This is a genomic window from Tamlana sp. 2_MG-2023 (assembly GCF_030548465.1).
Taxonomy (GTDB): Bacteria; Bacteroidota; Bacteroidia; order Flavobacteriales; family Flavobacteriaceae; genus Pseudotamlana.
Genome location: NZ_JAUOSF010000003.1, coordinates 57,672 through 478,034, shown reverse-complemented (window position 1 = coordinate 478,034; position 420,363 = coordinate 57,672). Strand labels below are relative to the sequence as shown.

Sequence of the window (420,363 nt, the reverse complement as noted above, 5' to 3'; positions counted from 1 at the left end):
GGCTAGCCCCAAGAGAATTAAAAACAGTAATTTTAAACTAGTTTTAGAAAATTAAGCAGTTCTAAAATGGGGAAGCTTACATCTTTACCAGATTCGAAAGCTTGGTCGAAGTCGTTATTTCTATTATATTCTTTAGACATGAGTAAAATAGTTTTTAAAACAATTCTAAATTACGAAAAACTTTAATAATATTATAATCGCTATACGCAATGAGTCAAACCCTAATACTGCTGCAAACCATTACTTTTTAACGATTGCTTTCATAGAAAGCAACCTAACAATCTACAGATAATTTAAAGACCAACGCATCAATTAAATAATATGGAATAGTTTTAGTATTTATATGGAATCATCCATACAGTGCCAATGCTCGCTTTAATTAGTTTAACAAAAATAAAATATTTTCGGCTTTTTAAATACTATTCAAAAAAACAGACAAGTTTTGATCTTTACTTAGATTTAATTTTTGTTTTAAACGATATTTTTTCATCCTAATACTAGAGGGCTCAACATGTAGTAAATTTGCCATTTGTTTAGTACTAAGATTTAATTTTATATACAAACAATATTTTATATCAAGTTGTGTTAGCTTATGATTCGAAGTTTTTTGTAAAGCTTCTATAAATTCAGGATTAACTCCTTTTATATCTGCTTTTAGAGTTTTAAAATCTTTATCTAACCTCATTTGATTATTGATAATTCTACTCAGATTTTGGATCGTTTGTGGGTTTAGATTTTCAACAAAAAGCTTATCCTTCATTTGTAGTAAGATTTCATTTTTATACTCAACTTGTAAAGACTCGGCTAACAATTCTTTTTGAAGTTTATTCTTTTGTGCTAAAATTAACTCCTGTTCCACTTCTAGACGCGCCGCTTCTTCGGTTTTAAGTTTTGCTTTTTCTTCTAGTAATTGTGTTCGTAAACGGTCTTCTTCTGTTTTAACTTTTAGCAATTTTTGCTGCTCAATAGAATATTTTAATTTATAATTATAAGTCATGAAAATCAAAATGAGGCTAATAAACAAAGCCACAGCAATACCTAGTGATAAATGCTTTTGCTTAGTTTCCGCTTTACTTTTATCATCCAAGAATTTTATTTGCTTTCTTTTTTTATTTAATTCGTATTTTGCATCTAGAAGTTGACTATACCTCTGTCTGTCTTTTTCAATAAATAACCTATAATTTTCTACGTATAATTCGTAAAAAGAAACAACTTGATCGGGGTCATTCTTCTTTTTATACAATTTGGCCAATGCAAAATAAATTTTAGATAATAATTCTGGCTGCTTTACTTTATATGACTCCGCTTTTAATTTAGATTTAAGAAGTAATTTTTCAACTTTATCAAGATCATTTTCCTTATAAGCGAGTTCAGATAACAAACCATTGCAATTGATTATAACTTGTTTATCATTGGTAGCCAAGCCATTTTTTAAAGCCAAATTTGCATAAGTTTCAACAGAATCTTTATAAAAAGGCATATAAAATTGATAAAAATGAACAGCCACGTTTAGTTGTAAAATGCCTAACTGATTTTGAAGTATAATTTTATCTTTATTCTTATTAAAAATGGAAATACCCTTTTTTAATGCTATTAGAGTGGAATCTATTTTCGAAACTTCCCTCTTGTTTTGTTCAAAAAAATAGGTTCCTTTTGCTTGCCATGCTAAAGTAAGTTGCTCCGGATCTTTTGATTTTATCGCAGCAGCTAAACAGTAGTTAGCATATTTGTTTTCTAAAACTAAATTTTCGTTATCAGCATAATAACTAGAAATCCGGTAGTACAATTTACTTTTTAACAGGTCGTTGTTTGTTTTTTCGGCCAACTTCAACGCTTTAAAAAAATAACTCAAACTATTCGTATCATTTAGCGCACTTAAACCTCTGCCTTTATAATAATTTGCATAAGATAGATCTTCAGGTTTTTTTGAACGTAATGCGGCTACTAGCAACTCCTCTATAGCTAAATTCATTGCTGTGAATTCATTACTATATAGGTAAATAGATATTGCTATTTTTAATATTTCAATTCTATTTTTACTTGAAACAACAACATCTTCCTGCTTTATAGCGTCATTAATTAGAACTAAACTTCTATCTAAATCACTTAATTGTATAACTCTAGCCAGCTGAGCTGTGTACAAAAAATAGTCTTCGGAAAACTTATTGGTCTGTGATATTTTGTTTTCTAAATCGCGTTTAAGTTCGTCTTGTGCAAAACTGACATGGCAAAATAGAAAACATAATAAAATAAATATGAGTCTTATCATTTTTATCATGTGCCAAAAGTAAGTAAAAAGAAGTTTCCTACCTTTTTTAATAAACTACACTAGATTTAGTAAAAGTAAGAAGACAGAAATACAAAACACATAACCCATTGTCTCTGTGTAAAATAACTCATTTTTGTATACAAATTGTAATCTATAAAAACTAAGAGTGTATACGTTTTGTAGACATTTTTAACCTTAATAAATGTAGGATCACCAGTACATTTGGCACAAATTAATTTTAAAAATCTAAAAAATGAACAACAAAACACTTTCAATCGTTTCTTACATTACTATTATCGGATGGTTAATTTCTTATTTTTCTTATAAAAATAAAGCACCAAAAAGCTCCTTAGTAAGTTATAATTTAAAACAATCCTTAGGAGTTGCCATCTTAGGTATAGTTTTCGGTATTGCAACAAACATAATTGCTATGATTATTCCATCTATAGCCGGTATTTTATCATTAGGTAATTTAGTAATTTTAGCATTATGGATATTTGGCATCATAAACGCTATGAATGAAGCTGAAAAACCTGTTCCTGTAGTAGGGTCTTTTTTTGAAAATAAGTTTGATTTTATTAAATAAACGGACTAATAATTAGACCATCTAACTCTTTACATTAATTCAAGTTCGACTATGTACACCTACAAACTCCAGTCTGTTGTATAATTTTATCATACCGTTTTCTCACTACGAACGCATTATGTGAATGAATCAATACTTGATGAGATTTCTGGTCGTTCTTACTTTTCCTTAGAAGAGAAAGAAATAAACTTTCAAAAACTTATTTAAATTTGACTTAATCGTTTTTAGTCAAACTTAGGTTCTTAAAAAGTTAGTATTCAATTTGCCGTACATTACATAAATTAATTTATTCTAACCATAAGAATTAAAGTGATTTACGGCAATTTTCACCAACGGTTTAGGCCCCATGAAGCTCCTTGACCTTGATATATAGTCTGACACATCAGGTTTTACTTTTTTAACCCTAAATAGGCGGTTCTTAAAAAAAATGATGTAAGCTTATTATTGATATTTTGCTTTAATTTTATCTACTATAGTTTGAGCCAGTTTTTCTTTACTTTCAACCGTCCAACCCGCAACATGTGGTGTGAGTAAGACATTTTCGGCTTCAATTAAATATTTAAAAGCTTCAGGTAGTTCCTTAGAAAATAAGGTTTCAAAGGAGGCTTTTTCATATTCTAAAACATCTAGTCCGGCGCCTAATATTTTCCCTGATTTTAAGGAAGACACCAAATCTTGAGTCACCACACTTTTTCCGCGTGCGGTATTAATTAACCAAAATGGTTTTTTCACCTGATTAATAAAATTACCATCAATCATATTTAAAGTAAGCGGCGTTTGTGGCGTATGTAAACTAATCACATCGACCTGTTCTTTAAAGGTTTGTAAATCGACTTGTTTGGCATTGGCATCACCAACACCGTCTTTAATATCATAACATAGCACCTCAACGTCAAAACCTCGTAATTTTTTAGCGAAGGCTTTGCCCATGTTTCCGTAACCAATGAGGCCAACGGTTCGACCATCTAATTCAATACCACGATTGGCTTCGCGCAACCATTTTCCAGCCCTTACTTCGGCGTCTGCCTTATTCAATTTATTAAATAAAGACAATAACATCCCTAAAGCATGCTCACCAACGGCATTTCTATTCCCCTCGGGTGCCGATACTAAAAACACGCCTTTACTCTCGGCATAATCGCAGTCAATATTCTCTAACCCCGCACCTACACGGCCAATGAACTTCAAAATACGCGCAGCATCTAAAAAAGTTTTATCAATGGTGAAGCGGCTTCTTAATACAATACCGTCGTACTCATGAATTTTAGCTTCAATTTCGGCTTTTGAAGAGGTATAATCTTAATGGTTTTCAAAACCTAAAGCGTTTAATTGATTAATTAATAACTCGTGATTGGTATCTAAATGGAGAACTTTCATAAATATGGATTTCGGTTTCAAATTTACGAAGTTTTAGCATACTGAAGCTTAGCTAGATCTTGAAAAAGTATATACTACTAACAAGCCTGTAAACCGTCTAAAATTTAAACAGCACAAACACAACATAGTGATTCACTTCAGATTTCACTTTAATCCAAACAACATACAAGCCCCTAACAACGCAACATTCACAGCCTATATGCAACATAATTTACAATGGATGCTTCTTTAATTTTAGTGCTGAATTTTCTTAAATTTTATCTTTATCTTTAAATACAAATCCCACTAACCACTTAACTTATGACAAAAACCATACGTTTAACCCTACTTTTATTGTGGGTTTTTCAGTTCAATTCTTGGGGGCAGCACATCCAAAAGGAATATGATTTTGTAAGCATCAAAGAAGGGATTCCGAAAGTAGGAATTCCAGATATCGTACAAGACCACAAGGGCTTCATTTGGATTGCCACCAATACTACAGGACTCTACAAGTTTGATGGCATCAATTATACCTCTTACAAACACATATTAAACGATTCAACGTCTTTGAGCAGCAGCCGCGTAGACTGTACTTTTATAGATAGTAAACAAAGACTCTGGGTAGGCACCGAAAACAAACTGGTGCATGCCCAGTTTTACACCAAAAATAAAACCAGTTTTGAAACCGATATTTCCATCAGAACCTTGCTTTGACACATGGTATTCTTTCGCCGAAATATTAGTTGATATGCTAATAAACAAAAGCAATAATTTAATTTTATTCCTCATGTTTTTAAGCCATTTACTTTTTATTGAAACAGTAAGTTACTTTTAAACATCATTCCCTAACGATTAGCTTAAACCCTTCGATTATCTAATAAATATTTTTTTTCTAAATGTTTCCATTTCATTATAAACTGAAATGATATATAAACCACTTGGAATCGTTGGGCATGAGATTACAGATTTTGATGTATTAAATTGATTAGACAACAAAATTTTCCCATTTAAATCATGTAGCTGCACATCATAATTACCTCCCTTTAAGTTACTAATGTGTATTTCCTTATGACCATGCAGGTATTTTACTGAAAACGCGTCAGGTTTAGTTTCATCAGATATGCTTAATGGCGCATCTGGATTTGTTATAGCCAAGACTAAATTCCCGGCTTCAACATAAGCGTTTTCTCTAACAAAATCCACTTCGTTGCCATTAAAAGTCCATTGAGCCTTTGTCCAGCGCGAGTAATCAAAACTATCAAACTCATCGCGCCACTGCTTAGTAAAGGACTGGTTTGAAGGATCATAACTTGAGTACTCAATCCAATCCACATACTGATAGGCAGGCATCGCACTCTCATCAATAGCACCTACCCACGCTGGTGTAGAGGATATCCATGCGTTAAAACGATAACCTTGAGCTCTATCCATATGAGTTACAAAAGCTCCAGTTTTACGCCTTTGTTCTACACCATCAATAAACCAAGCGATATAGTCTGGAGTCCATTCTAAAGTAAACACATGAAAATCATCTGCTAATGAATAATTTAATGGGATCTGCTCTTCACTGTAAACTAAATTCCCATCATTGTCATTTGCAAAAATATTTGTTGACATTATTTGGGCATTATTCTTGCCCAGTACTTCAATATCAAGTTCTCCCCAATACGGATCGTTCCCTCCTGGATAATGTTTTATAGTATAAAAGGTAGATAACATGCCACTACCTTTTATCATTTTCATACGCATTTCGAATTTCCCGTATAAAACACTTTCCTTCGAATATACCTCAGCTCCATTATATGGTTTTTGCGCAAATGATGATGTACAAAATAATAGCAAGATTAATGTTATATTTTTCATAGTTAAATATTATTAATTGACTTTTCGGTTACTTGGCTATATAATTAAAGCCTAATTTTAAATTATAGTAATCGATATTATCTGAATATATATAAAGGAGGTGTTGGATCGGTTATCGCTAAAATCAAATGGCCATTTTCAATGTAAGCGTTCTCCTCTACAAAATCGACTTCGTTACCATCAAATGTCCAATTACCCTTTTTCCAACGCAATGCATTGAACCAATAAAAATTATCGCGCCATTGCTTAGTAAAATCTTGTGTGGCTTCATTGTAGCTAGAATACTCAATCCAATCTACGTATTGATACGCTGGCATGGCATCTTCATCAATCTCTCCTACCCAGGCTGGTGTAGAAGATATCCATGCATTAAGGCGATACTCTTGAGGCACCGTCATATGATCTACAAATTCTCCTGTTTGACGTCTTTGTTCAACACCATCAATAAACCATGCAATATAGTTAGGCGTCCATTCTAAGGTATAAACATGAAAATCATCTGCTAATGAATAATCAAGATGTATTTGTTTCTCATCGTGAATCCAATTTCCATCGGCGTCATTAATAAAAATATTTGTTGACATTATTTGAGCATTATCCTTAGCTAACACCTCAATATCTATTTCGCCCCAATAAGGATTACCTGTCTTAGGAAAGTGTTTAATCGTATAAAAGGTAGATAGCATTCCACTACCCTTTATCATTTTCATACGCATTTCAAATTTCCCATATAAAACGGATTCATGTGAATAAACCTCGCCACCTCTATATGGTTTTTGCGCAAATAATGACGAGATGCACATTAGAAATATAAGTGTGAATACGCTTTGCTTCATAACAAACCATTTTTATTTAATTCTTTATTCTATTAATTGCTTTATAAATTAAACCGAAAGTAATTTTTCGTAACATTCAATGACTTACTATATGCCTTGATTTAATTTCAGAAAAACGAATCACGTGATTAAAAACATGCTCAACTTTTTCCATGATTTTTTGACAAGAAATCTTTGATTTCCCCGCAACTATAATCTCTACATTTTCATATTTATCCTTGAAACTTCTAACATTTAGCCATCCATTTGGAAAATAGATTGTAAGTACTTCCGATTCGTTTTTTAAATACAAATCAAACTCACCACAAAGCCAATTCACTAACCGTTCATAATTGTTTTTAGTTCTAATAGCTTCTACCTTCTTAAGTTGATATAAACCTATTTGGCCATTACATTTGTCAATATCATGTTCTATTATATTTTTCAAGACATTTATTTTATTGGATTATAACTTTAATAATGCCACCTTACAAAGGCTTCCATTGCTGCGTAATGTGATAATCCTAGCTTATCATATAGTTCGGCAGTTTCACTGTTTCTGTCTTCTGCACGCTGCCAAAACTCTCTACTATCGCTTCCTTGAAAAACTACACCGTCTTTTTGGGATTGATGTTTAAAAATACCTTTGCGCTTTTCCAGAACTTGATCTGGTCCCATAGGAACTGCCATTTCTATCTCATCAATATTCCATTCTTGCCAAGCACCTCGGTATAGCCAAACCCAGCAATCTTTCATGAATTTTTCAGGTTTTAATTCTTTTACTGCTGCAAAAACAGCATCTAAACATACTTTATGCGTTCCGTGAGGGTCTGCGAGATCTCCAGCGGCATAAATTTGATGGGGCTTTATTTCTTCAATTAAATCTGCTGTAATTTTAATATCTACTGCGCCAATAGGATTCTTTTCTATCGTTCCTGTTTCATAGAATGGAAGTTCCATAAAGTGAATTTGACTATCGGGAATACCAATAAAGTGGCAAGTAGATCTTGCTTCTCCTTTTCTAATTAAGCCTTTAATAAACCTAACTTCTTCCGTATCAATTTCACTTGATTTTTTATTTTTCAAAAAAGACAAGGCCTTCTTATAAATCTCGTATGACTCTGTGCTATCTATTCCAAATTTTTCGTTATAATCACAAACAAAACTTGCAAAGCGAAGCGCTTCATCATCAGCTACTGCAATGTTTCCAGAAGTTTGATAACCTATATGAACTTCATGTCCTTGTTCATGTAACCTCTTAAAAGTTCCACCCATACTAATAATATCGTCATCTGGATGTGGACTAAAAATTAAAACACGTTTTTTAGCTGGTACTGCACGTTCTGGCCGTTTATTATCATCTGCATTAGGTTTTCCTCCTGGCCATCCCGTTATAGTGTTCTGAAGCTTGTTGAATATTTTTATGTTAATATCATACGCTGGACCTGAATCTGCCAACAAATCACTCATACCATTCTCAATATAATCAGCATCGGTAAGCATTAAAATTGGTTTCTTTAGATGAAGTGCTAAACTCAATACCGCTTTCCTAATTAATTTATCTGTCCAAACTATTTTTTCAACCAACCACGGCGTGTCTATCCTAGTTAATTTTGAAGCTGCAGCTTGATCTAAAATAAACGTAGCGTTATTATGTTCCTGTAAATAAGAAGCTGGAACACGACTTGTTACATCTCCCTCGGTAGAAGCTTTAATTATATTGGCTTTTCTTTCTCCCCATGCTAAAAGTATAACTCTTTTAGCCTCCATTATTTTTTTAACACCCAAGGTAATGGCCGTTCTAGGCGTATTTTCTAAACCAGAAAAGTCACCACTAGCGGCTACTCTTGTAATATGGTCTAAAGCCACCAATCGTGTTTTTGAATTTTGAAGAGACCCAGATTCATTAAAACCGATATGACCGTTACCTCCAATACCTAAAATTTGCAAATCGATACCACCTAATGCTTCAATTTTTGCTTCATAGGCATTACAATAATCTGCAATATTTTCTTTTGACAACAATCCGTCTGGAACATGATAATTTTCTGGTAATATATCAACATGATCAAATAATTGTTCTTTCATAAAACGCACATAGCTATTTACAGAATCTGGCTCCATAGGGTAATACTCATCTAGATTAAATGATATTACGTTTTTAAAACTTAGTTGCTCCTCTTTATGCAAACGAACAAGTTCAGCATACAGACCTTTTGGAGAGGACCCCGTCGCTAACCCTAAAATACACGATTGTTTTTGAGCCTGTTTTACCCTAATAAGATCTGCTATTTCTTTAGCTACCGCTTTCGACGCTACAGTCGAGTTATCGTAAACAACCGTACCAATTTTTTCAAATCGTTTTTCAAAACCTGTTGCTTTGTCTATATTACTTTTTAACATGAGTTCTATCGTATTAATTTTTGGTTTTTAGTTTTTCTATAAATATTTCGGTTATTACTCAATAATGGATCATTGAAGTTGTTTATAAGAATCTCTCATACCTAAACATATTTATGTCAATGAAATTATTTTAACTTTTTGTCCAGCTTTTAAATTTATGTCCCCAAACTGCAAAAAAGAGCACAATGGCGTAGCACGGTATAAGAATCCAATAGTTACTTGTAGCTGCAGTTGCCATGGCATCGACATTTTCTACTCCGTTTACCATTAATTCATGTTTGTTAGCATCAACAATTCTACCATACATAGGAGGAATAATGGCCCCTCCAGAAATAGCCATAATTAACAAAGCGGAGCCTGTTTTAGTAAACTTGCCTAAACCATCTAAAGTTAATGGCCAAATCGCAGGCCAAACCAAAGCATTGGCTATACCAAGTGCTGCCACGAACATTATTGAAGTAAATCCTGTTGTATTTAAAATACAAATACTACAAACTATTCCTAAAGTAGCACTAACCTTTAAAGCGGTAGTTTGCTTAATATATTTGGGAATTAAAAACACCCCTAAAGCATAAGTAGCAACCATGGCCATAAGTGTGTAAGTCGTAAAGAATTTTGCTTGCTCGCCAGTAAACCCTAAGGCTATACCATACGCTATAATGGTGTCTCCAGCTATAACTTCTGCCCCTACATAGACAAATAAAGCTAAAACCCCCAACCATAAATGAGGAAATTGAAAAATGCTAGTTTTTGTATTTTTTCCTTCATCTGTTACTTCTATCTCTTTAGCTTGAACGTTAGGAAGCGGTGCTCTTCTAATCAAAACACCTAAAATAATTAGTACAATTGACATTACTAAATATGGCATAAAAACGCTATCTGCCATCGTATCAAGTAACACACCTTTTTCTTCAACGGTGGCTGTGCCTAATTTCTCTTTGACTTCATCAATCCCCGACAATAACAACGCTCCGAAGATTAAAGAGCCCAATGCGCCTGCTATTTTATTTGCGATACCCATTATGGCAATTCGTTTAGCGCCACTTTCTATAGGGCCTAAAATAGTGATGTAAGGGTTGGCTGCGGTTTGTAACAATGTCATCCCTACACCCTGTATAAAGATTCCAGACAAAAACACCCAATATGTTCTGGCTTCTGCCGCCGGAATAAAGATCAAAGCCCCTACCGCCATTATAAATAACCCTAATGACATTCCTTTTCTATACCCTATTTTATTTAAAATATAAGAAGCTGGCAGTGCCATAACTACAAAGGAAATATAAGATGCAGAAGCTACCCAATAAGATTGTGCTTCGGTTAATTCATTTATTGTTTTCATAAATGGAATTAGTGCGCCATTTATCCAAGTAACAAATCCAAAAATAAAGAAGAGGCCTGCTATAATGGTTATAGGTACTAGTGTACTGTTTTTGCTTATTACTTTTCGTGATTTGGACATGGTTTTAACAATATTATTAATTCTAATTAAACTTTTAATTAACCCCTTCGTGCTAACTACTCTAATCTAAATGTATTCTCGAAGTTAAAATCTGAAGAACCCTTAATGGCAATTTCAAACTCTCCTGGCTCTACATCAAAATTCGAACTTGCATTGTAATACTTTAAATCTTCAATAGTTACATCAAACTTTACTGTTTTACTTTCACCTTTTTTTAGGAATATTTTTTGAAACCCTTTTAATTCCTTTACTGGTCTCGTTAAACTTCCTACCTTATCATGAATATATAATTGAACCACTTCATGCCCATCGTATTCTCCAGTGTTGGTAACGGTTACTGATGCGGTAAGCGTATCTGAAAACCCTATGGTATTTGCTGATAACTTTATATCAGAATACTTATAATCGGTATAACTTAACCCATGGCCAAAAGCATATAATGGACTATTTGGTGAATCCAAATAATTTGACGTATAACGTTCCTTTGGGTTATCTGGATTCATAGGGCGACCAGCTCGTTTCATATTATAGTAGAGCGGTATTTGACCAACATTTCTTGGAAATGTTACTGGTAGCTTCCCAGAAGGGTTATAAGCCCCAAATAAAACATCTGCGACTCCATATCCTCCACTTGTTCCTGGAAACCAAGTTTCTAAAATGGTATCTACCAAAATATCTTCTTCAGATAAATCTAAAGGACGACCATTCATCAAAACCAAAATGATTTTTTTATTCGGTACTTCTTTTCTAATAGCTTTTATTAGATCGGTTTGACGCCCAGGTAATTTTATATTAGTTCTACTAGCCGCTTCTCCACTCATTTCATAACTCTCACCTAAAACCATCACAATTTTATCTGCTTTTTTAGCCGCATCTATAGCAGCTCCAAAACCAATGTCATCTGCTCCTTCAATATCACAGCCTTTGGCATAAATTATTTTAGAATCACTTAAGTACTCTTGAATACCTTGATGAATGCTAATTGCTTTTCCATTTCTATCTCCTTCTGCTGCCCAGTTTCCAATAATGTTTTTTTTATCTTTGGCTAAAGGGCCAATAAGTGCAATGGTTTGCGTTTTATTTAATGGAAGTGAACTTACATTATTTTTCAATAAGACTGAAGACATGGCTGCAGATTGACGTGCTGCCTCCAAAAATTCAGGTTTATAAATCACTTCTTTTTCGCGTTGCTCATCACTGTATTTATAAGGATCTTCAAATAATCCTAGCTTGTATTTTGTTAGTAAGACTCTTCGACACGCATCGTCAATAAGTTTTACATCAACTTCACCTTCGTTTACTAATTCTTCAAGATATAAATGGTTTGCGTTACTCATCATGTCTTGGTCTACGCCAGCTTCAATAGCCAATTTAGCCGCTTCCTTTCTATCTTTAGCATAGCCATGTACTACCATTTCATTCGTGGCAAAATAATCAGTAACTACAAATCCTTTAAAATTCCACTCATCTTTTAAAATATCTCTAAAAATATATTTATTACCCGTTGCAGGAATTCCATTAAGTTCGTTGAAGGCTGTCATAAATGTTTCTACTCCAGCTTCGACAGTAGCTTTAAAAGGCGGTAAATAAACATTTCTAAGTTCATCTTCCCCCATATTCACTGTGTGATAATCACGACCAGCTTGGGCAGCACCATAACCTACAAAGTGTTTTGCACAAGCTAAAATTGTATTGTGTTTAGATAAGTCCTCACCCTGAAAACCTTCTACATAAGCTTTTCCTATTTGGCTAGCTAAATACACATCTTCTCCAGCACTTTCGGAAATTCTACCCCAACGTGGATCCCTACTGATATCTACCATTGGTGCAAATGTCCAGTGGATACCAACCGCCGATGCTTCTTCTGCTGCAATACGCGAGCCTTTTTTAATGTCTTCTAAATCCCAACTTGCGGCTAAACCTAAATTAATAGGGAAAATGGTTTTATATCCATGAATTACGTCATACCCAAACAATAATGGAATGCCTAAACGTGTTTCTTCAACCGCTATTTTTTGTAAATCTTTTGTTGCTTTTGCCGAAAACACATTAAGCATGGCACCTACAACGCCTTCTTTAACATACTTCTGGTTGTTATTACTTACTACAGGTCCAGTAACAGTTAAATCGCCACTATACATAACTGTTTGTCCAATTTTTTCTTTCAATGTCATTAAATCCATTAACGAATCTATTTTCGCATCAAAAGGAGTTGCCATAATTATGGCTTGCTCATTCTTATTTGTGGTATCTTTTGTTGTATTACAACCATAGCTGATAAGCAGTAATAAAGCAACTACAGTAGACTTAATTATTCTATTCATTTTTTAATTTTTTATATTCGAAAATAGCCACGATAATAATTCGGGTTCAGCAAAAGCAGAGTCCCAGCTATTGTGATTGTCTTTTGCGTATAATGTAAAATTTGGTTTGCCTCCATACTTTAAAATGCCACTAACCATATTCAAAGATTCTTGTGGATCTATGACATTATCATTAGCCCCATGAAAAACCCAAAGTGGTGTAGATTTAGCATATTCCTTAGTATTCTCAGGATTTCCAGCACCACATATGGCTATAGCTGCCGCAAATAATTCTGGTTTACGATACAATATCTCGAAAGTTCCCATACCTCCCATTGACAAACCACCAACGTAGATTTGATTTTTATTCACGTAAGATTTTAAAACCATATCATCCAGTAGTGCCATGACTAATGCCATTGGTTTTGTGGGGGTTGTATTAGAAGGAAAATTAATCACTAAGGGATTTGATGATCTATCTATTTGAACATTGGCCCAGTACGAGTCTTTTGGACATTGTGGAAAAATAACAATGGATTGAAAATGACGTCGAGACTCCTTAGTAGTAAACAGCTTACTCCCATGGGTTAATTGCGCAATATTATCACTTCCACGTTCACCTGCCCCATGAAGCATTAGTACAACGGGATACTGTTTAGAGGCATCAAAATTTTTAGGCATTAATATGCGATAATTAAGTGTATCTGAATGATGTATGAAAAATTTTGAATCAAAGCTTTTATCATCTTGACAGAAAGACAGACTTGTATAGAAAACAAGTAATATTACTGCTATATATCTTTTATAATTAATCATGCCACTATATTTAATGAAAATGGAAGTTTATAGGTAGAACTTCAATCTAATACGCTTAGCTTGAATGATTCTTTTATTCTTTCGTATTGCTTGTTTCTTGATTCGTTTTAGATCTCCATGGGACAAAAGTTGAAGCATAATAATCAATATCTAAAGCATCTAATCGATCTTTATGATTACCTAATCTCACTTTGTACTCATCCCAGTTTCTTTGTGATGCTGGTGTCCATCCCATTTCTGCAACACCCATTATCCTTGGGAAAACTAGATGTTCGATATCATCCATGGTCTGAACATATTCAGTCCAAAGTGGAGCTTCTATACCCAAAATATTTTCCTTTGCTATACCTTCTTGATAGGTTTCTAAATCCCAACTATAAGCATCCTCAACTTTTATGTATCCTGCCCAATTCTGACCTACTCTGGTAATGGAATCATATTTCATATCGAAATATAACTTTGGGGCTGGTGACATTAATATTTTTGCTCCCTTTTCAACACCTTCTACAGCATTTTCGCCTTTTCTGGACCAAAATTGCACTATTGTATTTGGCAATAATTTAGCATGTGCTACTTCATCCCATCCAATCACTTTTTTACCGTGCTTGTTTACAATTTCCTGAGCTTTATCAATAAAATAAACATAATCTTCAGGTGATGTGGCATGCGACTCGTCGCCACCAATATGAATATATTCCCCCGGAGTGATTGCAGCCAATTCACCAATTACATCATCAATAAATTTATAAGTAATTTCTTTATCAATACATAAAGAGCTAAATCCAACTTTGGTTCCGTGATACAATTTAGGAGCCACTCCATCACAGTTCAGTTCGGGGTAAGAAGCCAAAGCGGCATTAGTATGTCCTGGTAGATCAATTTCTGGTACGATAGTTATAAAACGCTTTTGGGCATACTTTACAATATCTTTATATTGCTCTTGTGTATAAAACCCGCCTTTTGTACTATCAATAGAAGTACTACCTCCAATTTCGGTAAGTTTTGGCCATGATTTAATTTCTATACGCCAGCCTTGATCATCAGTTAGGTGTAAATGCAAACGATTCATTTTATAAATTGAAAGTAGATCTATGTATCGCTTAACGTCTTCAACACCAAAAAAATGACGAGATACATCTAACATGGCACCACGGTAACCATATGTGGGGTTATCTTTAATAACTCCTGTAGCAACTAATAAGGTATCCGTGATTTTAGCACCTGTTTCAATACTTGCAGGTAACAATTGGCGTAAGGTTTGTACACCGTAAAATACCCCAACTGGTTTACTTGCTTTGATTTCGACACCACTTTCCTTTGTTTCTAATTTATAACCTTCATCAGTTGAAATACTATCTGTTAGTGTTAAGTATATATAATTAGACGAAGGTTTTGAATCCTTCATTTTAACAGGAAGTTCAAACCCCGTTACAGGGCGCAGCATCTTTGCAAGATAATCAGCTACAGGTTGTAATTTTTCAGATTGATATTGAATAGATGTGTTGTTGTTAATTTCATAAGAACTTCCGGTAGGAATAACTGAAACAAGCTTTGGTATAACCTGTTGTTTCGCTAAATCTTTTGGAATAGCAGGCCTTTTAGTTTGACAAGATGTTAAACATGTAAGTCCGAAACAGATAACAAAAAAGTAGGACAAAGAAAGATATGGTTTCATAAGAGGTAATAATTTTTTAAATATAATTTTTGAACAGCATAAATGAACTGGTAATACGCGCTTTTATTAATTGGCGAAATAAATATAAATTGAAACGACTACGGCTAAAATCAAAAACCCAACAGGTTTTAAATATTTCCAATTTTTAATATCTACTTGGTTTGTATATACTTGAACATAGTCAGTTTCTCTAGGTTTAAAATAGCTAATGGTATACATAATAATTATTGCTATTACGAATATAACTCCCATAATATGTAAGAAGTGAGGAAAGAACCTACCACTCTCTTCAAAGTGAGGTCTTACAACAAACAGTGCAATTAAATAAGTTATTACGCTAAACACGATAGCAACATTTGCTGCTTTAGCAGTAACTCGTTTAGAAAAAATTCCAACTACGATAATAGCTAAAATAGGTACACTATGTGTTCCATTTAATTCTTGTAAATAAGTAAAAATACCACCTTGCACACCATATAGTAAAGGAGCTATGGCCATTGAAAATATAGCCAGAACAATTCCAAAAACCTTTCCCGCTTTCACGACATCGTGTTCTGAAGCTTTACTATTTATGTATTCTTTGTAAAAATCTAGTCCAAATAAAGTCACCGAACTATTTAATGCACTGTTAAACGAACTTAAAATAGCTCCAAAAAGCACCGCAGCAAAAAAGCCAATAAATATTGTTGGCAGGACTTTTTTAACTAACATAGGGTACGCCTCATCCGTATTGGCCAAATCTCCATTAAAAATATAAAAAGCTATAATTCCTGGTAATACAACGATAATCGGAACCAAAATTTTAATAAAAGCAGCCAACAAAAGACCTTTTTGACCTTCTTTTAGATTTTTAGCTCCAAGTGCTCTTTGTATAATTGCTTGATTAGTTCCCCAATAATAAAAATTAACAATTACCATTCCTGTAAAAATCGTCCAAAAAGGCACATCAGAATCTGGTCCGCCAATAATATCAAACTTCTCAGGAAGTGCTGTTGTTAATGTAGTCAAACCCGTAAATACATTTCCGTCACCAATGTACATTAATCCAAAAACAGGAATTAATAATCCTCCAATAATTAAACCAATAGCATTAATAGAATCTGAAACGGCTACAGCTTTTAACCCTCCAAAAATGGCATAAATACTTCCTATAATTCCAATTGACCAAACAGTAATCCAAAGGGTTTCCTCTGGACCAACGCCTAAGGTCTCTGGGATATCAAACATCGTGTTTATTGCTAACGCACCGGAATATAATACTGTAGGTAACATCGAAATGGCATACCCTAAAAGAAAAAGAATGGATACAATAATTTTAGTTGATTTACCATATCTATTTTCTAAAAATTGTGGTATTGTAGAAATGCCACTTTTTAGATACTTTGGCAATAAAACAAAAGCTGTAAAAACCATTGCTACAGCGGCTAACACCTCATAGGCGATAATAGGTAAACCATCTCTAAACGACACCCCATTCATACCTACAATTTGCTCTGTAGATAAATTAGTTAATAATAGCGAACCAGCAATGACTGGTCCAGTTAAACTTCTTCCCCCTAAGAAATATCCATCAGATGAGTTTTCGTTAACCTTACGTGTTGCTAAATAAGCAATTATTGCTACTAATAATGTAAACCCGACAAATGATAATATTCCCATAGTTTAGTTGTTTTTTTTGAGTGTGTTAGTTAGTTAAAGTTTATGCTGAAATAAATGATAATACGTCTCGTTTGCATTAATTTTATCTTTAAAATCTCTTACAGAAGTTTTATCATCAATGACCAACAATTCGATACCTGCAATATCGGCTAAATCTTCCATAAACTCGGTAGTAACCGACTGACAATACACTGTATGATGTGCGCCTCCAGCTAAAATCCATGCTGTAGCTGCAATTTCTAAATTGGGTTTCGGATCCCATAGCACTCGAGCAACTGGTAAATTTGGTAAATCTTCCATAGGTTTTACAGCTTCTACTTCATTTACGATTAAGCGTAATCTATTCCCCATATCAACTAACGATACGTTTATAGCTTCGCCCGGAGTTGTATCGAACACTAATCTAATAGGAGCTTCTTTACCACCTATACCCAAAGGGTGTACTTCGCATGAAGGTTTGCCATCTGCTATTCCTGAGCAAATTTCCAACATGTGTGAACCTAAAACATACGACTTTTGTGATGTAAAATGGTATGTATAATCTTCCATAAAAGAAACACCGCCTTCTAAACCTACATTCATAACTTTTAGAGCCCTTACCATAGCTGCAGTTCTCCAGTCTCCTTCGGCTCCAAAGCCATATCCATCTGCCATTAATCGTTGCACTGCAATACCTGGTAATTGTTTTAGTTCCCCTAAATTTTCAAAAGTATCAGTAAAAGCTTTAAAACCTCCGGCATCTAAAAAAGCACGCAAACCCAATTCGATTTTCGCAGCTTCAACTAAAGAGGCTCTCTGCTCTCCTCCTTTTTTTAAGGATGATGTTAACTTGTAACTCTGCTCGTAAGTAATTAATAATTCATTTATATCTTTATCTGAAACATTGTTAATATGTTCTACAACATCAGATGAATCGAATCCATTAACAGAAAAACCAAATCGCATTTGAGCTTCTACCTTATCGCCTTCGGTTACTGCGACTTCACGCATATTATCACCAATTCTTGCTACTTTTAAATGTTGTAATTCATCCCAACCTAGAACAACTCTTGACCATATTCCTAATTTTTTCTGTACGTGTTCATTCTGCCAATGGCCTACAATAACTTTACGTTTTTTACGCATTCTACTCATCATAAAACCAAATTCCCTATCTCCATGTGCAGATTGGTTAAGGTTCATGAAATCCATGTCTATAGATTCCCAAGGAATCTCAGCATTGTATTGTGTATGCAAGTGACATAAAGGTTTATTTAAAATAGTTAAGCCTTTTATCCACATTTTAGCAGGTGAAAACGTATGCATCCAAGTGACAATACCAATACATTTTCTTTCAATATTAGCCTCTTGACAGATATTCGTGATTTCTTCGGGAGATTTTACCGTAGGTTTCCAAACAACTTTAATAGGCAGGAGTGATGAAGCATTAAGGCCTTTTACAATATTCTTTGAATTTTCTGCAACTTGGCTTAGGGTGTCTTCCCCATACAAGTGTTGGCTTCCTGTAACAAACCATATTTCTTTTTGTGATATATCTATCATAATATTTATTCTTCTATTTATTGTCCGTAGTAAGCGTTTTTACCATGCTTACGCTCATAATGTTTTTTAATTAAAGATGCTTTTAACCTTGGTGCGTCGGGATTTATTTGTAATGTAAGGGCTGCCATTTGAGCTACGGTTTCTAGCACCTTGCTGTTATAAACCGCTTTTGAAGCATCTTTACCCCAAGTAAAAGGGCCATGATTACCAATCAATATCATTTCTACTTCTGTATGCGAAAGCCCCTTTTCTTTAAAACAATCTAATATTTGTATTCCTGTATTGTGTTCATAATTACCTTGAATTAAATCGTCACTCATAGGTGGAGCACAAGGAATATCTGTAGTTAAATGATCGGCATGTGTTGTTCCAAAAACAGGAATATCCTTTTGTGACTGTGCCCAAGCCACTGAGTACATGGCATGCGTGTGTGCAATACCTCCAATATCACCCCAATTTTTATATAGATAGGCATGTGTTTTGGTGTCTGAAGACGGGCGTAAGTCTCCTTCAATAACAACATTATCAAAATCTAGAATAACCATATCCTCTGGCTTTAAGTTTTCGTATGGCACGCCACTAGGTTTAATAGCAAAAACACCTTTATCTCTATCTACGGCACTTACGTTTCCAAAAGTATATATAACCAACCCCAGATCGTTTAGCGCCATATTAGCTTCGTAACATTCTTGCTTTAATACTTTATAGTCGGTGCTCATTTATTTATTTTTTGTAATGCTTTCTATAAAAGAGCTAAGCTCGCTGTATGATTGCATCTGATTTTTATAGGTATCTACTAAGTTCTTTTCAGGATAATAAGTTGCTTCAAAATCACTACCCATTTTCTGACTAGCCTCTAAAACTGTTGGATAAATCCCTGCGGCAACTGCGGCATATATTGAAGCGCCTAAAGCAGGTGTTTGATCGGAAGCTGCAATTTTTATAGGTTTATTTAAAACATTAGCAAGTGTTTGCATAATGTATGGTGATTTTCTAGCAACACCACCGATACCTATGACACTTTTTATAACAACCCCTTCGGATTCAAATCTTTCTACAATTTTTTTAGACCCAAAGCAAATAGCATTCACCAATGCCTTAAAAATATGTGGTGCTTTTGTGCCTAATGATAAATTTGACATTGCAGCCTTTAACTCTTGATTAGCATCTGGGGTTCTTCTTCCATTAATCCAATCTAATGCTGTTGGAATACTTTCTGATAATGGAATATTTTGAGCCTGCTCACTTAACGTCTTTACAAAATTAGCTTCAATTTCTTCTTTTAATTTAGCTTTTTGACTATCATCTAGAATTGCTGATTTCATCACCAAATTATCTATTGGCCATGACAAAATTTCCTTAAACCAAGCTAATAAATCTCCAAACGCAGATTGCCCTGCTTCTAGCCCCACAAATCCTGGGATTACAGAACCATCAACTTGTCCGCAGATACCTCGAACGGTTTTACTACCAATAAGTTCGTTTGAAGAAACTATGATGTCACAGGTTGAAGTACCCATAACTCTAACTAAAGTTTGTTCTTCGATTTTAGCGCCTACGGCTCCAGCATGTGCATCAAATGTACCTACCGCTATTACAACATTTGTTGTAAGGCCTAGTTTACTGGCCCATTCTTCACTTAAAGAACCTGCTACTTCATTAGATGTATATGTTTCTGTAAATAAGTTCTCCTTTAATTTACCTAAATATGGATCTAATTGATTTAAAAATTCTACTGGAGGTAAACCATTCCAATCTTGATGCCACATGGCTTTATGCCCTGCGGCACATCTGCTTCTTTTAAAAGATTTTAAATCTTTATTTTCTATCAATAAAAAAGAAATTAAATCACAGTGTTCCATCCATGAAAAAGCTGCATTTTTTACATCTTCATCTTCACGAATTACATGTAAAATTTTTGCCCAAAACCATTCCGAAGAATATATACCTCCTTCATATTTTGTAAAATCAACACCGCCCCAATTTTTAGCTAAATCATTAATTTCATTCGCTTCTTTTATAGCTGTATGATCTTTCCAAAGCACCATCATGGCATTAGGATTATCCTCAAAACCATCGATTAAAGCTAGTGGGATCCCCTGGTTGTTAACCGGTATTGGAGAGGACCCCGTTGTATCAATGCAAATCCCTTTAACTAAGTTCGCATCAACACCACTTTTACACATTACCGATTTAACAGTCTTTTCTAACCCTTCTATATGGTCTAATGGATGTTGCCTAAATTGATTTATGCCAGCATTACAATAAGCATTATTCTTCCACCTCTGATACCAATGAACATCAGACGCAATCTCTAAACCATTTTCAGTATCGATTAATACCGCTCGAACAGAATCTGAGCCATAGTCTAAACCAATAACATAATTTTTCATTAATTAAACATTTTAAACAAATATAGTCTTTTATTTTTATAAGTGTCATTATCACACTTCAAATATCAAATTAAAATAATATTTGTATAAAATGCGCTTTTAAACTTTATAAAAATCAACTAAAATTGGAGTCTTAACTAAATAGGGTTTTTAATTTTTATCTAGAACAAAAACATTAATGGAGTGTGGGTTTACTTGTAATGTTCTATTTTCTTCTAAGAATTCCTTTGCATTCACAGTATTTGTTAAAACGGCATCTAGCGGGTTCTTTTTAGCATATACCTCGCCTGAAATTTCCATATGTTTAAAATTATCTTTTACGTTAAAAGATGCTGCATCTAAATGAATATTTCGAGTGCTTGAATAATCTCTATTGATAACATGAATAAAAAACTGTTGGTCACTTTCACTCACTACAACGTCTAAATAAGCTACTTTTGGTTCTGGGTTAAGAATTCCAATGCCGTGATATGGTTGCTCATAAAATTCTTGATTAGACAAAGAACTTTCAACAAATTCATTGCCATGATGTTTAGCATACAAACCTGTTGCTAATCCTGTTGGAAATATTCTGCCTTTACCTGTTTTTTTTTCTATTCTGATTGTATTTATCCCCCAACTATTACCTGCCATCATGGATTGATTCCCTATTTTCACATATTTCGAATGACGCATCATTGCATGCAACATAGATGTTGACCCTATGGCTTGAGCTAGTTTTGAATCTTTTAAACCAGCCTTCCTAAAAGGCCCTGTAACCCAACCATTCCAATTCCACTCTGTAACTGCAATATCAACCTCATTTTCTACAAGTGTTTTAAACCCTGAACTATGAAAATCGGATTGACCCGTAGTTGGATTAAAGTCTGGAACAGTAATCATTCCATAATACAAAGCTTCAGGAGTTATTTCTTTTATCGTATCCTTAGCTTCATCAATTGCAAAACCTAAACCCCAAGGTTTATAATGGTGATATGCCATCATATCAAATTTATCACCTAATTTCTCCTTCGCTGGCTTAACTAACCCTACAGAGTTACCTTCTATTATAATTTTAATAGAGCTATCAATCCCACGCATTTCATCAATATAAGATTCTACTAAGTTATAATACCTATCTAAAACCTTGTCTTCAATTGGCAAAACACCTAAATCTATTTTTTTATCAAAAAACCAAACTTCATTACCTATTTGAAAATAGGTCACATTATAAGGTTCTTTTCTGCCATTTTTTTCTCTTAATTTAGCCCATTTCAAATATTTTTCTGGTGCATCTGCCTCAACAGACAGGTTACAATATGCAACAAGTGCCGCAGCATATTCTGCAGATTCCTTCAAAGAACGTTTTTCAAAATAAGCATCTCCTAAATTAACCACTAATAAAGGTTCAAACTTGCGTCTTTCAGCTAGCTGTAAAAACTCATCAATACCTAATGAATTATCTGAAACTACAACGTCTGATCGCCCATCATAATGTGGGCGTTCTGGATCTTTTCTATCATAAGCATTATCAATTAATTCTGTCCATTGGTAATAGTCTATATCTGTCCCTCCAGGAAAACGCACAATTGGGACTTCTAGAGAATCTATAAACACCTCCACATCCTTTCTGATAGTTCCCGTTTCATCGTCCCAAATGACGTCTGCTCCTGTTTCTCCAGACCAATTACATTTTTCTAGAAAATGCCCGAAAACATTGTCATTTAAAGGGTGTTTCTTTTTATGATTTAATGATAATACCGCACCCTTCTTCAATTTTTTATCAGGATTTGTGTAAGATAGGAATAGGGATACTGCGAGTACTATAAGTAGTGCTTTTTTCATCTTGAATTTCGATTGTTAAAATGATTATTTTTCAGACTTTAAGTTTTAGAATGCGTAAACGTTTACAACTCCAATACGTGTTCACATAAGAAGTTGAGTACTTTAAGTTTTGAGTAGATAAGTTTTTGCTGAAACCTATTCTAGTTTCACAAATATAGTATTTATTTTAAAAAGTGTTTTTTTTACACTTAAATAATTTAAACTGATCCCTACAGCACTATTAGTGGCGCGGAAGCCTCAATGAATTTGAAGATATGATGAGGTATTAGCTTCCGGCTTTAGACCGGTTTAAATGATACGAAGAATTATTATTTAGACTAGATTTTAGCTTTCAAGAAGCATTTATAGGTAGTCCATCTATTTTAAAACAGAATAAGTGCAAAGAAATAACAAGTAATTACTCCAGTTAGATTTTAAAAACAAAGCCTTCTTTAAGTTTTTCATGATACTTATCACTATCAAAATTATATAAATACGAACCCTTTTTTGAAGACTCCATATCTTTCTCTTTCAATTTAATCAGTATATCTAAGGCATTAATTTTACTCGTAAAATTCCTTTTATCGAGTTTCTTATTTAAGATCGACTCATATAAATTTTGAAGTTGTAACATTGTAAATTTTTCTGGTAATAGCTCAAAACCAATAGGTTTGGTTTTAGTTCTATGTTTTAACCTTGATACGGCTCGTTCTACCATACGATCATGATCAAAAATTAGATTAGGAGCATTTTTTAAACTAAACCACTTTGCTGTATCTAAATGAATGGCTCCATTGTTGTGAGAATCTATATCAATTAAAGCATAATAAGCTACTGATATTGTACGTTCCTCTGGATCTCTATCCAATTTACTAAAGGCATAAAACTGCTCCATGTATACATTATCCAATCCCGTAAGATGACTTAATACACGTGTAGCTGCTTGATCTAGGTTTTCTTCATTTTTAAGAAAACCTCCAATCAATGACCATTTTCCTTTTTCAGGCTCAAAATCTCTTTTAATCAATAAGATCTTAAGATCTTCACCATCAAAACCAAAGATGATACAATCTACCGCTAATAATACCTTATCTTCTTTACTGTAATTGTTTAACATAAAAACTCTTTTAACCTGACTATAAATTCGTATTGAATGAGAAATAAAATTTTACAAATAAATGTAATTTTAACATATCTAACAATTAAAATTGATTATTATAATAAAAAAGTCGCCTAAAATAACATTAGCGACTTTTTTATTATTTTATTTCCTGATTATTAGTTCTTTATTAATCTTCTTGTAGCCTGAACATTACCAGAAGTAATACGAACAACGTAAACTCCTTTGTTTAAATGCCTTGTATTTACAGTTCCGGTATTACTTAAGGATGCCGCATTAATTGAATTAATTTTCCTTCCCGTAATTGTAAATAGCTCAATACTAACTGGAGCATTTGGCTTTGAGTTTAATTTATAAGTGAATGAATCTGTAAACGGGTTAGGGTAGATTGATAAACTCTCTATGCTTGATTTAAAATTATCATCTAGAGCTAATGTTGTATCACCGTTATCAAAAACAATGGAATCTATTTCTAAATCTTTATCTTTTGGACCTCCCCCATCGCGGCTAATATAAAGTCTAAAATTAGTTGCATCTGCAACTGTAGAATTATCCACATCTATCCATTGCGTATTTGCACCTAAATCGTACGTTACGGTTTCAAAATCGGCCATTGGATCGCTCCAACCACTCGTTTTAATAGGAAGAACTACTCTTGTAGACCTAGAAGTACCAGATGTTATCCAATCTAATTCAATTTGATTATTTTCATTTGGTAGTGATAAATTTTTATACGTAATATGCACAATAGTATGGATAGTAGGATCTAATTTAAATTGTTTTTGTTCAACATAACCAACGTCCCATGATCCTGAACCCGTATTAATTACCATGGCTCCATTTGCAACAGTAGCACTGGTATTTGGAGCTCCAATAGATCCAACTGCCCACCCTTCGGTATCATCATTTGTATCAAACAAATAGCTAGCTTTTACCGAAACAGCTTTAGCCGTAACTGTAAAAGGAATATCGTCAGCAAAAACTTTGTTATAATCAGGCGAAGGTCCTTCAAGGAATATTCGAGCAATGTAATTTGTAGCTGCAACTAAAGGTGCCTCAATACTTAAACTTTCTGTACCGGTTGTATTTGCAGGTACGGCCTTAAAAGATTGATCTGTACCATAACGTGTTATCGTCCCAGCATTATCTTCATAAAATCTTAAAATTAAATTATAGGCATTAGAATCTGTCGTGTAATCCACAGAAAAATCAAGCATATCACCAGTTTCAATAGTCGCTGGAAGTGTACTGGTCACAGATACGGTCTGCGCCTGCATGCCTAATGAAAATAGTACTGCGAAAAACAGTGTGTGTAATTTTGTTTTCATATTCGTTTTTGGTTTTGTTTAATTAGTAATAGTTCGGTTTACAAAATATTTTTTCAAGACATAACATTTTAAGACTTAAAAAAAAATCTACTTTGCAATAAATATAACGAAAACAAGTGTGTTAAATACATTTATAGTAAATTATAATTACTTTTTAATAAAAAAAATCGTCTAAATATAAATTTAGACGACCTTTCTTACCATAACACTTCAACTATAAATCTTACTTTTTCAATAACTTTCTAGTTTCTTTAACTTGACCTGAAGTTATACGAACTAAATACATGCCTTTATTTAAATGTGCCGTATTTACGATTCCGCTATTATCATTTGTTTCACTTATTTTTCTCCCATCAAGTGTATACAACTCAACACGCACTGGGTCACTCATTTCTGCATCAAACTTATAAGTGAATGAGTCGGAACATGGATTAGGAAAAAGCACAAGGTTTTTAATTTTACTATCAGCTTCATCGATACTTAAACCTTCGTCAACCAGATTCGGAATCGAATAACTATTAAAGGTAAATCTACCGTGACCACTCGGAATCATTTTACCATCGGTATCTCTATTTTCAGATTGCCCAACTACGGTCCATTCTAAACCATTAATTTGCCAATTTTCATTTATAGTTATTTGTACTCCTGGATATTCAGATTCTTTTACAATCAAATGATCAATAATATCTTTCATATCGATCTCTGATGTGATCAAATCGGTCGTATAGTTTGCCTGAGGATTATCCTGTACGATAGCATCTGGCACTAAATTATAAGATGCCAACTCGCCCAAATAACCCGGCACAGTTCTTAACACCTGGTAGGTTAACCCGTTATTTGCGGTGATTTCTCCAATGTTATTAAATTTATGAATGCCACTTGTGCTATTATCATCATATTTTTTTCTGAAATTTCCACCATTATCAAAAGCATGAACTATAATATCAATTCGATTTCCTGACATATCACCATCTTCGGTAATCCATGCTGTGAAATTAATTTGACCTTTTCCGCCACTACCAGGGCTCCACTGCCCTTCTAAAGTTGCTGGAAGGGGAAAATCAATATCTTTTAAAGCTGTTGGAAAACCACGATCTGTAAAATAATCTTTATGTTCATGCCAAGAGAACTTCTGTATTTTAATATCAAATTCTTTATGGCCATCAGATTCACTATTTTGGTTTTCATAATCAATCCATGAAGGCGACCCAAAATCACCGAACTTCATTTGTAGTGGACCTTCCCAACCATTTGCGATATAATAATTTGTATAATACCCATCACCTAAGTCTTGAGAAAAGAAACCATTCTGACTGCCATTACCTTCATATGGCTGCCCTCTGTATGTTATAGCACCATCTCCTTTGCCTACCAAAACATATGGGATTTCTGGTATCGATATAGGTTCCCAAGAACTACCTGGCGAAAATAAAAGCGCTTGAATTCTGTTTGTAGTTCCAGGAAAACCTGCATCAACAATTAAATCAAGTGTTACTGTATCATTACCAGCTGGCAGCTCAACCCAGACATCACCAATTTTTTTCCCATTAGATGCATTTGCTTTATCAAGAACCTCTACTAATATTTTACATCTTTCAACTAAATTATATTTAACATTTACTTGTCTTAAACTCCCATTATTAATAGGATCTTCTGATGTGTTCACTATTTCTAGCGTGTTTTCGCCAGTAGCAATATATTCATTTACGGTAATATTAGAAAAATTATAAGTATCTAACTCGCCCCAGTTGCTAGTATACAATTGGGCTTGTAAACTATAATTCGTACCGGCCACTGCTGGTGAAAGCACGCCAACGGTAACCACTCCTGAATCGTCTGTAACATTAACAAATTGTTGTTCTAAATCGCCTGTAGGCCCTTTAAAACGTATTAAAGCCCATGCAGCTGCTACTTCAGGTTTTTTTGTATAACTCAAATTATAATCAATAATCCTGTCGGCAAACACAGTAGTTTGTGGCTCAACAATAGTTATAGTGTTCTCTACAGCATTTCCTTCTTCTACAACTACGCCTGTTATATTATCAGTGTCCAAATGGCTCCAATTTCCATCGGTGGTAAAAAGTTGTGCTTGAAAAGCATAACCAGTCCCTAAAGCACTTGATGGTATTGGGAGACTTACTGAATTACTTCCTGGACTAACTGATACTTTTACGGAAACATTATTAAGATCATCACTAGCTCCCGCTACTTTAAATCTTATATATGCCCATGCGTCTGAAACCCCATCAAGTGAATAATCAAAGTCAATTTGAACGTTTGTTCCTGCCGTTACTGTTTGTGGCGGATTCACTATCGTAATAGTGCTTTGTGCTTTCATAACCACCGAAGATAGTATAGCAAGAAAGAATAAGTATAATTTTATTTTCATAGTTTTAATTTTGAATAATTAGTTTTTAAATCCTCTAAAATAGTTCTTGTTAGTCTTTATTTTTTTTGAGTTAATCCTTGTTTTTTAAATGATTTAATTAAAAATATAGCGTGATTTTCCCTCGTCCATATTAGTAATCAAATTTAAAGCTACATACATGATAAAAACAAGTCATGGTATGTCGCAAGTTTAATCTTACTTTATCATTAATTTTAGTATTAACTTCTTTAATAAGCAAAGAAACCAATACGCTACAAATATAAGTGTAATATTTACATTTATATTGCATTGCTAAAACATTTAACAAAAAAAATCGTCTAAATATGCATTTAGACGATTTTTACCTCAACTTTATTCTTGTTATTTTATGATTAATCTTTTAGTTTCTTGCAATCCGTTAGAAGTAAAACGAACCAAATACACACCTTTACTTAAATCTGAAGTATTCACACCATTACTTAAAGACGTATTATCATGCTCTATCACCTTAATTTTTCTTCCATTAATTGAAAACAGCTCAATACGCACAGAATCCGTCAATTGATTGTTAAATTTATATGAAAAAGAATCTGTAGCTGGATTTGGAAAAATTGACAAGTTGTTAAAACTATTTGCTATGTCAGCTGTCCCTAATGATGCAGTAGCTACTATCCCTCTGTATGTTTTCTCGTAAACTACGTCATTCAACAAATCATAAAGTTGTACATTATAACTGTAATTATCTGCCTCGGTTGTTGGTGTATCAAGGCTTATCACGATGTCTCCAGAATTTCCAGTTGGAAACCCGAATTCTGAAGTTACTTCATTACCATCACCGTCTAAAAATCTTACTCCTATAAAGTAATCTTCTGTCTGTTGTGTATAACTTACAGTGATATCCACAGAAGAGTTAATTAATACTGGACTTACTGGATTACTAATAGCAACCGTATTTGCCGGTGCTGCTACTACAGTAACATCTTCTGGTAAATCGTTCGAAATAATATTATTGTAACCATTATCAATATCAAAAAGTTGCACTTGATAACTATACCCTGAACCTAAAGCATCCCCCGGTATTGGTAATGGCAAGGTTAAACTTCCTGAACCAGCAGATACTATTTGATTAACATCTGTTAAATTACCACTAGCATCTTTAAATCGAACAAATATATGGGCATTAGCAAGATCGGTTACATAGTCCAAGTTAATATTAACATCTGAACCTGCCTCAACATTAGTTGGTGGCGTATTTAAAGTAATAGAATTTTTTGCAACCTCAACAGTAATATCAGTATAGTCATTACCATCTATATAGGCATACGAATCATTGTGATCAAATAACTGCACTTGGTAACCATAATCAGTACCTAATGCATTAGCAGGTATTGGTAACTGCACAGTTTCTGTTCCAGAACCTTGAGCGACTATTACACTAGCTGCTGTCAGGTTACCTGATGCATCTTTTAATCGTACAAAAGCATGTGCGCCACCTGGATAATCCGTTGCATAATCGAAACTAATATCAACAGATTCTCCCGCATTTACCGTAGTTGGGTAACCAGAACTTAACAATATGAAATTAGAGGCTGCCGTTAAATCAACACCATAATAATCTTCCGTAGCTAAATCTAACCAACCTGCATTATGATCAAAAAGCTGAGCTTGATAATTATAACCACCACCTGGAGGCAAGGCTTCACCATCCTTAGCGTTTGGTATTGGAAGACTTAATGTTTCTGTTCCAGAACCAGCACTTAATAATTTAGATACATATGTTAAATTGTGTTCAGTATCTGGGCCATTTTTAAATCTAATGTAGGCATATCCATCTACAGCAAGTGTGTAGTTAAAAGTGATATCTACATTGGTATTTCCTTGTACCGATTGTGGTGGAGTTAAAATATCAATTGAATTTTGTGCCTGCAATGACAGCGACATGAGTATTGCAGAAAATAATAGGAGTAATTTTGATTTCATAATTTTGATTTTAATGTTATTAACAATTAACTTTTTACTTAATTATTTAGTTTGATAAATATATAACTTTTTTTTATTTAAATGTAACTTACACACTTAAAAAAATAAGAATTAACATAAAAAAGCCACTTTAAATAAATAAAGTGGCCCTTTTCGCTATTAATCAAGTGTTATCTTTTTATTAATTTTTTTGTTATAGTTGCATCTAAAGAACTAATTTTAAGCAGGTATAACCCTTTATTTAAATGACTTGTATTAAATGTTATACTATTTGAGCTCCTGTTACTACTTTTAATTATTTCAACCCTTCTACCATCCATTGAAAATAACTCTAAGGTTACCGCTCCTTTCAATTCTGAATTATATTTGTAAGTTAGAGAATTAGAAAAGGGATTTGGATATACAGACTCCTCTAAATCGATAGACGCCTCTTTACTTAATTTTGATGCTTTTGAAATTGAACCGCCGTTTAAATCTGGAATGGTATAAGAAGTCAATGTTAATTTAGCTTTACTGTCTTGTATTACAGCTCCCCCAACGGTATCTCCAGATGATCCAATATAGGTCCACTCCAAACCATGAATATACCATTGGTTCGTTAAAACAGGAATATCACTATTGGCATCAACTACGATCAACTTCTCTAAAATATCCCGCATATCTAGTGACACAGAAAAGGGTGTTGTACTAAACGTGGTTTGCCAAATGCCATCTCTAGGGTTACTCGTTGGAACAATATTGTAAGTGGCTTCTTCTCCATAACCACCAGTATTTCTTTTTAACACATAATATGTTATACCGCCACTAGTAATTGTTGACAATGGCTCTAAATTATCGTTAGGGTTATCTACATATTTTTGATGTAAATCACCAGAATTATCCCAAGTATGCACAATGATATCGGACCTTTTAAAAGTATTATCAATAGACCCTGATTTGTCATAAAGCCAAGCGGTCATGTTTAAAAATGTACGACCTTCACTATTTGGACCCCATTGCCCTGTAGCCGTACAAGTTACATTATTATTTAATGAAGCTATTTTTGTTGGGTAACCTCGATCGATCTTATCTCTATCATTATGCCAAGAAAATTTCTGAATTTTAATATCAAATTCTGCGTGGGTATATGGCCCTCCTGAGGATCCATTATTATCCCATTCCACCCACGATGCTTGTTCGGCTGGTCCAAATTTAGCCTTAAGATCGCCTTGCCAGTTTTCGTTTACAAACCAATTACTATAATACCCGTTACCTAGAGCTTCTTCAAATTTTTCATTTTGCCACCGTCCGTTTTCATAGCCTATTTGTCCGCGATAGGTAATAACACCATTTCCTTTATTAAGCAGTTGAGATGGTATATTTTGTACCGAAATTAATCCACCTGAATTGTTATACATAAGTACTCGAAGTAGATTTACTGCTGCCGGGTTACCATTATTGATAACTAACTCAATTGGCACTGTACCATTACCCGCAGAACTAATCTCTTTACTAGCTTTTCCAATAATTATATCATTAGTGCCTACAATATTGTTGTTACGCACTTCAACCTCTATTCTGCAAGGTTGAATTGCATTATATTGCACGTTTACTGTTCTAATCGTTCCATTGTTAATAGAATTTGCAGGTGTGTTAACAATATCTAGGGTGTTATTACCCGAAGGCGGTGTACTTGACACTACTGATACCGCACCATTATCATCTGCTTTTCCTGCCCAATTTTCCAATAACTGGGCTCGAATTTCATAATTCGTTCCAGCAGAAGACGGCGCCTGAACCGTTAATGATACCGTGCCTGAATTAGCAGTAAGTGAAGATACAATATCAAAATCTAGTTGACTACTTGTGTTCGTATCATAAAATTTCACCAATACGCGCGCCGTTGGAAAATCTTTAGTATAACTCACATTTAAGGTTACTAATTCATTCGTATCCACTGTAGACGGGCGGTTTAAAATAGTGACACTATTCGCTTGTGATGGCCCACCTGACACTACAGATACTACTCCATTATCATCTGCTTTTCCTGCCCAATTTTCCAATAACTGGGCTCGAATTTCATAATTTGTTCCAACAGAAGACGGTGCCTGAACCGTTAATGACACCGTACCAGAGTTAGCGGTAATTGAAGATATGATGTCGAAATCTAATTGACTACTAGTGTTCGTATCATAAAATTTAACTAGTACTCGCGCAGTAGGAAAACTTTTAGTATAACTTACGTTTAATGTAATTAGTTCATTAGCATTAACTGTAGATGGGCGATTATCTATTGTGACGCTATTCTGTGCTTGTAGTGCTATTGAAAAAAGTATTCCAATGTATATTAAAAAGTATTTAGTTTTCATAAGTTTAGTTGACTGTTTAATTATTAAATTATTTTTAATTGTTATTCTTTACGCTTCATCTTTGCATAGGCCTATTTTATTTAAGGTTAATATTATATATTTCTACAACTTAAATGGAAGTCTCTATTTAAGCGTAGCAAATCATTTATTGAAAAAGACATTTAATGTGTTATAATCTCAACAATACATTAAATGTCTTTTTAACACTTATAATTTTTTGCAAAAGAATCCACCTAATTAATAACTAACTAATTAGTATTACTCTGCTATTTTAGTTAAACCACCTAAAAAGAAATTATTTATTTTAACCTATAAAGTTTAAATCTTTATTGGTTAATAAATTTTGTTATATACCACATACCGTGCTCTTATCCATTAGCATAAAAAACACTTTTTACAACTTAAATTTCTATATTAGAACGTCTTATCGTTCATAAATATAGTAAAATAATAATAAAGTGTGATTTTTACATTAAATATTTGATTTTGTAAATTTTATAAGCACGGAAAATTTCGAAATACCATTGTAGCCTACAGCAAAAAAAAATACCCATTTTTAAAGTATAGAAACAAAAAAAGCTGAACAATGCGCACACTGCTCAGCTTTAATTAGTAAAAAAACCTGTTTACTTTTTAAAAGGTTTTATATAAAAAGTAAATTCATAGGCTTGGGGCAACACTCGATATTTATTTAAAATAGAAATTGCTGTTCCTCCAACACCAGACATTTTATGATCTAAATTTAAAGTCACATAATCTACACTTTGCAATTGATTTTTGTAATAAGCTCGCGTCATATTATCGGTATCATACAATTGAGCACTTGTATTAAATGTTTGATCGCCTTTAATTAATAACCCAACGCCATTATCATCACTAATGGACGTCCAATACACATCGGTTTTATTGCCATAATCTTGTGGAATAATATAAGGGATATAATCTGACTTTACGGTGGTTTCATAACTTCCAAACTTAGCACCTGTTTTTCTGTCAGGATAGGTTTCATAAGGCCCTCTTCCATACCATTTAATATTCTGAAATGTCTCTGGTATTTGAAGTTGCAAACCAATTTTAGGAATCCAATGGGTAAACTCTCCTTCTGCAGATGATTTTGTTTGCACCCTTATTTCTCCATCTTTAGAAATCGTGTAATTAAATGTATTTAAAAAACCAGTGGCTGCATTATTAACATGGTTAGTCGTGGCAAGTGTTACTACTTTTAAGCCAACACGTTCTTTATTTTTAACAATCTGGATAGTCTCGACTTCATGTTCTAGATTATTTAAACCTAGAGCATACCACCCATTAGACATATCTTTAGCCATGCCATCCTTTTGGTGTCCAATAGAAGTTGTAAAAGTTCCCCAAGCATCCAATTCATTAGCCAGTGGTGCTCGCCAAATATTAAATTTAGGCCCTTGCTTTAAATATTCTTTTTCTTCATAAACCATAGAGGTCAGCAACCCCTTTTCTTTATTAAAAGTATAAGTGAAATTCGAGCCTTTAAATACAATATTTTCAGCATTATCTTCTATAGAAATCCCATCAACACTTACTGTTTCGGGCTTCTTTTCTATAAATGGAAATTCAAACTGCTCCCAAGCCACTTCGTGACCCTTTTTTGCCCAAACCACATCTTCTGAAATAGAAAAACTTAATTCAAGTACATAATGCGTTGCTTCTTTAAAGTCCTTTGTTTTATATGGGATATTTAAACCTTTTTTTGTTAATGGTTCTAGATCGATTTTTAAAGTTCCCGATTCTATTTTTTCTCCATTGGCAGATAACGACCAGTTGGCTTTTAATGCCTTTAAATTGGTGAATGAAAAACGATTAAAAACTTCAATCTGTCCTTTTTCCAAATTAACGACTTCAACAGCCACAGGTTGTGGCGATTTCTTCAATTGCCATAGTTCTGGCTGAACCGTTCTATCTGGCCAAACTAAACCATAAGTTCTTCCTGGTAAACCTAGACTGTAGTAATGAGATTCATCGTTAACAGACTCAAAATCTAACCAAAGTGCTGCGTTTTTTTTCAATGAATCACTATTTGCTGTCAAATCTTCAATGGCTATCACTTTATTAAAAATTCTAACATTATCAATAGTTGTATGTGTAAGGTAGCCTAAATGGTTATCTATAATTTCTGCAGATTTTCCAACATTCACAGCGTAAGGGCCATTAATTATATCTCCTGTGCAGGTTTTTGACGCCACCTGTTTTCCGTTAATATAAAGTCTTAAATTCTGACCATCGTAAGTACCTGACACCTGATGCCACTTGCCCACCCAATCCTCAGGAAGGCTAGCTTCTAAAGTAACTTTCATATCTGTGTGAATATAGAACTGAATTTTGGTATCACTTGATTGTACAATTCCATATTGATAATTTCCTTTGGTAATAAAATAGGCATCACCATTATATTTTTCTGGTTTTACCCAAAAACTAAGTGTAAGTTGATCATCAGAAATATCTAATGCGGTATCACGATAAACTTCTAACCAATCATCATGACCACTTAAATAAAGTGCATTACCAAATTTACCTTCTTTTAAAAGTGCTTTATTCATTAAAGACGTCATCACTTTATTTGGAGAAGCGTCTGGAGTTGTTCTCCATCGAGCATCAATGCCAGGGCTCACCCAATCCCAAACGGCACCACCCGTTAAGCGCGGGTATTTATAAATGGCTTCCCAATACTCATCCAACCCTCCAAGTGAATTTCCTGCAGCAGATAAATACTCGTCCATAAACGATGGTCGGGCGTCATCACCTAGAGCAAAACGTTTTGTAAGTGTAAATGGTGTTACATATCGAGGCCCAACAATATCTTCACATTTAATGGGATTTGTTTTTGGGTTCTCATCACTATTTCCGCCATACATCCATGCTGGACGACTTGGGTCTATTTTTTTTCCTTCAGCAATTATTGCACAAATATTATCTCCAGGACCGCTCTCATTACCAGCACTCCAAATTACAATTGAGGCATGGTTTCTATCTCTATATACCATTTTTTGCATCCTATCTAAATATTGAGCTCTCCATTCTGGTTGGCTAGATAAATGGATGTTACTATGTGCTTCATCGCCTACTTCATCAATAATATACATACCAAGCTCGTCAGCCAAGTCAAGATATTCCACGTTTGGTGGATAGTGGCTTGTACGAACGCAATTAATGTTAAATTGCTTCATTAAGATCAAGTCCTTTCTCATCGTTTCTACATCCATGGCATGTCCTGTTTTAGGATGCATCATGTGGCTATTTACGGCATTGAGCTTTACGGGCATTCCGTTTACATATATGGCTTTGTTTTTTACTTCAACTTTTCTAAAACCAACGTTGTGCCTAAAAACTTCAATTATTTTATTGTTTGCATCTCGTAATTCTAATATAAGTGTATATAAATTGGGATGTTCTGCAGACCATTTTTTAGGATTGTTTACAGGAAATGATCCCGATACTTTATCAAACTCACCTGTCAATTGATTTTCTTCAACTTTAGTTAAATTCTCACTGGCAATATGCCTTTTTTTATCGTCATACAAACTGGCATGAATCACATAATCATGTGACTTATCTTCATCAAATTGGGCTATATATGTTTCTATATTTAAAGTCGCATCCGCATAGTTTTTATCCAACTCTGTAGTCACATAAAAATCATGAATATGTGTTTTTGGTGTTGACATGATATAAACATCTCTAAAAATACCTGCAAGCCTCCAAGTGTCTTGATCTTCTAAATACGAACCATCGCTATAATGAAGTACTTTTACCGCTATGCTGTTTGTACCATTTTTCAAATATGGTGTAATATCATATTCAGCAGGTTCCATGGCGCCTTGATTATACCCTACTTTTACGCCATTTATCCAAACATATGAAGCGGATTGCACGCCTTCAAAATGCAGAAAATGCTGTTTCTCTTTCCAGTTTTTTGGTAAGGTAAAGGTTCTGTAATAAGAACCTATAGGATTAAACTCTTTAGGTACCAACGGTGGTTTTGAATTATATGGCTGACCAATGTTTCTAAACATGGCATATCCAAACCCTTCCATTTCCCAGTTTGAAGGCACCTTTATTTTATCCCATTTTTTACGATTAAAATTATCTTTATAAAAATCTGATGGTGCCTCATCCAAGTTTTCAGAAAAATTAAAATCCCAATCGCCATTAAGAGTCAAAAAATTTGGAGATGATTTTTTATCCTTACCAAAAGCTTCCTTAACCGTATTAAACGGCATTAAATTGGTATGAGGTAACACTTGATTTATTTGAAAAATACTTGGGTTTTCCCAATCATTCTTTGATTGTGAAAATCCGAAATTGCTAATAATATTAAAGCAGAAAAAGCAGATAAGAACTCTATTTAATTTAATCATTTTTTTATCCTAATTTTTATTTTCAGTTGATGAGTAATATAAAGTATTACTATTAAACCCAGTTGATTTATTATTAATTCTAAAAGAAGATGTTACCATTTTCATTATATTTACCAAATATAGTGTAATTTATACACTTTATAAATTTAAGATAAAAATAAATCCTTGTTAAGGACTATATCAACAAACCATCACCCCATTTTAAACCACGATAAATAAAACTAAAAACTCTATGAAAATAATGAAACCAATATTAACCGTATTATTATACTTTTTAATATTACCATCCTGTAATGCGCAGAAAAACAACAAGCAACAATTTCCTTATAAGGATAGCAGTCTATCTGTTGAAACTCGTGTTAATGATCTTTTAGAACGGATGACGCTTGAGGAAAAAATTTCTCAAATGAATATGCTTAGTCTTAAACATTTAAAGTTTGACAAAAAAGGTAAGGTTACCCAGAAATCTTTGGACTCCTTATTTAAAGGTGGTAGTATAGGAACGCTTGAGAGTCCTTTCATTGGCGTTGATGAAATCTCGAAATTCTCTGAAGCTGCCGACAACTACTTGCGTAACAATACAAGGCTAGGTATCCCTGCCATTCAAATTGCAGAATGTTTGCATGGCCAATTGGCTTTTGGAGCTACTATTTTTCCTCAAACTATTGGACAAGGAAGTACTTGGAACCCTGATTTAATAGAAAAAATGGGAGCAACTATAGCTCAAGAAGCGAGTCTATCTGGTGTTGATCAAGCATTATCTCCAATTTTTGATTTGGCCAGAGACCCTAGATTTGGTAGAGCCGAAGAGTCTTTTGGCGAAGACCCTTATCTGGTTTCTGAAATGGGTAAGGCTTTTGTGATAGGCATGCAAGGAGACCCTTCAATAACAAAAACACACATACCCGACGGCAAGCTCATGTGTACTGCTAAACATTATGTAGCATATAGCACACCCTTTGCTGGTATCAATCTAGGCCCAAACAATTTAGGACCTCGAGAATTAAGAAACTTGCACATGTATCCTTTTAAGAAAGTTATTCAAGAAGCTAATATCTATTCATTAATGCCTGCATATAATGAAGTGAATGGCATCCCGATGCACGCTAATAAATATTTAATGAAGGATGTTTTAAGAGATGAACTTGGGTTTAAAGGCTACGTTTTCTCAGACTATGAAGCCATTGCGATGCTTAACTATTTTCATAAAGTCACAAAAGATGCTGCTGCAACGGCAATTAGTGCTTTGGAAGCTGGTGTTGACCTTGAAGCTCCAAAAAGTTTTGCCTATTCAGAATTACCAAATTTAATACAAACTGGAAAAGTAGATATTGCACTTATAGATCAAGCTGTGAGTAACATATTAACGGCTAAATTTAAAGCGGGGCTGTTCGACAAACCTTTTAAAGCACCTAAAAAAGTTTCAACCCTAATTCACACAAAAGAAGCTATTAACTTAGCAAGTGAAATCGCCGAAGAATCAATCATTCTTCTTAAAAATGAGAATAGTTTATTACCAATTAATTCTAACACACTAAAATCAATTGCGGTAATTGGGCCTAATGCCGATCAAGTACAGTATGGTGATTATAGCTATACGAAAGATAATAAATCTGGAACGACTATTTTAGATGGTATAAAGCAATATGCTAATAATAAATTTGAAGTAAATTATGAAAAAGGCTGTAATATTACTGGTTTTGACAAAAGCAATATTCCTGCAGCGGTAAAAGCAGCAGAAAAAAGTGATGTTGTAGTATTAGTAATAGGAGGTACTAGTAGTGTACTATCAGGTATTGGCTGGGGAAAAGATATACCTGGAGACTATCCCACTAGTGGCGAAGGCTTTGATAGAGCATCGTTAACACCTCCAGGAGTTCAACCTGAATTAATAGAAGCCATACACAACACAGGAAAACCTATAGTACTTGTTATGGTTCATGGTAGAGCTTATTCAATTGCTTGGGAAAAAGAACATTTACCTGCTATTGTTGAGGCTTGGTACCCTGGAGAACAAGGAGGTAATGCGGTTGCCAAGGTTTTATTTGGAGACGTAAACCCTTCTGGAAAACTTACTGTAAGTGTTCCCAAAAGCGCTGGTCATGTTCCTGTTTTTTATAACTATAAACCATCGGGAAGAGGTTTTTATAGGCAACCTGGAAGTCCTGAAAAACCAGGTAGAGATTATGTTTTTTCTTCTCCAGATCCCTTATTTCCTTTCGGGCATGGCTTAAGTTATACGTCTTTTGAGTATTCAGATTTACAGGTAGAAAACACGAAACTGAATATGGATGGCGTGGTTAAAATATCGCTTAAGGTTAGAAATACAGGAAAGGTTGTGGGCAAAGAGGTTGTTCAAGTATATTTTAACGATATACTAAGTTCGGTTACAACACCTGTGAAAAATTTAAAAGCGTTCAAAAAAGTAGAAATTAACCCATCTGAAATAACCACTATTAATTTTACAATACCTATTAGTGAGTTTGGTCTATGGGACGAGGACATGAAATACATTGTTGAACCGGGAGAATTCAAAATTATGATTGGAAGTTCAGCTGAAGATATAAGGCTTAGTAAAACAATTACTATTGACTAGTACCCAGATAACTCCCTAATAGGCGCTTATAATAGCCTTCACAATAAAAACAGCCGTCTAAAACATATTTTTTAGCCGGCTGTTTTATTTATAATGTTTGTTACCTGAATAATTTGAGTGATCAATTTAAAAACAAAAGAAAGTCTCGCAAGTACACCCCGCTATAAGCAAAAGTAAGCACTGTAATTGACCTTAATCATAAGGGAGATGGGTTTTTATTCAAGTAAGTTTTAAAGTTAAGATTTCGCTCTAAAAGTCATAAAAAAAGCTATCCTTTTAAGATAGCTTTCATTCGCAAAAAATCTAAGTATTAAATGTTGTTATTTAACAATGATACTCTTGAAATATTCCCCCTTATCGGTGATAATCTGTAAAAAGTACATGCCACTTTGGATGGTATTCACATTAATATGGTTACGAGCTGTTTTTTTAACAAGTTCACCAATGGCATTGTATATTTTAACTTCCTTTAAAGATTCACCAGCGTCAACCTCAATATTAAGAACACCTACTACAGGCACCGGGTAAACTTTTGTATCATTACTATTTATAGCATTTGATTTAATTGAAAGTAGTATCCCTGTTTTATTAATTGTAAAATAATCGGACACCGATCCATTGTCATTAATAAACTTAACAGTTAAGTTTTGACCCAACCCACCATCATTTTCGATTTCTAAAACACATGAGCCCAATTCGTTTAAAGAACTAAACATAGCATTGTGATCTAAATTACCACCTGAAATTTTACCAGCGGATCCTGTGGTTATATAAACAGCTCCAGGGTTTTGAGTTTGTACTTTTTCGTATGCACCATCAGAAGTGTCCGCTTTACCTGATAAATGCCCATTAGTTCCGATAGTGTTTTGATTAGAATCAAAACTATTTGACATTCCATAGTGTTCGTTAATGAAATAGGATCTTTCATAAGAATGCGAATGACCAGATAACACTAAATCTACCCCATTTTCCTCTAAAATTGGGAGGAAATTATTTCGCATATTTATAAGTTGAGATTCTGAATCTGAATCATGAGAACCCTTAGAATACGGCGGGTGATGAAATATAGCAACAATCCAATCTTGATCTGTATTTTGCATATCTTGCGTACACCAAGCTATTTGCGTTGCATTATTATCCAAGGTATAAGATTCTAAAACGATAAAATGAATATTAGCATAATCAAACGAATAATAGGCTTCAGTTCCAGAGGCAACACCACCTGATTCTGCGGCTGTTGGAAACGTGAAGATGTCATAATATGGGCCAGATTGAGTATTAGAATCTGCTGAATAACCGTCATGGTTTCCTAGCGTTGACCACGCAACTGTTTTCTTCAACTGAGAACTATAAATATTAAATAGCGCTGATTGATATTCTGAATCTAATCCGCTGTCGTATGCATTATCCCCTAAAAACAACATCATATCTGTTTGGTCTGGGTTAGTACTTGCATTCGATACATAATCGTAGTACTGATCGCGAACATTTTTCTGGTTTTGATTGCCAGTACCAGCATCACCTAGAATCCAAGCTCTCACAAATTGGTCTGTACCAACCGGAGGAGCTGTTTTAAAGTACATATCACCAGATTCTGGCACATAAACTCCAGCATTATTAGCAATTTCATAAAAATATTTTGTGTTCGGTAACAATCCTGTTATCTCAATTTCATGATCCGTGCTTAATGACACATCAGAAACTGAACTATTCAAGGCGCCTAAAGAAGTGCCATAATTAATAACGGTTTCAGTATTGGTATTTGTTCTATATTTTATGGTAATAGCATTTGAATTTCCTTTTTGCAAATATGGCCCTCTCCTTAATTGTGCAATAACCTGAGGGCTAACTTTTAGCCTAAAGTTAAAACTCACATCAGAACTTGTTGCACTATTTTGGTGAATTTCTATTGCTATAACATTTTCACCTTCTATTAAAAAATTATTTATAACTTTATTAATCCATATATTTTCAGTTGCCGCAGTTAGTGCGAAAGTATCATAGTTAACAGACCCCATAGGCATATTATCTCTCCATACTTCTGTTCCATTAATATAGACAATCATACCATCATCTCTCAAAGCGGTAAGATCCAGATATGCAAAATCTTCTTGAATATCTGTCAAATTAAAAGATTTTCTAAAATATGTAGTTAATGCACCACTATTTGTCATAGTCGCCTCATCCCCTTCACCATATCCAAGTTCTGAATTTCCAAAAGCCCAGGAATCATCGTTAAATCCAGCTATCTTCCAATTTCCTGCTGGCTCATTTCCATCATCAAAATACTTCCAATTATCTCCTGGAGCTATAACAATATCGCCTGGAGATGGTTCAGGTTCTACAGTAATTCCAGGATAATTTTTAGTATCCAATTCTTCCCAACCCCCAGGATTTAGGTGATTAAAAAGTTGCGCTTGAAAACTATACCCCGCACCTTCAGGAGTTCCCAAAGGTATCTCAATACTTAAGGTTAAAGTTCCTGAACCTTGATTTACAAATGTATTATTGGCTGTTAAATTACTAGACCCAACTTTAAATCGGATATATGCATACGCTCCTCCGGGTTTATCTACCGTGTAGTTAAAGGTAATATCCACATTTGAAGCAGCATTCACCGTTTGTGGAGGGTTTACGATATCAATCGTGTTTTGTCCAAATGTTATTGTTGATATAAGAACCAATAACACATATAGATTGAATTTAATTTTCATTTGACAATTCCTTTTTAAGTTTGTTGATCTCGTTTTCTAAATTTTTAATTCCAGATGTGTTTTTAAACTTATCAGGTAGCAAAACTATCGCCGTCTGCGCTTGTTGAATTGCAATTTTACAATCAAGGATTTTCTTGTTTTCAAATAAGTATTTTGCTTTTTTATAATACCAAAATTCCTTTCTATAAGCACTTAAAATGAAGTAATTGTATTGCTCTATAACTTTATTTACTTGTGAGGAAGCCTCTAAATATTTTAATTTCTTTAATTGTAAAGTAAAAGTACCTTTCCCTATTTTTATTAATCCTGCATCTAAAATTTGAATTGCTTTTTCGTAATTACTACTATCAATTCCCAAAAAAATAGAACTGTAAACAATATAGTCTTCAGGGTTAGTATCAACAGTATTTTCAATAAAAAAACGATAATACTTCAGGGCCTCTTGGTAGGCTCCTAATTGAATTAATATTTCCCCTTGTAACTTATTTAGTTTAACATTCAAACCATCTTTTACCAAAGCTTTGTTCGAAGCTTTTAATGCTTTCGAAAAATGACCGCTATGATAATAGGTTTGTGCTTTTCTATAATAAAGAACCGCTTCTGAATTGCCCAATTTTTCTGATTTGGAATAATCCTTTATTGCTTTATTAAATTCTTCATGTTGTTCATACAAGTAACCACGTTCAAAATATAGCTTAGGATTTTTAGGTTGCTTTCTAATTTCTATAGATTTCTCTTTTATTCTTTTAGTTAAACTTCCATGGGCATAAATCAAAGAGACTGATAATAGGCATAATAATAAGAAAATTTTTCTATACATACTCCTAGCAATTAAATTGACTTAAACCCCTTTCTTGATGTAACCTATGGCGTTACCGTAATCGGAATACTTACCAGAGTTGTAGGTCGCAAATGTTTAATTTTAACTACTACAACATCAGCAGTTAATATAGTTCCATTCTCAGGAGTACTTCCAATCTTTAATGCATCAAAATCTTCAAAACCAATATTAACTTCGCTACTATCACTCATAGTATAACGAATAACAATTCCACTAAGATCTAACGGTTCTCCTACTGCATATTCCGTTTTTGTAGGTGGCGTTACAAGCACAGCACTTACAGGGAAAAATCTCGAGAGATTTAATTCTTGAACGACAGTTATTCCTGTTGTAACATGAGTAATAGTTAAATCTGTATCTGATGAAATCGCTTCTCCATTAACCGGTACAGTTTCAATGTCATTTTGAACTTCAGCGTAGCTAAGATCTTCGCTATCTCCATTCTCATAACTAAAAGTTAGTACCATATCAGTTAGGTCTAATTTCTCACCATAAAAGTAATCCGTTCTAGGTGCTTCCTTAATTTCCATCGCAACAACTTCATTAGTCACATTAATAGCTTGAATCAAACCTTTTCCTGAATCACTTACGCTTATAGTTACAGATTCATCAGTGAGGTCTAATATTTCTCCATTTTCAGGTTCAGTGATAATACCTTCACTTTGAAAAGATTCAAAAGGAACATCTATAAGATCACCCCCCTTATCAAGAGTTATTACCATTCCAGATAAATTAAGAGCATTCCCAAGTACATAATCCAATTGCGGAAGTGTTTTCATAGATACCCGATCGATATCTGAAGTAGACACATCATCATCTTTATCGCAAGAAGTAAAAAATACTCCAAATACAAGTGCTAATAATAATGTTGAAAATTTAAAGTCCAAATGATTTATTGTTTGTTTCATCAGTTTGATTATTTTAATGATCAAGAATTTAAGAGTTTACAGTTAAACCCATTTGTATCACAAATTCATTATTAGCTGATTTGGCACAAATTAAATTCAAATTCATTTCAGTTTTAATATCTTTTTCTATCTTAACTCTACTTCAAATTGCTCTAGTACTGCGGCTCTATCTCGAATGACAAGAGTATCTTTTACAGTATGTGTTTCCGAGAAATCTGGATCTAAATAGGTATAGTCTAAATAAATAACATCCCTTGATTTTCCACCCCATGCATCACCTTCTTCTACATATTCACCAGATCCAGTAACACCATATGGATCGCTACCAAAACTAGATATGGTACAGGTACCATCATCAGTAAACGTAAGCTCCATAGTCACAATCCCTTGAGGTATTTCGCCTGGGTTTGGCAAATCATCTCTACCTACTAAGTTTTGTACCTTAACTTTATTAAAGCCAGTGGTCTCAACCAATACAACTTCATCATCGACTACGTACTCACTACTGTATGTTCTGCCCACTGCAGTCATCGGATTTGTAATCATATCTTCTCCCCTTCTCAGGTAATGTCCATGAAACTTATTCATATATTTAATACCAAAAAGTGTATAGTCCTTTGGTAAAACATCCCAATCGGCTGGGTTAACCCTATCTGGATTATCAATTACATTCCTTCCTACGAGTATAGAATCTATATTATCAGCCTTAGTTATTCGTAATGGAATGACATAATTAGTTGTATTTTGAGCCCCGAAAGACAGTGGATCGTTAAAAAATGCCTCACGTAATTGAACTTTTATACGCGCCTTAGTATCTCCAGAAGGTATGGTAACAGGGCTAATATTTTCCATAGTATAATAAGCTGGTGGAAGTGCCTTCACATTTTTCACATTATCCAAAAGACTATTATCTACCTCAAAATAGATACTTCTATCTTTCCCATTACTTCGTACACCTGTCATCACAGCAGTAATTTCAAAATTATGATTATTATCGCCATCGTTAAAACCTTGATCATATTTGCCTAAAATAAGCGTCCTTGCAGGAGTTTGATAAGGAAAATAAGTTGCAATAACATCAAAATCCTCAAAATCTGTATCAGAGTTGCTGCACCCAATAGCTATGAGCGCACAAACTATTAAAACTATATTTTTTGTATTCATCGAGTGAAAAATTTACAGGTGTTCGTTTATACTAAATGTGATTTCTAATCACAATAAATGTTGTAATTTAATTGTGTAACAAACTGTATTTGTTACCAACCTATATTTTGTTCTAGTGCATTAAATTTTACTATTTCGCTTTGAGGTATTGGTGCGTAATTACCATAATCGGGATATAATCTTGGTTCTACCGTAAACTCATCATATTGAGTACCATTAAATTTAGATCCAATAATATCCGTTAAATCATCAAGCATATTCCATCTGCGTAGATCAAAGAAGCGATGTCCCTCAAAACAAAGTTCTAACCTACGTTCATTTCTAATGAGTGCTCGCATGTCTTCTTTAGAGCTCATATTAGCTAAGTACGTATCTGGTTGACTAATTCCAGCTCTACTCCTTATAGCTCCAATTACTTCCCTTGGAGATATACCTTGAACCGCATAATCTGGACCTCCTAGCTCATTAGCAGCCTCAGCAAACATTAAATATAGATCGGTATACCTTAAGTATACGTTCATTTTTTCAGAAGCCGATATATTACCATTATTGCTAAAAACAACAGTAGGATCCAATAGTTTTTTAAGATAATAACCTGACCTAGTAGATTGAAATTGAAATTTATCAATTTCATCAGCTCCACCACCAACTCCAGTATTAATTACTCTGCCGTCTAAATCATTACCATTATACAAAATATACTTTTTTAACCTCGGGTCTCTATAAGCAAATGGGTTTGATGGGTTATAATTTGGATGCGTTGTTGAGAAAGGCTCTCCATCCAACATAGGAAACGCATCTACTAAATTTTGCGATGGGTTAAGTTTTCCTTCTCCATTCAATGAAGGTGGGAAATGCTGTTTTTCAACCCAGGTATATGTAGATGCTACATTATCTCTCCAAATCACTTCTGGAAAAACACGTGTACCAGAAGGGAAATCATAAAAATTATAATGACCTGAAGGACTTAATCCAGCAACACCACCATTGTCGTTAAGCAGTTCGGCGAGTATGTTACTGGCTTCTTCGTAGTAATCTCCAGCACCATTAAAAAAGGCAGGACTGGCAGCCATTAGGTTTAATTTGGCTTGAAAAGCTTTAATAATTCTTCCATTAATTCTTCCATCCATGTTATAACCAAATACAAATTGGTAAACATCATTATCTGAACCGTTATAACGAGTCGGTTGTTTTGTGAGATCTCCATCCCAGTCCATAGGGATATAATCTAAGGCTTCATTAAAATCCGTATTTATCTTTTCTAACGTTTCTTCAAATTCTGGTCGTGGAATATTAAAATTAGCATCTTTATCAAGAAACTCTGTTAAATAAGGTACACCTAACAACTTTCCTGAAGCGCCAATACCAGCATGTTCCTGAAGAATCCAAAAATGTCTTAAAGCCCTCATAGCTAAAGCTTCTCCATACATACGTTGTTTTATAAGTGCATTGGTTTCTTCATCATATTTCCATTCAACCTGATCAATGACGTTAAGAAATTCATTGACGTATAAAACGTGTTGATATTGCCACCATCTGCTAGAAATGGCATTATTAGCATTCCACTCTCCAGTTGCCATTCTACGGTAACCGCTTAAATAATTTGTAACCGCATCGTCTGTAGCCGTATCATTAAATAACAATTGATTCGACATACTCTCATATGTGTTTAACAATAACCCTTCCGCCATTGCTGGATCTGTAGTTAACATATCATCTCCCGCTAGGTTTTCATCTAAGGGTTCAAAATTACTACACGCCACACAGAATAATAGAATCGATGCAATAAATGTATATTTTATAATAATCTTCATGTCTAGATTTTATTAATTTTGTTAAAACTTTACTCTAAGTCCCATTGTATAATATCGATAAGAAGGTTCGGACGACAAACTTAATTGCTTTATATCTCTGTTATTGGCAATCATTAACAAGTTTGCACCACTAGCATAGATACTAAATTCTTCCATATTAAGATCGGACACTAATGATTTAGGGAAATCAAAGGTCAATTGTACACGTTCAATTTTAAAATTACTATTATCATAAAGCCAGAAGTCTGATGCTTGTCCATGATTATTAGTATTTTCAATAGACGATAATCTCGGGAAAGTTGCAGTACTTGCAGTACCTTCTGTCCATCGTCCTCTTACTACTTCTGAGTATTTATCATTACCCTGTGGCTGATAGTAATTACCTGAAGCCATGGCCTCACTACCATATTGAGCTGTAAATAATGTAAATAATGTAAATGATTTATAGTTTAATTTGATGTCCGACCCAAAAGTCCATGGCGCATCCCAACGTCCAATAACAACTTGATCTTGATCGTTTACAACACCATCATTATTCACATCTTTATACTTTAAATCACCTGGTTGCACCGCTCCAAATTGAGAAGGAATTCCATCTTTTAAAGTACCGTCTGCCTTAAAATCATCAACACCGAAGAAGCCTAAAGATTCTAAACCCCAAAAGGCATCAATAGACGTTCCTTTTCTATATTGATATTCATCCTCATAAACTTCATCTACTTTAATTCTTTCTGAATTAGTATATAGCACGCGAGCGCCAACATCTACACCTAGGTTACCATATTTATCTGAATAGTTAATACCTAATTCAAATCCCGAACGTCTATCAACACCATAATTGGAGTATGGACGGAAAAGGTTATAATATTGAGGATAAATTGTAGCTGGCCTAATTACTTGTTCATCCAATACCGAACGGAACACATTAGCTTCTAACCATAATTTCTTAAAAAAGAGCCCTTCGAAACCTAAGTTGTAATCGGTTCTACGCTCCATACCTAAATCATTGTTTTGACCTCTTTCTATTTTAGTGAAACCATTTTGAAAACCGGTTCCGTATTGATCACCCCAATAATAATTACCCACATTTCGCTGGTATATAGCATCATACAAAAAATAACCCGGAATATCCAAATCAGAATAAACAACCCCCATCGAAGAACGAACTTTAAGGTAATTTAACCAGGAAACGTTCTTTAATGATTGCTCCTCAGACATGAGATAAGCAAAGCCAAAAGTAGGCGCCAACTTACCTCTGTTACCCTCTGGTAATTTAATAGAATTAACATAAGAAGTATTTACATCAAACAGAAACTTATCCTTATAGGTATAATTTAAACTTAGTGCAACATTCGAATTTTTTTCAACTTGTGTTACCGATTTCATCTGGGTGTTATTAGCAAAGCCAACTAAAGAAGCTTTTAAAAAGTGATCTTCGTTTATTTGCTTTTCGTAGTTCAACATCCCAAAAAAGCCATATCTTATTGTAAAAACATTTGTACTTACTTTTTCTTCTAACTCTTTGCGGTCTGGATCACCGACGTTTACTAAACTAGTGATTTTGTTATCAGCATTCCATGTAGGCTCATAAATAGCGAATTTATTATTCACTGTTAAATTATACCGATTATAAAAATCAAAGCTTAAATAAGTTTTTGCGGATAAACCTTCAGTAATTGAGCTTAAATCAAAATCTATCGCATTATTTACCTGACTTATACGGGATATACTAGTTTGTTGTCCACCGGCCACAACAGATGCAACTGGAACATTGTTATTAAAATACCGACTCCCACCTAAAATAAATCCATTATATTTATTAGCTACCTCTAAAACACCAACTAAATCTGGATTATTTTCAGTATCCATTAAGCTTAACGGAAGCAATGGCGCGTATAAATCTGATCTAAAATTTTGCCCAGCATCGTAGAGGTTGGTTAAAGAGCTTTTGTTTGACTCAATTATCGCAATAGCGTCTAAACTACTAGTAATCCAGCTATTGATTCTAAAATCAATATTTCCTCTCACATTAAAACGCGATGTTCCCTTGTCGTATTCACTAAGCTTCTGCAAACTCTGGTCTGATTTAAAGCCAAAATTTATATAATATTTAGTATCTTCTTTAGCTCCAGAAAAATCACCGATAATATTCGAGAATGTCGTCAATGAACTAAAATTTGCATCCGAATACATATCATAATTAGGATATCTGTAGGGGTTATTCCCACTACTAAAGTTTAAAATCTCGTCATCTGAAAAGCTTGCAGACAAGCCGTCATTATCGCGAGCTTCGTTATAAAACTGCATATACTCGGCCGAACCAAGATAATTAGGCATAGAAATAGGGGTCTTAATACCACTACTTGCAGTTATGTTAAATTCGGTTTTTTCAGTACCACGCTTTGTCGTTACAATGATAACCCCATTCTTTGCCATAGACCCATATAGAGCCGAGGCACTAGCATCTTTCAAGACGGTTATCTCTTGGATTTCCTCCATATTTAACAGGTCAATCGACCTTCCTGGAATACCATCTACAACGATCATAGCATCACCTAAACCGCGAATATTATCACTGTATTTAAGTCCAGTAATTCTTCCGTTCAAGGCATCTCTTACCCATTGGGTATTATCATATTTCAAAAATTGGTCTGGTTCTATTGAAGAAACGGCACCTACTATTCTTTTGTTTTCTTCTGTTTGAAAACCCATATTAAGAGTTTTATCTACCTTAGAAGACAAATAGAGACTATCCTGTGCAATAGAGTCGGTTTGTTGCGGAGTTTGTCCTAATAGTGAAAAGGAAAATAGCATATAGCTTCCTAGACAAAGTAGTGGTTTCTTATACTTTATAAGGTGTTTCATAATTGGTTGTTATTATCTAATATAGAAAAACATGTTAATTGTTACCATCCTGGGTTTTGAGGAAATCCTTCATACAATTCGGTATCGTTTTGAGGGATAGGCAACCAGTAATGTTTATCATTAAAAACCTTTGTTCTTAATACTTCTTCTACAAAATTAGTAGGTTTACCATTTGCATTTCTGTCAAATCGTATTCCTGTTTTTAGTTTATATTTCAAGTTGGTTCCTAGTTTCCATCGTCTGACATCCATCCATCTATGGTTTTCCCATGCCATCTCCATAGCACGTTCACGACGAATCTCTTCCATAAACACATTAGCACTACTCAGGTTTACAGGTTTAACATTCAAACTACCATCTGGAACAGCGCGTTCTCTAAGTTCATTAATGGCGTCTACAGCTGAAAGATTAAATCCTGCTGGTTTTCCATTTACGCCATATGCCATAACAGCGGCTTCTGCATACATTAAATACACATCGGTTAACCTCACATGGATTCGCCATGAAAATAAAGATTGATTATCATATTTATTGAACCCTTTAGGGTACCATTTTTTTGCAACATATCCCGTTCTAGTTCCGTTACTTTTTCCTGGGTGTCTATGTGCTCCTCCGTTGTAGAATTCTGCGTATCTATTTACTGCATCTTCGCCTGTTGCAGCACCTAAATTGTCAATTAACTGATCACCATCCACTACAATCCATTTATAAAAACGAGGATCTCTATTAGCCCATGGATCATTAGGGTTATATAGCGGACTTTCATCACATGACAATCCATCTTTCATACCAAAATAATTATGTATGTAATTATGTGTTGGAGAGTTAATTCCGTTAGCACCATTAAGAGCTCCCAATTGCCAAGAATCACCTAAATACGCACCAAACCAACCTACAGAGCCTGCTTGACCAAAAATATACTCGGTAGAATCAGGGTAAAGTCCATTAGGATCATAAAACACATCTTCATAAGTATCCCACTCTTGTAGTTGGTAACTTGGAATCTGTATAACTTTAGCAAATGCCTCTGCTGCTTGCTTACAAAGTTCTGCATCATACCCGTAGGTATCATCGCTATTTTGCATTAATGGGCTGGCTGCAAATAACAGATTCTTTCCCTTTAAGGCTAATGCTGCACCTTTGGTTATTCTAAAAAGATTTTTTCCACTAGTCTCTTTACCTGGCCCCCAACTATCATCATCCCAATGTTCTGGTAACAGTGCAATGGCTTGATCAAAGTCTTTGTCAATTTTCAATGCTGTTTCAGACCATTCTGTAGGTCTTTCTATTCTCCAGTCATCCACTAACACACGATCGATGTAAGGCATAGGCCCCCAAAACTTCATGATTTCATGGTGAAAAAATGCTCTAAAAAAATAAGCTTGACCTAAAATAGCGTCTTTTTCTTGCTGAGTAGCATCTAACATTAATTCCTCTGCGTTTTCAATAACAATGTTAGCCTTTCTTATACCTGCCCAACTGCTTGGCCATATCGAACTTCTATCAAAAGGGATTCCCGAATTGGTATTAAATCCTCCACTAAAATAATTGAAGGTTCCTCCTTGCCAATCCCAATAGCGCCCTTCATCAATAGAATAATCAAAAATCCAGGTTTCAACACCAACAGAGTCTTCGCCGTAGTAAGGATAATTAGCGTAAAAAGCCAATGAATAATCAACGATCATTGCATACATTTCTTCGACAAAACCCTGTGAATTCTCAAAGTTTTTAAAAACTTCGTTTACAGAAAGATCGGTATCTAATGGCTTGTCTAGATAGTCTTCACAAGAATTTATAACTCCTATAAGACATAGTAAACCTATTACTTTGTATAAATTTCTCATTTTTTCTTAAAAATTAATTGTTACTCCTAAATTCATTCTTTTAAATGTTGGATAATCACCTCTAGATGCCGCTTGATTTCCAGAATTGAACTCTCTATCATCAGGAAGATCCGACCAGAAGGCGAGGTTGTTACCGCTTAAAAACACTCTATATTGACTACCATTATCTGAACCAAAAGTATAGGCAAACTCAACATTTTGTAATCTAACAAACGAGGCATCATACCAGTTTCTGTAAGGGTCTGAACCTCCAGAAACCCCTCCGTAAGATGGAAGCACATGTGTTCCATCAGGATTACTAACACTCCAGTAATCTGATTTGTCTTCAAAAAAGAGCGGTGTATCCACTGAAAAGGTTCTATCCACAAATTCTTTCGTTGTATTGCTTACACCGTAAAACTGAATCATAAATGTGAATTTCTTGTACCCAGCTCCTAAGTTCAAATTGTACGTGTTCTGAGCCCTTGTAGGATATCCATATGGTACGGTATCATCATTATTTATCACACCGTCACCGTTATAGTCAATAATATCATACGCACCAGGTCTTGTTGCTCCTGGGTTATTCTCCATAGGAAAAGTGCCATAAACATCATCCCAGTTTTGCAACATATTTCCTCTTATTCCTGCTTGGTTTTGCCCAATAGGGTAGCCAGCTTCTTTTTGATAATCGAGTCTCAACTCTGGGTCTTCTTTGTATAGTATCTCATCTCGAGCTGTTGCATAGGCAAAATTAGCCGACACATCCCAATTATCAGATAAGCGCTGTCTGTAATTTAAAGTAGCCTCCATACCTTTTACTCTTGTTTCTCCTAGGTTCTTATCTGCTGGATCAAAACCAAAGAATGCAGGCACGCTTCTATCGTACGCTGGAATTATAATATCAAATCTATCTTCTTGAAAAACATCCAGGTTTACAGAAAACATGTTTTGAAAAACACCTATTTCTAGTCCAATATTAGCTTTTTTAGAAGTTTCCCATCGCAAATCTGGATTCCCAATAACAGCCTCTTTATAATAAGTATATGGCGAATTTTCTGCATAGAGCGCTGCATTATTCATATATGCACTCCCGCCATTCTCCCATTGAGAAACATAAGACCATCTACTCCCAGCCTCATCATTACCAACGAGTCCATAAGAACCACGTAGCTTTAACTTATTTAACCACGACACGTTTTCCATAAAAGATTCGTTAGTAATAGTCCAGCCGACAGCGGCAGAAGGGAAAAAGTCAAACTTATAGTCAGGTCCAAATTTTTCAGAACCATTATAAGCCCCATTCACATCTAGAAAATAACGATTATCATAATTATAAACTAGTCTAGCCACCCAATCTTCTCTATATCTTGGCGCCATATCACCAATAGCATATTCTTCTCTATTCATTAAACCTAAAAGTCCAACAGTGTGTTTTTCAGCAAATGTTTTATCATAATTTAATGAAAACAGATAAAATAGCCTTCTACTGGTTTCCCAGTCCTGTATATCAAGAGGTTCTCTAGTCCAAGGCTGCACCACGTAGTCAAATTGATTCGTCCCTGGAGGTGCTACTATTTGTTCGGTTCCATCACTTAGGTAAACTTTATAAATAACATTATCACCACCATCAGGACCGCCTTCATTTATACCAGCTTCTCCTCTAAAATTATTATCATAGGAAAAAGAAGCTTTCATAGAAAGTCCCTCGGTTATGAAATCTAATTTTTGATTAAGTATAAAATCTGTATTTAATTGAACTCTATGATTCTTAGTTGCACCTTTTGCAGATAATAAAACCGCAGGGTTAGCAAGCTCATAATTTTCTACAACGGTACGCCCATACGTTCCGTCAGGAAATATAGGATAATACAAACTAGGTGCTAAATTATAGATACTACTATATAGCAACTGACTATCTGCTTCATTACCATTTTGAACACCATAATACCCAGAGAGGTTTACAGATAATCGGGTTGTTTTGGAAACATCAAAATCTATATTACTTCTAAAGTTAAAACGATTATAATCAAAACTAGGCGCATAATCTCTTCCGTTATCAAAAGAAGCTCCATCAAATATATCACCCACATGCTGATAACCAAGACCTCCAAAGTATTTTACAGCATCGGTACCACCACGCACGGAAAGATTTACGTTATGATCCATAGCAAAATCCTTTTGAGTAACATCTACCCAATCTACATTAGGATACACGTAACGATCTGTTTCATTTCTAGGATTTCTATACCTATCAACAATATCAACTGGTGTATATTCTCTCCATGCCCCACCAAGCGAAGCAACCCGCTCTATGGCTTCATTTACGGTTAAAATACCATCATAAGAATCGTACTTTTCTGGTAATTTTGATGGCGTTTTTAATGCAGAACTTGCCGTAACAGAAAGTTTTGCTTCGCCACTTTTACCACGTTTTGTGGTAATTAGGATCACTCCATTACCCCCTTTTACACCGAATACAGCAGTAGCCGAGGCATCCTTTAACACTGAGATACTTTCGATATCATTCGAATTAATATCATTCATAGTTCGCTCTATACCATCAACAAGAATTAATGGTTGTCCTCCTCCATTCCAACTACTTTGTCCACGTATATAGATATTTGGACTTTCATCCCCAGGTTTTCCTGTAGATGAAACGGTAACCACACCTGGCAAACGTCCTGTTAACGCTTGACCTACTGTAGAAACCCCTCCTGATTTCAGTATTTCCTCACCATCGATTTGCTCAATGGAGGCTACGACACTTTCTTTCTTTTGCTTTCCGTACCCAACAATAACAACTTCATCAAGTGCTGAAAGTTCTGCTATCATCTCAATACTAATTTCCTTACGGCCCTTAACATCGATAGTTTGGGTGGTAAATCCCACATAACTGATTACTAATTTTGAGTCTTTTCTTACTTCAATAGTAAAATTACCATCAAAATCTGTCATCACTCCGTTACTAGTTCCCAACTCGATAATATTGGCTCCTACTACCGGACCTAGTTCGGCCTCGGTTACAATACCCTTAACTGTGATGGTTTCTTGAAAATTGGATTGTGCCAAAACGGTAAAATGGAAAATAAAAATCAATAATACGAAGAACCCTTTTTTAAGAACACTCTTAAAACTTGAATCAGGCTGCTTTGCGCAAGGTGTTTGTTTTTTCATCTCTAAATCTGGTTGATACTTGTTTAATTAGTCACTAAAAGGCTCATTTAGGATTCTATGTTAAAACTCTAAATCCTATCGTACTTCTCTAACTTGGTTAGGTTATTGATAAGTTATTCATTTTATTGATAACTATAATACGACTACTCACCTATCGAAAAATTTTAAAAATTCTTACATGAAATAAATAAGACTTGAAGCACTCTCTAAATCATGACATGACAATATTAATAAAATAAAATGTAAAAAATACATTTATTAAGACTTTTGTTTAAATAATATTCCATTTTACTTTCCGTAATTCAGTTATATTTGTGAAAAACTAAATTTAAAACACTTATTTTTAGATAATTAACAAATAAACTAACAATAAGAAATTCTACAAGCTAGATAAAACACCAAATCTCTTATTTTTTAAAACATCTTTCTAGCTTCAATTAAATTAACAGTTCGAAAACTCATTAACTAGCATCTATTATTAGTTATAAATGAAATTTTTTTTAACAGCACCCTAATAGCACAGTTATAATTTTTAACTATGGTATTAGGTTACGAATTTGAATTCATAACAACAGTGAATGTACATATGGAATTAACTAAAAAAGTAAGCCGTTTGTTAGCATAAAGCTCAACAATCGTTACCTAAGGGAATTTAAGCACTTTCTACACCTAAGCACTCAAGTTTTGAGCACATAAATTAGGCAATAATAAAACAAATTTAATTATTTGTGTGAAATATTCACTTTAAGAATAAACAAAATTAAGTTACTGAAAATCGAGAAACAGTAAACGACAAGAACTCCATACTACCACAAGAACCAATGGCTACTTTAGCATTTTCATCAAATATTTATGTGATTCATTGAGCAGTTCCAAAAGCAACATTCAAGTTGTTATTTTTTTGTTTATCGATTTTTCATTCAAAGTTTGAAAACGTTGTAAAAAAAACAACAAAGCACCATTTGTAGGCTCCCAAAGATGAATTTTGTTACCGCCTTCATCATTCCTCAAAAAGGTACAACCATAATCGTCGGTGTTAAATTCCTATTGTTTAATATGCCAATCTTTGGAGGCTTTAAGAGGCTGTCGATTTGAAAAATAATCCGCCAATTCCTGTTACACGTTTCTTCTTATTTAGCTATTTTTTCCACGACAGCGTGAAAAACTACTTCTTTTTAAGCGCTTTTTCATAAACTGTAACCCACTCGGCAACACTAAGTTTACGCGCTAATTCCCCTATGAGCTCATAAGGTATGGCGCTCACTTTTTTAAACCGAATGCAACTTTTACCCATATCGAGCTTTAATGTACTGTACTTTGGATATTCGGAAACAAACCAATCGTACAATTCTGGAATGGCATAAATACCGCTATGGTAAAGATTTATAGAATTCTTTTGAGATGCAAAACTCATAAATGGCAAAGGTTCTTCGGGCTTACAGTGATAACCGTCTGGATATAGCGTATGTGGCACATAATAGGCAATCATACCGTATTGAATACCTTCCTGAAACCCTTCGGGCAAATTATCTAAAATAGTTTCTCTAAGTTTTTCTATGGGTGCTACCCGATCTTCGGGCAACTGACTGATATAATCTTCTGGAGAGTCTGCTTTGTATAGCACGTTATTTTGTTTTCCTTAAAGTTAACAAAATTTCGCTTTAATCTTATCTACAATAGTTTGAGCTAATTTTTCTTTACTTTCAACCGTCCAACCCGCAACATGCGGTGTTAACAACACATTTTCAGCTTCAATTAAATATTTAAAAGCTTCAGGTAGTTCCGTAGAAAACAAGGTTTCAAAAGAGGCTTTTTCATATTCTAAAACATCTAGTCCGGCCCCTAATATTTTCCCTGATTTTAATGCAGACACCAAATCTTGAGTCACCACACTTTTTCCGCGTGCGGTATTGATTAACCAAAATGGTTTTTTCACCTGATTAATAAAATTAGCATCAATCATGTTTAAAGTGAGTGGCGTTTGTGGCGTATGTAAACTAATCACATCAACCTGTTCTTTAAAGGTTTGTAAATCTACTTGTTTAGCATTGACATCACCAACACCGTCTTTAATATCATAACAAAGCACCTCAACGTCAAAACCTCGTAATTTTTTAGCGAAGGCTTTCCCCATGTTTCCGTAACCGATGAGTCCAACGGTTCGACCATCTAACTCAATACCACGATTGGCTTCGCGCAACCACTTTCCAACCCTTACTTCGGCGTCAGCCTTATTCAATTTATTAAATAAAGAAAGTAACATCCCTAAAGCATGCTCACCAACGGCATTTCTATTCCCCTCGGGCGCCGATACTAAAAACACGCCTTTACTCTCGGCATAATCGCAGTCAATATTCTCCAATCCCGCACCTACACGACCAATGAACTTCAAATTACGCGCAGCATCTAAAAAAGTTTTATCAATGGTGAAGCGGCTTCTTAATACAATACCGTCGTACTCATGAATTTTAGCTTCAATTTCGGCTTTTGAAGAGGTATAATCTTCATGGTTTTCAAAACCTAAAGCGTTTAATTGATTAATTAATAACTCGTGATTGGTATCTAAATGGAGAACTTTCATAAATATGGATTTCGGTTTCAAATTTACGAAGTTTTAGCATACTGAAGCTTAGCTAGATCTTGAAAAAGTATATACTACTAACAAGCCTGTAAACCGTCTAAAATTTGAACAGCACAAACACAACATAGTGATTCACTTCAGATTTCACTTTAATCCAAACAACATACAAGCCCCTAACAGCGCAACATTCACAGCCTATATGCAACATAATTTACAATGGATGCTTCTTTAATTTTAGTGCTGAATTTTCTTAAATTTTATCTTTATCTTTAAATACAAATCCAACTAACCACTTGACTTATGAAAAAAACTATACGTTTAACCCTACTTTTATTGTGGGTTTTTCAGTTCAATTCTTGGGGGCAGCACATCCAAAAGGAATATGATTTTGTAAGCATCAAAGAAGGCATTCCTAAAGTTGGCATTCCAGATATCGTACAAGACCACAAGGGATTCATTTGGATTGCCACCAATGCCACAGGACTCTACAAGTTTGATGGCATCAATTACACCTCTTACAAACACATTTTAAACGATTCAACGTCTTTGAGCAGCAGCCGCGTAGACTGTACTTTTATAGATAGTAAACAAAGACTCTGGGTAGGCACCGAAAACGGATTAGATTTATACAATAGTGCTTTAGATCAATTTCAACGTTTTGTACTTGATGCTAGCAACCCTAACAGTGATAAAATCACAACCATAACCGAAGACGCCTCAAACAATTTATACATAGGCACCTACGGCAACGGTATTTTCAAGCTGAATATCAACAGTTTTAAAGTTGAAAAAGTAGCAAATTCAACGTTTCATGACCAATCGCACCGCATCAATATCAATAGTATTGAGCATGTTGGCAACAACAAATTATACGTGGGCACAAATTATGGTTTAAAAGAAATTGATGTTACCGAAAACAAACTGGTGCATGCCCATTTTTACACCAAAAATAAAACCAGTTTTGAAACCGATATTTCTACTCTCATGGTAGATCGAAATAACCAATTATGGGTAGGCACACAAGCCAACCAAGGCGTTTACAAATGTACCTTGAATAAAAATCAAAACTATAGCATCATTAGTGTTAAACAAATACCGCTAACCACAAAAAAGATCATAACCTTTGCCCAATTAGCTGATGACAGCATGATGATTGGCACCGAAAACGACGGGCTTTTTCATTTAGACCACAACGATGCGATTGTTAAAAACTACATCTATAGCAAGGAAGATGAAAACAGCTTGTTGCATAATTCCATTTGGAAAGTTTATGTAGACAACGATGGCCGTATTTGGATGGGCTATTTCAATAGTGGCGTGGCCATAAGTGATGCTTTATATGACAAGTTTAAGGACATTAAAAGTTCTCCAAACAAAGACAACTCACTAAAAATAACTTCTATTATGGCCCTCATTAAAGATGAAAATGAAAATCTTTGGATGGCTACCGATGGCGGAGGTATTGACGTACTAAATACCAAATCTGGTAAAATCACGCATATAAACTCCGAAGACCAGAGCGTCTATTCTGGTTTACAATCTAACCACATCATGTCCTTATATAAAGATTCTAAGGGAAACATTTGGGCCGGAAGTTGGGACCATGGTTTGTTCTTTCTAGAAAAAGGAAGCAAAAAATTTATCAGCTACTCGAGCGAAAATGCTGTAGGATTAAAATCAAATACCATTAGAAGTATTACTGAAGATGCCGAAGGTACTATTTGGATAGGCACTTCATTCCAAGGGCTCCATGCCTTCAATCCAGAAACCAAGGATTTTACACATTTTAATTCGGAAGCCTTTGTAAAACATCGCCTGAACACTACCGATGTTTCTAAAGTACTCGTTGACACCAACGATGATTTATGGCTAGGTTCTGTTGACGGACTTTTTAAAATTGAAAAAGATGGCATGCACATCAAGAGAATCCACGCTTTTTCAGATAAAATAAATAAAACGTTTAACAGCTCATCAAACACCAATTACATACTGAGCATCTACGAAGATTCTAAAACTAATATTTGGGTTGGAACTCGAGGTACTGGTCTCTATCAATACAACACCTCCAGTAAACAATTAGAATGGTATAACCGAGCAAATGGTTTAGAAGAAGACAACGTCGCGGCTATTATTGAGGATGCCGACAACAACATCTGGGTTAGTGGCAATTCAGGTTTAACTAAAATAGATTTAAACCCATTAGAATATACCAATTACACGTTTAACGACGGTTTATTATCTAACGACTTTAACGCTGGTGCTGTTTTAAAAGACTGCCAAGACATGCTTTACTTTGGCAACTTAAAGGGTCTCGATTATTTTCATCCGAATAACCTAAAAACCAATGCAAAGGTTCCTATTTTACGTTTAACCGATTTCAAATTATTTAATGAAACGGTCATTCCCAACCAAGCTGATGCCCCTCTAAACAAAACGATTTCTGAAACCAATAACATCACCCTAAACAGTGACCAATCGGTTTTCACCATAGAATATACGGGGATAAACTTTACCAGACCAGAAAAAAACAACTATGCCTATTACTTAGAAGGCTATGAAGATTCTTGGAATTATGTAGGCCAAAAACGCAGTGCAACCTATACTAACCTAGACCAAGGCAATTACACCTTTAAGCTGAAATCTTCAAACAATGATGGGGTATGGAATGAAACCCCTTTAGAACTAAGCATAGAAATTCTACCGCCTTGGTGGAAAACTACTTGGGCCATCATCCTCTATATTCTCCTGTTTCTACTCAGTTTTTACTACCTCAACCACCTTACTCAAAGCAGAATAAAAGAAAAAGAACTTATTAGAAATGAACGCATACAGCGGTTACAACAAGATGAATTGAATCAGAAAAAAATTCAGTTTTTTACTAATATTTCACATGAGTTTCGCACACCACTCACTTTAATCATGAACCCATTAAAAGACCTCATTCATGACTCTAAGTTAGACTTACCTCACCATGTGCAAAACAAACATGCCATTATTAATAAAAATGCCGATCGCTTATACCGACTCATTAATGAACTCATGGATTTCAGAAAACTGGAACTCAATAAACTTCAGGTTAAAGCCAGACAACTAAACCTTCTAGATTTTACTAAAAATATAGTCAGTTATTTTAAAGAAGAAGCCAACAACAAAAATATTCTGTTAAGTGTGGATTCTGACAACCCAAATATAACCGTTTGGGCCGATGTCAAAATGCTAGAAAAAATCATATTTAACTTACTATCTAACGCCATTAAAATCACGCCTGAAGGTGGCGCTATAAACATCGAGTTATTAGCCACTGAAGAACTTTACAATTTGCCTTTGGTTAATGAACAAGGCGGTGTGCAAGCGGTAGAAATCATTATTTCAGATACCGGTCCAGGTTTAAAAGCCGAAGAAGCCGATAAAATATTCGAACGCTTTTACCAAGTAGAAAACCAAAGTAAAACCTATTTTGGTGGAACAGGCATTGGGCTTGAAGTTGTACAAAGTTTTGTAAAATTACATAAGGGAAATATTGAAGTCACGAGTGAAGTTGGTGTAGGAACCACCTTTAAAATTCTGCTGCCATTAGGCCATAACCACTTTAAAGAAAACCAAATCGTTTTTGATGATGCTTCAGAATTCCTTAAAGACGATGATTTCTCTTATGTGCCAGCAGTTTCATTAGTAGAAGAAACTGAAGAACCTTTAGTAGCGGGAACTTCTCAAAAACAGCACACCATATTAGTTGTTGAAGATAATCAAGAACTAAGAGCTTATTTAAAACTTGAGTTAAGCAAGCAATACAAAGTACTTATTGCTAATAACGGAGTTGACGGACTAAAAATTGCCAAGGAAGCTTTTCCTGATGTCGTCCTTACCGATGTGGTGATGCCTGAAATGGACGGCATGGCATTCTGCAAGCACTTAAAAAAAGACCTAAGCACCAGTCACATCCCGGTTTTAATGCTTACCGCCAAGGCAAAGGTAGAAGACCGTATTGAAGGGATAGAAACAGGAGCTGATGCTTATTTAGTGAAGCCCTTTAATATTCGCTTACTTAAACTAAGACTGGCTCAACTCATTACCAGCAGACAACTTATTTTCAACAAATACTTTAGCGTGATTAGTGAAGTACCACAAGATGTCAACAGCACACCCTTAGATAAAGAATTCATTGAAAACGTCTTAAACCATATTAACAAAAATATTGGCGACCCGAATTTAAATGTAGAATCTTTAGCATCTCAACTTAATTTGAGTAGAAGTCAGTTTTACCGTAAAATTAAAGCACTTACTAACCAAACTGCTAGTGAGTTTTTAAGAAATATTAGACTGCAAAAAGCCAAGCAAATTTTAGAGATGGGTGAAACCAATATTAGCAAAGTTTGTTACGCTACCGGTTTTTCTTCACACTCCTATTTCACCAAATGTTTTAAAAATCATTTTGGTTTTTTACCTACCGAAGTGAAGTCTAAAACAGCCTCCTAATTAAAAGAAAAACAAATTAAAAGCGATATTATATGGTTAAAATAGTATTAAAACCCTGTTAGTAAAATTGTTGCACCACTTAATTCAAATGTCGCAAACCCTCTAAATGAAAGACTATTGCCACAAAATTTCTAATACATGCTCTAAAGGTTATATGTTTCATTTAATAATTTTTTAACATTTGGGATATGTTTAAAACAAATAGACTTAAAAAAATCGGAGAAGTTATTATAATCCTGTGCATTATAGCACTACTTCTTTTCATCATTGTGTATGTGTTTTAAAACAAAACAAGGATAGTAATAACTTAAAAACTAACTAAACTTTATGAAAAACAGATTACTTAAAAAAATGATGCTTCCCGCCTTTTTATTGATTGGCAGCATCATTTATGCGCAATCAGTTACAGGAACTGTTTCCGACAAAGCAGGTGTTCCTATTCCAGGAGTGAATGTTATAGCCAAAGGAACTACCTCTGGAACTGTAACAGACTTTGACGGAAATTATGAACTCAACACCAATACAGGAAATACGCTGGTATTTTCATTTGTTGGTTACCAATCACAAGAAATTAAATTTACAGGACAAACAACATTAAACGTCACTTTATCCGAAGATGCTTCGGTATTAGATGAAATTGTGGTTGTTGGCTACGGCACTAAGAAAAAGAGCTTGGTAACAGGTGCTATTTCAAGTATAGACAGTGAACGCATTGCATCCTCTTCTAACCAGAGAGTTGAGCAAGTGATTCAAGGTCGTACCTCAGGGGTTACCGTATCATCCTCTTCAGGGGCGCCTGGTTCTGGAGCAAAAATTAGAATTCGTGGAGCCGGTTCCAGTGGTAATTCTGAACCGCTTTATATTGTAGATGGTATGAAAACCTCATCTATTGAAGATATCGCGCCTTCAGATATTGAAAATATCGAAATTTTAAAAGATGCGGCATCCTCTTCAATTTACGGTACAGAAGGCGCCAACGGGGTTATTATCATAAACACAAAAAGTGGTCGTACAGGCGATTTAAGAGTGTCTTTCAACAGCCAAACAGGCGTACAGTTTGTAAACACCAGCATGGAACTCATGGATTCTTCACAGTTTGTAAACTATATGAATGAAGCGGGCATTGGAACGGTTTCTAACAATGGCTACAACACCAATTGGATTGACGAAACCTTTTCTACAGCCATGCTACAACGCTTCGACGTTAATATTTCTGGTGGTAGTGAAAAATTCATGTACTATGCTTCGGCCTCTCATTTAGATCAAGATGGGGTGGTTGGAAGATCAAACTCCAACTTTAAAAGAACCACCTTTCGTACAAACTTAAAGAGTAAATTAGGTAAGGTTGTTGAAATCGGACTTAACGCCACCTATTCCCTTTCCGATAGAAATGGTATCCAAGAAAACAGCGATACCAGAGGGGTAATTCAAAACATGCTGATTATTGACCCTTTAACTCCGGTAACTTACCCTAACGGACAAGTGCCACAATCGGTTATCGATAATGCCAACACGAATGGTGTGCCCTTATTAACTGATGGTGATGGAAACGTTTACGGCTATCCTTCATTTTCAACAGGTGAAGTTATAAATCCCGTAGCCTATGCCAATGAAATTGATAAAACCAATTATGACGGCGATCAATTATTAGCATCGATATACTTAAAATTAAACTTAGCGGAAGGACTTTCGGTAACTTCAAGATTTGGTATTGATCAAGAAAACACAGAAACCACAACACGTATAATCCCATATTATGTGTCGTCTGAAGCTGCAAACACAGCCTATACCGGTTCACATGAAAAAGTAGAAAGCACAAGATGGCTATGGGAAAACTTCCTAACCTATGAAAAATCTTTAGGATCACATAACCTGAAATTAATGGCAGGATACTCCGCCGAAGATCAGGATGTAGAAACCCCTATAAAAAATAGTGGTTCGGTGGCTGTAGCAGACTTTACTGGATGGGATTATGATTTGCCAGGATTCAACACCCAGCAAGATATCGTAGATCCTTATTATGACAATATGGTATCTATTTACAGTAGATTCTCTTACGATTATGCCGATAAATATCTATTTGAAGCTTCAGTAAGATCAGATAAATCAGATAAATTCCCTACAGACAACAAAACAGGCGTTTTCCCATCGTTCTCTGCGGGTTGGATCATTTCAAATGAAAATTTTTGGAATACCCAAGCCGGTTTCAATTACCTTAAATTTAGAGGTAGTTGGGGGCAAAACGGTAGTCGGGCTAACTTAAAAGGTAATTCAGACAAAACCTATATTACAAACATTGTTAACGAACTTCCTATTGTTTATTTAGGTAATGAAGGTGCAGAAATCACAGGGTATGCCAATCCGAATTTAGTATGGGAAACATCTGAACAATTTGATGTTGGTATCGATTTAAGAGCCTTTAGCAGCAAGCTATCTTTCACAGCCGATTATTACAAAAAGACTACTAGAGATGCGATTGTAGAAGATGGTTCATTAATCACACCAGGATCGGCAGGGTTTCTATCCAATGAATTTAATGCAGGTACCATTGAAAACTCTGGTTTTGAATTTGAATTAGGATTTAATAACACAACAAATAACGGATTTAGATACAGCATAAGCGCCAACTTATCCACCCTTAAAAATGAAGTTACCGAGATTTTATTTGTTCCAGATGGTGCCTCATTAGTTGGTGCTGGGGCGCCTCAAAACGCAGACGGCATCACACGATTTACAGAAGGTTTACCGTCATGGTATTTTTACGGATTTGAAACTGCTGGCATTGATTCAGCAACAGGAGAGGTGATTGTTGTAGACACCAATAACGATGGAAACATCACTGATTCAGATAAAACCATGATTGGTTCTCCGCATCCTGACTTGCTTTACGGTGGAAATATCAATTTAGCGTATAAAGCATTTGATTTCAATTTACAATTTCAAGGAACAGCAGGTAATGATATCGTTTCAGTTTACCACCAACCTTCTAGACCTATTACCAATAAGCCGGTGCATTTTTATGAAAACAGATGGCAACAACCAGGTGATAACGCCAGCTACCCTGGTGCCGCTAACGTTATTGATTCTTATGATACCGATTTAGTCGTTGAAGATGGTTCTTACATGCGTATCAAACAAATTCAATTCGGTTACACCCTGCCTGAGTCCTTTTTAAGTCAGCTGAAAATTAAACACCTAAGACTTTATGTTTCGTTAGACGATTATTTCACTTTTACCGATTATAGTGGTTTAGACCCAGAAATTGGAAATTTTAATTACGATTCTATAGGTGTAGATAGAGGTTTTTATCCAACAGCTGCTAAAGCACTTTTCGGATTATCGTTGAACTTTTAATACTAAAAATTAACATTTTATGAAAAAAATAATTACAACACTTATAGCAGTAATCTGTATTGGTATTATTTCATGTAGCGATGATTTCACCACCAATCCGAGATTAAATGTCGAAGACCTAGACACCTATTTTCTTGAAGAAGAAAATGTAGAAACAGCCGTTATAGGTATTTACGATTTAATGCAGCACAATTACAGTAAAGATTGGAGCAGTGCCTTTTTTGTAAAGTTACTTCCTGGAGATGATGCCAATGCCGCAGGAGGAAATTCTGGCGACCAACAGCAATTACAGGATATTGATGATTATACCGATGTATCGTCTTCTAACGCTTCTATTACCAGCATTTGGGATCTGTATTACCGAACCATAGCCCTGTCTAATCTTGTTGTTGAGAATATTAAAGACAGTAATTTAAGTAATAAAGATACCGCTTTGGCGGAAGCAAAATTTATGCGTGCCTGGTGCTATTTTGAATTGACCACCATGTTTGGTGAAGTCCCTTTACGATTAACCATTCCTGCGGCTGCCGATGAATTTGGAATTGCAAAATCAACACAACAGGATATTTACATACAAATTGAATCTGATTTAAACGATGCTATAGCGTCACTTCCAGACAAATCTGCTACTGAAGATTTTAGAGTATCAAAAGGAACCGCACAAGCTCTAATGGGAAAAGTTTTAGTTTTCCAAGGAAAGCACCCCGAATCCATTCCTTTTTTCAGCAGTGTGATATCAAACCCGTCTCACGACTTAGAACCTAACCCTGAAGATGTTTGGAGTATTAACAACGAATTTGGTATCGAGTCCTTATTTGAATTAAGTTTTATTTCAACCTCACAAAGAGATTGGGGGAATTTTAACTGGGGAGGAAGAAACGAAAGTAATATCCACATACAGTTGATGGGACCTCGTGGCGATGGTATTTTCGACCTAACTGGTACAGAACTTATTAACGGCTGGGGGTTTAATTTACCAACTGCAAAACTAGTCGATGCTTATGAAACCGCTGGAGACACAGACAGAAAAGCAGCAAATCTTATGACTGAAGCCGAACTTATTGCTACTGGTGGCGCTGTAAATGCAGGTGCCGCAACAGGAGGCACAATTTGGGATTATGAAGGTGCCATTAGAATCAAGTACGCCACTAAAGCAGAAGATACCAGTCCAGATGGTGTTAGAGAATTAAATTATAGCACCAATTATAGATTACTTCGCTATGCGGAAGTATTATTACTAGCTGCTGAAGCTTATCAAAAAACTGGGCAAGACGCTGCCGCCAGAACCGAATTAAACAAAGTAAGAAACAGAGCCGGTTTAGGAGATATCGCCGCTTCAGTTTCAGGTGAAGACTTATTTGATGCCATTGTTAATGAAAAATACTTAGAATTAGCTTTTGAAGGCCAACGTTTCTGGGATTTAGTACGTTGGGATTTAGCTGCCACAGAATTAGCAGGTACAGGTTATACTTCTAAAAATGATTTATTCCCTATCCCGATTACCGAAATAGATAAAAATTCAGAATTAGATGAAAGTGACCAAAACCCTGGTTACTAGTTTAAAAATATAATTAATTGGTTTAGTTTATTCATGGAATAAAGCAGCTGGAATATTTTTCTTGCTGCTTTATTTTTTCTTAAAATTAATATGAATTTTGCCTTACCGAGGAATCTAACAAATTATTAAAAGGTAATGGTAAAGATGATTTCCAAAATGTCCCTGTTTCAAACAGCGGCTTATATGTTCCCAGCGATGTCAAAGACCTGCAAGAAATAACCATTCCAGGAAAAATCAAGTACTTTCCTTAAAAAATGATGATGATTTACAACTTTTGGAGCGGGGTGATTAGCATTAAAAAACACTTATTTACCTAACAGACCCTTCAGGTTTTTGAAACCTGAAGGGTCTTATTAAGTCCGTGATAGCATAGTCGAAAAAATCTCTGTACTATATATTAATATCTAAAATATTTGCTACATGTTCTTCCAATTTTTTCTGTTTGAATTCAAACCGACTTTGTCTGAAATCTGAAGATTCTACTTTATTTTTAAAATACTGAAAAGGTTTTTTATTGGCTAAAACAACTTCTAATTCCTCCACGATTTGTTTTATGTAGTCTTGTTTTGAATTGCCCATTCTATAGTCGCTTTATGTCATCTTTCAAAGGTAACAAATACAACTAAATCAACACATATTAAAAAAATTAAGGCAGGTATCTCACCCGCCTTAATCTACCAACAAATTAAAAAACAACAACTAACCATTATTTTTATTCTACCAACCTTATTCTTTTAAATAGAAAGTCTCCTGAAGCCCCGAACCTGCATTTTCGCCTATCCAAACATTAAAATTTCCAGGTTCAGCCGCCTTAACCATCTCATGATTTACAAATTCCAAATCTTTGGACGACATAGAGAAACGGACTTCTTTAGAGGCTCCTGGTTTTAAGTACACATGCTGAAAGCCTTTCAATTCTTTTACGGGTCTTGTAATACTTCCTATAACATCTTGGATATATAATTGTACCAATTCGGTACTTGCTCTTTCACCAATATTGGTGAGCTTTGCTGTGATCGTAATTTCTTCGTTAAACCCTATCGTGTCTTTGGAAATCGACAAATCTTCATAACGAAACTTTGAATAACCTAGACCATAACCAAAAGGATATTGTGGCGCAAATCCAACATCTAAATAATGTGAATCATTTCCTAGAGAGCTTTGCCATGCGTGAATCGGAATAGAATCCATTTCAATAAATTCTTCAGCAGAAGCTGGTCGTCCTGTATTTTTATGATTGTAAAAGTATGGCAATTGCCCAGCGGTTTTAGGCCAAGAAACAGGCAAACGTCCTGCGGGTTCAGCAATTCCATAAATCATATCATAAAGCGCTTCGCCACCCATAGTTCCGGGGTGCCAAGCCATTAAAATCGCATCGGTTTTAGCCATAATCTCTGAAACCGAAATTGGTCTCCCCGCCATAATCACCAAAACGATAGGCTTATTCAGTTTCGCTAATTCGTTGATTAACGCCTCTTGCGCTCCTGGTAAGTTGATATAGGCTCGACTATGGGCTTCCCCTGAAAGAATCGCTTCTTCTCCACCAAAAAACAAAATTACATCAGAAGCTTTTGCTGCTTGAACCGCTTCTTGAAACCCTTTATTTGAACGGTCTCGACTATGCGTAAAACCAGCGGCAAACTTAAAATTAACCTTGGCGGCTTTAAAAGCATCTACAGGTGTGATGGTGTGTTCTTTTTCGCCATCGAAAGTCCATGTGCCCAACTGCTCGTGTGGCGCATCTGCTAGCGGTCCAATCAAAGCGACTTTTGTTTTTCTATTTAAAGGTAAAATGCTTTCGTTTTTTAATAAAACTGAACTTTTTACAACTGCTTTTTTTGCCTCTTGCATATGCGCTTCGGCATAATAATTCCCGGTATGCGTTTTATCACGATGCGGATTTTCAAACAATCCCAATCTGTATTTAATACGGAGAATATTTTTAACAAATTCGTTTAATTCACCTTCTAAAAACTTTCCTTCTTCAATAAGTTGTTTTAAATGATCTTCATAACAAGTACTGTTCATTTCCATGTCCATACCAGCGTTAGCAGAGCGTTCAGCAGCATGTTTTTTATCGCTAGCAAAACCATGCGCAATCATTTCTTCGGTAGAATCCCAATCGCTCACCACAAAACCATCAAACTTCAATTCGTCGCGAAGTACCGTTTTTAGTAAAAACGAATTCCCTGAAGCCGGTATGCCGTTAATCTCGTTAAAAGACGACATCACGGTGGCCGCTCCTGCATCTACCGCTGCTTCAAAAGGTGGTAAATACACATTGCGTAGTAAAGGTTCGCTGAGGTTTACCGTATTATAATCTCTTCCGCCAATAGCGGCGCCATAAGCAATATAGTGTTTGGCACAGGCTGCAATACTAGTAGGATTGCTTAAATCGTCGCCCTGAAAGCCTTCCACATAAGCTTTTCCTAAAAGACTCGCCAGATACGGGTCTTCCCCTGGTGATTCGGCAATACGCCCCCAACGGCTATCTCGAGCAATGTCAAGCATAGGCGCGAAGGTCCAACGTATGCCCATAGCCGAGGCTTCAAAAGCAGCAATTTCAGATGATTTTTTAGCCACTTCAGTATCCCAAGAAGCGGCAATCCCTAAAGGAATAGGGAAAATGGTTTTAAAACCGTGAATCACATCACGGCTAAAAATTAACGGAATTTTATTCGGACTCTCCTCTACGGCAATCCGTTGTAATTCATCAACATAATCTAAGTTAGATATGTTTAAAAAGGCGCCTATTTCGCCATTCCGAACGGCACTTTTTAGGTCTTCTGGAAGTTCTTTAGTGCTGCTCGAAGTGCCTCGTAAATTGGTTTGCCCAATTTTTTCTTCCAAGGTCATTTTAGCCAGTAAGTCACTTATAAATTGGTCTTCATCGTTGTTATTATCAGACGTTTTTTTGGTATCGGAAAATGAAAAAACACTTAGTATGGATAGTAGAAAAATAATTTTTTTCATAGGTTTTGAGATTAGTTATTAGTTGTTGTATTAAAGAAATTAGCCTGTACTCCCTTTACCCCTGGCACCACAGAAAACAAGGATCCAGCAAGCGGGTACTTTTGTTTTTCTTCATCAGTCATATCTACCGAAGCAGTGGTTATGTAAAGAACATCTAGGTTTTCTCCGCCAAAAGCGCAGGAGGTCACATTATGAGCAGGCACCTCTATTTTTTGAATGGCTTTCCCTGTTTTTGGGTTAAAACGAATCACGGCATTGCCATTCCACATCCCTACCCAAAGCATATCTTCTTCATCTATGGTCATGCCGTCGGGATATCCAAAATCTACAGGAATTTCAACAACGACTCTTTCATTAGAAATCGTTGCGGTTTCATCATCATAATCAAAGGCCTTAATTTGTGCCGTTGGCGTATCAATATAATACATGGTTTTCTTGTTTGAAGTCCAAACAATACCGTTAGAAATGGTTCTGTTAGTCAACTTTTTTTCAAGCCTTCCACTTCCATCTATACAGTACAAATTAGCCTTTCCGGCTTCTTGATTTAGGTGCATAGACCCCACCCAAAAACGCCCTGAAGGGTCACATTTCCCATCGTTTAATCGGCTGCCAACTAACTCGCTTTGCATGTTAGTAAATACGGCGCTGCTTCCTGAATCGAGATTCAAACCATACACTCCATCCTCTAAAGCTATTAACACATCACTTTCGGATACAGGTACTACAGTGCCTATTCGGGATTTGGTTTCAAAAACTTTATTGGTCTCCGTTTTTGGGTCATATACATTTAAGGTCTTGCCTTCAATATCCACCCAATACAATTCTTGGGTTTTGTAGTTCCATAGCGCACCTTCACCCAATTGCGCATTGATTTCATAGACTAATTCAGCTTTAAGGTTTGTATCTAAATCTTTTTCTGTTTTACAGCTGAAAACAGAAATACAAACCAAAAAAAACACAAAAGGTTTCAGCATTACTTAACGGTTATATTTAAAGTTTCAGAAATATTATTTGAAGCGTTCCCGATATAAATTTGGTAATCTCCGGTTTCAATTTCCCAATCAGATTTCTCTTCGTTATAAAAGGCCAGCGCTTCCACTGGAACTTCTATAGTCACCGATTTGGTTTCGCCTTTATCTAGTATCACTTTAGTAAAACCTTTTAACTCTTTTAAAGCGCGGTCTACCTTCGAATCTTTTTTACCAATATAGACTTGCACCACTTCGGCACCAGCCAAATCACCTGTATTAGAAACCGTACAGTTTATTTTAATACGAGCATCTTTAGAATAGTTTTCCTTATTGGAAGTCATATTTTTCAATTCAAAAGTGGTGTATGACAATCCGAATCCAAAGGCATAAAGCGGTTCGATCTTTTTGGTATCGTGCCATCTATAGCCCACTAAAATATCTTCTTTATAATGCTGGGTCATATCAACGCCTGGGTAAGAGGTTTCTCCAAAAGCATGTGCGCCGTTATCTTCCAATGCCTTCGGAAATGAAAAAGGTAATTTCCCGGAAGGATTGACATCTCCACTAATGACATCAGCAATGGCATGTCCAGCCATACTACCCAAATACCAAGACTCCATCAAGCCCTTCACTCGGTCTAACCAAGGCATAGCTACGGCGTTTCCTGTTAAAAGGATAAAACCGAGATTTTCGTTCACATTACTAATGTCATTGATAAGTACTTCTTGTCCGAATGGCAAACCGTATTGTTGTCGGTCATCACCTTCAGAATCTTGTAAGTGGCTTTTATTAAGTCCGCCCACAAACAACACCACATCGGCCGTTTTTGCCAGTTTGATGGCTTCCGCTTTAAGCGAATCTTGATTTAATTTTGGCGGATGCACCACATCGTATTCAGAAACACCTGTTTCGTAACCCATAGTATGCACTATTTTAGCATTTTTGAAACGTGCTTGTATGCCTTCCAAAGGGGAGATTTCAAATTGTGGCTTGAGTTCTGAAGACCCACCACCAGCAGTCATTGAGCGTGTGGCATTTTCACCAATTACCGCAATAGTAAGCCCTGCTTTATCTTCTATAGGAAAGAAATTATCTTCATTTTTAAGTAACACAATGCCTTCGGTAGCCACTTTTCTCGCTACCTCATGATGTTCTGGCGTATTTAAACTTCCTAAAGGACGGTTAGCTTTCATATTGGTTCTAAACCGCAATCTTAAAACGCGGCGCACTTTATCATTTAAAACGGCTTCTGAAATTTCACCAGTTATTAATTGTTCTAAAAACGGATTGGCTAAATAATAATGTTGGTAATGATTTTCTGTTGTAGTTCCCAAACCATCGGTTCCGGTTCCCATTTCAATATCTAAACCATTATTTGCGGCTTCAAGGGTGCTATGTGTCGAGCTCCAATCACTGATCACGACCCCATCAAAGCCCCATTCGCTTTTTAAAATCTTGTTGGTTAGCAATTCATGATGCGTAGTATATTGTCCTCTAAATTTATTGTACGCTCCCATGATAGCCCAAGAACCTCCCTCATGAACGGCTGCTTTAAAAGCAGGCAAATAGATTTCATGAAGCGCTCTATCGCTCACCTCAACATTCACGACATCACGCCAATGTTCCTGATTGTTTAAGGCGAAGTGCTTCACACAGGCAGCTACTCCATTTTTTTGAACCCCTTGAATATAAGGCACAACCAAAGTAGATGCTAAATAGGGGTCTTCGCCTAGGTATTCAAAATTTCTTCCGTTAAATGGTGTACGGTAAATGTTAACGCCTGGTCCTAATAAAACATCTTTTTTACGGTACCTGGCTTCCTCTCCTAAATTGAAACCATATTCCCCAGCTAATGTAGGGTTAAAAGTAGCCGCCAAACAGGTTAATGCTGGAAAGGCGGTGATGGAATCGTTTGTCCACCCCGCATAGTCCCACGAATCCCAACTAATTTCAGCGCGAACACCGTGCGGCCCATCAGACATCCAGATTTCTGGTATCCCTAAACGTTCTACACCTTTGGTACTAAATTTAGATTGCGCATGACATAAGCCAACTTTTTCCTCTAAGGTTAAGAGTGGTAAAATACTATCGATCTTAGCTTCAATATTTTGATTAGCGCTGGTTGTAGAAGTCATTTCTTTCTCTTTTTTCGTAGTGCACGAAACAAGTAATAAAACAACTCCAATCATCAAGTGGAATGGAAGTTTCTTTTTCATAAAATAATCATGCGTTTTAAAGCCAAAATACAGCTCGCAATTTTTGATATTGGTTTGAGAAAATAAAACTATCTAGAAAAGGAAAATATCTTTAAAACAAATACAGCACCTTGTAAAACATTTGTTGCAAATGTTGGTTTTACGCGATATTCAAAGGGCTTTCGCTAATTGGTTATAACAATTATGTGTAGAACATCTGTTGCATGCATAAAAATTCATATTGAATAATAGCTACTTTAAAGAACGTAACTAACATTTTTATACAAAGTAGAACGCGATTAAAATTTCTATCACGAGCATTTTTTTAATCATGGACACGGCATGTCGCCATTAAACCTCTAAACCCAACGTAAATTTGTAGTGTAATTATAACAAATTACATTTTTTCATATAGTTAGTTTAGTTTGGTTTTTAAAGATTAAGCTGCTGCAGGTGTGGTTACCTACAGCAGCTTAATTTTTTTTGCAAAATTAGAAACAAAAAAAACCGCACCCCTTTAATAAATAAAGATTTACGGTTTAAAATCGTACTCAAGGCGGGAATCGAACCCGCACTCCGAAGAATCGGATTTTGAATCCGACGTGTCTACCAATTCCACCACTTGAGCAAATGGACTGCAAAAATATATATTTTTTCCATATTAATCATAAAAATACCTGGCAATATGCTTTTTAGGTTAAAATAAATCCATAAATTTGCACCTCGTTAAAAACAACGTAGCGTTTATACGCTCTAAAACAATAAGTTAACTATGCCAATTGTAATCACAGAAGCGAAAATTTTTGCATGTACTCAAAGTAAAGTTTTAGGAGAAAAAATTGCCAAAGCTTTTGGAGCAGAATTAGGTAATGTTATTACGTCTACTTATAGCGATGGGGAGTTTCAACCATCTTACGAAGAGTCTATCCGTGGTACAAGAATTTTCATTATTGGATCTACAAATCCAGGAGCAGAAAACTTAATGGAAATGTTATTAATGATTGACGCTGCGAAACGCGCATCTGCAAGACATATAACAGCTGTATTACCTTATTTTGGATGGGCAAGACAAGACAGAAAAGATAAACCACGTGTGCCAATCGCAGCAAAATTAGTTGCTAAAATGTTGGAAGCAGCAGGAGCTACGCGTATTATCACTATGGATTTACACGCCGATCAAATTCAAGGTTTCTTTGAAAAACCTGTAGATCATTTATTCGCTTCAACTATATTTTTACCATACTTACAAAGCTTAAATTTAGATAACTTAACCATTGCATCTCCAGATATGGGAGGTTCAAAACGTGCTTATGCTTATTCTAAAGCCTTGAAAAGTGATGTTGTAATTTGTTATAAGCAACGTGCTAAAGCCAATATCATTTCTCACATGGAACTTATTGGTGATGTAACGGGGAAAAATGTTGTTTTAGTAGATGATATGGTTGATACTGCTGGAACACTTACAAAAGCAGCCGATTTAATGATGGAGCGTGGCGCTTTAAGTGTAAGAGCTATTTGTACGCACCCTATTTTATCGGGTAAAGCATACGAAAACATAAACAATTCAAAATTAGAAGAATTAATAGTAACCGATTCTATTCCTGTTAAGCCTTTAAGCGACAAGATTAGAGTTTTAGGATGTGCCGATTTATTTGCACAGGTTATGGAGAAAGTTCATAACAACCAATCTATTAGTTCAAATTTTGTAATGTAAACCGTTTTTCTTCCGCAAAGGATTAAGAACGCAAAAAAAAGAATTTTAATTTAATATATATAACAATGAAATCAATTACAATCGACGGATCTCAAAGAGAAAGCGTGGGCAAAAAAGCAACAAAAGCCTTACGTAATGCTGGTCAGGTTCCTTGCGTATTATACGGAGGAGATAAGCCAGTGCACTTTGCAGCACCAGAATTAGCCTTCTCTAAACTAGTATACACGCCTAATGCGCATACAGTTGTGATTAATTTAGAAAACGGTGAAACTTTTAATGCTGTATTACAAGACATTCAATTTCACCCTGTAACAGACAATATTTTACACATCGATTTCTATCAATTATTTGAAGATAAAGAAATCGCTTTAAATATTCCTGTACACTTAGTAGGTAACTCTAGAGGTGTTAAGAACGGTGGTGTTTTAAGAAGAAACAACCGTAAATTACGTATTAAAGCACTTCCTGCTAACTTACCAGATTTTATCGAAATCGATATTACACCACTTAAAATTGGTGATAAAGTATCTGTAGCAGATCTTTTAAACGAAAAATACTCTTTCTTACACACAGATAACACTGTTGTTTGTCAAGTTAGAACATCTAGAACAGCTATTGTTGATGATGAAGACGAAGAAGAAGAAGGAGCAGAAGGTGCTGAAGCAGCTGCTGAAGCAACTCAAGAATAAATTTTATTCTTCAACTTATATAAAAAGCATCCTGAAATTCAGGATGCTTTTTTATTTTTACAAAAAACCAGTGTTATGTATTCTTTTTTAACCTCACTTTTTAAAAAGAACACCATTGTAGAAGAACAAGATCCTATGAAAAAATATTTAATCGTTGGCTTAGGAAATATTGGCCCAAAATATGAAAACACACGCCACAATATTGGCTTTAAAGTGCTTGATTTCTTTGCCAATAAAGAAGACCTAACTTTTGAAACTCAAAAACTGGGAGATATAACGACCTATAAATTAAAAGGACGAACTTTTATCTTTCTTAAACCCAATACCTTTATGAATTTAAGCGGAAAAGCGATTCTATATTGGTTAACTAAAGAGAAAATTCCTTTGGAAAACTTATTAGTCATTACAGACGATTTAAACTTACCCTTCGGAAGCATTCGCGTTAAAACTAAAGGTAGCGACGGTGGCCATAATGGCTTAAAAGACACACAAGACAAACTAAACACAAACAAGTACAACCGTTTTAGATTTGGAATAAGTGATGCCTTTACCCAAGGACGACAAGTTGATTATGTTTTAGGCGAATGGACGCCTGAAGAAAGTGACAAACTTAAAGAACGCCTTGAAAAATCAATGGAACTTATTAAATCCTTCGGCTTAGCAGGCATTAACAATACCATGAACAGCTTCAACGGAAAATAAATCTTCCTTTATTTACCTAATTATAATTTTCTTAGTAAAGGTTTTTACGCCATTAGTTACGTATAAAATATACATACCCGACTGTGCTTGTCTTAAACTTAAAGTTTCCTCTAAGTTGGTAAGTCCCACTTTTGTATCTTCATAAATTAAGCGGTTATTCAAATCTAAAATACTAATATGAATATCATTATTAGAAGGATTGTACATTTTTAGGATAAAATCGCCTTCACTCGGGTTTGGAAATACTACCAAATTCTCGTCTTTATTCGGGTTGTCTGGATTATCTAAAGATGTTTCTGTAGTATCGCATATTTCAATAAACCAAGAATTTAAAGTCCCTTGATCTCCAGCATCAAAATCACCTAAACGAATGGTCCAATCTCCAGCAATATTCTCTCCATCAAATTGTGAGAGCAATTCATTTAAGGGTTGATACGCTAAACCTGAAGCAGAATCTGAACAATTATAAGTTTCAGCATCATCATCATAAAGACCGAGTATATTAACCTCATCACTACAATCTTCATGATATTTCAACTTAACTTCAGTCCCTTGGGGGCTTACAACCGCAAACTCTAAATCCCCGATATAATCGTGACTTATATTAACACCTATATTTATATCTGTAATGGTTGCCGAGGCTCCAACATTTATAGTGTGACTCTGAGTAAAAGCTTTACCATTATCCGTAATAACTAGTCCTAAATTAGAACTAGAAGTATATTGATTACAAGTCGTATCGACAGTATAATTTATAGAAAAATCGTATGTATTTATGCTGAAGAAGTAGTTATCTGTTGGCACGACCATGATTCTACAATACGGTGCTGGCGTTTCAGGAACAACCAAAGTATAAGAACCATCATTAGGAACATTTGAAGCTAAAACTTCGCTATAATTCATTCCTCCATCGGTAGATAACAAAATATCAACATGAGAGGCTCCAGATAAATTATTTGTACTATTTACACGCCAGGTAATGGTTTCAGTTGTTCCGCTAACCCATGAAATGCCTTCTTTATTTTGTGAAGTTACTTCAAATGGCCCGTAACTCGAATCGAAAGTAACATGTACATCGTCATGATTATTAGAACCACCACCTAACTTATTATCTCTAACCGTTAATCTAAAATCTGCCGTTCTACCAACATTAGGTACTTTTTCCCATTGCATGGAATTCAGGCCAAATCTTAAATCAGATAAGTTTGGAAAGTATCTGATGTTATTTTCGGTAGGTAAAAAAGAACGGAATAACACCGAGTTCGAATTTGAATCGTCAGGATTAGGATAAATTGTTGAAGCATCATTCTCATCAAACTGCTCCCAAGAATAAGTAATCACATCACCATCCGAATCGGTAGAAGTTCCTTCAAGCTTAAAAGCTGTTCCAATAGGCAAAATTAAATCATCTCCCGCATCAACAATTGGTGTAGTGTTACCAGTATCTGTTACCGTTGCGCAGGTCGTACTTTTCACAAAAGTAGTGACTTGTTCTATAGAAATAGCATGAAAATAAGGGTCACTATTTAATTGCAAATTATAAGAGCCGGTAATACCAGCATAACCCAAAATGGTTGACCCACTCCCAGGCTCCATTTGGCTATTAAAACCTTCGTTACCATCATGTGACCAGGTATGTGTTGCTCCAAATTGATGTCCCATTTCATGCGCCACATAATTGATATCGAAATTAACACCATGAGGTGTTGCACTTGTAGAAAACCCTGCTCCCTTATGTGTTTTTCCTGCATAAGACCCGCCATTATTACAAACACAACCTAAACACCCAGCATCACCTGTCCCGTTACCATTAGCGTCGTTTATGCCTCCAAAAAGGTGCCCAATATCATAATTCGCTTCTAAAACGACATTATCTAAAGTTGTTGCCAATTGCTGATTGTAGTTCGACAAAGTCGTATAAGGATCGGTACTTGCATTCAGGTAAATAACAGCATCATTGGTTGAAATTAATTCCAATGATACATTAAAGTCCTTTTCAAAAACCGCATTGATATTGGTTAAAGTAGCATTTATAGCGCCATTTACTGAGGCTAAAGTTCCACCGTTGGCTTGTGCATATTCACCAGTAACTGAAATGGCAACTCTATATTTACGGTGTTTCCCGTCGTCGGCATCTTTAATATCTACAGATTTTAAGGTTTTTCCTAAATCTGCATTTAAACTTGCACATTCAAGGAATACATTTTCAGTAACATTCGATTTTGAAGTCACTAATATTTCATCTGGCCTATCTTTTACAGGCTGATAAACTAAAGTTTTTTCACGACCTAGCACCATTGCCGAAAGCCCATTATATGGTGATAAACTAAAGCGCATGTGCACCGATGGATTGTCTAAACTCTTGGCTACAAAAGATTTAATTTCAGGATATTTTGCTTGTAAATCAGGATGTAACACCGAAGATTCGCTAACTTCAAAACGTTCTAACACACCATTTTTACTAGGAAAACTTAAAATTAAAGTTGCTGATTTTGAAGAACGCGATTGTTTTGAAACACTTGATAACGTTTCCGATAAGGCTTCGTAGTCAAATTGATAATAAACTCCTTTTCCATCTACTTTACCTTTAGTTCGCTTCTGTAAAGACTTACTATCATTAACTTTACTAAAAAAATTAGTTTGTGATAATGCTGAAAATGCAAACAAAAGCATTGCAGTTGTTAAAACATAATGTAGTTTTGTTTTCATAAACAATTTAGAGGCTATTAATAACTTCAAATATAGCAAATCTATAAGTATTAAGTTTTATTCATTAAATGCGAAAAGTTAAAAATATAGAGACGTACAAGTCTGTAGAGCCTGCGGTAGTAACAATTGGAACTTTTGATGGCGTGCATATTGGACATCAAAAAATAATAAAACGCCTAATTAACACAGGTAAAGAAGACGGCTTAAAATCTGTAATTCTTACTTTTTTTCCGCATCCTAGAATGGTTTTACAAAAAGATTCTAACATCAAATTGATAAATACTATCGAGGAACGTCATGATATTTTAGACGGTTTAGGTTTAGATTATTTGATGATTAAAAAATTCACTCAAGAATTCTCTAGAATTTCAGCTGAAGATTTTGTTAAAGACATTTTAGTTGATAAAATTAATGCCAAAAAGGTGATTATTGGCTACGATCATAGATTTGGACGAAACAGAAATGCTGATATTAACGACTTGAAAGTTTTTGGCGAAACTTATGGTTTTGAAGTTGAAGAAATATCTGCTCAAGATATAAATGATGTTTCGGTAAGTTCAACAAAAATTAGAAAAGCCTTAGAGGAAGGCGATATTTTAAAAGCCAATGCTTTTTTAGGTTATAACTTTATGATTTCGGGCGTTGTTACCAAAGGGAAAGGTTTAGGAAAACAGCTTAATTTCCCAACGGCGAACCTAAAAATTACTGAAGATTACAAAATTATACCTAAACAAGGTTCTTATATTGTACGCGCTAAAGTAAAAGAAAAAACTGTTTTTGGCATGATGAATATTGGCATGAATCCTACGGTAAACGGAAGTAATCAAACCATTGAAGTACACTTTTTTGATTTCAATGAAGACATTTACGATGAAACCATAAAGGTTGAATTTTTACATCGTTTACGTGATGAAGAAAAATTTGATTCCGTTGAAGCTCTAACCGAACAACTTCAAAAAGATAAAACGACCGCTTTAGATTACATTTCTAAACACCATGCTGAATAAATGGTTTTTTAAACATATCGACAATTCAGCTTTAGTTGTTTTCCGAATCATTTTTGGGGCCTTATGTTTTTTAGAAGCTGCTGGCGCAATTTTCACTGGTTGGATAAGACGCACGCTTGTTGAACCCGATTTTACTTTTAATTTTATTGGTTTTGAGTGGTTGCAACCGCTTCCCGGTGACGGCATGTACTATTATTACGCGGTTATGGGCTTTTTCGGGTTACTCATCATGGTAGGTTATAAATACCGACTGAGCATGATCGCCTTTACGCTCATGTGGTCTGGGACTTATTTAATGCAAAAGTCCTCTTATAACAATCACTACTATTTATTGATGCTGCTTAGTGCGCTTATGGTGATTCTTCCTGCAAACCGATACGCTTCTATTGATGCCAAAATAAACCCTGAAATTAAAAGCAATGCCATGCCTCAATGGTGTCGCATTGTGATTATTTTACAACTCTTTATTGTTTACACTTACGCTGCTAAAGCCAAATTGTATCCTGATTGGTTAAACACCAATGTCATGGAGACCTTAATGCGCGGTAAAAAGAATTATTTTCTTGTTGGTGAGCTGCTTCAGGAAAAATGGCTACAGTATGTTTTAGCTTATGGCGGTATTCTATTCGATGGTTTAATTGTTCCTTTACTACTTTATAAACCCACACGAAAATATGCTTTTGCGGCTTCCATTGTGTTTCATTTGTTCAATTCATTTATTTTTCAAATCGGAATCTTTCCGTATTTATCGCTAGCCTTTACCTTGTTCTTTTTTCCTTCTGAAGTCATTCAGAAACTATTCCTCAAAAAGAAAAAACATTATGATGCTGGTGAAATCATCATTCCGAAGACCAGAAAGCTTTTTGTCACTGTATTTTTCGTCTATTTCATCATACAGATTGCCTTACCGCTACGTCATCATTTTATTCCTGGCGACGTGCTGTGGACCGAAGAAGGCCATCGTTTATCATGGCGTATGATGCTGAGATCGAAAACTGCAAGAACAACCTATTGGATTGAAAACAAAGCCAATGGCAAGCGCTTTAAAGTGAAACTAAACCAGTATTTAACAAAGAAACAAATTCGATCGGCAAGTGCCAAGCCCGATGTTATTTGGCAATTTTCACAACGCCTTAAAGAACGTTATAAAGCCAACCATATGGACATCGCCGTTTACGTAAACTGCAAAGTCAGTGTTAACGGCAGACCATATCAAACCCTTATTAACCCTGATATTGACATCGCGAATGTGCCTTGGGATGTTTTTAAACATAGTACGTGGTTGCTTCCCACTAAGTAATATTTTAATAGCTTTTGTAAAAAAACGGCTACCCTAAAAAGAACAGCCGCTGCAAACACGTAAAAACGTATTTAATAATTGATTTCTTAAACCTTATTATTGCTTAATAACTTTATTTATTGCAGTACCTTCTTTAGCAACTACTTTAAAGATATACACACCTGAAGGGTATTTTGCAAGATCAATACTGTTAACAGCACTATTTAATGCTTCATTATTTAAAACTTTACCCGTAATATCCAATACTTGTAATTTTGCACCGGTTAGATTACCAATATTAATTGTAACATTGCTGGTTGCTGGATTTGGGTACATTTTTAATTTAGCTGCAACATCAAAATTAGAAGCACTTAATGTCACGCAAGTAACACCTGTTGTAATTGGTGAACCTGCAAAAAAGTTAGAGGTAGCTCCATTTAAAGCAAAACCACTACTAAAAGTACCGTGATTTGAACCTGCATTATCCGTTAGCGTAGCCACATTAGTATTACTTATTCCATGATAACCTTGATTAAATTTGTAATGAGCCGTCAAACCTGTTTCATCACCCTTCATTTCACAATCTAAATACGCTTTAATTTCAGCTTCAGTAAGCGATTTATTCCAAATACGAACTTCATCAATATCTCCGTTAAAAGTAGCAGATGAACCATAAGCACCTAACTGTATGCTACCCCCAACAGTTGCCGATACACTATTATTTTCATCAACTAAATTACCATTTAGAAATAATTTCATAGTTGTACTTGGCGCATCGTAAGTTACAGTCACTTGACTCCAAGTGTTAACTAACGATGAAGCATCAGTTTGTACGTTTTCAAAACTCCCCGTATTACCAGCTCTTAAACTACCATCCCAAATCCAAAACACTTCATTTCCATTTGACAAAATATTGTGTCCGCCATTTGAAGAAATATCATGTGGTCTAATCATTGCTTGCTTCGTATATGAAGTTCCTGCGGCAATTAAATTTGGTAAATTCACATAATCGTCTGTTCCATCAAAATTTAAATGCGTTGCTGGTGGCATTACGTATACCTCAATTTCGGTTCTTTCACTTTCGCAACCATCAGCATTTACAGTAGTTACATAATAAGAAGTAGCACCAATAGTCGTTGTGCTTGGTGTTGGCGCTGTTGTCGAGCTGGTACCACCAGTAGCAGTAGTATACCACAACACCCCTGAACCATTTGCACTTGGCGTTGCCGTTAGCGCTGTGGCAGCCACGTTTTGCCCGTAACTTATTGGTGAATCAGCACTTGGAGGCGATAAAAGTGAAGTTACCGGTGAGCCAGTTAACCAGTTTGAAGATGTTCCTGTTAAAGCGAAATTTGATAATGGGCTATCATGTCCATTACCTGTTATATCAGTTAAAGTCGCGACACTTGTATTATTACCTGCACCAATACCGTTGTTAAACTGATAATAAGCCAATAAACCAGTTAAATCACATGCCAATTCGTTGTCTTTTGCATTATTAATTTCTGCTTCAGTTCTAATTACATCCCAAACACGTAGTTCGTCAATAGAACCCGTAAAATATGGAGACCAATAACTTCCAATGGCTAAAGCTTCAATCGCAATTGAATGATCTCCAAGTGCACCAGAATTATCTAAAACACCATCAATATATAAGCTGCATAAGCCATTATTAGTCGCTGGAGCACTCATTGTTACGGCAACATGATGCCAATTGTTATCAGTAATAACTTGATTAGACGTAACAGCCAAACCTGGATAACCATGCCTGTGTGCACTATATTGCAACTTTCCATTACTTAATGCTAACGAACTATTATTATATCCAGAAGCATTATAAACGATAGTTCCATCGGTGTCTGTTTTTATCCAGGCTTCAATGGTGTAATTTGCTGAAGCATTGAAGCTATTAGTTAGTCTGATGATATCATCTACGCCATCAAAATCTAAATGGGTAGCCGTCGGAGGTGTTACATAAGTTTTAAACCACATATCCCATTCCGTGGTATTATACGTACTATTTCCTAAATACAAGTTTCCATTAGGATAAGAATCAGTTAATGACACTCCAATTGACATATATTCTTTAGGAAAATTTATCGGTAGAATATAAGCTGTGTAAGTATTTCCAGGTATCATTTCTATATTGGCTGAAATTGATATTTCAAACTCACCTAGAGGTGTTGAAGTTGTTGTACTGAAAAGCTCTGTTCCTAAAAGTGTACCTGTATCACCTGCACCACTATAAACGGCTAATTGATAGTTATAATTACCACTATTATCGGTAATATAAATACTAAATTTAGTCAACTTCCCTTCAATACCTGCAATAAATAATTGCCCCGGAGGGTTAGTGTTATTAATAGTTAAAGTAGGCTCAATTTCAGCTGTTGCTGACTGATCTAATATTTGAGAAAAAGACATTAAGCTCAAAAAAAGAGCTATTAATAATAGGTAGTTTTTTTTCATAAGATTTGGTGGTTTAATTATTTTTCAATGTTTTATTAGCGCGCAAATTTATTGCATGAGATATTTTTTGAATAGTCCATTCAGACAAACCGATAGCCCATTCGGACATATTTGATGCAATTTCGTTGAGTTGACAGCTTTTCTTTACACCTTACTAAGTTTCTTCATTTTGTGTACAAATAGTTTTGAAAAATAATAGGGGTGCGAAGCTTCCTGAAGTTAACTTTTTAATGAAAAGAATAGTTTAAGCTATAAATCACGCTTAATCCTCCAAAGTATCTGAGCGTAATTCAGAAGGTAATTTTCCGTGTTTTTTCTTAAAAATCGCAGTGAATTTACTCGGACTATCATAACCAACCTCCTTAGCAATTTGCTTGATTTGCATTGAGGTATTAAGCGTAAGATGCATGGCTAATTCCATTTTTTTATCAATGTTGTATTGTAGTATTGATGTTCCGTAAACCGATTTAAAATCTGTTTTTAGTTTAGATGACGATATATTTAATGTTTTAGCAAGCGCATCAATACCCATAAAAGGTTTCGATAACTTTTTAGAAATTAGAAGTTCGCATTTTGCAATCTTATTATAATCTACAGAGCTTTTCTCTTGATAATTATCAGTTCTCGAATCGTTAAAAACATTTTTAAAAAATGTAGTGAGTATGCTTAATGATTGCGCTTTTAATATAGTTGCACTAAAAGGATCTTTATTAAATGTTTTGAAAGTATCTAGTATCTCATGTGACAATGTTTCGGCATTGGGTACAATATCTTGATAGGAAATAAACCCTTTGCTTGAATCTAAAAACTTTTTAAACGGAATTTTCGAATCTAACTCGTCTAGCGGCACATGCTTTTCAATCCAACTCGGGCTAATATAATAGATATAAAATTGGCACTTCGACTCTTTGTAAAAACAAGCACCCACATCGGTACCTGGTTTTTTGAAGCTCCAAAATTTACTTTGAAAAGGCACTTTATCAATAAATACGTTTTGAAGTTTCACTTCGCTATCAAATACTGTAAAAGTAACAGAGTAATGATCACTAGGTATTCCTTTAGCGTAACTAGATTTGATTACGGTATCGTACTTAAACTTTAAATTAGTGATACTAAGCCACAGCCCCTCATCAATTTTCCGGTAATGCATTTCCCCATTTATAAATGGGTTATTCCTGTACACAACCTGTTCTTCAGGAACATGCTTACTCCCCGGACTTTTTATGGTAGATTCTATGAATAATTCGGGCGTGTTTGCTAAATACGGAAACTCAAAAAAACCATCTTTATAGAACCTAAAATTAGGTTTAATAAATTGATACCATTTTGATAAATTCATATTTTATACAAATTGTATTATTTTGTTTTTAATCTAAAAACACCAGTTTATTCATGGCTCATCACGAAATACAAAAAGAACACTAAGGCATAATTCTTACAAAAACCACGAATGCAATAGCTCTTTTTAAGAAAAATTTTAAACAAAATTATTACAGAATGTGCTTCAATAAATCTAGAGATTTGTCTTGGTTTAAACTTTTCTCTATAGAATATTTTTTGGTTCGTTGTTGTTTAGGTTATGTAGCAAATATAAATGTTTAATCCAATAAAAAACATTGACAAAAGGTTAAATAAACTTAACAAGGTTTAAACTAATTTTTGTCATGTACTAAAATTCATTTTACTAAATTTGCCCTTAAATTTTATCACGACATGTTACAAGTTGCATTTATTAGAGAGAACAAAGAATTGGTAGTTGAACGCTTAACCAAAAGAAACCTTAATGCTGTTCAATTAGTAGAAGATGTAGTTACTTTTGATGAAGACAGAAGGCGTCTTCAAGCAGAATTAGATAACACTTTGGCCGAATCCAATACCCTTTCTAAAGAAATAGGTAACTTATTTAAATCGGGACAAGTTGAAAAAGCGAACGAATTAAAGGCGAAAACGACATTATTAAAAGAAACTTCAAAAGATCTTTCTGAGTTGTTAAACGCTAAAGCAGAAGCTTTAAATGAATTGCTTTACAAAATCCCTAACGTACCTAATGAAATTGTACCTAGCGGAGTTTCTGAAGACGACAATGAAGAAATTTTTAAAGCAGGAGAGGTTCCAACGCTACACGAAGGTGCCTTACCTCACTGGGAATTAGCAAAAAAATACGACATCATAGATTTTGAGCTAGGAAACAAAATTGCTGGTGCTGGTTTCCCTGTTTACAAAGGAAAAGGCGCACGATTACAACGTGCCTTAATCGCATATTTTTTAGACAAGAATACGGCTGCTGGATACACAGAATATCAATTACCACATGTGGTTAACGAAGCTTCAGGTTTTGGAACAGGACAATTGCCAGATAAAGAAGGGCAAATGTACCACATCACTGAAGATAATTTATATTTAATTCCAACAGCTGAAGTTCCAGGAACCAACATTTTTAGAGATGTGGTTTTAAATGAAAGTGAACTACCTGTAACGATAACAGGTTACACACCATGTTTCCGTCGTGAAGCAGGAAGTTATGGCGCACACGTTAGAGGATTAAATAGATTACACCAATTTGATAAAGTTGAAATTATTAGAGTAGAACACCCTAGTAAATCTTACGAAGCTTTAGATGGTATGGTGAGTCATGTTAAAGGCATTTTAGAAGAACTTAAATTACCTTATAGAATTTTACGTTTGTGTGGTGGTGATTTAGGCTTTACTTCAGCATTAACTTACGATTTTGAGTTGTTTTCAACAGCGCAAGATCGCTGGTTGGAAATTTCTTCGGTATCAAACTTTGAAACATTTCAAGCAAACCGTTTAAAACTACGTTTTAAAAATAACGATGGTAAAAATGAATTGGCCCATACTTTAAATGGTAGTTCTTTAGCTTTACCAAGAGTACTTGCAGGAATTTTAGAAAATTATCAAACAGCAGAAGGTATTGTTGTTCCAGAAATCCTACAACCCTATACTGGTTTTAAAATTATCAACTAAAGCAACCACATAATTAGCAGGTAAAAAACTACACTTACACTAAGTGTTTTAATATAAAATCGACAAACCACATATTTTTCTCGTCATTCAACGATAAATATGTGGTTTTTTTGTGTTTTACAATTTTATTCTTCAAGTTAGCAAGTATAATCCCCCAAAACTATCTACCATGAAAAACCTAATACGTCTTGGGCTATTAATTGCTCTCATTTTTTTTGCTAGTCAAGTATTATCTCCAGATTTTGAATTTTTTGAAACTGATAACAGTACAAGTATCAGTACATCTGTAGATAAATAATAAAAATCATTGATAGTCGTTTAAAATACAAATCATATATTAATAAAAATTTTCTTGTAAAGACAGGAAACTAACGATAGTCCCCAATCGAGTGTTTAATTTAATAGTAGCAATACAAATTATTTTGATTGGTCTATGCCCGAATTTTATTCGGGCATTTTTTTGATATATTGGGAATTTATAGGGTGTAAAAATGCTAAAACATCATTTTGATTTAATAATCTGCTTTCAATATCTAGATATTTCCATATATTTGCCCCACACAACCACTATTACCCAATAACAATGAACAAACTAAAAGAAATTTTAGCAGACAAAGACAAACAATTTAACTACGTATTCTTTACAGGGGTTACCTTAGGAACCCTAATGATGATGTACATCGTTGTCATGCAATAGTTAAATTAATCGATCTATCACAGCTATAATATAAAGTTTTATTATAGCTTTAACACCATAGTGGTTTTAAAAGTTAAACGCTTTTAAAACCACTTTTTTTTTACAACCGTGTAAGCAAAACTTCAGAAAGTACCAAAGCCCATAAAATTCAAGTACTACATTTAGTATCTTTGCCCTCATGAAGCGTTTCCTGATACTTTTCTTAATAGTAGGCCACTCCTTATGGGCGCAAGAAGACATTCTAGCCAAGGAATACTATAAAAATGGAGACTACGAAAAAGCTTTAATTGCCTACCAAAAGCTTTATGATAGCTCGCCTTCCAACGTCAATTACATCAATCAAATTGTTAGCTCACAGCAGCAACTGGAACAATATACAGAAGCCAACGCCTTTCTAGAATCTATCATGAAACGCGTGCAATATCCTGCATTTTATGTAGAAATGGGGTATAACTATCAACTAAGCAAAGATCAAAAATCAGCAGAGGCCTATTATAAAAAAGCCCTTGATGCTCTAGATGAACGCCCAACTCATGTCTTTGCAATCGCACGAGGATTTCAAAACCACTCGCTTTTAAATGAAGCTGCGACAGCTTACGAAAAAGCCATGGTTATTAATCCGAATTTCAATTTCAGTGTGCAACTCGCTCAAATTTATGGAGAGCAAGGGCAGATTGAAAAAATGTTTACCAGCTATATTGAATATGCCGAATCTAACCCTTCCGTTTTAAGCGATGTTAAACGTGCAATTAACGACTTTATAAGTGAAGATAGTGAGAATGAAAACAATATTTTATTCAAAAAAATATTGCTTAAAAAAATGCAGCAAGATCCAAAATCACTTTGGAACTCACTTTTAAGTTGGTTATTTATTCAACAAAAAGAATACAAAAAAGCATTTATTCAAGAAAAGGCCATTTACAACAGACAACAACTAACCTTACACCCTATTTTTGAATTGGCTGAAATCGCGGGTAGCGAAAACGAAACCGCACTAGCTAAAGATATTTATAACTATCTTATTGAAACAACCAAAAGTGATAACACCAAACTTGAAGCACATTTCAATATTCTTGAAATAGACATTAAAACAAGCAATAAAAATGATTACCCTCGTATAAAAGAATCATTCCAGACGCTCATATCAGAATACCCAAATAAAGACAAATCGCTTGATTTACAAATTGCTTATGCCAATTTTCTAGCCTTTTATTTAAATGAAACAGATGAAGCCATCAGCTTCTTAGAAGACACCCTTGAGGCGCCTTTAAACAAACTTGAGCAGGCCCAGGTTAAACTTAAACTGGGTGATATTTTGGTGATTCAGGAAAAATTCAACAAAGCTTTAATTTACTATACCCAAATACAAAGGAACTTAAAAAACAGTACTATTTCTCAAGAAGCACGTTTTAAAGTTGCAAAAGCAAGCTATTATAAAGGGGATTTCAAATGGGCAGAATCACAGCTTAAAATTTTAAAATCATCAACCTCGCAATTGATTGCCAATGACGCCTTAGATTTAAAATTACTGATAACCGATAACAAATATGAAGACTCGCTTCAAACTGCTTTAAAAATTTATGCTAAAGCCGATTTGCTAGCCTTTCAAAACAGAAATGATGAAGCGATTATTTTATTAGATAAAATTTTAGAGGAACATAAAACGGAACCTATAATCGCTCAAACCTTATACAAGCAAGCTCAATTGTATGAAATAGGAACTCAATTTGACAAAGCCAGAAATAATTACGAAGCTATTATCGCCAATTATCGCGATGGAATTTTAATTGACGACGCCTATTTTAACCTCGCAAAAATTTACGAATACCACTTAAATGACCCCAAAAAAGCGAAAGATTTATATGAGAAAATCATTTTTAATCACGCCGACAGTATTTACTTCGTAGAATCTAGAAAGCACTTTAGGGCCTTGCGTGGCGATGCCATAAATTAAACATTAAGACTTCCCTTTAATCAGTAATAATTCAACAACAAAACATGTATATATATAACGAAACGATGAATGTCGATGATTCTGTTCATGACGAATGGCTTGTCTGGATCCATGCACACATTCCAAAAGTTTTAAGCACCGGAAAATTTGAAAAAGCAACCTTAACAAAAGTGATGGTGGAAGAAGAAATGGGCGGACAAACCTATTCGGTACAATACAGATCGTATTCCCGAGAAGCTTTAGATGCTTTTTACAAAGAAGATGCGGAGAAACTTCAACTTGAAGGCCTGAAAAATTTTGCAGATAAAATGCTAACTTTTAAAACAGAGTTGCAAATTGTAAATGAATTCACGGTGAACTTTAAATAGTGTAGCTTTGCAATCAGTCGTAAAGGCTTTTTATTAATTATAAACCCGAATTCGTGGCAAATAATCAAAACCATCATCAAGTAAAGGCAAAAAAGCATTTAGGTCAGCATTTCTTAAATGACGAATCTGTAGCCGAAAAAATTGCCGATACCCTAGCTTTAAAAAACTATAAAAATGTTTTAGAGATAGGACCAGGAATGGGCGTTCTTACTAAATATCTATTAAAAAAGGACGTGACCACCTATGTGGTTGAAATTGACACCGAATCGGTTGAATATTTACAAGCCAATTACCTCAATTTGGCCCCTCGAATTATTGAAAAAGACTTTTTAAAATATGATTTAAATGAAGTCTTTAAAGGGGAATCTTTCGGTATTATAGGTAATTTTCCGTATAATATTTCAACGCAAATTGTTTTTAAAACCTTGGAAATGCGTGATCAAATTCCTGAATTTTCGGGCATGTTTCAAAAAGAAGTAGCCCAACGTATTTGCTCTAAAGAAGGCAGCAAAGTTTACGGCATACTTTCGGTATTAACACAAGCTTTTTACGAGGCCGAATATTTATTTACAGTACCGCCAAATGTATTTAATCCGCCTCCAAAAGTGGATTCTGGAGTTTTAAGACTCACAAGAAAGGAAGACTACAGTTTACCATGTGATGAAAAACTATTTTTTAGAACCGTAAAAACCGCATTTCAGCAGCGCAGAAAAACACTTCGTAACAGTTTAAAAACATTCGATTTGTCCGATAATTTAAAAGCAAACCCTATATTTGGCAAACGCCCAGAACAATTAAATGTTCAAGCTTTTATCGAGCTTACGCAACTTATTGAACAGGACGTGTAAACCGTTAAAAAATCTTTCCCTTTGGCAGAAGAAAAAGAAAACATACAATTTCAGCTAACCGACGAACTTATTGAACAGGTAGAAACTCTTGTTGAACAACAGAACAACAAAGAGTTACAAACCGTTTTAAATGAGTTTCACTATGCTGATATTGCCGAAATTCTAGATGAATTAAATCTAGAAGACGCCATGTATGTGATTAAACTTCTGGATTCTGAGACGACATCGGATATCCTAATGGAGTTGGATGAAACCAATCGTGAGAAGGTTTTAAAAAATCTTTCAGCTAAAGAAATTGCCGAAGAAGTTGAAGAACTAGATACCGATGATGCTGCCGATATCATTGCAGAACTACCTTTAGATCGTCAGCAAGAGGTTATTTCCAATATTGAAGATATTGAACATCAAGCCGAAATCCGCGAACTTTTAGCATACGATGAAGATACCGCTGGTGGTTTAATGGCGAAAGAACTCGTTAAAGTTTATGATACCTGGACGGTTGCTGGATGTTTACGACGTATTCGCGGTCAAGCCGAAGAAGTTACCCGAGTACATTCGGTTTATGTAGTTGACAAACAAGATAAATTAGTAGGTAGATTATCACTAAAAGATCTGATTGTTGCTAAAAATGACCAGAAAATTGCAGACATTTATATTTCTAGTGTCGATTTTGTAAACGTACATGAAGACGCTGAAGATGTTGTAAAAATCATGCAAAAATATGATTTGGAAGCTATTCCTGTAGTTGATGATAATTTCACTTTACTTGGGCGTATTACTATTGATGACATTGTAGACGTCATGAAAGAAGAGGCCGAAGAAGATTATCTTTTAGCTGCTGGTATTACAAGTGATGTGGAACATGATGATAGCATCTGGGAGCTTACCAAAGCCCGTTTACCCTGGCTTTTAATTGGTATGTTTGGTGGTATTGGTGCTGCAAGTATTATAAGTGGTTTTAGTGATGCCATGCTCAAATTCCCGGTACTAGCTTTGTTTATTCCATTAATACAAGCCACAGCAGGAAATGTAGGTGTACAATCGTCTGCAATCGTCGTTCAAGGACTCGCAAACAACAGTATTGATGGTAAAATTTTTAGCCGACTGCTTAAAGAGTTTGCCTTAGGTTTAGTTAATGGATTGGCCATTGCTGCCATTGTGTTACTTATTAGTCATTTCATTTTTCACACCACCTATTTAGAATCTTTAACCATTTGTGTAGCCTTAATTACAGTAATTATTATGGCCGCTTTAATAGGAACATTCATTCCAATTTTCTTAGATAAACGAGGTATCGATGCCGCGGTGGCCACAGGGCCGTTTATTACCACAAGTAATGATATTTTTGGTATTTTTATCTACTTTTTAATTGCGAAGATGATTTTAGGGTTTTAACTTTTATAGCCCCACTTTTCAATAAAACTAGCGTATCCATGGCTATTTATTTTATAAATATTAAATAGCTTCTAAAAGTATTCGCTTTAGTCTCAATTAACTGTTTCCTAAACCTCAGCTTTTAGTTACCTTTGCGTAACTTAATACTTCAGCATATGATATATTCTATGACAGGTTACGGAAAATCTGTATTGCAATTGCCTACAAAAAAAGTAACCATCGAACTTAAATCTTTAAACAGTAAAAATTTAGATTTAAATGCAAGAATGCCCTCTATTTACCGTGAAAAAGAACTGACGATTAGAAAAGTCCTAGCTGATAAATTAACACGCGGAAAAGTAGATTTTTCCATTTACGTTGAAGCTACTGCTGAAGATACATCCACTCAAATTAACACACCAGTGGTTAAGCAATATATCGAGCAACTAAGAAATGTTGTAGATGGAGATGATGTTGAATTACTAAAAATGGCCGTGCGCTTTCCAGACGCTTTAAACACGGTTAGAGAAGAAATTGACAATGATGAATGGCAAAACATAGAAGAAGGTATTCACGCAGCCGTAAGCGATTTAAATAACTACCGCTTAAACGAAGGTGAAGTTTTAGAAAAAGACTTTAACGCCCGTATTAAAAGTATAGAAACCATTCTGGAACAAGTAATTGCTATGGATCCTGAACGCGTTGAAGGTGTTCGTGAACGCCTATTAAAGGGTGTTGAAGAGTTAAGAGAAAAATATGATGAAAACCGTTTCGAACAAGAATTGGTGTATTACATAGAAAAATTCGACATTACTGAAGAAAAAGTACGTTTAAAAAACCACTTAAACTATTTTACTGAAACGATAAACTCTGAAGATTCTAACGGAAAAAAACTAGGTTTTATCAGTCAAGAAATGGGTAGAGAGATAAACACCATTGGTTCTAAAAGTAATTATGCACCAATGCAACAATTAGTCGTTCAAATGAAAGACGAATTAGAAAAAATTAAAGAACAATTATTAAACGTCTTATAAAAAGACGCACAATAAAGCGATTTAAAACATTAAGATTTGGCAGAACAAAAACAAGCTACAAAAGGTAAACTTATCGTGTTTTCAGCACCTTCAGGATCTGGAAAAACGACTATAGTAAGACACTTACTTGGGCAAGAAGACTTAAATTTAGAGTTTTCCATTTCAGCAACATCAAGAGAAAGTCGTGGTACTGAAGTTGATGGTAAAGATTATTATTTTTTATCGGCCGACGATTTTAAAAACCACATTAAAAACGATGATTTCCTAGAATGGGAAGAAGTGTATCGTGATAATTTTTACGGCACTTTAAAATCTGAAGTGGAACGTATTTGGGCGAAAGGCAAAAACGTTATTTTTGATATTGATGTTTCTGGCGGATTAAGAATTAAGCGTAAATTCCCTAAAGAAACTTTAGCTATTTTTGTAAAACCACCAAGCGTTGATGAGTTAAAAATCCGTTTAAAAAAGCGTAAAACTGAAACTGAAGACAAAATAAACATGCGTGTCGCAAAAGCTTCTGCAGAACTAGCTACGGCGCCTTTATTTGACACCATCGTAATCAATGATACTTTGGAACACGCTTTAGAAGAAGCCCATCAAAAAATTAGTGATTTTATAAACTCATAGTCGTCTTTTAATGAAAATAGGCTTGTATTTTGGTTCCTTTAATCCCATTCATATTGGGCATATGGTTATTGCAAATCATATCGCTGAACACAGCAATTTAGATGAAGTTTGGTTTGTGGTTACGCCTCACAACCCGTTTAAAGAGAAGAAAACCCTTTTAGATAATCATCACCGTTTAGAAATGGTATACCTTGCTACCAAAGATTATCAAAAATTACAGCCTTGTAATATAGAATTCAATTTACCTCAACCCAATTACACCGTAGATACCTTAGTGTATTTACAAGAAAAATATCCGAACAAAGAATTTTCATTAATCATGGGTGAAGACAACTTAAAGAGTTTTCATAAATGGAAAAATTACGATGTCATACTAGAAAATCACTTTGTGTATGTCTACCCTAGAATTTCGGAAAACAAAATAGAAACACGATTTGATGGTCATAAAAAGATCATCCATATCGATGCACCTATCATGCAACTTTCTTCTTCATTCATAAGAAAATCTATTGCCGCCAATAAAAACATTCAACCCATGATTCCAGAACATGTTTGGAAATACATGGATGACATGAATTTTTATCGATAACATGATTTTAACATTATAAAAATGTAAAACTCTAAAAATTGGCTGTTTTTAAAAATAAAATTGACAAAATAAGATACTGTTATATCGATTTAACATAAGCGTAACTTTCGGATCAATATAAGCACATACCTTTATCTTTCTAAAGTTTCAGGCTGAATGACAATTCAAACTGAGCTTTTTAAAAAAGCGCTTAATGAATATTGAAAACACCGAAGACTTTTTAAATAAGTTTGATTATAAATTTGAAAGAAAGAACCAGACAATTACTGTCATCATGGACTATCGTCATCAAGTTTTTATTGACTTTAAAAACCCTGATAAAATTGTCATTTCAGACCAACTGGTTACAGGTAATTTTATTACAGGTATGTTAAAAATGAGTATTAAAAAAGCCATCCTGCTTAATGTTTTCTGTAATATATTATTAAGTTCAGTCATTGCGCTGTTCGATTTAAAATTTGGCATTGGCTTGTTCATAACCTTAGGCGTTTGGACCATCTATTGGTCAATTAAGCATATTTCAAAGTATGAAAAATTAAGATACATCCTTACCAATTGGGGGCAGCGTGCTGTGTACTCTATTGAGTCTTAAAAACTGTTCGATTATAAAATTAAATAACATTAATTAATCCTATATATTCAAACCCTTCAGGTTTTAAAAACCTGAAGGGTTTTTTTATAAATCCTCATTTAGTAAATTTCATTGAAACAGGCCACAATGAACTGATTACAAAAAAAAACCGCCTGAAGCTATGGACTTCAAACGGTTTCTAACTAAATAACCAACCAAAAAACTCTTATATAAGCCGTGAACTCTGTCGCGGATTTTCTTTTCTTTCTTTTTTAAACTTACGTTTTTTCTCTATTAATTCCTTTGTATCGTCTTTACCATTAGCAGCCTTGACATATTGAATATAGCCGCGGCCTGCAAATTCATACGTTGTACCAGACGATGGTTGAAACAACGCTATGGTTTCATCATCTATAACGCTCAATTCAAAAAACTCATTGCCATACGAATCATAATCTAATGTTAAAGTTTTTAAGTAAAAATTACTAGAAACGTCTCCAACACCATAATCACCCACATAATCCCAAGTAATGTAATTCGGATTTAAACCAACGTGATCTTGTGAACTCCTAAAGGTTTTATCGTTTCCACCGGCTATAAACTGTAAATAATTTTCATCATCAAACGGATTTACTTGTCCAGTAGCACTTGTATAAATTTTCTCCCAAGCCGTATAATCTTGTAAGAAATAATGAATATTATCATAAAACACCATATCGTAATCGAAATTTGAACGTTGATACCCGTCTAAAAAATAAGAGGTGTCATTTCTTGGGTTGTAAAGTTCTATTCTGTTGCTTGTAATTTGATATACATCGTAGGTAGAAAACCCGTCAACATCATGATCTACATCTAAAATCATCTCATAAGCATCATATACGCCAACATCGATACCAAAACCATTACCTGTTTCACCAATACCAGCAATATTATTGTTAGCATAAAGCACCCCGTTTCTAAACGATATTGTAAAGGCTTTTTGTAACCATGGCGTTTCTCCATAACCCATAGTCGCATTAATATCTACGTACCATAACTCATAAGAACCTAATACTTGGTTTAGAGAAATACTTGGCTCTTCTATATAAACCTCCTCACAAGAGGTGAAAAAAGTGGCACTAAACACCACCACCAAAAGTAATTTTATTGCTTTCATATATCTAGAAGTTAATGATTTCTAAAAGCATAATTTCAAAACACGTGCCAAAAAACATAGGCTTAACGATCAAACCCCCAATATTCATTAAATTTTTATGTATTTTTGATCTAGAAATTGATTTAGTTTTCATGGATAAACCATTAAAATACGCCGTTTTTGGAGCAGGAAGTTGGGCAACTGCCATTGTAAAAATGCTTTCTGAAAATTTAGATGAAATTGGTTGGTATATGCGTAGTGTTTATACGAAAGAACACTTACAGCGCGAGCAACACAACCCTAATTATTTAAGTTCTGTTGAGTTTCACTTAGAGCAACTCAAACTAAGCAACGACATTAATGAAATTGCAGAATATGCCGATGTGCTTATATTCGTAATCCCTTCTGCTTTTATACATGGCGAATTAGAAAAACTCAATATAGACATTTCAAACAAAACCATTGTTTCTGCCGTAAAAGGCATAATGCCTGAAACAGAATTATTGGTTGGTGAGCATTTTCATGATATTTATAAAGTACCGTACGACAATATTGCGGTCATTGCAGGACCTTGCCATGCCGAAGAAGTTGCTTTAGAGCGTCTATCTTATCTAACGATTTCTTGTACAGATCAAAACAAAGCAACAGCCATTGCAAATAGCTTAAGTAGCGATTACATTAAAACGACAATAAGCGATGATGTTATTGGTATAGAATACGCCGTGATGCTTAAAAACATTTATGCCATCGCCGCTGGTATAGCCCATGGTTTGGGATATGGCGATAACTTCCAAAGTGTATTAATGAGTAATGCGATTCGCGAAATGAAGCGCTTCATTAAGAAAGTACATAAAATGAAACGTAACATTAATAATTCGGCTTATTTGGGCGATTTATTGGTAACAGGATATTCTGTTTTTTCTCGTAACCGCATGTTCGGAAACATGATTGGCAAGGGCTACACCGTTAAATCGGCTCAAATGGAAATGAACATGGTTGCCGAAGGGTATTACGCGACAAAAAGTGCGCACGAATTAAACCTTAAAAACGCAAAAAAAACACAAATGCCTATTATAAACGCCGTTTACGAGGTATTGTACGAAAACAAAGATCCTAAAAAGGTCTTTACAAAACTTACGGATAAGTTAGATTAATACTTAATTAAATTCTTGGGCGTTCCCTAAAGGTCGGGCTTTTCGCTATATCTTTTTTTCGTACCTCAAAAAAGGATGCCGCTACAATCCCTAACGCGACATTAGTACACAAAAAAAGATTCTTCAGTCGTGCCTCCTTCTGAAGTACAAAAGTAGTTAATGAAAAGTGAAAAATTACCAAAGCCACCCTAATAGTCAATAAAAAATAATCAATAATCAACTCATAGGCTGCCGTCATCTGTCTTCTGTCATCCGTCAAAATCCGTTTTCAACATTAAAACTACTTCACCAACACCCCTTTTTCAGACATCAATGGTAATGGTTGTAAGGCTTTTAAATTAACCGTGTTTTTTCTGAACAAATAGGTTTTTTCAAACATCTGGTTGCCTTCAAAAAAGGTCACTTTAAAGGTATTGTTGATTTCAAAAAGCGGCTCTTGCATCAGCTCGATTTTCGCATAGCTTTTCTTAGGAAGCACATCAATTTTCTTTCTAAAAATAGAAGTCATTTTATCTTCAGAATAGCCACCAGTCACAATAAGAACCATTTCTAAATCAACGTCTTTATCATTAATGATATAAGCATTCCAATCCTGACTCTTATAAATGCTGTTATACTCGTTTACAATCGCGATATAAACGCCTTCAACTTTAGGTATGATGATATCTTCTTTCATGCTGCAAAAATAACAAATTCCATTAAAGCTTAGCCTTAAAAAATTAAAGCAAGCTATTCAAAAAAAAGAACAGCCTGCCTTAACAACCAATAATCACACAAAAACTTTTAGTGCAACACTTACACCATCTCTCTTTAAAAGAGAGATGGCACTATTAAATCAAAGATTTGTTATTTCCATCCACCACCAAGGGCTTTATAGAGATTAACAACTGCTATTAATCGATCCAATTTATTATCAATACTTGTTAATTCTGTAGTTAAAACGGCTTGTCTCGCTACTAATAAATCTAAATAAGTAGCATAACCACTATTCAATAATTCTTGAGAATTTGTTTCTGCACGACGCAGCGCTTCCACCTGATTTTCTAAATATTCTTGTTTTTCAGTTTCTGCATTGAAGGTATATAAGGCTTCAGAAACCTCGTTTCCAGCAACCAAGAGCGTCTGTTTGAAATTCAATAAAGCCTGCTCCTGTTGTGCTTTAGCCACCTCATGCTGTGTTCTTAATTTCCGTTGATTAAATATAGGCTGTGCTATACCGCCAACCACATTTGCAAACAAAGAATTATAATCAAACCAATTTTGAAGCTCTAAACTTTGAAAACCACCAGAAGCGCTTAAAGTTAAAGACGGATAAAAACTAGCTAAAGCCACATTGGTAAGTTCAAACGATTGTCTAAAATCACTTTCGGCCGCAATAACATCTGGTCGATTACGCAATAATAAATACGGCACACCAAGCTTAATATCGGTACTAATATCTTGCACATCTAGAGTACTTCTATCAAAATGTTGAGGTTGTTTGGCTAACAAAATACTCAAGGTGTTTTCAGTCCTAAAAATGGCTTTCTCCAAATCAACTTTAATAGCTTTTGCGTTATTATATTGTGCGATATCTTGATCGACTGCCACTTGAGTGACTTCCCCAGATTCTTTAAGTGCTTTAATCGTCTCTACACTTTTTTCCCGCGAAGCCACGGCTTCTTTGGTAACCTCTAATTGAGCATCTAGAGCCACAAGTGTATAATAGGTCGTGGCTATACTTTCAATTAATCTCGTTTTTACAGCTTGATGTGCGGCTACACTTTTGAGATACCCTGCATGAAAGGCGCGCTTGTTACTACGTATCTTACCCCAAATATCAGCTTCCCAAGACAGGTTTACCACAGCTTCATACTGCTCTATACCACCACTAAAAAAGCTACCAAACTGGCTGTTTTCAGATAATTCTTGATGAGTCGCGGTAGTTCCTGCGCTTAAAGTTGGCAAATAGCCCGCATTCCCTTGCTTCATATAAGATTCGCCTGCAATAATTTGTTGAATCGCAATACGAATATCGATGTTATTCTCAAGCCCTTCTTCAATGTATTGTGCTAAATATGGATCGGTGAAAATTTCCTTCCAAGACAAATCAGCCATTGATAAACTATCGCTTGGCAAATTATCTGTTCGGTATAAATTTTCAGTTTCTAGGTCTACATCTGGGCGTTCGTAATCTTTCGCTACCAAACAACTTTGCATGGTTAGCATTAAGACAACTAGAAATACCCCTTTCCTAAAATAATTATGTTTGATTATAGATTTCATAGTCTTATTCTTCAATTGTTTGGGTAACTGGTTTACTCGATACTTTTTCTTGTAACCATTGGAATAACATAAACAGAATCGGAATTACAAAAACGCCTAAAATAGTTCCTATAAGCATCCCACCTGCGGCTCCTGTTCCAATAGAATTGTTTCCTTCTGCACCAACACCTTTGGCCAATACCAACGGCATTAAACCTAAAATAAAGGCAAAAGAAGTCATTAAAATAGGGCGTAAACGTGACTTCGCTCCGTGGATGGCGGCATCGACAATGGATTCGCCAGAACGTCTTCTTTGCAGCGCAAACTCAACAATTAAAATGGCATTTTTTGCTAATAGCCCTACCAGCATGATTAAAGCAATTTGGAAATAAATGTTATTTTCTAATCCGAAGAACTTCGTACTAATGTAAGCTCCAAACACACCAAAGGGTAATGATAAAACCACCGCAAAAGGCAATAAGTAGCTTTCATACTGCGCACTTAATAGGAAATACACAAATAAAATACTTAATATAAAAATGAAGGTCGTTTGGTTTCCTGCATTAACTTCTTCTCGCGTTAAACCAGAATAAGCCACCGTATAATTACTGGGTAATTTTGCAGCTTCTTCTTCAATAACTCTAATGGCGTCTCCCGTACTAAAACCAGCATTGGTTGCTCCCGTAATGTTTGTTGAATTGAATAAATTAAATCGCGTTACGGCTTGTGGACCATAAACACGTTTGAGTTGCACAAACTGTGTAATCGGCGCCATCTCTCCGCTATCTGTTCGCACGTACATACTATTTAAAGCATCTTCATTTGCTCTATCCTCAGGTAACGCCTGAATGTAAACACGGTATTGTTTCCCAAAACGTGAGAAATCTGAAGCATAAATACCACCTATATACCCTTGAAGCGTTGAGAAAATACTGTTTATAGGCACGCCTTTTTCTTTAGCTAAGGGCACGTTGATTTCCATTTCATACTGCGGATACTTCGTATTGAAGGCTGATTGCGCATATTGTACCTCTGGATGACTCATGATGGCAGCAGCAAATTCTTGATTGACTTTATCCAATTCGGAAAACTCGCCACCAAATTTATCTAACAAGTTAACTTCAAATCCTGCTGAATTACCAAAACCTCTAATACTTGGTGGTGAGAAGAAAATAATTTTAGCTTCTGGAATAGAAGCGGCTATACCAAATAATTTCCCCGTAATAGCTTGCGCTGAAAGCGACGCATCCTCACGTTCACCCCAATCCTTAAGTTTTATAATTCCGAAACCATAGTTGCTTCCGGCTCCACTAATTAAACTTCGTCCTTTAATAAAGTTAACACCTTCTAAACCTTCTAGTTTGTGAATTTTCCCATACAACTCTTTGGCCACGGCATCGGTTCTATCTAATGAAGCCCCTGCTGGTAATTCTATGTTTGCGAAAATAATACCTCTATCTTCATTTGGTACAAACCCAGTAGGTGTTGTTTTTGATGCCCAAAATATACCAACTCCAGCAATTAATAGCAATACTGCCGACACCCATTTTCTTCTATATAAAAACTCAAGTGACTTGCCATAACGTTCGATCGTCGCGTTAAAACCGCGATTAAACAGTGTGTAAAAACGTTGTAGAGCGTTCTTTGATTTCAGTTCTTCGTCATCCTTATGCCCTTTTAATAATAAAGCACATAGCGCCGGACTTAAAGTTAAGGCATTCACCGCGGAAATAAGAATAGCAATAATTAAAGTCACACCAAACTGTTCGTAAAACACCCCTGTTGGGCCAGTAATGAACGTTACCGGAATAAATACCGCCGCCATAACTAAGGTTATTGAAATGATGGCTCCCGAAATTTCATTCATGGCTTTTAACGTGGCCGATTTTGCATTTTTCTCACCTTCATCTATCTTGGCGTGTACCGCTTCAACTACTACAATAGCATCATCAACCACAATACCGATGGCGAGCACCAAGGCAAATAAGGTTAACAAGTTAATGGAATACCCAAATAAGTTTAAAAAGAAAAAGGTTCCTATAATCGATACCGGTACCGCAATAGCTGGAATTAATGTGGAACGGAAATCCTGTAAAAAGATAAACACCACCAAAAACACCAATAAAAAGGCTTCTAACAGAGTAGTTACTACTTTTTGAATGGATGCGTTTAGGAATAAACTCGTATCATAAGGCACAAAAATCTTTAAACCTTTAGGTAAGTCCTTTTCAACGGCATCAAAAGTGGTTTTTATGTTTTCAATAATCTCCTGAGCATTGGAACCTTTGGTTTGAAAAATCCCCATAAACACAGCAGGATTTCCTAAACTCATCGCGTTAGACGCATAAGACTGCGCATCTAATTCAATAGTTGCCACATCATTTAATCGTAAAAAGGCACCATTCCCTAAGGCTTTGATAATAATATCACCGTATTGACCAGCCTCTTTAAAACGACCGCTATAGGTTAAAACATACGAGAATGCTTCGCCATTATTTTCACCTAATGCACCTGCGGCAGCTTCTAAGTTTTGCTCTTTTAAAACCGCTGAAATATCAGATGGTATTAAATTATATGCTGCTAATTTTTCTGGTTTTAACCAAATACGCATGGCATAATCTTGCTGCGAAAATACACTCACATCACCTACACCATTAATACGTTTCATGGCTGGGATGACGTTAATTTTTAAATAATTCTGAATATAGGTCGCATCGTAATCTTCGCTTTCAGAATACATGGCAGCAAACATTAAGGCACTCGTTTCTTGCTTTTGAGTCGTGACTCCTGTTTGAAGTACCTCTTGTGGTAATAATGGATTCGCTCTAGCCACACGGTTTTGCACGTTAACTGCGGCAATATCGGCATCCATTTCTTGATTAAAATATACTGTTATTTCAGCGGTACCATTATTAGAAGCGGTAGACGTTATATAGGTCATGCCTTCTGCCCCATTAATTTGTTCTTCAATAGGAATGATAACACTCTCCAAAACCGTTTCGGCATTAGCTCCAGGATAAGAAGCCGATACTTTAATGGTTGGTGGTGCAATATCTGGGTACTCTTCAATAGGTAAACTTGTAATACTAATGACACCAAGCATCACTATAATTACAGAGATCACTGTTGAAAGTACTGGTCTTTCAATAAATGTTTTTAACATAGTTATAGTGTTTCTAGTTTTTGAATAATGTTTCAATAGGTTTTAAAACCTCTTGATAAGGTACTTCTTGTGGTGTTATGGTCATCCCACTTCGTAATTTCCCTATACCAGAAACAGCAATTTTATCACCTTTTTCAAGGCCTGACTCTACAACATATAAATTATCAACATCATCTTTTACTTTTATCATATGAGCAGCAACCTTATTATCGGCTTCTATTTTAAAAAGCATGATATTACCTTGTTGCTCAAAGGTTGCTTGTTGCGGAATTACAATGTCATTTTCATATTGCGTAGGAATTTGAAGTTTTCCACTATTCCCATTGGTTAACAACTGGTTTGGATTATCAAATACAGCTCTGAAACTTACAGTACCTGTATTTTGATTGATTTGACCAGACGTGGTTTGAATTTTTCCTTTTTCAGAATACAACGATCCGTTTGCTAAAAGTAAATTCACTTCAGATAGATTGTTCAATTTCTCCTCAAGGTTTTTCCCTTCTGAATTTTGTAAAAAATCGAAGTATTCCGATTCGTTTAAACTGAAAAACGCATATACTTGAGCAATATCACTAACTGTTGTTAGCGGCCTAGCATCGTTAGGACTAATCAAAGCCCCTTCCCTAAAGTTAATCGTGCCTACAAAACCATTCACTTGACTTCTTATAGTCGCATAACCTATATTGGCTGAAACGCTACTATAGTTTGCTTTCGCTTGGGCTAAATTGGCTTTGGCGGTTTCTAGTTGTACTGGACTAATAATGTTTTTTTCTACAAGCGGAATCAGTTTATCAACTTCAACCTGGGCCACATCAACACGGGCTTTTGCAGCCCCTGCATCTTCAGACAATGCTTGAGTTTCTAGCTGGAATAATACTTGGCCTTTTTTCACTTTTTCACCTTCATCAACCAATACTTTTTGAATATAGCCTGATGTTTTTGCGCGCACATCACTATTGATAACACCTTCAATATTTGCGGGATATTCTTTATGACCTGTTAATGCTGTGGTTCCAACGTTAGTGACTGGAATAGCAACCGGAGGTGCTTGAGCGGCTTGTTGTGGTTCCTTTTTTCCACAGCTTATAGCCAATAGTGCCATACTTAAGAGCACTGTAAAATATAGTTTTTTGGTTTTCATACTTGTAATGTTTAGAGACTAAATTGATTGTTTTTTAATTTTTTACGTAGTTCTTCGATGGATTTGGTAGCCCCATCTAAAAATTTTATATAATCGTTGTGAAAGCTTAATTCAAATTTTTCACCATCATCGGCTTCTAAGTTTATCGTTTCCTTATAAGCCTTTATTTCAAGATGTAATTCTCGAACAACTTGCCATTGACTAACAAGTTCATCAATATGTTGCACTACAGAATCTTTATTGATGATAAAGTATTTTTTACGATCACCGGTTTTAGTGAAATACTCTATTTTTTGTAAATCTTGTAAATGATTAAGGTGTGTAGAAATAGTGCTTTTACTAGCACATAAAACATTAACCATTTCTTCAAAAGTGACACCTTTCTTACCGCCAAGTATGATATAAGCCATGATTCGTGCTGCAACTGGCGCCAAATTTTCTCTATTTTCTAAATGAACACCTAGCTTTTCAACCAAACGCATTTTTTCTTTGCAAACTTCTGCCATTTTATGTTTTTTTGATTCAGTCATTTAAATTAATGACTAGATTTCAGTAAACTTTTGCAAACATAATTTTTAGTTCGGAACAAACCGAACCAAACGAAGTTAAAGAAGTGTTAAATAAAAAAAGCCGATAGAATCTATCGGCTTAAATTTTAATATGTAGTATCTCGGTTCTTACTTACAAAGCGCTTTTAAACTGCTCTAAGAAACGCACATCGTTTTCACTTAATAATCGAATATCTCCAATTTGGTGTAATAACATCGCAATACGATCAATACCAACACCGAAAGCAAACCCCGAATATTCTTTAGTATCAATATTACAGTTTTCAAGCACGTTAGGATCTACCATACCACAGCCACCAATTTCTAACCAACCGGTTCCTTTGGTGATTTTATAATCGGTTTCGGTTTCTAAGCCCCAATACACATCAATTTCTGCACTTGGTTCTGTAAATGGAAAGTATGACGGACGTAAACGTATTTTACTTTTTCCGAACATTTCGGTTGTAAAATGTTGAAGGGTTTGCTTTAAATCGGCAAAACTCACATCCTTATCAATGTACAAGCCTTCTACTTGATGGAAAAAGCAATGTGAACGTGCAGAAATCGCTTCATTTCTATAAACACGACCTGGAGAAATGGTACGGATAGGTGGTTTATTATTTTCCATGTAACGCACCTGTACTGAACTGGTGTGTGTACGCAGTAAAATATCTGGATTGGTTTGAATGAAAAAGGTATCCTGCATATCACGTGCTGGGTGATATTCTGGCAAGTTCAACGCCGTAAAATTATGCCAATCATCTTCAATTTCTGGACCTTCACTCACGTTGAACCCAATACGTGAAAAGATTTCTATTATTTGATTTTTCACAATTGAAATTGGGTGACGTGCTCCAATATGAATTGGCTCTCCCGGACGTGACAAATCACCGTAAACCCCCTTAACTTCTTCCTTAGATTCTAAGGCGTCTTTTAAGTCGTTTACTTTCTCTTCGGCTGTTTTTTTAAGCTTATTTATGGTTTGACCAAATTCTTTCTTTTGATCATTAGCCACATTTTTAAACTCAGCAAAAAAATCATTTAACAAGCCTTTTTTACCTAGGTATTTTATACGAAAAGCTTCTACTTCTTCTTTGGATTTTGCTTCAAAAGCTTCGGCTTCAGCGATCAAGTCTTTTATCTTATCTATCATAACGTCATTTCAAAAATGAATGCAAATTTACTATTTTTTCGTGATTTGCGTTAGGGATTGCAGAGGAAATCCTTTTGGTGAGGCACGAACCAAAAGATTGGAACGAAAAGCCCGACCTTTAGGTAACGCCCAAAATATTTTAATTAATATATTCGGTTTCTAAAAAGTAGTTCACAATGGCTTCTTTCATTAAAACACTTTGCTCACCGGCCTTTAAATGTGGTAGGTTTTCTAAGGTTCTATAATGTGGCCAGCCCTCATCGTCTACAAAATCCAATTCATAATACCCGTAAGGCACTAGAAGCTTGCAAATAGCAATATGCATCAAGTCTAGCTTTTGGTCTTTTTTAAAGGCTCTATCGAGTTGCCCTAGTTCTTGTACCCCGATTAAATATATAATAGCATCAAGATCCATAGGGTCGCCATCGGCAAATTGATCGGACAATTTAGTAACCACCAAATTCCAACGTTCTTTTAATTCTTCGTCTCTAGACATCTATTTTTTTGTTTAAAACCTCAAAGTTGTACTATTTAAACGTTTTGAAGCTATTTTATTTTGGGCACCAAAGTTACGGAATGAAGGGGTCACTTAAAGTATCTTAGCTGAAAAAGGGCAAAATTTATTATATATTTACAGAAAGATTAACAATTATGGGGGTTATTGATATTGTTTTAGGGGCTTTAATATTATTTGGATTGGTTCGCGGGTTTATGAAAGGCCTTTTTGTTGAAGTCGCTTCTTTAGTAGCTTTAATTGCTGGAGTGTATGGCGCCATTCACTTTAGTAATTTCGCTGGCGAATTTTTACAAGAATACACCAATTGGGAAGAACAGACTGTTAACATCGCGGCCTTTGCCATCACTTTTGTGGTCATTGTTATAGCTATTGGACTTGCAGGAAAAGCACTAACCAAACTGGCTGACTTCGCCGCTTTAGGCATCTTAAACAAATTACTTGGGGCTATTTTTGGCGCCTTAAAAATAGCATTAATATTAAGTATCATTCTGAATATTTTTGATCGCATGAACAACACCATCACGTTTCTTGATGAAGAAACGGTTAAAGGCGCTATGTTATATGAGCCTGTAAAGTCTATTGTGCCACTTATTTACCCAAGTATAATAGAAAACGATACTGATAAGGAAAATGACATGGAGCCTGATGGTGAAACCGAAGAAAACACGTCGTTATTCTCTATTTAAAGAGACATATTATAATATAAAAAAAGCCTTCAAAATTTTTTGAAGGCTTTTTTTATGAGTTCATATGAGATGATTAATCAAAATCTAAAATATAGATTGAATCCAAATGCTCTGGACTATCCATATTTACTTTTAAATCTTTAATTAATCCGTCTTTTAGTCCGTAAACCCAACCGTGTAGTTCTAAATCTTGATTGGCTTTCCATGCTTTTTGTACTATGGATGTTTTAGCTAGATCGTAAACTTGGTCTTTTACGTTCAATTCAACAAGACGATCAAATCGACCTTCTTCTGTTGGTATTCTTTCTAATTCAACTTTGTTTTTTTTATAAACCTCTTTAATATTTCTTACCCATTTATCAATAAGACCTAAAGATTTGCTGTGCATTGCTGCTTCAACACCGCCACAACCATAGTGCCCGCAAACAATAATGTGTTTTACTTTTAATTGATTAACAGCGTAATCTAACACGCTTAACATGTTTATATCGGTATGCACAACCATATTGGCTATATTTCTATGAACAAACATTTCGCCAGATTTAGTTCCTGTAATTTCATTTGCAGGCACTCTACTGTCTGCACAACCTATCCATAAAACGGGTGGTTTTTGTAATGATGCAAGTCTTGTAAAGTAGTCTTTGTCTTCTGCTAACTTATGAGAAACCCACTCTTTATTATTGTTTAAAAGCTTATTATAATAACTATTTTCACTCATAAATTTAAGGTTTTCTAGTCTTCAATATCACACGAATATTACTTTAACCGCTATTGAATAAACCGAATTATTTACGCAAAACTAAAATAATATTCGTGTGTTACATCTTAAAATTTTATATGTTTTTAAAAACATATAACTTATGGAGCTTTTAATAAAAATCTACAGCACCAGTATTAACATCGTACATCGCACCTACGATTTTAATCTCTCCTGCTTTTTCCATTTCTGATAAGACAGGGCTTTCAGCATGAATTCTATCGATAGTTAACTCAACATTCTTTTTAGCTACATCGTTAACGAAATCTAAGTTCTTAGAGGTTCTTTCATTTTCATCTTTAGGCTCTACCACACCATTTACAGCGGGTTTGATTTTCTCTAGCATAGCAGTCAAATTCCCTAATTCTGCATTATCACAAGCGCCTTTTACAGCACCACAGCTTGTGTGCCCTAAAACCACAATAACTCTGGTTCCTGCTAATTTACAAGCAAATTCCATACTTCCTAAAATATCTTCGTTTACAAAGTTTCCTGCGATTCTAACACTAAATATATCACCTAATCCTTGATCAAAAACCAGCTCAGCAGATACACGTGAATCAATACAACTTAAAATAGTTGCAAAAGGAAATTGCCCCTCGCTTGTATCGTTAACTTGTTCTAATAAATTTCTATTCGCTTTTAAATTATTTTGAAATCTTACGTTACCTTCTTGTAGAAAATTTAATGCTTTCTCAGGAGTTAATGTCGCTTGTGTTTCTTTAGTATGTGCTTTCATAATATTTTCTATTTAATACTGATTTCTCTATGCTTAAGAAGCTTAAATGATCTACTTAAACTATGAAACCTATTTTTTTATTTTAACTTAAACTAATTTTTGATTTTGGTCTTGAGCGGAAAAACTCGAAATAGCTTTCTGGATTTTCTACTACACCACGTTTTGAAACAAGTTTAATATCAATATTTCTTTCTTTAGCCTTATGACCGAAATCATCTAGAATTTCGATAATATCATTATCTAAATATCTAGTTTTCATTAAATTTAATTCTAGATAAGTTTCATTTGGTAAGCGATCTAATTCTTTTAAAATTGCGCCTTTATTGAAAAAAGTAACTTCTTCAGCCAATGTCATGCTCACTCTATGTTTACCATTACTTTTATCTTCAATATGAAGGAAGTGTGAATTTTGGTAACTCTTTAATAGGATCACAACAATACCTACTAAAAGCCCTAAACTGATACCTACTAATAAATCGGTAAATACAATACCAACTACAGTTACAATAAACGGTACGAATTGCTTCCAACCTAATTTATACATTTTAGCAAATAAAGCTGGTTTCGCTAATTTATAACCTACAACAAATAAAATAGCTGCAAGAACAGATAAAGGAATTTTATTAAGTAACGTTGGTATTAATACCACTGAAATTAACAATAAAAAACCGTGAATGATTGTAGATAATTTTGTTTTACCTCCAGATTGAATGTTTGCCGAACTTCGAACAATTACTTGTGTAATTGGTAAACCACCAACCATACCTGAAACAATATTACCAGCACCTTGCGCTAATAACTCACGATTTGTAGGGGTAACATTCTTGTCTGGATCCAATTTGTCGGTAGCCTCAACACTTAATAAGGTTTCTAAACTAGCTACCAAAGCAATGGTAAAAGCTACAATCCAAACTTCAGTATTCGTAATGGCTCCAAAATTAGGAAAACTAAACTGACCAATAAATGAATTAAAATCATCAGGAATTGGAACACTTACTAAATGTGATGTTTCAATTCCAAGGGCGCCATCTGTTCCCACAATGGTAAAAAACACAATACCTAATACCACTGCAATTAATGGCCCTTGAATAACAGTAAAAAACTTAGCTTTTTTAGCTAATACATTATCCCAAAATAAGATTACCGCTAATCCTATTAAACCAATAACCAAAGATCCTATTATAAGATGATCAAATATATTAAAAATGGAAGAAAAGGTGTTTTCACCAGAAGCTTCTAAGAAACTATCAGCTCCTTCTGGTTCTGCATCGTATCCAAAAAAGTGAGGAATTTGCTTTAAAATAATGATAATACCGATGCCTGTTAGCATCCCTTTAATAACTGAAGACGGAAAATAATACCCGATAACTCCAGCTTTTAAAACACCAAATATTATTTGAATAATACCCGCTAAAACAACGGCTACTAAAAAATTTTCATAACTACCTAAACTAACAATAGCAGTTAGTACAATAGCTGCTAATCCAGCTGCGGGACCACTAACACCAAGTTTAGATCCACTAAGTGCCCCAACTACTACACCACCAATAATACCTGCTATAACTCCAGAAAACAAAGGTGCTCCACTAGCTAAAGCGATTCCTAAACATAATGGTAGCGCAACGAAAAATACGACTATACTCGATGGTAAGTCATTTTTAATATATTTAAACATACTATAATAAATTTTACTCAAGGCTCAAATGCCTTAAGTTGTTAAAAATAATGAGACCATATAAATGATCTGTTAACAAACAATTATACTATGTAAAAATCTGGGGGAGGAGACACTAAATTTAAGTGCGGTATGGTATAGTTTTTAGAAACATATCCCATATTATTTTCTTTAAAAATCACAAAAAAGCTTGATTCACTATTTAAATCTTCAAGAACAACAATTTCTTTATTTAAATTTTTTGTAGAACCATTCTCTTCTTCTTCAGCGAAAGAGTAAAAAAAAGAAATATCAATTGTATTATCTACCATCTTGATAACTGTTGGTGCTGCAATGAACGCCAAAAATATCATTGATAGAATTATAGAAACAAAATGTCTTGACATTTACTTTTAATTTAAGTTTCCAAATATAAGATATATCCGTACAATTTCACAGCATTTAAATTTCCTTTAACATTTTTATATCCTCTGAAATTACCCACCCAATTTTACCATCGGCTAATTTAATTTTTTGCCAATCGTTATAAGTTTCTACAACTTGCACTTTAGTTCCTTCATGAAGCCTAAAAGCTTCTTCACTTTTAGCATTTGGTGTTGTTTTAACCTTGCTTTCTTGCACAAATACAATGGCAGGATTATCCTTTTTATCCAAGTTGTATTTATGAAATGCTAAAGTAAGGGTGATACACATAAGCGTTAAAGCAGTTAAACTCCCAACAAAAGTTAAACGCTTTTGAGTGGTTGAATACGAAAAATGATAAACCAAAAATAAAATCACAAAGACAAAAACGAAACAGATCGCTGTAATTGCCCAACCATCAGAAGTCATTTTATCGGTGAGGTTATGAATCAATTTGGCTATTCCAGCTTCAGGAATCACATCAATAGCATCGACAGTCATATTTTCAGCGTAAGCTAAATTATTCTTGATATCACTATCATTAGGCTCTAAAAGCAAGGCTTTTTCGTAATAATATATACTCGGTGCTATATTATTTAATTTGTAATTCGCATTGGCCAAATTAAAATACAAATCTGCCGAATGCACACCACTTTCTAGAATGGCTTGATAATTATCTATGGCTTCAGCATACTTGCCATCGTTATAAAACGCATTGCCCTTTTCAAATAAAGCTTCATTTTGAGCAAAAACGCCAAAAGTGAGCAAAAACGATAATAGATATAATATAGTTTTCATTTTAACGTGCTTGTTTATCAATTAAAGAAATGGTTGTACCAGCCTTTTCAAAATCCTCTTGCATAGTTGCGATATCAATTGGCGTATAACGCGCCAATTCACAACGTTCAATCAAGCTTATAAAATCTGTAATTACCGCCTGATCCACCTGCTTCCCTTCAAGTAAATTGGTAATTTTCTCTTTACTCATATCACTAGTTTCGATATGCAATTTCGCTTTCAGGTAATTATGCAAGGCTTTCTCTAAAGCAATGTAAAACGCTTCTTTCTGTCCTAAAGACTTCTTAGCATGGCCTAAATACTTTTTAACCAATTTATTCGCTTTTCTAACCTTATTCCCAGAAACATCAGCATCACGATCTGCTTTTTTATTTCTAACAACTATAGCTAACGGAATGGCTAAAAACGGCAGCAACAATAAGCTCCAAAACAAATTAGTTTTAAAGAAATATGATTGCTTAATCGAAGTAAAGTCCGTTTGTGTTTTTATAAAAGCAAAATGATCGGTATTTGACACAACTTCTTGTTTATTTACTGCAGAAGCGTTAGTATTATCCGTGTTTGCTGAATGACTTGCTGGCCCGTTTAAAACATTTATTAGAATCTCTTCGGAAGACAAACGTTTATAGCTTTTCGATTTTATATCAAAATATGAAAATGAAATGCTAGGAATTGGATATTTCCCTTTGTACTGCGGTACAATCGTATAACTATCGGTAATACGCCCTTGCATACCAGATAAATTCGTTTTTACATTTTCATCATGCTCCGGCTCATAAACTTCTAACGAACTCGGCAAAGTCACTTTTGGCAGCTTAAACAGTTTTAAATTTCCGTTTCCTTTTACCGAAATGTTCAATTGTAACGATTCGGTAGCATCTAATTCTGTTTTCGAAGTCGTCACATCAAAATCAAAACTACCTACAGCTCCTGTGAAATCAACGGGTTTTCCAGCTTCCGGAAGGGCTTTTACATTAATCGTCTTTCTTCCTGCCGAAATCGTTCTATTAGCACGAGACATTAAAGTACTTCCAAATATATCCCGGCGGTTTGTAGGTACACGAAGTGCTAAGTCTAAACTTAAGGGTTCGATTTCCAATTCACCCGTTTTCTGAGGATATAACACAGCTTTTTTATAAACTAAAAAGCGGTAATCTTCGCCTTTGTATTTACCGTTTTGAACCTTTTCATTTTGAGTATTTATAATCTGACTCCAAAAATCATTATAACGAGGAGAATCAATTTCACTCATTTGATCCACTCCAATGGTAGGCGAGATGTAAAGCTTATAAACTACAGTAATCGCCTCGTTTAAGTACGGATTAGCCTTAGAAACCTCTGCCACTAAATGCACACCTTCCGAAGCCACATACGAAGGATCGTTAGGGTCTTTAGGGATTTCAACTGCCGCAGTCACCTCTATACTTTTAGGTGTCGTTTTATAGGTGTTCCCCTCTATCACAATGGATGCTTGTGAAATCGTAAACGTTCCACGTTTTTTAGGCGCTAAAAAATAACTATAGGTTTTTTTATACGTACGTTTTCCATTTATCCAAGAGTTACTAACCGATTGATTTGGACCACCAACAACCGTAAAGTTTGAGAAATCTGGAGGTGTGAAATTATCACCATCTTGATTCATTTCAAAATCAACACGCAAACGCTCATTTATTCCAAGCTTTTGTTTACTTGTTTTCATAACAAATTCCACGCTCTGTCCAGAAGCGATACTTGCTGAAAACACAATTAATAGAATATATATGTTTTTTATAAACTGCATATTTAACTTTAGTAATTAACAATTAATAATGCGACCCCGAGATTAATTAGGGCTGATCAAATCAACATACACCAGTCGTTAATTTTTTATTCAAATTTCGATTTAAGAACTTTCGCTTTCGCGGAATTGAAAATCGGCACTAAACTACCAATCTTTTTCGGATTTTATTTTAACACCCTTTTGTTTTTCGGCATTAATTTTTTCTTGCACTTCCTGTTCCTGATTATTCATGGCCTCTAACAAATTTTTAATTTGTTGTGGCGATAATTGTCCGGGTTGTGGTTGAGGCTGCCCTTTATCCTTTTTATCTTCTTGATCCTTTCCTGGGTCTTTTTTATCATCCTTAGGCTTGCCTTCATCATCTTTTTCGTCCTCGCCGTCCTTCTTATCTTCGTTTTCTTGATCCTTATCCTCGTTTTCGTCTTCGTTATCGCCTTCTTGATCTTTTTTGTCCTCGTTTTCTTTATTGTCTTTATCGTCTTGGTTTTCTTGATCTTTGTTATCTTGATTTTCGTCGTTTTGATCATCATTTTGATCGTTCTGATCCTTTTGTTCTTCAGCACATTTTTTGGCTAAAGCTAGATTGTATCGGGTCTCTTCATCTGACGGATCATTTCTTAAAGCACTTTTATAGGCTTCAACCGCTTCCTTACACTTTTCATTTTTCATTAAAACATTCCCAATATTATGAAATGCTTTATGCTTTTCATCTTTTGAAGTGGCTTCTTTGGCCGCTTGCTCCAAACGAAAAAGTGCTTCTTCTAAGTTGTCACTTTTAATATAAGCGTTGGCTAAATTATAAGCCGCTGCCACCGAAGTTTCTTGTTCTGAAATCGCTTTACGATAAGCCATTTCAGCACTAACAAAATCTTCAGACCCTACCAAATCATTACCTTCATACACAAAATCATTTGCCTTTTTTGCAGCCAACAATTGTTCTTCATCATCGGCTTGCGAAAAAGCAAAAAATGTGATAAACAGTACTAAGGTTGTTATTATTTGTTTCATTATTACACTTTTATTTTAATATTAAAATCTGTGTATCTGTTTTTATTCTAATCATTTAGAAATCGCTTTCGCGGAAACTAAAAATTCTCATTAAATAAATTTAACTTTTTCAGCCAGCCTGTTTTTCTTTCTAAAAGGAATACATCCAATAATAAAAAGAAAATTCCGAAGCCTAAAAACCACTGAAACTGATCTTTAAAATCGGCAAATTGCTTGGCTTCAAATTCCGTTTTATCCATAGTATTTAAGATCTCACGAATCTCATCAACCACAGCACCAGTATTGCTTCCGTTAATATAAACACCGTTAGCCGCTCCAGCGATATCCTTAAGCGTGTCTTCATTTAACTTGGTAATTACGGTTTCACCCTGATTGTCTTTTTTATAATTTAATACAACACCATTACGTTTCTCTGGAATTGGACCACCTTTTACATCGCCAACACCAATAGTGAAAATTCGAATACCTTCCTCGCTGGCTTCTTCTGCAACAGCTTCGGAAGCTTCACTATGATCTTCACCATCAGAAATAATAATTAAAACCCGATTGGTTTGTTCGGCATTATCAAAATAAGTTTTCGACAAGTTAATGGCTTCATTAATTGCCGTTCCTTGTGAAGACAACATATCGGTATTCATGCCTTGTAAAAACATTTTTGCCGAAGCATAATCTGTTGTTATTGGCAACTGCGGAAAAGCCTTTCCCGCGTAAGCAATAATACCAACGCGGTCGCTAGCTAAATTATTAATGATTTGCGTGACCAATTGTTTTGATTTCTCCAAACGGTTTGGCGCAATGTCTTCGGCCAACATACTTTTAGATACATCGACTGCGAATACAATATCAACCCCTTCTCTTTTTACTGTTTCTAACTTGGTTCCAACCTTAGGATTTACCAAAGCAATCGCTAAACACGCAAAGGCTAAACTTAAAACCACCACTTTTAAAACACCCTTAAATACAGAGCGATTCGGACTCAATCTTTTTAAGGCTTTTTTATTCGCAAACTTGTTTTGCGCTTTATATCGCCAAAATTGAAGCACCAAAAAGAGTAGGATTATCACCGGAATAATACCTAACGCCCAAAACCATATTTTTTCTTCTAATTGATACATTAAATTATTTATTTGTTTTTCGCGGATTTATTTTGCCACGAAATATCATAAATCATATACTATACAAAACTTCTAAACACCGTAAAACGAAGCAGCAATTCGATAAGTAGAAGCAGTCCCGCTAGCAACACTAACGGACGATACATCTCTTGATAGTTATAAAACTTAAACTCTTCAACATCTGTTTTTTCAAGCTTGTTGATTTCCTCATAAATGGCCTCAAGCTTTTCATTATCGGTCGCTCTAAAATACTTACCCCCGGTAACCTCAGCGATTTCCTTTAATAATACCTCATCAATTTCAACTTGCACTCTACCATATTGAAAATTACCATTTGGTAACACAGCCACTGGCGATAAGGCCATACCGTTAGTTCCTAAACCAATGGTGTAGGTTTTAATACCGTATTCTACAGCCAATTCACTTGCAATTTTAGGATCGATAAATCCTGAATTATTAACCCCATCAGTTAATAAAATAATCACTTTACTCTTAGCTTTACTGTCTTTTAATCGGTTTACAGAAGTTGCTAAGCCCATACCAATGGCCGTTCCGCCTTCTATAATGTTATTATATTTTATGCTTTCTAAAGAACGCAATACGATGGCTTTATCACTGGTTATTGGTGTCTTGGTATAACTTTCACCAGCGTATTCCACTAAACCAATTCTATCATTTGGTCTTCCTTTAATGAAATCGGCCGCCACATCTTTTAAAGCTTCCAATCGGTTTGGCTTTAAATCTTTTGCCAGCATACTTCCAGAAACATCAATAGCCATAACAATATCTATACCACGCGTGGTTTTTGTTCTGGACGACACATCTACCGATCGCGGTCTGGCCAAAGCAGTAATTAAAAATGCTAAAGCCAACAAACGCAAACCAAACATCAGGTGCCTTAATTTTGGAAGCCAAGAGTTTGTAACTTGAAACCCCTTTAAACTAGACATTTTTAATTCGGCCGTTTGCTTTTTGTTTTTAAAAACATACCACAAAATGGCCAATGGAAGCAATAATAGCAGCCAAAAAAACTCTTTATTTAAAAACTCTACACCTTCAAACATTATTTCTCTGCCTCTTTAAGTTCAACTGAATTTAAAATACGAGTCACCATTTGCTCGGCGTAAACATCGTGTTCTTTATGGAATATCATGATTTGTTGCACCACACTTTCTGAAGCGAACCCTAACATTACATAGTTACCTTTTTCAAATTTTTCGGTGCCTTTAATGGGCATATCCATAGACCCGAAAACTTTAACACCTTCAGCACCGTTCGGCGTCAAAAACTCTTCATTTTTTGTAATGATATTTTGAGCACCGGCAGTTTCAAACATTTTCAAACTGGCCTCTAAAGATTTATTAATATCGATTTGAGGTTTTGCCTGACCTTGCCCTTGCCCCTGACCCTGACCTTGATTAGGGTTGTTGAGTGTTGTTGTAGCAACCACCAATTGGAATCCATCAATTAAACTACCGTAGCTAAACTGCGTTAATTTCATTTGCTTAGCTGCAGCCTCAGGTAATTCTGGAGTTGTACGTTTTAAAACTTTAGGTGTCGTAATCGTTACAGGTGGAATACCATATTTACTAGTAACCCATTCGCCTTCCAAAAGCTCTTTACTACCATGCCCAATAATGGTATCTTTTACATAACTGAAACCATATTTTAAGGACAGTCCAGTTAATGTTGCTAAAAGTAAAAAGACACTAATCCCTACGGTAAGCCATATTTTTTTGCGCTTCTTTTTACGCTCTTGCTCTTCTCTGTACTGCTCGTCAAGAAGTTTTTCCTCTTCTGTAGGTTCTGGCAAGGCTTCTTTAACGTGATCGATTTCAACATCGATGGTTTTTCTATCTAATTTAGCTAATTCAACATCAGGCGCAGATTTCGCAAATTTTACTAAATCGGCACGTTTTAGGATGCTTTCTAAATTCTTAATATCTTCTTTACTTAAATCGACTTGATTGCCTTCTTTAAGTAAGTTTAAACGATCAATAAGTTCATCGGTCGTACTTTCTAAAGCACGATCGTAAACTTTTTCATCTAAATATTTTCTAATAATGAAGGTTAAATCGGAATAATAATCTTTCAGATTTTCATGTTCCAAATAATGGCTTTCATCTAAAGCTTTCAAGGCTAATTTGGCACGATCGTAAGGCGGTAATAACGCAATCTTTTCTTCTTCAGATAATGGTTTCTGTCTCCAAATAAACCAATACAATAAAAACCCAACAATACTTAAAACTAACAGTGTTATTAACAGATATTTCCACCAATTACCACCACTTTTTTCAACAGCTATTATGGGTTTATAATCAAAAAGTCCTTTTGTGGTGTCTATAACCACATTATTCACTTCTACCTGAATAGAATCTGTGAAAAAGGTTTTATCACCTATTAATACTTTCTGTCTTGGAATGGTATACTTCCCAGAATCGAATTGTGTTAACCCGTATTTCTTAACGAGATTGAATTTATCCTTATTCTTTAAGGTATCAACATCGTATGATTCTATCATTTCTAAAGGCGCAAAAGTTTGGCCTTCCGGAAAAACTACCAAATTTGTAGAATCAGTTTCCACTTGAATATGGTAGGTTATTTGCGCACCAATTTTAATTGATGTTGAATCTACCGTCGATTTTACTTGTGCATTTAACGACAAAGCAAAAAGTAAAAAAGCGCCAAAAAACAACAGTTGTTGCCTTTTGAACGACACTTTAATATTTTGAAAATTTATACGAATCCCTCTACACATGTTAATTATCCTCTTCTTTTGAAATAGCCTAATAGCTTTTTAACATAACTTTCATCCACACGACAATCTATAGTTCCCGCACCAGCCTTATTAAAACTTTCTTTGTAGTAATTTACTTTTTCCTGATAGAATTTGGCGTAATTACGTCGTACCGTTTTAGAAGACGTATTAACCAGCATCAATTCGCCAGTTTCTTCATCTTCCATTTGAACCATACCTAAGTTTGGAATATCTTCCTCGCGCTTATCGTAAATTCTTATGCCGGTCACATCATGTTTCCCAGAAACAATCTTCATGGTTTGATGATAATCATCTGCAATAAAATCACTCAATACAAACACAATCGCTTTTTTCTTCATCACATTTTGCAAGAATTTTAAAGCTTCGGCATAATTGGTTTTTTTACTTTCAGGCTCAAACTCAATAAGTTCACGAATAATGCGAAGTACGTGAGAGCGTCCTTTTTTAGGCGGTATATAAAGTTCAATCTTATCTGAAAATAAAATCAAACCTATTTTATCGTTATTCTGTGTGGCTGAAAATGCTAAAGTCGCAGCAATTTCAGTGACTACTTCATTTTTAAATTGATCGGAAGTTCCGAACAGTTCAGAACCCGAAACATCAACCATAAGCATCATGGTTAACTCGCGCTCTTCTTCAAAAACCTTTACATAAGGTTCACTGTATCTCGCGGTTACATTCCAATCGATATTTCGAACGTCATCACCAAATTGATACTGACGCACTTCACTAAAAGTCATACCACGACCTTTGAAGGTAGAGTGGTATTCCCCTCCAAAAATATGATCAGACAACCGGCGTGTCTTAATCTCTATTTTTCGTACTTTTTTTAGTAATTCTTTAGTATCCATTTATTCAGTAAACAGTTATCAGTCTCAGTATTCAGTTATCAATAAACTGGTAAAATTTGAATATCAGTATTCAGGTTTGAAGTCAGTAGTAACTGTAAACTGTCACTGAATACTGCAAACTCTTTTCTAAGGCACTTCTATTTCGTTTACAATTTTATTTATGATGTCTACAGACGTTACATTTTCAGCTTCAGCTTCATAAGTAATTCCGATTCTGTGTCTTAACACATCATAAACCACAGCACGTACATCTTCAGGAATCACATAACCACGACGCTTGATAAACGCGTAACATTTTGCAGCGGTTGCCAAGTTAATACTACCACGAGGTGAAGCCCCAAATGAAATTAAAGGTTTTAAATCTTCTAATTTATATTTCTCTGGATAACGGGTTGCGAAGATGATATCCAAGATGTATTTCTCAATTTTTTCGTCCATGTAAACTTCACGAACTACTTCTTGTGCTTTTAATATTTGTGCCACAGAAACTACTGGACTCACTTTTTCCCAAGACCCTTTTAAATTTGCTCTCATGATTAATTGCTCATCGGCAATTTTTGGGTAATCAATAACTGTTTTCAGCATAAAACGGTCAACCTGAGCTTCTGGCAACGGATACGTTCCTTCTTGCTCAACAGGGTTCATGGTTGCCATAACTAAAAATGGCTTATCCAATTTAAAAGTTTCATCGCCAATGGTGACTTGTTTTTCTTGCATCGCCTCTAACAGTGCCGATTGTACTTTTGCTGGCGCTCTGTTAATCTCATCTGCTAATACGAAGTTTGCGAAGATTGGTCCTTTTTTAATAGAAAAATCATTAAGCTTCATGTTATAGATTAGTGTTCCTGTAACATCGGCAGGTAATAAATCTGGCGTAAATTGAATTCTACTAAAACTCCCATCTACTGCTTGAGACAAGGTATTAATTGCAAGGGTTTTTGCTAAACCAGGAACACCTTCTAGTAAAATATGTCCTTGACCCAATAACCCGATAAGCAAACGTTCAACCATGTGTTTCTGACCAACAATAACCTTGTTTATCTCACGCATTAGCAAATCAACAAAAGCACTTTCTTTTTCAATTTTTTCGTTGATCGACTTAATGTCGATTGCACCTGTTTCTTCCATCATTTTTTATTTAATTAAAAGCCCGAATATACTTTCTTTATTTGAGGACGCAAAATGTTAAAAATTTTACTGTAAACATGTTAAAAATTGGTTAAAAACACTTATAGACATGCGTTAAAAGTAGGTTAACAAAAAAATAGGACACCAAAAAACTGGCATCCTATTTTAAAACATGTTTTAAAATTATACTTAACTAAACTACTTTTTAATAATTTTTCGTGTTACCGAATACCCATTGCTAAACTGAACTCTAAGCAAATAGAAGCCTGATCTTAGTTTTGCACTTTCAATATGCACCTCGTTTTCTTGATTAATTGATTTCTCTAATACACGAGCACCATTGATACTGAATACTTCAGCTTTTGTGATTTTAGAAAGATTACTTTTAATAGTAAACACATTACTAAAGACTGTGGGATAGACATCAATCTTATTATCAACTTTAGTTGTATTTACACTTAAAGACTTATTTGTTGAAAATGGCACAAAAGGCATGTGTAAAGGCTCATATTGATTTTGCCACGTCCCTCCTACTGGAAGAAAGTAAAGCACCCATCGGTATTCTTTAGCTGAGTCTAACGTATTACTTATAGGTACTGTTATCTGGAAACTACCATTGCCAGAAGAAGAGATACCGTTAATACGTTTAAAACCTTCGGTAGAATTATTGGTTGATGTACAATGTATAGTCGCAACAAAATCTACTACTTGAGGACTGGAGTAGTTTACTGTAAATGTTACTTCGTTAACACCCACGTCTACATTGCTTGGAGCTGTATGACTAATAATAACAGGCTCAGTATTGGTATTTCCATCTCCTGAGTCGTCTCCACTAGAGCATAATTCTATACTTTTCCATCGTCCTCTTGAAGTAGCTGTTGTATTTCCTTCTGAAACTTCACCATTGGTAGCGCTGTTAAATTCTACACGAATAATATCACCTGTTGAAATAGATACTTTAGTATCGTTAAGTTTATGACTTTGAATAGTATAATCACTTATAGCGGTACCAAATATTCTGTCATTGGTCACTTCTTTAATTAATACGCCGTCAATAAATACTTTATAGCTCGACTCACCATCTGTTTCTTGCATGGTATTTAGTGTGACATACACCTCTGCATTTGGTCCGGTATACGTTTCTTGAGCAGCACCCCAAGCTAGTCGGGTTGGCATTTGTAATACACCACGTGTTCCATCAACTGTTGCATTTGTAAAACCTGTACCCATATTTGTATATTTATCAAAATCTACAGAATTGATGGTTTCACAAACATCACCTGAAGACGGCGGCGTAGTTATCGTACAATCTGGATTTCCAGGACGAAATCTCGCATCGTTATTAGTTGCCAAATCTTTATCTTCAGCAATAGTTAAACTTGTTTTCGACAGTAAGAAATAATCAATACAAACGCGCTGAGATCGACCACTAATAGACATAGTATACTCCACTCCTGCTTTCAAATTGTATATAAGTTGATATTTGGCGTGATTTACATCTCCTTGAATAAAAGCACCCCATATATCTTTTCCTCTTCCGTAAAATTTAGTCCAGTTGGTTAAAATATTCATTGGCGTGGCATTTCCAGAAGTAAAATCGCCTTCCATTTTCACAAAAATATCATTCGCCTGATCCCATGCTGCTTTGGAACCATTGTGCGTTAATCTTTGTGCCATTCTTCCTGTTAAACGGTAATTACCACTAGTTTGCGGGGTGAATTTATAAACCAACACATCCTGACCAGCCGCAACACCTAATCCATCTATAACACCACCGGTATATTCGATATATGTGTTATTAATAGGCGCTAAACTTCCGGCAATAGCATCGTAACCAGCATCACCAGGCTTACGTACTTGCCATGCACCTAAACTTGAATTGGTTGCATCGGCTTCAATAGCAATAAAATCATCGCAAACGGTTGTTTCTCCGGCCCCAACAGAACCAACAGTAACATTAGCAGTTGCTATCTTACCGCCATCGGCAGTGGTTACGGTAATTTTAGCATTTCCATTTCCAACACCTTTAACTAATCCACTAGCACTAACAGTTGCTACACTAATATTATCCGAAGACCAAGTAACATTTTTATTTACTGCTGTTGTTGGATTAATCGTAGCGGTTAATTGTCTTGTTCCGTTTACATTGTTGATAGTAAAACTAGTAGGCTGTACGCTTACACCCCACACTTTTGTGTTATCGACAACCACATCAATAACATCTGTTCCAACCCATTGACGCAATTTTTCTGGATTTCCAAATTCATCACCACGTACACCGTTTAAATCGGCACAAAAGTAGTAAGCCATACCAGCATCGGAATAATCTGGTCCAGCAGGGTTACTAACTCCTCTGGTGTACACCCATTTAATATTAGGATCCTGATGGGTATTCATCCAGCCCCAGCTTGCCCAGTTAGGCGCACTAAACTTATCTTTAGAAGCATATGGGTTAGGTCCAGTTCCATTTTGGTCACTGATGTAGTTAAAATTCACTTTGCTCCCAAAAGAAGAGACCATTTCGTCCCAGGTCCATCCGCTATGTGGTGATTCCCAGCCATGCACACTTCCATCTTCTGGATTATCAGCATGTCTGTTATTCCAGTTGGAATGCGAAATAACCGTAACATGGTTTAAAGCATTAGGGTTTATAGCATTTGCGCGCTGTATTCCTGTACCTATCACATGCATTGGTCCGGCACCAATTATAAATAACGGATCATTGGCAGTAGATTTTAAAATCTCGTCACGCATCGCATTATACGCTGCTTCTGGATTAGTTACTGCTGCAATAAAATTAGTGTTTTGAAATCCGAAGCGTTGTCCGCCACCTTCGGCACTTTCCTTCATCAAGGCCAAATCATTCCCTTCACTTCCCCAAACGTGGTCTGCATAGGTATATAATACCGTATTGGGTTGCAAATGGGCTTTGGCCAAAATCATTAAGGTCATCATGGTTGCTTGCATGTCGTCATTATCATGCATGTTTCCGTCGGAACTGACGGCAATTCTTCCTTTGCCTTGCCAATAATCTGGTGGAGCTGCGAATGCAGCATTAAAAAAAGATAAACAAAGTAGTAGGGAAAATAAAAAACTGTTTAGTTTCATAATGAAATGGTTTAATTATGTTTAATTAATTCTCAATTACAAAGCCTACACTTTTGCAGGCTTGCTTTTTAAGATTAGCTAAATTATAATTTTACAGAAAATACACACATGACTAAATCAGCAAAACACAATGGCTTTTTAAGATATTTCATACACATAAAGGCTTAAGAGCTTTTTTTTTAAAACTTGATTTTTTCTAAAATTAATACATCACTCTTTAACCCTCCTACTTGGAAAACTTTTCTTTATAAGCAGAAGGTGTTAAAGAAAACTCCTTTTTAAAGTGCACACGGAAGTGCTGAAGATCTGTATATCCTACCGAATAGGTGACCTCAGATATCCGACTATTTTTCAATACTAATAACTGGGTCGCCTTTCTCAACCTTAAATATCTAATATATTGTACAGTTGTTTTCCCTGTAAGCGTTTTTATTTTATTGTTAATGGTGTCTTGTGACATAGGATACATTTTCACTAGATGTTTCACCGTAAAACTGGCATCGGAGATATTTTCTTCTATAAAATTCGTGATGCTATTTAAGAATTCTTCGTCACGATTAGTAACTTCAATTTCGGATGTTTTAAAGTAAGTGTTATCACTAATTCGCCTACTCACTTTATCTCGAGCAGCCAGAATAGAAATAATTTGAGCCAATAGCACATCCCAGTTAAACGGCTTATCCATATAAGCATCGGCCCCAATATGGAGCCCTTTTATTCTAGAATCGGTATTTGCTTTAGCGGTTAAAAGAAGAACTGGAATGTGGCTTATCGCTTCATGGTTCTTTATTGAGTTACATAATTCATAGCCGTTCATTTCTGGCATCATTATATCACTAATCACCATATCTGGTATGCGGTCAATACATTTTTCTAAACCTATTTTTCCGTTGGCAGCTGTAATTACTTTAAAATAGTCTTTAAGTTTTTCTCTAAGGAAAGTTCTTAAATCATTATTATCTTCTACCAGTAAAATTAGTTTTGTTTTATACTTTAAGGAAAAGCTTCCTTCTCCATTACGATCTTCAATAGTTACTTCATGGCTATTATCTACAATTGTTTCTGCATGATCCATCTCCATTACCACATCGGCATCAAAATGTTCATTTCCTTTTTTAAAGTAAAGGATGAAATTAGAACCTTTGCCAACGGTGCTTTCAAGTTCTAAGCTGCCTTTATGTAAACTAACCAAATCCTTTACTAAACTCAACCCAATACCAGTGCTTTGATTAGACATGGATTTTATGTTATTCCCTTTATAAAATCTTTCGAAAACGCTATATTTTTCTTCTTCTGAAATCCCGATGCCAGTATCTTTAATCTCAATTTTCACTTTAGCATCTAGCTCGGTAATACAAACCGTTACTGCTCCATTTTCCGGAGTGTACTTAATAGCGTTAGACAGCAGGTTATTGATAATTTTATACATCATATCACTATCAAACCAAAAGAATATCGCTTTCGCGGAAGGAATTACTTTTAAATTTATATTTTTTTGGCGTGCTAACACGGAAAAAGAAGCCATCACCATATGTGTAAATGCAATGACATCAGTTTTTTTAATCCTAAGCTTCATCTTACCTTCATCCAGCTTTCTAAAATCTAGAATTTGACCTACAAGCCCTAATAAACTATCAATATTCTTTCCTATTACAGAAAAATCCTGATTCACTTTTTCTTTTGACCAAGTAGTCCAATTAGGTTTTAAATCCTCAAAATAACTTTTAATAACCGCTAACGGCGTACGCAATTCATGTGATACATCTGTAAAAAAACGAAATTTTATTTCGGATAATTCTTTTTGTTTTTCTTTTTCAAAGCGTTCCATGGCGAGCTCATGCTTTATAGCACTCCGCTTAGTAATATAGCATTGGTAATAATATATCAACAACATAACGCCTAAATAAAAGCCTAAATAAGCATATACAGTTCTATACCAAGGTTTATCAATTTTCAAACTTAATGTTAAGGGTTCTTTAGCCCAAATACCATCGCTATTTGTCGCCAAAACTTCTAAGGTATAATCTCCGGGATCTAAATTGGTATATTTTACGAATCGCCCCTGCGTATCTATAGTTTGCCAATTCTTATCAAAACCAGTTAAACGGCACTTATAATCTATTTTTTGAGGTGCAAAATAATCTAGCGCTGTAAAATAAGCTATAAAACTATTTTCATCATAATTAAGCGTAATCACTTCATTTGCTTTTTTAAACGCGGCCAATTGGGTTCGATTCAAGGTAACCCCCAGTTTTCCAGAATATTTAGGCAACTGAAAATCTGTAAACATCATAGTTGGCATGGTGCTATCTACTTCTATTTTTTTAGGACAAAATGCATTAAAACCTTTATTCCCACCAAACAAAAGCTCTCCCGTCTTCCTTTTTACTAATGATAATTCTCTAAACTCATCATCTTGCAACCCATCTGAAACCCCAAAATTAAAAATTTGTCCTGTGGCAGGATTTAAACAAGAAAGGCCTTTGTTTGAAGAAAACCATAATTGCTTTTCTTGATCTTCAACTATACCTTTAATATTATTGTTAGGCAACCCGTTTTCGGTAGTTATTCTTGAAAAAGAATCGGTTTCCTCCGTATACTTGTTTACACCACCTCCTAAAGTTGCAATCCATATTTCTCTAGCGCTAGTCTCTACAATAGAGAGTACATAATTATAACTTAGACTATTTCTCTCGCCTGGTGTATTTTGATATAGCTTAAATTTTGGATGTATTTCGTGCTGTTCTTTTGCATTTAAAAGCAGTAATCCTTTTGCTGTACCTATCCACATTCTATTTTTAGAATCCAAGCAAATGCTTCGAATTAGGTTATTAATTAGGCTAGGTGTATTACTAACCAAAAATCTTCTTAACGTATCCTCATGATAATTATATCGTAGCAGACCTCCTTCATTAGTACCTAACCATAAATATTGTTCATCTGAAACCATACAGGTAATAGGGTGCGTAACACTTTGTAGCGTTCTACTTAAATTCGAGTTTTCAACTTTTTCCCCTTTCGTATTGTACACCTGAACATTTAAAGGGTAGTTTGTACTTGCAATAATAGTGGCTTGGTTTTCTATTTCTAGTTCATGAAAACAAATGATATCATTTATATGCTTATTAGAATCAAAAATATCTTTAGATGCTACATTGTAATTAAAATTATCCGATTTAAAATAACTTATCCCACCTTTATTGGTTCCAATCCAAAGGTTAGCTTTAGAATCTTCATAAAAACAATTTATATAATTGTTTTTTAAATTATCACTTTGCAGGTCGTCATGAAATAAGTGAAAGGTATATTTTTGGTTCAATACTTTAGTCACACCACCCCCTAAAGTCCCTAGCCAAACGATGCCCAGTTCATCTTTGTAAATCGATTTAATCGCTTCACTCCCAATTCTCCCATTGGTGCTTTTATATGTAAAAGTCTGCCTCTCGAAATCCAGAGAATTATCTTGACTAAATTTCAAATATTGAAGCCCATGTTTACTTCCCGCCCAAACCGCATGATCGTTTTCTACAAACAAAGCTTCATAACCACCAGAAGCTATTTCTTGCAATGCATCACTTGGATTTAAATAAAACAATTTACCCACACTACTTATAAGGTAACCCGACCTAAAAGGCGTAATATCTAAAACATTAAGTATTTTTTTTTCGGTAGTAATAACAACATTCAATTCATTTTCATAGAGCCTTAATCGTTTGATACCGTTGGTCGTACCCAAAATAAACTCTCGGTCTGAAATTCTCTGAAAACAATTGGTTGCAAAAGCACCAGTTTTAACAAAATATTCGTCTTGAATTTTAAGTGGTGTATAGCCCGTTTCAGAAATTCTAAGAAAAAATATTTTCTCTTTAGTGAAAATAAGCACTAAATCGTCGTAAATATCAATGCCATTAATATTTTCTTTTTCTAATAAATTAGTAGACAAACTAGGTAGCCCCACATTTATGACAGCTTCATCTTTTGCCTTTATTATATTTACGCCTCTATCTAGAGTACCAATCCATATATTTCCATATTTATCTTCCGAAAGACACTGAATCATATTACTATTAAGACCCTCTCCTTTTTCTGGATTAAAATGATATGACTTAAAATCGTATCCATCGTAACGATTTAAACCATCCTTAGTTCCAAACCACATTAATCCTTGCTTATCTTGAAGAATACAGTTAACGTCATTTTGAGACAGTCCTTCTTTATTAGATATGTTTTCGAAAACAAACCCTTGAGCCAAAGAGTTAAATACACTTAATAAAAGTATAGTAATTAATAGGGGCTGTTTCATACAAGTAGGTTAATACGCTCAATATTACAAAAGTAATTAAAATCCTTCAAGACCACTTTTTTGATTAAATAATAATGACATATTTATCTGAAATCTATCTTATTTAGGTATTTTTAAAGAGAATTGAGAATTACAAAATCATGACTAAAATCGCCCTTATAACAGGAGCCACTAGCGGCATTGGAGAAGCCACTGCGTATGAATTCGCAAAACAAGGCATTCATTTAATTCTTTGTGGCAGACGTGTCGAGCGCCTAAACACCATTAAAGCAGCTTTAGAAAAACTAACGGTAGTTCATACTCTAAATTTTGACATTCGTAAAAAAAACAAAACTTTCAAAGCCATTGAATCGCTACCTGAAGCTTTCAAAAACATCGATATTTTAATTAATAATGCTGGCAATGCCCATGGCTTAGACCCAATTCAAGATGGTGATATTGACGATTGGGACACCATGATAGACATTAATGTAAAGGGTTTACTTTATGTGAGCAAGGCTATTATTCCGCAAATGACCGAAAGACATTCGGGACATATTATAAACATCGGCTCATCGGCAGGAAAGGAAGTTTACCCAAAAGGCAACGTGTATTGCGCGAGTAAACATGCCGTTTTAGCCATCACGGAAGGTATGCGGTTAGACTTAAACCCTTACGGAATAAAAGTTACCGCTATAAACCCAGGCATGGTAGAAACGGAATTCTCAAAAGTACGGTTTAAAGGCGATCCTGTTGCAGACTCTGTTTACAAAGGTTTCAAAGCCTTAGAAGCCAAGGATATTGCTGAGATAATTTATTTTGCTGTGTCCCGACCAGCGCATGTAAACATTGCCGATTTACTAGTGTTTCCAACCGCCCAAGCCAACAGTACCACCGTTCAAAAAGAATTATAAATCTATAATGATGAGATTTTCGCTTTCGCGGAAATATAAGCTATGATTAACAAACGCTTACTTATAAAACACCTTTTAGCGCATAATGACGAAAATAGTTTTTACGACAAAAAACGTAAAATTAATATTGGGCAGAAAGAAGGAAAGGCAAAGTTTTTAAAGCATGTTTGTGCGCTTTCCAATAGTAATCCGAAAAACAATTCATTTATAGTTATTGGTGTTGAAGATGATGACAACACGATTATTGGTGTCGATTTTTTTGATGATAGCAAAATTCAAAACCTCATCAATGCCTATTTAACGAACCCACCAATTGTTCAATACGAGAATATTCCTTTTCCGCATTTACCAAACAACAGAGTCGTTGGTTTAGTAACCATTAGACCTAATGATAAAATTACTTCGTTAAGAAAAAACATTTGGAAATATTACGGGGGCTCTGTCTTTTTTAGAGATGGTAGCATGAGCATGCCTAAGGTATTCGACATCGAAATTAAAGATGTGAATTCTAAAATTGTTTCTGCCATTGAAAACAACGCTCAAAATAATATAGAACACACTTTAGACGGTGTTTTCGACTTTATGAATAGTCGCATAGATTACAACGCCCAATACAAAGTTTTTAAGGAGTATTTTGTGGTTTGTTGGGCTGGACAAAAAAAATTAGTGAAAGATGAAATCTATTATTCTCGTGTTGATATTGAGCTTATCAATGAAAGGGTACGTTTGTTTTTTTCTGCTTTGGATGAAGTCTCTATCAAAATAAACGACAATCAATTTAAAATTATAGAATATGTGAATTTAGGCCTCCATGGCACCAATAGATATTACCCATTAGAAGAAACACTTATTAAGTTTGAAGACAATGCCCAATATAGCATAGAAACCGCTTTACTCTTTGAGCCTCCAATATTCGATAAAAAAATTCTTCACCATATTTATAACACGAATAATTCGATTATAAATAAACTTAAAAAAGGCTTATCACTAACACCTGCTGAAGAAATTGATTTAAAAAATCTACCAGAAACCTATCTCATTTGTTACCTCAACAACTTTGAGAATGCCATCAACAAGCTTACAGAAGCTAAGTTTTACATAAAAAACTACGACCAAGACACTTACAGACTCTATAAAGAAACCTTACGAATACTAAGGAAGGTAAGATATAATTAACATTTGTTAATAACTTTAAATAAGATTATAGGTGTATGTGAGAAAAAACATTAATTTAGCGCCGCTATTAATCTTTTTAAGATATGACCTTGCTTCTTCCATTTGCTATTTGGACTTGAAGCGAGGTCTTTTTAATTCTAGATATTTTGAATTTCCTAAAATTCACAGAAGACTACACGGAGTTACGCTGAGAAAAATTTTAACCACAGATTTTACCAATATTCACTTATAAAATTATTTCCAAAACTCATCAGCGAGATTATCAACAAAATCATGATCTTGATGAATCGCCTCAATTTCAGCAAACTGTGCTTCGGTCGCTACTTTTTGAATTTCCGGAAATAATACACGCTCTTCAAATCGAATATGGTCATTCACCGTGGTTTCTATTTCATGCAAAGTATGAGTCACATCGTCTTGTTTAGAGAATAATTCGATAATGTTTTTATGATCTTCTAAGGCTTTTTCTTTTAACTCATGACCATCTTCAAGTAGCGAGAAAACATACTTTTCTTCTATTTCAAAATGAGGAATCAAATGGTTTTTAAAAAACCAATCAGCATAGGTTTTTATACGGTCTGGAGCAATACCCTTACTAAAACCGGTTCTAATTTTCCAACATAAAAGCAATCCGTGATGATGCTCTCTGCTTAAAGGTTGTAATGCTTGATGACGTTTTTGTGGTTTATTTTCCATTGGAATTTACTTTTAAAAAGATTTGATTTCAACATAAAATTATGCCTCATAAATTTACAAATAATTTTATGAGGCATAACTAAATATACTGAATTAAAGAAAATCGAAATTAAATACTCTTGGAAATGAAAAAATTATTTACGTCGCTTCTTCTTAGACTTAAACTTCGCTTTATTCTTGCGCTGATTAAAAGGAATAGCATCATCAAAAGTATGCTTGGCATCGCCTTTTGGCTTGTTTTTACGCCATTTATCATTCTCTGGAAGTAAAACTTTTAACAAATCCTGACGCCCTAATTTATTTAAGGTGTTTTTTATCCAAGCTTTATTTTCATCCTTATACCAGAAGAAAAAACGATGTTGCTCTTCTTTTTCTTTAGCAGAAATAGGTGTTTTTACTTTTTTAAGCGTATACGGATGATAACCACTATAATAAATTACGGTAGCCACTGTCATAGGCGTTGGTGTAAACCCTTGAACCTGTTCCAACTGAAAGCCCATATCTTTGGTTTCAGCAGCTAAGTTTGCCATGTCTTCAGCTTCACAAGCTGGATGATTAGATATGAAATAGGGAATAAGCTGAAGCTTCAACTTATTCTTAATATTAATCTTATCAAAACGTTCTTTAAACATGTGAAAATATCTAAAAGAAGGTTTACGCATCAATTTTAGAACAGGATCACTAGTATGTTCTGGTGCCACTTTTAAGCGTCCAGAAATATGCTTAGTCATCACTTCTTCCGTGTAAGCATCTAATTCTTTCGGATCGGCATTTTTATTAAACTCAGGCACCAACATATCATGTCGGATACCACTTCCTATAAAAGATTTTTTAATTTTCGGGTGACTATCAACCGCTTGATACAATTCCGTTAACGGCTTATGCGATGTATCTAAATTGCTACAAATTACCGGCGAAATACAAGAAGGTGCTACACATTTATCACAAATGGATTGTACCTTACCTTGCATTTTATACATGTTGGCACTTGGCCCGCCTATATCAGATAAATAGCCTTTAAAATCAGGCATATTAGCCACTTTATCCACTTCACGAAGTACAGATTCCTGACTTCTAGAAGCAATAAATTTACCTTGGTGTGCCGAAATCGTGCAGAAACTACAGCCTCCAAAACAACCACGGTGGATGTTTATAGAAAACTTAATCATTTCAAAGGCCGGAATCGGTCCGCGTTTATTGTATTTAGGATGTGGTAATCGCGTATAAGGCAATTCAAAAGATGCGTCAATTTCATCTTCTGTCATGGTTGGGTACGGCGGATTAATCATCAAGGTCTTATCACCTATCTTCTGAAAAATACGGCGTGCTGCCAACTTATTACTCTCTTGCTCTATCGTTTTAAAGTTGGAAGCATAAGCTTTTTTATCCTTTAAACAGGTTTCGTGTGATTGTATTTCAACATCTTCCCAGTTACTATTCTTCGGAATTTTTTCATCTGAATCTACCAAAACAGCCGTTTGCTTAATAGTATTGATACTACTAAAAGGCACCCCTTTTTGCATTAAACGCACCACTTCACGTAAAGGTTGTTCACCCATACCGTAAACCAACATATCAGCTTTTGATGTTTCTAAAATAGAAGGCATCAATTTATTACTCCAATAATCGTAATGGGTTACACGTCGAAGTGATGCTTCTATCCCTCCAATTAACACAGGAACATCTGGCCATTTTTCCTTTAAAATTTTCGAATATACGGTCGTCGCGTAATCAGGTCTAAAACCAATATCACCATTAGGTGTATAAGCATCTTTATCACGACGTTTTTTATTAGCGTTGTAGTTGCTAATCATAGGGTCCATACAACCACCTGTAACGGCGAAAAATAATTTTGGCGCACCCATTTTCACAAAATCCTGAAGATTATCGTTCACATTAGGTTGTGGCACCACCGCTACTCGGAGTCCGTAACTTTCTAAAATACGGCCAATAACCGCAGGACCAAACGATGGATGATCCACATAGGCATCTCCGCTAAATAGTATCACGTCTAGCGCATCCCAGCCGCGTATTTTCACCTCTTTGTTTGTGGTAGGTAACCAATCTGAAAGTTGTAATTCTTGCATAGCGCTGCAAATTTAGTCAAAAAACAACAGCTTACAATAATTATAAAAAATTGATTAACAGTTGCTTACTTAATAATTTCGTGTTTTAATCTATAAAAAGACCATTAAGAAGCATAAAACTTAAAAATAAGAGGATCACAAATCGCCCGGCAAATACTTGTTTTTTAAGTCGTAATAAGCCAAATACTTCCATTTTTTTAAAACCCCAACGTAGTAATTATAAGGTTTATGTTGAAAAAACTTCGTTTCCTTTTTATACCATCTTCTGTTTTCGTCTTGAACTAAATCCTCTAGCTCTTCTTCGGTGAACCCCGTGACATCAACTTCAATTTTAGGGTACTCGAATTTTGGCAATTCCTTGCGCTCACCCGTGGGAAAGTAATTAATATCAGCTACAAACTCTGGCATAGCAATACTTCCGAATTTAAAATCTAGAATCTTATTAATTAAAGCATTACTATTATTAATGTATTTTGTTAAACCGCCTTCAAACAAGCGAATAAAGGCATCTTGCCCAAGCTTTTTAGGACTAAATTCTCTAGTTCCTAAGAGCCAAGACACCACCTTTTCTTTAGTCACTAATTGGGCCTCTTCATAATTAAAAGGCATATAAGGCACCGGATCTTTAGGGTTTACTATGGAGTAACTGGTTCCTGATTCGCTATACCTAACATCGTACTCTTGGGCGAATTCCTTGTTTCCAGACATGGGTTGTGCAAAGGCGTAGGTTTTATAGCGATTGTTTTCAGACAAAACACCTGATGGGAGATTCTCGAGAAAAGCCCGTGTTAAGGTTGCCAAAGCGCCACCCTGGCTATGTCCTGTGATTATAATGTGATGAATACCATTATCGTTAAGGGCGTTAATCTGTTCTTTTAATTCTTCAGAAATTATAACTACTGTTAAAGCATAACCTGCATGAACGGCTGCCATCTCATCTTCCGCAAATTTATAGTCATAAGATTGCTCATTCAGCATGATACTTCCGCTTGCGGGAATCATGGCCGAATAACAGTTTTCTACCCAACTAATCAATTTTGCTGTTGAACCACGAAAATTTATAACACCAATAGAATCATTCTGATAAACTTCAAATTTATTGTCCATACTCAAGATATCTGAAGTATGACGTAGCTGAAAACCCTTAGGAATTATGGCTTCATTGCTCTGAAACTGCTGCTTAAAATTAAAACTATTACAAAAAGCAATAGCTGTGACGGCTTCCTCTACATTAAATCCTGAGGTCATCTGCGATGAGACACTGAGGCTATTCAGTAGAAAAACAAAAGCGATGAAAATTCTCATAATGCTATAACATGGTATTGAATTTATTATTGTAATGCTATATTGTTACACGGAGATTCGCAGAGATTTCACAGAGTTACGCTGAGTAGTTTCGCTGAGACTCACAGAGAAATATCAACTACTAATACGCCAAGCTCTTGGATATTTATTTCAGACACAGATTTCACTGATTTGCCCAAATTCGATACGCAAAAATTCGTGATAATTCGTGAAATTCGTGTCAAAAAATACAACTTTGTGAAGCTCTGCGAAACCTCTGTATATCTCCGCGTAATATTATCCGTAACGCTGTACAACTACAAATCTATAGCCTTCAAACTCTCAATTCTATTTCTAACTAAGAAATCATCAATCGTTTCGAAATGTTCAATAACGCGTTGGTCTTTAAATTCGAACACCTTATTAGATAGTCCCTGAAGGAAATCTCTATCGTGCGATACTAAAACCAAAGTACCATCAAATTCTAATAAAGCTTCCTTTAAAACATCTTTCGATTTTAAATCTAGGTGATTGGTAGGCTCATCGAGAATAAGCAAGTTTACAGGCTCTAGTAATAATTTTACCATGGCCAACCTGGTTTTTTCTCCACCTGAAAGCACTCCTACTTTTTTATCAATCGCATCACCTTTAAACATAAAGCGTCCAAGAATATTTTTTATCTGCTTTCTTACATCACCTTGCGCGACTTCATCAACCGTTTGAAAAATCGTTAATTCTTCATCTAATAAAGCAGCTTGGTTTTGTGCAAAATACCCAACTTGCACATTATGCCCTAAAGCACATTCACCATCAACATCAATCTGACCTAGAATGGCTTTAATCATGGTTGATTTCCCTTCACCATTTCTTCCAACAAAACATACCTTTTCACCACGCGCTATAGACATACTAGCGTTTTTAAACACGACGTGTTCATCATAAGATTTAGAAACCTCTTTTACGATAACCGGATAATCACCCGAACGTTGTGTTTTAGGAAAACGGAGTTTTAATGCAGACGTATCAACATCATCCACTTCAATAATCTCTAACTTTTCAAGCATACGCTCGCGCGAATTCACTTGATTGGTTTTCGAGTAAGTGCCTTTAAAACGCTCAATGAACGCCATATTATCGGCAATGAATTTTTGCTGTTCTTCGTAAGCCTTTATTTGGTGCGCTCTACGGTCTTCACGTAGTTGTAAATAATGTGAGTAGTTCGCTTTGTAATCATAAATACGCCCCATAGTAACTTCAATCGTCCTATTAGTAATATTATCGATAAAGGCTTTATCGTGTGAAATCACGACTACCGCATTGGCTTTATTCAGTAAAAAATCTTCTAACCAAATCACGGACTCTATATCTATATGATTGGTAGGCTCATCTAAAAGAATTAAATCAGGCTTTTGTAATAAAATTTTAGCCAGCTCGATACGCATTCGCCATCCGCCACTAAACTCACTCGTTAATCTGGTAAAATCTTCTTGCTTAAAACCTAAACCTTTTAAAGCCTTTTCAACTTCAGCATCATAATTAACATCTTCTAAAGCATAAAAGGTTTCGCCTAAATCTGAAACACGCTCAATAAGTTTCATGTAAGCATCAGACTCGTAATCGGTACGTGTTTCTAATTGCTTATTCAGGTCGTCCATTTCATGGCGCATCTCATAAACATGACTAAAGGCTTTAGACGCTTCATCGAAAACAGTCGCATTATCTTCAGTTAATAAATGTTGAGGCAAATAAGCAATAACAGCGTCCTTTGGAAATCGCACATGTCCTTTAGTACCACTTTGCACACCAGCTATAATTTTCATCATAGTGGATTTACCGGCACCATTCTTCCCCATTAATGCAATTTTATCGTTAGCGTTGATGGTAAATGAGACGTCGCTAAACAAAGTATGTCCACTAAATTCTACTGCTAAATTATCTACTGAAATCATATTCTAAAAATTAAAGCCGCAAAACTAATAAAAGCATCGTATTGATAGACAAATATTTATTGAATTTCTAGACGAATTTATGAAACGCAAAAGAACTTAAAATTTCAGTTAATAACTAGGACTAAAAATAAGTGAGCTCACTATTTGGTAATCAAATATATAATCGTAAATTTGCAAACTCTTTTTAAGAGAGGAATGTTTAATATTTAAAAAATAATTAGTGTGGACACATTAAGCTACAAAACGATTTCAGCCAACAAAGCTACTGTAAACAAACAGTGGGTTGTTGTTGACGCTGAAGGTCAGGCGCTTGGACGTTTAGCTTCTAAAGTTGCAAAACTTTTAAGAGGTAAACACAAGCCTAACTTCACACCTCACGTTGATTGCGGAGATAATGTAATCATTATCAATGCTGAAAAAATCACGTTATCTGGTAACAAATGGAACGATAAAAGTTACATTCGTCACACTGGATACCCAGGTGGACAAAGAAGTTTAACTGCTACTGAATTGTTTGGAAAAGATCCTGCAAGAGTAGTAGAAAAATCAGTAAAAGGAATGTTACCTAAAAACAAATTAGGTGCCGATTTATTCCGTAATCTAACAGTTGTTGTTGGTGAAAAGCATGCTCATGCAGCTCAAAAGCCAAAAACAATTAACTTAAACGAATTCAAATAATGGAAGTAATTCACAAAATTGGCCGTAGAAAGACGGCTGTTGCTCGTGCTTATGTTTCTGCGGGAAGCGGTAACATTACGATTAATAAAAAAGACTTAACTAATTACTTTACTACAGCTACTTTACAGTACAAAGTAAAGCAACCATTAGTTTTGACTAACAATGACAGCAACTTTGATATTACTGTAAATGTATATGGAGGTGGCATCACTGGTCAAGCAGAGGCTGTTCGTTTAGCAATTTCTCGCGCTATGTGTGAGGTTGATGCTGAGAACAGATTAACTTTAAAACCAGAAGGTTTATTAACTAGAGATCCAAGAATGGTAGAGCGTAAGAAATTCGGTCAGAAGAAAGCGCGTAAGAAATTCCAATTCTCGAAACGTTAATATTATCACCCTCAACTCGATTGGGAATGGCCTCATAGCAATCTCAATCTGGTTGAATTTTAAAAAAATTAAAAACAAGTTATTGTTGTCCTGATTGAAAAACAGGATTTAGTTTAGCATCTAAATGCAGCCAAAGGCGCAAGTCAACTGGAACATTGCTAATTCAACAGAACGTAAACTATCACAAAAATGGCAGTAGAAGTAAAAGAATTACTTGAAGCAGGTGTACACTTCGGTCACCTGACGCGTAAGTGGGATCCAAACATGGCTCCTTACGTATATATGGAACGTAATGGTATCCATATTATTAACCTATACAAAACAGCGGCTAAAATTGAAGAAGCTGGAGCAGCACTTGCTAAAATTGCAGCTTCTGGACGTAAAATTTTATTCGTTGCAACAAAAAAGCAAGCAAAAGATATCGTTGCTGAAAAAGCTGGAAATATCAACATGCCTTACATCACAGAAAGATGGCCAGGTGGTATGTTAACTAACTTTGTTACTATTAGAAAAGCTGTTAAGAAAATGGCTTCTATTGATAGAATGAAGAAAGATGGTACTTTCATGACCTTATCTAAAAAAGAACGTTTACAAGTTGATCGTTTAAGAGCTAAGTTAGAGAAAAACTTAGGTTCTATTACTGATATGACACGTTTACCAGGTGCTTTATTTGTTGTAGATATTAAGCGTGAGCATATCGCGATTAAAGAAGCTCAAAAATTAAACATTCCAATTTTTGCAATGGTTGATACCAACTCTGATCCACGTCAAGTTGATTATGTAATTCCTGCAAATGATGACGCTTCTAAATCGATTGATAAAATTTTAACTCACGTAACATCTGCAATCGCAGAAGGTTTAGCAGAACGTAAAGCAGAAAAAGATGCTTCAGCTTCAGCTAAGGACGACGCTCCTAAAGCTAAAGCAGCACCTAAAGCAAAAGCAACTGCTGAAGAAGAAGAATAAATAACATTTACACAACACAAATAAGTCGTTTAGTTCTTTTCTTTACAGAAAATGTATTGAACGACTTTTTTAAATTATAATAACTATGAGTACTACAGTAAAAGTAACAGCGGCTGAAGTTAACAAATTAAGACAAGCAACTGGAGCAGGAATGATGGACTGCAAGAAAGCTTTAGTAGAAGCTGAAGGTGACTTTGATAAAGCAATCGAAGTTTTACGTAAAAAAGGACAAAAAGTAGCAGAAAAAAGAGCTGACAGAGATTCTTCTGAAGGTGCTGCTGTTTCTAAAATCAATGCAGACCAAACTGCTGGTGTTGCTATTGTATTAGGTTGTGAAACTGATTTCGTTGGTAAAAACGAAAACTTTTTAGCTTTAGCTAATCAATTAGCAGATATCGCTTTAACAACTTCTACAAAAGAAGAGTTTTTAGCTGCTGATTTTGGAGGCATGACTGTTGCTGAAAAATTAGTTGAGCAAACAGGTGTTGTTGGTGAGAAGTTAGAAATCAACTCTTTTGAAAAATTAGAAGCTGCTTTCGTTGGAACTTACGTACACATTAACAAAATTGCTGCTTTAGTAGGATTAACTGCAAAAGTTGATAACGCTGAAACTTTAACTAAAGACGTTGCTATGCAAGTAGCATCTATGGGAGCTACTTCATTATCTTATAAAGATTTTGATCCTGCTTACGTAGCCTCTGAAACTGAAGCTAGAATCGCTGTTATTGAAAAAGATAATATCGAATTAGGTCGTTTAGGTAAAACACTTAAAAATGTACCTTCTTACATTTCTATGCAACAATTAACTCCTGAAGTTATCGCTGAAGCTGAAGAAGCTGCAAAAGCTGAATTAAAAGCTGAAGGTAAACCAGAACAAATCTGGGATAGAATTTTACCAGGAAAAATGGAGCGTTTCATTTCTGATAACACCACTTTAGATCAAGAACAATGTTTATTAGATCAAAAGTTCATCAAAGATGAAAAGCAAACTGTTGCTGATTACGTAGCTACTTTCGGTGATGTTGAAATCTCTGGATTCAAACGTGCATCTGTAGGATAGTATTATTCCTGTGAATCCCGATAACTATCGGGAAGGAATCTCAAATAAATATTGAACCACCATTCTAAAATTTAGAATGGTGGTTTTTTTATTCCTAAATTCTGAATTCATATAAATTCAAAAAAATAAAAATTTTATGTAGTTTTGCTAAACTTTAATTCTCGGGCAAACGGGAACATTTAAATAGATTAATCCATTCCATGAAATACAAAAGAATACTACTAAAACTCTCTGGTGAAGCCTTAATGGGAAATCGCCAATATGGCATTGACCCAGAACGTTTAGCAGAATATGCTCAAGACGTTAAAACTATTACTGATAAAGGTGTACAAGTGGCCATAGTTATTGGTGGCGGTAACATTTTTAGAGGTGTTTCTGGAGCAAGTAAAGGTATGGATCGTGTACAAGGCGACCATATGGGCATGCTGGCTACCGTTATAAATGGATTAGCGTTACAAGGCGCTTTAGAAGATGCCGATATTCCTACGCGTTTACAATCTGCTATCAAAATTAACGAGGTAGCCGAACCTTTTATTCGTAGAAAAGCCATTCGACATCTTGAAAAAGGACGTGTTGTAATATTTGGAGGCGGTACTGGAAATCCGTATTTTACTACCGATTCTGCAGCTGTTTTACGCGCTATAGAAATTGAAGCTGATGTCATTTTAAAAGGTACTCGTGTAGATGGTATTTACAACGCCGATCCTGAAAAAGATAAAACAGCCGTTAAATTTAATAGCATCACCTTTGATGATGTATTGAGAAAAGGCTTGAAAGTAATGGATACAACCGCTTTCACTTTAAGTCAAGAAAACGAATTACCAATTATTGTTTTTGATATGAACACCATTGGAAACCTACTTAAAGTAGTTTCTGGAGAAAATATCGGAACCGTAGTTAACATATAAGATTGACCTATTTTTGCTTTAATTACAAGAATTTAAAATCATGAACGAAGACATTAAATTTATATTAGATACGACCAAGGAAGCTATGGATAATGCTATTATCCACCTTGAAAAACAATTTATAAACATTAGAGCTGGTAAAGCTAGCCCTGCCATGCTTGGTAGCGTTATGGTAGATTACTATGGTTCTCAAACACCATTAAGTCAAGTAGCCAATGTAAATACACCTGACGGTAGAACAATTACCGTTCAACCATGGGAGAAAAACATGCTTCAAGAAATAGAACGCGGCATCGCTTATTCTAACCTTGGTTTTAACCCAATGAATAATGGTGATGTCATCATTATTAATGTTCCGCCATTAACTGAAGAACGTCGTAAAGATTTAGCAAAACAAGCAAAAGCTGAAGCTGAAGATGCTAAAGTAAGTATTAGAACGGCTCGTAAAGATGCCAACAATGATATTAAAAAGAACGATGATATTTCAGAAGATTTAAAGAAAAATGCTGAAATTGACGTGCAACAATTAACAGATAAATACGTTAAGAAGGTTGATGAAGTCTTTGACAATAAGGAAAAAGAAATCATGACAGTATAAATTAAAAAAGCGACACTATTGTCGCTTTTTTTAAACCATTATTTTTTTAGGTTGCACTAATGCTAAAACGCTCCATTTTTTTAATGTTACTACTATGCGCTAGCTATGGAAATTCGCAATCAGCAGTAGAGCAACAATTTGTTGCAGCTAAAGACACCCTAAAAAAACACCTTTTCTTAAAAAGTATTGGCACGGGATACTTCCCTACTAAATACTTTAATTTCGATTTAAGGTATCTCATCAAGTATAATCAATACGAAGGTGTTAGAACAGGTATTGGAGGTGTTACAAACAAAGATTTTTCTGAAAAATTTCGTTTAAACAGTTACATCGTCTACGGTTTTAGAGATGATCGTTTTAAATACAGCATCGGTGGTGGTTTACGTTTATCACCTGACACCAATACTTGGTTAAATTTATCATATACCGACGACCTACTCGAGACTGGAAATACGAAATACATAACGGACGATCGTGTATTTCAATTTTTCGAACCACGTTTACTTAACATCGACCTATTCCATAAACATCAAACAACAGCGTTAACGCTAGAACATCAAATAAGCGATCATCTACTAAGTAAACTTGATTTTTCCGTCAGTGATATAGACCCTACTTACGATTACGCTTATGTCTTAAATGGTAAAACCTATGAGGATTTTCGGTTAACCACAAACATTTTAGGCTTTCAATGGAGTCCTTTTAGTAAATTCAAAGAAACCGTACTAGGTACACAAGAAGTAAGTTCAGGTTTTCCAAAATTTTCATTTCAGTACACAAAAAGTCTCCATGATGTTATAAACGGCGATTTTAATTTCACAAAATTGGACTTCAGAACTATTTTTGAACTTGGTAATAAGAAAAGTCATTTTGCCCAAATGATTTTAGTTTCTGGAATGGCTATTGGAGACACGCCTCTAACCCATCTATACCATGCTTATCCGAATAACATTAGAAAAGAGCAAGTGTTACAGCGCTTTTCGGTAGCTGGTTTAAATAGTTTTGAAACCATGTATTTTAATGAATTCTTTTCAGATAAATTTTTCACCTTCCAATTAAAATATTTCATTAAACCATTTCATGTCACCGATCGATTCAAACCCCAACTGGTTTTAATTACGCGCTACGCATTGGGTGATATGGATAATCAAGAGCGTCATCAAGGCATCACCTTTGATACGTTAAATTATGGTTATACAGAATCAGGATTTGAATTAAACAAACTGCTTTATGGTTTTGGATTAAGTTTCACTTACCGCTATGGCGCGTATTACCTCCCCAATTTTAGTGACAACATCGCATTTAAATTCACATTTAACGTCTCACTTTAGGTATTATGCTCCTTTTTCCTAACTTTGCCTCACTTTAAATTAAAGCATGCTTAAACTATTTACTGAAGATTTTTGGGACGCGGTCGCTAGACTCATTTTACGAAATAAAATAACCATACTGGTTTGTATTGTCGTAGCCACCATTCTTTTAAGTTTGAATTGGAAAAACATGCGCTTCACAAATACCGAAGCCAATTTATTACCAGACGATCACGAGGTCAACCTAAATTATAATAAATTCTTAGAAACCTTTGGTGAAGAGGGCAATCTTATCATCCTTGGTGTTAAAGATCCTAGTCTTTTTACTGTTGAAAAATTAAACGCTTGGAACAACCTTGCAAATTCGTTTAAATCAAGTCCAGCTGTAGAATCTGTTCTGTCTATAAAAGACCTTCAAAAGCTTGTAAAAGATACCGAACATGAAAAGTTTATACTAGAACCTTTCATTAAAGACTCAATAACTTCAGTTGCACAATTAGATAAGCTTCAAAATGACCTGTTTGAAAAATACCCGTTTTATGATGGTTTCTTATTCAACAAGGAAACCAAAACCATAAGAACGGCTGTTTATTTAAAAAAGGAAATTGTAAATACAGCGGCCAGAAAAAATTATGTCCTTGATGACTTTATACCGAAAGTAAAAGCCTTTGAGAAAACTTATGATTTGGATGTTCGTGCTTCTGGAATGCCATATATAAGAACCTTAAATGCTCAAAATATTATTGACGAGATTGGCATGTTTCTTTTAGCGGCTCTCGTTGTAACGTCCCTAATCTTCTTTTTCTTTTTCCGATCATTTAGAGCCACTTTTATTTCTATAATTGTGGTTTGCATTGGGGTGATGTGGACTTTTGGAATTATTGGCCTCCTTCATTATGAAATTACCGTTTTAACAGCCCTCATACCCCCCTTAATTATTGTTATAGGCATACCAAACTGTATTTTTCTAATTAACAAATATCAACATGAAGTTAAATTACATGGTAACAAAGTAAAATCGTTACAGCGTGTTATTACAAAAGTCGGTAATGCTACTTTAATGACCAACGTCACTACAGCTTCTGGTTTTGCGACGTTTATTCTAACGGAAAGCAAACTCTTAAAGGAATTTGGTATTGTAGCCTCATTAAGTATTCTGGCTATTTTTATGCTGTGCTTGCTTATTATTCCAATCATTTACACCTTTTTACCTTATCCTAAAGACCGCCACTTAGAACATCTCAACAGAAGGTGGATTGGTGGTTTTGTGAACTGGATGGAAAACATGGTAAAACACCGACGAATTACCATTTATGTTACTTCATTAATACTTCTTATCGCAAGTATTATTGGTGTTTACCAAATAAAAATTTCTGGAAGCCTCATTGAAGACATGCCTCAAAAATCGGAGTTTGTAAAAGACATTCGTTTTTTTGAAGAAGAATTTAACGGTATCATGCCAGTTGAAATCATGGTAGATACCAAACGTAAAAAAGGAGTCATGAAACGTTCTACGCTTAAACGTATGGACGAACTTGAAGAATTAATTATTGAGATACCGGAATTATCAAAACCCATTTCGGTGGTTGGTTTGGTGAAATATTCTAAGCAAGCTTATTATAACGGAAATTCTAAATACTACCAATTACCTACAGCCCAAGAAAATAGTTTCATTTTATCATATGCCAAAAATTCAACATCTGATTCTGATATCGATTTGCTTAAAAATTTTGTAGATAGCACCGGGCAATATGGTCGTATTACCACTTTTATGAAAGATATTGGTACCGACAAAATGGAACGTATTGAAGAAAATTTACGCACCAAAATAAATAAAGTTTTTCCAAAAGAAAAGTATGATGTGACTTTAACAGGAAAAGCATTGGTTTTTCAAAAAGGAACAAAGTATTTGGTTAAAAACTTAATCGTATCGCTTTCATTAGCCATCGTTTTAATAGCCTTATTTATGGCCTATATGTTTAAATCTGGTAAAATGATTATTATCTCATTAATTCCGAATTTACTACCTCTGGCTATTACCGCTGGACTAATGGGCTATTTAGGCGTACCACTAAAACCCTCAACCATTCTAGTATTTAGTATCGCATTTGGTATTTCTGTGGATGATACTATCCACTTTTTAGCCAAATATCGTCAAGAATTACAGGCCAATAAATGGAAAATTAAAGTTTCTGTATATAATGCTTTACGCGAAACCGGTGTGAGTATGTTTTATACCTCTATCGTCCTTTTCTTCGGGTTCTCCGTCTTCACTATTTCTAGTTTTGGAGGTACTGTAGCTTTAGGCGCTTTAGTTTCAGCAACTTTATTATTTGCGATGTTAGCAAACTTACTATTGTTACCTTCCTTATTGTTGTCTTTAGAACGTAATATTGCTAACAAGAAAGAGTTTAAAAAACCGGCTATTAATGTCATTCCTACCGAGGATAAAAACAAAAACTTAAAAAGCTAGAAATTACAGTTTAACATCATTTATTGCATTTAAACCGAAATTCAATATCAATTTTTAGGTTTATTATTTCAATTTTAACGATATAATCTATTATATTTACAGTTCAAAACTTACACCTATGCAACCAAAAACTATTTCGGATCTATTAACACAAAATATTGTTATACCAGAAGTTGAAATAAAAGGTTGGGTTAGAACATTTAGAGCGAACCGTTTTATAGCTTTAAACGATGGATCTACATTGAATAATATTCAATGTGTTGTGGATTTTGAAAACTTTGACGAAGCCTTGCTTAAACGTGTAACCACGGGAGCAGCTATTCATGTTAAAGGTGAATTAGTGGAAAGTCAAGGTAAAGGTCAAAAAGTTGAAATTCAAGTCTCTAAATTAGAAATTTTAGGCGATTCAGATCCTGAAACCTACCCCATTCAACCGAAAAAACACTCTTTTGAATTTTTAAGAGAAAACGCCCATTTACGTACAAGAACAAATACATTTAGTGCGGTAATGCGTTTGCGTTCATCGCTTTCTTTTGCCATTCATAAATATTTTAATGAAAGTGGTTTTTACTACATGCATTCACCAATTATTACAGGAAGTGATGCTGAAGGTGCCGGTGAAATGTTTAAGGTATCGAACTTAGATTCTAAAAATCCACCTTTAAATGAAGATGGTACGGTAGATTATTCTAAAGATTTCTTTGGAAAAGAAACTAATCTAACGGTTTCAGGACAGTTAGAAGCTGAAACTTACGCCATGTCTCTTGGTAAAGTTTACACATTCGGACCGACTTTTAGAGCTGAAAATTCGAATACATCGCGCCATTTAGCTGAATTCTGGATGATTGAGCCAGAAGTGGCCTTTATGGATTTGGCTGGAAATATGGATTTGGCTGAAGACTTTATGAAATCGGTTATTAAATACATTCTTGAGCACAACCGTGAAGATTTAGAGTTTTTAGACAAACGTTTACAAGACGAGGAGAAAACAAAACCTCAGGCAGAACGTAGCGACATGTCTTTAATTGAAAAATTAAATTTTGTCACAGATAATCATTTCAAACGAGTAAGCTACACCGAAGCCATTGATATATTACGCAACTGCAAACCAAATAAGAAAAAGAAATTTAATTATCTTATTGATGAATGGGGAACAGATTTACAAAGTGAACACGAACGTTTTCTTGTTGAAAAACACTTTAAATGTCCTGTAATTTTATTTGATTACCCTGCCAATATTAAAGCCTTTTACATGCGCCTTAACGACGACGGTAAAACGGTTCGTGCCATGGATATTCTTTTCCCTGGTATTGGTGAAATTGTTGGTGGTGCGCAGCGTGAAGAACGTTTAGAGATTTTAAAAGAAAAGATGGCTGCCATTGATATTCCAGAAGAAGAATTATGGTGGTATTTGGATTTACGCAAATTTGGAACCGCTGTACACTCCGGATTTGGTTTAGGTTTTGAACGTTTAGTGATGTTCGCTACTGGAATGAGTAATATTAGAGATGTCATTCCATTCCCTAGAACGCCTCAAAACGCAGAATTTTAATTCAATTCTCATAAACCGGCATAGAAGTTTACTTAATTTTAAGACACCTTAAGGCAATTAAACCTATTAGGCAGGAGTTTACACCTATTATACAAGAAAGCCTTATATCACATCAACTAATTAATGTAAATTAATTATTTTTGATATATGTAAACCTAAATCATGCTTAAACAACATTTACAATTTAAATTATCGCAAAAACTGTCCCCGCAGCAGATTCAATTAATGAAATTGATTCAGTTGCCTACACAGGCTTTTGAGCAGCGTTTAAAGCAAGAATTGGAAGAAAACCCAGCCTTAGAAGGTGGTAAGGAAGAAAGCTTAAATGATTTAGATTCAGATTTCGATAATTCATCAGACGACTATGACGACAATGAAACAATCAATACCGATGATATCAATGTTGATGAGTATTTAAGCGATGATGAAATTCCGGAATACAGAACACAGGCAAACAATTACAGTAGCGACGATGAAGAAAAAACAATGCCTTATGCCGCTGGAACGTCTTTCACACAGCATTTAATTAGTCAGTTAAACACTTATAGGTTAACTGATGAAGAACGTGATATCGCCGAATTTCTAGTAGGAAGCGTCGATGAAAGTGGTTACATCAGACGTGAAATTAGTGACATCATGGATGATTTGGCTTTCACTCAAAATGTATATACTACCGAGGAAGCCATTACAAAAGTTTTGAAAATTGTACATCAATTAGATCCTGCAGGCGTTGGAGCAAGAAGTTTACAGGAATGTTTAAGCATTCAACTACACCGAAAGGATAAAACAGCAGATACCGAGTTAGCCACAGCTATCATTGATAAAGCTTTTGATCAGTTTACAAAAAAGCATTACAAAAAATTAATTCAGAAATTTAACATTACTGAAGAACAGCTTAAAGGCGCGATTTCAGAAATTGAACATTTAAATCCGAAACCAGGAGGTTCATACGCTGGAAACAACCGTATTGTAGAGCATGTCGTTCCAGATTTTGCTATTAAAATTGTTGATGGTGAGCTGGAATTAACCCTTAACGGAAGAAACGCTCCAGAGCTTCATGTATCTAGCGCTTATAATAACATGCTTAAAGGGTATAAAGACTCTAAGGAGAAGTCAAAATCACAGAAAGATGCTGTGATGTTCATCAAGCAAAAACTAGATGCCGCAAAATGGTTTATAGAAGCTATAAAACAACGTCAGCAAACGCTTTTTGTAACCATGAGCGCCATCATGCATTATCAAGAAGAATACTTTCTTACCGGTGATGAGCGCAATTTAAAACCGATGATTCTTAAAGATATTGCCGATGAAATTTCTATGGATGTTTCAACAGTATCGCGAGTAGCTAATAGTAAGTACGTTGATACGCCTTACGGCACAAAACTTATAAAGGAATTCTTTTCAGAATCGATGAAAAATGATCAAGGGGAAGACGTTTCAACACGAGAAATTAAAAAAATTCTTGAAACTGTTATTGAAGAAGAAAACAAGAAAAAACCGTTAACCGACGAAACTTTGGCTTCCATTTTAAAAGAAAAAGGCTATCCTATAGCACGAAGAACCGTTGCAAAGTATAGAGAGCAATTAGATATACCAGTAGCTCGATTACGTAAAAAAATATAATGGATAAACTGTTAAAGAGTATTTCGTATATTTTTCATCCTTTAATAATGCCTATTGCCGGTGTTGCCTTTTATTTTGCAAAATCTCCGAGATTTATTCCAGTTGAAATTATCACTGCTAAATTAATCTCGATTTCTATTTTAACGGTTATACTACCCATATTACTATTTTTTCTTTTGAAAATTTTAGGAAAAGTAGAAAGTATTCATCTTAGCACTGCGAAACAACGTATACTTCCTCTAATGCTCAATTGTGTTATTCTGTTGTTAGTTATTAAAAAAATTGTAACCCCAAACCAATCTATTGAGTTGTACTTCTTCTTTGTAGGTATTCTAATCTCTAATATGGCTTGTATGTGTCTAGCCGTATTCGGTTTCAAGGCCAGCATACATATGATTGGCGTTAATGGATTAATCATGTTTTTTATAGCCCTTAGCATTCATTATAGCATAAATATTAATGGAACATTAGCCTTAATGGCTATTATAACAGGAGCGGTTGCTACGTCGAGATTACACCTAAAGGCTCACAACAGCGTAGAGCTCATTACTGGTGCTTTTATAGGCTTTATTCCACAATTAATACTTGTGCCTTATTGGTTGTGAAATATCGGATATACATAGCGCTTGTGCGTATTTTAAATACATCGAATTCAACAATAACAACCAAACATAGAAAGCAAGACTAGCATAAAATTATACAGATTATTGGCCCTACTTGTTCTTAATAATGCTTGTTTGATTATTCATATTTTTCGAGTTCAAATAGCCCATAATGTAGTCTAATTCCAAAAACACCTGTTTTAGTAAAAAAGGCTTCGTCATCAATTTTAACTTGACTATTTGGTGTGGTCTGACACATAAAAAAATGTCCAGCATCTATACATTCTATTTCTCCTTTTGAATGCATTGTAGTCCAACCAAATTGCTCATATTCGTTTCTGTAACTCTCTATATCAAAAAGAAATCGCCTCGCGATTAATTCATCTTCATAATTGTCGTTTTTTGAAGCTATTTTCCACCGACTTAAATCGGATTCAAATCGACTCGCTAAATCATCTTTATTGGCATCCTTAGCTTTTCTTATTCTTATAGAGTCGATAGCTTCAGCTTTTGAAGATTTTAAAACATAATTACCTGACCAAATAGCCTTATTCTGAGAAACTACGGCGTTAGAACCGCCTAATAAAACGATAATTAGAAATAAAATATGATGTGAATATATTTTCAGCATGTTATGCATGGTAAAAAAGTTATCAAATTTCCATATTGTCTTGTTTCGACTTATAAAGGTTGACACCAAAGGAAGCATATAAAATCAATTCTAAGATTTCATTTTCAGTAAGGTTTTCCTCTAATATTTTAATTTCATAATTATATTTAAAGTTCTTCCAGTTAAATTCAGGTTTCAATATTAATATTAGGCTTTCACTATTATTAAATACTTCAAAACGATAATCCCAAAAGCCTTTTGTTTTGATAATCCATTCATTATCCTTTCCAATTTTGTCCTCTAAAGTAATAACAATGTCACCTTTCCAAGTAAAAACAATATCTCCTTTGACTATTCCACCTTTTAGTACGTCAAATTTACTCTGCCATATATTTTTTGGTTTTATTATTAGTTCTGTTTCATTCAAATCTGTTTTCGCTTGACTTGAAAACCATTTTTCATAAATGACTGTTAGCAAATCTTTAGTTTTGTCTTTAATAACAAAGCTACCTTTAGAGTCTATTGAGTTTATTTTCATACTTTATTATTTTATTTACGAGAATTTCCTCTTTATTTTAAGTGAAATTTTTAATAAAGGTTTCGGCTATGAGTAGTTGCGTAAGGTAGCATTTAACTATGCAAATATACACCAAGCTGAAAATCCGTGAGGATTTTCAGAAGTAGTGAAGAACAAGCAATTACTCATTGCCATTGTCATCATTTCGTTGTTTTATTAAGTTTTTGATATTAAATCAATTCCCAATCCTATAATTACTACTATAAAATAGAAAGATATCATTCCAAGTATATAAGCTAATAATCCTTTTAAATAGCTCACTTTTTTCTTTTTGTTAAAGAATTGCCCTATTGCCCAAGATGTATAAATAAATGCTAAAATAGCTCCTATTTGTAATACTTTGATTTTAGTAATGCTCTCCAAAATCCCAAATGTCGTATAGATTAACATTCCTACACCCATAACAAAACACAAGAGAAGAATAATTTCGAAAAAATTGTATTTGTATTTTCTAAAGAAAAGTTTAATCCATCCAGCAATGAAAATAGCCATTAAAATATTAGCATATCCATAGTTCTTCTGTATCCACCCAAAAATATTATTTACAACTGAATCCCCAAATCCACCAGCACTCACATAACCATCTTCGAATTTTAGAAATTGTTGAGCTACTGTATAAATTAAAGAACAAACTATTACAAATATTATTGGTTTTACAAGTCTATTTCTATCATTATGAATGAAAGTTTGAACATTATTTCCAGGTCTAACAATTAACTCTTTAATAGTATAAAATATTCCCTTATCAAAATTTAAAACGCTTACTATTTCTGACAAAATATAGCTTCCATCAATTCTTCTTAGCGTTTTTGGACTACCACATTTAGGGCAAAACTCATCTGTTAATTCCACTTCGCAATTTCTGCATTTATCCAAATCACTTTCTTGAACCATTTTTTTCTAAATTCTGTTTTTAATCTGAAATTATTAGCAATAATATTTCATTAATTATAGCATATATAATGAATAAAGCTACAATATCAAGAAGGAAGTTTCGTTTACTTTTTTCGATTGTTCTTTAATTTCGTTTTTCTTTATGAGCTCGTTACTCAATGATTGCAAACGGATAGTATAAGAAATCGTGGATCATGTGATAAGCACTATCGTTTCGGTTTATTATTTAGCGGACTTTGTTAATTATACTCTCCTGTTGCGTGTGAAAAAGCTATAGTAAAATCATCTTTTATCATAAACTGAAAATCAATAATCTCTTGTGTTAGCCAACTATCGTACTCATCTTCCTCAAGACGATTATCTTCAATAATAATATGTAATGCCTTTTCTTTATGATTAAAATGAATTGAAATATTATCTACAACATCACTGTTAATACTTTCAGTATCTTCACCCAATACATTTTCATCAATATCTGTTGCTATTGAAAAAGTAAGTTTATTTGATTTTGAAACACTCTTAGCATCTATAGATTTAATGAATTTTCTTAGTATGGGATAGTACTTCTCATAATCACTAGGAAAATCTATATTATCCTGATGATTATTTTTTAAACTTCGTATTGCTCCAGTTGCCATATCAATACGTTGTTGTTCATACATTTTTATGAGTCTCACGTTTTCTTCTTCAATATCATTTAAGACAATCTCAACACCCTCTTCTGGTTGATACCATCCCATGTCTAAAAAAAGATCTGTTAACTCCTGATTACCAAAAACAAAACCTTTTCTGGCAAAAATCTCATTACGTAAAAGTGAGAGACACCACCTATTTAGAGGTTTTAGGTATTCTTCAGGAATCAAACTAGTATCTAATCTATTATGAATAAGAAGTCTTTCTTTATTAGGGTTATATCCATTATCAGAAATCCACAAGTGTTTATTGGTTATAGACTCTATAAAAGAAACTTGTAAGGCACTATAATCTATCAATTTACTATTATTAGTAAAATCTAACTGCTTCCCTATAAACATTAGATTCTCTAGTCCATTTAATGATTTTAATTCTGATAGATTATGAAGGTCTAGCTCTTCGTTTACTTTCTCTAAGCTACTAAACCCTGTTAAATCTTCTATTGCATAGTTTCGCCTTAAGTATATTTTATTTGCACTTTTTAAATTATTAAAGCCACTAAGATTAGATAATTTACGATTTTCATCTATCCATAAATAATCTATAAAGTCTATATCTTCAAATCCCTTAATACTGTCAAGAACTGGGTTATCTTCAATATTGAACCTACCATTTATTGTTTCTAAACGATTAAACCCTTCAACTATCTTTAATAGTTTATTATCTTTAATTTCTAACTTTTCTGTTAAGGTCTTAAGGCCATTAAACCCAGACAATGACACTAACTTTTCATTATCTGTAATGATTACTTTTCCGACCTCAATGATTGAATTAGGTCCGCTAAAATGCTCCAACGTTTCCTCACTTCGTAGATAAAATCCTTTTTCTACGTGCGTAAGTTTTTTAAATGAGTTTGTCAAATCAATAACATTTAAATCTGTCCCAATACCAAAATCTTCTACAGTAGTTAGACTTCCAAATCCATTTAAGACTTTTATGTGGTTAAGTGTGAGACTTAAGCTTTCTCCAATGGTCTTTAAACCATTAAAGCCTGTTACTTTTTCCAAGTGATTTTTAGAAAGTGATACATTTTCTTTAACTACGCTTATATTATTTAAACCTGTAATCTCTTTTAAAGATTCGTTTTTATAAATAGCGATTGTTTTTATGGAATCCTTTAATGTATTTACTCCATTAATATCATTTAGTAATGGGTTTTCTATTATGAGTAAATCTCCTTTTACTGTAATTAGTTTTTTTAATCCATTTAAACTGGTTAATTTATTATTCTTATTGACATCAAAGTCATTTCCTACACTTTTTAAGGACTCTAACCCTTCTAAGCTCTTAAGGTTATTGTTTTGCTTAATATATAGAAATTCCCCAATTGCTGTTAGTTTCTCAAGACCTTCTAAACTTTCTATTAAGGGGTTACTGTTTATTTGGACTTCTTCATCTACAGTACTAATTTGTCTTAATCCTTTTAAATCTTTAAGGTTCGTATTATCTCTTATTCCTAAATAACCATCTTTAACAGCTTTTATATTGTGTAACCCTTCTAAACTTCTAATTGATAAGTTTGAATTTACCACAAGATGATGTCCTACTAATGTGATGCCAGATAGTTGAGAAATATCTTGCAACCCTTTATTTTTATATATCTGTAACCCTCCTAACAATTCACCAGAAAGATTACTAAGACCTTCAATATTTTTGAGCATAGGGTTATATGAGATATTGAGCTCATGTACTTTTTTTAAGTTTTTTAAGGCGTCAATATTATCTAATGATTCATTATCTCTAATTACTAGTTCACCAGAAATCTCTGTTAAATTCTCAAGGCCCTCTAAAGATGTTAATGACTCGTTTCCTTCTTCTAGATCTCGTTTATAGTCATAAATACCTATATACACACTTCCCCTAACCACTTTTAAAGATTTAAGTTGTGCTAAATTTGTCAGGCTTGTTCTATAAATCTCAAGATTACCTTCAATTGTAGTGTATTCACCTTGTAAAAAAGTATCTAGATCTTTAGGATATACAACACCTTGCCAAACTTTGGAACTTTGCGCATTTACATTTACGATAAACACTAGTAACATCAATGTTTTTATAATTCTATCTATCATTTTTTATACTTTTAACAAGAAAAACAAAAATCTGAAATATTATGAGAGTAACAATCTTTGTTTTGTAAATTCGTAAAAGAGGGGTTATATCCATTTCGTTCTATATCTACTCTTTCTATAATGCCTTTACTTATCTCCTCACCTTTAATCCCTTCCTCCAATAACTGTTTTTTAAGTGAGCAAAATCTATACAACTCTGGATTTTTTTTAATCACAATTTTCCCTCCTACTTCTAATAAATTTTCTAAACCTTTTAAAGATTCTAATTTCTGATTCTTACAAATAGTGATATTCCCAGAACATTTTTGAAGCCCTTCCAATACGGTTAAATCTACTCCTTCAAAATCTTCAATTGTAATAGTTCCTTGAACTTCTGTATAATTGCCAGAAGCAAAATCTTCCAAGTTTTTGGTTAATAAATTGCCTACCCAAGCTTTTTGAGCTTGAGTTTTAACGGTATTCATCAAAACTGTTATTAGTAATAACCATAATAGTATATTTATTTTCATTTTGGCTGGATATAAATGTTTATTAATTCAAATTTAAAGGGTGTTTACTTATTAGAAACTCATAATGAGCGAATAATGTTCTTTGTTGAATAAACAATATTGTATAGTTAGTCATTCAGTTTCTTGATTTGTGTCTCGTCCTGAAATATGGCTACAGGTTAAAATAGAAATTAAGCTGTTTATTTATATACCATTTCAGGTGTTTTAGAGTCTAAATATAAGTTTAATCTGACTTAGTTGTATAAATTACCTTCTTTTTTTGTGGCTTTTTTAGCATGACCCATGTCGCTAAAGGTTTGATCTAAATAAAATTCGTCTTTGAGTATGTAGTTAACACGTTCAACCATAGCGTTTTCATAACAATGATTTTCTTCAGTCATACTAATGCCAATATTTTTTCTTTTGAAAATTTTAGGAAAAGTAGAAAGTATTCATCTTAGCACAGCGAAACAACGCATACTTCCTTTAATGCTCAATTGTGTGATTCTGTTGTTAGTCATTAAAAAGATTGTAACCCCAAACCAATCTATTGAGTTGTACTTCTTCTTTGTAGGTATTCTAATCTCTAATATGGCTTGTATGTGTCTAGCCGTATTCGGTTTCAAGACCAGCATACATATGATTGGCGTTAATGGATTAATCATGTTTTTTATAGCCCTTAGCATTCATTATAGCATAAATATTAATGGAACATTAGCCTTAATGGCTATTATAACAGGAGCGGTTGCTACGTCGAGACTACACCTACAAGCTCACAATAGCGTAGAACTCATTACAGGTGCTTTTATAGGCTTTATTCCACAATTAATACTTGTGCCTTATTGGTTGTAAAAAAGCCCTAGAGTATGTAGAATATGAGTCCGATTTTTATAATACTCATATTAATATCTCCACCATCCAATTGTGCCTTATCCGAGAAAATTGGGTTAAGCAAGTAGTTCACATGGAAATTCCAGGTATTATAGCCCACGCTAAGCTTTAAGCCATATTGAAAGTTATTAAAATCTTTATTATTGGTATAACGATATTCACCCAAATCGCCTTTATAACTAGAAGTATCACTAAACACATAGCCAAACTTGAAACCAGCGTATATACGCCAAAAAGCATAATCAGTAGGTGTAGAAGTTCGCCATCTGTATTCTATTGGAACTTCAATTAAGTGAAAGGAAAATTTATTCTTCGAGTAAGAACTTCCATCATCTAAAATATCATACTCAAAATTACCATTAGCATTTTTAGTTACCAATAAATTATGGTTATAAGCATCGGTAGCATAGCCTAACCCAACACCTATAGCCTTATTTCTGGCTTTATTAATAGGCATATCTTTTATGTAGCCAAGATTCAAACCCCAAGAAAAACCATTCTGCTCTAAACCTTCAGGGCGATTACTAACAAAATTATAAGTAACACCTACATAAAAATGATCCTCCTTGTACAGGGAGTCCACTTCAGTAACCGCAACATCTTGTCCAAAACAAAAGGTAAAATTAACTAGTAAAAATAAAATAATAAAGATATGCTTCATTAAAAGAAACGCTTAGTTTTAATTTAAACATTAAAGGTATTAAAAAATAAAAGGCGTTTTGAAAAAATCAAAACGCCTTTATTATAAAATTAAGAATGTAAATTAATCTCTTCCAAACACACTACCTTTTTTAGTCGTGTAGTTTATTTTAAGCGCATTAACTTTACGTAGTTCTTGTTTAATATCTCCAATTAGCCCCATATTCGCACCTTTATCAACTTTTAAAGCTGTAGTTAAAAATGGGATTAATTCTTCTCTTTTCGAAGCTCTCTCTGCAGCGATAAAAGCAGCAATTTCTCCTACGTCGGCAAATTTATCATTTAACTGAATTTTTGCTTCTGTACCATATTGCTTGTAATTTTCACTTGGTTTTCCTGCATAAATATACATAACCAAATCCTTTTTATCTAGCTTCTCTACTTGATCTGCAAAAGGTAAATTATTCTCAATCATTAAAGTGTTTTGCCTCATTACTGTGGCAACCATAAAGAAGAATAATAACATAAATACAATATCGGGTAAAGCTGCTGTATTAACCGCAGGGATTCCTCCGTCTTTTTTCTTTTTAAATTTAGACATATAGTTTAAATGTTATTTTTATTCTATTGAACTTCTGAAAGTTTCTGAGGATAGTCAAGCTTAATTTGCTCAATTTTTTCCTTTAACTTTTCTTTATTCCCAGGCCAATTCACATCATTATAATTAGCTTCCATTTCTTTAAATGGTTTACCGTATAATGATTGCGCCCTCTTATCTCTTAATTCGTTATAAGCCGCTACCAATTCATTTTGTACAGCAATATAAGTCTTATAAGTTGTCTCACGTTCGTTCTTTAACGAAATAATCGCTTTGTCTGGATTATCTGATGAAGAAGGATCTTTAGCTCCTGCACAGTAATCACAACTTCTATCACCTCCGTTGTCTAAAAACTCTTTAGCAGCTTGTCTTAAATCTTTAAGCTCCATAAGTTCATCTTCAACTAGTAATTGATCCTTTCCGTTTAAAAGAACAGTGAAAATATTTTTTTCCTTAATAATAACATCTTCGTCACTATCTTCCATTGGAGGAAGCTTTCGGTTAATACCCGAATCAGTTTCAATGGTTGTAGTTACTAAGAAAAATATTAATAGTAAGAACGCGATATCGGCCATAGAGCCTGCATTTACTTCTGGTGATGCTCTTTTTGCCATAATTTATTTATTAAATAATTTTTTCGCTCCACCAACAAGCATCGATCCAATTGCTATAACTGCTAATATGTAAAATGCATATAAGCCAGCTCCAACATTTTTAGATGTCGCTTCATTAACGTCTAATCCTTTATCTGTAAAAGGTGTTAAATCTAAATCTGCACCAGAAGATATCGTATAAGAAATAACAAGTACGAGTGCGAAAGCACCAACTGTCATTATCGTCTTTTTAATATTTCCTGCAAACAGACCTTTAATTACAAATAATAATACAAGTAACAATACTATTCCTAATACCGTGTAGGCAATATATAGCATGTTTCCACTCATACTTAAAGCAGTCTCATCGTCTCCTGTCATAATCATTAGTGCGAAAATGGCACCAATAATAGCTAGAGCGAAAGCCACTATTTTTAATACTTTATGTAAACCCATAATTTTAGTCTTTTAAATTTGTTACTCTTACTTTTTGTGTCTGATTAATAGATCCATTAACGTTATAGAAGCATCTTCCATGTTGTTAACGATACTATCAATCTTAGCAATAATGTAATTGTAAAAAATTTGAAGTATAATAGCTACTACTAAACCAAATACAGTTGTTAAAAGTGCTACTTTAATACCACCTGCTACAAGCGAAGGTTGCATATCACCAGCAGCTTCAATTTTATCAAAGGCTTGAATCATACCAATTACCGTACCCATGAAACCAAGCATTGGTGCAAGAGCGATAAATAAAGAAATCCAAGATACATTCTTTTCTAATTGTCCCATTTGAACTCCACCGTAAGCTACAACAGCTTTTTCAGCAGCATCAAGACCTTCATCTGTTCTATCTAAACCTTGATAGTAGATAGATGCAACAGGACCTTTTGTGTTTCTACAAACTTCTTTAGCAGCTTCAACACCACCTGATGCTAATGCGTCCTCAACTTCTTGAGTTAATTTTTTAGTATTTGTAGTCGAAAGGTTTAAAAAGATAATTCTCTCAATAGCAATGGCTAAACCTAGAATTAAACATAATAATACGATCCCCATAAAACCAGGACCTCCTTCAATAAATCTCTTTTTTAATTCTTGGTGAAACCCTAAAGTCTCAGCAGGGGCAGCATCATCTTGTGTAATTGTTGTTGCTACTGTCGTCGTAGTAGTTGTACTTGCAATTGTCGTTGCATTAGCAGTTCCAAATACCATCATTCCTGTTATGGCAAGGATAGAAAATAATCTTTTCATGTTCTAGATCTTAATTTTATTAGTTAAAGGGTTAAAGATAAAAAAAAAAAGCAATTAAATAACAAAAAATCACAGCAGAGAGAAAGGGATTCGAACCCTCGATACCCTTTTGAGGTATACACACTTTCCAGGCGTGCGCCTTCGACCACTCGGCCACCTCTCTATTTATGTTACTCTAATTACGGGGATGAAATAACAAAAAAATCTTTGAACGCTAAAATTTTAGAAGTTAATTTTAAGACAATTCTCCTCTTAATGGCGTTTCATACATGGTTTTGAACAGGTTACCTGATATCTTTTCCCCTAGCAAAAACATCAATTTTGCAAGAGCCGCCTCTGTAGTAATGTCTTTTCCTGAAATGACACCTATCTTTTTTAAGGCACTACTGGTTTCATAATGCCCCATCATCACACTTCCTCCTACACATTGTGTAATATTAATTATATGAATTCCGTTTGAAATATTTTTTATTAAAATATTCAAAAACCAGGATTCGGTCGTACAATTTCCTGCACCATAAGTCTCGATAATGACTGCTTTTAGGTTTGGGGTACTAAAAACACTTTGAATTACAGCCTCAGTAATACCAGGATAAACCTTAATTAATGCAATATTATTGTCCAAATTCTTATGCACTTTAAGCTTTTCCTTGTGGTTTGGCTTGTATAAATACTCAAAATTCACCTTAAGATGAACCCCAGATTCGGCCAAATCATGATAATTAAAGGACGAAAAGGCCTGAAAATCTTCAGCATTAAGCTTCGTTGTTCTGTTGGCACGGTATAATTTGTATTCAAAATACAAACACACTTCCTTTATAAGTGGGTAACCATTACTTTGTAAAGAAGCTACCTGAATGGAGGTTATTAAATTTTCTTTAGCATCGGTTCTTAAATCTCCAATAGGTAGTTGCGAACCCGTAAACACGACTGGTTTACCCAAGTTTTCAAGCATAAAACTTAAGGCAGAAGCCGTATAACTCATTGTATCACTGCCATGAAGCACCACAAAACCATCAAAAGCATCATAATTATCTTCTATAAGTTGTGCTATTTGCACCCAGCCATCAATATCCATATTACTAGAATCAATAGGTTCCTTAAATGAAACCGTATCGATATCACAGTCCAAAAGTTGTAATTCGGGTATCTGATCTAATAGTGTTTTAAAATCGAAAGACTTTAAGGCTCCGGTTTTAAAATCTTTTACCATACCAATAGTCCCTCCTGTATAGATCAATAAAATATTTGCTTTTGGCCTATTCATAAACTATACTTTAAAAATATCTTTTGAATTCTTTGTGGTAATTTCGGCAATTTTTTCTTTAGACACACCATATATAATGGACAGCTTCTCCAATACCTTTAATATATAGAGACTTTCATTACGCTTTCCGCGGAAAGGAACAGGTGCCAAATACGGTGAATCAGTTTCTAAAACAATATGTTTCAAATCAATTTTATGTAAAAATTTATCGATTTTTCCATTTTTAAAAGTCACCACACCACCAATTCCCAGCTTCATATTATAAGATATGGCTTGATGTGCCTGCTCTAAATTTCCGGTGAAACAATGAAATATACCGAATAAATCATCGGACTTCTCTTGCTCTAAAACTTCAAATATTTCATCGAAGGCTTCCCTACAGTGGATCACTATAGGCAATTTATGTTTTTTTGCTAATCGGATTTGATATATAAATGCTTCCCTCTGAATCTCTAAAGTTGATTTATCCCAATACAAATCGATACCAATCTCCCCTACCGCATAAAAATGTCGTTTGCTCAACATATCCTCAACATGCTGAAGTTCTTCCTTAAAATTTTCTTGAACATGCGTGGGATGTAAGCCCATCATTAAAAACATGTTTTCGGGAAAACGCGATTCTAGCCGAAGCATAGACTCGGTATAGTTCGAGTCTATTGCAGGAATAAAAAACCTTGAAACCCCTTGATCTATGGCTCGGTTAATCATCGCCTCTCGATCTTCATCAAAAGATTCGCTATATAAATGGGTGTGTGTATCTGTTATAATCATTTTGTAAAATTAATGAAGAATTTAATTTCTAACACAGATATTCACGGAAACCTAACTGAACCTGCATGATCTTGGAGGCCTAGCAGATTAATATGAACAATATATTTTTCTAATCTAACTTATCAATCAATTTCTGCGCTTGTTTGAAGTCATCAGCATCTTCTGGAATGGACTTTAAAATTACCAAAGCAGCATTATAATCCTTCTGCTTCAATTTGCTTAAACCCAAATACCAAATTGCTTTGTTTTTAAAAGCAGAATTTCCGGTTCTTAATTCTTCTAATAATCCATCGGCTATTTCAAAATGATCTAATTCAAGATTTGAAATAGCGCGGTAAAGTTTTAACTCAGCATTATTTTTATCTTCATTTATTAATTTTGAAAAAGCTTCTTCCGCTTTAGCGAAATCCTTGGCATTAAAAGCATTTTCAGCTATTTTCAACAATTTATCCTGCCCACTTCTTACCGTTAAACTAATCGTTTCATAATTATTGTAATCGCTAAACGAAGGGGTTGAAAACTGATTATAGGTGAAAATCCCAAAAAGCACCACAATTGATGCTGCAACCAGATATTTTAATATTGGATGAATTTTGGTTGTACCTTTAGTTTCTGTGATAGATTTTACCTTGTTAAAATGGGCTTCAGAAATTTTATTTAAATGCTCTTGAAATACCTTTGAAGCTTCTTCATTTTCAAATTTATGTTCTAAAAAACCTGATAATTCTTTATATGTTTGAAATGCTTGATTTAATTCGGGTTCTACTTTTAATCGTGATTCAAAAGCAAGAATTTCATCTGTAGATAACATTTCAGATAAATAAGATTCAAACAGTATGTAATTTTCGTCTTGCATAACAATTAATTTTTAAGTTGGTTAAATTTGGGCGACTTTTGAACCAATTCTGTTAGTTTTCCAATGCATAAGGATTTCTTTTTTCTAGCATAAGCATAAGTAACACCCAAACTTTTGGCCACTTCTTCCATAGATTTTATTTTAAAAGTAGCGGCTAACAAATCTTTACATGCGTTTCCTAGTTTGTTAAACATTTCTGTAAACAGCGCTTGTTTTTCATCAAAAACAGAGGTTTCAAAAGCCAATTTTTGAGCCTCGTCACCTTTAGATAACTCGGCCTCATTAATTGTTACCTCTTTATTCGAAGATTTTTTCAATTCATTTAACCACTTTCTTTTACACAGCAGAAAAAAGTAGGCATCAAAAGGGCACGTAAGTTGCAACTTTTTTTGGCTGGCTTGATTGTATATTGTTAATAAAGTATCTTGAATAACATCTTGCGCCTTATCTGCACTTCCGCTGTTCTGCTTAATATAATTCACCACTTTAGGCACAAAAGTATCATAGATAGCTTGTATGATAAACGCATTGTTCTGCAACAATCCGTCTATATATTTCTGATCTTCGTGTATTTTTTTTTCGCCCATTAACCCTTGTATTTTGAACGAAAATAAAGAATTTCTTGAAACAAGATGTCATAATACGATCCTCATCTCAAGCTTTGAGTAGGCATTTTGATGCTTTAAAAGCATAAACAACAAAATTATTTATTGAGATTCCATCTTCATAGGAATAAAAATTTCAGTGAAAACCCTAGGCTACTCCGATGAAAACAAGTGTCGAGTAAAAAAACTTTAAAAAAAAGGGTAACAATTTTTAAATGCTTTTGATATAAGGGTGTAACAGTCTTAATAAAGGCTAAACAAATTTAATTAATCCTTAAACTTAGAAATCATGAAAATTACAAACAAATTTCACGCACACTTAAACACTATTAATAACGTGAGTAAAAAATCAATTTTAATTATCGCGACCGTAGCTTTCTCAATGTTAAATGTAAATGCTAGCAATGAAAAAAGCACCAACAGCACTACAACTGAAATAGTAGAAATTACTAAAAAGGCGATCGTCCAAGTTTTTGATTGGGAAGTTAAAACCAATAGTGGTCATTATTCTGGAACGGCTTTAAGTTTAGAATCTGCAAATAGAATGATTCACTTATCAAGTCACGGAGAAGTTTTAAAAGACAAAAAAATCACAAGTTATTTAGTTTTAAAATCTGAAGCAAATGACACCTCTAAAAGAAATTATTTCTGGGAGGTTGAAACGGCCACAGGAAACGCTAAAGGATTTTCTTCAACCGAAGCCTATGCTCATAAAATGATTGATTTAGTAACTACAAACGATGCGGTTGTTTCAAAAATAATCGTAAGTCAACCACAACACTAAAAAATATTTACCAAAACTGGGTAACAAAATAATTACCCAGTTGATATAACCTCGATTAACAATTTTTAAACTTAATTATTATGAAAATTTCAAAAAACATTTTAGCAACTTTATTATTAGCAGCTGTATTTTTTTCAAGCTGTTCTAAAAACAATGATGATGACGGTGACACGCTTATCATTCGTCCAACTGCAGAGGATTTCAGTGGTTTACATGAAACCGCTTTAGAGGAAATTACACAAACTTTTCAATTTAACGCAGAAGATGGCAACGCGTCATTTACATCGGAAAAAGGCGTGCAAATCAATATTCAGGGTTCATGTTTAACCTTAAACGGAAATGCCGTAACCGGGCAAGTAGATCTTGAATTTGTTGAAATATTCGACAAAGGCAACATGCTTACTACCAACAAACCTACAATGGGAATCATGCCAAACGGCGATAGAGCTCTGTTATTAACTGGCGGCGAATTTTTTATAGAAGCAACTCAAAATGGCGCTGCACTAGAAACCTCATGTAACATTCAATTAGGTATTCCTGCATCTTTAACTGGCGGTATTGATAATGACATGATTTTATGGAATGGTATTATTGATGAAAACGGTGATTTGGCTTGGGAAGAAGACAAACGAGATGGTGCTAATGGTGAAGGTGGTGTTTTTACAGAAGGCAACCAGTACTATGCTTTTTTAGGTGATTTTGGTTGGTCTAATGTCGATCGTTTTTACAACGACCCAAGACCAAAAACAACAATTTTAGTTGATGTACCAGAGGGGTATGATAACACGAACTGCTCTGTATTTTTATCTTATGATGGTGAAGATACCGGATTGGCAAACTTAGATACTTATGATGCGGGTTCTGGTTTATTCAGCGAGCATTACGGACAAATTCCAATCGGATTAGAATGTCATGTCATTTTTGTAACTGAAGAAGCAGATGATTGGAAATACGCTATACAATCGGTAACTATTGTTGAAAACGATGTGATAACCATTACCGATTCAGAAACAGCAGTCGTTACTGAAGCACAACTTACAGCCATAATTAATGACTTACCATAAATATCCATACATATATTAACCTACTTAAAATAAACTTCAATACTTAATCTACTTCATTAGAAGCTGTCTCCCCCAGACAGCTTCTATTTTTATATTTTGGGGTAACAAAACACCCAGCCTATTTATATAATAGTATGAAACGGTTTATTTTAAAAATAGTACTTATCATAGAAATCCTGTTTACATTAACGTAAACATTATTGTAATACTCTTCTATTTTAACGATTAAAACATTCTCTTTTGTATATTTAAAACTTAGTAAACCCCTTAATTATGAACAAACCATTACTTTTTATTTGTTGTGCACTTATTTGTATTTATAGTTATGGCCAAAACCTAGTTACCAACGATTCGCTTACAAGAGCAGCAACTATAAAAAATACCACCACTGGGAATGCGGTTATTTTTACACCAGAAACCCCTGCGCTAAATCAAATTGCGGGTGCACCAAAAGCCTTTTACACGTATTTCTGGGAATTTGGAGATGGCCATTATAGCAAAGAAGAAAACCCAAAACATATTTATAAAAACAAAGGTGAATATGAAGTAAAACTTTGGGCAACTAATAATTACGATACAGGAAAACCACCAACTTCAAGACCTAAAAAAGTAGCCATTAATAATCTTACTACCGCCTATGAAGACATGGCTTCCATGGAAGAAAATTTCACTTTAAAGCGTAACCGAGAACCAATTCCTAGTGAAGATATTGTTGCCATAATGAGTTATAAAAACACAAAAACCTACCCCACAAACGGAAAACTCTATTTGTTTTACAACGAACACAAATTCAAGGCTAATAATTTTGAATTAATAGAAACCAGAACACATCATAACGAAAAAAGGATTCCAACCGAAACTTTCGCTTATACACAAACAACTGACGATAACAGCAACTATTTGGCTTCAGTAAATGATGAATTATTTAAAACCAATGAAATTTTACAAGATTCTACTGTAAAAACCAATTTACCTTTAACCATTTCAGAATCTAAAAGTTACTACAAAGATTGGAGCATTTTAGAATTTGACAACATGGAACCCGAAGAAGAACGCCACATTTTTTTCAGCTTAAAAACCACCCCAGAAATGGTTAAGGATACGAGCGCTATTATTTCGATAAGAGGTATTTATGTGCCAGATGATAATTATGACAACCATAATATAAAGGATATGGAAATGGAAATTGTTACCTCACACGATCCTAATAACATGTCATCAAACGCCACCATTATGAACTACAGATTGGTGCGTTTTAAAACCTTGAAATACAAAATTAAATTTCAAAACAATGGAGAGGGCCCAGCAAACACCATACGATTAGAAACCGATGTTCCTGACATGTTGGATAAATCAACCATAGAAGTGGTAGACATGTACCCCAAGTGTGATATTTGCCCCAAACGCGAGGTTTTATACAGTTGCTTGGACACTACTTTTACAGATAGTCAGGCCATTTTCACATTTAAAAATATTTATTTACCCGGAAGCGAACAAAAGAATGTCAAGGAATACGATTCTACAAAAGGCTTTGTAAAATATAAAATTAAGTTTGCAAAAGATTTTCATAAGCAGAAAACGAAAAGCAGAACCGCTATTATTTTTGATAAAAACGATCCTATAATAACTAATTACTCAACAACCCGTTTTTTACCGGGCCTTTCTATTGGAGCCAAAGTGGGTTACAATTGGTATTCAGATTTACAAAATTCTGAAAGCTACTTTTTTGGCGCCACACTTTCTCCGTATAAATCTTACCGTTGGTATTGGCAGGTTGAACTCATGAATAATTTTCATAATTACGATGCGAATATTACCGTAAGTGAGGCGGTAATAGATGGTGCGCAGGGCTTTCGGTTTTTACAGCGTACCACCACTAATACGAGTTATGAAAATATAGATTGGGATGTACCTGTTTTAATACGTTACAATGTTAATAATTATATTGGTTTAGGTACTGGATTGAACACTACCATTTCGGTTAGTGAAAAACAGAATCAATCGGTTTTAATAGAACAGTTTGAAGGCCAAAATCCTGATGCTCCAATTTTTAATACCATTGAAGAAAGCAACACCCAAACAGAATCGTTTACCAATTTAAGAGCCGGCGTATTATTTGAAGCCACAGCAGGTTTCGCCAGAATAGGTCCTAGTTTAGGCGCTCGTTATGTCTTAAATTTTAAAAACGATTTTAATTACTGGCAATTCTACGCCATCTGGAAATTTTAAAGCTAAGATTCATTTGGCAAGGTATTCTTATGAAAAAATTGGTTTTTATTCTATTTCTAGTTCAAGGTTTTGGGTTCTCTCAAAACCTTGAAGAAAACATCTATGTGGCTGCTGAAACTTTTAGTAAGCAACAAAATGAAGCCACTTTTCAACTTTTAAATGAACAAGCATCAAAATTCGAAAAACTAATAAAAAGCAAAGATGAACACTTAGCTTTCGTGTTTTTACAATGCCAAAAAGGCTATTATTTAAATGAAAAATCTAAACTAAAAGATGCGATTACAACTTATGAAAATGCCCTAAGCCGGTATAACAATCAGAAACTTTCAACATTTTCTGATTTTGATATTATTGAATATTGCCTGAAGCCTCTTGGCAATTTATACACAAAAACAAATGATTTTACCAATGCTGAAAGCACCATAAATCAATATATTTTTTTAGCTGAAAAAGAAAAAAACATCCGTCAACAAATGAGTGGCGCTATTAATTTAGCTAAACTTTTTCAAACACTGGGGAACCATGAAGCCGTTATAAAAGTTGTAGACAACGCGCTTAAACAGGCCAACATTCCTGCTTCTAAAAAAGCCCATTTAGAAAGTATAAAAACCACAAGTTTTATTGCTATAAATGATTATAAAATAGCATCATCTCAAAACATAAGTTCAAACGCCTCAAGTTTTGATATAGAGAAAACTAAAAGTCAAATAGAACTTAAAAACGGAAACTATAACGCTGCTTTAACGCATTTCAATAAAGCAAAAACACTGTTAAACCGTGAAGAATTAGGGACAAGAGATTTAGCAAAGTTTTATTTTCAAGAAGCACAACTTTATTTTTTGTTGCAAAAAAACAATGAGGCTTTAAAAAAATTGAATGAAGCTTTAAAAATCTTACTACCAAATTATTCTGCCGATGGTTTGCCAAATAAAAATCAATTATACGCCGAAAATACTTTTATTGATATTTTTGATTTGTATGCCGAACTACAAACCCTTCCAAATAACATTTTACAACTCTATGATTTGAGTTTTCATGTTTCAAATCTATTGAGAGACCATTGGACATCGCAAGAAACCAAAATCATCAATGAAACTCAAAACAGAAAGCGAAGCGAAAAATGTATCAATATTCTTTTTGATTATTACAATCAAACGAACAAGGGCTCCTTATTATTTAAAGCCCTTCAATATGCTGAAAACAATAAAGTATCTACTTTAAAATCTATTTTCCAGAAAAAATTACGCTTGCAACGTTTTCCAAATGATAGTCTTTTAAATACAGAATTTAATCTTTTAAAAAATCAAGAACGAATTAAAACTCAGTTAATCAAAGCGCAATTAACGAGTTACAATGCCTCATATATTAACAATTTAAACCAACAACTTAGCACAATTAGCGTGCAATTAAAAACAGTAAAAAACGCTATTAACAAAAAATTTTCGGAAGAAGAAAATACATTTTCATTAGAAACTTTACAACACAAATTGACTCAAAATAACACCGCCTTAACCGAGTACTTTTTTGGTGAGCAAAATTTATATCAATTTGTGATAACTGCTGATGCTATAGCTTTAAACAAAATAGATTTAGATGAAAAAAAGAAAAACGCCATTAGAAGCTACATCCACCTTTTCGAATCGTCATCAGCTATAAATAATGATATAGGTTATTATACGAATCAAGCATTTCACGTTTATAACCTACTTAATTTCAATGCGCTTTCAGCTTATCAAAATGTAATCATAATTCCTGATGGTTTATTAAATTTCATACCTTTTGAAGCGCTCTTGTCTGATAAAACAAAGACAACTTCATTTTCAAAAATGCCTTTTGTTGTAAAAAATCATCAAGTCGCCTATAACACGAGTATTTCATTTTACTTAAATACTTTAGAAAAAAACACAAACAACACCTTAATAGGTTTTTTCCCTGTATTTGAAAACACAAATCAAACACTAAATTATTCTATTGATGAAGCACATGCCATTGAAAAAGAAATGCCCTCTAAGCTATACATGAATGCTGATGCTACTAAAAGTAATTTCATGAAAAACGCTTCTAAACATGGTATTATTCATCTCTCCACACATGCCAGTGCTGGTAATTTTATCCAACCAGCAAATATGAAATTTTATGATGATTCGCTATTATTAAATGAATTGTATAGCATGACAATTCCAGCCAATTTAGTGGTTATGAGTGCTTGCGAAACAGGTGTTGGCAGACAATTTAAGGGCGAAGGTGCTATGAGTATAGCTAGAGGGTTTCAATATGCAGGCGCCAAAAACCTATTATTTTCTCTATGGCAAATAAACGATTTATCGACCTCGGAAATCATGAAATCTTTCTACAAAAGCTATAACAAACATGAATCTGCATGGCTTGCCAATCATGAATCGAAAATAAACTATCTAGAAAAAGAAACCATAAACAACATCAAAAAATCGCCTTATTATTGGAGTGCATTTGTTTATTATGGCTCGCTAGAAACGGCAAAACCACAAAACACTATTTTTTATATTATTTTTGGGATTGTAATTATTTTGATTGCTTTACTTTTAATGCTGAAATTTAAAAACCATGAATGAAACGCTTCAACAATTTCTCACCAAACAAGGCTATTCAAAAGTAAAATTACACCTTACCAAAACGAATCATTTTGAAATAAAGGCCTCCATTAATGGAAAAAAGGGGCTTTTTATATTAGACACGGGTGCCTCTAGTTCTTGCGTAGGTTTTGAAGCGATTGATACTTTTAAGCTTAAAGCAGAAGATTCTTTAATTAAAGCCGCAGGAGCTGGTGCTATCGATATGGAAACCAAGTTATCAAAAAAGAACAAAGTTAAAATTGGGAAATGGTCGAATAATAAAATTGTCTTGGTTCTATTTAACCTCACTCATGTTAATTCCGCTTTAATTAATCATGATTCCAAACCTGTAGATGGCATTATTGGAGCAGATATTCTAAAAAAAGGCAAAGCTGTAATTGACTACCAAAAGAAATACCTATATTTAAAGTTGAGTTAATAGCACCCAAAAAATGAAAACTTCAATTACAATTGCCGATGACCATCCGCTCATCTTACGTGGGTTGTTAGATTTTTTAAACCAACAAGGTTATAAAATACTAGCGAGTTCAGACGACGGGCAAACCGCGTATAATCATATATTAAAATTTAAGCCAGAAATTGCTATTTTAGATATTAGCATGCCTGTTATGACCGGCTTAGATGTAGCAGAACTGTGTCATAAAAATAAATTATCCACCAAAATTATTCTTCTAACTTTAAATATTGATGAATATTTTTACAACAAAGCATTAGAGTACGAAGTACAAGGCTATATCCTGAAAGAATTTGCTCTTGAACAAATTGAAGCCTGTATTGAAGAACTGTCACAAGGAAAAACATATTTTAGTAAAGAAATTGACGCATATCTCGACCCAGATCATATAGATAACCAACCTACAGAAGAAATGCATAATTTGACAAAATCGGAATTAAAAATTGTCAAACTAATTTCTAAACATAAAACAAGTCAGCAAATTGCCGAACATTTATCTATTTCCGTCAGAACAGTTGACAAACACCGAAGCAATATTGTCAACAAACTAAACTTAAGTAACAGCCCTACTTCACTTGTAATTTGGGCCTTGGTTAACAAAAGGCTCCTTTTTAAAATAAAAGATTGAGTTTATTTTTCACAAATCATTATAGATAACCGTAGTATTTCAGGCATCTTATCAGTTAAACCCTATAACTTAACTAAAATACGTAGAAGTGCGTATTTTTTTTTAAAGTAGTCTATTGTATCTTCGTATTGCTATTAATTCTTTTGAGAGAGAATTTTTTTATTATACTCTGCATCGCTCAAACCGGTGCAGAGTTTTAAAAAAATTTAATCTCAAATTCTAAAGAACAACTCTCATGGAGAACAGAACATTTGACAGGTATTGCACAATAGCTTTAACTGCTATTGTCGTTTTCATTTTAACAGTGAATATTTACGTATTTTTTTTCTAAGCTATTATCAATAAAAATATAAGCTGTTATCAACTAAAAAATTTTGAGTACAAAAAAAGGGTGTTGTTTAAAAACAACACCCTTTTTTATTTGACTATTTATGCCCCTTATTAAAGCTCTAACGCTTTTTTAACATCGTTATTCATAAGGATTTCAGTAGGATTTTCTAGAGCTTCTTTAACAGCAACTAAGAACCCAACACTTTCTTTTCCATCAATTATTCTATGGTCGTAAGATAAGGCTACATACATAATTGGTCTAATTTCAACCTTACCGTCAATGGCAACAGGTCTTTCAACAATATTATGCATTCCTAAAATACCACTTTGAGGCGGGTTGATAATTGGTGTAGATAACATACTTCCAAATACACCACCGTTAGTGATTGTAAATGTACCACCTGTCATTTCATCTACAGTAATTTGCCCGTCTCTAGCACGAAGTGCTAAACGTTTAACTTCTGCTTCAACACCTCTAAAACTTAAGTTTTCAGCATTTCTAATAACAGGAACCATTAATCCTTTAGGACCAGAAACAGCGATACTAATATCACAGAAATCATAAGAAAGCATTTCCTTACCATCCATCATAGAGTTCACTGCAGGATACATTTCTAAAGCTCTAACCACTGCTAGAGTAAAGAAACTCATAAATCCTAATCCAACACCATGTTTTGCTTTGAAAGCCTCTTTATGCTCTGAACGTAATGCAAAAATAGGGGACATATCAACTTCGTTAAAAGTTGTTAGCATCGCTGTTGTGTTTTTAACCTCAACTAAACGCTCTGCTACTTTTCTTCTTAGCATAGACATTTTACTACGGCTAGTTCCTCTAGACCCACCAGTTGGTGTTCCCATAGAAGGCACTGCATTTATAGCATCGTCTTTAGTAACACGACCAGCTTTTCCGGTTCCAGAAACAGCATCTGCTTCAATGCCTTTTTCAGCTAATATTTTCTTGGCCGCAGGACTAGCACTTCCTGTTGCGTATGTTTTTGTTTCCTCAGTAGCCTTAGGTGCTTCAGCAGCTGGAGCCGCTTCTTTTTTCTCCTCTTTTGCTGGAGCATCACCTTCAGGTTTTTCAGCACTTGTATCAATTAAGCATACAACAGCACCAACCTCTACAGCATCACCTTCATCAGCTTTTAAAGTAATTATACCGCTAACTTCAGCTGGTAATTCAAGTGTTGCTTTATCACTATCTACTTCAGCAATAGCTTGATCTTTTTCAACGTAATCGCCATCTTCAACAAGCCATGTTGCAATTTCAACTTCTGTAATAGACTCCCCTGGTGAAGGGACTTTCATTTCTAAAATCATTTTTTATAATTTTAATGGTATCTTATTTTCTTTTAATCTAACTTTTTATATCAAATACAGCGTTAATTACTTGTTGCTGTCTTCTTTTATCTCTTGTACTTGATCCTGGTGCAGGTACCGAGCTATATGCTCTTGCACAAACATCTAATTTTACAATTTCTAAACGTTGAGCGATGTGCATCCAAGCTCCCATATTTTTAGGTTCCTCTTGTGCCCAAACATGCTTTTCTACGTTTGGATAACGTTTTAATACGGCTTCTATTTTATCGATATGTAAGGGGAATAACTGCTCGATTCTTACTAGAGCAACTTCTTCTGTTCCTAATTCTTCTCTTTGCGCTAATAAATCATAGTAGAATTTACCTGTACAAAATACTAATTTTTTAACCTTATCTGGGTTAATGGTATCATCGATCACCTCTTGGAATCCTCCTGAAGCTAATTCGCTAATTGAAGATACCGCTTTTGGGTGACGCAGTAAACTTTTAGGTGTAAATACTACTAAAGGTTTTCTGAAATCACGTTTCATTTGACGACGCAATAAGTGGAAAAAGTTTGCAGGTGTTGTACAATCGGCAACAATCATATTATCATTACCACATAATTGCAGGTAACGTTCAATTCTTGCAGATGAATGCTCAGAACCTTGTCCTTCATAACCGTGCGGTAACAAAACAACAATACCGTTTTGTGACTTCCATTTATCTTCTGCAGCCGATAAATATTGATCGAATATAATTTGCGCACCGTTACTAAAATCTCCAAACTGAGCTTCCCAAATGGTTAATGTATTTGGGTTTGCCATGGCATAACCATAATCGAAACCTAAAACACCATATTCAGATAAGAAAGAATTGTAAATATACATTTCTCCTTTGTTCGCTGGGTTTGTATTTAATAAGTTGATACGTTCTTCTGAAATCTCATCGCGTAAAATCGCGTGTCTATGACTAAAAGTTCCACGCTCTACATCTTGACCAGATATACGCACATTGAAACCTTCTTCTAATAAACTTCCGTAGGCTAAAGTTTCAGCCATACCCCAATCTAAGTTATCAGTTTCAAAAACCATTTTTGCACGACCATCAAGAATACGCTCTGCTTTACGTAAAAACTTCACGCCTTCTGGAACTGTAGATACTACTTTAGAAATATCTTTTAATTTATCTTGAGCATACGCTGTGTCTGCAGGTTCTAACATGGCATCAACACCACGACGCACAAAACCTGTCCAACGCTCCATCATAAATTCACGCACTTTAGAAGTATCATCTTCCTTAGATTGTGTATATGCTGTTTCAAGCGTTTCTTTAAATTCGGCAACAATTTGTGCAGAATAATCTTTATCGATTGTGTTTTCAGCAACTAACTTATCCGCATATATTTTAAACGGATTCGCGTGCTTAGCAATATGTTTGTATAATTTAGGTTGTGTAAATCTTGGCTCATCACCTTCGTTATGACCATATTTTCTATAGCCTAACAAATCGATATATACATCCTTTTTGTAACGCATTCTATATTCTAAGGCCAATTCAACAGCGTGAACTACTGCTTCAGCATCATCAGAGTTAACGTGTAAAACTGGTGATAAGGTCACTTTAGCCACATCTGTACAATAGGTACTTGAACGTGCATCTAAATAATTGGTTGTAAAACCAACTTGGTTATTTACCACAATATGAATGGTTCCACCCGTTTTATAACCGTTAAGCTGACTCATTTGTGCCACCTCGTATACCACACCTTGACCCGCAACTGCAGCATCACCATGTACTATAATTGGTATAATTTTAGAATCATCACCACCGTAATCATTATCAATTTTTGCTCTAGTAATCCCTTCCGCCACTGGCGCAACAGTTTCTAGGTGCGATGGGTTAGGCACTAAGTTCATCTTGATCGTTTTACCGTTTTGGTAGGTTTTATCAAGTGTTAACCCTAAGTGATACTTCACATCACCATCGATATATTCATCTTCAAAATCTTTACCATCAAACTCACTAAAAAGTTCGTTCATTGGTTTTCTAAAGATGTTTACAAGTGTGCTTAAACGACCACGGTGAGCCATTCCTAAAACACATTCCTTAACATCATATTTTTTAGAAGCATAGAAAAGCACGTTACTAATTGCAGGAATTAGAGACTCGCCACCTTCTAATGAAAAACGTTTCTGACCAACATACTTGGTTTGTAAAAAGTTTTCAAAAGTTACCGCTTGGTTTAACTTCGAAAGAATGTATTTTTTAGTATCAGCTGAAAATGTTGGGTGATTATCATTTTTATTTAATTGATCTTGCCACCACTTAATAACCTCTGGATTTCTTAAGTACATGTATTCCACACCAATAGAATCACAATAAATACTATTAAGATGTTTAACAATCTCTCTTAAAGTTTTTGGACCAACGCCTAAAACTTCACCTGCATTAAAAAGGGTATCTAAATCACTATCTGAAAGATCAAAATTACTTAACTCTAATGTTGGTGTATAGCTTCGTCTATCACGAACGGGGTTTGTTTTAGTAAACAAATGCCCACGCATTCTATAACCATCAATAAGTCTTAACACATTAAATTCCTTCTGTACGTGTTCAGGTATTTGAGTTGAAACGCCTTCAACAATCTCACCCTCTAAGCCATAGTTTTCGGCACCAAAATCGTAACCTTGAAAAAAGGCTCTCCAACTAGGCTCTACACTATCTGGGTTCTCTAAATACTGATTATATAAGTCGGAAAAATACGCTGTGTGTGCAGCGTTTAAAAAAGAATATTTATCCATTGTAAGTATTAATCTCCTGTAGTTTTTCAAAAAAATATTTCTCAAAAATACAACATTTAGTAAAATTAGATGATTCTTTGCCTATATTTATGGCAGCTCAACTTCATTTAACGAATATGACTATTTTTTTGTTAATTTTTTAAATAAATATGATTTTAAACAAGGCTTTGTTCCGCATCTCTAAAAAAACAACTTTCTTATGTGTTGTTTTTTCCTGCTGCTTTATAAATATTCAAGCACAACAATCTAAAAGCGACTTTTGGAATCACGTACGTTTTGGAGGGAATTTAGGACTTAGTTTTGGCAACGAATTTTTTAGTGGAACCGTGGCGCCAAGTGCCATCTATCAGTTTGATGAACATTTTGCCCTTGGTTTAGGTTTGAATGCCACATTTAATAGTCAAAAAGATTTTTACAAATCGACCATATTAGGTGGAAGCCTTATAGGTTTGTACAATATTATTCCTCAAATTCAAGTTTCTGCAGAATTTGAACAACTCAATGTGGATAGAAATTATGAATCCAGATATAATTTCCCCGACGACAACTATTGGCTTTCAGCCTTATATTTAGGCGCGGGTTACCGCACCGGCAACATCACCTTTGGCATTCGATATGATGTTTTATACGATGATTACGATAGTATTTATGGTAATCCTTGGTCGCCATTTTTTAGGGTTTACTTTTAAATACTTTTCATTAACTTAATTACCCCTTTCTACAAAAAACAACAGAAAACTACCCCTATTTCAATCCTGTTTTTTTGATGAAAACGCTAAGCCTCTAAAGAAGAACCCTTTCCGTGTAAATTTCACCACATTTATGGCTAAAGACTTAAAGTCAAGTTCATTCTAAAAACAAGAGTAATCATGATTTATATCATAAATATTTACAAAAAATCAAGTTAATTTTGCTTATGAAAATCATATTTATGAAGACGACTTTAAAAATTTCAACTCTTGCATTAATCGCCGTACTTATGAGTTGTGGTGGAGGTGAAGAAAAAAAGAAAACTGGTTTTTCTTATGAAACCAATTCTACAACCGAAACAAACACTTCCGCAGAAGCAAAAGATATCCCAGCTTCAAAAACAATCGATTTAACCAATAAAGGCATCGGCCCTATTACTTCATTAAACTTAGATACTAATATAGACGCAAACCTTGCTAAGCAAGGCGAAGAGCTATTTACAAAAACATGTACTGCTTGCCATAGACCTGACAAGAAATTTATAGGTCCTGCTCCAAAAGACATCCTAAACCGAAGAACTCCTGAATGGGTTATGAACCTTATTTTGAACCCTAATAATATGGTAAAGGACGACCCTTTAGCTAAAGCTTTATTAGAGGAACATAACGGCTCCCCAATGCCTGTTCAAATAACTTCTGAAGACGAAGCCAGAGCGCTACTAGAATATTTTAGAACGCTGTAATTTATTTATAAACCTACAATTTCAATTTAACTCGTTAAGACTAGCTTATAATCAATTTTGAAATCATGAATATTACAACCTTATAATTTTTACAACTTCTACCTTTTTGCCCACAAAAAAACGCGAAGCATCTGCTTCGCGTTTTTAATATTATATAATGAACTGAAATTTAATCAGCTAGAATAATAACTTTATTATCTTTCATTTCAAGTGTTCCAGATTTAATATCTATCAATAACACCTTATTATCTACCATATGAGGTTTTACATCTGGGTGTAATTTATCATAATCTAGATGTGGCTGAGTATGTACTCTAACTTTCACGGTTCCTTCAGTAAGCAAAGACACAATAGGTGCGTGATTTTGCAACATTTGAAACTCACCTTCAACTCCTGGCACGGTTACAGAATCAACTTCTGAACTGAAAAAAGTAGCTTCTGGGGATACAATTTCTAAATACATAATTTATATAGTTGTTTGTTATTGGTTACTCGCTGCTGGTAAATTTAATAACCAACTACTGTAAACCATTAACTAATTTATGCTTCTGCAAGCATTTTATCTCCAGCTTCAATAGCTTCTTCAATGGTTCCTTTAAGGTTAAATGCTGCTTCTGGTAAACGATCTAATTCACCATCCATAATCATGTTAAACCCTTTAATAGTTTCTTTAATATCTACTAATACACCTGGAATTCCTGTAAACTGTTCAGCTACGTGGAAAGGCTGAGATAAGAAACGTTGTACACGTCTTGCTCTACCTACGGCTAATTTATCTTCTTCAGATAATTCTTCCATACCAAGAATCGCGATAATATCTTGTAATTCTTTATAACGTTGTAACAACTCTTTTACACGTTGTGCACAAGCGTAATGTTCTTGACCTAAAATATCTGCTGTTAAAATTCTTGAAGTAGAATCTAATGGATCTACCGCTGGGTAAATACCTAGCTCAGCAATTTTACGAGATAATACCGTTGTAGCATCTAAGTGAGCAAAGGTTGTAGCAGGAGCAGGATCGGTTAAATCATCCGCAGGTACATATACTGCTTGTACCGAAGTAATAGAACCTCTTTTAGTTGAAGTAATACGTTCTTGCATCGCACCCATCTCAGTTGCTAATGTTGGTTGGTAACCTACCGCAGAAGGCATACGTCCTAATAATGCAGATACCTCTGAACCAGCTTGTGTAAAACGGAAAATGTTATCTACGAAGAAAAGTACGTCTTTCCCTTGACCTTCACCAGCACCATCACGGAAATACTCAGCGATAGTTAAACCAGATAAGGCTACACGCGCACGCGCTCCAGGAGGCTCATTCATTTGTCCGAATACGAAAGTTGCTTTCGATTCTTTCATTTTAGACTTATCTACTTTAGATAAATCCCATCCACCATCTTCCATAGAATGCATAAAATCATCACCATAACGGATAATTCCTGATTCTAACATCTCTCTTAAAAGGTCATTTCCTTCACGAGTTCTTTCTCCAACTCCAGCAAATACTGAAAGTCCACCGTGACCTTTTGCAATATTGTTAATCAACTCTTGAATTAATACTGTTTTACCTACACCGGCACCACCAAATAAACCAATCTTACCACCTTTTGCATAAGGTTCGATAAGGTCGATTACTTTAATACCAGTAAATAAAACTTCTGTAGAAGTTGATAAATCTTCAAATTTAGGCGCTTGACGGTGAATTGGCAACCCAGCTTCTCCAGCTTTAGGTAAATCTCCAAGACCATCAATAGCATCTCCAATTACATTAAATAAACGTCCGTAAACATCATCACCAATCGGCATTTGAATAGGAGACCCTGTTGCAACAACTTCAGCTCCTCTACTTAAACCATCAGACGAGTCCATTGCGATAGTACGTACTGTATCTTCACCAATGTGAGACTGTACTTCTAATACTAATAAAGAACCATCAGCTCTTTTAATTTCTAATGAATCGTAAATTTTTGGAAGCTCTGATTCCGAAGCGAATTGAACATCGATAACCGGACCTACTATTTGTGCAACTTTACCTGTAACTTTAGACATTACTTATTTGTTTAATATTATGCGACTTAATTGGTTGAAAACTCTTTTGGTTTTCGCGCTGCAAAGATATATTTTTTAATTTAAAAAGAAAGTTGTTTTTCTTGCTTTTTTGGAATGAAAACTACACCATTATTTTGAATACCTTATTATAGAACCATTGAAAACAAATATTTGCTAAATTAAGGCTGGTTTTTAGAGAAAAAACAAGAAACCCTGCAAATATTAATTTGCAGGGTTTTTAAAATATATAGACAACATGAATCTTAGATTAAAGATTCATTATTTAGCTAATATTATAGATTTGCATAGTTAGACCATCCTTCAAAAGCAGTTGCATCAGCACCAGTAGCAGACGTATTAGTTGTAATGAAAGAACTAATTACAACAGAACCATCAATGTTATTGATAACCTCAGTAGTTGAGTAATCGAAGTTAGCATCAGTAAATACTAAAGAACCATCATTTACTTGATCTAATTGATCGTTTAAGAAAATTACAGTCTCTACGTTAGTCACAACGATGTTATCGAAGTGTCCAGCAGTACCTTGTTTAAGATCGAAAGCAGCTTTACCTGTTCTGTTGCTACCTCTAACAGTAACATCAGATACAGCAGCGCTAGCTCTTGGAAGCGCATTAAACTCACCACTTCTAGAAGCTAATTCAAAAGCATAATCTCCAACATTATCATATTGGTGAATTACAATGTTTGTAAGTGATCCAGCGTATCCTTCATCCCAGTCGATAGAATCATCTTCCATACCTACCATAGATAAGTTTGTAGCGTTTACAGTTCCTCCGTAAAATTCGAAACCATCATCAGCACCTTCAAAAGCCTCACAGTTTTCTACGATAGTACCACTACCACATGCGAAGAAAGAAAAAGCGTTGAATTCGAACTCACCATCAGAAGAAGCTTGTCCAGCGTACTCAACACGAACATATTTTAAAGATCCTGAGCTATCAGAAGCATCATTTCCACCGTAAGGTTTTTGTCCAGCTTCAGATAAAGAATCTGCAGGTCCGTTAAATGGCGCTTTACCGTGGAAAGTAATTCCACCCCAGTCACCAGCACCACCTTCTTGGTTTTTGTTTTCAGAAGTAAATACGATTGGCTCATCAGCAGTACCTTCAGCGATTAATTTACCACCTTGTAATACCATTAATAAGTTAACACCAGCAGCTTGATCTTCAGCTGTAACTGTAATTGTTGATCCTTTTTCAATAGTTAAAGTTGCTCCGTCTTCTACGTAAACAGCACCTTTAAGGGTATAGTTACCAGTTGGAATCACTACATCTCCAGTAATTGTACCTTCGATAACTCCAGTTTGAGCACCAGTACCATCGATTTCAGAATATCTAGACCATCCAGAAAATGCAGAAGCATCAGCTCCAGTTGCAACAGGGTTTTGAGAAATTAATGTTCCTGACACATCAGTATCATCAATATTGTTTACCATTAAGTTTGTACTGTAATCAAAGTTAGCGTTAGTGAACACTAAAGAACCATCATTTACTTGATCTAATTGATCGTTTAAGAAAATGATTGTTTCAGCGTTAGAAACCACGATGTTATCGAAGTGTCCAGCAGTACCTTGCTTAAGATCGAAAGCTGCTTTACCTGCTCTGTTACTAGCTCTTACAGTAACATCTTTTACTGTAGCGTTAGCTCTTGGAGTTGCGTTAAACTCACCACTTCTAGAAGCTAATTCAAAAGCATAATCTCCAACATTATCATATTGATAGATTACTGCATTTGTAATAGACCCTTGGTAACCTTCATCCCAGTCGATAGAATCATCTTCCATACCTACCATAGATAAGTTTGTAGCGTGTACAGTTCCTCCGTAAAATTCGAAACCATCATCAGCACCTTCAAAAGCCTCACAATTTTCTACGATAGTACCACTACCACATGCGAAGAAAGAAAAAGCGTTGAATTCGAACTCACCATCAGAAGAAGCTTGTCCAGCATACTCAACACGTACATATTTTAAAGATCCTGAGCTATCTGCAGCATCTGTTCCACCGTAAGGTTTTTGTCCAGCTTCAGATAAAGAATCTGCAGGACCATTAAATGGCGCTTTACCGTGTAAAGTAATTCCACCCCAGTCACCAGCACCACCTTCTTGGTTTTTGTTTTCAGAAGTAAATACAATTGGTTCAGAAGCAGTACCTTCAGCGATTAATTTACCACCTTGTAATACCATTAATAAGTTAACTCCAGCAAGTTGATCTTCAGCTGTAACTGTAATTGTTGATCCTTTTTCAATAGTTAAAGTTGCTCCGTCATCTACGTAAACAGAACCTCTAAGTATATAGTTACCAGTTTCTAAAAAAGTATCTTCAGAAATTGTTCCTTCGATAACGCCTTCTACATTACCTCCGTCATCATCACCACCTCCAGTGGCATCGTCATCATTGCTACATGACATTGCACCTAAGAATAAACTAGCTACAAGTGTAATTTTTAAAAAATTTGTTTTCATCATTTTTGTTATTTAATTGTTTCGGTTTTTATTAATTTGAATTATAATTTGTAAGTAAGGTTAAAACTGAAGCTCACACCTTGGTCAAAACTTTCAATCACATTACTATACTCGTCTGGGAACTGCACATCTTGAGTGGCATCTTGAGTAAATAATGTTTTCTCATTTAGGATGTTTCTAACCGTTAAGCGTAAACCTATTTTTTCATTGAATTGGGTATTCCAAGAAAAATCTAATTGATTGATTGGCTTCTCATAAATTTCATCGGCACCTTCAACTCCTACCGCGTAAATACGTTTTCCGTAAGTATTAAAAATTAAGTTAAGTGAAGAATTAAAGGCATCACGATCAATAAGCTTGTAACTTAAATCGGTGTTAATCCCCCAGTCTGACGCCCCTTGTAGTTTTCTATTGGTATTGGTTACCGAAGCAAACTCATCACTATCAGGATCTGCTGAAGCTTCTGAATTCATAAGGATACCATTGAATCCAAATGAAAACCCTTCTAAAGCTTCTGTTTTTGTAACATTACCAATGTTTAATTTGGCTTCAAGCTCGATACCATATATATAAGCTTCATCGAAGTTATCGAAGTAAGTTCTATACCCTACTGATGTTGCTCTAGATAAACGCTCGATTGGATTATCTATGAATTTCCCGAAAGCTGTAAAAGCTAAAAGCTCTGAATTTGAAGGGAAGATTTCATATTTTAAATCTAAGTTGTAGTTTGTAGAGTTTTCAATTTCAGGGTTACCAATCACCTGGTTACCATCACCATCTTGGAAAGTTGTTGGTAAAATCTCTCTTAAACGTGGTCTCGTTACCGTTTTAGATCCTGCCAAACGTACATTTGAGATATCGTTAAGTGTATATTTTATGTTGAAAGTCGGACTAATATCAAACGGATTGTATTCTAGTACTGAATACGGTGAATTGATAGATGTTAATTGTTTACGGTAAGTAATTTCTCTGTAAGCCAATTCACCTCTCACACCTACTTGTACCAATAAGCGCTCCCATTCTTTAGAGAAATCTAAATACCCCGCGTGGATAGATTGGTCAATAAAACTTTTGGCTTGAGGATCGGCAGTATTTCTGTAGAATAAGTAACCGTCTTCAAAACCTTGGTCGAAAAATGCTTGTGGATCTTCCGTATTAATATAAGGTAAAATACCGTTATAGTTTTGATCAACAGAAATGGTTCTATTGAAGAAGTCATAAGAAATCGCATCAAAGTTATAACCGGCTTTTAAAATAGCTGTGTATTTATCTAATTCTTCGTCTTTTTGAAAACCAACTTGATACTCTAACTTAGCGTTTACGTTGCTGTTTTCTAATTCTTGGTAGAATTTAAACGGGTCAATACCGTTTGTTGTAATATACTCAGCTTCTTCACCTTCACCAGCTGTTCTTAATACACGTCTATCTGGAACATTGTTGTTACCCATGCCGTAAGAACCTCCAAATGATAATACGTGTTTATCATCTTGCCAAGATTTTTCACCTAACAACTGAAAAGACACTAAATCATTTTCTGTATACTTAGTATCTCTAATGTAGAATACTTTATCATTTAACTGTGTAAATCCATTGTTATCACCAGCAGCTTCTCTAATAAAGTTTGAAGAGTTTTGTAGGTAAATGGTGTTGAATAATAAGTTGAAGTTGTTATTTCTTTTATAACTCAACCCTAGTAAAGAAGACTTTTGTGTTGAGAAATTATAGTTTGTTGTTTGAAAATCTTGTTGTGCTGTTCCTTCAGAGTTTAAAGCACGTTCAACACCTTGCTGTGTCAGGTAAGAGTTTCTGTAATCTAAACTAAAATAGAATCCTACTTTATCGGTACCATTGTTATAGATACTTTGTCCGTGAGAAATTCCAAATCTTGTACTCAAAGGTGCTTTGGTTGTTTTTGGCGTCCAAGACGTATCAAACAGCTCTGCTGATTCTGATGGTGTTGCAGTATAACCTAAAGTTGCATCTTTATTATAAGGTCCTGGAAGGTGACGACCACCACCAGTATAACCTAAAAACTCTAAGTCACCACTGTTGTCAATGTTGAAATCTTGCATCGTCGTATTGGTGTTCATGCCTGCACCAAAGTTCACTACAGTTACGGGTTGACTAGGAATTTGCTTCGTATTAATTTGAAAGGTTGCTCCAGCAAAATCTTGATAAATACTACTGTTGAACGTTTTTAATACATCTACAGACCCTACAATACTTGTAGCGATATAGCTTAACGGAATAATTTTGTTATCAGGATCTGATGAAGCTAATGGTAAACCATTTACTAATAAAAAGTTATAACGGTCATCTAAACCACGTACAAAAATACCACGATCTTGCACTGTAGTAATTCCTGACACTTTAGATAATCCTTGCTCAACGTTTGAAACCGCTTTTCTAGTAAGCTCCTCAGCTCCAATACTTTGCTTAATTTCAACCGCTTTCTTTTGCTCTAATAATAAAGCTGTTTCACTTTCTCTTTTTGTTGACGTTGTAATCACAACCTCATCTAAAGAAGCCGCACTGGCACTCAATACTACGTTCACCTCTGTAGTTTTACCGCCTACTACAGTAACTTCTACTTCTTGAGTTTGGTACCCAACGAAACTATATAGTAACGTATAGGTTCCTGGCTCCATGTTATCGAAGTAGTAAAGTCCGTCAAAATCTGAAGTGGTTCCTGTTGTAGTGCCTTTAACTAATACATTGGCGAACGCGAGTGGTTCGTTATTGTATTCTTTATCGGTTAATTTGCCCTTAACCGAACCGGTAGTTTGCGCAAATGCAAATGCCGACGTCATGATTGTAAATAATACTAATAATTTTTTCATTGTTTTTGTCATAATTTCACGCTGCAAAGAAACCATAGGACTTTAATTCTAGTGTTACCTCATGATTAAAGAACCGTAACAAAAGTGTTATGTTAAGGTTATCCTAAAATGAATAGACCAGAAAGACTGTTTACATTTTATTAACATTGAGGTAGCTAGAAAAAACAAGATATTACCGCATAAAAAAGCTGCTTTCGTATAAACGAAAGCAGCTTTTTACTTTGTGATCTAAACACGCTATAAGCGCGCCAGACTATAATCGATTCCCCTCAATTACTTACTCATTACTCACTTTAGACGTATTGTTTTCGGCACTAGCAAAAACTAAAGCCAAATCATCTAAAGATACCGTACTAGCTTCTAAATACATTTTTACAGCTTCCGTTTTTAATGCTTCTACCTGAACTTGAGATTCTTTGGTTTCATAACCTGTAAAACTGCAAACCAAAGTATAAGTCCCTTCGGCTAAATTATCAAATTTAAAAAAGCCATTTTCATCTGATAAGACCTCAGCGCCAGTTTCTTTAACCATAACTTTAGCATATAAAAGCGGTGCATTTTCAGCTTCCACATCTAGCAAATTACCACTTATAGAACCAGCCTCTTGGGCAAATCCTAAGGCTGAAATAAAAAAGACTAAACTATAGATAAATTGTTTCATGACTTAAATTTGTAATATTTTGCAAAGTAACTGCATAACAGCATCTTACATGTTACCAAATCATTAATCGTTTATCATGATAATGTTACCTTAATGTTAACAATGTTTCCTCATTATTTTGAAGCCCTTAATAACAACTGCATTTTTTAATGAAAATAAGTATCTTGCCCTCACTTTTAATAGATATCGATGAACTGGGAACAACTATTATCCTTAAAGCGCTTTGGCGACACTAATAAACGCATTAGAAAAGAACAAGATGAGAACCGCGTAGGTTTTGAAGTGGATTACGATCGTATTATTTTTTCTTCGGAATTTAGAAGCCTTCAAGACAAAACCCAAGTCATTCCTTTATCGAACACCGATTTTGTACACACCCGTCTAACACACAGCCTGGAAGTGAGTGTGGTAGGACGTTCTTTAGGTCGTAGCGTGGGGCATAAACTTTTAGAAAAACACCCACATTTAAAAAATATTCATGGGTATCATCCTAATGATTTTGGTGCTATTGTAGCTGCGGCTGCTTTGGCTCACGATATTGGAAATCCGCCATTCGGACATTCAGGTGAAAAAGCCATTGGTGAATTCTTTATAAACGGTGAAGGTAAAACATATAAAGAGCAGTTAACTCCAGCACAATATCAGGACCTATGTGATTTTGAAGGTAACGCCAACGGATTTAAAATTCTCACCGAAAGTCACCCCGGACGCCCAGGCGGTATTCGTTTAAGTTATGCCACGCTCGGGGCTTTTACAAAATATCCTAAAGAATCGCTACCAAAAAAACCGACTAATCATATTGCCGATAAGAAATATGGTGTTTTTCAATCGGAAAAAGAAAATTTTGAAGATGTCGCCCAAGAACTTGGCTTAATTAAGCGTAGTGATAACGGCCTAAGCTACTCAAGGCATCCGCTTACCTTTTTAGTTGAAGCTGCCGATGATATTTGTTATACCATCATCGATTTTGAAGACGGTATCAACTTAGGTTTGATTCAAGAAGAATACGCACTGGAATATTTATCTAAAATTATTAGAAAAAACATCATTCCAGAACATTATTACGCCCTTGAAACTCAAAAAGACCGCATTGGTTATTTACGTGCCCTAGCTATTGGTACTTTAATAAACGAAGCTGTGGACATTTTTATGGCGAACGAAGAAGCCATACTAAGCGGTGAATTCGATTGTGCCCTTTTAGACAAAAGTGCCTACGACGCTCAAATTAAAGATGTCATTAAAATTAGCATTGATAAAGTTTACCAATCTACCGAAGTGATAGACAAAGAGATTGTAGGCTACGGCGTTATCAATACCTTATTAAACACTTACACTACCGCGGTTAACAACAGTTACAATCATACGGCTTCTAATTACGATAAGCTCATTTTAAAAGGACTACCTGACACCTTAAAAACCAAAGACGACGACTTATACACGCGTCTGCTTAGTGTTTGCCATTATGTATCATTACTATCTGATAGCAAGGCCATGTTAGATTATAAGAAAATTAAGGGGTTGGGGTTTTGATTTGAAAGAGAAACTTTGACGGAAGACGGAAGACCATTGACTCTTGACTGTTGACTGTTGACTGTTGACTGTTGACTGTTGATTCTAATGTAATTTTTTAACTTTTCATTTTTCATTATTAATGACTAGAATGTTTATGCGTTTATTTGTTTAGTCGTTTAACCAATAACTGAAATTGAAAGTTGGTTTTTGATTGTTAGAGTTGAAGTTATTTTTCATTTTTAACTTTTCCCTTTTTAATTGCTGGAATGTTTATTTGTTGAATGAGAAACTTTGACGGAAGACAGATGACCATTGACTCTTGACTCTTGACTCTTGACTCTTGACGATAAGGCAAATTTTTAACTTTTAACTTAAACCTGCGACTTGAATTAATAAAGACACTTTCTTTCGGCAGGAACGATAACTCAACTTGAAGCTTGAAACTTCTTACATCTAATATTTTACTTCAAACAGCTGTCACCTGTCTTCTGTCATCCGTCCTAAAACTCAAAAGCTAAGTAATAAACTCATGCGCTTTTTCGTAAACCAGATGAGACTCCCAACCACGATATAAAAAATAATCAATAAATTTCTTACGTTTTTTGTAAGTATTAACTTCTTTTATTAAATTCGCTCGTTTTTCAGATAAATCGGAAAGTACCGTGAGGTATTCATCATCATTAATTTCAGCTAGTGCCTGAGTGATATTGTATTTTGAAATGTCCTTCTGCTTTAATTCAGAAGTTAAACGCCGCCTACCCCAATGCTTAATTCGGAATTTACCTCGAACAAAGGCTTTGGCAAAACGTTCTTCATTAAGGAAATTGTGATCTAAAAGATGGACTATAATAACATCGATAGCTTCGGGTATCATGTACATAGACACCAACTTTTTTCGAACTTCTTGATGACAACGCTCTTGATACGCACAATAATGCTCTAATTTTTTAGTAGCCTCTTGTACGGTATATGTTTTTTTTGACTGCATAGAAGACCAAAAATAACAAGGATAAATTAACAATTGAATAAAAATATTTAAAAACACGTTTTAGTTTCTCTCTCAAAAGACTCGAAAATTAAACCATTGAAGAAAACTACTTTACTAAGCCTATGCCTCATTATTTTTAATTTAGGCTTTTCTCAGACCACTTTAACCGAAGGCGACATTGCAATCACAGGCGTCATTTCAGTAAATCCAGATCAGTTTTCATTCGTTTTATTAACCGATGTTTTAAGCGGAACAGAAATTCATTTTACCGATAAAAACTGGCTCCCCACCGGCGGCAAATTTTCTACCATTGGCGAAGGTACCGTAACATGGACAGCCACCACCGACTTACCTTGCGGAACTGCGATAACCATCACAGATACTGGACATATCACAGAAAACACGTATTCCGCAACTATTGGAAATGTTATAGAGTCGGAACTCGGGTTTACCTTAAACGAAGCTTCTGGCGATGAAATATCTGCTTTTCAAGGCAGCGAACAAACCCCAACTTTTTTATACGCCATACATTTTGGAAACACTTTAGGCTGGGCAGATACCGATGCCAACGTAACAGCAAATCGCAGTGGCGTGCCTGCAGGATTAACCAATAGTGTAAATGCTATGAACATGGGTAATTTTGAAAACGGCACTTTCAACTGCACCACAACAAGTAACAAAACCTTAATTTTAGCCGATGTCGTACAACCCTCAAACTGGACACGAACCAATGGAGCAATAACTTTAACAGCATGTTCTTATACCTGTAGCACACCAACACCTTGCTTAACAACCGTTGTTTACGATCATTCAGGATGGAGCGGTACGCCCGATTTAACCACAGAAGTTCAAATTTTAGCAGATTACAGCACAAGCCTAGGGAGTTTTAAAACCTGTAAATTAACTATTGGATCTGGAACCTCATTTATTGTTGAAAACAACACCTACGTAGAAATTGAAAACGACGTGATTGTAAACGGCAACTTAATTGTTGAAACCCAAGCAAATTTTGTTCAGAATAATAAAAATGGAACGTTTACAGTTAACAACCCAGGAATTTCTCAAGTGAATAAAATAACCCCCATAAAAAATGAATGGTACCACTACACCTACTGGAGTTCTCCCGTAAATGCTGAAAATATAGATCATGCCTTCCCCGATGTAGATAATGACAGAACTTATTTATTTAATGCTGAAAATTTTATTGATAATAACGGAGATGATATCGATGATGATGGAAATGATTGGCAAGTGATTCCTGGAGGTCACATCATGACTCCCGGAGTAGGCTACGCCTGCATGTCTAGTCGGACATTAACCTACCCCAGCACCCAAAGCGTAAGCTTCAAAGGCGCTTTTAATACAGGTGATATTACTACAAACATTACAAAAAACATAAGTAACACCGGCACGCCTTGGAACCTTATTGGTAATCCTTATCCTTCAGCGATTGATTTTGTAGCTTTTCAGCAAGCCAATGCCACTGTAATTGATGGCGCTGCTTATTTTTGGTCGCATGCTACCGAACATCACGCTTCTCACCCAGGAAATGAGCAGTCCAATTTTCATCAAAATGATTATGCCACGTTTACTATAGGTTCTGGAGGAGCCGCAGGATCAAGTGGTATCATTCCTAACAAATACATTACAACTGGTCAAGGCTTTTTTGTTCCTGGTTTAACCAATGGAACTGTGACATTTAGAAACGCCATGCGTGTGGCAGATGAAATGAGTAATACGCAATTTTTAAAACATTCGGATGTAAAAAAAGAATCGAACCCTTTGGAGAATAAACTGTGGATTAACCTCACAACTAACCAAGGTGTTTTTAGCCAGATTCTAATTGCCTATGTTGATGGAGCCACCGAGACAGATGACGGGCTTTTTTATGACGCCACAAGAATCGTTAACCAAGGTTTTAGCGCCATCTTATATTCTTCAATCGATATTAACAATAAAAAATACGTGATTCAAGGCAAGGGTTTAAACAATATAAATGAAAGTGAAAACATTAAACTTGGGTTTAGCACAAAAATTAATACGTCTACCATTTACAAATTAGAACTCGATCAATTTCAAGGGGAGTTTCTTTCAAAAAACAACATCTATTTAAAGGATAATTTAACAAACACGATTCACAATTTATCGGATACGGCTTATACTTTTACTTCAGAAATTGGCGAATTTAATAACCGTTTTGAGATTGTTTTCGATAATAACAGCCTTTCGGCGGAAACTTTCAGCGCCACAAATCAAATACAAATAATAGCATTAGAAAACCACAACTTTCAATTTAATTCCGCTGAAAAAGCCATCAACAACATTCAAATTTTTAATATCCTGGGACAAAATCTTTATAACTTAAAAGGAGGAGGCACATCCAAAACCTATTTGCTTCCTGATTTGAGTCCGATTTTTATAGCAAAAATAGAATTGGCAAGTGGGGAAGTTGTTAGTGTGAAAGGCATTCATTAAAGGTGGTTTATCCCTTTAGTTATTTGATGGGATGTTGAAATATTTATTTGTATTATCGTTAAAAGAGATTCCTCCTAACGTTAGATTACATCAACTTACGCTCGTCTCTAAATACTACTTTAAAAAAATTGAATATTTTTTAATGGTTATTTGTTCTGCGACAAATAATTAAATGTCTCCTTTCACGTTAAACTGTCAGATTATTGGTTAACCAGCTATAAATCAACTTCCTTTTCTTAGCCTTTTTGTGTAAATTTACGACATAAGCCTGCAATACCTTGTTGTTATCCCTCAACTCTAATTAATATCAAGGCCTTTAAATTAATTAATCATGAAAAATTTTACCCTCTCCCTGTTTTTTTGTTTTGCCGTAAGCTTTTGCTTTGGGCAATTGCAACAGATTTATATTTTGGACTTTGAAACGCACCCTACTAGTGTTACTCCTAATACCTACACCACTTCGCCAGCTGAAGGTGATACAGATATTCAAGGAAAAGACAATGATTATTTCAAAAGAACAGACGAATATGGTATAGAAGAATCCAATATGACCTATGAATATAGTACCCTTCCTGCTGGGGATTACTTTTTTACTGCACAGGATATTGATAGTTATAACTCTAGCCATGGCCTACCCTTTACATTAACCATTTCAAACATCCCCATAGCCGGTTATAAAAACTTAGAATTTAGAGTTTATTTATCCGAGGATCATGACAACAACACATCATCTTGGGAAAATCAATCAGGAGACAATGATTACGTACATTTTGATTATAGCATTGATGGCCATTCAGTTTTTGAACCTCTATTATGGGTAGAAGGTAATTACCTTAGAGACGATGATACTTTAGCTTCAATCGACAACGATTTAGATGGTACTGGAGATGGAACGACTCTTAATGAAGATTTCGTACAATTCACAGAACAAATACCTCATCCTAATACACCTTCTGGCAGTACTATGCCTGCAACTGGTAACATTATGGATATTATAGTTGAATTCAGCTTGAATGCTGGCGAAGAAGACATCGCCATAGACAACATAGAAATTTGGGGAGAACCCGACATTTGTCCTGGTGGTGTTGCTACTTGGGATAGCTCAGGTTGGACTGGCACTCCAGCAATAGATACTGAAGTTATTATTTCAGACCACTACGACACTCATAATAATGGAAGTTTTCTCGCTTGTAATCTAACCGTTACTAGCGGAAATATGCTTACAATTAATAACAACGGCACCGTAGTGGTAGAAAATGATGTGATCGTAGAAAATAATGCTTCCCTTATCATAGAATCGGGCAGTGCCTTGGTACAACATAACGACCTCGGAAAAGTAGAAAATAATGGTGAAATGAAGATGTATCGAGAAACAGCCCCAATGGATGCTTGGTACGAATACACCTATTGGAGCTCTCCTGTTGCAGGTGCTATACTCTCTACCTCCATACCGTTTTACAACCCAAATCGGTTATTTAACTTTGATGCAGAAAATTTCAAAGACGCTTTAGAAGAGGATCAAAACGACAATAGCTTAGTTGCAGGACATGATGATGTAGATGACGACGGTAATGATTGGATTCTTGTAAGCAACCCTACCATACAGATGCAACCTGGCATAGGCTATGTCACCACAACGACCCCAGGTTATTTTAATACTCATGGAACTGGAAACGATACAACATTAGAAGCCACTTTCACGGGAACTTTCAATAATGGTATTATAGAAGTCGATATTTATAGAAATGATGACGAAAAAGGAGACAAAAACTGGAATTTAGTTGGAAACCCATACCCCTCAGCTCTAGATTCCGATCAATTTTTTAACGGAAACCCGTTATTGGAGCGTGCCATTTATTTTTGGTCACAAAACTCAGCACCACTATCCACATTAAATGGTAATGAGCAACAAAATTTCAACCAAGATGACTATGCTATAATAAACGACACAGGCAACACAGATACAGGAGGGGATAGCAATTCTGCGGTAAGACTAGACCCTACAGTAAATCGATTTGCCTTACCTTCTGGACAAAGCTTTTTTGTTATTATGAAAGACGGGGCATCTACAGGAATAAACTCAGCAAAGGTTCAATTTAACAACAGTATGCGAACAAGTTACGTTGCTGCTAATAGAGTATTTTTTAAACAAAACAACGATTCTAAAACAGAAGCTATCCAGCCCAATAAATTATGGCTTAATTTAACTTCAACGGACAACACATTTAAGCAATTGTTAGTAGGCTATGTTGATGGTGCCACCAATGCAGACGATGGCGTATCCTATGATGCGGACACAAGCCCTACAAACGGCGCATCACTATATTCTATAGTTCCTGGAGTTGATAAAAAATTCACCATACAAGGTAAAGCTCCTAGCAGCTTAACTGCAAATGAAGTCATTCCTTTAGGATTTAAAACTACTTTAACTTCAAACATTTTATACACCATTTCATTAAATCGTACCGAAGGTGATTTTTTTACTAATCACAAAGTCATTTTACTAGATAAAGAAAACACACCTGCAACGCGATGGGACATATTCAATACCGATTACAGCTTTACCTCTCCAATAGGTGAATTTAACGAACGTTTTGAAATTATTTTCGAAGACAGCACCCTTTCAACGGAAGACCTTGACACCATCTTAAAAATTCAAATGATTACCCATGATAAGAACCAAGTGCAATTTAAAACTAACGGCATTACTAACATCAAAAACATTAGTATTTTCAACCTACTGGGGCAAGAATTGTATCAATTAAAGGATGTTGGCACCGATAAAATCTATAGCCTTCCTAATTTAAGTCCGATTTTTATCGCAGAAATTGAATTTGATAATGGAACCGTGGTGGTTAAGAAGGGAATAAGTTAAAATGTGTTTATACCTGGGTTTGTTTAATTGAAAAATTTGACAGAAGACGGAAGACATTTGACTTTTGACCATTGACAGTTGACCATTGACCATTGACTGTTGACAGTTGATTCTTGAATCTTGAATCTTAAGAACATCGTAAAATTAAACTTTTCATTCTTCCTTTCCCACTTTTAACGATTCAGCTAAAAACTTGATTAAAAACCTGTAAAGATTTAGGAGGCTTAAAACGCCCTAAGTGTAATTCAAAATAAAGCAGTAACATACTTAAAAATGACTGCCTTTGTTTCGCGTTAATTTTAATACTTGGTAAGGCTTCAAAGGTTGTTTCTAATAGCTGTTTTAGCAGTATTAAGTTTCCTCCTGAAATGTTGTGCCTGTAAACTGGTTTTAATTCAAACTTCCCCTCACTCAAATTAAAATTAGGAAAATCGATATTCATTGTATCCGGATAAAACCCTAAATACTTTGTTAGCTTCAGAAGAAATAGCAAATGAAAATTTGCATATTCAGATTGATTATCTAACCATAACAAAGTGTTTTCTAAATAACTAAAAAGAATTTCATCTTGTTCTTCTTCATGCAATGTATTTGTTAATACTTCAGATAAAAACAAAACAATCGAGCTCTTTAAAACATGTGAATGTAAACTGGAATAGATTACACTTAACTTCGTTTCTTTGATGGTTTGCAAAGAGCGGTTTGGTTTATAATCTACAACAATTTGTATTTGAGATAACGGCTGAAAATAAGCAGCTTTATTTTGGGATTTTTTACTTTTTAAAACACCTCTTAACAAAAAACTAACCACACCTTTTTGCTGAGTAAAACACTTTACAATAAGGTCGTTGTCTTTATATTTTAATTTAGACAAGACAATGGCATTTGTTGTGATAAGCATTAGCGAACAACCATTAATTTAATCACTTTTGTTTCAAAAGTATCTAAATCTGATAACATGACTAAATACACCCCCGAAGCCACAGTGTTATTAGCCAAATTTTTTCCGTTCCAATAGGCGGTTCCACCATCAATTTCTAAATTATAACCACTGTAGCGTTGGTTAGTTTTAGACTGTGCTTCAGCCACTAAATTACCTTCAATATCAGTGATTTTAATATTTACATTTTCAGATATATCTTTAATTTTCACCTTTTTATCAAACATATCAAATCCTGGTCGAACTGGATTGGGGTAAACAAAAGCAGAGTCTAAACTTTCAATAGGACTTGAACCTCCAGAAAAGAAGGACACTAAACCTTTATCGGTAGCAATATGAACAATACCCCTATCTCCATCTATAGATAGATCTAAAACCGTATTAGATGGTAATGGAGAATTCGTTTTAGTAAAATGGAATATGGTATTTTGTCCGTCAGCCGAAAAATAAAACAAACCTGCATCAGTGGTTGATACCCATTTATTATTAGAACCATCAACCTCAATCGCCGTAATATGCTGCTGAAACAACAGTTCCTTAGCTATACCATCTTCTTCTATAATTATTTCATCAACCTGTATATTATCTGTAAAAAAATTAGATGTATTATATAAAACACGTAGCCCATTTGATGTCCCTATCCACAATTGATTTCTTTGATCTAATGCTAGTGATGTGACTGAATAAGAAGGCATATTTTGTTCTTCGGTATAAATACCTTTTAACAACTGACTATTTCCATTTTCCTGAAAACCAATTAACCCATATCTTGAACTCGCTATCCATTTTGTTCCATCTGAAGCAATAAGTAATTCGGGATACCCTGAATTACCACCTGCAGAGACACTTCCTATTACACTGGTAAAATCATAAGACTGCCATTGATTATTAGATTGATCAAAAGACTTAAGCGCTCTATCAACAAAACCTGTTGTAGTCCACAAAAGACCTTCGTCGTCAAATGCAGCACCTCCAACTCTTATATCTATAAGACTTGGATTGTTAGGTACAATAAGGGACTCTAAACCACTATTGGTTTCGTTATACAAGACTGTTGCTACCTCATCGTTGACTTCTAATAAACCACTAAAAAAAGAGCTCAGATAGACTTGGCCTGTATTAGATGGGTTAATGGCAATAACATTTAAACATACAGCGTCGAACACTTCGCTATCTGGGGTATTTATCCATTCATCATACTTTAGATGACTAAAACCACGTATATTTAACGGATAAGGATTGTAATATTCTGTGTACTCTCCAAATGTAACCCATAAACCATCTACACTTGCTTGAATTTTGAAAGGTTTATTCATTAAAGGTCCTTCTGGATGAACTTCTTCAAAAACCGTAGGACTAGATATTGGCGTTTTTAATATTCCATAATTTTCACTTCCAATATATATATAATTTTGATCAATTATCGCCGACGTATAGCGCGTACTAAACTCTGACACTAAACCAACTTGAGCGACACTGTTAAAACTTGAATCGTAAACAAAAACTTCAGTTTGTGTTGTTACAATTAAACGATCCTCCACAGATTGTAAATCTAGCGGTGTATTTGTATATGCAGCAACCTGAGATATTGATGCATGATTTACCACTTCATACATTTTTTTATTAGCATTTATGGCATATAATTTATCTACTTGGCTTTCTACACCTAGCCAACTACCCGTTGCAATAGTCGTCCAATTTTGATAATCAATTAAGTTAGGACTTGTAACGTCTCCTCTTTTAAGTCCATAATTATTGGAACATGAGGCATAAATATAATTATCGAATACCGTTGTTTGCGTTACTGGTATTTGCGCTCCATTTGCACCTATAAAATAGGTGTCTCCAAACTCCAAACGTTCTAAATCGAATACAGAAATACCATAATTAGTAGCGATATACAAATTATTATTATAACTACTGAAATGATTTATTCTTTTCTCGGTAGGTTGAATAGTTGTTTTTTCAAAAATATCTACAATGGTTAAGACTTCGGAATCATTATCAAAAACAACTTCAAGAAGACCGTTCTCATACCCTATAATTAACAGCTCATAAATAGGGCTGTAATAAATGGTTGAAATAGCTTCCCCCGAAAGACCATTTATGGTTGTTATTTCCTCCAATTCATTAGTCTGGTTGTTACTAAAAAAAACAGCATTTTCAGACGCAGCAAAAACCTTATTATTCCCTTGAGTAACAGCCTTTATATTGTGATATGAAAAATGCCCTTCCCAGGACTCTGAAAAATCTTGAGAAAACTGTAAAAGTGGTAGTAAACAAAAGATAAGAAGAATTACTTTTTTCAATTTGTTGTTTTTTTGAAGTTCAAATATATTTATATCTAACGAATTTAACTTCAAAATAATATGCTTAAATATAAAGAGGCAGTCTGAAAGGTAAAATTTTCGTCAACCTGAACTCGATTCAGATTCTCATAATGATTGATTATCAGCATGATGTGATTCTGAAATAAATTCAGAATGACGTACTTTAATACTTTTTGGACAGCCTCTTTTACTAATAATAAAACAGATTTCTATACTACACCTTGAGCTAACATAGCATCGGCCACTTTAACAAAACCTGCAATATTTGCGCCTCTAACATAATCAACATAACCATCATCATCCTTCCCATATTCAATACATGATTTATGGATATCTCCCATGATAGCTTTCAACTTGTTATCTACTTCGTCTCTTGTCCAGTTGAATCGAAGTGAATTCTGAGTCATCTCCAACCCTGATGTCGCCACACCTCCGGCATTAGACGCCTTTCCTGGAGAAAATAATATTTTAGCTTTATGAAACGCAGAAATAGCCTCTTTAGTTGAAGGCATATTAGCACCTTCGGCCACACAGATACATCCATTTTTTAGCAGCGCTTCTGCATCATTTTTGTGAAGTTCGTTTTGTGTAGCACATGGCATAGCGATATCACATGCTATTTCCCAAGGTGTTTTGTTTTTAACAAACTTAGCATCTGGATAAGCGTTTAAATACTCATGGATACGTGCTCTTTTTACATTTTTAAGTTCCATAACATATGCTAATTTCTCTGCATCGATACCGTCGGCATCGTAAATGTACCCAGAAGAATCAGATAATGTTAATACTTTACCTCCTAGTTGAATCATTTTTTCAGCAGCATATTGCGCAACATTTCCAGAACCAGAAATTACAACGGTTCTCCCTTCAATATCTAGACCTTTTGTTTCTAACATTTTTTGGGCAAAATACACAGCCCCGTACCCAGTTGCTTCTGGTCTAATTAACGAACCACCCCATGACATGCCTTTGCCTGTTAACACACCAGTAAAACCATTACTGATTTTTTTATACATACCGAAAAGGAAACCAATTTCTCTAGCCCCTACACCAATATCTCCCGCTGGAACATCTGTATTATGACCAATATGCCTAAACAACTCGCCCATGAAAGCATGGCAAAATCTCATGATTTCATTATCACTTTTGCCTTTAGGATCGAAATCACTTCCGCCTTTACCGCCACCCATTGGTAGGGTTGTTAAACTATTTTTAAACACTTGCTCGAAAGCTAAGAATTTTAAAATACTTAAGTTCACTGTAGGATGGAATCTCAACCCACCTTTATATGGACCGATGGCTGAATTCATTTGGATTCTAAATGCTCTATTTATCTGAATATTACCAGCATCATCCACCCAGCACACCCTAAACATGATAACGCGTTCTGGCTCTACCATTCTAAGCAAAACATTCTTTCCGTGATAAATGTCATTTTCAACAATATATGGAATTACAGTCTCAGCAACCTCCTCTACAGCTTGCAAAAATTCTGGTTCATGCCCGTTTCTTTCTTTTACTAAATCTAAAAAAGCTTTTATCTTATCTTTCATAGCACAATAAATATTTCAAATTATTAAATAATTAGTATTCTCAAACAAAGATACATTATCTTCAAAAAAATATCGATTTTATATTAGATTCTTCAATAACTTTATTTTATAAAATTATAGCTTTTTTATATTATTTGTTTTAAAAGGTGGTTTTTATATCTTTGCTCCAAATAACCAGATCAATCCAAGCCATTTATGCATAAACCAAAGAATATTGCTCTTGCTTTTTTTTTGTTTGCAATAATTCAAACTGCTAAAGCACAATTAGGTTTTTCTCATGAATTAGGCCTTGTTGCAGGATATATAGAAATGCGTTCTGATTTTGGAGTACGTGAAGATTTCTCAAATAACTTTAAGAATTCGGGTTTTGCTCTTGGTTTAGTTCATTACATGAATTTCTCCTATAAGGCAGATTGTAACTGTTATACATCCGATAATTATTTTAATGACCATTTTAAACTACGTAACGAAGTTTCTTGGAACAAAACAAATTTACGTCATCATGGCCAATGGGTTGACCCGTCAAGAACAACTCCAGATGCCGATAAACTTCGAGCACACACAGGAGTTGCTAGCAACTTTAATATTGGTACCCAACTTGAATATTTCCCCTTGAGTATTAGAGATTTTCAAGGTTATGGGTATAGATTCGCCCCTTTTGTAAGCCTAGGTGTTCAGTACACCTACCACATGCCTGAAGTTAAAACAACTTATAATAATCCAGACCCAAATGCTGTTGGCGATGTTACCGACCCTAGCAATTTTTATTCAGGATGGGAACCGGGTTCTGTAGATGCCTCACATGGAAGCAGTTGGTCTATGGTAAGTAACGTTGGGGTAAGATACAAACTTTCTCGCGTCTCAGATTTATTACTTGATTTTAGATGGCAATTTTACATGGACGATAAGGTTGACGGCTTAGACCATAACTTACCTTCTAATAAACATAACGATAGCTTAATTTGGCTAAGTTTGGGTTACATCTATTACTTAAACTAATTGGCTGTATTCGCTAAAAGTTAAATTTCTTTCTCTATACATACACCTTTCGTGTTTTTTTCTTAGAAAACGATAGAATAATGCGGTACAATCATTTTCTATATTTACATTTATGCTAAATCAAAAATGCCAAATATGCGCTATTTAAAGAACCTCCTTTTTTTGTTGTTACTACTAAGTATCTCTTGTGAGAAGGCTTTACAGATTTCTTTTTCTGAAATTCATATGTCATCAAAAAATAACGATATAGTAGAAATTAATATCCCTCAGGCTAAAGGCAAGGCTTCTATTATTAATTCTATTAACTCCAGTATTGAGAACAATGTGATTTCCGCTATGCAAACTGGAGACCCTAACGAAGTATCACCTCAAACCATTATTGAAAGTATCAATTCCTTTGTAAATGAATACGAAGCTTTTAAGCAAGATTTCCCCGATAGCGAACAAATCTGGGAAACCCAAATTGACGGAGAAGTATTATATCAATCTGAAGACATTATAAGTATTGCCCTAACTGCTTATACCAATACTGGTGGAGCCCATGGCAATTCAAAAATCACGTTTTTAAATTTTAATAGCAAAAACGGAAAACTAATAGCTAATACGGCGCTATTCAGTGATATTGCAGGTTTAAAATCAATTGCAAAACCTTACTATCAAAGTTCGATTGAAGATAAGAACATCCTTTTAAACCAAGATGAATTCAAGCTACCTTCTAATATTGCTTACACTGAAGAAGGTCTCGTTTTTCTATATAACACCTTCGAAATAGCAGCCTATTCCGAAGGCATCATAGAATTTAAAATTCCTTTTGAAGAAGCAAAACCCTACTTAATTTTTAATAACTTTTAACAACGCCAATACATATCCATAATGAATACTATCGTGGACAATCGAAAATTCTAGCGCATCATTAATATTGCGTAATGTGTTTCCTGTTGTAGAAACCGTATATTCATTAAAATTATTAAAAATATCCTGCCCATAATCTAATTTAGTTTTTTCTATAGTTGATAACAAAAGCGCTTGTATATCATCAACTTCTTCCTGACTCAAATTTCTTTCTGGTTTTGTATCTTTTCTGTAACTCTCTATCATTTCAGAAGCTAGAAACCCATCCAAACCAGAGAGTTTATAAGTTAATAAGTGTTGCGTAACCACGCAATGTGCAATATTCCAAATTACATTATTATTAAAACCAATTGGAATTTTATTCAAATCTTCCAAAGTGTTGTTTTTAATGATGTTATAAAAAATACTTCTTATATTTTTTTGTGCCTCAAATGTAAAATCCATTATAATTTAATTTTTCAATAAATATACTTTTAATTTGTTTTTCAAAACATATAGAATTATGAAAAAAGTATATTATCTTAAAACTTGCACGACCTGCACACGCATATTAAAAGATTTAAATCTATCTTCTGAATTTATTCTTCAAGACATTAAATCGGAACCCATAACCTCTGAGCAATTAGATCAAATGAAAGCCCTTTCAGGAAGTTATGAAGCCTTGTTTAGTAAACGCGCCAAACTTTATAAGGAAATGGATTTAAAAAATCAAAATTTAACTGAGCGTGATTTTAAGTATTACATTCTAGAACATTACACCTTTTTAAGCAGACCTGTAATTATTATAAACGATTCTATTTTTATTGGCAACTCTAAAAAAAACATAGAAACCGCAAAATTAGCCCTTCAATAAACAGCTTATTTAGCAGTTTGTCTATTTAATTAAAAACAAAGACTAAAAAGCACATAAAAGCCTGTTTATAAGATAGTTCCGTTCATCGATGTTTTTTGCTATTTATTGCGTTTTAAAGGATAAAAATCATGATTCATCGAAAATATTGCAAAAACAACAAATTGATTCAAATTACTGATTACTTTTAATAACGCTATTATTAATCAATTAAACATTTACAAAATGAAAATCAAAACAAAAACAGTTTTCGGCTTTTTAAGGGTGTTTGCAATTATGCTTGTATTTACAATATCAACTAATTTGAACGCAACAACTCACAAAGTAAACTCAGCGCTTTCATCAGAGCTTCAGTTCACTTCGTTAAACCTTGTTTTTTCCCCCTTAACCCTGGCAGTGGCAACCGTTGGTGACAATGATCGTTGGAAGCGTGGATTCCCGAACAAAATTAAAGACAACACTGGCTACAAAAAACCTAGACAAAACAAACCTAAACAAAAAAAGGGTTGTTGTAACGGTCCATGTAATCACACACCTCCTGATGAAACACCTACTCCTGGTGACGACATTCCTTTAGATGGCGGTTTAAGCTTTTTAGTTTTAGGGGCGGCTGCATTTGGAATTAGAAAATTACGTAAAGAGAAGAATGACAAAATTTAGTGCTTTTAAGAGCAAAATTCCATTACCAATAAGGCTTTTCTTAGGAAAAGCCTTATTATTTTATATAATTTGGGAAGTTCTTTATGGACTTTTTATTTATGATTCTGTTTTCCCGCAACAATTTTTAACCACCCATGTTGGCGACTTTTCTGTTTTAGTTTTAAATCATTTGGGAGATATGACAGGGTTCTCTAGCAAGAACACTATTCTTACATCTAGTTATTCAGGAGAAATTATAAATGAATTTTATTCTGAAATTTATCATCACGACAAAAAAATATTAAATATTGCTAATGCATGCAACGGATTAGCATTAATGGTTTTATATATTGGTTTCATTGTCTGTATGCCTTCTAAATTTTGGCGTAAAGTAAAGTACATCTTATTAGGTCTTATAATAATAGATGCCATTAATATCATAAGGTGTATCGGATTAATCTATCTACGCGAATACTACCATGCTTACTTCGATCTCGCGCATCATTATATATTCAAAGCCGTTATTTACGCTACAACGTTTTTATTATGGTACATTTTTGCACGGAAAATCACCCTAAATCATGAAACTCTACAAGACAGATAACATCAGGTTCGTCTCAGGACTTTTAATGATTATCACACTCTATTCATTATACTATATTTATTTTGCAGATAATGCAAACGCTAATACTATCCCTCGAAAATTAAGGCACGCTATTAGCTTAGCTACTACTGTAGCGATCTATTTTATTGGCACGTTTCATTTAGGTAAACTAAAAGACTCCTGGATGTCTTCAATTTGGCATCTTGTGCATATCTCAGGCTTATGTATTTTAACCTCTTTAGGGTTATTCGATTGGTTAATCAGTAGCATTAGCATTAAACTAAAACTATTCTGTCTTACTATTCAAGAAATCCTAATATCTCCAGTATTATATGTAGCTATGGGTTTGCTAAACAAAAGTTTAAATAAAAAACTTGCATAACTACCAATGATCCCAAACATCACGTGAATAAAGACCTGAGTTAAGCCCATAAAAAAAGCCTCTACATTTCTGTAAAGGCTTTCTAATACTAAGCTCCTTCTCTTGGGCTCGAACCAAGGACCCTCTGATTAACAGTCAGATGCTCTAACCAACTGAGCTAAGAAGGAGTGTTGCTGTTTTGCTTAGCGAGTGCAAATATAAAAGCTTTTTTAGTTTCTGCAAACTTTTTTAAAAAAAATTATTGAAAAATTGCTTTATAGATATCATTACCGTTTGCAAAGAGCACTAATGCTATTAAAAGGAAGAATCCAACCATTTGAGCATACTCCATAAATTTATCTCCAGGTTTTCTTCCAGATATCATTTCATATAATAAAAACATCACATGTCCACCATCTAGCGCAGGAATAGGCAATAGGTTTAAAACCCCCAACATAATCGATAGAAAGGCTGTAATGCTCCAAAATACTTGCCAGCTCCAAGAACTTGGAAAGATATCATAAATTGCTTTAAAGCCACCTACACCTTTATAGGCACCAGTACTTGGTGAAAATATAGCGCCTAATTGATCCCAATATGAAACAAGTTTATCTTTAGCCTTATTTAAACCAACAGGAAAAGAATCCAAGAATCCATACTCCTTAACATCAAATTTATAATAACCTAAAGCTTCTAATGTTTTTGAAGTAGCTCCTGCTAATTCAACCCCTATTTTGCCGTTTTCATTAACTAAAAGCGGTAACTCAATTTCATTATCATCACGTTTTACGGTTGCTGTAACTTGTTGTCCTTTGGACTCCTCTAAAGCCGTTATTACTTGGTCTAGATATTTAGTAGGACGGTTATTCATACCAACTATAATATCTCCATTTTTTAAACCACTTCCTACATTGTAGGACGTATCAGGAACTTTCGATACTATAAATGGCTGACGTAAACTAATGAATCCTTTTTCTTTAGCATCCATTAATTGCGACAAGAAATCTTGTGGCATATGTACAGTAGAACGCGTGCCATCTCTTTCTATTTCAATTTCTTTTCCAAATAGTACTTTTTCAGGAATGTCTGAGAATTTTTCAATCTTATCGCCATCAACAGCAATAATTTTATCACCAGTATGCAATCCAACTTTGTTTGCAACGGTACTTTCAACTAAAAGGCCATCATTAATATTATCATTAGGCAAAAAAGTATCGCCATAAAAATAGCTCATCCCAATGTAAATGAAAATTGCTAATAGGAAATTCACCGTCACACCACCAAGCATAATAATTAAACGCTGCCAAGCCGGTTTAGAACGAAATTCCCAAGGCTCAGGATCTTTAGCCATTTGCTCGGTATCCATACTTTCATCGATCATCCCCGATATTTTCACATAACCACCCAGAGGTAACCATCCAATACCATAAACGGTTTCTCCAATTTTCTTTTTGAATAGTGAAAACTTCACATCAAAAAACAAATAGAATTTTTCAACACGTGTTTTAAACAATTTTGCTGGGATAAAATGCCCCATTTCATGCAAAACAATTAGTAACGAAAGGCTTAGTAAAAACTGAGATATCTTTATAACAAACTCCATATATTAGTCTAACATTTTTTATAATCGTGCAAAAGTAAGGTTTTAAACCAACTTTGGGAAAACAATTAAATAAAGCCCATGGATTTAACAGTAATTTAAGCTTGAACTTCAATATACTAAGGCATTTCTTTAGTCTTAAAATTTTATAACACAACAGATTCATCGTATTTTTGCCACCATTTAAATTCACAAACTTCCATATGTCATCGTTTTTTAAGGATTATAAAATTTTCGCTATTGTTTTCGGTATTATTTCAATAATAATCGTGACAATTATATACAACACACTTAATGTTTATCAGCCCTTACCTATTTATCAACCTAGTATGGTAAGCACCGAACTTGTAGACAGCACGCTTCAATACAAAAAGAAATACCATAAGATTGCCGATTTCAGTTTAACAAATCAAAACGGAAAAACAATTACGCAAAACGATTATAAAGATAAAATTTATGTTGCCGATTTCTTTTTTACAACCTGCCCTACTATTTGTCCGATTATGACCAAAAACATGGCTGAAATCCAAAAGGAAATTTTAAACGATGATGAAGTCATGTTACTATCACATTCTGTAACACCAAAAATTGACACCGTAGCACAACTGAAACGCTATGCTATAAAAAAAGGGGTTAACGATAAAAAGTGGAATTTAGTCACGGGAGACAAAAAACAGATATACGCCCTGGCTAGAAAAAGTTATTTAGCCGTTAAAGATGACGGTGACGGCGGGCCATTCGATATGGTGCACACCGAAAACTTTATGCTTATAGATAAAAAACGTCAAATTAGAGGATTTTACGATGGTACCAATCCAGAGGAAATCGAAAAACTTCTTAACGATATCGCCATACTAAAGGAAGAATACTTACAATAGTTTTTAGGCACAATTTTTTTAGCCTATTTATTTATCCTATTTTTGCTTCTTTAAAATCAATCTAAATAATCTTGCAAGATACTTTAGCACAATTAGAACGTGGGGAAAGCGCCATTATTACCGATGTTTCCTCGATACATATTCCTCTAAAACTCTTAGAAATGGGATGCCTGCCTGGCAATAGCGTAAAACTAGTTCAGTTAGCACCATTTCATGATCCGATGTACTTAAATATAAACGGATCGCATCTTGCTATTAGAAAAGAAACTGCTGCACATATATTAATTGAAAAAGTAACGCATGAGTAAACAAATTAATGTTGCTTTAATTGGTAATCCGAATACAGGAAAAACCTCTGTTTTTAATGCTTTAACAGGCTTAAACCAAAAAGTTGGAAACTACCCAGGTATTACTGTCGAAAAAAAAGAAGGTGTTTGCAAGTTACCGCGTGGTGTTAAAGCGCATATTATTGATTTACCAGGAACGTACAGTTTAAACGCATCATCGCTTGATGAAAGTGTGGTTATTGAATTGCTTTTAAACCAGAACGACAAGGATTTTCCAGACATTGCCGTAGTGGTGACCGATGTTGAAAATTTGAAACGTAATTTACTGATATTTACACAAATTAAAGACTTAAAAATCCCAACACTATTAGTCATTAACATGGCAGATAGAATGACTTACAAAGGGATTTCTTTAGATATTGAATATTTAGAAGAACAGCTTCAAACAAAAATCGCTTTAACCAGCACAAGGAAAAAAATTGGAATTGACAAGCTGAAAGAACTTATTGCTAACTACAAAGATGTTTCTTCTCAACCTTGCATCGATATTTCTAAAATTGATGATGCTTATTTTGGAAATTTACGTAAAGCCTTTCCTAATCAGCTTCTATACAAGCTTTGGTTAGTAATTACTCAAGATGTTAACTTCGGAAAAACCGACCGAAAAGATTTCGATGCGGTTGAAGATTTTAAAACAAAAAGTGAAGCGGATTTAAAACGACTTCAGCAAAAAGAAACCATAAAACGTTACCAATTCATCAATAATGTGCTTAAAAAAGGACAAACTATTGATGCCACCCAGGCTAAAGATTTACGTTCTAAATTAGATCGTGTTTTAACACATAAAGTTTGGGGTTATGTTATTTTCTTTTTCATATTAATTGCATTATTTCAAGCCATTTACGACTGGGCAACCGTCCCAATGGACATGATTGACAGTGCATTCGCATTTTTAAGTGAGTGGACCAAAGACAATCTGCCATCTGGTGCTTTTACAGATTTACTTTCTGAAGGGATTATTCCTGGACTTGGCGGCATCGTTATTTTTATTCCGCAAATTGCTTTTCTATTTCTATTTATCGCCATTTTAGAAGAAAGTGGGTACATGAGTCGTGTGGTCTTTTTAATGGATCGTGTGATGCGTCGTTTTGGTTTAAGCGGAAAAAGTGTTGTGCCCCTAATCTCAGGAACTGCCTGTGCCATTCCAGCCATTATGGCCACTAGAAATATTGAAAGTTGGAAAGAACGCTTAATTACCATTTTGGTCACACCTTTTACAACCTGTTCAGCAAGGCTTCCAGTATATTTAATAATTATAGCTTTAGTGATACCTGAAGGACGCTTTCTAGGATTAAGTTACCAAGCATTAACCTTAATGCTATTGTATTTACTCGGTTTTGGAACCGCCGTACTTTCAGCTTATATTCTGAATAGAATTCTAAAAATAAGAAGTAAATCGTTTTTTGTGGTTGAAATGCCAAACTATAAACTGCCCTTATTTAAAAACGTATTTTATACGGTTGTTGAAAAAACGAAAGCCTTCATTTTTGGTGCTGGTAAAATTATTTTAGCCATCTCTATTGTACTTTGGTTTTTAGCATCTTATGGGCCTGGAGAAAATTTTAATAGCGCTGAGGAAATTATTACTAAAGAATATGCTTCAGAAAACCTTGAAGTAGACGATTTAGATCAAAAAATAGCACAATACAAACTTGAACATTCATATATAGGTATCGCAGGTCGCGCCATAGAGCCCGCCATAAGACCTTTAGGTTACGATTGGAAAATAGGGATTGCCATTTTAAGTTCTTTTGCAGCTCGTGAAGTTTTTGTTGGCACTTTAGCAACCATCTACAGTGTAGGTAACGACGATGAAGAAACCATTAAAAATAGAATGGCTGGCGAAGTGAACCCCATTCTTGGCGGACCCTTATTCACCTTTGCATCAGGAATTTCATTGTTATTATTTTATGCATTTGCCATGCAATGTATGAGTACCTTAGCCATTGTTAAACGTGAAACAAACAGCTGGAAATGGCCTCTTTTACAATTGGTTATCATGTCTGTTTTTGCTTATATTGTTGCTCTGCTGGCATTTCAATTTTTGAAATAAAAAGATAGAACTCAAAAGGAAACACTTATAATCCAGCCTCATTATTAACATAAAAATGAGTATATTAATGTAGTACGATTGTCAGTTCGAGCGCAGTCGAGAACGTATCAAAAACTCGGTTTCGACTACGCTCAACCTGACTTACCGATTTAAATTAATTAACTAAAAAAAATGAATACCATCATTCAAAACATACTCGTTTTTACTGCGGTTGTATTAGCTATTGCTTTTTTAGCTAGAAAATTCATCTGGAAAAAAAAGAAATCTAAAAAATCATGTGGTGGCGATGATGGCTGTGGCTGTCATTAGTTAAAAAACCTCATTTTCCGAAATCAAAAACACCTTACGACATGGCATGTCGCCATAAAACCTCTAAACCCGACGTAAATTTGTAGTGTAATTATAACAGATTACATTTTTTCATAAAGTTAGTTTAGTTTGGTTTTTAAAGATTAATAAAGCTGCTGTAGGTGTGGTTACCTACAGCGGTTAATCTTTTACTCAAACATCTTGTGAAAACTTAAACATGCCCAAGTAGATCATTATATATAGTAAAACCCTGTGAATATTTATTTTTCACAGGGTTTTCGGTTTTTACACGAGAACGATTCCATGTGCCGTCTGAAAAAGTGAAGCTTGCAGCGTCTTGATACCGACGCTCATAATGATTGACTATACATACGTATGTAGTAATTTAATATCTTTTGGACAATCTCGCCATTATTTAATGTGGTTCACTAAGTTGTATTGATAACTAAGACACCACGTTTCGATTTTTCCCAGATAGAAATATTTTATAAACGCTTCAGATTTTTTAAAACCTGAAAGATCTTTTATTAAAACACACAAAATCAATGCATTTAATTTAGTATAAACACTTTTAGGTTCGTCTAAATTATTATTTATATTTGCGTAAATTAATTTTAATGAAATATCTAATAATATTTTTAAGCTTAACTTCAATTACCTTAAACGCCCAAGACATTACAGGGCGCGTTTTATTTGACGGCATGCCCTTAGCCTATGCCAATGTTTACATAAAAGGAACCTCTACGGGTACCACAACTAACGAAGACGGCAGCTATACCCTAAAAAATATCGCCACAGGAAATTATACCATCATAGCATCCTACACTGGTTTTGAACCACAAACAAAAAACATCAAGATGTCTAATAACGATGTGGTTCTAAATTTCAATTTGCAAGATTCTGCTATGCTAGATGAAGTGGTTGTTACCGGTACTTTAAAAGCCGTTTCTAGGCTTGAAAGCCCGGTGCCTGTTGAAGTTTACACGCCCACTTTCTTAAAGAAAAACCCAACCCCAAGTATATTTGAAGCCTTACAAAATGTAAACGGCGTACGCCCTCAAATAAACTGCAGTGTTTGTAACACAGGTGATATTCACATCAACGGCCTTGAAGGACCATATACTTTGGTTTTGATTGACGGCATGCCTATTGTAAGCGGGTTATCTACCGTTTATGGACTATCAGGAATCCCAAATTCATTAATCGAACAAGTAGAAATTATCAAAGGCCCTGCTTCTTCCCTTTACGGAAGTGAAGCCGTTGGCGGCCTCATTAACATCATTACCAAACTACCTGAAAACGCTCCCCTAGCATTTGCCGATACTTTTGTTTCGGGTTGGGGTGAGTGGAATTTAGATGCAGGTTTTAAGGCCAGAATAGGCCATACAGCTGATGTGCTTACAGGCATCAACTATTTTAATTACAGTAACCCTATTGATAATAACAACGATAATTTTACAGATTTAACCCTTCAAGATCGCGTTTCCATATTTCAAAAGTGGAATTTCAAACGTAAAGAAAACCGCGTTTTCTCTGTAGCGGGACGTTTTTTCTATGAAGACCGTTGGGGCGGAGAAATGCAATGGAATCCCTCCTACCGTGGTGGCGATGAAGTTTACGGCGAAAGCATTTACACCTCACGCTACGAATTACTCGGAAATTACCAATTACCCGTAGATGAAAGCATGATGCTTCAGTTTTCGTATACCGATCATAACCAAAATTCCGTTTACGGAAACACCCCTTATTTAGCCACACAACGTATCGGATTCACACAGCTTACTTGGGATAAACAGCTAAAAAACCATGATTTACTATTCGGTATGGCTGCTCGATATAATTATTATGATGATAGCACGCCTGCCACTTCAACGGCTGATGAAATCGTTATCCCATCATTATTCGTTCAAGATGAAATTAAACTGAATGCTAAAAACAATGTATTATTAGGAGCGCGTTACGATTACGACAAACGTCACGGTAATATTTTCACACCACGAATCGCTTACAGGTTCAAACCTTCTGAACATAATATTTTAAGGCTCAATGCAGGAACAGGCTTTCGTGTAGTAAACCTTTTTACTGAAGAACACGCCGCACTTACAGGCTCTAGAGATGTTATTATTACTGAAGAATTAAAACCAGAGCAATCCATTAATGTTAACCTCAATTATTTAACCAAACTGTACACTAAAAACGGACACATGTTTACGCTAGACGCTTCGGCGTGGTACACCTATTTTAGTAATTTAATTGCTCCCGATTATGACACAAATCCGAATCAAATCATATATGATAATTTAAACGGAAAAGCAGTAAGTAAGGGAATGAGTTTGAACATTGACACCATGCTCTCGAACGGCATTAAAATCATGGCAGGAGGCACCATTCAAGATGTTTCTCAAACAGAAGACGGCGTAAAACAGCAACAAATGCTCACCGAAAGTTTTACAGCCACTTGGGGCGTGACTTATAAAAACTACAAGTATAACACTTCGATAGATTACACTGGAAACTTATATGGCCCCATGCGTTTACCTCTCATTAGCGACACAGACCCGAGACTTCCAGAATCGCCTGTATGGAGTATTCAAAATATTCAATTCACTTTTGATGGTTTAAACAACTTTGAAATTTACGGAGGCATAAAAAACCTATTAAACTGGACACCAAACAATGGTAATCCTTTCATTATTGCTCGTGCAGACGACCCTTTTGATAAGGATGTTGTTTTTGATAATGACGGGAATGCGGTAGTCACACCAGATAACCCTTATGGTTTAACCTTCGATCCGGGTTATGTTTATGGCCCAAACCAAGGCAGACGTTTATTTTTAGGATTGAGATATACCATGAAGTAATTACGCTTCATCTAAAAGATAAGTCTCCAAAATTGAGCCACTAAAAAGCACACTATAAATCCTAAAATAACCGGCATAATAGAAGCCACCGCAGTCCATTTAGCACTATTAGTTTCTTTGTAAATGGTATAAATTGTAGTACTACATGGGTTGTGTAGTAAACTAAAAAGCATCAAGTTAATTGCCGTTAGGAGTGTCCACCCTCCAGCTTTCAAAATATCACCCGTAGCATTAATAGAATCTAACTCAAACATCACACCAGCTCCTGCACCTCCACCAATACCTGTTACCATAACCGTTAACATTAAAATGGTCGGAATAACAATCTCATTAGCTGGAATCGCTACAATATAAGCAAGTAAAATCACGCCGTTTAACCCTATAAGAAATCCGAAGCCATCCATACTATTTATTAACCAAGCGGCAATGGTTTCATCACCTATATGAAGATTAGAAATTAGCCAAATGACAGCACCAGCAGGGGCTGCAAAAACAATAGCACGCCATAAAACAATTAAGGTTCTATCAATTAAAGAGGTGTATATGGTTTTCCAAAAACGTGGCGGTCTGTACGGCGGTAATTCTAAATTAAAGGTAGATACTTCACCTTTTAAAACAGTTTTAGATAAGGCCCACGATACGCCAAACATAAAGGCCATGCCTAAAACAGCTATTCCAATCACTGCTAATAAAGAGGCAAAACTAGACATCGATTCTGGAACTACAGCACCAATAAAAATGGTGGCTATTAAAATCTGTGTCGGCCAACGCCCATTACACAAAGAAAAATTATTAGTAATAATCGCAATTAATCGTTCTCTAGGGCTATCAATAATACGCGTAGCCACAACACCTGCTGCATTGCAACCAAAACCCATGCTCATGGTTAAAGCCTGCTTACCATGCGCTCCAGATTTATTAAACAAGGCATCTAAATTAAAAGCCACTCGTGGTAGATAACCAAAATCTTCTAGAAGCGTAAACATGGGGAAAAATATAGCCATAGGCGGCAACATCACCGCGATTACCCAAGCCACAGCTAAATAAACGCCATCAATTAGAAACCCAGCAAGCCACCAAGGCATGTTAATGCTTTCGGCACCACTTTGTAATAAAGGGTGAATGGTATCTAAAAATAAAGTAGCTAACAAGGATGAGGGATAATTTGCTCCAATAATAGTAAGCCAAAGCACCGTTCCAAGTATTAAAAACATAATAGGAAAACCGAAATATTTACTCGTTACAATTTTATCGATTTTAGCATCTAATCGAAATCGTTTTTCAGAATCGCTTGTTTTAACGGTATCCTTAACAATATCGGCAGCATCGGCATAAATACCTTCGGTAAGATTATCGTGAAATTCGTCGCCAATTTGCCAACGTAATTCATTTGATAACTCTATTATATTTTCAATGTTATTCTCTTTCATAAGCTTTCAGCATTAAACAAATTCTCCTGATTTTAAAGCTTTAATAATTTCTTTATCCCCTTCTAACAAACGAAAAGCAATCCAACGGCTGTTTGGAATGTTTGGAAACTCTTTTTCAATTTCGGCAGTTAAGGTTTTAACGGCTTTTTCAATGTTTTCCGGCACATTTTTAATACGATGCGGCTTACAAACTATTTGTCCGCTTGCAATTTCACTCACCGTTTGAATCAATTCTGGAATCCCTTGGTTGAATCGCGCACTTGCAGGCACTACTGGAATTCCTAAATCTTTGGAAAGCGTACGCACATCAATTTCAACTTTATTTCGTTTGGCTTCGTCCATTAAGTTTAAACACAGAACGGCTTTATCGGTAATTTCTAAAATTTGAAGCACGAGGTTTAAGTTACGCTCCAATCTATTAGCATCAACCACTATAATGGTCACATCAGGTTTTCCGAAGAGAATAAAATCACGTGCTGTAGCTTCATCTTCTGAAGTTGATAGCAGTGAATACGTCCCCGGAAGATCCACCAACTTATATTTATCGGTGTTGTATTCAAATCCACCTTCAGCACGCATTACCGTTTTCCCTGGCCAGTTTCCAGTATGTTGTCTTAAGCCTGTTAAAGCATTGAAAACAGTACTTTTTCCTGTATTCGGATTTCCCGCTAAAGCCACAACAAAATCAAAATTGTCGGTTTGAATCCCTAATTTCTTTAAACCCTCTTTATTAAAATGAGAACAGGTTTCGCAAGCTGTATTTACTTTCGTTTCCATAGTTTAATCTTTTTTAATTAGGATTTTTGCCGCTTGATCATTCCGTAAAGCAATAGAAGTTCCTTTAATTAAGTAAGCGTTTGGCTGCCCCAGCGGGTTCACCAAATCGATACTAACGGTAGACCCTTTCACAAAACCAAGATCTAATAACCTTCTTCTGCTTTCGCCTCTACTTTCTCTTGAAATTCCAATAATTTTTGCGGTTTCATGTTCTGTTAGGCTTGAAAGTCTAGCAATATTATCTTCAATAACGATTTCCTTCTCAATGACTGCAACCGTAAGATTGGCGGCTACAATAGGCGCCAATTTAAATTCTTCACCTTCAGAACGAAAAACAATACGTGTCGAATTATTTTCAATGACTTTAAGCAAGGATCCTATATGAATGTTTTCAGCTAAAATTTGCTTATAAATAATATCTGGCTCATCTTCAATATGTGTAATTCTACCCACGGCTCCAACAGCTAAACGCGGTAATTCCACACCGTTAACTTGCGCCATTTTCCCTGTTCTGGTTGGAATTGGGTCACCATGCGGGTCAAATTTAGGATTACCCAATTGTGCGGAAAGCTCCTCGGCATCATCATGAGACAACTTATGTTCCATAGATTCCGCGCGGTCGTGCCATTCATTTTTATGAAACCCTGTTTTATCAGCCAAATAACGTTCCCATAGGCGGTGTACACGAACGATGCGTAGCGCGTAATCTCTACCTTTTTCGGTAAGTTTTAAAATATCAGATTCAAAGTAAATTAAATCGTTGATGGTCATTTTTTTAATGGCTTCAACAATACGGCCGTTATTAAAATCGAGTACTTGAACCAATGTTTTCATATCCACTTTATTTTCTGAATACTCAAAATGATAAAGCTGCTTTAAAACATCCTCGATAATTACCTTTTCATTACTTCTAAAATTCTTTTTCAGCAGCCAAAACCAACCTTTAACTGGTCTAAAAAAAACATAAAGCAAACCCACAATAATAAAGAAAATGACTAGTGCCGATATGGGATTGTAGTTATTCATATTATAAGCTTATGTATAAGTTTTTAGCAACCTCACTCGAAATAATCATTTTTTGCGATGCGGTTTCTATGGTTAGGGAATTATCGAAAGGTTCAAAATCGATTACCTTAATCGTATCTCCCAGGGCTAAATTATTCTTGTTTAAGTATCTTAAAAACACATCCGATGAATCTTTAACTTGAGCTAAAACACCTTCATTCCCTGGTTTTACTTCTAAAATATTCACGCTTTTAATTGGTGCATAATTCCCATCTTTATCCGGAATGGGATCACCATGCGGATCGTGTGTAGGAAATCCTAAAAGCGCATCCAGTTCATTCACTAATTTTAGAGATTTTATGTGCTCCAACTGTTCTGCCACATCGTGAACCTCATCCCAAGAGAAGTTTAATTTTTCAACTAAAAAGACTTCCCAAAGACGGTGTTTTCTAATCACCAAAGCCGCAGCCAATCGCCCTGATTCCGTTAAGGTAACCCCTTGATATTTTATATAATTCGCTAGATTCTTCTCAGCCAATTTCTTAATCATATCGGTAACCGACGATGCCTTGGAGTCGATTTTTTCAGCAATTGCGTTGGTGCTTACAGCCACACGACCTTGTTTCCCTAAATGGTAAATTGCCTTTAAATAATTTTCTTCTGAAAGTGTAACCATAACATTAAAATTCAGGCAAATATACAAAATTTCAATAGGCGTTAAAAATATTTTTAGATAAGACTAAAAACTAAACCAGTAGCTCATAAAGCCTATCTAGAACAAATAATTCACTTAAGAACATGTTTAGAATAAATTTCCTACATTTATAACATGGCAGAACACAACAAACTTGGAGAGAAAGGCGAACAGCTTGCTGTCGATTACCTCTTAAAAAACAACTATGAGATTATTGAACGCAATTATAGATTTGGTAAATCTGAAATTGATATTATCGCTAAAATAAAAGATACGCTGGCTGTTGTTGAAGTTAAAACACGTTCTACAGTCGAATTTGGAAATCCTCAAGATTTTGTAAAGCCCAAGCAAATTCAGCGCATGGTTTACGCCATTAATCATTATGTGACCAAAAACGATTTAGATGTTGACGTACGCTTTGACATCATTGCCATTGTGAGAACAGGTAAAACCTTTCAAATTGAGCATTTAGAGGATGCTTTTTATCATTTTTGAAAGATTTTGAGTTTCAGGTTTCATGCTTCAAGTTGTCGTTCCAAGGAAACGAGGAATCTCTTTCAATTTAGGCAATTGTCAATAGTCAACAGCCAAAGGTCAAGAGTATCTGTTTTCAGTAGTTCAGCCCTCGATTACACAGATAAACGGTTAAATGCATCAACAATACTGCAATTAATAATGAAAAATTAAAAACGGTCAACTTAGGGAAGTTCAAATCCACACGAAAGGTTAATCGTGAAACGTCACACGTGAACCGATTAATCAATAGTCAATAAAAAATTCACCTCCACGTTATTCCGCAACAATCACTTTTTTAGAAACTTCAGTGTTACCTGTTTGAACAGAGAATACATATAAGCCATTAGCTAATTGCACCGGAATTTCTATACGATTCTGTGTGCTGTTTAACTGTTGTCTATACACTATCTGACCTAAGGTGTTTACTGCAGATAAACTACCTATGTTGGTGTTTCTAGGGTTGTTGATGATGATGTTGTTGTTTTGTGAATGATAAAACAACTGCACCCCTAGTTTATTGCTTTCGTCTTCTATGTCTAAAGTTTGATCTGAAAAAGCAAGAGCGAAACGCCCAATAGTCTCTCCTTTACCAACCGTAGCATCATAAGGAGCCTGTTTTAAATCGTGGTAGGTATCATAATCTTTTAGATACACTTCGTAATTTTGTGAATCATTTTCTAACGAATCAATGCTAAAGGTTACAATACCACCATGGTCACTGGCTTTGTTTCTGGTTTTAACAATAAGCGGTAAAATGGTCGCAGCGTCAATTTTGTCTATACCCTGAATGATGTATTTATCGTTTTCTATTTCCCAAGACATGTCTTCTGGAACCTCTTCAATCAGTCTAGCATCGTAGCCCCAGTCAATATTTTTAGTTGCGCTGGTATCTACGGTAGCTAGTAACTGCCTTTGGTAACCTAGTGGTGAATTGTATTTTAATCTGATTTTAGGTCGGGTATCACCAGTTTTCGTATTTGTGGTTTTTGAAGTTTTTGTACTGCTTTCTTTTATAAAAATAGAGTTTCCTCCATTTTCCTTTTCAAATACACGTTGTGAGTTTTGAAAGGTAATTTCACCGCCTTGGTCTGCTTCAACGAAAAAACCTTGTGCCACAGGAATGAATTGGCCTGGTGTTGCAGAAGAATTGAAAGCACCAATACTTGGTGGTAAACTTGGAGCCGTTTGACTAACACTGCCTGTAGCTCCGGACAGACTATAGGTGGCATAGCCCCCTTCATAATCTGCTAAAAAGTGAGAATTACCCCCCGTATGTTCCCAGTAATATAAACTACCTGTGATAACATCTGGATTGTCATTAATAAATGCATGTGCATCGATAGCAGAAGAATACGGGTTTCCTATTAAATATTCGTTTCCTGCCGTTATATCTAACTTGATAGTACCGTTGTTAGGCATGCCTTCAAAAACATAGTTTTGTTCATCGGTAACCGCGCCAGTCCCAGGACCTTTCATAGTATAGCCCTCACCTGATTTTATAATACCTGTACTAAAAATACGCTGCCATTGCCAATAGTTATTATTAATTTTGTTAGAATAAATATTTATCCAGTAATCGGCAATTTGTAATGGAGTAGCTGTATCATTTCCATCATAACCACCTACAAAATCTATAGCATTTGTTGGATCTGTAGGATCTTTTAAAACACTAGCCACGGTATAAGTTGGGTTGGTGGGATTACTAGTATGATCAGAGTTTACCGGAGATGACCAATAGTTATAACTATACTTGTTATCTGTGCCCTGTTGGTCCCTCTCTAAAGAACCGGCACTAGCAACATCCAATTCACTGTCGGTTGTTTGTATAAGTTGGGATTCACCTTGCAAATCAATTTTTCCGTCTAGTTTTATATACCAGGAATTATAAAGACCTTTATCTCCATCCACTCTTATTTTTGTTCCGAGATCCATTAAAATACCAACCGTCCCTTGGGTATCGTAAGTTCCATTTATCACCAAATTATGTTTCACATGTATAATAGACGCGTCATCTGGGTTGTTTTGCTTTGTCGTAATATCCCAAACATCTCCATGTTCCCAAACATTTTCCGTAGTCCAAGTCCCTGTCTTTAGTGTCACATAAGGCATAGGAGCCGTTTGATGCAGAATGTCTTTTACATTGTAAATGGTGGCGTCGTCATTTCCAGTTAAATCTATTAATTGATCGTCCAGGTAGTTATCCATTCTATAATAACGCACTAAACGAGATGCTAAATTTGGCTCAATTTCTCTAGGAATAATTTTACCTTGACTAAAGTTAGTGTCATCCAATTCTTGATGAATCATACGCTTTATAGTTTCTTGGGAAAGGGCTTTGTCAAATACACGAACTTCATCGATTTCACCAAGGAAATATTCGAGATCTGGTTTTCTTGGATGTCTACCAATGGCGAAATTTAATCCAGTGGTATTTATTTGGACAGTTGATCTACCAACTTCTTCTCCATTTACATAAAACACCGTTTCTCCACTTCTATTATAGGATAATGCCACATGCACCCAAACTTTTGGTGCAATTGAAGTAATCTTAGTTTGTTCGGTTTGATTTATATATAAAGCATAATTATTGCCACCGTAATAAACCATATAAATATTATCCTGCCCCATAATAAAATTTGCCTTACCACCAGCTTCTGGCTTAGCCCAACACATTAAGGTAGCTTCGGCAGCTGCATCTAAAAATGGTGGAGCATCCACATAATCATTACGCCCATCAAAATACAAACTATAACTCCCATCTATGTCTCTTGGGGAACCGTAAACGGTATCGTCGCCATCTCTGGAATCCATGACACCATCGCCATCAGCATCATTACCATCATTGAGTACGCCATTAGCGTCAAAAAGATTAGGGTCTAAAATATCTAGTTGGGTGTAATCTAGAGTTGAACCGTCAGACATAGGGTCTTGATAGTTTGGCATCGTAGTAGCCAGTTCCTGTCCTGTATTTCCATAGGCTGTATAATCGGCTCCGGTATTAAAATCAAAAATATCTAAAATACCATCGCCAAAACCTACAGCATCAGCAACACCATCACCATCAACATCACGTTCTCTAAAGGTTTCCGATTCGGGACCATCCCCAACACCATTACCTGTAATATCGCCATCGCCATTTTGGAAATTAGCGTTATTAATATTTCCGCCTCCAAATTCATCGACATCGTAAATACCATCGTTATCGCTATCTAAATCTAGGTAATCGGGAACTAAATCGCCGTCGGTATCTACCAAAGTAGCACCTTGTGCAAGCACGTTAGGTTTTAGCCCGTTTGCATCTACGGCACCCACCAAAACCCCAGTTCCAGCGGTTGTACTGGCTTCTAATCCCACTTCAACCGCATCTGGAATACCATCGTTATCGCTATCTAAATCGAACATATCGGCAACTCCATCGCCATCTCTATCGCAAAGGGACTGTACTACTTCAATATCGTCAAGGGCTAAATCGTTTCCAGCTCCACCAGGACCTTCGTTTGTAAATCTTACTATAAATGCATTCTCTGTTGTAGTAAAGGTTTGTGTGAAATTTTTCCAAACAGATTCATCACATTGGTTGTATCCCGCATCCCCTGGGGTTAAATTGTCATTACATCGTGTAATTTCCCCAGTATGCAATGTTTTTATTAGGGTAGTTCCATCTAGTGCAAGTATTTCAACTTTTATTTCAGGCCTAAGTCTATGTCCGTCTGCTGGTATGGCTAGCCCAAGACTTGTATAAACATCATCCTTTCTATCAAGGTTAATAACCCAAAAACTATATTCCACTTCCACTCCAGGAATAATACCTGTTACTTCTGTTTGATAAAATACTCCAGGACTAACATCCGCATTAAATATTGCCATTTTACCATTTGTATCTCCAGTATGGTCATTAATTTGACCCCATGCTTTCCAGGCATAACTTGCGATATCTCCTCTGGTATGCCATGCCGTACCCGTACCCGGATCAGTTGCATCCACACTTAAACGCCAATTCACGGTGTATTCACCATCGGAAAAATCGAAATTACCACCAGCAGGAGGATTTGTACCATTCTCCTGTCTATAAGTGGTAGTGGCATCATACAAATTACTAAGCGTAGGCGATCGATCTGGCCCGGCGCCAAAAGTTTCGTTTAACAACTTATAACTTGTTAAAGTTGCCCCTATAGAGGTCGCGCAACCCGCTTGCTCATCAACATCACGAATACCATCATTATCGTCGTCTAAATCGACATCGTCATAAACGCCATCATTATCACTATCAAAAAAGATATGTTTTCCTTGCCCTTGAATGTTAATAACATAAGCTGCCGTATTTGGATCATTAGAGTTTATGGTCAATACATCTGTTTTAACACCTACGCTATTGGTATTAAAAGCAATCACAACATCTACAGAAGCTCCTCCAGCAGGAATTGTCACATTTTCCTGATTGGTTTGAATAGTAAAATCGGTTCCTGTTTGTAGAGAAATACTCCCTAAAACCAAGTCTTCACCACCTACATTAGAAATCGTAAAAGTTCTAGTCGTTGTTTGCGAAGTAACTTGCACACTTTTAAAGTCGGTATTATCAGCGGTAGATGGCGTATTATTTGGAGGTATGACAACACCTAAACCAGTTACCTCTATTTCTTGTGGTGGTATCGTAATACGCACTAAACCATTAGCGCCGTTACCACCATCTTGATTTGTTCCAGCAGCTCCTGCACCACCACCACCGTATACTGTTCCGTAGTTACCTAAGCTACCTGCTCCACTATCCCCCTTAGGATCTACTCCAAAACCTCCTGCTCCACTTGATGTCCCGGCAACATTATTATTTGGAACGCCACCAGGATTATTTCCATCCCTGGCATCACCTCCTGAAAAACCATCACCATCTGGTCCGGCTGCGCCACCACCAGCAGCAGAACGATAATCCAAGGAAGCAGTGGCGTTACCTCCTTTACCTCCATTTCCTCCTTGTGACTTATAATCTCCGATGGAACCACCTATAGTTCCACCTGCACCAAATGAATTGAAATTTCCTTGAATAGCTCCTTTTCCACCTTCTGCTTTTACCTCTACAGTACTACCTGAACCAAAAACTGGCTCTAAACCAAAGGTTGAATCGCCACCATCTCTCGCCGTTCCACTTAAACCCATGTTTCCTTCCCCTCCTGCTCCTACAATAATATCATAGACTTCTCCAGGAGTAACAGATAAAGTACTATGGACATAAGCACCGCCTCCGCCGCCTGCTCCGCATTCTGAAGCATTTAAAGTATTTGCTCCGGCACCACCGCCACCCCAAGCCTCCACAGTAATAGAAGTTACTCCTCCAGGCACGGTAAATGAATTGACACTTGTATAGTCGATTACAGTCTGTGCAAACAACTGTAGAGAAAATAAAAAAATGAAAACCGAACAACAATAGGTTAAGGGGTATGAAATTAATTTCATGATATAGCAATTTTTAAGGCTGTAGTTAGTTGTAGATACTGGCTGTAATTATTACTTACAAATATCTGAAAAAGCAAAATACAAAAAAAATTTACACCCTAGAATTAAACTAGACTATTGGTTAAAAAAGTCTATCAAATCTTCAATATGATCTGGTTTATCAACAATCACTTTATTTTTATCTAAAACAAAATAAGTTGGGGTACTAACAACACCATAAGCATTTCCAATGGTGTTCTCCCATTTACCTTTGCCGTAAATATGAATAAACTCTGGGTAATCTTTAATCACCTTTTTCCAATTTTCTAGATCGGCTCCGTCCTCTAAACCAATGGCAATCACTTTTAGCTTGCCTTTTTCTAGTTCATTTGTAAAAGATTTTAACTGCGGAATTTCATCTAAGCAATGCGAACATGAACTGCTCCAGAATACAATAACATAATTTTCAGCTCCAGTTAATTCACTTAATTTTGTACTGATTTTCTTATCCTTTTCACCAACAGTTATCGTGAAATTTGGCGCTTTATTTCCGTTGGAAATGTTTCTATATAATTTTAAAGCTTTTATTAATTCTTCATCTTTCAACACCGTAGCGATGGCTATTAAATAAGTTTCAGAAATATAATTAGCTACAGCCTCTTGTTTTAAATCGACCATTTCCTGCCACAAATCAAATAAAAGCATACGTTTAATTTCATTTGGGGCATCTTGCATCGCTTTACATAAAGCATCAATATTTGCTTTGTAATTTTCAACTTCATCTAAATCATTAGAAGTCATACCAAAAACATAACTCAGCATTTTTTCCTCAAGAAAACTAGAACTCTGTAGCGTTGGATTTTTAAAATCGACGTAATCAAAATAATGAGTTTTTAGTTTAGCAATGTAGTTTTTCGCTGTTAACGCCTTAGTTGGCACAAAAGGTTTATTAGCCTTGATAAACTGAAGAGCAATGGTGTTTTTAGCCGCTTTTTCAAAACTCAACTGCGTCTCTCTTTGTGTTTTAAAAATAGCGTTTAATGCGGTGGTATCTTTAGATTTACTCGTGTAATAATTTGTAACGCTATGAATCACCATAGCCATACTATTATGATATGATGCTAACAATTTATTTTCGTTCGATTTTAGGAATTTCACACCTGTTTCCGAATTAAATTTAAGCTCAATATCTTCTTTGTTATTATAAATGATATCAAAATTATAATCTTCTTGAGGTACTGCATACACCAAACGATACATACCTTTAGTGGCTGTAGAATCTAACTGAAACTTGAAACTGCCATCTTTTTGAATTTCTTCGCTGGTCACATATTCAGAAATCGTGGGTGTTACTTTGTACAGCAGGGCAATATTATAATCGGCTGCTGGTGTAAAAACACCTTTTATGGTATGCTGACCTAAAAGTACTGAGGGAAAAATGAGGGATAAAAAAAGTAATGATTTCAAAGTGATAATCGTATTTATTGGGTTTTCTCCTTTTTAAGGACGTTTAATTCAAATTTATCTTGTTTAGGCCTTAAAGGGGAAGATTGTTTTAAAAACAACTATCATTCCACAATAGGCTTTAGCGCCTCTAAGGCTTGTTTTACCGTTTTAATTTTGTCGAACGTTATCATTAAACGCAAACCATTTCGGGTTTGTTTTTCCTTCATCTTACAAGCATTAGGATGTGTTTGCACAAACATGAGTACTTTAGTAAAACTCGGACTCTGATAAAATCGACTTTGTTGATCGTTGATAAAATAACCGATAAGCTTCCCTTGTTTCATAATGACTTTTTCAAAGCCAATTTTAGTCGCCAACCATTTTATTTTAACACTGTTTAATAGATCGACAACCTGCGTTGGTAACTCACCAAATCGATCAATTAAATCCTTCTCAAAGATATGCAATTCATCCTCTGATTTTAAATTATTTAGCTGTGTATATAAATTTAATCGTTCAGCAATATTATTCACATAATCATCCGGAAAAAGCAGTGAAAAATCGGTGTCGATAGTAACATCTTTTACATAGATTTTATCTTCTTCAGGTTCATCGTATAAATCCTTAAATTCATTTTCTTTAAGTTCTTCAATAGCTTCGTTTAAGATTTTCTGATAGGTGTCGAAACCAATATCGTTCATAAACCCACTTTGTTCGCCGCCTAACAAATCACCAGCACCACGAATTTCAAGATCCTTCATAGCAATATTGAACCCACTTCCCAATTCTGTAAACTGTTCTAAAGCTGTGATACGTTTACGAGCATCATCGGTCATTGCCGAATATTCAGGAGTTATAAAATAACAAAAGGCCTTTTTATTACTACGCCCCACACGACCACGCATTTGGTGTAAATCACTTAGTCCAAAATTATTGGCATTGTTTATAAAAATGGTATTCGCATTTGGCACATCTAAACCACTTTCAATAATGGTAGTACTTACCAAAACATCAAAAGCACCATCCATAAAGGCTAACATGAGCGATTCCAATTTTTTACCTTCCATTTGACCATGACCCACAGCAATTTTAGCATCGGGCACCAAACGCTGAATCATACCAGCGACTTCTTTAATATTTTCAATACGATTATGAATGAAGAATATTTGTCCGCCACGCTCAATTTCATAACTCACGGCATCTCTAATGGTTTCTTCTGCAAAACGAATCACGTGACTTTCTATGGGATATCGATTTGGTGGCGGCGTTGTTATAACCGACAAATCTCGGGCAGCCATAAGACTAAATTGAAGCGTTCTAGGAATAGGTGTCGCGGTTAAAGTTAACACATCCACGTTATCTTTTAGGGTTTTTAACTTCTCTTTTACAGCAACTCCAAACTTCTGTTCTTCATCAACAATAAGCAATCCTAAATCTTTAAACTTTACATTTTTGTTTACCAATTGATGGGTTCCGATAATGATATCGACTTTCCCTTGCTCAAGATTTTCAAGGGTTTCACGCTTTTCTTTAGCGGTTCTAAATCGGTTCACATAATCGACAGTAACTGGAAAATCTCGTAGACGTTGTTTAAAAGTTCGTGAATGTTGGTATGCCAAAATGGTTGTTGGCACCAATACTGCCACTTGTTTACCGTTATCTACCGCTTTGAAGGCGGCACGTATAGCCACCTCGGTTTTACCAAACCCCACATCACCACAAACTAAGCGATCCATTGGGCGTTCGCTTTCCATGTCTAATTTAATATCGGCCGTTGCCGTACTTTGGTCAGGCGTATCTTCGTAGATAAAAGAAGCTTCCAACTCATGCTGCATGGAACTATCGGGTCTATATTGATAGCCTTTTTCGGTTTTGCGTTTCGCGTAAAGTTTTATTAAGTTGAAAGCGACATGTTTTACACGCGCTTTGGTTTTCTGCTTTAAGGTTTTCCAAGCGGTACTTCCTAATTTATAAATCTTAGGCGCTTTACCATCTTTTCCGTTAAATTTAGTGATTTTATGAAGCGAGTGAATGCTTAAATAAAGCACATCACGCTCGCCATACACCAACTTAATCGCTTCCTGTTTTTTACCTTCAACATCTATTTTTTGAAGTCCGCCAAAACGTCCAATCCCATGATCGATATGCGTTACATAATCGCCAATATCAAGATTTGTAAGCTCTTTTAAAGTAATCGCCTGCTTTTTAGCATAGCCATTTTTAAGCTGAAATTTATGATAGCGTTCAAAAATTTGATGATCGGTATAACACACTATTTTAGTATCATGATCAACAAACCCTTGATGCAAGGACAACACAATGGTTTGATAGGCGACTTCTTCTTCAGCATCATCAAAAATATCATGAAAACGTCTGGCTTGTTGTTCGCTCACACAGGCAATATAATTGGCGTATCCCTTATTATGCTTAATGTTTAAGTCTTCAATTAATAAATTGAATTGTTTATTAAAAGAAGGCTGTGGCGTCGTTTCAAAATCGATAGTCGTATACGGTTTCGAATTGGTTGACATGACAAAGGAATTACCAAATTCAATAATAGAAAAATCTAAAAGTTGACGTTTTAGTAATTTAGAATCGCAAAATAAAGCCTCTGGCTTGGCGTGTTTTATATCTTCAGAAAGCGTCTTGAAGGCTTCTTCAGCTTTTCCATAAAAATCATCTATCCTGGAAAATAGTAAATCAGCATTTTTTATACCTACTACGGTTTTCTGTGCCACATATTTTAAGAAGCTTTGCCTGCTTTCTTGCATTAATTTATTCGCAACATTCGGAATAATATTAATTTTTTTAATCTGCTCTATGGAAAGTTGGGTTTCCACATCGAAAGTTCTGATACTATCTACCTCATCTCCAAAAAATTCTATGCGATAAGGTTCATCATGTGAAAATGAAAAGACATCTACGATACCACCTCGCACGGAAAATTCTCCAGGTTCGGTAACAAAATCAACACGTTTAAACTTATACTCGAATAACACTTCGTTAACAAAATCGATTGATAAATTATCGTTAACGCCAACTTTCAAGGTGTTTCGTTCCAGTTCCTTTCGCGTGACTACCTGCTCAAAAAGCGCATCGGGATAGGTGACAATAATGGCTGGTTTTTTCTGTGAGTTTATCCGGTTTAAAACCTCGGCACGTAAAAGCACGTTAGCATTATCGGTCTCTTCAATATCGTAAGGCCTTCGGTAGCTTCCAGGATAAAACAACACATCCTTGTCTCCACAAAGTTGCTCGAAATCATTTAAATAATGTGCGGCTTCTTCCTTATCATCAAATATTAATAAAAAAGGCTTTTTAGCTTCTTTAAAAACACTTGAAACAACAAAGGATAATGCAGAACCAACTAAGCCTTTTAAATGTGTTTTGCTTTCAGTTTGGGCAATAGCATTTTGCAGATTTTGCGTTTGCAAAGCCTGTGCATAAGTTTTAGAGAGGGTAGATTTACTCACTTAAAATATTTTCATTTTGAATTGCAAATATAAGTAGCATATTGTTATTCTGAAATTTAGGAAACCTAAGTTATCAATTATTTAATATAAATCTTGCACCATTTATCGAGATGATGTTTAACCTTAATAGCTCTTTTTATCAATTTGGTCGATAAAATCAAAAAAAATGCATAGCCTTCCCAACATTATGTTAATAGTTTAAAAAAAAGGTATTATCCTTGTATAATAATTAACCCCTCCAATGAAATCTGTAACATCAACATTATTAATCGACGACGATAAGTTCACAAGTTTTTACAATGAAAAGATTGTGAAAAAGCATAATAAATTTGGCGAAATCATCTCGTTAAATAGTGGAAAAGCAGCCTTGGAGTATTTAGAAGAAGCCATTGCAGGGAAAGCATTAAAGCCAGATGTTATTTTTCTAGACATTAACATGCCAGCCATGAATGGTTGGGAATTTATTGAAGCTTATAAAGAACTGGATGCAAAATTTACTGATGACATTAAAATTATCATGTTAACAACATCTTCTAATCCAAAGGATAAAGAACGATCTCAAACCCTTAATGAAATAACAGATTATATTAACAAACCACTTTCCCTCTCAATATTAGATAATATTATTGAAGATTTAATACCTTGTAAAACCTCATAAAAAAATTCAATACCCGTAATATTACCACTTGAAGATTTTTATGTAGTTATACAGAAATAACCAAACTACCGCATGCGCATAAAAATTTGTCTATACCTACTAACCTTAATAAGTTTTCTATCAGGACAAGTTTTAAGTGCTCAAGACCGAGCCACTTTATCTGGAAATGTATCTGATGAATTCGGCAAACTCCCTGGAGCACTTATAACTATTGAAGGTACAGCCTTGCAAACCACCACTAATATCCATGGTGATTATACCTTAAATTTAGAAGAAGGCCATTATGTAGTTACCGCATCGTTTATCATGTATCAATCTAAAAGCGTTGCCATCGAGGTTCATGTAGGCGATGAACTTGTTACCAATTTCATATTAGAAACTGGATTTTCTGCCGACGAACCTGTTTCTTTAGGCACACGTTCCAGACCTCAATCGTCTTTAGAAACTACCGTTCCCATAGAAGTCATTTCACCTGAAGAAATTAGTGGCTCTTCACATTTCGAATTAACGGAAATATTACACTATTTATCACCTTCATTCCATTCTACAAACCAAACCATTTCAGATGGTACAGATCACATCGATCCTGCCACATTACGTGGTTTAGGTCCAGATCAAGTTTTAGTTTTAATTAACGGAAAACGTCGCCATACCAGTTCCATGCTAAATGTTAATGGCACCATTGGTCGCGGTACTGTAGGTACAGATTTTAATGCCATTCCGGTGTCATCCATCGATCACATAGAAATATTAAGAGATGGTGCTACCTCTCAATATGGTTCTGATGCCATTGCTGGAGTTATCAATATTGTACTTAAAGAACAAACTGATATCATTAATATCGATTCCAGAGTAAAATCTAATATTGAAGGAGACGGCGTAACCAGTTATTTTGGAGCTAATTTCGGATTCAAAATCGGCAATACAGGCTTCATCAATATCACAGGAGAATTTAGAGATAGAAAAGCCACGAACAGAGCTGGTAATTATACAGGAAACGTTTACGATTCTGATGATGCCATAGACGAACAATTAATTGAACAAAATAATTTCTTCGGAAAAACGGGCTATAACGACCGGCAAGTTATGGAAATAGGGAGTGCAGCCGTTCGAAATTCGGCTGTGTCTTTAAACGGCGAACTTTCCATATTCAAAAAAGCAAACTTCTATTTTTTTGGAGGGCGAAATACAAGAGAAGGTACTTCAGGCGGGTTTTATCGTTTTCCTAACGAACCCGATCGCGTGGTAGAAGAATTATTCCCTAACGGCTTTTCTCCAAAAATCATTACAAATATTGAAGACAATGCCCTTACCATGGGACTTAAAGGAGAAAAGAATGAATGGCATTTAGATTTTAGTCATTCCATGGGAAGCAACAGTATTGATTTTACAGTAAGTAACTCAAATAATGCTTCATTAGGACTTCGTTCCCCAAAAACCTTCAAGTCTGGAGGATATCTCTACAGCTTAAATACAACTAATATTGATATCGATAAAGAATTCGATTATATGGAAGGCTTTAGTATAGCCTTTGGAGGAGAAATGCGTGTTGAAAGTTATGAAATTATTAGCGGTGAAGAAGACTCCTATATCAATGGTGGTGATACCTATTTTGATGAAAACGGAGACGAGCAACCAAGACTTATTGGCGCTCAAGTTTTCCCTGGAATTCAACCTTCCGACGAGCTAGTTCGCATACGCTCAAATGCTTCTGGGTATATTGATTTAGAATTAAAACCCTTGGAACCACTTTTATTCAAAGCAGCATATAGATTTGAATCGAATAACGATTTTGGAGAGAATTCAGTTTGGAAACTTTCAGGACGTTATTTACTAAACAAAAACATCTCTTTTCGTTCGAGTTATTCAACGGGTTTTCGAGCACCATCCCTACACCAGGTTTATTTTCAAAAGATAAGTACACAATATTTTGATGGCGACATTAGTCAGGTTGGAACTTTTAACCATGAAAGCTCTTTAATTACCGATGTTTTCAAGGTAAGCAAATTAACTCCAGAATTGTCGAAACATTTTAGTTTGGGTTGGAGCACTAAGTTTAATAACAAATTCACCTTTGCTTTAGATTATTACAACATAAGCATAAAAGATCGTATTATTTTATCTGGTGGTTTTGGGGCTGGATACTTATCACAACTTGCGCCATACGATGTTAGCACTGCTCAGTTTTTTGTGAATGCCATAGATTCCAAAACCAACGGATTTGAAACCTCTTTTACTTACCAAAATAAATTAGGAAGTGGATTATTTAACGGAAATATCTCTGCCAACCTAATGAAAACAAAGGTAACCCATGTGAACGAAGACAGCGTTGAAAACGGCGATTTAGTATCCTTATTTAACAGAGAGGAACGCTCTAGAATAGAATCGGCACAGCCAAACTTTAAAATAAACTCGTATTTTCAATATGAAATAAATAATTTTAAATTTAATTTAGTGGGCACCTATTTTGGAAGTTTAGATTACCTTCACCCCGATGACGGCGACCCAAATAACTGGCAACTTAATACATATACAGGAAAAGTAGAAACAAGAGACCAAACTTTCAGTCCGAAATTTGTAACCGATTTATATATCGCCTACCGTGTGGCTAACTTTTTAGAAGCAACCGTAGGATGTAATAACATATTTAACGTGTATCCAGACGAACATACACATTCTAGTAATACCAACAACGGAAGTTTCACTTACAGCCGCCGTGTGCAACAATTTGGAGTAAATGGCGCTAACTGTTTTTTAAAACTACTATTACGTTTATAAAACCATGAGGATTTATACATTAAGATATGTTTTAATTTTATTCATCCTCACGTGGGCGCATCAAGCGTCTTCCCAAGACGCTTTAAACGAACAAATAAAACGTGTAAAGCGCGCCCTTTTTATTTTCAATATATCGGAACAAATTCAATATAACGATACCAACACAAATCCTACATTCACCATTGGTGTCCTTGGTAAAGACCGAACAAGTATCGATTTAAAAGGATTGGCTCAAAAACGCCAAATTAAAAATAAACCGGTTCGTATTAAAAGTTTTAGTAGCATCAAAGACATCACCGATGTTGATGTAGTTTATGTGAACCATAACAAGAATTTTGATGTCGATTATATTCTTAACAAAATTGCAGCCAACAATACCTTACTCATCACAGAAGATTTTCCTTTTAATTCCTCTATGGTTAACATTGTAAATATTGGTGAAGATTTTCAGTATGAAATTAATGAAGATTTACTCGCTAGTAACAACCTTAGTCCTTCACTTACCTTAAAGCAAAACGCTATTTCTTCAATTGAAAAGTGGAAGCAAATCTTTCAAGATACCGAAGAAAAGCTTGAAGAAACACAGGAAGCTTTAGAAATTGCCAAAGATAACATTAAACATAAGGATGAAAATATTTCAAATCAGGAGAAAACTATAAATAGCATAAGCTCTGAAATAGACAAACAAAAAGACGTACTAAACACTCAAAAATCGGAGATTAATGAATTAACATCTTTATCAGAATTTCAAAAAAAGAAATACTCGGAGAAATTAGCCATCGAAAAAGCGTTAGAAGCACGTATTTTAAAGCAAATCGATTCTTTAATAGCAAAGCAAGCTTTTATAGATCTTACAAATAACACCATTACTTCCCAAAAGGAAATCTTAAAAAATCAAAAACAAGAAATCGATTCTAAAGCAAAAAAAATAAGCAGCATAAACACCAATTTAAACACTCAAAAAACAGTTAACTACTTACTTCTTGCACTCCTTATCTTATTCCTAATAGCAGCTGTTTTGCTATATAGAAACTATGCTTCCATAAAATTTTTAAACAAAGATTTACAGGAAAAGAACAACGATATTTTTAATAAATCTTTAGAAATCGCTTCAAAAAACAAGGAACTAGAGGAATTTGCATACATCACAAGTCATGATCTTAAAGAACCGTTAACTACCATAACCGGTTTAATTGACTTACTTCAAGACGATTATAAGGATAAACTTGATGACGATGCTATCATGAGTATGAATTTTATAAGCAAGTCGAGTAATCGCATGAGAAACCTTATTGATGCGCTATTAAATTATTCTAGATTAGGGAAAGCCAGCGAGAAATCAAATATAAACTGCAACACTTTGGTTAAAGATATTATTAGTGATTTAGATAATACGATCCATCGAAACAACGCCACTATTCATTACCAAGACTTACCAACAGTCAGAGCCAGTCAAATAGAACTGGTTGTGCTTTTTCAAAATTTAATAAACAACGCTATAAAGTTTAAAAAACCAAACGTTTCTCCAATTATAAGTATTTCATGTACCACCACAGTTCCTGAACATCAAACTCAGGAATTTTGGCAGTTTGAAATCACCGATAATGGTATTGGCATTAAAAGCAAGCACAAGGATAAGATATTTGCTATTTTTCAGCGATTACATTCTAGAGAAACCTATGAGGGTACTGGAATTGGCTTAGCTTTTTGTAAAAAAATTGTAGAGACACTTGGTGGTCAAATATGGTTCGAATCTACTATCAACCAAGGAACCACTTTTTTCTTCACTATTCCGAAATAAGAAATTTTATGGAGTCACAAATTTGCTTTCTATTTACAAAAAAGCCCCAAACTTTAATTATCTTTGTGTTTGAACTAAACTGAAAAAAAATGTCAATTTCAAAATTATTTGATAGTGGTTTTAAACAGCGTAATGAGAACCATTTTGCAGCGATTGTGCGTCTAGCTATGGACGATGGGATTATTACAGCAGAGGAACAAGCTTTTTTAGACCGATTAGCCCACAATTTAAACATCCACAAGGAAAAATATATTTCTATTTTAAAAGACTATAAATCACATCCTATAAACCCACCGTCGTCTTATGATCGTAGGTTAGAGCGTTTATACGATTTGGTACGTATGGTACATGTGGATCAAATTAAAGGAGACCCAGAACACCATCTTTTAAACAAAATTGCCGTAGGCTTAGGGTTTCATTCTGTGAATGTAAAGTACATTACAGACAAAGCTTTAACGCTCGTGCAAAACGGTGTTGATTTAGAAACTTTTATGGAGCAGATTAAAAACATGAATAAATAAAATCATTTTGATTTTGTCATTCAGAAAGTGGTACGACTAAAGAATTTTTCCGTGATACGTGAGATTCCTCGATTACTCAGAATGAGATGTAATAGACAAAATGGTTGGTAAAAACTTTCTTAGAGCTTATGTTTATTAGCTTTGATTCAAATCAAAGGCTTTGAATAAAAAAAATGTAAATTTTGTGAAAACTTAACCACTCACAAATATGGTGTTAGATTAGGAAAACAGCGTTACAAATGTTTGAATTGTAACAAGGTTTTTACTGGTGGAAAACAAATTTCTGTAGATTTTCTTTGGGATGAATATACCAGAGGCAAACAAACTTATATACAACTAGCGAACAAATATGGATGCTCAAAGAGAACTATCCAACGCAAGCTAGATCTTTATCAAATAAAGAAACTAGAGGTAGTTCCTAGGAAAGTTGTTGTTTTAATGGATACAACTTATTGGGCAGAAGTTTTGGATTGATGTTGTTTAAGGATGCTTACAGTAAAGAAAACCTACTTTGGTATTACGTCAAATCAGAAACCAATGCTTTGTACATAAAAGGAATTAATGAGCTTAAATCTAGAGGCTTTGAAGTTGTTGCTATCGTCTGTGATGGAAGAAAAGGGTTAGTTAGAGCTTTTAAAGGTATCCCAGTTCAACTCTGTCAATTTCATCAAGTTGCTGCAATAAGAAGGTACATAACTAAAAACCCAAAAATGCATGCTTCCATTGACCTAAAGACACATGTCGCTATACTTAAAAATACTGACAAAGAATCATTTGAGGGTGGGTTAAGAATGTGGTTTGATAAGTGGGAAAACTTTTTAAGTGAGCGAACAATTAATATGGAAACAGGTAGAAGTCACTTTACACATAAACGACTCAGAAGTGCATACAGAAGCCTTAATACAAATATGACATGGTTATTTACATGGTATGATAATTATGAGTTAAATATTCCTAATACAACTAACATGATTGATGGTCATTTTTCAGATTTAAAAAATAAGCTTAGAAATCATAATGGATTGACTAAAGAAAGAAAAATCAAATTTATAAATGAGTTTTTAAAACAAAAACAAAACGATAAAATTATCTAAAAAAAGGCCAACCATTTTGTCCATTACGCCCAGAATGATTAATAAAACACTAGAAATGTTTACGCATATGTAAATATCATTTCTAGCTTAAACTTAAAAAAATGGCTGTCTGAAATTTAATTTCGACAGCCATTTTTTATTTATGCAATTTTAATTGAATACGCTTTCGCGGAACATCAACCTCAAGGACTTTTACTATAATTTGCTGATGTAAACTCACGTGTTCATTCACATCTTTAACGAAACTATCTGCTAAATTAGACACGTGAATCAATCCGCTTTCTTTTATTCCAACATCTACAAAACATCCAAAATTGGTAATATTATTTACTATACCTGGCAATAATTGCCCTTCTCGCAAATCGTTAATCGTTTTTATATTCTGATTGAAGGTAAACACTTTAGCCTGTTCACGAATGTCCAAACCTGGTTTTTCAAGCTCCTTAATAATATCTTCCAGAGTAAGTAAACCAATGGTTTCAGTACAATACTGTTTTAAACTTATTTTTTTAAGTGCTTCAGAATTTCCTATTAAATCTTCAACCGATTGCCCCAAATCCTTCGCCATTTTAGTTACAATGGTATAACTCTCGGGGTGTACTGCCGAATCATCCAATGGGTTTTTAGCATCTTTAATTCTTAGGAAAGCTGCACCTTGCTCAAAAGCTTTTCCGCCTAGGCGTGGTACTTTTTTAATTTCATTTCTTGAGGTGAACACCCCATTTTCTTGTCGGTAATTAAAAATATTTTCAGCTAATTTCGGACCAATACCTGATACGTAACTTAGTAGTGATTTACTGGCCGTATTGATATTTACACCAACCGCATTCACACAGTTTTCAACCACTACGTCCAATTCTTTTTGAAGTTTAGTTTGATCCACGTCATGTTGATATTGCCCAACACCAATAGATTTCGCATCAATCTTTACCAATTCGGCCAGAGGATCTTGCAAGCGTCTTCCAATAGACACCGAACCACGCACCGTAACGTCATAATTAGGGAATTCTTCTCTAGCAATTTTTGATGCTGAATATATGCTGGCTCCTGCTTCGCTCACTACAAAAACCTGTACATCATTTTTAAAATGCACCTTTCTAATTAAGGCTTCGGTTTCTCGTGATGCTGTACCGTTTCCAATAGCAATAGCTTCAATTTTATAAGCATCGGCTAATGAACTTATCTTTTTCATGGCACCGATACTATCATTTTTTGGTGGATGCGGGTAAATGGTTTCGTTGTATTTTAACTGGCCTTGAGCATCTAAACAAACCACTTTACAACCCGATCGGAATCCAGGATCGATACCCATAACACGTTTTTCTCCCAAAGGCGACCCCAGCAACAGTTGCTTTAAATTTTTAGCAAATACAGAAATAGCAGATTCATCGGCCCTATCTTTAGCGATTTGCAAGGCTTCATTAACTAAGGACGGTAATAATAAACGTTTGTAAGCATCTTTTATCGCCAAGGTTATTTGTTCCGCGCAAGCGTTATGAGATCTAATCATACGCTGCTCGATTTTATCTAAGGCACGATCATCATCAATAGCAACTTTCACGCGAATAAAGCCTTCTTTTTCAGCTCTAGTAATGGCTAAAAAACGATGTGATGGCATCCGATTTAAGTTTTCTTCCCAATCGAAATAATCTCTAAATTTTTGAGCATTTTCATCTTCTGCTTTTGTTTTTATCACTTTCGTGGAAAGCATAGCGAAACGCCCCAGCTGATGACGTATGTTATTTCGAATATCACTACGCTCGTTTACCCATTCGGAAATGATATGACGCGCACCTTCTAAAGCCACTTCGACAGAATCAACTTCACCTTTCACATATTTATAGGCAATGGATTCAATATCGATAGCATTCTGACTCATGATGATTTTAGCCAGTGGTTCTAATCCGTTTTGCCTGGCCTTTTCGGCTTTGGTTTTTCGGCTCTTTTTATAAGGCAGATATAAATCTTCAAGTGCCGTTAAATCGTTGGTCGCTGCAATTTTTTGCTCTAACTCTTGGGTTAAAACATCTTGCTCCTCTAAAGCCTTTAAAATGGCTTTTTTTCGTTTTTCTAAGGCTTCAAATTGTTCCTTAAATTTTACGATATCACCAATTTGAACCTCATCTAAATTACCTGTTGCTTCCTTACGGTAACGCGATATGAACGGAATCGTACAGTCTTGGTTTAAAAGGTCTACGGTATTTTTAACCGATGATTCTTGAATTTGAGTGTGTTGAACTATATATTTTATCATGAATACTAACAAACTAATTGAAGGCTAAACTAAAGAATTTTAATCTTAAAACGCAATGAAATATCTCCAACTGAGGATTAAAACATTTACCCCATTTATTTATAAACCAATTAACGTTCGATAGTGCGAAATGTGAGGTTTATTCGTGGTGTTTTCACTTTTTTTGTTGGAGGCAAACGATGTAGCCAATGGGTTTGAGTTGTACCTGTCATTTCTAGTAAGCTCCCTCTTTCTAGAACCACAGAAACCGTTTTTTTCGTTGTTTTGTGCTTAAAGGAAAATTTGCGTTCAGCACCAAAACTGAGTGAGGCAATTGAACCGTTCTTTTTTAAGTCTTTTTCGGCATCACTGTGCCAAGCCATGCCTTCATCGCCGTTATGATAGAGATTGAGCAAACAAGAATTATAAGTTTCTCCCGTTTTTTGTTCAACCAGATTTTTAAGTTCTAAAAGGGCTTTATTCCATGGCAAAGCACGTTTGGTGGTTTTAGAGTAGGTATAATCGAAAGCTTCGTCACCATACCAGGCGACTTTTCTTTTGGTAACGATTAATTTGCCAAAAATAATAGCTTCGTCGTGGTTCCACGAAATTTCTTCTAGTAATTGGTTATAATAATGAGCAATCTTTTTTTCTGGAATGACTTTGCCATAATAATTCACCTCACCATCGTAGGGTAAAATATTAGATACGACATCATTATTAAACAAGTCCATTTATTGAATTTTGAAGCTGAAAACTAGGTTTGTAAAGATATAAAGTCTGTCATTAATTATAATATGAGTTCTTGAAACATGTCGTGCTAACCATGTCTGAATCACAAACTTGAATTCGCTCAAAAAACTTTGATAAAGCAGGCCACTATACTCGGACATGGCATGTCGCATTAAAACCTCTAAACCTAACGTAAATTTGTAGAGTAATTATAACAGATTACATTTTTTCATATAGTTAATTTAGTTTGGTTTTTAAAGATTAATAAAGCTGTTATAGGTGTGGTTACCTGTAACAGCTTAATCTTTTTATAGGCGTGTGCAAAAACCAAATTATGAATTTTATATACACTAAATATCAAACAATTATATTTTAAACCTATACAGACCCTTCAGGTTTTAAAAACCTGAAGGGTCTTCCTTTTGTCCCATAAAACATAAAAAGACCTGTTAGTTTATATAAACCAACAGGTCTTTTCAATATTTGAAAGCGGTATATTTTTTTAAGCTGATACTTAAAACACGTTAAGCACCTCAAAAAAGTTACGCTACTTTCTTTATTAAATCGAAACAAGGACATTTTTTACAACGCTTGTTTTCTCCTTTTTTAAATTTTTTACAACAGCTACTTTTTACCTTTTCAGGAAGTTCAATTCCTAATTTTCGTAATTTTTTCTCTGCTTTTTTCTGCTTTTTCTTACCCACAATACTATAACACGGTTCGTTATCGCGGACAAATATATGTTATTTTAATTAAATCTAAATAAGGTTAAATGTTAAAATTTAAATCTGTGGTCCAGAAGAGGCTGCTGTAGTTACAGTTAGGTTTTCAATATCTCTATCGAATAAGTATAAACCACCTTTGTCGTCACCAATCATGTTTATTTTATCAAGAATGGTACGTGCAACGGCCTCTTCTTCTATTTGTTCAGCCACATACCACTGTAAGAAGTTATGCGAGGCGTAATCTTTTTCTTGTAAACTGATATGCACTAATTCGTTAATGCTTTCCGACACAAACACTTCATGTTCAAATAATTTTTCAAACATTTCCTTAAAGGATGTAAAAGTAACGTTAGGCGCCTTTAACTCTGATATTTTAGCATGGCCACCACGTTCGTTTATAAACTTCACTAATTTAAGCATGTGCTCACGTTCTTCATCAGACTGTGCGTACATGAAATTAGCAACACCTTCCAGGCCTTTTACTTCAGCCCAACAAGCCATTGCTAAATATATTTGAGAAGATTCTGCTTCTATTTTTATTTGCGCATTTAATGCGCTTTCGATCTTTTTTGATAACATAATGATTCGTTTTTATGTAAAGTTAAAGATTTCTTCATTTAATATTCAATGAGAAATTACTTAATTCTTAAATTATAATAAGTCTTAATTAAAGTTATAATAATAAGAAATCCACTAAAATCTATTTTTTAGTGGATTTCTTAACAGTTATTTTTAAGTATGTTTTTTTAATTCCCAGCCTCTTGTTTTGCATCATTAATCATATCATCATTTGGTACAATAACGATATTTACACGTCTATTTTTAGCACGACCTTCTGCAGTGTTGTTATCTGCAACCGGTTGTTCTTCACCAAACCAGTGAGTTTCTAATCTACTAGAACTTACTCCCTTTTGCTTTAGAAATCCTGTTACAGCATTTGCTCTATTTTTAGAAAGCGTCATGTTATAATTAGCATCACCTTGACTATCTGTATGACCAACTACCATTAAATTGGTGTCTGGATTATCTTGAAATATACCAACCAACTTGGTTAATGTTTCTTGAGACTCCGAATTGATATTATATTTATTAGTTGCAAAATATACACCACTTCCATCTTCGAAAGTCACAACAATACCTTGATCAACACGCTCTACTTGAGCTCCAGGAACTTCTTCTTCAATTTCCTGTGCTTGTTTATCCATTTTATTACCTATAACTACTCCGGCACCACCGCCAATAGCAGCTCCAATAGCAGCTCCTAATTCGCTATTACCACTACCAACATTGTTTCCTATAATAGCTCCTAGAAGAGCGCCTCCTGCAACGCCAATGGCGGCACCTTTTTGTTTGTTATTTGCATTCTCGACAGATTTACAGTTCACAAAAGAAACTAAGGTGATTACTGCTAATAATACTATGGATGTTTTTTGAATATATTTTTTCATGCTTCTTATATTAAAATTATAATTAATTTTTAGGGAAATTTAATATCTTAATATTTACCAAACTGCCATGTGATAACAAATGGTTCGTCGTCAACCGTTAGATGTTGTTCCCAAACCATTGATGTTTCAGAGATAGAAGTTAACTTTAATCTAAATCCTTGATTCGTCATGGACTTACCTTTTTCATCAGTAGGTTTTAATAAGAAATCGTAAAGTCCTGATTGCTCATCAATTTTTTGAATGGTAAAAATAAAATGGCGCATGCCAGAATTACAATCAGCACCTTCAATTGAATAACTTCCAGTGTTATTATTAGGGATAAAATTCCAGGTACTGCCCTCAAAGCACTCCTTGGTGTCTTCATTTAGAAGGGTTACATCAAATTCTCCTGCTTCACTGTACGATATGGTACTAAGGGTCCAATCACCTTTAATTACTTTTTTTGGTTCTGGTGTAGCTGTTTTGGTCGACCCACAAGCCACAAGGCTTAAAGTCAATAATACTAGTACTATTTTTTTCATGGATTATATTATGTTTTTATAAGTCTTCAGAATATCACTTTTCGGCGCATCCTATATTAAACTTATCTGGTTACTACATATAAATATACTACAATATATGATAATTCAAATGTAGTGGCACGTCTAAAAAGCAATAGCGTTAAAATTAAAACTTAACGAGTTTATATTGACCTACTTTCATGTTCAAATAGCCAAAAAGCAAATTGTTATTGTGACAAAACACATCTTCATTATTTCAGCATTTAAACGAAAACCGGCTCTAACTAATTTGCAAACCATTCGCTACATTAGCCTCATCTGGGTTTACAAACACCAATTTACCCTCGGCGTTTTCGGTCATTAAAATCATGCCTTCACTTTCAACACCACGTAAAGCTCTTGGTGCTAAGTTTACTAAAACCGTGACTTGTTTTCCAACAACTTCTTCAGGCTTGAAACTTTCAGCAATACCAGAAACGATGGTACGTACATCAATACCTGTATCGACTTTTAAAACCAATAATTTTTTGGTTTTTGGCATTTTTTCAGCTTCAATAATCGTCCCAACACGCAAATCTAATTTTGTAAAATCATCGAATGTAATCGTATCTTTTTGAGGCTCTACCACTTTATTGGCAGCTTCGTTGGCTTTTTTGCTGGCTTCTAATTTATCTAACTGCTTTTGAATGGTTTCATCTTCAATTTTAGAGAATAGCAACTCCGCTTTGCCAATTTTATGACTTGCAGGAAGTAAGACATCTTCAGTAGTGACTTCATTCCATTGTATGACTCTCTCAAGGTTTAATATACCTTTTAATTTTTCTGAAGTAAACGGTAAAAACGGTTCACTTAAAGTCGCTAATGCCGAAGCAATTTGAAGTGCCACATACATAATCGTTTTAGTACGTTCTTCATCAACTTTTATCACCTTCCACGGTTCAGCGTCAGCTAAATATTTATTCCCTAAACGGGCTAAATTCATAAGTTCTTGTCCCGCTTCTCTAAAACGGTAACGCTCAATTGAACTAGAAATCACGGCTGGATAAGCTTTTACCGCTGCTAAGGTTTCTTCATCTACGGCTTCAAAATTCGCTGGTGCTGGCACTTCACCTTCGTAGTATTTATTGGTTAAAACCACCACTCTGTTAATGAAATTACCAAAAATGGCTACCAATTCGTTGTTGTTTCTCGCTTGAAAATCCTTCCAAGTGAAATCGTTATCCTTAGTTTCAGGAGCATTTGCTGTTAACACGTAACGCAGGACATCTTGCTGTCCAGGGAATTCTTCTAAATATTCTGGTAACCAAACGGCCCAGTTTTTAGAGGTTGATAATTTATTGCCTTCTAAGTTTAAAAACTCATTTGCGGGCACATTATCTGGCATGATATAACTCCCTTCGGCTTTTAGCATCGCAGGGAAAATGATACAGTGAAATACAATATTATCTTTTCCTATAAAATGCACTAATTTGGTATCTTTGTCTTTCCAATACGGCTCCCAATCTTTGCCTTCGCGAGCAGCCCACTCTTTGGTTGATGAAATATAACCAATAGGCGCATCAAACCACACGTAAAGCACTTTACCTTCACCACCTTCAACAGGCACAGGAATTCCCCAATCTAAATCTCTAGTTACCGCTCTAGGACGTAAACCGTCATCAATCCATGATTTTACTTGTCCGTAAACATTAGGTTTCCAATCCTTTTTATGACCTTCTAAAATCCATTCTTTTAAAAAAGCTTCGTGTTTATCTAAAGGTAAAAACCAGTGTTTTGTTTCCTTTAAGGTTGGCACATTACCGGTTAATGCCGATTTCGGATTAATCAAATCGGTAGCATTATGGCTGGTACCACAATTTTCACATTGATCACCATAGCTTTCTTCGTTTCCACATTTCGGACAAGTTCCAACCACAAAGCGATCGGCTAAAAACTGATTGGCTTGCTCGTCGTATAACTGCTCGGTAGATTCTTCAATAAATTCACCTTTATCATATAGCGTTTTAAAGAATTCTGAAGCCGTTTCATGATGAATAGGCGCCGAAGTACGCGAGTAATTGTCATAGGTAATTCCGAAATCCTCGAAAGACTTTTTAATAATCGCGTGATATTTATCGACGATATCTTGAGGAGAAACCCCTTCATTTTTCGCCTTAATTGTAATAGGCACACCATGCTCATCACTTCCACCAATAAAAGCAACATCGTTACCCGTTAAGCGTAAATAACGCACATAAATATCGGCAGGAACATAAACACCTGCTAAATGCCCGATATGAATTGGGCCGTTTGTATATGGTAAAGCTGTAGTAACAGTGTATCGTTTTGGTGTATTCATCTAAAGTAAAAATATGGTTTCAGGCCATTAATTATACAATGACCTAGTCTTAATAAAGCCACAAAAGTAATCATTTAAGCAGCGATTTAGAAAAAAAATGTACTTTTACATTATGGCAAAAAACCTATTAACAATTAGTCTATTTTGTACTGTTTTTTTCTTCGGAATTCAAACGATCACAGCACAAACCTCAACTCATAAAACACCACAAAGCAGCTTGATACAACCACCATACTTAAAAGCAGGAGACACAGTTGCTATTGTAGCACCTTCAGGAATTTTAAAAAACCGTACTGCTGAAGTTAGAAAAGCCCAAGCACTTTTAGAAAGTTGGGGGTTACACTCTGTGGTTGGAAAATCGGTTTTTAATCAGAATAATCACTTTGCCGGAACGGATGATGAGCGTTGTGAAGACTTTCAAAAAGCCATCGATAACCCAAACATTAAAGCGGTTTGGTGTGCTCGTGGTGGTTATGGTGCCGTGCGTATTTTAGACAAATTGGATTGGACTAAGTTTAAGGAAAGTCCGAAATGGGTTATCGGCTATTCTGATATTACTGCGCTACACAGCGATGTTCATAATTTAGGCTACCAGTCTTTACACGCTATGATGTGTACCAGCTTACAAGACACTCCCGAAACCATAAAACAAACCATTTCAACTTTTAAAGATGCTCTTTTTGGGAATCCACTTGCTTACACTTTAAAAGGATCAACATACAATAAACCAGGAACGGTTTCTGGGGAATTAGTTGGTGGAAATTTAAGCATTCTCCAAACTATGCTAGGTTCTAAATCGAGCCTAGATACCAAAGGAAAAATTCTATTTATTGAAGAAATTGGCGAATACAAATACCATATTGACCGTTTACTTCAAAGTTTGAAACGCGCTGGTTATTTTGATGATTGTGCGGGGGTGATTATAGGTGATATGACCAAAATCAAGAAAAACACCACACCTTGGGGCAGTTCGATTCAGCAACTTATTTTAGACGTCCTAGCTGAATATGATTTCCCAGTCGCATTTAATATGCATGCAGGGCACGCGAAAGATAATCGTGCTTTGATTTTTGGAGACCAAATTACTCTGAAAGTGACCAAAGATTCCTCGTCTATTGTATTTGAATAATTCGGAAAAAAGCCCTTAAAACCCACGTTCCTTTTGTATTTGCTCATAAGCAGCTTGCACTTGTCTGAACTTTTCTTCTGCACCCTTTTGATGTGCCGGCCCTAAGTGTATGACTTTATCTGGATGGTATTTTTTGGCCATTTTTCGGTAGGCCTTTTTAATTTCATCTACTGAAGCACTTTTTTCAATCTCTAAAACTTTGTATGCCGCATCAGCATCATTATAAAACATCGCTTTAATACTTTCGTAATCTCGAGATGAAATCCCTAAGTAGCCCGCGATTTTATGAATTTGATCAACCTCCCTTTCAGTTACAAACCCATCGGCTTTAGCGATTCCGAATAAAAAATGTAGGAGCTGTAAACGTGAAGCATGCTCCATCATCTGCCGAATTTGCAAACACACTGGACGCACAGAAACTTGTTGCTTATTGATATTTTTAAACAACTTAAAAGCGTGATTCGCACGGTCTTTTCCGTACATGCCAACAAATTGCTGACGCACAAAATCCAATTCACGCTGATCCAATTTACCATCGGCTTTAATCACTGAAGAGGCTAGAATAAGCAAACTCACTTCAAAATCGCCAGATTGGGTTCTTGTGTGCTGTCGCGGGTCTCTTTGATTATATGTCTCTCTTTCAGTAGAAAACGGACTACCACCACTTTTAGCCATCGAATCTATTAAAGTCCCTATAGCTAATCCAATGATAGCTCCAATAGGACCTCCCAACGACCAACCAATCGCGCCACCAATCCATTTTGAATAACTCATGTAAGTATTTATTTTATTAAACGTCAAACTACCCTAAATACTTACTTCATCATTTTGAAGCTGCGTATTTTACAAGGTTTGCGCTCATGTTTTTATTAAAAAATAATTTAAGAGCGTAAATATAATATTTGTTAGTGGATTGCTTTACGGAATTGTGACACAATTGGTATCTTTGCAGTCAGAATTGTTAATTATTAAAATTTAAAAATATGTATCCAGCAGAATTAGTAAAACCAATGCGTGAAGATTTAACGAAAGTTGGTTTTGAAGAATTACATACTGCCCAAGAGGTTGATGCAGCTTTAGCAAAAGAAGGCACAACTTTAGTGGTTGTAAATTCAGTTTGTGGTTGTGCAGCAGCTAATGCACGTCCAGGAGCAAGAATGAGTTTAGACAATGCAAAAAAACCAAGCAACATCGTTACTGTTTTTGCAGGTGTTGATAAAGAAGCTGTGGATGCAGCTCGTGGTCACATGGTACCGTTTCCTCCAAGCTCACCAAGTATGGCATTATTTAAAGATGGTGAATTGGTTCACATGTTAGAGCGTCACCACATTGAAGGACGACCTGCTGAATTAATTGCAGACAACCTTAAGGATGCTTATAACGAGCATTGCTAGAAAATTATTTTTCGTTGATTGATACAATCGTTATAAACAGATTGCATTTCAATTAGAATAAAAATACAATCAGAACCACGATACTCAAACGATCGTGGTTTTTTTATGCCCGTTTATCATTAGAAGTAGGTACAACCTCTTTTGTTTTCATTCACAAAAACGAAAATAATTTAAGCTTCATTTAAACAGAACCAAGATTTACTTATTTTTGACCCATGCAAAAAATTCTATCATATCCGATAAGCGTCATTTATGTTATAGTATTCTTTCTTACACTATGCGTATTTCACGTATTACAGTGGTTAAGCTTTAATATTTTTGGATACAACGTGCATAAAAAAGTTGTTGATGGCCTGCAGTTTTCATTAATCTGTTGCGCAAGACTTTTAGGTACGCGTTTTACCTTTACCAATCCGTATGATATTGACACCAACCAACCACTTATCATTGTATCAAACCATCAAAGTTTACACGACATTTACCCCATTACTTGGTACATGCGTAAACACCATCCTAAATTTATAAGTAAAATAGAATTAGGCCATGGGATACCAAGCGTATCTTATAATTTACGTCATGGTGGTGGTGCATTAATTGATCGTAAAAACCCCAGACAATCCCTTCCTGCCTTAATGAAATTTGGCGAATATATAGAAAACACAAAACGCGCCGCGGTCATATTCCCTGAAGGTACTCGCAGTAAAAACGGCGTACCAAAACCATTTCAAACGAGAGGTTTAGAAATTTTATTTAAAAAAATTCCATCGGCCGTTGTTGTCCCAATTACCATAAATAATTCATGGAAAATGTTAAAATACGGCAATTTCCCAATGGGTTTAGGCACTCATATCACATTTACTGTGCATAAGCCTTTAAAAGTTAGTACCTTTGTAAACAAACAAGACCTATTAGATAGTATAGAAACCACTATCACAAACAGTATCGAACCATAACATTACAACACATGTCATTGAAAAATAAAAGATTAGAAGTCATGAAGTTTTTGGAAAAAGACGTTGACGCCCTAATGGAAAAATACTTAATTCCTATAGATTCTATTTGGCAACCGACAGATTTTTTACCTAATTCTGAAACGACAGATGAAAAGTTTTTCGAAGAAGTAAAAGAAATTAGAGAGCTTGCTAAAGAATTGCCATATGACTTCTGGGTAGTTTTAGTGGGTGATATGATTACCGAAGAAGCTTTACCTACCTACGAATCGTGGTTAATGGATGTTGAGGGTGTAGACCAAATGGATGGTAAAGAAAACGGCTGGGGTAAATGGGTACGCCAATGGACTTCTGAAGAAAATAGACATGGTGATGTACTTAACAAATACCTTTACCTTTCGGGAAGGGTAAACATGAAAGAAATTGAAAAAACCACACAGCATTTAATTGCCGATGGTTTTGATATTGGAACCGATAGAGATCCTTATAAAAACTTTGTTTACACAAGTTTCCAAGAATTAGCAACCTACATTTCTCATAATCGTGTAGCTAAAATAGCTAAAGACATGGGGAACAAGCGTTTGTCTAAAATGTGTAAAATTATTTCTGGTGATGAAATGCGCCACCATCATGCGTATTCAGATTTTGTAGATCGTATTTTTAAAGTAGATCCAAGCCAGATGATGATGGCTTTTCATTATATGATGAAACAAAAAATTACCATGCCTGCACACTTTTTAAGAGAATCGGGTGGTAAAATAAGTTCTGCTTTTGAAGAATTCTCAAATACGGCACAACGTATTGGGGTTTATACATCTACCGATTATGTGGATATCCTTCAGAAATTAATTGACCGTTGGGAAATTGATAAAATCACAGGATTAAACGATGAAGCTGAAAAAGCTAGAGATTATTTAATGAAACTACCTTCGAGAATGTACCGTTTATCAGACCGTATGAAAGTGCCTGAAAACTCATTCCAATTTAAATGGGTAGAACCTGCTATTATTAAGTAAAAACAGTTTTGTCATTCCGAGGAATCGAGGAATCTCAACAATTATTAAAAGATTCTTCAGTCGTACCTCCTTCTGAATGACAAAATCAATCTAAAATATCAATCAATTCCTTCCAGTTTATTCTGAAAGGAATTTTTTATTTCAGCTTATGTATACTTCCGAAGACATTATTAATAAAACCATCACTTTTGTAAAAGACACTTTAGCTGACGCTGAAGGCGGACACGATTGGTTTCATATAGAGCGTGTTTATAAAAATGCTTTGTTAATTTCAAAAACCGAACAAGCCGATACCTTTATTATCGCTTTAGGTGCTTTACTGCATGATATTGCCGATAGTAAGTTCCATAATGGTGATGAAACCGTAGGCCCTAAAAAAGCTGCAGCTTTCTTAACCCAACTTCATATTGAAACTTCGGTTATCGAACATGTGTGTAACATTATTAAACACATATCTTTTAAAGGTGGTAACGAAACACAGAAATTTAAATCGCTTGAATTAGATATTGTACAAGACGCCGATCGTTTAGATGCTATTGGCGCTATAGGCATTGCGAGGTGTTTTAATTATGGTGGTTTTAAAAACAGAGCGCTTTACAATCCTGAGATTAAACCCAATCTTAATATGACAAAAGAAGCGTATAAAAGCTCAAACGCGCCTACCATCAATCACTTTTATGAAAAGCTTCTCCTATTAAAAGACCGCATGAACACGGAAACAGGCAAAAAAATTGCCCTAGAACGTCACAATTATATGTTGAGCTTTCTAGAGCAGTTTTATAATGAATGGGAAGGCAGTAAATAAGCCTAACTAATCATCTTTTTAATTTCTTTACGGTAACTCGATGCACTTTTACCAGTAATATCGTTAAAGGTTTTATTAAAATGCGAGAAGTTATTAAATCCGCATTCAAAACACACATCGGCGATGCTCATTTCTAATTCCTCCGATAATAATTTAGTAGCATGAACCACGCGGTATTCATTTACTATTTGAGTAAATGTTTTACCAGTTGCTTTCTTAAAGTATCTACAAAAGGCAGGAACCGTCATACTCACCTTATCTGCAATTTCATCCAACGCAATGTGGTGTGTAAAGTTTTTATTCACATACTTAAAGATCACACCAATTTTAGCACTGTCTTGCGCTTCGGCTTCAAAGGCCAGACCATCAGCGTTTAATAAATTGTAATCATCTGTTTTAGATAAATAATGTAAAATTTCTAAAAACTTGATAACGCGCTTTAGTCCTTTATATTCATATAACTTTTCAATTTTAGGCCCTAACTTCTTTTTAGTTTCAACTTTAAAACGAATGCCTTTTTTAGCTCTTTCAAATAATGCTGAAATATTTGCTATCTCAGGCACGTTAAGAAAATCGTCTCCTAAAAAATTAGCCTTGAATTGTATTGTTGTTTCTGTTCCGTTAGCAGTTAAACGATCTGTAAAACCATTATGTGGTAGATTAGAACCTATTAATATTAATTGACTGTTGTTAAAATAGGATAAATGACTTCCTATATGTGTCTTTCCTTGTCCTTTATTTATATATATAAGTTCCAACTCTGGGTGAAAATGCCAGAAGGCTCCATTCCTATCTACCTGTTCTACATGCTGTTTAACCAAGATAGAGCTCCCAAAACTTGGGCTTAGCTTCTTTAATGTGGGTTTCTTAGCAATCATATTAGAGGGGTTTTATTAGCAAAATTAATACTTATTATGCATACATTGTATATTTATTTAACTCAAATATATGTTAAATTAACTTCATGTTTAGTTAACAAATAGTTAACAGATAAAATAGCATATAAATAAGCCAAAATTGATGTTTTGCACCTTCTAGATCTCACATATCTTTGTACCGTTGAACGTTATAAACGACTCATTATGAAAAACGTACTTACATTAACTAAAAAAGGAATCCTGATGGTAGCTATGCTAGCAACGGTTTTAGGTTTCGCAAATGCAGATGATAAGGTAATCGTAAAGAGAGACGCTAAAAAAACGTCTATAACACTAGAAGATGTAAAACAAGGCGATTTAGTCTCTATTAAAGATAACCAAGGGATCATCATTTTTAAAGAATCGGTTGAAGCAACTGGAACTTATACAAAAGGATTTGATTTAACAGGTTTAGAAAACGGAGATTATGTTTTTGAAATTAATAAAGATTTAGAAGTTAACACCATTCCTTTTACAGTAAACACTACTGAAATTGAATTTGATGAAGCTGAAGAATCAACATATTTTAAACCTCATACTAAACACGAAGCAGACTTACTATATGTAACGAAACTTTGTTCTGATGATGAAACTGCAATTATCAATATATTTTCTGAAGTTGCAGAAGGCGAATACGAAATGATTCACTCTGAATTAATACAGGATGCATTAGTAATCGAAAAGGTTTACAAATTGAATACAGGAAATTACAAAATAACAATACACTCTAATAACAAGGAGTACACGAAATTCATTAATAATTAGTTTAATGTCTTATTTAGTTTAGTTTAGTTGGTAAAGTGGGCTGTGGTGGCCCACTTTTTTTTGCTTTCTATTTTCCTCAACTAGCACACACACCTAGAGTACATTGTTTTATAGCTACAAACAACCCTTATAACCTCTGCTAATTTGCCTTTTTTTATAAATTTAAAAAGGGACCTTCATATAAGAAAACCGTTTAAATTCAATGTAAATTATATGTTATATTAATTTAAACAATAGTCTCCTATAATCATCCGGTGGTAATTTAGCATATAATCTTACCAATTTAGATGTTTTAGCAAGCTCACTTCTCAGCTAAATTTACAACATAAATCCTTCATTTTGAAAAACATAGCTAGTCTCTCACAAACAATATTCTTAGCAGCCGTTTTACTTAGCAGTATATCTGGGTTCGCAAAGAAAGCCGCTTATTACAATATAACTAATGCCATAAAAAAATCAACCGTGGCACTAAATGATATTCCTGATGGAAGTTTCATTTCCATAAAAGATTCCAAAGGAAATATTTTATATGAAAAAGCCCGATTTAACTCTAAAGGTGTTGACCTATCATTTTTAGAAAACGGTAATTATTTTTTACAAATAGAAAACTCGCAAACCATACAGCTCCCCTTTAAGGTAGCTTCAGAAATGGTATTTTTCAAAAAAATAAAATCAACATTTGCACAAAACAAAGCTGAAAGCCTTTGCAACGTAAAAAATATTTATCAGGGTAAAAAGCATATGGTCTTGTTTCGAGAAGAACAAAAATTTAATCGCCACCCTTTACAAAAATTCTAATCTCTCTCATATTTATTAAATAAAAACGGGACACTTAAATATAAGTGTTCCGTTTTTGAATTATACGTACCTGATGTTTACTAAAAATTGATTTTTCATTACAACATCAAAATCAATTTAAAATAGCTTAAACAACATAAAACATACTCTATTAACTGTCTATTATGCTAAATTAACTCAAGATAAACTTAGTGTCAATATGATTGATAATCTAACATATAAATACATCAATTCCAATGTTTTGCAGGACTTACAACTAACATATCTTTGTAGTATCAAAAAGAGAAAATTTATATATTATGAATAACATATTTACAAACACAAGAAAAGGATTCTTAATGGTAACTTTATTTGCTACCATGTTAAGTTTCGCAAACGAAAACGACTTTTACAACATTAATGTAGAAGCCAGCAAAACGACTTTAACTTTAAATTATGCTAAAGAAGGAAGTGCTTTATCCATAAAAGATTTAAATGGATCGGTACTTTATTCTGAAACCATTAAAGCTACTGGAAGATACAAAAGAGAATTTGATTTATCATTTTTGCCAAATGGAGACTATAAGTTTGAAGTTGACAAAGACCTTCAAATTAAAGAGATTCCTTTTACATTAAATTCTGGTGTAGTTACCTTTAATAAAAATGAAGAAAAACTAATTTACAAACCATTCATTAGAGTGTCTGGTGATCTAGTTTACATTAGCAAATTAGCTCTGGATGGAGAGGATCTTAAAGTTGATATCTATTTTACAAAAAACAATAATAGATCTCATTCGGAACTTGTAATCTCTGAAAACATAAAAGGTGATGCCACTATAGAAAAAGTATACAGATTAGAAGATCTTAATCAAGGTAAATACCAAGTAATACTACATGCTGCAGATAGAAGATTTGAAAAAAATATCTAAATCTTAATTTAGAAAAGAACAATTAAAAAAGGTGATCTTAAATAGATCGCCTTTTTTTTTGAATATGTAGTATCTATACTAATTTTCCAGTACCAAAATAACTAGAAGTAAATAAGTTCTTCTAACCCTTAAAAGCCGAACTGGATGAAAATCAAACAGAATTACCTTGATTATATGCTAAATTAACTTAACGAAAAAACAACATTTACATAACAGATAATCTAGCATATAAATCTGCCAATCTCCATGTTTTGCACCTCCTATAAGCAGCCTATCTTTGTAGTATCAAAACAGAAAATATTTATATTATGAACAACATATTTACAAACACAAGAAAAGGATTCTTAATGGTAACTTTATTTGCTACTATGTTAAGTTTCGCAAACGAAAATTCATTTTACAGCATTAAAGTTGAAGCAAACAAAACAACTTTAACTTTAGATTATGCTAAAGAAGGTAGCTTACTTTCTCTTAAAAATGCAGCTGGCACAGTTATTTGTTCTGAAACAATTAAAACAACAGGAAAATACACAAGAGAATTCAATTTAGCTTTCTTATCTAACGGAAATTATATGTTTGAAGTAGATAAAGATCTAGAAATTAAAGAAATCCCTTTCACTATAAATTCTGGTATTGCTAGTTTTAATAAATATAAAGAAAGAACAGTTTACAAACCTTTTATTAGAGTTTCTAATGACATGCTTTACATCAGTAAATTAGCTTTAGATGGAGAGCCATTAGATATAGAAATTGTTTACACTAGAAAAAACAGTTTCAACTCTCAAGTTGTTGTTTCAGAAAAATTATCTGATAAAGAAAAAATTGAAAAAGCATACAAATTAAGTGGACTTAAAGAAGGAAATTACCAAGTAGTAGTTTATACAGCTCACAGAAAATATGAAAAAAATATCTAAGATCTTAGTTTAGTTTAGTTAGAAAAAAGGTGTTCTTAAAAAAGGAACATCTTTTTTTTTGCTTAAAACTTTCATCAAGAATTCATCATATCTTTCTTCAAAAAAATAAAATAGAACAGCTCTTTAATTGTCATTAACCTGGAATAAAACCAAAATTACCCTTGTTTTATGTTATATTATCTTAACCTTAAAACAACTGTTTAATAACAGATAAAATAACACACAAACTAATCAATACCAATGTTTTACAACAATAAAAACTATCATAAATTTGTAGTATCAAATGATAAAATAAAACATTATGAAACACATATTTACACACTCAAGAAAAGGATTCTTATTAGTAACTTTATTTGTTACTATGGTAAGTTTCGCGAGCGACAATTCATTTTACAGTATTGATGTTGCTGCAAAAAAAACAACATTAACAATAAGTAGTGTTCGAGAAGGTAGCTCTTTATCACTTAAAGACAATCAAGGTGCTATACTTTATTCGGAAACAATTAAAGTTACAGGAAATTACTCAAGAGAGTTTGACCTCACGTTTTTACCAAACGGAAAATACATGTTTGAGTTAGATAAAGATCTTGAAATAAGAGAAATCCCTTTTTCAATAAGCTCTGGAAATGCTTTTTTCAACAAAGAAAATGAAAAAGTAGTTTACAAACCATTTATTCGAGTAGTTGGCGACCACCTATACATTAGCAAATTAGCTATTGACGGTGAGCCTTTAGAAATTGACATCTACTTTACCAACAAAGAAAATAGATACAAAGAATTAATCCTTTCTGAAATAGTTAGCGATGAGACTAAAATCGAAAGAGCTTACAAATTAGATCGCTTAAATTTAGGAAACTATGAAGTAGTACTTCATTCTGCAGATAGAGCATACGAAAAAACAATCTAGAATAATATTGAACTAATGTCTTATTTAGTTTTTGCCAAAAAGGTGAGCTTTTAAAAAAGTTCACCTTTTTTTATATCTAACACATAACAATTTCTTAAAAACACCCGCTATTAATCATTATAAGCTAACCAATTAGCAACGCAAAAATAACAGATAAAATACCACATAAAACAGTCAATATCAGTGTTTTATGATATTTATTTAAATCCTATATTTGATATGTTGAACGTTAAAAACACTTTATTATGAAAAACGTACTTAAACATTCAAAAAAAGGAATCTTAATGGTAATCATGATGACTACCTTATTAAGTTTCGCAAATGAAGTTTCATCTTTCAAGGCTGAAAATGAAACAAACAGAACCTCTCTTACTTTCAACTACGTAAAGGCAGGGAATCTACTATCAATTAAAGATAGTAATGGTGTCATTCTACATAAAGAAGTTATTCAGACAACAGGTATTTTCTCTACTGGTTTCGACCTTACCATGTTGCCTAATGGCGCTTATATGTTTGAAGTAGACAAGGGACTTGAAATTAGCGTTATTCCATTTTCAGTAAAATCTGGATTAGTGCTATTTGATAAGGAAAAAGAAGAGATCATTTATAAGCCGCACACGCGTGTTGAAGGCAGTATCGTTTACATTAACAAGTTGGCATTAGATGGTGAACCACTAAAAATTCATATCTATTCAACCGCACCAGGTAGCGAAGGACTTTTATTTTCTGAAACTATTGAAAACACAACCAACATTCAAAGAGTTTACAGATTGAAAGGACTAGAAAGCGGAAGTCATAAAATTGTTTTCCACTCAGAAGGACGTGAATACGTAAAACACATTTAAAGCATGCAAGAACCACATTTTACAAATTAAAGGCTATCTAAATGGATAGCCTTTTTTAATTTATGTACTGAATTAAATTTTTTATTTTCCAGGAAAATGAGGTTTACGTTTTTCAAGAAAGGCGGTTGTACCCTCCTTAAAATCTTCGGTGCCAAAACTAGCTCCAAAAGCTTCAACTTCAACTTCAAAACCATTAACACCAGTTTTATAATTAGCATTTACTGCTTCTATCGCCCTACTTATCGCAACGCTAGAATTATTTGAAATTTTTGAAGCTATGCCAGTGCAGAAATTCAATAACTCTTCCTGGCCCACCACGTGATTTACCAAACCATAAGTTAGTGCTTGAGCTGCGTCAATCATTCCAGCCGTCATAATCATCTCTAAAGCACGCCCTTTTCCTACCAATTGCGGCAAACGTTGTGTACCACCATAACCTGGAATAACACCGAGAGAAACCTCTGGAAGCCCTAATTTGGCATTAGTACTTGCTACCCTAAAGTGACAAGCCATAGCGAGCTCTAAACCACCTCCTAATGCAAAACCATTTACAGCTGCAATAACGGGTGTAGATAAGTTTTCAACGAAATCAAATAATTGTTCATGACCTTTAGCCGCTAATGCCTTTCCTTCGGAAGCATTAAAATCTGAAAACTCACTAATATCGGCACCTGCAACAAAGGCTTTTTCACCACTTCCGGTAACAATAATAACTTTGGTTTCCTTATCAGAGTCAGCTTCCTTGAAAGCCTCATGCAGCTCTGTAATCGTCTCTTTATTAAGCGCGTTTAATTTTTTGGGACGATTAATCGTAATCGTGCTTAACGCCCCTGTTCTACTCAAAATAATCGTATTATAACTCATAGTTAAATTGAATTGTTCATTTTAAGCGTATTTTTAAATCAGCTTTTGAAAACGCTTTATGGTTTTATTTTAACCACTTAAATTTACTAATTTTTATCAGGATAACGGCTAACGGCTTCAGAAATCAAAAAACTGAAGCATTCACTAAGGAAGACTAAAAATGAGCTTTTGGGAATGTTACTGTAAACGTTGTCCCCTTGCCCTTTTCTGAAATAAATGAAATGGTGCCGTTATAAGTTTCAACTATATTTTTTACCATGGCCAAACCTAATCCCATACCACTTGTTTTAGTTGTAAATTTTGGTTCAAACACCTTTTCTTTACTTGATTCGGAGATACCCGAACCATTATCTGAAACCAAAATAACCACGTTATTGTTGACCTCCGAAACATTGACTATAATTTTAGGCTCATGATTTTCAGACATGGCTTGAATAGCATTTTTCACCAAGTTTGTTACCACTCTAATGAGTTGCGTTCTATCTAGTTTTGCAATGATATTTTCACTTTCTGAAGTAAATTTGATGTAGTTTTCATTAAAAATATCTAATGCTAATTTTACAATTTCCACAACATTTAAATTTTCATTTTGTTGCGCCGGCATTTTAGCAAAATTTGAAAATGCCGATGCTATAGAACTCATAGTATCTATTTGCTGTATTAAGGTTTTGGTATATTCGTCAACTTTAGAGTAGATATTAGCATCTTCTGGATCAAACTTACGCTGAAAATCTTGAACTGTTAATCGCATAGGGGTTAACGGATTTTTAATCTCATGTGCGACTTGTTTTGCCATTTCTCGCCAAGCCTGTTCGCGTTCGCTTTTTGCTAACTGTATAGCACTTTCTTCAAGCTCATCAATCATACTGTTGTAAGAGTTCACCAAAGTAGTAATCTCTTCGCTTGTATCATCAATTTCAATCTTTTCATTAAGCCTTTCAAGCCGTGTGGAGTTAATTTTGTCACTAATAGTTTTTAAGGATTTCGTAATGAATTTAGATAATAAAAATGCAAGGCCGATCGCCATAAAAAGCACAAAGGTAAAGGCGTACGCCATTCGGGTTAAAAACGCTTCTAGCTCATTCGTTAGAAAATCATCATTCTCTAAATATGGTAAATTTAATATAACCAATTCTCTAGATTTCTGATCGGTAAGATAAGTGTATGATGACAAGAAGGTCTCGCCATTTTCCATGTGTTTATCCACATAACGATGTACGGCTGTATTAGAAATAGCATTTAAAACCTCAGTTTCAATGCATTTATCGGCAACATTATTTCTAAAGCCAGCCTTAGATGAAATTAACAAGGTGCCATCTAAATCATATAAATTGATTTGAAGTTTATGAATATCGGCAATGTTATAAATTTCCTCTTTAAATATTACAGCGATATTTTCGGTTTTAACTTCCCAGGTATTGTTTCTACCGTTAAGTACACGCCTAAGATGTGTACTTATACTTTGTTCTTTAGCCTGTAAACGATCGCTGTGATAATCTTCACTTTGTTGTTTATATTGATTGATTGCAACAACTGTAATTAGCACCGACCCTAATAAAACCAAAAGGATCATGGCTAAAAAAATACGAGTACGTAATGATGGTTTTCTTAATCTAAAAGGCACTTGATCTTATATTGAATGGTTTAAATATAGCAATAATCAAACCAAAGCCTGATATGGTGGTTTAAAAAGCACGTTCTTTTAAATTCGATCCTAATTTTTAAGCGTCAGGATTTTTAGCTCTAATATTCTTGTAAATTTTGAAACCTACCATAATTAAGACACCTAAAACCACAATACCTACGACGCCCCAAATCCAATTAATAGCATTCTTTAAAACCACTAAAAACACAACGGCAAATAAGATAAAAGTCGCGCCTTCGTTCCACATACGCATGTAACTAGAAGATTTTTTAACCACGTCAATTTGTAATTGCTTATAATAAACATGAGTTTTATAATGGTATATAAAAAGTAGTAAAACAAAGACTAATTTAACGTGCATCCAAGATTGTTCTAACCAATAAGGCTGTAAAATAAGCAACCAAACCGCAAAAATAGTAGCTAAAATAGCTGATGGCCAAGTGATAATATACCACAGGCGTTTGGCCATTAACTTTAACTGTTTTCCCAAGATTTCCTTATCTGGCGATGGCTTATGAAAAGCTTCAATTTGATACACAAATAACCGCGGAATATAAAACAATCCCGCAAACCAAGTGATTACGAAGATAAGATGAAACGATTTTATATAATTGTAATATTCCATAATTAAAGCATTGAATTGACTTCAGAGTTTTTAGAGGTTAAGGTTTTTGAAATTTCTCTATTTAAGAAATAAGCAGTTACTATTGTTGCTAAGGTATCTGCGATAGGAAATGAGATCCAAACACCTAATTCCCCATAAAATTCCGGAAGTATGAAAATTAGCGGAATAAAGAAAAACCCTTGGCGCGTTAAAGTTAATAATAACGCTGGTTTTGCCTTTCCAATCGCCTGAAAATAAGCGGCTCCAATAAGCTGCAACGCAATAATAGGAGTAGCGGCAAACACCCAACGCATCGCACTTGGTGTTTCTTTTATCACTTCAGGATCGGTGGTGAACATTTTAGTAATGAGATCTGGAAAGCTCATCAGCACAATAAATACCAATGTTGCTAGCAGCGAGGCGTATTTAATAGCTATGTAAATACTTTGTTTGACACGATCGTACTGTTTCGCACCGTAATTAAAACCAGCAATGGGTAAAAATCCTTGAGTAACACCTAAAACAGGAAACATTGCAAACATAAGCATGCGTCCAACAATAGCGTATGAAGTTACCGAAGTGACACCTCCTAAATCATACAAAATATTATTCATAAACAAATACGTGACACTCACAACAGCTTGTCTAGCCAATGTTACAAAACCTAACGCGCTAATTTCTTTTACTACCCCAAAGTTTAAACCAAGATGTGAGAAGTTTATTTTTAATTCGGAATGTTTAGAGAGAAAAAACCAAAGAATAAACATAAAACAAAACCCATAAGAAAGCGTTGTAGCCCATGCAGCTCCAGCCATTCCAAAGTCCAAAACATTAATAAAAAGGTAATCTAAAATTAAATTACTTACCGAGGGAATCATCATGGCGTACATACCAAATTTAGGCTTGCCTTCAGCACGAATTACCGTATTCCCCATCATACTTAAGGCCAAAATAGGCACCCCATAAAGTACAATGCGATAATAAATTTTTGCAGGTTCAAAAATAGCACCTTTACCTCCAAACGAATTTATAATAGCATCTTGAAACAACAAGCCCACGGTTACAAACGTGGTACAGAGTAATAAGGTTAAGGTAATTTGATTCCCAAAGGTTTTTAATGCCTTTTTATGGTTTGATGCGCCAAGTGCACGCGATATAATGGAAGACCCACCAATACCAATGGCCATTCCTAAGGCCGCTATAAAAAAAGACACAGGCAAGACCACATTTATCGCAGCGATAGCCGTTACCCCAATCCAATGGCCTACAAAAATAGTATCGACTAAAATATTTAATGACATCACCAAAATCCCTATGGCCGCAGGTACAGCTTGCCTAATTAAAAGCTTTCCTATAGGTTGAGATCCTAATTCCTGTGATGATATTTTTGCCATATTTTAAATTATGTACTTGGCGTGACCCATGTGTTAATCCAATTAGACAATAAATCTACAAAAGGTTTATCGTCATTCAAACAAGGAATGGTAGTAAATTCATTACCACCCATTTCATGGAAAATCTCTTGACCTTCCATGGCGATTTCTTCAAGTGTTTCTAAACAGTCACTCACAAATGCGGGTGTTACAATAGCCATATTTTTAACACCATTTTTCCCTAAACGCTCAATAGTTCGGTCTGTATAAGGCAACAACCAAGGATCAAACCCTAAACGTGATTGAAAGGATGTTGAATACGAACCCTCTTTAAGTTTAAGTTTTTCGGCAACTAATTTAGTAACCTCTAAACATTGATGCCTGTAACAAAACTCATGTGCAATACTTGGTGTCGCACAACAGCTACCATCAATTTTACAGTGTGATTTAGTAACATCACTTTTTCTTATATGACGCTCTGGTACGCCATGGTAAGAAAATAGCAAATGATCAACTGGCTTACCTTCTAAATGACGTTTTACAGAATTTGAAAGCACCTCAATATAATCTGGTTTATTATAAAAAGCAGGTACTGATTCTATTTTTAAATTCGGAAAAAACGCTTGACGAAGTTCTTCTGCTAAAACCGTAATAGTTTCCGTAGTTGCCATTGCGAACTGCGGGTATAAAGGGAATAACAAAACCTCATCAACACCTTTATCTACTAATTCTTGAAGTCCTTTTTTAATGGTCATACTACCATAACGCATAGCCAAAGCTACAGGTGCTTCAACTTGTTTTTGAATACTTTGTTGAAGTCTTTCAGAAATCACAATTAATGGTGAACCTTCGTCCCACCATATTTTTTTATATGCAGCTGCTGATGCTTTAGGACGTGTTTTTAAAATAATCCCTTTTACAAGAGCTGCTCTAGCAACAAGCGGAATATCAATAACACGCTCATCCATTAAAAACTCTCCTAAATATTTCTTTACATCTTTGGGCTCTGGGCTTTCAGGAGAACCCAAATTTACAAGTAGTATGCCTTTTTTCATCGCTTTTTTATGTTGACACAAAAATACAATACATAAATTTAATACAGCTTAAAAATTAGTTAAGTGAACAATTACAAAACAAAAAAAAGCTCCATTTATAAAAAATGGAGCCTTTTTGGTTAGTTAGTTTTGGTTTGCAATATAAAATCTTTTACATGTTACTTACTTGAGATTTATTATAAACCCATTTTGGTAATGATGCACTATCAAAATTAGGCTTTCCTTGTGTATTAACACTTTCAACACATACTGAATTTACCAGGTTTTTAACGTTTAAAACCTCAAAAACTTTTTCATGCTGTGCCTTACTAAAAGCTCCTAATACTTCATCAATATCAACCGCTTTATACACACCATCCTCTAATAAATAGGCAAACATGTTTTTTACACTCGGCTCATAAAACTCGGTGTTTTTATCATAATCCTCTTCTTTTAGAATATAGTTTTTTCCTGCTACAAGAAGGTATTGCTTATCTGATTTAAGATTTTTAACGCTTACTGTACCTCTAAACAATAAATGGTAATCATCATGATAAATACCTGGCTTACCTTTTACGCTCTTTTTATTTACTTCATAAAATGAATCAAATGGGGCACGTCCTTCCTTATTTATTTTATCTGTAGGAATGTATTTTAAATATTCATCTTTGGTTGCGAAATGAGAAGGCAAGTTTTCTGCACAATACCCATCATACCATACAGGTTTAAAATCTTTATTAAGTAAATTATGATTTCCTTTTTCAAAAATTACCGGGTGTTCATAAACCCTAGGGTTATAAAACTTAAAATGGCCTATTTGAAATAAATCACAATCACTTGCTACTTTAGTTTCAGATCCGTTTGTTTTGCATGAAACAACCACGCAAAAAATTAATAATGTTTTTAGTAAAGTTCTCATCATAGTTAAGTTATTCTGTAAACTTAAAGGTGTTGACAGCCCTCCAAATTCACTTGGTTAGTATAATTATTTAGGTTTATTAAAATATTTCCTTTTGCCTAGCGGATGAGGGAGAGAATGATTCCATAAATAAAAACATTCTTTGCTAAGTTCTTTAACAATTTGTACACCACCAATATATATAAAAACTTATATAAGTAATGTTTATATACGTAAAAAATCGATGAAGTGTAATTTATTGTAGGTTTTTACCTATATTAATATAAAATGAAGACTTTATAGTTTGAATACGAACGAATTAAAATAATTATTTCTTACCATGTTTACGATTCAAATAACTTTGATAGACCTCTTGATCTTTATTATCATAGTCACATTCTTGAAAAATACCACAAGACGTGTTAGCGCGAACTAGAGATTTTTTACTCATATTCTCGTAAAAAGCTGCAATTTCTGGAGTTAAATATTTCATATTCAATAAATTTAGATTCAACTTAAAGACATAATGTACTTTTTAGGCGTGGTGCCATATTTCTTTTTAAAGGCTGAAATAAAATGACTTGAAGTACTGTAACCAACCTTCAAACCCACTTCATTTACATTATTTTCACCAGATTCTAACAGTTTTCTGGCCACTTCCATTTTATAATCAAACAAAAAACTAAAAACAGAATCGCCATAAATTTGCTTAAAGCCTTCTTTTAACTTTTTAAGACTTAAACCTATTTCATCTGCAAGCTCTTGTAAACTTGGCGGTTCGGCCATACGCGCTACAATAATATCTTTAGCTTTACGTATTTTAATAACATTAGTTTCATCTACTAAAAACGGACATTGTTCCACATCGGCATCTTCACTTCTATTAAAATATAAACTTAATAACTCGTAAGCTTTACCTTTAAAGTAAAGTTCTTTAATAGAAGCATTTAAATTGTAATTAATCATTTGATTTAAAACAATCGCCATAGATGGTGAAATAACACCATCTTTATAATATTTCTTATCCTTATTATCTTCACTTAAAAAAGTAATGTAATCGGCTTCATGAGAGAAAAAACCATGAAATTTTTTAATTGAAATTAAAACGGAAACCATCCAAGAATGTGGATTAACCTCTAAATGAATAGGTAAATCGCGCTGCGGATTATATAACAACAGCGAATTCTCTTCTAGAATACTTAATTTATAACGCCCTTCGTTAAAAAGAAATTGACTGGACCCTTTTACACAAAAATGAAACTGGATATAATCACTATCTATATCTTTTACAGCCGATTGCACTTCACTCGCATCATTTTTAAAAGTGAGCACCATAACCCCGTCTTCAACCGTTGTTTCGTTAAAAGTACTTTGAGCGATACTTTTATGGATATTGAAATCTTCCTTCATTCTTTTTTTATTTAGATTCGTTCTAAATTAATGATACTAAACAGCCCTGTTTTCATACGAAAATAGCATATTTCGATGATAATCACGAAAAACATCGCTAAAAAACCACAAGCGACACTTATAGTTCTTCAAGCGTTATTTTTTCTGAAAGCAGCACTATACATTTGTCTTCTTATATTGAGCCACCAGCATGCAAAACCAAATTAATTCACGAAGTTCTTACTTTTACGCCATAGGCTTAAGTTATAAAAAAGCCGATGCCGAGATAAGAGGCCACTTTAGCTTAGACGAAGACGCGAAGCACGCATTACTAAGTCAGGCAAAAGAAAATGGTATAGAAAGTCTTGTGGTAACTTCAACTTGCAATAGAACCGAAATTTATGGTTTCGCAGCACATCCATTTCAACTTATTCAACTACTCTGCGATAACACCAGAGGTACACTTGAAGAATTTCAAAAAGTAGCCTACGTCTATAAAAACAACGAAGCCGTGTCACACATGTTTCGTGTAGGTTCTGGCTTAGACAGTCAGATTCTTGGTGATTTCGAGATTATTAGTCAGTTAAAAATAAGCACTAAACTTTCAAGAAAACATGGGTTACTTAATAACTATACAGAACGTTTAGTAAATGCGGTTATTCAAGCGAGTAAACGTATAAAAACAGAGACCGATATTTCTTCGGGTGCAACCTCTGTATCTTTTGCTTCTGTACAATACATATTAAACACCATAGAAAACGTTTCAGATAAAAACATTCTTTTATTCGGAACCGGTAAAATAGGAAGAAACACTTGTGAAAATTTAGTAAAACACACTAAAAACGAACATATTACACTTATTAACCGTACCAAAACGCGCGCCGAACAAATAGCTGGTAAGTTTAATTTGGTCGTAAAAGATTATGCTAATTTACAAGAAGAAATAAACCAAACTGATATTCTTATCGTGGCTACTGGCGCTCAACGCCCAACCATCGACAAGCACATTATTCAGTCAAAAAAACCGCTTTTAATTCTAGATTTATCGATTCCAAAGAACGTAAATTCCGACGTTGAAGAATTGGATCATGTTTCCTTGGTACATTTGGATCATTTATCACAAATTACCGATCAAAATTTAGAAGCTCGAAAAGCGCATATTCCTTCCGCGGAAGCGATTATAGAAGACATTCAAGCAGAATTTAATGGCTGGTTAGAAACTAGAAAGTTTGCGCCTACCATTAAGGCCTTAAAACACAAATTATCCGATTTCGCTGCTGCGGAATTAGATACACAACGCAAGAAAAATGCCGATTTTAATGAAGCACAAGCCGAATTAATTAGCAACAACATCATACAAAAAATAACAAACCACTTTGCGCATCACCTAAAAGATGATAATATTTCTACAAACGATAGTTTGGAGCTTATTAAAAAAGTGTTTCAGTTAGAACCCACAGCAAAAAATGTCTAAAACCATAAGAATTGGCACGCGTGATAGTGAATTAGCACTATACCAAGCCAACATTGTAAAAACGCAACTTGAAGCTTTAGGGCATAAAACCACACTCGTTCCTGTAAAATCTACAGGCGATTTAGTTTTAGATAAACCCCTATACGAGCTAGGTATTACAGGAATTTTTACAAGAACCCTAGATATTGCCATGTTAAATGACGATATCGATATTGCCGTACATTCTTTAAAAGATGTGCCTACCCTTTTGCCTAAAGGCATTGTACAAGCGGCCGTTTTAAAACGTGGTAATGTAAACGACACCCTGGTATTTAAAAATAACGAAGAGTTTTTAGGTTCTAAAAATGCCGTAATTGCAACCGGTAGTTTAAGACGTCGTGCCCAATGGCTAAACCGTTTCCCAACTCATACTATTGTAGATCTACGTGGTAATGTGAATTCTCGTCTTCAAAAATTAGAAGACAACGATTGGAACGGGGCCATTTTTGCAGCCGCAGGTATTGGAAGAATTGGTATTCGCCCAGAAGAATCGTTTAATTTAGATTGGATGATTCCAGCTCCTGCACAAGGCGCAATAATGGTTACTGCTTTAGAAGATGATGAATTTACAAGAACTGCTTGCGCGGAATTAAATCACGAAGAAACCGAAATTTGTACGACCATAGAACGTGAATTCCTTAATAAACTGGAAGGCGGATGCACCGCTCCAATTGGTGCGTTAGCTTATATCAAAGATGAAGAAATTAACTTTAAAGGGGTTTTATTAAGTGAAGATGGCTCCAAGCGGATTGATGTAACTCGTGTTAAAAAATTAGGCGAACATAGCGATATGGCTCAGTTTTGTGCCGATTTTGTTATCGAACGTGGTGGAAAACGCTTAATGGACAAAATAAAGTCTACCAAACCAACCAACGTGTTTTCAACAAAATCATTTACCGAAGATCAGCGTTTGTTATTTCATGAAAAAGCGGTTCCAGAGAGCTCAGATTTTATAAAAATTAGCTTAAATCGTATTCACCCACGTTTCTTAAAAAACGAGATTCAAAACGTAATCATAACAAGTAAAAACGCCGTAGAATCGTTAACTACAAACTATTCGGCTATAGAATTACAATTCAAAAACATTTACTGTGTTGGTCGTCGTACCAAGCGTTTGGTTGAAAAGAAAATTGGCAAAGTAACCCACACTGAAAACAACGCTAAAAAACTAGCCGAGTATTTAGTAGAATATATAGACGGAACGGAAGTCACCTATTTTTGTAGTGATTTAAGATTAGACGATTTACCAAATATTCTTGAAGAAAATAACATTAAGGTAACCGAAGTTGAAGCTTATCAAACTAAATTTGATGGTTTCAAAGTTGCCGATTCTATTGAAAGTGCTATGTTTTATAGCCCATCAACGGTTGAAAGTTTTGTTCAAAAAAATAAAGCAGAAGTTATAGCCTTCTGTATTGGAGACACGACAGCAAAGGAAGCAAGTAAACATTTTAGCGATGTTCGCATTGCAAAAGTACCAACTGTAGAGAGTGTCATTGAATTAGTCAATGCACATTACGCCCAATAATTTTGAAAATTATAAACCATAGAAACGGAAAAAGCTTTGAAATATTAAATCAGATTGTATAAATTCAACATTTTTAATTCAAAGGTTAAAATTATGATAAATATCATTTTGGAGCAGCCATTTATCACTTAGTTTTATACACTTTTAAGTTTCAGATAAAAAGATTCCCGCTTTCGCGGAAAAAAATATGAGTATTAAAAACGATTTATTTTTAAGAGCATTAAAAGGAGAAACTGTTGAACGTCCGCCAGTATGGATGATGCGTCAAGCTGGACGTTATTTACCAGAATTCATGGCCATTCGTGAGAAATATGATTTTTTTACACGTTGCCAGACTCCAGAATTAGCCAGTGAAATTACCGTACAACCCATTAGACGTTACGGAATGGATGCTGCTATTTTATTTAGTGACATTTTGGTAATTCCTCAAGCTATGAATATTGAGGTGCAAATGAAACCTAATTTCGGACCTTATTTACCAAATCCTATTCGTACTCAAAAAGATGTAGATAACGTGATCGTTCCAGATGTTAAGGACGCACTAAATTATGTTTACGAGGGTATTAAAGCCACAAAAGAATTATTAAACAATGATATTCCGTTAATTGGTTTTGCCGGATCACCTTGGACCATCTTATGTTACTGTGTACAAGGCCAAGGCAGCAAAAATTTTGATAAAGCCAAAGAGTTTTGCTTTACAAACCCAATAGCTGCACATCAATTATTACAAAAAATAACCGACACTACAATTGCTTACTTAAAAGAGAAAGTAAAAGCTGGTGTTAATGCTGTTCAAGTTTTCGATTCTTGGGGAGGCATGTTATCGCCAACCGATTATCAAGAATTTTCTTGGCAATACATCAATCAAATTATAGAAGCCTTAAAAGACGATGCGCCTGTAATTGCCTTCGGAAAAGGCTGCTGGTTTGCACTTGGCGAAATGGCAAAAAGTAATGCTTCGGCATTAGGAGTAGATTGGACCTGCTCGCCACAAAATGCACGTTACTTAACTGGTGGAAATATCACGCTACAAGGAAATTTTGACCCTGTACGTTTGTTATCGCCTCCAGCTGAAATTAAGAAAATGGTACACCAAATGATTAATGAGTTTGGTAAAGATAAATATATTGTTAATCTGGGTCACGGTATTCTACCACATATTCCGTTAGACCATGCAAAAGCGTTTATAGACGCGGTAAAAGAATATAACGCTTAAGTTTGTGAAAGATTGAAATTCTGTTTAGTTTTCAGAATTAAATTAATTGCTTTCCCAATTTTAGTTTTAAGTAAAACTATGTTAAAAAGCATAACATCAGGAATTAAAGCGTATATAGGAGCTTTTAGTTTATTATCTAAGCTAAAGCTCTGGAAATTCTTTGTTATCCCGATGTTTATTAGCGTTATTACTGCAAGCCTTATAAGCTTAACCGCTTATACATTATCCGATAACCTAGGTGAATATATCGCCAAGGTTTGGATTTGGGACTGGGGAAAAGCTGCTTTTACGGCGCTAGGAACCATTCTAGGGCTACTTATCATTATAGCCATTGGCCTGATATTATTTAAACATATTATCATGGCATTATCAGCACCGTTTATGAGTCCTGTTTCAGAAAAAATTGAAACACATTTAACAGGAAACCTAAACAAAGACAGACTAAACAGCTCATTTACAGAACTATTATGGCGAGGTATTCGAATTAATATTCGAAATTTAATTCGTGAGTTATTATTTACAATCCCTATATTGGTATTAAAATTTGTACCGATTGTAAATATATTTTCTACGATAGCCCTATTTTTTCTACAATCCTATTACGCAGGATTTGGAAATATGGACTATACTTTAGAACGTCATTATAATTATAAAAATAGCATCAATTTTGTTCGTGAAAATCGCGGACTCGCCATTGGAAACGGTATTATATTTATGCTATTTTTATTCATTCCAATCGTTGGAGTGCTATTGGTTTTACCACTTTCGGTAACAGCCGCAACAACCGAAACCATTAAGGTTTTAAAGAAGAAAAATTAACAAAATTTAGTTATATGGAACCTAAAAGTAATATTTTATCACCAATACAAAAATTCATCAAGATTGAGAGTTTTAGTGGTATCTTGCTGCTTTTCGCAGCTATTTTAGCCTTGGCTTGGGCAAACTCACCTTATTCGGCAGGTTATACAGCGCTCTGGGAATACCACTTGGGGTATAAATCGGAAAACTTCGAATTGTACAAGCCTCTTATCCTATGGATAAACGATGGGTTTATGGCTGTTTTCTTTTTCCTTATTGGTTTAGAGATTAAGCGTGAATTTTTAATTGGCGAACTTAACACAGCGAAAAAACTAGCCTTCCCACTTGTTGGAGCTGTTGGCGGAATGGTTGTTCCTGTATTGTTTTTCGTTCTTATTAACAACACGTTAAGCACACATCCTGGCGACACTCTACATGGTTGGGGGATTCCAATGGCCACAGATATTGCCTTCTCTTTAGCTATTTTAAAAGTATTAGGTGATAAAGTCCCAATTAGTTTAAAAATATTTTTAACCGCGTTTGCTATTGTAGATGATTTAGGAGCCGTAGTTGTTATTGCCCTATTCTATACAGGAACTATTAAAATGCTACTCTTAGGTGCTGCACTTGCTCTAATTGCAATCCTATACTTATTATCTTATAGAGGGTATTTTTCAAAATTTATAATGATTATTTTTGGTATCGCCATTTGGGTTTTATTCTTAAAATCTGGAGTGCACCCTACTTTGGCAGGTATATTATTAGCTTTCTCGGTACCGATTAGACAAAAAGTGGAAACGTCTCAGTTTTTATCACGGTTAGAAGAAATTACAACTAAAATTAAAGCGTCTTCAGAGTTAAAAGAGCCTATTCTTTCAGCGGAACAAATTCATGAAATTGATGAATTACAACATTGGACCAATAAATACCAATCACCATTACAACATTTAGAACATCATTTACATGATTGGGTGGCTTACTTTATCATTCCCATATTTGCACTTGCTAATTCAGGAGTGATTTTAAGTAGTAGTGAAGGCTTAGATTTCGTATTAGTATTTAATATTGCGGCTTGCTTACTATTAGGAAAAAGTATTGGTGTTTCCTTGTTTGTATTGCTTGCAGGTAAATTAAAAATAATCAACATTCCAGCCGATATCACGAAAACACAAGTTATTGGGGTTTCATTCTTAGCAGGTATAGGTTTTACAATGGCTATATTTATTGCCGGTCTTGCTTTTACAGAGCACCACATTTATGTCGATTCTGCTAAAATTGGAATTTTAATAGGCTCAACTATTTCTGGAATTATAGGATATATGATTCTTAATAAGCAAGGCAAAAAAATGCTAGCCAAAGCAGAACCAAAGCCAGAGAAAGCTCATATTACGAATTAGTTTGGAATCAAGTAGTAACTTATAAAATAATCAGAGTCCTTTAGATGAAAGATAAATTTTATCAATACATTCAAAATTTACAAGATCAAATAACTTCTAAATTAGAATCTATTGATGGTCATGCCAAATTTCAAGAAGACCTTTGGAAACGTCCTGAAGGCGGCGGCGGAAGAACCCGTGTTATCGAAAACGGTAATGTTTTTGAAAAAGGTGGTGTAAATATCTCTGGTGTACATGGTAAATTACCAAAGTCTATGCAAACCTACTTTAAGGTAGGCGATGTTGATTTTTTTGCCTGCGGATTGAGCCTTGTACTGCATCCTAAGAACCCAATGGTGCCAACAGTACATGCCAATTGGCGTTATTTTGAAATGTATGATGATGCAGGCGAAATCATTGATAGCTGGTTTGGTGGCGGTCAAGATTTAACACCCTATTATTTATTTGATGAAGATGCGATACATTTTCATCAAACATGTAAAACAGCCTGTGATAAACACGATCCTGAATTTTACCCAAACTACAAAAAACGATGCGACGAATATTTTTATAATGCGCATCGTAATGAAGGTCGAGGTATTGGTGGTTTATTTTTTGATTATTGCAAAGCAACCCAATCTAAGTCTATGGAAAACTGGTATAACTTTGTAACCGAAGTTGGAGACAGTTTTTTAGAAGCCTACGTGCCTATTGTAGAACGTAGAAAAGATTTACCATACACAACAGCACAACGTAACTGGCAGGAAATTCGCCGCGGACGCTATGTGGAGTTTAATTTAGTACATGATAAAGGCACTCTTTTCGGATTAAAAACCAACGGTCGAATAGAAAGTATCTTAATGAGTTTACCACCGCATGTACAGTGGGTTTACGACCATCATCCAGAACAAGGAAGCGATGAAGAAAAATTAATCCAAACATTACAAGAACCAAAAAAATGGATTTAAAAGTTAAATCGTTTAGCATATTAATAAACCTATTATGCTTGCCTTTTTTTGCTCAAAACAACATTCCTAACGAATCCACTCAAGACACCATTCAGAATATTGTTTATTCAGAACAAAACAACGATTACATCTATATTTATAAAAATAGAATTACAGCACGAGCATTTTTCGTTAAAACCTCTAATTCTTTAAGAATACGCGATCGTAACGATTCAAATAACGAATTTCACCTTTACCCGAATAACCAAGATAAAATTGGCGCTTCAGTAGCCTTTAGATCAATATCTGCTTCTTACTCATTTTCAACAAAATCATTAGCTGAAAATCCAGAAGATAAAGATTCTAAACTTCTTAATTTTAACCTAAGAACTTATTTTGGTAAACATTTCATGCAAACCCTAGATATATACAGTCAAGTAGGGTTTCAATTAGAAGGAACAAACTACCAACCAGCCTACTTACCTAAAACGAAATCGTTTAAAATAGGTGGATCCACTTCTTACATTTTCAACGAAAACTTTTCATATCGCGCCATTGCAACTCAAGATGAAAAACAACTAAAAAGCGCTGGAACTTTTATGCCTCGATTGGTGTACTATTTCACCAAGTATGATTTAAATTTCCCGGATATTAACTTAAGTAATGATTATAATTCTTTTGATATTGCCTTTGCGCCAGCTTATATATACAATTTCGTACCAACAAAAAATCTCTTTATTTCTGCTGGGGCTTCTGCCGGAATTGGCTTAAATTACAGTAACAATCCACATGGTGACGATGATCTCACCTCTCTGCTTACCGAGTTAGATTTTAGCGGAACCATAACCTACGACGTGAACTACCTTTACTTAGGTGCGCATTATAACTACCTTATTTTAAACCATAATACCGATAGATCATCTTACATAAAAGATGATATTCCGTACTTACAATTTTTTATTGGTTACCGCTTCAATGCGCCCAAAAAAATAGTAAACAAGGCAGATGAAATTAATAAAAAAATCGGTTTTTAATAAGATATGTCTTGCTACTGTGGCCAAATAAACACATACGAAAACTGTTGCGAACGTATTCATAAAAACATAGCAATAGCAAAAACTGCAGAAAAACTCATGCGCTCCAGATATAGCGCTTTTGTTCTCGCAAAAGGTGATTATTTAATGGAAAGTCACCACAGTAAAACACGAAAACCTAAAGAAAAAAAAGCCATTGTAGATTGGGCCAAATCGGTGCAATGGATTAAATTAGAAGTATTAGAAACCACTAAAGGACTTGAAGAAGATTCTGAAGGCACAGTGACTTTTAATGCCTATTTTTTTGAAAACGGAAACGTTGAAGTTATTCATGAAAAATCAGCATTTGTAAAAGAAAATAACCTTTGGAAATACCTTGGTCTCAGCAAATAAACAAACAACACTATGTTCCCATTACGAAGAAATAGACGATTAAGAACCAACGAAGCCATACGCTCATTAGTTCGCGAAACCATATTAACACCAAATGATTTTTTAGTACCTCTTTTTGTTGTTGAAGGCAAAGGTATTAAGGATGAAATTGCGTCAATGCCTAATTACTTTCGTTACAGCTTAGACCTTCTTGAAAATGAAGTTAAAGAACTTTGGAAACTGGGTTTAAAATCTGTTTTACTTTTCGTTAAAGTACCAGATCACCTAAAAGACAACAAAGGCACTGAAGCCTTAAACCCTAACGGATTGATGCAACGCGCCATTAAAACCGTTAAAAATGTTTGTCCGAATATGTTAGTCATGACCGATGTGGCATTAGATCCTTATTCTGCATACGGGCATGATGGGATCATCGAAAACGGACAAATTATAAACGATGCCACTGCTGAAGTTTTAGCTGAAATGAGTGTTTCTCACGCTAAAGCAGGCGCTAATTTTGTGGCACCAAGCGATATGATGGATGGTCGTATTTTAACTATGCGCGAAGCCTTAGAAGATGAAGGTTTTATAAACACAGGCATTATGAGTTACTCAGCGAAATATGCCTCTGCTTTTTATGGCCCTTTCCGTGATGCCTTAGATTCTGCTCCCGTAGATGTTAAAGACATTCCGAAAGACAAAAAAACATACCAAATGGATTATGGTAATCGCATTGAAGCCATTCGAGAAACGGAAATGGATATCGACGAAGGTGCTGATATCGTTATGGTAAAGCCAGGACTTTCTTATCTTGATATTTTAAGAGATATCAAAAACGAAGTCGATGTTCCCGTAGCAGTATATCAAGTATCTGGTGAATACGCCATGATTAAAGCCGCGGCTGAAAAAGGTTGGTTAGACCACGACCAAGTTATGATGGAAACCACAACCGCTTTTAAACGTGCCGGCGCCGATATCATTGCTAGTTACTTTGCTAAAGATGTGGTGAGAATACTTCAGGGTTAATATTAATCTTCATCACAATAATAAACATGTTATAAATTGGATTTTGTAATTTAGTATTTTACAAAATCCATTTTATGACGATACTACTTCTCTGGGCTACCATTTCTATCTTTTTTTCGTTTCTATGTTCTATTTTAGAAGCTGTTTTACTAAGCGTAACTCCTACTTTTATAAATCTTAAAAAAAGAGAGAATAAGGACTATGCGTTCACACTAGAAGCTCTTAAAAAAGATGTCGATAAACCACTTATCGCTATACTTACCCTCAATACGATTGCACATACTTTAGGAGCCATGATGGTTGGTATCGAAGCTGAAAAATTACCCTTTAAAATAGAATTCTTTGGAATAAATACCGTGGGTGTTGTTTCGGCGATCATGACATTACTCATTTTAGTAGCGTCAGAAATTATCCCGAAAACCATTGGCGCAACCTACTGGAAACAACTCGCTAATTTCACTTCAAAAGCATTAACCGTTTTAATTTTTCCTCTAAAATGGACTGGTATCTTATGGTTACTACAGCTTACAACCAAACTTATTGGGGGTAAAGGTCATGGTAGTGTACTCACTCGTGAAAGCTTTATAGATATGACAGATTTAGCCCATGAAGAAGGTGTGTTTCAAGAAAATGAAAGTAAGGTCATTAAAAACCTTTTAACTTTTAAGGAGGTTTTTGCTAAAGATGTCATGACCCCGCGAACAGTGATGAAAACTGTTGATGAAACTACCACAGTTGAAGAATTTTTTAATAAAAACTTAAACCTGCGTTTCTCTAGAATTCCCGTTTATGTTAATGATCCTGACAACATTAAAGGCTTGGTGCTTAAAGACGAAATTTTTAAAGAAATGGCTCTTGATAACGGGGATAAAAAGCTATCGGAACTTAAGCGAAACATCATCATTATCAACAGAGATTTACCCATCCCAGATTTATTTGAAAAACTAATAGATAGCCGAAACCACATGGCTTTAGTCGTGGATGAATACGGTACTGCTAGCGGTATCGTAACTATGGAAGATGTTATTGAAACACTTCTAGGTTTGGAAATTATGGATGAGAGCGATAACGTTTCAGACCTTCAGCTATTAGCCAGAAGAAGTTGGGAAGTAAGAGCCAAAAAGCTAGGAATTTTTGACGATGATGATACGAATTCTCCAAAATAAATGAAAACCTGTATCATCTCCTCACCTCTAGGATACACTCAAATTTGTGGTGATGAAAAAGGTATCGCGAAAGTGACTATACTTAATTCCGAAGAAAAAATAACCGATTCCGTTCCATTAGAGTTACAAGACTGCGTGATGCAACTCAGAGCTTATTTTAAAGGTGAACTCAAAAATTTTGATTTAAACCTTAACCCTGCAGGCACCGATTTTCAAAAAAAAGTTTGGAAGCAATTAGAACAAATCCCCTATGGAAAGAGCATATCTTACCTTGAATTGTCAAAACAATTAGGCGATGTAAAAGCCATACGTGCCGTAGCTAGTGCGAATGGAAAAAACCCGATTTGGCTTGTTGTACCTTGCCATCGTGTTATTGGTAGTGACGGTAGTTTAACAGGTTATGCAGGTGGGTTACATCGAAAACAGTGGCTATTAAATCATGAGAGTCCGAATAAGCAACAAACGCTATTCTAACTATCAACTCTTAAACACTACAGACAGAAAACATAAAATTATTCCCTATATTTATTTCAAATAAATATTTTCACATGAAATTTATTAAAATCATCCTTAAAGGATTTATTCTTATTATAATAGCTGCTATTGTACTGTTATACATTTTTGATTACAGTTATATTTTAAGAGGTGCTAAAATTGTATATTTTACGGGACACAAAACAGCCTTTATTGATGATTACCCTTATTTTGATAACGATACCATAAAAAAAGGCAACAATACCAGCCCTTGGCCAATTCATAAAAATTATAACCACACCACACCAACAGAAAAACTATCTGAAGTAAACAAAGATTGGGGAACGGTCGCATTCCTTATCATAAAAAACGATAGCATTTGGTATGAAAACTACCATGAGGATTTTAACAAAAACTCTAAAACCAACTCTTTTTCTATGGCCAAAAGTATTACTACGGCGCTCTTAGGAAAAGCGATTATGGAAGGTGATATTAAAAGTTTAGATCAACCGGTTAGCGATTACTATCCGCAATACGCTAATACCAATGTAACCGTTGGAGACTTAGCATCTATGGCCTCTGGCTTAGACTGGGTAGAGTCTTATACCAGTCCGTTTTCAGTCACCGCAAGGGCGAATTATGATGATGATTTAGCCGAAACCATATTAAACCAAAAAGTTGTTGAAGCACCAGGAAAAGCCTTTAAGTATTTAAGTGGAAACACCGAACTCTTGGGTATGGTTATAGAAAAAGCTACTGGTCAAACCCTCTCAAACTACCTATCCGAATCTTTCTGGCAACGTATGGGAGCTACCGATGATGCCTTATGGCAGGTGGACGATAGTGAACACCGTCTAGCTAAGGCGTTCTGTTGTATTTCGAGTAATGCTCGTGATTTTGCACGTTTTGGAAAACTCTATAAAGATTATGGAAAATGGGAAGGCAAGCAACTTTTAGATTCGGCTTATGTCGTGAAATCTATCACACCAAGATTTAAAGAAGGTCCTGAATACGGCTATGGTTGGTGGTTAAAAGAACAAAACAACAAAGACTTTTTTATGATGCGTGGACACCTTGGGCAGTATGTCATCGTGCAACCAGAAGATAACGTCATTATTGTGCGTTTAGGACATAGAAAATCACCTGATGATGGTAAAACTGAGGCCGTTTTCACAAATGATATTGTAACTTACATTGATGAAGCCTACAAAATGTTAGTGCATGATTAAAAAACTAAATTTAGAAAACATCCTTTTTCTGGATATTGAAACCGTTCCTGAAGTTCAGCATTTCTCAGATTTAGACGAAACAAAACAAGCCCTTTGGGAAGGCAAATCAAAATACCAAAGAAAAGAAGAGTTCTCCGCTGAAGAATTTTACGACCGTGCTGGAATTTGGGCTGAATTTGGTAAGATTGTTTGTATATCCGTAGGCTATTTCAAAATTCATAACGACTTAAGGAAGTTTAGAACAACTTCCTTTTTTGGTGATGAAATCAAAATATTGAAAGACTTTAAAAACCTACTCAATACACACTTTAACGAACCTAAACATTTACTTTGCGGACATAATGGTAAAGAATTTGACTTTCCTTATATTGCCCGACGTATGATTATTCATAATATTGAATTACCTCATAAACTAAATCTCTTTGGAAAAAAACCCTGGGAGATTCCGCATTTAGACACCTTAGAACTATGGAAATTTGGTGATTTTAAAAGCTTCACCTCTTTAAAGTTGCTCACTAATGTTTTAGGGATACCTTCGCCAAAGGATGATATTGATGGCAGTGAAGTTTACAGAGTATATTACGAAGAAAATGAAATTGATCGCATAGTTACCTATTGCGAAAAAGATACGATAGCCGTAGCTCAAATATTTTTACGTTTAAGAGGCGATGACATTTTAACCGATGATGAAATCATTCATATATAATGAGGGATAACCAAATTTTAGAAGTTAGAGATTTAAGCGTTTCATTTGGTGAAAATGAGGTGGTTCACAACATAACTTACCAACTTCACACCAATGAAGTTTTAGGTATTGTAGGCGAATCTGGATCTGGAAAATCGGTTTCTTCTCTAGCTATTTTAGGGCTGCTTCCGAAGAAAATTTCAACAATAAATACAGGTTCAATTTTATTTGAAGACTTGGATTTAGTAGAACTGTCTTCAAAATCGTTTCAAAATATTCGAGGTAATAAAATCGCTATGATTTTTCAAGAACCTATGAGTTCTTTAAATCCGTCTATGACCTGCGGAAAACAACTCTTAGAGATTCTGCTACAACATACACATGTTTCTAATAATACCGCTAAACAAGAAACTTTAGAGCTTTTTGAAAAGGTTAAACTACCAGACCCGGAACGCGTTTTTAAGGCGTATCCTCACGAAATTTCTGGTGGTCAAAAGCAACGTGTTATGATAGCTATGGCGATTGCTTGTAAACCTGATATTTTAATTGCAGATGAACCCACAACCGCACTGGATGTTACCGTACAAAACGACATCATCCACCTGTTAAAAGAATTACAAGCTCAAACGAAAATGAGCATCATTTTTATCACGCATGACTTGGCATTAATCTCTGAAATTGCCGATCGCGTTTTAGTCATGTACAAAGGTGAAATTGTAGAACAAGGCATAGTGGCTCGAATTTTTAAACATCCGGAACACAATTACACAAAAGCTTTAATTAATTCGCGTCCTTCTTTAGATTCGCGATTAAAAGTATTACCTACTATTAAAGATTTTTTAAATGACACGATTTCAAACGCAACAATTTCTGCAGAAGAACGTCAAAAAAATCATAAAAAAATATACAGTAAGCCCCCTCTACTAGAAGTTATAAACGTAGAAAAAGAATACTTTTCTAAAGCTAACCTCTTTTCTAAACCAGAAGGATTTAAAGCGGTTAACGATGTAAGCTTTAAACTTTATGAAGGCGAAACGTTAGGTTTGGTAGGTGAATCAGGCTGTGGAAAATCAACTTTAGGAAACGCCATACTACAACTCGATAAAGCCACAGCTGGAAAAATAATTTATAAGGGCGTTGATATTACCAAACTATCAAAATCTGAAACTAGAAAGCTTAGAAAGGACATTCAAATTATATTTCAAGATCCTTATTCATCTTTAAATCCAAGAATTCCAGTTGGAGAAGCCATTTTAGAACCTATGAAAGTACATAAGCTTTATAGTTCTGACGAACAACGTAAAGAAAAGGTTATTGATATTTTAAATAAAGTAGGATTGTCTGAAGATTATTTTAACCGTTATCCTCATGAATTTTCGGGAGGCCAAAGACAACGTATTGGAATTGCTAGAACGATTGCCCTTCAACCGAAACTAATTGTTTGTGACGAATCAGTTTCGGCCTTAGACATTTCTGTTCAAGCGCAAGTATTAAACTTGCTAAATTCACTTAAAAAGGACTTCGATTTTACCTATATTTTCATCTCACATGACTTAGCAGTTGTGAAATACATGTCAGATCAATTACTGGTTATGAACCAGGGTAAAATTGAAGAATTAGATGATGCGGACATCATCTATAAAACCCCTAAAAAAGAGTATACTAAAAAATTAATTCATGCGATACCAAAAGGCTTATAGCATAAATATCTTTTTTGTTAAATAACATAAGCTTTTAACAAATTCAAAAGTATCATTTACAGATGCTCTAAACTTGCTTTGGTTAGTAGGTAATTCATGTAGATTTGAGTCCATATTCATAAGTTTTTAAAATTATGATAGATTTGGGGTTTAGGTTAAATCTAAAATTGATATTCTTTTTTTGGTTGAAGCTAATATCGATAATAGATTCTATTTATCCGATAAAAAACATATAAAATCGATGAAATACATAATTTTTTAACAATTAAAAACATCCAAAAAAAAATTTATAATATTTTAGCTACAGCTCAAGTAAGCATTTCAGGTACTTCCCCTTCAATTATCAGACATCCTTCAGTAGCCTCCTTAATCGTTTCAACAGAAACACCAGGAGCACGCTCAAGTAGTTTAAACCCCTGAGTAATTACTTCTATAACAGCAAGATTAGTTACAATTTTTTTGACACAACCTACCCCCGTAAGTGGCAACGAGCATTTTTTAAGTAATTTAGAATCGCCATGTTTATTAGCGTGCATCATGGCCACAATAATATGCTCTGCACTCGATACTAAATCCATGGCGCCACCCATACCTTTAACCATGCGACCTGGAATTTTCCAATTGGCAATATCGCCGTTTTCAGCAACCTCCATAGCACCTAAAATAGTGAGATCAACATGTTGCCCACGAATCATAGAGAAACTCAATGCTGAATCGAAAAAACTAGCTCCAGGAAGGGTTGTAATGGTTTGTTTTCCTGCATTGATAATATCGGCATCTTCTTCCCCTTCAAAAGGAAAAGCCCCCATGCCTAAAACACCATTCTCACTTTGAAATTCAACTTCAATATCATCGCGAACATAATTGGCAACTAAAGTTGGAATCCCGATGCCTAAATTCACATAATACCCGTCTTTAACTTCTTTAGCGATACGCTTTGCTATTCCTATTTTATCTAACATACTAGTCGTTTATTTTTTAATTTCCGCGAAGGCGGAAATCTTCCACATTGAAACCAAAATCTAAAAGCACCCTCAGGTAGTTAACTTTAAATATTTCAACTAAAATCACCTCTACACTCTGAAGGTCTTAACTCCTTTTATCTACTTAACTTCTATACTTCTACAATCTTTCTCTCACCGTTCGTTGTTCGATACGTTTTTCATACCCTATCCCTTGAAAAACACGCTGAACAAATATTCCTGGAATATGAATTTGATTGGGATCTAAAGTACCAAGCGGCACCATTTCTTCCACCTCAGCCACTGTTATTTTAGCGGATCCACACATTACTGGGTTAAAGTTTCTAGCCGTTCCTTTAAAGATTAAGTTTCCTGCGGCATCACCTTTCCAAGCTTTCACAAAGGCAAAATCGGCTTTAAAAGCATGTTCTAAAACATACATTTTGCCATCAAATTCTCTAGTTTCTTTACCTTCGGCAACTTCGGTACCATAGCCTGCGGGTGTGTATATAGCCGGAAAACCAGCTTGCGCTGCACGACAACGCTCTGCCAATGTACCTTGAGGAATTAACTCCACATCAAGCTCTCCTGATAGCATTTGCCGCTCAAATTCGTCATTTTCACCAACATAAGAGGATATCATTTTCTTGATTTGCTTTTTTTGAAGTAGTAAGCCTAAACCAAAATCGTCTACTCCTGCATTATTAGATATACAGGTTAATCCATTGACACCAAGGCTCACCAATTCTGCAATAGCATTTTCTGGAATGCCGCAAAGTCCGAAACCACCAAGCATCAAGGTCATGTTATCTTCAATACCAACTAGTGCTTCCTGAACATTAGCTACTTTTTTATTAATCATCTTATTCTCGTTTAGTCTACCTAAATTTACGAATAATTTAATAGAGGCAGTAGCTAGTTACATACTTTTAAGTGGAGATTTAGCCGAATGTCAGGTCGAGCGCAGTCGAGATCCGATTTTTAAAACCGAAAAGTTCTCGACTGCGCTCGAACCGACAATAGTACTACATACAACATTCTCATTTTCAATTTTATCTTGAGTTTAAATTATAAGTATTTATCTACAGACCTCTATAATTTAATTATGATGTGGAACTGTTAATTTGTTTAATCGTGGTTACTCGATTGTATTTCTAAGAAAACAGGACTCCTAACATTAGCAAGTAGACAACTACAGTATTTTATCAAAGCGCTCCCACTATAAAAATTTTGTAAAATGGTGATATAGACATGATATAAATTTTTGCTTTGAAGACCCTGCAGATTTCCAAAACCTGAAGGGTCTTATCACGTCAATGATAGGAGCTACGACTGAAGCATCGTTACTTTATTATAAATTATTATATATGTGTAATCATTAAACTGAAAACTGTGACTGTGACTGTGACTGGAACTGTAATACTAGAAGAGATTCCTCGGAATGACATATTACAGACAATCATAATAATATAAAGGAAACCTAGCTCCTAGGCTTATCTAAATTTCTATCGTACATGACGATACTACCTGCAACAGAAACATTCAAACTTAACTCCGATTTAAATTTTACTAAAAAATGAGATTTTTCAATGGCATCTTTGCTTAAACCGTGGTCTTCGGCCCCTAATAAATAAACGCAGCGTCTTGGATGATGAAAGGTTTCTAAATTTTCGGCGGTATCATCCAACTCAACCCCAACTATTCGTGTTCCTTTGGGTAGATTATTAAAAAAAGCTTCAAAATTTTCATAATGAAAATACGGCATGGATTTCACAGCATTGTGTGTATCGCAAGCTTGTTTCGCATAGCGATTACCAATGGTGAAGATGAAACTAGCTCCTAAATTTTGTGCCGAACGCCACAAAACCCCTAAGTTTTCAGGTGTTTTACCGTTTTGAATGCCTATGCCAAAAAATTCATTTACAAAATTATCGTTCATTTCAAAAAGCCGTTAAAAGCTAAACAAAACGTTTTTAAAACTCTAACTCATCTATACGATCTGTATTTTGACCATCAGAGCCTTCAGATTCTGAAGTTGTAGAGCAATCGACATTAATAGACAAATCATCTGGAGCTATAAAATCTGCTTTAGAAACATCTAACTCCTTATCAGCGTAACAACTTTTCATATAAACACCCCAAATTGGTAACGCCATAGCAGCGCCTTGTCCGTAAGTAATGGTTTTAAAGTGTGCTGCACGATCTTCAGCACCCACCCAAACACCAGTTACTAAATTAGGTACCATGCCCATAAACCAACCATCACTTTGGTTTTGTGTAGTACCTGTTTTTCCCGCAATTGGGTTTGTAAATTCATAAGGATATCCAGTAATGATTTCCCTGAAATCGGCGCGGTAAGAATCACGTCCTTTCCCTCTTAATCGCGCACCAGAACCAGATTGGGTTACCCCTTCCATAAGTTTTACGGTAACATACGCCGTTTCAGCATTTAAAACATCGCGTGTTTCTGGCTTAAATTGATATAAAACAGTACCATTTTTATCCTCAATGTTTAATACCATAACTGGTTTCGTATACACACCTTGATTGGCGAAGGTTGAATAAGCCCCTACCATATCATAAACACTAATATCTGTAGTTCCTAAGGCAATGGAAGGCACCGCTGGAATTTCAGACTGAACCCCTAACTTCTTTACCAAATCAACCACGGTTTGTGGTCCAACTTTATCAATTAATTGAGCCGTAATCGTATTCACAGAATTGGCCAGAGCATCCTTTAATGTTCTTTTACCACCATATGAATCACCCGAATTTCTAGGACACCACGCCTCTGGGTTCCCGAATTTTCCAGCTTCAATACAAAACGGTGTATCTGGCAATTCATCACAAGGTGAAAAATGTAACTGATCAATAGCTGTAGCATAAACAAATGGCTTAAAAGTAGAACCTACTTGACGCCTACCTTGTTTAACCATATCATACTGGAAGTGTCTATAATTCATACCTCCAACCCATGCTTTCACATGACCCGTTTGAGGATCCATAGACATCATACCTGTTCTTAAAAACGATTTATAATAACGCATCGAATCCATAGGTTTCATTAACGTATCAACCTCGGAAGGCTTACCGTCTACCCATTTAAACACAGTCATTTTAATAGGCTTATCAAACGATTTCTCGATCTCTTCATTCGGTTTTTTCAAATCGTATTTCATATGCCTCCATCGCTCCGATTGTCTCATTGCACGACGCATTAAAGCCTTTTCCTCTTCAGGTTCTAAATCTAAGAATGGTGCTGTTGGATTTCTATCTGGTGTGTTTTGATGAAAAAATTCAGCTTGCAACCTTGGCATGTGCTGTTGTACAGCATCTTCAGCATAAGTTTGCATACGTGAATCGATAGTGGTATAAATCTTTAAACCATCATTATATAAATTCCATTTGGTACCATCAGGTTTCGGGTTATTTTTAATCCAATCCTTCATAAAACCATCTAAATAACCTCTAAAATAAGTAGCAATACCTTCGCGATGTGATTCAGGTGAGTAATTTAGATCTAATTCCGTTTTTTGAAGGGAATCTTTAACTTTTTCAGTAATGAAATCATATTTATACATTTGGGATAATACCACATTTCGACGGTTTTTTACACCAACAGGGTTACGTTCTGGTCTAGGATTATATAATGAGGAATTTTTAAACATCCCTACGAGCATTGCCGATTCCTTAACATCTAACTCCTTTGGCTCTTTATTAAAGTAGATTCTTGATGCACTACGAATACCATCGGCATTATTACCGAAATCATAAATATTAAAATACTGTGCGATAATTTCTTCTTTGGTATATTGGCGCTCTAAACGAATAGCTATAATCCATTCTTTAATTTTTTGAAGAACCCTTTCAATGACATTCTTAGAACCTTCACCATGAAATAATTGTTTTGCCAGCTGTTGTGAAACCGTACTGGCTCCTCCACTCCCTGGTTTTATAATGGCTCTAATGGTTCCGCGGGCATCTACCCCAGAATGTTCATGAAAACGGGCATCTTCGGTAGCTATTAAAGCATCTACTAATTGTTCTGGCAACTCATCGTAACTCACAGGAGTTCGGTTATCGTTAAAGTAGAATTTCCCCAAGGTTTTTCCATCTGAAGAAATAATTTCGGTAGCCAAGTTTGTTTTAGGATTTTCTAAAACCGTGTGATCGGGCATTTCCCCAAAAGCACCCCAAGATGCTAATAAAAAAAGGAGTACTACAGAAAGTAATCCTCCTAAAAACAAGATCCAAAACCAACGGATATAAGCTGAAAAATCTTGACCTTTCTTTGTTTCTTTTTTTGCTGTTGCCATGTACTATTTATTAATACATCTATAAACTACTTTGCTTTCACAAACATAGATGATGCTAACTATTTTTTAAGTTTTTTTTCCTCAATACTAAATCCAACATCTGTAATCCCTTCCAATTCCTCAACACCATTTACCATGCCGTTTTCCCGCATGGCTTGTTGAATATTAACTTCGTACTCTCCTGATTCGTTGAAAATAACCTGCTCCTTATACCACAGTTTATTTTCCTTTATATCTGAATACCCGGTACCTAGAAATTTTCCGCTAGGATCTGCCATTTTATATTCTAAAGTATCTTTTACCGTTTTACCATGCGGAAATACCATTTCTACAATTAGAAATAAATTATTATACTTATAGGCACTTGTATTCCTTAGGTTTACAAATAAATTATAAGGATTTATAGAATCGGGTGGAACTATTTTAAAGCTAACAATAGAATCTTTATGCCACTTTTTCGGCACTGATTTATACTCATCAAAATAATATTTTGAGTCACAAGACATTAAACTAAAAAAAAGTAATACTAATAGTAATAAGACTCTATTTTTCAGCATTTTTACTGTTTTGAGGTTTATTCTGATTATTGTTATTAGGTTTTCTTCTATTGTTCCTATTTCTACTCTTGTTTTGGTTAGGGTTCGGCTTATTAGCTTCTCCTCCTTCTGCCTTAGGTTTATTAGGTCTGTTAGGACGCTGTCTTGGTTTCGGCTTTGGTTTATTAGGGTCGGTATTTTTATCTACCTGAGTTTTCTTTTGATTGTTACCTCCCTGACCTTGAGCTGCATCCTTTTTCACCGGAGCTCCTCCTTTTTTACGTCTGTTATTTTTACGTTTTTTACTAGGTTTCGGACTATCAAAACGTGTTAAACTATCTTGCCCTACAACGTTCTCAAACTCTGTTTTAGTATCTTCTATAAGATCTAAAGCATATTCTTCAAGGCTTGTGATTTTTTCGCGTTTCTTATTAATTTCAATAATTTCATTGGCGTGCTCGGTAGTAATTTTGTGCCAATTCATCCATTCCCCTTCGTAGGCATACCACATATGACCTTTAAAAATATCTGTTTTTTGACAAACAGCAGTCCCTTTTTCGGTATATAATTTTATATCCGATTTTGGAAAACTTTTTAAAGCATCTAGATAAGTATCAAGCTCATAGTTTAAACAACATTTAAGCTTTCCGCATTGTCCTGCAAGTTTCTGCGGGTTTAAAGATAACTGTTGGTAACGTGCTGCCGAGGTACTTACCGAACGAAAATCGGTTAACCAAGTAGAGCAACATAATTCGCGTCCACAAGAACCAATCCCTCCAAGCCTAGCCGCTTCTTGACGGAAACCAACCTGTTTCATTTCGATACGCGTTCTAAATTCACGCGCAAAAACCTTGATTAATTCACGAAAATCGACACGATCTTCAGCGGTATAATAAAACGTCGCTTTACTAGCATCACCTTGAAATTCAATATCTGAAATTTTCATTTGTAATTTCAAATCGATAGCAAACTGGCGGGCTTTAACCTTCATGGCTTCTTCACGCTCGCGAGCGGTTTGCCAAATATCAATATCTTTCTGGCTGGCTTTTCGGTAGATTTTAAGAGTATCTTCAGGTTTGGATGATATATTTTTACGTTTCATTTGAACACGCACCAATTCCCCTGTAAGGGTAACCATACCAATATCATGACCAGCTTTCGCCTGAGTAGCCACAATATCACCTATACTTAAAGTTAAGTTTTCGCTATTCTTGTAATATTCTTTTCTACCGTTTTTATAACGTACCTCAACCCAATTAAAAGGCGCTTCGCCGCTGGGAAGCGACATATTTGAAAGCCAATCGAATACAGTTAGTTTGTTACAACTATCTGTACCACAAGTACCATTATTTTTGCAGCCTTTAGGTGAGCCGTCTTTTGTTGAGCAACTTGCGCAAGCCATATATTATATATTGAATTCGCTAATAATAAACTTATTACGAATGAAGATTTATAAATTATTTGTTTTCCGCTTTCGCGTGAAGAACACATTTTTGTTAGGATTTTGAAACTAATTTTCAAAAAACATTTGCGATGTAAAGATATGATTATTCTAAAGACTTATAAAAGAAGATTAAAATATAGTTCGCAGCGTAATAAATACGCTGCTTTTAGAAGTCTAAATTTGCTTTACAGATATGATTTTTACAGGACAGGCCTTAGCCGCATTATCGCAGTCATCGAAAATCAGTTCGTCGTTTGATTTTAGCGTAAAAAATCCTTTTTTATCCTGACTATGAAGCAAAACCGTTTTTCCGTCTTTTTTAGACATTTGGAACTGGCTTGGCGCCAACTCCACGCAGTAATTGCAGCCAATACATTTTTTACGCTGTAAGGTGATCACAACCATTAGGCTTCAACTTTGTTTTCAACAATCTTATAAAGTTTATCCGATTGACGAATTCTAAACGGTAACTTAATCGTTACCATATCGCCTTTTTTACCTTCACTTAATTTTTGATCGTTCACAAAAAATTCTTCAACCACCATTTCTTGAGCCCCTGTTGACGGTCCTGTGACTAAAATCGTATCGCCAACATTAATATTATAGGCTTCAATTTTAAACTCACCGACTTCAGCTTTTGGAAAATAATGTGTGCCTTTACCAATATACACTTTCTTTTGGGTGGCATGAGAACCAGATCCTTTACTCCATTCGCCCAGTTTCTGCCCTAAGTAATAACCACTCCAAAAGCCACGATTATAAACGGTTTCTAAAGTTTTCATCCACTCAATCACTTCTTCCTTGTTATAAGTACCGTTTTCAATACTGTCAATGGCCTCACGATAACAACGAATCACTTTGGCCACATATTCTGGTGCTCGACCACGGCCTTCAATTTTTAATACTTTAATACCGGCATCGGCCACTTCATTTAAAAAATCGATGGTACATAAATCTTTTGGAGACATAATGTACTCGTTATCGAGTTCCATTTCAAAACCAGTTTCTTGATCGACAACTGTGTATTTTTTTCTGCAATTTTGCTTGCAAGCACCACGATTGGCTGAAGAATTATCGGAATGTAAACTCAAATAACACTTCCCTGAAACGGCCATACACAAAGCACCATGACCAAAAATTTCTATTTCAACAAGTCTACCTGAAGGTCCTTTAATTTGTTCTTTTTCTATTTGCTCGGTAATCATTGTAACCTGACGCAAGCTTAACTCACGACTCAGTACCATGGTATCGGCAAACATGGCATAAAATTTAACCGTTTCAATATTGGTGATATTAATTTGAGTAGAAATATGCACTTCCATCCCCACTTCACGTGCCATAGAAATTACGGCTTGATCCATAGCGATTACCGCAGTAATATTAGCTTCCTTCGCTTTCTTGACTAAAGTTTTTACAATAGATAAATCATGATCGTAAATGATGGTATTGAGCGTTAAATAGCTTCTTACATTATTAGCTTCACAACGTTTTACGATTTCATCTAAATCATCTAAAGTAAAATTTACAGTTGCTCTGGCGCGCATATTTAATTGTTCAACACCAAAATAAACGGAATCTGCGCCATTATCTAAGGCGGCCTGTAGGGATTCGAAATTTCCTGCTGGCGCCATTAGTTCTATCTTTTGCATATCCCTACTTTTTAATTTTGTCTACTTTAAGTGTCTCAAAAATATTACGCAAATCCTTTTTATAAGGCAAGTGATCGGCGCGTCCTTTTTTGAAGATATCATTGCTATTGGCTTGTCCTTTTCGAAGGGCTTTTTGCTCTTCAAAAGGTAGGGCATGAATTTCTTTGCAATTTTCAGAACAACAATTGTTCATTTCTTCCTTACAAGTATCACATTGAATAAAAAGTAAATGACAAGCATCGTTAGCACAATTGGTATGAATATCTGCCGGGCTACCACATTGGTGACAGCAAGCGATGACATCATCACTAATTTTTTCAGCACGACGTTCATCAAAAACAAAATTCTTTCCTATGAATTTATTTTCTAGTCCATCTTCATTAATCTGTCTGGTGTATTCGATAATACCACCTTCAAGCTGAAATACATTTTTAAATCCCTTGTGTTTGAAATACGCACTGGCTTTTTCACAACGAATACCGCCTGTGCAGTACATCACCAAATTCTTATCTTCTTTATGGTCTTTTAAATCGTCTTCAATAATATCTAACGATTCTCTAAAAGTATCAACGTCGGGTGTAATGGCATTTTTAAAATGACCAATTTCACTTTCGTAATGGTTTCGCATATCAACCAAAACGGTGTTTTCGTCTTCAATTAAAGCATTAAAATCGTTGGCTGCAACGTGAACCCCTTTGTTTGTTACATCGAAGGTGTCATCATTCAACCCATCGGCAACAATTTTATTACGTACTTTTACTTTCAGCTTTAAAAAAGACATGTTGTCCTGCTCTACAGCAATATTCAAACGGATATCTTTTAAAAAATCGATGGTGTCAAGTTGTGCTTTAAATTCATTAAAACGATCGGCAGGTAACGACAACTGCCCATTTATACCTTCGGTAGCCACATAAATACGTCCTAAAACGTCTAGTTTATCCCAAACTATAAATAATTGATCACGAAACTCTTGAGGATTGCCAATTTTGGCATATTGATAAAAAGAAAGTGTTAATCGATCCTTTCCGGCTTTTTCGATTAATTCGGCTCTTTCTTTGGCACTTAATTTATTGTACAGTTGCATGCTATACTAATTTTATAAGGTTAAAGACTATTTTTTGAAGCTGCAAAGGTACGATTTTCTATGAGACTCTTCCTTTTTCGAATAAAAAAAGCACTTAAACCGAAGCTTAAGTGCCTAAAATTGAGTTAGTCACTCTAATTGCACTATTTCATAGCAATAAAATAATTTCTTATTTATAATGAAGATGCATGAAACTTAAAAAGGTTGCGTATTCCTCTGTTATTTTTGCATTCAAATAAAATTTACGAATCTAATTTCTATGAATTTATGTTGAAAACTATTATTGTGTTATGCCAAAACTTATAGTATTTTAGCCTTCCAATTTTTAGTAAAAAAACAAAGCCATGAGCAGCGAAAAAGAAGCGAAATTAAAAGCACTAAAGCTTACATTAGACAAATTAGATAAGGCCTACGGAAAGGGAACAGTAATGAAAATGAGCGATTCTGCCATTGTAGATGTCGAAGCCATTCCTTCTGGTTCATTAGGTTTAGATATTGCTTTAGGCGTTGGCGGATATCCTCGCGGAAGAGTTATTGAAATTTACGGTCCGGAATCATCGGGTAAAACCACTTTAACTTTACACGCTATTGCGGAAGCTCAAAAAGCTGGAGGTATTGCTGCATTTATTGATGCCGAGCATGCTTTTGATCGTTTTTATGCTGAAAAATTAGGCGTTGATATTGACAATTTAATTATTTCACAACCAGATAACGGCGAGCAAGCTTTAGAAATTGCCGATAATTTAATCCGTTCTGGTGCTATTGATATCGTAGTAATTGATTCTGTTGCTGCCTTAACACCAAAAAGTGAGATTGAAGGTGAAATGGGAGACTCTAAAATGGGGCTTCACGCGCGCTTAATGTCACAAGCCTTAAGAAAATTAACAGGTTCTATTAGTAAAACCAAGTGTACGGTAATATTCATTAACCAATTACGTGAAAAAATTGGTGTAATGTTTGGAAACCCAGAAACAACTACTGGTGGTAACGCCTTAAAATTCTATGCTTCGGTAAGATTAGATATTAGACGTTCTACACAAATTAAAGAAACTAACGGTGATGTTGCTGGTAACAAAACCAGAGTAAAAGTGGTTAAAAATAAAGTAGCACCTCCTTTTAAAACTGCTGAATTCGACATTATGTACGGTGAAGGCGTTTCTAAAGTTGGAGAGATTTTAGATTTAGCTGTAGAACACGAAATCGTTAAAAAGAGTGGTTCTTGGTTTAGCTACGAAGAAACGAAACTCGGTCAAGGTCGAGATGCTGTTAAAGCATTAATAAAAGATAATCCGGAACTTATGGAAGAACTTGAAGCTAAGGTTCGAAAAATAGTTTCTGAAATGTAAAACCAATTAAATTGGTATAATACTTTAAAATCCCGTTAATTCGGGATTTTTTTTGCTAGTTACGCAACCTTTTCAATTTATAGGCATCTACATAGAAATATGTATAACCCATAAATTAAAAATAGTCATGAAAAGATTAATAGCACTTTTTATAACACTAGCCTTATTTGTATCATGTAGCACCGATGATGAAGGTGTTGCCTTCGGATCGGCTATTCTACCTGTTGATAGCGTAGATATTCCAGCAGAATTTGAACGCGGTGAAACCTATCAAATCGAAGTCTTCTATTACCAGCCAACAACATGCTATGAGTACTACAACTTCTATTATAGAAAAGATGATAACATACGTACCGTAGCCCCAAATAACCTCGTGTTTGATTATAATAATTGCGAACCAACAGAAGATATCCTTGTGAGTAATATTTTGAATTTTACAGCCACTACTGAAGATTCATATATATTCAAATTCTGGCAAGGTGAAGATGAAGATGGAGAAAATGTATACCTTGAAATTGAAGTTCCTGTTGTAGATACACCATAACTATTATTTAGTAACTTTAAGTATTCATTTTAAACCTGTTGTATTTGAGTCTAGAATTGCTCATAGAAAATTGTAAAGCTAACAATACGAAAGCCCAAGGCGAATTATACAAGCTGTTTTCCAGTAAGTTATTCGCCATAAGCCTGAAGTATTCGCGCAATCGTGCAGAAGCAGAAGACAATCTGCAGGATGCCTTTTTAACAATTTTTAAAAAAATAGGGCAGTATAAAAACAAAGGTTCCTTTGAAGGCTGGCTTAAACGGATCACAGTTAATACAGCTCTACAACGCTACCGAACCGAGAAAGTATTTGACTTGGTGAATGAAAACGCCATTGAGGACGTAGAAATTGAAATTGAAGACGACGAGGTGTCCATCGATTATCTATTAAAAATCATACAAGAATTGCCAGACCGCTACCGCTTGGTTTTTAATCTTTACGTTCTCGATGGCTATTCTCATAAAGAAATAGCCAAGTTATTGGATATTAATGTAGGCACCTCAAAGTCAAATTTAGCACGGGCACGAATGATTTTAAAATCAACAATTGAAGATTACAAAAATACAGAACACTTACAATCACTATAATGGCTGAAAAGAAACACATAGACCGGTTATTTCAGGAAAGCTTTAAAGACTTTGAAGCCACGCCTAGCGATGCCGTGTGGGGAAAAATAGAAGCTGAACTTAACTCTACAGATAAGAAGCGCCGTGTTATCCCAATTTGGTGGCGCTATGCGGGTGCTGCAGCCTTACTTTTACTTTTTCTTACTGTTGGAAGTTTCCTTTTTAATGAAGGAGAAGGTTCGGCTAACCAAGTGGTAGATACAAATAACGCTATTATTATAGAAAATGCTTCGGAGGTCCTTAAGAAAACGATTAGCGATCAATCTGAAGAAGCTTCAGCAATAACAGATTCTAAAGTAAATGTAGATAGTACAAACAATACAAAAGCAGTTTCAGAAAAAACGAAATCGGTTAACGATAAAACGGTTCCTTCAAAAACTGCGGTAGTTGCTAAAAATTCAGAAGAAAAAAATATAAATACAATACCTTCAACAAAGAAGAATCATTCTATTCCTAATAAGAGCACTACAGTCGCTAAAACAGCCAAAGAAGACACTGTTGAAAACCGTTTTTCTGAAAACAAAAATTCCAATTCCGCTTTAGCTTCGTCAACTCAAGAGAAAAATAAGGTTCAAAACAATGATCCTTTTCTAATTGATAAAGAGGAAGCAAAATCGCATATATCGGCAGTTTCAAAAGACAATAACGCAATTGCGGAAGTGAATACTAATTCTAATAAAAACACGCTTACTATCGAAGAAGCGATGGCCGAGAACAAAACGAATATTAAGGCAGAACAGAATCAAAATAAATGGAGCGTATCTCCAAATGTAGCGCCTGTATATTTTAATAGCTTAGGTGAAGGCTCGTCGATAGATCAGCAATTTTCCAGTAACAATAAAACCGGTAATGTTAATATGAGTTACGGTATTTCTACCAGTTACGCAGTAAACAACCGCATAAAGATACGCTCTGGAATTAATAAGGTTAACTTAGGTTACAACACCAATAATGTTGTGGTTTACGAATCTAGAGGCGCAGGTATTAGTGCTTTAAAAAATGTAAATAGTTCAGCTAGCAATATTTCGGTAACTAGTTCAGACATGTCTAACAATTTTCCACAATCTATATCGGCGACCAATGTTTCAATACACCAAAATTTTGATTACATAGAAGTGCCTTTAGAAATTCAATATGCACTTTCTCAAAAACGCTTTGGGGTTAATATTATAGGTGGTTTTAGTTCCTTCTTTTTAAGTGATAACGAACTAATATCAAACGCTGAAGATGGCACAAGTACCTATTTAGGTGAAGCCAATAATATTAATGACACGAGTTATAGCGCTAACGTCGGACTTGGTTTAAACTATAAATTTTCTAAAAAAGTGGATTTGAATTTAGAACCTATGTTTAAATATCAATTCAACACTTTCGATAATACTTCTGGAAATTTTACACCCTTTTTCATTGGTGTCTATACCGGATTCTCTATTAAATTCTAGGTTTTTGGTTAGGACCTAGTTCCCATGGTTTTTTACATGAAAAACCAATTTTTACTAAGACCTCTCTTTTTAAAAAAGGGGAGGTTTTTTTACAAGAAAACTAACCTTAATATTTAGTGGGGAATAACGCTACAAAACTTTAGAATCGGGATTAAAAAGCTGTAACTGCTTTAAGATAACATCCCGTGACTGTGCGTTTAAGACTTTCGTGTCTTCAATGGTTAAACCAGCCGTTGGAATAAACTTATGAATTTTTACACGCATACGCCCAGGGCCACCACTAAAAAACGTATAGGATAAGCGTTTTTTGTTGTCACCAAACGTAATGGGTACTACAGGTATTTGATGGTTTATAGCCAATCTAAACGCGCCATCTTTAAAATCATCTAATTCAATATGCTCTTCTGGCACCCCACCTTCAGGGAAAATACAGATACTCACTCCAGTACTAAGTCGCTTTTGGGCTCTTAAAAAAACAGCATGCCTACTTTTTGCTGAACTTCTATCAACCAAAATACAGGTTCGTTTATAAAAGAAACCAAAAAGCGGAATTTTAGCTAATTCAGCCTTTCCAACAAAAACAAAAGGACTTTTTACTGAAACCAACATGAGCATTATATCTGCCATAGAAGTATGGTTAGCTATAAACATATAGCTTTTCCCTTTTTCTGGTTTTTGATCGCGTTTTATTTGGTAAGCGAAACCCATACCTATTAAAATGAATTTTGACCAAATTCGTGCTAATCTAAAAAAGAACGGATACCACGATTCCTTTAAAATGGAAACCACTAAAATTGGAAACATAATTAGAATTGGCAAACACACCAAAATGTAGAAATAAATTCGGTAGAGTGTCCAGAAAATGTATTTCAGAATTTTCATAAGTTTCAAAAATACTATTATAATTTGATAATCTTTAAAAACATTTTAACCTTAAAACTCAATTCTATTAGCCTTTAATGTAACTCTTCAATATTAGGATATATCAATGCGTTCGATTGGCACTTATATCTTGCAATTAACAACCAATGCCTTCAAATAAGTCAGCAATTTTTATTAAAATGAGTGTAATTTTAAAAAGTGCCTTCCGTCTCCTTTTTTTATTGACTAACTTATCTTTAAATTTGCGCCTTACAATAAAATTATGGCAAGAATACTTACAGGCATTCAAAGTACAGGAGTTCCACATTTAGGAAACATTTTAGGCGCGCTTATGCCAGCAATTAAAATGGCAAACGACCCTAAAAATGAATCGTTTTTATTTATAGCAAACCTGCACACTTTAACTCAAATTAAGGACGCAGACACTTTAAGAGAAAACACTTATGCCGTTGCTGCAACTTGGTTGGCTTTTGGATTAGATATTGAAAAAACAGTGTTTTACAGACAAAGCGATGTCCCACAAACTACAGAGCTTTCTTGGTATTTAAGCTGTTTCTTCCCTTACCAACGTTTAACACTGGCGCATAGTTTTAAAGATAAAGCCGATCGTTTAGAAGATGTGAACTCAGGGCTATTCACCTACCCTATGCTTATGGCTGCAGATATTTTATTATATGATGCCAATATTATTCCTGTTGGAAAAGACCAATTGCAACACATTGAAATGACACGTGATGTAGCCTCTCGTTTTCATGCGAAAATGGGTGAGGTTTTTGTGTTGCCTGAAGGAAAGGTTGAAGAAAATATCATGCTTATTCCTGGTATTGACGGAGAAAAGATGAGTAAAAGTAGAAACAACACGATAAACATCTTTTTAACCGACAAAAAATTACGCAAGCAAATTATGGGCATTCAAACGGATAGCACAGCCCTTGAAGATCCTAAAGATTGGAAAACGTGTAACTGTTTTGCTATATACAAATTATTAGCTGATGATGCTCAAATAGATACCATGAAAGCCAATTATGAAAATGGTAATTATGGTTACGGTCACGCTAAACAAGCTTTATTTGAATTGATTGTTGAAAAATTTGCGACACAACGTGAACGTTACGCTTATTATATGGACAATTTAGAAGAAATTGATAAAGCTTTAGCTATTGGAGCTGAAAAAGCACAAACTGTAGCGAATGAAGTTCTAGCTAGAGTACGCGCTAAAGTAGGATTTTAACAAATTCCTGCGAAAGCAGGAATCTCATGATTAAAACAAAGACACTTTCAACTTTGTAAAAATTAAAAGTGTTATAGGTAATTTTGCATAACTTCTATTTGGATATCTGTAGACTATCACCTTGAATATATTTAACGAAGTTAACTAAACTCAGGGTCTCACTACAAATACTAGTCTATAGTAGTAATGAGATGCTGAATCAAGTTCAGCATGACGAAATTATTACAACTTCTATTGATGAGATTCCTGCTTTCGCAGAAATTAAATGACCTCGAACAACTTACCTGGTAAAGGCCTAACAACACCTTTCAATTCCATAGACAACAACAAACTGGCCACCTTGAAAATAGGTAGCTCGCAATTCATGGCAATACTATCCAATTGCTGTTTTTCTATATCTTTCAAATAATTAAATATTAATTTTTCGGAAGCATCCAATTCAACAAAAAGTTGTTTTTGAACAACAGGTTTAGTTGCGCCTTCCAGTTCCCAGTTTAAAATATATGGTACATCCAAGGGAGTGGTTAACATGTGTGCTTTTTGGTGCTTTATTAAGTTATTACAACCTAAACTTTGACTATCGCTAATTCTTCCAGGAACTGCAAAAACCTCACGATTATAGGAATTAGCAATATCTGCAGTAACAAGACTTCCGCCTTTTTCAGCAGATTCGATAACTATAGTAGCAGAACTTAATCCAGCGATAACACGGTTACGTTTCAAAAAGTTATTCCTATCGAAATTATCATTACTCCAAAAATCGGAAAGGAATCCGCCATTTTTTTCCATATCCACCATATACTTCTTATGGACTTTAGGATAAATTTGATTTAAACCATGCGCCAGACAAGCGACTGTTTGTAAATCATGCTTCATGGCTGCTTTATGAGCGGTAATATCGGTGCCATAAGCAAAACCAGAAACAATAATAGGGTTATAAACCGCCAACTGCTCTATTAATTCTTCACAAAAAGCAATACCGTTTGTGGTTATTTTTCGCGTACCAACAATACTAATTATTGGCTGTTTGGTTAAGTTGATATGACCAGATTGGAATAACAAAATAGGACCATCAATACAGTGTTTTAGTTTTTCAGGATAATCGTTAGCTTCAAAGTAGGACACTTTTATGTTGTTCGATTTAATGAATTCAATTTCCTTTTCAGCTTCCTTTAAATGGTGTGTTTTAAATAATTCCGCTAGGATAACTTGACCGACACCATCAATTTTAAGCAGATTTTGCTTTTTTTCTTTTAAAACAGCTTCCGCCGAACCACAGTGTGCAATGAGTTTCTTAGCGGTAATATCACCAATATTGGGTATATGCTGAAGGGCGAGCGTGTAAAGCAAATCGTTTTCTGTCATTCTATCTAATTGATTTTTAATCTAAAGTAAAATATTTTTCATTCTGTTAATAAATAGTTAAGCCTAAATTTCATCTAAACCTATAATTTTATAACTTTGAATTATGCAACTAGAAACATACATAAGCGATTTACTCTATAGATATGAGTGCGTTACCATTCCTGAATTTGGTGCTTTTTTAACGAAATCTGTATCGGCAACTATTAATGCTGACACAAATACCTTTCATGCACCTAAAAAAGTATTGTCTTTTAACGAGCAAATTCAGCAAAATGATGGTTTATTAGCACATTATATTGCCGATGTAGAAAAAATCCCTTTTGAAGTTGCAAACAAAAAAATAGCGAAACGCGTTCGACTCATTAAATCCTACTTAACAGAAGGTGAAACCTTAACTTTTAAAAACATTGGCGACATTGTACTTAATAATGAAGGTAAAATTTTATTCGAACCTACGTACCACTTAAATTATTTAACTGATGCTTTCGGTTTATCTCAGTTTTCTTCAAAAGAAGTAACTCGCGAAGTTTACAAGAAAGAAGTTGAAAAAATTGAGAAAGTAGTTCCTATTGCGATTACTCCAGAAAAGCGCGAATCTAAATCCTATTTAAAATATGCGGCAGTTGCTTTAATTGCCTTGACTTTAGGTGGATTTGGAGCTTCTAAATTTTACGTAAATCAAGTTGAAACTCACAATCAACTTGCGCAAGAGGAAGCTACAAAACAGCTTGATACTAAAATTCAACAAGCGACCTTTAATCTTAATCCACTTCCAGCCGTTACACTAAACGTAACGAAACAAACTGGAAACTATCATATTATTGCAGGCGCTTTTCGCGTTGAAGAAAACTGCGATAAAATCATAAAAGGACTTAGAGCTGATGGTTTTAAAGCAAGAAAAATTGGCGTGAACAAATATGGTTTACACCAAGTCGTTTACGCAAGTTATGAAGACCGTTTAGAAGCTCTAAAAGCACTGCGTAACATTAAAAAAACGCATAATTCTGATGCTTGGTTGTTAGTTAAGCAATTGGATTAAATAGTTAATAGTTAATAGTTAATAGTTAATAGTTAATAGTTAATAGTTAATAGTTAATAGTTAATAGTTAATTTAAAAAATCCTTCTGTCCTTCCAAAGGAACGAGTAATCTTTTTTCAATCTTCCGTCAATTCGGTCATCGGTCATCGGTCTTCTGTCAATAGTCAATAGTCAACACTTCATTTCCAGTTTTCAGTTTAACGACTACACAGTTACACGATTAAACAAACTTCACAATCTTATAAAAAACCTACAATTTATTTAAATTAAAAATATTTATTCTATTGTTTGTCAGTAATTTATTATATAACTTAGAGCGTTAGTTGATCTAATCGTTATTAGATCAGTGAACTATTTAAAAATTTGAACTAAAGTTTTTCTATCTATATTTTACTTAAGTAATGAATTTAAACAATGTAAATCCCTAGCAAAAAACAAAGATTCACAAACACTTTAACTATATAATCATGAGAAATCAATTTTTTTAAACAATTCACAAAACAATTAAATACTGGTATATACCTTTAATTATAGGACTTATCTTTATAGGGGTGGGTATTTATACCTTTATGTCACCTGTTACCTCTTACCTAACATTAGCTTTGCTTTTTAGTTTGTCTTTTCTATGCTCTGGTATTATTGAAATTATTTTTGCCATATCTAATAGGAATGAAATTGATAATTGGGGCTGGTCGTTAATTTTTGGAATTATAACATCTATTTTCGGAGTCTTGCTTCTAATAAATCCAGAAATTTCAATAATGACGTTGCCTTTTTACGTTGGCTTTTTAATCTTATTTCGCTCGGTGGGCTCTATAAGCTATGCCTTAGATTTGAAAAATTACGGTGACTTAAGTTGGGGGAATCTTATGGTATTTGGAGTTCTCGGAATTATTTTTTCCTTTATTTTACTTTGGAATCCACTTTTTGCAGGTTTAAATGTAGTTATTTGGACTGGTGTTTCTTTCTTGAGTTTAGGCATATATAGTGTTATCTTCTCTTTTAAACTAAAAAAATTAAAAGACTCTCCTAATAAAATATCTGATGAGCTAAAACAACAATATGAATCGGTAAAAAATTCTATTCAAACAGAAATGAATAAATAAAAACTGATTATCCGTAATGTGACATAATTGTTATCGTCAACCTGAACTTGTTTCAGGTTCTCATCACAATATATTAATTATTAGCTTTATGAGATTCCGAAATAAATTCGGAATGACGTAAATACAATATTTAGGTTACAAAACGGATATACAATAATAAAAATATTCAGTGTTAAACCTAAAAATAATAATCGAACAATAGTTTAATTATTATTTTTAGGTTTTTATGATGAACTGAAATTTATCTTCTTTTGTTTCTTTAAAAGCATAAGAGTATCTCATCAACAAGTAACAAAAACAACCGATGTCAAGCTGATCTATTCCCTTCTATAATTGATTAAAAAAAACAGCTATTACTTACTATATCTCAAAAAAATAACAACTTCACATAGCATTGTCCTAAATAAGTTGATCCTCCAGTTTAATAATTAGCAAAACTGCATAGCTCATGGCTTCCATATTGAAAAATCCCATAAATCGCAGTACCTTTGCGTTTTAAAATTTTGGAAATGAACGCTAAAGCACCTAAAGAATCTAGAACTATAATGACCGACTTGGTTTTACCAAGCGAAACCAACCCATTAAACAATTTATTTGGAGGTGAATTATTGGCTAGAATGGATCGTGCTGCTGCTATTTCTGCGAGACGTCATAGTCGTCGTATTGTAGTAACTGCTTCTGTAAACCATGTCGCTTTTAATAGCGCCGTGCCTTTAGGTAGTGTAGTTACAGTTGAAGCTAAAGTATCTCGTGCATTTAGAACCTCTATGGAAGTCTTTATTGATGTTTGGATTGAAGACCGTGAATCTGGAGCGCGTACTAAAGCTAACGAAGCCATCTACACCTTTGTAGCTGTAGATGAAACGGGACGCCCTGTAGCCGTTCCTGAAGTCCTTCCTGAAACCAATCTAGAAAAAGAACGCTTTGCTGCAGCTTTACGCCGAAAACAATTGAGTTTACTGCTTGCTGGAAAAATGAAACCCCAAGACGCTACCGAACTAAAAGCTTTGTTTGAATAAGCGCCATTTCTGCTCACAACCAAGAAAAGTACTTAGCATAAAATTAAAATCGTTTAACTGGTTTTACCAATCTCATCGATTGATTCCATGAGATTCGGCTTATTTTTCTCCCATGTCTTTTCTAAAAATTTGTAGAATAAATAGCAACTTAAAATCCCGAAAGGCAGGAATAATATACCTAATAATGTATCATTAATACCATCTATAGCTCCTGGAGAAAAAAGTTCAAATAGTATCCCAACAATAAAACCAAATAATAAAATTCCGCTATAATAAGATAGTATTCCTAAAATTACAAAACCCCACTTACTCTTATTGTATACTTCAGCTAGTTTGTAAAAATACTTTCCAATCCAATAGAGTAAAACTAATCCTAACATCCCTTGATTTTTAATTATTTACTCAATAATACGCTTTACATCTTATAAATCCAACTTGCAGGGTTTTCGGTGTCACGTCCTTTAGACAAGATAAAACTTAAAATAGTCTCACCGTTACTTGGGTTAGTCGCTATCTCACCAATTTCTTGTTTTGTGGTGACTTTATCACCCTTTTTCACATAAACATTGGATAAATTTTTATAGATGGTCAAATAATTTCCATGACGAATCATCACAATAGGGTTCACGTGTTTCATTCTTAAAATCTCGCTCACCTCACCGTTAAATACCGCACGTGCTTTGGCGCCCTTTGCAGTAGCAATACGCACACCATTACTTTTTATGGTTAATGAGTTATCGATAGGGTGACGCTGCGTACCATAACCCAGACGAACAACACCACGCTCTACCGGCCATGGTAATTTTCCTCTATTGGCTATAAAATTAGAGGCTAAAACCTTTTCTTCCGCCGTTAAGGCAAAACTTTTAGAACTTGATTTCTTTCCTGCTTTAGCATTCGATTTTGCAATGGCTTCCTTAATTAAACGGTCAATCTCTTGATCAATCTTATCTGCTTCACGTTGTTTCTGCTTAATTTGAGCAGCGTACATAGAAAGATTCTTCTTTATAGATTGCATTAAAACCTCATGATCTCTACGTTCCTTTTCTAAAGATTTTTGAGTAATTCTATTTTCGGCAATCAGATTCTTTTTCTCCTCTTGTTGCTTTAATAGTTTTACATTCGTTTTTTGTAACTCTTCAGTTTTAGACTTAATAAGCTCGCCTTGCTTCTTCTGGTAATTCGAGTACTGCTTAATGTATTGAATACGCTTGTAGGCCTGTTTAAAGTCTTCAGAAGACAATAAAAACATAATACGACTCTGCTGATTCTTACTTTTATAAGATTTCACAATCATATCGGCATAAGCTTCCTTAAGCTGCTTTAATTCATCCCTTAACTCGGAAATATGCTTCTGATTGGCACTAATTTCGCGAGATAATAAGTTTGCTTGTTGATTGGTAACCTTAATTAAATTAGAAAGGACATTGATCTTATAGTTAAAATCTTCAATTAAAGAAAGTTCCGATTTTTGTTTTGTTCTGTGCTCAGAACGCAATTCATTTATTTTCTGAATTTCCCTGCGCAGCTCTTGTCGGCGTGACTCCAGCTGTTTTTGCTTATTATTTTGAGCAAAACCAATCGTACTACAAATTAATGCAACGAATAAAAAAAAGGTTTTATATGAATTTACTATGCGCATTTACAGTTTTATTTTTTTAAATCCAGAAGGAATTTTAAACGGAAACCTAAAATCTTCATTTAAAGTGATGTTCCTAAATTCTAAACCAATAATCGTTTCCTCATTAGCTTCAACTGCCATCACCTTAATACGCTCTGGCAATCTTTGCTTTTCAACCAATTGATACGATTCATAATCAACTTGTAAATGCCTAAATTCTGAAGGTTGTGAAATTTGCTGAGAAGTTACCTTGAAGTTTTTAGGACTTAACAAAAAGAAAATCTCAAATAAGGCACGTTGCTGTTTTGGGTTTACCACATAAGAACCATCAGCAACTGAAGAAGCATATTCACTAGTATTCAAACTGAAAACAGTCTCTCCAAATAGTATGTTTTGAACTTTCTGAAAATCAAGTTCAGTACCCAATAATTCACTTAAATATTCATAATCACCATCAAAATAAGTGTTGTCTAACTTATTATAAAAACCCACTTTTTCGGGTGTCACCATAGCTCTAACTACCGAAAATGGCGCGTTAATCCATATCGCTTCATCCTTTTTTGCTCTTAAACTTACCGAGTAGGTTTGCGATTTTCCATCTTGGGTAAAGGTAATTTTAAGTTTAGATTGTAGGGTTTTAAAATCTGCTGCTTGTTCCTTATTCGCCTTAATTAATTGCTTTGTAGATAATTTGTAATTCGCCTCGCCTGGAACAATTTTTTTCGCCGATTTACAATTAAACAGAAATAAAAAGACTAAACTTAAGCTAAAATATAAGTGTTTACGCATTAATTTGAGGATTGTATTTGTTTCGCTTTATCACTAAACGTTTTCGCTTTAGCGGTATTGTTTAGCAAGGTGTATGCTTTACTCATTTGCACATAAAAATCGGCTTCCATTTTAGAATCTTCTATGATAAAATCTAAGCCCATCTCTAAAGATTCTAAAGCTTCTTTCGGCCTTTTTAATTCATTTAATGACACCCCGTTTACCAAATAAAACAGAGGTTGCGACGGATATTTCTCTAAGGACTCAGCACTTTTCACTTGGGCTAAATCATATTTCCCTAAATCGATATATAACAACATCACGTTTCGAAGCATATTGAAATTATTAGGCTCCAATCGTAATGCCGTTTCAAAGTGTGTTAATGCTTCCTCCTTGTCACCTTTAGCCAAATAATACTGCCCCAATTCCATAACGGTTTTACTGTTGTTAGAATCACTAACCAAAGCTGTGGCTTCTATTAAATCGGCTTCATATTCAGGGTGCTCTTTCACAAAGGCCATGAAATCTGTAAGCACTTTCATTTTAGCATCAGGTTTTATTTCATTGCTTTTAACCACTATTTTCATAGATTCAACTGCCTTAGCCGTTTCATTATCATCTAAATAAAATTTGTACAAAGCCAAATGTACCAACTGCGAATTCGGATTAATTTTAAGCAATTCCTTAGCAGTCTCAAAAGCCTTATCCTTTTCGTTGTTTTCGCTGTAGTGGAAAATTAAAGCCAAATAATTGGATTCCTTTTCAGGGTTATTTTCAACACGAGATTCTAAATTTTCAATCTGATCTTTTTTACGCCCTGTGGCTTCATAAATTTTATTACGCATGATATCACGACTCATCGTTGTGCCAAATTCAGCATCTAATTCATCTAAAATCTCCAAAGCATCATCGTATTCTTCGGTTCGCGCATACAAACCAGCTAAATCTTCCTTGTAATCGGGATGATATTTAACCAATTGCTTCACCATTTTTATGGCTTTATCATGTTCGTTATGTGCGGCGTAGTAACCATATAACTCATCCAAAAACCACTCGTTATCTGGATCTTTATCTACCGCTTTTTTTAAAGCATCTTCGGCGGCGCCAAAATTTTTAAGGTGGTTATAGCATTTACCCAGTTCAAAATAAAGCACTGGAACCGATTTATCAATTTTGATACATTTTTCAAAAGCCTCGGCAGCACGATCGTAATTCTCGATGCCCTTCTGCTTTAAAGCTTCGTAAAATAGTTCTTGAAATTCATCTTCATGATTTCCTAAATCATCGTCAGGCTTTTTATTAAAATCTACTTGCGCATAACTTAGCATCGGAGAAAAAACGATCCCGAGAAATAAAAAAAGTATGTAGATTTTTTGTTTCATTTTTAATGTAACACTTCGGTTATTATATGGGCGTTACCACAAGGGTCGGGCTTTTCGCTGTATCTTTTTGCTTCTAATGGCAAAAAGGATGCCGCTGCAATCCCTAACGCAGCCGTTTCGTGTAATTCATGAATATTACTTCTTGCATGAGTACAACTAACATTCATGAGATTCCCGCCTTCGCGGGAATTTATTCTAATACCGAATAATCCCCAATACTAATGCTTGTAAATTCACCGTTATACTTCACATGATTTCCAATCATAGCCTGCTCTAAATTGGCGTTTTTGATTGTGGTATGCGTTTGAATTAAACTATTTTTAATCGTTGAATTTTCAATAAGACTATCATTTCCAATAGAAACAAAAGGGCCTACTGTAGCATTTTTAATCACCACATTTTCACCAATAAAACAAGGTTCAATAATGTTCGCGTTTTCTAATGTCGCAGAATCGGCTATTAATTGTTCATCACCATCAGCCTTTAAAAAGCCTAACATACGTTCGTTAGTTTCAATGGTAATGGTTTTGTTTCCACAGTCCATCCACTCGTCAACAGTGCCTGTTTTAAAAACTTTACCTTCTGCCATCATGCGTTTAATACCATCATTAATTTGGTATTCGCCACCGTTCATAACGTTTTCATCCAGTATTTCTTGTAATTTTCCTTTTAAAACGGCAACATCTTTAAAGTAATAAATACCAATTACCGCTTGATCACTCACAAAAGTTTCTGGCTTTTCAACAAGTTCTACAATTTCTTCGTTGGCATTTAATTTTACTACACCATATGCTTCAGGATTCGCAACTTGTTTGGTCCAAATTACGCTATCGGCCTCAGGATCTAAATCAAATTGCGCACGTATCAACGTATCCGCGTAAGCGATTACAGCAGGTCCAGACAAAGAAGGTTCGGCACACATAATGGCATGACCCGTTCCTAGAGGCTTATCCTGACGGTAAATAGAAGCTTTGGCTCCTAAATTTTTTGCTAAATCTTCTAAACTAGACACCACATCATCTCCAAACCAAGCGGGATCACCCAAAACAAAAGCGATTTCATCAATTGGTTGTTTTAAAACTTTAGCAATATCTTTTACCAAGCGATGAACAATAGGTTGTCCAGCCACTGGAATTAATGGTTTTGGTACGGTTAAACTGTGCGGACGTAAACGTGAACCTCGTCCGGCCATTGGTACTATAATTTTCATAAGCCCCTCTTAATCTCCCCCAAAGGGGAGAAACTATTATATTATTAAATTAATTTTTCATTTACTATATGCATAACGTGCGAATTCCCCCTTCTGGGGGTTAGGGGGCCTACTTCACCCCAGTACTCCCAAAACCACCTTCACCTCTATCGGTTTCGGTAAGCTCTTCAACTTGTTGCCATTCGGCACGTTCGTGTTTAGCGATAACTATTTGCGCTATGCGCTCTCCATTTTGAATGGTAAAATTCTCATGAGAAAGGTTTACCAAAATCACCCCAATTTCACCTCTATAATCAGCATCAATGGTTCCTGGTGCATTAAGTACGGTAATTCCTTTTTTCGCCGCTAATCCACTTCTAGGGCGTACTTGTGCTTCAATACCAACTGGTAACTCGATAAATAACCCTGTACCTACCACAGTCCTTTCTAAAGGCTTTAAAACTCTAGATTCTGATAAATTTGCTCTTAAATCCATCCCTGCCGACGCCAACGTTTCGTAGTTTGGTAAGTCGTGCGTAGATTTGTTTATGATTTTAATTTGCATGCTTTCGTGTTAATAGTTGCTTTATAAAATTTTGTTCAGAGTAATATACAATACCCAAAAATACAATTAACATAGAAACTCCAATAACATAATTGCCTCTAAATTCATAGAAAGACAGTAATGAAAGTCCTATGGATAATCCCATATACAATCCTATTTTCTTTAAGTTATATGGAATGGGGTAATATTTTCTTCCGTAGTAATACGACAAACACATCATCGTAGCATAAGCGGCTAAAGTAGCAATGGCCGAACCTTTGTACCCTATAATAGGAATTAACCAAAAGTTTAACCCTAGGGTTATCAAGGCGCCAAAAATGGAAATATAGGCGCCAAACTTAGTACGGTCAGTGATTTTATACCAAACCGATAGATTGTGATAAATACCCAAACAAAAATTAGCGATAAGAATAAACGGCACGATCCACATGGCTTCCCAATAGTCTTCTCCTCTAACAATAATAACTTTTAAGATATCAACAAAAACTGTTACCCCTAGTAGAATAATGGAGCCACAAACCACGAAAAACTCTAAAATGAGTGCATAATTTTTCTGCGGGTCTTTAGCTTTAGCATGACTAAAGAAAAAAGGCTCGATGCCCAACCTATAAGCGGTTGCAAACAAAGTCATGAACAGCGCTATTTTATAGCAGGCCGAATACATCCCTATTTGAGTTTTAGCAACATCTGCCGGTAAAAGATGGTTTAATAAAATACGATCGAAGGTTTCATTAATTGAAAAGGCCACCCCAGCAACTAGCACGGGAAAAGCATATTTCATCATGACTTTCCACAAAGAAGCATCAAATTTATAGCTAAGCCTGGTATAAAAGGGCAGCATCAATAAAAGGGTGATTCCACTGGCTATCACATTGGCAATTAAGATATAGCTCACCCCGAAATTTGGCACGTAAATGGTATCAAAGATATTCCCTGTACTCGCTAAATTTTTCAGTGCTAAAAGTAAAAACAGATTCAAGCCAATGTTAACGACCACATTAAAAATTTTAATCATGGCGTACTTCATGGGTTGTTCATTAGCACGCAACCAAGCGAATGGGATAATCACCAAGGCATCCAAAAGTAAAATCCAGAATACAAATTTGATGTACTTCACTTTAATCTCGACGAGCTCTGCGATATAATCTTTAAAGAGGAAGGCGATAAGAAAAAAACCGAACGAACTGACAATAAGTGAAATCGACACCGTACTTGTGACTTTATTTTTATTTTCTTCCTTATTAAAAAACCTAAAGAACGCGGTTTCCATACCGTAAGCTAAAATCACATTAAACAGTACGAAATAAGAGAAAATAACTGAGACTTCACCATATTCTGCAACTGAGCCAAGAACCCCTTTCGTAGTGTATAGAGGCACTAATAGAAAGCTTAACATTCGAGGTAAAACCGTGGCTAAACCGTAAATAAATGTCTGTTTGAATAAATTTTTTAGTGTGCCCAAGAAAGTCTTGTTAGTTGTGTTAAAAATACGTTTTTACAAAACGTAAAACAAAGAATAGTTTCTGTTGTGAATATTATCTATTAAAATAGAAAAGCCCCACTAAACGTGAGGCTTTTTATTCTTATGTTACGAAATCACTTTCAGTAACAATTTCTTAATTATTTAAAGCTTCAGCACCACCAACAATCTCTAAGATTTCATTAGTAATAGCTGCTTGACGTGCTTTGTTGTACGTTAATTTAAGTTGATCTCTTAATTCCGTAGCATTATCGGTTGCTTTATGCATAGCGGTCATACGTGCACCGTGCTCACTAGCAAAAGAATCCCTAATACCACCGTATAATTGTGTTTTTAAAGACTTAGGAATTAATTGCTCAATGATTTCAAGCTGAGATGGCTCAAAAATGTAAAAAGTATCACTGTCTTCTTCAACTTCCACAGGAACAATAGGCAAAAATTGTTCAGCAGTTACAATTTGAGTGGCTGCATTTTTGAATTTGTTATATACAATTTCAATTTTATCAAACTCCCCTTCAATAAATTTCTCCATTAAAGACTCTGCAATTACAGCAACGTTATCAAAAGTTAAATCGTCGTAAAGATCACTTTCATTTGCAATGACTCTATCGGTTTTTTTGAAAGCATCATAAGCCTTCTTACCAACAGTTAAATACGACACCTCTTGGTTAGCGTATTTTTGCGAAGTTAGTCTATTAACTTCTTTAATAATATTTGCATTGAAAGCACCTGCTAAACCTCTATTAGAAGTTATTGCAACAATAAGTACTTTTTTTAACTCACGTTCTTCAGAATATTTACTTTGAGAAGCGCCTTCTAAAGTCGCACTTAAACCTTGTAAAAGTTCAGTAAGCTTATCTGAATACGGACGCATGCCTGTAATAGCATCTTGAGCTTTCTTTAACTTCGCAGCAGATACCATTTTCATGGCACTGGTAATCTGCATCGTTGAAGATACCGATGATATTCTGTTACGTATTTCTTTTAAATTTGCCATAAAACAAGTTATGAGTTATGAGTGTTGAGTTATACCTTTTTAATAATTACTACAAAAAATCAGAGTAACTCTTCACACTTAAGATTCATGATCGTACACATGTAAGTTAAAACATAGGAAGCTCAAACTTCTAACTTTTAACTTCTAACTTTGATCTACCCTTTATACTGTGCTGATAAATCTTTTGCTACAGCTGTTAATGTATCTGTAACTTCATCAGTTAATTTTCCTGCTTTTAAGGTCGCTAAAACATCACTGTGTTTAGACCCTAATAACTCTAGGTAGTTTCTTTCGAATTCCTTTACCTTTTCAACAGGCACATCTCTTAATAAGTTTTTAGATCCTGCATAGATAATGGCCACTTGATCTTCCACTCTAAACGGATCGTTTTGTGCTTGTTTTAAGATTTCAACGTTACGTTTACCTTTGTTGATTACATTTAAAGTAACAGCATCTAAATCTGAACCAAACTTCGCGAAAGCTTCTAACTCACGGAACTGTGCTTGATCTAATTTTAAAGTACCAGATACTTTTTTCATGGATTTAATCTGGGCGTTACCACCAACACGTGATACTGAAATACCTACGTTAATTGCTGGACGAACACCAGAGTTAAATAAATCTCCATCTAAGAAAATTTGTCCATCGGTAATCGAAATTACGTTTGTTGGAATATATGCCGAAACGTCTCCTGCTTGTGTTTCAATAATTGGTAAAGCCGTTAAAGAACCACCACCTTTTACTATAGATTTTAACGAATCTGGAAGATCGTTCATGTCTTTAGCGATTTCATCATTGTTAATCACTTTTGCAGCACGCTCTAATAATCGTGAGTGTAAGTAGAAAACATCCCCTGGATACGCCTCACGTCCTGGTGGACGACGTAATAATAAAGATACCTCACGGTAGGCAACGGCTTGTTTTGATAAATCATCAAATACAATTAAAGCTGGACGACCAGTATCTCTAAAATACTCACCAATGGCAGCACCTGCAAAAGGAGCATATACTTGCATTGGCGCAGGATCTGATGCGTTTGCTGCAACAATAGTGGTATAAGCTAAAGCGCCTTTTTCTTCTAATGTTTTAGCAATTAAAGCTACTGTTGATGCTTTTTGACCAACGGCAACATATATACAATATACAGGTTCACCTGCATCGTAAAATTCTTTTTGATTTAAGATGGTATCAATACAAACTGCTGTTTTTCCAGTTTGACGGTCACCAATAACCAACTCACGTTGACCACGACCTACAGGAATCATCGCATCGATAGATTTAATACCAGTTTGTAATGGCTCGGTTACAGGCTCACGGAAAATAACCCCTGGTGCTTTACGCTCAAGTGGCATTTCGTAAGTTTCACCAGTAATAGGACCTTTACCATCAATTGGCGTTCCTAAAGTATCAACAACACGACCTACAATACCTTCACCTACATTAATAGAAGCAATACGGTTAGTACGTTTTACTGTAGAACCTTCTTTTACACCTACTGATTCACCTAATAGTACGATACCAACGTTATCCTCTTCAAGGTTAAGTACAATACCTTCTAACCCACCTTCGAATTCTACTAACTCACCATACTGTGCGTTAGATAATCCGTAAGCACGTACAATACCATCACCTACAGTTAATACAGTTCCTACTTCATCTAATGAAGCGCCTGCCTCAAAACCTGAAAGTTGTTTTTCTAAGATTGCTGATATTTCAGCTGGTTTTACTTCTGCCATCTTTATTTAGTATTAGACTTTAGATATACAACGCTGAACGCATCGTTATCTAAAAACTTTTAATTTAATGTAAATTCTCTTTTTAAATTGTTCAACTGATGTGCTACACTCGCGTTGTATTGCAAATCACCTACACGTAAAATGAAACCACCAATAATGCTTTCATCAATAATATTTTCAAGGTCAACATTCTGCCCAGAAAGTTCTACAGCTTTTGCTAAAACTTTTTGTTCTAATTCTGCTGTTAGTGGAATAGCCGTAGTTACGGTTGCATGTTTTATACCTTGAGACTCATCATACAACTCAATAAATTTAGAAGCTACATTTCCAAAAATGTTAATTCTATTATTTTGAATTAATAAGTCTACTAAATTAACAGTAATAGCATTTGAACTACTAAATACTTCTAATAGCACAGATTTTTTTACTGAAGAAGGTACTACAGGACTTTGAAGCATTTCGCCTAAGTCTTTACTTTCTGCAATCGTATTAGTAATTAGCTTCATATCATTATTCACAACCACGGCTGCGTTTTGATTTAATGCTACATTTAATACTGCTTTCGCATAACGTATTGCTGCTCTTGCTCCTGCCATTATAATATTAGTTTAATGATTTTTCAGCTAACATTGACTCAACCAATTGTAATTGCTTGTCTTTGCTAGATAATTCAGTACGCACTACTTTTTCTGCGATTTCTAAAGATAAATCGGCTACTTGCTTTTTAAGCTCAACCATAGCAGATTTCTTTTCGCTTTCAATAGCTACTTGTGCTTGCTCAATCATTTTATTAGCTTGAGTTTGCGCTTCGTCTTTAGCGTCTTCAATCATTTTACTTTTAATATCACGTGCGTCTTTCAACAAAGTCTCACGTTCTATTCTTGCTTCTTGTAACAACTTTTCGTTATCCGCCTGAAGATTTTGCAACTCTAATTTTGCATTTTGTGCAGCATCTAAAGCGTCTTTAATACCATCTTCTCTAGTCTGTAAAGACTCTAAAATAGGTTTCCAAGCAAATTTTCTCATTAGTACAATTAAGACTAATAGAATAATGGCTTGCATAAAAAACAATCCTGGCGAAAAATCATTTAACAACTGATCCATGTGTAACTATATAAAAAGTTTTACTTCTGTTTTTTTGTTTAATTTTAAAAACAGCCTCTGCAACCAACCGTTGCAGAAGACTATTTTAACTTTGTTTCTTTACCGGAATTATTTCCCTAAGATTAATGCACCAAATGCTAAACCTTCTAATAAAGCTCCGATGATAATCATCGCAGTTTGGATTTTTCCAGCTGCTTCAGGTTGACGAGCAATAGCTTCCATAGCGCTACCACCAATTTTTCCAAGACCTAAACCTCCACCGATTACGATTAATCCAGCTCCAATTAAATTGTACATACTAATTGATTTTAAATATTAATTAAACAAATTCTTATTAATGATGGTCATGTTCTTCAACAGCCATACCTATAAATAACGATGATAACATCGTGAAAATAAATGCTTGTAAAAACGCAACTAAAAGCTCTATTAACATAATAAATAGAGACAACACTAATGACATCCCTGTTGATGTTACAGGTCCAAATGCGCTTTTCATAGTAATCATTAAAGCTATTAAACTCATTACCACGAAGTGACCTGCTGTAATATTAGCGAACAAACGTATCAATAATGAGAAAGGTTTAATAACAACAAAACCAACGAGCTCAATAACTGCAAGTATTGGACGTAATACAACTGGTACTCCTGGCATCCATAAAGTGTGTACCCAAAAATCTTTAGTACCACTAAACATATATATAACCACAGTAAAAATAGCTAAACACGCTGTAACTGCAATTTGCCCTGTTACGTTAAACCCTAAAGGGGTTAAACCTAATAAGTTTAATATCCAAATAAAGAAAAACACCGTTAATAAAAAGGACATGAATTTTTTATACTTTTTCTCTCCAATGTTCGGACGTGCAATTTCATCACGTACATAGATTACTAATGGCTCTAACACTCTAGAAAAACCAGTAGGAATAGCGCCTTTTTTGTACCCTCTTGCTAGAGCAACAAAACCTAGAAGCATCAACACACCAGTTAACAACATACCAAACACACTTTTAGTTATTGAAAAATCTAACACTTTGTGTGCATTTTCTGCATGATGATCGTCATCAAAAACAACAGCATCAGCCCCTGCTTCTAATTCGTATATTTTACTATGAATTTTGGTTAATGCAACACCATCTTTATTAACAATAACTTGACCGTTATCATCGTGGTGAAATTCTGAAGACATAAATGTTTTTAATCCTTCACTTGTCCAAACAATTACAGGTAACGGAAAACCAACATGAACACCTGTTTCATTATTTGTATATAAATGGAAATCGTGAGAATCTTTTAAGTGATGCGCAATATATGCATTAATTTCATCTGGAGTATCTACCTTATTACCAACTGCTTCTTCGTGCTGATTATCATGCGCTCCACTATTTGCAAAGGTCGAAACTGAAGTCATCAATAAAACTAAAATTGCAATAAACTTGGTAGTTTGTTTTACTAGCATCATATTTTTATAAACTAATGAAATTACGCTCTCTAAAATTTTGTGCAAATGTACACAATAATTTAAAAAGGCAAACCCTTTTTTTTATTTAGTGTTTATACATATAAAAAAATGATGATTTTTCTACTTAAGGCACCTGTTTTTGATTATTTAACAATCGGGCTACTCCGATAACTTCGGCAATTAAAAACAGAAATAATGGCAGCACTAAAGCTAACCTTTCCACCTTTGTTAGAGCATCATTTTCAAAAACTGGGTTTTTAAAAACAAAAACAAATATGCCAATTTTTAAAAGCATAAGTGCCAGATAAGCATATCCGGCCTGATCTGGAACAATACTCGACACAGCTTCTATACTTATATAAACCACAAGGGCTGCAATAGCATGAAATAAATACACCTGCCATAATTCAAAAGCCATCGCTTCGTTTATAAAATAACTATGAGCAGTATATGAAATAGCAAAAAGCAAAAGAATGCTTAATGTAAAAACGAGTATTCTTTTAATCATTCTTATCGTTATTGGTAATGTTAAGGACTTGTCTTATAACAGAAAACATTGCCAGAAAAACTGCTAGCAATGTTATTATTTTATAATACAACTGATTTGTGTTTCCTGTTTTAGAATCTACCCACGCACCTAAAAGACTCCCTAAATAGACTGTTAAACCCATTTGAAGCGCAATAGTTGTAAACCTAACATACTTGTTAAGCTGATTTTTCGGTTTTCCCTTTTTGTTGTCCATGGTTAGATCCTACTCCCGTTCCATTCATGGAACACGTTACGTTAAAAGTTGCTCCAGGCTCTACAGCTAATTTTCCAGAAACGACCTCACCTTCAATTTGAGCTGAAGATTTTAAAGTTAATGTTCCTGATAAGGTTAATTTCCCTGAAAAAGCGCCCTCAAAGTAAGCATCTGTTCCTTCTAAGGTGCCTTTTATTAAACCTGTTTTACCAACAACTACCTTCCCTGTCGTTTTAATATTGCCTTCAATCGTGCCATCAATTCTAAAATCGCCTTCACTACTTAAGTCTCCAACTATTTTTGTGCCTTGCGCTATTAAATTCTGACTTGATCCACTTTCTGCCATGTTTTTTTCTTTTTTATTATCTGAGAACATAATCGGTTAATTTTTAATTATTGTAGAGGTTCAAATACGCTTCCAAATTTTTATGAATTTGAATGATTTGATAATTTGTAGACGATACTACAAAATAAGGGGCTTTTATTTTTTTCTTGTCTTTACTGAGTAAAATCTGGTCGAATGTTTCAGCCACTTGCTTCGATGTTAAACCATGTACCACTACAAGTGAGGTGCTAGGATTATAGACATCTACTGAAGATTTCAAAACATAATAATGACGAATGTTTTTAATAACTTCATCTAAAGTCTTTTTAAACTTTGAAATCGTTTCCCTTTCAGCATCCTTAAACTTAAAAATAACTTTATAATTTTCTGAAACGCCGTCTTCAGCCTCAACAAAATCTTTCGTGGCTAATTTAGGTAAAACATTTGTTACAATGTGCTTAGCTTGCTTTCCTTCTTCGGTATTTGCGTAAGTTACGGCCACACGTTTCACACCTTCACTATAAGCCTCAAAGCCATAAAGTCTACCTGATGCTGTTGCTTTCAGCAATTCAAATTTTGCAACAATGGCATCGCCATCAAACTGGTTAATGTATTCATCACATTTTGAAATAACGGCTTCGTATTCTTGATTTTCATGCTGAATATAAAGTGCTTCATATAAATTTTGCGGACTATTTTCATCTTCGGAAACCAGCTCTGGATGTTCTAAAATATGCGCATATCGCGAATCAGGGTAATTTAAAATAATATCGTTTTTTGCTATTTCCGCTTCATCATTCTGACCCAACAATTCATAAATCTTATACAAATTGTACTTTGAAGGTAACACCAAACGCTCTTCTGGCTTACTTTCTAATAAATTTTGAAACTTATCTTTAGACAATTCATACTCTCTAAATTTCTCCTTGTAAATCAAACCTAATTGGTAGTAGGCATAATTTCGTTCTTTGGAAATACTATCAATTACTTTTTCGTCGGAAGGAATTTGCGAAATATAAAATTCAGGATCAAATCTTTGTTCATTTGAAGCAGTAGTTGAAACATCAATAGGTTCAATAATTGCCGCCGTACTTGTCGCACCTCGACTAGACCAACGCCAATCGTCTTCCAAGGTTCTATCTCCCCAAGTTTTTACGAATTCATTCTTACCGTAAGCCACCGTTGTAGGGTTATAAAAATAAAACAAAGCTGCTTGTCCAGGCGTTCCTGTTCTCACTTGTCCGCTCAACTGATTATTAACCGTTGCTAAACCCGTATTTCGCCTAACAGCTTCTTCTTCCGCCTTAGCCTCTTCATCTTTACGTTTTAATTCTGCAACGTATTCATTAAAGTACACCTTACGATTGCCTTCCGGCATATTCACTAAATTTATAATACTATCATCCACTTTAGCAATGTCTTCATACAAAATGACATCTTCTAAATTATCGCGTTTTCTTTTCATAACACGAAATGGCTTAGAATTAGAAACCATATTAGTCATGGTACTATCATAATACAAACCAGCCTTGGCATAGACGGAATTATCAAAAAATATATCACCTAATATCTCATAATTTCGCGAGTTTAAATAGGTGTCTTTAGATTGTGTTCGTAACGATTTATTATAATAACGAATGGCTAACGATTCATTTCCATTCCTTTGATGATAAAGACCGATTTGATGATAAATTTTATCTAAATACGGGCGATTTTCTCTGTTTTCTTCAATTTTGGTAAGCATCTCGGTTGTTTCAAGCTTGTTACCATTTTCATGATCAAAATTATTTATTTTTCCAAGTTGTGCAGCTATCCGATAGATTCTAGGTGTTTTCCGATTTAGTGAAATAACCTTATCGAAAGCAACATTTGCACTATCTCTATACCCTAACTGGTTATACAATTGCCCTTGAATAATACGGTAACGACCACGTTCGTCATGATTATTTGTGGCCTGCGCTGCAATTTCTAACTGCGTTATGGCAGTATCAATAGATTTTGTATTTATGTAAGCCTGAGCCAGAGTAGAAGTTGCATCGGCAAGATCCTGACCTTCAATATCGGCCTGTCTTAATAACCTTTTTAAGTTTAAAATAGCCAATTCATTATTATCTAAACGCATATTAGTTTTTTCACGCCAGATTTTTGCTTGGTTAATTTTATCGCTTGCCGCGTATTTATACAGAATATAATTGAATGCTTCTAAAGCTGGAATAAAACGCTGATCGAAATACCTAGCCTTTCCTAATAGAAGATAAGCCTCATCGATTTGCGGATTCTTTTCTTTGCCATCAACATGCATTCCGTGCTTTTGTATGGCTTTAGCAGCCTTTTCTTCAGCTATGTTAAAATTTTCATTTCTAGTCTGCCCCGGAAGTAGAATATCTTCCGAAATTTGCATACGCTCTACAGGGAGTACCTCCCAATAGTTATCAAAATAAGAGTCATTGAGTGTGGTTTTACCAGCTTCCAAAGCATTGTAACCGTTAAAAAGCGTATTGTATTCGGCTGTAACGGCGTGGTAATTTCTACTAATGAATTTGTCTTTTTTTCTTGAACAACTTAACGCGAATAACGCACAAAAGGCACAAGTTACTAAGACTTTAAAATATGTGTTCAACGTTGGTTATTTTAGTCTAAAATAATAACTATAAAGACTTGCTATTATTATATATAGTGGTAAAAATAAGCAACTTTTTGAATTAACCTAAATAATGAAGTGACAAAATGGTTATAACACAGTGGTACGATGTAACGCAGAACTGTGTGGAGAATACTCAGAATTACTTCACTATGCAATAAAATTGGCTTCAACTAAAAAGTATTGCTAGATTTTTAGACACAGATTTTGTAAACAGTAGAATCTATGCAAACGCCATGTTACTCAGCGAAACCCCAAATAACTAAACCAAAACTATTTCAGAAAAATGCGCCTCGAGCTCTTTTAGTGTGGCTGCATTGGTTTCTAAATCTTTAACAATTACACCTTTTTCTAAAACAACAATACGCTCACAAACATCGGTAACATGTAATAAATCATGACTAGAAATTAACACCGTAACACCTTTGGTTTCGGCTAAATTTTTAATGATTCCTTTTAACCTAATTTGTGTTGTGGGATCTAAATTTGCAAACGGTTCATCTAAAATAATGACTTCAGGATGACCTATTAATGCGGCAACAATACCTACTTTCTTCTGATTTCCTTTACTTAAATCACGTAAATATTTCCTTTTCCCTAATATTTCATCATGAAAAAAATCTTTAAACTGAAGCAGTAAGGCGTTTACATCGGCTCTATTTTGCCCACGTAATTCACCAATAAAATAAAAATATTCTTCGGGGGTTAAATAACCTATCAGGAAGCTTTCATCAATAAATGATGACGTAAACGGTTTCCAGGCTTCACTCGCATTAACTTGAACTTCGTTATTTATAATAAAACCTGTTGTAGGCTGGATTAAATCGAGCAACAAACTGAAATAAGTGGTTTTTCCGGCGCCATTGTTGCCCACCAAACCGAAACTCTGACCTTTAGGAATCTCTAAAGATTCTATATTTAACACCTGATTTCCAGAATATTTCTTTGATAAATTAGAAGTTTTAATCATAATTTTAATTAGTTGTCTTGCTCGAAAGCATGAATCATTGTGTATTTAGCATTTAAATATTTAGTTGTGATGGCTTCCATGATTTTTTTATGAAAAACAATACCTATCACCCCTAATGCAGCAAGAACTGCACAAGCCATTTCAAAACTTGTAAAATAGCTTATTAGCGCAAATAAAACCATAGGCACAACAAGTAAAGGAATACCAATAAGCCATTGCATAGCTCCTGTTCCTTGATAATTAAAAGCTGCTTTTTTATCCAAATCAATTTTTTTTCTATTGAACGAACCCCCATAAATCATGACGTGTGTGTTTACACCAATATTATAAATTGCTGCAACGAAATGAACCAAAAGAATTTTCCAACCAAAATAAACGTAGGGAATTCCAAGAACAAAAAGAATAACAACACTAGCGGCCATTAGAGTGAATTTTGATTTTAAATACTGCTCGTACTTTATATTCTGACTCATTAATAGTTTATAATAACTGGCATCCCAGGCTGGAATAAACTGACCAAAATTCATTAAAAAACTTCCCGTTGAAAACACGCCAATGAAAATATAAAATGAAGGCATATCCAAATACGTGTCATTCGTGTAAAAGAATAAACCGTAAAGCAAACCTAAAAGCAGCATCCAAACAGAAGATTTTGTTCTTTTGTTACGCCAAATAAGCTTCAAATCTAATTGTAAAAATGGTGCGATATCTCCAAAATTATTCGTCCAATCTAAATTAGACACCACAACCTCTTCAATCTTGTTTTTCAGACCATTATCTAAAAATAATTTTTGGCGCAGCATCTTAAAATTAACCAGGTATAAACCTACTAAAACCAAAATAGGGACCACTATAAAAACAGGATTCTCGAAAATAGCTGTAAAGCCGTATCCAAAACCATTTGAAAGTGAAACAATATTGAAATAATCTAAAGCAAATAAACCGCCTGAAATAGCAATTATAGGAAGTGCAGATAGCTCGTTTTCCGAGGTTATACTTTCGATAATGAAGTTTAAAAAATTTACAATCAGTGTTACCAAAAACAAAGCAAACATCCAGGAAATAACCGAAACGGCAGCAAATCCTCCTTTCACGATTAAAATAATTCCAAAAGGTATTATGGTAAAAAGGGGTAAAAAATTAAAGAATGAAAATACCGACTTACCTAAAACAAAATTTACAATTTTACGCCTTTTAATTGGTAAAGTTAACAGTGGTTTTACGGACATTACTGGTAATTTTTGAAAGAAAAACCGAACTACCAAATCACCTAAAATCCAATAAAACAAATAATTATTTGCAATCAACAATGGGTTTTTATCTGGAAACTCTTCAGTTAAAACAAAATAGCCCGACACCCCAAGACCTAAAAAGATTACAATAAAATATAAGGCAATAAAAGCCATAAATATTTTTAAGCCTAAACTCTTACCAAAACTAGCAGACCTAAAAAAGGACTTCCACTCTAAATTTAAAAAAGTATTTATCATTACCATTGGTACTTTTGAGCCAAACGTTGCACCTTTTCAGCAAAACCTTTGCCTAACTCTACACCTTTTTTAGTCAAATCTAATTGCTTAGACGTGAATTTTTTTCCAATTGGTGAATTATAAAACGCTAACAATTCCTTTATTTCTTCTTGCGTAAATTCTTCCATATATAAATCGGAAAGCTCATCATACAACTTATCTAATTCAGCTTTTGCATCTTTAGTATAAGCTGCTTTATTTTTTCCTGAAATCATGGCACCTAATTGCTCTATTCCAGCATCAAAAGCTGAACCAGCTCCTGTTAATTTAATGAGTTCAATTGTGTCTTTTTTATAGGCGTCTTTGTTCTGAGCTTGTGTAAAACTCATGGCTAATAATAAACATACAAATAATATTTTTTTCATTTTTAACAGGATTTTAATTCATGCTTGTTCTTTGCAAATATTCAAAATTTTAAAAAAGCAGAAATGCAATTACACTAAAGAAGTTTTTGCTACATCATATGATTAGATCACACGAATCAAATATACATAATATTCGTACATATTATTTTCCTAAAAAAACATTCTAAATTTTAAAGGCTTCACTATTTTTGCTAAAAATTAATTCGCATGGCATCATTTCATAAACTTTCAGTAAAAAATATAACTAGAGAAACTTCAAAAGCGATAAGTATCTCTTTTAATATTCCTGAAAACCTTAAAGACACTTTCGCTTTTAAAGCTGGACAATACATCACTTTAAAAACTGAAATTGACGGCAATGAAGTGCGTCGTGATTATTCACTTTGCGTTTCTCCAAAAAGTGGCGAATTAAAAGTAGCGATTAAGGAAGTTGAAGACGGAACGTTTTCAGCCTACGCCAATAGCACTTTAAAAGTTGGAGACTCCTTAGAAGTTGCGCCACCAAAAGGACGTTTTGTCTTTGAACCTAACGATTCTAAAACTAAAAACATTGCGGCTTTTGCTGCCGGGAGTGGCATCACACCTGTTTTAAGTATTATAAAATGTGCTTTGGAAGAAGAAGTAAACAGCAAAGTCATTTTAGTTTACGGAAACAAAACGACTGATGACACGATGTTTTTAAACGAACTTTTAGAGCTACAGCATGCCTATAAAGAACGTTTTACGATTCAGTTTGTTTTTAGTCAGCAAGACGAAGAAGATGCTATTTTCGGACGTATTGAAAAAAGCACGGTAAATTATGTGATTAAGAATGAGCATAAAGATGTTGTAATTGATGCGTATTACCTTTGCGGACCAGAAGCGATGATACATGCCGTTAAAGATGTTTTAACTGATCATAACACTGAAACTGAACGCATTCACTACGAACTTTTTAAAGCGGCAAAACCTGCGGAAGTTAAAGCTGAAGTGGTTGAAACAGGAACTTCTAAAATTACAGTTACCGTTGATGATGAAACGACCACTTTTGATATGTCGCAAAAACAAACCATTCTTGAAGCCGCTCTAGATGAAGATTTAGACGCGCCATATTCTTGTCAAGGTGGTATTTGTAGCAGCTGTTTAGCACGTATTACTGAAGGTGAAGCCACTATGAGACAAAACAATATTCTGACTGAAAGCGAAGTGGCTGAAGGTTTAATTCTTACTTGTCAGGCGCATCCAACGACGCCAACTATTGCTGTTGATTTTGATGATGTGTAAGAAGTGGAGGAGTTAAAGTAGTAGAGGAGTTAGAAGTAGTCAAGGAGTTAGAGAGTCGTTAAGTAGTAGAGGAGTTAGAGAAAAGTCTAGGAGTTAAGTAGTTTTAAATTCACATGACTTTAAACGGTGTTCGAGCGGAGTCGAGAACCTAACCTGTCTTCTATGACCATATCAGCTCTTATCTGAAGCCAACACCTTATTTATTTTAGCCAATACAACTTCGGGAGCGATACTACCTGCGGCTTTTTCATAACCTTCTGGGTATTTATTTCCGTAAACGGAAGTTGGCACCTTTGGAAACTGAGCTCTATCGGCGCAAAGCGCATGATCTTTTGGCTGATTAAAAGGTGCGAAGCCTGCAAACGGATGTGTAACCCCCCAAATGGTAATGACTTTTACACCTAACATCGCTGCTAGATGCGCATTTCCTGAATCCATAGAAAGCATGATATCGAGATTTGAGATGATATCCAATTCTTCATCAAAAGATAATTTACCAGCAAGATTTACCGTGTTTTCAAATGCGCTTAGCGCTTCACGATCTTCCTTTCCTCCAAATAAAATAACATTATAATCGGCCGTTAGTTTTTCTACAACTTGCTTCATCAAATCTAAAGGATAAACCTTGCCTTGATGTGCTGCAAAAGGCGCAATACCAATCCACTTTTTAGAATCTCTTCCTAATAATTCTAGTAAGCCTTCATTTAAAACAACACGCTCTGGGAACGTTGGATTTGATAAATCTATAGGAAAACCTAATTTCTCAAAGACATCAACATAACGCTGATGTGTCGTTTTTAAAGGCTCAAATTTTTCTCCTGAAATTAAAGCACGTTTGCCTTCACGACCCTTATCTAAAGCAATAAAACGTTTAGAGCTTAAAAACAGTTTTAAGATTTTACTTCTTAAAACATGGTGTAAATCGGCAACGGCATAAAAATTATTTTTATTCAACGCTTGAGCCAATTTATAGAGTCCGAATACCCCTTTATGATCGCCTTTCACTTCAGCAGAAAAAACAGTAACACGCGGAATACCTCTGAAAAACGGTTTGAAAAAACCGCGTGTTAAAATAGTAATCTTAACTTCCGGATATTGCTCAATAAGTGCCCGTACCACAGGTACAGACATAGCAACGTCCCCCATTGCTGAGAGACGTATCACTAATATATGTTTTGAATTTGGCATGATATTTCAGTTGAAAGGGTCTTCGACAAGCTCAAACCGACAGCCAAAGAAAATAAGTTTTCAATGCATTATTTTTGTGAACGAAGTACTGGATTTAACTCGTCGTCATTATACATTTTCATTTGTTTATACACTTTCATGTATTTATCTCCTTTTTCAATATCGTTTAAAAGCGTATCGATAGCTGTTGATAAATCTACACGTTGTTCCAATAAAACGTCTAATTTTGTCTGACAAGCTGCTTTGTGTTCCGCTGAAGCGTCATCACGAGTCGCTTCTTCATTCATGTGGTATACCTTCAAAGCTAAAATTGACAATCTATCCACACCCCAAGCAGGACTTTCGGTATTAATAGTTGCGTTTTCCTTGACATTGGCATCTTTATATTTTTCTAAAAAATAGCTGTCAATATACTCTACCATATCTGTTCTATCTTGGTTTGAAGCATCAATTTGACGCTTTAAAGTCAAGGCAGCCACAGGATCTATTTGTGGATCGCGAATAATATCTTCATAATGCCATTGCACGGTATCAATCCAACATTTTCTATATAATAAATGCTCCAACAAATCGCTTTCTGGGTAGGCGTTTTCAAAAGGTTGATCTACTGTATTTATAACGTGGTACTTCTCGATAACTTCTTGAAAAATAGCATTTGCTTTATCTGTAAACATAGTCTCAAATTTTAAAATGCAAAGATACTTATAATTCACTAACTTTACTATTGAATACCTAATTTGAAGCCATGAAAATTCATAATCTATCAAAGGAAAATTCCATATTAAATAGCTTTCTTTCAGAACTAAGATCTGTAGATATTCAAAAGGATTCTATGCGTTTTAGACGAAATATTGAACGTATTGGTGAAATACTCGCTTATGAGATGAGCAAACGTTTAATTTATGAATCTGAAGCCATTCAAACGCCTTTAGGTGTACACACTTCAAAACTCCCAAAAAATGATATTGTTTTGTGTTCCATTTTACGAGCTGGAATTCCTTTACATAATGGTTTGTTAAACTATTTTGACAAAGCTGAAAACGCCTTCATTTCGGCATACCGACAACATAAAGAAAATCCAGAAAGCTTCGAAATTGTAGTGGAGTATTTGGCTTGCCCGAGCCTGGAAAATAAAACCCTAATTTTAGCCGACCCGATGCTCGCTACAGGGCAATCGATGGTGGCCACTTTTGAAGCCCTAAAAGCTTTTGGAACCCCTAAAGAAATTCATATAGTAAGTGTAATTGGCGCGAAACCTGGTATTACATTTATACAAAAACACTTTGATAAACAAGTAAACTTATGGATTGGAACTATTGACGATCAGCTTAACGAGAAAGGTTACATTGTTCCTGGTTTAGGTGATGCTGGCGATTTAGCTTTCGGTAATAAATTACAACAATAAGAGAATAAAAGGCACTAAAATAAGCACCGCTAAAAAGATCTCTTTAAACCATTTTTCCTGAATGATTTCGATATAACTTGCTAAAATGATAGCCAAAGGCATGAATACGAATAAAAATTCACTACCGTTTTTTTCAGGAGCTAGAATGACTATTAAAAACCCAATAATTGCTGCGAGTACAATGGTTTTAAAAGAAACTCGAAATACTTTTTTCTTCTTTTTAATATTCTTTAAATAGTAAAATGAAGACCAAACTCCAAATGAAACGAGTAGTGTAATAGCAATTAAATAGGTAAGTGAATTATACGGACTAAAGTCGTAACTTAATTTTATAGACGACAGATTAAAAATCTCAAAATAACTGTCATATACCACAACCGAAGTTGCAGAACCAATTAAAACTACAGCAAAAACACCTAAAAACGGAATCACCCAATGCCTTAAATTATTATCGGTATATAAGGCTAATGATAAGATGATTAAGGCAAAAAACAAGATAGACCAAAAATAAAACAAAGCTGCAATGGCAATCCAAAAAGCAGCATCAAAAAGCTTCTTTTTAACTTCCTTTTGAGATCGTAAACTTATAATACGCCGCAAACCAAGAAGTACAAAAAAATTAGAAAAAATCACTTTTCCATAGTTTGTTGTTTGCGGTAAAAACAGCAGAAATAAGCTGAAAAGTAAAATTTCAAAATGATTGGTCTCGGTTAAACTATTCTTATTTGCAATGAAGTTTATGAGTAAAATAGACGCGTAAATAGTTAAAAGCATAGCTACTTGCTTCACAATATCTATAACTTCTAAAGTATCGAATTGTACATTTAACCGCGGGATGGCAAAAGCCAAAAGCGTAATGAAAAATACAATAATGAAATTTATTGGTCTAGATTTATTAAAAAAGCTTGTTAACATTAACTGTTTTTGTATTTTTGCTTCGTAAATATACTAACTATACAGGGTTTAACCCCAATAAATAAAATCAACATGAAAGATTTCTTCTACGCGATACAAGATTTATTTGTGAACGTTCTTTTAAAACCTTTAGACGCTATTAGAGCTTTAGAGCTTGAAAATTGGTTTTTAGCAAACCTAATGTCTTGGATTTTTATCATCATTGGTTTTGTTGCCATGGTATATTGGATGATCCAATTAAAAGGATTCAATGATAACAACGAAGAAGACAAAAGCGTTTCTTCTCACTCATACTTATAAAAAATATAAGTTTCGATTAATTTAAATCGAAACCTATATCTTTTCTATAATTCATCTTATCAAAATGTAGTTTTTCTATATTTAGATAAGATTTTTTTATGGCCTCTTGGTAGGTATCACCGTATGATGTAATCGCCATTACTCGTCCGCCAGAAGTCACTATTTTTCCATCTTTAAGTACAGCGCCTGCGTGAAACGGGATAGAACCTTCAATAGTATTTACACCTGTAATTTCCTTGCCTTTTTCATAAGCCTCTGGATAACCTCCAGACACTAACATGATGGTAGTTGCTGCACGCTCGTCAATTTCAATATTAATTTTATCTAGAGTTCCGTTAGCCATAGCTTGAAGAATTTCAACAAAATCATTCTTTAATCTTGGTAAAACAACCTCAGTTTCTGGGTCGCCCATACGCACATTATATTCAATAACTTTAGGATCGTCTCCTACTTTTATTAATCCGATAAAAACAAAACCGACGTAAGGCAGGTTATCTTTTTTGAAACCGCTAATGGTAGGTTTCACGATACGCTCTTCAATTTTATTTAAAAATTCATCAGTCGCAAAAGGTACTGGAGAAACCGCTCCCATACCACCTGTATTTAGGCCTGTATCACCTTCACCAATACGTTTGTAATCCTTAGCCGTAGGTAAAATTTTGTAGTTTTCACCATCTGTTAAAACAAAACAACTTAATTCGATACCATCTAAAAACTCTTCAATAACCACTTTCGTGCTCGCTTCACCAAATTTAGCATCCACCAACATGCTTTTAAGCTCTGCTTTGGCTTCATCTAAATCATTAAGAATAACCACACCTTTTCCAGCAGCTAGTCCGTCTGCTTTCAGTACGTATGGTGCATTAAGTGTCTCTAAAAAAGCATAGCCTTTTTCAACGGTTTCTGCTGTAAAACTTTCATAAGCCGCTGTTGGGATGTTATGGCGGTATAAAAACTCTTTCGCAAATTCTTTACTTCCTTCTAACTCTGCAGCCACTTTTTGTGGTCCGATAACCGATACATGTTTTATAGCCTCATCGTTTAAGAAAAAATCGTGAACGCCTTGTACTAAAGGATCTTCAGGCCCCACCACAACCATATCAATGTTGTGCTCTAAAACCAAAGTTTTAATCGCCGGAAAATCGGTAACACCAATATTTACATTAGTGGCTATTTCTGCAGTTCCTGAATTTCCAGGGGCTACAAATAGATTTTCACATTTCGGACTTTGAGCAATTTTCCAAGCAAAAGTATGTTCTCTTCCGCCAGAACCAAGAATTAAGATATTCATTGTGTTGTTTTTTAGATTCTCAAATGTATGAGAATAGCTTTAATTATATGATTGCAAAAATAAGGGCTTTTTAGAATTAGCAACGTAAAGCCCTCCCTTTTTTTCTTATTTTTTACTTTAAAAACTTAAAAAATCGGATTTATCTTTAGCTTTGTTTTTTGGTTTCACGCATATGAATTTATTTAAGTTTTCTTTACAAATCAATGGATTTCCTTTAAAAAAGGCCTCTCGTATGCTTGAAACCATTCAAGAAGCGATTGCCGTTGATTATGACGCGTATATTCATGCCAAAAAGCAGGACATTGTAAACTACCATTTAAAAAACAATGCCTTTTATAAATCTTTTGTAAATGCTGAAAATTATACCGACTGGAATGCACTTCCTATCATGACTAAGGGCGATTTACAGCAGCCTTTAAAGGATAGACTTTCCGAAGGATTCTGGAAAAAGAACATCTACATCAATAAAACGTCTGGTTCGTCTGGAACTCCTTTTCTTTTTGCTAAAGACAAATTTTGCCATGCTTTAATTTGGGCCAATTTTATTAATCGATACAATTGGTTTAATCTTGATCTACACACTTCCAAACAGGCACGTTTTTATGGTATTCCATTGGATAAAAAGGGATATTACAAAGAGCGTTTGAAGGATCGCCTTAGTAATCGGTTTCGGTTTTCTGTTTTTGATTTGAGTGATAAACAGTTAGAAAAAAACTTAGAGATATTTAAAAGTACTCCATTTGACTACATAAACGGTTATACTAGTGCCATTGTTCTGTTTGCTAAATTTCTTAAAAAGAAAAACATAGTTTTAAAAACAATTTGTCCTTCACTTAAGGCCTGTATAGTCACTTCGGAAATGCTTTTTGAATCGGATAAAGCATTGTTAGAAGCACAATTTGGAATTTCAATTATCAATGAATACGGTGCCGCAGAACTAGGACTTATTGCTTTTCAGAATAAAAAAGATGAATGGCAAATCAACAATGAAGATCTATTTGTTGAAATTTTAGATGATAATAACAATGTTTTACCTTATGGAGAAATTGGACGCATTGTAATTACCTCGCTTTATAACAAAGCGCATCCATTCATCCGATACGATTTAGGGGATCTGGGCGCTCTATCTGAATCGAGCACGCCTGAAAAACCTATTTTAAAGAGCCTTCACGGAAGAACAAGTGATTTAGTACAACTCCCTAGCGGAAAAACTGCCGCTGGATTAACGTTTTACTATGTAACTAAAACAATTATTGAAGATAAAAGTGCCGTAAAAGAGTTTGTCATTGAACAACTCAAATTAGATGCTTTTAAAATTAGTTACGTGAGTGAAAAAACGCTTTCCGAAGGAAAAATAGAAGCAATTGAAAAAGCTATTGAAACCTATTTGGAAGCTAATCTTAAAATTATTTTTGAACAAAAAACGTGTTTAAACCGTTCTAATCGTGGAAAACTGAAGCAATTTACCTCTTTTTTGTAGAGCGAATCTGTTTAGATTTTACTAAAAAGTGTTCTTTTAAAAATACAAGCATCCAGTAGTACGATTTTAATTTTGAAAAGCCCAATCCTTTTTGATACACCCAATAATTATGTTTAATTAATTCCAATTTATTAGAAGACATGGAATCATCACGTACACGGTAATACGCTAAAGATTCTGATATCCCTAAGGCCGGTTTTCCTGATTTTTTGATAGCGGTTAACCAGAGCAACCAATCTTGTCGTTTTCTTAAATTGGGTGATGCTATTTTACCGAGCCGTTTTGCATGGTATACGCCGGTTAAATTTCCAATGTAATTACTTTTCAAAAGCTTGTTGTAACTTAATTCCTTTAAGGCATGAGACGTTTTATCTAATGAATTACCAAGCACATCTATAAAATCGTAACTTGAAAAACATACGTCACAATCGTGGGTTTTCATAAACTCAATTTGAACCTCTAGTTTGTTAGGTTTCCATAAATCATCGGCATCTAAAAATGCGATATAATCGCCTTTAGCAGCTTCGATTCCTCTATTTCTTGAAATTGCTGCACCTAAATTCTTCGAATTCTTAAAAAGTTTAATGTTGGAGTAGGGCTCAATTAAAGGCTGAATGATTTTTAGTGTTTTGTCTTGAGAATAATCATCAATAAGGATAAGCTCCCAATTTTTATAACTTTGATTAAGGACGCTGTTTATAGATTCTGAAATATAAGCTTCAGAATCATGCATAGGCGTAATTACAGTAACCAAAGCTTCCATTGTAACTATAAATTATTAATAGGCTTTTTCTTCACCTTTTACCGCATTTAAAAACGTTTGGATAGAAATTTTAATATCCAGCAATAAAGACCAGTTTTCAATATAGAAAATATCATATTTTACGCGGTTAATGATATCTTTATCCGTTTCTATTTCTCCTCTAAAGCCGCTTGTTTGTGCTAATCCAGTAATTCCAGGCTTAACAAAATGACGTACCATGAATTTATCAATACGCTCGGCATACATATTGGTGTGACTCACCATGTGCGGACGTGGTCCTACAACCGACATTTCTCCAAACAACACGTTAAAAAATTGAGGCAACTCATCAATACTCGTTTTTCTAATAAAAGCGCCAACTTTAGTTATTCTCATGTCATTTTTGGTGGCTTGGTGCAAATGTGCGTTTTCATTTGGCATCATCGAGCGAAACTTATAACAATCGAACTCTTTATAATTGAACCCATTTCTAGATTGTTTAAAAAAGATGGGACCTTTCGATTCTAGTCTGATTAAGATAGCCAAAATCGGAGTTAACCATGAAAGAACACCTATTATAATAAATGATGAGAATAAAATATCAAACAATCGTTTTAAAAATTTATTGACGGGTTCTTGCAATGGAATATCCCTTATGGATAATATCGGAATATAGTCGTAATATTCATATTTAAGACGTTTAGAGTAAATATCCTTATTATCAGGAATGAACTTTAATTCTCTAAGGTTATTATCGGCAAAATCTCTTAAACTGTTAATTTGCTTATTTGATAACTCAGAAACTGAAAAATAAATTTCATCAATATTGTTTTCAATAATATAGTGGTAACATTTTTCTAAAGAAAAAGATTTATCGTCTACACTAAATTTCATTTTAAAATTATAGCCATAATCAGAACGACTTTTAAAGGTTTTTATAAGTTGCCTAGTTTTATCATTATTACCAATAACAATAACGTTTCTAGTATTCCCACCTAAAACCGCTCTATATTTTTTCAGTAAAAAAGTAGAAAATATTTTAAATAATGAAACTACCAAAAACACAGCAATCAAATACATACCTAGCTCTAAACGACTGATATTAGGCTGCTTGAAAAACCCTATAAAAGCATAAAGTACAATTGCAAAAAAGATAATTTGCTTAAAAAGTAAAGGTAGTATTTGAATGAGTCGTGTTTGACGCTGTATTTCATAAAAATTATTCTTTAAAGCGATAACAACCCATAGTAATGATATATAGACACAGAAAACATACACATTGCTTAAGTTTATTTGAAAATAAAACACCGCAATATTTATGATGACTAAATCTATAAAACCAAAAAGTGGCTTTATTAAACTAGAATATCTCCCTTTTTTGTAATCCACTTATTTTTTTATATGTTTTTTAAAATCTTTGTGTTCGCTTTTATGTAACTCGTTTTGTGACAAATCTTTAAAATATTCAAACGTTTCTTTCATACCTTCTTCACGACCTACTTTAGGCTCCCAACCTAATATTTCTTTAGCTAAAGTAATGTCAGGTTGTCTTTGCATGGGGTCATCAACTGGTAAATCTTTGTAAATCACCTTTTGAGTCGTTCCTGTTAGTTTTATAATTTCCTCAGCAAAATCACTAATGGTAATTTCGTGCGGATTTCCAATGTTTACAGGTTTGGCGTAATCACTTAAAAGCAATCTATAGATACCTTCTACTTGATCCTCTACATAGCAGAATGATCTGGTTTGAGAACCGTCACCAAACACGGTTAAATCTTCCCCTCTCAGGGCTTGTCCCATAAAAGCCGGAATTACACGTCCGTCGTTGAGTCGCATTCTTGGTCCGTAGGTGTTAAATATACGCACAATACGGGTTTCTAAACCATGAAAACGATGATAAGCCATGGTAATAGACTCTTGGAAACGTTTGGCTTCATCATAAACTCCCCGAGGCCCTATGGTATTCACGTTACCGTAATAGCCTTCGGTTTGTGGGTGTACTAGAGGGTCACCATAAACTTCAGAAGTTGAAGCAATCAACATTCTAGCATTTTTTGCTTTCGCTAAGCCTAATAAATTATGTGTTCCTAAAGCGCCTACTTTTAGGGTTTGAATAGGAATTTTTAAATAATCAATTGGACTTGCAGGCGAAGCAAAATGAAGAATATAATCTAATTCACCTTCGATATTTACAAACTCAGTGATATCATGTTCAATAAATTCGAAATTAGAATGGCTTTCTAAGTGTGCGAGGTTTTTTTTCTCACCGGTAATAAAATTATCCATCCCAATAACATGGTAACCTTCTTTAATAAAGCGGTCGCATAAATGTGAACCTAAAAATCCGGCGGCTCCTGTTATTAAAACTTTTTTCATAATCTATTATTATCGTCCAATTGAACTATATATTATACCTTCATTTTTAATTTCTTCTAGATCGTAAAGATTTCTACCATCAAAAATTACTGGATCTTTCATTAGATTTTTTACTTTTGAAAAATCGGGTGTTCTAAACATTCCCCACTCCGTACAAATAATTAAGGCCTCGGCATCTACAATTGCCTCATACATGTTATTTGAGAACTCTATTTTCGACTCTAATTTTCTTTCAACATTAGGCATTGCTTCAGGATCAAATGTTATGATATCAGCTCCCAATTTTAACAACTCATCAATAATATATAACGCGGGAGCTTCCCTTATATCGTCTGTTTCAGGCTTAAATGCAAGACCCCAAATGGCTATTTTTTTGCCTTCTAAATTATTCTTGAAGTATGATTTTATTCTTGGCACTAAAATTGTTTTTTGTTCTTTATTTACTTCTATAACTGAGTCTAAAATCTTAAATTCATAATCATTCTCCTGCCCAGACTTATATAACGCTTTAACATCTTTTGGAAAACAAGACCCGCCGTATCCAATTCCTGGAAACAAAAATCGCTTACCTATTCTTGAGTCGGTCCCCATTCCAATACGAACTTTATCAACGTCTGCCCCAACTTTCTCACAAAAATTTGCTATTTCATTCATAAATGTAATCTTAGTAGCAAGAAATGAATTAGCAGCATACTTTGTCAATTCGGCAGACTTTTCATCCATAATTATGATTGGGTTTCCAGATCGAACGTATGGCTTATAAAGCTTTTTCATTAAATCAATAGCTTTTGGAGATTCTGACCCTATAATAATTCTTTCTGGTTTCAGAAAATCATCTACAGCAAAACCCTCTCTTAAAAATTCTGGATTAGATACAACATCGAATTCAACATTAGTATTTTTTGAAATTGCATTATAGACTTTTTCTGAAGTACCAACTGGCACCGTACTTTTATCTACAATAACTTTATAGTCTTTAATTAATTTACCTATATCTTCTGAAACACCAAGTATGTATTTTAAATCGGCAGAGCCATCCTCGCCCTCAGGAGTAGGTAATGCTAGAAAAATAATATCACCAAAGTCTAACCCTTCACTTAAAGATGTTGAAAATTTTAATCTATTTGCCTTAATATTTCTTTGAAAAAGCACATCTAAGTGTGGCTCATAAATAGGCACAACACCAGATTTCATTTTTGCAACCTTTTCTTGATCTACGTCTATGCATAATACATTATTCCCTGTTTCCGCCAGGCATGTTCCTGTAACCAAACCTACATAACCTGTACCTATAACTGATATATTCATTTATTCTTTTTGATTTATATTATTTAAATATATGTTTTCTAATTTGGATATGTTTTTTGTAATATCAAAATTATCATTAAACAACTGTAATGAATTACTAGAATACGTTTTATTAATTTTATCAGAATTTATAATTTCTACAACTGCTTGTGCTAAATCAGAAATGTTTTCATTAAAAATTAAACGTCCATTATAACCATCTTCAACTAGATCTCGGTTTCCATCTGCATCAGTAGCAACTATAGCTTTACCTAAAGACAAACTTTCAATAATCGAATAAGGTAAACCTTCATATCTTGCTGTAGTTAAATAAAGTTTACTCCCTTTAATAATATTAAATATATCTTCTCTAGATGTCCATTCTAAAAGTGTTATATTTTTTTCTAAACCGAGTGCTTTTATTTTCCTCTTAACTTCTTCTAAATTTGGAGAATGATAGCCAACACCCATCAACACAAGATGTATGTCATTGATAGATTTTTTTATTTCAAATATAACATCTAACATTAGTTCGATATTCTTTTGAAACGAAGGTCTCCCAACTGAACAAATATAATTGTCAGGCCAAATTTTGGGTATAGATAAAACCTCTGTTTTATCTATAGGGTTTATTGAATTGTTAAACAATAAAACTTTCTCCTTTGGATAACCAACTTCATTAATTGCTCTATTTTGCTCAGATGTAGATGAAGCTAATATTTTATTATTAAGTCCAACGAAAAGCCTTTCAGTGCTCAAAAAAAGTTTCTTTTTTAAATTACTTTGAGCACTTAAATAAGAATAAGCTTGGGGTGTATGCAAAACAGGAACTTTTATAATAGATGCAATGATTTTTGCAATAATTCCTCCTTTAGCACTATGTGCATGAATTAGCAAGGGTTGTTCTTTTTTAAGAATCTTCAAAGTATGCTTTATAGCACTCAAGTCATTATATAAACTAATATCTCGCTGAATTGGAACCTTATAATCTACAACTGGATTACCTAAATTGTCAACATACGGTGTTTTAGTATCTGCTGTTCCATGAATAACTATACTTTCAAATTTTTTGCTATCTATATTTTCTAATATCAATCTTAAAGACACATCGACTCCTCCAACCGAATTGAGAATGTGAATAATTTTGATTCTACTCATACTTCTATGTATAAAAAAGTTATTAAAACAATTGCAAATATAGGCTAAACCCTCATTATTATTATAATCATGTTTTAAGTTAAAAAAGAGTAAGCTCTTCTGCTTTATTATTCCATCGTTTTTTGTAGAGTTCTACAATTATATTGTTATGACTTTCTTTTCAGCTTCTTTATAAACATGGACTAATCTCAATTGGTGAGTGGTAATTCCTGTTTCTATCGTTCTCGGTAGTGCGAGCTGTATAATTTAATACTGCACTTAGATAACAATAAGCATGTGGAGTATGTAACACCTTGATCTTATAAAAAAATGCTTGCCAACCTTGCAAATATACCCCCTTTTGCAAACAATCTTAAACTTTTCAAAATTGATACTTTCAATCAAAAACTTAAATATACATCAACACCCCAATTTCATGCAACACATGTAAAACATATATCTTCATTATAGCGTTAATTATATTTTTCAATTATCCGTACCACCTCTTGAGCACTATTAACCCACGTAAATTTGTTTAATTTAGGATAAACGATAGATTTACTGGTCAATTCTAGCCCTTTAATAATCCCATTCCTGATGGAACCAATCTCATTAGGGTTAACATATATTACTGAATCGTCACCAATTTCTCTAAAAACTGGAATGTCAGAAAGTACACAAGGAATATTTTGACTCATGGCCTCAATTACAGGAATACCAAATCCTTCGTACAAACTAGGAAACACAAAAAGTGAAGCATTTTTATAATAAGCTACCAATTGCTTGTCAGTAATATGCTTTAAAAATTTTACGTTATCATTCGGTTGAACCTTCTCGTCTGTAGTAAAGTGTCCAACTACATTTCCAATGATATATAAGTCTACATCCTGATTTTCTAAGCCGTTAAATGCCTCAATTAATCTAGCATAATTTTTTCTAGGGTGATGCGAAGAAACGGTTAAAACATATGGCCTATCATTTTTTTTAGGAAGCTCTACAGGTACATTTTTTGTAAACGTTTCAGAGATTCCATTGTATGTGACCGTTACTTTATCAGTAGCTATTTCTAATTCTTTACACACTTCTTTTTTAGCTGATTCACTTACAGTAAATACATGCAGGCATCTTTTTGCTATTCTAGGCACTAAAAAGTTATAAGTAAAAGCAAATGATTTGGAAAAGGTTTCTTTGTAATAGATAAAAGCTACATCATGTATGGATACAATTTGGTTTTTATAGAAAAGAGGCCCCGTATAACCAAATGAAACTAAGAGTGGTTTATTGTTTTTTAATAAAAAACGATACAAGTCGATTTGCTCCCATAAATGACTTTTTTTGGTACCAATAACCCTTGCGTCGAGCTCATCAAATAATGCGTTGTCTAAAACACCCGGGCAGGTAACAAAACTAACCTCATCGCCTAACTGCTTTTTTACCTGTTTAGATATTTCAATAGCAAAACGCTGAACACCAGTTAGGGGTTGAGTTAGGAATCTGGCATTAATAATTATCATGCAATTTTATATCTCTATTATTAAACAAAAATAGGCTGCTAAAAAATGTAAAAAACATTACCCCGTCTGACCTTGATAAAATATTCTCTGTTAAAGAAATAAGAGCAACCACGATAATAAAATATAAATACAATCCATTTTTATATTTTAGAGCTTCTTTATGCTGCAAATATAAAAATAACAAATAGAATAATAGACTAAATACACCTGAAGCTACGGCAAAGAATAAATACTGGTTATGGGTATTGTAATCTTGCCAAGTATAAATTTTTGCTTTAATTTTTTCGTTATAACAGGCATTTAAAACATCTTGAGAGTCTCCGATACCAACCCCCAACCAGAGGTTATCTTTTACTATATGCGAAGCACAAGCATAAATTCCATGCCTCACATTTATTGAATCGTAATTATATTCCGTTCTAGTTTCAGTAGGAAAATCAAATTTTGCATCAAAAATTTCATTAACTCTAACTCTTAGCGGTGTAAAGACCAAGTAGGCTAATACTAGAAACAACGCACTAGCTCCTAATAAGATAATTTGATACTTCAACTTTATTTTGCGTGAAATAAATAACACATAAAAAGCAGCAACAAACATAGCCAAAATTGGCATTCTACTAGAAATCATAAATAGCCAAGAGGTTAATAATACAGATACCACCAATAGAAGATAACCTTTAAGGTTCTTACGTTTTATAAACATATAAGCTTTCTTTATCAAAATAAACACGGTGAATATAATCCAGAGTCCCTGATAGGTAAAATGCGTATCTGTTAGGTCTAATAAAGCACTTCTATACCGTCTTGTTTTTATACCCGATACCACGTCTTGATTTAAAACATCCTGGTTAGACAATCTATTCCTTACAATTTCAGTTTCTGTTAAATCCGCTAGAAAGTAATCTAAATGATAAACTGTATAGCCCATTTGGTAAAAAACCAATATCATAACAGAAATTGAGAAGCACCACAATATATTATCCCTAAATGCCTTCGTTATAACATCTCGATTCAAATAAAAAATAATGGGGAAAATCAATAAAGGAAGCATTTTTGTTAATCTTTTCAGGCCATAATCGATATTCTGTGTATACAACAATGAAACAACCAAGCACAAAAACGGCAGCATTGCGATTATAAAGTGGAGAAATTTTTTAGAGTCCTTTTTAATAGATAATTTGGGAGTTACACAATAATTTACAATCCCTAATACCGCCCATAAAATAGTAGCAATACTTCTTAAACCAAAGGTGAGAATAGGAAACGCAGCAATCACTAAAGTGGCCCACAAAAAAGCGAGCAATAATGTTTGTTTATTCATCTGCATATTCTTCATTTTGTATTAAGCCAGTTCTCCTAATAAACAACATGGGAAATAACACCAAAAATGCCATACCTTGTGTTAAGGTTATAAATATTCCAGCGCATAAAAAACCAACTAAAGCATATTTCAATTTCATATTTTCTATAGCTTTTTCATAAAAAAACAATAATAATAGAATGACACCCAACAACCCTGTAGATATTAACATAAGCAACCAATAGTTATCCAATGTTGCGACAAAACCTGCACCTCTAACAGCACCCCCCGCTTCTCCAATACCCATTCCAAGAAGCACATTAAAATCAACGTTAATATCATGCACCCAGTGGTCTATTCGCATTGCCAGAGAGGTTAAATCTAAAATGCCTTTTGAATATAAAAAATAACCTACTATTAGAAAAATAGGAACTAAATAAGGCAAGGCTTCTTTTATTATTTTTAAATTTTTTTTAGTGAGAAAAAATTTTAGCACCCAATATACAGCCAAAACAAGGTATACACTTCTAACAAAACCTACAATGGCTAATAAAATAGGCCAAACAGCTTTCTTCTTATACTTTTCATTTTGATCGAATAACAAATAAGTAAGCAAACCAAAATAACCAACATTCCCAGGGCTTCCTATTAAGCCAGGAGACCTCCAGAACATCAAAAAGCTACTTATTTTAAACTTATAGTCTGGATCGTGAGGCCACCGGTATCTGCCTGTAACCAGTTCCATATATGCCCTTGGACCAAGAACGTATGTTAAACCTATAAAAACAAGGTTCAATATGACCAATATATGAAGTAAACGTAGAATTTTATTCCAATACTTCTCTGATAATGATATTTGCTGATAAGCAAAAACCAATAAACCTAACAAAAGCACCTCCCGGAAGGCAATAACTATAGATTCAAATTCTTGTATATTATACAACAAAACAAAAAAACAGAATATGGAGTAAACCAAAAACATGATATCGGTTAGCGATAGCTTTATTGTACCTTTGTTTAGCCTATAGAAAGCCACCGTAGCTAGCGTAAAAATCACTGTGGTTAAGTGTAAGTATGACTTCAACTCCCAGTTTCCAAAAAACTTGAATATATTAAATACGATTATCCCTTGAACAGAAATAATTTGTGCTACAAGCAGTATAAAAAATATTTTATTGAAGTTTAATTTCACTGAGTTAGCATTACCTTTTAATGGTTAGTTTATTATCACCATGTGTGTCAACATTAAAAGTATCAAAAACAGTTTCATCTTTTATATCAACAATTACAAAGTTATGGCCTCTTTTATTTTTTGAGTACTCTTTACCATTAATTTTTATACTCGACCTACTCCCTGCCTTATTACCACCAACACTAAGCATTGAAATATCAAGCTTACCTATTCGAAATGTAGTATCAATGGCTACGCTGTCAACAACCTCTTTTACATAACCTGATTTATTATTCTTAACCCCTAAATAACTCCAGCGGAATTTTTTATTCAAATCAGAATTTAACCCAAATTCAGTAAGAGGTTTATGATAATTTCGGTACTGGCCACTGCCATCATCAAAAACAGAAACTAAAACAAGAAAATCTAAGGCTTTAGCATAGCTAAAATATTCTGGGAGTGTTTTAGATTTTTTTATTTTTGAAAGAGCCAATTTTGCATTCTCACTTTTTTTATACTTTTGGAAACTACCATTCCATATTTCAACTACGGAATTTTTCGTTTTTTTCTCTTGAAAAAATTGCTTTTCTAGACGATCTCCTAACGCTTTAGATACTAATTCCGTTCCTTCTGCATTTAAGTGTCCTCCTTGATCAGACATGTGTTTTTTAAAATCAAAACCTATCTTCTGATAGAAACTATTAAAATCTATGACATGAATATCACCTTTTTTTGCAATTTCTTTAATAGCCATCATAGTATCTACATGGTCTTGACTATAAAGAAACTGAGACATGGGTGTTTTTAGCAACACCAATTGGATATTATGTTCTCGACATAATGCCTGGATTTTATTAAGATAATCGACACTTTTAGGGTGCAGAGGTTTTGGTTTAATTTCTGTTTTAACACCATGTTTTTCAATTCTAGTATCTACAAACGTTCGATTTACTTTAGAAAACCCTTTATAAATTGACAACTCATTATTGAATTGAAAATCAGTTTTCACCAAATTTTTCCATCGATCGTGGTACTTATTAATGGTGAAAAAATAATCCCAAAACTCTTCGTTTGGTACGCTTGCTTTAATCGCCTGAATTTTATTTAATGAAAAATTCAACTGATCTAGACTTCTTCTATTCGTAGCCTCTAAAGCATAATTATCATACTTTTTATAATTCTTTAAATCATGTAAGTAATAAGCCTCTAAAACCACAACTTTGGGGGTCTGATACTTTAGTGCTTCTTTTAAAAAAAAATAAGAAATCCAAATCGGTTGCGACCCCGCACCCAAATTATAACTTGTAATTTTATTATGCTCCCAAAGAACATTTGGATTAATGCCATTGGCCATATATGAGCTTCCTAAAAGAATAACATCTAATGAATTTTCTGGTTCCTCATAAAAGGCAGTTATTCTGGGACTCTTAGGGTTAAAAAGATTACTCACCAAAATAAGTAAACAAGTTACTACAATTAAAAAAACAGTTATTTTAAAAAACTTAAATTTTTTCATCTATCAAAATTGAAAATAAATAAATTGGGTAGCATCATAACCAGAACCATAGTAACCAAAAATGATCATAAAAAATATAACAAAGCTATAGGTACTCCACCTCACAAAAATATGTTGTTTCTTTATCCAATCGGATAATCTATATTTTCTTTGAACCAAATCAATAAATAACAGGAATAAAATAGAAAGTATAGCCAATTTAAAATCGTATTCATCGAGGCCTATATTATACAAAGATCCATCAAAAAACACCCATGGATTAAACTTAAACAAGTGTGTTAAAATGTACTTTGTGTCAGTAAAATTATTCGCTCTAAAAAATATCCAAGCGAAATCTACAAGAATAAAGGTAATGATGACATGATACAACTTGTAACTAAAGCTATCTCTTCTAATTTTTAAAAACTTTCCAATGCCTTTATTAAATTTAGAGAACTCAAAGCTTAGTACTTGAAATATACCATGGAGCACACCCCAGATTACAAAATTCCAACTTGCGCCGTGCCATAAACCACTTAATAAGAAAACAATCATGATGTTTCTATACCAGATTATTTTTTTCACTCGATTTCCTCCTAAAGGAAAATACAAATAGTCACGAAACCATCCTCCTAACGAAATATGCCAGCGTCGCCAAAATTCGGCTACAGATTTAGAAAAGTAAGGTCTTCTAAAGTTTTCCATAAGATCAAAGCCCATTACTTTAGCCGATCCTATGGCAATATCACTATAAGATGAAAAGTCGCAATAAATTTGAAAAGCAAAAAATACGGTTGCAATGGCTAATGTAAAGCCTTCAAATTGATCTGGATTATTATATACCGTATTGACAAAAGCAGCAAGTCTATCGGCTATAACAATCTTTTTAAACAGGCCCCAGCCAATAAGAATCAAACCTTCTTTCATCCTTTCATAGTTAAATTTATAATGTTTGGATAACTGAGGTAATAGATGTGTTGATTTTTCTATGGGACCAGCAACGAGCTGAGGAAAGAACGATACAAATAGTGCATATTTTGAAAAATTATGTTCTGCTTTAATATCTTCTCGGTACACATCCATAGTGTAGCTTAAAGCCTGAAAAGTGTAGAACGATATCCCTACTGGAAGTAAAACATCAAAATTAGGCACCCACCAATTCACACCAAAATGATTAAAAACACTGGTAAACGATTCATTGATAAAGTTGAAATACTTAAAGAAGAAGAGTATAGCTAGGTTTATTGTAAAACTAAGTGCTACCCACAATTTTTTCTCAAATTCCTTCTTTTTGAGGTTTTCCTTTAAATTAGAACGTTGAATTAAAACCCCACTTAAATAAGTAACCAATGTAGAAAAAAGCATTAAAATGGCATATTTCGGACTCCAGCTCATATAAAAATAATAACTAGAAATAAGCAACCAAATATATCTGTACTTAGCCGGTGTCATAAAATACACAGCTACAACAATAGGGAAATAAATTAAATAGGCAATAGAATTGAATAACATGCTTTTTAAATTTCTGAAAATAAATTATAGTATTCTAAAGCCGTGTTTTCAAGATTAAACTTCTCCATGAATTCTTTATTATTACTAAATGACAGTTCGTGTTTGTTGATGATGATACGATCTATGAGACGCGTCAATTCATCGTTATGGGTATTAAATGTTAACTCTGGGTTTTGACTCATGATTTCCTTTATGCCTCCATTTTTACTAGAAATAACCATTTTATTACTAATAATGCCTTCTAGAACAACTCTTCCAAATGGTTCATGCCATAGAGAAGGCACTATTAAAACATCCATTTTCTTATAAAATTCAGAACTGCTGGTATATCCTAAATATTCAATTTTAACAGATTTATTTATAGTTTTTAAGACCTGTAAATAATCTGGATCCACTTTTCCAGCAATCACAAGCCTCCAGTTGTCATGTTTTACTTTTGAAAAGCTTTCTAACATGAACTCAACACCCTTTTCCTTGTTAATCTGACCAATGTATCCGAAAACTACTTCATTAGAATCCATTAACTTAAAATCTTCAGCTTGGTAATTAAAATTAAATCCGTTGTAAATAACCTTTTTTTTAACTTGAGGAAAATAACCCTTTTCTAAATGATCTTGTAGCACGTATTGACTGATACCAACAACATAATCAATACCTGCAGAAGCTTTTTTCTTTTTAGAAGCATACAGCTTACACGATGTACAAAGCTGTACACAATTATGGTCTCCATTAAATTTGGTAGTTTTTGGGCACTGTAGATAATAATCTCTAATGGTATGAACCACCTTAACATTATTGAACTTGGCTAAATCCCAGAGTCTCACAGAGAAACCACCTAAGTTATTGGTAAACATGACATGAGGCTTAAAACTATTTAAAACAGTCGTAACTTTAGCATCGTATCTTTTATTGTAGACATCGTTAAAATGCCATTTTACCTTATTCAAGGTGCTTTGCTTAGCATCTGAAAATGGCCAAAAAACGTTTTCAATTTTCAACCTCCAAACCGTTATACCATTAACCTCCTCCTTGCCTTCAAATTCTCCTAAAGTTAAGATGGCAACTGTGGCACCTCGTTTCTTTAAGTTCTCTGCTAAAGCCTGCACTGATATTTCAGCACCGCCCACTTTATAAGGATGATATAAGGTGTTAACAATTAGAAGTTTCATTAAATTCCTTTCTGAATTAATTGTTTTATCGTCGATTTATACCCCATAATGACTACTATTAGCAGCACAAGGTAAATTACTATCTTAATAATTAAATTCGCGTCATCGTAAAAACTTAACAGCGAAACACTAAAAAATAGTAAGGGTACAAATATTAAAAACAATTCTGGATATTTTAGGTTTAAATACTTTTTATAAAAAAACTTTAGAGAAATACAAAGTATAAATTTCGCAAGAAGTGTTGAAACCGCGGCGCCAATAATACCAAACTGGGGAATTAAAAGGATGTTTAAAGCAATATTAATTGTTGCTGCCGAGATAGTAGAAATGGGAATAATCTTAGTCCCTCTACCTTGGATATCGTAAAATAGTGATCCTGCAAAAAAATAATAGACCCCATGATATACGAAGGCAAAGGCAATAAAAGGAATAACCACCCAAGCTTGATGATAAGATTCTGGGGTTACAAAAGCAATCACTTCTTTACCAAAGAAAGACAAGCCCAGAGCTATAAAACAATAAAAAAGCACCAGGAGCTTAGCAATTGTAGGAATATTTTTAACATTATTTGCTTTGACTTGCTCATTAAACCAAGGAACAAAGGCTTGGTTAATCCCTGAGGCTATTAAAAACACAATGGAACCAAAGGTACTACCTAGACTATATATTCCAGTTAAAGATGTAGATAATAGCTTATTTACAAACAACCTATCAATAACATTGGTAACCACACCAGATAAAGAATGTGGCACTAAAGGTAAGGCGTAATTTAGCGATTGTTTCAGTAGCGGGCGATCGATTCCAATCTTAATATCCTTACCGAATTTGGTTAATGTATAAATGAAAAATATAAAATTGGTTAAGGCTAAAGCGCCAATAACACCCAAAGCACCTAGCTCCAAAACAATCACAGCAATTAATAAAAAAGTGATGTTTGTAATAAAAAACAATAGGTTGTTTTTTCCAAACTGCGTGCCATTCTGTTTGGCCTGTAACGTATTCTGGTAAATAGTAAAAACAGGACTGAACAATGCCGTAATCATACCTACGAGCATGTATGGGTAGAAACTAATTTCATCAAGAAAAGGATCTAACACATATTGATGCGTGAGAAGTAAAACAAGAGTAAGGATAATACTAAACCCGAAAACAAAGGTGACAATAGTACCAAACAGTCTATTAACTTTATCTTCATCGTCTTTATACTCGTAATAAAACCGATTCAAACTGCCATTTAAAGACAGAAGATAAAAAACATTTAAAAAAGCATTAATTGAAGCCACTACCGATATGATACCATAATCGAAGGTGGTTAAATATACCGTAAGCACAGGAACCAAAAGAAAATTAATTCCCTTTTGCAATAAGTTAAGAATACTATATATTCCTGAATTCCTTAAAATTTTACTCTTCAATATATTAAGCCTTTAATGTTTTCAATATAATTTCAGAACATTTTAATGCCGATTTACCATAAAAATCCTTACCAATGGATGCGTTATAATATGTTGCTTTATGCTGTATGTTGGGTTTTAAAAGACTAAGCTCTTGAAGTTTTAAACTTAAGGCCTCCATAGTTTTAAAATCTTCAACCAAACCTTGAGAAATATAACCATAGGAATCATACTTGTAACCTTCTCCAAAAGTATAATAACAAGGGTAGACATTTACCAATACAGCTTCTAAATGTATAGAAGAATCACTAGCAACCAAGCCATCTATTCTATTTAAAAATTCAAAGGCACTTTCTTCTTTCGGATTAGAAATTTCAACCCCAGAAATAATGGGCAATACCCTTTGGTCGGCTGGATGAGCTCTTGCTACAACTGTTAAATTTGGGTTTTCTGCCATTAATTGGACTAAGAATTTAGAAATAAATTCAAGATCATCAATAAGGTTATATGCTACGCCTAAAATTTCTAGCTTATCGTTAGTATTAACGCAATTGGCGTAAGAATCAAATTTAGGCATACCCACCAAATACACTTCAGATTTAACTTCGCCACAGGCCTTATATTTATTCAGTGCATCATCACCTTCTAGTAAAGCGTAAATAAACTCTAAAGGCGGAAAATTATTGGTTACAGAGGCGTGTTGTATGTAGTAAGTATGAATTCCAAGATGATTTGCGGCCAATAACAATGACCTTGAAGTTACCATATGATCATTTGTAAAAACAATGGCCTGAGGTTTTTTCTTTTTTAATAACCTCACGCTAGCTTCATAAGTACCATTCACAGTAAATAACATATCATAAAACCTCCGAGCGGTTACTTTATCATTTAAATAAAATTTAAACCAAGTTAGGGGATATATTAAATCATATAAAAATTTAATGCCCAAAGAAAAAGTATGGAGATTTGCGTTTAAGCTTGAACGAAACCTAAAATACGTCACATAAATAGAATGCGGCGTTTGTTCTTTTGTCGCCTTTAAAGCTTGAATATTATTTTCTGAAAGTATTAAAAACCAGATTTTAGACTGTGGAATTCTAGAAGCTTTAAACATGCGAAGAAAATCAGCTACTAAAGTTTTCCCTACCAGCTTTATTTTTTTTATAGGCACTCTAGGAGACAAATCTTCAATATAAGATTCAGGCAAAGTATCAATAACACGTTTCCACATGTATATAATATTATGCCATCTATTTATAAATCCTTTTTTGTCTTTCGTCATCCTCACTTAATTATTTGACGATTTATTTTCTTTCATAAATATCTCACACATTTTAAAATCATCAATAGTATCTATATCAATTGATGATTGTCTGGGCATGATATAAGAAAAGGAATTTTCGGTGTAATACTTATTATTAAAAAGTAATTCCTTTTTAAATATATAAATGGCACCATTTGGGTAATATGTTGATCTTATCTCTTGACGGTTTTTAAGGTAGTCTTCTTGAAATATGTCTTCAAATTTACCATCTTCTGTAATAAACTTGTGCCAAAAAATAGGATGTTCTTCTTTGCAGTAACTAATAACAGAATCAGCTTGATTCAAATTAAACAAATGTGCGGCATCATCTATATGCTGTGCCGTTCTTAAAGGACTAGTGGGCTGAAGTACTACTATTTCATTAATTACCGATTGCTGTTCCTTTTCCATCCTTTGGATCGTATATTGATAAACATCAATGGATTTAGCATCATCTCCAGCCAGATAAGAAGGTCGCATAAAAGGAACTTCGGCACCATAGTTCTTTGCTACTTTAGCAATCTCTTCTGAATCTGTACTCACAATAACTTTTGAAATTGCTTTAGAATTAACAGCAGCTTCAATGGTATGAGCTATTAATGGTTTACCATCAAGCATCTTTATATTTTTACCTGGTAGGCCTTTAGAACCTCCTCTTGCAGGGATAATAGCTAGCATATTATAGTTTTATATGTTTAATATCCTCCTGAGCCTTAGCAAAATCTTCGTGTTTCCCAATGTCCAACCAATATCCGTTTATAGGATAGGTAATTAACTTATTATCCATGGCTAGTACTTTTTCCATAAGGTCAGTAATATCATAAAATTCACCTTTAGGAATCATGTCGAGCAATGACTTTTTTAGAATATAAATTCCAGCATTAGAATAATATCTGTACTTCGGTTTTTCTTTTAATGTTTTAACAAACTGCTGATTATCGGTTTCCAATACGGCATAAGGAACATTTACTTGATAAGTGGTTGCTGCAACAGCCATATCGGCACCAGACTCTTTAAAAGTTTTATAAAAATCGGCAAAATCTATATTGGTTAGCAAATCACTATTCATAACAATTATTTCGTCATGCTTAAATTCATTTACCAACAACACCGACCCAATGGTACCCATAGGTTTATCTTCTTTTACATATCCAATGTTGATATTTTTTGAAGTTCCATCGCCAAAATATGCCTCTAGCTGATCACCCAAATAATTTATGCTTAAATGGATATTTTCCACACCCACTTGAGCCAAACGGTCAATATTGTATTCAATAATAGGCTTATCTCCTACTTTTAATAAGGGTTTTGGGGTGTTTTCAGTGAGTGGTCTTAAACGCATGCCTTTTCCTCCTGCCATGAGCACGGCATCTAATGGAAGTAGCGTAGAACGGTACTTAAAATTTAAAACATCTACAATTTGATGATCGGTATTTAATATAGGAATAATTTTAAAGTGATTATTTTTGAAGTTTTCCAGTTTTTCTTGGTTAAACTCATCCTCAAGAATAAACTTAGGTGATTCTTGAACAAAATCCAGAATAGCATTTTCAAAACCCAAACCTTTAATAAACCCTCTACGTAAATCACCATCGGTTAAGGAGCCTAGTAACTTATTTTCTTTATTGGTAATAAACAAAATAGCATCAGAAGCTAATGTATCTAATTGTACAAGTGCTTCTCTTACTGTACTATCTTTATAAATAAAATGCTTTTTATATTCTTTCATTATGCTCTTAATTCAAATCAAAAAAAGGTTTCGTTTGAAAGCTTTCTAAATTTATTTTTTTTAATACATCCATAATTTTATGACAACTCCCTCCATTATCATACGGGTTTATAATACGTGCCAAATCTTTTTTAAATGTATCTTGTTTTATTTGGCTGAAGGCCTCTAAAATATCTTGTTCATCAAGGTTTGAATTTACAACAGAACGCGCTTGAATTCTTCCTTTTTGACGATTGCCTATATTTATAGTAGCAGAATTTAACGAAGGTGCCTCCAAGATTCCACTAGAACTATTCCCTATAATCGCATCACAATATTGTACAAGCGATAAAAAACGTAAGTTACCTAATGAGGTGAAAGCGGTGGCTTTATCAATATTCTGACTCACATATTCATCAATCATTTTATTAATAATCCTGCCACCAGTATCTGCATTAGCTTTAGTAAAGACAAAGAAACTATCTTCTTGTTTACTTATCGCATTTAGCAAAATTTGGAATTGATTTTCTGGAGATTCTTTATCTAAGGTTGAAGGATGAAAAGTCACTTGATAATTATATTTTTTAAATTTAATATCAAGGTTTTCTTCTAGTTCTTCTTTAGTTAGAAGTTTTAAGTTTTTAATGCTATCTAGACCAATAGCACCCACGTTAAAAACATTTTTTGGGTTTTCACCTAGCTGAATGATTCTATTTTTATAAGCTTCGGTTGAAGCAAAATGAAGATGACTCATTTTTGTAATAGAATGACGGATGGCGTCATCATAAGCGCCTTCAGTTATTTCACCGCCATGAATATGTGCTATAGGAATATTAAATATTAATGCCGAGGAAGCCACTGAAAGCATTTCATACCTGTCGCCTAAAATAAATAACAAATCAGGATTTAATTCTGCAAAAGCATCAGCATAACCAACCATACCCATGCCCATTGATTTTACAATAGAAGAAGAGGTGTCAGCAGATAAAAGCATTTCTACTTTTTTATCTATCTTAAATCCATCGGTTTCAATAATTTTATAAGTCAGTCCGAATTCCGGCGACAAATGTGCCCCGGTAACCAATAGCTGAAGCTGCCAGGTGGCCTCGCTTTGAATGGCCTGCATTAAGGGTTTTAACAAACCATATTCTGCTCTAGTTCCTGTTGCAATACAAATCTTCATTATAATTCTATTAATTCATCTTCAGAAAAATCTCTTATGGCTTTGCTTCCAATAACCTGATCCCATTGCATAGGAGAAATACCGTTTCCAGGCCTTTTAACAGTGATATTTTCTTCACTTAATACATCGCCTAGTTTCACCGCTGTTTTTGCAACAATACTTTTTCTTGCGATTTCTATATTTTTTTTTTCTGAAGCCGAAGGTTTTTTCACCCCGTCGCCAGAAATGGCTTGTTCTATATTTCTTACACCAGAAACCATTGCTTTTAATTCATTAGGCTCTAATGATGCTTTATGATCAGGCCCATCCATGGTTTTATCTAAGGTGAAGTGTTTTTCTATAACGGTTGCTCCTAGAGCTACAGCCGCTATAGGCACTTCAATACCTAAGGTGTGATCTGAATACCCAACGGCGGTTCCCATTTCTTCCTGAATATTGAGCATCGCCTTTAAATTTACATCTTCCATAGGTGTTGGATATTCGGTATTACAATGTAATATTGTAATCGCGTCTTTTGACACCCCTTCTTCAAGAAAAACATTTACGGCTGCACGTATTTCATTCATTGTGGCCATGCCTGTTGATAAAACTACCTTTTTAAAAAGTTGAGCGGCCTTCCTTAAATAAGGTAAATTAGTGATTTCTCCAGATGGAATTTTCACTAATGGTAAGCCAATATCTTTTAAATATTGTAAAGATTCTAAATCAAATGCGGTTGAAAAAAATTGAATATTTTTCTTTTTACAATAGGTGATTAATTGCTCGTGCTGATCATGAGACAATTCTAACTTTTTAAGCATTTGATATTGAGACTCCTCTGCATTCCTAGTATTATCTATTTGGTAAGCTGCCTTTTTTGCAGATTTAGAGACTAGGTTTTCAGATTTAAACGTTTGAAACTTCACAAAATCAACACCTGCATCAACCGCTGCATCTACTAGTTTAAAAGCATTCTCTATATCACCATTATGGTTTACACCTGCTTCAGCTATAACAACTACTTTTTGCATATCACTTATTTTAACTTTTTTAAAGGTGTTCCAGCATAAACACCTTCGTTTGTACAATCACTAATAACAATACTCCCTGCGCCTAATACGATATTATCACCAATTTTCACGTTATTAGAAATACAAGACATACTTCCTATAAACGTGTTATTTCCTATTTTAGAATCACCATTGACGGCTACATTTGTAGATATATGGCAATGATTTCCAACCGATACATCATGCTCTATGATAGCTTTGGTATTGATAATACTATTTTCTCCAATTTTTGCACCAGTATTAATAACGCTATGATGCATAATCACACTACCTTTTCCTATTTTAGCATACTTTGACACCGTTGCTGTTGATGAAATGATGGTTTCAATGTCGGCATGAATCGCTACTAAATTTTCAAAAATAGTTCTTCTTAATTTGGATGATTTTATCTGTCCCGCGGTCACCAAAAAAGAACAGCCCTCATTTTTATATTTTAAGTAATCGTCATCGTTGCCTATGACTTCATAATTTAAAATCTTATCTCCTAATTTAGAAGGTAAGTCTAGAATGCCTATAATATGATACTTATCTAAAGATTCGATCACGTCAATGCAAGATTTGCAATGACCGCCACCTCCTATTAAGACCATATTTTTTTTACTCTTTATCATTTAAGGTCTATAACTACTCGGTATATTAACTACTCTTTTTTCAAGCCATTTACTGTTTTTTAAACCATCATGTTGACAGCTTTCAAACATGGGTAGTGTAGACATCAAATCCCAAATAGGGCGTGTCATCACACCTTGATCATTAGTGAAATTCAGAAAAGCATCTCTTGTTTTTTCATCTTTTAAAACTAAGGCATTTAACCAATAGTTAGCTTTCGTATCTTTGGGTTCTTGAGCAAAATCTAAGCCTATTTCTTTAAAAAAGGCTGTATATTTTTCGGCTAAATCTCTTTTATTTTCTACAATCGCATCCAATTGTTCTAACTGCGCACAGGCAATTGCAGCATTTACATTTGGCATTCTATAATTATAACCTATGGCGTCGTGTCTAAATTTCCAACGGTGAGGCTCTTTAGCCTGCGTGGTTAAATGTTTGGCTTGTTTTGCTAAGGCTTCGTCATTTGTTACCAAAGCACCACCGCCGCCGCAAGTAATGGTTTTATTTCCGTTAAAGCTAAATACCGCCATATCTCCAAAACCTCCTGTATGTTTGCCTTTAAAATAACTTCCTAAAGATTCTGCGGCATCCTCAATCAAAACGATATTCCATGTTTTACAAATAGCAACTATTTCATCTATTCTTGCCGGAAAACCAAAGGTGTGCATAGGCACACAGGCTGTAATTTTTTTTCCGGTGGTTTTATTATATGTAAAACCATCGGGCTTTTTAACAGCATGCTGCTCTAAAAAATTCTTAAGCGCATCTGGCGAAAGCCCCATAGTGTCTTTGTCTACATCAACAAAAACAGGCGCGGCACCAATGTAACTTATTGCATTTGCCGTGGCAATAAAGGTTAAAGCCTGAGTGACGACCTCATCTTCTGGCTTTACATTGGCTACCAACAAGGCCATGTGCAGCGCATTGGTTCCGTTTACGCAAGCTATGGCGTATTTTGTACCCGTATATGCTGCAATCTTTTCTTCAAATAAGTTAACGTACTCACCTACTGAAGACACAAAAGTTGAATCTATACAATCGTTTAAATATTTCTTTTCATTTCCTCCAAAATGAGGCGCATGTAAAGGAATAAATGCTTCGGTTTTGAAGGTATCTTGAATAAAATTAACGGTATCCTGAAACTGCTCCATAATTACATTTTGGCATCTAAATACTTCCCAGTTTCTTTATGATTAAAGTTGGGAATCATTTCATTAAATAAATTTACTATATCTGTTTTTTGCCATGCTCCATTTTTTCGCATTCCAGAAATGGTGTCTTCAAACATTTTCAACTTATCATCTTCTACATGAAGCTCGTTTTTTATAATTCCTAGATTATTAAAACGCTGCATGTCTAAGGTTTCATTATTTGTAAAAAACTCTTCAAAATCTTTTTCTCCAGTAGTATCACTTGTAGTAAATAAACAAGGCCATTTTTTCTGCTGAGACAACTCGTGAACTTTAGCTCTAGCTTCATCTTCAGTTGCAACAATAACCGGTTCATAACCTAAATTTTCAAGGTACTTTTCAGCAATTTGTGCGAAGGTAATTAAGTGTAAATTTTCACTCAGTTTCGGAAAAAACACATCTCTATTTTCTCCAAATATGGTAGACATCAAACATAACTCTCCTGATTCTTTAGGTACAACAAAATACCTTTTTATATCTAATGGTGCTACTATGGGTTGTTTCTTTTGGATTCGTTGATTAAAACCATGTAATAAAGACCCATCGGAAAAGGCCACATTTGCAAACCTAGCTGTAGATAAATTAATATCTTGACTTCTTCGCATTAAAAACATTTCCATAATACGTTTAGAAGCCCCCATCATGTTTACAGGGTTAGCCGCTTTATCAGTAGAAACACAAAAATACTTTTTTGTGTTATTTTCAATGGCTTGTAGTAGGGTTTTATCGGTGTTAAAGACATTCACATCAATCATACGCATTAATGTAAAAGGGTCTTTTTCACTTCTTACATGCTTCAAAGCTGAAAGATTCAATACATAATCATATTTCCCATCGCTTTTTATAAAAGCATCAAAAACAGTAGAACCAATATCTAAAGCAAAGGTTTTAAACTCTCCGGATATATATCCAAAGGAGCTTCTAATATCGCGTACAAGCTCTACCAGATTATTTTCGCTGATATCAACAACATGTAGTTTTCTAGGGTTTCTTTTAAAAATTTCTTTAGTTACAGCTTGACCTATAGAGCCCGCTCCTCCTATTACTAAAAAACTAGATGAAGATACGATTTCGCTTAATTCGTATTCATTGCCTATAATATCGGCTGTAAATAACTCCTTTTCTCTTCCTATTAAATTGAGCATATCCATTTTCTAAATACTTTATGAGTACGTGCTGCAAAAATAAGATATTAGTTTTCCTTTACAGCCTATCCAGCTATTAATTAATAGGATTTAAACCTGGAATATAAAGAATATGCTTAAGATTTAACGCTTTTCAATGCAACTTTAAGACTTTCCCTCCAATCTAATGGGTTAGTATCTAAACAATCCACGATTTTGTCTTTACTTAAAACACTATATGACGGACGCTCAGCTGGCGTAGGGTAACCTTCTGTAGTTATTGAGGTTAACTTTACCTTGCTGTCTGCGAACTCAAATACAGCTTTTGCAAAATCATACCAACTGGCTACCCCCTCGTTGCTATAATGATACAATCCAAAGTTTTGATTGTTAGAATTAATCACTTTTAAAATAACCTCAGCCAAATCTTTGGCATACGTAGGTGTACCTATTTGATCACTTACCACACTTAATTCATTACGAGTTTCAGCCAATCGCAACATGGTTTTCATGAAGTTATTCCCATGTTCGGAGTATAACCAAGATGTTCTGAAAATAAAATACTGATTTAGAGTAGCTTTTATAACTTCTTCGCCCTTCAGCTTAGAAGCTCCATAAACACTTAAAGGATTTGGGGTATCTTCCTCTTTGTAAGGGACATCATGATTTCCATCAAACACAAAATCTGTTGAAATATGAATTAAAATCACCTCGTTATCCTTGCATGCTTTTGCTAGATTTTCCGGACCTTCAGCATTTACTTGAAAGGCTTTTTCAACTTCGGTTTCAGCTTTATCAACAGCGGTGTAAGCTGCACAGTTTATACAATACTGAATCGATTTGTTCGTTTCAAAAAAAGCTTGCACTTTACTTAAGTCACAGATATCCAACTCTAAAGTATCAGTATAAATGAAGTTGATATTTTGATATTGAGTCTCTAAATCTTTAATACAATTGGCTAGTTGTCCATTTGCTCCGGTAACTAAAACTTGTATCATAAATCTAGATTTTCTAAGGTTGGGAGTATTAAATCTTTCTCTGAAATAATCAATTCATCAGCGTTTAATTGCCAATCGATATTAAGGGTTTTATCGTTATAAATAACACCGCCTTCTGAAGCCTTATTATAAAAATTATCACATTTATAAGCAAACAAAGCGGTTTCACTGAGCACTACAAAACCATGTGCAAATCCTCGTGGTACGAATAGTTGTTTTTTATTTTCTTCAGACAATTCCACAGAATAGTGTTCGCCATAAGTCGCTGAGTCTTTTCTCAAATCTAAAGCGACATCTAATACTTTTCCTTTTATGACACGAACCAACTTGGCTTGTGCAAATTCTCCTTTTTGAAAATGGAGTCCGCGTAATACCCCTTTTGAAGAATATGATTCATTGTCTTGAACAAAATTCACGTTACAACCAATTAAATCATTGAAGTTTTTTTGATTATAAGACTCTAAAAAATAACCTCTTTTATCTTCAAATACAGTAGGTTCGATAAGGAAGCATCCTTTTAGTTTTGTTTCTGTAAGTTGCATTTATTTATTTTTCAATAGCGCTAATAGATTCTTACCATAACCACTTTTAAGCAAGGGTTCAGCGAGAGCTTTAAAGGCAGCCTCAGTAATATAGCCCATTTCATAAGCCGCGGCTTCAATAGCTCCAATTTTTAAGCCTTGTCGTTCCTCAATAACTTCTACAAATTGCGAGGCTTGCATTAAAGACTGAAAGGTTCCTGTGTCTAACCAAGCCGTACCACGATCTAAAATACTCACCTTTAAACGCCCCTGTTCAAGATAAACCCGATTAACATCTGTAATTTCCAACTCTCCTCTTGGGCTTGGCTCTATATTTTTAGCAATATCAATAACACTATTATCATAAAAGTAGATTCCTGGTACCGCAAAACTTGATTTTGGTTTTTCAGGTTTCTCTTCTATGGAAATCGCCTGACCTTGGTCGTCAAATTCTACAACGCCATAACGTTCAGGGTCATGCACACGATAAGCATAAATAATACCACCATCGGGATTATTATTGGCTTGAAGCAAGTCTGAAAGCCCTGTTCCATAAAATATATTATCTCCTAAAATTAGAGCAACCTTATCGTTTCCAACAAAATCCTCCCCAATAATAAAAGCTTCAGCTAAGCCATTTGGCTCTTCTTGTACGGCATACTCAAAACTGCAACCGTATTTTTTACCATCTCCCAAGAGGTCTCTGAATAAAGGTAAATCTTTAGGTGTGGATATAATTAAAATTTCATTAATCCCGGCATACATTAATGTCGATAGCGGGTAGTAAATCATGGGCTTATCGTAAATAGGCATGAGCTGCTTACTTACCGATAAGGTTAACGGGTGTAATCGCGTCCCGGATCCTCCTGCTAGAATTATTCCTTTCATAATAATATCAAATTAACTGTATTGCTTTTCATAGTATTCTTGATATGTCCCACTAGTTACACTATTAAGCCAGTCTTCATTATTCAAATACCAATCAATCGTTTTTTCAAGGCCTTGTTCAAAAGTTACAGAAGGCTCCCAACCCAATTCATCTTTAATTTTTGAAGCGTCAATGGCATATCTTAAATCATGTCCTGGTCGATCTTTCACATAAGTGATTAATTGCTCCGAAGTTCCAGATTCTCTCCCTAGCTTTTTATCCATTTGCTCACATAACAATCTCACCAGGTCAATATTTTTCCACTCGTTAAATCCTCCAATGTTATAAGTTTCACCATTAATTCCCTTATGAAAAACTAAATCTATGGCTACAGCATGATCTATTACATACAACCAATCTCTAGTATAATTACCATCACCATACACAGGAAGAGGTTTATTCTGGATAATGTTATTTATAAATAAAGGGATTAACTTTTCGGGAAATTGATTTTGTCCATAATTATTAGAACAATTCGTTATCACGTAAGGTAAATTATAAGTTTCGCCATAAGCACGAACAAAATGATCTGAACTTGCTTTTGATGCAGAATATGGTGAATTTGGATCATACGAAGTCGTTTCTGTAAACAAACCTGTTTGACCTAGTGTTCCATAAACCTCATCGGTACTCACATGATAAAAGCGTTTGTTCGTAAAATCAGACCTCCAGGCCTCTTTACAGGCGTTTAATAAATTCATGGTACCAATAACATTGGTTTTGACAAAGGCTAAAGGATCTTCAATGGAACGATCAACATGTGACTCGGCTGCTAAATGAATTACAGCATCAAATTGGTAATCTTTAAAAATTGAGTTTATAAACTTTTCATCTATAATATCCCCTTTAAGAAAGCTATAATTAGATTCCTTTTCTACATCCTTTAAATTCTCCAGATTCCCCGCATAAGTAAGAGCATCTAAATTAAATATGTGATAATTAGGATACTTTTTAACAAAAAGTCTAACAACGTGTGAGCCGATAAACCCGGCTCCACCAGTAATTAAAATATTCTTACCTAACTTCATTTATTTTAATAATTCTTTTGATTTTCTATTTAAATAAACAATAAACGTAAATAGGAAAAATAAACTAACAAACACTATAGGGAGTACTTTGGTCATGTTAACAAATAGACTTTCACTATCCCCTTGAACGCCTCCAAAACTTATTATACTTATAACATCTTGTTCTTCTAGAAGATCAATTGCTGCAGCTTCGTTTTCTTTTAAAAGTGAAATTCTTAAACGCATCGCGTCGCCTATATTAAGGGCACTGCCTTCTGCATTAAAAATAGTAGTCGTACTATTTTTATCTGTTTCTTTTAAAAGAGATTTAGAGTAATTACTTATTAGCTCATTGATTTGAGATAATTGATTTTCATTTTTTTGAATACGTAATTCTAAGTTTTTATTACTAACATTCTTAAGTTCCTGAAAATAGCTATTACTATTTATTATTTGCAGTATTTTTTTTGATAGTTCAATCCCAAGATCTGAATTATCAAAATAGAAAGTGATTTTATGATTAAGAGATCTTTTCTTTATCAACTCTGCTCTAACTCCCTCTAAAGCAAATTTTTCTGTTGGAAATGCTTTTAATAGTTCTAGATATTGTTCCCTTTCATCTTCTTCAATAACTTCATTTTCGATTTCCTCTATCTTAAAGTTAAAACCTTTTAAATCTTCTTCATCAATTTGAAGTTTTGTTAAAAACAGTGAATCTCTATTACTAATATTGTTTTTAATTTCATCAACCTTATTATACAAATACTCTTTACTTCCAAAGTTAGACCTTACAATAACTTCATTTTTAAATTTTTTGGTTACAATTTTGGACAACCCAATACCTATTACCAGACCTAAAATAATTAATACAACTAATCTTATTAAGTTCTTTTTAAAGAATAGAAAAACTCTAAGAAAAGCCTTAAATAAATTTCTAAAAAAATTCCCAATAAGCTTAAAAAGATCTCCTAAATCAATCTCATCTGATTGTTTTGGCTCTATTGCGTTTTTACTCATAATAATATTAATTAAGTATTTGTTCTAATATGGTTTTTGTTATTAAATATGTAGGTTTTACTCCAGATGCCCCTAACCCTCCTGATGCTAATGTTGCACCAGTCTCTAGTGGATTATCACTTGCATAATAAGCGTATCTTACTTTTACCTTTTCACTGATGCTTCCTCTTACCTTTGAAGCTGCTTGAATGGCTTTTTGGTAATGCGCACCTTCCATTTCTAATCCTATAACTCGCCAAGTTGAGTTATAAAAGAATTTTAAAATGTCTTTATTTTGTAATGATGTTCCTAAAACGGTTATCATAGAACCTTCATAAACCGATACCCCTTGACCTTCTAGATCTTCTTTTTTAAGCTCATTATAAAAAGGATAATTGTCCGCTGTACCTTCAAAAATATGTGCTGAAGGAATCATTATATCACCTTTACCACCTTCTAAAATTCCTGCTTTCCCCATGATAGAAACTGAACCTACGTTCAAATGAATTTCGTCATCCTCAACTTTATAGGGTTTCAACAGCTCATCTATAGTTTCATAGGCCTGCTCTCCAAAAGCATAATCCATGACCAAAATAACAGGCTTTTCATCATTTATAATAGTTTCAGAAACTTCAATGCCAAGTTTGGAAGCATCAAATTTAGCTGAATCAAAAAGCTGAACATCAATATTAGCACCAGACGTGTCTTTAATATAAATCATACCATTTTGCATGGCTTCTTTAGATACTTTATGACGTGAGGCTTCGTTTTCTGACTGGCTTAAGGACTCGTAGACTTCAAAAACGTCCTTTTTAGCATTTTTTAATTTTAAGGCATTCTTTGCGAAAAAGGTATTCATAACACTGTGCATATTAGCACTAATAATATGAATAGGCCGCCCTAATAAATCTTCTTTAAAAAGTGTTTCCTTTATGGTGTTTGCCCACACTTCGCCATGAATATGATGACCGATACGCTCTCTCAATACCGGACTAAACGTAATGGTTCTTTTATCGTTATTAATAAGTTCTTCTATCGCTAATTTACCCAACCAATACACGATGTGTAAAAAGCGTTCTGGCTGTGATGCTATTGCAAAAGAAGTGTATATCGTTTTTATTTCATTAAAAGTACGTCCTAAGATATTCGCAGCATGGGTAATAGCGACTTCACGTTCTTCTCTAGTCAGTTTCTTTTTAGATAACACCGCTTTTTCAAGCTTCACCCAATCTCTTGTAGTGGCGCCATCTTCATCAATTAAAACGCGCTGACCAATTTTATGAGATTCAATAAAAATAAAAGTGAGATGGGTTAAAATATCATAAATTTCCGATCGTCCTCGTGTGATTTCAATGTTCATCTGTTCGTCATCAATGCGATAACAATTACGACGACGCTTTTTAGGAACTATGGTTTCAAAATGGGAGTTTGAATAGCCTTCATCACTCGTTAAATTGATAAATGTACACTCTTCAATACCTTGAGGTAAGCGATCGATGACATAAAGTAGTCCTTCTAGCTCGGCTTTTTCTTCACCGACAGAACCATAAATTTCTGGTCTTAAAAGTAAAAGCGACTCCCTTAAAGTTTCCCCAGAAATCCCCATAGGCTTATAAAACCCACGATTAAACAAATGACGCATAGTAATATACAGCCGCTCAATCGCGTTAGAACTCTCTTGAGCTCTGGTTCTTGTATGTCGTTTATTGTGCGTCATGAATACTATTAAATGCTCGCCAAAGATAACATTATTGAGCGAATCTTATTGCGGAATGCCTTCAACAATTTTTCGGTCGTTAGACAATCTCGGAATTTTATTTTGTCCGCCCAACTTCCCTTGCGATTTCATATACGCTTGAAATCCGCCTTTTTTCACTTTAGTTATTTTTAAAGGCTGCAAAACTTTACCTTCAATTAAATCGAAATAATAGCTGTTTTGTTTTTGAAGCGAGGCGTCTAATTTTTGCGCTAATGCGGAAAGATCTTCTGGTTCATTTTCAAATTCGATAAACCATTCATGATAAGGCAAACCTGATTCTGGCGTAATTTGTGGCGCCACCGTAAATTCTGAAACCCGAATATCGGAACCTTCAGTAGCCTCTTGCATCGCCTGTTCCACTTCTTTACCAATAACATGTTCACCAAAAGCTGAAATAAAATGCTTGATACGCCCAGAAACAATAACACGATAAGGTTTTGTTGAAGTAAATTGAACGGTATCTCCTAAGTTATACCCCCAAAGCCCAGCATTTGTAGAAATAATCATGACATAATTAACATCAACTTCAACATGTTTAATGGTAAGTCGTTTTGGCTTTTCACTAAAAAATTCATCTGCTTTAATAAACTCGTAAAAAATACCTGAATTTAACAAGAGTAACATGCCCTTTTCATGCTGCTTATCTTGGTAAGCAAAGAAACCTTCACTTGCAGGATATAATTCAATACTATCTACTTTTCTGCCAATAAGATTTTCAAATTTAGCACGGTAAGGTTCATAATTAACACCTCCAAAAATGAACAAATTAAAATTCTTGAATACATCACCAACAGGTTTTCCTGTTTTCTGCTGAATTTTTTCAAAATACATTTGAACCCAAGAAGGAATCCCTGAAATAACAGTCATGTCTTCTGGAAGTGTTTCCTCAACGATGGCATCTACTTTAGTCTCCCAATCATCTATACAATTTGTTTCCCAAGAAGGTAAACGGTTTTTCTGCAAATATTTCGGAACATAATGCGCTACAATCCCAGATAATCGGCCTAATTGTATGCCGTTTTGCTCTTTCAATTCTGGACTACCTTGCAAAAAAATCATTTTACCATCAACAAACTTGGCACTGCCCGTTTCATTAATATATAATAAGATAGCATTTCTTGCTGCTTCTACATGATTAGGCATGCTTTCCTTAGTTAAAGGAATATATTTCGCCCCAGAAGTCGTTCCCGATGTTTTTGCAAAATATAAGGGCTTGCCTTTCCATAATATATCAGACTCTCCTGCAACCACACGTTCCACATAAGGTTTAAGCGCCTCATAGTCACGAACAGGCACACGTTTTACAAAATCAAGATGGTTATTGATGCTTACAAAATCATGATCTTGACCAAAAGCCGTACTTGTAGCCTGAGATATAAGTTCCTGAAACACCTTTTGTTGTGTTTCCACAGGATTATTAGCCCATTTCTGAACTTTTTTATTTATAATTTTTGCAAACGGTATTGCTAAAGCAGATTTTATTGATATCATTATTTAAAATCGATAAAGTTTGTGGGATTAATTGGGTACCCGTCGTTCCAAAGCTCAAAATGTAAATGTGGCCCTGTTGATAATTCTCCTGTATTTCCAGCGGTAGCTATCACCTCCCCCGATTTCACTAAATCGCCCTGAACTTTTGTTAAAGCAGAACAATGTTTATAAATAGATATTAAACCGTGGCTATGCTCTAAAATAATGACATACCCCGTACTAGCTGTCCATTCAGCAAAAATCACAACCCCATCGGCTGCGGCCTTTATGGGCGTGTCTTTAGCAACAGCAACATCTACGGCATAATGTTTTTCTTTTGGCTTGTATGTTTCACTAATTTCGCCATTAACCGGTGGAAACAAAACAAAGTTTGTGGCCGATGTGGCCGATTCAAATAAATTGTATTTATCTTCCTTATCTACTTTCTCACGTAATAATGAATCTTCAGCAATCGGTGTAAAATCCACTTCTCCTGCTTCAATTTTTACAGCATTAATAATGGAATCTCGATTAAAATCAACCGTACTCACATCACCTGTTAACACCTTTTTTATAGAACTATAATAACGATTATTTAAAATAATAACTTGCTGTAAGGAATCTGTTTTATAGCTTAATTCAGTAGCCTTTTTTTTCAATGCCGTAGAAGAATATCCAGGAATATATTCTCTTAAAGGTGTTAAAGCTATAATTAAATACGTAATAGAAATAAAAAACACCGCCATTAACGACCCCATTACGAATACGTTTAATCGCGTGAGCTTGAATGAAAGGCGTTCTTCAAAAGTATTTTCATTAAGAATCACTAACCGGTATTTATCCAGTAGTTTTTTTATTCTTTTTTTAGGTTTCTTTTCTTTATCTGCCATGCGCTGCAAAAATAGATAGAATTTATGAAATAGTGGAGTTCTTCAAGCAAAGACTGGCATAATTCCGAAAGAGAAAACTCGTTAGAATGCATACCAAAATGCTAAAGTTATGCTTAAAACGCTATTATTAAACTTTAATTATTAACTTTGTTTTTTAAATTAAATATTATGAACTTATATATGTTACCATTAGCCATCGGACCTTGGCAAATCGCCTTAATTGTCGTGGTTGTTTTACTTTTATTTGGAGGTAAAAAAATTCCAGAATTAATGCGTGGTTTAGGTAGTGGCATTAAAGAATTTAAGGATGCTAGCAAAGAAGATGAAGAAACTAGTATTGATAAAAAAGACTAGTGTAATTCATTTCAATTGATACAAAAAAGACCAGCAAATAGGATTTGCTGGTCTTTTTTGTGTCTTTACATTTAGATTGATAAATCGATTTTAACGGATTTTATAATAGATTCCAATTCTAACATATAATTTCTTTTTTCAACCGAAGGTGCGAATGAAAACCCTTCTATAACCACCCAACGGTTATTAGCTTTGTCTTCAATCGCATAATTTATAAATGGACCGGCCATAAAGGCATTTTTAACATCCCAAATACCTCTAGTTTCGATGGCTGGTTTATTATCTATAATTGTTTCTGTTATATACGGCGCATAAGCATCTTCAGTAACCATATAAGAACCTTCTACTGGGCCTTCAATATAAGTTTTCCCCACGGAATCTCTTATCTTAATAATTTGGCTCACTAAACTATCATTTCTCTTTATAGCGTTTAAAGGCAATTCATAAAGCATTAAATTATTAGTCCCTGTAGTGATGTCTTTTCTAAACCAGAAAAAATCTTCAGTCTCAGTGGCTTTTCTATAAATGGATGCAAATTGCATTGTTAACCCTAACTTTTCCTGAATAGATTTAAAAGTATGTGGCGATTTCATCATTTGACGTTGACGCTCCGCTAACTCTTCACCTCTAAAGATCTCTATAATTTTCGATTCGTTTTCTGAAAGCACTTCAATAATCTCTTCTTTAGTTTTTCCAGAAACCGTAATCACTTTTTGTGGCTTCGCGTAAACATTTGTGGCAATATTAAAACCTTTAGCATTTTTAGGATTTATGATTAAAACTGTTCTGTTCTTTGTTACAAACCCAGAAAAAACTGATGATGGAATCTGACTAATACTAAACATAGGTTCGTCTTGAGGCAAGCCGTAAATAGGTTTTGTTAACACCGTACGGATGGCATCACCTACACGACCCTCCCAAAGATCATTTTCGGTAACTACCGATACATTATTAATGGCTCCAGAAGCATCTGGAAGAAAATCTTCATTAGATTTTTTTTTCGTTTCCCCGCAAGAAATAAGCAGCAATAAAACGATGGCAGAGCAAATCATGTTTCTCATAATACAAGTCTTGTGTTTAAATTATACCCATTTAATTGTATAATGTCGTATTTTTAATTTGAATTATTTTTTGTTCAGATAAAATAGAAAATTCAATCATAGCAGTAGCTACGGTTTTATTTTATATTGAAATATGGACGAAAAAGAAACAAATTATATGCGATATTATAGGGTTAAAATGGTGTTATCCTTTGGAAATTTTTAATTTCATTCCTGGTTTTAATTTATTCCCACTAATACCGTTCCAATCTATAATATTTTGAACAGAAACTCCAGAAAATTTTTGAGAGATACTCCAAAGTGAATCACCATCTTTTACCGTATACACCAATGCCTCCCCCGAAATTTCTTTTATACTCGTGTTACTTGAGCTTGCAGAAGTTGCCCCTTGCGGGTGTTTGGGGTAAATAGTAATACGCTGACCAATATCAATATTATTACTTCTTAAACTATTCCAACGTTTTATATCACTTATTCGAACACTATATTTTCTAGCAATCTTACCGAGGTAATCGCCAGATTTTACACGATAAGTAACTTTATTGCTTGTCTTAGAATACTGCGGCAAAGGTTTTTCACGCTTATTTAATTCCGTTTTTGCGTAATGATAAACCTCAACTTCGTTATTCACAAATTTACCTACAGCCTCAATTGGTAATCGCAACACATAATCCTCGTTTTTCACATACGGGATAATATCCAATTTATAAGACGGATTTAAAAACTGTAATTCCTCAATGGGCGTTCCTGTAACTTTTGAAACATGATCGAGCGTAATCATGTGCTTCACTTTAACCGTATCGGTTTGGAAATAAGCAATTTCAGGATTTGGTTTTGTAAAACCATGTTCCTCAGCATATTCAAAAATATACATGTTAGCTAAAAAGGCTGGTAAATATCCTGCGGTTTCACGCGGTAAATTATGACGGATATTCCAGTAGTTTTTATAACCTCCAGAACGCCTAATCGCTTTATTTACATTTCCTGGCCCTGAATTATACGCTGCCAAGGCTAGGTCCCAATCATCAAAAATATCATATAATCTTGATAAGTATTTTGCTGCTGCTTCGGTAGACATAATGGGGTCACTACGCTCATCAACATAACTAGTTACATGTAAACCATAACTTTTACCTGTAGTATACATAAACTGCCATAGGCCTGTTGCGCCTACTCTTGATTTAGCCCTTGGTTTTAAGGCTGATTCAACCACCGCTAAGTATTTTATTTCTAGCGGAATGTTATGCTTATCGAGTTCCGTTTCAAACATAGGAAAGTAAAACGCACTCAAATTAATAAGCCTTTGCAAGGTTTTTGGCCTATTCTTTAAATAGGATTTTATAACGCTTTCTAGTGCCGGATTGTATTCTACATTAAAAGGTGTTCTTGCATTAAGTTCCTTTAAACGCGCTTTTAGTGTATCGGTAGGTAGTTCTGCATATATAACAGGTTCGTAATCAAGTTCAGCGACACTTTTAGAAATGGTATCATAAAGGTCATGACTCCTATACAATTCATCATGCCACTTTTTATCAAACTTCTCTACTAATACGTGGTCTTTTAAGTTGTTTATTGAAAAACTATCAACAGCAATAGTTTTTGCAGCCGTTTGGCTGACATCTAATAAAGTATCTTTAATTGGTGTGTTCTCAACTCTTAATGAGTCTTTACTAGAATTCTTTTTAAGAGAAGTTGAATCTTGCACTTGAGAGAAGCCAGTGCTTATATTGAGTACTACGAAAAGTATAAAAAAACGAATTGCCATAAAATCTATATCAATAGTTATTGAACGATATTATGGCAAAATTCGTGTATTTTACGCTAAACTAAAAACTTAAGCGCGATTATTCCAATATGGCAGCTATACCTGGTAAGGTTTTACCCTCTAAACTTTCAAGCATGGCACCACCACCAGTACTTACATAACTTACTTTATTTTCAAATCCGAATTGCTTCACAGCCGCAACCGAATCTCCACCTCCTACAAGAGAGAAAGCGCCGTTTTTAGTAGCTTCAGCAATAGAATTCCCTAATTCAATTGTTCCGTTTGCAAACGATTCCATTTCGAATACACCTAATGGTCCATTCCAAAGAATTGTTTTACATGCATTAACCACTTTATCAAAAGCAGCGATAGATTTTGGTCCGGCATCCACACCTTCCCAACCATCAGGAATCGCAGTAATATCTACAGTTTGCTTATTGGCATCGTTACTAAAAGCATCGGCAGCAATCGTATCAACAGGGATATGAATCTGTACATTTTTAGCTTTTGCCTGCTTTAAAATCTCTAATGCCAAAGGCATTTTATCATCTTCACAAATAGAGTCACCTATTTTTCCGCCTTGCGCTTTCACAAATGTAAAGGCCATACCACCACCAATAATAAGGTGATCTACTTTATCAAGAATATTTTCTATAATGGTTATTTTAGAAGATACTTTTGCACCACCAAGAATGGCTAAAACTGGTTTTTCACCCGTTTCCATTACTTTTTGAATGCTTTCAATTTCTTGAGCTAATAAGTTTCCGAAACATTTTTTACCTTCAAAAAACTGAGCTACAATAGTTGTTGAAGCATGCGCTCTATGTGCTGTACCAAAAGCATCATTCACATAGATATCACCTAGTTTCGATAATTTTTCCGCGAAAGCGACATCACCAGCTGTTTCTTCTGAATAAAAACGTAAATTTTCTAGTAATAAAACTTTTCCTGGCTCTAAACTTGCAGCAGCAGCTTCAGCCTTTTCACCAATACAATCGGCAACAAATTCTACTTCCACACCTAAAACTTCTGAAACTTTATCTGCGATATGCTTTAAAGAAAACTCATCTTGAAATCCTTTTGGACGCCCTAAGTGAGACATTAAAATACAGCTTCCGCCATCTTCTAAAATCTTGATTATAGTAGGTTTTGCAGACACAATTCGAGTCGCATCGGTCACTTCAAACTTTTCATTTAAAGGCACATTAAAATCTACTCTTATTAAGGCTTTTTTATCTTTGAAATCAAAATCATTTAAGGTTTTCATAGCTCTATTTTTTATCTTTTAAATATTTTACATACAAATGTAACTAATTAAAGAGTGCTAAAAAATCTGTTTTTTCACGAAAACGTTTGAAATTTTAAAGAAATTAACATATTCGATAAAAAGTAATAAAGTAGGAAGTTAGTTTCGTATTCTAAAATTGAATTTTAATCAGCATGTCAAATCGAGCGCAGTCGAGATTGGTACCCTTTAACATCGAAACATTCTCGACTGCGCTCGAACTGACAACAGTATTTAATTAACAAACTCATTTTCAAAACAAAAATAATTTTATGCTTTTCGGATATAACTATTGACCTCGGCAACTCAAAATGAAAAATGTGTAAATCAGGCTAAATTTCACTCCGTAAACTGATAACCGGCAAATTTATCTAAAACCTCATCGAAAGCTGCAAAAACATCTTCGGCATGGTCTGAAGTTACCATTTTCATACGGTATTCTTTAAAATGCGGGATCCCTTTAAAGTAATTGGTATAGTGGCGTCGGGTTTCAAAAACACCAAGTATCTCGCCTTTCCAATCAATAGACATTTGTAAATGACGGCGAGCGGCTTCTACACGTTCTTCTAATGAAATTGGCGCTAAATGTTCTCCGGTTTCAAAAAAGTGCTTCACCTGTTTGAAAAACCAAGGATTTCCAATACTGGCACGACCAATCATACAGCCATCTAAACCAAATTCGTCACGCATAAGCATGGCTTTTTCAGGAGTATCCACATCGCCATTACCAAAAACAGGAATGTGCATACGCGGATTGTTTTTCACATCCATAATCGGTTTCCAATCGGCTTCACCTTTATACATTTGCGCACGTGTGCGTCCGTGAATAGCAATCGCTTTACAACCTACATCTTGCAAGCGTTCGGCAACCTCAAGAATACGAATAGACTCATGGTCCCATCCCAAACGGGTTTTTACGGTAATAGGAATATTGGTACGTTTTACCATTTCGGCAGTAAGTTGTTCCATCAAGCACACATCTTTTAAAATACCTGCTCCAGCACCTTTACTTACAACTTTCTTTACGGGACAACCAAAATTAATATCGATAATATCCGGTTTAGATTCCGCTACAATATCAATGGTTTGTAACATACTATCCAAATTAGCGCCGAATATTTGAATGCCTACAGGGCGTTCCTTTTCGTAAATATCTAGTTTCATAACACTTTTTGCGGCATTACGAATTAAACCTTCACTCGATACAAATTCTGTGTACACCACATCGGCACCTTGTTCTTTACACAAAGCACGAAATGGCGGGTCGCTGACATCTTCCATGGGCGCTAAAAGCAATGGAAAATCTGGAAGTTCTATATTGTCTATTTTTACCAAAATATAATAATTGTCGGCAAAATTACAGCTTTTTAGTTAAACACGAAGTTTTTAGGCGTATTGAAATTATTTAGTGAATATTATAAAATCCCCCTACCTTCAGCCCTCCTTATAAAACCCCAACAAAATCACCGCGTTACTAAGCTGTTAAAAACAATAGATATAAACGGATAAAACGCCTATATTTGCAAATTAAATCTAGGTAATAGATTCCTTTTATGAAGAACATTAGAAACTTTTGCATTATTGCACATATAGATCACGGTAAAAGCACATTAGCAGACCGTTTATTAGATCACACAGGCTCGGTAACCGCTAGAGAAAAGCAAGACCAATTGCTAGATAGCATGGATTTAGAGCGCGAACGTGGTATTACCATTAAGTCGCACGCCATCCAAATGGATTATGAATATGAAGGTGAAAAATACGTTTTAAACCTTATTGATACGCCTGGTCACGTTGATTTTTCTTATGAAGTTTCTCGTTCTATCGCTGCTTGTGAAGGTGCCTTATTAATTGTTGATGCGGCACAAAGTATACAAGCACAAACCATTTCTAATCTATATTTAGCTTTAGAGAATGATTTAGAAATCATCCCTGTTTTAAACAAAGTAGATCTACCTAGTGCCAATCCAGAAGAAGTTACCGACGATATCGTCGATTTATTAGGTTGCGACCCAGAGGAAGTGATTCACGCCAGTGGAAAAACAGGTTTTGGAGTTGATAACATCTTAGAAGCCATTATAAAACGTATTCCTGCGCCTAAAGGAGATCCTGAAGCGCCTTTACAAGCTTTAATTTTCGATTCTGTTTACAATACATTTAGAGGTATTGAAACGTATTTTAGAGTTTTTAATGGTGAAATTAAAAAAGGACAAAAAATTAAATTCGTTGCAACCGATAAAGAATATTATGCTGATGAAGTTGGTACATTAAAACTGACTCAAGTGGCTAAAAAAAGTGTCAAAGCAGGCGATGTAGGTTACCTTATTACAGGCATAAAAACCGCCAAGGAAGTTAAAGTTGGTGATACCATTACCGATTTCGCGAATCCAACAACTAATATTGTTGAAGGTTTTGAAGATGTAAAACCAATGGTTTTCGCTGGTATTTACCCTGTTGATACTGAAGATTACGAAGAGCTTCGTAATTCTATGGAAAAACTACAGTTAAATGATGCTTCGTTAGTTTTTGCTCCAGAAAGTTCAGCCGCTTTAGGTTTTGGTTTCCGTTGCGGATTCTTAGGGATGCTTCATATGGAAATTATTCAAGAACGTTTAGAACGTGAGTTTGATATGACGGTAATCACAACGGTTCCCAATGTATCTTACCACGCCTTTACAAACAAAAATCCTGATGAAGCGTTTATCGTAAACAACCCATCCGATTTACCAGATCCTTCTACCGTAAACCGTGTTGAAGAACCATATATTAAAGCCACTATAATCACAAAAGCCGATTTTGTTGGTAACGTGATGTCGCTTTGTATTGAAAAACGTGGTATCGTTATCAATCAAACCTATTTAACACCAGAACGTGTTGAGCTTATTTTTGAAATGCCGCTTGCCGAAATTGTATTCGATTTTTACGATAGACTAAAAACAGTTTCTAAAGGTTATGCCTCTTTTGATTATTCGCCAATTGGGATGAAAACATCTAAATTAGTGCGTTTAGACATTTTATTAAATGCACAACCTGTTGATGCGCTTTCTGCTTTAATTCATGCTGATAACGCTCAAAACATCGGACGTAAAATGTGTGAGAAATTAAGAGAGTTAATTCCGCGTCAGCAATTTGATATTCCAATTCAAGCTGCTATTGGTGCTAAAATTGTTTCTCGTGAAACGATAAAGGCCTTACGTAAAGACGTTACGGCAAAATGTTACGGTGGTGATATTTCTCGTAAGCGTAAACTTCTTGAAAAGCAGAAAAAAGGTAAAAAACGTATGCGCCAAGTAGGTAATGTAGAAATTCCACAACAAGCGTTTATGGCGGTTTTGAAGCTTAATGATTAAATTTCGTAAAACTCATAAAATCAAAACAAGTAAAAGGCCATTCTGAAAAGGATGGTCTTTTTTGTATATTTCAATTTTAAAAAAAAGCCCTACTATGAAATCTATTAAAATTTTAAGCACACTTCTTTTTGGTCTAGCGATCACCTTTACATCTTGCAAAGAAGAAACCAAAGCGCCTAAACAAAATACTGTTAAACCAGTTACAACAACAAGAACAGCAACTGCTGAGCCTGCTCAAAATACCAGCGGTACATGGCACTACATTTGTATGAAAGGTTGCCCAGGAGGCTCTGGAACAGCTGAAAACTGTAAAACTTGTGGTATGACTTTAATTCACAACCAAGCCTATCACGCCAACGCTAATAACGTACAATCTTCTTCGCCTTTCGCTGCCCCACCTACAGCTGAGCCTAGTCAAAATGCTGCTGGCGTTTGGCACTACACGTGTACAAAAGGATGCATGGGAGGCTCTGGCACCGCAGGGACTTGTAAATCTTGTGGAAACGCTTTAGCCCATAACGCTGCCTATCACGGATAACACCAAGGTTCACGAAAACCTTAGAAAAGCAATAAAACTCAAAACCATCTATCATTTCTATACCATTTCTTGTTTAAAATTACTGTAAAATAAAATGATGAATTTTTGTTTTATAGGAAACAGAAAAATAAAGCATAGCCGTAGCTACGGTTTCTTTTTATGTTGAAATAGAAAGTAAAAAGGCGCATTTTATTACGGTTATTTTAAATGAGAGATGGTATTAGTATAAAACTAATTTGATAGATGGTTTTTTTTGAAATAATACTCTGTGAAAAGCAACAAGCCTAATTGCAGCGCGTTACTTTTTCTAAAGAATCTACATAAGCATCATAATCAATAAGTAAATCCACTCCCCAACAACAGAGCTGCTATTTTTTCCCTTGCAAACATCTACAGCTGGAAAAGTTCTGCCTTGAAACTCATAGGATTCACAGGAAGTGCAATCTTCCCGTTGTGTTTCGCCTTCATCAGACGAGCAAGCTAATACAGAAACTGATGAAATTACTGTACCAACCAACATAAATTTTCTCATAATTATACGTTTTTTGATTAATGTATTCGAATATATTACGAGAATATTGAAAGAAAATTCACATTAATACGTAAGTTGATAATTTTAACAAATAGGAATAATTTTACGTTAAACTTTTGTGAGACTATATAAAAACACTTAAAAGGGATCATATTAAGATCTTAAAAACAAATAAATAAAATACAACAAAAAGAATCTGTTATTTACTACATTTTAACATTAGAATAATGTAATAGTTCTAATAATGTAATTTTTAACACTAAACCTAAATTAGCGCGAATAAATACATGATATTTTCGTAGTTTTATAAACGAACCTAAGTATTAATGATAATTATTCATAAATGAACATTATTCATATTAGTGCAGAATGTTATCCTATAGCCAAAGTTGGAGGCCTCGCAGATGTAGTAGGCGCCTTGCCTAAGTACCAAAATAGCCATAACATTACGTCTCAGGTTATCATGCCGTTTTACGACAATGCCTTTACAAAAGCAAACTCATTTGTTCCTGTACAGCATTCAAGTGTTATTTTAGGAGACAAAACGTACCCTTTCCGGATTTTAGTTTTAGATGAAAAACCATTAGATTTTGATGTGTTTTTTATAGACATTCCAGATTTACTATTTAAGGACTATGTCTATTCATCATCCGATACTGAGCGCTTTTTAGCCTTCCAAATGGCCACTTTAGATTGGCTCCTTACTTGGGAAACTTATCCAGATATTATTCATTGCCACGATCATCATACGGGGCTCATTCCTTTTATGCTTCAAGAAAGCTTTAAATATGAGCCTTTTAGAAAAATACCAAACATTTTCACTATACATAACGCCCAATACCAAGGCTGGTTTTCGCACGACAAAGTGGGTTTAATTCCGCCCTTTAATTTTGATCATGTTGGTCTATTAGATTGGGGAGGTCATATAAACCCCCTAGCTGCAGCTATAAAATGTGCTTGGAGCGTAACCACCGTTTCACCAAGTTACATGGAAGAGCTTAAACAAGCTGCTAATGGTTTAGAGCATTTATTAAGTACAGAACATGAAAAATGCACGGGAATTTTAAACGGTATCGACAATGCCGTATGGAATCCAGAAACTGACCATTACCTAGTTAAAAATTACAACATTAAAAATGTAAGTTCTGGAGCCAAAGCCAATAAAAAACATTTATGTGAAACCTTTAATCTAGATCCTAAAAAACCACTTTTCGCCTTTATAGGTCGTTTAGTGTACGAGAAAGGATCAGATATATTCCCTGAAGTTTTTAAACAAGCCCTGGAAGAAAACGACATTTCCATACTTTTATTAGGTTCAGGGAACCCAGATACCGAAGCACAATTAGAAGCTTTAAAACCACTTTTTGAAGGAAAATTTAATGCGCATATTGGTTACGACGAGCAACTTTCGCATATTGTTTATGCCGGCGCCGATTTTTTACTCATGCCTTCTAGAGTCGAACCATGTGGTTTAAATCAAATGTACGCCTTACGCTATGGTACGATTCCAGTTGTAAGGAGCATTGGCGGTTTAAAAGATACCGTTATTGATATAGAAAAAGAAAATGGCTTTGGTATTTGCCACCAAAACGTAAATGTTACAGAAATTACCGAAGCTATTAACCGAGGTGTTGCCCTTTACAAAAGTCAACCCAAATACAAAGCCATTCAAAAACAAATTATGGAAATAGACCACTCTTGGGATGTTTCAGCTAACGACTATATAAACTTATATAATTCCATTAAAAACTAATTAAATATGATTAACAACAAGGTTTTATCCATAATCTTAGGAGGCGGACAAGGTTCTAGGTTACACCCATTAACTGAAGAAAGATCGAAACCCGCGGTGCCAATTGCTGGAAAGTATAGATTGGTAGATATTCCAATTTCTAACTGTATCAATGCAGATATAAAACGCATGTTTGTATTAACACAGTTTAATTCGGCATCCTTAAACCGTCATATTAAAGACACTTACCACTTTAGTTTTTTTAGTAGTGCTTTTGTAGATGTATTGGCTGCAGAACAAACCCCAGGGCATAAAGGATGGTTCCAAGGTACTGCCGATGCCGTAAGACAAAGCATGCATCATTTTTTAAGACATGATTTTGAATATGCCCTAATTCTTTCGGGAGATCAATTATATCAAATGGATTATGTAAAAATGATTGAAGCGCATGAAGCCAGTGGTGCTGAAATTTCAATTGCTACGATTCCTGTTGACGCAAAAGACGCTCCTGGATTTGGTATTTTAAAATCAAACGACGAAAGTATTATAACGTCTTTTATAGAAAAACCAGACGCTAGTTTATTACCAGACTGGACATCAGATGTTAGTGATGAAATGAAAGCTCAAGGAAGAAATTATTTAGCCTCAATGGGGATTTATATTTTCAACAGAGATTTGTTGGTTAAATTGATGGACGATGATTCTACAATCGATTTTGGTAAAGAAATCATTCCACAATCCATTGAAAAACATAAAACGTTAAGCTTCCAATACGAGGGCTATTGGACGGATATTGGAAACATCGATTCTTTCTTTGAAGCTAATATTGGTTTAACCGACGATATCCCTGCATTCGATTTATACGATAAAGCTAAACGTATTTACACCCACGCCAGAATGCTTCCTACCACCAAAGTAGCAGGCACCACCTTGGATAAGGCTGTGATTGCAGAAGGTTGTATTATTGGCGCTGCAAAAATAGAGCGCTCGGTAATTGGTATTCGTTCTCGAATTGGCGCCGAATCCACGATTATAAAAACCTATATGATGGGTAGCGATTACTATGAAACTCTTCAAGAAATTGATGAAAAGAAAATAAGCATTTTAATGGGTATAGGCGATCGTTGTTTTATCAAAAATGCGATTATAGATAAAAATTGCCGCATTGGAGATGATGTTAGAATTAATGGCGGACCACATTTAGAAAATATCGAAACCGATAGCTATGTTATTAAAGATGGTATCGTAGTAATTAAAAACGGAGCAACTATCCCTCACGGATTTGTAATATAATATATGGCACAGGTAAAAGTTTACAGTTTATTTACAGAATTTGATATTAACCTTTTCAAAGCAGGAAAACACTTTAGGCTTTACGAAAAATTTGGTTCACACATTGTTACCGTCGATGGTATTGAAGGAGTTTACTTTGCCGTTTGGGCTCCATCAGCAAAACAAGTTTCCGTTATTGGAGACTTCAATTTCTGGAAAGAAGGTGAACACCAACTTAACGTGCGCTGGGATTCAAGTGGTATCTGGGAAGGTTTTATTCCGCTTATAGGAAAAGGAACCACTTACAAATACAAAATTGAGAGTAACAACAACGGTATAAAGACTGAAAAAGCCGATCCTTATGCGAGACGCTGTGAGCACCCGCCAAAAACCGCTTCCATTGTTTGGGAAGATTCCTATAAATGGAAAGACAAAAGCTGGTTAAAAAAGCGTAAAAAACACAATGCCTTGGATGCGCCATATTCGGTTTATGAAGTGCATTTAGGCTCTTGGAAAAAGAACCTAGAAGAAAACCGCTTTTTATCCTATTATGAATTAGCAGACGATTTGGTGACTTATGTCAAAGACATGAATTTTACTCATGTCGAGCTCATGCCTATTATGGAATTTCCATACGATCCGTCGTGGGGCTATCAAATTACAGGGTATTTCGCTCCAACATCACGCTTTGGGTATCCTGAAGAATTCAAATATCTCGTAGATAAATTACACCAAAATGATATTGGTATTATTTTAGACTGGGTGCCTTCACATTTCCCTGAAGACGTTCATGGCTTAGGCTTTTTTGATGGATCAAATTTATATGAACATCCAGATCCTAAAAAAGGCTACCATCAAGATTGGAAAAGCTTAATATTCAATTATGAACGTAATGAAGTCCGTTCCTTCTTAATAAGTAACGCACTTTTTTGGTTAGACCAATACCATGCCGACGGACTGCGTGTTGATGCCGTGGCCTCTATGTTATTCTTAGATTATTCTAGAGAAGATGGCGAATGGGAACCTAACATGTATGGCGGTAGAGAAAATCTAGCCGTTATAAGTTTCTTAAAAGAATTAAATGAAGAAGTTTACGCCTCATTCCCTGATGTTCAAACCATTGCCGAAGAGTCCACAGCATTCCCAATGGTTTCTAAACCAACCTCTGTAGGTGGCTTAGGGTTTGGTATGAAATGGATGATGGGATGGATGCACGATACACTGGAGTATTTTGGTAAAGATCCTATTTATAGAAAATACCATCAAAATGATATCACCTTCAGTTTAGCTTATGCTTTTACTGAAAATTTCATGCTTCCACTTTCTCATGATGAAGTAGTTTACGGTAAAAACTCCATTTTAGGGCGCATGCCTGGCGATGAGTGGCAACGTTTTGCAAACCTACGCCTACTATACGGTTACATGTTCACACATCCAGGAACAAAACTTTTATTTATGGGAGGTGAATTCGGACAATATAACGAGTGGAATTTTCAAGAAAGTATCGAATGGGACTTACTAGAATTTAAACCTCATCAAGACACGCTAAACTATTACAAAGCGCTTAATAAACTGTATAAAACGACACCAGCACTCTACGAGCAAGGTTTTAGTCATGAAGGTTTTGAATGGATTAGCTATGGCGACCATGAAAACGCTGTGATTTCATACATTAGAAAAGGCTATAAGGAAAAAGAAAACGTCGTGGTGGTTTGTAATATGACACCAGCTGTTTTAGAAAACTATAAAATTGGGGTCAACACTAAAGGTAAGCTTGAAGAAATTTTTAATAGTGATGCCGAAACTTTTGGTGGTAGTGGTATAGGAAACAAAAAAGCCATAACCATTAAAAAAGACGCTTGGGATGGTAAACCATTTTCTGCAGATGTTACTTTAGCCCCTTTGGCTGTAACCGTTTTTAAGTTTAAATAGGTGTTTTTATTAGTTGATAGTATTTAAAAATCATTGAAACAAGACAGAATGATTAGAAAATACATTAATAAGGATAGGCATCAAGTTATTGAATTATTAAGGCAAAATACACCAAAGTATTTTGCCTCTTCTGAGGAAACAGACTTTGAAAATTATCTAAAAAATGAAGTAGAAGATTACTTTGTTTACGAACAACATTCTCAAATTATTGGAGCTGGAGGCATCAACTACTTTCCAACTAAAAAAACAGCACGAATTTCATGGGATATGATTCATCCAAATTACCATGGAAAAGGCATCGGGAAAGCATTAACGCTATACCGAATCAATCATCTACTTGAAAATCAAAATATTGAATTCATCGTGGTTCGAACCACACAGTTAGCCTTTCAGTTTTATGAAAAACTAGGGTTTAAACTTATTAGAATCGAAAAGGATTTTTGGGCTGAAAATTTTGATCTTTATGAGATGAAAATGCCAAATAAAGTAGATATTTCAGAATAATTACAAACCGATTTTCTTATTGAATGCAAATCATTATTGAAACAAAAAGACTTTGGATTAGAGAAATAGAACCTGAAGATATAGATTGTTTACTTGAAATTTATAACAATCCACAGAACATGGTTTTTATTCCGAATTCTAATTTCAAATGGACTGAAACGAAACTAAAAGAAAAATACCAAAAATTAAATCAAAACTACTTCAATGGGTTTGGTGTTTTCATTATTCAAATTAAAGATAAAGACACGATTATAGGAGAAGCTGGTCTATTCAATTCGTTTCAAAACTTTAAACATTTAGAGTTGGGCTATATTGTTGACCATAAATTCTGGAGAAACGGCTATGGTTCTGAAATTTGTAACGCCCTGATCAATTACGGGTTTCAAAAATTAAAATTGGAAAAATTAACCGCTCGAATGTTTAAAGAAAACTTAGCGTCGATTAAATTATCTGAGCATTGCGGCATGAAGTTAGTAAAAAGCAAATCACCTGAAAATGATATCGATTTTTATGAATATGAGGTTACAAATAAAACAGAGTAAGAAAAGCTATCAGCACTAAAAAAGAAACTTGAAATAGCAAACGTTTTTCTACTGAAACAATACTTACCTAAACACATGAAAGTAAAATTTATAACTTTAATATTAATCACACTTTTTCTTAATACGAACGCTAACTGCCAAGAATCTAATGAATTCAGAACGTATTTTGGAATCATGGATCGCGAATTTTTAACAAGTGGGAACTTAGATGGAGCTGGAAGCTACGACTTAGAAAACCCATATGAATTTGGAATACGATACTTAAGAAAATTAACGCCTAAGCTATCACTTGAAACCGGTATTAACTATTTGAGTTCAAAGGTTCAAATAAACTCTAATAACTATGGAACACATAGTGAAAGACATACTCATTTAAAAATAGTGTCCATCCCGATGTTTGTTAATTATACGATTGGAAATTATTTTTTCTTAAACGGCGGACCACGTTTAGATTTTCAAAATTCAGGGGAATCCTTTGATTCACAATCCGGATTTGGTTTCGGAATCGGCTTTGGCGGAAAATACAATTTTGATAAGTTTTTAATTTATTTAAATCCGAATTTCAAAATGCACGCCGTCATTCCCTTTGAAAAAGAAAACGATCAACAAAGGCTAACCGAATTTGGTGTACAACTTGGTATTGGGTATCAATTTTAACAAATAATTGCAGTACAATAGTTGCCCTTTATGCTTCCATATCTTACTGTTGTTCTGTATTATTCAACCCTAGCTAGAACGAGCACAATCTAAACAAAGCGCGAAACATTGTCCTCCGTTGTCTCCTACAATTCTATACAAAATACCATCTTCATAAAACCAATTTAAAACCCTATAAATGGTAGCCCTCTTAATATCAACATCTTTTTTCTTTTCAATAGAACCTTGACTCATAGCCTTACTTGTGGCTTGTAAAACTGAAAGCACAGCCTTTTTGGTAGCTGTATGACTTCTTCTCATGACAACATTATTATAGCAACAAAGTAGCGGTAATACAAAACATTCATATATTTGCAAAAACCACTATTGCAACAGTGTTGCGTTTGTAATTTTAAACACATGAATAGAAGGGAATTAATAAAAAAAGGAAGCTTATCTATTTTAGCATGTACCCTTCCAGTACCACTAACAAGTTTTAAAAAATATAATAACATGAATACATTAAAGAATTTTGAAGTAATTATTATAGGCGGAAGTTATTCAGGACTTTCAGCTGCCATGGCACTCGGGCGTTCTTTACGTAACGTTTTAATTATAGATAGTGGTTTACCTTGTAACCGTAACACACCACACTCACATAACTTTATAACTCAAGACGGTGCGACACCAAAAGAAATATCAGAAAAAGCAAAAGCACAGGTATTAAAATACAATACCATTAGTTTTCTTGAAGACAAAGCACTTAAAGGAAAAAAAATAGATAATAGTTTTGAAATTACCACAGCTTCTGGTAAAGCATTTACGGCTAAAAAGTTAATTTTTGCAACTGGAGTTAAAGATATCATGCCACCAATTAAAGGGTTTTCTGATTGTTGGGGTATAACCGTTGTCCATTGTCCGTATTGCCATGGTTACGAAATAAAAAATAAGAAAACGGGTATTATTGCTAATGGTGAAACTGCATTTCACTTGGCGACTTTAGTAAAAAACCTAACGCCAAATCTGAGCATCTTAACTCAAGGAAAAGCTGAATTCAATCTAGAACAACTAGCCAAATTAAAGAAAAACAATATTGATATTATTGAAAAAGAAATATCAGAAATAGAACATAAAAATGGGCAAATTAAAAACGTGATTTTTAAAGACCATAGTAAAGCATCCATTGAAGCTACTTATGCTTCTCTTCCTTTTGAACAACACTCTAATATTCCTGAATTGTTAGGTTGCGAACTGAACGAACAAGGCTATATAGAGGTAGATATGATGCAGAAAACATCTATTGAAGGAGTATTTGCCTGTGGAGACAATGTCTCAAGAATGCGTTCTGTAGCACTTGCTGTCGCCTCTGGAAATGTTGCAGGGGCAGTAATCAATATGGAATTATCAAACGAACAATTTTAGATATACATATTTAACTCTAAATCAATCTTTTACCAAGATACAATAAAGTCAACTGAGTTTAAAAATAAACTTTTACCTTTGACTGAATTAAAAAAAACAAAATGTCCATAACACAGGAATCTGAATTAATAGGCATGCAAAAAATTAGTGAAGTTGTTGGAACCACACTAAAATTAATGCGAGAATATGCTGAAGTTGGTATGTCAACGAAAGAGCTTGATGAGTTCGGAGGTTTTATTTTAAAGCGTTATGGAGCTAAGTCTGCACCGTATGAAACTTATGGGTTCCCTGGTTATTCTTGTATCAGTGTAAATGAAGAAGCTGCTCACGGCATACCTTCCGACAAAAAAATACTTAAAGAAGGTGATTTAATTAATATTGACGTTTCCGCAGAACTAAATGGTTTTTGGTCTGATAATGGGGGGTCTTTTATACTTGGAAGAGACATACATAATCACCAACCTCTTGTCAATGCTTCTAAAAACATTTTACGCAAGGCCATAAGTAATATAAAAGGCGGAGTAAAAATTTCTGAAATTGGCTATTTAATTGAAACCGAAGCTAAAAAATCAGGTTATAAAGTCATTACAAACTTAGCTGGACACGGCGTTGGTAGAAGTTTACATGAAGCGCCTGATAATATTTTAAATTACAGAGTTAAAAGTAACCGAACACGATTTAAGAAAAATACAACAGTAGCCATAGAAACTTTTATTTCAACCCACTCAACAGTTGCTGTGGAATTAAATGATGGTTGGACCTTAGTAGGAAACAAAGGTGGATATGTCACGCAACACGAACACACCATACTCGTAACTGATAACCGTCCAGTCATATTAACAGCGTCAAATGATATTTGGAATTAAATAAATCGTTATGAACAACCCTTTCCTCCAATTTTAACAAATAATTATAGCAAATCCTTCCCATTTTTAAGTTCTTTATTGCACAAAAATCGACTTATGAAAATTAAAATCTTATCTACATTATTTCTGGGAGCTACCTTGATAGCTTGCGGCGGAAAAAACGACAAAAAGCAAAACACGGTAACCGAAGTGGAAACTGAAAAAGAAGAAAAAAACATGGAAGAACCAACGTTGAAATCCCAATTAGACGAAAAAAAAGCCAATTTCGAGCTTAAAGCCGACGACTATAAAAAGAAAATTTACGCAGAAGGCATCGAATCTGTTGAAAACAGCGGAATCACGAGCAGCGCAAAACAAGTTGGAGACCAGGCGCCTGACTTCACTTTAAAAAATGCTCTAGGCGAACCTGTTTCATTGAGCGACTATTTAAAAGAAGGCAAGGTTGTTTTAACCTGGTATCGCGGTGGTTGGTGTCCATACTGTAACCTAACACTTCATGAATTACAAGGAGAATTGGCTAACTTCAAAGCCAATGGCGCGACATTAATTGCTTTAACACCAGAGCTTCCAGACGAATCGATGAGTACTTCAGAAAAAAACGATTTAGAATTTGAAGTTTTAAGTGACCTTGGAAATAAAGTCGCTAAAGAATACGGCATCGTTTTTAAACTCACTGATGAAGTTGCAGAAGCTTACAATGCAGCCTTTGATATGAACAACCATAATGGTGATGCTTCAAACGAATTGCCTTTAGCAGCGACGTACATCATCAATCAAAATGGCGAAATTGAATATGCCTTTTTAGATGCCGATTATCGCAATAGAGCGGAACCTTCAGCATTAACTACATTTTTAGAAGAAAATAAGTAATCTTGTTGATAAGCTACTGATTTTAGGGTTTACATATCCCGATCAGCTAATCTCACATCTTGAAAAGTCGGCGCACCCTCTGTGATGCTTCCAACACCTTTTTTGTTTATTTTAAACGTCACATCTTTAGTGGTAGTAAATAACAAAACGGTTAAAAAAGACTTTTTAAGATGTGGTTTTATAACATTTAAAGCCTGCTCTAAAGTAAGCTCTTCTTCCACATCCTCGGTTTCTTTTAATCGATACCTAAATTTTAGTAGGACTTTAAAATCACCTTCAGAAGTAAGCGGTCTCAAAAATATATTCTTCAAATCAGGCTTACCAATGGTCTTTGCCATCGTTAATTTAGCAAATCGCCCTTCTTGAACACTTTCTTTTACTTGTTCCCAGAAAAGAACAAAATCTTCTTGATAAGACATAACTGAAGTTTTATTTATGAATGAATTGTAGAGGCTTCAAAAATAACACTAATTTCAAGAAAAATGTGGCAATCACAACTTTCATAACAAGATTATTAAATAGTCTTTAAAAACTATCGTGATTATCACTGAATTGATGTTAGCAAAATGAAGTTTCAAAAATCTTATCTTTGCAGAATAAAACAAACAACTACTTCATAACAAAACGCATACTTTTAGTTCTACCAAATAAAAAGTATACCCCAAAAAATAACATTTAAGTTTATGAAGATTAAATCATTTTTAAGACATACGGCTATCGTATTGTTATCTATTGTTTTTATTTCAGCCTGCAGTTCTAACGATGTCACAGAAACGCCTGAAGTAGAAAAAGAGCCAGAAGAAGAAGTAACTCCACCTGTAGAAGAGGAAATTGAAGAAGAAGTGACTCCACCTATTGAAGAGGAAGAAGAAATCACAAACATCACATGGGAAAATTGGTACCTCTCTGTGCCTTTAAACCGAGGAAACGGTAGTGCAACTTCTATTGGTTATGAAACTATTGTTAATAACAATTTAACAGCAGATCAAGCTAAATACTTTTACAAAAATGACGATGGAAGCTACACGTTATATACAAAATTTACAGGGTTCACAACCTCTGGTGAATCTGCTTTAGGCGATAAATACTGCCGTACAGAACTTAGAGAATACTGGAGAGGCAATCAAGACACCAGCGACAATTGGTCAATGGCTACAGGAACTCATATTTTAGAATCTACCATACATGTTGATTATGTTGAAGGTAACGGCCGTACCATTGTTGCTCAAATTCACGGTAAAGAATCTGAAGGCATTAGCGGAAATCCAGCAACAGTAAAAATTAGATGGAACAGCGGTATGATTCAAATTGATTACTACACCAAACCAGCAGAAGGAGAAGCATGGACAAGCAGCTATGATGAAAAATTAGATTTCGGACGTGTAGATAATGAAAAATTCACCTTCAAAATTAAAATTGAAGACGGTAAAATGTATTGTGCCCTAGTTTGTGAAGCAAAAGGTTTAAATATAGACTATACCGAAATTTATGACTATGTAGGGAATGGTTATGTTCATGAAAACTATTTCAAAACTGGTAATTATTTTGGTTGGCATGATGATTATGAAAAAGCTGCTCAGGTGGTATTGCACGAAGTGGTAACAGATCACACCGATTAAATAGAATAAAACAACTTCAACAGAAAACATGTCGTCAAGCTGAACTTGATTCAGGTTTTCATCACGAAACAACACAAATCCAACTTTAGGCTTTCTAAGAAAGTTTAAAATTGGATTTTTTTTGTGATTTTAACTCATGTCAACAACTACTCCAGAACACGACGCGCGCGTAGCTAAGCTTAAGCATTTAAGTAGAAAGCAGGAAACTATCTTCAGATGAAATTGTATTTCTGTAGATAACCTTTATTTTTGCAGAAAACTATTCTCAATGAAAAAGTACCTGTTATTAATTACTGTTAGTATACTATGTTTATGTCCGAAAAACGGAAATGCACAAATTGATGAAAGTGCCATGGGCGCTTGGTACATGTACTTTTTCGATACGACTTTTAACGCCAGTTCTTGGGGTGTTCAAGGCGATGTTCAATACCGTAATTGGAATATGGGTGGCGATCTAGAACAACTGTTATTAAGAGCTGGAGTTACCTATAAACCAAAGCAAGCAGATATCAAATTTACGCTTGGTTACGGGCATATTACCACGGGAACCTATGGCGATATTGACGATACCACCCAAGAAAGTAGAATTTATCAAGAAGCTTTATTTCCAGTTAAATTCGGGAAACGATTTTACACCAACCACCGTTTTCGTTTTGAACAACGTTTTGTGGAAAACCAAGATTTTAGAACGCGCTACCGCTACAACCTCTTTTTGAATATTCCGCTAAACAAAGCTGTTTTGGAAAAGAACAGTATCTATTTGGCCTTCTACAATGAACTATTCATTAACGGGCAACGTGATATAGGAAACGGTATTGACGTTGAAATTTTTGATAGAAACCGATTTTATTCAGCCGTAGGCTACATGATAAAAGATAATCTTAAAGTGCAATTGGGTGTGATGAACCAAACCACCAATAATTGGAATAAAAACCAAATTCAGTTAAGTTTACATCATAAGATTTAAACGTGATTGTCAATCATTTATACATTTTCCAACCGTCTAAAGACATTTTTTCTTCTTTCGATTTTAACCAAATTTTACTTTTATTTAAATCTTTAATATCGACAAGAATTTCAAATGAAATAGCTTCATTATGTTCTTCAGCAAAAGTATTATAGGCGTGAAATAATAGCTTTTTATCAAATCCAATTTCTATCCATGGCCTTTTATCTTTATCATAACCCTTCAATTTAAGTTTCATATAACTCGGTAAAGGCTTTGTGTGTCGTTCACTTAAAAAATCTGGACTTCTTTTGTATTGGTTTAAGTAAAAATCGATAATTTCTATTTCTTTTAGTTCTTTAACTTCATTGGGGTATTGTATATATTCAACATTAATATCGTAATTGTATACACTTCTAAAACTTAAAATCTCCTCAGGGCTTAAATTATGTGTTATGTCTTGTTCAATCTTAGCATAATCTCTTTTTCGATTGGCCTTATGATCATCTGGCGCCCCAATAGGTGTGAAAAGTCCAAATATCTCATCTAAACTTTGGCCATCTACAGCCGTGAATGCAACCTTACCATAAGCTGCCACGTGTATATATTCCATGTATTCCCTTTTTAATAAATCTACATGGCCTTTTGGTAAAATGTTAATAAGCATATCGCTAATAACCATTTGTCCTTCGCTTTCCTGACGAGTTTTCAGTTTTTCTTGATCTAAACGAAAAACATCTTTATAAAATCGCTGCTCTAAAATTGAGTACCAAGACAATTCAAAAGAATCAAAACTTATAGGAAGGTATCTAGAAATTCCTTCTTTATAGTACCTATGGCTTCTAAAGGGGTTATTTTCAACATCTAAGCCTTCAAAATCAGATAATATCAGATCATTTTCCATATATCGATAATGTGTTGGCGTTGATTTTTTTGTTTTAGAATCAAAAAATCGCAGTTGGTCTATTTGAACAGGAAAATCTACAGGATGAGCAATGACAATATCCGTTTTATAATATTTTAGCTTTGTGTTACTTTCACTAATAACTTCACTTGCAAATAAATAAGCGGGATACCCCACCAAAATTAAGGTACAAACTAACCATTTTATTTTATAGCCCTCTACGCCGTGTTCCATTTGACTAAAACAAAACGCCCCGTAACCAATAAAAGCATACAAAGCAGCAAATTTTAAATACGGCAGAAGCGACTCTACTCTAAAAGATGTTGGCGCACTACTATTTCCAAAAGACTTTCCCAAACCAATTGCATACATTAATAGATAACAACTTATAGCAGTTAAAATTATGACGGTTATAATAACGCCTGTTTTTCCTCCAAAAAATGCAGCAGGAGTTAAAAATAACAAGCCTACGCTTATCATTACTAATAAGACAGTAAGGTAATCTGACATATAAAGAGATGTAAAAGTGTTAAGAAGTGTTAGTTGAAGTTCTGAATACTAAACAAATTTAATCAACATCAAACAATAAAACAGTTTATAGGAAAGATAATTCTCATAAAAAAGCATCAATCAATTACCCTATCTTTGCAGCTCGAATTAACAACATGGCTGCTACCCTACTTTCATCACCTTTACAAGGTTTTACCGATTTCAGATTTCGTAATGCATTTAACCATTATTTTGGTGGTGTTGATACGTTTTACGCGCCTTACATTAGGCTAAATGGTAAGCTGAAAATTAAGCAGTCGTACCAAAATGATTTGTTACCCGAAAACAATAACACGTTGGAAGTTATTCCGCAGGTCATCACTAACGATCCTGACGAGTTTGTTTATGTTGCAAAGTACGTGCAAAGTTTAGGCTACAAAGAACTCAACTGGAATTTGGGTTGTCCCTACCCTATGGTCACCAAATCGGGTATGGGTTCTGGACTTATTTGTCAGCCCAATAGAATTAACGAAGTCCTTCAAAAAGCACATAACGAAACTGATATTTTGGTTTCTATGAAAATGCGCATGGGCTATGAAAATGCTCAAGAAATTCTAGAAACCTTCCCTATTTTAGATGCTTATCCACTTAAAAACGTGGCCATTCACGCTAGAATTGGTAAACAACTTTACAAAGGCGCTGTAGATTTAGATGCTTTTGAAAAATGCATCAGTAGCACCAAGCACAAACTGTATTACAATGGTGATATCACTAGTGTTTCAGCCTTTAAAGCTATTGAAGATCGCTTTCCGAAGATCGATCACTTTATGATTGGCCGCGGCTTAATCGCAGATCCCTTTCTGCCTAGTATGATAAAAAACAATACGACCGTTTATCCTGAAAACCGATGGGCTATTTTTTCAGAATTTCACGATACTATTTATGAGCAATACGACGCGTATTTATCTGGGCCAACGCCTATAAAAATGAAGATGCTTGGTTTCTGGGAGTATTTTTCACAGTCAACTTCAAATCCGCAGAAAACCTATAAAGCCATAAAAAAAGCGTCAAACCCCGTAAAATATAAACAGGCGGTTAAACAAATTATAAATGCTGAAATGAAAATGAAAGCGTCTTTATAAAGATTCACGCGTTTCATAAATTGGTTCTTCACATTTTAAAACAAAATGAGTAATAAATTTCTTTCATTTTATCCTCATTTAGGAATTAGTTAATTAAGCGCCTCATTATTTGTTCATTACATAACATATCTATTTGTTTTTTAATGATTAGCGATATGAATGCAGACTTAATTTTATTAAATTCGTTAATGAATTCTAATAACTACCACATATGATTTTAAATACCGAATTAGAATATAAGGGCAATTTGTTTCCTACTCGAATAGTGAAATACGAGAAAAACCTTAATGTCCTTTCCTTTACTACTGAAAACGGTGTGATTTTGGAAGTCACAGTTAGAAGAGATAGTATCCTCCGTTTCAGGTTTACAACTACAGGCATTTTTGATAACGATTTCTCTTATGCCATTACAAAATATGCTAGTAGAGGGTACAACCACCTTGAAGTTACTGAAGACGACCACCACTATACCATAACTACTTCAAAACTTATCTGTAAAATTTCAAAATTAGACTTACGCACTGCTATTTATGATGCCAAGGATAATTCTTTAATTTGTGAAGATGAACTTGGTTTCCACTGGGAAGAAAGTTATGAGTTTGGAGGCGATGTTGTAAAGATGTCTAAAACCGCGCAACCAGGAGAAAGTTATTATGGTTTAGGCGATAAACCTGTTGATAACAACTTAAAAGGGAAGCGTTTTGAGAACTGGGTAACCGATTCGTATGCTTACGGTCGTGATACCGATCCCATATATAAAACCATTCCGTTTTACACGGCTTTGCACAATAAAAAATCTTACGGTATATTTTTCGATAATACCTTTAGATCGTATTTCGATTTTTGTAACGAACGTAGAAATATCACCAGTTTTTGGGCTCATGGTGGTGAAATGAATTATTATTTCATTTATGGGCCAGATATGGGTGATGTTGTAGTGAACTACACCGATTTAACAGGGAAACCACATGCCATGCCTGCACTTTGGGCATTAGGTTACCACCAATGTAAGTGGAGTTATTATCCAGAATCGAACGTCAAAGAAATCACCGCTAAGTTTAGAGAATTACAAATTCCTTGTGATGCCATTTATTTAGATATTGATTACATGGAAGGCTTTAGATGCTTTACATGGAATGAACAGTTTTTCCCAGACCCTAAACGTATGGTGAAGGAACTGGCTGATGATGGCTTTAAAACCATTGTTATTATAGATCCAGGAATTAAAATAGACATGGATTATTCGGTGTTTAGAGAAGGGCTTGAAAAAGACTACTTCTGTAAACGTGCCGATGGCCCATATATGAAAGGTAAAGTTTGGCCTGGCGAGTGTTACTTCCCAGACTTCACAAATCCTGAAGTAAGAGAATGGTGGGCCAATTTGTTTAAAGAACTTGTTGAAGATATCGGGGTTCGCGGGGTTTGGAACGACATGAACGAACCTGCTGTTATGGATGTTCCTGGAAAAACATTCCCTAACGATGTGCGCCATGATTACGACGGAAACCAATGTAGTCATAGAAAAGCACATAATGTTTACGGCATGCAAATGGCGCGAGCAACCTACCAAGGTTTAAAGAAATTCTCTTACCCGAATAGACCTTTTGTAATTACAAGAGCAGCTTATTCTGGAACGCAACGTTACACCTCTAGTTGGACGGGTGATAACGTAGCCACTTGGGACCACCTCAACATTGCTAATTTGCAAGCACAACGCATGTGTATGTCTGGATTCTCCTTTATAGGATCGGATATTGGTGGTTTTGCTGAACAACCTAACGGCGAATTATACGCCCGTTGGATTCAATTGGGCATTTTTCACCCGTTCTGTAGAACACATTCTTCTGGAGATCACGGCGATCAAGAACCATGGGCTTTTGGAACAACCATTACCGATGTGGTTAGAAAATTTATTGAACTACGTTACCAATTACTTCCATACTTATATACAGCATTTTGGAAATATGCCGAAGAAGGCATTCCAATCTTAAAGTCATTAGTACTTTACGATCAAAAAGATCCGCAAACACACTATAGAAATGATGAGTTTGTTTTTGGTGAACAAATATTAGCCTGCCCAATTACAGGTCCTAATTTAAAAGGAAGACGCATGTACATCCCGATTGGGAAGTGGTTTAACTTTTGGACGGATGAAGTGGTTAATGGCGGACAAGAAATTTGGGTAGATGCCGATTTAGATAGTATGCCAATTTTTGTAAAAGAAGGTGCTATCATTCCAAAATACCCAATTCAACAGTATGTTGGTGAAAAAACCGTTGAAGAATTAACCCTTGATGTTTATTACAAAGAAGGTAATGAAATCTCTGAAGTTTATGAAGATGCTACTGATGGTTACGATTACATTAAAGGCCGTTATAGCTTAAGAAACTTTAAGTTTCAAGGAAAGAAAAAAGAAGTGATTATCCAGCAACATAAATCTGGAAAATTCATTACCACTTATAAAACATTTAGAATTCATTTCCACGGATTACCATTTACCATAAAGGAAATAGAAATTGATAATGTGATTATTCCTTTCGAAGAACTAAGATTTAAAGGCGGTACAAGTTTAAAACTGACCAAAGAATTTACAGAGCTTCATATTATTGGAGAATAAAATTCAACTTTTACAACATACCAAAAAGCCTTCATTTAGTTTAAAATGAAGGCTTTTTTATATAAGACCCTTCAGGTTTTTGAAACCTGAAGGGTCTGCAAGAATTAAATCTAAATTACCGCAATACTACCGTTTCTAAACCTGTTTCCAGTTATGATAAGAACCTGAAACAAGTTCAGGTTGACGAAAGGTTTTATTTTGATTCAGCCTCTTTTTTTATTAAAAGTATATCACTTATAAAAAAGCTGCTAATCTAAGTCGTTTGCACCTTCTCAACATCAAAAGGTTTTCCTAAATAAACCAATAGGTACCCTTTTTCGATGGTTTCAACTTCTAAGTTAAATGAAGAAATAATATGTAATTCCCCTTCAGTATCTTTTATAAACAAAGGAATCATGTCTTTATCCTTATTCGTTACTTTAATTAAATCTTGATAGTGGTCCTTATCTTCTAATTCAATTTCATTAATAGAAGGATGTCTGCGCGCCAAAGCATATAATGTACTATAATCATCTTTATGGGAGAACAAGCCCTCTTTAGGGTTCTCGCTATCGTCTAGCATTTCTAACGGTGTTACGAGTCTAAATGCACCATTCTCACCAAAATCATTACCAAACTTGCTAATAGCGAATTTATTAATATCTGAATTTCCAGTTAAAGCCATTAAATAGCCCACATCGTTCAATTCAATATTGTCCATTAAGGTATCAGAATAAATATTAGTAGTTATAGCCTCTAGCCCGAGTTCTTTAGCTTTCTCGATATTTTTCTCATTACTATCAATAAGCACCACATGCCTACCGTTTTCAAATAAATAATGTCCTAAAAGTCTAGATACTTTTGAAGCACCAACAATTAAAATACCATCAGATTTCTTAAGGAATACCCCAACCAATTTTGCGAATAAACGGGCGGTTGTTGCATTTAATAATACCGTACCTAATACGATCATAAACACCAAAGGTGTAATATACTCAGCACCTTCCACCCCTTCTTTCAATAATTTACTACCAAAAAGCGAAGCAATACCTGCAGCAACAATACCGCGAGGTCCTACCCAACTAATAAAAAGTCTTTCGTTAAATTTTAACGAGGAATTGATGGTACTTAAAAACACCGCCAATGGCCTAACAATAAACACCACCGATAAAAATAAGGCTAATGTTTTCCAGTTGTAAAGTAACAAGAGGTCTTCAAAATCAATATTAGCAGCAAGTAGAATAAATAGAATAGAAATTAACAATACACTTAAAGACTCTTTAAAATAAAGGAGTTCTTTAAGGTTTTTTAATTTTCCGTTTCCTAAAACCATACCCATAACCACTACGGCTAGCAGTCCCGATTCGTGAGCAAAGAGTTCCGATTCTACAAAAACCAACAATACAGTAGATAAAGACACCACATTTAAAAGGTAATGCGGAATCATTTTTTTATTAATCATAAAAGCCAAAGCATGAGCGAAGGTGAACCCGAAAGTAGTACCGAATAATATAATTTTTCCAAATTCAATCAAGGCCATTTTTGTAAAACCTACATGACCTTCAACACTAATAAATTCAAAAACCAATACAGCTACTAAGGCACCAATAGGATCAATTAAAATACCTTCCCATTTTAATACGGCAGATACATCTTTTTTAAGCGGAATATTACGTAAAATAGGTGTGATCACGGTTGGTCCTGTTACAATAATAAGACCAGCAAAAAGGAAGGAAATCTCCCAACTTAATCCGAAAATCTCATGTGCTAATACCCCAGAACCTAAAAAAGTAATGGTTGCACCCACAGTAATTAATTTGGTAATAACGGGCCCTACATTTTTTATCTCCGCTCTTTTAAGCGTTAAACCGCCTTCAAAAAGGATAATACTAATGGCTAATGATACAAAGTAATAAAGTCCGTCACCAGGAAAAAAACCTTTTTTGCCATTCCAAACCGGTTCAATCCATTTCGATCCGTCTTGAGTAATAAACTCAGCAGCAATTGGCCCTACTAAAAGCCCTATTAAAATTAAAGGTAAAATGGCGGGAATCTTAAATTTCCAAGCGACCCATTGTGCCAATATCCCTAAAATAATAATCCCTGCAAGTTCTAACATATAATCAAAATCTGAATGAAGGCACTAATTTAAAGAAAACCGACCATTTAAGGATTTTAAATAGGTGATCTTTCGGCCTCAAAGCCATAAAATAAGTACTTTTTTGCTTAAAGCCCGAATTATAAACCTTATTAAAGAGAAAACAACCCACAAAATTTTACTGTTTGTGGGTTATTTGCTCCATGAAATCAGGCGAATTTCTGCTTCTTTTTCCGTTTGTTTTTAAAAAATTCGTAGAGTGCAATTAAGGCTACACTAATTCCGAAAAGCGGAAAAATAATGGCCAGCAAAATAACAACTGCCACTACCCCGTAACCTACTTTGAATTTAGCCGACACTTTTGGTGTGCCCCACTTGCCTTTTTCTTTACGCTTTAAATAGGATATTAAACCTGCAAGAGCAATCACCGTTAGTAAAATAGCAACACCTAGCATGAGTAAAAAATTCCAATACCCAAATTGGCCTTGATGAAACGCCATAAACCACATACGGCCACGCATTAACACACCAACATCTTCCCAATTATGCTGAAAAATTTGCTTTCCAGAATATTGATCAAAATAAAAACGTTGTTGTTTATCTAAATCGTAAGTTTGGTTGTAAACGATATAAACACCTTCTGGACTTTGCGGCAGCCCAATATGTAAAGTACCATCTAAGTTTTTAGATTTCGCAAGGTCTACAAAATGATCCAGGGGTAAGGCATCACCCGTCACTTTAGAATGCAATCCACGGCCATCCCAGGTTTTAGGGAAACCGGTGTTTGTTGCTTCTTGAAGACTTCTAAAATTTCCGCCAAAAACATCGGTCCATGGCATCCCTCCTGCTAAAGTCATCAATAATAAAACAGATATCCAAAAGCCTAAAACCGTGTGTAAATCTCTGAAGAAAATACGCTTGCCTAAACTTGTTCTTACCCTAAAAAAGGCTTTAACACCTTCTTTTTTAGCAGGCCAAAACACGTAAACACCAGTGATGATTAATACAAACATCCAACTCGCCACAAGCTCTATAATTTTTGTACCAAACTTGCCTAAAAGTAATTCACCATGTAGCTTTCTTACCGTGTACATGTTAGAATCTTTAGGGCTAATCGTTCCAGAAACCTCAGCGGCATAAGGGTTTATATAAGCGCTATTTTTATGACTAAAGCGCCCAGAAATAAACTCGGTAGCCTGAGTGTTTTCCGTTGGAATCACCATCGCATTCGGTGCTTTATGTAATGTTGTTTGCGCTAAACCCCATTGCTCTTGAAAAGAAATGGGGTCGCCAGTGGCTTCAACTACTGTTATTGGAGCTTGTAAAGGCGCTTCATAAGCATCTTTAAACAAATAAACACCTCCAGTTATGGCCAACAACACGATAAAGGGTAAAGCAATAATACCCGCAATAAAGTGCCATTTCCAAAGCCATTGATTTAATTTTTTATTCTTCATAAGGCCATCTAAAAGTTATAGTTTACACCAAAATGAAACGCTCTCGGGTTTCCAACAGAATAGCTATTCTCTCTACTATATTGATTATAACTTGCCCTTACAGAGTACAATTCATCAAAAATATTCAAAGCATGCAACCACACTTCAAAATGCCTGAACTTGTATGATGCTAAAACATCAAAGGTGTTATAACCGTCATAAGTTGCCGTACCAAAAGTACCATCGCCGTTATCAACCTGTCCTTCTAAACTGGTATTGTATTTTCCAACCAATTGATGTGTTAGGTTTAAAACCAAGTTTTTCACCGCTTTAGGCTTGTATGTAATTTTGGTTGAACCCAAAAGACTAGGCGCCGTTTCCCTATCGGTGTTTGAATAATCTACACCACCTTCATAAAACACCAAATAGCGGTGCTTGGCATAACTTCCATTGTAGCTAAAACTTAGTTGACTAAAAGGGGTGTATTTAATACCGTACTCAATACCATAAGATCTTGTTTTTCCGGCATTGGCATTGTAGAATTCATCATTGTCATTTCTTAAAGTCACTAAAGTGTTTTTTCCGTCGAGCATATACAACGCAGCATCCATACGTAGTTTATGATTTAAACTCCAATACGTTCCTACTTCGTAATTGTTATATGAACTTGGCTTTAATTCGAAAACCTCCTGCCCTACGCCTACAAAACTATTTCTGTAAAGCGTTGATGTTTGCGGTGGTGTAAACCCGTTAGAATAATTTGAATACACCCCAATGTTTTGATTGAAATTATAGTTAATTCCAACTTTTGGAGAGAGGTTATTATAATGGTTTTTAGAATCCTTTGGCCCAGCAATACCATCTACGGCATTGTTATAATTGTATTCAAAACCATCATAACGCAAAGCCGCTGTCACTTTTAAAGCTTCCGTTGGGTTAATTTCATATTGAAAATATCCTGCGTAGTTTAAAATATCAGCCTTATAATTTAAAATATAATCACCCGAATTTAATGTGTATCCAGTGTTCTGACCAGTAGCTGCATTTACGGTAACATCAATGGTTTCAGCTTCATATTTCTGAGGGGAAAAATCGGTTGACGCTCCAACAATTAATGATGAATTTGCAAAATCGAAATCCATTTTATGCTGAATTAACCCAACATAACTATTGAATGAATTACTGTTTATTTCTCCACTACCATCGCCGGTTAATTGTCTCGTATTTGAATCTCTAAACTGACTGATGCGGTACGATGGTATTTGATCCATCTTATTGTTTCTAAAAATAAAGTTGAAAGATGTTTTGTTCTTAGAATTCCAAAATTTATCTAATGTCGTTCTAGCGCGAAAGGCAAAAGCAATACGTTCTGCGAAAGTTTGATCACTTTCATAATTACCATCAGTAAAATCAGATTCACTAAACGAACCAGACATATCCGATCTATAATCAATAAGATGAATCGAGTTCGTCCAATCTAAACTAGGTGATAAATGATTCACGTTTTTAAAAGTAATCGCAAACTTTTCGTAATCACTGTGTTTTATAGGACCATCTTTTCGTTGTACGTAGTGGGTTCCTAGGTAAAATCCTGTTTTTTCATTAGCATATTGCGCTACTTCAAGGTCGTAACGTGTTAAGCCCATATCGTTAATTTGAAAGCCTAAAAACCCAGAGAAATCAGGTGTTGGATCTTTGGTAATAAAGTTGAAACTTCCTCCAATGGACTCACTACCGTAAATACTTGAAGCAGGGCCTTTTAAAACTTCAACACGCTTAAATGCAATGTCGTTCATTTCAAGTAAGGCATTATGATTGAAAACCGCGGTTGGTCTAATAGGCAGGCCATCTTCAACATATAAAAACAACGATCTTGTTGAAATTGGCGAACGTACCGCCATGGTATGCTGCTCATTTCCTGCAGCTTTAGATGAGGCCATAAACACACCAGGCACATCGTTTACCAATTGGTCAATACCAAAGGCTTTGGTTTCTTTTATAGCCCCTGAAGTAATTACCGAAATAGAGGCAGGAACTTCACGCCTTAATTGTTTCTCACGACTTGCTGAAACAACAACTTCCTCTAAAAGTTCGTCATTTTCAGTTAAAATAATGGTGTTTTCAGTGGCTGAAAGGGTTTGTTCAACAGTGGTATAACCCATAAATTTCACAATAACTGTAGGGTCTTCCGATAAGGAAATACTAAAACTTCCATTGATTGTAGAAACTACAGCTTTACTAGAATTTGTTTTCGATTGTATGGTGGCTCCGGCTAAAGGTTCTTGATTGGCATCAACAACTTTTCCTGTATATGTATTTTGCGCATAACCGCATAAGCTCGCTAAACTCATAGCGAGTATTAATATATTTTTCATGTAATTAGGTTTGGTTTAATGTAATAGCAAGCTTCCTTTTTGAGAAAATTTCAAAAAGCGCTTGTAAGTTTTTAGAAAACACATTAAACCTTAGGTGGTGGTACCGTACAGTCTTTAAATACCGTATTAATAGCATGGAGATACCTCCAATTATGCGGTATTAATTCTGAACTATTTGAATTGATACTATTAAGATGATAAGGCTGAAAATAAACAGGTACAAAGGCTTCAAAAAGGGAAGCCAAATACGAATCGCTAGTTGAATTATTTGAAGTACCTGAAGCCAGTTGCGTTACCAAGTGACACTTACCATTACATTCTAATTTCGGGGCCTCTTTATTGATACAATAAGTTTCTATAATATAGTCAACATTTAACTCAAAATAGGCAATGTACCCCATATTATATAAGGGTCTGATTGCCAATGAAAAAATGAGAATATATGAAAAAACAGCCTTCAAAAACGAAATTTTTACAATAAGCAAGCAAACTTAGTTCATAACAAGGGAAAAACAACGATTTTTTCTACAAATCTTCTTAATATATTCTTAACATTTTACCCGATTGACAATAGATTCCTTAGTTTTGTTCCCCTATGACCTTATTTCCTATAAACACGGGCAATTTTAAACTTGATGGTGGCGCCATGTTTGGCGTCGTTCCAAAATCTATTTGGCAACGTACAAACCCTTCAGATTCCAATAATATGATTGATTTAACGGCGAGATGCCTTCTTATTCAAGATGGTGACCGGCTGATTTTAATCGACAATGGTATGGGGAACAAACAATCTGAAAAGTTTTTTGGTTATTACTACCAGTGGGGCGACTTTAGCTTAGACAGTTCTTTAAAACAATATGGTTTTCATCGTGATGATATTACCGATGTTTTTTTAACACATTTGCATTTCGATCATTGTGGTGGAAGTATCCAGTGGAATAAAGATAGAACAGGTTACGAAACCGCTTTTAAAAATGCACATTTTTGGAGCAATGAAGACCATTGGCAATGGGCTACGCAGCCTAACCGCCGTGAAAGAGCCTCTTTTTTAAAGGAAAATATCCTTCCTATGGAAGAAAGTGGTCAGTTAAAATTTACAGGACTTCCAGAAAACGATATCCTTAAAAATTCAGCTTTAGGTTTCGATATCTTTTTTGCTAACGGACATACCGACAAGCAGATGATTCCTATGATAAAATATCAGGACAAAACCATTGCTTTTATGGCCGATTTATTGCCTACTGTTGGTCATTTGCCTCTCCCATACGTTATGGGCTACGACACCAGACCGTTATTAACCATGGACGAAAAGGAAAAATTTCTAAACATGGCTGCCGATGAAAACCTCTACTTGTTTTTAGAACACGATGCACATAACGAGATTATTACTGTGCAACATACCGAAAAAGGTGTTCGATTAAAAGACACATTTACAACTTCAGAAATATTCAATAAATAACACATATATAATTAAAAAGTAACTATGAAAACATTTAAAACAATAGCAACTTCAGCTTTTGCAGCTGTATTACTTTATGGCTGCGGTGGATCAAGTATCGTATCTACACCAGTTGAAAATATTGATAGTTCTCCTTTAAAAGTTTCAGAACTTACTGAAGCCGAAGCGCATAATTGGGGTCATTTAGACCTGGTTACAGATACTATTCCTGGGATGAGTGTTGATCGCGCTTACGCGGAATTAATTAAAAATAAAAAAGGTAAAAAAGTGATTGTTGCTGTGATTGATTCTGGTATTGATATCGATCATGAAGATTTAAATGAAATTCTTTGGACCAATGAAGATGAGATTCCTGGAAACGGCATTGATGACGATAAAAATGGTTATGTTGATGATATTCACGGTTGGAACTTTTTAGGTAAAGGTTACGACGAACAATTAGAAATGGTTAGAATTTTAGTTAGTGGTGACAAAAATTCTGAAGATTATGCCAGAGCGGAAGCTGAATATGAAGTAGAATACAAGAAGTGGACCGCTAATAAAACGCGTTACGATCAAATATATGGGGTGATTAAAGATGCTAATGCAACTTTAACTGCACATTTTGGGAAAGCAGATTACACTAAAGAAGAAGTTAAAGCTCTTGAAACAGAAGATGAAGATTTAGCAAAGGCTAAGCAAATCGCTATGAGCATGTATGGCAATGGCATGGATTCTTTAGCTGATGCTGAAAAAGAAATTAAAAATGGTGTTGAAAGCATTAATGATCGATTAAATTCTAATTTAAATAAAGATTTAAAAGGACGTGTTACTGGAGATGATCCAGAGGATATCACTGATACGAATTATGGTGATGCCAACGTAAAACCAGTTAAAAAATCTGAAAGTCACGGAACTCACGTAGCAGGAATTATTGCTGCCGTACGTAACAACGGAAAAGGCGCCAATGGTGTTGCTAACAACGTAGAATTAATGAGTGTTAGAGTGGTGCCAAACGGTGATGAGTACGATAAAGATGTGGCATTATCTATTCGTTATGCTGTAGATAATGGTGCTAAAGTAATTAACGGAAGTTTTGGTAAAAGCTATTCTCCACACGCCGATTGGGTACGTGAAGCCATTGCTTATGCTGCTAAAAATAATGTGGTTTTTGTACATGCTGCAGGAAATGACAGTAAAGATGTAGATACTGCACCTAACTTTCCAGATGATAATGTAGATTTTGTAGAGATTTCAGATACTTATATTAGAGTAGGCGCCTTAGCTCCGACTTATGGTTCTAAAATGATTGCTGGTTTTTCTAACTACGGAAAACAAAACGTTGATGTATTTGCTCCTGGAGCAAGTATTTACTCAACAACTCCAGAAAACGAATACGATACTAAAGGAGGTACATCTATGGCCGCTCCTGCTGTTGCTGGTGTTGCTGCATTAATTCGTTCTTACTATCCAGATTTAACAGCTGCTCAAGTAAAAACAGTAATCTTAGATTCTGGTTTAGCGATTAATAGAAAAGTTATTGTTGGAGGTAACACTTCTGATATTCGTCCGTTTGCCGATTTAACAAAATCTGGTAAAATGGTAAATGCTTATAACGCATTAATTATGGCTGCAAAATTATCTGCAGCTAAATAATATTACAACAATTAGTATTTATGCCTGCTTGAACATAATCAAAAACTGCAAAGTTCTGTTTTAAAACAGCCGATTATTTTCAAACAGGCATTTTTATTTAAATAATCCTACTAAATAAATTTACATATGAATCGTTTTCTTTTATCTGTTTTCTGTGTTTCATTACTGGTTTCGTGTAAACCAACACAGCAAACAGCCGCAACAAAAACCTCAGCAACATCACCTGAAAATTGTTCTACATATTGGCAACAGCATGTAGATTACAAAATGGAAATTGATATGGATGTAAACACCTATCAATACAAAGGCACTCAAAAACTGGTTTACACCAATAATTCCCCAGATGTTTTAAACAAGGTGTTCTACCATTTATACTTTAATGCCTTTCAACCAGGTAGCGAAATGGACGTGCGTTCTCAAAATATTCCTGATCCAGATGCTAGAGTAAAAGATCGTATAGGCAAACTTAAACCTAATGAAATTGGTTATATTAAAGTCAATTCACTTAAACAAAATGGCGTTACTATTAACCATGAAACCGTGGGTACCGTTTTAGAAGTGGAACTCGCAAAACCTATTCAGCCCGGTGAAAGTGTAACTTTCGACATGGTTTTTGATGCTCAAGTGCCTATTCAAATTCGTCGTTCTGGACGAAATAACAAAGAAGGTGTTGCCCTATCAATGACGCAATGGTATCCTAAATTAGCCGAATACGACTATGAAGGTTGGCATGCCGATCCTTACATAGGGCGTGAATTTCATGGTGTTTGGGGTGATTTTGATGTGACCCTTAACATTGATAAAAATTATGTAGTAGGAGGAACGGGTTATTTACAAAACCCTAATGACGTTGGTCATGGTTATGAAACAGGAACTGTCAAAACGCCAAAATCAGAGAAACTTACATGGCATTTTAAGGCGCCTAACGTACATGATTTTACATGGGCTGCCGATCCAGAATACAAGCACGATACCATGCAAGTGCCTAATGGACCGCTGCTGCACTTTTTATACAAAAGTACCATGCCGGCCGACAAGTTAGAAAACTGGAAAAATCTACAACCAAAAACGGTTGAATTGATGCAGTTTTACAGTGAGAACATTGGAAAATACCCATACGATCAATATTCAGTGATTCAAGGTGGCGATGGCGGCATGGAATACGCCATGTGTACTTTAATTCTAGGGGAAGGTGATTTTGATGGTTTATTTGGTGTAACATCGCATGAGTTAGCACATACTTGGTTTCAGTTTTTATTAGCTACAAACGAACTAACAAACTATTGGATGGACGAAGGTTTTGCCCAATACTTTGGAAAACTAGCAGAAAGCAAAATAAATGGTAAATCATTTAAAAAAGATACCAAACAGACTTACGATGTGTATTCATACTATGCTAATTCTGGAACTGAACAACCAATGACAACTCAAGCCGATCGTTTTCATTTTAATCGTTCTTCTTCAATTTCGGCATACTACAAAGGTTATGTGTTTTTAAACCAATTAGCTTATGTCATCGGACAAGAAAATCAGCAAAAAACCATAAAAGCATATTTTGATAAATGGGCGTTTAAACACCCTAACGGTAACGATTTTATCCGCGTAGCGGAAAAAGTTTCAGGACTAGAATTAGACTGGTATTTAAACGATTGGACACGTACCACAAACACCATTGATTACGGCGTAAAATTGGTTGAAAATAATAGTATTACTTTAGAACGAATTGGCCTCATGCCAATGCCTATAGACCTAACCGTAACTTATACTGATGGTACTACTGAAGATTTTTACATTCCATTACAAATGATGCGTGGTGAAAAACCAACCACAGCAACAACCTTAAACGACTGGGCTTGGGCTTATCCAACCTATTCGTTTAAAACTGAAAAAACCGTGAAAACCGTGACTATCGACCCAGACGAAATGATGGCCGATATCGATAGAGAAAATAACGAAAACTAGAAATAATTTTTCTAAATTTTATATGCCCTTTTGATTTATCAAAAGGGCTTTTTTGTGGATAACTAATTGTATCTAACTATAATATAACATTTTAAGATGTATAAGTTTATATGTATGTTTGTTATATAAGTAGTGAAATAAAACAGTTGGAGACTGTAGAGTTAGATATAGATGTATTAACTAAAGATTGTAACGATGCGCAATAAAGAAAATATCCTATTAATACTTTTTGCAATATGTCTGTTTTCAATAATTCATGCACAAACTAATATTGAGGATACCATATATATAAAATACAAACCACAACAATAAAAAAAGAAACCTCACCAAAATAAGATGGCAACCATAGCTCGAAGGACACAGAATGTGATTAAACTATTGATTTATATCAGCTTATTTTATTGCAATGTATACGCCCAAAATCAATCCAAAGGTAAATTCTGTGAAGAATATGAAATTAAAGATTACGGGGCATGTATAACATTAAAAACTGACAACACATTTGTACATAGTTTTGGCGGAGACATGGGTACAGAAGCTCATGGAAAAGGAGAATATAATTTTATAGACAATAAATTAATTCTCAACTATAATAAGACAGAACCTGTAAAAACAGGATATCATCTATCTAAAATATGGACAAACAATAAAAATACTATTACTTTAAATTTTAAGTTTTTCGATTTTGACAGTATTCCCGTTCCTAATGTAAACGTCTTTTATAAAGATAGTTTGTCTAAACAAGGTTATGGTGGTGGCGTTGCAAATGAAAAGGGAGTTGCTTCTTTAAATCTAAAAAAGGATAAAACATTTTTAAAGTTAAAAATGACTAATATTGGTTATTCCCCATACGAATTAAGTATTGATAAAAATTACAATTATGTTATTTCTGTATATCTACAAAAAGTTGGAAAAGGATTACCAATACTAAATCAAATAGATACTTTAATAATAGATAAAAAAAGACCAAAATATTTTACAGTTAGAAATAAAAATGGGTCAATAACTACTTGGAAAAAATTAGAAAACTAGATGCAGGAGTCTATATTTCTTCTGTTTCATTTAAAAACTACTTCAAGTCTGTTGGATCAGAAAATGATTAATCATTTTCCAAAAAGCGATGGCAAAGTATATAAAAAAAGTATTATAGGTATACTCACTATTTCTAAATCACAAAAAAGAAACGACAATCCTTAAAAACCTTATTTATTTTTTAATACCTTCGCAGTGTAAACTTTAGGGGTGTTCTAATTGTAGAACTGAGAAAAACCCTTTGAACCTGATGCGGTTAGTACCGTCGAAGGGAAAAGTTGAAAAGCACATTGCAATATGTGTTTACACACCTTTTCGTGAAAGTACTCCGCGTACTTTTTCATTTCAAAGTCATATTTCTCAAGCCTTTAAAATTTACAGCATCATTAAAAATGTACTGTAAAATGATAAAAATACGGGTTAACGAGAACATCATGGAAGTCACTAAAGACTTCAACATTCTTCAATTACTTGAACAACTAAACACCCCCAAAAATGGTATTGCTGTGGCTATAAACAGCGCTATTATTTCAAAGGAGGTTTGGGCGACCCAACATTTTTCAGAAAACGACAATATTTTAATTATACAAGCGACCCAAGGTGGGTAAAGTCCCCTAACCCCCAAATGGGGAACTAGATACGCTCAAAAATGAAATTAAAAGCCTAACACCACAACAATGAAAAACAAAGACACCGCACCAAAGCAAGATGGTATTACGAGACAACCGTTTCCTAATTCCGAAAAAATCTACGTTTCAGGAAAAATTCACCCACAAATGAAAGTGGCCATGCGTGAAATTTCGTTAAGCGACACAACCGATTCGATGACGAAAAAGAAAACGCCTAACGAACCTGTAACCGTTTATGATACTTCTGGACCATACACCGACCCTAACAAAGACATAAACATCCATGCGGGAATTGAAAGAATTCGTGAACCTTGGATTCAAGATCGTGGTGATGTTGAGCAATTAGATGGTTTTTCTTCAGAATATTCAAACCAGCGTTTAAACGATAAAAGTTTAGACCACATGCGTTTTTCATTATTAAAAAAACCATTGCGTGCCAAAAAGGGCAAAAATGTAACCCAGCTACACTACGCAAAAAAAGGAATCATCACTCCAGAAATGGAATACATCGCCATTCGTGAAAACCAACGAATCGACGAGATGACCGAGATTAGAAAGCAACATAAAGGCGAACATTTTGGGGCGTCTATTCCAGAAAAAATCACCCCTGAATTTGTACGTTCAGAAGTGGCTAGAGGGCGCGCAGTCATTCCTTCAAATATCAACCACCCGGAAGCTGAACCTATGATTTTAGGTCGAAACTTCTTAGTAAAAATAAACGCTAATATTGGTAATTCCGCCGTAACCTCATCTATCGAGGAAGAAGTAGAAAAAGCCGTTTGGGCTTGCCGTTGGGGTGCCGATAATATCATGGATTTATCCACAGGTGAAAACATTCATGAAACCCGTGAGTGGATTGTTAGAAACTCTCCAGTACCAATTGGTACCGTACCCATTTACCAAGCTTTAGAGAAAGTAAACGGTGTGGCCGAAGATTTGACTTGGGAAATTTTCCGCGATACTCTAATCGAACAAGCCGAGCAGGGGGTTGATTATTTCACCATACACGCCGGTGTTTTATTACGCTACGTCCCTATGACAGCCAACCGTGTGACGGGAATTGTGTCTCGTGGTGGTTCTATCATGGCAAAATGGTGTTTAGCACATCATAAAGAAAGCTTCTTATACACGCATTTTGAAGACATTTGCGAAATTTTAAAACAATACGATGTTGCTTTTTCTTTAGGTGATGGTTTACGCCCAGGATCGGTTGCCGACGCCAATGACGAAGCTCAATTTGCCGAATTAGAAACCTTAGGCGAATTAACTCAAATTGCTCGTAAACACGAAGTACAATGCTTCATTGAAGGTCCAGGTCACGTGCCAATGCACATGATTAAAGAAAACATGGAAAAGCAAATCGACGTTTGCGACGAGGCACCATTTTACACCTTAGGCCCATTAACAACAGATATTGCACCTGGATACGACCACATTACTTCGGGTATTGGAGCCGCCATGATTGGTTGGTTTGGATGCGCCATGTTGTGCTATGTAACACCTAAAGAACACTTAGGTTTACCAAATAAAGAAGACGTACGTGTTGGTGTGGTAACCTATAAATTAGCAGCACACGCGGCCGATTTAGCCAAAGGTCACCCAGGCGCTCAACACCGAGATAATGCCTTGAGTATGGCGCGTTTCGAGTTCCGTTGGGAAGATCAATTTAACTTAGGTCTCGACCCAGAACGTGCCCTTGAATATCACGATGAAACCCTACCTGCCGATGGGGCTAAAGTGGCGCATTTCTGTTCGATGTGCGGACCAAAATTCTGCTCGATGAAAATTTCACAAGAAGTTAGAGATTTCGCCGCCGAAAATGATATTGTTGATAACGAAGTCATTCAAAAAGGTATGGAAGAAAAATCTCAAGAGTTTAAAGAAAAAGGTTCAGAGGTTTATTTGTAATAAAATGAAAAAGTAAAAATGAAGAATGAATAAGGTATCTAATTTTTCATTCTTCATTTTTAATTATTAACTCAAGAAAATGGTCATTCTAATAGCTCCAGAAAATGATATTCCAAACGAAATTGAAATACTACATCAGCTATTTCAAGCAGGTTTGCAATACTATCATTTAAGGAAACCCAACAAAAATTATGAAGAACATGTTAATTACTTAAATCTGATAGATAAACAATATCATGATAGAATCGTAGTGCATTATTTTCATGAATTAATTAATGAGTTTTCTTTAAAAGGCATTCATTTTCAAGAACAAAAACGTATCGACCATATTGATAATCCGGGGCAGTATTTTAAAAACCTCAACATGTTTGGTAAAACGATAAGTTCATCCTTTCATGAGACTGAGGATATAGAAAGTTGTTATTTCGAATTCGATTACCATTTACTGAGTCCGGTGTTTTCATCCATTTCTAAAACCGGTTATAAAGGTCGTGGTTTTGATGTTACTCACATTGATAAAACAATTATAGGAATGGGAGGTGTTTCAACAAAAAACCTTGCAGAATTTACAAAATTAGGATATAAAGGTGTTGGTGTTTTAGGAGGCATTTGGCAAAGTGAAAATCCCAAAGAAACTTTCAAATCAATAATTAATTTTCAAAAATAAGAACAATTAGTTAAAAGTATTTCATAATGCTCACAAAATCATACACGTAAGAATATTATAAAATAAAAATATGTATTTTCGCAACTTTGCTCAATTTATTTATCAACTAAAATTAAAACATGAACTAAAACCACACCCCTTATCAGGATATCTCTCTCCCAGAGGGCCTACAATGTTATCACTATAGTATTTTTAAAATCCCTAACGATATCCTACAATTGAATTGCTATTATCAATTTAACTTAACTAATTTAAAGTATGAAAAAAGATTCTACCAAATCTTCTGCTAATTACCCTTCGTTATTTGATAATTATGTATTAAGTATAGCAGGTCATGACCCTTCTGGAGGTGCCGGAATTACTTCCGATTTGAAAACCTTCGAAGCCCACGGATTTTATGGATTAACGGTTTGCACCGCGATAACCATTCAAAATGACACTAATTTTAAACAATCTATTTGGACAAAGCCAGAAGTCATTCTATTGCAAATTGAAACGCTTTTCGAACGTTTTGAAATATCAGTAGTTAAAATAGGCATCATTGAAAACTGGAAAACATTATCCTTAATTTTGGATAAGTTACACGAGCTAAACCCGAGAATTAAAGTGGTTTTAGATCCCGTTTTTAAAGCCAGTTCTGGATTCGATTTCCATTATAAAGAAAGTCAGGAAATGCTAGATAAAATTTGGAAACAGTGTTTTATTATCACACCCAATTATGATGAAATTCAAAGTTTATACCCCAATTTGAACATTAAGAAAACGATAGAACATATTTCAAAATTTACAAGAATATACTTAAAAGGTGGACATCGCTCAGATTTAAAAGGCTGGGATGAGCTTTATTACGATAGAACCAGTGCTATTGAAATTTTTCCAATCTATAAAACGGTATACCAAAAGCACGGTAGTGGTTGTGTTTTATCATCTAGCTTGGCTTGTAATATCGCTTCTAATTATCCAATAAAGGATGCAGCAATTAACTCTAAAATTTACATTGAAACCTATTTACGAAGCAGCAAAGGATTATTAGGTACGCATAAAATGATTGTTGCGACGGGGTGATTTCTATAGAGGAGTTAAGGGAATACAAAAAAAGAAAATTAATAATGGAAATGACTAAAAGTTTTGAAGATTTAAAAGTTTAACAAAAAGGTCGTCAATTTGTTTTAGAGGTTTACAAAATGAGTAAGGCATCTCCAAGAGAAGAAATTTACGGATTAACCTCTCAATTTAGAAGAGCAGCAGTGTCAATTACGGCAAATATCGCTGAAGGTTATAAACGTAAAAGTCCGAAAGAGAAACTACGTTTTTATAATTTTTCACAAGCATCATTAGAAGAATGTCGATATTTTTTAATACTATCAAAAGATTTAGGTTATGTAGAAAACAATAAAAAACAAACTGAATTAATTCAAGAAGTTAGTAAAATGTTAAACGCGTATTGCCAAGGCATCTTAAGAAAAATAAATAATTAACTCCTAGCCTACTTTAACTCCTCTAACTACTTAACTACCTTAACTCCTAAAAAATGATCCCAAAATTACACTACATATCACAAGGCGCAACGCCGAAGACGCACATAGAAAACATTCAAAAAGCCTGTCAGTCTGGAGCCGAATTAGTGCAACTGCGTTTGAAGCATTATTCAGAAAAAAAGATTTTAAAAGCCGCACAAGAAGCCAGAGAAATTACGTCACATTATCAAACACGGTTAATTATAAACGACCATTATAAAATTGCAAAAGAAGTCAAAGCTGATGGGGTTCATTTAGGAAAATCAGACACTTGTCCTTCAATAGCAAGAAAAGCATTGTATTCATGGCAAATTGTTGGCGGGACAGCCAATACGCTAGAAGACTGTGAAAACCTGATCAATAAAAAAGTAGATTATATCGGTTTAGGTCCTTTCAGGTTTACAGAAACCAAGGATAATTTAAGTCCCGTTTTAGGTTTAAAAGGTTACGAAGGAATTATAGAAACGCTAAAAACAGAAACACCAATAATTGCCATAGGCGGACTAACAACAGATGATATTCCAGAATTACTAACAACAGGTATTCATGGCATAGCCGTTTCAAGAGAAATCACTAAAAATTTTAATAATATCAACGTCTTTAAACAACTCTTAAAAAGTTCAGAAGATTTAGAAGAACAAGTTTGGAAACCAAAAAATTCTTAACTACTTCAACTCCTAAAAAAACAAAATGAAAGACACACTACAAATAGCCGATAAAACATTCACATCACGATTATTCACAGGCACAGGAAAATTTAGTAATTCAAGTTTAATGCGTGACAGTATTTTAGCTTCAGAAAGTGAACTTGTAACTGTGGCTTTAAAACGTGTTGAAATGGACAACGAATCGGATGATATGCTGGTTCATTTAAAAGAAAATCATATTAATTTATTACCAAATACTTCAGGTGTACGAACTGCAAAAGAAGCTGTTTTTGCGGCAGAATTAGCACGTGAAGCTTTAAAAACCAATTGGGTGAAATTAGAAATTCATCCAGATCCAAAATATTTATTACCCGACCCCATTGAAACCTTAAAAGCTGCGGAAGAACTCGTTAAATTAGGTTTCGTAGTGATGCCATACATTCATGCCGATCCTGTACTGTGTAAGCGTTTAGAGGAAGTTGGCGTACAATGTGTGATGCCTTTAGGCGCACCAATAGGTAGTAATAAAGGGTTAAAAACAAACGACTTTTTAGAAATTATCATCGAACAAAGCAATGTACCAGTTATTGTTGATGCGGGAATAGGAGCCCCATCACACGCCGCTTTTGCCATGGAATTAGGAGCCGATGCTGTTCTGGTTAATACCGCAATAGCCGTGTCACAAAATCCAATAGAAATGGGTAAAGCCTTCAAAATGGCTGTAGAGTCGGGGAGAATGGCTTATAACGCAAAATTAGCACCTGTAAAACAACATGCCGAAGCCAGTAGTCCGTTGACTTCGTTTCTTAACGTCAGTAGTTAAGGAGTTAACTTCTCTACCTACTTAACTACTTAACTACTCATAATAAATGAACACATTCAAAAATACATTCAATACATACGATTGGGACACCCTAGAACGTGAAATCTATGCGTTTACCAAAGCAGATGTTCAAGCAGTATTGGCCAAAGAAAAAATAACATTAAACGACTTTAAAGTCCTTATTTCCCCAGCAGCGACGCCTTTTTTAGAGCAAATGGCGCAACGTAGTAATCAGCTGACTAAAAAGCGTTTTGGGAATACTATTCAGATGTATATTCCGATGTATTTGTCTAATGAATGTCAAAATATATGTACCTATTGCGGATTTAGTATGACGAACAAAATTCCGAGGAAAACCTTAAGTGACGCCGAAATTTTAAAAGAAGTGGCGCATATTAAAAGTTTAGGGTATGACCATATTTTGTTAGTAACCGGAGAAGCAAATAGAACCGTTGGGGTTTCGTATTTGAAGCATGCGATTCAACTGGTTAAAAAATATTTTTCAAACATAAGTATTGAAGTTCAACCCTTAGATCAAGATGAATATGAAACGCTTATCGCGGAAGGTTTATATGCTGTTTTAGTCTATCAAGAAACGTATCATGAAGCGACCTATAAAGTCCATCATCCGAAGGGAAAAAAATCGAATTTTAATTACCGATTAGATACGCCAGATCGTTTAGGAAAGGCAGGTATTCATAAAATCGGTTTAGGGGCTTTATTTGGTTTGGAAGATTGGCGTGTGGATAGTTTTTATACCGCTTTACACTTAAAATACCTTCAAAAAACCTATTGGAGAACAAAATATTCCATTTCATTCCCAAGATTACGTCCGCACCAAGGCGATGTAGAACCTAAGGTAGAAATGACAGATATTGATTTAGTACAACTCATTTGTGCCTACCGTTTATTAGATGAAGATGTTGAATTATCGATGTCTACACGCGAAAGTGAAACCTTTAGAAACAACATCATCAGATTAGGAATCACCTCAATAAGTGCCGAATCTAAAACCAATCCGGGCGGTTATGCTGTAGAACCACAATCTTTAGAGCAGTTTGAAATTTCAGATGAGCGTTCTACAGAAAGTATCAAAAATATGATTCAATCACAAGGTTATGAGGTGGTTTGGAAAGATTGGGATCGCAGTTATGTGAATTCAAATTTAGAATAGTAAGCTCAATGTGAGCATCTTTATGTGACCCTGAAACGAGTTCAGAGTGACGTTTGTAAGACTTATGACTGAATAAGAATCTTCTGAAAATTTTTCAGCGCTAAAATCAGATTATGTAAAAGCAACTTTTTTATTTCATTACCTTTGAGCCTTTAAAACACACCAATTGAGCTTTACCTTTAATAAAAAAGAAAAACTTAAAAGCAAAAAACTTATTGAGCAATTGTTTGCCGAAGGAAAATCTGTTATAGCATATCCGTTGCGCCTTGTTTATTTGCCTACAACTTTCGAAACTAACATCCCAGCACAAACAGGGGTTTCGGTTAGTAAACGTTATTTTAAATTGGCTGTAGATAGAAACCGCATAAAGCGTTTAATGCGTGAATCATACCGACTTAACAAAGCCTCGTATTTTAACAATTTAAGTCAGCCCTATGCGTTTATGATTTTGTACATTGGTAAAGATAAACCAGAATATGTTAAATTGGAAAAACGTATGACACTTCTATTTGAAAAATTTAGAAGTCAGGTTTCAGAAAAATAATCTATTACATGAAAAAAATCTTCAATAAAAAAATTATAATTCCAGTTATGGTTGGTGTTGTGTTTTTAACGACATCGGCATTTAAAAATGATTTTTTTGAAATAGCAAAACAGATTGAAATTTTCACCACACTGTTCAAGGAACTTAACATGAATTATGTGGATGAAACCAATCCTGGTGAACTCATGGATACGGCTATTAAAAGCATGTTAGCCGATTTAGATCCATACACCAATTTTATGAACGAGCAAGATGTTGAAGCTGCTCGTATTAACAATACTGGTGATTATACAGGTATTGGTGCTCGTATAAAAACCTTAGAAGATAAATTATTGGTTATTGAACCTTACAAGGATTATCCTGCTGACCAAGCTGGTTTAAAACCTGGTGATGAAATCATAAAAATTGGCAATACTGTTGTTGCTGGATATAAAGATCATGCTGGTGATTTATTAAAAGGTACTTCAGGTTCTTCTGTAGAGGTTACTTATTTACGCCAAGGAAAAACACATACAGCAACTATAAAACGTGCCGAAGTAGATATAAAAGCGGTTCCACATTTTTCTATGGTTAATGATAAAACAGGTTACATTGTTTTAAGCCGTTTTAGTAACAAAGCCTATATAGAAACGAACTATGCGTTACGTGATTTAAAAGCTCAAGGTGCGTCAAAAATTATTTTAGATTTAAGAGGAAATCCAGGTGGATTACTAAATGAAGCTATTAAAATTGTGAATCTTTTTGTTCCTAAGGGACAGCTTGTAGTAACCACAAAATCTAAAGTAAAACAGTATAATCGTACTTACATCACTCAAAACCAGCCAATAGATACCGAAATTCCTTTAGTAGTTTTAATTGATGGCGCTAGTGCTTCGGCCAGTGAAATTGTATCGGGTGCTTTACAAGATTTAGATCGTGCTGTTATTGTTGGGTCTAGAAGTTTTGGTAAAGGGTTAGTACAACGACCAAAACAACTTACTTATGGCACGCAGGTTAAAATTACAATTTCGAGGTATCATACACCTTCCGGACGCTGTATACAATCTTTAGATTATTGGAATAGAAATGAAAAAGGGGAAGCCGTTCGTGTAAAACAAGAAAATTATCACGAGTTTAAAACCAAAAATGGTCGTAAAGTTTTTGATGGTGGTGGTGTACTTCCAGATGTTGCACTGGGTGCAACAAAAAATCCAACCATTACAAAGGCTATTCAAGACAGCGATTTAATTTTCAATTATGCCGTAGATTACTATTACAATCATAAAATTGAAGATATTAACAATTTTACCTTAACGGATAAAGATTTTTCAAACTTCAAAAGTTATTTAGAAACCAATAATTTTTCTTTTGAAACTGAAACTGAAAAAGCACTAAATAAAGCTTTTGAAACCTCTAAAAAAGAAGCTTTAAACGACGATATTGAAAAAGAATACAATGCCCTTATTAATCATTTAAACGCTTCTAAAAACAAAGTTATAGACGAAAATAAAGCCTATTTGTTAGAATTACTAACAGAAGACATTGTGAAATGCTATGTGCACAGAGAAGGTTTATATGATTATTATAAGGTTCATGATACTGAAATTAAAAAAGCTTCAGAAATTTTGAGCAATTCAACGTCTTATCAAAGTTATTTAAGGTAAAAAACCTCCAACTTATTTATTTCAATTTGAATATTTTATAGCTTAAATTTCAGTTCATCTATAAAATATTCAGATACACAGACTTCTAGTAAAATTTTCGATTAAAAATATTATATTTATATCGATAGAACTCCCTACTATGTCTAAATTATTAGTGTTTATATTAATAATACTTCAATCTGTGTCTGCTTTTTCACAAAGAGCGCTTACGCATGTGGTTTATTTTGAAACCGATAAATATGACGTTCCAAGTACCGAAGAGAACCGTTTGCTTCTTTTTATTTCTAATTTAAATGATATTGAAATAGCATCCATTTCCATTTTCGGATTTTGTGATGATCGCGGAGCCGATACTTATAATTTAATCCTTTCTCAACAACGGGCAGATGCTATAAAAACCATTTTTTCTAACAATGAAATTAGTGAGAGCTTAATTACCAATGTCGATGGCAAGGGTAAAATTTTATTAAAGATTGTCAAAGAAGAAGATATTCTAAAGATTCGCGGATTAAACCGAAAAGTTGAAATTATCGTAGAGCCTAAATTACCAAAACCAATTCCAGAGCCTGTAGCTGAAATAGAAACGCCAGTTATTGAAAAAGATAAAACAACGGTTGAACTCATTAATGAAGGTGAAAAAGGTGATAAGATAGTATTCAATACTATTTTATTTAAAACTGGTGAAGTTGCTATGAATGCTGGATCGGAAAAAATATTGGAAGCCATCGCTGATGCATTAGTGAAAAGGAAAGAAATTTATTTTACCATTCAAGGTCATGTATGCTGTACCCAAAATTCACGAGATGCCGTGGATAGAAAAACTAAAAAACGCAACCTTTCTGAAGCTAGGGCAGAGTATGTTTATAACTATTTTGCTGAAAAAGGCGTAAGTAAAAAACGGATGAGACACTTAGGTATGCGTAGAAAATTTCCCTTAGGTGGTGATCCAAAATTTGACCGCCGTGTGGAAATTGTCATTACTTATGTTGATGATAATGTGAAATAGTGTATATAAATTTATAGAGGTCGGTAGATAAATACTTATAATTTAAACTCAAGATAAATTTAAAAATGAGAATGTTGTATGTAGTACTATTGTCGGTTCGCAGTCGAGAACTTTTCGTTTTTAAAAATCGGATCTTGACTGCGCCTGTCTGCCGATAGGCAGGCTCGACCTGACATTCAGCTAAATCTCAACTTAAAAGTATGTAACTAGCTACTGACCTCTATAAATTTAACATGAAAAACCTCTCCAACTATGATAAGAAAATCTATTTTTCTTATCAATTAAATTTTATGTGAAAACATTTTTAGTATTTCTATACATTCAATTTTTGCTATGCTACCCGTTTTAGCGCACGTTTAACAGGGTAATTATTTAAAATAGTATATTTTAGTTATTCTTTTATCCTTACCCATTCTAATATTCCATTTCCTTTTAAAATCTGTTTCCAAATTTCATCTAACGGAGTAATACACTCATATGAAATATAAAGTCTGGATGCATAATCATATCTTTTTTCTGCTATTTTATTGTTTGAAGCGTCTACTCCAGCATCCCAAAAAATTGGGGTAACCAATTTTCCATTAATACTTCTACCTTTATATAGAATTAGTAATCTAGGATTTTCTTGTCCTGTAAGTTTAGATTTTATACTTGACTCCATTTCTAACATTTCACACATACTTCCAAATGGTCCGTATTCAAAAACTTCATATTCTTGGTTACTTTTTATTGACGGGTCTGAAGAACGTGTGACTTTAAATTTTGAGGAATAATGGGTTTCTGTTTCTGACTTAAAATATCCTTCTACAATTATATAATCATTTTTGTTATATTGATTTAACCATTCATTAAAGGTTGTATATACAGGATCACAAGCTTTGCTTTCAGAGATTACTCCAAATAGACAAAACATTAGTAAAGTTATTTTTTTCATTTATTTTAAAGTTACTTTTATTTAGAGGTATTACTGGCTAATAATAAATTCATAACCCAATGTTAGAGTTTTTAATCTTCCTCCTGTAATAACCTTTGGTTTATCATTTGTATACCAGCCATATTTCGTTTTAAAACCTGTTCAACATCTTCCGTTTTTATATGACCTAATACGCCCCAGGGTCCGTCATAACCTAAATCAAATAGGCTTTTAATCATAGGATATTCATAATCGCCTTCACCAATAGTTAAAATTTTAGGACCATCTTTACGCAAACCGTTTAAATTCACACAGGTTAAATAAGGTTTTATGTTTTTAAATACCCGTGTATAATCGTCTAAATCTTCCTGAGCATGGTGGAAATTATAAACGATCTTTAAATTAAAATCGGGCAATCTATTTATAATATCAACTTGATTATCGGTATTACCAAACCAACCACTGTGATTATACAAAGCTAAGCCAACACCTAAAGCATCAGCTTTATCTTTTATAAATCTAATGTATTTTATAGCACGATTTATGGCTTCTTCCTGACTTAAATTTTCGAAATAATTAGGACTAAAACTCAACCAAATATCCGGTTTGTTATCAACGCCTTCAAGCTTTGTTAATAGTGATTTGTTTAACGGACTTAACTTTCCTATGCTATCTCTTTTTGCATTTAACCATAGAAATATAGCCTCAATGTCCATATTGTTTTCCTTCGCTAAAACAAATTCCTCTTGAATATAATCTAAATGTTCTTCACGCCAATTATAACCATACTTAGAAAAGCCCAGGTCTTTAAGCATGCTTATTCTTTCTTGTGGCTGACGTTCTAAAGCATCAAAAGAAACCACACACCATGGTACAATATCATCAATATTTATCTGTTTTTTAGCTTGTGCATAAGAAAAACTTAAGGGTAAGATAAATAGTAAAAAACAGATTTTTAATAAATTATTCATTGATCCTTTTTAATTAAAAGATAAACTTAAAAAATAATACTTTAGATATGATGTTCGTTAAACTCGATACATCCCGATATGCGGAATATCGTCTTCTAAATAAGTGTCGCCTACTTCTTTAAAACCTAAATTATTATAAAATTGTTTTAAATGATATTGCGCTGAAATTTTAATCTTCGTTTCTCTAAAATGCATGCGAATGACTTCAATAGACATTTCCATAAGTTCATAACCATATTGGTGATTGCGTTGACTTTTAGCCACCAAAACGCGCCCGATACTGGCCGATTCAAAATATAAACCAGGTTCGAAAACACGCGTGTAGGCCACAAGTTTTTTCCCTTTATAACCTAAAACATGAAGGGCTTTGTCGTCTTTACCATCTATATCTTGATACACGCAGTCTTGCTCTACCACAAAAACTTCACTTCGTAATTGAAGCAGTTTATAGAGTTCGGTAGTGGTTAAATCTTCAAAGGTTTTTATTATATATTTAAGCATGGGTGTTTTCTATTAATGAATTGAAGTTACTCCTTTTAATTGATGAGATTCCTGCCTTCGCAGGAATTTAATCTTGAACGATAACGTCTTTAGCATCATCGTAACTATATTCTGGCTGAATATTCACGTGATTAATATGGTATTTTTTAAAAACGTGCTGCTCGATATTCTGTAAAATGGTATCAAATTCAGATAATGTAATATTTTTACTAAAATCAATATGGGCTTCTAGATGTACTTCATCTTCGTTTAATTGCCAAACATGTACATGATGCACGTTTTTAACACTTTCAAAAGCATTAATTTCATCTACAATTTTTTCAATAGGCACCGAATCTGGTGTAAATAACATAAGAACTTTAGTAGAATTGATAAGTAAATCAAAGCCCATCCAAATTAAATAAACGGCAATAGCTAAAGTAAGGACACTATCTACCCAAAACAACTGGTAATACTTCATAAGAAGTCCGCCAACCAATACGGCAACACTCGCCATCATATCGGTAAGTAAATGAATGTAGGCACTTTTCATATTCATATTACTTTTAGAATCCTTCTTAAGTAAAAGCACACTAAAACCATTACCTAAAATAGCCACTAAAGATAACCAGATGACTAATTCAGATTCTATTTCTTGAGGATGCTGAAAACGTTTAACCGCTTCAATAATCAATAAAACAGCTACAACTATTAATGTGGCGGCATTGATGAAAGCTGCTAAAATTTCAGCACGCTTATAACCAAAAGTACGTTGAAAAGAGGCTCTTTTTCTAACAAGTTTAGTAGCTATATAACTTACAATGAGCGAAATAACATCGCTAAAATTATGTAAAGCATCACTAAGTAAGGACAAACTACCAGATAGGAGTCCGCCAATAACTTGCGCTACCGTAATAACGATGTTTAAAAGTATGGATATAACAAGGTTCCGACCTTTTAAATCGGGATGATCATGAGTGTGATGGTGCCCATGAGAATGACTCATTTAGCAAGACACCGGAATTTTATCGATTCTAGTTTGATGTCTTCCGCCTTCAAATTCTGTATTTAAAAAGACCTCAACCATTTCTAAAGCTTGTGGAATAGCTGTAAACCTTGCAGGAATACATAAAATATTCGCGTTGTTATGACTTCTTATAAGGTGTACAATTTCTTTATTCCAACATAAACCCGCACGAATTTTTTGATGCTTGTTCGCGGCCATGGCCACACCATTGGCGCTTCCGCAAATTAAAATACCAAAAGTAGAGGTGTTATTAACAACATCGGTTGCTACGGGGTGTACAAAATCGGCGTAATCAACACTATCATTAGCATCGGTACCATGGTTATTTACGGTATAACCTTTAGATTCAAGGAGTTCCTTAATTGCAAATTTATAATCTGTTCCGGCGTGGTCGTTTCCTATAGAAATTGTCATGTGTATATCTTATATTGTATTGTTATACAAAGGTAGTAATTATTAACCATGTGTATTAAAATGTGGATGAGTTGTTAATAACTGTTCATTACTTTCTAAAAGAAAAATATTGAATATCCATTTATTTTTCCAATCAAAAACCGCAACTTAAAATCCAAATTTTTAATTCATTTTTTTTAGCGATGTTATCAGCCTAAAAATTGTTCACTATGAACACAAAATTAAAAAAACTTATGAATAAACACTACTGGTTTTTGGTTGTTAACAACTGTGGATATAAAAATGAAAAAGACTTAAAATTAGACAATTAATCGTAATTACATTGTTAAGAACCTATTAACAAACTGTAAATTTAAAGCCATCAAAATAAAATTTAAAAAAGTTATACCAGTTATTAACACCCTATAATAACCACCATTGTTTTTTTAAATTTTAAAAGAAAAATAATAATATATATATAAGTGTGGATAACTTCAAAAATTGAGTATTGTGAAGAGAAAGGAAGTTGTCGTTCGTTTTTGAATTACGATTTAAAAAATTGACTTTGATATGAATTAAACTTAAGGAAATATTCGTTTAATTTTAAAAACGTAGCTTTGTATAAAATAAATAGCAAAATCTTCTCCTAAATTCCTGCTATTTACTAACACAATTCCTGTATCTTAGGAATTGAAAAGATTACAATATTAAATGACTAGAAAAAGAAAAGGAAAATCCAAGAATAAAGGGATTTCCAACCTATCAAATACTATCTTAAGTATTTTAAAAAAAGAAAGAAATCAGTCTTTCAACTACAAGCAAATCGCCGCTAAACTTGGTGTAAACGATGCCAGTAGTAGAAATCAAATCATAAAAAAATTACGCGATTTACAAGGCAAACAAGAAATTGAAGAAGTAGAACGTGGTAAATTTAAAGCCGTGATTAACTCAGAATACCATACCGGTAGGCTCGATTTAGCCGCTAAAGGCAATGGTTATATTATTTGTGAAGACTTTGAAGATGATGTATTTATCGCTTCAAATAATATTAATAAAGCCTTACATGATGACGAAGTAGAATTCTATGTTTACAAACGTAGAAGACGCGGTAAGTTAGAAGGTGAGATTACAAATATTATAAAACGCTCAAAATCAGAGTATGTTGGTGTGATTCAATTGCATGAAAAATATGCTTTTGTAATTGCAGATAGTAATAAAATGTACAAAGATATTTTTGTACCTATCAATAAAACCTTTAAAGCTGAAGACGGCGATAAAGTTTTAGTAAAACTAGAAGATTGGCCTGAAAAAGCCGATTCACCTTACGGAAAAGTGGTGCAAGTACTTGGGAAACCAGGTGATCATAATACTGAGATTCACGCGATTTTAGCTGAATATGGTCTACCTCACGAATTTCCTTATGAAGTAGAACAGTTTGCAAATCAATTAGATACTTCTATTACTGAAGAAGAAATTGCCAAACGTCGTGACATGCGAAAGGATTTAACCTTTACCATAGATCCTAAAGATGCTAAAGATTTTGATGATGCCTTATCCTTTGAAGTTTTAGATAATGGTTTATATGAAATTGGTATTCACATTGCCGATGTATCGCATTATTTACAAGAAGGTACTATTTTAGACGATGAAGCTTACGAGCGTGCCACATCGGTGTATTTAGTAGATCGTGTGGTGCCTATGTTACCAGAAGTACTGTCTAATAACGCTTGTTCATTACGTCCTCATGAAGAAAAATATACCTTTTCTGCAGTGTTTCAAATGAATGATAAAGCTGAAATTAAAAATCAGTGGTTCGGTAGAACGGTTACTTACAGTGATGCACGTTATGCTTATGAAGAAGCACAAGCCATTTTAGAATCCAAAACAAACGACATTCCTGCTGAAGTCTCTTTAACAGGAAAAGCTTATAAAACCGATCAAAAATTAGCTGATGCCATTCTAAAAATGGACGAATTGGCTAAAATCATGCGTGGAATACGCATGCGATCTGGTGCTCTTTCTTTTGATAAAGTAGAAGTCAAATTCAATTTAGATGAAGAAGCAAACCCAATTGGTGTGTTCTTTAAAACCAGTATGGATGCGAATAAACTTATTGAAGAGTTTATGCTTTTAGCAAACCGTAAAGTTTCAGAATTTGTTGGAAAACAAGATCCTAAAAAGACCTTTGTTTATCGTGTTCATGACGAACCAGACGATAGTAAACTAGCGAATTTACAAGGCATTGTTTCAAAATTTGGTTATAAACTTAATTTTAAAGATCGTAAAACAACCGCCACTTCATTGAATCATTTATTGAAGGAAGTTAACGGTAAAAAGGAACAAAATTTAGTTGATACTTTAACGATAAGAAGTATGAGTAAAGCTGAATATACCACCCATAATATCGGGCATTACGGTTTGGCTTTCGATTACTATAGTCATTTTACATCGCCTATTCGTCGTTATCCAGATGTGATGGCGCATCGTTTATTGCAACATTATTTGGATGGCGGAAAATCGGCTAATGAAGATGTTTACGAAGAAAAATGTAATCATTCCAGTAATATGGAAGGTTTGGCAACACGTGCTGAAAGAGATTCTATAAAGTACATGCAAATCCGTTTTATGGAAGATCATAAAAATGAGAATTTTGTAGGGGTAATTTCTGGGGTAACCGATTGGGGAATTTATGTAGAAATCATTTCAAATAAATGTGAAGGTATGGTGAGTGTGCGTGATATGACCGACGATCATTATGCTTTTGATCAAGATCAATTTGCTATGGTTGGAAAAAATACAGGCATGACCTATCAACTTGGTGATGAAGTTGTTGTAAAAGTTAAAAACACCGATTTAGTTAAGAAACACTTAGATTTCAACTTGTTAGGAAAGCCAGAACAAGAAAATTAAAATTATCACAAAGTAAATTTAAGCTGGTATAATTATTGATAATTTTGTGCCTATAACTAAAACAAACAAACGTATGAAACGCATATTTTTCATTTTAACATTAATAATTTCAGGAAGTATTTTCGCCCAAGAGACTGAGACTGTAGAAAAAACAATTGGGGAATTTACTGAACTTAAAGTTTACGATTTAATTCAATTAGAACTTGTAAATTCCGAAGAAAATAAAATTGTTATCACAGGTAAAAATACCGAACAGGTTACCATAAATAATAAAAATGGAAAGCTGAAGATTAAAATGAACATTGAAAAATTATTCAATGGTAATGATACTAAAGTCACCTTGTATTACAAACATATCGATGTGATTGATGTTAATGAAGGCGCTCAAATTACTTCAGATGATGTTATAAAACAATTTGAAATCGATTTAAGAGCTCAAGAAGGCGCTACTATTAGCGTACCGGTTGATGTGAAGCATACCCTTGTTAAATCCGTTACAGGTGGTATAATTACTGTTACAGGAACTTCTAAAGATCAAAATATAGATATAAATACAGGTGGTGTTTTTAAAGGAGAAGCATTAATAACCGAAGACACCGATGTGTCTATAAAAGCTGGTGGTGAAGCTTATGTTAATGCGACACAAGAGGTTAATGCTAAAATTAGAGCAGGCGGTGATGTTTATATCTACGGAAGACCTGAGGTTATAAACGAAAATACCGCTTTAGGTGGTAGTGTAAAGCGTATGGATAAATAGAAATATAATTAATATTAATTTTTTAAGACACCTTCATGTTACGATGGTGTCTTTTTTATTTGGGAGCTTTGATAATTCAATTTTTAGATTAAAATCATACAAAAACACTCAAATCCTTTAATTTTACAACTCTAGTAACACTACATAGAAACCCAAATAATCTATTGAGCTTCGTAAATTTAAATATTATTAAAGATGGTAATGGTGAATTTGGTATGTTCTTTTATAGTGTTTCATCAAAGAAAAAATTTAGTCATTTACTTTTGGTTTTATAAACAATGGAGCAATCAAAACATAGAATTACTTTCAAGGTTTTAATAGGTTATATCATCTTAGTTATTTTAGCTACTATTTCTGGGTTTTTGGTGCTTTCGGAGATTAGAACCTTTACTCAGTTACAAAAACAAGATATTTCAGACCGTAATAAAATAGTAAAAACAGGTGGTTTAATAGCTGATATTTATAAAAATGAAAGTTTAGCACGTGCTGCCATTCAATTAAACTCGACAGAAAAATTCAATGAATATCTTATTGAAAATGAAAAACTTATATCAAAAATTGATTCACTCAATGTCATTGTTTCTAATAGTTCTCAGGCCTCTATTTTAGACAGCATCAAATTGGTTATAGACAAAAAGCTTAAAAATATTAAAGACTTAAAAAGTTTGAAGACTAAGGATAATTCTGATACGTCCTTTAATAAAGCTATTAATAAATTAAGTTCTATTGATTCCCTTTTAGGTAAAGTAACTATAGGAGATTTGGTAAAAAATCCTAATACTTTAGATGCTAAAAATCGTAAAAAGTTTGAGGAATATGTAAGCATACTTAATAGATACAATCCTAAGGATTCTATAAATAATGTTGAGCAAAAACAAGTAGATTCGCTTTTATCTATTTCTAGAGATATGCTTAAAGATGCTCAAATTAAAACCAGTAATCAACGCATATCACTGCTTAATAAAGAGCGAGAACTTATCGATAACGATTTGATCATTTCTAGAAAGTTACAAGAGCTTTTAAGTAATTTGGAAATTGATGTCATTAGGTATGCCAGCAAGATGAATAATCAGCGAGAAACCACGCTTAATCATAGTAAAGGCATTATTTTACTTGCTGCGGGTATCAGTTTTATTATCATTATTTTATTTTCAGTTATCATTTTGAATGATTTTTGGAAAACCCAACGCTATCGTAAACAGCTTGAAGAGGCTAATGAAACCAAATCATCTTTGTTAAAAAGCAGAGAACAGTTAATTTCTATGGTAAGTCATGATTTAAGAACACCATTAAACACTATTTCAGGCTTTAGTGAGTTGCTTCAGAAAACAAACCATAACACAAAAGAATCTAATTACATTACACATATTAGAAATGCTTCGGCGTATATGGGACAATTGGTGGATGATCTTTTGGAGTTTTCTAAACTTGAAAATGGTCATATTGTTGTAGAATCTATTCCTTTTAATTTAGAAATGCATATTGATGAGATTGTTCAAAATGCTAAAAATATTGTTGAAGAAAAACCCATTCGGTTTATCGTAAACCATGATAGATCTATAGAACATTTAGTTATTAGCGACCCATTCCGCTTAAAGCAAATTTTGTATAATTTGATTATAAACGCCTATAAATTTACAAATGAAGGCAGTATTACTATCACAAGTTTATTGAATAAAGAAGCGGATAAAGACCAATTGGAGATTTCGGTAGCCGATACTGGAGTAGGTATTAGCAAAGATCAAAAAGAAAATATTTTTAAAGCATTTACTCAAGCGGATTCGCAGATAGAAAACCAAAAAAAAGGATTTGGTTTAGGACTTACCATTTCAAAAAAATTAGCTAAGATATTAGGGGGAACATTGACTTTAGAAAGCGAATTATATAAAGGTAGCACCTTTACCCTGAAAATACCTGTATTACGTTCAAGTTCGGTTTTAATAACTTCCAATTCACACAAACCTAAGATTGTTTTTAATTTAAAAGCGATAGTTGTGGAAGATGATGATTCCATGCAACTACTTTTAAAAACCATTTTAAAACAACACGGTATTGAGGCCTTTGTGTTTGATAATGCTAAAAAAGCATTGGAATCTATTGATGATATTGCTTATGATATGGTTTTTACCGACATTCAACTTCCTGAAATGAACGGCATCCATTTTATGGAAACACTTAAAAATCAAGTATCTTATAAAGACCAACCTATTATAGCCATGACAGGACGCGTAAATATGTCTAAAGAAGATTATATGAACAGTGGCTTTTCCGAAGTATTGATAAAACCTTTTGATACGGATAAAATAGTGGATGTTTTGCAGCAGTTTTTTCAGTCCAAATTATCAAGTGTGCAATCGGAGTTTATAACCGATAATAGCAAAAAAACGGAAGGCTTTAGTGTTATGTCTTTGGGATCTTTTTTAAATCATGATGAGAGTGCTATAAAAAAAACGTTAGGGACTTTTATAGAAGATACCAAAAAGAATTATTTGTTATTAGAAGAGGCTAAAAATAATCATGATATAATCACAATCAATCAGGTGGGGCATAAAATGTTAAGTATGTTTAAACAGCTGGAAGTAAAGGCGGTTATTCCTTATTTGGAATATTTTGAAACGGCTAAATCTATTGATGATAAGATTTTTATAGATTTTGAAAAAAGTTTGAAAAGTTTTATAAATGTTATGGAAAACTATCTTAATTAATATGGTATTCCTTCATTTTGTTATAAAGTGTTTTTCGTGTAATATTCAATAATTTGGCTGCTTGTGTTTTATTATTACCTACTTCTTCTAAAGCATTTATAATGAGTACTTTTTCATTTTCTTTAGTTGAAAATTTGTTAGATACTATATGGTTTTCCTTAGGTTGGCTCAATTCAGTTGGTAATGCATCTACATCAATAATTTCAGTAGATGTTAATAATGTAGCTCTTTTTATAACATTTGAAAGTTCGCGTAAGTTGCCTGGCCAATTGTAATTTTGAAATATATTTAAAGCTTCTTTTGAAAACCCTGCAACCGATTTATTAAGTTGTGCATTGGCTTTATCTAAAAAGAAATCGGCATACAAAATCAAATCATCGTTTCTATTTTTTAAATTAGGCACTTTTATTGAAAATTCATTTAATCGATGGTATAAATCTTCGCGAAAATCACCTTTTTCAACAGCTACTAACAAATCTTCATTCGTCGCCGTTACCAACCTAATATCCACATGAATTTCACTGCTGCTACCAACAGGTTTTACTTTTCTTTCCTGTAAAGCTCTTAATAATTGTATTTGATTTTCGTAGCTTAAATTACCAACTTCATCCAAAAAAAGTGTTCCGCTATTTGCTGCTTCAAAATGCCCTATTTTATCGTCGGTGGCTCCTGTAAAGGAACCTTTTTTATGTCCAAAAAATTCACTAGATGCAATTTCTTTAGGTATAGCACCACAATCAACTGCTACAAAAGGTTTATTATGTCTCGGGCTTTTTAAATGGATGTTTTTAGCAACCACTTCTTTACCTGTACCACTTTCCCCAGTTATTAATACAGACATACTGGTGGGTGCAACTAACTTAATATATTCATTTAGCGTTTTTGATGCCGCACTGATGCCTTTTACAAATTCTGTTGTAGATTTTGTAGAATTTTTTTTAGTTTGATTTGGAATAGGAGTGGGTTCAGGTTTTTTATTAGCTAAAGCATTTTTTATAACTTCAAGGACTTCATCAGGGTTAAAAGGTTTTGAAATATAATCGAAAGCCCCTTGTTTCATAGCTTGAACTGCTGTAGAAACTTCGGCATAACTCGTCATTAAAACTACTGGAATATGTGGTATGTTTGACTTGATTTCTTTTAAAAACACAATACCATCACCATCGGGAAGACGTAAATCTGTAAAAACTAAATCGTAATTTTGTGTTTTTATTTGTGATGATGCTTTCTCTAAGGTATAGCACACATCTACTTTATTTTGATGACGTTGCAAGAACTGTTTCAACATTTCAGAGAATGCAACATCGTCTTCTACCAGTAGGATGTGTTTCATATGTCAACTATTTGTTTTTTATAAAATGAACCGCTTTCAAACAAAAATATTAAGATAAAGCGGACTTTACTTTTAAAAAAATCACAAAAAAAAAGACGTTTTAAATTTAAAACGTCTTTTTCCTAAAAGAATTTGATTTTTAGATATTATATTCAATATCTAGTTGCTTTAAAATATGTTATTTAGCAACATCTCCTTCTTTTAACCAGTTACCATCTTTATCGGCATATACTGTATTTTCACTTCCATCCATTGAAATGGTCAATTTGTATTGCTCGCTGCTATTTACATAAGCATTGCTGATGGTAGCAGAAGCAAAGTTTTGCTTCACTGCACTAACAACAGCCGATGGTAGTTGATTTACTGATATTTCTTTAAATGACTCATTTATTACCACAACTTCGGCGTCATTGTTCATTATAGGGTTTGTTAATGCGAAAGTTGATAATCCACTTGCTACGATTGCTACTGTTAAAACTAACTTTTTCATAATTTTTAAAATTTAAGATTTATAATTATTATTATTCTTGTTTTACGATTAGTTATATTGAAATAAATATGCCACGAACAAATGTTAAGAATTATATTTATTATAAGTAACTAAAAATTAGATAATTAATAAATATGAGCAATTTTTTTGGTCTATAGATTTTGTGTAAAAGGTGTGTAATTATTGATAGTAATGTGTAAAATTTACCCAACTAATACACTATAATTTTTAATTGTCAACACTAATAATAAAATAAAGTAGTAGCATATTTACTTTTTAATTTAAATAAGTGCTTTTCAAGCATAGAAAATACTTCACTCTTTTTACAAGCATTAATTTTTAGTACTTTGGTAACCTAACTAAACGTATTAAGCTTGAGACCATTATTATTTACTTTTTTAATATTCATTTTAGTTTCACCCATAGTCTTAGCGCAAGAGCGTTCACCAATTCAGATTTTTTCTACTAAAGATTACGGCGCTGAAAGTCAGAACTGGTCGATTTCACAATCAAAAGACAAATTTATTTATGTCGCAAACAATAAGGGTTTGTTGGAATATAACGGTGCAGAATGGGCACTATATCTATCTCCTAACAAAACTATTATGAGATCTGTAAATGTTATTGATTCGCTTATTTATACCGGTAGTTATAGAGATTTTGGGTATTGGAACCGAAATGATTTAGGCAAACTTGATTATACGTCTTTATCAGACAAATTAAACATCTCATTTTTAGAAGATGAAGAAATTTGGAATATCATAAATGTAGATAATTTTATTCTGTTTCAATCTCTCAAAAGAATTTACATATATAATATAAATGAAGAAACATATTCTGTTATTAATTCAAACACGACCATTTATAAAATATTCAAGGTTGCTAATAGTATTTACTTTCAAAGTGTAAAGGATGGTATTTATGAGATTGTTAATGGGACTTCAAAATTAGTTTCAGATGATGTTGTTGTACAAGAAAATGTTTTGGTTAACATATTTAATCATCAAGGTAAATTATTATTCCAAACCGAAGATTATGGTTTTTTTATTGTGAATGAAAGTTCTCTTGAAAGTTGGGAAATACCCGCAAATAAAGAAATTTATAAAAATAGAATCTACAATAGTATTCAACTAAAAGATGAGAGCTTTATACTAGGAAGTATTTCCAATGGTATATTTCATATGGATGCTCATGGAAATTTATTATCACAAATAGACCAAAGTAGTGGTTTAAGTAATAACACCGTATTATCAGTTTTTGAAGATGTAGAAAACAACATTTGGTTGGGACTGGAAAACGGTGTCATTTGCATCAATATCAAATCTCCTTATAAAATTTTTAATGATGATAAAGGGAATATTGGTGCTGTTAATGCATCAATTTTGTATAATAACATACTTTATTTAGGTACGAACCAAGGTTTATTTTATAAGAAGTTTAATTCTACCGACGATTTTGTCATGGTTGAAGGAACTCAAGGCGCTACTTGGTGCCTAACTAAAATTGGTGATACTTTATTTTGCGGGCATAATTCGGGAACATTTGTTATTGATGGTGTTGGGGCAAAGAAAGTTTCAGATGTTCTTGGTACCTGGGGCATAAAAACGATACAAGGAAAAGATAATTTATTAATTCAAGGGAATTATACCGGTTTGTATATTCTTGAAAATGTAAACGGATTGTGGCAATTGAGAAATAAAATTCAGGGCTATGATATGTCCACTAGATATTTTGAATTTCTTAATACACATGAAATCTTTGTTAGTCATGAATATAAAGGTGTTTTTAAAATAAAAGTTGATAACGATTTTACTGAAACACTTAGTGTAGAAGAGGAGACTTCAATAAGTAAAGGATTAAAAACAAGTCTTATTAAATACAATAACAAGATTTTATACACAGAAAAAAAAGGTGTTTTTACCTATAATGTATTAAAAAAGAAGTTTGTAAGAGATTCTGTTTTAAGTGGATTATTTAATGAGCAAGAATTTACATCTGGTAAATTAGTTAACGATATTGAAAGCAACAAACTTTGGGCTTTTTCTCAATATGGTTTAAGTTATTTAACACCTGGAAAGTTAAGTAATACACCTAATATTAATAAAATTTCCCTACCCGCTTTTGTTAGGAATGATGTTTCTGGTTATGAAAATATATCTTATTTAAGTAATAATAACTACTTATACGGTACTTCTCATGGTTATATAATTATTAATACTAATCTGTTTAAAGATAGACCTTATCAAATAAATATTAACTTAATTTCTAATAGTACCTACGATGATGGTTATAAAACACAATTGCATAATAAACAAGAGGTTGGTTATTTTAAAAATAATGAAAATAACATAGAGGTTAGTTACAATATACCAGAATATAAAAAGTATTTGGTTGTAGAATATCAATATAAATTAGAAGGTATTTACGATAAATGGAGTGATTGGTCTACAAAATCTAGTGTATTATTTAAGAATTTATCCTACGGTCATTATAAATTTTACGTAAGAGCAAGACTTGGTAATGATATGACTGTTAATACGGCATCGTATAGTTTTAATATTGAACGTCCTTGGTATTTGTCAAATATGGCGTTTACGAGTTATATTTTATTAATTATTGTTTTTTCATTGTTTATGCACACGCTGTACATGCGTTATTATAAAAAGCAGCGTCAAAAAATATTACTTAAAAAGGAGCGTGAACTTGAAGTAAAAGAGTTAGAAAATAAACAACAGTTGATGCGTTTCAATAATGACAAGTTAAGACAGGATATTGAAAATAAAAATAGAGAATTAAGTATCTCTACAATGAGTTTAATTAAAAAGAACGAATTTCTTAACAGTTTAAAAAACGATCTTCAAAAAGTTAAGGAAGTAAAAAACATTAATCAAGTTATAAAAGTTATTGATAGAAACCTTAATAATACAGACGATTGGCATGTATTTCAAGAAGCCTTCAATAATGTCGATAAGGATTTCTTAAAAAAGATAAAATCAATACACCCACAACTCACTTCAAATGATCTGCGCCTTTGTGCTTACTTGCGTTTAAATTTGTCTTCAAAAGAGATTGCGCCACTTTTAAATATTTCACCAAGAAGCGTCGAAGTAAAACGTTACCGACTAAGGAAAAAAATGGATTTACCACATGAATCTAGCTTAACAGATTATATTTTGGAAATATAAAGACACTACAATCTGGTTTTTCACCTATACAACACCACAACATTTTCATTTATTGGAGTAAATCGCTCGTTTTCATTTGTTAGTAAACACCTCTATTTGTTAACATTTTCATAAAATTACAGACTTTTTTTTACGATGTATATTTTTTGTTTGGGCATAAAATAGCAAGTCTGCAATAACTCCTACTAAATTTACAAGTAACTAAAACTAAATATTTATGAAACTAAAACTATTAAAAATTTTAGCTCTGTTCTTTGTGGCTTACTCGAGTGCACAAAATATAGACGTGAGCGGAATTGTAAAGGATCAATCAGGGATTCCCATTCCTGGTGCAAACATTATTGTAAAAAATACCAATCAAGGTGAAATAACCGATTTTGATGGTGGTTTTACCTTAACTCAAGTTAGCACGGGGGCCGCTATTTTGGTTAGTTATGTTGGGTATATCACTAAAGAATTGGTTATTACAGATAATTCGAATTTATTAATTCTATTAGAAGAAGACATCGCAGTTCTTGATGAAGTTGTTGTTATTGGTTATGGTACTCAAAAAAAGGGGGATCTTACAGGAGCAGTATCTATTGTTAATTCTGAAACTATTGAAAAATTAAATCCTATCGATGCAGCTCAAGCCTTGCAAGGAACTTCAGCCGGGGTTGCTGTATCTACGCCGTCAGGTTCTCCTGGAGGTGGGTTTAATATAGTGATTCGTGGTATGAGTTCCAATGGTGATAATGGTCCATTAGTAATCATTGATGGTTATAAAGGGGATTTAAATACGATTAACCCGAGTGATATTGAAACGTTCTCTATTTTAAAGGATGCGCAAGCTGCTATTTATGGTATTGAAGGTGCAAATGGAGTGATTTTAGTTACTACAAAAAGTGGTAAAAAAAATTCAGCAGCTACAATTAGTTATAATGCCTATACAGGTATGCAACAAACCGAACGTCAATTACCAATGATGAACGCTACGGAATATGCTTTAATATTAAATGAGAGCTATGCAGCAGATGGTCAACCTTTACCATTTCCTGATGTAAGTAGTTTAGGCGTAGGTGTAGATTGGCAAGATCAACTTTTTGAAGCAGCACCAATAACCAATCATAACCTATCTGTTACTGGTGGTGGTGAAAAAAGCACTTATTATGTCGGAGGTTCTATTTTAGAGCAGGATGGTATTATTTCGAGTGATAAATCAAATTACCAACGCGCTAATGTTAAGATTAAAGTTGGATTTGATATTACCGATAAATTAAAATTTTCAACTTCTGCAAATTATTTTAATTCGAATAGAAAAAGCATTGGTGAAAATGCTTTAGGAGTGCCGTTATTTAACGCTTTAAATTACGCACCAACGTATAGTATCGATCAAGAAGATGTTACTGGGTTTTTAGGAAATGAGGTGATTAACCCCTTATCTCAAATTGCAAATACCTTTAATGAGTATAATGGAAATTCACTTGAAGGTAATTTTAGATTAGATTATGAGGTCATTGAAGGTTTAAGCATTACATCACGTATTGGTTTAAAAGCATATAACGACAAAGGGAAGACTTTTGCTCCTATTGTTAATTATGGTGCTGGAAAAGTATTTAATAATGATAGAAGTAGTGTGAATCAATACAGAAACACTTATAATTCTTATACTTGGGAAACCTTTGCTAATTATAATAAAGTATTCGCTACTAACCACAATACCACATTCACTTTGGGTACTAGTGCACAACGTAGTTGGGGAGATAATTTGAATGCGACAGGTTTTGATGTTCCTAATAATTCTTGGGAATTCGCAGATATTTCTTTAGCTAATGGTTTAAGTGACGCAAAATCTACGGGGTCATCAAACTATGATAGTAGATTAGCATCATTTTTTGGACGATTACAGTACGATTATAAAAGTAAGTATTTGCTTTCCGCTATGTTTCGTAGAGACGGATCTTCAGATTTTTCTACTCAAAATAGAATTGATCGTTTCTACTCTTTTACTGGAGGTTGGAAAGTTTCAGATGAGGCGTTTTTAAAGGATTCTAACGTGATAAACTTTTTAAAATTAAGAGGGAGTTATGGAACTTTAGGAAATAGTGTAGGAAGTGATTTATACAGAGCAGAATTAAATGGTGAAGCAACTTATGTTTTTAATAGCGCTTTAATTTCGGGTACAGCAAATGGTAGAATTCCAAACCCTGATGCAAAATGGGAAGCTGCTGAAAAATTTGATTTAGGTTTAGATCTAAATTTATTCAAAAATAAAATCGAAATAACAGCCGATTATTTTATAGATGATAGAAATAATTTATTGATTACAGATTTTCCAGTTTCAGGAATTTTGGGAGCAGGAGCTCCAGGTGCGGGCTTACCTACTGTAAATGCTGGAACTACAAGAAATAGAGGGTTTGAGTTTTTTATCAATTATAAGGAATCATTTTCTGAAAATCTATCGTTTTCAGCAAGTTATAATATGACTCAAATTAATGGTGAAGTTATTGAAATTAATGGTGGTGTTATTCCAGAATCAGGAAACTTTAGTGTTGGGCAACCAGCTATCGCAAGAATGGAAGTTGGACAACCTCTGGGTTACTTTTACGGACTTAAAACCAACGGTATTTTCCAAAACCAAGCTGAAATTGATGCTTATCCATCACAATCAAGTTTAGGTGCCGTATCGGCTCCAGGTGATTTTAAATATGTAGATGTAAATGGTGATGGCGAAATTACTATTGATGATAGAACCTATTTAGGAAAACCACAAGCCGATTACATTATGGGCTTAAACCTAAGCTTCAACTATAAAAATTTCGATTTTGGTACTTATATGTATGCAGAAATTGGTAAAGAAACGGTTCGTAACTACGAACGTGACGAGCCTAATGTGAACAGATTAAATATGTACCTGAACAGATGGACAGGTGAAGGGTCTACAAATAGTATACCTAGAACAACTATTGGCGCGACCACTAACAAATTGTTTTCAGATTTTTATGTAGAAGATTCTTCTTTCTTAAGAATTCAAAACATTCAATTGGGTTACTCTTTATCTCCAGCTGTTGTAGATAAACTTGGTATTAATAAACTAAGATTATATGCTTCTGTAAATAACGCGTTTACATTCACAAAATATAAAGGGTTCGATCCAGCTGCAACTAATGGTGATGCTATTGGAGGCGGTATAGACTATGGTTTTTATCCAATTTCAAGACAGTTTATTTTTGGTTTAAACCTTTCCATTTAAAAAATTAACGATATGAAAAAATATATAAATAAAACAATACAAAGTCTATTAACGCTAAGCATATTATTAGGAGCAACAGCTTGTGGTGATGCTTATTTAGAAGACGTTGATAGGTATAGTATAGATTCTGAAAGTTATTTTAATTCAGAAGATGATTATTACAATGCACTTGTGGGTGCTTATGATTTATTACAATCTACTTACGTCAATGTTATGCTAGGCGAAATCGCTTCAGATAATACCTTAGCTGGTGGCGGTAGCGCCGTAGATGTTCCTGGTTTTCAACAAATTGATGACATGATTCACACACCGGTTAATAGCAATTTAAGAGATGTTTGGAACTGGATGTATGCTGGTGTTAGTAGAGCTAATTTTATCTTAGAATTTCAAGATAAAACAGATTTTCCAGGACGTGAAGTCATTATTGGTGAGGCTTATTTTTTAAGAGCCTATTATTATTTTGAATTGGTAAAATGGTTTGGTCCAATTCCAATCAAAGAATCACGTTTTGAATTGGGTGATGAAACAAGCATTCCAAGATCACCAGTTGCCGATGTGTATCAATTAATTGAAGCCGATTTACAATATGCTGTAGATCATTTAAATTACACGGCACCTGAAGTTGGAAGAGCAACAAAAGGCGCTGCACAAGCTTTGTTAGGTAAAGCTTATTTATATCAACAAAAATATACTGAAGCGGCTTTAATACTTGATAAAGTTATTACACAAGGACCATATGATTTAGTTCAAGATTATGATACTATTTTCGAAACTGAAGGTGAGAATGGAATCGAATCTGTTTTCGAAGTGCAATATTCTGATGCCGAAGGTGCTGGTTTTGATTGTTTGCAATGTAGTGAAGGTAATGTGGCTGTTGGTTTTAATAGTATTAGAACGTATGATGGCCCCTTGTTCGATTCTGGTTTTAGTTTCAATGTGCCTACTCAAGAAGTGGTTGACGGCTTTGAAGCGGGAGATTTACGTAAGGACGTTGCTATTTTAGACATTGTAAATTGGGCAGCCCAAACAGGTGCTAAATATGGAACTGGTTATGAGCACACTGGATATTTCAATAGAAAATATATTGCTCGCAAAGGAGATTTAAATACCGGTGATCAAAACCTGACAAACCCTAATAACTATAGATCTATTCGTTTTGCAGATGTGTTGCTAATGGCAGCTGAAGCTTACAATAGCGGTAATATTGACGATGCCATTGCTCAAAACTACTTAAATCGTGTTCGCGCGAGGGCTTTTGGAGATTCTAATCATGCCGTAACATCTACTGGAGCTGCACTTACAGATGCCATTGCACACGAAAGACGTGTAGAACTAGTAGGAGAAGGACATCGTTTTTTCGATCTAGTAAGAACAGGTAAAGCAGCACAAGAAATTGATGGTTTTGAAGCCAATAAGAATGAGGTTTTTCCGATTCCTATTGAAGAAATTCAATTTTCAAATGGTAACTGGGAGCAAAATCCAAACTATTAATTCTAAAAAAAGATAAGATGAAAATTACAAAATATATATTTAAAATCTGTCTGCTTGCACTCATGGTTATGGGTTGTAGTGAAGATGATAATTTAGATTACATAGACAATATTGTGGCACCAACAAATGTTTCTGCTGCAGTTAGTGTAACTCAAGATAATACGGGGCTGGTTACTATTATCCCTTTAGGTGAAGGTGTTGTTAACTATATTGTAAATTATGGCGATGGAACTGTAGATTCAGACCCTATAGATCCAGGAAAAAACACCCAACATGTTTATGAAGAAGGTGTTTACGATGCTAAAATTACAGCCATAGGATTAAGTGGTTTGAAAACTACGGTTACTCAAAATATAACAGTATCATTCAAAGCACCAGAAAACTTAATAGCAACTATTGAAAATGACCCTGCTATTTCCAAGCAAGTTAATGTGGAGGTTTCAGCCGATCATGCCATATCTTATGAAGTACATTTTGGAGAACCAGGTCATGATAATCCTGTGGCAGGTAATATTGGTGAAACCGTTTCTTATCAATATCAAAACGCTGGAAATTATACCATTAGAATAGTAGCAATGAGTGCTGCTGTTGAAACTTTAGAATATACCGAAGAGTTTCAGGTAACAGCTATATTACAACCTTTAGCGCCAGCGCGTAAGCCTAATAAAGCGGCACAAGATGTTATATCAGTGTTTAGTGATGTTTATGTAAACCCAGATCCTATAGATTATTATCCAAATTGGGGACAAACAACAACTTATGCACAAATTGAGATTGATGGTGATAATGTCATTCAATATGGTGATTTAACCTATCAAGGAATTGATTTTAGTACCGCACCAATTGATGCTTCAGGTATGGAATTTATACACGTAGATGTTTGGAGTGCGGAAGATTATACTATTAATATTTCTCCAATAAGTGACGGGCCAAATGAAGCGGCTTATTCTATGACACTGGTTGGAAACCAATGGAATTCAGTTGAAATTCCAATAACTCATTTTACAGATTTAAACCCTGCGGTAGATTTTAGTAACATCATCCAATTTAAATTTGATGGCGTACCTTCTGGGGAAGGAACCATATTTGTAGACAACCTTTACTTTTATAAACCATCATCTGGTGGAAATACTGGACCGTTACCGCTTACTTTTGAAGGTGGTTTTATGTTAGATGGATTTGATGGTGGCGGTACATCCGTTGTTGCTAACCCTGATACCAATGGAAATACCTCCGAAAATGTATTGGAGATGGTAAAAGGAGCTGGTCAAGTTTGGGCTGGATCAAAAATTACAATACCAACAGTATTTGATTTTAGTACGACAACGGTTACTGCAAAAGTTTGGTCGCCAAGAGTAGGTTTAAATTTACTTATGAAGTTTGAAAATAACGTGCCATGGCCAGACGTAACATCAACCGCTGAAGTTACAGCAACAACGACTGTAGCTAATCAATGGGAAACTTTAACTTTTGATTTTTCAGGAGTTGATACGGCTATTGATTTTTACAATTTGGTATTGATTATGGATAATGGTACCGAAGGTGATGCTTCTGCAAATTATACCATATATGTTGATGATATTTCAACAAATCCGATGCTAGAATTCGAACCAGACTACCTTCTTGATGGATTTGATGGTGGAGGAACATCGGTTGTTGCAAACCCAGATACCAATGGAAATACGTCTCAAAATGTTTTAGAAATGGTAAAAGGAGCTGGGCAAGTTTGGGCTGGATCAAAAATTACAGTACCAACAGTATTCGATTTTAGTACGACAACGGTTACTGCAAAAGTTTGGTCGCCAAGAGTAGGTTTAAATTTACTTATGAAGTTTGAAGATAACGTGCCATGGCCTAACGTAACTTCAACTGCAGAGGTTACTGCAACAACGACTGTCGCCAACCAATGGGAAACCTTAACCTTTGATTTTTCAGGAGTTGATACGTCTATTGATTTTTACAATTTGGTATTGATTATGGATAACGGTACCGAAGGTGATGGCTCTGCAAACTATACGATATATGTTGATGATATTGCTCAAAATTAAAGTATAAATATTAAAATAAGTTACATGAATCTTCCATAACGATCATGCAATATTCAAGCGTATGATTACTATGGAAGTGATATGTAACCATTGAAAAACAATAAAAATAAACACATGAAAAACTTAAATAAATATATAGGAATTTTTATTCTGCTCTTTGTTTTTACTAGCAGTTGTCAAGAAGATGATGTTGAGGTAGGAGCAATTACCAGTCCAACGAATCTTAGTATTTCAGGAGAAGTTGTTGGTCAAGATACCGATAACCCTGATGGTGATGGGAGTGGTTTTGTTGATATTTCAGCGGAAGCTGAAAATGTGATTAGTTATAAATTCGATTTTGGTGATGGAACGAGTCAAGTAGAACCTTCAGGAACGGTTAGACACCGTTTTACAAAAGTTGGCGTGAACACCTTTACAGTTATTGTTAATGCTATAGGTACTGGAGGAATAAGCTCTAGTACTTCAATGGAAGTTACAGTTCGTAGTGACTTTGATGATCCAGAAGCTAAGCAATTTTTAACTGGAGGCA

Annotated in this window: 334 protein-coding genes, 3 tRNA genes, 3 pseudogenes and 1 riboswitch (1 of these 341 cut by a window edge); of the genes and pseudogenes, 140 read left to right on the top strand and 200 right to left on the bottom strand. The window is 34.5% G+C overall.

Going from position 1 to position 420,363, the window contains the following annotated elements:
* Nucleotides 1–412: 412 nt before the first annotated feature.
* Entirely contained in the window at nucleotides 413–2,278 is a 1,866-nt protein-coding gene (locus tag Q4566_RS07330; protein ID WP_303419988.1) for a hypothetical protein, read from the bottom strand.
* A gap of 244 nt (nucleotides 2,279–2,522) precedes the next feature.
* On the opposite strand from Q4566_RS07330, the gene Q4566_RS07325 reads away from it, so the two are divergent.
* Nucleotides 2,523–2,855, top strand: a complete 333-nt coding sequence (locus tag Q4566_RS07325; protein ID WP_303419987.1) for a DUF4870 domain-containing protein — start codon at nucleotides 2,523–2,525, stop codon at nucleotides 2,853–2,855.
* 441 nt (nucleotides 2,856–3,296) lie between these two features.
* On the opposite strand, the pseudogene Q4566_RS07320 reads toward Q4566_RS07325, so the two are convergent.
* Nucleotides 3,297–4,232, bottom strand: a pseudogene (locus Q4566_RS07320) (2-hydroxyacid dehydrogenase).
* Between the two features lie 300 nt (nucleotides 4,233–4,532).
* Between Q4566_RS07320 and Q4566_RS07315 the strand changes: the two are divergent.
* Entirely contained in the window at nucleotides 4,533–4,925 is a 393-nt protein-coding gene (locus Q4566_RS07315; RefSeq protein ID WP_303419986.1) for a two-component regulator propeller domain-containing protein, read from the top strand.
* Between the two features lie 156 nt (nucleotides 4,926–5,081).
* Here the strand turns inward: Q4566_RS07315 and Q4566_RS07310 are convergent, their stop codons facing one another.
* From Q4566_RS07310 to Q4566_RS07220, 19 genes are all read right to left on the bottom strand, one after another.
* Nucleotides 5,082–6,074 (bottom strand): family 16 glycosylhydrolase, encoded by a 993-nt coding sequence (locus tag Q4566_RS07310; protein ID WP_303419985.1) that lies wholly within the window; start codon nucleotides 6,072–6,074, stop codon nucleotides 5,082–5,084.
* Nucleotides 6,075–6,151: 77 nt separating this feature from the next.
* Nucleotides 6,152–6,910: a family 16 glycosylhydrolase gene (locus Q4566_RS07305; RefSeq protein ID WP_303419984.1), complete on the bottom strand. Its 759-nt coding sequence runs from the start codon at nucleotides 6,908–6,910 to the stop codon at nucleotides 6,152–6,154.
* Nucleotides 6,911–6,986: 76 nt separating this feature from the next.
* A complete protein-coding gene (locus tag Q4566_RS07300; protein ID WP_303419983.1) occupies nucleotides 6,987–7,337 on the bottom strand; it encodes a hypothetical protein in 351 nt (116 codons plus the stop codon).
* A 26-nt stretch (nucleotides 7,338–7,363) separates the two neighbouring features.
* Nucleotides 7,364–9,292 carry a glucosamine-6-phosphate deaminase gene (nagB, locus tag Q4566_RS07295; RefSeq protein ID WP_303419982.1) on the bottom strand — a complete coding sequence of 643 codons (1,929 nt, stop codon included), beginning with the start codon at nucleotides 9,290–9,292 and terminating at the stop codon, nucleotides 7,364–7,366.
* A 130-nt stretch (nucleotides 9,293–9,422) separates the two neighbouring features.
* Nucleotides 9,423–10,751 carry a sugar MFS transporter gene (locus Q4566_RS07290; protein WP_303419981.1) on the bottom strand — a complete coding sequence of 443 codons (1,329 nt, stop codon included), beginning with the start codon at nucleotides 10,749–10,751 and terminating at the stop codon, nucleotides 9,423–9,425.
* A gap of 56 nt (nucleotides 10,752–10,807) precedes the next feature.
* The gene (locus Q4566_RS07285; protein ID WP_303419980.1) at nucleotides 10,808–13,075 is read right to left on the bottom strand and encodes a glycoside hydrolase family 3 N-terminal domain-containing protein; all 2,268 of its coding nucleotides are present in this window, start codon (nucleotides 13,073–13,075) and stop codon (nucleotides 10,808–10,810) included.
* A 3-nt stretch (nucleotides 13,076–13,078) separates the two neighbouring features.
* Nucleotides 13,079–13,870 carry a prolyl oligopeptidase family serine peptidase gene (locus Q4566_RS07280; RefSeq protein ID WP_303419979.1) on the bottom strand — a complete coding sequence of 264 codons (792 nt, stop codon included), beginning with the start codon at nucleotides 13,868–13,870 and terminating at the stop codon, nucleotides 13,079–13,081.
* A gap of 73 nt (nucleotides 13,871–13,943) precedes the next feature.
* Nucleotides 13,944–15,545 (bottom strand): beta-N-acetylhexosaminidase, encoded by a 1,602-nt coding sequence (locus Q4566_RS07275; protein ID WP_303419978.1) that lies wholly within the window; start codon nucleotides 15,543–15,545, stop codon nucleotides 13,944–13,946.
* Between the two features lie 66 nt (nucleotides 15,546–15,611).
* Complete coding sequence (locus Q4566_RS07270) at nucleotides 15,612–17,204, bottom strand: solute:sodium symporter family transporter (protein WP_303419977.1); 1,593 nt, start codon at nucleotides 17,202–17,204, stop codon at nucleotides 15,612–15,614.
* A gap of 33 nt (nucleotides 17,205–17,237) precedes the next feature.
* Nucleotides 17,238–18,746: an L-arabinose isomerase gene (gene araA, locus Q4566_RS07265; protein ID WP_303419976.1), complete on the bottom strand. Its 1,509-nt coding sequence runs from the start codon at nucleotides 18,744–18,746 to the stop codon at nucleotides 17,238–17,240.
* A 17-nt stretch (nucleotides 18,747–18,763) separates the two neighbouring features.
* The gene (locus Q4566_RS07260; protein WP_303419975.1) at nucleotides 18,764–19,465 is read right to left on the bottom strand and encodes an L-ribulose-5-phosphate 4-epimerase; all 702 of its coding nucleotides are present in this window, start codon (nucleotides 19,463–19,465) and stop codon (nucleotides 18,764–18,766) included.
* Nucleotides 19,466–21,139, bottom strand: coding sequence for a ribulokinase (locus tag Q4566_RS07255; RefSeq protein WP_303419974.1), 1,674 nt, complete (start codon nucleotides 21,137–21,139; stop codon nucleotides 19,466–19,468).
* A 150-nt stretch (nucleotides 21,140–21,289) separates the two neighbouring features.
* The gene (locus tag Q4566_RS07250; RefSeq protein WP_303419973.1) at nucleotides 21,290–22,963 is read right to left on the bottom strand and encodes a hypothetical protein; all 1,674 of its coding nucleotides are present in this window, start codon (nucleotides 22,961–22,963) and stop codon (nucleotides 21,290–21,292) included.
* Nucleotides 22,964–23,369: 406 nt separating this feature from the next.
* Nucleotides 23,370–24,059, bottom strand: coding sequence for an NrtR DNA-binding winged helix domain-containing protein (locus tag Q4566_RS07245; RefSeq protein ID WP_303419972.1), 690 nt, complete (start codon nucleotides 24,057–24,059; stop codon nucleotides 23,370–23,372).
* A gap of 161 nt (nucleotides 24,060–24,220) precedes the next feature.
* Complete coding sequence (locus tag Q4566_RS07240) at nucleotides 24,221–25,390, bottom strand: T9SS type A sorting domain-containing protein (protein WP_303419971.1); 1,170 nt, start codon at nucleotides 25,388–25,390, stop codon at nucleotides 24,221–24,223.
* Between the two features lie 223 nt (nucleotides 25,391–25,613).
* Entirely contained in the window at nucleotides 25,614–27,779 is a 2,166-nt protein-coding gene (locus tag Q4566_RS07235) for a T9SS type A sorting domain-containing protein (RefSeq protein ID WP_303419970.1), read from the bottom strand.
* A 360-nt stretch (nucleotides 27,780–28,139) separates the two neighbouring features.
* On the bottom strand, nucleotides 28,140–29,738 hold the full coding sequence (locus Q4566_RS07230) for a T9SS type A sorting domain-containing protein (protein ID WP_303419969.1): 1,599 nt from the start codon (nucleotides 29,736–29,738) through the stop codon (nucleotides 28,140–28,142).
* A 170-nt stretch (nucleotides 29,739–29,908) separates the two neighbouring features.
* Complete coding sequence (locus tag Q4566_RS07225) at nucleotides 29,909–32,086, bottom strand: T9SS type A sorting domain-containing protein (RefSeq protein WP_303419968.1); 2,178 nt, start codon at nucleotides 32,084–32,086, stop codon at nucleotides 29,909–29,911.
* A gap of 626 nt (nucleotides 32,087–32,712) precedes the next feature.
* Nucleotides 32,713–36,477 (bottom strand): glycoside hydrolase family 2 TIM barrel-domain containing protein, encoded by a 3,765-nt coding sequence (locus Q4566_RS07220; protein ID WP_303419967.1) that lies wholly within the window; start codon nucleotides 36,475–36,477, stop codon nucleotides 32,713–32,715.
* A gap of 241 nt (nucleotides 36,478–36,718) precedes the next feature.
* Between Q4566_RS07220 and Q4566_RS07215 the strand changes: the two genes are divergently transcribed.
* Entirely contained in the window at nucleotides 36,719–39,073 is a 2,355-nt protein-coding gene (locus tag Q4566_RS07215) for a glycoside hydrolase family 3 N-terminal domain-containing protein (protein WP_303419966.1), read from the top strand.
* Nucleotides 39,074–39,393: 320 nt separating this feature from the next.
* Here the strand turns inward: Q4566_RS07215 and Q4566_RS07210 are convergent, their stop codons facing one another.
* The 10 genes from Q4566_RS07210 to Q4566_RS07165 all read right to left on the bottom strand — a co-directional run bounded on the left by Q4566_RS07210 (nucleotide 39,394) and on the right by Q4566_RS07165 (nucleotide 56,960).
* The gene (locus Q4566_RS07210) at nucleotides 39,394–41,787 is read right to left on the bottom strand and encodes a metallophosphoesterase (RefSeq protein ID WP_303419965.1); all 2,394 of its coding nucleotides are present in this window, start codon (nucleotides 41,785–41,787) and stop codon (nucleotides 39,394–39,396) included.
* Nucleotides 41,777–42,607 carry a tetratricopeptide repeat protein gene (locus Q4566_RS07205; RefSeq protein ID WP_303419964.1) on the bottom strand — a complete coding sequence of 277 codons (831 nt, stop codon included), beginning with the start codon at nucleotides 42,605–42,607 and terminating at the stop codon, nucleotides 41,777–41,779. Before Q4566_RS07205 ends, Q4566_RS07210 begins: the two co-directional genes overlap by 11 nt.
* Before the next feature lie 44 nt (nucleotides 42,608–42,651).
* Nucleotides 42,652–43,515 (bottom strand): bacterial Ig-like domain-containing protein, encoded by an 864-nt coding sequence (locus Q4566_RS07200; RefSeq protein ID WP_303419963.1) that lies wholly within the window; start codon nucleotides 43,513–43,515, stop codon nucleotides 42,652–42,654.
* Nucleotides 43,516–43,662: 147 nt separating this feature from the next.
* Nucleotides 43,663–44,700 carry a DUF5627 domain-containing protein gene (locus tag Q4566_RS07195; RefSeq protein WP_303419962.1) on the bottom strand — a complete coding sequence of 346 codons (1,038 nt, stop codon included), beginning with the start codon at nucleotides 44,698–44,700 and terminating at the stop codon, nucleotides 43,663–43,665.
* A gap of 92 nt (nucleotides 44,701–44,792) precedes the next feature.
* Complete coding sequence (locus Q4566_RS07190) at nucleotides 44,793–46,514, bottom strand: RagB/SusD family nutrient uptake outer membrane protein (protein WP_303419961.1); 1,722 nt, start codon at nucleotides 46,512–46,514, stop codon at nucleotides 44,793–44,795.
* Nucleotides 46,515–46,535: 21 nt separating this feature from the next.
* On the bottom strand, nucleotides 46,536–49,379 hold the full coding sequence (locus Q4566_RS07185; RefSeq protein WP_303419960.1) for a SusC/RagA family TonB-linked outer membrane protein: 2,844 nt from the start codon (nucleotides 49,377–49,379) through the stop codon (nucleotides 46,536–46,538).
* Between the two features lie 41 nt (nucleotides 49,380–49,420).
* Entirely contained in the window at nucleotides 49,421–51,223 is a 1,803-nt protein-coding gene (locus Q4566_RS07180; RefSeq protein WP_303419959.1) for a RagB/SusD family nutrient uptake outer membrane protein, read from the bottom strand.
* A 6-nt stretch (nucleotides 51,224–51,229) separates the two neighbouring features.
* Complete coding sequence (locus Q4566_RS07175; protein ID WP_303419958.1) at nucleotides 51,230–54,379, bottom strand: TonB-dependent receptor; 3,150 nt, start codon at nucleotides 54,377–54,379, stop codon at nucleotides 51,230–51,232.
* A gap of 1,165 nt (nucleotides 54,380–55,544) precedes the next feature.
* A complete protein-coding gene (locus Q4566_RS07170; protein WP_303419957.1) occupies nucleotides 55,545–56,003 on the bottom strand; it encodes a DUF1801 domain-containing protein in 459 nt (152 codons plus the stop codon).
* 21 nt (nucleotides 56,004–56,024) lie between these two features.
* Nucleotides 56,025–56,960, bottom strand: coding sequence for a 2-hydroxyacid dehydrogenase (locus Q4566_RS07165; protein WP_303419956.1), 936 nt, complete (start codon nucleotides 56,958–56,960; stop codon nucleotides 56,025–56,027).
* A 300-nt stretch (nucleotides 56,961–57,260) separates the two neighbouring features.
* Between Q4566_RS07165 and Q4566_RS07160 the strand changes: the two genes are divergently transcribed.
* From Q4566_RS07160 to Q4566_RS07150, 3 genes are all read left to right on the top strand, one after another.
* Nucleotides 57,261–61,436, top strand: coding sequence for a two-component regulator propeller domain-containing protein (locus tag Q4566_RS07160; RefSeq protein ID WP_303419955.1), 4,176 nt, complete (start codon nucleotides 57,261–57,263; stop codon nucleotides 61,434–61,436).
* 327 nt (nucleotides 61,437–61,763) lie between these two features.
* Complete coding sequence (locus Q4566_RS07155; protein WP_303419954.1) at nucleotides 61,764–64,790, top strand: SusC/RagA family TonB-linked outer membrane protein; 3,027 nt, start codon at nucleotides 61,764–61,766, stop codon at nucleotides 64,788–64,790.
* Nucleotides 64,791–64,809: 19 nt separating this feature from the next.
* Nucleotides 64,810–66,348: a RagB/SusD family nutrient uptake outer membrane protein gene (locus tag Q4566_RS07150; RefSeq protein ID WP_303419953.1), complete on the top strand. Its 1,539-nt coding sequence runs from the start codon at nucleotides 64,810–64,812 to the stop codon at nucleotides 66,346–66,348.
* 390 nt (nucleotides 66,349–66,738) lie between these two features.
* Here Q4566_RS07150 and Q4566_RS07145 read toward each other — a convergent pair whose 3' ends face one another.
* The 5 genes from Q4566_RS07145 to Q4566_RS07125 all read right to left on the bottom strand — a co-directional run bounded on the left by Q4566_RS07145 (nucleotide 66,739) and on the right by Q4566_RS07125 (nucleotide 73,115).
* On the bottom strand, nucleotides 66,739–66,927 hold the full coding sequence (locus tag Q4566_RS07145) for a hypothetical protein (RefSeq protein ID WP_303419952.1): 189 nt from the start codon (nucleotides 66,925–66,927) through the stop codon (nucleotides 66,739–66,741).
* Between the two features lie 147 nt (nucleotides 66,928–67,074).
* Nucleotides 67,075–69,321: a glycoside hydrolase family 3 N-terminal domain-containing protein gene (locus Q4566_RS07140; protein WP_303419951.1), complete on the bottom strand. Its 2,247-nt coding sequence runs from the start codon at nucleotides 69,319–69,321 to the stop codon at nucleotides 67,075–67,077.
* 11 nt (nucleotides 69,322–69,332) lie between these two features.
* Nucleotides 69,333–70,295 carry an SMP-30/gluconolactonase/LRE family protein gene (locus tag Q4566_RS07135; protein WP_303419950.1) on the bottom strand — a complete coding sequence of 321 codons (963 nt, stop codon included), beginning with the start codon at nucleotides 70,293–70,295 and terminating at the stop codon, nucleotides 69,333–69,335.
* Nucleotides 70,295–72,508 carry a beta-glucosidase gene (locus Q4566_RS07130; RefSeq protein ID WP_303419949.1) on the bottom strand — a complete coding sequence of 738 codons (2,214 nt, stop codon included), beginning with the start codon at nucleotides 72,506–72,508 and terminating at the stop codon, nucleotides 70,295–70,297. The genes Q4566_RS07135 and Q4566_RS07130 overlap by 1 nt, the downstream gene beginning before the upstream one ends.
* 527 nt (nucleotides 72,509–73,035) lie before the next feature.
* A tRNA-Leu gene (locus Q4566_RS07125) sits at nucleotides 73,036–73,115 on the bottom strand.
* Between the two features lie 144 nt (nucleotides 73,116–73,259).
* On the opposite strand from Q4566_RS07125, the gene Q4566_RS07120 reads away from it, so the two are divergent.
* The 3 genes from Q4566_RS07120 (at nucleotide 73,260) to pth (ending at nucleotide 75,592) form a co-directional block, all read left to right on the top strand.
* Nucleotides 73,260–74,201, top strand: a complete 942-nt coding sequence (locus tag Q4566_RS07120) for a ribose-phosphate pyrophosphokinase (protein WP_303419948.1) — start codon at nucleotides 73,260–73,262, stop codon at nucleotides 74,199–74,201.
* 65 nt (nucleotides 74,202–74,266) lie between these two features.
* Complete coding sequence (locus Q4566_RS07115; protein ID WP_303419947.1) at nucleotides 74,267–74,890, top strand: 50S ribosomal protein L25/general stress protein Ctc; 624 nt, start codon at nucleotides 74,267–74,269, stop codon at nucleotides 74,888–74,890.
* Nucleotides 74,891–74,965: 75 nt separating this feature from the next.
* Nucleotides 74,966–75,592: an aminoacyl-tRNA hydrolase gene (gene pth, locus Q4566_RS07110; protein ID WP_303419946.1), complete on the top strand. Its 627-nt coding sequence runs from the start codon at nucleotides 74,966–74,968 to the stop codon at nucleotides 75,590–75,592.
* 12 nt (nucleotides 75,593–75,604) lie between these two features.
* On the opposite strand, the gene Q4566_RS07105 is transcribed toward pth, so the two are convergent.
* On the bottom strand, nucleotides 75,605–78,301 hold the full coding sequence (locus tag Q4566_RS07105) for a reprolysin-like metallopeptidase (RefSeq protein WP_303419945.1): 2,697 nt from the start codon (nucleotides 78,299–78,301) through the stop codon (nucleotides 75,605–75,607).
* Between the two features lie 68 nt (nucleotides 78,302–78,369).
* Here Q4566_RS07105 and Q4566_RS07100 point away from each other — a divergent pair, with 68 nt between their 5' ends.
* The gene (locus Q4566_RS07100; RefSeq protein ID WP_303419944.1) at nucleotides 78,370–79,308 is read left to right on the top strand and encodes a bifunctional riboflavin kinase/FAD synthetase; all 939 of its coding nucleotides are present in this window, start codon (nucleotides 78,370–78,372) and stop codon (nucleotides 79,306–79,308) included.
* A complete protein-coding gene (locus Q4566_RS07095; RefSeq protein WP_303419943.1) occupies nucleotides 79,298–80,608 on the top strand; it encodes an HTTM domain-containing protein in 1,311 nt (436 codons plus the stop codon). Before Q4566_RS07100 ends, Q4566_RS07095 begins: the two co-directional genes overlap by 11 nt.
* 96 nt (nucleotides 80,609–80,704) lie before the next feature.
* Here Q4566_RS07095 and Q4566_RS07090 read toward each other — a convergent pair whose 3' ends face one another.
* On the bottom strand, nucleotides 80,705–83,056 hold the full coding sequence (locus Q4566_RS07090; protein WP_303419942.1) for a LamG-like jellyroll fold domain-containing protein: 2,352 nt from the start codon (nucleotides 83,054–83,056) through the stop codon (nucleotides 80,705–80,707).
* Nucleotides 83,057–83,318: 262 nt separating this feature from the next.
* Complete coding sequence (locus Q4566_RS07085; protein ID WP_303419941.1) at nucleotides 83,319–84,395, bottom strand: AraC family transcriptional regulator; 1,077 nt, start codon at nucleotides 84,393–84,395, stop codon at nucleotides 83,319–83,321.
* A 374-nt stretch (nucleotides 84,396–84,769) separates the two neighbouring features.
* On the opposite strand from Q4566_RS07085, the gene serS reads away from it, so the two are divergent.
* The 9 genes from serS (at nucleotide 84,770) to Q4566_RS07040 (ending at nucleotide 94,124) form a co-directional block, all read left to right on the top strand.
* Nucleotides 84,770–86,041, top strand: coding sequence for a serine--tRNA ligase (gene serS / locus Q4566_RS07080; protein WP_303419940.1), 1,272 nt, complete (start codon nucleotides 84,770–84,772; stop codon nucleotides 86,039–86,041).
* Between the two features lie 875 nt (nucleotides 86,042–86,916).
* A complete protein-coding gene (locus Q4566_RS07075; RefSeq protein WP_303419939.1) occupies nucleotides 86,917–88,692 on the top strand; it encodes a tetratricopeptide repeat protein in 1,776 nt (591 codons plus the stop codon).
* Nucleotides 88,693–88,736: 44 nt separating this feature from the next.
* Entirely contained in the window at nucleotides 88,737–89,060 is a 324-nt protein-coding gene (locus Q4566_RS07070) for a DUF4286 family protein (protein ID WP_303419938.1), read from the top strand.
* A gap of 53 nt (nucleotides 89,061–89,113) precedes the next feature.
* Nucleotides 89,114–89,908: a 16S rRNA (adenine(1518)-N(6)/adenine(1519)-N(6))-dimethyltransferase RsmA gene (gene rsmA, locus Q4566_RS07065; RefSeq protein ID WP_303419937.1), complete on the top strand. Its 795-nt coding sequence runs from the start codon at nucleotides 89,114–89,116 to the stop codon at nucleotides 89,906–89,908.
* Nucleotides 89,909–89,929: 21 nt separating this feature from the next.
* Nucleotides 89,930–91,303, top strand: coding sequence for a magnesium transporter (mgtE, locus tag Q4566_RS07060; protein ID WP_303419936.1), 1,374 nt, complete (start codon nucleotides 89,930–89,932; stop codon nucleotides 91,301–91,303).
* Nucleotides 91,304–91,458: 155 nt separating this feature from the next.
* Nucleotides 91,459–92,316 (top strand): YicC/YloC family endoribonuclease, encoded by an 858-nt coding sequence (locus Q4566_RS07055; RefSeq protein WP_303419935.1) that lies wholly within the window; start codon nucleotides 91,459–91,461, stop codon nucleotides 92,314–92,316.
* Nucleotides 92,317–92,352: 36 nt separating this feature from the next.
* On the top strand, nucleotides 92,353–92,943 hold the full coding sequence (gene gmk, locus Q4566_RS07050; protein ID WP_303419934.1) for a guanylate kinase: 591 nt from the start codon (nucleotides 92,353–92,355) through the stop codon (nucleotides 92,941–92,943).
* Nucleotides 92,944–92,953: 10 nt separating this feature from the next.
* Nucleotides 92,954–93,532: a nicotinate (nicotinamide) nucleotide adenylyltransferase gene (gene nadD, locus Q4566_RS07045; RefSeq protein ID WP_303419933.1), complete on the top strand. Its 579-nt coding sequence runs from the start codon at nucleotides 92,954–92,956 to the stop codon at nucleotides 93,530–93,532.
* A gap of 193 nt (nucleotides 93,533–93,725) precedes the next feature.
* A complete protein-coding gene (locus tag Q4566_RS07040; RefSeq protein WP_303419932.1) occupies nucleotides 93,726–94,124 on the top strand; it encodes a hypothetical protein in 399 nt (132 codons plus the stop codon).
* A 205-nt stretch (nucleotides 94,125–94,329) separates the two neighbouring features.
* Here the strand turns inward: Q4566_RS07040 and Q4566_RS07035 are convergent, their stop codons facing one another.
* Complete coding sequence (locus Q4566_RS07035) at nucleotides 94,330–95,259, bottom strand: nicotinic acid mononucleotide adenyltransferase (RefSeq protein ID WP_303419931.1); 930 nt, start codon at nucleotides 95,257–95,259, stop codon at nucleotides 94,330–94,332.
* A gap of 131 nt (nucleotides 95,260–95,390) precedes the next feature.
* On the opposite strand from Q4566_RS07035, the gene Q4566_RS07030 reads away from it, so the two are divergent.
* Nucleotides 95,391–96,392 carry an NAD(P)H-dependent glycerol-3-phosphate dehydrogenase gene (locus Q4566_RS07030; RefSeq protein WP_303419930.1) on the top strand — a complete coding sequence of 334 codons (1,002 nt, stop codon included), beginning with the start codon at nucleotides 95,391–95,393 and terminating at the stop codon, nucleotides 96,390–96,392.
* Between the two features lie 280 nt (nucleotides 96,393–96,672).
* Here Q4566_RS07030 and Q4566_RS07025 read toward each other — a convergent pair whose 3' ends face one another.
* From Q4566_RS07025 to Q4566_RS06995, 7 genes are all read right to left on the bottom strand, one after another.
* Entirely contained in the window at nucleotides 96,673–97,068 is a 396-nt protein-coding gene (locus Q4566_RS07025; protein ID WP_303419929.1) for a hypothetical protein, read from the bottom strand.
* Nucleotides 97,069–97,238: 170 nt separating this feature from the next.
* Nucleotides 97,239–98,657 (bottom strand): efflux transporter outer membrane subunit, encoded by a 1,419-nt coding sequence (locus Q4566_RS07020; protein ID WP_303419928.1) that lies wholly within the window; start codon nucleotides 98,655–98,657, stop codon nucleotides 97,239–97,241.
* A gap of 4 nt (nucleotides 98,658–98,661) precedes the next feature.
* Nucleotides 98,662–101,799 carry an efflux RND transporter permease subunit gene (locus Q4566_RS07015; protein WP_303419927.1) on the bottom strand — a complete coding sequence of 1,046 codons (3,138 nt, stop codon included), beginning with the start codon at nucleotides 101,797–101,799 and terminating at the stop codon, nucleotides 98,662–98,664.
* A 13-nt stretch (nucleotides 101,800–101,812) separates the two neighbouring features.
* Nucleotides 101,813–102,940, bottom strand: coding sequence for an efflux RND transporter periplasmic adaptor subunit (locus Q4566_RS07010; RefSeq protein WP_303419926.1), 1,128 nt, complete (start codon nucleotides 102,938–102,940; stop codon nucleotides 101,813–101,815).
* Between the two features lie 11 nt (nucleotides 102,941–102,951).
* Nucleotides 102,952–103,446, bottom strand: coding sequence for a GbsR/MarR family transcriptional regulator (locus Q4566_RS07005; protein ID WP_303419925.1), 495 nt, complete (start codon nucleotides 103,444–103,446; stop codon nucleotides 102,952–102,954).
* A gap of 175 nt (nucleotides 103,447–103,621) precedes the next feature.
* Nucleotides 103,622–104,641, bottom strand: a complete 1,020-nt coding sequence (gene pheS / locus Q4566_RS07000; protein WP_303419924.1) for a phenylalanine--tRNA ligase subunit alpha — start codon at nucleotides 104,639–104,641, stop codon at nucleotides 103,622–103,624.
* A gap of 139 nt (nucleotides 104,642–104,780) precedes the next feature.
* Nucleotides 104,781–105,137, bottom strand: coding sequence for a hypothetical protein (locus Q4566_RS06995; RefSeq protein ID WP_303419923.1), 357 nt, complete (start codon nucleotides 105,135–105,137; stop codon nucleotides 104,781–104,783).
* 155 nt (nucleotides 105,138–105,292) lie between these two features.
* On the opposite strand from Q4566_RS06995, the gene Q4566_RS06990 reads away from it, so the two are divergent.
* Nucleotides 105,293–105,844 carry a CvpA family protein gene (locus Q4566_RS06990; protein WP_303419922.1) on the top strand — a complete coding sequence of 184 codons (552 nt, stop codon included), beginning with the start codon at nucleotides 105,293–105,295 and terminating at the stop codon, nucleotides 105,842–105,844.
* Between the two features lie 73 nt (nucleotides 105,845–105,917).
* Here the strand turns inward: Q4566_RS06990 and can are convergent, their stop codons facing one another.
* The 14 genes from can to Q4566_RS06920 all read right to left on the bottom strand — a co-directional run bounded on the left by can (nucleotide 105,918) and on the right by Q4566_RS06920 (nucleotide 126,287).
* Complete coding sequence (gene can / locus Q4566_RS06985; RefSeq protein ID WP_303419921.1) at nucleotides 105,918–106,562, bottom strand: carbonate dehydratase; 645 nt, start codon at nucleotides 106,560–106,562, stop codon at nucleotides 105,918–105,920.
* Between the two features lie 151 nt (nucleotides 106,563–106,713).
* Nucleotides 106,714–107,340, bottom strand: coding sequence for a carbonic anhydrase family protein (locus Q4566_RS06980; protein ID WP_303419920.1), 627 nt, complete (start codon nucleotides 107,338–107,340; stop codon nucleotides 106,714–106,716).
* An 82-nt stretch (nucleotides 107,341–107,422) separates the two neighbouring features.
* Complete coding sequence (locus Q4566_RS06975) at nucleotides 107,423–109,015, bottom strand: SulP family inorganic anion transporter (RefSeq protein ID WP_303419919.1); 1,593 nt, start codon at nucleotides 109,013–109,015, stop codon at nucleotides 107,423–107,425.
* A gap of 83 nt (nucleotides 109,016–109,098) precedes the next feature.
* The gene (locus Q4566_RS06970; RefSeq protein WP_303419918.1) at nucleotides 109,099–109,401 is read right to left on the bottom strand and encodes a hypothetical protein; all 303 of its coding nucleotides are present in this window, start codon (nucleotides 109,399–109,401) and stop codon (nucleotides 109,099–109,101) included.
* A gap of 55 nt (nucleotides 109,402–109,456) precedes the next feature.
* Entirely contained in the window at nucleotides 109,457–110,215 is a 759-nt protein-coding gene (locus tag Q4566_RS06965) for a tetratricopeptide repeat protein (RefSeq protein ID WP_303419917.1), read from the bottom strand.
* 1 nt (nucleotide 110,216) lies between these two features.
* Nucleotides 110,217–111,995: a BatD family protein gene (locus Q4566_RS06960; RefSeq protein WP_303419916.1), complete on the bottom strand. Its 1,779-nt coding sequence runs from the start codon at nucleotides 111,993–111,995 to the stop codon at nucleotides 110,217–110,219.
* 144 nt (nucleotides 111,996–112,139) lie between these two features.
* On the bottom strand, nucleotides 112,140–113,003 hold the full coding sequence (locus tag Q4566_RS06955) for a tetratricopeptide repeat protein (RefSeq protein ID WP_303419915.1): 864 nt from the start codon (nucleotides 113,001–113,003) through the stop codon (nucleotides 112,140–112,142).
* 77 nt (nucleotides 113,004–113,080) lie between these two features.
* Complete coding sequence (locus Q4566_RS06950) at nucleotides 113,081–114,118, bottom strand: VWA domain-containing protein (RefSeq protein ID WP_303419914.1); 1,038 nt, start codon at nucleotides 114,116–114,118, stop codon at nucleotides 113,081–113,083.
* Between the two features lie 59 nt (nucleotides 114,119–114,177).
* Nucleotides 114,178–115,182, bottom strand: a complete 1,005-nt coding sequence (locus Q4566_RS06945) for a VWA domain-containing protein (RefSeq protein ID WP_303419913.1) — start codon at nucleotides 115,180–115,182, stop codon at nucleotides 114,178–114,180.
* On the bottom strand, nucleotides 115,182–116,876 hold the full coding sequence (locus Q4566_RS06940) for a hypothetical protein (RefSeq protein WP_408056944.1): 1,695 nt from the start codon (nucleotides 116,874–116,876) through the stop codon (nucleotides 115,182–115,184). The genes Q4566_RS06945 and Q4566_RS06940 overlap by 1 nt, the downstream gene beginning before the upstream one ends.
* 5 nt (nucleotides 116,877–116,881) lie before the next feature.
* Nucleotides 116,882–117,748, bottom strand: coding sequence for a DUF58 domain-containing protein (locus tag Q4566_RS06935; RefSeq protein WP_303419911.1), 867 nt, complete (start codon nucleotides 117,746–117,748; stop codon nucleotides 116,882–116,884).
* A gap of 126 nt (nucleotides 117,749–117,874) precedes the next feature.
* Nucleotides 117,875–118,876, bottom strand: coding sequence for a MoxR family ATPase (locus tag Q4566_RS06930; protein WP_303419991.1), 1,002 nt, complete (start codon nucleotides 118,874–118,876; stop codon nucleotides 117,875–117,877).
* Between the two features lie 198 nt (nucleotides 118,877–119,074).
* Nucleotides 119,075–121,984, bottom strand: a complete 2,910-nt coding sequence (locus Q4566_RS06925; protein WP_303419910.1) for an Ig-like domain-containing protein — start codon at nucleotides 121,982–121,984, stop codon at nucleotides 119,075–119,077.
* A gap of 226 nt (nucleotides 121,985–122,210) precedes the next feature.
* Nucleotides 122,211–126,287: a hybrid sensor histidine kinase/response regulator transcription factor gene (locus Q4566_RS06920; protein WP_303419909.1), complete on the bottom strand. Its 4,077-nt coding sequence runs from the start codon at nucleotides 126,285–126,287 to the stop codon at nucleotides 122,211–122,213.
* Nucleotides 126,288–126,427: 140 nt separating this feature from the next.
* On the opposite strand from Q4566_RS06920, the gene Q4566_RS06915 reads away from it, so the two are divergent.
* On the top strand, nucleotides 126,428–127,180 hold the full coding sequence (locus Q4566_RS06915) for an SDR family NAD(P)-dependent oxidoreductase (RefSeq protein WP_303419908.1): 753 nt from the start codon (nucleotides 126,428–126,430) through the stop codon (nucleotides 127,178–127,180).
* A gap of 42 nt (nucleotides 127,181–127,222) precedes the next feature.
* Nucleotides 127,223–128,356 carry an ATP-binding protein gene (locus Q4566_RS06910; RefSeq protein WP_303419907.1) on the top strand — a complete coding sequence of 378 codons (1,134 nt, stop codon included), beginning with the start codon at nucleotides 127,223–127,225 and terminating at the stop codon, nucleotides 128,354–128,356.
* Nucleotides 128,357–128,590: 234 nt separating this feature from the next.
* Here the strand turns inward: Q4566_RS06910 and Q4566_RS06905 are convergent, their stop codons facing one another.
* The 4 genes from Q4566_RS06905 to Q4566_RS06890 all read right to left on the bottom strand — a co-directional run bounded on the left by Q4566_RS06905 (nucleotide 128,591) and on the right by Q4566_RS06890 (nucleotide 134,372).
* A complete protein-coding gene (locus tag Q4566_RS06905; RefSeq protein ID WP_303419906.1) occupies nucleotides 128,591–129,052 on the bottom strand; it encodes a hemerythrin domain-containing protein in 462 nt (153 codons plus the stop codon).
* 134 nt (nucleotides 129,053–129,186) lie between these two features.
* Complete coding sequence (locus tag Q4566_RS06900) at nucleotides 129,187–131,139, bottom strand: YgiQ family radical SAM protein (protein WP_303419905.1); 1,953 nt, start codon at nucleotides 131,137–131,139, stop codon at nucleotides 129,187–129,189.
* A gap of 135 nt (nucleotides 131,140–131,274) precedes the next feature.
* A complete protein-coding gene (locus Q4566_RS06895; RefSeq protein WP_303419904.1) occupies nucleotides 131,275–132,444 on the bottom strand; it encodes a lipase family protein in 1,170 nt (389 codons plus the stop codon).
* Nucleotides 132,445–132,740: 296 nt separating this feature from the next.
* Nucleotides 132,741–134,372, bottom strand: coding sequence for an ABC-F family ATP-binding cassette domain-containing protein (locus Q4566_RS06890; protein ID WP_303419903.1), 1,632 nt, complete (start codon nucleotides 134,370–134,372; stop codon nucleotides 132,741–132,743).
* A 222-nt stretch (nucleotides 134,373–134,594) separates the two neighbouring features.
* Here Q4566_RS06890 and rplM point away from each other — a divergent pair, with 222 nt between their 5' ends.
* The 11 genes from rplM (at nucleotide 134,595) to Q4566_RS06835 (ending at nucleotide 146,531) form a co-directional block, all read left to right on the top strand.
* On the top strand, nucleotides 134,595–135,050 hold the full coding sequence (gene rplM, locus Q4566_RS06885) for a 50S ribosomal protein L13 (protein WP_150938658.1): 456 nt from the start codon (nucleotides 134,595–134,597) through the stop codon (nucleotides 135,048–135,050).
* Nucleotides 135,050–135,436, top strand: a complete 387-nt coding sequence (gene rpsI / locus Q4566_RS06880) for a 30S ribosomal protein S9 (RefSeq protein WP_067145102.1) — start codon at nucleotides 135,050–135,052, stop codon at nucleotides 135,434–135,436. Before rplM ends, rpsI begins: the two co-directional genes overlap by 1 nt.
* A gap of 189 nt (nucleotides 135,437–135,625) precedes the next feature.
* On the top strand, nucleotides 135,626–136,402 hold the full coding sequence (gene rpsB, locus Q4566_RS06875; protein WP_303419902.1) for a 30S ribosomal protein S2: 777 nt from the start codon (nucleotides 135,626–135,628) through the stop codon (nucleotides 136,400–136,402).
* 85 nt (nucleotides 136,403–136,487) lie between these two features.
* On the top strand, nucleotides 136,488–137,462 hold the full coding sequence (tsf, locus tag Q4566_RS06870; RefSeq protein ID WP_303419901.1) for a translation elongation factor Ts: 975 nt from the start codon (nucleotides 136,488–136,490) through the stop codon (nucleotides 137,460–137,462).
* 200 nt (nucleotides 137,463–137,662) lie between these two features.
* Nucleotides 137,663–138,370: a UMP kinase gene (gene pyrH, locus Q4566_RS06865; protein ID WP_303419900.1), complete on the top strand. Its 708-nt coding sequence runs from the start codon at nucleotides 137,663–137,665 to the stop codon at nucleotides 138,368–138,370.
* 40 nt (nucleotides 138,371–138,410) lie between these two features.
* The gene (gene frr / locus Q4566_RS06860; RefSeq protein WP_303419899.1) at nucleotides 138,411–138,968 is read left to right on the top strand and encodes a ribosome recycling factor; all 558 of its coding nucleotides are present in this window, start codon (nucleotides 138,411–138,413) and stop codon (nucleotides 138,966–138,968) included.
* An 83-nt stretch (nucleotides 138,969–139,051) separates the two neighbouring features.
* Complete coding sequence (locus tag Q4566_RS06855; protein ID WP_303419898.1) at nucleotides 139,052–140,299, top strand: hypothetical protein; 1,248 nt, start codon at nucleotides 139,052–139,054, stop codon at nucleotides 140,297–140,299.
* A gap of 46 nt (nucleotides 140,300–140,345) precedes the next feature.
* Nucleotides 140,346–142,751: an RND family transporter gene (locus Q4566_RS06850; RefSeq protein WP_303419897.1), complete on the top strand. Its 2,406-nt coding sequence runs from the start codon at nucleotides 140,346–140,348 to the stop codon at nucleotides 142,749–142,751.
* Between the two features lie 118 nt (nucleotides 142,752–142,869).
* The gene (asnS, locus tag Q4566_RS06845; protein WP_303419896.1) at nucleotides 142,870–144,303 is read left to right on the top strand and encodes an asparagine--tRNA ligase; all 1,434 of its coding nucleotides are present in this window, start codon (nucleotides 142,870–142,872) and stop codon (nucleotides 144,301–144,303) included.
* 162 nt (nucleotides 144,304–144,465) lie between these two features.
* On the top strand, nucleotides 144,466–145,926 hold the full coding sequence (gene rpoN / locus Q4566_RS06840; protein ID WP_303419895.1) for an RNA polymerase factor sigma-54: 1,461 nt from the start codon (nucleotides 144,466–144,468) through the stop codon (nucleotides 145,924–145,926).
* Complete coding sequence (locus tag Q4566_RS06835) at nucleotides 145,926–146,531, top strand: hypothetical protein (protein WP_303419894.1); 606 nt, start codon at nucleotides 145,926–145,928, stop codon at nucleotides 146,529–146,531. The genes rpoN and Q4566_RS06835 overlap by 1 nt, the downstream gene beginning before the upstream one ends.
* A 136-nt stretch (nucleotides 146,532–146,667) precedes the next feature.
* Here Q4566_RS06835 and Q4566_RS06830 read toward each other — a convergent pair whose 3' ends face one another.
* The 6 genes from Q4566_RS06830 to Q4566_RS06805 all read right to left on the bottom strand — a co-directional run bounded on the left by Q4566_RS06830 (nucleotide 146,668) and on the right by Q4566_RS06805 (nucleotide 152,260).
* Nucleotides 146,668–147,159: a phosphate ABC transporter permease gene (locus Q4566_RS06830; protein ID WP_303419893.1), complete on the bottom strand. Its 492-nt coding sequence runs from the start codon at nucleotides 147,157–147,159 to the stop codon at nucleotides 146,668–146,670.
* A 22-nt stretch (nucleotides 147,160–147,181) separates the two neighbouring features.
* Nucleotides 147,182–147,676, bottom strand: a complete 495-nt coding sequence (locus tag Q4566_RS06825) for an aminotransferase (protein WP_303419892.1) — start codon at nucleotides 147,674–147,676, stop codon at nucleotides 147,182–147,184.
* Between the two features lie 195 nt (nucleotides 147,677–147,871).
* A complete protein-coding gene (locus Q4566_RS06820) occupies nucleotides 147,872–148,609 on the bottom strand; it encodes a DUF3667 domain-containing protein (RefSeq protein ID WP_303419891.1) in 738 nt (245 codons plus the stop codon).
* Nucleotides 148,610–148,848: 239 nt separating this feature from the next.
* On the bottom strand, nucleotides 148,849–151,371 hold the full coding sequence (locus Q4566_RS06815; protein ID WP_303419890.1) for a YARHG domain-containing protein: 2,523 nt from the start codon (nucleotides 151,369–151,371) through the stop codon (nucleotides 148,849–148,851).
* 11 nt (nucleotides 151,372–151,382) lie between these two features.
* Nucleotides 151,383–151,880, bottom strand: coding sequence for a hypothetical protein (locus Q4566_RS06810; protein ID WP_303419889.1), 498 nt, complete (start codon nucleotides 151,878–151,880; stop codon nucleotides 151,383–151,385).
* 233 nt (nucleotides 151,881–152,113) lie between these two features.
* Nucleotides 152,114–152,260 carry an integrase core domain-containing protein gene (locus Q4566_RS06805; protein ID WP_303419888.1) on the bottom strand — a complete coding sequence of 49 codons (147 nt, stop codon included), beginning with the start codon at nucleotides 152,258–152,260 and terminating at the stop codon, nucleotides 152,114–152,116.
* A gap of 22 nt (nucleotides 152,261–152,282) precedes the next feature.
* Here Q4566_RS06805 and Q4566_RS06800 point away from each other — a divergent pair, with 22 nt between their 5' ends.
* Nucleotides 152,283–152,711 (top strand): hypothetical protein, encoded by a 429-nt coding sequence (locus Q4566_RS06800; protein ID WP_303419887.1) that lies wholly within the window; start codon nucleotides 152,283–152,285, stop codon nucleotides 152,709–152,711.
* Nucleotides 152,712–152,718: 7 nt separating this feature from the next.
* Here the strand turns inward: Q4566_RS06800 and Q4566_RS06795 are convergent, their stop codons facing one another.
* The 10 genes from Q4566_RS06795 to Q4566_RS06750 all read right to left on the bottom strand — a co-directional run bounded on the left by Q4566_RS06795 (nucleotide 152,719) and on the right by Q4566_RS06750 (nucleotide 159,315).
* Nucleotides 152,719–153,411, bottom strand: a complete 693-nt coding sequence (locus tag Q4566_RS06795; RefSeq protein ID WP_303419886.1) for a porin family protein — start codon at nucleotides 153,409–153,411, stop codon at nucleotides 152,719–152,721.
* A 102-nt stretch (nucleotides 153,412–153,513) separates the two neighbouring features.
* The gene (locus Q4566_RS06790; RefSeq protein ID WP_303419885.1) at nucleotides 153,514–153,990 is read right to left on the bottom strand and encodes a biopolymer transporter ExbD; all 477 of its coding nucleotides are present in this window, start codon (nucleotides 153,988–153,990) and stop codon (nucleotides 153,514–153,516) included.
* A gap of 23 nt (nucleotides 153,991–154,013) precedes the next feature.
* On the bottom strand, nucleotides 154,014–154,601 hold the full coding sequence (locus Q4566_RS06785; RefSeq protein ID WP_303419884.1) for a biopolymer transporter ExbD: 588 nt from the start codon (nucleotides 154,599–154,601) through the stop codon (nucleotides 154,014–154,016).
* Nucleotides 154,602–154,604: 3 nt separating this feature from the next.
* A complete protein-coding gene (locus Q4566_RS06780; protein WP_303419883.1) occupies nucleotides 154,605–155,009 on the bottom strand; it encodes a hypothetical protein in 405 nt (134 codons plus the stop codon).
* 54 nt (nucleotides 155,010–155,063) lie between these two features.
* Nucleotides 155,064–155,834: a MotA/TolQ/ExbB proton channel family protein gene (locus Q4566_RS06775; protein ID WP_303419882.1), complete on the bottom strand. Its 771-nt coding sequence runs from the start codon at nucleotides 155,832–155,834 to the stop codon at nucleotides 155,064–155,066.
* 75 nt (nucleotides 155,835–155,909) lie between these two features.
* Nucleotides 155,910–155,997, bottom strand: a tRNA-Ser gene (locus Q4566_RS06770).
* A 72-nt stretch (nucleotides 155,998–156,069) separates the two neighbouring features.
* On the bottom strand, nucleotides 156,070–157,101 hold the full coding sequence (locus Q4566_RS06765; protein WP_303419881.1) for an asparaginase: 1,032 nt from the start codon (nucleotides 157,099–157,101) through the stop codon (nucleotides 156,070–156,072).
* 3 nt (nucleotides 157,102–157,104) lie between these two features.
* Entirely contained in the window at nucleotides 157,105–157,872 is a 768-nt protein-coding gene (locus tag Q4566_RS06760; protein ID WP_303419880.1) for a TatD family hydrolase, read from the bottom strand.
* A gap of 109 nt (nucleotides 157,873–157,981) precedes the next feature.
* Nucleotides 157,982–158,728 (bottom strand): tetratricopeptide repeat protein, encoded by a 747-nt coding sequence (locus tag Q4566_RS06755; protein ID WP_303419879.1) that lies wholly within the window; start codon nucleotides 158,726–158,728, stop codon nucleotides 157,982–157,984.
* A gap of 5 nt (nucleotides 158,729–158,733) precedes the next feature.
* Entirely contained in the window at nucleotides 158,734–159,315 is a 582-nt protein-coding gene (locus tag Q4566_RS06750; RefSeq protein WP_303419878.1) for an RNA polymerase sigma factor, read from the bottom strand.
* A gap of 307 nt (nucleotides 159,316–159,622) precedes the next feature.
* On the opposite strand from Q4566_RS06750, the gene Q4566_RS06745 reads away from it, so the two are divergent.
* The 6 genes from Q4566_RS06745 (at nucleotide 159,623) to Q4566_RS06720 (ending at nucleotide 167,104) form a co-directional block, all read left to right on the top strand.
* Nucleotides 159,623–160,117 (top strand): hypothetical protein, encoded by a 495-nt coding sequence (locus tag Q4566_RS06745; RefSeq protein WP_303419877.1) that lies wholly within the window; start codon nucleotides 159,623–159,625, stop codon nucleotides 160,115–160,117.
* A gap of 80 nt (nucleotides 160,118–160,197) precedes the next feature.
* Nucleotides 160,198–161,181, top strand: coding sequence for a hypothetical protein (locus Q4566_RS06740; RefSeq protein WP_303419876.1), 984 nt, complete (start codon nucleotides 160,198–160,200; stop codon nucleotides 161,179–161,181).
* A gap of 273 nt (nucleotides 161,182–161,454) precedes the next feature.
* On the top strand, nucleotides 161,455–163,410 hold the full coding sequence (locus Q4566_RS06735; protein ID WP_303419875.1) for a PKD domain-containing protein: 1,956 nt from the start codon (nucleotides 161,455–161,457) through the stop codon (nucleotides 163,408–163,410).
* Between the two features lie 29 nt (nucleotides 163,411–163,439).
* On the top strand, nucleotides 163,440–166,001 hold the full coding sequence (locus Q4566_RS06730) for a CHAT domain-containing protein (protein WP_303419874.1): 2,562 nt from the start codon (nucleotides 163,440–163,442) through the stop codon (nucleotides 165,999–166,001).
* Nucleotides 165,994–166,440 carry a TIGR02281 family clan AA aspartic protease gene (locus Q4566_RS06725; protein ID WP_303419873.1) on the top strand — a complete coding sequence of 149 codons (447 nt, stop codon included), beginning with the start codon at nucleotides 165,994–165,996 and terminating at the stop codon, nucleotides 166,438–166,440. The genes Q4566_RS06730 and Q4566_RS06725 overlap by 8 nt, the downstream gene beginning before the upstream one ends.
* Before the next feature lie 13 nt (nucleotides 166,441–166,453).
* Entirely contained in the window at nucleotides 166,454–167,104 is a 651-nt protein-coding gene (locus tag Q4566_RS06720) for a response regulator transcription factor (protein ID WP_303419872.1), read from the top strand.
* A gap of 441 nt (nucleotides 167,105–167,545) precedes the next feature.
* On the opposite strand, the gene odhB is transcribed toward Q4566_RS06720, so the two are convergent.
* Nucleotides 167,546–168,754, bottom strand: a complete 1,209-nt coding sequence (odhB, locus tag Q4566_RS06715) for a 2-oxoglutarate dehydrogenase complex dihydrolipoyllysine-residue succinyltransferase (RefSeq protein WP_303419871.1) — start codon at nucleotides 168,752–168,754, stop codon at nucleotides 167,546–167,548.
* Nucleotides 168,755–168,791: 37 nt separating this feature from the next.
* Nucleotides 168,792–171,536, bottom strand: coding sequence for a 2-oxoglutarate dehydrogenase E1 component (locus Q4566_RS06710; RefSeq protein WP_303419870.1), 2,745 nt, complete (start codon nucleotides 171,534–171,536; stop codon nucleotides 168,792–168,794).
* 149 nt (nucleotides 171,537–171,685) lie between these two features.
* On the opposite strand from Q4566_RS06710, the gene Q4566_RS06705 reads away from it, so the two are divergent.
* Nucleotides 171,686–172,225 (top strand): alpha-ketoglutarate decarboxylase, encoded by a 540-nt coding sequence (locus Q4566_RS06705; RefSeq protein WP_303419869.1) that lies wholly within the window; start codon nucleotides 171,686–171,688, stop codon nucleotides 172,223–172,225.
* A gap of 242 nt (nucleotides 172,226–172,467) precedes the next feature.
* On the top strand, nucleotides 172,468–172,968 hold the full coding sequence (locus Q4566_RS06700) for a c-type cytochrome (RefSeq protein WP_303419868.1): 501 nt from the start codon (nucleotides 172,468–172,470) through the stop codon (nucleotides 172,966–172,968).
* Nucleotides 172,969–173,137: 169 nt separating this feature from the next.
* Here the strand turns inward: Q4566_RS06700 and Q4566_RS06695 are convergent, their stop codons facing one another.
* The 5 genes from Q4566_RS06695 to Q4566_RS06675 form a co-directional block, all read right to left on the bottom strand.
* A complete protein-coding gene (locus Q4566_RS06695) occupies nucleotides 173,138–173,431 on the bottom strand; it encodes a F0F1 ATP synthase subunit epsilon (protein WP_303419867.1) in 294 nt (97 codons plus the stop codon).
* A gap of 77 nt (nucleotides 173,432–173,508) precedes the next feature.
* Nucleotides 173,509–175,017, bottom strand: coding sequence for a F0F1 ATP synthase subunit beta (gene atpD / locus Q4566_RS06690; RefSeq protein ID WP_303419866.1), 1,509 nt, complete (start codon nucleotides 175,015–175,017; stop codon nucleotides 173,509–173,511).
* Nucleotides 175,018–175,310: 293 nt separating this feature from the next.
* Nucleotides 175,311–177,506 carry a hypothetical protein gene (locus Q4566_RS06685; RefSeq protein ID WP_303419865.1) on the bottom strand — a complete coding sequence of 732 codons (2,196 nt, stop codon included), beginning with the start codon at nucleotides 177,504–177,506 and terminating at the stop codon, nucleotides 175,311–175,313.
* 38 nt (nucleotides 177,507–177,544) lie between these two features.
* On the bottom strand, nucleotides 177,545–180,343 hold the full coding sequence (locus Q4566_RS06680) for a TonB-dependent receptor (protein WP_303419864.1): 2,799 nt from the start codon (nucleotides 180,341–180,343) through the stop codon (nucleotides 177,545–177,547).
* 277 nt (nucleotides 180,344–180,620) lie between these two features.
* The gene (locus tag Q4566_RS06675) at nucleotides 180,621–181,004 is read right to left on the bottom strand and encodes a carboxypeptidase-like regulatory domain-containing protein (protein ID WP_303419863.1); all 384 of its coding nucleotides are present in this window, start codon (nucleotides 181,002–181,004) and stop codon (nucleotides 180,621–180,623) included.
* A gap of 189 nt (nucleotides 181,005–181,193) precedes the next feature.
* On the opposite strand from Q4566_RS06675, the gene Q4566_RS06670 reads away from it, so the two are divergent.
* Nucleotides 181,194–182,534 carry a deoxyguanosinetriphosphate triphosphohydrolase gene (locus tag Q4566_RS06670; RefSeq protein WP_303419862.1) on the top strand — a complete coding sequence of 447 codons (1,341 nt, stop codon included), beginning with the start codon at nucleotides 181,194–181,196 and terminating at the stop codon, nucleotides 182,532–182,534.
* A gap of 496 nt (nucleotides 182,535–183,030) precedes the next feature.
* On the opposite strand, the gene Q4566_RS06665 is transcribed toward Q4566_RS06670, so the two are convergent.
* Entirely contained in the window at nucleotides 183,031–183,504 is a 474-nt protein-coding gene (locus tag Q4566_RS06665; RefSeq protein ID WP_303419860.1) for a regulatory protein RecX, read from the bottom strand.
* A 96-nt stretch (nucleotides 183,505–183,600) separates the two neighbouring features.
* Here Q4566_RS06665 and Q4566_RS06660 point away from each other — a divergent pair, with 96 nt between their 5' ends.
* Complete coding sequence (locus tag Q4566_RS06660; RefSeq protein ID WP_303419858.1) at nucleotides 183,601–185,979, top strand: hypothetical protein; 2,379 nt, start codon at nucleotides 183,601–183,603, stop codon at nucleotides 185,977–185,979.
* Nucleotides 185,980–186,310: 331 nt separating this feature from the next.
* Nucleotides 186,311–188,854 (top strand): hypothetical protein, encoded by a 2,544-nt coding sequence (locus Q4566_RS06655; RefSeq protein ID WP_303419856.1) that lies wholly within the window; start codon nucleotides 186,311–186,313, stop codon nucleotides 188,852–188,854.
* Nucleotides 188,855–189,035: 181 nt separating this feature from the next.
* On the opposite strand, the gene recO is transcribed toward Q4566_RS06655, so the two are convergent.
* From recO to gdhA, 3 genes are all read right to left on the bottom strand, one after another.
* Entirely contained in the window at nucleotides 189,036–189,755 is a 720-nt protein-coding gene (gene recO / locus Q4566_RS06650; RefSeq protein WP_303419854.1) for a DNA repair protein RecO, read from the bottom strand.
* Nucleotides 189,755–192,103 carry a two-component regulator propeller domain-containing protein gene (locus Q4566_RS06645; protein ID WP_303419852.1) on the bottom strand — a complete coding sequence of 783 codons (2,349 nt, stop codon included), beginning with the start codon at nucleotides 192,101–192,103 and terminating at the stop codon, nucleotides 189,755–189,757. The genes recO and Q4566_RS06645 overlap by 1 nt, the downstream gene beginning before the upstream one ends.
* Before the next feature lie 230 nt (nucleotides 192,104–192,333).
* Nucleotides 192,334–193,677 carry an NADP-specific glutamate dehydrogenase gene (gene gdhA / locus Q4566_RS06640; protein ID WP_303419850.1) on the bottom strand — a complete coding sequence of 448 codons (1,344 nt, stop codon included), beginning with the start codon at nucleotides 193,675–193,677 and terminating at the stop codon, nucleotides 192,334–192,336.
* Nucleotides 193,678–193,872: 195 nt separating this feature from the next.
* Here gdhA and Q4566_RS06635 point away from each other — a divergent pair, with 195 nt between their 5' ends.
* A complete protein-coding gene (locus Q4566_RS06635; protein ID WP_303419848.1) occupies nucleotides 193,873–194,676 on the top strand; it encodes a THC0290_0291 family protein in 804 nt (267 codons plus the stop codon).
* Between the two features lie 135 nt (nucleotides 194,677–194,811).
* The gene (locus tag Q4566_RS06630; protein ID WP_303419846.1) at nucleotides 194,812–195,528 is read left to right on the top strand and encodes a DUF3298 and DUF4163 domain-containing protein; all 717 of its coding nucleotides are present in this window, start codon (nucleotides 194,812–194,814) and stop codon (nucleotides 195,526–195,528) included.
* Here Q4566_RS06630 and Q4566_RS06625 read toward each other — a convergent pair.
* Complete coding sequence (locus Q4566_RS06625) at nucleotides 195,508–195,972, bottom strand: DinB family protein (RefSeq protein ID WP_303419844.1); 465 nt, start codon at nucleotides 195,970–195,972, stop codon at nucleotides 195,508–195,510. The two genes, Q4566_RS06630 and Q4566_RS06625, sit on opposite strands and share 21 nt — an antisense overlap.
* Before the next feature lie 58 nt (nucleotides 195,973–196,030).
* Here Q4566_RS06625 and Q4566_RS06620 point away from each other — a divergent pair, with 58 nt between their 5' ends.
* The 4 genes from Q4566_RS06620 (at nucleotide 196,031) to Q4566_RS06605 (ending at nucleotide 198,003) form a co-directional block, all read left to right on the top strand.
* Complete coding sequence (locus Q4566_RS06620; RefSeq protein ID WP_303419842.1) at nucleotides 196,031–196,381, top strand: arsenate reductase family protein; 351 nt, start codon at nucleotides 196,031–196,033, stop codon at nucleotides 196,379–196,381.
* A gap of 222 nt (nucleotides 196,382–196,603) precedes the next feature.
* Complete coding sequence (locus Q4566_RS06615; RefSeq protein WP_303419839.1) at nucleotides 196,604–197,038, top strand: PID-CTERM protein-sorting domain-containing protein; 435 nt, start codon at nucleotides 196,604–196,606, stop codon at nucleotides 197,036–197,038.
* Nucleotides 197,025–197,621 (top strand): archaeosortase/exosortase family protein, encoded by a 597-nt coding sequence (locus Q4566_RS06610; protein ID WP_303419837.1) that lies wholly within the window; start codon nucleotides 197,025–197,027, stop codon nucleotides 197,619–197,621. Before Q4566_RS06615 ends, Q4566_RS06610 begins: the two co-directional genes overlap by 14 nt.
* Complete coding sequence (locus tag Q4566_RS06605; RefSeq protein ID WP_303419835.1) at nucleotides 197,599–198,003, top strand: hypothetical protein; 405 nt, start codon at nucleotides 197,599–197,601, stop codon at nucleotides 198,001–198,003. Before Q4566_RS06610 ends, Q4566_RS06605 begins: the two co-directional genes overlap by 23 nt.
* 93 nt (nucleotides 198,004–198,096) lie before the next feature.
* Here the strand turns inward: Q4566_RS06605 and Q4566_RS06600 are convergent.
* Both Q4566_RS06600 and rseP read right to left on the bottom strand, forming a co-directional pair.
* Nucleotides 198,097–198,170 (bottom strand) — tRNA-Asn (locus tag Q4566_RS06600).
* Between the two features lie 71 nt (nucleotides 198,171–198,241).
* Nucleotides 198,242–199,585, bottom strand: coding sequence for an RIP metalloprotease RseP (rseP, locus tag Q4566_RS06595; protein WP_303419833.1), 1,344 nt, complete (start codon nucleotides 199,583–199,585; stop codon nucleotides 198,242–198,244).
* A 200-nt stretch (nucleotides 199,586–199,785) separates the two neighbouring features.
* Between rseP and Q4566_RS06590 the strand changes: the two genes are divergently transcribed.
* From Q4566_RS06590 to Q4566_RS06570, 5 genes are all read left to right on the top strand, one after another.
* Nucleotides 199,786–200,460, top strand: coding sequence for an SCO family protein (locus Q4566_RS06590; protein ID WP_303419831.1), 675 nt, complete (start codon nucleotides 199,786–199,788; stop codon nucleotides 200,458–200,460).
* 71 nt (nucleotides 200,461–200,531) lie between these two features.
* Nucleotides 200,532–200,768 (top strand): FeoA family protein, encoded by a 237-nt coding sequence (locus Q4566_RS06585; RefSeq protein ID WP_150940797.1) that lies wholly within the window; start codon nucleotides 200,532–200,534, stop codon nucleotides 200,766–200,768.
* Nucleotides 200,761–202,860, top strand: a complete 2,100-nt coding sequence (feoB, locus tag Q4566_RS06580) for a ferrous iron transport protein B (RefSeq protein ID WP_303419827.1) — start codon at nucleotides 200,761–200,763, stop codon at nucleotides 202,858–202,860. Before Q4566_RS06585 ends, feoB (Q4566_RS06580) begins: the two co-directional genes overlap by 8 nt.
* 171 nt (nucleotides 202,861–203,031) lie before the next feature.
* Complete coding sequence (locus Q4566_RS06575; protein ID WP_303419825.1) at nucleotides 203,032–203,169, top strand: FeoB-associated Cys-rich membrane protein; 138 nt, start codon at nucleotides 203,032–203,034, stop codon at nucleotides 203,167–203,169.
* A 617-nt stretch (nucleotides 203,170–203,786) separates the two neighbouring features.
* Entirely contained in the window at nucleotides 203,787–206,030 is a 2,244-nt protein-coding gene (locus Q4566_RS06570; RefSeq protein WP_303419823.1) for a TonB-dependent receptor, read from the top strand.
* A gap of 11 nt (nucleotides 206,031–206,041) precedes the next feature.
* On the opposite strand, the pseudogene feoB (Q4566_RS06565) reads toward Q4566_RS06570, so the two are convergent.
* The 3 genes and pseudogenes from feoB (Q4566_RS06565) to Q4566_RS06555 form a co-directional block, all read right to left on the bottom strand.
* Nucleotides 206,042–208,237: pseudogene (gene feoB / locus Q4566_RS06565) on the bottom strand (ferrous iron transport protein B).
* A gap of 3 nt (nucleotides 208,238–208,240) precedes the next feature.
* The gene (locus tag Q4566_RS06560; protein ID WP_303419821.1) at nucleotides 208,241–209,263 is read right to left on the bottom strand and encodes a metal-dependent transcriptional regulator; all 1,023 of its coding nucleotides are present in this window, start codon (nucleotides 209,261–209,263) and stop codon (nucleotides 208,241–208,243) included.
* A 1-nt stretch (nucleotide 209,264) separates the two neighbouring features.
* Nucleotides 209,265–209,918 carry a metal-dependent transcriptional regulator gene (locus Q4566_RS06555; protein ID WP_303419819.1) on the bottom strand — a complete coding sequence of 218 codons (654 nt, stop codon included), beginning with the start codon at nucleotides 209,916–209,918 and terminating at the stop codon, nucleotides 209,265–209,267.
* 153 nt (nucleotides 209,919–210,071) lie between these two features.
* Here Q4566_RS06555 and Q4566_RS06550 point away from each other — a divergent pair, with 153 nt between their 5' ends.
* A complete protein-coding gene (locus Q4566_RS06550; RefSeq protein WP_216066614.1) occupies nucleotides 210,072–210,431 on the top strand; it encodes a YraN family protein in 360 nt (119 codons plus the stop codon).
* A gap of 294 nt (nucleotides 210,432–210,725) precedes the next feature.
* Here the strand turns inward: Q4566_RS06550 and Q4566_RS06545 are convergent, their stop codons facing one another.
* From Q4566_RS06545 to mfd, 3 genes are all read right to left on the bottom strand, one after another.
* Nucleotides 210,726–215,900 carry a LamG-like jellyroll fold domain-containing protein gene (locus Q4566_RS06545; protein ID WP_303419816.1) on the bottom strand — a complete coding sequence of 1,725 codons (5,175 nt, stop codon included), beginning with the start codon at nucleotides 215,898–215,900 and terminating at the stop codon, nucleotides 210,726–210,728.
* A 114-nt stretch (nucleotides 215,901–216,014) separates the two neighbouring features.
* Nucleotides 216,015–217,346 (bottom strand): peroxiredoxin, encoded by a 1,332-nt coding sequence (locus Q4566_RS06540; protein WP_303419814.1) that lies wholly within the window; start codon nucleotides 217,344–217,346, stop codon nucleotides 216,015–216,017.
* 101 nt (nucleotides 217,347–217,447) lie between these two features.
* Nucleotides 217,448–220,798: a transcription-repair coupling factor gene (gene mfd / locus Q4566_RS06535; protein ID WP_303419812.1), complete on the bottom strand. Its 3,351-nt coding sequence runs from the start codon at nucleotides 220,796–220,798 to the stop codon at nucleotides 217,448–217,450.
* Between the two features lie 241 nt (nucleotides 220,799–221,039).
* On the opposite strand from mfd, the gene Q4566_RS06530 reads away from it, so the two are divergent.
* The 5 genes from Q4566_RS06530 (at nucleotide 221,040) to Q4566_RS06510 (ending at nucleotide 227,650) form a co-directional block, all read left to right on the top strand.
* The gene (locus Q4566_RS06530) at nucleotides 221,040–221,456 is read left to right on the top strand and encodes a response regulator (RefSeq protein WP_303419810.1); all 417 of its coding nucleotides are present in this window, start codon (nucleotides 221,040–221,042) and stop codon (nucleotides 221,454–221,456) included.
* 72 nt (nucleotides 221,457–221,528) lie between these two features.
* A complete protein-coding gene (locus Q4566_RS06525) occupies nucleotides 221,529–224,234 on the top strand; it encodes a TonB-dependent receptor domain-containing protein (protein ID WP_303419808.1) in 2,706 nt (901 codons plus the stop codon).
* Between the two features lie 4 nt (nucleotides 224,235–224,238).
* Entirely contained in the window at nucleotides 224,239–226,035 is a 1,797-nt protein-coding gene (locus Q4566_RS06520) for a YfiR/HmsC family protein (protein ID WP_303419807.1), read from the top strand.
* Nucleotides 226,036–226,124: 89 nt separating this feature from the next.
* On the top strand, nucleotides 226,125–226,556 hold the full coding sequence (locus tag Q4566_RS06515; RefSeq protein ID WP_303419806.1) for a TerB family tellurite resistance protein: 432 nt from the start codon (nucleotides 226,125–226,127) through the stop codon (nucleotides 226,554–226,556).
* A 452-nt stretch (nucleotides 226,557–227,008) separates the two neighbouring features.
* A complete protein-coding gene (locus Q4566_RS06510; RefSeq protein ID WP_303419805.1) occupies nucleotides 227,009–227,650 on the top strand; it encodes a transposase in 642 nt (213 codons plus the stop codon).
* Nucleotides 227,651–227,786: 136 nt separating this feature from the next.
* Here Q4566_RS06510 and Q4566_RS06505 read toward each other — a convergent pair whose 3' ends face one another.
* The 6 genes from Q4566_RS06505 to metG all read right to left on the bottom strand — a co-directional run bounded on the left by Q4566_RS06505 (nucleotide 227,787) and on the right by metG (nucleotide 235,626).
* A complete protein-coding gene (locus tag Q4566_RS06505) occupies nucleotides 227,787–229,904 on the bottom strand; it encodes a Tex family protein (protein WP_303419803.1) in 2,118 nt (705 codons plus the stop codon).
* 110 nt (nucleotides 229,905–230,014) lie between these two features.
* Nucleotides 230,015–230,617 carry an alpha-ketoglutarate-dependent dioxygenase AlkB gene (locus tag Q4566_RS06500; RefSeq protein WP_303419802.1) on the bottom strand — a complete coding sequence of 201 codons (603 nt, stop codon included), beginning with the start codon at nucleotides 230,615–230,617 and terminating at the stop codon, nucleotides 230,015–230,017.
* A gap of 780 nt (nucleotides 230,618–231,397) precedes the next feature.
* A complete protein-coding gene (locus Q4566_RS06495; protein WP_303419800.1) occupies nucleotides 231,398–231,919 on the bottom strand; it encodes a ferritin in 522 nt (173 codons plus the stop codon).
* 167 nt (nucleotides 231,920–232,086) lie between these two features.
* On the bottom strand, nucleotides 232,087–232,788 hold the full coding sequence (locus Q4566_RS06490) for an OmpA family protein (protein ID WP_303419798.1): 702 nt from the start codon (nucleotides 232,786–232,788) through the stop codon (nucleotides 232,087–232,089).
* A 47-nt stretch (nucleotides 232,789–232,835) separates the two neighbouring features.
* Nucleotides 232,836–233,309 (bottom strand): lipocalin family protein, encoded by a 474-nt coding sequence (locus Q4566_RS06485; RefSeq protein WP_303419797.1) that lies wholly within the window; start codon nucleotides 233,307–233,309, stop codon nucleotides 232,836–232,838.
* Between the two features lie 259 nt (nucleotides 233,310–233,568).
* Entirely contained in the window at nucleotides 233,569–235,626 is a 2,058-nt protein-coding gene (metG, locus tag Q4566_RS06480) for a methionine--tRNA ligase (RefSeq protein WP_303419796.1), read from the bottom strand.
* A gap of 112 nt (nucleotides 235,627–235,738) precedes the next feature.
* On the opposite strand from metG, the gene Q4566_RS06475 reads away from it, so the two are divergent.
* Entirely contained in the window at nucleotides 235,739–236,755 is a 1,017-nt protein-coding gene (locus Q4566_RS06475; RefSeq protein ID WP_303419795.1) for an LD-carboxypeptidase, read from the top strand.
* A 15-nt stretch (nucleotides 236,756–236,770) separates the two neighbouring features.
* Here the strand turns inward: Q4566_RS06475 and Q4566_RS06470 are convergent, their stop codons facing one another.
* Entirely contained in the window at nucleotides 236,771–237,529 is a 759-nt protein-coding gene (locus tag Q4566_RS06470; protein WP_303419793.1) for a TerB family tellurite resistance protein, read from the bottom strand.
* 209 nt (nucleotides 237,530–237,738) lie between these two features.
* Between Q4566_RS06470 and Q4566_RS06465 the strand changes: the two genes are divergently transcribed.
* The 4 genes from Q4566_RS06465 to Q4566_RS06450 all read left to right on the top strand — a co-directional run bounded on the left by Q4566_RS06465 (nucleotide 237,739) and on the right by Q4566_RS06450 (nucleotide 240,920).
* The gene (locus tag Q4566_RS06465) at nucleotides 237,739–238,149 is read left to right on the top strand and encodes a BrxA/BrxB family bacilliredoxin (protein ID WP_303419791.1); all 411 of its coding nucleotides are present in this window, start codon (nucleotides 237,739–237,741) and stop codon (nucleotides 238,147–238,149) included.
* Nucleotides 238,150–238,364: 215 nt separating this feature from the next.
* Complete coding sequence (locus tag Q4566_RS06460; protein ID WP_303419789.1) at nucleotides 238,365–239,102, top strand: 1-acyl-sn-glycerol-3-phosphate acyltransferase; 738 nt, start codon at nucleotides 238,365–238,367, stop codon at nucleotides 239,100–239,102.
* Nucleotides 239,103–239,113: 11 nt separating this feature from the next.
* Nucleotides 239,114–240,115 (top strand): acyl-ACP desaturase, encoded by a 1,002-nt coding sequence (locus tag Q4566_RS06455; protein ID WP_303419787.1) that lies wholly within the window; start codon nucleotides 239,114–239,116, stop codon nucleotides 240,113–240,115.
* Nucleotides 240,116–240,263: 148 nt separating this feature from the next.
* The gene (locus Q4566_RS06450) at nucleotides 240,264–240,920 is read left to right on the top strand and encodes an HD domain-containing protein (RefSeq protein ID WP_303419785.1); all 657 of its coding nucleotides are present in this window, start codon (nucleotides 240,264–240,266) and stop codon (nucleotides 240,918–240,920) included.
* A 2-nt stretch (nucleotides 240,921–240,922) separates the two neighbouring features.
* On the opposite strand, the gene Q4566_RS06445 is transcribed toward Q4566_RS06450, so the two are convergent.
* Nucleotides 240,923–241,798: an AraC family transcriptional regulator gene (locus Q4566_RS06445; RefSeq protein ID WP_303419783.1), complete on the bottom strand. Its 876-nt coding sequence runs from the start codon at nucleotides 241,796–241,798 to the stop codon at nucleotides 240,923–240,925.
* Nucleotides 241,799–242,002: 204 nt separating this feature from the next.
* Between Q4566_RS06445 and Q4566_RS06440 the strand changes: the two genes are divergently transcribed.
* From Q4566_RS06440 to Q4566_RS06415, 6 genes are all read left to right on the top strand, one after another.
* Nucleotides 242,003–242,602, top strand: a complete 600-nt coding sequence (locus Q4566_RS06440) for a hypothetical protein (RefSeq protein ID WP_303419781.1) — start codon at nucleotides 242,003–242,005, stop codon at nucleotides 242,600–242,602.
* Nucleotides 242,603–242,941: 339 nt separating this feature from the next.
* Entirely contained in the window at nucleotides 242,942–243,400 is a 459-nt protein-coding gene (locus tag Q4566_RS06435; protein ID WP_303419779.1) for a hypothetical protein, read from the top strand.
* Nucleotides 243,401–243,699: 299 nt separating this feature from the next.
* Entirely contained in the window at nucleotides 243,700–244,308 is a 609-nt protein-coding gene (locus Q4566_RS06430; protein ID WP_303419777.1) for a hypothetical protein, read from the top strand.
* Nucleotides 244,309–244,616: 308 nt separating this feature from the next.
* Nucleotides 244,617–245,222, top strand: a complete 606-nt coding sequence (locus Q4566_RS06425) for a hypothetical protein (RefSeq protein WP_303419776.1) — start codon at nucleotides 244,617–244,619, stop codon at nucleotides 245,220–245,222.
* Between the two features lie 301 nt (nucleotides 245,223–245,523).
* Complete coding sequence (locus Q4566_RS06420) at nucleotides 245,524–246,129, top strand: hypothetical protein (RefSeq protein ID WP_303419774.1); 606 nt, start codon at nucleotides 245,524–245,526, stop codon at nucleotides 246,127–246,129.
* A 245-nt stretch (nucleotides 246,130–246,374) separates the two neighbouring features.
* Nucleotides 246,375–246,974: a hypothetical protein gene (locus Q4566_RS06415; RefSeq protein WP_303419772.1), complete on the top strand. Its 600-nt coding sequence runs from the start codon at nucleotides 246,375–246,377 to the stop codon at nucleotides 246,972–246,974.
* Between the two features lie 81 nt (nucleotides 246,975–247,055).
* Here the strand turns inward: Q4566_RS06415 and Q4566_RS06410 are convergent, their stop codons facing one another.
* The 8 genes from Q4566_RS06410 to Q4566_RS06375 all read right to left on the bottom strand — a co-directional run bounded on the left by Q4566_RS06410 (nucleotide 247,056) and on the right by Q4566_RS06375 (nucleotide 254,802).
* The gene (locus Q4566_RS06410; RefSeq protein WP_303419770.1) at nucleotides 247,056–247,838 is read right to left on the bottom strand and encodes an enoyl-CoA hydratase/isomerase family protein; all 783 of its coding nucleotides are present in this window, start codon (nucleotides 247,836–247,838) and stop codon (nucleotides 247,056–247,058) included.
* Nucleotides 247,839–247,992: 154 nt separating this feature from the next.
* Complete coding sequence (locus Q4566_RS06405) at nucleotides 247,993–249,411, bottom strand: ATP-binding protein (RefSeq protein ID WP_303419768.1); 1,419 nt, start codon at nucleotides 249,409–249,411, stop codon at nucleotides 247,993–247,995.
* A 148-nt stretch (nucleotides 249,412–249,559) separates the two neighbouring features.
* Entirely contained in the window at nucleotides 249,560–250,108 is a 549-nt protein-coding gene (locus Q4566_RS06400) for a CopD family protein (RefSeq protein WP_303419766.1), read from the bottom strand.
* 2 nt (nucleotides 250,109–250,110) lie between these two features.
* Nucleotides 250,111–251,481 carry an MATE family efflux transporter gene (locus tag Q4566_RS06395; protein WP_303419764.1) on the bottom strand — a complete coding sequence of 457 codons (1,371 nt, stop codon included), beginning with the start codon at nucleotides 251,479–251,481 and terminating at the stop codon, nucleotides 250,111–250,113.
* An 8-nt stretch (nucleotides 251,482–251,489) separates the two neighbouring features.
* Nucleotides 251,490–252,515: a ferrochelatase gene (gene hemH, locus Q4566_RS06390; protein ID WP_303419762.1), complete on the bottom strand. Its 1,026-nt coding sequence runs from the start codon at nucleotides 252,513–252,515 to the stop codon at nucleotides 251,490–251,492.
* Nucleotides 252,516–252,666: 151 nt separating this feature from the next.
* Entirely contained in the window at nucleotides 252,667–253,416 is a 750-nt protein-coding gene (locus tag Q4566_RS06385) for a hypothetical protein (RefSeq protein WP_303419760.1), read from the bottom strand.
* Between the two features lie 304 nt (nucleotides 253,417–253,720).
* The gene (locus Q4566_RS06380) at nucleotides 253,721–253,885 is read right to left on the bottom strand and encodes a hypothetical protein (protein WP_303419758.1); all 165 of its coding nucleotides are present in this window, start codon (nucleotides 253,883–253,885) and stop codon (nucleotides 253,721–253,723) included.
* A 17-nt stretch (nucleotides 253,886–253,902) separates the two neighbouring features.
* Nucleotides 253,903–254,802, bottom strand: a complete 900-nt coding sequence (locus Q4566_RS06375) for a helix-turn-helix transcriptional regulator (protein WP_303419756.1) — start codon at nucleotides 254,800–254,802, stop codon at nucleotides 253,903–253,905.
* A 190-nt stretch (nucleotides 254,803–254,992) separates the two neighbouring features.
* On the opposite strand from Q4566_RS06375, the gene hemA reads away from it, so the two are divergent.
* The 14 genes from hemA (at nucleotide 254,993) to Q4566_RS06305 (ending at nucleotide 269,845) form a co-directional block, all read left to right on the top strand.
* On the top strand, nucleotides 254,993–256,255 hold the full coding sequence (hemA, locus tag Q4566_RS06370; RefSeq protein WP_303419755.1) for a glutamyl-tRNA reductase: 1,263 nt from the start codon (nucleotides 254,993–254,995) through the stop codon (nucleotides 256,253–256,255).
* A complete protein-coding gene (gene hemC / locus Q4566_RS06365) occupies nucleotides 256,248–257,822 on the top strand; it encodes a hydroxymethylbilane synthase (protein ID WP_303419753.1) in 1,575 nt (524 codons plus the stop codon). The genes hemA and hemC overlap by 8 nt, the downstream gene beginning before the upstream one ends.
* Nucleotides 257,823–258,009: 187 nt before the next feature.
* Complete coding sequence (gene hemE / locus Q4566_RS06360; RefSeq protein ID WP_216066579.1) at nucleotides 258,010–259,038, top strand: uroporphyrinogen decarboxylase; 1,029 nt, start codon at nucleotides 258,010–258,012, stop codon at nucleotides 259,036–259,038.
* 78 nt (nucleotides 259,039–259,116) lie between these two features.
* Complete coding sequence (locus Q4566_RS06355; RefSeq protein WP_303419749.1) at nucleotides 259,117–259,857, top strand: EI24 domain-containing protein; 741 nt, start codon at nucleotides 259,117–259,119, stop codon at nucleotides 259,855–259,857.
* A 14-nt stretch (nucleotides 259,858–259,871) separates the two neighbouring features.
* Complete coding sequence (gene nhaA / locus Q4566_RS06350; RefSeq protein WP_303419747.1) at nucleotides 259,872–261,233, top strand: Na+/H+ antiporter NhaA; 1,362 nt, start codon at nucleotides 259,872–259,874, stop codon at nucleotides 261,231–261,233.
* A 44-nt stretch (nucleotides 261,234–261,277) separates the two neighbouring features.
* Nucleotides 261,278–262,180 carry an oxygen-dependent coproporphyrinogen oxidase gene (hemF, locus tag Q4566_RS06345; RefSeq protein WP_303419745.1) on the top strand — a complete coding sequence of 301 codons (903 nt, stop codon included), beginning with the start codon at nucleotides 261,278–261,280 and terminating at the stop codon, nucleotides 262,178–262,180.
* On the top strand, nucleotides 262,171–263,193 hold the full coding sequence (locus Q4566_RS06340; RefSeq protein WP_303419743.1) for a DUF4421 family protein: 1,023 nt from the start codon (nucleotides 262,171–262,173) through the stop codon (nucleotides 263,191–263,193). Before hemF ends, Q4566_RS06340 begins: the two co-directional genes overlap by 10 nt.
* 6 nt (nucleotides 263,194–263,199) lie before the next feature.
* On the top strand, nucleotides 263,200–263,586 hold the full coding sequence (locus Q4566_RS06335) for a YchJ family protein (RefSeq protein WP_303419741.1): 387 nt from the start codon (nucleotides 263,200–263,202) through the stop codon (nucleotides 263,584–263,586).
* 12 nt (nucleotides 263,587–263,598) lie between these two features.
* On the top strand, nucleotides 263,599–264,591 hold the full coding sequence (gene hemB / locus Q4566_RS06330) for a porphobilinogen synthase (RefSeq protein ID WP_303419739.1): 993 nt from the start codon (nucleotides 263,599–263,601) through the stop codon (nucleotides 264,589–264,591).
* A gap of 74 nt (nucleotides 264,592–264,665) precedes the next feature.
* On the top strand, nucleotides 264,666–265,757 hold the full coding sequence (locus Q4566_RS06325; RefSeq protein ID WP_303419737.1) for a CNNM domain-containing protein: 1,092 nt from the start codon (nucleotides 264,666–264,668) through the stop codon (nucleotides 265,755–265,757).
* Nucleotides 265,758–266,231 (top strand): methylated-DNA--[protein]-cysteine S-methyltransferase, encoded by a 474-nt coding sequence (locus tag Q4566_RS06320; protein WP_303419735.1) that lies wholly within the window; start codon nucleotides 265,758–265,760, stop codon nucleotides 266,229–266,231.
* Nucleotides 266,232–266,305: 74 nt separating this feature from the next.
* Nucleotides 266,306–267,460 carry a serine hydrolase gene (locus Q4566_RS06315; RefSeq protein WP_303419733.1) on the top strand — a complete coding sequence of 385 codons (1,155 nt, stop codon included), beginning with the start codon at nucleotides 266,306–266,308 and terminating at the stop codon, nucleotides 267,458–267,460.
* A complete protein-coding gene (locus tag Q4566_RS06310; RefSeq protein WP_303419731.1) occupies nucleotides 267,453–268,166 on the top strand; it encodes a 3'-5' exonuclease in 714 nt (237 codons plus the stop codon). Before Q4566_RS06315 ends, Q4566_RS06310 begins: the two co-directional genes overlap by 8 nt.
* Nucleotides 268,166–269,845: an ABC transporter ATP-binding protein gene (locus tag Q4566_RS06305; RefSeq protein WP_303419729.1), complete on the top strand. Its 1,680-nt coding sequence runs from the start codon at nucleotides 268,166–268,168 to the stop codon at nucleotides 269,843–269,845. The genes Q4566_RS06310 and Q4566_RS06305 overlap by 1 nt, the downstream gene beginning before the upstream one ends.
* Nucleotides 269,846–270,153: 308 nt before the next feature.
* Here the strand turns inward: Q4566_RS06305 and Q4566_RS06300 are convergent, their stop codons facing one another.
* The 9 genes from Q4566_RS06300 to Q4566_RS06260 all read right to left on the bottom strand — a co-directional run bounded on the left by Q4566_RS06300 (nucleotide 270,154) and on the right by Q4566_RS06260 (nucleotide 279,836).
* Nucleotides 270,154–270,807 carry a 3-oxoacid CoA-transferase subunit B gene (locus Q4566_RS06300; RefSeq protein WP_303419727.1) on the bottom strand — a complete coding sequence of 218 codons (654 nt, stop codon included), beginning with the start codon at nucleotides 270,805–270,807 and terminating at the stop codon, nucleotides 270,154–270,156.
* Between the two features lie 160 nt (nucleotides 270,808–270,967).
* Nucleotides 270,968–271,669: a CoA transferase subunit A gene (locus Q4566_RS06295; protein WP_303419725.1), complete on the bottom strand. Its 702-nt coding sequence runs from the start codon at nucleotides 271,667–271,669 to the stop codon at nucleotides 270,968–270,970.
* 618 nt (nucleotides 271,670–272,287) lie between these two features.
* Nucleotides 272,288–272,746, bottom strand: coding sequence for an RNA methyltransferase (locus Q4566_RS06290; protein ID WP_303419724.1), 459 nt, complete (start codon nucleotides 272,744–272,746; stop codon nucleotides 272,288–272,290).
* 34 nt (nucleotides 272,747–272,780) lie between these two features.
* A complete protein-coding gene (locus Q4566_RS06285) occupies nucleotides 272,781–275,123 on the bottom strand; it encodes a transglycosylase domain-containing protein (RefSeq protein ID WP_303419722.1) in 2,343 nt (780 codons plus the stop codon).
* A 59-nt stretch (nucleotides 275,124–275,182) separates the two neighbouring features.
* Complete coding sequence (locus Q4566_RS06280) at nucleotides 275,183–275,680, bottom strand: gliding motility lipoprotein GldH (protein ID WP_303419720.1); 498 nt, start codon at nucleotides 275,678–275,680, stop codon at nucleotides 275,183–275,185.
* Nucleotides 275,667–277,061 carry a regulatory iron-sulfur-containing complex subunit RicT gene (locus Q4566_RS06275; RefSeq protein WP_303419719.1) on the bottom strand — a complete coding sequence of 465 codons (1,395 nt, stop codon included), beginning with the start codon at nucleotides 277,059–277,061 and terminating at the stop codon, nucleotides 275,667–275,669. The genes Q4566_RS06280 and Q4566_RS06275 overlap by 14 nt, the downstream gene beginning before the upstream one ends.
* Nucleotides 277,062–277,277: 216 nt before the next feature.
* Nucleotides 277,278–277,508 carry a ferredoxin gene (locus Q4566_RS06270; RefSeq protein WP_303419717.1) on the bottom strand — a complete coding sequence of 77 codons (231 nt, stop codon included), beginning with the start codon at nucleotides 277,506–277,508 and terminating at the stop codon, nucleotides 277,278–277,280.
* The gene (locus Q4566_RS06265) at nucleotides 277,508–278,752 is read right to left on the bottom strand and encodes a peptidase U32 family protein (RefSeq protein WP_303419715.1); all 1,245 of its coding nucleotides are present in this window, start codon (nucleotides 278,750–278,752) and stop codon (nucleotides 277,508–277,510) included. Before Q4566_RS06265 ends, Q4566_RS06270 begins: the two co-directional genes overlap by 1 nt.
* Nucleotides 278,753–278,756: 4 nt before the next feature.
* The gene (locus tag Q4566_RS06260) at nucleotides 278,757–279,836 is read right to left on the bottom strand and encodes a rhodanese-related sulfurtransferase (protein WP_303419713.1); all 1,080 of its coding nucleotides are present in this window, start codon (nucleotides 279,834–279,836) and stop codon (nucleotides 278,757–278,759) included.
* Nucleotides 279,837–280,180: 344 nt separating this feature from the next.
* Between Q4566_RS06260 and recA the strand changes: the two genes are divergently transcribed.
* The 4 genes from recA (at nucleotide 280,181) to Q4566_RS06240 (ending at nucleotide 283,794) form a co-directional block, all read left to right on the top strand.
* A complete protein-coding gene (gene recA, locus Q4566_RS06255; RefSeq protein WP_216066554.1) occupies nucleotides 280,181–281,182 on the top strand; it encodes a recombinase RecA in 1,002 nt (333 codons plus the stop codon).
* 127 nt (nucleotides 281,183–281,309) lie between these two features.
* Entirely contained in the window at nucleotides 281,310–281,726 is a 417-nt protein-coding gene (locus Q4566_RS06250) for a hypothetical protein (protein ID WP_303419710.1), read from the top strand.
* 44 nt (nucleotides 281,727–281,770) lie between these two features.
* On the top strand, nucleotides 281,771–282,313 hold the full coding sequence (locus tag Q4566_RS06245; RefSeq protein WP_303419708.1) for an RNA polymerase sigma factor: 543 nt from the start codon (nucleotides 281,771–281,773) through the stop codon (nucleotides 282,311–282,313).
* Complete coding sequence (locus tag Q4566_RS06240) at nucleotides 282,313–283,794, top strand: outer membrane beta-barrel protein (protein ID WP_303419706.1); 1,482 nt, start codon at nucleotides 282,313–282,315, stop codon at nucleotides 283,792–283,794. Before Q4566_RS06245 ends, Q4566_RS06240 begins: the two co-directional genes overlap by 1 nt.
* A 129-nt stretch (nucleotides 283,795–283,923) precedes the next feature.
* Here Q4566_RS06240 and Q4566_RS06235 read toward each other — a convergent pair whose 3' ends face one another.
* Nucleotides 283,924–284,676 carry a 1-acyl-sn-glycerol-3-phosphate acyltransferase gene (locus Q4566_RS06235; RefSeq protein ID WP_303419704.1) on the bottom strand — a complete coding sequence of 251 codons (753 nt, stop codon included), beginning with the start codon at nucleotides 284,674–284,676 and terminating at the stop codon, nucleotides 283,924–283,926.
* 262 nt (nucleotides 284,677–284,938) lie between these two features.
* Here Q4566_RS06235 and trpS point away from each other — a divergent pair, with 262 nt between their 5' ends.
* Nucleotides 284,939–285,907, top strand: coding sequence for a tryptophan--tRNA ligase (gene trpS, locus Q4566_RS06230; protein ID WP_303419703.1), 969 nt, complete (start codon nucleotides 284,939–284,941; stop codon nucleotides 285,905–285,907).
* 261 nt (nucleotides 285,908–286,168) lie between these two features.
* Here trpS and dprA read toward each other — a convergent pair whose 3' ends face one another.
* Nucleotides 286,169–287,272, bottom strand: coding sequence for a DNA-processing protein DprA (gene dprA, locus Q4566_RS06225; RefSeq protein WP_303419701.1), 1,104 nt, complete (start codon nucleotides 287,270–287,272; stop codon nucleotides 286,169–286,171).
* Between the two features lie 103 nt (nucleotides 287,273–287,375).
* Between dprA and Q4566_RS06220 the strand changes: the two genes are divergently transcribed.
* The 3 genes from Q4566_RS06220 to Q4566_RS06210 all read left to right on the top strand — a co-directional run bounded on the left by Q4566_RS06220 (nucleotide 287,376) and on the right by Q4566_RS06210 (nucleotide 290,436).
* Nucleotides 287,376–288,311 carry an SPOR domain-containing protein gene (locus Q4566_RS06220; RefSeq protein ID WP_303419699.1) on the top strand — a complete coding sequence of 312 codons (936 nt, stop codon included), beginning with the start codon at nucleotides 287,376–287,378 and terminating at the stop codon, nucleotides 288,309–288,311.
* Nucleotides 288,312–288,802: 491 nt separating this feature from the next.
* Nucleotides 288,803–289,417 (top strand): HdeD family acid-resistance protein, encoded by a 615-nt coding sequence (locus Q4566_RS06215; RefSeq protein WP_303419990.1) that lies wholly within the window; start codon nucleotides 288,803–288,805, stop codon nucleotides 289,415–289,417.
* Between the two features lie 509 nt (nucleotides 289,418–289,926).
* Complete coding sequence (locus tag Q4566_RS06210) at nucleotides 289,927–290,436, top strand: acyl-CoA thioesterase (protein ID WP_303419697.1); 510 nt, start codon at nucleotides 289,927–289,929, stop codon at nucleotides 290,434–290,436.
* 53 nt (nucleotides 290,437–290,489) lie between these two features.
* Here the strand turns inward: Q4566_RS06210 and Q4566_RS06205 are convergent, their stop codons facing one another.
* From Q4566_RS06205 to Q4566_RS06105, 21 genes are all read right to left on the bottom strand, one after another.
* A complete protein-coding gene (locus Q4566_RS06205; RefSeq protein ID WP_303419696.1) occupies nucleotides 290,490–290,816 on the bottom strand; it encodes a hypothetical protein in 327 nt (108 codons plus the stop codon).
* A gap of 35 nt (nucleotides 290,817–290,851) precedes the next feature.
* Nucleotides 290,852–292,078 carry a murein hydrolase activator EnvC gene (locus Q4566_RS06200; RefSeq protein WP_303419694.1) on the bottom strand — a complete coding sequence of 409 codons (1,227 nt, stop codon included), beginning with the start codon at nucleotides 292,076–292,078 and terminating at the stop codon, nucleotides 290,852–290,854.
* The gene (locus Q4566_RS06195) at nucleotides 292,079–292,846 is read right to left on the bottom strand and encodes a DUF4292 domain-containing protein (protein ID WP_303419692.1); all 768 of its coding nucleotides are present in this window, start codon (nucleotides 292,844–292,846) and stop codon (nucleotides 292,079–292,081) included.
* Nucleotides 292,846–294,207, bottom strand: a complete 1,362-nt coding sequence (locus tag Q4566_RS06190; protein WP_303419690.1) for a lipopolysaccharide assembly protein LapB — start codon at nucleotides 294,205–294,207, stop codon at nucleotides 292,846–292,848. Before Q4566_RS06190 ends, Q4566_RS06195 begins: the two co-directional genes overlap by 1 nt.
* 2 nt (nucleotides 294,208–294,209) lie before the next feature.
* Nucleotides 294,210–294,374 carry a hypothetical protein gene (locus tag Q4566_RS06185; RefSeq protein ID WP_303419688.1) on the bottom strand — a complete coding sequence of 55 codons (165 nt, stop codon included), beginning with the start codon at nucleotides 294,372–294,374 and terminating at the stop codon, nucleotides 294,210–294,212.
* Between the two features lie 23 nt (nucleotides 294,375–294,397).
* Nucleotides 294,398–295,417, bottom strand: coding sequence for a sugar phosphate nucleotidyltransferase (locus Q4566_RS06180; protein ID WP_303419686.1), 1,020 nt, complete (start codon nucleotides 295,415–295,417; stop codon nucleotides 294,398–294,400).
* Between the two features lie 109 nt (nucleotides 295,418–295,526).
* Entirely contained in the window at nucleotides 295,527–295,961 is a 435-nt protein-coding gene (gene dut / locus Q4566_RS06175; RefSeq protein ID WP_303419684.1) for a dUTP diphosphatase, read from the bottom strand.
* Nucleotides 295,951–297,423, bottom strand: a complete 1,473-nt coding sequence (locus Q4566_RS06170) for a polysaccharide biosynthesis C-terminal domain-containing protein (protein WP_303419681.1) — start codon at nucleotides 297,421–297,423, stop codon at nucleotides 295,951–295,953. The genes dut and Q4566_RS06170 overlap by 11 nt, the downstream gene beginning before the upstream one ends.
* A gap of 154 nt (nucleotides 297,424–297,577) precedes the next feature.
* Nucleotides 297,578–298,438 carry an ATP synthase F1 subunit gamma gene (gene atpG, locus Q4566_RS06165; RefSeq protein ID WP_303419679.1) on the bottom strand — a complete coding sequence of 287 codons (861 nt, stop codon included), beginning with the start codon at nucleotides 298,436–298,438 and terminating at the stop codon, nucleotides 297,578–297,580.
* Between the two features lie 155 nt (nucleotides 298,439–298,593).
* Entirely contained in the window at nucleotides 298,594–300,174 is a 1,581-nt protein-coding gene (gene atpA, locus Q4566_RS06160; protein WP_303419677.1) for a F0F1 ATP synthase subunit alpha, read from the bottom strand.
* A gap of 59 nt (nucleotides 300,175–300,233) precedes the next feature.
* Nucleotides 300,234–300,770, bottom strand: coding sequence for an ATP synthase F1 subunit delta (gene atpH / locus Q4566_RS06155; protein WP_303419675.1), 537 nt, complete (start codon nucleotides 300,768–300,770; stop codon nucleotides 300,234–300,236).
* A gap of 7 nt (nucleotides 300,771–300,777) precedes the next feature.
* Nucleotides 300,778–301,278: a F0F1 ATP synthase subunit B gene (locus Q4566_RS06150; RefSeq protein WP_303419673.1), complete on the bottom strand. Its 501-nt coding sequence runs from the start codon at nucleotides 301,276–301,278 to the stop codon at nucleotides 300,778–300,780.
* Between the two features lie 108 nt (nucleotides 301,279–301,386).
* Entirely contained in the window at nucleotides 301,387–301,575 is a 189-nt protein-coding gene (locus Q4566_RS06145; protein ID WP_125066429.1) for a hypothetical protein, read from the bottom strand.
* Between the two features lie 37 nt (nucleotides 301,576–301,612).
* Nucleotides 301,613–302,740 carry a F0F1 ATP synthase subunit A gene (atpB, locus tag Q4566_RS06140; protein ID WP_303419667.1) on the bottom strand — a complete coding sequence of 376 codons (1,128 nt, stop codon included), beginning with the start codon at nucleotides 302,738–302,740 and terminating at the stop codon, nucleotides 301,613–301,615.
* Nucleotides 302,741–302,864: 124 nt separating this feature from the next.
* Nucleotides 302,865–303,248 (bottom strand): DUF6168 family protein, encoded by a 384-nt coding sequence (locus tag Q4566_RS06135; protein ID WP_303419666.1) that lies wholly within the window; start codon nucleotides 303,246–303,248, stop codon nucleotides 302,865–302,867.
* The gene (locus Q4566_RS06130; RefSeq protein WP_303419665.1) at nucleotides 303,241–303,483 is read right to left on the bottom strand and encodes an AtpZ/AtpI family protein; all 243 of its coding nucleotides are present in this window, start codon (nucleotides 303,481–303,483) and stop codon (nucleotides 303,241–303,243) included. Before Q4566_RS06130 ends, Q4566_RS06135 begins: the two co-directional genes overlap by 8 nt.
* On the bottom strand, nucleotides 303,446–303,859 hold the full coding sequence (locus tag Q4566_RS06125) for a polymer-forming cytoskeletal protein (protein ID WP_303419663.1): 414 nt from the start codon (nucleotides 303,857–303,859) through the stop codon (nucleotides 303,446–303,448). Before Q4566_RS06125 ends, Q4566_RS06130 begins: the two co-directional genes overlap by 38 nt.
* 13 nt (nucleotides 303,860–303,872) lie before the next feature.
* Nucleotides 303,873–306,428: a hypothetical protein gene (locus Q4566_RS06120; protein ID WP_303419661.1), complete on the bottom strand. Its 2,556-nt coding sequence runs from the start codon at nucleotides 306,426–306,428 to the stop codon at nucleotides 303,873–303,875.
* Between the two features lie 283 nt (nucleotides 306,429–306,711).
* The gene (locus Q4566_RS06115) at nucleotides 306,712–307,419 is read right to left on the bottom strand and encodes an ABC transporter ATP-binding protein (RefSeq protein ID WP_303419659.1); all 708 of its coding nucleotides are present in this window, start codon (nucleotides 307,417–307,419) and stop codon (nucleotides 306,712–306,714) included.
* Nucleotides 307,420–307,427: 8 nt separating this feature from the next.
* A complete protein-coding gene (locus Q4566_RS06110) occupies nucleotides 307,428–308,909 on the bottom strand; it encodes a DUF5687 family protein (protein WP_303419657.1) in 1,482 nt (493 codons plus the stop codon).
* Complete coding sequence (locus Q4566_RS06105) at nucleotides 308,909–309,313, bottom strand: DUF2059 domain-containing protein (protein WP_303419656.1); 405 nt, start codon at nucleotides 309,311–309,313, stop codon at nucleotides 308,909–308,911. The genes Q4566_RS06110 and Q4566_RS06105 overlap by 1 nt, the downstream gene beginning before the upstream one ends.
* A gap of 207 nt (nucleotides 309,314–309,520) precedes the next feature.
* Between Q4566_RS06105 and Q4566_RS06100 the strand changes: the two genes are divergently transcribed.
* A complete protein-coding gene (locus Q4566_RS06100) occupies nucleotides 309,521–310,576 on the top strand; it encodes a ferredoxin--NADP reductase (protein WP_303419654.1) in 1,056 nt (351 codons plus the stop codon).
* 171 nt (nucleotides 310,577–310,747) lie between these two features.
* Here the strand turns inward: Q4566_RS06100 and Q4566_RS06095 are convergent, their stop codons facing one another.
* Nucleotides 310,748–311,764 (bottom strand): glycosyltransferase family 9 protein, encoded by a 1,017-nt coding sequence (locus tag Q4566_RS06095; RefSeq protein ID WP_303419652.1) that lies wholly within the window; start codon nucleotides 311,762–311,764, stop codon nucleotides 310,748–310,750.
* A 68-nt stretch (nucleotides 311,765–311,832) separates the two neighbouring features.
* The gene (locus Q4566_RS06090) at nucleotides 311,833–312,438 is read right to left on the bottom strand and encodes a DUF4254 domain-containing protein (RefSeq protein WP_303419650.1); all 606 of its coding nucleotides are present in this window, start codon (nucleotides 312,436–312,438) and stop codon (nucleotides 311,833–311,835) included.
* Nucleotides 312,439–312,509: 71 nt separating this feature from the next.
* Here Q4566_RS06090 and upp point away from each other — a divergent pair, with 71 nt between their 5' ends.
* Nucleotides 312,510–313,169 carry a uracil phosphoribosyltransferase gene (upp, locus tag Q4566_RS06085; RefSeq protein ID WP_303419648.1) on the top strand — a complete coding sequence of 220 codons (660 nt, stop codon included), beginning with the start codon at nucleotides 312,510–312,512 and terminating at the stop codon, nucleotides 313,167–313,169.
* On the opposite strand, the gene Q4566_RS06080 is transcribed toward upp, so the two are convergent.
* Nucleotides 313,158–314,084 (bottom strand): DUF6427 family protein, encoded by a 927-nt coding sequence (locus tag Q4566_RS06080; protein WP_303419646.1) that lies wholly within the window; start codon nucleotides 314,082–314,084, stop codon nucleotides 313,158–313,160. The two genes, upp and Q4566_RS06080, sit on opposite strands and share 12 nt — an antisense overlap.
* A 72-nt stretch (nucleotides 314,085–314,156) precedes the next feature.
* On the opposite strand from Q4566_RS06080, the gene Q4566_RS06075 reads away from it, so the two are divergent.
* Nucleotides 314,157–314,384 carry a DUF6341 family protein gene (locus Q4566_RS06075; protein ID WP_216066417.1) on the top strand — a complete coding sequence of 76 codons (228 nt, stop codon included), beginning with the start codon at nucleotides 314,157–314,159 and terminating at the stop codon, nucleotides 314,382–314,384.
* Nucleotides 314,385–314,400: 16 nt separating this feature from the next.
* Here the strand turns inward: Q4566_RS06075 and purD are convergent, their stop codons facing one another.
* A complete protein-coding gene (purD, locus tag Q4566_RS06070; RefSeq protein WP_303419642.1) occupies nucleotides 314,401–315,675 on the bottom strand; it encodes a phosphoribosylamine--glycine ligase in 1,275 nt (424 codons plus the stop codon).
* A 172-nt stretch (nucleotides 315,676–315,847) separates the two neighbouring features.
* Between purD and Q4566_RS06065 the strand changes: the two genes are divergently transcribed.
* Nucleotides 315,848–317,155 carry a phenylacetate--CoA ligase family protein gene (locus Q4566_RS06065; protein WP_303419640.1) on the top strand — a complete coding sequence of 436 codons (1,308 nt, stop codon included), beginning with the start codon at nucleotides 315,848–315,850 and terminating at the stop codon, nucleotides 317,153–317,155.
* On the opposite strand, the gene Q4566_RS06060 is transcribed toward Q4566_RS06065, so the two are convergent.
* From Q4566_RS06060 to Q4566_RS05925, 28 genes are all read right to left on the bottom strand, one after another.
* On the bottom strand, nucleotides 317,139–317,918 hold the full coding sequence (locus Q4566_RS06060) for a glycosyltransferase family 2 protein (RefSeq protein ID WP_303419638.1): 780 nt from the start codon (nucleotides 317,916–317,918) through the stop codon (nucleotides 317,139–317,141). The genes Q4566_RS06065 and Q4566_RS06060 overlap by 17 nt on opposite strands.
* Nucleotides 317,919–317,933: 15 nt before the next feature.
* Nucleotides 317,934–319,286: an undecaprenyl-phosphate glucose phosphotransferase gene (locus tag Q4566_RS06055; RefSeq protein WP_303419636.1), complete on the bottom strand. Its 1,353-nt coding sequence runs from the start codon at nucleotides 319,284–319,286 to the stop codon at nucleotides 317,934–317,936.
* Complete coding sequence (locus Q4566_RS06050; protein WP_303419634.1) at nucleotides 319,287–320,273, bottom strand: UDP-glucuronic acid decarboxylase family protein; 987 nt, start codon at nucleotides 320,271–320,273, stop codon at nucleotides 319,287–319,289.
* A 9-nt stretch (nucleotides 320,274–320,282) separates the two neighbouring features.
* A complete protein-coding gene (locus tag Q4566_RS06045; protein WP_303419633.1) occupies nucleotides 320,283–321,581 on the bottom strand; it encodes a UDP-glucose/GDP-mannose dehydrogenase family protein in 1,299 nt (432 codons plus the stop codon).
* Nucleotides 321,582–322,718, bottom strand: coding sequence for a glycosyltransferase family 4 protein (locus Q4566_RS06040; RefSeq protein WP_303419632.1), 1,137 nt, complete (start codon nucleotides 322,716–322,718; stop codon nucleotides 321,582–321,584).
* 452 nt (nucleotides 322,719–323,170) lie between these two features.
* Nucleotides 323,171–324,211: a glycosyltransferase family 1 protein gene (locus Q4566_RS06035; RefSeq protein WP_303419631.1), complete on the bottom strand. Its 1,041-nt coding sequence runs from the start codon at nucleotides 324,209–324,211 to the stop codon at nucleotides 323,171–323,173.
* The gene (locus Q4566_RS06030) at nucleotides 324,198–325,532 is read right to left on the bottom strand and encodes an O-antigen ligase (RefSeq protein WP_303419630.1); all 1,335 of its coding nucleotides are present in this window, start codon (nucleotides 325,530–325,532) and stop codon (nucleotides 324,198–324,200) included. Before Q4566_RS06030 ends, Q4566_RS06035 begins: the two co-directional genes overlap by 14 nt.
* Nucleotides 325,525–326,703 (bottom strand): hypothetical protein, encoded by a 1,179-nt coding sequence (locus tag Q4566_RS06025; protein ID WP_303419628.1) that lies wholly within the window; start codon nucleotides 326,701–326,703, stop codon nucleotides 325,525–325,527. The genes Q4566_RS06030 and Q4566_RS06025 overlap by 8 nt, the downstream gene beginning before the upstream one ends.
* A gap of 10 nt (nucleotides 326,704–326,713) precedes the next feature.
* Nucleotides 326,714–328,198, bottom strand: coding sequence for an SGNH/GDSL hydrolase family protein (locus tag Q4566_RS06020; RefSeq protein WP_303419626.1), 1,485 nt, complete (start codon nucleotides 328,196–328,198; stop codon nucleotides 326,714–326,716).
* A gap of 3 nt (nucleotides 328,199–328,201) precedes the next feature.
* Nucleotides 328,202–329,689: an MBOAT family protein gene (locus Q4566_RS06015; RefSeq protein ID WP_303419624.1), complete on the bottom strand. Its 1,488-nt coding sequence runs from the start codon at nucleotides 329,687–329,689 to the stop codon at nucleotides 328,202–328,204.
* Nucleotides 329,690–329,694: 5 nt separating this feature from the next.
* On the bottom strand, nucleotides 329,695–330,858 hold the full coding sequence (locus tag Q4566_RS06010; RefSeq protein WP_303419622.1) for a glycosyltransferase family 4 protein: 1,164 nt from the start codon (nucleotides 330,856–330,858) through the stop codon (nucleotides 329,695–329,697).
* Entirely contained in the window at nucleotides 330,858–332,273 is a 1,416-nt protein-coding gene (locus Q4566_RS06005; protein WP_303419620.1) for a lipopolysaccharide biosynthesis protein, read from the bottom strand. Before Q4566_RS06005 ends, Q4566_RS06010 begins: the two co-directional genes overlap by 1 nt.
* Before the next feature lie 4 nt (nucleotides 332,274–332,277).
* Nucleotides 332,278–333,534, bottom strand: coding sequence for a hypothetical protein (locus tag Q4566_RS06000; RefSeq protein ID WP_303419618.1), 1,257 nt, complete (start codon nucleotides 333,532–333,534; stop codon nucleotides 332,278–332,280).
* A gap of 6 nt (nucleotides 333,535–333,540) precedes the next feature.
* Nucleotides 333,541–334,233, bottom strand: a complete 693-nt coding sequence (locus tag Q4566_RS05995) for a cytidylyltransferase domain-containing protein (protein ID WP_303419616.1) — start codon at nucleotides 334,231–334,233, stop codon at nucleotides 333,541–333,543.
* Between the two features lies 1 nt (nucleotide 334,234).
* Nucleotides 334,235–335,284, bottom strand: a complete 1,050-nt coding sequence (locus tag Q4566_RS05990; protein ID WP_303419614.1) for a nucleotidyltransferase family protein — start codon at nucleotides 335,282–335,284, stop codon at nucleotides 334,235–334,237.
* Nucleotides 335,285–335,291: 7 nt separating this feature from the next.
* Nucleotides 335,292–336,446 carry a UDP-N-acetylglucosamine 2-epimerase gene (neuC, locus tag Q4566_RS05985; RefSeq protein ID WP_368506595.1) on the bottom strand — a complete coding sequence of 385 codons (1,155 nt, stop codon included), beginning with the start codon at nucleotides 336,444–336,446 and terminating at the stop codon, nucleotides 335,292–335,294.
* The gene (gene neuB / locus Q4566_RS05980) at nucleotides 336,446–337,456 is read right to left on the bottom strand and encodes an N-acetylneuraminate synthase (RefSeq protein ID WP_303419612.1); all 1,011 of its coding nucleotides are present in this window, start codon (nucleotides 337,454–337,456) and stop codon (nucleotides 336,446–336,448) included. Before neuB ends, neuC begins: the two co-directional genes overlap by 1 nt.
* A gap of 5 nt (nucleotides 337,457–337,461) precedes the next feature.
* Nucleotides 337,462–338,085 carry an acetyltransferase gene (locus Q4566_RS05975; protein WP_303419610.1) on the bottom strand — a complete coding sequence of 208 codons (624 nt, stop codon included), beginning with the start codon at nucleotides 338,083–338,085 and terminating at the stop codon, nucleotides 337,462–337,464.
* Between the two features lie 21 nt (nucleotides 338,086–338,106).
* Complete coding sequence (locus tag Q4566_RS05970; RefSeq protein WP_303419608.1) at nucleotides 338,107–339,255, bottom strand: LegC family aminotransferase; 1,149 nt, start codon at nucleotides 339,253–339,255, stop codon at nucleotides 338,107–338,109.
* 2 nt (nucleotides 339,256–339,257) lie between these two features.
* On the bottom strand, nucleotides 339,258–340,439 hold the full coding sequence (locus Q4566_RS05965) for a UDP-N-acetylglucosamine 4,6-dehydratase (protein ID WP_303419607.1): 1,182 nt from the start codon (nucleotides 340,437–340,439) through the stop codon (nucleotides 339,258–339,260).
* Between the two features lie 116 nt (nucleotides 340,440–340,555).
* The gene (gene rfbD / locus Q4566_RS05960; RefSeq protein ID WP_303419606.1) at nucleotides 340,556–341,416 is read right to left on the bottom strand and encodes a dTDP-4-dehydrorhamnose reductase; all 861 of its coding nucleotides are present in this window, start codon (nucleotides 341,414–341,416) and stop codon (nucleotides 340,556–340,558) included.
* Nucleotides 341,413–341,958 carry a dTDP-4-dehydrorhamnose 3,5-epimerase gene (rfbC, locus tag Q4566_RS05955; RefSeq protein WP_303419604.1) on the bottom strand — a complete coding sequence of 182 codons (546 nt, stop codon included), beginning with the start codon at nucleotides 341,956–341,958 and terminating at the stop codon, nucleotides 341,413–341,415. Before rfbC ends, rfbD begins: the two co-directional genes overlap by 4 nt.
* Nucleotides 341,959–342,825, bottom strand: a complete 867-nt coding sequence (gene rfbA / locus Q4566_RS05950; protein ID WP_303419602.1) for a glucose-1-phosphate thymidylyltransferase RfbA — start codon at nucleotides 342,823–342,825, stop codon at nucleotides 341,959–341,961.
* Nucleotides 342,826–342,837: 12 nt separating this feature from the next.
* Nucleotides 342,838–343,893 (bottom strand): dTDP-glucose 4,6-dehydratase, encoded by a 1,056-nt coding sequence (rfbB, locus tag Q4566_RS05945; protein WP_303419600.1) that lies wholly within the window; start codon nucleotides 343,891–343,893, stop codon nucleotides 342,838–342,840.
* On the bottom strand, nucleotides 343,894–344,889 hold the full coding sequence (locus tag Q4566_RS05940) for a hypothetical protein (protein ID WP_303419598.1): 996 nt from the start codon (nucleotides 344,887–344,889) through the stop codon (nucleotides 343,894–343,896).
* Nucleotides 344,890–344,896: 7 nt separating this feature from the next.
* On the bottom strand, nucleotides 344,897–346,585 hold the full coding sequence (locus Q4566_RS05935) for a DUF6909 family protein (RefSeq protein ID WP_303419595.1): 1,689 nt from the start codon (nucleotides 346,583–346,585) through the stop codon (nucleotides 344,897–344,899).
* A 45-nt stretch (nucleotides 346,586–346,630) separates the two neighbouring features.
* Nucleotides 346,631–348,118, bottom strand: coding sequence for a GH3 auxin-responsive promoter family protein (locus tag Q4566_RS05930; RefSeq protein WP_303419592.1), 1,488 nt, complete (start codon nucleotides 348,116–348,118; stop codon nucleotides 346,631–346,633).
* Nucleotides 348,118–348,987, bottom strand: a complete 870-nt coding sequence (locus Q4566_RS05925) for a M23 family metallopeptidase (RefSeq protein WP_303419590.1) — start codon at nucleotides 348,985–348,987, stop codon at nucleotides 348,118–348,120. Before Q4566_RS05925 ends, Q4566_RS05930 begins: the two co-directional genes overlap by 1 nt.
* A 168-nt stretch (nucleotides 348,988–349,155) precedes the next feature.
* On the opposite strand from Q4566_RS05925, the gene tatA reads away from it, so the two are divergent.
* The gene (gene tatA, locus Q4566_RS05920) at nucleotides 349,156–349,341 is read left to right on the top strand and encodes a twin-arginine translocase TatA/TatE family subunit (protein WP_216066444.1); all 186 of its coding nucleotides are present in this window, start codon (nucleotides 349,156–349,158) and stop codon (nucleotides 349,339–349,341) included.
* A 71-nt stretch (nucleotides 349,342–349,412) separates the two neighbouring features.
* Here tatA and Q4566_RS05915 read toward each other — a convergent pair whose 3' ends face one another.
* The 4 genes from Q4566_RS05915 to dusB all read right to left on the bottom strand — a co-directional run bounded on the left by Q4566_RS05915 (nucleotide 349,413) and on the right by dusB (nucleotide 354,787).
* Nucleotides 349,413–350,402, bottom strand: a complete 990-nt coding sequence (locus tag Q4566_RS05915; RefSeq protein ID WP_303419585.1) for a DUF4837 family protein — start codon at nucleotides 350,400–350,402, stop codon at nucleotides 349,413–349,415.
* Nucleotides 350,403–350,586: 184 nt separating this feature from the next.
* Nucleotides 350,587–352,167 carry a lytic transglycosylase domain-containing protein gene (locus Q4566_RS05910; RefSeq protein ID WP_303419582.1) on the bottom strand — a complete coding sequence of 527 codons (1,581 nt, stop codon included), beginning with the start codon at nucleotides 352,165–352,167 and terminating at the stop codon, nucleotides 350,587–350,589.
* Between the two features lie 79 nt (nucleotides 352,168–352,246).
* A complete protein-coding gene (locus Q4566_RS05905; protein ID WP_303419579.1) occupies nucleotides 352,247–353,434 on the bottom strand; it encodes a phosphoglycerate kinase in 1,188 nt (395 codons plus the stop codon).
* A gap of 357 nt (nucleotides 353,435–353,791) precedes the next feature.
* Complete coding sequence (gene dusB, locus Q4566_RS05900; protein WP_303419576.1) at nucleotides 353,792–354,787, bottom strand: tRNA dihydrouridine synthase DusB; 996 nt, start codon at nucleotides 354,785–354,787, stop codon at nucleotides 353,792–353,794.
* Nucleotides 354,788–355,005: 218 nt separating this feature from the next.
* Here dusB and lepA point away from each other — a divergent pair, with 218 nt between their 5' ends.
* Nucleotides 355,006–356,802 carry a translation elongation factor 4 gene (gene lepA / locus Q4566_RS05895; RefSeq protein ID WP_303419574.1) on the top strand — a complete coding sequence of 599 codons (1,797 nt, stop codon included), beginning with the start codon at nucleotides 355,006–355,008 and terminating at the stop codon, nucleotides 356,800–356,802.
* Between the two features lie 94 nt (nucleotides 356,803–356,896).
* Nucleotides 356,897–357,340: a hypothetical protein gene (locus Q4566_RS05890; protein ID WP_303419572.1), complete on the top strand. Its 444-nt coding sequence runs from the start codon at nucleotides 356,897–356,899 to the stop codon at nucleotides 357,338–357,340.
* A 316-nt stretch (nucleotides 357,341–357,656) separates the two neighbouring features.
* Here Q4566_RS05890 and Q4566_RS05885 read toward each other — a convergent pair whose 3' ends face one another.
* Nucleotides 357,657–357,872, bottom strand: coding sequence for a hypothetical protein (locus tag Q4566_RS05885; RefSeq protein ID WP_303419569.1), 216 nt, complete (start codon nucleotides 357,870–357,872; stop codon nucleotides 357,657–357,659).
* A 343-nt stretch (nucleotides 357,873–358,215) separates the two neighbouring features.
* Here Q4566_RS05885 and Q4566_RS05880 point away from each other — a divergent pair, with 343 nt between their 5' ends.
* From Q4566_RS05880 to Q4566_RS05855, 6 genes are all read left to right on the top strand, one after another.
* Nucleotides 358,216–359,625: a glycogen synthase gene (locus Q4566_RS05880; protein ID WP_303419566.1), complete on the top strand. Its 1,410-nt coding sequence runs from the start codon at nucleotides 358,216–358,218 to the stop codon at nucleotides 359,623–359,625.
* Between the two features lie 6 nt (nucleotides 359,626–359,631).
* Nucleotides 359,632–360,897 (top strand): glucose-1-phosphate adenylyltransferase, encoded by a 1,266-nt coding sequence (locus Q4566_RS05875; protein ID WP_303419563.1) that lies wholly within the window; start codon nucleotides 359,632–359,634, stop codon nucleotides 360,895–360,897.
* Between the two features lie 3 nt (nucleotides 360,898–360,900).
* Nucleotides 360,901–362,808, top strand: coding sequence for a 1,4-alpha-glucan branching protein GlgB (gene glgB / locus Q4566_RS05870; protein ID WP_303419560.1), 1,908 nt, complete (start codon nucleotides 360,901–360,903; stop codon nucleotides 362,806–362,808).
* A 48-nt stretch (nucleotides 362,809–362,856) separates the two neighbouring features.
* Entirely contained in the window at nucleotides 362,857–363,312 is a 456-nt protein-coding gene (locus tag Q4566_RS05865; protein WP_303419557.1) for a GNAT family N-acetyltransferase, read from the top strand.
* Between the two features lie 23 nt (nucleotides 363,313–363,335).
* A complete protein-coding gene (locus Q4566_RS05860) occupies nucleotides 363,336–363,854 on the top strand; it encodes a GNAT family N-acetyltransferase (RefSeq protein WP_303419554.1) in 519 nt (172 codons plus the stop codon).
* A 75-nt stretch (nucleotides 363,855–363,929) separates the two neighbouring features.
* Complete coding sequence (locus Q4566_RS05855) at nucleotides 363,930–364,511, top strand: outer membrane beta-barrel protein (protein ID WP_303419551.1); 582 nt, start codon at nucleotides 363,930–363,932, stop codon at nucleotides 364,509–364,511.
* 69 nt (nucleotides 364,512–364,580) lie between these two features.
* Here Q4566_RS05855 and Q4566_RS05850 read toward each other — a convergent pair whose 3' ends face one another.
* Entirely contained in the window at nucleotides 364,581–364,811 is a 231-nt protein-coding gene (locus tag Q4566_RS05850) for a transcriptional repressor (protein WP_303419548.1), read from the bottom strand.
* A 192-nt stretch (nucleotides 364,812–365,003) separates the two neighbouring features.
* Between Q4566_RS05850 and Q4566_RS05845 the strand changes: the two genes are divergently transcribed.
* The 3 genes from Q4566_RS05845 (at nucleotide 365,004) to Q4566_RS05835 (ending at nucleotide 367,648) form a co-directional block, all read left to right on the top strand.
* Entirely contained in the window at nucleotides 365,004–365,912 is a 909-nt protein-coding gene (locus Q4566_RS05845; RefSeq protein WP_303419545.1) for an NAD(P)/FAD-dependent oxidoreductase, read from the top strand.
* A gap of 101 nt (nucleotides 365,913–366,013) precedes the next feature.
* Entirely contained in the window at nucleotides 366,014–366,778 is a 765-nt protein-coding gene (map, locus tag Q4566_RS05840) for a type I methionyl aminopeptidase (RefSeq protein ID WP_303419543.1), read from the top strand.
* Between the two features lie 96 nt (nucleotides 366,779–366,874).
* Nucleotides 366,875–367,648: a peroxiredoxin-like family protein gene (locus Q4566_RS05835; protein WP_303419540.1), complete on the top strand. Its 774-nt coding sequence runs from the start codon at nucleotides 366,875–366,877 to the stop codon at nucleotides 367,646–367,648.
* A gap of 29 nt (nucleotides 367,649–367,677) precedes the next feature.
* Here the strand turns inward: Q4566_RS05835 and Q4566_RS05830 are convergent, their stop codons facing one another.
* A complete protein-coding gene (locus Q4566_RS05830; protein ID WP_303419536.1) occupies nucleotides 367,678–368,067 on the bottom strand; it encodes a hypothetical protein in 390 nt (129 codons plus the stop codon).
* Nucleotides 368,068–368,331: 264 nt separating this feature from the next.
* Here Q4566_RS05830 and Q4566_RS05825 point away from each other — a divergent pair, with 264 nt between their 5' ends.
* Nucleotides 368,332–369,267: a polysaccharide lyase family 7 protein gene (locus tag Q4566_RS05825; RefSeq protein WP_303419533.1), complete on the top strand. Its 936-nt coding sequence runs from the start codon at nucleotides 368,332–368,334 to the stop codon at nucleotides 369,265–369,267.
* 268 nt (nucleotides 369,268–369,535) lie between these two features.
* Nucleotides 369,536–370,234, top strand: coding sequence for a DUF2490 domain-containing protein (locus tag Q4566_RS05820; RefSeq protein ID WP_303419530.1), 699 nt, complete (start codon nucleotides 369,536–369,538; stop codon nucleotides 370,232–370,234).
* Between the two features lie 13 nt (nucleotides 370,235–370,247).
* Here Q4566_RS05820 and Q4566_RS05815 read toward each other — a convergent pair whose 3' ends face one another.
* On the bottom strand, nucleotides 370,248–371,627 hold the full coding sequence (locus Q4566_RS05815; protein WP_303419527.1) for a hypothetical protein: 1,380 nt from the start codon (nucleotides 371,625–371,627) through the stop codon (nucleotides 370,248–370,250).
* A gap of 155 nt (nucleotides 371,628–371,782) precedes the next feature.
* Here Q4566_RS05815 and Q4566_RS05810 point away from each other — a divergent pair, with 155 nt between their 5' ends.
* Together Q4566_RS05810 and Q4566_RS05805 are read left to right on the top strand one after the other, a co-directional pair.
* Nucleotides 371,783–372,748, top strand: coding sequence for a tRNA-dihydrouridine synthase (locus Q4566_RS05810; protein WP_303419523.1), 966 nt, complete (start codon nucleotides 371,783–371,785; stop codon nucleotides 372,746–372,748).
* A 211-nt stretch (nucleotides 372,749–372,959) separates the two neighbouring features.
* The gene (locus tag Q4566_RS05805; RefSeq protein WP_303419520.1) at nucleotides 372,960–375,365 is read left to right on the top strand and encodes a glycoside hydrolase family 31 protein; all 2,406 of its coding nucleotides are present in this window, start codon (nucleotides 372,960–372,962) and stop codon (nucleotides 375,363–375,365) included.
* A gap of 253 nt (nucleotides 375,366–375,618) precedes the next feature.
* Here the strand turns inward: Q4566_RS05805 and Q4566_RS05800 are convergent, their stop codons facing one another.
* The 4 genes from Q4566_RS05800 to Q4566_RS05785 all read right to left on the bottom strand — a co-directional run bounded on the left by Q4566_RS05800 (nucleotide 375,619) and on the right by Q4566_RS05785 (nucleotide 381,654).
* Nucleotides 375,619–377,463, bottom strand: coding sequence for a sodium:proton antiporter (locus Q4566_RS05800; protein ID WP_303419518.1), 1,845 nt, complete (start codon nucleotides 377,461–377,463; stop codon nucleotides 375,619–375,621).
* 188 nt (nucleotides 377,464–377,651) lie between these two features.
* The gene (locus Q4566_RS05795) at nucleotides 377,652–378,899 is read right to left on the bottom strand and encodes a PepSY domain-containing protein (RefSeq protein ID WP_303419515.1); all 1,248 of its coding nucleotides are present in this window, start codon (nucleotides 378,897–378,899) and stop codon (nucleotides 377,652–377,654) included.
* 8 nt (nucleotides 378,900–378,907) lie between these two features.
* Complete coding sequence (locus Q4566_RS05790) at nucleotides 378,908–381,253, bottom strand: TonB-dependent receptor (RefSeq protein ID WP_303419513.1); 2,346 nt, start codon at nucleotides 381,251–381,253, stop codon at nucleotides 378,908–378,910.
* 83 nt (nucleotides 381,254–381,336) lie between these two features.
* Nucleotides 381,337–381,654 (bottom strand): hypothetical protein, encoded by a 318-nt coding sequence (locus tag Q4566_RS05785; protein ID WP_303419510.1) that lies wholly within the window; start codon nucleotides 381,652–381,654, stop codon nucleotides 381,337–381,339.
* 194 nt (nucleotides 381,655–381,848) lie between these two features.
* Between Q4566_RS05785 and Q4566_RS05780 the strand changes: the two genes are divergently transcribed.
* The 15 genes and pseudogenes from Q4566_RS05780 (at nucleotide 381,849) to Q4566_RS05710 (ending at nucleotide 397,899) form a co-directional block, all read left to right on the top strand.
* On the top strand, nucleotides 381,849–382,712 hold the full coding sequence (locus tag Q4566_RS05780; RefSeq protein ID WP_303419508.1) for an MBL fold metallo-hydrolase: 864 nt from the start codon (nucleotides 381,849–381,851) through the stop codon (nucleotides 382,710–382,712).
* 24 nt (nucleotides 382,713–382,736) lie between these two features.
* Nucleotides 382,737–384,347, top strand: coding sequence for a S8 family peptidase (locus Q4566_RS05775; RefSeq protein ID WP_303419505.1), 1,611 nt, complete (start codon nucleotides 382,737–382,739; stop codon nucleotides 384,345–384,347).
* Nucleotides 384,348–384,473: 126 nt separating this feature from the next.
* Complete coding sequence (locus Q4566_RS05770; protein WP_303419502.1) at nucleotides 384,474–386,309, top strand: M1 family metallopeptidase; 1,836 nt, start codon at nucleotides 384,474–384,476, stop codon at nucleotides 386,307–386,309.
* Between the two features lie 336 nt (nucleotides 386,310–386,645).
* Nucleotides 386,646–387,341 (top strand): hypothetical protein, encoded by a 696-nt coding sequence (locus tag Q4566_RS05765; protein ID WP_303419499.1) that lies wholly within the window; start codon nucleotides 386,646–386,648, stop codon nucleotides 387,339–387,341.
* A gap of 196 nt (nucleotides 387,342–387,537) precedes the next feature.
* Nucleotides 387,538–387,632, top strand: a riboswitch (TPP riboswitch).
* Between the two features lie 113 nt (nucleotides 387,633–387,745).
* Nucleotides 387,746–387,949: a sulfur carrier protein ThiS gene (gene thiS, locus Q4566_RS05760; RefSeq protein ID WP_303419496.1), complete on the top strand. Its 204-nt coding sequence runs from the start codon at nucleotides 387,746–387,748 to the stop codon at nucleotides 387,947–387,949.
* A gap of 69 nt (nucleotides 387,950–388,018) precedes the next feature.
* Nucleotides 388,019–389,878 carry a phosphomethylpyrimidine synthase ThiC gene (gene thiC / locus Q4566_RS05755; RefSeq protein ID WP_303419493.1) on the top strand — a complete coding sequence of 620 codons (1,860 nt, stop codon included), beginning with the start codon at nucleotides 388,019–388,021 and terminating at the stop codon, nucleotides 389,876–389,878.
* A 79-nt stretch (nucleotides 389,879–389,957) separates the two neighbouring features.
* Nucleotides 389,958–390,545, top strand: coding sequence for a thiamine phosphate synthase (locus Q4566_RS05750; protein WP_303419490.1), 588 nt, complete (start codon nucleotides 389,958–389,960; stop codon nucleotides 390,543–390,545).
* A 258-nt stretch (nucleotides 390,546–390,803) separates the two neighbouring features.
* On the top strand, nucleotides 390,804–391,610 hold the full coding sequence (locus Q4566_RS05745; protein ID WP_303419487.1) for a hydroxymethylpyrimidine/phosphomethylpyrimidine kinase: 807 nt from the start codon (nucleotides 390,804–390,806) through the stop codon (nucleotides 391,608–391,610).
* Nucleotides 391,611–391,705: 95 nt separating this feature from the next.
* Nucleotides 391,706–392,023, top strand: a pseudogene (locus Q4566_RS05740) (four helix bundle protein); the annotation flags it as partial.
* 53 nt (nucleotides 392,024–392,076) lie between these two features.
* On the top strand, nucleotides 392,077–392,727 hold the full coding sequence (thiE, locus tag Q4566_RS05735; protein ID WP_303419485.1) for a thiamine phosphate synthase: 651 nt from the start codon (nucleotides 392,077–392,079) through the stop codon (nucleotides 392,725–392,727).
* Between the two features lie 25 nt (nucleotides 392,728–392,752).
* A complete protein-coding gene (locus Q4566_RS05730) occupies nucleotides 392,753–393,532 on the top strand; it encodes a thiazole synthase (protein ID WP_303419482.1) in 780 nt (259 codons plus the stop codon).
* A 46-nt stretch (nucleotides 393,533–393,578) separates the two neighbouring features.
* Entirely contained in the window at nucleotides 393,579–394,706 is a 1,128-nt protein-coding gene (thiH, locus tag Q4566_RS05725) for a 2-iminoacetate synthase ThiH (protein WP_303419480.1), read from the top strand.
* A gap of 166 nt (nucleotides 394,707–394,872) precedes the next feature.
* A complete protein-coding gene (gene rnpA / locus Q4566_RS05720; protein WP_303419477.1) occupies nucleotides 394,873–395,250 on the top strand; it encodes a ribonuclease P protein component in 378 nt (125 codons plus the stop codon).
* Between the two features lie 8 nt (nucleotides 395,251–395,258).
* Entirely contained in the window at nucleotides 395,259–396,893 is a 1,635-nt protein-coding gene (locus Q4566_RS05715; protein WP_303419474.1) for a S41 family peptidase, read from the top strand.
* Between the two features lie 139 nt (nucleotides 396,894–397,032).
* Nucleotides 397,033–397,899: an OmpA family protein gene (locus Q4566_RS05710; RefSeq protein WP_303419472.1), complete on the top strand. Its 867-nt coding sequence runs from the start codon at nucleotides 397,033–397,035 to the stop codon at nucleotides 397,897–397,899.
* A 391-nt stretch (nucleotides 397,900–398,290) separates the two neighbouring features.
* On the opposite strand, the gene Q4566_RS05705 is transcribed toward Q4566_RS05710, so the two are convergent.
* From Q4566_RS05705 to Q4566_RS05685, 5 genes are all read right to left on the bottom strand, one after another.
* The gene (locus tag Q4566_RS05705) at nucleotides 398,291–398,833 is read right to left on the bottom strand and encodes a hypothetical protein (protein ID WP_303419471.1); all 543 of its coding nucleotides are present in this window, start codon (nucleotides 398,831–398,833) and stop codon (nucleotides 398,291–398,293) included.
* Nucleotides 398,834–398,904: 71 nt separating this feature from the next.
* A complete protein-coding gene (locus Q4566_RS05700) occupies nucleotides 398,905–399,783 on the bottom strand; it encodes a sugar phosphate isomerase/epimerase (RefSeq protein WP_303419469.1) in 879 nt (292 codons plus the stop codon).
* A 57-nt stretch (nucleotides 399,784–399,840) separates the two neighbouring features.
* Nucleotides 399,841–400,284 (bottom strand): GNAT family N-acetyltransferase, encoded by a 444-nt coding sequence (locus Q4566_RS05695; RefSeq protein ID WP_303419466.1) that lies wholly within the window; start codon nucleotides 400,282–400,284, stop codon nucleotides 399,841–399,843.
* Between the two features lie 67 nt (nucleotides 400,285–400,351).
* Nucleotides 400,352–401,269, bottom strand: a complete 918-nt coding sequence (locus tag Q4566_RS05690; RefSeq protein WP_303419463.1) for a cation diffusion facilitator family transporter — start codon at nucleotides 401,267–401,269, stop codon at nucleotides 400,352–400,354.
* Nucleotides 401,270–401,704, bottom strand: a complete 435-nt coding sequence (locus tag Q4566_RS05685; RefSeq protein WP_303419460.1) for an RpiB/LacA/LacB family sugar-phosphate isomerase — start codon at nucleotides 401,702–401,704, stop codon at nucleotides 401,270–401,272.
* 690 nt (nucleotides 401,705–402,394) lie between these two features.
* Here Q4566_RS05685 and rnr point away from each other — a divergent pair.
* The 3 genes from rnr to Q4566_RS05670 all read left to right on the top strand — a co-directional run bounded on the left by rnr (nucleotide 402,395) and on the right by Q4566_RS05670 (nucleotide 408,055).
* The gene (gene rnr, locus Q4566_RS05680) at nucleotides 402,395–404,593 is read left to right on the top strand and encodes a ribonuclease R (protein WP_303419457.1); all 2,199 of its coding nucleotides are present in this window, start codon (nucleotides 402,395–402,397) and stop codon (nucleotides 404,591–404,593) included.
* 73 nt (nucleotides 404,594–404,666) lie between these two features.
* On the top strand, nucleotides 404,667–405,350 hold the full coding sequence (locus Q4566_RS05675; RefSeq protein WP_303419454.1) for a head GIN domain-containing protein: 684 nt from the start codon (nucleotides 404,667–404,669) through the stop codon (nucleotides 405,348–405,350).
* A gap of 278 nt (nucleotides 405,351–405,628) precedes the next feature.
* Complete coding sequence (locus Q4566_RS05670; protein WP_303419452.1) at nucleotides 405,629–408,055, top strand: ATP-binding protein; 2,427 nt, start codon at nucleotides 405,629–405,631, stop codon at nucleotides 408,053–408,055.
* Here the strand turns inward: Q4566_RS05670 and Q4566_RS05665 are convergent.
* Entirely contained in the window at nucleotides 408,048–409,388 is a 1,341-nt protein-coding gene (locus tag Q4566_RS05665; protein WP_303419450.1) for a sigma-54 dependent transcriptional regulator, read from the bottom strand. The two genes, Q4566_RS05670 and Q4566_RS05665, sit on opposite strands and share 8 nt — an antisense overlap.
* 178 nt (nucleotides 409,389–409,566) lie before the next feature.
* On the bottom strand, nucleotides 409,567–409,878 hold the full coding sequence (locus Q4566_RS05660) for a hypothetical protein (RefSeq protein WP_303419447.1): 312 nt from the start codon (nucleotides 409,876–409,878) through the stop codon (nucleotides 409,567–409,569).
* Nucleotides 409,879–410,252: 374 nt separating this feature from the next.
* On the opposite strand from Q4566_RS05660, the gene Q4566_RS05655 reads away from it, so the two are divergent.
* The 5 genes from Q4566_RS05655 to Q4566_RS05635 all read left to right on the top strand — a co-directional run.
* A complete protein-coding gene (locus Q4566_RS05655; RefSeq protein ID WP_303419444.1) occupies nucleotides 410,253–413,063 on the top strand; it encodes a triple tyrosine motif-containing protein in 2,811 nt (936 codons plus the stop codon).
* Between the two features lie 217 nt (nucleotides 413,064–413,280).
* Nucleotides 413,281–416,295, top strand: coding sequence for a TonB-dependent receptor (locus Q4566_RS05650; RefSeq protein WP_303419442.1), 3,015 nt, complete (start codon nucleotides 413,281–413,283; stop codon nucleotides 416,293–416,295).
* A gap of 12 nt (nucleotides 416,296–416,307) precedes the next feature.
* Nucleotides 416,308–417,786, top strand: coding sequence for a RagB/SusD family nutrient uptake outer membrane protein (locus tag Q4566_RS05645; protein ID WP_303419436.1), 1,479 nt, complete (start codon nucleotides 416,308–416,310; stop codon nucleotides 417,784–417,786).
* 17 nt (nucleotides 417,787–417,803) lie between these two features.
* Nucleotides 417,804–419,834: a PKD domain-containing protein gene (locus Q4566_RS05640; RefSeq protein WP_303419433.1), complete on the top strand. Its 2,031-nt coding sequence runs from the start codon at nucleotides 417,804–417,806 to the stop codon at nucleotides 419,832–419,834.
* A gap of 114 nt (nucleotides 419,835–419,948) precedes the next feature.
* Nucleotides 419,949–420,363, top strand: partial view of a family 16 glycosylhydrolase gene (locus Q4566_RS05635; RefSeq protein ID WP_303419431.1) — the start only. Its footprint extends 1,241 nt past the window's final position; 415 of the gene's 1,656 nt are visible here — the first part of the coding sequence; its start codon is at nucleotides 419,949–419,951; the stop codon falls past the right edge of the window.

Excerpts from the sequence above, each read along its gene's own strand:
- nhaA (WP_303419747.1), top strand. The coding sequence starts at position 259,872 with ATGGAACCTAAAAGTAATATTTTATCACCAATACAAAAATTCATCAAG.
- Q4566_RS06975 (WP_303419919.1), bottom strand. The coding sequence starts at position 109,015 with ATGTTTAAATATATTAAAAATGACTTACCATCGAGTATAGTCGTATTT.
- neuB (WP_303419612.1), bottom strand. The coding sequence starts at position 337,456 with ATGCAAAAAGTAGTTGTTATAGCTGAAGCAGGTGTAAACCATAATGGT.
- Q4566_RS05925 (WP_303419590.1), bottom strand. The coding sequence starts at position 348,987 with ATGGCAGATAAAGAAAAGAAACCTAAAAAAAGAATAAAAAAACTACTG.
- Q4566_RS05695 (WP_303419466.1), bottom strand. The coding sequence starts at position 400,284 with ATGCTTAAATATATAATAAAAACCTTTGAAGATTTAACCACTACCGAA.
- Q4566_RS07075 (WP_303419939.1), top strand. The coding sequence starts at position 86,917 with ATGAAGCGTTTCCTGATACTTTTCTTAATAGTAGGCCACTCCTTATGG.
- Q4566_RS07220 (WP_303419967.1), bottom strand. The coding sequence starts at position 36,477 with ATGATTAAATTAAATAGAGTTCTTATCTGCTTTTTCTGCTTTAATATT.
- Q4566_RS07055 (WP_303419935.1), top strand. The coding sequence starts at position 91,459 with ATGATATATTCTATGACAGGTTACGGAAAATCTGTATTGCAATTGCCT.
- araA (WP_303419976.1), bottom strand. The coding sequence starts at position 18,746 with ATGATAGATATATCACAAAAAGAAATATGGTTTGTTACAGGAAGCCAA.
- Q4566_RS06490 (WP_303419798.1), bottom strand. The coding sequence starts at position 232,788 with ATGAAAAAATATATTCAAAAAACATCCATAGTATTATTAGCAGTAATC.
- Q4566_RS07275 (WP_303419978.1), bottom strand. The coding sequence starts at position 15,545 with ATGAAACCATATCTTTCTTTGTCCTACTTTTTTGTTATCTGTTTCGGA.
- Q4566_RS07305 (WP_303419984.1), bottom strand. The coding sequence starts at position 6,910 with ATGAAGCAAAGCGTATTCACACTTATATTTCTAATGTGCATCTCGTCA.
- Q4566_RS06320 (WP_303419735.1), top strand. The coding sequence starts at position 265,758 with ATGAAAACCTGTATCATCTCCTCACCTCTAGGATACACTCAAATTTGT.
- Q4566_RS06115 (WP_303419659.1), bottom strand. The coding sequence starts at position 307,419 with ATGATTAAAACTTCTAATTTATCAAAGAAATATTCTGGAAATCAGGTG.
- Q4566_RS06950 (WP_303419914.1), bottom strand. The coding sequence starts at position 114,118 with ATGTATCAATTAGAAGAAAAAATATGGTTTTGGGCGTTAGGTATTATT.
- Q4566_RS06920 (WP_303419909.1), bottom strand. The coding sequence starts at position 126,287 with ATGAAACAGCCCCTATTAATTACTATACTTTTATTAAGTGTATTTAAC.
- Q4566_RS06835 (WP_303419894.1), top strand. The coding sequence starts at position 145,926 with ATGGATAAACTGTTAAAGAGTATTTCGTATATTTTTCATCCTTTAATA.
- Q4566_RS07230 (WP_303419969.1), bottom strand. The coding sequence starts at position 29,738 with ATGAAATCAAAATTACTCCTATTATTTTCTGCAATACTCATGTCGCTG.
- rfbC (WP_303419604.1), bottom strand. The coding sequence starts at position 341,958 with ATGCAACTTACAGAAACAAAACTAAAAGGATGCTTCCTTATCGAACCT.
- atpG (WP_303419679.1), bottom strand. The coding sequence starts at position 298,438 with ATGGCAAATTTAAAAGAAATACGTAACAGAATATCATCGGTATCTTCA.
- Q4566_RS06520 (WP_303419807.1), top strand. The coding sequence starts at position 224,239 with ATGAGGATTTATACATTAAGATATGTTTTAATTTTATTCATCCTCACG.
- hemB (WP_303419739.1), top strand. The coding sequence starts at position 263,599 with ATGTTCCCATTACGAAGAAATAGACGATTAAGAACCAACGAAGCCATA.
- Q4566_RS05830 (WP_303419536.1), bottom strand. The coding sequence starts at position 368,067 with ATGTCTTATCAAGAAGATTTTGTTCTTTTCTGGGAACAAGTAAAAGAA.
- Q4566_RS06735 (WP_303419875.1), top strand. The coding sequence starts at position 161,455 with ATGAACAAACCATTACTTTTTATTTGTTGTGCACTTATTTGTATTTAT.
- Q4566_RS06075 (WP_216066417.1), top strand. The coding sequence starts at position 314,157 with ATGAAAGATTTCTTCTACGCGATACAAGATTTATTTGTGAACGTTCTT.
- Q4566_RS05905 (WP_303419579.1), bottom strand. The coding sequence starts at position 353,434 with ATGAAAACCTTAAATGATTTTGATTTCAAAGATAAAAAAGCCTTAATA.
- Q4566_RS06665 (WP_303419860.1), bottom strand. The coding sequence starts at position 183,504 with ATGCAGTCAAAAAAAACATATACCGTACAAGAGGCTACTAAAAAATTA.
- Q4566_RS06710 (WP_303419870.1), bottom strand. The coding sequence starts at position 171,536 with ATGGATAAATATTCTTTTTTAAACGCTGCACACACAGCGTATTTTTCC.
- Q4566_RS06740 (WP_303419876.1), top strand. The coding sequence starts at position 160,198 with ATGAAAATTTCAAAAAACATTTTAGCAACTTTATTATTAGCAGCTGTA.
- purD (WP_303419642.1), bottom strand. The coding sequence starts at position 315,675 with ATGAATATCTTAATTCTTGGTTCTGGCGGAAGAGAACATACTTTTGCT.
- Q4566_RS07215 (WP_303419966.1), top strand. The coding sequence starts at position 36,719 with ATGAAACCAATATTAACCGTATTATTATACTTTTTAATATTACCATCC.
- Q4566_RS06460 (WP_303419789.1), top strand. The coding sequence starts at position 238,365 with ATGCAAAAAATTCTATCATATCCGATAAGCGTCATTTATGTTATAGTA.
- Q4566_RS06220 (WP_303419699.1), top strand. The coding sequence starts at position 287,376 with ATGCAACTAGAAACATACATAAGCGATTTACTCTATAGATATGAGTGC.
- rfbD (WP_303419606.1), bottom strand. The coding sequence starts at position 341,416 with ATGATACAAGTTTTAGTTACCGGAGCAAATGGACAACTAGCCAATTGT.
- Q4566_RS06830 (WP_303419893.1), bottom strand. The coding sequence starts at position 147,159 with ATGCTGAAAATATATTCACATCATATTTTATTTCTAATTATCGTTTTA.
- Q4566_RS06505 (WP_303419803.1), bottom strand. The coding sequence starts at position 229,904 with ATGATAAAATATATAGTTCAACACACTCAAATTCAAGAATCATCGGTT.
- Q4566_RS05660 (WP_303419447.1), bottom strand. The coding sequence starts at position 409,878 with ATGAAAAAGTTAGTTTTAACAGTAGCAATCGTAGCAAGTGGATTATCA.
- Q4566_RS06260 (WP_303419713.1), bottom strand. The coding sequence starts at position 279,836 with ATGCAACTGTACAATAAATTAAGTGCCAAAGAAAGAGCCGAATTAATC.
- Q4566_RS07280 (WP_303419979.1), bottom strand. The coding sequence starts at position 13,870 with ATGATTAATTATAAAAGATATATAGCAGTAATATTACTTGTTTTCTAT.
- Q4566_RS07005 (WP_303419925.1), bottom strand. The coding sequence starts at position 103,446 with ATGGCAGAAGTTTGCAAAGAAAAAATGCGTTTGGTTGAAAAGCTAGGT.
- Q4566_RS07250 (WP_303419973.1), bottom strand. The coding sequence starts at position 22,963 with ATGAAAAAAGCACTACTTATAGTACTCGCAGTATCCCTATTCCTATCT.
- Q4566_RS06290 (WP_303419724.1), bottom strand. The coding sequence starts at position 272,746 with ATGAACGATAATTTTGTAAATGAATTTTTTGGCATAGGCATTCAAAAC.
- Q4566_RS06485 (WP_303419797.1), bottom strand. The coding sequence starts at position 233,309 with ATGAAAAAAATAGTACTAGTATTATTGACTTTAAGCCTTGTGGCTTGT.
- rnr (WP_303419457.1), top strand. The coding sequence starts at position 402,395 with ATGACTAGAAAAAGAAAAGGAAAATCCAAGAATAAAGGGATTTCCAAC.
- Q4566_RS06020 (WP_303419626.1), bottom strand. The coding sequence starts at position 328,198 with ATGAAAAAATTTAAGTTTTTTAAAATAACTGTTTTTTTAATTGTAGTA.
- Q4566_RS06205 (WP_303419696.1), bottom strand. The coding sequence starts at position 290,816 with ATGTTAGGATTAGTTTTACTCTATTGGATTGGAAAGTATTTTTACAAA.
- Q4566_RS06455 (WP_303419787.1), top strand. The coding sequence starts at position 239,114 with ATGTCATTGAAAAATAAAAGATTAGAAGTCATGAAGTTTTTGGAAAAA.
- Q4566_RS07085 (WP_303419941.1), bottom strand. The coding sequence starts at position 84,395 with ATGAATTTATCAAAATGGTATCAATTTATTAAACCTAATTTTAGGTTC.
- map (WP_303419543.1), top strand. The coding sequence starts at position 366,014 with ATGTCCATAACACAGGAATCTGAATTAATAGGCATGCAAAAAATTAGT.
- thiE (WP_303419485.1), top strand. The coding sequence starts at position 392,077 with ATGATCCCAAAATTACACTACATATCACAAGGCGCAACGCCGAAGACG.
- dprA (WP_303419701.1), bottom strand. The coding sequence starts at position 287,272 with ATGACAGAAAACGATTTGCTTTACACGCTCGCCCTTCAGCATATACCC.
- hemF (WP_303419745.1), top strand. The coding sequence starts at position 261,278 with ATGAAAGATAAATTTTATCAATACATTCAAAATTTACAAGATCAAATA.
- Q4566_RS05860 (WP_303419554.1), top strand. The coding sequence starts at position 363,336 with ATGCAAATCATTATTGAAACAAAAAGACTTTGGATTAGAGAAATAGAA.
- Q4566_RS05715 (WP_303419474.1), top strand. The coding sequence starts at position 395,259 with ATGAAAAAAATCTTCAATAAAAAAATTATAATTCCAGTTATGGTTGGT.
- Q4566_RS07115 (WP_303419947.1), top strand. The coding sequence starts at position 74,267 with ATGAAATCAATTACAATCGACGGATCTCAAAGAGAAAGCGTGGGCAAA.
- Q4566_RS05835 (WP_303419540.1), top strand. The coding sequence starts at position 366,875 with ATGAAAATTAAAATCTTATCTACATTATTTCTGGGAGCTACCTTGATA.
- odhB (WP_303419871.1), bottom strand. The coding sequence starts at position 168,754 with ATGATTTTAGAAATGAAAGTCCCTTCACCAGGGGAGTCTATTACAGAA.
- Q4566_RS07235 (WP_303419970.1), bottom strand. The coding sequence starts at position 27,779 with ATGAAAATAAAATTATACTTATTCTTTCTTGCTATACTATCTTCGGTG.
- Q4566_RS06850 (WP_303419897.1), top strand. The coding sequence starts at position 140,346 with ATGCTTAAACTATTTACTGAAGATTTTTGGGACGCGGTCGCTAGACTC.
- Q4566_RS05675 (WP_303419454.1), top strand. The coding sequence starts at position 404,667 with ATGAAACGCATATTTTTCATTTTAACATTAATAATTTCAGGAAGTATT.
- rpsB (WP_303419902.1), top strand. The coding sequence starts at position 135,626 with ATGGCAGTAGAAGTAAAAGAATTACTTGAAGCAGGTGTACACTTCGGT.
- Q4566_RS06395 (WP_303419764.1), bottom strand. The coding sequence starts at position 251,481 with ATGGCAAAAATATCATCACAGGAATTAGGATCTCAACCTATAGGAAAG.
- lepA (WP_303419574.1), top strand. The coding sequence starts at position 355,006 with ATGAAGAACATTAGAAACTTTTGCATTATTGCACATATAGATCACGGT.
- Q4566_RS07155 (WP_303419954.1), top strand. The coding sequence starts at position 61,764 with ATGAAAAACAGATTACTTAAAAAAATGATGCTTCCCGCCTTTTTATTG.
- upp (WP_303419648.1), top strand. The coding sequence starts at position 312,510 with ATGAAAATTCATAATCTATCAAAGGAAAATTCCATATTAAATAGCTTT.
- Q4566_RS06305 (WP_303419729.1), top strand. The coding sequence starts at position 268,166 with ATGAGGGATAACCAAATTTTAGAAGTTAGAGATTTAAGCGTTTCATTT.
- Q4566_RS06615 (WP_303419839.1), top strand. The coding sequence starts at position 196,604 with ATGAAAATCAAAACAAAAACAGTTTTCGGCTTTTTAAGGGTGTTTGCA.
- Q4566_RS06265 (WP_303419715.1), bottom strand. The coding sequence starts at position 278,752 with ATGCAAAAGATAGAACTAATGGCGCCAGCAGGAAATTTCGAATCCCTA.
- Q4566_RS06300 (WP_303419727.1), bottom strand. The coding sequence starts at position 270,807 with ATGTTAGATAAAATAGGAATAGCAAAGCGTATCGCTAAAGAAGTTAAA.
- Q4566_RS05910 (WP_303419582.1), bottom strand. The coding sequence starts at position 352,167 with ATGGCAATTCGTTTTTTTATACTTTTCGTAGTACTCAATATAAGCACT.
- Q4566_RS07035 (WP_303419931.1), bottom strand. The coding sequence starts at position 95,259 with ATGAAAGCAATAAAATTACTTTTGGTGGTGGTGTTTAGTGCCACTTTT.
- can (WP_303419921.1), bottom strand. The coding sequence starts at position 106,562 with ATGAGTGAAAATAGTTATTATAATAAGCTTTTAAACAATAATAAAGAG.
- Q4566_RS06275 (WP_303419719.1), bottom strand. The coding sequence starts at position 277,061 with ATGGCTTGCGCAAGTTGCTCAACAAAAGACGGCTCACCTAAAGGCTGC.
- Q4566_RS07310 (WP_303419985.1), bottom strand. The coding sequence starts at position 6,074 with ATGAAAAATATAACATTAATCTTGCTATTATTTTGTACATCATCATTT.
- Q4566_RS07140 (WP_303419951.1), bottom strand. The coding sequence starts at position 69,321 with ATGAAAAAAATTATTTTTCTACTATCCATACTAAGTGTTTTTTCATTT.
- Q4566_RS06100 (WP_303419654.1), top strand. The coding sequence starts at position 309,521 with ATGGCATCATTTCATAAACTTTCAGTAAAAAATATAACTAGAGAAACT.
- Q4566_RS06185 (WP_303419688.1), bottom strand. The coding sequence starts at position 294,374 with ATGAATGTTAGTTGTACTCATGCAAGAAGTAATATTCATGAATTACAC.
- Q4566_RS06775 (WP_303419882.1), bottom strand. The coding sequence starts at position 155,834 with ATGAAAAGATTATTTTCTATCCTTGCCATAACAGGAATGATGGTATTT.
- Q4566_RS06760 (WP_303419880.1), bottom strand. The coding sequence starts at position 157,872 with ATGATTATAACAGATACACACACCCATTTATATAGCGAATCTTTTGAT.
- Q4566_RS06965 (WP_303419917.1), bottom strand. The coding sequence starts at position 110,215 with ATGAAAACTATATTATATCTATTATCGTTTTTGCTCACTTTTGGCGTT.
- Q4566_RS06495 (WP_303419800.1), bottom strand. The coding sequence starts at position 231,919 with ATGTTATCAAAAAAGATCGAAAGCGCATTAAATGCGCAAATAAAAATA.
- Q4566_RS05670 (WP_303419452.1), top strand. The coding sequence starts at position 405,629 with ATGGAGCAATCAAAACATAGAATTACTTTCAAGGTTTTAATAGGTTAT.
- Q4566_RS06450 (WP_303419785.1), top strand. The coding sequence starts at position 240,264 with ATGTATACTTCCGAAGACATTATTAATAAAACCATCACTTTTGTAAAA.
- Q4566_RS06750 (WP_303419878.1), bottom strand. The coding sequence starts at position 159,315 with ATGGGCGAAAAAAAAATACACGAAGATCAGAAATATATAGACGGATTG.
- Q4566_RS06815 (WP_303419890.1), bottom strand. The coding sequence starts at position 151,371 with ATGATAGATAGAATTATAAAAACATTGATGTTACTAGTGTTTATCGTA.
- asnS (WP_303419896.1), top strand. The coding sequence starts at position 142,870 with ATGCAACCAAAAACTATTTCGGATCTATTAACACAAAATATTGTTATA.
- Q4566_RS06385 (WP_303419760.1), bottom strand. The coding sequence starts at position 253,416 with ATGATGAGAACTTTACTAAAAACATTATTAATTTTTTGCGTGGTTGTT.
- Q4566_RS06755 (WP_303419879.1), bottom strand. The coding sequence starts at position 158,728 with ATGCAAGACGAAAATTACATACTGTTTGAATCTTATTTATCTGAAATG.
- Q4566_RS06705 (WP_303419869.1), top strand. The coding sequence starts at position 171,686 with ATGATTTTAAACAAGGCTTTGTTCCGCATCTCTAAAAAAACAACTTTC.
- recO (WP_303419854.1), bottom strand. The coding sequence starts at position 189,755 with ATGCTTATCACAACAAATGCCATTGTCTTGTCTAAATTAAAATATAAA.
- tsf (WP_303419901.1), top strand. The coding sequence starts at position 136,488 with ATGAGTACTACAGTAAAAGTAACAGCGGCTGAAGTTAACAAATTAAGA.
- metG (WP_303419796.1), bottom strand. The coding sequence starts at position 235,626 with ATGAATACACCAAAACGATACACTGTTACTACAGCTTTACCATATACA.
- Q4566_RS05750 (WP_303419490.1), top strand. The coding sequence starts at position 389,958 with ATGGTCATTCTAATAGCTCCAGAAAATGATATTCCAAACGAAATTGAA.
- Q4566_RS05730 (WP_303419482.1), top strand. The coding sequence starts at position 392,753 with ATGAAAGACACACTACAAATAGCCGATAAAACATTCACATCACGATTA.
- Q4566_RS06635 (WP_303419848.1), top strand. The coding sequence starts at position 193,873 with ATGCATAAACCAAAGAATATTGCTCTTGCTTTTTTTTTGTTTGCAATA.
- Q4566_RS06125 (WP_303419663.1), bottom strand. The coding sequence starts at position 303,859 with ATGTTCTCAGATAATAAAAAAGAAAAAAACATGGCAGAAAGTGGATCA.
- Q4566_RS07210 (WP_303419965.1), bottom strand. The coding sequence starts at position 41,787 with ATGAAAATTAAATTCAATCTATATGTGTTATTGGTTCTTATATCAACA.
- Q4566_RS06340 (WP_303419743.1), top strand. The coding sequence starts at position 262,171 with ATGGATTTAAAAGTTAAATCGTTTAGCATATTAATAAACCTATTATGC.
- Q4566_RS06960 (WP_303419916.1), bottom strand. The coding sequence starts at position 111,995 with ATGCAGTTTATAAAAAACATATATATTCTATTAATTGTGTTTTCAGCA.
- Q4566_RS06065 (WP_303419640.1), top strand. The coding sequence starts at position 315,848 with ATGAATTTATTTAAGTTTTCTTTACAAATCAATGGATTTCCTTTAAAA.
- Q4566_RS07090 (WP_303419942.1), bottom strand. The coding sequence starts at position 83,056 with ATGAAAAAAAACTACCTATTATTAATAGCTCTTTTTTTGAGCTTAATG.
- Q4566_RS06530 (WP_303419810.1), top strand. The coding sequence starts at position 221,040 with ATGAAATCTGTAACATCAACATTATTAATCGACGACGATAAGTTCACA.
- Q4566_RS06670 (WP_303419862.1), top strand. The coding sequence starts at position 181,194 with ATGAACTGGGAACAACTATTATCCTTAAAGCGCTTTGGCGACACTAAT.
- serS (WP_303419940.1), top strand. The coding sequence starts at position 84,770 with ATGTTACAAGTTGCATTTATTAGAGAGAACAAAGAATTGGTAGTTGAA.
- Q4566_RS06210 (WP_303419697.1), top strand. The coding sequence starts at position 289,927 with ATGAACGCTAAAGCACCTAAAGAATCTAGAACTATAATGACCGACTTG.
- gdhA (WP_303419850.1), bottom strand. The coding sequence starts at position 193,677 with ATGAAAGATAAGATAAAAGCTTTTTTAGATTTAGTAAAAGAAAGAAAC.
- frr (WP_303419899.1), top strand. The coding sequence starts at position 138,411 with ATGAACGAAGACATTAAATTTATATTAGATACGACCAAGGAAGCTATG.
- Q4566_RS06910 (WP_303419907.1), top strand. The coding sequence starts at position 127,223 with ATGATTAACAAACGCTTACTTATAAAACACCTTTTAGCGCATAATGAC.
- Q4566_RS06745 (WP_303419877.1), top strand. The coding sequence starts at position 159,623 with ATGAAAATTACAAACAAATTTCACGCACACTTAAACACTATTAATAAC.
- Q4566_RS07205 (WP_303419964.1), bottom strand. The coding sequence starts at position 42,607 with ATGTATAGAAAAATTTTCTTATTATTATGCCTATTATCAGTCTCTTTG.
- Q4566_RS06730 (WP_303419874.1), top strand. The coding sequence starts at position 163,440 with ATGAAAAAATTGGTTTTTATTCTATTTCTAGTTCAAGGTTTTGGGTTC.
- Q4566_RS05820 (WP_303419530.1), top strand. The coding sequence starts at position 369,536 with ATGAAAAAGTACCTGTTATTAATTACTGTTAGTATACTATGTTTATGT.
- Q4566_RS05640 (WP_303419433.1), top strand. The coding sequence starts at position 417,804 with ATGAAAATTACAAAATATATATTTAAAATCTGTCTGCTTGCACTCATG.
- hemA (WP_303419755.1), top strand. The coding sequence starts at position 254,993 with ATGCAAAACCAAATTAATTCACGAAGTTCTTACTTTTACGCCATAGGC.
- Q4566_RS07285 (WP_303419980.1), bottom strand. The coding sequence starts at position 13,075 with ATGAATAGAATAATTAAGTCTACTGTAGTTGCTTTATTACTGCTTATC.
- Q4566_RS06500 (WP_303419802.1), bottom strand. The coding sequence starts at position 230,617 with ATGGACTTGTTTAATAATGATGTCGTATCTAATATTTTACCCTACGAT.
- Q4566_RS06110 (WP_303419657.1), bottom strand. The coding sequence starts at position 308,909 with ATGATAAATACTTTTTTAAATTTAGAGTGGAAGTCCTTTTTTAGGTCT.
- Q4566_RS06000 (WP_303419618.1), bottom strand. The coding sequence starts at position 333,534 with ATGACGAAAGACAAAAAAGGATTTATAAATAGATGGCATAATATTATA.
- Q4566_RS05885 (WP_303419569.1), bottom strand. The coding sequence starts at position 357,872 with ATGAGAAAATTTATGTTGGTTGGTACAGTAATTTCATCAGTTTCTGTA.
- Q4566_RS07165 (WP_303419956.1), bottom strand. The coding sequence starts at position 56,960 with ATGAAAGTTCTCCATTTAGATACCAATCACGAGTTATTAATTAATCAA.
- Q4566_RS06015 (WP_303419624.1), bottom strand. The coding sequence starts at position 329,689 with ATGTTATTCAATTCTATTGCCTATTTAATTTATTTCCCTATTGTTGTA.
- nadD (WP_303419933.1), top strand. The coding sequence starts at position 92,954 with ATGAAAATAGGCTTGTATTTTGGTTCCTTTAATCCCATTCATATTGGG.
- rpoN (WP_303419895.1), top strand. The coding sequence starts at position 144,466 with ATGCTTAAACAACATTTACAATTTAAATTATCGCAAAAACTGTCCCCG.
- rfbA (WP_303419602.1), bottom strand. The coding sequence starts at position 342,825 with ATGAAAGGAATAATTCTAGCAGGAGGATCCGGGACGCGATTACACCCG.
- Q4566_RS07195 (WP_303419962.1), bottom strand. The coding sequence starts at position 44,700 with ATGAATACAAAAAATATAGTTTTAATAGTTTGTGCGCTCATAGCTATT.
- Q4566_RS06355 (WP_303419749.1), top strand. The coding sequence starts at position 259,117 with ATGTTAAAAAGCATAACATCAGGAATTAAAGCGTATATAGGAGCTTTT.
- Q4566_RS05825 (WP_303419533.1), top strand. The coding sequence starts at position 368,332 with ATGAAGATTAAATCATTTTTAAGACATACGGCTATCGTATTGTTATCT.
- Q4566_RS06575 (WP_303419825.1), top strand. The coding sequence starts at position 203,032 with ATGAATACCATCATTCAAAACATACTCGTTTTTACTGCGGTTGTATTA.
- Q4566_RS06930 (WP_303419991.1), bottom strand. The coding sequence starts at position 118,876 with ATGGAAGAAACAGGTGCAATCGACATTAAGTCGATCAACGAAAAAATT.
- Q4566_RS06900 (WP_303419905.1), bottom strand. The coding sequence starts at position 131,139 with ATGCAAGAATTACAACTTTCAGATTGGTTACCTACCACAAACAAAGAG.
- atpH (WP_303419675.1), bottom strand. The coding sequence starts at position 300,770 with ATGGCAGGAGCAAGAGCAGCAATACGTTATGCGAAAGCAGTATTAAAT.
- Q4566_RS06030 (WP_303419630.1), bottom strand. The coding sequence starts at position 325,532 with ATGAATAAACAAACATTATTGCTCGCTTTTTTGTGGGCCACTTTAGTG.
- Q4566_RS06325 (WP_303419737.1), top strand. The coding sequence starts at position 264,666 with ATGACGATACTACTTCTCTGGGCTACCATTTCTATCTTTTTTTCGTTT.
- Q4566_RS05685 (WP_303419460.1), bottom strand. The coding sequence starts at position 401,704 with ATGACAATTTCTATAGGAAACGACCACGCCGGAACAGATTATAAATTT.
- Q4566_RS06400 (WP_303419766.1), bottom strand. The coding sequence starts at position 250,108 with ATGGAATATTACAATTATATAAAATCGTTTCATCTTATCTTCGTAATC.
- Q4566_RS06285 (WP_303419722.1), bottom strand. The coding sequence starts at position 275,123 with ATGGCAACAGCAAAAAAAGAAACAAAGAAAGGTCAAGATTTTTCAGCT.
- Q4566_RS07180 (WP_303419959.1), bottom strand. The coding sequence starts at position 51,223 with ATGAGAAATTTATACAAAGTAATAGGTTTACTATGTCTTATAGGAGTT.
- Q4566_RS06040 (WP_303419632.1), bottom strand. The coding sequence starts at position 322,718 with ATGAGTAGAATCAAAATTATTCACATTCTCAATTCGGTTGGAGGAGTC.
- Q4566_RS06035 (WP_303419631.1), bottom strand. The coding sequence starts at position 324,211 with ATGATAATTATTAATGCCAGATTCCTAACTCAACCCCTAACTGGTGTT.
- Q4566_RS05705 (WP_303419471.1), bottom strand. The coding sequence starts at position 398,833 with ATGAAAAAAATAACTTTACTAATGTTTTGTCTATTTGGAGTAATCTCT.
- Q4566_RS06980 (WP_303419920.1), bottom strand. The coding sequence starts at position 107,340 with ATGAAAGCACATACTAAAGAAACACAAGCGACATTAACTCCTGAGAAA.
- Q4566_RS06855 (WP_303419898.1), top strand. The coding sequence starts at position 139,052 with ATGTTACTACTATGCGCTAGCTATGGAAATTCGCAATCAGCAGTAGAG.
- Q4566_RS06550 (WP_216066614.1), top strand. The coding sequence starts at position 210,072 with ATGGCAGAACACAACAAACTTGGAGAGAAAGGCGAACAGCTTGCTGTC.
- Q4566_RS06625 (WP_303419844.1), bottom strand. The coding sequence starts at position 195,972 with ATGGATTTTACATTTGAGGCACAAAAAAATATAAGAAGTATTTTTTAT.
- Q4566_RS05990 (WP_303419614.1), bottom strand. The coding sequence starts at position 335,284 with ATGAAAGAATATAAAAAGCATTTTATTTATAAAGATAGTACAGTAAGA.
- Q4566_RS06195 (WP_303419692.1), bottom strand. The coding sequence starts at position 292,846 with ATGCGTAAACACTTATATTTTAGCTTAAGTTTAGTCTTTTTATTTCTG.
- Q4566_RS06090 (WP_303419650.1), bottom strand. The coding sequence starts at position 312,438 with ATGTTTACAGATAAAGCAAATGCTATTTTTCAAGAAGTTATCGAGAAG.
- Q4566_RS07025 (WP_303419929.1), bottom strand. The coding sequence starts at position 97,068 with ATGAAAGAAGATATCATCATACCTAAAGTTGAAGGCGTTTATATCGCG.
- Q4566_RS06700 (WP_303419868.1), top strand. The coding sequence starts at position 172,468 with ATGAAGACGACTTTAAAAATTTCAACTCTTGCATTAATCGCCGTACTT.
- Q4566_RS07245 (WP_303419972.1), bottom strand. The coding sequence starts at position 24,059 with ATGTTAAACAATTACAGTAAAGAAGATAAGGTATTATTAGCGGTAGAT.
- Q4566_RS06200 (WP_303419694.1), bottom strand. The coding sequence starts at position 292,078 with ATGCGCATAGTAAATTCATATAAAACCTTTTTTTTATTCGTTGCATTA.
- Q4566_RS06425 (WP_303419776.1), top strand. The coding sequence starts at position 244,617 with ATGAACAACATATTTACAAACACAAGAAAAGGATTCTTAATGGTAACT.
- Q4566_RS06695 (WP_303419867.1), bottom strand. The coding sequence starts at position 173,431 with ATGTATTTAGAAATTGTATCCCCAGAAGCTACTTTTTTCAGTTCAGAA.
- Q4566_RS07190 (WP_303419961.1), bottom strand. The coding sequence starts at position 46,514 with ATGAAGATTATTATAAAATATACATTTATTGCATCGATTCTATTATTC.
- Q4566_RS06810 (WP_303419889.1), bottom strand. The coding sequence starts at position 151,880 with ATGAAAATAAATATACTATTATGGTTATTACTAATAACAGTTTTGATG.
- Q4566_RS05865 (WP_303419557.1), top strand. The coding sequence starts at position 362,857 with ATGATTAGAAAATACATTAATAAGGATAGGCATCAAGTTATTGAATTA.
- Q4566_RS05650 (WP_303419442.1), top strand. The coding sequence starts at position 413,281 with ATGAAACTAAAACTATTAAAAATTTTAGCTCTGTTCTTTGTGGCTTAC.
- Q4566_RS07150 (WP_303419953.1), top strand. The coding sequence starts at position 64,810 with ATGAAAAAAATAATTACAACACTTATAGCAGTAATCTGTATTGGTATT.
- Q4566_RS07015 (WP_303419927.1), bottom strand. The coding sequence starts at position 101,799 with ATGTTAAAAACATTTATTGAAAGACCAGTACTTTCAACAGTGATCTCT.
- Q4566_RS06945 (WP_303419913.1), bottom strand. The coding sequence starts at position 115,182 with ATGTTTGAAGGTGTAGAGTTTTTAAATAAAGAGTTTTTTTGGCTGCTA.
- hemH (WP_303419762.1), bottom strand. The coding sequence starts at position 252,515 with ATGAAAAAAGGCATACTACTTGTAAATTTGGGTTCTCCTGAAAGCCCA.
- Q4566_RS05930 (WP_303419592.1), bottom strand. The coding sequence starts at position 348,118 with ATGATATCAATAAAATCTGCTTTAGCAATACCGTTTGCAAAAATTATA.
- Q4566_RS05805 (WP_303419520.1), top strand. The coding sequence starts at position 372,960 with ATGATTTTAAATACCGAATTAGAATATAAGGGCAATTTGTTTCCTACT.
- Q4566_RS06895 (WP_303419904.1), bottom strand. The coding sequence starts at position 132,444 with ATGAGAATTTTCATCGCTTTTGTTTTTCTACTGAATAGCCTCAGTGTC.
- Q4566_RS05800 (WP_303419518.1), bottom strand. The coding sequence starts at position 377,463 with ATGTTAGAACTTGCAGGGATTATTATTTTAGGGATATTGGCACAATGG.
- Q4566_RS07160 (WP_303419955.1), top strand. The coding sequence starts at position 57,261 with ATGAAAAAAACTATACGTTTAACCCTACTTTTATTGTGGGTTTTTCAG.
- pheS (WP_303419924.1), bottom strand. The coding sequence starts at position 104,641 with ATGATAGATAAGATAAAAGACTTGATCGCTGAAGCCGAAGCTTTTGAA.
- pyrH (WP_303419900.1), top strand. The coding sequence starts at position 137,663 with ATGAAATACAAAAGAATACTACTAAAACTCTCTGGTGAAGCCTTAATG.
- Q4566_RS05845 (WP_303419545.1), top strand. The coding sequence starts at position 365,004 with ATGAATACATTAAAGAATTTTGAAGTAATTATTATAGGCGGAAGTTAT.
- Q4566_RS05710 (WP_303419472.1), top strand. The coding sequence starts at position 397,033 with ATGTCTAAATTATTAGTGTTTATATTAATAATACTTCAATCTGTGTCT.
- Q4566_RS06010 (WP_303419622.1), bottom strand. The coding sequence starts at position 330,858 with ATGAAACTTCTAATTGTTAACACCTTATATCATCCTTATAAAGTGGGC.
- Q4566_RS06555 (WP_303419819.1), bottom strand. The coding sequence starts at position 209,918 with ATGGTTACACTTTCAGAAGAAAATTATTTAAAGGCAATTTACCATTTA.
- Q4566_RS06725 (WP_303419873.1), top strand. The coding sequence starts at position 165,994 with ATGAATGAAACGCTTCAACAATTTCTCACCAAACAAGGCTATTCAAAA.
- Q4566_RS06250 (WP_303419710.1), top strand. The coding sequence starts at position 281,310 with ATGAAAAGATTAATAGCACTTTTTATAACACTAGCCTTATTTGTATCA.
- Q4566_RS06310 (WP_303419731.1), top strand. The coding sequence starts at position 267,453 with ATGATTAAAAAACTAAATTTAGAAAACATCCTTTTTCTGGATATTGAA.
- Q4566_RS06790 (WP_303419885.1), bottom strand. The coding sequence starts at position 153,990 with ATGTCTAAATTTAAAAAGAAAAAAGACGGAGGAATCCCTGCGGTTAAT.
- Q4566_RS06935 (WP_303419911.1), bottom strand. The coding sequence starts at position 117,748 with ATGGATACTAAAGAATTACTAAAAAAAGTACGAAAAATAGAGATTAAG.
- thiS (WP_303419496.1), top strand. The coding sequence starts at position 387,746 with ATGATAAAAATACGGGTTAACGAGAACATCATGGAAGTCACTAAAGAC.
- Q4566_RS05940 (WP_303419598.1), bottom strand. The coding sequence starts at position 344,889 with ATGAGTAAAAACGCAATAGAGCCAAAACAATCAGATGAGATTGATTTA.
- rpsI (WP_067145102.1), top strand. The coding sequence starts at position 135,050 with ATGGAAGTAATTCACAAAATTGGCCGTAGAAAGACGGCTGTTGCTCGT.
- Q4566_RS06620 (WP_303419842.1), top strand. The coding sequence starts at position 196,031 with ATGAAAAAAGTATATTATCTTAAAACTTGCACGACCTGCACACGCATA.
- Q4566_RS06525 (WP_303419808.1), top strand. The coding sequence starts at position 221,529 with ATGCGCATAAAAATTTGTCTATACCTACTAACCTTAATAAGTTTTCTA.
- Q4566_RS05970 (WP_303419608.1), bottom strand. The coding sequence starts at position 339,255 with ATGGAGCAGTTTCAGGATACCGTTAATTTTATTCAAGATACCTTCAAA.
- Q4566_RS06765 (WP_303419881.1), bottom strand. The coding sequence starts at position 157,101 with ATGAATAGGCCAAAAGCAAATATTTTATTGATCTATACAGGAGGGACT.
- Q4566_RS07270 (WP_303419977.1), bottom strand. The coding sequence starts at position 17,204 with ATGGGAATATTATCATTTGTCGGGTTTACATTATTAGTAGCAATAATT.
- atpD (WP_303419866.1), bottom strand. The coding sequence starts at position 175,017 with ATGTCTAAAGTTACAGGTAAAGTTGCACAAATAGTAGGTCCGGTTATC.
- Q4566_RS07135 (WP_303419950.1), bottom strand. The coding sequence starts at position 70,295 with ATGCTGAAACCTTTTGTGTTTTTTTTGGTTTGTATTTCTGTTTTCAGC.
- Q4566_RS06605 (WP_303419835.1), top strand. The coding sequence starts at position 197,599 with ATGAAACTCTACAAGACAGATAACATCAGGTTCGTCTCAGGACTTTTA.
- Q4566_RS07185 (WP_303419960.1), bottom strand. The coding sequence starts at position 49,379 with ATGAAACACCTTATAAAGTATAAGAAACCACTACTTTGTCTAGGAAGC.
- Q4566_RS06145 (WP_125066429.1), bottom strand. The coding sequence starts at position 301,575 with ATGTACAATTTAATTGGAGCTGGATTAATCGTAATCGGTGGAGGTTTA.
- Q4566_RS06970 (WP_303419918.1), bottom strand. The coding sequence starts at position 109,401 with ATGTCAAGACATTTTGTTTCTATAATTCTATCAATGATATTTTTGGCG.
- feoB (WP_303419827.1), top strand. The coding sequence starts at position 200,761 with ATGAGTAAACAAATTAATGTTGCTTTAATTGGTAATCCGAATACAGGA.
- Q4566_RS05645 (WP_303419436.1), top strand. The coding sequence starts at position 416,308 with ATGAAAAAATATATAAATAAAACAATACAAAGTCTATTAACGCTAAGC.
- Q4566_RS05915 (WP_303419585.1), bottom strand. The coding sequence starts at position 350,402 with ATGAGAAACATGATTTGCTCTGCCATCGTTTTATTGCTGCTTATTTCT.
- Q4566_RS06785 (WP_303419884.1), bottom strand. The coding sequence starts at position 154,601 with ATGGCAAAAAGAGCATCACCAGAAGTAAATGCAGGCTCTATGGCCGAT.
- Q4566_RS06475 (WP_303419795.1), top strand. The coding sequence starts at position 235,739 with ATGGCAAAAAACCTATTAACAATTAGTCTATTTTGTACTGTTTTTTTC.
- Q4566_RS05875 (WP_303419563.1), top strand. The coding sequence starts at position 359,632 with ATGATTAACAACAAGGTTTTATCCATAATCTTAGGAGGCGGACAAGGT.
- Q4566_RS06905 (WP_303419906.1), bottom strand. The coding sequence starts at position 129,052 with ATGGAAAATAAACCACAAAAACGTCATCAAGCATTACAACCTTTAAGC.
- Q4566_RS06655 (WP_303419856.1), top strand. The coding sequence starts at position 186,311 with ATGAAAAATTTTACCCTCTCCCTGTTTTTTTGTTTTGCCGTAAGCTTT.
- Q4566_RS07070 (WP_303419938.1), top strand. The coding sequence starts at position 88,737 with ATGTATATATATAACGAAACGATGAATGTCGATGATTCTGTTCATGAC.
- Q4566_RS07030 (WP_303419930.1), top strand. The coding sequence starts at position 95,391 with ATGGATAAACCATTAAAATACGCCGTTTTTGGAGCAGGAAGTTGGGCA.
- Q4566_RS05790 (WP_303419513.1), bottom strand. The coding sequence starts at position 381,253 with ATGAAAAATATATTAATACTCGCTATGAGTTTAGCGAGCTTATGCGGT.
- Q4566_RS05890 (WP_303419572.1), top strand. The coding sequence starts at position 356,897 with ATGAAATCTATTAAAATTTTAAGCACACTTCTTTTTGGTCTAGCGATC.
- Q4566_RS06675 (WP_303419863.1), bottom strand. The coding sequence starts at position 181,004 with ATGAAACAATTTATCTATAGTTTAGTCTTTTTTATTTCAGCCTTAGGA.
- Q4566_RS06235 (WP_303419704.1), bottom strand. The coding sequence starts at position 284,676 with ATGAAAATTCTGAAATACATTTTCTGGACACTCTACCGAATTTATTTC.
- Q4566_RS07260 (WP_303419975.1), bottom strand. The coding sequence starts at position 19,465 with ATGAGCACCGACTATAAAGTATTAAAGCAAGAATGTTACGAAGCTAAT.
- neuC (WP_368506595.1), bottom strand. The coding sequence starts at position 336,446 with ATGAAGATTTGTATTGCAACAGGAACTAGAGCAGAATATGGTTTGTTA.
- Q4566_RS05700 (WP_303419469.1), bottom strand. The coding sequence starts at position 399,783 with ATGAATAATTTATTAAAAATCTGTTTTTTACTATTTATCTTACCCTTA.
- Q4566_RS06560 (WP_303419821.1), bottom strand. The coding sequence starts at position 209,263 with ATGAATAACTACAATCCCATATCGGCACTAGTCATTTTCTTTATTATT.
- Q4566_RS06130 (WP_303419665.1), bottom strand. The coding sequence starts at position 303,483 with ATGGACAACAAAAAGGGAAAACCGAAAAATCAGCTTAACAAGTATGTT.
- Q4566_RS06295 (WP_303419725.1), bottom strand. The coding sequence starts at position 271,669 with ATGATTAATAAAAAAGTAGCTAATGTTCAGGAAGCACTAGTTGGTATT.
- Q4566_RS06315 (WP_303419733.1), top strand. The coding sequence starts at position 266,306 with ATGAAATTTATTAAAATCATCCTTAAAGGATTTATTCTTATTATAATA.
- Q4566_RS07145 (WP_303419952.1), bottom strand. The coding sequence starts at position 66,927 with ATGGGCAATTCAAAACAAGACTACATAAAACAAATCGTGGAGGAATTA.
- Q4566_RS06890 (WP_303419903.1), bottom strand. The coding sequence starts at position 134,372 with ATGATTTCAGTAGATAATTTAGCAGTAGAATTTAGTGGACATACTTTG.
- Q4566_RS06515 (WP_303419806.1), top strand. The coding sequence starts at position 226,125 with ATGTCAATTTCAAAATTATTTGATAGTGGTTTTAAACAGCGTAATGAG.
- Q4566_RS07240 (WP_303419971.1), bottom strand. The coding sequence starts at position 25,390 with ATGAAAACAAAATTACACACACTGTTTTTCGCAGTACTATTTTCATTA.
- Q4566_RS05780 (WP_303419508.1), top strand. The coding sequence starts at position 381,849 with ATGACCTTATTTCCTATAAACACGGGCAATTTTAAACTTGATGGTGGC.
- Q4566_RS06240 (WP_303419706.1), top strand. The coding sequence starts at position 282,313 with ATGGCTGAAAAGAAACACATAGACCGGTTATTTCAGGAAAGCTTTAAA.
- Q4566_RS07020 (WP_303419928.1), bottom strand. The coding sequence starts at position 98,657 with ATGAAATCTATAATCAAACATAATTATTTTAGGAAAGGGGTATTTCTA.
- Q4566_RS07175 (WP_303419958.1), bottom strand. The coding sequence starts at position 54,379 with ATGAAAAAACAAACACCTTGCGCAAAGCAGCCTGATTCAAGTTTTAAG.
- Q4566_RS05770 (WP_303419502.1), top strand. The coding sequence starts at position 384,474 with ATGAATCGTTTTCTTTTATCTGTTTTCTGTGTTTCATTACTGGTTTCG.
- glgB (WP_303419560.1), top strand. The coding sequence starts at position 360,901 with ATGGCACAGGTAAAAGTTTACAGTTTATTTACAGAATTTGATATTAAC.
- Q4566_RS06940 (WP_408056944.1), bottom strand. The coding sequence starts at position 116,876 with ATGTGTAGAGGGATTCGTATAAATTTTCAAAATATTAAAGTGTCGTTC.
- Q4566_RS07315 (WP_303419986.1), top strand. The coding sequence starts at position 4,533 with ATGACAAAAACCATACGTTTAACCCTACTTTTATTGTGGGTTTTTCAG.
- Q4566_RS07255 (WP_303419974.1), bottom strand. The coding sequence starts at position 21,139 with ATGAAAAATTATGTTATTGGTTTAGACTATGGCTCAGATTCTGTTCGA.
- rseP (WP_303419833.1), bottom strand. The coding sequence starts at position 199,585 with ATGGAGTTTGTTATAAAGATATCTCAGTTTTTACTAAGCCTTTCGTTA.
- Q4566_RS05765 (WP_303419499.1), top strand. The coding sequence starts at position 386,646 with ATGGCAACCATAGCTCGAAGGACACAGAATGTGATTAAACTATTGATT.
- Q4566_RS07120 (WP_303419948.1), top strand. The coding sequence starts at position 73,260 with ATGCCAATTGTAATCACAGAAGCGAAAATTTTTGCATGTACTCAAAGT.
- thiH (WP_303419480.1), top strand. The coding sequence starts at position 393,579 with ATGAACACATTCAAAAATACATTCAATACATACGATTGGGACACCCTA.
- Q4566_RS07095 (WP_303419943.1), top strand. The coding sequence starts at position 79,298 with ATGCTGAATAAATGGTTTTTTAAACATATCGACAATTCAGCTTTAGTT.
- Q4566_RS06995 (WP_303419923.1), bottom strand. The coding sequence starts at position 105,137 with ATGTCTAGAGACGAAGAATTAAAAGAACGTTGGAATTTGGTGGTTACT.
- Q4566_RS06795 (WP_303419886.1), bottom strand. The coding sequence starts at position 153,411 with ATGAAGCATATCTTTATTATTTTATTTTTACTAGTTAATTTTACCTTT.
- hemC (WP_303419753.1), top strand. The coding sequence starts at position 256,248 with ATGTCTAAAACCATAAGAATTGGCACGCGTGATAGTGAATTAGCACTA.
- Q4566_RS06080 (WP_303419646.1), bottom strand. The coding sequence starts at position 314,084 with ATGTTAACAAGCTTTTTTAATAAATCTAGACCAATAAATTTCATTATT.
- Q4566_RS06470 (WP_303419793.1), bottom strand. The coding sequence starts at position 237,529 with ATGAGTTATTCAAAATGGATTGGTGGCGCGATTGGTTGGTCGTTGGGA.
- Q4566_RS07325 (WP_303419987.1), top strand. The coding sequence starts at position 2,523 with ATGAACAACAAAACACTTTCAATCGTTTCTTACATTACTATTATCGGA.
- nagB (WP_303419982.1), bottom strand. The coding sequence starts at position 9,292 with ATGTTAAAAAGTAATATAGACAAAGCAACAGGTTTTGAAAAACGATTT.
- atpA (WP_303419677.1), bottom strand. The coding sequence starts at position 300,174 with ATGGCAGAAGTAAAACCAGCTGAAATATCAGCAATCTTAGAAAAACAA.
- Q4566_RS07100 (WP_303419944.1), top strand. The coding sequence starts at position 78,370 with ATGCGAAAAGTTAAAAATATAGAGACGTACAAGTCTGTAGAGCCTGCG.
- Q4566_RS06915 (WP_303419908.1), top strand. The coding sequence starts at position 126,428 with ATGACTAAAATCGCCCTTATAACAGGAGCCACTAGCGGCATTGGAGAA.
- Q4566_RS06430 (WP_303419777.1), top strand. The coding sequence starts at position 243,700 with ATGAATAACATATTTACAAACACAAGAAAAGGATTCTTAATGGTAACT.
- Q4566_RS07290 (WP_303419981.1), bottom strand. The coding sequence starts at position 10,751 with ATGTCCAAATCACGAAAAGTAATAAGCAAAAACAGTACACTAGTACCT.
- Q4566_RS06630 (WP_303419846.1), top strand. The coding sequence starts at position 194,812 with ATGCGCTATTTAAAGAACCTCCTTTTTTTGTTGTTACTACTAAGTATC.
- trpS (WP_303419703.1), top strand. The coding sequence starts at position 284,939 with ATGGCAAGAATACTTACAGGCATTCAAAGTACAGGAGTTCCACATTTA.
- Q4566_RS05855 (WP_303419551.1), top strand. The coding sequence starts at position 363,930 with ATGAAAGTAAAATTTATAACTTTAATATTAATCACACTTTTTCTTAAT.
- Q4566_RS05935 (WP_303419595.1), bottom strand. The coding sequence starts at position 346,585 with ATGACGCACAATAAACGACATACAAGAACCAGAGCTCAAGAGAGTTCT.
- Q4566_RS05965 (WP_303419607.1), bottom strand. The coding sequence starts at position 340,439 with ATGCTCAATTTAATAGGAAGAGAAAAGGAGTTATTTACAGCCGATATT.
- Q4566_RS06610 (WP_303419837.1), top strand. The coding sequence starts at position 197,025 with ATGACAAAATTTAGTGCTTTTAAGAGCAAAATTCCATTACCAATAAGG.
- Q4566_RS05810 (WP_303419523.1), top strand. The coding sequence starts at position 371,783 with ATGGCTGCTACCCTACTTTCATCACCTTTACAAGGTTTTACCGATTTC.
- atpB (WP_303419667.1), bottom strand. The coding sequence starts at position 302,740 with ATGATGCTAGTAAAACAAACTACCAAGTTTATTGCAATTTTAGTTTTA.
- Q4566_RS07130 (WP_303419949.1), bottom strand. The coding sequence starts at position 72,508 with ATGAAAAAGAAACTTCCATTCCACTTGATGATTGGAGTTGTTTTATTA.
- Q4566_RS06405 (WP_303419768.1), bottom strand. The coding sequence starts at position 249,411 with ATGATCCTTTTGGTTTTATTAGGGTCGGTGCTAATTACAGTTGTTGCA.
- thiC (WP_303419493.1), top strand. The coding sequence starts at position 388,019 with ATGAAAAACAAAGACACCGCACCAAAGCAAGATGGTATTACGAGACAA.
- Q4566_RS06180 (WP_303419686.1), bottom strand. The coding sequence starts at position 295,417 with ATGAAAATTATAGTACCAATGGCCGGACGAGGTTCACGTTTACGTCCG.
- Q4566_RS07330 (WP_303419988.1), bottom strand. The coding sequence starts at position 2,278 with ATGATAAAAATGATAAGACTCATATTTATTTTATTATGTTTTCTATTT.
- Q4566_RS05745 (WP_303419487.1), top strand. The coding sequence starts at position 390,804 with ATGAAAAAAGATTCTACCAAATCTTCTGCTAATTACCCTTCGTTATTT.
- Q4566_RS05995 (WP_303419616.1), bottom strand. The coding sequence starts at position 334,233 with ATGCTAGCTATTATCCCTGCAAGAGGAGGTTCTAAAGGCCTACCAGGT.
- Q4566_RS06545 (WP_303419816.1), bottom strand. The coding sequence starts at position 215,900 with ATGAAATTAATTTCATACCCCTTAACCTATTGTTGTTCGGTTTTCATT.
- Q4566_RS06825 (WP_303419892.1), bottom strand. The coding sequence starts at position 147,676 with ATGAAAATAAACTCAATAGACTCTAAAGGTAGCTTTGTTATTAAAGAC.
- Q4566_RS07105 (WP_303419945.1), bottom strand. The coding sequence starts at position 78,301 with ATGAAAACAAAACTACATTATGTTTTAACAACTGCAATGCTTTTGTTT.
- Q4566_RS07010 (WP_303419926.1), bottom strand. The coding sequence starts at position 102,940 with ATGAAAACCAAAAAACTATATTTTACAGTGCTCTTAAGTATGGCACTA.
- Q4566_RS06570 (WP_303419823.1), top strand. The coding sequence starts at position 203,787 with ATGAAATATCTAATAATATTTTTAAGCTTAACTTCAATTACCTTAAAC.
- Q4566_RS06105 (WP_303419656.1), bottom strand. The coding sequence starts at position 309,313 with ATGAAAAAAATATTATTTGTATGTTTATTATTAGCCATGAGTTTTACA.
- Q4566_RS06990 (WP_303419922.1), top strand. The coding sequence starts at position 105,293 with ATGGGGGTTATTGATATTGTTTTAGGGGCTTTAATATTATTTGGATTG.
- Q4566_RS07225 (WP_303419968.1), bottom strand. The coding sequence starts at position 32,086 with ATGAAAACTAAATACTTTTTAATATACATTGGAATACTTTTTTCAATA.
- Q4566_RS06270 (WP_303419717.1), bottom strand. The coding sequence starts at position 277,508 with ATGGTTGTGATCACCTTACAGCGTAAAAAATGTATTGGCTGCAATTAC.
- Q4566_RS05815 (WP_303419527.1), bottom strand. The coding sequence starts at position 371,627 with ATGTCAGATTACCTTACTGTCTTATTAGTAATGATAAGCGTAGGCTTG.
- Q4566_RS05850 (WP_303419548.1), bottom strand. The coding sequence starts at position 364,811 with ATGAGAAGAAGTCATACAGCTACCAAAAAGGCTGTGCTTTCAGTTTTA.
- tatA (WP_216066444.1), top strand. The coding sequence starts at position 349,156 with ATGAACTTATATATGTTACCATTAGCCATCGGACCTTGGCAAATCGCC.
- Q4566_RS06045 (WP_303419633.1), bottom strand. The coding sequence starts at position 321,581 with ATGAATATATCAGTTATAGGTACAGGTTATGTAGGTTTGGTTACAGGA.
- Q4566_RS06060 (WP_303419638.1), bottom strand. The coding sequence starts at position 317,918 with ATGGAAGCTTTGGTTACTGTAATTACGCCTATGCATGATTCTGAAGCT.
- Q4566_RS05785 (WP_303419510.1), bottom strand. The coding sequence starts at position 381,654 with ATGGGGTACATTGCCTATTTTGAGTTAAATGTTGACTATATTATAGAA.
- Q4566_RS06680 (WP_303419864.1), bottom strand. The coding sequence starts at position 180,343 with ATGAAAAAATTATTAGTATTATTTACAATCATGACGTCGGCATTTGCA.
- Q4566_RS06440 (WP_303419781.1), top strand. The coding sequence starts at position 242,003 with ATGAAAAACGTACTTACATTAACTAAAAAAGGAATCCTGATGGTAGCT.
- Q4566_RS06955 (WP_303419915.1), bottom strand. The coding sequence starts at position 113,003 with ATGAAACAAATAATAACAACCTTAGTACTGTTTATCACATTTTTTGCT.
- dut (WP_303419684.1), bottom strand. The coding sequence starts at position 295,961 with ATGCAAATTAAAATCATAAACAAATCTACGCACGACTTACCAAACTAC.
- Q4566_RS06820 (WP_303419891.1), bottom strand. The coding sequence starts at position 148,609 with ATGGTTCAAGAAAGTGATTTGGATAAATGCAGAAATTGCGAAGTGGAA.
- Q4566_RS06190 (WP_303419690.1), bottom strand. The coding sequence starts at position 294,207 with ATGAAACAAAAAATCTACATACTTTTTTTATTTCTCGGGATCGTTTTT.
- Q4566_RS06925 (WP_303419910.1), bottom strand. The coding sequence starts at position 121,984 with ATGAAACTAAACAGTTTTTTATTTTCCCTACTACTTTGTTTATCTTTT.
- Q4566_RS05690 (WP_303419463.1), bottom strand. The coding sequence starts at position 401,269 with ATGAGTCATTCTCATGGGCACCATCACACTCATGATCATCCCGATTTA.
- Q4566_RS05975 (WP_303419610.1), bottom strand. The coding sequence starts at position 338,085 with ATGGTCTTAATAGGAGGTGGCGGTCATTGCAAATCTTGCATTGACGTG.
- Q4566_RS05775 (WP_303419505.1), top strand. The coding sequence starts at position 382,737 with ATGAAAACATTTAAAACAATAGCAACTTCAGCTTTTGCAGCTGTATTA.
- Q4566_RS06420 (WP_303419774.1), top strand. The coding sequence starts at position 245,524 with ATGAAACACATATTTACACACTCAAGAAAAGGATTCTTATTAGTAACT.
- rfbB (WP_303419600.1), bottom strand. The coding sequence starts at position 343,893 with ATGAAGTTAGGTAAGAATATTTTAATTACTGGTGGAGCCGGGTTTATC.
- Q4566_RS06720 (WP_303419872.1), top strand. The coding sequence starts at position 166,454 with ATGAAAACTTCAATTACAATTGCCGATGACCATCCGCTCATCTTACGT.
- Q4566_RS06415 (WP_303419772.1), top strand. The coding sequence starts at position 246,375 with ATGAAAAACGTACTTAAACATTCAAAAAAAGGAATCTTAATGGTAATC.
- Q4566_RS06150 (WP_303419673.1), bottom strand. The coding sequence starts at position 301,278 with ATGGATCAGTTGTTAAATGATTTTTCGCCAGGATTGTTTTTTATGCAA.
- Q4566_RS05795 (WP_303419515.1), bottom strand. The coding sequence starts at position 378,899 with ATGAAGAATAAAAAATTAAATCAATGGCTTTGGAAATGGCACTTTATT.
- Q4566_RS06050 (WP_303419634.1), bottom strand. The coding sequence starts at position 320,273 with ATGAAAAAAGTTTTAATAACAGGAGCCGCCGGATTTTTAGGTTCACAT.
- Q4566_RS06410 (WP_303419770.1), bottom strand. The coding sequence starts at position 247,838 with ATGAGTTATAATACGATTATTTTGAGTAGAACAGGGGCGTTAAGCACG.
- Q4566_RS05665 (WP_303419450.1), bottom strand. The coding sequence starts at position 409,388 with ATGAAACACATCCTACTGGTAGAAGACGATGTTGCATTCTCTGAAATG.
- Q4566_RS06805 (WP_303419888.1), bottom strand. The coding sequence starts at position 152,260 with ATGACTGAAGAAAATCATTGTTATGAAAACGCTATGGTTGAACGTGTT.
- Q4566_RS05880 (WP_303419566.1), top strand. The coding sequence starts at position 358,216 with ATGAACATTATTCATATTAGTGCAGAATGTTATCCTATAGCCAAAGTT.
- Q4566_RS06380 (WP_303419758.1), bottom strand. The coding sequence starts at position 253,885 with ATGAAATATTTAACTCCAGAAATTGCAGCTTTTTACGAGAATATGAGT.
- Q4566_RS06685 (WP_303419865.1), bottom strand. The coding sequence starts at position 177,506 with ATGATGAAAACAAATTTTTTAAAAATTACACTTGTAGCTAGTTTATTC.
- Q4566_RS06095 (WP_303419652.1), bottom strand. The coding sequence starts at position 311,764 with ATGCCAAATTCAAAACATATATTAGTGATACGTCTCTCAGCAATGGGG.
- hemE (WP_216066579.1), top strand. The coding sequence starts at position 258,010 with ATGAGTATTAAAAACGATTTATTTTTAAGAGCATTAAAAGGAGAAACT.
- Q4566_RS06590 (WP_303419831.1), top strand. The coding sequence starts at position 199,786 with ATGTCATCGTTTTTTAAGGATTATAAAATTTTCGCTATTGTTTTCGGT.
- Q4566_RS07040 (WP_303419932.1), top strand. The coding sequence starts at position 93,726 with ATGAATATTGAAAACACCGAAGACTTTTTAAATAAGTTTGATTATAAA.
- Q4566_RS06445 (WP_303419783.1), bottom strand. The coding sequence starts at position 241,798 with ATGATTGCTAAGAAACCCACATTAAAGAAGCTAAGCCCAAGTTTTGGG.
- recA (WP_216066554.1), top strand. The coding sequence starts at position 280,181 with ATGAGCAGCGAAAAAGAAGCGAAATTAAAAGCACTAAAGCTTACATTA.
- Q4566_RS06465 (WP_303419791.1), top strand. The coding sequence starts at position 237,739 with ATGTATCCAGCAGAATTAGTAAAACCAATGCGTGAAGATTTAACGAAA.
- Q4566_RS06135 (WP_303419666.1), bottom strand. The coding sequence starts at position 303,248 with ATGATTAAAAGAATACTCGTTTTTACATTAAGCATTCTTTTGCTTTTT.
- pth (WP_303419946.1), top strand. The coding sequence starts at position 74,966 with ATGTATTCTTTTTTAACCTCACTTTTTAAAAAGAACACCATTGTAGAA.
- Q4566_RS06335 (WP_303419741.1), top strand. The coding sequence starts at position 263,200 with ATGTCTTGCTACTGTGGCCAAATAAACACATACGAAAACTGTTGCGAA.
- Q4566_RS06280 (WP_303419720.1), bottom strand. The coding sequence starts at position 275,680 with ATGCTGAAAAATAGAGTCTTATTACTATTAGTATTACTTTTTTTTAGT.
- Q4566_RS06375 (WP_303419756.1), bottom strand. The coding sequence starts at position 254,802 with ATGAAGGAAGATTTCAATATCCATAAAAGTATCGCTCAAAGTACTTTT.